This is a genomic window from Brevibacterium picturae (genome assembly GCF_900105045.1).
GTDB lineage: Bacteria > Actinomycetota > Actinomycetes > Actinomycetales > Brevibacteriaceae > Brevibacterium > Brevibacterium picturae.
The window spans coordinates 1,998,116-2,459,488 of the sequence record NZ_LT629739.1; the positions used below are offsets into that span (position 1 = coordinate 1,998,116).

The following is a 461,373-nucleotide window of genomic DNA, read 5'->3' on the forward strand; positions in this document are numbered from 1 at the left end:
TGAACCCAACCACCTCCGCAACTGCGCGATGATGCGCCTCACCGATCAACGCCTGCGTCCCAGCATCAGCAACCGCCCACAGTGCCGAGGCGGACTTCGGAACCGAGAACGTGAAGTCGAACCCCGCAACCGCCCGCCGCGTCCCACGCGCACTCTCCTCAGCCTCGATCTGCGCGACCGCCTCACCTTTCGCACCAGGACTCATCGCCGGGTCGAGACCAGCCACGCGGGCTTCGATCCGCTCCGAAACAGACTTGTAGGCAGGGAACGCCAGACCGAGCGGGTCGCCGGTGAGCGGGTCCCGGCCCATGCCCATCAAGAGCTGAAGCTGGGCCTCCGACACCCGATCACCCACGGCAAGTCGGCCCGTGCCGAGGGAGGCCACCCCCGACCCAAGCCACTGGCCTGGCGGCGTGCCCGCCTCGGCGTAGTACCTCGTCAGCGGTGTCGAGAGTGAACGGTCACCATCGGCCGCAGCGACCGTGCGCAACAGGTACTTGTAGCCGTCGCCAGCCGACATAACCCGCATCGAGACCGTCATGCCGGTCAGGTGCGCACGGGTGGCGTTCGGGGTGGTCAACCCGAATGAGTCCATGCACCGTTCTCTAAAACCGCTCGGGGGTCAGTCATCTTGGATAGACGACGGTGTTCCTGGTCCGTGGTGTCGAAGCAGACGGCGGGTGAGTAGGGCGCCGGCGAAGACGGTGGCCGTGATGACGATCATGACGACGAGGTAGCCGGTGTCGAACGCAGCGTGCGCGGCCTCATGCAATTCGGGTGTGCCCTCGGGAAGTGCGAGGGCAGTGGTGAGGCTGTCTCTGGCGGCGTCGGGCGCACTCGGCGGGAGGCGGATCGTTGCGCTGTAAACCAGACCGATTAGGGTGCCGATGACGGCGACAGCGGTAAGGTTGCCGAACTCCCAGGAGACTTCTTCAACCGAGGCGGCCATGCCGGCTTGTCGGGAGCGTGCGTTGCCAACGATGGCGGTGGAGGCGACCGCAATGACCGCGCCGAGCCCCAACCCACTGATGACCAGCCCGATCACGAGCGCGAGCAGAGAGGCCGCGAATGTCATCACGCTGAGGGTCAGCCCGAGTCCGGCGAGGGCGAGACCGCCGGAAATCAGGAGGCGTAGCCCGGAGCGGTGCAGGATCACGCCACCCAGCAAAGCGGTGGGAACAGAGCCGAGCATGATAGCGCTGACCACGAGCCCGGACTCGATGGGGCTGAACTGGACCACCAGTTGGAGGCGTTGGACGGTGACAAGCTGAACACCGCCGATGGCGAACATGGTGACAGCCGCCGCGATCACCCCGGCCGTGAAGGCCTTGTTGGTGAAGATGGTGAAGTCCAGGAGCGGATGGGGCAGGCGACGTTGACGACGCGCGAAGAGTGTGAGCGCGACGGCTGAGACCATCACCGCGACAGCGATGAGCGACCATGCAGGACCGGGGTCGGCGAACTCCTTGATCGCCACGACCATGGCGATGAGCCCGATCATCGCCTGGATCGATGAGGTCAGGTCCCAGCGCTTGGCCGGATCGGGATCGTTGCTGGGCCGGATGAGCGCGGTGGCCGTCAGCGCGGCGACAACGATGGGGACGTTGATCAGGAACACCGCGCCCCACCAGAACGCCTGCAACAGAACACCGCCGACGATAGGGCCAAGGGCTGCGCCAACGATCGACACGGTGCCCCACACAGCGATGGCGATGTTGCGTTCTCGTTCGACGTGGAAGGTCACGCGGATCAGTGCCAAGGTCGCCGGCATCATGGTTGCTGCGCCGACCGCCAGGAGGGCCCGCGCAGCGATCAGCACTCCGGCCGTGGGTGCGAAAGTCGCCACCAGGGAGGCGGCGCCGAAGATGACCAGACCGGTGTGGAACATCCGCACGTGGCCGACCCGGTCACCGAGCGTGCCAGCCCCAAGCAGAAGCCCGGCCATGACGACTGGATAGGCGTTGACGATCCACAGGCTCGCCGACCCGTCGGCGCCGAGTTCACGGGTCAGGGTGGGCAGCGCGGTGTAGAGGACGGAGTTGTCCAAGGCGATCAGCAACAGGGCGCTGCTGACGGCAGCAAGCAGAGACCATCGTCTCCTACGCGACATGACCACGGTTGTCGCTCCTTTCGCTCCAGATGCGAGCGTCCCGTCGTCCCGGCTGTTCTGGGCCGGCACGCCGGGGGCGGTCGACCGTCCCCGCGGCCCCCGGGCCGACGGCACACCAGATCACCTAAATCGAGACGTCGCGGCCCGCGTCGAAGCCGGCGACGATGTAGACGGCAGTGAGAAGCGCCAGGACCACCATGCCCGCGGACCATTCGTGGGTGAGGTCGTGCAGCAGACCGACTGCGACCGGCCCGATGGCGCAGAGAAGGAACCCTGCCGTTTGGGCCATTGCAGTGAGCCGTGCGGCCGCCGCGGTGCCCGACGAACGCAGCAATGGCAACGCGTACCCGAGTGTGGTCCCGCCACCGAGGCCCACCCCGAGCAGGACTGCCCAGGTCAGTGCCGCCGCCGGGACCACGAGGAACCCAACGATCCCGACCGCGAGCAGGAGACCCGTAAAGACCGTGAGCCAGGTCTGTCGCCGGGTCCGGTTGGCCGCGATCCCGACAACCAGCGCGGCCGGGATCGCGGCGATGTTGACGACCGCCAGTACCGCGCCGGCCGCGGCGGGGTCACGTCCAGTCTCATCGACCAGCATGGTCGGCAACCAGGCGGACACAGCGTAAAATATGAGTGCCGGGATCGCGAACACCAGCGTGACCGCCCACGCCGTGCGATGCCGCCAGGGGGAAGCGGCGGTCGCAGGGCCGGGCGTGACCCCGCTGGGAGAACGGTGCCGGTGGCCCCCCGACGAGATCCGGGCGCGGAAAACCCAGACGGCCAGCGCGACCAGGGGCACCACCACCCACAGCGTGATCGTCGACCGCCAGTCCAGCCCGGTCCCTCGCTGCAGGGGAACGGTCAGCCCGGCGCCCAGCGCGGCGCCGAAGTACAGGCCGAGGCTGTAGAGACCAGTCAGCGAACCCGAACTGCCGGAGTGGTCGCGTTTGATCAGCGGCGGGATCAGGACATTGCCCGCCGTGATCGCCACACCGAGGACCACCGTCCCGGCCAGGAGCCCGACCTGGTCGGGCACCAGTCGGAGCCCGAACCCGGCGACCATCACCACGAGCGAGACGAGCACGGCGCTCGTCAGCCCGAACCGCCGCCCGAAGCGGACGACGGCCGCGGGCAGCAGCGCGAAGCACAGGACGGGGATCGAGACCAGCAGGCTCGCCGCGCCGCTGCCGACCCCTTCGTCACGCTGTACCTGGTCCAGCACGGGGGACACGGCGGTGATCGGCAGCCGGAGGTTGACCGCGACCAAGAACACGCATAGCGCGCCGAACCACAAGGCGGGCGCGGCGGTCGGTTGCGCCCGGTTCATGCCGCAATCCGGGTGGGTGCGAGACGGGCGCGGCGATACTCGCTGGGGGTGGTGCCGAAGTAGCGACGGAAGTGTCGGGCGGCGTGGCCGCGGCTGTTCCATCCGACCTGCCGGGCTGCGGTCGTGATCGGCAGATTGGTGGTGCGCAACAGGTGGGCGAATCGGCGAGCGCGCACCAGGCCCAGATAGGTGATCGGTGTCAGCTCGTAGCTGGCGGCAAAGACTCGTGTGAGCTGGGAGAGCGACAGGTGCACCGACCGTGCGAGTTCGGCAAGTGACCATGGCCTGGCCGGGTCGCTTTCCAGCAGGTACGCCGCTTGCCGCGCCGGCTCGCGAAGCACCACAGGGCGTCGCGACAATCCCGGAACGTGCGCCGCCACCGGTGCCCAGGGCCCATGCTTATCCGGGCCACTATGGTCCTCGATGAGGATGTCAAGTAGTCCTGACACGAGCGCTTGGCGCCGGTAGAACCGCGTGGTCGCGCTCTGGTGACTCAGCGACACCAGCTCGTCGAGCCAGGGTTCGATGTTCACCGCGCCGGGGTGCAGTGACCGAATGATCACAGAGCTGTCGGGGCAGGCTGATTCTCGTGTCCAGGGACAGACGGCTCCTGGGCGGTGCCAGGTCATGAGGTCTGCGAAGTAGTCACGCTGGAGGTAGACCGTGCTCATCGCGGTCACGTCCTCGGGCTCGATACCGCAGAGCACGCCCGGTCCCGTGAAAATGGCGTGGCCGGCCCGTACGTGCTCGCTCCCGTCCGTGCTGAGGAGCCATGCGGTGCCCTCACGGATGAATCCGAGGCGGCACCAGTCGTAGGCCTCCGGCTCGCGTCGCCGACGGTAGACAGTGGTCTCAGCGAACACCGGTCCGCCCGCGCATGTGAGGAGTCGCCCCGGTCCGGTGTCGTCTGGGGCGAGCATGTCGATCCGTGTAGTCGAGTCAGCATCACGGCCAGGGTCCCGTCAGGGCGCCGAGTCGGTGACGTCGAGCAGGTCGTCGAGGACACGAAGGAACCAGCGGCGATCAGTGTGGGTGTGGGCGCTGGCCAGCAGTCGCCATGTCGGGTTCCCGTTCGCGTCGTCGAGCACCGCGTCGAAGGGTCCGTAGGCGTTATCGATGAACGCCAGTCGAACGTGATGCCCGGCGACGGTGATGTCCTCGTGTTCGGCGGGATGGGATTCGGGCTCGATCGCCCTCGGCAGGTGCTCAGGGTTCAGGGTGTGAAGGCGCAGTTCTCGCCCACGGTCGGGTCCGCCGCTGTAGAGGTGCTCCGAGGCCACGGGGCTGTGGCCGTGGTGGGTGGTTGTCGACTCTAGGACCAGATCACTGAGCCGGTGCGGGACCGCGGATGGGCCGAACGGAGCGTGCCCGTCCTGGATCGGGCGCCAGGTGAGGGTGGCAGTGTCTTCCTGGCGGAGGTTCCACAAGCCTAGGGGCACGGCGATCACCGAGGCCTCGGGGCGGCGCGCCCAGTAGCTCAGCGCGGCGAACGGGGTGGCTGCGATCGCGGTGGCCGCTTCCGAGTCAACTGGGCGCAGTGAGCGGTAGAGATCGGTGATCTCCTCGCGGGTGAAGGTGCCGTCGAGGACCGACAGCTCGATCATGGTTCGCGCGATCCTCGCCGAAGCGCCCTGGTGGCCCATGTAGTCGATGCCATGCCAGACCAGATGGTGCTCATCGAGGCGCTCGGCGCTGGTGCGGCTCTCCCACAGCGCTGGGTGGTCGAGTGCCGGGAACGCCCAGTCGTAGAGGAACTGCTTGACCCGCAGCCGACGGCCGTCGCCGCGGACCTCGAAGCGGAACGCCGCCGGATTGTTCGCACTCCACGGCGTCCTTCCGGCCATCGAGTCACCCACCCGTCCCGGTGGCGCCTCGCGACGCAAAGACTGCTCACTCAGATGTGTGCCCGCAGGGAGCCGGTCTGGGGTGAACACCACGAAGTTCGCCCACGGCTGTGCCTCGGCCGCACTCAGCGCCGCGGGCGTCGCGTCCAGGTCAGCCGGGTCATCCAGAACCCGATGCGTCCACTGCCGATCCGTCATCGTTCGTCTCCTCTCTCAGGCCACGTCCACCGGTATGCGCGCGGCCCGTACTCACCACCGTACCCTATTAGTACCCACTGGAGACTAATATTGATGAGAGAATGATCCTGTGACAGAGGAACAACTAGCGCGTGGCCCCGGGCGCCCGGCCCAGCTTTCGGTCGAGGCGATTGTCGGCGCCGCACTGGAGTCCAGGGCGAACGATTTGACCGTGCGAGGTCTGGCCCGGCGCCTCGACGTGACCCACAAGGCCCTGTACCGCTGGGTCGGCGACCGCGATGGCCTGCTCGACCTGATCAGTGACCACCTCCTCGACCAAGTCCTCGCCCGGATCGCCGATGCCCCCACCACCGCCTGGCGCGCCTGGCTGGCCAACTTCGGGCGGCTCCTGCGAGCCGAGTTCCTTCCGGTCGCCGACGCCGAGGTGCTCGCACAGTTCCCCCGCGAGACGAGCACCTACCAGGAACTGCAACACCGGGCCGAAGCCGTGATGGTCAGCCACAAGCTGACCCTTGAACAGGCGCGAGATTCCTTCTCCGTCGTCCTATTCACCGTGTGGGGCTGGATCGCCGCCGAGAAGCTCTGCGCCGAGCAACCCGACCACGAAAGAACCTTCGCCGCCATGCTCGACGCGCTCACCCGAGGCCTGCCCACACCACCAAGCCACTGACACCTCTCCCGTGAGCACCAGCGATACGCTGAGCAAGAGCAGACAAGATGCAGCCATCGTTGCCCCCGCGGGTTGCCTGCCTCGGCGTAGTACCTCGTCAGTGTTGTCGAGAGTGACCGGTCACCATCGGCCGCAGCGACCGTGCGGCAGTGGGTACTGGTAGCCGTCGCTAGCCGACATGACCCGCATCGAGACCGTCACCGCTGCCTCGTTCGTGACAGTCAGGTGAGCGCCCAGCGACCGATCCAAGCGCGCTCGGAGCCAGGCAGCCTCGACACCGACGCCAACCTTGATTGACAGCCTCGACCTGCAAGAGGCGTGGCAGCCCCTGGAAGGACAAATGCGGGGCGGCGCGGAACGATCGCGCTGTCGCATCAGGTGGTTGGCCTCGCTGGACGGGCGTCGTGACTCGTGGATGAGGCAGAACGAGTCCTACGCCTGTGCCTCCTGAACTCCACCATGCGGCGCCAGTGTTCATGGAGGGCTCGTGGGCGTTCGTGGGGGCCACCGATCTCTCACACGGTCTCACAACCGCACGAGCAACTCACTGCACTTGGGAGCAGGGACTCTCGCATGACGTCTGCCGTCCTCAATGGGGTCTTGGCAGCCGAACCAGCATCTCATTTTGGTTACCTACCTACATGATGTAGTAAGGTAACGATATGCGCACTTCGATTGTAGACAAGTTGATGGCCATCACGAGCATGTTCCAGCAGGACATGGACCGAGCCTTCGCCGGCACTCCGCTCACCGAGTCACGTGTCGCTGTCCTGTGGACGCTGGCACTGAGCGGGCCATCCACCCAGCAGACCCTCGCCGCGGCGCTGTCGGTGACACCTCGCAACATCTCCGGCCTCGTGGACGCGCTGGAACAGCACGGATACGTGCAGCGCATTGCGCATCCGTCCGACCGCCGTGCCGTGCTGGTGACACTCACCCCGAACGGTGAGACGGCGATGGCCCGGATGCAGGAGGAACACGCCCATCTGGAGGCCGAACTGCGCGACGCCGTCGCGCCGGAGCATCTCGATGCGCTCGAACAGGGCATCGACGCGATCATCGCCCGCCTCGCCACCTTGGTGAGTGCGGAGCAGGCGGACGCTGAGGACGGCTGATGAACACCGCCACTCGCACCCCGCAGACCGAACCGAGTCGAGCCCGAGCGCTCCTGGCTCGCGGTGCGGGGATGGAAAAGATCGTCTACGCCGCCATCGGTCGCGCGATCGCCCGTAAGCCGTGGAAAGCCCGCGACGCCAAGGGCTTCCACTACCACGCTCAGAGCCTCGCGATTCTCGTCATCTTCATCGTGCTCTCGGCAGTCGAAATCCTCATCATCGACCTGATCGTGCATCAGTGGCTCTGGGTGAGAATCCCGCTGCTCATCATCGGCATATGGGGACTGGTCTGGATGACCGGGCTCCTGTGTGCCCACTTCATGCGACCCCACACGGTCGGGAGCGAGGGCATCCGGGTCCGAGACGGCCTCGACATGGATGCTCACGTCACCTGGGACGACGTGTACTCGGTCGGGCTGAAGAACCGCAACTACGAGCCCAAGACCCCGAGCGTGATCGATGACCAGGAAGGCCGATCCCTGGTGATGAACATCACCGACCAGACCAACATCGAGGTCGTCCTGGATCGACCGACGACCATCACCCTTCCCGGTCTGCCACCGAAGGGCGGCGAGCAGGTCATCGACCGCATCTACCTCTGGACCGACGAGGCCAAGGGGTTCCTTGACGCGGTGCGGGAGCACATCGGCTCTGAGGCGGACAGCGCCGCAGGCAAGAAGGCGCGGGCTCAAGCCGCGCAGGACGAAGAACGGAGAAAGCGCATGGCTCAGTACAGCAACGGCCCGGCAATCGAGGTGAGCGGCCTCGTCAAGAGATTCGGTGACACCACCGCGCTCGACGGCATCGATCTCACCGTGGAGCCCGGGTCCGTGCTCGGGCTGCTCGGCCCGAACGGGTCGGGCAAGACCACCACGGTGCGCATCCTCGCGACCCTGACGAAGGCCGATGAAGGCACTGCCCGCGTCTGCGGATACGACGTCGTTCGAGACGCCTACCAGGTGCGGCAGCTCATCGGGCTCACCGGCCAGTACGCCTCGGTGGACAAGGACCTCAGCGGCCACCAGAACCTCACCATGATCGGCCGGTTGCTGGGCATGTCCCGCAAACAGGCCCAAGCCCGTGCCTCCGAACTCATCGAAGAAGCCGGACTCGCCGACGCCGCGACCAAGCCGGCGAAGACCTACTCCGGCGGGATGCGCCGCCGTCTCGACCTCGCGGCGAGCATCATGGGCGAAGCCGCGGTCGTGTTCCTCGATGAGCCCACCACCGGCCTCGACCCCGCCCGCAGGGGCGAGACGTGGGCGATGATCCGCAGACTCGCCGCGCAAGGCTCCACGGTGCTCCTCACGACGCAGTACCTCGAAGAAGCCGATCACCTCGCGAACGACATCGTCGTGATCGACGCAGGCAAGGTCATCGCAGCCGGCACTCCCGACAGCCTCAAACGGCGCATGGGAAGCCAGACGCTCGACCTGCGTCTGAGCGACCCCAGCCAGCTCGAAGAAGCAACGAACCGAGTCCAGAGCATCATCGACGCCGCCCCGGTCGTCGATGCGCACACCGGACAGTTGAGCGCGGCCGTGACCGATGGGCAGGTGATGCCCGCCATCGTGCGGAGCCTCGATGAAGCCGACATCGGAGTCAGCGAACTCTCGCTGCGCCTTCCGAGTCTCGATGACGTCTTCCTGACTCTCACCGGACACCGTGCGACCCCCGCCGACGAGAAGAACGAGAAGGAGGCAGCAGCATGACCACCCAGGCGCTCCCCGCAAGCCACACACCGCTGAGGAAGCACGTCAGCATCGGGCAGGTGCTGGTCCAATCCGCGACTCTCTCCCGACGCGGCATCATCAAGCTCCGCCGTCACCCGGCAGGACTCGCAGACGTCATCATCGGCCCCGCGATCTTCCTCGTGCTCTTCGGCTACGTCTTCGGCGGCGCCATCTCCGGCGACACCGGCGAGTACCTCCAGTACGTGTTTCCCGGCATCCTCGGCATGATGACGCTCTTCGCCACCATGGGCGTCGGCGTCTCCCTCAGCACCGACCTCTCCGAAGGCATCTTCGACCGCTTCCGCAGCCTCCCCATCGCCCGTATCTCTCCGCTCATCGGGGCCATCGGCAGCGACATCGTCCGCCAGCTCGTCTCGCTCACCGCGCTGATCGGCTTCGGGCTGCTACTCGGCGTGCGATTCGAGACCAGCGTGTGGTCGGTGCTCGCCGGATGCGCTCTCGCCCTCGCGTTCGCCCTCGCGGTGTCGTGGGCGCTGATCCTCCTCGCCCTGGCGATCAAAGACCCGATGGCAGTGCAAGGCCTCGGCGCCGTCATCATCCTTCCGCTCGCGTTCGCCAGCAACATCTTCGTGCCGGTCGAGACGATGCCGGGATGGATGCAGACCTTCGCCTCGTGGAACCCGATCGGGCACCTGGTCGACGCCGTGCGCGGGCTGATGATGGGCGGCCCCGTCGGTGAGCCACTGATGTTCACCCTGATGTGGATGGCGGCATTCGTCGTCGTGTTCGCCCCACTGTCACTGATCGCCTACAACCGACGCGCATAGAGTCCGACAAGCCAGAGCATGCCTCAGCGCGATGCCTACCCGGACGTGGCCGCTTCTGCGAGAAGATGCGGCCACGTCCAGGTGGGCCCGATCGTCGGCTGGCTCGTCATCGACCTTGCGCTGTCCGTCTGCGCGATGAAGTGCGTCTGACCCGGCCCTGTCATGTCGTCGGGCACGCACCCCCAGCACGCAGCGCTCCTGGCAGGCCGCCGCGACTGTCAACCGATCATTGCCCGCAGCAAAACCATCCACGCGCCGATCGCACCCGTCGCCTATGACTGCGTGAGGCTGATCTTCGTCCGCCATGGCTCGGCGATCCTGCTCAGCGAGTTCGGCGAGAAGCCCGTCGCGGTAGGCGATATCGTCGCCCTGGCCGCGAACACCGTGTGCGGCAGTGAACCCGAGGGCTCGATTACCGTCACCACCCTCTACCTGGATCGGGATTACGTGATCGACCAGGTGTTCTGGCAGCACGCCGCGCTGCTCACTGATCGCTGGGACGCACAGGACTTCGCCGACGAGCTGTACTCCGAACCGGCTCAGATACTCCACTTGGGTGAAGACCGTGCTGGGATGCTGATGCCGTGGCTGGACGAACTGGTGTCGCTCAGCCTCGATGGTCCGTCGCCGGAGAAGTTCTACCGGATGCAGGCGCTGCTGTTCGCGGTTCTCGACGTCATCACGCCCTATGTGAAAACCACCCCGGCACGGCGGTCCCCGACCCAAAGGAAGGCCAACGGGCCCGGCCTGCCGCGCTATCGGTATCTCGCGCCGCTGCGTGCCGAGGCGCATCAGGCAGCAGCCCTACTGCGTGCCGACATCGCCCGGCGATGGACCCTAGAGTCATTAGCCAGTGAAGTGCATCTATCACGGTCACGGCTATCGGCGGTGTTCGTCGAGGCCTACGGCAAGACCCCCTTGGCCTACGAGTGCGGCGGAAGCGCCTGCTCCGGCTCCGGTGGCGAGCAGGTAGAGGGTGCCGCGCTGGCACTGCCCTTCGGCATCGGTGTGACCCTGTTGCGCTCTGCGCCACCGATCGTCACCGACTTGAACGCCTGGCCCTCGCGTCCTGATGCCGCCCAACTCAAGACCGACCGGGCCGAGATCGAAGCGCTGCTGCGCCGCCCGGGCTCCTGACCCCCGCGTGGACGTGTGGGTGCACCTGTCTGGCACGAGCGGTCCTGCACGTGGGGTCGCGTGATGTGTCAGGAGGAGAGTCTGATGGCTATCCGCACACAAGAGTCGTTCTCAGGGTTCGTGGCATCGGACCCGCAGCTGACCCGCACCGAGAACGGTGATGCCCGGCTGTTCATGAAGGTCGGCAAGGAGCACTACCGGCAGGAGGAGGACGGGTCGTTCACGCAGTTGGAGACCACCTTCCACAACCTGGTCGCGTTCAAGGCCGCCGCCGAGCAGGGCCACGAACGACTGGCGAAGGGCGACAAGTTCGTCGCCGAGGGGTACGTGCGCGAGTACAGCTACCAGCGCGACGGGCAGGCTGTGGAGGGTGAGGAGTTCGTCGCCCGCCGGCTCGGGCACGACATGGCCCGCACCCGTTACGACGTCGACCGCACCCCACGGCGTGCAGCCGCCGAGCGAGACGCGGCCGCGTTCACCGCACCCGAGCACCGCCCGGTCTCGCAGTCGCCTGCGGCCGTGAGCATGTGACCGGAAGGGGATGCTGACGATGGATGAGTACACCCCCGAGCCGGACGAACCCGACTACCTTGACCACGAGTCCGACGCCGAGGCCGATGGTTCTGTCGATGATGTGGCGGAACCGCCGCACCCGGTGAACTGGAACCTGTTGAGCGCCGACGACCTGGAAGCCGAGTGGTTGGCGCTGAACGACTGGGTGGTGTGGCTGCGCCGCACCTACGGGCTTCCCGCAAGTGTGCTGCCGCCGTTCTGGCACCGGCACCCCGAGCTGGTGTGGGAACTGTCCGCGCTGCACATCCACTGGCTGTGCGCCTACGACCCCGAGCAGAACGGGTCCGCACCGGCTGGGTGGCACCGCGACTTCGCCGACACCCGCAACCGGCTGCGCGAGTGGGTCGCCGCCTCCGGCACCCGCCTGGACCGCGACCGGACCACCCGCCAGACCGTATGGCCCGGTGAAGACCCGGCACCGCCCGTGGAGGACATGCTGATCGCCGACCGCGGCGAGGACTTCGTGCAGTTCGTGTTCGAGCAGGTCGAAGCCCGCCGCGAAGCCGAGGAGGCGTTCTTCCGCACCCTCGACGAGCAGACAGGAGAACTCACATGACCCGCCGAGAGATACACGGCAGGGACGAGCGGCTGCCCGCCAGGATGCGCGACTACCGCATCGCTGCCGAGCCCCGTCAGAGCCCGGACCTACATCAGCTCGCCCAGCTCTTCATCGGCATGGCACTCGCCCGCACCGAACAACACCACCCTGAACCAGGCAGCACCGGGCATGCATCCCCGCCCCAGCGTCACGGTCATGGGCCCGTCGGAGGCGACGAGGTAGAATCAGAACAGCAAGAAGCCAACGGCTGAACCCACGGGTTCGGTCGTGGTGCGCAGTCCTGTTTGGCCTTCGTGGCTTACCCGGCCAGCTCCCTCGGAGCCGCCGGGTCGTGTTTCCCCTTTACGAGTCGCACCGCACCAGCGGTCCCGCGGCCGCTCGTGCTGGCCCCAACTCACTGGGGAAGGAAACACGACCCATGACCACCACGACACCACGCCCATCTGCCACCGAAGCTCTGGATCGCGTCGGTGAGACCACCACCCTCGCGGTCTCCTACCTGCGCGTGTCCACCAAGGAGCAGGCTTCCAAGGGCGGACGGGACGAGGGCTTCTCGATCCCCGCGCAGCGCGAGGCGAACCTGCGCACGGCCCGCGAACTGAACGCGATCATCAGCGAAGAGTTCATCGACGCCGGCGAGTCCGCCCGCAAGGCCGACCGGCCTGAGCTGATGCGGATGATCGAGTACGTCAAGACCCACCAGGTCGCCTACTGCATCGTCCACAAGGTCGACCGGCTCGCCCGCAACCGCGCCGACGACGTGACCATCCACTTGGCCCTCAAAGAGGCTGGCGTCATGCTCGTCTCCGCAACCGAGAACATCGACGAGACCCCCTCGGGGATGCTGCTGCACGGCATCATGTCCACCATCGCGGAGTTCTACTCCCGCAACCTCGCCGGTGAAGTCTCCAAGGGCATGAACCAGAAAGCCCAGGGCGGCGGCACCAACGGCAAAGCCCCGATGGGCTACCTCAACGTCACCCGCCGTGACGAACTCGGCCGGGAAGTCCGCACCGTCGAGGTCGACCCCGAGCGGGCACCGCTGGTCAAGTGGGCGTTCGAGGCCTACGCCACCGGCAACTACTCCACGATCAGCCTGCGCGAGGAACTCATCGATCGTGGCCTGACCACCGTGTCGACTCCGAAGCGGCCGTCCAAGGCGCCGGTGCTGTCCACGATCCACAAGATGCTGACCAACCCCTACTACAAGGGCAGCGTCCGGTTCCGCGGCGCCAGCTACGACGGCCTACACGAACCGCTGGTCGCGCCCGAGGTCTGGTACCGGGTGCAGGCCGTGCTCACCGCCCATCAGACCTCCGGAGAGAAGACCCAGTCCCATGACCATTACCTCAAAGGCACCCTTTACTGCGGGCAGTGTGGCTCGCGCTTGACGCTGACCAACGCCAAGAGCCGCCGCGGGGTCGTCTACCCCTACTTCATGTGCACCGGACGGCACGCCAAGCGCACCAACTGCGAACGCAAGTCCATGTTCGTGCCCGACATCGAAGCCGCCGTCGAGGACTACTACCGGCACGTGCAGATACCCGAACACGTCCTTCATGCGCTGCGCGAGCTGGTCACCAGCGAGTTCGACCGGCTCCACGAAGTCGCCAGACAGGAAGCCCAGGCGTACAAGATCGAACGCGACGCACTCCGCGATGAACGCCAGAAACTCATGCAGGCCCACTACGCCGGCGCCGTCCCCCTCGACCTCCTGAGGAGCGAGCAGGACCGCATCGCCCGACGGATCGCGTTCCTCGACGCCCAGATCAACGCCGGAGACATCGAGTACGAACAAGCCAAAGCACACCTGGACGACTGTCTCACCCTCGCAGGCGACATGCACGCCATCTACATGAGCATCGACGACTCACTACGCCGGATCGCCAACCAAGCCTTCTTCGACAAGCTCATCGTCCTCGACGACGACACCATCAACGGCGCCCCCGGCATCCCGTTCAACGTGTTCTTCAACCCCGACGTCCAGACCCTCGCCGTCCGCCAGCAAGGACGGACGGCGGAATCTGGAACTCAAACCGGTGATGTCGTCGGTTTGAACAACGATCTTCTGGTGGAGGTAAGGGGACTCGAACCCCTAACCCTCTGCTTGCAAAGCAGATGCGCTACCAATTGCGCCATACCCCCGAGTACAGGCCGATATTACTCGCTTCAGCACGTTATGCGCAATCGGAAGACAATTCCGCCGTCCTGTCCGCACGCATCGTCACCCTCCCGGCTCCTTCGGACTCAGCGTCGACGGCGAATCCGAACCTGTCTTCGCCAACCCGCCTAAGGTCTCGACCCGAAGTGCCAGCGCCTCGACCGTCTCCTCGAGGGCATGGATATGGGCAACGGTGGCAGATTGGTTCTGCTCCGCATCCGTCGACACCGTTTCGACGATCCAGGAGGCCAGCGTCCCGGTGACAACACCGAGGAGGGCGATCCCACCCAGCATCAGGAAGACAGCGAGCACCCGACCGAAGCCGCTGACCGGTGCCATGTCTCCATAGCCGACCGTGGTGACGGTGACGAAGGCCCACCAGATCGCGTCGGGGAAGGAATTGATCGCTGAGTCGGTCCCACGTTCGGCGTCGAGGACCGCAAGTGCCGCAGCATACACCAGCAGTGCTGACGCCGAGGCGGTGTAGATGAGAATCCGACCGCGTACGGCGGTGCCGACGGTTCGATTGAGGATGTGCAGAACCGTGATGGCGCGCAGCACGCGCAGGGGCCGCAGCAACGGCAGGACGATCACGGCGAGATCAAAGAGATGATGACGGAACCAGGCCCAGCGGCTTTCAGCGAGGTAGAGGCTGATCACGTAGTCGATGAGAAAGACGCACCACGAGATGACGACCAACGCCAATGCGATATCGGCGCGTGTGCCGGTAGGTTGTCCGATCACCTGCCAACTGTAGGCGCCGAGAAAGATGAGCGCGGCGACTACGAGTGGCCATTCCATGATGTGCTGCCATCGATTCGAATTCACGACGACGACTTTAGTTCAGACCCTGCACACTGCGCCACGTTCGCACGTATCCAAGGACCGTGGATCAACTCAGTCTCAGACTATTCGACGCCTGCTTCCGCAGCCGAAGCAGTCGCCTCGGCGGGGGCATCGTTCTGGTCTTCGGGCTTTTTGATCAAGAATGACAGCACCACGGGCACCAGAGCGATGACCGCGGCCAGCAGGAACGCGTTATGCGCTCCGGGGGCACCGGACTCCGCCACGGAACGTCCTGCTGCCTCACCGGCGTGAAGGGCGGAGGAGTAGATGGAGATGAGCAGCGCGGTACCGGCTGCGCCCGCCACCTGCTGCATGGTGTTCAGCGCGGCCGATCCGTGGGAGTACAGTTTGGGCTCCAGCGACCCCAACGAGGCCGAGAACAGCGGTGTGAACGACGCCGCCAGTCCCAGCGACATGACGGTCTGGATGACGACGAGGACCCAGGTGGGCGTGCCTATCCCAACCATGGAGTAGGAGAACATCGATGCGGCGATCATGACCGAGCCTGGGATCAGCAGGGTCCTGGGTCCACGCGCGTCGTAGATGCGGCCCATGATGGGAGCGAGAACGCCCATGAGGATGGATCCCGGCAGGAGGACGAGGCCCGACTGGGTGGCGTTGAGGCCGGCGACGTTCTGCAGGTACAGCGGAAGCAGGGAGAAGGTGCCGAACATGGCCAGCGAGACGACGGCCATGATGATGACCGCGATGACATAGTTCTTCGCGGAGAAGACACGCAGGTCCAGCAGCGCCCGGTCCTCCTTCTGCAGCATCAGCTGACGCCAGGCGAACAGGGCCAGGAACACCAGCCCGGCGACAATGGCAGTCCACGCGGAGGTGGTCGAGGCACCTCCACCATCGCCGCCCTGACCGCCGCCGAACTGACTCAGGCCGAAGACGATTCCGCCGAAGGCGAAGACAGAAAGCACGACGGAGACCATGTCGATGGGCGCATGGGTGCTCTCACCCAGGTTGGTCATCCACTTCGCACCCAGCCCGAGGGCGACGAGAGCGATCGGCAGGACGATGGCGAACAGCCAACGCCATCCGAGCGAATCGAGCACGATGCCTGACATCGTCGGACCGATTGCAGGGGCCAGCGAGATGACGAGGCCGACTCGACCCATCATCCGACCCCGCGAATGCGGTGGGACGACATTCATCATCGTCGTCATCAACAGCGGCATCATGATGCCGGTGCCCGCGGCTTGGACGACGCGCCCCACAAGCAGGACGGCGAAGCCTGGAGCTACGAGGCAGATCAGAGTACCGGACGAGAACAGGATCATCGCGGCCAGGAAGATCTGACGCGTGGTGAAGCGCTGCAACAGGAATCCCGTCGTGGGAATGACGACGGCCATGGTCAGCATGAACGCGCTGGTCAGCCACTGTCCGAGTTCCGGAGGAATTCCGAGCGAAGCGTTGAGTTCGGGAATGGCGATGGCCATCGTCGTCTCGTTGAGGATCGCGACGAAGGCGGCCACCAGAAGCAGCCAGATCACCCGCATACCGGCAGGATCGATTGAGGAATCAGGCGTCTCGTGTGCGTGGGCTTGTGAGCTGTCGCGGGACAAGGAAATACTCCGATCAGAGATGAGAATGAGCCGCCTGGGCAGGGCAGAAGCACTCGTCGACAAAGCAGTCAACGGCAATCAAGGTTAGCTTATTCCGCGTGCCGTGAGATATATGGATATCCCCACAATTCGGGGAAAGAGAGAAGCTGTTTCAGCACGAAGGCTCCGGACCGATTCGGTCCGGAGCCTTCGTCATCTGGTGGAGGTAAGGGGACTCGAACCCCTAACCCTCTGCTTGCAAAGCAGATGCGCTACCAATTGCGCCATACCCCCAAAAGGGACTCGCCCTCACACCGAGTCGGTGTGTTCGGACCATTCGGCTTGGGCACTCTGATTGCTGTGCCGCCACCGGAAGAATACTCCGAGTCCCACAAGTGTGAGACCGCTGAGAATCCATTTCTTCATGATCCTCCTCGAAAGGATGTGGGCCTACCTGGACTTGAACCAGGGACCTCTTCGTTATCAGCGAAGCGCTCTAACCGCCTGAGCTATAGGCCCTTTTCAGGGGGTGAACCCGAGGTAAAACGATACCCAACGGGTCATTCCAACACAAATCGGCTGACAGTGACTCGCCTCACATGAGCTCATCATACGCCGAATGCAGACCGTGAGCTGTCTGGCGACGACCCGGAATTCCGGTTCAAGGCATCCGGGTCGCCGTCGGACAGCGGGAGCGTTGTGGAGTAGATGAGAGCCGCTGCGGGCTGCTGTCGGTCTCAGTCGTCGGTCAGGGTCAGATGGAATCCACCCGCGATGAGGGATCCGATGTTGTAGATGAACGCGGCGAGAGTAGACAGAGCCGTCATCAGCACGATGTTGATGACTGCGATGATGAAGCCGGCCGCGACGACCCGACCAAATCCGAAGATGCCGATGATCTTTTCTGCCGATTCGCCACCTGCGAGCTCAGTCATCGTGTCTTCCAGGCCGCCCATGACGCCTGTGGCCTGGAGGACGACCCAGAGCACGATGAAAGCCACGATGGTGGCGATGCCGATGGCCACGGACATGAGGAACGACATCTTCATGACCGACCACGGGTCCACCGCTGACACGGTGAGGCGAACCGTTCGCGGGCCCTTCTTCTTTTTGTTGCCCTTGCCGCTGTCGACCATGTTCTTGACGCCCATTTTCACGCTGCCGGAGCTGGCGCGAACAGTGTTGGCGGCTGCTCCCATCGCCGAGGTGGACGAACCGTTTCCCGAAGTGGACTTCTGCGATCCGGTTGCCTGGCTTGAGGCAGCGGAGCCGCCGGAGGCGGCCCCGGCAGAGGGCTGTCCAGCCGCAGCCGAACCGCCCGCAGGCTGCCCGGCCGAAGGAGCCCTGTTGGGCTTCGGTGAGGCCTTGGGAGCAGGAGGAGTCACCACGCGGGTCTTATCGGGTGCTGTGCCCGAGTTGCCGGGACCTTTCGACTCGCCGGAGCCGGTCGCATCAGCCTTATCCGCGTTCTTCGACGATCCTGCCGTCAAGCGGGTGGAACCACTGGACGTGCGTATGACCTTTCCTGAGCCTGGCTGTTTGTCGTCACTCACTCTTCCACATCCTCGCCGCCGGTTTGAGGCTCTGCGTCCTCGCCCTCCGGTTCCTCAGCTTCTTCGTCTAGCTCTTCGACCACGGTCTCGGGTCCACGCGTTACTGCGATAATACGGTCATTCTTGCCCGGTTTCGCGAACACCACACCCATCGTGTTGCGTCCCTTTGCCGGAACCTCATCGATATTCGACCGTACGATCTTACCGCGTTCCATGACGACGAGGACCTCTTCTCCCTCGTCGACAATGAGTCCGCCCACCAAGTCTCCGCGCTGTTCAGTGATCTTGGCAACCCGGATTCCCAGACCGCCACGGCCCTGCAGGCGGTATTCGTCAACCGGAGTCCGCTTCGCATAGCCGCCCTGTGTCACGACGAAGACGAAGGTGTCCGGCTGGATGACATCCATGGTCAGCAGCTCGTCATCGTCCTTGAACTTCATTCCGGTCACGCCGCCGGTGACTCGACCCAGGGGACGAATCGAGTCGTCGTCGGCTGCGAATCGGATCGACATTCCCTTGCGGGAGATCATGAGCAGATGGTCCTCGGCGCTGACGATCCGCGCCGACACCAGCTCATCCGGCTGCCCCTTGTACTCACGGAGGTTGATCGCGATGACGCCGCCCGTACGGTTCGAGTCGTACTCGCTCAGACGGGTCTTCTTCACGACGCCGGACTGCGTGGCCAGGATGAGGAAGTCAGCTTCCTCGTAGTCTCGGATCGAGAGCACCTTGGCGATCGTTTCTCCTGGCTGCAGAGCAAGCAGGTTCGCGACGTGCTGGCCCTTGGCATCCCGCGACCCCTCGGGGAGTTCATAGGCCTTGGCCCGGTAGACGCGGCCGGTGTTCGTGAAGAACAGCAGCCAGTTGTGCGTGGAGGTGACGAAGAACTGTTCGACGACGTCGTCTCCGCGCAGGTTTGCGCCCTTGATGCCCTTGCCGCCACGGTGCTGAGCGCGATACAGGTGGTTCTGGGTGCGCTTGGCATATCCGCCGCGGGTGATGGTGACGACGACCTCTTCCTCCGGAATCAGGTCTTCCATTGACACGTCGCCGTCGAATCCGGCCAGGATCCTGGTCCGGCGATCGTCACCGTAGCGGTCGACGATCTCCTCGAGTTCTTCGGACACGATCTCGCGCTGCCGAGAGGGGGTCGCGAGGATGTATTTGAACTCGGCGATCTGCTGCTCGATCTTCTCGGCCTCTTCCTGGATCTTCTGACGTTCCAGGGCGGCCAGACGGCGCAGCTGCAGATCGAGAATGGCATTGGCCTGAATCTCATCGACTTCGAGGAGCTCCATCAGGCCGGTGCGAGCTTCATCCGACGAGGGTGAACGACGGATCAGAGCAATGACCTCGTCGAGGGCATCGAGTGCCTTGAGATAGCCGCGCAGGATATGCGCGCGCTCCTCGGCCTTGCGCAGACGGAATTCGGTGCGACGGACGATGACTTCGATCTGGTGTTTGACCCACAGGCGCAGGAAGGAGTCCAGGCTGAGGGTGCGCGGCACGCTGTCGACGATCGCCAGCATGTTCGCAGAGAAATTCTCCTGCAGTGAGGTGTGCTTATAGAGGTTGTTGAGCACGACCTTCGCCACCGCATCGCGCTTGAGCACGATGACCAGACGCTGTCCGGTGCGTCCCGAGGACTCGTCACGGAGGTCGGCGATGCCGGCGACCTTGCCGTCCTTGACGTAGGAGGCGATCTTCGCGGCCAGGGTGTCGGGGTTGACCATATGCGGCAGCTCCGTGACGACCAAGCAGGTGCGTCCCTGGATCTCCTCAACCTCGACGACAGCACGCTGTGTGATCGAGCCGCGGCCGGTGCGGTACATGTCCTCGATGCCTTTGCGGCCCAGGATCGTCGCAGCCATCGGGAAGTCGGGGCCCTTGACGATGCCGAGCAGTGCTTCGAGGGCTTCTTCCTTGCTGGCTTCGGGGTGGGAGAGCAGCCACTGAGCACCGGCCGCGACCTCGCGGAGGTTGTGCGGAGGAATGTTCGTGGCCATGCCCACGGCAATACCCGAGGAACCGTTGACCAGCAGGTTCGGGAACCGCGAGGGCAGAACCGTCGGCTCCTGGTTGCGACCGTCGTAGTTGTCCTGGAAGTCGACGGTCCCCTCGTCGATGTCCCTGACCATCTCCAGGGCCAGAGGAGCCATCTTGCACTCGGTGTAACGGGGGGCGGCAGCGCCGTCATCGCCCGGTGAGCCGAAGTTGCCCTGTCCAGCGACGAGCGGGTAGCGCATCGTCCACGGCTGCACGAGCCGGACCATCGCGTCGTAGATCGCCGTATCGCCGTGCGGGTGGTACTGGCCCATGACGTCGCCGACGACGCGTGAGCACTTGGAGAAGTTGCGGTCCGGGCGGTAGCCGCCGTCGAACATCGCGTACAGCACACGCCGGTGAACGGGCTTGAGCCCGTCACGGATGTCGGGCAGTGCACGTCCGACGATCACGCTCATCGCATAATCGAGGTACGACCTCTGCATCTCGAGATTGAGATCAACCTGTTCGATACGGTTGATGTCGGTTCCGATGTCGTTTTCGTCAGCCAATGTGGGCTCTTCCCTTGTGTCTTGGCCCGCGCAGCAGGGCGGTGAATGAGTTCATGAGAGTCTGGATGCCCGTCGGTTCCCGGCAGCGGCGGGGAACCGACGGTGAGGATCAGATGTCGAGGAAGCGAACGTCTTTCGCGTTGTCTTGGATGAAGCGTCGGCGCGAATCCACGTCATCGCCCATGAGCACCGTGAAGATCTCGTCGGCGACGATCGCATCGTCGAGCGACACCTGCTTGAGCAACCGGTGGTCGGGATCCATCGTGGTCTCCCACAGCTCCGAATAGTTCATCTCGCCCAGACCTTTGTAGCGCTGAATCGCCATGTCCTTGGGCAGGCGTTTGCCCGCCGCTCGACCAGCTGCCAGGAGACCATCGCTTTCCTTCTCGGTGTAGGCGAACTCGTGAGGAGAGTTCGACCACTTGAGCCGATACAGCGGAGGAGTCGCTAGGTACACGTAGCCGTGCTCGATCAGCGGCTTCATGTAGCGGAAGATCAGCGTCAGCAGCAGCGTCGTGATGTGCTGACCGTCGACGTCGGCGTCGGCCATGAGCACGATCTTGTGGTAACGCAGCTTGTCGAGATCGAACTCTTCGCCGATGCCGGTGCCGAAGGCGGTGATCATGGCCTGGACTTCGTTGTTGCCCAGAGCCCGGTCGAGTCGTGCCTTCTCCACGTTGAGGATCTTGCCGCGCAGCGGCAGGATCGCCTGGGTGTTCGGATTGCGCCCCTGTGTTGCGGAGCCGCCTGCGGAATCGCCCTCGACGATGAAGACTTCGGAGATCGTCGGGTCTTTGGACTGGCAGTCCTTGAGCTTGCCGGGCATGCCCGAGGACTCGAGGAGTCCCTTGCGGCGGGTGGCTTCGCGGGCCTTGCGCGCAGCCAGTCTCGCCTGGGATGCCTGGAGTCCCTTGCGAACGACGTCCTTGGCCTGCGCCGGATTGGATTCCATCCAGTGCCCGAGTTCGTCGCGGACAACCCGCTGGACGAAGCCCTTGACCTCTGAGTTGCCCAGTTTCGTCTTCGTCTGGCCCTCGAACTGCGGATCGCCGAGCTTGACCGAGATGACTGCGGTCAGACCTTCACGGATGTCATCGCCGGTGAGGTTGGCGTCCTTCTCCCGCAGGAGCTTCTGTTCACGAGCGTAGTTGTTGATCAACGAGGTCAGCGCCGTGCGGAAGCCCTCTTCGTGGGTGCCTCCCTCATGGGTGTTGATGACGTTGGCGTAGGTGTGGACCGATTCGCTGTACGATGTCGTCCACTGCATGGCGATCTCGAGAGAGAGCGTCTCTTCGGGTTCCTCGGCCTCGAAGACGATGACGTCCGGGTGGACGAGATCGGTCTTCTTCGTCGAGTTCAGGTACTGCACGTAGTCGAGCAGACCATGTTCGTAGTGGTACGTAGCCTCACGCGGCTTCGCCTCTGCTTCTTCGTCCTCGTCGATCTGGACGTTGTCCTCGATCTGGGCGTGGCGTTCGTCGGTGAGACTGATCTTCATGCCCTTGTTGAGGAACGCCATCTGCTGGAAGCGGGCGCGCAGGTACTCATAGGAGAAGTCCGTGGTCTCGAAGATCGTCGAGTCCGGCCAGAACGTCACCATCGTCCCGGTCTCGGATGTCTCTTCGCCACGTCTGAGCTCTCCGGTGGGCACACCCCGTTCGAAGTCCATGTTCCAGACGTAGCCATCGCGGCGGACCTCGACCTGAAGACGCTCGGACAGCGCATTGACGACTGTCGAACCCACACCGTGGAGACCACCGGCCACGGCGTAGCCGCCTCCGCCGAACTTGCCGCCAGCGTGCAGAATGGTGAGGATCACCTCGACGGTGGGCTTTCCTTCGGTGGGGTGCATCGCCACCGGCATGCCGCGCCCGTCATCGACGACTCTCACGCCGCCGTCGGTGAGGATCGTCACCTCGATGTGATCGCAGTACCCGGCCATCGCCTCGTCGACGGAGTTGTCGACGATTTCCTGAACCAGGTGGTGGAGACCGCGTTCCGAGGTCGAACCGATATACATGCCAGGTCGTTTGCGAACTGCTTCGAGACCCTCGAGTACCGTAATATCCCCGGCATCGTAATGGGGCAGATCCTCGGTCGTCATATGACTCCTTGTAAGGGTGGGCGCTAACAGCTTCCCATTCTACCGCGCCGAGGCCAGAAATGCCCGTAAGCGGCCCTTTAAGGTGCATTTCCGGATTTTCGAAGCCTCAGATGTACCCCCGGGCACGAACGGGACCGGCTATCGCCGTTTAAGGCCTTCTATCGTTTTTCGCGTTCTGTCTTCGCACAGACTCAGAAATTCACCTGCCGAGCCCCGCCCGAACCGCCTCGTTCGGGTGAGCTCGTCGACTCAGCCGAAGGTGTCGCGTGGTCCGCGGCCGGATACGCTGCGCCGGCCCTTCTTGAAGGTTCGTCCCCGCGGTCCGCGGATCTCGATCTCCGTGATCGTCTGCGAACCGAGCCCGGCCTCCAACGCTCTCAGGATGGTCGGTTTGAGCACCCGCAACTGTGTCGCCCAGGTCGTCGAATCCGCGGCGATGATGAGCAGCGGAGGAGAGAAGTCGACGGGTTTGCAGTGCATCGCCACCTGTTCTCCCACCAGCTCGGGCCACCGGCCCAGCACCTTGCCGATGTCGATCGACGAGGACCAGCCGCGGGCGGAGATCAGTTTTCCGAGTGCCGATGAGATCGCTGCGGGATCGCGTTTGTCCTTGCCCGCCGAGGTGTAGACGGCTTCACCACGCAGTCGTGACCGTCGTCGGCTGCGGACGAATTTCGCCTCGGTCGCCTCCATCCGTCGCACCCGGTCGAGGGCTTCGAGGGCCGCGACCGGAGTAGAGGTGTCCTTTTCGATGCCGCTCATGGAAGCAGACGCTCCTGCCCGATCTTTCGCCCCTCCAGCCCCTTGGGCAGGTCTCCGTCGACGGCCGCGGTGATGAAGACCTGCTCCGCTTCGGTGATCCGCGATGCCAGTCGGCTGCGACGACCGGTGTCGAGTTCGGCGAAGACGTCGTCGAGGACGAGGACCGGCTGTTCGGCAGCAGACCCGGCATCGGAACTGAGCAGATCCCACCCCGCCAGCTGCATCGCCAGGGCCAGCGACCAAGTCTCGCCATGTGAGGCGTAGCCCTTCGCCGGATGATCACCGATCGTCAGCGCCAGATCGTCACGGCCGGGACCGTGCAGGGTCAGTCCGCGTTCGATCTCAGTGGTACGTCTGCGTTCGAGGGCGGCCAGCAGGAGCTCTCTGCATTCGGCCGCGGACTCGACCTGCGAATAGTCGATGCGCGAATCGTAGCGAGCCTTGATTCCCTGCCGTTCCAGCCGCGCATCGGCAGCGATATAGGCGAAGTTGTTCTGCAGCGGTTCAACGATGTCGGCAAGGATCTTCTGCCGACCGAACACCAGCTCTGAGGCGGAGTCCGCGTAGGCCATGTTCCAGATGTCCAAGGTTGCCTCGAGACCTGGGTCGCGCTCCTCGCGCAGACGTTTCAGAAGTGCATTCCGCTGCTTGAGCGCACGCTCGAAATCCGTGATCACCGAGGCGTAGCGAGGATTGCGCGACACGACCAAGGTGTCGATCCAGGACCGTCGCTCCGCTGGTTCGCCCCGGACGAGGCTGAGATCCTCCGGCGCGAAGACGACGCAGGAGACGAGTCCCAGTATCTCCTTCATCTTCACAGGTGACCGGTTGACCCGTGCCCGATTGGCGCCCTTCGACTGGATCGAGACTTCGACTGTGGCATGCCGCTGATCGCGGTTGACCAGAGCCGATACGGTTGCCGTCTGCGCGGACTCATTGACCAGCGGCGCGTCGAAGGCCACCCGGTGAGAGCGCTGATGGGCCAGATACCCGATGGCTTCGACGATATTGGTCTTGCCTGTCCCGTTGTCGGCCACGAATGTGGTGACTCCGGGTTCGAACTCGAGGTCGAGTTCAGGATAGGACCGGTAGTTGCGCAGTGAAAGTCGGGATATCCACATTCAGATACGTGTTGGCATGAGCAAGTATCGATACGACTCGTCGGCCGACGATTCCAGATCCTTCTGTCCTGAGATGATGACGGGCTTCATCGGCTGTGTGAACGAGAAGTTCACGTACGGGCTCTCGATCGCTGCCAGACCTTCGGCGATGTAGTGCGGGTTGAAGCCAACGGTGATCGACTCGCCCTGCAGCACTGCCTCGACGGCTTCCGATGCTTGAGCATCGTCACCGGTTCCGGCGTGAAGGGTGAGCATGCCATCGCTGACCTCGAACCGCAGCGGAGTGTTGCGTTCAGCGACGAGGGAGACACGACGGACTGCTTCGCGCAGCACACCCGTTTCGACGATCGCGTGGATCGGCACTGAATCGGGGAACAGAGACCGCACCTTGGGGTATTCGCCCTCGACGAGCAGTGATGTCGTGACTCGTCCCGCCGAGGTGAAGGAGATGAGGTCCTTGCCCGCATCGCTGCTCAGACCGATCGTGACATCGCCGCCGAGTGACTTGGACACATCGGAGAGTGTGCGTCCGCGCAGAAGTGCGACCGCGGAGACGTCGGGGCGGCCGGGGTTCCAGGTGAACTCACGAACGGCGAGCCGATAGCGGTCGGTGGCCAGGAGGGTGACCTTTTCGCCTTCGATCTCGACGCGCACGCTGGTCAGAATCGGCAGTGTGTCATCCTTCGACGTCGCGATCGTGACCTGAGAGACGGCGTTCTGGAATTCGCCGGCGGCAACGGTTCCCGAAGCGTCGGGGACCTGCGGCAGGGCTGGGTATTCTCCCACCGGCATCGTCATCAGCGAGAAGCGAGACGAGCTGCAGGTGACATCGACCTTCGAATCGATCTGTTCAAGGGTGACTTCCTGATTCGGAAGCGCCTTGGAGATATCGGCGAGGAGTCGTCCGGAGACCAGCACGGTGCCGGCTGTGACGACATCGGCCGCGATCTCGACTCGGGATGAGACTTCGTAGTCGAAGACGGAGAGACGGACGGTCCCACCAGCCTCGGCGGTGATGAGGATGCCGGTGAGAACCGGTGCGGACGGACGACTGGGGAGAGTCTTGGTAGCCCAGGTCACTGCATCGGCAAGGACGTCGCGATTGACTTTGAACTTCAGGGGAGATGCTTCGGCGTTCACTTTACTCCTTCGGGGTGGCCACCCGACGTACTCAAGACACTGGCGTGAGGTTGCTCGGAAAACTTTACACAGCCTATCCGAAATCTCAGCTTCCCGGCATTGGGCAGCCAACATCATGGTCGAGCACAGGCGCTGCGCCGACCGAGACCTCGGAGATCTCGCATTCGAGAATCGACCGTAACGCTGTGTTCGAATAACCGACGAGGTCCCAAGCTCCGTCCGAGCTCGTGCTCGAGAGCTTCCCGACCGAGCCGATGCAGTCGGTGGCGGTCACCCTCTTACAACTTCAATTCATAGAGTAGAAGTATTAGCACCTGTGGAGTTTGTGGACAACCATCGGTTACGCCCGAGTAATCAAGGGCCGCGTGATCCCCAGGGGTGTGGATCCCCTGTGCACGCTCACGCATCCTTCGGTGGGCGCTTGGGTAAGCACATCCATGTAGTTCACATCCGTCCACTCACCTCGTGGAGTTATCCACCATTCTATCCCCAGGTTACGCGGTTTGTCCCCATGGTTATCCACACATGTGTATACCGTGTTCTATAGGCGATGTTGCTGTTTAATGCGGTTTGTTAATTCGGTAACCTGAGTGTAGACCGCCCGTCGCTCGGCCATCTGAGTTCGAATCTTCTTGTTCGCATGCATCACGGTGGTGTGGTCGCGCCCGCCGAAGGCCTGACCGATCTTCGGCAGCGACAGCTCTGTGAGCTCACGGCACAGATACATGGCGATCTGACGAGCGGTGGTCAGGGTCCGAGACCGGGACGTGCCGCAGAGATCATCGAGAGTGAGGCTGAAGTAGGCGGCGGTCTGGCCCATGATGTCGGCGGCGGTGATGGTCGGGGTGTCGTCTTCGGTGATGAAGTCCTTGAGGACGGTCTCGGCCAAACTGACGTCGACCTGCTGATCGTTGAGGTTTGCGAAGGCGGTGACGCGAATCAGTGCCCCCTCGAGTTCACGGATGTTCGACGAGATCCGCGAGGCGATGTATTCGAGGACGTCATTGGGAACGTCGAGGTGCTCGCCGGCTGCCTTGTGACGCAGAATCGCGAAGCGCGTCTCCATGTCCGGAGGCTGGACATCGGTCAGGAGGCCCCATTCGAAGCGTGAACGCAGCCGTTCTTCGAAGCCCTTGAGCTTCTTCGGCGGCTGGTCGGAGGTGATGACGACCTGTTTCACCTCATTGTGCAGAGCATTGAATGTGTGGAAGAACTCCTCGACCGTTGCATCCTTGCCCTGCAGGAACTGGATGTCATCGATCATCAGAATGTCGACCTCGCGGTAGCGGCGCTGGAACGCCGGGCGCAGAGAGTTCGAGGTCTTTGACGAACCGATCGTGTTGATGAAGTCGTTGACGAACTCTTCGCTCGAGACGTATTTCACTCGGATCTCGGGGAACAGCTGCGTCGCGTAGTAGCCGATCGCGTGCAGGAGGTGCGTCTTGCCCAGCCCGGAATCGCCGTAGATGAACAGGGGGTTGTACGCCTTGGCCGGTGCCTCGGCCACGGCGAAGGCCGCAGCATGTGCGAAGCGGTTGGATGCACCGATGACGAAGGTGTCGAAGGTGTACTTCGGGTTGAGCTGGGCGACGCCGGGAACCTCGACCGGTGGAGTGGACTGGGCGGCGGTCGCCTCGGCGATCTTCATCTCTCGCGTCGTTCTTTCCACAGGTGCACCGTTGTCGGGTGCCGGCCCGGGGGCGTCGTATCTGGGTGTCTGCGGCTGCGGGTGGGGCGCGCGGTCGTAGGGGGGAGGCGTCTGCAGCTGAGGAGAGGGGCCATGTGCGGGTGCATTGGCCGGTGATCCGGTGGATCCCATCGCCGAGGTGGACGTCTCCGGATCGATCTCGATCGGTGATCCCGGCGTGGGTTCCCCGATGAGATCTTCGAACCTGATCGGTACGTCGAGTTCCGGATCGACGACGAACCCGAATGTCACCTCGAAACCGAGTACATGGGAGAACTCCTTGGTCAGTGGACCGAGAAGACGTGTCTCAATGGTTCTGCGCGTGTGCTCATCGCGGACGGCGAGAAGGACCAGTGCGTTGTCGACGAGGGCCTTGGGCACAGCGAGAGAGAGAAAGCCCTTCTGGTGGGCGGTCAGACTGGCGTCCTGATCCAGGGTCGAGACCACCGTCCGCCATTGGCTGATGAGCTCATTCTTGGAATTCGACTCCGTCAATCTTCCTCCGTCTTTGTAGTTTCCTCTTGGCGTGGTCCACACCTGTGTATGACTTCCACATAGTTTTCCACAGTTTGTGGAGAACTGGCGAGTCATCCCAGTAATCCTCCACATGGGTGGATAACCATGTGGAAAACTACACGCTTGTTACTTGTGGAAGACCTCAGACGTGCAGGGGATGAATTGTTGCGAACAGTCTGCGACGGGGACGTGAAACATTGGCATCGAGTTTGACCAGCAACTTTGACCTTCGCTAAGATGGAGTGTCCTGTGTACCGGGCTTCATCCGATTATCTTGAATATCTTTTGGCTCTTATGCACAGGAGTGCTCGGCGGTCGACAACCTCACCGCCGTTTTTTGTGAGAACGCACCGTCGTTCGACCGCAACCTAGAAATCGGAGACTTGAAGTGAGTAAGCGTACTTTCCAGCCCAATAACCGCAAGCGCGCCAAGAAGCACGGCTTCCGTCTGCGCATGCGCACCCGTGCCGGCCGTTCGATCCTGGCTGCACGTCGTCGCAAGGGACGTGCCGAAGTTTCGGCATAAGTGTGATCACCGCGGCTCACCGGATCCGCAGCGGCGACGACTTCAGACGAGTCTTCAAAGCTGGTGTCCGCGTGCGCTCGGGCCATTTGATGGCACACAGCCTGATAGATAGTGATGATTCCCACGCTGCACGCGTGGGTTTCATCGTATCCAAGGCCGTTGGAAACGCCGTTGTCCGGAACCGAGTGAAACGTCGTCTCCGAGAGATCATGCGGGTCCGACTCGACAGTCTGGCGCCAGGCGCTCTGTTCGTGGTCAGAGCATTGCCCCAAGCCGCCGAAGCAGAATTTGCACAGCTCGAGTCCGAAGTCACGATGCTCATGGACAAGGCGCAGAAGAAGCTAGAGAGCCGTGGACGCCGAACATGACCTGAAGCACCCATCGGAGGTGCCCCGCAGGCCGGCGGGATTCTGGCCCACAGCCTGGTGGGTGATCCGAATCGGACCGCGCATGCCATTCGTATGGTTCATCAGAGCCTATCGAATTGTGGTGTCTCCGATGTACGGGCAGGTCTGTCGGTACTATCCAAGCTGCTCGATGTACGGCCTGGAGGCCTTCGAGATACACGGAGTTCTCAAGGGAATGGTGTTAACTGGGTGGCGAATACTGCGATGCAATCCCTTTTCCCATGGCGGGGTGGACCATGTTCCCGGTTCAGCGCGCCAGGCCCGCTCAATTTCGATGAATAACGACGAGGGCTGCTGACAATATTCGGCGTGTGTGCCGCGGATGTTCAGCGCATCTGTGCACCACGGACAGCTGCGAGGTCGATGCCTCCGGCTAGCACGGGATCGGGACCGTCGGTCCTGTCTCGCGAAGACCTGCGAACAATGGCAAAATGAACGATCGTGAAGAATCGTTGTAACGAGGAGTACTGAATGGAATGGATGGACAAGCTGCTCTACCCGCTGCAGTGGGTAGTTGCTTGGATCCTCGCGATCTTCCACGAGATCTTCACTGCGATCGGTCTGCCGGCCGCCAATGGTTGGACCTGGGTGCTGTCGATCGCGGGACTGACTCTCGTGATCCGTGCGATCCTGATTCCGCTGTTCGTCTACCAGATCAAGTCCCAGCGGAAGATGCAGCTGCTGCAGCCTCAGATTCAGCGCCTGCAGGCTAAGTACAAGGGCAAGAAGGACCAGTACTCGCGTCAGGCCATGGCCGAAGAGCAGATGAGTCTGTTCCGCGACAACAAGACCAGCCCCTGGGCCTCGTGTCTGCCTCTCCTCGTGCAGATGCCGATCTTCTTCTCCCTCTTTCGCGTCATCCACAACATGCCCGACGTTGCCTCGGGAAAGATCGACGCGATCGGCGGGTTCACCCAGACCCTGGCTCAGCAGGCCGAGCAGTCGTCGGTCTTCGGCATCTCGCTGTCCGCGACATTCATGTCGGATGGTTTCGGCGTCAAGCTCCTCACCGGCGTGCTCATCGTCATCATGGCTTCGACGATGTTCGTCACTCAGAAGCAGATGATGGCGAAGAACATGTCGGAGTCCGCCATGGCGAACCCGATGATGCAGTCGCAGAAGATGCTGCTCTACGTGATGCCGCTTGTGTTCGGCATCGGCGGCATTTACTTCCCGCTCGGTGTTCTCTTCTACTGGTTGGTCTCGAACACGTGGACGATGTGCCAGCAGGCTGTGGTCATCCACAATATGCCGGCCCCCGGTTCCAAAGCCGAGAAGGAAATGCTGGAACGGAAGGCACGCAAGGGCAAGGCCGTGCAGCAGCCTGAGGTCAAAGGTGGCACGGACACTGCCGTTGAGCAGGCCCCGAACCAGAGTCGTCAGCGGCAGCAGCCGGTGAGCAAGAACCGCAAGAAGAACAAGAAGCGCTGAGGAAGAACCATGACTGAAGAGAATGTCGATGCGAGCGTCGACGAGACTGTTGATGCAAACGTCGACCAGGGTGTTGACGCGGGCGTCGCGGACAACGGTGACACGAAGACTGCGAAGCCGACGAGAGCAGAGCTCCTCGAAGAAGAGGGAGAGATCGCGGCGGACTACCTGGAAGAACTGATGGATTTGGCTGACATCGATGGCGACATCGACATCGACGTCGGAGATGGACGCGCGCAGTTGTCTGTCGTCTGCGAGGACGAGGAAGATTCCAACCTTCGCACGCTGGTGGGCAGAGATGGCAAGACCCTCGGCGCCCTGCAGGAACTCAGCCGCCTGGCTGTCCAGACGAGCACCGGGCAGCGATCCTGGCTGATGCTCGACATCGATGGTTTCCGCAACAGTCGTCGCGATGAGCTCATCAAAAAGGCTCAGAGAGCGATCGAGGGTGTCAAGGAATCGGGCGATGAGTTCGCTTTCAAGCCGATGAACAGCTTCGAACGCAAGATCATCCACGATCAGGTGGCTCAAGCCGGATTGGTTTCGGAGTCCGAAGGCGAGGGTGACGGTCGGCATGTGCTCGTCCGTCCGGCCCATGACTGACATTTCCGCTGTCGAAGTTCCCCCACCAGGTACCGAAGAGTACTTCGGAGCTGCCTACCCAGCAGCGAAGCAGTATGCGCAGCATCTGGCGACCACCGGCATCGAATGGGGACTGATCGGCCCTCGTGAGATCGACAGACTCTGGACCAGGCATATCCTCAACTGTGCCGTTGTCGCCGAGTTCATCGATGACAGTGACGTCGTCGGTGACGTCGGCAGCGGTGCCGGATTGCCCGGGATTCCGATTGCCCTGCTTCGTCCCCAAGCCCAGATCGTGCTCATCGAACCGATGGAGCGCAGGGTCGAATGGCTGAAGATGGTCGTCGACGATCTCGGTCTGGACAATGTGCGCATCGTTCGCGCTCGGGTCGAAGAACTCGTCGATGAGGAGATGTTCACCGTTGTGACTGCGCGTGCGGTCAAAGCGATGACGACTCTCATCGAATGGACTCACGAAGTGATGGGACCAGACGGACGCATCCTCGCGCTCAAAGGTGCTTCGGTCGAGGCCGAATTGGCGAAGACGAAGAAGCTGTTGAAACGCTACCGCCTGACCCAACCGAAGATTCACATCGTCGACGGTGGGATCCTCGATGTCCCCAGCCGTGTCGTCGAGATAGCTAAGAAATAGTACGAAGTAGATTTGGTCTAGGCTGAGTATAGCTTTGTGAAACCAATGGATGATGGAGTGCGCCGAATGCCGATCATGGACGAGTCGTCTCCCATAGGTGCTGCAATCGCGCGCGACAACCGTCGCGCCGATCGACTGTCCCAGGCGAGTTTTCCTAAACCGGACTCTACTCGGGTCTTCACGATCGCCAACCAGAAGGGCGGAGTCGGGAAGACGACCACTGCGGTGAATATCGCCGCTGCGCTGGCGAACCAGAACCTCAACGTTCTGCTCATCGACATTGATCCACAGGGCAACGCGAGCACGGCGCTGGGTATCGATCACTATTCCGAAGTCACCAGCATCTATGACGTGATCATTGACGATGTCCCCATGCGCGAGGCGGTTGCCCAATGCCCGGACTTCGAGACCCTCAAATGCGTTCCTGCGACGATCGACCTGGCGGGGGCCGAGATCGAGCTGGTCTCCCTTGTCGCACGGGAGCAGCGTCTGCAGCGGTCTCTGGGTGTCTATCTCGATGAAGAGGCAGCGGCGGGTAACCGTGTGGATTACGTCATCGTGGACTGCCCTCCGAGCCTGGGTCTGCTGACGGTCAACGCTTTCGTTGCGGCGCGGGAAGTTCTCATCCCGATTCAGTGTGAATACTATGCTCTTGAGGGCTTGAGTCAACTGCTCAAGAACATTCAGCTCATCCAGAAGCATCTCAACCCCAAATTGGCGATCAGTACGATTCTGCTCACCATGTACGACGGTCGGACCAACCTCAGTGCTCAGGTCGCAGATGACGTTCGTACCCACTTCCCCGAGCAGGTCCTGTCTTCCTCGATTCCACGCTCCGTGCGCATTTCTGAAGCTCCGAGTTTTGGACAGACAGTCATTTCATACGACCCCCATTCCAGTGGCGCTTTGTCCTATCGGGAAGCTGCCGAAGAAATCGCACAACGAGGAGTAGATCGTGGCTGAACGCAGGAAGCGTGGTTTGGGCCGTGGGCTTGGCGCTTTGATCCCGGATGCGGCGGAGAGCGATCGTCCGGTAGACGTATTCTTCTCCGGCGGTGAAGCTGAAGATGCAAATCAGGGTACAGAAGAGGCGAAGGCACCCCGTGCCGCTCGGACGGATCCTGCAGCGTCTATGCAGTCGTCCCGCCGGCGAAAGCCCAAGTCCGGAACCACAGCTGGGTCATCGTCGGCGAAGACGTCCACGAGGGCAGAAAGTGGCTCCGAGTCTGCTCCAGCGAAGAGTTCGACTGCGAAAGCTGCTCCCGCAAAGACCCCTTCCAAGAAAGGCTCGTCTGCGCAGGGCACGCCCGCGAAAACCTCCTCAGCGAAGGCTGCTCCCGCGAAGAGTACATCCAGCTCGACTTCGTCCAAACCCGGCAGTTCTCAAGCTGGGGCCAAGAAGACCTTTTCGGGGAACAGTTCCGCAGGGGCGAAGCAAGCCAGCTCCACGTCGACGACGTCCAAATCGACGGGGACTGATTCCTCCGCGACGAAGACGAGCGGTGCGAAGACACCCGGCTCGAAATCGGCGGGAACAAAGACAGTGTCTGAAGGCTCGTCGGCCACGCGCAGGAGCGGCGGTTCAGCCAGCTCGAGTCCGGCGAAGAAGCCCGCTGAAGCGGCTGGTCGTTCAGTTGCAGATTCTTTGCCGAGTTCTAAACCGGACGAAGGTTCACGGGGCGAACGTACGCCGGAGCCGGATAATCAGAGCATTCCAGAATCAGACGCGTCGGTCGTGGCACCCGCTGAACCATCGGTGAAAGCGAGTTCGACCGACCCGACTATCGGTTCCACGGAGGAGATTCCGTCAGAGCCCGACGATGTGTCTGAGACTCATCCCGGGGTCTACAGGTCGGGCAATGAGGTATTCGACGAGGCTAGGAAAGCCGAAGACTCGCAAGCAGCAGATACTACGAAGGTAGTGACTCCGGGTTCGGAATCTCCCGCTCGGGCAGGAGACTCCGCCGAAGGTGTGGAGGCTGATGTTGAGGCGCCCAGTGCTGATTCTGATATCGCTGGAGTGGATTCGATCCCTGATACTGAATTCGGCGAGATCGATGTTGATCGTATCGACGCTAATCCTCGACAGCCGCGCACGTTCTTTGATGAAGATCAGCTCAGCGAGCTCGTCCACAGCATCCGTGAGATCGGCGTGCTGCAGCCAGTTGTCGTGCGCCAGAAGCCCAGCGATCGAGAACGCTTCGAACTCATTATGGGTGAGCGTCGTCTGCGGGCGACGAAGGATGCGGGTCTTTCAACGATTCCTGCGATCATCAGGTATGTCGATGACACTGACCTGCTGCGGGACGCGCTTCTCGAGAACTTGCATCGTGCAGAACTTAACCCGCTGGAGGAAGCGGCGGCGTATGGCCAGCTGCTCGAGGACTTCGGCTGTACACAGGAGGAACTATCCGAACGTATCGGGCGATCTCGACCGCAGATTTCTAATACTCTGCGCTTGCTTCGTTTGCCGCCTCTGGTCCAGAGGCGTGTAGCTGCCGGTGTCATCTCGGCAGGACACGCTCGAGCGATTCTCGGTCTCCGCGATCCGGAACACATGGAAGTCCTTGCTCAGCGCATCGTCGCCGAAGGCTTATCTGTGCGAGCGTCTGAGGAAGCTGTGGTTCTGTTGAATCGCGGCGACTCCATGAATGTTTCACGTGCAACGACTCGGGTGGCCCCTCAGTTCATTGAGGTCGCAGATCGTCTTGGCGATCGTTTGGAGACGAAGGTCAACATCACTGTGGGAAAGAAGAAGGGGAAACTGAGCGTGGAGTTCGCTAACCAGGACGATCTTAATCGCATCCTCAGCCTGCTCGGTGTGGAATCCCCGGCCGAGTAGTTTGTTCTGACCCTAACACTGTAAGGCGGGTGAGATAGTCCTCGGGCTGTCTCACCCGCCTTATTGCTGCTCACTTCCAGCCTCCTGGTTCAATGTTTCCGGATCCTTCTAGTGATGTAGCATTCTATGCGTCTTTTCCTGATGGGACTGCTGGTTTGTGAATTCCACGGAGGGTTATCGCGCCAATCGCATCGAACGTCTCCACTGGGGTCGCGATACTTGCAATCTGCACCTTGCGCTGTCCCGGGTCGCGTGATTGTCGACCTGGTTTCACGTGAAACAATAGCGTTCTGTGAGTGCCACGGATTCTATATGTATAGTGTGAACGAACGACACTGAGGGAAGGACACTGTGCTGGTGCCTGCGACAGAAATGGGGTCCATGAGCCCTCGAGTCGGAGAACCGACCAAAGCGACAATCCTTCAGTGTTGCCGTTTGACAGCAATCTGATTGGCTTGAATATCGTGTTGTTCCCGTTCTCACTTGGTGAGTCATACCAACCGTCGTGCGTCATGACTTACGTTTCACGTGAAACGACCTTTTGGGCTGGTTGGAGGCTTTGGGCGCCAATTGCGTCCGACAGAGCCGCCTCGTCCAGCTCCGCGGTCCGTCCCGGCCCGTATGCAGATCGCACTACTCGCTTTCAATCTGGTGGCTTTTGTCCTGTACCTGTAGCTCGAGCGTGTACGGATGCTCGGTAGCCTTTAGCACCTGCTGTCCGACCTATCCGACGCAACCGGGGTATTCTGACAAGTACCAGCTGGCGCCTGGCCCGTCCCTTTACCTCAACTTCAGGCTGAGCGGGAAGCATTAGCGTGGTCGCCGTATCCAGGAATCCGCAGGGCATGTCGTCAACCCTCGAGTTGTCGTCATCGGCGTCGCGTATAGGTTTCTGACCGCCATGGAAGGCATCGGTACTAGGTTCAGTCTCCAGACGATTCGGGTGCGGGTCCAAACTGGATTGGTCCGATCGCCCAAGTCTGCTGCTGAGGGAATTTGGTGCAGGCTATCAAACGCTCATCTGACGGGGCGCAAGGGAACGAATCTCCAATAGAGGTCTACCGGCTGCAAGGAACTCGATGTTGCGATTACGCGTATTCCTATAGCTTCTTTGTGGATCCGATACCGCTCGGATCCTTTGGTTTCACGTGAAACACGTCACTGATTGCTAAGGTCGTTGTGTCATCGGGGTCCAGTGTCGCTGTTCAATCGTCGTATAGGACTGGTGTGCAGGGTTGCCATCGCTCCAGCTGCGGGAGCTAAGCAGCACGTTCGGGATTCAAATACGAACAACCCTCGACCTTTCTCGCGCTTTTGTTAGGAAGGCAACTGCACTCATCCGCGCGTAGTCCGAAAGTACGAAGTTGAGGAGGCTAAGTTGCAGATCCTTATTAGTCGGAACCTGACAACGTAACTGAACGGTCTGACCCTCTTGCAACTATGGATTCTGAGGCTATGTTTCACGTGAAACCAATTCCCTAACACCTTGTCTTTCTACATTCTGGACCGAAAGCCTGATCTGCTTCCTGTTGCTCAGGCAATTCCCGAGCCGGCCTAAGAACGCGTCGGTCGTGCCAGAATGACAGGGAGCGTCTTCGCAACGACGTTCTGCCAGTGCAAGACTCGCGGCGTATTCACGTTGATAACTTGAAAGTCGCGACCGCGGTCCGTGCGTTTGTCGTATCCGTGGTGAGACGTTGAGGCCGCGGCGAGCCGGTCTGAGCTAACCCGACCGGGGGATGCGACGGACAGGTTGGCACCTGTTTCACGTGGAACTTTCTGACTATTGTGGGTTACTCAGATCGTGCCACGCCTCTGAACGAGCGGAATGCGATCTGTAAGTCGTCTAGCCAGAAGTTGGCTTTACCTCGAACCTAGTAGGTCGAGCGGAGTTGTCGAGCTCGTTGTTTCACGTGGAACGAAGGTGGTTTGCGGGCTCGAATCAACGGCTGGACCAATTTGCATCTTGAAGGACAGCGCTGGACTCCGAGCGGTGTCGGCTTCAGATCCGTTTGTATCGAAAATGTAGCGGCGTGCTTATCCGTCGACGGCTCTCAAATCTGGTCGGGGTAGAGCCCGTCGCCGGCATGTTCGCGTCGAGAATGTTGGGGTGTTTCACGTGAAACCTGAGCACGAAGCGATCTATAAGGTCGGGAGCGATCGCCTACCTTCCGCGGGCGGTGTCACGAGGAAGGCGGAGTAGGACCCTGCGAATATCAACGATGATCATATCTATGGCGACTCTAGGTGCATGTAGGGGCGTTCCGCATAGAGATTTCTGCTTGGAACTCTCAAGTCAGGATCCAGGGGATAACCATATACCTAGCGAAGTATTGAACCAACGGTTTCACGTGAAACGCGATGTTCATGAAATTAAACCCGTGCAAGTCTTCTAATGCTGTGACTTTTGCATTCCTTAGGCAGCTAAGGGAAACAGGTTGTTTTCGATTTTCAACATTCTGAGTGAGCACCCCAACTGTCCGACCGCTTCGGCGGGCGCTTCTAGGGCGAATTCGATGGGACGAGTAGTAGGAGGTGATTTTCACGTGAAACGCATTTGGAGTCGAACGAACGATTCTCACCTGCACCGAGATGCTGCCGAATAGTGCGCATGCACCTACGTCTTCGTTTGGATGACCATCGTTTTCAGAACAGCATTTGTGTATTCACCGGAATACGGGGTCGAAGCGGGTTCTGCGCTCAGCCGCGTTTGTTCCATAGCGTTAGGGGACCTGTTTCACGTGAAACTGTCATCGATACTCACGGTAAGTTGTCGAGAGAGACTTCCAAGCAAACCCCGGGCACCTGAGAATGCATAGTGCTCCTAGGCTGGTACTGTCTGCGATGCTTTCCCGCCGGCCGTCTAGCGTGCTGGGATTCTGTAGTAGTGAGTCGTTTGCAGGCCCAGTCAATCGTAGTACGGATCCCGCGATTGCGTAGGTGCGTGTCGACGGCTCGAGTACGAGGCGATTGGAAGCTATTCGATATATGGCTTTGCCGATCATGGCTGCTGCGCTAACGCTCCGCCCGTTCATTGACGCGCTCGACCGTAAGTACTGGCACTGTCTCTAGGCTGAGTGACGTAATCTCTTCCCGACGCTATCAGGGGGCAATTCGCGGGGAGAATGCGGTCGGGATATGAGTTCGAAGGCCAACCGTCTTTTGGTCCCTAGCAATCCGACTAGACGACGGACAGTCCACAGTATCGGAGACGAACCGCCCATTCTGCTGGTTTCACGTGAAACAACCGGAATTGAATTCTCAGTTGTATGCTTTGATCTGCGCGAGGCTAAGTGTGCCCGTTTCGGGATCTGAGTCTTCACGGACATACAGCCTCTGCAGTCCGGCAGCAATCCCATCGGCAATCGCATTGCGAACGTTGGCGTCCTCTAGATTCTCGAGGTCGTCAGAGTTGGTGAGGTAGCCGGCAACGACGTGGACTTTGGGAGTACGCAGTCGCTTCAGCGAGGACCAGGTCCGGCCGTGGGTCCTGCAATCCCTCATCCCCGTTCGTGCTGCGAGCTCACTCTGGATCAGTTGTGCGAGGCGCGCACCGGTAGGTGAGTTGATATCGGGATGCGTCTCATGTCCGAAGAAAAAGGTTGCAATCCCGTTTGCGTCTTTCGACTTATTGATGTCGGCAGTGACAGTGATAACCGCGGATGCACCAAGCTGGTCGGCCGTGTTGACTTCGACCGCGTCGCCATGGAGAACAACGGCTCCGGCGCCGACAGCTTCGAGACGGCCAGCAAGGCGACCTGCTATATCGGTAGTTATGGCGCGTTCGGTGTCGGCCTGTTCGGGGGTCATCGGCAATGTCTCGAAATCTACAACTGTAGTTGCAGCCTCGATGACAAACGTTCGTCCAGCGAGCGATGTTCCGGATGCAGCGACACGTGCTCGTTCTTCGAGGGCGAAGAGATTACCGGTGTCCTGTTTACGATCGATGGCGTCGAGTCCGCGTAAGGTCTGCGGCCCTGCCACACCGTCGACCTTCGTCCCGAGACTCATCTGCAGCTCTTTGACTGCGGACTCCGTGACTGCCGCATATTCTGCGTCCATGCGGCCCGCGTAGAACCCAAGCCCGGCGAGGGTCCGCTGCATTTTGAGTACATCATCACCTGTAAGGACTCTGACGGGGTCATAGCGGAGTACTCGGTCACCTAGTTGATAGCGAGCCCGCTCGAGCTCGGAAAAGGTCTCAGTGCCCATCACACCGTCGCAGAGGATTCCTCGCACCTGCTGGAACTGGCGAACACCGAGTTCGAAAGCCCGATCGAACTCGAACGATTCGACCTGACCGACATTGAGTCCCAGGCGAGCCATCTGAGATTTGATGTTGGGCAACACCTCAGAGCTGTCCCCGCGTGAAAATTGCGGGTTTGGGTTGTGAGTCAATGCCATGCCAATCTGCTGTGCGAAGTTCTGAAATGGTTCCTGTCTGCCATGTGGATAGACCGAAGGCGCCTGTTGATCGTACAACAGGCGCCTTGGAACTCGATCAGATGAAGTCGGAGAGCTCATCTTCCAGCGCCGGCTTGGGCCGAGCGCCGATGATGGTCTTGGCTACTTCACCATCCTTGAAGACGTAGAGCGCAGGAATCGAGGTGATCCCGTACTTGCTCGCGATCTCGAGGTTCTCGTCAGTGTTGACCTTGACGACGTTGAGCTTCTCGGTGTTCTCTTCTGCGATCTGGTCAACGATCGGGCTGACCATACGGCAGGGGCCGCACCAGGGAGCCCAGAAATCGACGAGCACTGGCTTGTCTGACTTCAAAACGGTCTCTTCGAACGTGGCATCAGTGACTTCTGTCGACATGAGCAACCTTTCTCTTAACAATGTTCTCTAGCGGAAACAGCGGTAGTGCCGGTTTCATTCCCCTTCGTTGTGTGCCAGCCTGACACAGCCACACATATCGCGCGTCTAGCAGGGAACGAATAACCCCGGCGGAGGGACTATCAGGAGGCGACTGGTGCGGTGACTTGCGAAGCCTCGGGGACGGCTTGAGCTTGCTTGGTCACAGCCTCCAGATTGCCGAGGTAATGCTCGGCGTCGAGGGCAGCGGAGCAACCTGTTCCGGCAGCTGTGATGGCCTGCCTGTAGACGGAATCGATGACGTCGCCTGCGGCGAAGACGCCCTCGACTGCCGTCTTCGAGGTGCGTCCTTCGACATTGAGATATCCGTCAGGACGCAGCGAGAGCTGATCGTCGAAGAGACTGGTGCGAGGATCGGAGCCGATTGCCACGAACATGCCGGTAACAGGCAGCTCGGAGGTCTCGCCGGTGACAGTGTTACGGATCGTGAGACCCGTCAGCGAATCTTCACCATGTATTTCGGCGACCTCACTGTCGAGGACGTATTCGAGCTTCTCATCGGCAGCTGCCCGGTCCTGCATCGCCTGGGAAGCTCGAAGCTCCTGGCGACGGTGGATCAGAGTCACCTTGGACGCGAATCGAGTGAGGAACGTTGCTTCTTCGAGGGCGGAGTCACCACCGCCGACAACGGCGATGTGCTGGTTTCGGAAGAAGAATCCATCACAGGTTGCACACCAGCTGACGCCGTGGCCGGACAGTTTCTTCTCATTGGGAAGGTTGAGCTCGCGGTAGGCGGAGCCTGTGGCGAGGATGACGGCCTGAGCCGTGTATCTGGCACCGAGCGACGTCTCGATCTGATGCGCGCCGGGATTTAGATTGAGAGTTGCGACGTCGTCATAGATCACCTCGGCGCCGAATCTCTCAGCCTGCTCGCGCATGTTCTCCATGAGTTCCGGCCCCTGTACGCCAGCGGGGAATCCTGGGTAATTCTCCACGTCGGTGGTGTTCATGAGTTCGCCACCGGCCGTCACGGAACCTGCGATGACCACGGGCGAAAGATTCGCACGAGCCGCGTAGACAGCAGCGGTGTACCCGGCCGGACCCGACCCGATGATCACCAATTGTGTATCAGTCATGTGACAATTCCCTGTTTCTGCTCGCTGTGTTCTCAGTGCCCCACTCAACGGCGGCACAGATTGCCTATCGTACGTGTAACGGTACGGTGGTTGCGACTATTCCGCACCTGCTCGCAGGCGCGGCTCATCGTCTTTTTCGGAACAGATGTCTGCCTCGTGCGACAGAGGAACATGTGGCCGGTTGGGGCTGCTACTTGAAATCGACGGTGTTGATGATGGCGCGGAAACCGCCCTCGTCCTGGGGAAGCTCGGTCACCCAGAGGATCAGATTGTCGGTCTCGACGTCATCGTCAAGTTTGATCGTCACCCCGTCCGAGTCGAACTCCCCTTCGCCGACCTTCTTGGAATCTTCAGGGTCGGAACCGTCGCGAATCTCGAAGGATCCGCCCGAGTTCGACGACTTGACCTCGACCTCTTTCACCGTTGTCTTGTCTTCGAGTTCGAAGAGCAGGCCCAGACCGGACTTCAGGTTGCCGAACGAAGCAGAATTATAACGGTCGGTCTCCCATGACCCCTTCGTCTTGGGCACGACGTCTTTGGCTCCGTCGTTGTTCTCCTCGTCGTCGCCTTCGGGATCCATCACCGTGACTTTGTCGATCTTCGGCGGTTCTGGCTTGGGCTCTTCCGTCTTCTCTTCTTTTTCCTTGTCCTTGCCGTCATCGGTCTGAGCCGGGGTCGACGTTTCAGCGACCTTCTCGGGTTGGGTGTCGCCGGAATTGAAGTTGAAGACCGCGATCGAGATCACGACGGCGGCGACGACCACCAGTGCAAGGACCAGCCACGCGAACGGCTTTCGTGAGTTCGCCGGATCATCATCCGAGTCGTCGCCATTGTTCGCCGATTCGCCCGAACCGACGCGAGCAGCACCTCCAGCCGCTGAGCCCCCACCGGCCGAACTTCCAGCTGCTGCACCTCTGGAGGAGTCCGCAGCCGCGTCGCCAGTCGAGGTCCCTGCCGTCGCAGACTCTTTCTTGCCGACAGATTTCTTCTTGCCTTCGGAACTGACCGTCTCGGAAGCCCCAACAGCCCCAGCCACCCCTGCTGCGCCGACAGCTGCCCCGCCGGCAACCGCGGCACCAGTCCCAGCACCAGCGGCAGAATTGTCGTCGGAGCGCTGCTTCGGTGAGACCGCGGCAACAGGTGCCGTGGAACGGGTCGAGTCGTCGTCTGCTTCATCAACCGAATTGGGTGAGAGCCTGCGGACCTCCTTGGGCGGCGTGGCGGCGTTGGCTTCTTGCTGTTTGGTGTTCGAGGCCGCCTCGAGGGCAGCGATGCGTCGGCGTGCCTCGTCTTCCTTGGCTTTGGCGATACGGCGTTCACGTTCGTATTCGCGCAGCTGGTGTTCGCGCTGCTGCTCGTTGGTCTCGAACATCCCGCCGAGGAACCACGACCCATCATCATCCTCATCATCCATGATGACGCGGGTGTCGTTGTCGTCCTCGACTTCTTCAGCGCCATCCTCGGAAACGACGTTGAGTGCCTGGGTGTCGGGGTCAGAATCCGGGTCGTCACGATTCATGATCGGTGAGGTCAGATTATCGTCGTACTCGTGTTCTGCATATGCGGAGTACTGCGAATAGGTCTGCTCAGGCTCCCATTCCTCCCAGTCCTGGGCGGCATTGTCGAGCTGATCCTTGCCGATCGGGAAGCTTGAAGCCTCCCGCATCTGCATTCGGTCTGCATATTGTCCTGTGGTCTTGCCGCCGTCACCTACGGCCAGACCACGGGTCCCCGGACGGGTGATGCCGATGCGAACCAGAGCGGCCTTGACCTGATCATCGCTGGCTGTGTTCGCAGTGCTCGGACCCATGGACGTCGATCGAGGTGTGGGCAGGCTCGTCGCCTCGTCGAAGCTGCGTGGTGACTGGTCGAAGACGCTGTCGTTGTCGACGACCGGGGCACGATTGACGTAACGCAGCAGCTCGGCATCCCATTCGTCCAGGTAGCCCAGCACCTCGGCCACGGAACCTGGCCCCGGATCGGATCCGGTGAGGATACCGCTGACGAAATCGTCGAGCTCATTGGAGATATCGGGGTTGAGAGACTTGGCTCTGGCGATGCGGGAATTCTCCCGACCCGCGGCGGGTATCCCGTTGTATGGATCATCGGCGGGCCAATAACCGGTGAGAGCGGCGTAGAGGAGTCGGATGAGGCCCAGCGCATCCGCTCGAGATGCCTTCGTCGGTGTGTAATCCTCGGGTTGGATCAGTCCTGTGCCCAGGGCCAGAGCGGCGTCGATGCCGATACCCGAGACCAGGACGGTGCCCTTGGTCGTGATCCCGACCGTGTTCGGGCGCAGGAACATGTGGAAGAGACCGCGTCGGGCGGCTGTGACGAGAACCGTTCCGATCTCGCCGATGAGCGCACAGGCGGCATCGATGGGAAGCGGGGACTTGGGCAGGATCTCACCCAGCGAGGTGACGCCGATGCGTTTGGACACGACATAGTCGAGTCCCTCCGAATGACCGACATCCAAAGTCGGGGCAATGCGATGGTCGCCGAGGATGGAGACCCGCCGCGCTGCCTCGAGCACATCCGTGGATCCATCGGCATCGGCGACGTGGATGAGCATCGGTTCATCGAGGATGGCGTCGAGGGCCGTGCACACGGCGCCCGCCTGCGGTTTGTCCTCGAGCCACCAGCGGTCGACCGTTGATACGACGTAACGACCGGCAACAACCATGCCGGGTTCGATATCGATCAGGGTGACCACCTCCAGAGGGGCTTCGATGCGCAGATTATTTTCTTAGTTTTCCAGCAACGACGCCAATAATCGAATGCAACTCTCTGACTTTCAGCAAATAACATGCTCCCAAGAAGACAATGAGCATGAGAGTCCCGACGCCGGCGGTGGAGACGAATGCTTGCCACCGGCCGGCCAGGGCAAAGTCCGGGAAGAAGAAGAGAAGCCCGTAACCGGCCAATCCAGCAACCAACGCTGCTACCAAGAACTTCATATGAGCGATCAGGATTGCGCGGAGATCAATCTCGCCGAGGCGCTTGGACAGAAGCCAGAATGACAGGATCATGGCGAACAGGTATCCCAGGCTCATCGTCAGACCGATGATGGCCACCGTGACCGATTTCGGGAAGATCGTGGCCGAGAGCACCGCCAGGGACTGGAAGATCACCTGCGGGAGTTGGATGAGGAACGGAGTCTTCGCATCCTCATAGGCGTAGAAGACCCTCTGTGCCAGGTAGTTGGCACTGAAGGGAATGAGACCGAACACCATGGTGATGATGACGAGTCCCACGGCCATGGCCTGTTGGCGGCCATCGCCGGCGATGATCATCGCCACCGGGGAGGCGAGCACGACGAGAGCCGCCACCGCGAAGGAATTGATCAATCCGACCATGCGCACGCCCATGGAGAAGTCGCCGACGACCGCCTTGGTGTCATGGTTCGCCGCGTCTCTGCTCAGAGAGGTGAAGAGAGCCGTGGCCAGCGACACCGCGATGAGTGAGTGCGGGAGCATGAAGACGAGATAGGCGTTGGTATAAGCGGCGTTCGAGGCATTGCCCTCCCCTGGCACCGACGCTCCGGCGGCGACGCGGGAGATGACGAGGAATCCCAACTGTCCGATGAGCATCGCGGCGAAGGTCCAGAACGCGACCTTGCCGGCGGTGCCCAGGCCGACTCCGCGGAAGCCGAAGGTCGGCCGGTACTTGAAGCCGATGCGCTTGAGCGGCCAGATCAGGATGAGTGCCTGAGCGGCGACACCCAGGGTGGCCGAGCCGCCCATGAGAGCGATCTTGTCCGGAGTCCAGGTGCTCAGATGATGAGGGGAAGCATCATTCGTCCCGAAGACGATGATGAAGACGAGGAGACCCGCGATGGCGACGACATTGTTGAGCACCGGTGCCCACATATACGGGCCGAATGAGGACTTGGCATTGAGCACTTGGCCCAGGAGCGTGTAGAGGCCGTAGAAGAACAGCTGCGGCAGGCACCAGAAGGCGAAGGCCGTGGCCAGCGCCATCTGGTCCGGTCCCCACCCCGAGGAGTAGAGCCAGACGAGAACCGGTGCGGCGATCGTGGCAATGATGCTCACGACCGCAAGGATGAGGAACGACAGGGTCAGCAGGCGATTCGTAAAGTCCTCGCCCCCGTCCTTCCTCTTCGAGGCCCGCACCAGCTGTGGGACGAGGACGGCGTTGACCACACCGCCGGCCAGGAGCATGTACAGGGTGTTGGGCACCTTGTTGGCGACGTCGAAGGCGTCGGCCTGGACCGCGGTGATTCCTATCGCTGTTGCCAACAGGGACGCCTTGACCAGGCCCAATACGCGCGAGGTCAGGGTCCCCGCGGTCATGATGGCCGAGGATTTGGCCAATGAAGAAAGATTGGACAAGTCCTACCTCGATTCCGATTCGTCGTTCTTCGCGCGAGCCATCGCATCGGCCAGCTGCTGTTCGGGGATCTTCCTGCGTCCGCGTGAGATCGTCTTGATCAAGCCGATAACGAAGACGGCGGTCAGGCCCAATCCGACGACGGCCGTGCCGATGTTCTCCCAATCGGCCCGCACCCTGACGAGCAGCGTCTCGCTATTCGGCAGGACGAAGTCATCGGCGGCGATCATCTCGATCGTCGTCGGCACGTCGGCGTTGGCGATGCCCTCGACGGGAACGTCGACGCGCATGGTCTCCTGGGCCGGCACGACGACGGTCTCCGTGGGCTCGGCCCGCAGCTGTGGGGTCTTCGCCTTCATCCGGATGCTCATTGTCGCGTCGGCGGGGGAATCGTTGACGATCGTGACCGGGATCGTCGTCTCCTCACCGGTGACGAGCAGAACCGAGGAGCCCTTCTCGAGGTAGATGCTGTTCCTCATCTTCTCGTTCGCGGCTTGGGCATCGTCGGCGCAGCGTTTGGCGTTGCCGCCCAGGGTCCACGCGACCGAGGTGCAGCTGAGCAGCTCCCGGTCCAGTCGCGTGTTCGCACTCCCCGGATCGGAGAATACGCTGTTGAACTCCTTCTGCGTGGCCCGTGTCTGCGCGAGGCTCGCCACGGCCTTCGTTCCGATGCTCTTCGGGTCCTTCGGCGGTTGCAGCAGACCGCGGGGCGCGACGTCGGTGGCGAGGAGCTCATCGACACCGGACGGATCGACCCAGGGCGCGTCCGCGACGGCTTCCACCGTCTTCTCCCAGTTCACCGAGGCTGCAGTGCGTGGCATGGGCAGCAGCAGATGTCGTGTCCGGTAGGGTGACTCCGCTTGGATCGCGGCAGTCGTCGCCACCAGTTCCGAGATGCCCGAGGCGGGGTGCGGGGACCCGATGATCTGAGCGCTCTGCTGCGCCAGAGCCGAATCGCTGATCAGGGTGTTGATCGACGACTGCCCATCCGAGCCGATGCGGGTCGTCGAATGCGCGTCGTCGTGAACCCCGGACAGCGAGGGCTGCTGGGCATTGCTGAGGATCACGGTTTCATCACCCGCCTCGGCGAAGTCCTTGAGCTGATCGCGCTGTGCGGAGCCGGCGATGGGCCAGGCGATATCGGTCTTGGCCTCCGGCAGGACATCCGTGACGAGGCTTCTCTGCTTCTGCGCGAACGCGCCCAGGCTTTTCAGGTCGCTGTCCACCAGCGAGGCCTGGTCGGGATCGCCGTAGGGCAGAGCGATGACGGTGTGCGACTCCGCTTCCTCGAGGAAGTCGTGATACCAGGCGTCGAGGAGTTTACGCTGCTCTGCGTCGGCTTCGGCCTCCTCGGCGCTGAGTCCATCGGCACTGTCCTGGTCATTGGAGTTCGCATCGGGGTCGGTCTCGTGGGCATCGGGTCCCGTGGTTGCGGATTCGGAACCCTCTGGGGAGGGCTTCTCGGTCTCCTCGGAACCTGCTCCGTCGTTCTCCGAAGGTAGTTCGGCCAGAGCGGACTCGAAGGAGGCGATGATCCGGGGATCGAGGGCGATGCCGATTCCGGGCGTGTTGAGGACTTTCATGATCGCGGACAGGGAACCGCCCTTGCCGATGGCTTTCTCGAGCTGGTCGGGATCGATGATGCCGTCGGTGGTGTGGTCCGGCAACGTCACCGGTGCGAGCATGCTGACCTTGGTCTTGTCGAACTCCGGACTCGGGTACCAGGTGGAGAAGCCGACCGCGGAGGCGAGCCGTCCAGTGGAATCGCCCACCTGCACGCTCAGGCCGCGTGGACCCCAGTTCGAGACCGGGGATGACTTCCGCAGCCCCAGTTGCTCTGCGGGCACGGAGATCGTGAATTCTGAGGTGGATCCGGCCGCGATCTCATCGTCGAAATCCGCATCCACCGTGGTCATCGGATCGGTCGCTTCGCCCGATTCCTTTGCCTTCTTGCGGGCGTCGGGACCATTCTCCTCGAGGTCGGCGATCGTGCGGTTCTGGGACTGATCGGTCTTCCAGTTCTCGATCCGGCGTCCGGCATCGAGCTTGTCCGTGGACATCGCCAGATGCAGATCCGGGTTGGAGATCGCCTGATCCGTGGGGTTCGTGATCGTGCCGCGCACCGTGAGTGTGCCCTTCTCATCGACCCAGGGGGTCACCTCGTCGAGGGTGATGGAGACGTCGTCTCCGCTGGATGTGGTCCCGTCGGGTGAATTGCCCTCAGCGTCGGTCGAACCGCTGCCGGCCGAACCGGCGGCACTGGCGCTCGTGGCGGCTGCGGGCGTCGAACCCAGGAGCGGGTATGCGAAAACGGACCCTGCGAGCAGAAGGACACTGCTCAGCAGGGCGAGAAGGAAACGCATATGACTGATGGGTTTCACTGCTCCAATCGGGCGACCATCGGGCGGGCGGCGGACACGATGCGACGTTCGTTGGCGAACGAGAGGCGAGAGCGCAGATCATTGAATGGAATCCACGCGGCGTCGATCGCTTCCTGGTCAGGATCATTATCCACGGTCAGAGTCCCCGAGCGTGCACTCAGCAGGAAATGGTGGACGAGTTTGTGGATCCGGATTCCAGTCACCGTGAACCAGTAGTCGACGGTGCCCAGGGGACAGACGATCTGCCCCAGGATACCGGTCTCCTCCTCCACCTCACGTCGAGCCGCCTCGGCGGGGGTCTCCAGCCCTTCGAGGTGTCCCTTGGGAAGGCACCATTCGATCCGTCCGGCCCGGTTGATCCGGGCGATCACGGCCACGGTCAGCTCTGGGCGTGTGAAGTCGACGACGATGCCCCCGGCGGAGATCTCCTCTACCGTGGTGCGACGGGACGCCCTGGGTCCCGGCTTGGGCATCGGTGTGGTCATTCTCCTACCTTAGTAGGCGATTCTTGGAAGTTTCGTCGGACGCGCTCCCGGTAGGCTGGACTCGGCTGTAGATGAGTCGTCTCCGATCGGAACGGCACGGTAGAACACGAAGGAGCTCGGTGGACCCGAAGACCGCGCACGCCCGTCTGTACGACAAGCTCGATGAGCTCGAGAATATCCTCGGGCCCTTGGGCAAGCGCTTCGCCGCGGCCGGATTCGAACTCGCGCTCGTCGGCGGCTCCGTCCGCGACGCACTGTTGGGCCGCCCGATGCCCGATCTCGACTTCACCACGGATGCGCGCCCCGACGACATCCTCGCCCTCATCTCCGACTGGGTGGACACGCACTGGGACATCGGCCGGGAGTTCGGCACCATCGGCGCCATCAAATCGGGTGTGCAGATCGAGATCACCACCTACCGCGCCGAGGCCTACGACCCGGATTCGCGCAAACCAACGGTGAAATTCGGCACAGATCTCGACGCTGACCTCATCCGACGTGACTTCACGATCGGGGCGATGGCGATCCGTCTGCCGTCGATGACCTTCGTGGACCCGTTCGACGGCTTCACCGACCTCGTCGAGGGTGTCATCCGCACCCCGGGCACTGCCGCGGACTCCTTCTCCGATGATCCGCTGCGTATGATGCGCGCGGCCCGCTTCACCGCTCAGCTGGGTCTCGATCCCGTCGCCGAGGTGGAAGCGGCGATGCGTGACATGGCCGATCGGATTGCGATTATCTCCGCAGAACGCATCCAGGTGGAGCTGTTCAAGCTGATGACCGGCATCGATCCGGCGGCGGGCATCGATCTGCTGGTGCGCACCGATGTCGCCGACCATGTTCTGCCCGAGGTCGCCGGTCTGCGGCTGGAGACCGATGAGCACCACCGCCATAAGGATGTCTACCAGCATTCGCTGACCGTGCTGCGCCAGGCCGTCGAGCTCGAGGAGCAGTATGCGGCCAAGCAGCGCGAGGCAGGGATGAGTGCTGAGGATCCTAACCGCCTCGGCGTGCCGGACTTCGTTGTCCGGTTCGCGGCGCTGATGCACGATGTGGGCAAACCCGCGACCCGCAGATTCGCCCCCGGTGGTGCTGTCACCTTCTATCACCATGATGCGGTGGGCGCGAAGCTGACGGCGAAGCGGATGAAGGCGCTGCGTTTCGACAAGGACACGACCAAGGCCGTCGGCCGCCTCGTCGAGCTGCACCTGCGCTTCTACGGCTACGGTGATGCCGGATGGACGGATTCCGCGGTGCGCCGTTACGTCACCGACGCCGGTCCGCTGCTCTCCCGCCTGCACATCCTCACCCGGGCAGACGTGACCACCCGGAACAAGAAGAAGGCCGATCGGCTCGCATTCGCCTACGACGATCTGGAGCACCGGATCCAGAAGCTGAGCGAACAGGAGGAGCTGGCGGCGATCCGCCCCGACCTCGACGGTCGCCAGATCATGGCCATCCTCGACATCAAACCCTCGCCGCTGGTGGGCAAGGCCTACAAGCACCTTCTCGAGGCGCGGATGGAGCACGGCCCGCTGGGACCTGAGCGCGCCGAAGAGGTTCTGCGTCAGTGGTGGGCCGAGAACGGGCCCGCGGAGGTTGAGCCCGGCGAGGAGTCCTAGGCTCCACCCCCGCCTGTTGTCATCGGCACGTCAACTGATAGCTTCGTAAATCGCGTATGTTTGTGCTTGTCGTCACATGGTGTGGCGCGGGCGACGATGTGAGGAGACCATGATGACTGTGACCGATGAGTTCCGTGCAGCCAGAGACAAGCTGATCGAGTTGCGCAGTGATGCCGTGGCAGCCGGTGACGGCTTCGAGTGGCCGCGCTTCGACCACTTCAATTTCGGCATCGACTGGTTCGACAAAGTCGCCGAAGGCAACGACAACCCTGCTCTGTGGATCGTCGAGCAGGATGGCACCGAGGGAAAGTGGAGCTATGCCGAGCTCTCCCGCCGGTCGAATCAGGTGGCCAACTTCCTTCGCCGCTCCGGTGTGAAGCGCGGCGACCACGTCATGATCATGCTCAACAATCAGGTCGAGCTGTGGGAGACCATGCTCGCCGGCATCAAGCTCGGCGCGGTCCTCCTGCCCACGACCACTCAGTTGGGCCCCATCGACCTCACCGATCGGGTCGAGCGCGGCAAGGCCGAGTTCGTCATCGCCGGTGCCGCCGATGCTGCGAAGTTCGACGATGTCGACGCCGAGGTGGTGCGCATCGTCGTCGGTGACGACGCCACACGTCAGCAGGACTACAGCTACGTCGACGCCGACGACGAGGAGACCGGCTTCGACCCGCAGGGCACGTCGCGCGCTGATGACCTGCTCCTCCTCTACTTCACCTCGGGCACGACCTCGAAGGCGAAGATGGTCGCCCACTCCCATGTGTCCTACCCCGTGGGCCACCTGTCCACGATGTACTGGATGGGACTGACTCCCGGCGATGTTCACCTCAATGTCGCCTCCCCCGGCTGGGCCAAGCACGCCTGGTCGAACATCTTCACCCCCTGGATCGCCGAGTCCTGCGTCTTCCTCTACAACTACTCACGCTTCGACGCGAATGCGCTGATGGAGACCATGGATCGGGTCGGTGTGACCAGCTTCTGTGCCCCTCCGACCGTGTGGCGCATGCTCATCCAGGCCGACCTCAGCCACCTCAAGACCCCGCCGAAGATCGCCCTGGGCGCCGGCGAACCCCTCAACCCGGAGGTCATCGACCGGGTCAAGCAGGAATGGGGTGTGCTCATCCGCGACGGCTACGGCCAGACGGAGACGACCCTGCAGGTCGGCAACTCCCCTGATCAGGAGCTCAAATACGGTTCCATGGGCAAGGTGCTGCCCGGCTACGACGTGGTCCTCATCGATCCCGCGACCGGTGAAGAGGGCAACGAGGGTGAGATCTGCCTTCGCCTCGATCCTCGACCGCTGGGGCTCACGAGCGGTTACTGGTCCAACGAGGAGAAGACCGCCGAGGCGTTTGCCGACGGCGTCTATCACACCGGTGACGTGGCCGAACGCGACGAGAACGGCTACATCACCTACGTCGGACGTGCCGATGACGTGTTCAAGGCCAGTGATTACCGACTGTCCCCATTCGAACTCGAGAGCGTGCTCATCGAGCACGAGGCCGTCGCCGAGGCGGCTGTGGTCCCCTCGCCGGACCCTGTCCGTCTCGCGGTGCCCAAGGCCTACGTCGTTCCCGCTGGCGGATTCGAGCCCAACGCGGACACCGCTCGGGCCATCCTCGCCTACTGCCGCGAGCACCTTGCCCCCTACAAGCGGATCCGCCGGCTTGAGTTCTCCGAGCTGCCCAAGACCATCTCGGGCAAGATCCGACGCGTCGAGCTCCGGGCCCGCGAGGACCAGCTGCACCCGTTCAGCGGTGAGCCGGCCGTCGAAGGCAAGGAGTACGCAGACACGGACTTCGACCTCAAGAGCTGATAGTCGAATATGTGGCTGAATGTGAGCAATTCCGCACTGGATGTGGTTGATGACCAAGGCGGACGGTAAAATCCCTGGTGAGAGTGCATATGCACTGCTACTCACTTGCACTTCCAAGTAATGTATGGGATGAGTGGCCGCTGGATTCAGGGGATTTTCATGCCGTTCCAAAGAATGCGTGCCACACTGAAGCTCACGTGTGACCTTATCGAACCTCGTCGCCACGCAATGCGGCAGGCTAACTGACCTGGAGGACCTTGGGTGGCTAAGGGACAAACAAAGAACATTCTGAACTATCCGCGCACAGGTGTGAGCGGATGGACGCGTTTTCTGCCCAGCATCCGGCTGCTCGTCGTGGGCGGGCTCAGCGTCATCATCGCCCTGTGCGTGCTGTTCTCCATCGGCTACGCCGTCACCGACGTCCCTGAGCCCAATATCGAGGCCACAGGTCAGACCTCAACCATCTACTACAACGATGGCAAGACTCCCATCGGCCAGTACAAGGTCCAAGATCGCAAGTCGGTGCCGATCGAAGAGATCTCCGAGCCGATGCAGAAGGCCGCGATCGCCGCCGAGGACACCTCGTTCTATGAGAACCGCGGAATCTCGATCACGGGTATTTCCCGTGCAGTTCTCGGCGTCGTCACGAACCAGTACGCCGGCGGCGGTTCGACGATCACACAGCAGTATGTGAAGAACTTCTATCTGACGAATGAGCACTCCATGGATCGTAAGGTCAAGGAAATGTTCATCTCGCTGAAGATCGATCAGCAGCAGAGCAAGGACGAGATCCTCGCGAACTACCTGAACACGATCTACCTGGGACGCCGCTCATATGGCATCGAGGTCGCCAGCCAGAACTACTTCGACAAGTCGGCGAAGGACCTCAATGTCAGCGAGTCCGCACTGCTCGCCGCGATGATTCAGCGTCCCGGTGCTGCCGATCCGGCAGACAATCCAGAAGCCTACGAAGCGCGTTTCGACTATGTTGTGAAGTCGATGACCGATGAGGGCTTCATCACCGAGGAGCAGGCTGCCAAGGTCGAAATGCCCGAGGTGCAGGAGGCGAACAAGGAAGAGTCCCTCAAGGGCCAGACAGGCTACATGTGGGAATACGTACGTCGTGAGGCTCTGCGGAAACTCGACATCACCGAGGCCCAGCTGGACCGGGGCGGCTACAACATCACCACCACCTTCGACAAGGATCGGATGAAGGAGGCCGAAAAGGCCATCAAGGACCTGCCGCCCGATCAGCCCGAGGGACTGCAGGCTGGTTTGGTGTCGATCGATCCGAACTCCGGTGGCATCGAAGCCTTCTACGGCGGAAAGAACTATCTGGACCAGGCGTTCAACGTCTCGACTCAGGGCCATGCCCAGGCCGGTTCGACCTTCAAGCCCTTTGCGCTGGTGGCGGGCTTGGAGAACGGCGTTCGTCTGACCGACAGATATCCGGGCAGCCCGACGACATTCAACTCCGAGGGCATCTCGTGGACACCACACAATTACGGTGGTGCCAGCTATGGCCCGGTGACCTTGCTCAAGGCAACGGAGTCGTCGATCAACACTGCCTATGCGGCGCTCAATATCCAGGTGGGACCCGAAAAGACAGTCGATGTTGCACAGCGAGCGGGACTCAGCGGAAACTGCACGGAAATGCAGATGGAGACCGGTGATACCCGCAATTGCACAATCGGATTGACTCCGAATATGTCGAATGTGCTCGGTACGGCCAGCGTCAAGGTCGTCGACATGGCGAACGCATACGCGACATTCGCCTCGAACGGCGTCAAACATGATGCCCACTCGATCAAGAAGGTCACTCAGGGTGAGGACGACGAAGAGGTCTACAAGTCAGAGACCAAGGGCAATCGCGTCTTCGATAAGGCGGTCATGGCCGAGACGACCTATGCGCTCACCCACGTCATCACCGGCGGCTCAGGCGGTTATGCACAGAATCTGGGCCGCCCTGCGGCAGGCAAGACCGGTACCACCACAGATAATAAGGCTGCATGGTTCTCTGGTTACACGCCGAACCTGGCGACCTCGGTGGTCCTCTACCGTGAGGTTGATGGCAAGCAGAAGTCAATCGGTGCCTACGGTGGACGCAGCTCGGTCACCGGTGGCTCCTTCCCGGTCGAGGTGTGGACGGAATACATGAAGGCCGCTCTGGAGGGAACCAAGGTTGAGCAGTTCCCCGAACGCGGTGAACTGCCAGATAAGCCGAAGCCTGAGAACACGAATGAGCCGGTCGCGCCCGAGCCTGAACCGAAGGCGCCCAGGGAGGACGGCAGCGACAACGGTGGCGACGGCGGTGGCGACGACTCCGAGGACAAGGCCCCGGTCGACGAACCGAGCGATGAGCCGACGGACGACGAAGACAATGGCAAGGATAACGAGAAGGACGGCTCGAAGGATTCCAAAGATTCTAAGGACTCGAAGGACTCCGACGGTTCCAACGACGGTCGCGAGGACAATGGCTCCTCTGACGATGGTGCGAATGGGGATAACCCGGAGCCACCACCAGAGACCAACGATCCGGAGCCACCACCAGAGACCAACGATCCGGAGCCACCGGGCGATAATGAGGATGGTATTCTCGGAGGATCGGACGGCGACGCCGATTAGTCCATCCACCGGCCCGCAGGCCGGTAACCTCTAGTCATGCCTTCTAAGCGCAGCACCCGGATCGCCGAGCCTCTGCTCGGCGGTCCGGAGGGCATTCACCTCGCATCAGCTGGGGCGCAGTTCCGTCGCGGCCAGGCCTACATCTTCGCCGGGATCCTCGGCCTGATGACATTCCTCGCCCTCGCGCTGCAGGGGCCGTGCCTGAGCTCGGGCTACGAACAGCCGTCCGCCTCGGCGAGGATGTGTGCGGGGCCGCTGTCGATGGCATTTCTCGGGAAGGTCAACCCTGAAGAAGCACTGGGACGTTCCCAGGGTGGGATGGCGGGTCTGTCCGCGATCGACGCCCGCTTCGTCCAACTGCTCAAGCTCGTCACCGACGATGTCTCCGTCTTCATGGCATTCGTCCTCATCATCAATGTGATCGCGTTCGCCGCGCTGGGCGTCGCACTGCTGGTCCTCGCCCGGCAGCGCGCCTGGTTGGTCGCGGCCTTCGCCTCACCGGTCATCCTCTTCACCTTGGGCTCGACCCTGGACCCGGTGGCTTTGGCGCTGAGCGTCTGGGCCATGGTCATCTTCGTCGGATCGTCGCCGGTGACACAGCGTCCGTGGTTGGCCGGGGTCCTCCTCGGGATAGCCGCCTTCATCAACCCGCTTGCCCTGCTGGTTCTACTCGCACTCAGCCTGACCGGGCCACGCCCGGCAGGAAGACTGAGGCCCAGAGATCCGCGGATGATGCTCGCCGCCGCCACAATCACCTCGGCGCTCATCCTCGTCATCGACAGCAGCGCCATCGACCGGATCGTGCACTGGATGACCGACGCCGTCGACGGAGGATCGTTCGCCTCGATCCTGGTCATGGCCCGCCTCGGAACCGCCGAGGTGTGGGCGCCGGTGTGGATCATCGGCAGCGCAGGCGTCATCGCCGCAGTCGCGATCTCCCTGTACATGGTGCGCAGAACCGGCCTCGATCCAGCCGTCGCCGCCTGTCTGCTGATCGGCGGGTGCCTGCTGCTGGCGCCCGGAATGATGCCCTGGGACAGCCTGTGGATCCTGCCGTTCCTCGCCCTCGCTGTTCGCCGCTGGTGGATCCTCATCACCTGGGCTCTGGCCGAGACGGCCTTTGCCATCGCAATCCACCTCGGCGACGTGGCAGCAATCGAACCGGATAAGGGCCTCGAACCAGTCTTCATCGCGCTCCTGACCCTCCTGCGACTGCTCACCCTGATCGCCGTCGTCATCTGCGCAGGCGAGAATCTCTACCGGCGCCGGATCCGCGGTCGCCTGGTCCCGGTCGAACCACCTCGGCGGGTCGACGATGTCGAAGGCAAGACCAGTGGCCAAGAGCACGGGAGTTCGACATGACACCACAGGCGCGCTTCCACTAGACTGTGTAGGTCTGTTCCCATTTCACGACCATCGTGGGGGACGGAGCGGACATGCATATACCCTCCTGCCATGGAACGACCATGGCCGCAAAGACCAGAGGAGGTGGGTGACACATGCGTCATTACGAGCTCATGCTCATTCTTGACAACGAAACCGAAGAGCGGACGTTGGCTGACACCGTGGACAAACTGATGAAGGTTGTCCCGGCTGAAAACGGAACCGTCGACAACGTGGACATCTGGGGACGCAGGCGCTTCGCCTACGACATCCAGAAGAAGTCCGAAGGCTTCTACGTCGTGGTTGATTTCCACGCAGAGCCTAAAACGACCAAGGAACTCGATCGCCAGCTCGGACTCAACGAGTCCGTCCTGCGCACCAAGATCCTCCGCCCAGACGCCAAGTAATAGCGTCAAGCACCTCGTTTCAAGGAGCAGTCAATGGCAGGCGAAACAGTCATCACGGTTGTCGGGAACCTGACAAGTGATCCCGAACTGCGCTTCACACCCAACGGTGCGGCAGTCGCAAACTTCACCGTGGCCTCGACGCCGCGTATGTTCGACCGTCAGACCAACGAGTTCAAGGACGGGGAAACCCTGTTCCTTCGCTGCTCGGTATGGCGTGAGATGGGCGAAAACGTAGCCGAATCCTTGCAGCGCGGTACTCGGGTCGTCGTACAGGGCCGCCTCAAGTCGCGGACCTTCGAAACCAAAGAGGGCGAAAAGCGCACCGTCATGGAACTGGATGTCGACGAAGTCGGCCCCAGCCTGCGACGCGCCACCGCTCAGGTGACGAAGAACGAACGCAGCGGAGGCGGATTCTCCGGCGGCGGTAACTTCGGCGGACAGCAGGGCGGAGGCCCCCAGCAGGGTGGCTTCGGTCAGCAGCAGTCCTCCGGCTGGGGCAACAACCCGCAGCAGGGCAACCCACAACAGGGCGGCATGCAGCAGGGTGGTCAGCGCCAGGGCGGTTACGGCCAGGGGAACAACGCACCGGCGAACGACCCATGGGCATCATCGAGTCCACAGGGCGGCAACGGCGGCTGGGGCAACCCGGGCGCCGATGAACCACCGTTCTAAACACGTTCAAGACATTTCGTAAATCAGGAGATACTCATGGCCAAGCCAGAGATCCGGAAGCCTATCAAGAAGAAGGCTAATCCGCTCAAGAAGGGCGAAGCGGCGAAGATCCACTACAAGGACACCGCTACGCTCCGTAAGTTCATTTCCGACCGCGGCAAGATCCGTGCTCGTCGCGTCACCGGCGTGACCGTGCAGGAACAGCGCGTCATCGCAAAGGCCGTCAAGAACGCCCGCGAGATGGCACTTCTGCCCTACTCGAGCACTGCTCGCTGATCGGAGGGAGAGAACATGCCTAATCGCAAAGTTATTCTGAACCAGGAAGTTGATGGTCTGGGAGCCGCAGGCGACATCGTCGAGGTTCGCGCCGGATACGCCCGCAACCTGCTCCTGCCCCGTGGCTGGGCATCCGCATGGTCCGCCGGTGCTGAGAAGCACGTCCTTGCTCTGCGCAAGGCTCGTCAGGCCAAGCAGATCGCCGACCACGATGAAGCAGTCAAGGTCAAGGGTCAGCTGGAATCCTCCAGCGCACGCATCGAGCTCAAGTCCGGCAAGAACGGCCGCCTCTTCGGCGCCGTGACCCCGGCTCTTGTGGCCGAGGCGCTGCATACCGCGACCGGACACAACTTCGATCGTCGTCAGGTTGCACTGCCTGCCCACGTCAAGACCTCCGGCAGCTACACCGCTACCGTGCGCGTCAACGACGAGATCACCGCGGACGCCAAGTTCGAGGTCGTCGGCAAGGCCTGATGCTTCTTCGGCTTCTTCACTAACGAGTCCGGCGGACCAGTGGTCAGCCAGACTCGTGGTCGAAAGCAGACCTTAACGTCGAGGGGACACTTTATACAGTGTCCCCTCGACGTTTTCGTATGCTCTCAGCGTTGGGGCGCGCAGGGCGCGCGGGGTGGCGCGCTGAGTGTGCTTCGGCGATCAGCAGTCTTCAGAAGAGAATGCGCTCGGGTGGCGGGAATTCCGCGAAGATCTCCTCATCGGCAGGAGCCAATTCGAGATAGCTGGGGCTGTCGTCATCGATGAACAGCAGCAGTATGCACCCGTCGACGGTGGCGTCGAGGAGGACTCGTTTCGCGAAATCTCCCCGCCCACCGGTGTCGTCTCTGCTGTCGTCATCGACGCGAGTCACCGGCCGCATCCCGATCGACGGGCAGGAACCGCAGTCGCAGGGTTGGTCACGACCACCTCGGCGAGATTGCTCTCCCAGGTCACACGCTGCTGTTGTGTGATGAGAGCCGGAGGATCCCAGGCCTCTTCCTGCTCTCTGGTGAACGCGGCACGGTCCTCTTCATCAGGTGAGGTGTGAGCGTGGCGGACCATCGTCAGCGCGACCTCATGTTCCCGGGGAGTCAACGGTCAGTACATGGCGTCAGGATATCAAGGTCGGGGTCCCCTGGGCAGGCCACGGTGGTGGTGCGAGCAGGCTGACTATGCGGCTTGCCACCGGAGGCAGGCGCCTCCACGACGTTGCCTCAACGCTGTCCGTAGTGCTTTCGGATGAAGAACAGGCCGATGAGCGAGAGCACCGAGACGCCCATATAGTAGACACTCGGCGAGTTCAGTGATCCCGTGATGTCGAGGAGCCAGGTGAGCACCAGCGGGGCGATTCCGCCGAGCAGCGTCACACCGAGGTTGTAGGCCGTTGACAGCCCCGTGCCCCTGATCTCGGCGGGGAACAGCGTCGAGAGCATGCCAGGCAGCGGGGCGAAGTAGAAGGCCATGATCACGCCGAGGACGGCGATGACGAAGATGAACGCGGTAACGCTGCGCTGGGTGACGATGAGCTGGAACAGCGGCCATGCGAGCACCAGGGCGGCGATCGCGGCAATGGTCATGATCCGCACCGGACCGAAGCGATCTGCCAGTTTTCCGACCAGAGGCGAACCGATGAGGCAGATGAGGCCCGCCACAATGCCGCCGAGGTAGGCCGCCGTCGGCGAGATGCCCAGATTGGACGTGGCGAAGGTCGGCATGAACAGGATCATGTACACGGAGATCGTGGCGACTCCGACCGACGCCGAGGCTGCGAGGATGCGGCCCCAATGGTGGGCGAAGAGAGTGAGAAGAGGCGACTTGGCGGGCGGACGGGAGGTGAATTCCTCGGTCTCGTCGAGCTTGGAGCGGATGTAGAGGCCGACGGGCCCGACGAGCAGACCGATGAAGAAGGGCACTCTCCAACCCCAGGAGTGGAGCGCGTCGTCTGTCAGATAGGTGTTGAGGGCGAACCCGAACGCTGAGGCGAGAGCCATCGACGCTCCCTGGCTCGCGATCTGCCAGGAGGCGTAGTACATCTTCCGGTGCGGTGCGGTCTCCACGAGGAAGGTCGTGGCCGTGCCGAACTCGCCGCCGGCGGAGAAACCCTGCAGGAGCCGGGACGCCAGAATGATCAGAGCACCCCAGATCCCGATCTGAGAGTAAGTGGGCGCCACCGCCATGAGCAGGGTGCCCAGCATCATGAGGAACAGGGTCAGCGTCAGGGCGGGCTTCCGTCCGTGCCGGTCGGCGAACCGTCCGAGCACGAGGCCGCCGATGGGTCGGACCAGGTAGGAGATCGCGAAGGTGGCGAAGGTGAGGATGAGCGAGAAGACCGGGTCGCCCTCGGGGTAGAAGATCTCGGAGATCACGACCGCAAACGAGGCGAAGACGATGATGTCGAACCACTCGAGCGCTGCACCGATCGAGCTGGAGATGACCGCCTTCCGCGCGGCGAGCAGACGCTCCGGAGTCGCCTCGATCACGGGTGGTGGGGGCGAACTCTGTGTGGAGGAGCTCATATCAGATGCCTTCTTCTGCGGTGGAGGTCGTGGTGGACGACGACGGCGCAGCGGGTGCTGCGGCCGTCTCGCTGAGGTCGGTGACGAGGCTGTCGATGAACGATTCGCAGGCCGCGATCTGCTCGAGTTCGATGAACTCATCAGGAGCGTGCGCCTGGGCGATGTCTCCGGGTCCGCAGACGACGGTGGGGATGCCGGCGTCGGAGAACAGCCCCGCCTCGGTGCCGTAGGTGACCTTGTCATCGGTCGTGATCGCGCCCCACCTCGCGGCGAGGGAGACGATGTCGGCATCGGCCGGAGTCTCGCAACCGGGGGCAGCGGCCTCCACGGTGAAGTCGACGCCGGCAGCAGCATTGAACGACTGCATCTGCCGCGCGAGACGATCGGCCTCGGCGCGGAATCGTTCGATGAGGGCCTTCCGGTCGACGGAGCCCAGGGACCGGAACTCGAACTGCACGCTCGCCTCGGCGGGAATCGTGTTGATGGCGATGCCACCGGAGATGGTGTTGGCCGTGACCGTTGTGAAGGGCACGACGTAGTTCTCGTCGAAGGGACCCTCATCTCTGAACTCGGCGGCGACGGCATGGACGAAGGCAACGAACTCGGCGGCGTAGGCGATCGAGTTCACGCCCTCAGGAGTCAGGGAGGAGTGCGCCGCGATGCCGTGGAAGTCGACGCGGAAGACGTTCATCGACTTGTGGCCGCGGATCGCGCGCATGCTCGAGGGCTCGCCGACGATGCAGCCGCGGGGAGTCAGTCCCGCCTCGGTGATGGTGTCGACGAGGTCGATGGCACCGACGCACCCGATCTCCTCGTCATAGGAGAAGGCCAGGTGGATGGGTTCTGTGAGATTCGCGGCCGTGAGTTCGGGCAGCTTGGCGAGGATGACTCCGATGAAGGACTTCATGTCCGCGCTGCCGCGCGCGTAGAGTTTGCCGTCACGAATCTGCGGGGCGAAGGGTTCGCTCGACCAGTCCTGACCGTCGACGGGAACGACGTCGGTATGCCCGGAGAGGACGATTCCTCCTGTGGTCGAACCGTCGGCGGCAGGCAGTGTGGCCAGCAGGTTCGCCTTGGTGCCATCGGCGTTGGGTACGCGCCGGGACCGAATGCCGACAGCCGTGAAGCGTTCCTCGACGTGGTCGATGAGCGGGAGATTCGTATCCCGGCTCGTTGTGTCGAAGGTGATGAGATCGGTGATCTCGGAAATGGTGGCCTCGGCCGGTTGTGCTGGCACGGCTGCTCCTGACTGTACGGGGATAAACCGTCCGGTCAGCCTGCGGTGGAAACCTGGTCGGGTCCCTTCCGTGCGGGACAGCGGTGACCAGACCCCGCCACACTACGCCCGAAATGTCAGTGAGATCAGCTGCTCTCGCCATTCGAGACTGTTTGGTGTGGTGTTCGGGTGCGAAGGAGGATGTGAGCTCAGGAATAGTGTCAGTCTGAAGGGCGAGCGAGAATAAGCTGCGCCTCGTTGTGGGCAGTGAGGCCGCTGTCTAGAATGGCTGCAGTCATTTCGGCGAACATCCGGTCCCGTTCTTTCGGCTCCATGGTCAACTGCGCCGAGTGGTTGAGAACCATCGACAGCCACGAGTTTCGGGACTAGACCAATGATTCCTCGAATGTCAGTTCTGCGGGCCTACGATCCATTGGTTGTGGTTGCCGCAGACTCTTACAATGTCATTACCGCTCGTCCGCGCAAGTAAAGAAGTGACGCAATGATAGAACCCACCCTAGATGACCTCGCAGCGGCATTGGAATCTTTCGGTCACGTGGAACGCATCAGCCAGACGTCTTTTGCTCTGCGTACCGTCGATCCGGTGTTGCCCAAATCGGCGGTTGTTGAGTCCACTCAAGCGGACTTGGAAGAGCGAATCAATGATATTGCCGGGCAGCATCCGGAGACGATCTGGGCACAGCCCGGGTTGACATCTGACGATGCAGCGTGGCGGCTGTTGGCCGTGCACGTGGAGGAGGCTATCGACGGCATGGCTGAGGACGGCCAAACGATTGTGATCCGAAAGGACGATATTTCAGTCAAGGGCTAGCCTTGCTGCAAAGGGAAGGGCAGCCCAAAGTAATGTTCGCATCAAAGGCGACAAGCTAAGGCTTCAGGATATTTCGGGCGGAACGCATCGTAGTTCCGAGCGGCCTGACCGAAGGACTCTGCCCGCTGGCGCTCTTCGTAATATGCCATGAAGTGAGCCTATCGGGGGAACGCTCGAATTGGAGGCAGAAGAACGTTGATTCGAGCGTGCGAAATCGACGTTCTGTTACCTGCGAATCGTTGCCCATCCCCACGAATCGCTGCGATCGTCCACGAATCCCTATGAATCAGTGGGTTCACCGATAGGGTTGGCTGAGTCCGTTGCCGGGTAGGTGACGCTCCCGTCCTGAGCGACATCGGCGCCGGCGCTCAGTTCCGCGGCAGTGGTCTGGTTCCTGCCCATAATGTGCGTGACCGGGAAGTCGTGGGCGAGCAGGTTGTCGGTGATGATGCGCCGGTGGCAGCGCCACCACACGGCCTCCGAACACATGAGAACACAGCGGCCCGTCTCGCACCACTCGATCAACTCGTCGAAGTCGGTCCGGAATTCCTCGGTCAGGGTGTGATCGGCATAGTTGTGGAAGCTGCGGTTCGTCCACCACCCGTTGACTTCGAAGTCGATATCACGGTTCACGGGCCGCCTGCCGGTCAAACCTTCGAGCCGCCGCAGCTCGATGCCCGATTCGGCCAGGGAATCGATGAGTATATCGGCATTGAACTGGGGATTCTTATTCGAGCCGGGCAGTTTGCGGACGTCAACGACCACCTCGGCGGCGTTCTCCGTCAATAGCTCGATGAACTCCTGGAGGGAACGGTTCGAATGTCCGACGGTGAGAAACTGCGCAGCACTCACTTGTCGCCGATCCGGTGGAGCGCAGATCCCTTGTGAGCGGCGATGTGATCGGTCTTATCACTCTTGATCTCGTACTGCGGCTCATCCTGAGAGGCGCGACGACTATGCCCCTTGTACTCGAAGTCTGAGGTGTGGACCTTTGTGATGGTGCCCGAGACCTCGCCGGCCTCCGAGTTCCACCCCACATGATCGCCGACAGAAAAATTCTCCGCCATGTCATCCTCCTGAAAATCGTCGAATGTACCTGCTCCCCATACCAACACGTTGAGGCGGCTGGCAACAGGGGCCGACCGGCCGCATGGCCCCGAGCGGCAACAGGGCATGTCTGCCTCAGGCCCGCCGACGCGGCCCTCGTCAGCGGGAACACAGCTCGGACAACTGGGCCCGGGCTCAGGTTCCCAGCTTCGGCACAGCCTGCCGATGCGCATGTCGGGCGGGTATTTCGCTAAAGTCGATGATCAGGGGGTAACGATGTCGATCGAAAAAGCACCATCCGTGCCGCGCTTCGGCGGTCCGAGTGAACTGACGCCGGAGGATCAGGAACGGGCGCGGGGTCTGCGCAAGATGCGCGCACTTGCACTGTCGCTGCTCATCCTCGCCACCCTCATCTTCCTGATCACCCACATCTTTACCGAGAACACCGGGGTCTGGGGTTTCGTCTCCCGCGCTTCGGAGGCCGCGATGATCGGTGCGATCGCTGACTGGTTCGCCGTCACCGCACTCTTCCGCCACCCTCTGGGTCTGCACATCCCGCACACCGCGATCATTCCGCGCAAGAAGGACACGCTGGGCGCGAGCCTGTCCGCGTTCGTCGCTGCGAACTTCCTCCACGCCGAGGCGGTGTCGACGAAGATCCGCTCCGCCGAGGTGTCCCATCGTGCCGGGCAGTGGCTGGGCAGGTCTGACAATCGTGACCTCGTCGTCGACCGTGCCGCCAGTGGGCTCGAATACGTGCTGGCGCGCATCGACGACGAATCCGTCGTGGCGCTGACGAAGAACGTCATCATCCCCCGCCTGGTCGCGACCCGCAAGACCCCGGTGCTGGCCCAGCTGCTGCGCCAGATCGTCCTCGACGGTGCGCACCACAAGCTCGTCGACCTCATCGTCGCCGAGGCGTATTCATGGTTGAGCGACAATCCGCAGGTCATCGATGAGATCGTCCACAACCGGGCCCCATCGTGGGTCCCCGACTTCGTCAATGAGCAGCTATCCAACCGACTGCAGCGAGAGGTCCTCGGCTGGGTCGCCGACGTGCGTGACAACGAATACCACAAGGCACGTCAGGCCCTCGACGCCTGGCTCGTCGACCTCTCCGATGACCTGAACTCCGAGACTCCACTGTCGGAGAAGGCAGAGGTCATCATCAACGACCTGCTCAGCCAGTCAGGGGTCATCGACTCGGTGCTCGAGATCTGGGGCAGCCTGAAGCAGCTCCTGCGCCAAGCCATCATCGACCCGAACGGTGAGGTGCGCGGTCGCATCTCGGAGCTGATCGGAGAATTCGCCGGCCGACTTCAGAACGACTCGGACTTCGCCGCGAAGATCGATGACCGGATCGCCACGACAGCCGGAGACCTGGCCGAGAGTTTCGGTCCCGAGATCGCCAGCGTCATCTCCGATACGATCGAACGCTGGGATGCCAAGGAAGCCTCTGAGCGGATCGAGCTCTACGTCGGCAAAGACCTGCAGTACATCCGCATCAACGGAACCGTGATCGGTGCCCTGGTGGGCCTCGTCATCCACACCATCATCGTGCTGCTGCCGTGATTTTCGTCGTCTCCACGGCAGTCGGGCGGTCAGCTCGAGGCTGAGTCCACGGGTGCGCACAGTGCCGGAAGCAGACTCGTCACCTGCGCCCTGATCCAGTCGACCGCACCTGAACGGTCGGCGAGGAAATCGCGCAGAGTGCTTTCGAAGATGCCGTCGAACATTGAGTAGGCTGCCCTCGATTCGACCATCGGGCGGCTGTCACTGAGGTCCGCATAGCGGGAGACGACGCGCCAGATCATGTCTTCGAGACCACGATCGATGTCGTGGACATCTTCGCGCAGCTCCTCCTGGAACATGCTCTGGGAGCGCAGGTCGTACCAGAGGCGGTGCATCGACGGTTCTTCCGTCATTGTCTCCACCAACTTGTCCGCGAATCCGGTGAGCAGCTCATCTGCTGTGGTGGAGGCCTCCACGACCGAATCGTAACGGTGCATGCACTGCGTCTTGTAATGCCGGACGCAGAAGACGATGAGTTCGGTCTTGTCGCGGAAGTAGTAGTGGACCACACCGTGGCTGAACTCGGAGTTCGCGGCGATGTCGCGCAGGCTCGTTCGGGCATAACCCAGCTCCCCGAGGGTCTTCAGCGCGGATTCTGCGAGCTTGATTCGACGCTCGTCGTAACTGCCCGTTCCCCGTCTGCTCCGGGCAGGATTCCGCGGTGTCTGAGTGATTGCCACATTTTGATGGTATCTGCAGGGCATTGTTTGTTCAATGGTCTGACTCAATGGTCTGGACAGTTGGTCTTGACACTTGTCAAGAATGAATGTGACGCTTGTCTCACCCATGAATCGCAGGCAAAGGAGCCGAACATGTCAATATACGATCTGACCGGGCGTCGAGCGTTGGTCACAGGTGGAGCTCAGGGCCTGGGCGAGTCGTACGCCCGTGCTCTCGCCGGTGCAGGAGCCAAGGTCGCCATCGCTGATCTGCAGGAGCGCGGCGCCGAGGTCGCTTCGGATCTGGGCGAGGGCCACCATTTCGCCGAGCTGGATGTCACCGACGATGCTTCGTGGCAGGCCGCGATCGAATCAACGGTCAACGCATTTGGCGGGTTGGACATCGTCATCAACAACGCTGGACTGGAGATCACCAGTCTGATCACCGATATCGACCCTGCTGATGCCAAGAAGATGCTCGACGTCAATGTGCTCGGAACGGTCCTCGGTCTCAAACATGGTCTGCGGGCAATGCGACCTGGCGGAGCCGCTGAAGGCGGAGGAACGATCATCAACGTGGCGTCGGTCGCGGCGACGATCGCCTTCCCCGGAATCTCGGTCTACTCCGCGACGAAATCAGCGATCGACCGATTGACCCGAGTCGCCGCTATGGAGAGCGGAAAGCTCGGATACGGGGTTCGTGTCAATTGCATCTTCCCCGGTCTGGTGCCCAACGCGATGGGTGCAGGCCTGGCCAACGACGTATCGGAACTCCGATTGTTCGACAGCCCGGAAGCCGCCGTTGCCGCGGTCGTCGATCTGACTCCTTCGGGGCGTCTGGGAGAAGAGAAGGACATCACAGACGCACTCATGTTCCTGGCCTCAGATGAGTCGCGATTCGTCAACGGAGCCGCTCTGCAGGTCGATGGCGGCATGGGTATGTGACGTCCGCCCGAGACGGCCGTCTTACCGCCTCGATCCCTTATCCACATCCCAAAAGCACACCTCAGCACACGATCGACATAACTGACCACCATCTACTCAAAGGAGACAATGATGCCCGAGCAGAAGAAACCCATCGTCGTATACGGAGCGAGTGGTTACACAGGACGAATCGTCTGTGAGTATCTGCGCCAGTACGGCGTCCCATTCATCGCCGCCGGACGAAGTGAGCAGCGCCTGCAGGAATCGATGGACACCAATGTTCCCGGTATCGAGACCGCGGACTATGAGGTCAAGGCCGTCGACAACGAGATCGGAGCACTGACCGAGCTCTTCTCCGGCGCCGAGGTTGTCATCAATACCGTCGGCCCGTTCAGCAAGTACGGTCCCACCGTCGTCGAAGCGGCACTGGCTGCGGGAGTCCACTACTCCGATACCTCGGGAGAGCAGGATTGGCTGATCACCTGTCAGGAGCAGTACGGTCAGCAATTCGCGGACAAGAACCGTCTGCTCTCACCGGGCTTGGCGCAGATGTACACGATCGGAGAGATCGCGGCCAACCTGTGCCTCGAGAAGCCCGGTCTGGACACCCTGGACATCGCCGTGTTCTGGGGCGGAAGCCCGACGATCGCCTCGACGCAGACGATCCTCGTCAACGCCGCGACCTCGAAGGCCTATTACCTCGAACGCAATGCCTACAGCGAATTCGACCCCAACGAGGGGCTGGTCCCGCTCGTCGTTCCCGGTCAGCACGAGCTGGCACAGTCACTCCCCTGGGGTGGAACCAGCCACCCGGTGTGGTTCAAGAATGACCCGCGCGTGGCCAACGTCAAGGCACAGGGCGGCGTATTCAACACCGCGCTGATGAAAGGTGTGCCGGTCATCGTGGCCAATGCGCTCGAACAGACCAAGGACATGTCCGATGCCGAACGCGACAAGGTGCTCACCGAGACTGCCGCCCAAGTCATGAGTGAGATGCCGCCCAGGGAGAACCCGCTGGTGAACAAGTCACTGGACTCGGTTCATGCCAGTGGACCGCTGGGGCGGGCACATTGCGTCATCCACGGCAACAGCAACTATCAGCAGACCGGACTGCTGCAGGCCTACTTCGCCTACCACCTGATCCAACAGGCACCTCGGCGGGTGGGATTCGCCTCAGGCTGTCAGGCATTCGGTCACGAAGCACTCCTGGGTGTGCTGAAGGAATTCGGGCTGGTTGCCGAACCGGTGCTCACGGTCCAGAACTGAGGATGACGATCTGATTGCCGAGAACCGACAGTCCGAAACCGACGCGAAGGAACGATGATGAGACTCTCCGACTTCCTTGACAAGGGCGCTTCCATCGACCCGAAAGCTCCATGCCTGACCACCGACGGAGCGACCCTGAGCTACGAACAGGTGCAGTCACTGTCTGCAGAGATCGCGGCCGGGCTCGCTGCCAGACGAGTGAAACCTGGGGACAAGGTCGCCATCATCTCTGGCAATGATCCGACGGCTTTCACCTGCGTCTTCGGAATCAGCCGGATCGGTGCGGTGTGGTGTCCGATCAATCCTCGCAACGAGGCCTCGGAGAACCGCGAGCTGCTGGAGCTCTCAGACTGCAGGGTCGTGATCTTCGCGAGCGCCTACGCGGAGCTGGTCGACCGCATCCGAGCCGACCTTCCGATGGTCGGCACCTGGGTGTGCCTGGATGGCGAACAAAAAGGGGTCCTCGGGTGGGAAGAGTTCCTCGGCGCCGGAGGGAACCGGCAGGCTTCGGGCGCACCCGTGGGGGATCTGGCGATGGTCGTCGGCACCGGGGGCACAACCGGGCGTCCCAAAGGGGTGATGCTGTCGAATCGGAACCTTGAGACGATGACCGCGTTGACCTTGATGTCCTATCCGTTCGCGAAGAGGCCCGTCTATCTTGCGATGGCACCGCTGACGCACGCCGCCGGGGTCCTGTGCTTTCCGATCCTCTCCCTCGGTGGGGAGATCGTCATCATGCGCGGTGCCGATGTCGCAGCGTTCCTGGCCAAGGTCGAAGAGCACGGGGTGACCCACTCGTTCCTGCCGCCGACGATCGTGTACATGATCCTCGCCGAGGAGGGTCTCGACTCCACGGATCTCAGCTCCCTCGAATGCCTGTGGTACGGGGCGGCGCCCATGTCGCCGGTGCGCTTGGAGGAGGCGATCGAGAGGATCGGACCGATCATGGCTCAGCTGTTCGGGCAGACTGAGGCACCCATGATGATTTCGACGATGGCACCTCAGGATCATTTTCTGCCCGACGGGTCCTTGGCCAAGGGGCGTCTGAGTTCGGCCGGCCGGCCTTCCCCGCTGTGCACGGTGGAGGTGATGTCTGCCGACGGCGAGATCCTGCCCAGAGGCGAACGCGGCGAGATCGTCGTTCGCGGATCTCTTGTCATGGAGGGTTACTACAAGAATCCAGAGGCGACCGATGAGGCGACGCGATTCGGTTGGCATCACACCGGTGACATCGGATACCTCGACGAGGACAACTACCTCTTCGTCGTCGATCGGGCCAAGGACATGATCATCACCGGCGGGTTCAACGTCTACTCCACCGAGGTGGAACAGGCATTGCTGTCCCAGCCCGATGTGCAGGACTGCGCGGTCATCGGGCTGCCTGATGAGCACTGGGGTGAGATGGTCACCGCTGTGGTCCAGCTTCGCCGAGGCGGTGAGGTGACGATGGAGGATCTACGTGATCATGTGAAAGCACGAGTCGGCAGCATCAAGACTCCGAAGCGGATCGACGCCTGGAGTGATCTTCCCAGGTCCAAGGTCGGCAAGGTTCTCAAGGTCGACATCCGCAACGAGTTGGTCGATGGCGGAACTGCCGGCTTGAGTCCTTGAAGCGCTCGGAGCACAGCGCCCGGGCCACAGCGGTCGGCGGGTCAGGTCACCGCGTTTTCACGAACTGCTCCGCCGCCAGCTGATCAGCGATGCTGCGAGGTTCCCGTCCGAGGAGGCGGGACAGAGTGAGACCGGGCTGTGCGAAGTGACCGCTTCGCGTTGCTTGGAACATCGCCAGAGTGAAGCGTGCTGCGGCCTCCGGCACCCCGGCAGCTATTTCTCCAACCACCCATTTCTCATCGTCGACAACGATGCGTTCGACGTGTCGGCCCGACAATTCGGAAGCCTGTTCGGCGAAGTCGGCGAGAGTCACCGATGTAGGCGGCGTGAGATCGACTGGGCCGTCGAACGGCTCATCGCTTGTGAGGATCCTCGCAGCCGCTTCGCCGGCATCGCGCCGGTCGACCCATGAGAACGGGCCATCCGCCGGCTTGGCGATCGTGCCCGTTGCCTGCCAGGGGCCGAGCAGCTGACTAAGGTCCCCATAGAATCCATTGCGCAGAGCTGTCCATGCCACGCCCGATTCGGCCAGGTGCTGCTCTGCGGCAGCGTTGATCGCCAGAGGCGGATAGGGGGTGTTGAAGCCTGTCCCGTGAGAGCTCGTGTACAGGATCCGTTGGGCACCGGCCTCGACTGCGGCATCGATGGCTGTCCTGTGCTGAGCGTTGACATCCGCGGTGACGTCGCTCGAGGAGACGAGAAGTACCTGCTCGGCATCGGCGAACGAGTGTCTCAGGGCGGCGGGATCGTTGTAGCTTCCCTGTCTGACGCGAACTCCTCGGTCAGCCAATTGCTGTGCGTGTTCGGGCTTGCGCACGCTGACGCCGATGTCGCTTGGGGGAAGCTCGTCGAGGAGGCGGTCCACGGTGACCCCGTTGAGGGCCCCCGTCGCTCCGGTCACGATGATCATGGTGATGGCCTTTCGCTGAAGTCCGGTCAGATGACCGGCATTGATAGAGGACACGTCCCTTAAGTTGACCTAAGAGGTCAACTTAGTGCCGACATCCACTCTGCGGTAAACTGACTGAGTGAGTCAAGTTATGTTCGAGCAAAGAGGGGCTGAGGATGGGCGGTAGGGATTCCGGGCCGACGCTGCGCATGGATGCCCGCCGGAATGTCGAGAGGATCCGCGCCGCCGCGATCGATGTGTTTCGCGTCGAGGGGCTTGCTGCACCGCTGGAGAACATTGCCGATTCCGCCGAGGTGAGCAAGGCGACGATCTTCAACAGGTTCGGCGGGCGAATCGGGCTGATCGATGCCGTCATCGACGAAGTCGTCTCGACCCAGCTGACGGACATCATCGATGACGCTCGTTCCGTGTGCGGCGTCGGAGAGCGGATCCGATTCTACGTCGGTGCCATCCGAGATCTTCAGTACCGACTGCCGGCGGTCAATGACGTTCTCCTACAGGCGTTCCCCGACTCGGAACCGCTCATGGAGCTCTGTCGCGCTGGGGGAGGCTTCCACGAGCAACTGGTGGAGGAGGGACGGGCGACGGGTGCTCTTTCCGAAGGGGTCACTCCAGATGACTTCCAGGCAATGGCCGTAGACAACTCACTGGCCCTCAAGTTTGGAATTCGCCCCTCCAGGGCGGACTACGATCGGCGAACTGGGTTTGTTCTCGACGGAATCTGCCGGCCGGGTCAGAGCTGAGGGCCTCCATGCCAGGGCGGAGGTCCTCTACCCCGGCATGGTCTCTTCCTTGCAGGGCTGCTCTCACCGGGTCAGGCCATGGTCAGTACCTTCTCCCGCACCATGCTCTGCGCAAAGCACTCGGTGAGCTCGGCCCGAGCACTCAAGGGCAGAATGTGTGCCACGTACATGTCAGGACGGACGATGACCAGGGCACCCGAACGGTCGACGCTGCGGTTGTCGAAGATATCGTCGTCTTCAATGGTGGAGTAGACCTTCTCCCAATCGATGATTTGAAGGTGGCCGACCTTCGGCAAGAAGAGACGGGGCACCTTTGCCAGGTCGATGTCGTGATAGCTCTGCTGATAGATCACCTTGGCATCGAAGACGCTGACGATATCGGTATTTTCCGGGCTGAAGAGATTGACAGGTGAGTCTTCCGAGTCTTCCAGCCAGGAGGCACGATCGGCCACGGCGCTTCCGTCGGCGTCGGCGAATGCATAGAGCCGCCAACGTCCGTCGGCCCGGAAGTGGGTGGCCGACGTGGACCGTGGTCGTATCTGCGACTCGGGACACGGGCGCGGATTTGAATCGCATGCCCAGCGGGAAGTCCTGCGCCAGATCCTGCTGGGCGTCGGCTCCGATGAGCCTGGAAGGGGCGTACTTCGTGTCGAATCCGCCGGGGAAGTTGGCGGTGTCGACGAAGAAGTCGACGATCTCCTGGGGAGTCTCCATCTCTTCGGGGCTCCTGGACATCATGGCCGACCACTCTTTGTCGTAGTCAATGAGTTTCTGGGCCACATCCTGACGCTCGTCGTTATAGGTCTGAAGCAGGGATTCGTCGCTGCGACCTTCGAGTACTTGACCCAGCTTCCAGGCAGGTTCCAGCCGTCTTGGATGGAGTCATTCATGCCCTGGCCCGCCTTGGCGCTGTGGGTATGGCAAGCGTCGCCGGCAATGAAGACCCGTGGATTCAGATCCGGATTCTTCTGGGCGGCGACATCGTCGAAACTCTGAGCGACGGTGTGACGGACCTCGTAGATGCTGAACCAGGTCACCTCGCGAACGTCGACCGAATAGGGATTGAGGATGCGGTTGGCACGCTCGATCGCCTCTTCTGCGGTGGTGGCCAGAATTCTGTCTCGGGTCTCCGGGGTCGGGCTTTCGAGGGAGACGTAGAAGCGGGTCCGGAATCCACCCTCACGCGGAATGAGCAGGATGGACCCGTCTTCGTCCGACTGGATTCCACTCCTGGTGCGGAAATCCAGGAAGTCGGTGTTGGCGAGGATGTCGATGACAGCCCAGGCCTGAGCCGTCGGGTCGGAGGCGACCTCCACGTCAATGCAGTCGCGCACCTTGCTGCGCGCACCATCGCAGCCTGTCACGTACTTCGCCCGGACTGTGCGTTCGGTGCCGCGTTCATCCATGAAATGAACTTCGACCGGATACTCTCCGCTGTCATGGACGGTCAGGTCGAGAACCTCAAAACCGTAGTTGACGTTGATCTTTGCGGGACCATTAGCTGCGCACTCGGCGAAGTAATCGATGACGCGTGCCTGGTTCACCGTCAGGATGGGGAATTCACTGACATGTGACGGAGGATCGGCGGCGCGTGCTCCGCGAGCGACTTCGGAGGGGCAGTCCGGCTTCGGTCCCTCTGGGAGATGGGTCAGAACGTCGACCATCAGCTGCGCGAAACGGCCCGATCATTCATCCAAGACCTCTATTCCCTCACCGGAGAGACCTCACAACTGGCCATTCGCGATGGTCGTGAGGTGCTCTACATCGATCGCGTCTACGGTACGGAACGCTCACGTGTCGGCGGTCGAGTCCCGATGCATTCGACGGCGGTCGGCAAGGTCCTCCTCGCCGACGAGGAGTCATGGGTTCGTGAAGCCTATCTGCAGCGACCGATGGATCAGGTAGCGCCGCGCACGGTCATCAACCCCGGTGTGCTGGCGAGACAGCTGGACGCAGTTGCGGAAGAGGGTCACTCCACCACGGTTGAGGAACAGCGACTCGGCGCGTGCTCGATCGCTGTGCCGGTCTTTCACACCGGGCGCATCGGGGCTGCGCCCGGGCTCGCGGTCGCCTCTGATAAGGCGTCGACGCTGACCCGTCACCTACCTGCGCTGCAGGGCATCAGCAACCGTCTCGAGCAGGCTACTGTGCACATTCCCCTGGAAACACTGCTCGAGTCACAGTTTGAAGTCCACAATCGCAGTTGAAAAGGGCCACCTCAGAGCTCCGGCTCGCCCTCTTCCTGGTGGATGAGTTGGATCAGGTTGCCGACGGTGTCATCGAGGACCGCCGTGGTGACCGGGCCCATCGTCGTCGGTTCCTGAGTGAAGGTGACACCGAGTTTGGTCAGGCGATCGTACTCGGCCTGGACGTCGTCGACGGCGAACTGGTTGATGGGGATGCCGTCGGCGGCCAGCGCCTTGGTGAAGGTGTCGGCGGCAGGGTGGCCCTTGGGTTCGAGGACGACTTCGACACCGCCGGGATCCTCCGGGGAGACCACCGTCAGCCAGCGGAACTCGTCGCCGACGGGAACGTCGACCTTCGGGATGAAGCCGAGCCTGTCCGTGTAGAACTTCAGGGCCCGAGCCTGATCGTCGACCGGAATGCTGATCCACTGTGCCTTCATGATGTCTCCTCAGTCATAGTTGCCTTCTCCAGTCATAGTTGTCTCTTCGCGGTCGCGGGTTGGAGCGGAGCCTTGAGACCATTCCCTACGCGGTCACCATAGGCAGGTGATGGCCCGCAGGTCCATCGCATCGTCGTCCAGGAGCGCCTCACCCTTCAGCTTCCCCCGCTCGAAGGGTCGGGTTTTCCCTGCCCAGGAGGTGGGAGGACTTCATGGTCGCGCAAGGCTGATTGCGAAAACATGGAGACATGACAAACACACAGCTTCCCGCGATCATCACATCGACGAACATCAGCAAGCACTACAGCCAGACCTATGCGCTCGCCGGAGTCGACCTCACCATCGGCCTCGGCGAATCCTTGGCCATCATGGGACCCTCGGGGTCCGGAAAGACCACGCTTCTGCACTGCCTGGCCGGCATCATCCGCCCCGATGAGGGCAATATCCGTCTCCTGCCCACCGACCGCAGTTCCGCTGCGGAGATCACCTCGTTGAAGGAAGCCGGGCGCACCGCACTGCGCCGCGAGGTCTTCGGCTTCGTCTTCCAACAGGGATTGCTCCTGCCCGAACTGACCGCCGTGGACAATGTGGCGCTCGCCGCAATGCTGGCGGGTATGAAGCGCCCCGACGCGACCGAACATGCCCGTGCATGGCTCCAGCGCCTCGGACTGGCCGAACACCTGAGCAAACGCATCGGACAGCTCTCCGGGGGACAGGCCCAACGCGTGGCCATCGCCCGCGCCCAGGTCACCCAGCCCGTGGTCACCTTCGCCGACGAACCCACGGGTGCCCTGGACTCCGCCACCTCCACCGAGGTGCTCTCCGAACTCCTCGCCTCCACCACCGGTCGCGGCTCCACCCTGGTCGTGGTCACCCACGACGAGACCGTGGCCGCCCGCTGCTCCCGCATCGTCCGTCTCGCCGACGGCCGGATCGTCTCCGATTCGGCGAACCAGGCTCAGCAGGCGGAGCCGACCCGCTATGAAGCGCCGGCGCAGCACGTGCAGAGCAACCAGTACGTTCAGAACAACCGGTGATGCCGACCATGAATATTCTTCCCGTCGTACTGACCAAGCAGTCGTTGACCTCAACCACCTCGAAGCTCGTCGCCATCGCGTTCTTCGCGTGCTCGGCCCTCTTTCTCACCGTCGCCGGCGGAGCCTGGGCGTTCAACGACCGACCCGAGGTCTCCGGATACGCCGAGGTGGGCGACCTCTACCGCATGCTCGCGATCCTGGCCACGGTCTTCCTCATCGTTCCCGCAATCAGCTTGGGAGTCGCCTCGGCGAAGCTCAGTGCCCGCAGGCAGGACGAACGCCTCTCCACGCTCTCCCTGCTGGGAGCGAAGCCCGGCACCGTCCGGCTCCTCGCGGTCGCCGAGCCCTTCATCCCCGCCTCGGCAGGGATCATCGCGGGCATCGCCGGGTACTTCCTGCTCGCCTACCCGCTCAGCTCCCTCGTCTTCACCGGTGAGCCGCTGGGGTACTCCGCACTCCTCATGCCCTGGTGGCTGCTCGCCGGAGTCGTCGTCGTGCTGCTCTTCGTCTGCCTGTTCGCAGCACTGCTCGGTCTGCGCAAGATCACGGTCTCGCCCCTGGGCGTGCGCACCAGGTCGTTGGCACGGAAATTCCCGGTGGCTCGGGTCATCGCTGTCGTCGTGCTCGTTGCGGGCATGATCGGTGCTCTCGTCTTCTCCCTCGATCGGAATCAGCCGACGATGGTCTTCGTCGTTGCGAGCATCATCACGATCGGCATCGCGCTTCTGCTCATCAACGTCATCGGCGTCCTCGCCATGCGCATCCACGGGTGGTTCAGTCACCGGATCGCCCGCGGGCCGACGGCAATGATCGCGGCGTCGATGATTGCCGATTCCCCCGCTCAGTACTGGCGGCGCGTGGCCGGTCTTGCGATGATCACCTTCATCGCAGTCGTCGGTGGCGCCGGCGCGGCGATGATGCGGGCGAATCAGGGAGATCTCACCGCCGAGGACAAGGCCATCATGGGCCCGTACCAGTACATGGCCGATGACATCTTCACCGGACTCATCCTCACTCTGGCCATCGCATTCGTCTTCATCGTCATCTCCGCGACGATCAACCAGGCCGCAGACATCCTCGACCGGGCATCGACCTACCGGGAGCTGCACTCGGCGGGGATGACGCGCACAATGATGCACCGGGTCACCGTCAATGCCGTCATGTCACCCATCGTCCTCGTCACCCTCGTGTCCCTGGTCCTGGGCGGAATGCTGGCAGCTCTCATGGCCTCGGCGAGTGACCTCGGCGATCCTCTGACCATCGCCTTCGTCGCATCGGTGCTCGTCGGCGGCGTGGCGATGGTGTGGCTGGGGCTGCAGTTCACCCGCCCGCTCGTGCGACGGGTCACTGCTGTGACCGCCGCAGCCTGAGCACCCCTGCCTGAGCATCCCTGACCGAAAAGGAGATCGACATGCCAACATCAACTCGAGTCGTTCCCCTCGTCCTGGGACGCGCAACGCTGACCTCGCCGAGTTCGATCCTGGTGATGAGCGCGTTCTTCGCCTGCGCCTCCCTGTTCCTCACCGTCGCCGCCGGGGCCTGGATGTTCTTCCAGACCCCGGCCAGCCCGGGCCCGGACATGGCGGGGATGGACTTCATGTACAAGTTCCTCGCGAGCTTCGCGACGATCCTGCTCGTGATCCCGGCGAGCACCCTGGCGTCCGCCTCGGCGACACTGTCGGCTCGTCGACAGGACGAACGGCTGTCCACGATGTCGCTGCTCGGTGCAAAGCGCTCTGCCATCGTCACCCTCGCGGTGGCCGAGCCGCTGGTGCCCGCGATCTGCGGCATCGTCCTCGGTGTCCTCGGCTACCTGGGCCTGGCGTGGCCGGTGAGCCTCATCCACTTCATGGGCCATCCCATCGGGTACGAGAACATGCTTATGCCCGCGTGGCTCGTGGCCGCTGTGGTCGTATTCCTCATCCTCGTATGCATCGCCGCGGCGCTGATGGGCCTGCGTAAGGTCGCGATCTCACCGCTGGGTGTGCGCACCAAGGCCCTGGAACGGAAGTTTCCGGTGGTTCAAGTCGTTCTGGCGGCCATCGCGATTGTGCTCCTGCCGGTGGCCGTGTCGCTGACACAGAGCGGAGGGCTTGGAATGGGCGTCCTCCTCTCCGTCATCATCGCTATGTTCGTCCTCGGGCTGCTTGTCGTCGACCTGGTCGGCGGGCTGCTGATCAGGTGGTTTGCCTACCTGAGCGGCAACCGCGCGCGGACACCGGAACGACTCATCGCCGCGCGGCTGGTCTCCGACGAACCCAAACGGTTCTGGCGCCGAGTCTCCGGTCTGGCCATGACCGCATTCGTCGCGGCCGTGGGCGGTTCGGGCATCTCCCTCATGCAGATCGGCCTCGACGCGGGTGACGAATCTGGTGCCCAGATGACGGACGCCGACCGGTTCCTCCTGCAGGACATCTTCACCGGAGTCATGCTGGTGATGGCCATCTCGATCCTCCTCATCGCCGTATCGGCCCTGATCAATCAGGTCGCGGACATCTACGACCGGGCAGACACCTTCCAAGACCTCTATGCCGCGGGAATGGAACCGGAGACCATGCACCGGGCGATGGTGAGAGCGGTTCTGGGACCGGTCATGTGGGTGTCGCTGCTGGCCGGCGGGCTCGGTCTCGTCCTCGTGCTGCCACTGGCCGGGGCCGCCCTGGTGCTCAAACCGATCACCTTCCTCACGATTCTCGCGTCAGTGGTCATCGGTATTCTCATCATCAGATCGGGACTGCAGCTGGCGAAGCCGATCCTCGTTTCCGTGGCGACGGCAGGTCGTTCACGGGAGTGAGGGCGGCTTTCTGAGCATCCCGGAGTGAGCTTGTGCTCACACCCGGATATCCCCGCCGAGGTGGGTCTGTGGGTTCTCGATCCAGGTACAGTTGGAGGGCGCTGACAGCGGGTGTCCACCGACGAGGTTCGAGGAAGAGGAAGACGATTGAGCAACAATCAGGGGTATGACGGGCTGAGAACCCCGCCGCAGGATGTCGAGGCGGAGCAGAGCGTCCTCGGTGCGATGCTCCTGTCCAAGGATGCGATCGCCGACTGCGTCGAGTCCATGGCCGGCGATGACTTCTACAAGCCGGCTCACGAGACCATCTACGAGGCCGTGCTCGACCTGTATTCGCGCGGTGAACCCGCGGACTCTGTGACGGTCGCGAACTATCTCACGAAGACTGGTGACCTCTCCCGCGTCGGTGGTGCGGCGTACCTGCACACGCTCATCTCCTCCGTCCCGACGGCCGCGAATGCCGGCTACTATGCCGCGATCGTGCGCGAACAGGCAGTGCTTCGGCGCCTCGTCGAGGCCGGCACTCGCATCGTGCAGATGGGCTATGACGCCGAAGGTGACACCGATGAGGTCGTCAACTCGGCGCAGGCGGAGATCTACCAGGTCACCGAGCGTCACACCACTGAGGATTATGTGATCCTCTCCGAGATCCTCGGCGATGTCGCGCAGGAGATCGAACGCAATGGCGACACCGATGGGATGACTGCTGGTGTGCCGTCCGGGTTCACCGAATTCGACCAGCTCACCAACGGTTTCCACCCGGGCACGATGATCGTCATCGCCGCTCGTCCGGGTGTCGGCAAGTCCACTCTGGCGCTGGACTTCATGCGCTCGGCGGCGATTCACAACGGTCAGGCCGCAGTGTTCTTCTCCTTGGAGATGGGCAAGAACGAACTCGTCATGCGTCTGCTGTCCGCGGAGTCGGAGATCCCCTTGCAGAACCTCCGCCGAGGTGAGCTCTCCCCTCACGATTGGACGACCTTGGCCGCAACAGAGTCGCGCATCAACGATGCCCCGCTGTTCGTCGACGATTCGCCGAACATGGCGTTGACCGAGATCCGTGCGAAGTGCCGACGCCTGAAACAGCAGCACGATCTCAAGATGGTCTGCGTCGACTACCTGCAGCTGATGAGCTCCGGCAAACGAGTCGAATCACGTCAGCAAGAGGTCTCCGAATTCTCCCGTTCCCTCAAGCTGCTGGCCAAGGAGCTCGAGATCCCTGTCATCGCGCTTTCGCAGCTCAACCGTGGCAGCGAGCAGAGGACGGACAAGCGGCCGATGATCTCGGATCTGCGTGAGTCCGGTTCGATCGAGCAAGACGCTGACATGGTGCTGCTGATCCACCGTGACGACATGTACGACAAGGAGCACGAACGCGCCGGCGAGGCCGACATCATCGTCGCCAAGCACCGTGCCGGTCCGACCGCGGACATCTCCGTGGCCTTCCAGGGAGCGAAGTCCCGGTTCGTCAACATGCCGCAGTAGGCGAGCGCCTGTAGAGATGCCTTCTACTTTGTACAAATGCTTCGATACATTGGTTACGTCAAAGCTGCGTTTTTTGCTTGACGGAAGACGGTGTGTCATGTATTGACCTAGCTCGGGCCAATGTGTTCGACTAGAGAGAAAGGTCACTCTTCCCCCGCAGCGTGTGCTAGATCATCGATGGCTAGTGGGGTGTTCAGTGCGTTTACGAGATCGATCATTCTCATGACCACAGACTCACAGTGGACGTTCAAAGTCGGTGGTGCCCTTTGCAATTGGCTGTGGGCTAATGGCGGTCCCGACATTACTCGCCTCGAATCAGTACGGAGCCCCACGTCTACGGAATACTCGCGCCATGTACCGGTCCATGCTTACTCAGCAACAATGAAGCGGGTCTTACCCCTTGAGTCTGGGCTGGAGTTTGAGTTGGTTTTGTGGCTGGACCGCCGATCAGACGTGGAGTGCTTAGTCCCGCAACCGTGTCGAATCACTTCGAGCGAAGGGGTGCGGCACGTACCTGATCTTCTGGAGCGTGACCTCGACGGCAAAGTCACAGTTTGGGACGCTCGTCCAGTGACCCGTCAGGACGCAGAGTTTTTGTCTCGAGCCGCTCTGTCGGAGCGAGCCTGCAATGTAGTCGGCTGGAGCTACAGAGTATTCGACGGGTTAACGCATTCTGAGTCGCAGAATCTGCGTTGGGTTTCTGGCTATCGCCGAGCGCCCGAATGGATTGAAGGAGCGCGGACTGCGCTGGCACAGCTGCTGATCGACGGTGCGGCTATCGGTGATGTGTTGGATTCTGACGACCAAGACGGACACATGACTGCTGCGATGTGGCACCTGATCTGGGCAGGACACGTATCCATCGATTTCAATTGTCCTTGGTCGAAGAATACGCAGTTCCGCTGGAACGGAGCCCCGAAGTGAGTACCCGTACGGAATTGTATGAGGGTGCGCTGATACTCACCGATAAGGGTCCTCGCATTGTCGTTGGATTGACCCCGACGTCATTTGTGACACGTGGAATCGACGGTGGCATTGAAGAGATCGATTGGCGAGAGGTGGAATCGGCCCGCGAAATTTTTGAAGGTCGAGTCGAAGCCGTCAGCTATTCAGTCACCGCATCTTGGGAGGGCCTTGGTACTGACGCTAAGGAGCAAGCACTTGATCGGCAAGAAGTGGTACTCGAAATTCTCACCGGCTATGCCCGCGGACATGCTGCTTTAGCCCGTGATGGTGAACCATTCTGGCCCTTCGACCCGAAAGATCAGCACTCATTGAGAGGGACTGATGCAAAGAAGGGTGACAGCGTGAGTGTCATGCTGCGAGAGCAGCTGGCTCTATGATTGCTTCGTACTCCACTGGTGTCAATCGACCCAACCGGGCTTGTCGACGACGTCGGTGATATGTCCGCTCGATCCAGGTCACGATCGCGATTCTCAACTGATCCCTGGTGGCCCACCGGCGACGGTCGAGAACGTTCTTCTGCAACAGAGCGAAGAACGATTCCATCGCGGCGTTATCGCCAGCCGCGCCGACTCGTCCCATCGATCCGATGATGCCGTGGCGGTCCAGTGTGCGAGTGAATTTCTTCGATCTGAACTGTGAGCCTCTATCGCTATGCGTCACACATCCGGCCACGTCACCCCGCCTGGTCACAGCCATCTCGAGGGCATCGACAGCCAGCCGAGCCTTCATCCTCGAGCTGATCGAGTAGCCAACGATCCGCGCCGAGTAGGCGTCCTTGACCGCGCACAAGTACAGCTTGCCCTCATCGGTATGGTGCTCCGAGATGTCGGTCAGCCAGAGCTGATTCGGGGCATCGGCTCGGAACTCGTGTCTGGTCTTCCCATCGGCGTCGACAACCGCGCACAGATCGTCGTGGACGGGCGGGCCGGGTTTCTTCCCGTTCTTGGCCCGGCCCTTGCCGAAGGCCGAGAACCAGGCATTGGTCGAGCACAACCGCCACGCGGTGCGCACCGCCATGGGCTGGCCACTCGCTTCGGCTTCGTCAGCGAGGTACCGGTATCCGAACTCCGGGTCATCACGGTGGGCATCAAAGAGGGCGTTGGCCCGATACGCCTCGGTGACGTCGGCTTCGGGAATCGGTGCTTCCAGCCACCGGTAGTAGGGCTGGCGGGAGAGCTTCAAAACCCGGCACGACACCGCAACGGGGATTCCGTCGGCGGCGAGCTCTCTCACGAGCGGGTAGAGCCTTTTGACGGCAGATTCGCCTGCGATAGATTAGCGGCGGCACGGCGTAGGACCTCGTTCTCCTGCTCCAGCAGGCGGGTCCGCCGACGCAGTTCTCGCAGTTCGGTTGATTCGTCGGTGGTGTTGCCGGGTTTGTTGCCGGCATCAATCTCGGCTTGGCGGACCCATTTGGTGATGGTGGCTTCGTGGACGCCGAAGTCCTTGGCGATCTGGGCAATTGTTGTGTTCTTGTCGCGGCCCATCACGACGCGGACGACGTCATCGCGGAATTCTTGTGGGTAGGGCTGTGGCATGGTGTCTATCCTTCCAGGCTTGCTTGTGTACAAGCCAGATTAGATGTCACCAAACCCTGCATCAGTCCCATCGTTATGAACAACGCGACCTGGGCAATGGCAGCGAAGGAACTCGGACTCCCGCCTGAGGTAGGACCAAGGACAGCGCGAACAGTCCACCAACGCCTCATTGCTGATTCGAGACAACTCCACTTGGCTATTACAGCGATCGCTGGCGAGCTTGACCGCTCACGTGACTGGCGGGTGGAAGAGGATCGAGTACGCGAACTCAATGACTCTCGCGACACCTGGGTGCAGGCCTGGCTGCACGATCGAATGCCAGGCAGTCGTATGAGTAGTGCCCCATATGCGGTGACTTACCGTTGGATACACGAGGCGTATGGTTTGCTGATGACTACACCAGCATGGTCGGTCCCTCCCGGGCCTGACGCGAGAGCGAAGTACCGAGCTTTTGAGAAGAGAATAGCCGAGCAGACCCAGCTATTTCGCGGGCGCTATCAGCACCGCGTATATGCCAAGGATCGCTTTTGACACGACGGCGGTGAACGCGGTGCCGACCTTGTTTGGACTTGCTGTTGAACGGGTCAAGTCCCTTTTCGTGGTGTTGTTTTCCGTGTCACCATCTTGCCTAATTCCTCTACTGCATCCGGGGCGATCCACTGCATCTAAGCCGCATGGCTTCGCCGGTTTCGTCCGACACCATTTGCCGGTGAGTTCTGACACCACTCGGGCCAGATCCACGCCGGTGATGTAGGTCTGCGTCGACACCACTGCTCGGGCGTACGACCTCCGGTCAGCTCGTCTGCTTCTTGGTGGTCTGGGCCAGGCGATAAGAGTCGGTGCCGGTCTCCAGGATGGTGCCACCGAAGGTAAGCCGGTCGACGATGGCCGCGCACAACCGGGGGTCGGTGAACGTCTTGGTCCATCCGCCGAAGGACTCGTTGGACGCGATCGCGACCGAGGCCTTCTCCTCACGCTCGGTGAGGACCTGGAAGAGGAGTTCCGCACCGCGGCGGTCGAGCTGCATGTAGCCGAGCTCGTCGATGCACAGCAGGTCGACTAGGCCGTAACGGGCGATGGTCTTGGCGAGGGGCAGCTCGTCGGCTGCTTCGACGAGCTCGTTGGCGAGCTGGGTCGCCAGGGTGTACTTGACGCGGTAGCCGGCCATGGCGGCCTCGGTGCTAAGGGCGATCAGCAGGTGCGATTTCCCGGTGCCGGAGTCCCCGATCAGACATAGCGGCTGGCCCTTGTGGACCCATTCACCCTTGGCAAGGGTGTGCACCACGGCGGGGTCGATGTTCGGGTTGGCTTCGAAGTCGAATGCCCGGCAGGTGCTTTTGCGGGATGAACACTGCCGCGGGCTCCCGACCGGCCTCGATTCGGATCTCCCGGCGTCGGGTCGCGACGTAGTCCTGCACCATCCCGTATGAGACTTCGTGGGCGTCGTGCTCGTCCAGAAGCCGATCGAAGATTCGTTTGTCGGTGGGACGCTGCTTGCGCGGAGCATCCAGATCGTCCCGCAGCCAGGAATCGATCACCCCGCGGTGTGGATCGATCCTCGATCCACGCTTCGGCTGTGGCTTGCGCGGCTCCGGCCACGCCGAGGCCTGCGCGGCAGCCACTGTCCGGTACCCCACGCCGTGCTTGCGCTGCAGGGCGCGGTTGGACATCCCGGCGCGGGCATCGCGCCGGATCGCGGAGTACAGGTCGACCCTGGACCTACCCGCCGGCACGGACACGCCCGTCTTGGGTCGGGCCGGGGGTCATCGGCCATTGCCGGAGGTTGGTGTGTCGAGGCGTTTTGCGATGCCGTCGAGAATCAGGCCGACACCACGCCGGTAAGCACCTTCCGGGTCGTTGGCCTTGCCGGTCAGGTCGCCGAGAGAACGTGAGACGCGCCAGGCGATCGGGAACCGAGCCTCGTCGCCGATCGCCGCGGTCAGGGCCGGCTCAATGTTCGACCACCAGTCAGTGTCTTGGTCTTCACCCGGTGCTCTGGAGCGTTGCACGGCGAGAGTGGCCCGGGCGGTTCCGTGCACTAACGAGAGCAAGGCGGTGAGGGTGTGCTCCATCTCGACGTCGGTCAGTCCGATTCCGTCTAGGGCGCGCAACTCGGTCTCGTACTTCGTCGAGGCCCCTGGTCCGGGGACGGGACGACCGGCGGCGAGGTCGGTGATCCAGGGATGGGCTTGGCAACTCGCCCAGTTCGCTTCGGCAATCGCAGTGACGCGTTCCCGCCAGTCCGCGCCCTCGGGAATCGTGACGGCCTCGTAGATCACGCCTGCGACGTGATCGAGCATGAGCTCGACGAGTTCGGCACGGCCTCCGATGTGCGGATACAGCGCCATCGCGGTGACCCCCGCTTCCTCGGCCAGTCGCCGGATTGTCAGGGCGTCCAAGCCTTCTCTATCGGCGAGGTCGACTGCCAGTGCGGTGACGCTTTGGGTGCTGATCCCGCTGCGTGGGCTCACCGACGAGTCACGCCAAAGCAGCCCGATCAGGTTGAACTCGTCCACGTCCGTGCGCTTGGCCATCTTTGTCCTCCTCGAACTCTACGTTGTAGAATACACTGTAGAACGCGATGAGAGGAACAGCATGGATGTCGAGATGAGCCCACACGGTTCGATCCGGGTCGAGGCGGTGCGCAAGACCTTCTCGAAGCGGGACAAGCCAGCGTTGGCCGGGGTCGATCTGCGCGTCGGCTCCGGCCGGGTGTGCGCACTGCTGGGGGCCAACGGTGCCGGCAAAACGACCCTGGTGCGGATTCTGACGACGCTGACGGGCATGGACTCCGGCACTGTGCGCGTCAATGGCTGGGACGTGGACCGCGATCCTGCACGGGTACGGGCATCGATCGGCGTCGTGGGGCAGTATGCCGCGCTCGACGAGGTGCTCTCAGCCAGGGAAAACCTGGAACTGTTTGCCCGGCTGATCGGACTCTCGCGTACTTCGGCCCGGTCACGGGCAGCCACGCTCCTGGAACAGGCGGGCCTGAGCGAGCACGGCGGGCAGAAGGTATCCGGGTTCTCCGGTGGCATGCGACGTCGCCTGGACCTCATGACCTCGATGATCACCAGTCCCGCCGTACTCCTCATCGACGAGCCGACGACCGGCCTCGATCCGATTGCCCGTCGCACGATCTGGAACATGGTGCGCTCGTTGGTGGACGAGGGTACTACCGTCCTGTTGACCACGCAGTACCTGGAGGAGGCCGACGAACTGGCCGATGACGTCGTGATTCTGCGCGAGGGTTCCGTAGTCGCCACCGGCACCCCATCGGACTTGAAAGCACTCGTGGGAGAGCCGCGGATGGAACTGCGCGAACCCACCCTCGAAGACGTCTACCTGCATCTGCATCAAGGAGGCGACGCAGCATGAGCGCCACGACGATCGAGCACCACGGTCCGGCCACGGGCAGCATTCTGCGCGAGGCCGTCATCCTGACCGGCCGCGCGATGCGGCACTGGCGGGCGCGACCGATCACGTTCAGCATCCAACTGCTGTTCCCCGTCTTGGTCATGCTGCTCATGGGCGGCCTGCTCGGCGGGGCGATTGCCGGCACCACAGGCGACTACATCGTCTTCGTCGTGCCGGGCATCCTCGCCTTCACCGTGCTCTCGGGAATCGAGACGACGATCACCGCTGTCACCGGAGACGCCGCCAAGACCGTCACCGACCGGTTTCGCACCCTGCCCATCGCCCGCGGTTCGGTGCTGCTGGGACGGGTGTTCGCCGACATGCTCACCGCCGCCGTGGAACTCGCGGTCGTCACCGCCGCAGGACTGCTGCTCGGTTGGAGCCCCGAAGCCGGCCTGGTCGAGATCGTGCTCGCCTACGTCCTGCTGCTGTGGCTGAGGTTCGGATTGCTGTGGGCCGGCGTCTGGATCGGGTTGAAGGCCGGCACACCGGAGGCGGCCACGACCGCCCAGCTAGCGATCTGGCCGGTGGCGTTCCTCTCGACTGTGTTCGTCGATCCGCGCACGATGCCGGCCTGGCTCGGAGCGGCCGCCGAATGGAACCCCCTGTCGGCGACCGCCTCGGCGGTGCGCGAACTGCTGTCGGGCACCGACCTCACCGGCGTGACCTTCATCGCCGACCACGCCGTGCTCTTCGCCATCGGCTGGCCGCTCGCGCTGACCGCGGTGTTCATCCCACTTGCTATTCGTGCCTACCGGAGACTGTCATGACGACCACGACCCACGACGTGATCCACGTACGCGGAGCCCGCCAGAACTCGTTGAAGGACATTGACGTCGACGTCCCCAAGCAACAGCTCGTGGTCGTCACCGGCGTATCCGGCTCAGGCAAGTCCTCGCTGGTGTTCGACACGATCGCGGCCGAATCAGCGCGCCAGCTCAACGAGACATTCTCGGCGTTCGCCCAGGGCAGGCTCCCCAGCTACGCCCACCCCGATGTCGACCTGCTGGAGAACCTCTCGGCCGTCATCGTGGTAGATCAGCAGCGCCTCTCCGGCGGCCCCCGCTCCACGGTGGGGACCATCAGCGACATCGGCGCACGTCTGCGGCTGCTGTTCTCCCGCATCGGTGAGCCGGTCGCTGGTTACTCCAACGCCTATAGCTTCAACGACCCCGCCGGCATGTGCCCGAACTGTCAGGGGCTCGGCGTCGCGGCCTCGGTCGTGGAGTCCGAACTCGTTGACGACGATCGATCCCTCAACGAGGGAGCGATCACTTTCCCCAAGTTCAACCCGGGAACCTGGCTCTGGAAGGCCTACGCCAAGTCCGGATTCTTCGACCCGGACATGAAGATCCGTGACTACACCTCCGAGCAACGCGAGCTGTTCCTCTATGCACCGGCCGGGGAGCACACTCCGCCGGCTGGGATGGATGCAGTCGGTACCGCCTACGAAGGCCTCGTCACCCGGTTCAACCGCATTTACCTGCAACGCGAGCCCGACTCGTTCAAAGGCGCCCAGCGTGAGGCGTTCGAGCGGATCGTCTCCCGCGGACCTTGCCCCGAATGCCACGGCTCCCGACTCGCCGCGCCTGCCCGAGCCAGTCTCATCAGCGGCAAGTCGATCGCCGACCTCAGCGCGATGCAGATCAGTGACCTCGCCGAGCACGTCGCGAAGATCGACGGCGACGCCGTGGCACCGCTGGTCGCGAACCTGCGCGTCCACCTGGAACGGATGATGACCCTCGGGCTCGGCTACCTCAGCCTCGACCGGGCCACGTCCACCCTCTCCGGGGGCGAAGCCCAACGGATCAAGATGGTCCGCCACCTCGGCAGTGCCCTGGCCGACATGCTCTACGTGTTCGACGAACCCACAGTGGGCCTGCACCCCCGCGACGTCGCCGCGCTCGGACAGATGCTTCTTGCCCTGCGCGACCGCGGCAACACCGTGCTCGTCGTCGAGCACGACCCCGACATCATGGCCATCGCCGACCACATCATCGACCTCGGCCCCGGAGCCGGATCCTCCGGCGGCCAGATCGTCTACCAAGGCGACTACGAAGGACTCACCCAGGCCGACACCCCCACCGGGCACGGGCTCCGCGAGCACCGGCGCGCGACCCGCACACGACGTGAACCCGACGGCTGGATCAGCATCGACGCTGCCACCACCAACAACCTCCAGGACGTCTCCACCCGCATCCCGCGCGGCGTGATGACCGCCGTGACCGGAGTCGCCGGATCGGGCAAATCCAGCCTGATCCTCGGCAACCTCCCCGCCGCCGAACCCGACGCGATCGTCATCGACCAACGCCCCATCCGGGGATCACGCCGCTCCAACCCAGCCACCTACACCGGCCTGCTCAACCTCATCCGTGACATGTTCGCCAAGACCACCGGAGCACCAGCCGGGCTGTTCACCCCCAACTCCACCGGAGGATGCCCGGCCTGTGAGGGCAACGGCGTCATCTACACCGACCTCGCCTTCATGGAAGGCGTGATCACCCGCTGCGAAGTCTGCGAAGGACGACGGTTCACCCCACAAGCCCAAGAACATCAAGTTGCCGGCAAGAACATCGCCGACGTGTTCGAGATGAGCGTCACCGACGCAATCGACTACTTCACACAGCCCGCCATCGGGCTCAAACTGTCCCGGCTCCACGACGTCGGACTCGACTACCTCACCCTCGGACAGACCCTCACCAGCCTCTCGGGCGGCGAACGTCAGCGACTCAAGCTCGCCACCGAACTCGGAACCCCCGGTCGCACGATCGTCCTGGACGAGCCGACTACGGGATTGCACATCGCCGACATCTCCCGGCTCAACGGGCTGCTCGACAGGCTTATCGATGCCGGATCGACGCTCATCGTGATTGAGCACAACCTCGACATCATCGCCGCGGCCGACTGGATCATCGACATCGGCCCCGGGGCCGGACACGACGGCGGACAAGTCGTCTACGAGGGAACACCAGACCAGATGATCACGGACGGCGGGACCCACACGGCCGAACACCTACGAGCTCAAGCGAAACACTGATACGGTAAGGCCAGCCGCACTGCCTGGCTCCGGCCTGTCCTCACCACCGATCACCGACGTCCAAGACAGACGATCTTGAGCCGGTCCTCAGCTCGAGATTAAGCGGTGTCAACTCTGGCCGACACCCTCCCAAGCCATAGCCCGGGTGGTGCTGGCGCTGGGCGACAAACGGTGTCGGATGAGACCGCCGTAGCCACCCGCATCTCAGACGACCTCGAAATTGGTCATCATCATGTCTTCGTGTTCGAGGTTGTGACAGTGGAAGACGTACTTGCCGCGGTTCGCCGCCCGCCTGCGAACTCATAGCACCGCACCGGGCGGCGAACCGCGACGGCAGATGAGCTGGGTCGCCCAGCCCGAACTGCGCCGGTGGTGAAGCTGCCGCGGTCGGTGCAGTGGTGAGATCGCCAAGGCGCGTCGTCCAACTGGGCATCCTCGCCCTCAGCTAGGATTGACAACGAGAGACTGCACACGCGCACCTGAGCGAACGGCGAAGAGCAAAGCACGAACTAGTAAGTAAGAGGGAGTGATTCCGATGAAGTACGCATACGAGAATCTCTCCCCTGACCAGTTCGAAACGTTGGTCACTCTGATATGTCAAGAGCTTCTCGGGATCAGCGTGCAAGGGTTTGCCACAGGGCCAGATGGCGGACGCGATGCAAGGTTCGAAGGGACCGCGCAACTCCATCCGAGCATCTCGGACCCTTGGAAAGGCCGTGTGGTGATTCAAGCAAAACACACGAACGGTCTTAATAAGTCTTTCACGGAGTCTGAGTTCTACAGCGCAACGAGCAAGACAAGCGTCGTTGCCGATGAGATCCCGAGAATCACATCACTGAAAAACTCGGGCGAACTCGATCATTACATGCTTTTCTCGAATCGAAGATTAACCGGGAATGGAGAGTCTGAAATTCGTCGGGCTATCTCCTCGACTTGCGGAGTTCCCAGTGGCTCTATATATCTTTGCGGGGTTGAGCAGATCGAGCTTTGGCTGAAGCGCTTCAGAAGCATACCTGAGATCGCGGGGATCGATCCCATTGACTCTCCACTAATCGTCAGCCCGGAGGACATAGCAGAGATCGTTGCCGCGTTCGCCCAGCATCGCGACGGGATGGTGTCAATACTCGATGATCCGCCCACCCCGCGAGTTGATCTGGCGACGAAGAATCGACTGAACGGGATGAGTGACGATTACTCGAAGGCGCTCCGGCGTAAATACTTGAAAGACACCGAACAGATTCGGGAGTTTCTCGCCGCCCCTGAAAATGATGAGTTACTTAGCGCCTATGAGTCAGCAGTCGACGAATTTGAGTTGCGGATCATCGCCCATCGAAAGGACTATCAGTCCTTCGACCAGGTTATGGACTACCTTATCGACTTGCTCTTTGAGAGAGACCCCATACTGAGGCAAAGGCAACACAAGCGTCAGACTAGAGCATTGATCTTTTACATGTACTGGAACTGTGACATTGGAGCGAAGGGAGACGACAGTGTTGAGGCCGACGAAACACTCGCATCCTGACCGAACAGTGCTCAACGTTGCTCTCATAGCTCTGGAAGTCCTCAAGCGCAAGCGACTCGAAGACTACGACACCCTTCGTGCTACGGCTAAGAAACGAGTGGCCGGAGGCGATGTCTTGTTTCTTCCGGCAGTGAACTTTCTCTACCTAATGGGTCTCATCGAGTACCGCTCGAAGACTGACTCGTTCGAGTATGTAGGTCCCAATGAAGCTGTCTAGAATCTACTCGAATCGCGATGAGGCATTCACTCCGATCGACTTTAATGATGGTCTGAACGTTGTTCTTGCGGAGATCCGTGTACCGGAGAACCGTAATAAGGACACGCATAATCTGGGTAAGACTACCCTTGGCCTACTCCTCGACTTCTGTCTACTCGCGCGGCGTGACGCGAGGATGTTCCTGTTCAAACACAAGGAGCTGTTCGACGACTTTGTCTTTTATCTCGAACTTGAACTTGGGTCAGGATCTTACGTAACGATCCGAAGGGCGGTTGAGGAAGCATCCAAGATTAGCTTTAAGCGACATGCGTCACCTGGCCAGGATTTTCAGCACTTGCCCGAAGAGCAATGGGATCATTACAAAGTCGCGTTCGACCGATCTAAAGCAATCCTGGACGGCCTTCTAGATTTAAGCGCCGTTCGTCCTTGGGACTTTCGTAAGGGCCTGGGTTACTTTTTGCGTACCCAGGACGATTATTCTGACGTTTTTCAACTTAAGCGATTCGCGTCCGAGCATGCGGATTGGAAGCCATACGTGGCTCACATCCTAGGTTTTGACGCTCAGCTGATCTCTGACTTTTACGAGCGAGAGGCGCGGATCGATACCCTTCGCGCGGACGAGAAGACTATTCAGTCCGAACTCGGGGGTTCCATTGAGGATCTTGGTCGGATCGAAGGTCTTTTGCTTCTCAAGCGACAGCAAGCGGAGAAGCAGCAGGTAAAGCTTGATAGTTTCGATTTTCGTGATCAAGACAAGACAAAGACAAAAGACCTTGTCGAACAGATCGATCAGGAAATCGCCGATCTGAACGCCGAACGATACACGCTTATGTACAACAGGAAGAAGATACTGTCTTCCCTGGATGATGGAGAGATGGCGTTTGACCCGGAGCGCGCTGCGCGTCTCTTTGAGGAAGCTGGCGTGCTTTTTGGTGGACAGATTAAGCGTGACTACGAGCAGTTGATCGCGTTTAACGCGGCGATTACTGAAGAGCGTCGTGGCTACCTGCTAGAGGAGAAAGCGGAAGTTGAGTCTCGACTCAAGGAAGTGGGAGCAGAGCTCAATCGACTCGGCAAGCGTAGATCCGAGACTCTGTCTTTCTTGAGCGACACCGACGTTGTGCGCAAGTACAAGGAAGCCTCAGATGAGCTAGTCGAGCTACGTTCGGACGTCATCTCCCTGACCCGGCAACGCGAGCATCTCCAGACTCTCCAAAGGCTGCGATCAGAGATCCGCGATGCTGTTGAAGAGAAGACGCACTTAGAATCAGCCTTGGAATGGGAGTTCGAAGAGAAGAACGGTCCAGGTACTGACAGTGTCTATCGGACTATCCGGCTGCTCTTTGACGAGATAGTTGAGGACGTGCTTGATCAGAATGCACTGCTCACGGTGTCGCTGAATCAGCAGTATCATCCGGAGTTTGAGGCCGAGATTCTTGATGAATCAAGGAATGCTACGAGTGCGCAACGGGGTCACACATATAAGAAACTTCTGTGCATTGCGTTCGACCTGGCAGTGCTTAGGGCACACCTCGGTAAAGGTTTCCCCGCGTTTGTTTTCCATGATGGGGTGTTCGAATCGCTGGATAAGCGCAAGAAGTCGAACCTTCTTGATGTGATGCGAGAATACTCGAATCTTGGAATACAGCAGATCGTCACGCTTATTGATACGGATATGCCCCCCGACGTCGACGGCACGCCAGTCTTCTCCGAGGATGAGATTGTGCTCAGGCTTCACGACGAAGGACCTCAAGGTAGGCTCTTCAGACTGCGCTCCTGGTAGCGCGAAGCGTCGCATGGGCCTATCCGCCGGGTTCGCGGCTCGCACCGTCAATTCCGGTGGAGAATTGTAGTGTCGATTAAGTCTACTTCTTGGGTCAGGTGTGTTGGTGGAGTTTGAGCCACGAGGTCCTTGGTGTGCGTCCACACGGTCATCCGATGCACGTTGAACCGCCGACAGATCGAGACCACGCTCTCGCCGTTCGCGCGGGCAGATCGGATAGCGTCCACTTGGCTGTCCGTGAGGGGTGTTCCAGCTCGTCTCCTCGCTCACGTCTCCGCCCATAGGACTGATGCCCTGCTACATTGGACACTGCTCACGGCGTAAGGAGACAAGTGCAATGTACAAAGGCGTGTCGTGTGCAAAGTAGCACGCATCTCTACAAGCGTGGTGTAGAGATGCCTTCAAGATTGCCCAACTTCCTCGGAAGATTACCTTGGTCAAAACCGGCGAAAGTCCTTGACTGGAAACATTGCGGCGTTCATGAGCACGAGGCTCAAACCTACTTTGCGCATCAGCCCCAACTCGCGATCACTTATCGTGTTGTGGTTGCTTTCAGCACGATCCTGACTTGGCTACATAAATAACGGAGACACGCCCCAAAGGTTGCCTGCACTCAGCGGACCTAAGGCTTCCGTCACGCGTGCAGGGCGACGTATTTTGTATCAAGATATTCCTCGATGCCCTCATCGCCACCTTCGTGGTCGTATCCGCTTTGTTTTCGGCCTCCGAAGGGGGCTGCCACGTTGGAGAGTACTCCGCGGTTGATGGCTAGCATGCCTACTTGCAGGTTCTCGCTGAGCCGGTGGGCTGTGTCGAGGTCGCGGGTGGAAGAGATAGCCAGCCAGGCCGTAGGGTGATTCGTTCAAGCCTGCGATGAGCGCGGTTTCGTCATCCCAGGTGACGATGGGAGCGACGGGACCGAAGATTTCTTCTTGTATCAAGCGCGCGTGGTCTGGGACGTCGCCGAGCACACTTGGGGAGCAGTAGCTGCCCGTGGACGGAGTGTCGAGGCAGCTGAGGGTGCGTGCCCCTTTATTGATAGCGTCTTCCACGAGTTCTTCGACTTTTCGGACGGCACGGTGGTCGATGAGAGGGCCAACGGTGGTGGAGGTGTCCGAGCCGGGTCCGACGACGAGTTCGTCGAAGCGTTTCGCGAGAGCGGTGCTGTACTGATCGGCGATATCGCGGTGGGCGTATATGACGTTGGCTGCTGTGCAGGCTTCGCCGTTGTTGCGGAGCTTGGCTTTCACTGTCTCGGTTACTGCTCGATCGATGTCCGCGTCCTTACAGACGATCAGTGGAGCGTTGCCGCCAAACTCGAGGGACAGGCGCAGCACGTTTTGAGCGGCTTGGGCGGCGAGAATTTTTCCTACTTCGGTGGATCCGGTGAAGGAAAGCTTTCGCAAGCGGGCGTCTGCCGTAAGTGCAGCTACGACCGAGGGCGAGTTGCTAGTGGGCAGGATCGAGAGTACGCCCGCGGGTAGTCCCGCGTCCACGAAGATGGACCCCAGCGCGTTCATCGATAGGGGTGTGTGGGTTGCTGGTTTGACGATCGCCGTGCATCCGGCTGCGAGGGCGGGGCCGATTTTGCGCGTGCCCATGGCAAGGGGAAAGTTCCAGGGTGTTACGAGCAAGCAGGGCCCGACCGGTTCTTTCAGGGTGAAGATACGAGAGTCGCCGTTCGGTGCAGTCCGCGTCATACCGTTGACGCGGATGGTTTCTTCGGAGAACCAGCGGAGGAATTCGGCAGCGTAGATAACCTCGTCGAGGGATTCCTGTCGAGGCTTGCCCATTTCGAGGGTGACGAGCAGGGCAGGTTTTCGGCTTGCTCGATCATCATTTCGTATGCGCGGCGCAGAACGGCCGCGCGGTCTTGGGGTGCGGTGCGTTTCCACGATTCCTGGGCGTGGGAAGCGTCGTCAAGGGCGCGCATTGCATCCTCGACGGTGGCGTCTGCGACAGAGAGGAGAGTTTCGTCAGTAGCCGGGTCGATGACATTAAATCGACCTTGGTCAGAGGCCGGCACGAACTGGCCGCCGATGAGTAGGCCTGTGGGGACCCGGGGTAAAAGAGTAGAAATTGTGTCCGGTGTGTTCATGAGAGGTCCTCGTCAGGGCAGGTAGGGCAAGGTGCAGATGCGAAGCAACGTGGGTACTTGATGGGACGGATGGCAGGAGTGTGCGAGCCGCGGACCGGCTTTGTTGAGGGGTCCGCGGCTCGCCGCCAGTGAGTGGGTGTCGCCAGTTCTAGGTTGAGGGGGGCGACGCAGGTGCCACCGATGTTGCTATACGTGACTCAGACGCTCGTCGTAGACCTTTTCTGGTCCTTGACGATTTCGAGCGCCCGCTTGAGATAGGTCGCGAACACGGGGTGGTTTTCACTCATCGGGAAGTGGCCGATTTCCTTCATTTCGATGAATTGCGCGTTTCGGATTTCGCTGGCGGTCCGGGCTCCGTCTTCGGGAGTGGTGAGGTAGTCGTACTCACCATTCATGATGACGACAGCGCATTGGCCGGTGTCGATCTCTCCGAGCTTCCCGCGCAGGTCGTGGTCCACGGAGTAGAAGTGCAGGTCGCCCTTGAAGGATTCGGAGCCCTGGGAATAGTAGAACCAGGTCTTCCACCGGTCCGCGTCGGGTGATTGTGGAGCCATGAGGTCCCACGTTCCGCTCGCACAGACTTGGGCGGCGTTGGCATGAGGGTGGTGCCACCAGTCCAAATAGAATCCTGGGGAGTAGTCTGCGCCTTCGACAGAGATCACCGCGTCGAAGCGCTCCGGGCTTCGATGGGCGAGCTGCAGTCCGATGTTCCCGCCGAAGGAGGATCCCATGAAGATCGGGTTCTCCAGTTCCAACGCGTCGCATAGAGCGGTGATGAAGTTGGCGTAGTGGTCGGCGGTGAGCTTGTATTCCTCTTTCCACCATTCAGCGTTTTCCGGCGGGTCGGACTTGCCGTGGCGCGGCAGATCGTAGGCGATGACCCGGTAATTGGCGGTAACTTCTTCATCTTCCAGCAGTCCACGCCACTGGTGGTTATGAGCGCCAGCCGTGTGCTGGCAGATGAGCGGCTGGCCGGTGCCGTTTTCGAGGTAGAACACCTTGTATTCCAGTCCATCGACGTCGATGGTGACATAGTGCCCGGTGACTGGTGAGATTTTAGACATTAGTATTACTCCTAGGTCAGTGATTGAGACAGGGAACTTCGGCTTGTTCAGGGTGCGAGGCAGGGGACTCCCGTGGTGCGGAGCAGTTCAATCTGACGGGTCACGCAACGCAGATTCTGCATCAGCACGAGGATTTCGCCTTCCAACCGCATGTCTCGCTGGAATGTTGCAGACCAAATGCCATGGAACATCGGTTTTGGCATAGGCTGGGCGAATTCCCGCCAGGTGGCTGAACTTGCCTTGATTGCGAACTGGTACGCGGCGTCCAGAGGACCGGGATCAACGGCGATCTCGGCAACTTTGCCAGCGTTCATCCGTATGACGAAGAGGTGATCCTCCATGTCCAAAAGGTAGGAACATGTGAAGTACTTCCCGTGCGCATCGATCTCGGGATCCTGATCGTTGGCCTGGGTGAAAGCCTCAGCCCATTCCTGAGGCGACATCGTTGTCTTGGTGATAGCAGTCATGTTGTGGTCCTTATCGCCTAACATTTGATTTCGTGTCATTTGCCACTTCTAGTAGAGCGTGGTCTGGATCACGAAGTCCAAGACTCCTTTCCAATGTGGCGATAGGCACAGGCTATTGGCCAACGCAAGGTTGTAGTCGTATCGTTAGGCCATGCAGCCACCCTTCGAGTTGCGGGTTCTGCGCTACTTCGTCGCTGTCGCTGAAGAGTTGCACTTCGGACGCGCTGCCGCCCGGCTCCACATCGCCCAGCCGTCCCTTAGCGTGCAAATTCGGAATCTCGAACGCTCAGTGAACACGCCCTTGTTAATCCGAAGTAATCGCGGAGTGACCCTCACCGCCGCTGGAGAAGTCCTTTTGGGGCATGCTCGGGACCTCCTGATGGCTGCCGAGGTAGCAGCAACCCTCACTAAGCAGGCAGCGCGAGAGCCCAAGCGAAGGCTGGTTGTAGGCTTCCAGGCAAACGCCGCTGCGGAGCTCACTCAGGCCATCATGAAGTCCTATCGCCACAGTAACCCGCGTGTCGAGGTAGAGATGCGTTCTTACCCCTTCGACGACCCGACTGCGGGGCTAGCGGACGGCAGTTCCGACGTCGCGTTCGTCCGGCCGCCACTGCCGGTATCCAATAGTCTCCGGATGGCCACCCTGTTCACCGAGCCCAGGATTCTGGCGGTATCCGAAGCATCCGACCTTGCTTCCCGACCCTCGGTCCACGTCGATGAGCTCCTGGAGGAGCCCTTCGTAGCTCGGAATTCCCCTGACCTGTGGAGGGACTTTTGGTTGGCTACTGAAGCTCGCCACGACCAAGCGCCGATCATCGGCTCGGAGGTCAACTCAGTTGATGAGTGTTTCGAAGCGATCCTCAGCCAAAGGGGCATCGCCTTCACTCAAGCCTCCACCCAGCGGTTCTACAGCCGACCTGGCCTGTCCTTCGTCCCCGTGACAGGGCTCTCGCCTTCCACCCTCAGTGTCGCGTGGCGGCAGGATAACGAACACTGGGCAGCACGAGCCTTCGTGGAAACAGCCCAGTTCACGGCGTTGAGCACCCCGCTCCCGCAGACGTTCCAGCTATCTGGTTCGAGCCTCGAACAGGTCGGCACCTCAGCTGAGCCTGATGCCCGGAACTGCGGTATGCCTACTATATCGACGCAACCAAGTCAGAATTACGTCAAGGACGACCGCCGTAAGACAGGCGATTGAGAGTTTGTCGTATTGCCTCTTTAATCCTCACCACCGCTTTGCATAGGCAAGAGTCGCTCATCGATACTGCGTTTCTTGACTGGAAACATCGCGCTATTTGCCTGCACGTGGCTCCCACCTACATTGCGCAACACGCCACCCAGAACGCCCTTTGTCCAAAGTCTGCGGGCGTGCCGAGTGCACTGTTCGAAGCATCTCTACAACTGTGGATGGCGCCCTCGAATCGTTAAAGAGGAACTCCTCGCTGAGAGAACGCGCCTGGCGATAGAAAATGACTCGATTCCTCCCGGCATCTCGCGCAACTAGTGCGACGGGTTCACCACTGTTGACCAACCGAAGCGCACTGCGAATCTGGCTTTCGGTGACCCGGCGGTTCGGCGAAAGCGCGCATGTTCTGGGTTGAACGGCCTGACTGGTCGAGCGTGGCGATGACGAGAAAGTCACCATCGATGAGCGCCTCGAACGCCCGGTCAGATTCAAGTCGTGAAGCTCGTGCTCCAGAGACGCCGTGGTCGATGGAAAGATCATCTCGCCTCACGCCCGCGGCAAGGAGGTCAAATTGGTGTCAGTCAGTTTATTGTCACGAGGTGATACGCGAGCGTATCAGTCAGTTTCGCCGCGGCAGCGCTCCAATGTGTCTCATATCCAACTGTGAGTACACCGATTCAACAGTCAGGTTATGAGGCTTAGATATAAGAGTCGCTCGCCTGACTAACAGTGCTTAGAACACGCGGATTCGGTTCGACTGGGACGTTCAAGACCGGAGGGTCGATGAGACGTTTCCTATCCCTAGGGATACGAGACGCGCCCGAGCAGTGGAACGGAGTAGCTTTCACCGAACCGTAGGGGAGCGATGACTGCAACTTGCGTGGGAAGCGATCGAAGCTGCTATATTCGCTCGCCAACATGTATGTCCTGTTATTTGTAGCTAAGATCACCGAACAGAAATAGTTGAACGATCGAGGAGGCGGCTCAGGTGGCAATGTGAGAAGATTTCGGGTTCAGAGACAATCTGGATACCACTCCGCCCTTGTCTGGAACACCCGAAGGTTCCCAGCTTCTAGTAGGGCGTGATGCAGAAGTAGCAAGACTTCACGCACACTGGAGTGCACTGGATACACATGCGTCGCTCGAGGGAGACAACGGTGTTGGCAAGACAAGCCTTGTCGCCGTTGCAGCCTACAGGGCTATGGTGGCCCATTCGCTGGGTAAGAACCAACAATTGCTTCTCCCGTTAGTCGAATCATTTCAGATGAACTCGGGCGAAGATCTCGAAGAACAAATCCTGCATTCCAGTGAATCGCGCTGACGGCGGAGCTTGCGCTCTCGTTCCGGCCCTGTTCAGTGTGAAGATGTCGCCGGACGGTCGCCGTCGGAGTCCGATGTGCGATCCTGCGACACGAACACGGAGAGGAATCGAACCGGTGCCGTGATGATACTTGCCGGGCCATGGACTCCTTCGCTGTCGAAGAGCAGGCTGTCGCCGGTCTCCATGCGAAACGTGGATTGTTGGTGCTGGTAATCCATGACCCCCTCGAGGACGTACACGAACTCCGAACCCATGTGTTGGAACAACGGGAACGGCTGACTGTCCTCCGTCAGCGTCACCAGGAGTGGCTCGAAGAGACCGTGGTGACGAATAAGCTGGCCGAGCAGCAGATAGTGATGCCCCAGGTTGCTCCCGCGGCGCACGGTCTCAGGGGCACGGCCGGCCTTCGCGAATACCGCCTGGGTCTCATAGTCGGCGGCACGGAAGAGACTGGTGACCGGAATCTCCAGGCCCTTGGCCAAGGCATCTACCGTCGCGAGGCTCGCCGAAGTCTGGGCGTTCTCGATCTTCGACAGCATCTGTCGACTGATACCGACCCGGGCCGCCAGCTCCGAGAGCGTCAATCCGCGCGCAGACCGCATCTGCCTCGTGCTTTCCGCGATCGCCTGCTCAAGCGACTTCGGCGGCGGCGACAGCGGTCGCCCACCCTCGACTTGCGGGCTCAGCTCATGCCCCGGCGGATGATCATTGAGTTCCATGGTGTCATGCTTTCAGAAGAAGTCGTTTGCCGCTGACAATTGCCGCTGACAGAAGGTCTGTGAGTGCGATGCGCTCCGCACCGTAGGCGGCAGGACGGGCCTGGATGCGTTCGAGCCCATAGTAGTGCGGCTGAGCTGCGCAGAGCATTCGGGAAACACCCGCTGTACGGCTTTCTGGCTGTTCGTGAAGTTCTTTGTCTCACGCCAGTAGCACAACGTACCCTATAGTGGACACGTCCACGATCGCGCTCAACTCCGAAAGGACCGCAATGATCAATTCCGCGCTTCAGAACACCTATGACACGGTGTTGACCCGTAATCCCGGCGAACCTGAGTTCCACCAAGCAGCGAAGGAGGTGTTTGAGTCCCTCGAGACTCTTCAGGATCGACACCCCGAATATGCAGCCAACGGCATCCTGATGCGGCTGTGCGAACCCGAACGTCAGCTCATCTTCCGGGTGCCCTGGGTGGATGACGCAGGCACTGTGCAGATCAATCGCGGCTTCCGCGTGGAGTACAACTCCGCACTGGGCCCCTTCAAGGGAGGGCTGCGCTTTCACCCCTCGGTGAATCTGGGCATCGTGAAATTCCTCGGTTTCGAGCAGATCTTCAAGAACTCCCTGACCGGGCTGCCCATCGGCGGTGGCAAGGGCGGCGCGGACTTCGATCCCCGCGGTCGTTCCGACGGCGAGGTCATGCGCTTCTGCCAGTCGTTCATGAGCGAGCTGTATCGCCACATGGGCGAGTACACCGATGTCCCTGCCGGTGACATCGGGGTGGGTGCCCGCGAGATCGGATACCTCTTCGGCCAGTACAAGCGCCTGACCAACCGTTACGAAGCAGGAGTGCTGACGGGCAAGGGCCTGGACTGGGGCGGTTCCCTGGTCCGCACGGAGGCCACGGGCTATGGCGCCGCGATCTTCGCCGACGAGATGCTCAAGGCACGAGGCTCGTCTTTCGACGGCCGGCGGGTAGGCGTCTCCGGCTCCGGCAATGTGGCGATCTACTCGATCGAGAAGGCGAAGCAGCTCGGCGGCATCCCGGTGACAGCCTCGGACTCCGGAGGCTATGTCGTGGACGAGAACGGCATCGACCTCGAACTGCTCCAGCAGATCAAGGAGGTCGAGCGCGGACGTATCCATGAGTACGCCGAGCGCCGCGGGGGAGATGCTCGCTATGTCAAGGGCGGCAGTTTGTGGGACGTTCCGGTGGACATCGCTCTGCCCAGCGCCACGCAGAACGAACTCGACGCCGATGCCGCCCGCACCCTGGTCTCGAACGGGGTGGAGGCGGTCTCGGAAGGCGCGAACATGCCCTGCACCCCCGAGGCGGTCGAGATCTTCCGTGGAGCCGGAGTCGCGTTCGGACCCGGAAAGGCGGCGAATGCCGGCGGTGTCGCCACCAGTGCGCTGGAGATGCAGCAGAATGCCTGCCGCGACACCTGGAGCTTCGAGTACACCGAGGGGCGACTCACCGAGATCATGAAGAACATCCACATTACCTGCCTGGAGACGGCTGAGGACGTCGGTCGTCCGGGCGACTACGTTGTGGGCGCGAACGTGGCCGGCTTCCGCAGGGTAGCCGACGCCATGATCGCCCTCGGCGTGATCTGAACAGGCCCCGCAGCCGAGTGATCTCGCCCCCAGGCCCCCTGCCTGTGCCCGTGCCAACGGGGGCTTGGGGGTCGGGCGTTGTGCTCAAGGGTGACGCTAACGACACCGCCGACCTGTGGCAATTCCAGATCGATGCCGACTCCCAAATCAAAGTTGCCTCCCGGCCATCGACCACCTCGGGTGGCCCCATGATCTGGCTAACCAAACCCACCTGGCGCGTCCTCCTCATCGGCGTACCTACTGGCGGCACGAGAAGTCATCTCCGTGTTCCGCGGGCCCGCCTCAGCACCCCCAGAGACAGAGACCGCGCAATCATGACGACACAGTTGAGGCGCAGCAGGCCTACCAGCAGATCATCGATCACCTGGTCGCGACAGTCGACTTCCCCCATTGGCACACGGAAAACCACCCGAAAAGGTCGCCCAGAAGCAGGGATGCCGCACGATTCGGCTAGACACCTACGTCGAGAACATGCCTGCCCGGAAGCTGTACTCGCGCTACGGCTTCACCGACCTCGGGTGCCATACGGTCAACTACGAGGACACTGAACTGAACGAGTTTCACCTGTTCGAATACGTCCTCTGACCAGGCGAGTTACCAGATGTCGTCGCCGCGTGTCAGCGTGTCGAAGCCGCCGTCGACGAAGAGGATCTGACCGGTCATACGAGCGTTCTGGGCAGAGACGAGGAAGGCGTGGACCGCAGCGATATCTTCAGCCTCGGCGATGCCGTTGTATGGGGCAGGCATAGCATCACTGGCCATGGTCCGACCCTGCTCGGTCGCGAACAGATCTTTCGTCATGCCGGTGCGCACCTGTCCGGGCCCGACACCATTGATGCCGATGCCGGCGGCAGCATAGTCATCGGTCGGTGCCACTCGTCGGATCCACCTCGACATCGCTCGCTTCGAACTCGAGTAGTTCGCATACCCGACCTCCGGTCCCTGTTCTGCCAACTCGCGCCCACGTGCCAAAGCGGCCTCGGAGTCTCCCTTCAGGAGCAGATCGACGAGCTGTGGGTCGTTGTCCTGCAGTGTTGCGGCCGAGGTCGTCGCGCTGATTCTCGGGGCCCTCGACTTCGTCAACAGAGGACGCAGCGCCTCGATGAGTCGCACCGTGCCCAGGTAGTTGATCTTCGGTGAGAGCTCGGTGGGTGCGGAGACTCCTGCATTCGCGACTAATCCGTCGATGACGCCTCCGGTCTTCTCAGAGATGCTTGTCGCCACAGCCGCGATCGAATCGGGATCGCCCAGGTCGCCGGTGACGTCACCTTCGTTGAGGTCGACTCGGACGACGGTGTCTCCTCCCGCCTCGAGCATGTCTGCGGTTGATTTTCCAATTCCCGATGCTGCTCCGGTGACGACGATTTTGCGAGCCATGAGTCTCCTAGTACCAGTTCTTCGGTGTCGAATTTCTCGGGCTCGAATCAGTCTATGTGAGGGCCCTTTGAGCCGAAGGCACGAAGTGCTCGCCGTGATCGGTCTGTGGCGCCAACTGCGAAGACGGGAGTAGTATCTGCCGCATCAGGGGCTGCCGACTTATGAGAGGCATAACGCCATGCGGAAACTGACCTTTGCCATGAACGTGAGCTTGGACGGCTACGTCGCTGCCCCCGGTGACGATCTTGGCTGGAGCGTGCCGAGTGACGAGGTGTTCCAATGGTGGTCCGACCGAGTGGGCGCGACGAGCCTCGCGCTGTACGGACGACGACTATGGGAGGCGATGAGCCCATTCTGGCCGACCGCCGACCAGCAGCCCGACGTCACGCCGGCACAGATCGAATACGCGCACCGTTGGGTGGAGATGCCGAAGGTGGTCTTCTCGTCGACGATCAGCGGACTCGATGGGAACACCCGACTGGTCTCCGGCGATGCTGCCACAGAGATCTCCCGTCTCAAGGCTGAGGACGGCGGACCCATGGACATCGGCGGTGCCACCCTCGCCGCAACGGCCATGCGCGCAGGACTGATCGACGAGTACATCCTCATCACCTACCCGGTCCTGGTCGGCGGAGGCATACCGTTCTTCACAGCACTCGACAGCTGGGTGAATCTGAATCTGGTGGAGACCCGGTCGTTTGCCGGGGGAGTGCTCCTGACCAGGTACGAGACCAGACGCTGAGTACACGGTTCCGCAACGGAGCACGGTAGGATCACGTCGTATGCTGATCAGACGAGAACGTTCAGGCGACATCGAAGCGATCCGAGACGTCACGGCAGCCGCTTTTCGCGGTGCTGAACACAGTGCGCCACCAGTGGAGCCGGGCGGAGATCCCGGAGAAGCCACCCTGATCTCATGGCTGCGGGACGATCCCGCATGGATTCCCGAATTCTCTCTTATCGCCGTCGATGGCGATGAGATCATCGGACATGTCGTGGCGACACGGGCGCACGTAGGTTCGTTTCCGGCGCTTGGTATCGGACCGGTCAGCGTCCGCCCGGAGCAGCAGGGAAACGGCGTCGGCTCGGCGCTGATGCACGCGGTGCTTGGCGCTGCTGACGCCAGAGGCGAGACGATTGTCGGTCTGCTCGGTGAGCCTCGATTCTATTCGCGCTTCGGATTCGTCCCGGCCTCAACGACCGCAGCGACTTCCCCTGACCCCGCCTGGGGTGACTACTTCCAGATTCGCACGCTCTCGGACTACGAGCATCAGGCTGGAACATTCCGGTACGCAGGTCCATTCGACCGATTCTGACGGACCGCGGGGTGAGCATTCGCGCACAGGCATTGCCGTCCGTAGCCCTCGAATCGCAGCAACTATGCCTAAAATTGCAGATATGGACACGAAGCCGAACGACCTCCTGGTGTTGCTCACGGTTTCCCGATCGGCCAAATTCACGACCGCGGCACAGACCCTTGGCCTCAACCACACGACAATCTCACGGCGGATCGCAGCCCTCGAGAAATCCCTCGGTGGACGGGTCCTTTCACGCGCGTCCGGCGGGTGGGAACTCACCGAACTGGGTGAAGAGGCCGTGCGGGTGGCCGAGCAGGTGGAGATTGCGGTGAGCAGCCTCGGCGAATCAGGGCGCGGTCCCGACCCGATCACCGGTGTGGTCCGAATGACGGCCACGGATGGGTTCAGCGCCTACGTCGCGGCCCCCGCGGTCGCCAAACTGCGGCGGCGCCATCCAGGTCTCAGCGTGGAGATCGTGACTGTGACGCGACAGGCCCTTCAGCAGAGATCGGGCCTCGACATCGAGGTGGTCGTCGGGGAACCCCAAGTCCATCGCGCCGAAGCGTTCGAACTGGGCGAATACGAACTGGGTATGTATGCCTCACAGGACTATCTGGCAGAGAACGGGACCCCGGCCACCGAGGATGAGCTGACCGAACATCGCCTCGTGTACTTCGTGGATTCGATGCTCCAGGTCGATGACCTCGACGCCCCACGTCGCCTGGTCCCCACAATGAAGGACGGACTGTCGTCGACCAACGTCCTCGTCCATGTGGAAGCCACCCGTGCCAGCGCGGGCATCGGCTTTCTGCCCTGCTTCATGGCGGACCTGCACGATGATCTGGTCAGGCTCTTTCCCGAGACCCTGTCCGAGCGGCTGCCCTATTGGATGGTGCTGCGACCCGACTCGATGCGTCGACCGGCCGTTGCCGCCGTTGTTCGGGCCCTGCGGGATCAGACTATCGCCCATGGTGAGGCGCTGATGGGGCGTGGCGTTCGCTCAGGAATCGCTCGCTGAACTCCAGGTTCCGGTCAAGTCGAACTCCAGGTTCCGGTCAATAGGAGTCGAAATCGACCTCAACTGCTGCGGCACCACGCAGGCTCGCCACCTTCTCGGCCTCGGATTCCACCGCCTTCCTGGCGTGAGCCGACAGCGGGTCGAATGCCGTGACAGACATGCTCAGGTTCTTCCCGTTCTTGCGCGCTCGCCATGTGCCGAGGATCCGGCCGTCGACAAGGACGGCCCCCGGCTCACTGACAGCCTTGAACACATCGCGATGGAACTGCTTGTCGATGATGGTCGACCGGTCGCGCCCCTGAGTATATAGATCGCGCGGCGGGAGCAGGCGCACGCCCGCCGGTGTGGGCGATGACTGCAGCACATCGAGATCCTTGGTCAGGACCCAGGTTCGGCGACCGAAGTCGACCTCGGTCATCTCGCCGTCGAGCAGGTCCCACCACGCCTCACCTTCGCGTGAACGCATACCGAGCCACGAGGCGAAGTCCCCATGCGTGGACGGTCCATAAGCGTGCAGGTAGCGGCGGAGAAGCTCGGCCCGGGCGTCCTCCGGAGCCATCTCGGGCACGTCGTTGTCGATCCATTCATCAAGCAGTACGAACGGTGCCTTGTTCCCTTCCCTCGGGGCGAAGCAGATGACCTTCTGCAGGGTGAGGATGCGCAGGCAGAAATGGACGACACCTTCTCCCAGCGGCTGGCCCTTGGCAAACGGTCCCTCACTCTCCCAGTCGGCGCGTTTGCTCTTCGGCAGTTCGTGAGCGATCTGCTCAGCGATGTCTGTTCCCAGGTCATTGACGGTCAGTGTGCGGCCGGACAGCACGGTTCCGATCGCGTTCCGGGTCCGGTCGACGACCTCGGCGAGGGACATCTCAAGCTTGTTGAGCGAGGCCTCGACACCGAGGACGAAGTGGCGCCGTCCATCTTCGGTGGTCGGGAGGGCACCGGTGGTGAAAATGGGAAGGTCGATTGTTGGAAAATAGAACGGTGCACCGCGCATGCACCAGCTCTGCAACAGGCTCTTGTCATCGGAGATCGCAGCGTTGACAGCTTCCCGAGTGACACCAGAGACTCGGGCATTGAGGGCGAGCAGAGCCGATCCGGGCGGGCTGTTCTGAACCCCGCAGACTCCGGTGGCAGCGACCAGGGACTGCCCGTCCACACGTCGATTCAGGTTCTGCGCCTCAAGGCGGAACGCAATGACCTCGTCCCGCGTGACCTTCACGCTCATGAGTCCAGGCTAACGCGACAGGTGCGTGGGCACGTCGACGGAACTTCTCGATTCAGAGGCCCATAGCGTAGACGAGGTGGACCGGCGAGGAATGCGTGAGCGTGCGATCAGGGTTCATGCCGATCTTCGCCGCCACACGCTGGGAGGGCCGATTGTCCCGGTGGACGATCGAGACTAACCGGGACGCCAGTGCATGGGAACTGGCGAAATCACGGCAGGCAAGGGCCGCCTCGGTGGCATAGCCGAACCCCTGCGCAGACGGCGTGACGTGGAAACCGACCTCCAGGGCAGCCGTCTCGTTGACCTTCTGCCAAGTCAGCCCACAGTCTCCGATGAATTCGCCCTCGGGGGTTTCGATGATCCAGAGCCCATGCTCGTACGCGGCATAGTTGCGCCGGTTCCAGTTGATCCACCCGGCCGCTTCCGCACGGTCCTTGGGGTGCGGGTAGTACTCCATGACCCGGGGATCACCGAGGAGGTCCGCCATTTCGTCGAGATCATCCGTCGACATCTCACGGAATCTCAGGCGAGGCGTCGCGTTCGGTGGCATGGACTTCAGGGTACTCCGCATCTGCTCTACTAGGGTGGACGGGAGCGAGGAAGGGAATCAGATGAAGCGCACAATGCAGGTCAGCGACGCCATGATCATCGACGTCGACGCACGTACCCTTTGGGAACAGGTGGCCGATCCGACGCAGATGTCGCGGTGGAGCCCGGAGAACACGGGAGCACACACCTCGGCGCAGGCACGGCCGCTGCAGGTGGGCGAGGTCTTCGACGGCAGCAACCGTCGAGGTCGGGCAGGCTGGGTCACAGAATGCGTCGTTACCGCCTCGGATCCGGGTGAACGGTTCGCATTCCACGTGCGCAAGATCGGTGCCGGCTCACCGAAGCTTCGTGCCGGCATCGCCACCTGGGTCTATGGGTTCGAGAACGTCGACGGGCGCACCCGAGTCACCGAGACCTGGAACGATGACCGCACAGCCTGGCCCGACTGGTTCGCTGCGATCGTCGACCGCGTGCTCACCCGCGGCAGAAGTTTCGCAGACTTCCAGCGGCTCAACATCCACAGGACGTTGACGGCGATGAAGGACGAATTCTCACGCAAGGAGAACGCAGAGTCGGCCTGAAGACCACCATCCCGAAGTCGAACAATGCGAGCAAGGTCCTGCTCAAACCGTGAGCATGATTCCAACTGAGAATGCGGGACAGCGAGAAACGCGAAAGGATGGCCAGTATGGAACTCAAGGATCTGGTCAAAGCACTCAACAACGGTGAAACCATCGTCAGCGACTCGCCCCTTCACGAGGTCATGCACCGCACCAGCCAAGAGGCGCTGCGCATCACCGCGGAACTCAACGGTTCATATCACGAACCCGATGAGGTTCGGCAGCTGTTGGCCTCACTGACCGGGAAACCAGTGGACAAAACCGTCACGATGTTCCCGCCGTTCCACACCGACTTCGGGAAGAACACGACGTTCGGTCGACGAGTCTTCATCAATTCCGGATGCAGCTTCCAGGACCAGGGCGGGATCAGGATCGGAGACGACAGCCTCATCGGCCACAACACGGTGCTGGCGACCCTCAATCACGACATCAACCCGGAGCGTCGCGCCGACATGCATCCTGGCCACATCATCATCGGCCGCAATGTGTGGATCGGTTCGAACGTGACCATTCTGCCCGGCGTGTCCATCGGCGATGACTCGGTGATCGCCGCGGGCTCGGTCGTGACCAAGGATGTGCGTGGAGGAACCGTCGTGGTCGGCTCGCCTGCACGCATGGTGCGGTCGGTCAACGACTGATCCGCCTGCACCCCTGCTGCAGCCTCCCAGGGGCGGACTCGGCATGGCTGAGATGCGCTCAGCACTGAGTCCCATGTCCGTGAGCTCGGATTCGATGCGAGCCGAAGTCTTGTGCTCCTCCAGTCCATCTTTGTCATTGCTTCCCATTCTCGCCGCGTGCGGGTAGGAAAGCGGCCCGTTCTCAGTTCTCAACGTCAGCAGGAGGGAGCACGAGGAAACCGAGGTCTCGCAGGTCGCTGCGCAGCTGCTTCGCATCGGTGAAGAGCAGACCGATGAAGTCGAGTTGGTTCGCAGCATCGACATTCGCCTGCAGGTCGTCGACGAAGACCGTGCGCTCGGGTTCGAGGTCGAAGCGTCGACTCAAGAGGTGAAAGATCTGTGGATCTGGCTTGATCAGCTTCTCTCGGCCCGAGACCACGATGTCGTTGAGCTCATTGATCGCCGGAGCGACCTGGGGCGCGTGGTGGAAGGTCTCGGCCGACCAGTTCGAGAGTCCGAGGAGCCGGACGCCTGAAGCCTTGAGCTCATCGACGACCTCGGCCATGCCGTCGATCGGGCCCGTCAGTGACAAGGGGAATCGCTCGTAGTAGAGCCCGACGATCTCACCATGCCGTGGATCGGATTCGGATGCCCGGGCGATGACCTCTGTGATCGGCACTCCGCTATCAGCCAGCGTATTCAACGAGGGGAAGTCCGCCTCGGCGGCAAATTCAGTCCATTCATCGTGGCTCATCCGATCGGATAGCGGCAGGGACTGGTCCCATCCAATGAGGACATTGCCCAGGTCGAAGACGATGGTGGTGGGGTGTGGGTCTGTGGGCTGGGGCATTGCGGCATCACCTGCTCTGTGCGGGACATTCCTGGCCCCTACGCTACAGACTCCAGAACCCGGCAGCGACAATCTGCCGGCTGTCGGCCCCGGAGCGCCGTGCCCGCCTGATATCAACCTGCGGAGAGCCGAGCCTGCATCTGCCGAAGATGGTCGACGAGAGCGCGTCGAGCATCTTCGGTGCTCAGCTCTGCAGGCTGCCACACCAGATGGGAGGCCAGACCGTCGATGACGGCGTGGAGAAGGGTCGCTTCGGTCTCGAATCGCTCAGCCCGCGCAGCCTGTGCGGCCTGTGTGGTCCACTCGGCCTGTGCAGGCCGCTGAGTCGGATCCGACGCTCCGTTCCCGACTGTGTGGTCGATGATGAGGTGGCAGGCTGTCCGCACACGCTTCCACGCATCGACCTTCGTCTCCTGCAGGCCAGGGTCGGACCCTGCGGCGGAGAAGACGGCCAGATAGACCTCCATCTCGAAGCGGCGCTCCTCGTCCAGGGGCAGCAGCTCTCGCGCGATGCCCTCGGCGGACTCGAGTGGGCTCTGCCGGTGTGGAAGTTCCCTCACACGGTCACCCGCGCGATCGATGACCAGTTGCATGGCGAAGGAGAGGAGCTGGGACTGGCTGGCGAACACGTGCCGAAGCGACCCGACGGACAGCCCGGCTTCCGCCGCCACCGTGCGCACGGAAGCTCCGCCGACACCCTCGCGGACGATGACTCGCCACGCTGCGGCGGCGATCTCTTCGCGTCGACTCTCATGATCGATGAGCTTGGGCACCGGAGGTCCTTTCCGTCTGGGGTTTGAAGTGCTGGCGGGAGGAGGCAGGAATCCAGAGCAGCCCGATCATGAGGACGTGCAGAATGTCCGTCGGGATCACCGCCCACAGGAACATTGCGCCCTGAGCTGCCGAATAGAGGCTGAAATAGGTGGCGACCACCAGGTAGATCGTCAATGTGATGCGAGCCCAATTGCGTCCGCGCAGAACTCGGGGGACCAGCCAGAGCAGGAGTGCGACGTCGATGAGGTGGAGGACCACCGCGTAGACGATGGTCGCGACGAGGACCCAATCCTTCCATTCCGGATTTAGACCGCCCCCGGTGTCCTCTTCGATGGCGGCCCTCAGCCCGGCCTGGTCGATCATCATGACGATGGGCAGGGCAATGAGCAGGGCAATGCTGGCGACGACACCTACGACCAGCCAGCGCAGCGGCCGTGGAGCTCGCGATGGCGGCAGGCTGGCGGCAGTGTCGGCCCTGTGGTGGTACGACTGTGATTCCATAAGTGAAAGCCTATGATTCACCGCGAGGGGGTGGCAACGGGTCGAGGACACTCAGGCGATTGCCCGCGAAATCCGGGTGCAGCACAAGGTGGCTGCCCGGAACCTTGGTTGCAGGTGACTTCCGTGCAGAGCGCAGCAGCGATTCTCCAAATCACGGTTGATTCGTCTATTTCGACAATGTCGGAGGCGAGCTGCTCGAAGCCGCCATCGAGAACCTGGCCGATCATGTGAGAATCGTTCTCTGCGGAGCAGTTGCCACAGGATATGACGGACGTCTGCCCAGCACAGGGGTCCGCAACTATATGCAGCGTGGCCTGCGCCGAGCCGTGATGGAGGGATTCGTCTTCTTCGAGTACCTCGACAGATTCCCAGAGGCATTGGCCCACCTGTCCGGGATGCTTGGTCGCGGTGAACTGATCATCGCCGAATCGATCGCCGAGGGGCTGGAGGCCGCACCGGCGGCACTTGACGGACTCTTCGCCGGCGCTAACCTCGGCAAACAGCTGGTCCGTGTGTGAGCGACGACTGCGGAGGAGTGCCACCGAACCTGACGGTGCGCGGCAGCGGGATCGGGGAACTCTTCGCCGACGGCGACACTGAAGGTCGTCCCACGAGTGAGGATCGATGGCCCCTGTCGTCGACCGGTATCAATGCCCCGGAACGCCGAAAAGCGTGCGGTCGTGATCGGAGCAAGTGAAAACACAAACCCCAAACGCGAACACACGCTTTTGGTGTAACTCAGTGCAACTACGTTCCCGACAGGTGCTCGCTATTGACGAATCAATCGCGATCCGGCCGGGACCGGAAAGTTACGGAAGTCTCAGAGGGGACGAACGCTGGTGGCCTGAAGGCCCTTGGAACCCATTTCCGAGTCGAAGTCGACCTTCTGGCCCTCGGTGAGCTCGCGGTAGCCGGTGGCGTCAATCGCGGAGAAGTGAGTGAACACGTCAGCCGAACCGTCGTCAGGCTGGATGAATCCGAATCCCTTTTCCGAGTTGAACCATTTCACGGTACCTGTAGCCATAATCTTTGTATCCTTATTTTAAACTGGTGACCGCCGGAGCGATCTGGATGGTCGGACCCCTTTGTGGGCCCGGCTGTTCACACTTTCAGGGACCCGAATTGATCGACATCGCCGATCAGTGGACCATCTGATTGTGTGACTTTCCGCTGGATGATCTGCGCATGGAGCGCAGGTCCGACGAAAAACTGTGGAGACACCGACGGTCCGGAGTTCGTGCTGATGAGAAGAATCCTTGTCTCAGGCGAAAGCGGGAAAGCTCGGTATCGGTAATGCACTCGAAGGTGCTGGACGGAAGCCGCAGAACGGCTGGATTGAAAAGTCAGAAAAATCTTAAGAGGCGCGGACGGTAGACACGCGCCAACTGGCAACTGCACGGCGCCAAGCGAATCTACCTACGCTCGCGGCACCATGTGTTCCGCACAGTTTCGTACGGGAACGATTTAACTCTAACAGAATGTCGGAGCCATCGGTGCCAGAAAGTTCGGAGAAACCATGTTCAGGGTTGTATGCAATCTGACCCCGAAGTCGAAGCGGCCTCGTCGACTGAGTCGCTGAGCTCGTTCACGGCGTGTGGCCGACTGACTCGACCGGGCCGATCAGAACCCGTTCCGACACGCCGTTTACGGTTCCGATCTGCGGCAGTATCCAGACAGTATTCATCCTCGACGTTTAGACTGCCCGAATGTCTACGATTGAAATCACCAAAGACAACTTCGAGTCAACCATCACCGACAGCTCGATCCTTCTTCTCGACTTCTGGGCCGACTGGTGCGGCCCCTGCAAGCAGTTCGCACCTGTGTACGAAGAGGCCTCCGAGCAGCACTCGGACGTGACCTTCGGCAAGGTCGACACCGAAGCCCAGCAGGAGATCGCGGGGCTCTTCTCGATCTCCTCGATTCCGACTCTCGTCGCCTTCCGTGAGGGCATCGTCGTCTTCGCCCAGCCCGGCGCGCTCGCCGCACCTCAGCTCGAGCAGGTCATCACCGCAGTCAAGGAACTCGACATGGACGAGGTCCGTGCGGAACTGGCCAAGCAGGAAGCCGAAGCAGCCGAAGGCTCGGAAGGCGCCGTGGAATCCGAGGCGACCGAGGTGTCCCCCGAGCCGGGAACTCAGCAGTGACCGAACCCCAACAGGTCGCGAATGCCGGAGTCCCTGACTCCGTCGCGGCCTGGGAAGAACGCTACGCCGGAGACGACGCGGTCTGGTCGGGCAACCCCAACGAGGCCCTTGTCGCCACGGTCGGCAGTCTCACCCCCGGCCGCGTCCTCGATGTCGGCTGCGGGGAGGGGGCTGACGTCATCTGGCTGGCCGAGAACGGCTGGGACGCGGTCGGCATCGACCTGTCACAGACGGCCATCGACCGGGCCACAGAGGCCGCAGCCGCGAAGGGCGTCACCGCATCCTTCGAGGTCGCCGACGTCTCCACCTGGAGTGGATCCGGCCCCGGTTCTGCCGAATCGGAGCAGACAGATGGCCCTCGCCGAGGCGGCTTTGACCTGGTCGTCGGCTGTTTCCTCCACACCCGATTGCCCGACACCCGGGAAGAGCTCGTCGGGAAAGTGGCCGACCACGTCGCACCGGATGGTCGACTGCTGCTCATTTCCCACGCCGAGATGCCGCCCTGGGCGCAGAACTATGATGAAGAACTGGGCCACGGTGAGGGCCACCACCATGAACCGGTGAGTCCCAACGGCGACTTCGCCCTGCTCATCGGCGGCAGCCCCGTCCGGTGGGAGATCGATCTCGCCGAACTGCGCACCCGTGAGGTCGAAGGGCCAGACGGCCAGCCGGCCGAACTCGATGACAGCGTGCTTCTGGCGCACAGAATCACCGACTGAGAACACCGCGTCTCACCTCGTGAAACACCGCGAAAGATCGTGACCGATTTGGTCACCACCGGCCATCGAGAGGGGCTATGGTTGAGCCATGGCTCGGTTCAGTCCTCTCGAGTGGCCGGTGATCCGGCAGCTGCGTTCATCCGATGCGTCGGGACGCGGCGAATCAGTGGTGTCCCAGAAAACGCGTGAGACCACCTCACGCACCGCCACAGCGGACAAGGTGGTGCAGTCGGTCTGCCCGTACTGCGCCGTCGGCTGCGGCCAGAAGGTCTTCGTCAAGGATGACAAGGTCATCCAGATCGAAGGCGACCCGGACTCACCCATCTCGCGTGGCCGTCTCTGCCCTAAGGGAGCCGCCAGCGAACAGCTGGTCAACGCCAACGGACGCGTCACCGATGTCCTCTATCGAGCACCACGAGCCAAGGACTGGCAGAAGCTCGATCTGAATACCGCGATCGACATGGTCGCTGATCGCTTCATCGAAGCCCGCCGCAAGCATTGGGAGGACTTCGACGAGAAGGGCCACCCGCTGCGTCGCACGATGGGGATCGCCAGCCTCGGCGGGGCGACCATCGACAACGAGGAGAACTACCTCGCGAAGAAGCTCTACACGGCGGCCGGGGCGATACAGATCGAGAACCAGGCGCGCATTTGACACTCCGCCACGGTTCCCAGTCTGGGAACCTCGTTTGGGCGAGGCGGCGCCACACAACCCGTCCAGGATATGGCGAATGCGGACTGCATCATCATCCAGGGATCCAATATGGCCGAGTGCCACCCGGTGGGCTTCCAATGGGTGACCGAGGCCAAGGCCCGAGGTGCCCGCGTCATCCACGTCGATCCTCGATTCACGCGCACTACAGCGGTTGCCGATAAGCACGTCCCGATCCGGGCTGGCTCCGACATCGTCTTACTCGGTGCGCTCATCAACCGCGTCCTGAGCGACGGTCTGCACTTCGATGAGTACGTCCGCGCCTACACCAATGCGACGAACCTCATCAGTGAGAACTATCAGGACACCGAAGACCTGGGCGGACTCTTCTCCGGATTCGACCCGGAGACGAACTCCTACGACAACTCGACCTGGTCCTACCAGACCGACGAGTCGGGGGCCCCAGTCACCGATGAGTCTCTGCAGGACCCGCGCACGGTGTTCCAGATCCTCAAGCGCCACTACGCTCGCTACACCCCGGAGATGGTGGCCGAGAACTGCGGCATCAAACCCGCCGACTTCGAATACCTGGTCGAGTCGGTGACCCAGAACTCCGGCCGCGACCGCACCACCTGCTTCGCCTACGCGGTGGGCTGGACCCAGCACTCGCTGGGGGCGCAGTTCATCCGCACCGCCTCGATCCTCCAGCTCCTGCTGGGCAACATGGGCCGCCCCGGCGGCGGCATCATGGCACTGCGCGGACACGCCACCATCCAGGGCTCGACCGACATCCCGACCCTGTTCAACCTGCTGCCCGGCTACCTGCCGATGCCCAGCGCCGGCGTCCACGAGACCTTCGAGGAGTACGTCCAAGCCGTCGGCACCCCGGAGACCCACAAGGGCTATTGGGCCAACGGTCGCAGCTACGCCACCAACCTGCTCAAGGCCTGGTGGGGCGATGCCGCGACGAAGGACAACGACTACGCCTACGACTACCTGCCGAAGATCAACGGCGCCCACGGCACCTACCAGACGCAGGTCCGGATGCTCAACGACGGCGTCGACGGCTATTTCCTGCTGGGCCAGAACCCGGCGGTGGGGTCGGCCAACGGTCGGATGCAGCGCATGGCGATGAGTCACCTCAAGTGGATGGTCGTCCGCGACTTCCGCCTCATCGAATCCGCCACCTGGTGGAAGGACGGTCCGGAGATCGCCAGCGGTGAGCTGAAGACCGAGGACATCGACACCGAGATGTTCTTCATGCCCGCGGCCAACCACACGGAGAAGGCCGGCACCTTCACTCAGACACAGCGCCTCGTGCAGTGGCGGCACAAGGCCGTCAACCCGCCCGGCGCCGCCCAGAGCGAACTCGACTTCTTCTTCGAACTCGGCAAGCGCGTGCGCGAGAAGTTGAAGGACTCTGAGGATCCGCGCGACCGTCCGCTCCTCGACATGACCTGGGACTACCCGATCGACGAGGAGGGCGAGGTCGACCCGGAGTCGGTCCTGGCCGAGATCAACGGCTACCACATCGGCGGAGAGAAGGACGGGCATCCGCTGGAGAACTTCAACCAGATGACCGATGACGGCACCACGGCCGGCGGCTGCTGGATCTACGCGGGCATCTATGCCGGCGGTGAGAACATGGCCGCCCGCCGCAAACCGCGAGCCGAGCAGGACGAGACCGCGGCCGAGTGGGCCTGGGCGTGGCCGGCGAACCGTCGCATCCTCTACAACCGGGCCTCGGCGGCACCGGACGGCACACCCTGGTCGGAGCGGAAGAAATTCGTCTGGTGGGACGAGGAGACCGGCAAATGGACGGGCAAGGACGTGCCCGACTTCCCGATCGACCGGGCGCCCTCGGCACGCTCGGATCGGCCCCATGGCGGTCCTGCGAACCTTGACGGCGACGATCCGTTCATCATGCAGGCCGACGGCAAGGGCTGGCTGTTCGCACCCAGCGGCATGGTCGACGGACCGATGCCCACGCACTACGAGCCGCAGGAATCGACGGTTAACAACCCGCTCTACGATCAGCAGAGCTCACCGACGCGACTGGTCATGCGCCGCGAGGACAACCTGTCTGCACCCGGTGCCGGCACCCCCGGCTCCGAGGTCTACCCGCATGTGTTCACGACCTACCGGCTGACCGAGCACCACACCGCCGGCGGCATGTCGCGGTGGCTGCCGTACCTGTCCGAGCTGCAGCCGGAGATGTTCTGTGAGATCTCACCGGAGCTCGCCGCCGAGGTGGGTCTTGAGCCCTACGGGTGGGCCACCTTGGTCTCCCCGCGGGCGGCCATCGAGGCCCGCGTACTCGTGACGAAGAGGATGACTCCGCTGAGGATCGGCGGGAAGACCATCCACCAGATCGGTCTGCCCTACCACTGGGGCGTGGGAGGCGATGCCACGGTCGAAGGCGACTCCGCGAACGACCTCCTGGGTGTCACGATGGACCCCAATGTGTTCATCCAGAACAGCAAGTACGTGGCCGGAACGATCTTGCCGGGCAGGCGTCCGCGCGGTCCCGAGCTCGTCGACTTCGTCGAGAAGTACCAGCGCGAGGCTGGCTTGAGTCCCGAATCGGGCAACCAGCTCGTCACGGTCTCCGATGATGTGGTCGCCGAGTCCCTCGCCGCTGATTCTGCGGCCAGCAAGGGCGGGCACCCGCATCGCGGTGGCGACTCCGCCGTCGGTGTCACCCCGGGGCGCACCTTCGGTGGCGAAGCGACCGACAGCGGCAAAGCGACCGACAGTGCGGGATCGGACGGCAGTGCCGAATCGACCGACGCTGCCAGCGTCGTCGACAGTGCCGACGATCGGACCGGACGAATCGATATCGAGCCCACCGAGACCGTGAACGCGAATCGCGCGGACGACGGCGACCCGACCGATGGGGATCCGAACCGTGGCTACATCGGCAAGGATGCGCACAGCACTCAGGAGGGCAACCTCGGCGAGGGTGCACGTGATTCGGGTAGCCGAAGCGACGAGGCGGCTGACACGAATACGGTGGACAATGGAGACAACGAGGAGGAGGACTGATGTCGACGACGACTGTCGATGACAACGCTGTTGCGGACGGGCACTGGCATGGTTCCGCGCACGAGCGCAAGGGCTTCTTCACGGATACCTCGATCTGCATCGGCTGCAAGGCCTGTGAGGTCGCCTGCAAGGAGTGGAACAACAATCCGCAGGATGGGACCTTCGAACTCCTCGGCTCCTCGTATGACAACACGGGCAGCCTCGGTGCCAACACGTGGCGACATGTCGCCTTCGTCGAGCAGGACGGCGAAAGGATCGAGGCCGCCCGCGAATCCGGTCGCAAGCTCGTCAATCTCGGCATGCCGTCGATCCGGCCCCGCACGGACGAGTCGGAGGCCAAGCCGCTCGATGGTGCTCTGGGCGCAGCAGAGTCCGGTTCCGCCGGAGCCGGTGCATCCGGTGGCGGGCTGCCCGAGACACCACCGATGGGCATCGACCTGCTTGCACCCGGCGCTCTGGAACCGAGCGACCCGGAGGACATTGCCAACATGGACACGACGCCCCCGGACACCGAGGACTTCCGGTGGCTGATGTCATCGGACGTGTGCAAGCACTGCACCCATGCCGGCTGCCTCGACGTCTGCCCCACGGGAGCCCTGTTCCGCACGGAATTCGACACCGTCGTGGTGCAGAACGATGTCTGCAACGGCTGCGGCACGTGCGTGGCAGGCTGTCCCTTCGGCGTCATCGAACGCCGTGACGACGGCACGATCAACACACCCACCGACCGCGACGATCGCAAGGCCGCGGACATGGATGTGCCGGACAAGAACACGGCCAACAAATGTACGCTGTGCTACGACCGCCTCGTCGACGGCCAAGAACCGGCGTGCGCACAGACCTGTCCGACCGAGTCGATCAAGTTCGGCGATCATGAGGACATGGTCGACAAGGCCCACACCCGCGTCGCCGACCTCCACGCGAAGGGCATGACCGAGGCGCGCCTCTACGGCGCAAACCCGAACGACGGCGTCGGCGGAACCGGCTCCGTCTTCCTCATCCTCGACGAACCCGAGGTCTACGGCCTGCCGCCGGACCCGCGCGTGCCGACGAAGGACCTGCCGCAGATGTACGCTTCCGCCGGCATGGCGGCACTGGGCATGTTCGCTGCAGCCGGACTCGCGTTCCTCGGGAGTAAACGTTGAGCACATCCGAATACGATTCCTACCGCCCACCTGAGCTCGATCGCGGACGGAAGAAACGTCGCCGAGGTGGTCGTGGGCCCGGTGGCTCGGGTCGTGGTGCTGGCGGACGCGGGGGTGCTGGCGGCGGTGGCCAGGGGTGGAAGAACCGTGGGGCCGAGGGCAACCGTGAGATGCCGATGGTCGAGGACGTCGAGTTCTCCTCCTACTACGGTCGGCCCATCGTCAAGGCTCCGCCCTGGGGCGACGAGATCGCGATCTACCTTTTCCTCGGCGGCCTGGCCGGGGGCTCTTCGTTGCTTGGACTGGGGGCGCAGTTCAGTGATCGCCCGGGGCTGCGGATTGCGACCAGGCTGACCGCGATCACCGCGACTGCTGCCGGTGGAGCGGCTCTCGTGTCCGATCTCGGCCGGCCCGAACGCTTCCTCAACATGATGCGCGTGTTCAAGGTCAGTTCGCCCATGAGCCTGGGCACCTGGATTCTGTCCGGATTCGGCGTCGGCTCGGGCGTGCTCACCGCGATCGAGGTCGACCGGCTGACCGGTCAGCGGCTTCCGCTTGGTCCACTGCGCCGGGTTCTCCACGCAATGGAGACCCCGGCGGCGCTCGAATCGGCGCTCTTCGCCACTCCTTTGGCCGCATATACAGGGGCGCTGCTCGGCGATACCGCGGTTCCGACCTGGAACGCCGCCGGACGCAGTGGTCTGTCATTTGTCTTCGTGTCCTCGGCAGCTGTGGCCGCCGGGGGAGCGGCGATGGCCCTTGCCCCTGTGGGTGAGACCGGGCCCGCCCGTCTGTTGGCGCTCGCCGGTTCAGCCGGCGATGTCATCGGGATGGACCAGATGAAGAAAGGCATGCACCCAGCCGAGGTGGATCCCCTCGAGGACGGCGAACCCGGCCGCAAACTCCACCGCGCAGAGAAGCTCCTCATCGCCGGAGCCGTGGGCACCGCTGCTGTTGAAGTGGGGGCTCGGGTGTTCGCGAAGAAGGTTGCTCAGGGTGCCGGGGCCGGCGGAGTCGGGACCGGAGGTGCTGGGTCCAGCAGTCGCAACTGGAAGACTCGGGCTGCGCTTCGGGCTCTGTCGGTCGTCTCCGGTGCGGCACTCGCGGCCGCCTCGGCGTATACGCGTTTCGGGGTGCTCGAGGCCGGAATCGAATCCACGAAGGACCCACGCCACGTCGTCGAACCCCAGCGCGCTCGCCTCGAAGACCGCCGTGCCCGCGGCATCGTCGACGACTCGATCACGACCGGGACGTGAGTCAAAGTACTCGTCACCAGACAGGTCGATTGTCGAGTCGGTACTTTCTACCGAGAGTCATATCTCCTACACGGGGGCGTAAGTGCTCCAGGTAGTTTTTCGCGTCGTACTCGCAGTTGCATAAACAACCTCTGCAGACGTTGTTCGTAGAGCTGGCGGTGTGGGGTGGGGCGTGCCGACCTGCCTGCACCCGAGATCATTCACTCGCCGCCGGTGTTTTCGGGCCCCGTGCAGAACGAGGACTCCAATGAAAAGGGTGACGGCGGCCGTTGAGCCACTTCCCCAGCCACGTCGACCTCACCAAAAAGTGATAGCTGAGGAGCAGGACGGCAAAGGTGATCGACAGTGTGAACAGAAGCTTGACGAATATGGGCAGATCCGCTCCCGCGACCAGTACCTCGCAGCCGAGAAGAATCGGCATATGTATTAGATACATCCAATAGGAAGCATCCGCGAGGTAGCGAATCGCCGGCCGTTCGCGGGTGAGGAAGCGCGTGCACAGCCCGAGCAGCGCATACGTCCAGGCCCAAGCAGCCAGCGCGGTCAGCGTTGCGGCCACGGGTAAGGGGCGGTGGAGCGGCAGATCGGGAGCGGCAACGACGGTGAAAATCACTGCAGCCACCAAATGGAGCAGCCACCGACGGCTGACTTGAACGAGGCCAGGGCGGTGGGCGAAGAGCATCCATCCCACAACGAACGCGCCGAGGTATGGGATCAGTGAGGACAGCTCCGGCACTACTGTGAGTGGTTCCCTGATTCCACTGAGACTGTGCCCCTGTATCAGCAGCCCGATCAGGTAGGGAAGAGCCGCAATGATTGCTCCCGCAGGTGAGGCGAACCATCGTCCGACGATGGAAGCTGCCCGTGCGAGCGCCTCGGCGCCGAAAATGCGCACCAGCATGGCTCGCACAGCGACGACGATCAGAGTGCACTGCATCAGGGTCAACAGGAACCACAGGAAAGAGGGGCTGAAGATCGTGAGCAGGCCGACGTCCTCTGCAGATGCGCTGGGGGCAGGCAGGTTCCGGCGTGCAGCGTCGAGGGGGACGAAGACGGCCATAGGCAGGATCACCGCCAGGGGCCAGAACACGAAGATAGGAGACAAGATTCGGACCAGCCGATCCCGCACGTACGAGGCAGCGCCTCGGCGACGGAGGACCATATTCCCGAAGTACCCGGCCAGGAGCATGAAGAGAGTCATTCGAAACAGGTGAATCACATAGACCGTAGTGTCTGCGACTACCGTATTGCGCACATCCGCGATGAGCCAGCCTCCGCTGGTGTGAAAGGACATGAGCGCATGGAGCAGAATGCCGAGCAGGAGCGCCCCACCGCGCAGTGCGTCGAGGCCGTGGAGCCTCGGATGCCCGGAGTCGTTGTGGCCCTGACGCTTGAGGTCGGGTACGGCTCCAGACGGCGGGTGAGCAGATGCACCCAGCGTAGGACCACGATTGTGGTAGTACGACTGTGATTCCATGCGGGAAGCGTAGCAATCGCGTCCGCGCCGTCTCAACGGTTCGACGGGACTCAAACGGCGTGCACGCGAAATGCTTCATCGATGGTTCATCGGGCCATTGCCGCTTCGCTGACGGTGACTATATGGTTGGCCACGACGGGCGTTCTCCGAGTGCGCCCTTGTAGAGATGATCGGAACTACGGCGAAAGACCACGGGTGACATCATGGATGAGACGATCATGATCATCGCCGAGAACAGAGCGGCATCCGGCAAGGCTGACCAGGTACGAGGCATATTCGAAAGCGTCGTCGAGCGCACCTGAGCGCCGATCGCATTGTGACCTTGTTCCAGGAGGTCATGCCGCTGCTCACTGACGGAGGACGAATCTCCTATGTTGCGAGAATAGCCTGAGCACAGAGTCGTTTCCGGCCTCACGCTCGGCGGGACCGGCTTCTGCGCTCACTTGGACCACGCCAGCTCACCGTCGACCAGAGTGCGCAATACCGTGGAGTTGAGCAGTTCATCGCTGTCTGCGGTGAACGGATCGGTATCGAGAACCACGAGATTTGCGCGACCTCCGGGGAGTATTCGCCCGATGCCGTCGACGAATCCTCCTGCTTCAGCAGCATGTTGAGTCAGTGCCGTCAGTGCAGAGGCCGGCGCAAACGCGCGTTCCTCGTGATAGGTCTGCGTCCCCGGTTCCAGGGCCGACCGAGTGGTCAAGGCGATGAAGAGATTGTGCGACGTCTGGTGCGGAGCGGTGGGAGCATCGGTTCCCAGCGCGATCGTCACTCCTGCCTCGCGGAACTTGTGCCAGGGGAACCCTGACTCCGCACGTTCGTCGCCCAGCATCTCCACCCAGTTGTCCATGATCGCCGGATCGCAGTGGACGGGTTGCATCGATGCGACGACGCCCAGAGCCGCGGCCCGCGTGATCGTGTCATCGGTGACTGATTCGAGATGCTCGATGCGAGGCGTTCTGATCTTCGGGCCATTGACCCTATTGCACTGCTCCACGAGATCCAGAGCGATTTCGCTGGCGTGATCGCCGATGGCGTGCAAGGCCAGCTGCAGTCCATCGGCGTCTGCTTTCACAGCCACCGGACTGGCCGATTCGAGTGACCAGATCGGCTCCGGAATCTGACCATTGGCGTACGGGTTTCGCATGGCAGCGGTGCAGGCGTCGATGACCCCATCGAGGATGAACTTGACCCCCGCGATCCGAAACCACTCGGCGCCTGGCCCTTGCGCGACCTGATCCCGGACCTCTACGGCCCGCTGCACATTCTGCAGATCCTCCTCCGCGTCACCCGTGGGGCGCAGAAGCCAGTAGGCGGAGACCGGGAAAGGCAGTCGACCATCGCGGTCGATACGGCGTCGGAACGTGGCGAGGTCCACCTCGTTCAAGGCCATGTCGCTGGCGGCAGTGACTCCGTTCTGCAGATAGACCTGGAAGGCATTGTCGAGGAATCGATCGCGATCGTCATCGGTCGCGATCTCATCAAGATAGGTCCAGGCGTGTTCCACCGCCGCATTCTCCAGGAGGAAACCCGTTGCCCGACCGTCACCATCTCGGACGATCTCTCCTCCGGGAGGATTCGGAGTGCTCGCCGTGATGCCCATGGCCTCGAGCGCGGCGGTATTCACCCATGAAGAGTGCACATCATTGGAGTCGAGGACCACTGGAATATCGGGAACCACCTCGTCGAGCATCTCGGCAGTCGGGGATCCCTCGGGAATTGCCGAGAACATCCAGCCGGCGCCGAGGATGACTGCGGCGTCGGGCTGCCGCCGGCGGGCTTCCTGAAGTCTGTCGGTTATCTCTGCGAGGTTCGCGCAGTCACGCAGCTGAACTTTGTCGACAGCCTGCCCCAGCATTGTCATGTGAGTGTGGGCCTCGACGAACCCGGGCGCGACCAGGGTGCCGTTCATGTCGATGGTCTCGGCACCTTTTCCTGCGACCTGGCTGACCGTCTCTGCATCTCCGACGGCGAGCACGCGGCCGCACCTGATGGCGACCGCCTCGTGGAGCGCAGAATTCTCGTCGCCGGTGAAGACGGTAGCATTCGTGAAAACTGTGGTCATGGCTTCCTTCCAGATGCCGCAAGAGGGCTCACCGCGGTGTCGGCGTTCCGTCAAGGTGGTTGAGTGAGCGTTCGACACCCGTCGAGACGCGGGCGATGAGAACTGTCGGGATGACGAGGACGAAGCTCACGATTCCCATGATCGTTCCGAACATCTGAATCCCGAGACCATCGATGAGCCACGCGCCGATGATCGGAGCAAAGCTCGATCCGACGACGTAGGCACCGATGAGGGGCCCCGACCAGGTTCCGCGCGCATCAAGTCCCGCAGCCGTGGCGATGAAGAGGACGAAGGCGAATGCGTACACGGTGTTGACAACGACGATGAGAACAGCTATAGTGCCGGGATCGTCGGTCATGCCGATCCAGATCTTGATGATGCCGCCGAGGATGAGTGCGATTGCCAGGGGAGTCGCTCGGCCGATGCGTTTGCCGAACAGAGTCACGACGAGCATGGCAGCGGCACCCACGCCGGCCGCGGCGCTGAGGGCGAACCCGAGTGTCTGCTCACTCAGACTCACGGCGTCTCCCAGCACGGGTGCCAACGTCCAGACTGCGTCTTCGCTGGTCCCCCAGAGGGGAAAGACGATGAGCACCGCGAATCCGGCGACCACGACTCGTCGGGGCGAGGCTGTTGCCCGTGGCTCGGACTCAACCGCAGAAGGCACGAATTCCGGAGCAGCGGGGAGCCAGAGCGTGACAGCGAGACTGATGAGCGAGATGAGTGCGAGGGCTCCGAAGACGGTGGCCTGTGCCAGACCGAGCACAGGCACGACCGCAAGCACCACCATGACGAGGAGGCGGTTGACGACACCACTGGTGGCGCTGACTCGATTCGGGTTCTTCAGAGCGGCGATCGCCGCCCCCGAGGTGGAGATCGCCGCACCCACACCAGCGCCGCCGATGCCGAGACCTGCGACGACGAGGCTGGGAGAGGGGAGGAAGGATGCCACGGAGAACCCGAGGACACCGATGATGAGACCGACCGCTGCCAAAGTCCGGCGGTGCGATCCTGCGGCGAAGCGCGCGGTGCCCAAACCGACGACTGCGGAGGCGAACAGTGTCCAGGTGAGAATGTTGCCGGATGCGACGACGTCGAATCCGACCTGCTCGAGCACCGACATGATGAGCGGAGCGAGGTTGGCCATCATCAGCCCGGCCAATGACACGAGGAACACGGCGCTGCCGTTGCGCAGCTGCAGTGGGACTCTCGGATCCTCGACTGCGGCAGCGGATGAAATCGAAGCGGAACTCATTGGGACGGCCCCTTTACCGTGGAGTGAAGTTCATCAGTTAACCGAAATGTTTTCGGTTAACTTGAATGGTGCCCGTAGGATGATGTGATGTCAACCGCGTTTCATCCTCGTTCGAACTGGAGTGGGCAATAGATGGCACGACCACGTTCACCGATTCTCAGTCGTGAGAAGATCGCCCTTGCGGCCATCACGATGATCGATGACGGGGACGAGCTCAAAATCCAGCCGCTGGCAAAGAAGCTCGGTGTCAGCCTGTCCTCGCTCTACCATCATGTGGATGGACGTGACGGCATCGTCCATGCGATGCGAGAAGTGCTGAGCAGCCGTTACGAGTTCGCTGTCCCGACCGGTTTGGAGTGGAAAGACAACCTCAGGGCTGGTGTTCATGCACTGTGGCGGCTCTATTCCGATCATCCCCGCGTGATGATCTACCTGCTTGGAGTCACCGTCGAGGAGCCAGCGACGCTGGACTTGTATGAATCGCTGATCGACACACTCAAGCAGGCGGGCATCCCCAGGGACGAACTGCTCACCACGGTCGAGGTCCTCGACGCCTTTGCCTTCGGCGCGGCGCTCGATGCTCTGTCGCCGTCACGAATCTTTGCACCGCAGGATCCTCGTTCCCAAATGGAGGAGCTCCTCGAGGAACATCCCAGCGGGAGCGAACGCAACACGCTGCTCTATGACAGAGGTATCGAGATCATCCTCGCCGGAATCGAGGACCGCGTGCGGTCGGCATGAGCTGCTGTCAGCGTGCCACTTAATACCAAGGACGATTGTGGAATACCGCTCGAGTAGTAGTCTGGCAGGACCATGAAAGACTCGGCGAAGGAATTGCTCAATGACCGGCGCAGCCTGAAAGAGGCTGTCATAGTGGCCATCCTCGTTCCTTGTGTCTACATCGGTATGGATTTCATCGGCTGGGGCAACGGGATGTTCTCGTGGTGGGAAGCACTGCTCGTGGCGCCTGTGCATGGAATCGTTTATTGGCTCTTCCTCAGCGGATTCAGGCGATTCGTCAACGAAGACGTGACCCCGACCAGGTGAGCGACTCATCACGGCCAGCGGCCCGCGGTAGCACAGGCCGCTCGATCACGACCGAGTTGCAGGGAGCGGTGGCCATATCATCGATTGTGCTCCAGTCTGAGACGCTGTCACATCTGTCGTAGTCTGGACCCATGGGGTGCATATGGACGACATGACGGGCAGCGCTGGAGTGCCCGGGAGCGGCCCGTCCGCAGACGAGTCCTCGCTGCATTTTCCACCAGGGGCGTCCAAAGCGGAGCGGGTCGAGATGCGACTGGACGTCATCGAGAACAGCGGGCGGCTCGTCATTGCGCGCGGTTCCCGTGCAGCGCATATCGCCCGGTCGTTCTCAGCGTGGGCCTTGGCCTGCTCGGACTGCTTGTTCTGTTGCTCGGTGCCGAGGGCTTCGTTGCCCTGGCGGGATTTGTGCTCTTCGGCCTCTTCTCCTTCGTCTTCCCGATCATGATCGTCAAGCGCCACGGCCAGGACCATCGCCTCGAACTGACCCCGGACGGGTTCGAGCTCATCCGTTGCGACAAAGACTCGGAGGTGACCGTCGACCTGGCGAAGTGGGCGAACGTCAGCCGCGTGTCGACAGCAAAGTTCGGAAACCAGCCCGAGTCACCGGATTTTCCGGTCGTCGACGTCTTCTCTTCGGCGGGAGCGGGGAACGGCCCATCGCTGTTCAACCGCGATCCGCACGGGGCGAGTATCGTGCTCAACCAACCGCTGGAAGTCGGACGCTGGGAGCTGTACGAACTGCTTGTCGCCGCACATCAGCGATTCCGGCCGCAAAATAGCGCCACGGACGATCGTCACTGACGTTCGCCAGTCGCCGGTGGTGAGGCACTGGCGACTAGCGAACGTCAGCTCGCAGCGTCACCGCACGTGCACACCCGAACCGACGGTGATTTCGCCGATGACGGGATGACCGGGAATCTCACCGACGACCAGCAGTCCGCCTGAGGTCTGTGCATCGGCGAGGAGGAACAGTTCGTCCTCTGACACGGAGCCCTCGGTCGTCAGATTGGGGCGGACCCAGTCGAGATTCCGTCGGGTTCCGCCAGACACGTATCCCGAAGCGATCGACTCATCGACTCCGCCGAGGCGGGGCACCGCGGCCGCGTCGATGACCGCTCCAACTCCCGAGGCACGGCACATCTTGAATAGGTGGCCGAGCAGTCCGAAGCCGGTGACGTCGGTGGCCGCTTTCACGCCCGCCGCCACGGCCGCTCGCGCGGCATCGGCATTGAGTTCGGTCATCGTCGCGACCGCCTCGCCGAAGTACTCGCCCGTCTGTTTGTGTCGGTTGTTGAGGATGCCCACACCGATGGGCTTGGTCAATGTCAGGGGCAGGCCCACCTCGGCGGCGTCATTGCGTATGAGCTCATCGGGATGAGCGATTCCGGTCACGGCCATGCCGTACTTCGGCTCCGGATCGTCGATCGAGTGCCCACCGGCGACGGGGCACTTGGCCTGGGCGGCGACGTCGAGTCCACCGCGCAGCACCTCTGTCAGCAGTTCCATCGGCAGCTTCTCCCTCGGCCAGCCGACGAGGTTGATCGCGGTCACTGGGGTCCCGCCCATCGCGTAGATGTCGGAGAGCGCGTTCGCGGCCGCGATCCGGCCCCAGTCATAGGCGTCATCGACGACCGGGGTGAAGAAATCGGCGGTGGAGAGTACTGCGAGATCCTCGCGGACGCGCACGGCCGAGGCGTCATCACCGTCGTCGAGGCCGACGAGGACATCAGGCCCTGACTGCCCGGTCAGACCTTTGACGGCTTCCTCGAGCTCACCCGGCGGGATCTTGCAGGCACAGCCTCCGCCGTGGGCGAATGAAGTCAGACGTTCCTGGGTGGCAACCATACCGTGAGACTAACACCGATGTGAGGCCTGTACCAGAGCTGACCGCGGGTGCTGCTGTCAACGTCTGTTCGCGCAGGTCAGTGACGGTATTCGTTCTTGTCGGCTGCAATCACTGCGAGGTCTCGGTGATGCCACGTCACGTGTGGGATGAACCCGGCCGAGCTCAGCCAGTCCAGCTGGTCGGCGAGCGAACTCGGCACATCGACGACCCCGTCGATTGGGGTGACGACGTCGGAGGGGTCGGGCGGGACGACGAGATCGGCGAGCACGAACCTGCCTCCGTCAACAAGGACCCGGCCGATCCTCGTGAACAGATCGGCCTTCCCCTCGCCGTCGAGATGATGCACGGCGAGAGTCGACATCACGAGGTCGAACGGGCCTGCCGACAAGGTGTCCTCGAGACGGGCGTGGCTCAGTGTACTGAGGTCGGGGTCGAGGGCCCGCGCGGCTCCGTCCAGCATCTCCTGACTCTCGTCGATGCCGTGGATATGGGCTTCGGGCAGCGCCTCGGCGACCCGCATGGCCGTGAGCCCGCTTCCCACACCGAGGTCGAGGATCGTACGCGGACTGACTTCAGCGACCGCCGCGACAAGTTCCGTCTGCAGGCGTGCGTAGTCGGGGATCTCCTCCGCCATGACGTCGGGGTAGGTGTCGGGATCCCAGGTGAAATCAGCCATAATGCCTCCGATTTCAGGCTAGCACTCGGCGGCGTTGGTGTCTTCGGCGAGAAGCTCCGAAGAAGGGTCGCGAAGGTCAGCGAGAGCGAATCGATGCCACCGATCAGGCACGGTAGGATTCTTCGTGGAGGCGTCCGAGTCCTGGTGGGCTCCCCGGTCTTCAAAACCGGTGAGACCGAGTATCTCGGTCTGGCGGGTTCGATTCCCGTCCGCCTCCGCCACCAGCATCGTCGACGTCGCCGCACCTGAAACCTCGGAGAACGCGTCCGCAGCAGGGCCCGACCGCAGTGAAGGAGAGACTACCTTTGGACGATACGGATCCGCGGCGCAGCATTCCGCGCACCGATCACCTCCTTGCGCTACCTGAGGTCATCGCTGCAGGTGAGAGCTTGAGTCAGGCGACGATCAAGGCGATCATCTCCGAAGCTCAAAGTGCTGCCCGGACCGGTGAGATCCCCGTCGCCGAGGTGGCCCCCACCATCATCTCTCGCCTGAGTTCTCGTTCGGCTTCGTCGCTGACCCCGGTGCTCAACGCCACCGGAATCATCGTTCACACGAACCTCGGCCGCGCGCCGCTGTCCGAACCTGCGCGCCAGGCCGTGGCCGATGCGGCAGGCTATGTCGACGTCGAGATGGACCTGGAGACCGGGCGCCGCAGCAAGCGGGGGACCGGCGCCAAAGAGGCTTTGCTGCGTGCGTGCCCGGGTGCCGAGGATGCCCTGGTCGTCAACAACGGTGCCGCAGCATTGCTGCTCGCGGTGACTGCTCTGCGGGGTGAGGGTCTGACTGGCCCCGGCGAAATCGTCATCAGCCGCGGAGAACTCATCGAGATCGGGGCGGGTTTCCGCTTGCCCGACCTCATGGCCACGACCGGCTCCCGGCTGCGGGAAGTCGGAACGACCAACCGCACCCACCTCGACGACTACGCGCAGGCGATCACCGACCAGACCGCGAGCCTGCTCAAGGTCCACACAAGCAACTTCCGAGTCGAAGGCTTCACCGCCGCGGTTGAGATCAGCCAGCTGCGCGACCTCGCCGACGAACACGAGCTACCACTCATCGCCGACCTGGGCAGCGGACTGTTCGAACCTGATCCGTACCTGCCCGAGGAACCCGATATCGCCAGTGCGCTCGCCGCTGGGGCCGATGTCGTCATCGTCAGCGGCGACAAACTGCTCGGCGGCCCGCAGGCCGGTCTCATCCTCGGCCGCCGCGATGCTGTGCAGACGATTGCGAAGCATCCCCTGGCCAGAGCGATGCGCACCGACAAGCTCACCCTCGCCGCTCTCGAGGCGACCGTCGCGAACACCCAGAACCCGGTCCACGAGGCTCTGCACATCGACCTCGACCGCCTCAAGACACGCACCGATCGCCTCGCCGAACTCGTCTCCGGGACCGTTGTCGCCCACGACGGTCGGGTCGGCGGCGGGGGAGCGCCAGGGGTGCCGCTGCCCGGCTGGGCCGTGGAACTGCCCGAGGCACTCGCTCGGGTGCTCCGCCTCGGTGATCCTGGCGTCGTCGCCCGGGTTCACCAGGGGCGATGCCTTGTTGACTTGCGCTGCGTTCCCGAAGCTGATGACGATCGAATCGTCGAGGCCGTGAATCGGGCACGCGAGAAGACGCAGGACAGCCTCGGCGACGGTGACGTGAGTTTCGACGATGATCCGGACTTCACGAACCATGACTGAGATGTACGTACTCGCGACCGCCGGACACGTCGATCACGGTAAGTCCACGCTGGTCAACGCCCTGACCGGGATGGAACCGGACCGGTGGGCCGAGGAGAGGAAGCGAGGTCTGACGATCGACCTCGGATTCGCCTGGACGACCCTGCCATCCGGACGAGAACTCGCCTTCGTCGACGTCCCCGGGCATGAGAAGTTCCTCGCGAACATGCTCGCAGGGGTCGGCCCGGCCCCGATCGTCTGCCTCGTCGTCGCCGCCGACAAGGGGTGGCAGGCCCAGTCGAGCGACCACCGTGACGCGATCACCGCGCTCGGCATCACCCGGGGGCTCGTCGTCATCACTCGCACGGACATCGCTCCCGAGTCGGTTGCCGCGACCGAATCCGAAGCCCGAGTCCAACTGCAGGGCACGCCGCTGGCCGATGCCCCTGTGCTCACCGTTTCCGCGACCACTGGGACCGGCCTCGACGCGCTCGTGGAGACACTCGATGCGATCACCGCCGAGGCTCCGGCCCCCGAATCCGAGACCCGGCTGCGGCTGTGGGTCGACCGCGCCTTCACGATCAAGGGCGCCGGCACCGTTGTCACCGGCACGCTCACCGCCGGAACCCTGCGCATCGGTGACCGCCTGCGCCTCGTCGGGGAGACGTCGGATGAGGCAGCAGCTGTCCGGGGCCTGCAGAGTCGGAACTCCTCCGCCGAGGTGGTCGTCCCCAGCTCCCGTGTCGCCGTGAATCTACGCGACGTTCCAGCCGATGATATCCACCGCGGTGACGCTCTCATCACCGACGATGCATGGCCGATCGTCGAGATCATCGACGTGCGCCGCACCATGGGCCAGCCACTCGACGAGGGCGTCCACGGACTCATGCTCCATATCGGCACCGCCGCTGTGCCCGTGCACATGCGACCCTTCGACGCCGACCATGCTCGTCTCACACTCGAACGCCCTTTGCCGCTGCAGGTCACCGATCGGATCGTGCTGCGCAGCCCCGGCAGCCGCAATGTCTTCGCGGGAGTCGTCGTCCTCGACGTCGACCCACCGGAACTGAGCCGCCGCGGTGCGGGCACCCGGCGTGCCCATGAGCTGGCTGATCGTCCGGAGACAGGGGACATCCTCGCCGAGGTGGCCCGCCGCGGAGCCGTTGAACGTGCACGACTAGTGCGTTTTGGACTGACGCTTCCCAACGTCGTCGAAGGCGTTGAAGAGATCGCCGGAGGATGGCTCGTCCACCGGCCGACCCTGGAGAAGTGGGTCGAAGCCGCGCGCAGCACCGTGAAGACCAAGTTGGCTGCGGAGCCGCTGGCCGCCGGTGTTCCGGAGAAGGCACTGGCCGAGGAGCTGCGCCGCGTCGACCCTCCATTGCCTGACGGTGGCGGTCAGGAACTCGTCGGTGCCATCGCCTCTCGGGCCGGCCTCGAAACGGTCAAGGGCATGGTCCGGCCCCCAGGTCACATCGCCGATCTGGGTCCGGCCAAGGCAGGCGTCGCCGAGGTGGAGCGACGCTTGGCGGCCAATCCCTTCGCCGCACCTGAGGCCGACGACCTGCGAGAACTCCGGCTGGGAGTGCGGGAGCTCGCGGTCGCCGAGTCCGCGGGACGGCTCCTGCGCCTCGGCGATGGTGTGGTTGTGTCACCACGGACACCGGCACAGGCGATGAGGCTGCTCGCGGGACTGGACCAGCCGTTCACGACGAGTGCGGCCAGGAAGGCCCTGGGCACCACGCGGCGCGTCGTCATCCCTCTGCTCGAACACCTCGACGGGCGCGGCTGGACCCGTCGCATCGACAACACCTCTCGCGAGGTCGTGCGGTAGGGAGTCACCTGCAGCAACGATTCTGTGGACCGCACGACCAGATGCTCTGTTCCATCCAACGATGTATGGCCAGGGGATTTCTCGTGTCCGTGGTGTGTGAGATCATCGAAACCTACGAACACCGCTGAGGCACAATGGAGATGCCTCAGCGGAACTGTGCGAGCTGTGATTGGGGCGATCACGATGACTACTCAATTCGACTTCCATCTTCTGGGCGCTGAAGCACCAGCTGGAGAACTCGATGCTGACACTCTGCTCGCGCTTGTCGGCAGCCTCAAAGAGGTGGCGACCAAGATTGCTCGAGTCGAAACCGACGCTGACGAACGCGGCAGAATTCCAAAGCGAACTGGTCAGGTATCGAGGCTTACGATCGGCTTGGGAAAAGGCAGCACAGTAGTGCACATGCACAGGTCGGGTGTGATCGGTGGCCTCGATTTCAGTGTTCCCGAGGAACAAGCATTTGATGAGCGGTTCTCCACTCTGGTGCGTTCACTGGCTGACGAGTCTCGACCAGAATGGGTGTCTGATTCGTTGGCAACGGCGACTCGGAATTTGGCAACGGCTCTGCGGTCTGCGGCTCCAGCGGTCGAATTTTCAGCCGATGGCGGCAAGGTGTGCGAGTTCAAGACGTCTGAAGTCGATCTGTCGGTATGGGGAGCCGTTTTCTCGGTGAGACCAGAATCGATGCATTTCATAGGGCGGTTGTACGTGGCGAACCGCAACACACACCGCTATTCCTTGGAAGATTCTGTCGGGCATCAGATTTCACTGCCGCGGGTGGAAGACGATGCCGAACTGGGACAATTGCTTGATCAGACTGTCGTCGCCACTGGAGCTCCGCAGTTCGGGCGTGACGGGCAGGTGTCCTCGCTGGAGGACGCAGTGGTGAAGGCAGTTGCCGATGATCCCGACCTGTCCGGGGCCGATTCAGTGGTTGGGGCGGAGGAGATTTTGGCCTCTGCCCCTGGGCCTGATTTCGATGGTGGGATTGCCCTTTCGGAAGAAGAAGCCAACGCGTATCTTGAGGCAGCACTCGGATGAGCGTTCCCCACCTGTCCTCATTGATACTGATGTCTTCAGCAGAGTATTTGTTGTACGACTCTTGTAGAGGAAGGCTGACGATGCAGCGGTGGCTGAGTGGAGGGAGATGTTGCTCGGGCGGCGCGCAGCGATCTCATTTCAAACCAGAGCGGAAGCAGTCCAAGAGACATTGCTGCAGAATTGGAGCGGCACGCGTATGGGGCGCTCTACAGAATTCTTGATAAGACCCCGACGGTGTATGTCGACAACGACGTAGTCGAGGAGCACGCTCAGTTGTTCGCTGACTGCCGGCAGAATGGTCACCCGCTGCACGGGAAGATTCACACCGCAGATCGGTGGGTTGCCTCGTGTGCCATAGCCAAAGATTTCCCTCTGTTGTCCGGCGACGCCATCTTTGAGGGAGTTCCGAAGCTTGAGCTGTTCGATTGACGGGGCGATCGGGGAAGCGGTCGTCCTCAAAGAGCCGGGTCCGGGCAATTGACCCGTCGCCTGAATGGAGTCTGACTCACGCCTGCGAGTGACCCGATGGGCGGATCGAGACCCAGGTCACGAGCCCGTACGGGCGGCGCATAGGGCCGCGGGGCACCCATGGAATTCTGAACATATGCTCACGAATCCTCACCGATTCGTTGCGGCGAGAGTAAGCCACCTATGAGCCTCTCTGCATTGAACCGCCTTCTTGTGTCCGCCAGTGTGGTGTAAGGCGATTTCCGGAACACCCCCTGTGCAGACGACAGGAGACAGACGTGTGCCGAACCAAGGCAGGACGCCGTCCGGGCCGCTCGCCGATCCAACAGGAAAGTGAGAACTGATGAAAAGCGTGCGCACATTTGCGGTGACTGCACTGTCCGCTGCCGTCATCGCAGGGGGTCTCTCCCTGGCTGCGGCAACCTCGGCCTCGGCAGATCCGATCACAGGGGCCGTCGACCAGCCGGGCGAAACCGCCTCGGGCCCCGGTCAGGACCAGGGTGACGGCACGGCCGTGGGCATCGACGATCCGGACGAGCTCAGCTCCGAGCAGATCGACAATGCACGCACCATCATCGGCGTCGGCAAGGGCGCGGAACTGTCGGAGAAGGCACAGAAGATCGCCGTGATGACCGCACTGCAGGAGTCGAGCCTGCAGGATCTCGACGGCGGGGACCGCGACTCAGCCGGAGCGTTCCAGCAGCGCCCCTCAATGAAATGGGGATCGCTCGAACAGGTGACGGATCCCGTCTTTGCCTCGAAGTCGTTCTATGGAGTCAATCCCGACAGCCCCAACCCGGGCCTCACCCAGATCGACAACTGGGAGAGCATCGACCCGGGTGAAGCCGCCCAGGACGTGCAGGCCTCGGCCTACCCCGACGAATACGCGAAGTGGGAACCGCTGGCCGAGCAGCTCGTCGAGAACAACCAGGACGTCGACGACATCGATTGAGTTGAGGATACGGCTCGGCTGCTGACAACGTCTGGCCCGGCTCTCGGGCACCTTACGGGAGGTCGTTCGCCAGGGACTCGGCGATGATCGCCTGCATCGCCCGTGCCGTCTGGTTGCGCCACTGCCCACGAGGCGGGCTTGTCGGTATCGCGGCGCCACGTAGATGGGCGAGAGCGATCGCGACAATGCGGGCGTACTCGGGAAATGTCTCGAGTGCATGGCGCCCGGCGACCTCTTTGCCGATGATCTCCCCGGTCAGAAGCGTGTGATGCATGCGGGCCGGTCCGAGTAGACACCATTCCACACCACTGGCGGTCAGCCTCCGTTTCCCACTGCTTACACTCCTGGCAAGCGGAGCCCAGTATTCGCGAAGATTATCCGCCACCCAATTTCTAAGCGCACCGGGCTGTGGGTCGAGACCCCAATCGGAGACGTCCTCGCCGCGCATAGAGATGCCGCCGTCGACGAGTTCCTTCCAGATCACCGGATTGACGTCGAAGGCACCGTAAGAATCGTAGACCTCCCCGACGTGTGAGGCGACCGGTCGGATCTCGGTCACCGGTCGTGCGAGCTCGGACTCCCATACGAACACGGTGTTGCAGCATGCGCTGAAGCCCATTCCGCGTGTGGCACGCACGGTCAGGCGAGGCAGCTGGGAGAGCTGCAAGATCCGCAGGCGTGCCATGAGTCCGCTGCGCTGCCTCCACTCATCGCTGAGGACGGCGACGAGATCGATTATCGCTGCGGCCCGGACGATGGGCGCCCAGGGCGATGGAACCGCTGACTGCGCACGCGGTGAGTGCACCCGGCAGCAGTCGATCGGCGCTGCGCAGATACGATCCGACAGCTCGTGCAGCATCCTTGGGCAGCATCGAGTCCATGGAGCAAGATTACTTCTTTCGGCCGTCGGTCCTCATGACCTCGCCGGGGGCTGCGATGCGAGTTCGACACGCGGCAGGATCACCACAATTCAACTCCCGTTGATGTCGTATTCGTTGCAGGAGACATTGTCCCTTCGAGAGGCTGGACCATGAGCGCGCAAGAAGACGCGTGAGCGGCGAAAATAGGCGGTCGTGTGCTTCTCAGCTGATCGTGTGTTTCTCAGCTGAATGGAATCCGGTCACGCCGTTCGCTCGAGTCAACTATCCTTGTTCTTTACGCCAGACACCAGGAGAATCAGACCCGATGAACCTCGCACGAGCATTAGCGGTGACAACTCTTTCCGCAGGCCTCCTCGCCGGTGGCGCGTCTGCTGCGACCGCAGTGCCCGCGGAGACCCTTCCTCCTACAAGCAAGGCCCCTGACGGCGGTGAAGTCACCAGCACCCAGGACACCAGCCAGCTTACGCAAGTCCAGATCGACAACGCACGCACCATCATCGCTGTCGGCACGGGCTCTGATCTCTCGGAGCAGGCTCAGAAGATCGCCGTCATGACAGCCCTGCAGGAGTCGAGCCTGCGCAATCTCGACGGCGGCGACAAGGATTCGGCCGGCTTGTTCCAACAGCGGCCGTCATACGGTTGGGGGACCCACGAACAGATCACCGATTCGGTGTACGCCTCGAAGTCCTTCTACGGAGTCAATCCACTCTGCCCGAATCCGGGCCTGCTCCAGATCGCGGGGTGGGAGACGATGGACCCCGGCGCCGCGGCCCAGGCCGTCCAAGGCTCAGGACACCCCGACGCCTACGACAAGTGGGAGACGCTGGCCGAAGAACTCGTCGACGAGAACCAGGACGTCGAGCCGATCGATTGACGGGCGAGTTCAGCTCACCCCAGCGCCCCACCAGCCAGCCGGCGCACCACCTCGGTGAGATGGTGCAGTCCGGAGACGAGGTCCTCATCCTTCGTGAATTCCTGCAGGCTGTGGGAGACCCCGCCGACGCTGGGCACGAAGAGCATCACCGTGGGCACGGTGTCCTTCATGTTCGTCGAGTCGTGGCCGGCCACGGTCATCACCCGCGCCGAGGTGAGTCCCAGGTCCTCGGCCGCTGATCGTGCCAGCTCGACCCCGTCCTCGGAGTACGGGTTCTGATCCCAGCTGTGTTCGGCGACGATCTCGATGTCGACGCCGACCTCCTCACGGACCTGTGCGACCGTGGACATGAGGGAATCGTGGGCGGCGGCGATCACCTCGGCGCTGGGGGAGCGCAGGTCGAGGAGCAGGCCGACCTCGCTCGCGACGACGACGGGGGAGTTGGGATAGACGTTGAGCTCACCGCAGGCGGTGTGCAGGGCACCCGCGTCGAACTCGTCGACGAGTTCACGGGCGGCGACGACCAGACGTGCCGCACCCAGGAGAGCATCGCGACGGTCGCTCATCAGGGTCGAGCCGCTGTGGGCCTGCTCCCCGGTGACGCGGAATTCGTACTTATGCGCGGCCCACGTGGCGTTGACGAGGCCGATCGTGACCTCGTTCTCCTCCATGCTGCGGCCCTGCTGGACGTGGATCTCGGCATAGGCGGCGATCTCCGGCGCGGTGAAGTCCCCGCGTTCACCGACTGCATCGAGCGCCTCGGCTACGGTGACACCCTGCGGGTCGGTCGTGGCCAGTGCCGCCTCGAGCTCGGCCTTGCCGGTGAAGACGTTGCTGCCCATCATCGAGGGTTTGAAGCGCGAGCCCTCTTCGTTGAACCAGTTGATGACGGCGAGGTTGTACTTGGCCTTCGCCGGGTCGGCCCGCAGCTCATCGGCGACGGCGAAGCAGGCGTGGGCCGAGGACATGACACCGTAGGCGCCGTCGAAGCGTCCGGCCGTGGGCTGCGAATCCATGTGCGATCCGGTCAGCACGTAGGGGGCGCCGGGAACGAGCTCGAGCAACCCGAACTGATTGCCGATGGCATCCCGGTGGACACTGAAACCATGCCTCTCCAACAGTTCGGCTAACCATTTGCGCTGCTGGCCATCGGCCGCGCTCGCCGCCTGCCGGTCGACTCCGTTCGTGCCCTCGACGGCTCCGAAGCGCGAATGCACGGACCAGTCGGCGAGGAATTCGTCGTCACGGTCGGTCTGTGTTGCGGGTGCCTGCGAAGCGCGGTCGGCTGGTGAGGCGGGTGTCTCGGTCATGGGTTCGTCCTTCCGGAGAGGCTGGGGGATTTGCAGGGGTGCGGCGCCGGGACCTCCGGTGTCGGTCGGTGGGATGGTGCGGGCACGTGGTCTCAGACCGCGATCTCGTCGGCAGCCGGCGGCATGAGATCGGAGTCAATGAGCACGTGGACGAGTGCCGGGCCGTCCGTGGCCAGAGCGCGGTCGAGCGCGGCCTCGAAGTCTTCGGTCTTCTCGACGCGTTCGCCGTGACCGTCGAAGGCCGACATCCACGTCGCGAAGTCGGGGTTGACCATCCGGGTGCCTGACGGCCGGCCCGGATAGTGGTTGACCTGGTGTTGGACGATCGTGCCGTACACGCCGTTGTCGACGACGATGACCAGCGGCTTCGCCCCGTGGGCGAAGGCCGTGGCCAGCTCCTGACCGTTCATGAGAAAGTCGCCATCGCCGCAGACCGCAACCGCACGACGCTCCGGGAAGACGAGTGAGGCCGCGACCGCACCGGGCACGGCAAGACCCATGGCGCCGTTGCGCGCACCGACGAGGCTAGCCGGCTTCAGGTGACGGATGAACCGGTGGCTCCAGATCGTGGCATTGCCCGCCCCGTAGGTGAGCACGGCTTGTCCGCCGAGGCGGTCGTCGAGGATCCCGAACGCCACCCCGAGATCGACGCCGGTTCGGGGGACGGCCCCGGCCACCTCGGCGTCGGGCCGGTGTGCGGCAACCTGGGACTGCACGGCCGAGCGCGATTCCATCCACGCATCATCGCGGACACCGCGCATTGTCGCGGCATCGATCGCAGCAGACGTCGAGGCAGACGTCGAGTGCGTTGCCGAAGTCAGCGCCGTGACGAAGCTGCGTGGGGAGGCCAGGATCTGCTGGTCGATGCGCCCGGCATGCTGGGTCGCCTCCGGGTGGAGGCCGACGACGACGGTTTCGGCGTCGAAGCCACGCGTGTAACCGTCGCTGGCGACATCGGATCGGGTGGCACCGATGAACACGAGGAGGTCGGCGTCACCGTAGCCGGCGGCGACCGCCTCGGCGCGGCCGTATCCCAACCAGCCGGCCCACGCGGGCCCAGTGTGGGGCACGGCGTCGTAGGCGCGCCAGTCGCAGAAGACCGGAACCCCCGCCGAGGCGGCCAGGTCGAGCAGCGCCCGACCGTGGCCCTCGTGCCAGCCATCGCCCCCGAGGACGAAGGCCGGCTTCGCGGCATTGCCGATGCGCGTGGTCAGCAACTCAAGATCAGCTGCCGAGGGCTGGGGCTCGGCGATCGGTGCAGGCCGCGTGTCCGGTGCCTCGGTCATGCGGACGAGAACGTCCTCGGGCAGACCCACGACGACTGGCCCGGGCCGACCTGAGGCTGCGATCCGGAGAGCATCGGCGGTGAGGTCGCCGGCACGGTGCTCGTCGTCGACGATGATGACCTTCTTCGCGGTCGAGGAGAACCATTCGGGCAGGCTGAACTCCTGGAACGACTCCCGAGCACGATCGGCGATGGGCACGAGTCCGACGAAGAGGACGAGGGCGGTGGCGTCCTGGTACGAGGTGTGCACGGAGATCATCGCGTTCGCGGCACCCGGTCCACGGGTGACCATGGCGATTCCGGGGCTGCCGGTCAGGCGCGACTCGGACAGGGCCATGAACCCGGCCCCACCCTCCTGACGGCACACGATGGTCTCGATCGAGGAGTCGTAGAGTCCGTCGAGGACGTCGAGGTAGGACTCGCCGGGCACTGCGTAGACCCGCTCGATTCCGGCGTTCTCCAGGGTATTGACGATGAGGTGACCGGCCGAGCGGGACATGCGCGTGGCTCCTTCCGTGATGATGGGTGCAGGTGGTGGGGCCGGCTCAGTGCTTGAAGCCGGGCAGGTCGACGCTCAGACGTGGCGCGATCGCGCCGGCGAAGGCCGTGAACAGGGACAGGAAGGCGAGCATCGCAGCGGCCGGCCACCAGTGGTCGCCTGCCGACGCGACGAACCCGGTGGCGAGCAGCGGGATGAAACCGGAGAGCATGCCGGCAACGTTCTGCGACATGGCGACGCCCGTGTAGCGCGTGCTGGCCGGGAACAGTCCGGTCATCACGGTTCCCGATGCGGCGTAGGGCAGGGACAGCGTGCCGACCGCCAGGGTCATGGCGATGACGACGAGCACGGGCTGGCCGGAGGTGAACAAGAGGAAGGCCGGCACCGACACCACCGCCGAGGCGACACCACCCCACAGGATGACCTTGCTGGCCCCGTACTTGCCACCGAGGAATCCACCCCAGACGAGGATGAAGATCTCCGCGAAGGCCGCAACCATGCTGCCCAGCAGCATGAGTGAGTCGTCGTAGCCGAGGATGTTGACGCCGTACCAGACGCAGAACGCGGTGACGAGGTAGAAGCCGCCGACGCCCAGAAGGGCTGCGGCCATGCCGACGATGATCTGCTTCCAGCTGTCGCGGAAGGTGGTGCTGATCGGGCTCTTCTCGAGTTCATCGGACTCCTCGAGCTGACGGAACACCGGGGATTCCTCGAGGCGGCTGCGGATGTAGACGGCGACGAGGAGAAGTGGGATGGCGATGAGGAACGGGATGCGCCAGCCCCAGGAGTTGAAGCTGTCCTGCGACAGCAGCAGTGTCATGACGAAGAAGCCGCCCGAGGACAGGATCGTGCCGATGGGCGAACCGATCTGGGGAATCGCGGCATAACGCGCACGCAGGTGAAGTGGGGCGTTCTCGACGACGAGCGTCATTGCCCCCGACCACTCACCACCGACGAACAGACCCTGCAGAATGCGCAGGAGCACCAGCAGAGCGGGTGCTGCGAAGCCGATCGCCTGATAGGTCGGCAGGGCGCCGATGAGTCCGGTGACGACGCCGATGCCCACGATCGTGACCATGAGGACCCGGCGGCGGCCGACCTTATCGCCGATGCGACCGAAGATGAGTCCGCCGATGGGCCGAGCGGCGAGTCCGACGCCGAAGGTCGCAAAGGATGCCAGCGCCGCGGCAGTGGCGTTCTCGCTGGTGAAGTACTGGACGTTGAAGATCAGCGCCGCAGCAGCGCTGAAGAGGAAGAAGTCGTACCACTCGAGCGCAGTGCCGAGCAGAGCGCCGAGCGCCACCTTGTTGGCATCCTTGACGCTGAGTTCCTTGGTTGCAGTGTATTCGGACGCCGCTGTGGGGTCGTTGGTGCTCATGTTTCTCTCCATCGAGTGCAGGGCTGGATGTGTGGGGCAATCTGCCGACGAGTGAACGCCTTGCCGTCGGCTGGGCAGACGAGGCTGGGCAGACAACCTGTAACTTAGAACACTACAGAGTGAGATCGCACGATTTCGAGAAACTTTCGCCCCGGATTCTCCGTCTTCCGTTGTGCATCTGCACAGTGTTCTGCGTCTAGTCTGGATCCATGTCGCCAACACACGAGAGACAGCTCAAGGATCAGCCGCTGCCGGGGGACCGTCGGCGGTGGATCGAACTCCTCGACGCCCTCGACCTCGACCAGCTCACCGATCGATTCCTGTCCCGAGTTGTCACGGTCCCCGGCTACGATCCCGCCCCGATTCCCATCTCCGAGCTGAAGCGGACCGGACACGTCTCGTTCCAGTCACTCGTCGAGGGTCTGCGCGCCGGTGGCTTCGACGGCCGCGTCGCGGTGTCCACGGAGGTCGGTGTCTCCCGAGCTCGCGCAGGCATCCCACTCGAAGCACTGATGACAGCGATCCGGCACGACTTCAACGTCCTGTGGGAGGCTCTGACCAGGGTCGCGACGCAGGACGACGCGGAACTCGTCATCCGGCACACCGGGATCGTGCTCTCCACCGTCGACGAATACGTCTCCCAGGTCCAGCAGGCCTACACGGCGGAGCAGCAGCGCATGCGCGAGGAGGAGTCCTCGGTCAGGCAGGGCCTCATTGCGGGGCTGTTCGACGATCTCAACCCGACGGACGAACGCCTGTCCACGATCGCCTCGGCGTTGGGGCTCGATCCGGACGATCCGCTGCTCGTCGTGGCCGCACGCGGTGAGGACACCTCGGCGCTGCGGGTTCTCGTGTCCGACCATGAGCGCGCGGGCGGGACCATGTTCACGCACCACCTCGGCGATGCCCTCGTCGCCTTCACTCGGTCATCCGAGCTCTCGGGCCCACGGTTGGAGACGACCGAACGTCGCCTCGCCGAGGTGCGGGTGGGCCTGGTCAATGCCGCCGGAATCGGGTCCCTGCGCAGGTCGGCGCTGACCGCCCGCGATCTGGCGCAGGTCCTCACCCGCGACGAGGTGGGGGCGATGACCTGGGAACGCGGGTGGGCCCGGTTGGCGGCTCAGGCGCTCAATGCGGCGGGGAACTCGATCGTCACCGATGTCGAACGGGCGCTCGCCGGCTGCGGTGCGGCCGAACGCGAGCGCCTCGTCGAGGCCGTGCACACCTACCTGCGCTCGGGCAGCATCGGGGCGAGTGCGGCCGAACTGTTCTGTCACCGCAATACCGTGGCCAACCGCCTGCGTCGGTTCGCCGATCTGACCGGGGTGGACCCGATGCTTCCCGCCGAGGCGGCCCGGCTGGTCGTCGGCTGGGCGTAAGCTTTGCTGGGGGATTCGCAACCGCTGGGGGATTCGTACCCGCTGGCCGGAGGTGCCTGCGTTGAGCATTTGTGCCCGGCCGGCTGCTCGTCGGGCGGCAAGCAGCCAAGCAGAGGCGTCAGCCATTGCCGGTTATTAGTGGCTCTTCGTAAAAGAGAGTGTAGATCGGTGATTCCAGGACACGGCGCGTCGCTGCGCGGATAGACGTCGAGGTCTTCCGATGATGGAAGTTCTCACACAGTCCATCCGAAAGACCTCGACGTGGCCAAGCCTACTTTCTCGACCCCTGACCTTACGACATTCTGCCGACTCGACACCCTCGATCTGACCTGTATCGGCCAGCACATCACCGGGCACAAGGCCATCCTGGAATGCCGTCCAAACACTGCTGATGACTGGTGCCGACGGTGCGGTGGCCACGGGATCGTTCGCGATACCGTCGTCCGCCAGCTGGCCCACGAACCTTTCGGCCACCGACCAACCACGCTTCACATTCGCCTCCGCCGCTACAAATGCGTCGAGTGCGGCCGCGTCTGGCGTCAAGACACCACAGCTGCGGCACCACCACGAGCGAAGATCTCTCGAACCGGCCTCGACTGGGCGCTGCGTGCCCTCGTCATCGATCACGACACCGTGTCCGTCATCGCTGCGAAACTCGCCGTGTCCTGGCACACCGCGAACTCTGCCGTCCTCGCCGAAGGTCAGCGGTTGTTGATCAACGACCCGACCCGTTTCGACGGGGTCAGCGTCATTGGTGTCGACGAGCATGTATGGCGGCACACCCGGCGTGGTGACAAGTACGTCACCGTCATCATCGACCTCACCCCGATCAGCGAGGGAACAGGCTCGGCACGTCTGCTCGACATGGTGGCTGGCCGTTCGAAGCAGGTGTTCAAACAAGGGTTGAAAGACCGACCGAAAGAATGGCGTGAGGGCATCGACGTCGTCGCGATGGACGGATTCTCCGGCTTCAAAACAGCCTCAGCTGAGGAGCTGCCCGACGCTGTCGAAGTCATGGACCCCTTCCACGTCGTCAAACTCGCCGGTGATGCCCTCGACGAGGTACGTCGCCGAGTTCAGCAGGAGACAACCGGCCATCGCGGACGAGCAAAGGACCCGTTGTACCGGGCAAGAAGAACTCTTCACACGGGCAGCAGCTTACTCACGACCAAGCAGCAGGAAAGAATCGCGAACCTCTTCGCTGACCCGAACTTCACCGAAGTCGAAGTCACCTGGGCCGTCTACCAAGACATTGTCAGCGCTTACCGAACCACGTACCGCAAAGAGGGCAAGAGACTCTTGCAAACGGTCATCGACGCCCTGACAACGAATCTGCCATCCGAACTTGTCGAGCTCAAACGGTTAGGACGAACGTTGAAGCGTCGAGCTGCTGATGTGCTCGCATTCTTCACCCGACCGCGAACGTCGAACGGTCCCACTGAAGCGATCAACGGCAGACTCGAGCATCTACGCGGGTCCGCGCTGGGATTCCGCAACCTCACGCATTACATCGCGAGGTGTCTGCTCGAGTCCGGTGGCTTCAGACCGGTTCTACACTCTCAATTACGATGAGCCCGATTTCCTACCCGCAAGCGATCTATGACGACGAGACCGGCCAATGGGTCTCTGACGCCGAAGTCGCCGAAGTGGGCTCGTTCACCGCGTTCGCGTCTCGTCCGAAGAATGAGCGAGTGAAGTGTCGACTGGTGGTGCGCAGAGTCAAGGTCAAACCCGACTCGCAGGAAGCACTGTTTGCCACGTGGCGGCATCACGCATTCATCACCAACAGTGACCTGTCGACGGTGGAGGCTGATCGGCGGCATCGCGGTCACGCGATCGTCGAGCAAGTCATCGCTGAACTCAAGCAGGGACCGTTGGCGCATATGCCGTCGGGGAAGTTTGTGGCCAACCAGGCCTGGCTCGCCTACGCCGTCATCGCGTTCAATCTTGCTCGGGCTGCCGCCCGAGCCGCGGGGATGGGAATGGTGCGAATGCAGACTCTGCTGAGAAAGATTATTGCGATTCCGGCACGGCTGGCCAGCACAGGACGGAAGCTGATTATTCATCTCCCGAGATCGTGGCCATGGCAGGCCCAGTGGTCGCGGTTATGGGCGACGGCATCGAGTCCGTAAGCAGGAGTTGAGACCATGCACGAGTCGCCCTGCAGGGCCCGATGAGGAAACAGTCAGTGGAAGTACCAGACGAGTGGGCTGGTCCTTTGCCATGCCCGCTGACGACCACACATCAACTACATTGACAGTGCTGCGCCAGGAAGCCCCGGACGGTGGATCAAGGCTAAGCACAAGTCAAAATTTTCGTGAGACGTTATCACGCCTTTCGTTACCGCGGAATTCAAACATTGTTCATCCGTGATTCACAACGCACCGAAGCCACGACAAGGCCACATATAAATACAATCCTAATTAAACTATTGAAATTCGCCGCCGTTAAGCGGCTCTTCATAAATAGGGCTGTAGGAGCCTGTCCATTCCACCGGCATGGAGTAACGACCGAATGAGGTAGTTGCTCCGGTTGCGGAACCCCAACGCGATACCGCGCAGATGCTCCAGCCTTCCATTCAACGCCTCAGTAGGCCCATTCGAGGTTCCCGGATGATCAAAATACGCCAGAATATCGGCCCGCCTGCGCTGGAAAGTCGTCCGCAGGCTGCGTAGCTCCTTCAGCTCATCCGGGATCGTTGATGCCAGTGTGTCGATGAGCTTGGCCATGACCGCCTTGCCCTTCTTCGGCGAGGCGGCATAGGCCTTGATCGTGTCTTGGTAGAACTGCCAACACACCACCAAAGCAGCATGGTTGTCAGCGGCGAAGACACTGTTGAGCCGGTGTTTCTGCTTGTCAGTCAGGAGCCCAACCCTGGTGCGGATCGTTTTTCGAATCCCGTACAGATCATCACCAGTCCGGCCCCGACGTCCATGGATCTCGGTCTGCAGCCGCCTCCTGGTCTCATCAAGTTTCGTTCCGACAAGAGCGACAACATGGAACGGGTCCATGACCGTCGTGGCTTCCGGCAGGGCGTCGGTGGCGGCTTTCTTGTAGCCGGCGAAGGCATCCATCGCGACGTGCTCGATACCATTTTGGAAGTCATCGGGTTGGCTTCGCAGCCAGTCGCCGAAGGCCTCAGCCGAGCGGCCGGGGACGATGTCGAGCAAACGTGCCGGCTGGGACGTGAGATCAACGATGACAGTCACCCACCGGTCGACGCCGCGATGGGACCAGCAGTGCTCATCGACGCCGATCGTGGACACACCATCAAGCCGGGAGGCATCGGCGATGAGGAGCTTGCGGCCGAGGTCGAGGACCGCAGTACAGACGGTGTTCCACGAGGTGGCAAGGTTCTTCGCGATGACGTGGATGCTCATCTTGTCGATGACGACCGACTTCAGCGCCCATAAACGGGCAGTACGGGACAGCTTCGACCGGCCCACACAGGCCCGCGTCGGCGTTTGGGACCACCGTTGGTGGCAGCTGGAGCAGGTGAAGGTCCGGATACGAATAGCCAGCGTCACCGATGTCAGCCCGATGGGTGGATGGATGAGTTTGCGGATCCTCGTTGCCCGCACGAGTCCGCGCTGCTGGCAGTCGGGGCAGGAATCGTCTTGGCTGGTGAGCAGGCACAGCACAGTCAGGTGCCTGCCGGTGTGGTGTTGTCCGATCGCGGTGAGCCCGAGACCAGTCAGGGAGAGTGTGGTGTCGAGGCAGGGCGGGGTAAAGTTGTACACGAGGGGCCTTGGGTCGTGATGGAGTCTTGAATACCTACATCATTGCATCCAAGGTCCCGTACTCTTTCGCCCCGCGGTCAAGGTCCTCTGCACCGCCCTATTTATGAAGAGCCGCTATTCAACCACACACCCACGGCTGTGTCCCATTCCTTCGACGATGAGAACCTCACCGCGACCACCGGGCTGGTTCCGATCATGGCACTGGCCCAGAAGGCCGGCCTGCCAGTCCTCGCCGAAGACCGTCTGACCGTGACCACCACCGGGGCTGACAAAGGCGCGAACCCGGCACCGAAACTGGCCACACTGGTTGCAGGAATGGCTGCCGGGGCCGACTCGATCGATGACATGAACATCCTCCGCCACGGCGGCATGAAGCATCTCTTCGACCGCGTTTACGCCCCTTCGACTCTGGGCTCGTTTCTCCGCTCGTTCACCTTCGGCCATGTCAGACAACTCGACGCGATCTCCTCCCGTTTCCTGTCCAACCTCAACGAGCACACACCGCTGCTGCCAGCCAGCGAAGACACTGAACAAGCGATGGTGTTCGTCGATGTCGACGACACCGTCATCGACGTTCACTCCGCGTCGAAGCAGGGAGCCGGGTTCGGCTACCAAGGCAGTCGCGGACTCAACGCACTATTGGCGACCGCATCGACTGCCAGTTCCGGCCAAATCATCGTCGGTCAACGCTTGCGCAAAGGCTCAACCTCCTCAGCCCGAGGTGCTGACAAATTCGTCTCCGACGCTCTGGCCACCACAACCCGAATCAACTCTGGCACTTCGGTATTGGTGCGCGCTGATTCGGCATACTACTCATCAGGCGTAGTCAAAGCCGCCCACGACAACAGGGCCGATGTGTCGATCACCGTGCGCATGGACAAAAGAGTCAAAGCAGCGATCGGAATGATCAACGATGAATCCTGGACCGGCATCGAATACCCCGAAGCGATCTACGACGAAGATTCCGGGGCCTGGATTTCGAAGGCCGAAGTCGCTGAGATCCCGTTCACCGCGTTCACCTCAAAGAAGAAAGCGCTGCAGGCTACGGGCCGTCTTGTGGTCCGCCGCATCCCGGAACTGGGCGAAACCAAACGCGCTGCCGGACAAGACGCTTTGTTCGATCTATTCCGGTACCACGCGTTCTTCACTACCGTCGATCAGGATCGTTTCGACACTGTCGCCGCTGATCAAATCCATCGCAGACACGCGATTATCGAGCAGATCAATGCGGAGCTGAAGAATGGTGCCCTGGCGCATATGCCCTCCAGGGTGTTCAACGCTAACGCCGCCTGGCTCACGATCGCAGCGATCACTCACAACTTACTGCGCACTGTTGCCGGAATTGTCGGCGGGCGAATGAGCAAAGCACGCGCCCAGACGCTGCGAACACGCATCATCGGTATCCCGGCCCGGATCGCTCACCGGGCCAGGAAACTGATCCTGCATCTGCCGAGAGCCTGGCCGTGGGCGACGGAGTTCTCACGACTCTGGCAATCGGCGTTGGGACCACCCCGGACAGTGTCGACCTGACCAATTCGCCCTTTGGAAGAGGGCCCGAGACCGGAGTTATGGAGGAGCCTCCGGGAAGCTCAGTGTGGAAAAGACCGGTGAGAGACCGGGACACTACCTCCTGCCCACTCATCGCGTCCGAGCTCAAATTCGACTGAGCCCCCGGACATCAAGCAGATCGGTGGATCAAGGTTTAATGGAGACCAAGCCACGAATCCCGAAAGGACCAAACAACAACCATGGCGACCTCCAAATATCCCGACGAGCTCCGCGACCGAGCCACCCGCCTTGCCCTCGACGCCCGCCGCGACGCCGACACCCGCAACGGGGCCATTGCGCGCATCGCTGAACAGACTGGCGTCGGAAAGGAAGCCCTGCGTACCTGGGTCCGCAAGGCCGAAGCCGCCGACATTCCGCCAGAGCGCGAAGACGCTGAAGGCCGGATCCGCCGGCTGGAGAAGGAGAACCGTGAGCTGCGCCGCTCCAACGAAATCCTCAAAGCTGCAACAGCGTTTTTCGGCAAAGCGGAGTTCGACCGCCTACAGAAGTGATCGTCGCGTTCTGCGATGAGCACCGGCAACGGTGGGGACTCGAACCGATCGTCCAGGTCCTCAAACACGATCTGGGACTGCCGATCGCCCCATCGTCGTACTATGCGTTCAAACAGCGCCCCATCAGCGCTCGCGCTGCCCGCGACGCTGTCCTGAAAGAGAGAATCATGACCATTCACGCCCATCCGAGGAAACGCGTGTACGGAATTCGTAAGATCCACGCCGAGCTGAACCGCACCTTCGACCCAGTGGCCCGATGCACCGTCGAGAGACTGTGCCAGGAACTCGGTGTCCGCGGTCTCGTCCGCGGAAAGTACCCGCGCACGACACGGCCCGCACCGGAAACGAAGAGACCGTCTGACCTCGTGAAACGAAACTTCACTGCAGTTGCGCCGAACCAGTTGTGGGTCGCCGATCTCACCTACGTGCCCACGGATTCCGGGTTCGTTTACGTCGCATTCGTCCTCGATGTGTTCTCCCGGATGATCGTGGGGTGGAAGGCATCGTCGAGGATGTTCACCGACCTGGCTCTTGACGCTCTGAACATGGGTATATTCGCACGTCAACGGGCTGGTCAAGGTGTTGAAGGACTCACCCACCATTCGGACCGCGGGGTTCAAGGCGGATTCAATCGGTGGTTGCAACACCGGTACTTTCAATCGATTCTAGCTGCTCGGCAAAGACTTCGGCTGGGGTTTTCCAACCGAGGACTTTCCGTGGCCGATTGTTCAGCGAGTAAGCGACAGCCTCGAGCTCTTGGGCTTCCCACCTCGACAGGTCTGTGCCTTTCGGGAAGTATTGCCGCAGCACTCCGTTTGTGTTTTCATTCGTCGGTCTCTGCCACGGCGAATGCGGATCCGCGAAGAACACTTTCGTGCCGGTATCGACCGCGAACCGAGCATGGTCTGATAGCTCCTTGCCCCGGTCCCACGTGATCGTCTTCCGCAACTGCTGCGGCAGGCACGTCATCGACTTCGTCAACGCTGTCGCCATCGCCTGGGCCCCATACCCGGCTAGTGCCGGCCCGTTCTTGATCCGTGGTTGTTGTCCGTACCCGTCGAGCCTGGGTAGGTGCACCAGCAGCGTCGAGCGCGACTTGCGCTCGACGAGCGTGCCGATGGCCGAACGGTTCGTGCCGATGATGAGGTCACCCTCCCAATGCCCAGGCACAGCCCTGTCAGCGGCCTCGGCCGGCCGCTGGGAAATGACCACATCAGCGGTGACATGCCCCTGAGGTTTGCTCTGGGCCCTGGCTCTGGGTTTACGCAGAGACCTCCCGGTCCTCAACGCAGCGACGAGCTCTCGCTTGAGTGCGCCGCGGCCCTCGATGTAGAGCGCCTGGTAGATCGCTTCGTGACTGATTCGCATAGCACCATCATCGGGGAACTCGAGCTTCAACCGTTGCGAGATCTGTTCCGGACTCCACGCGATCGACCAAGCCCGGTCTCCACGATGGGGCTTGTTCCGGCCCTTCCAAGCCGCGACCGCCGGCCCGGCAACCACGGTACCGTCTGGTAGACACACATGACCATCGAGATGCTCCTGAACATAGGCGCGCAATCGGGGGTTCTTCACCAGCTTTGCGGTCTTCGGTCGACGCGCCATCAGCTCAGACTTCCACTGCGCGACGGATGCCCGATAGTGTAGCTTCCCGGCCCGAGTTGCTGCATTGCGGCGCAGTTCGCGCGAGACTGTCGAGGCGTCACGGCCGAGTCTCCTCGCGATCTCGCGAACACCTACGTTCTGAGTACGTAGCAACGCGATTTCCTCGCGCTCAACGAAGGACAGATACCGGCCACCGGGCTCGACGAGTGTGATCGTTGCCATACCACCACCTTGGCGGAACCACCGCGCCCCGACAGCCTGCGACACTCCAACCGCGGCACCAGCATCCTCTGAGGAGGCACCGATTGCGACCTCTTTCCAGAACTGGCGCTCGACACTGCGCCTGCTCTTCGGGGCTCCTGGTGAGATCATCGGGTTCCTGCCTGTCAGCCCCTTCAGCCACCCTGCTGGTCGTCCCATGGTCGTCCTTTCTCTCAAAGTGTTGCAACGACCAGTTGAATCCGCCCAATATCGTGCGGTGCGCTACGCGAAGGCTCTTGAGGAGGCTGGTGCGGTAGCGTCGGTCGGGTCCAAGGGCGATTCTTACGATAATGCGATGGCTGAGGCGCTGAACTCCTTGTACAAGGCTGAGCTCGTCTTCCTCGAGGGGCCGTTCGCGGGCCTCGACGATGTTGAGGTCGCGACCGCCCAGTGGGTGCACTGGTTCAACACGGAGCGCCTGCATTCGATGCTGGGGTACCGTACTCCGGCCGAGGTTGAAGCCGAGTACTTCGAGGACAACGAAGTGCTTGCCGATGCTGCCTGATCACTGAACGACCGTTCATCCTCCACAAAAACCGGGACTTGACAAAGCGACTCGACCCGGATCGGGTGAAGGTCAGACGCGAACCCGTGTGGTCGGCTCAGGAACATCCGGACGCGTGGCGGGTGGTGTGGCAGTACCGGCGCAACCGGGCACTGGCAATCATCGACGGTGACAAGCCGGCGAAGAAGGCCCGGTTCGTCAAGGTCACCGACGAAGAGAAAACCTTCGACGAGAAGACGTATGAGCGGGCGATGAAGCTGACAGGATTCAAAGGCTACGTGACGAACATTCCCGCCGGGACCATGCCAGCCGCTGAAGTCATCGGTAGCTATCACGACCTGTGGCATGTAGAGCAGTCTTTTCGCATGTCGAAGACGGACCTACGAGCCAGGCCGATCTTCCACCGCACCAGGGACGCAATCGAGGCGCACCTGACGGTGGTGTTCACCGCGTTGGCCGTAACGAGGTTCATGCAGGCCGCGACTGGGGAGTCGTTGAAGAAGATCATCACATCGCTGCGGCCATTGCGGGAGTTCACTGGCCGGGTCGGTGGGCAACACATCACCTTCGATCCCGAGGTCACTGGGGAGGCGCGGGAAATCGCGGCTGAGCTACTGCCGGGCCGGTTTGCGGGGCACTAAAGTTGTGGAACTCAGGTCCGAATACGGAGTATCCGCAGCAGGCTGTCTTCCCAATTTCAGGGCAGGAAGCCACCCCGACGCTGGGTCCGCCGGATCTCCGAAGACTCCTGAGTTGAGGATGAGCTGAAGGTGAGTGTCAAACTGTTCGCAGGGTGGTCCAACCAGTCTCGATCAACCAGTCCCATGGCCAGCTACGCGGCAACCGCAGTAGTCGTCGGCGTCCAGTACGAATGATCCGCCCAGCCACAGCCAACAGGCGGAAGCGGAGTCGTTTAGGCTCCCACCTGCGAGCCGGTGCTGAGTCGTCGAACGCCAGTGTCTGCATCCACGCCAGCAGGTCACCGGCCAAAGCGGCTCTTCCGGTTTCAGAGTGCGTTGACCCGGGCCGATAGCTGCCCGGAGTGGAGCAGACAGCGCAGCACGTAGTGCTCGAAGTTCCTGAAGCCCAGACCAATGCCCCGCAGATGCTCGAGGCGTCCGTTGATCGCTTCGACCGGCCCATTCGACGCACCTCCACGGTCGAAGAACGCCAGCACCTGAGCCTGCTTCCGCCACAACGTCCTCCCCAGCTGAGCAAGCTCCTCAAGCCCTTTCGGCAGGCCTCTGCGCAGACTCTCGATCACTGCCTGCATGAGACGCCTGCCCGTCTTCCGATCGGGATGCTCGTACGCATCGATGACGTCCTGGTAGACCAGGTACGTCACTTCCAACGCGACGTGGTCATCATGCTCGGCCCACAACCGCTCCAGCCGGTCTGTTGCCCGCTTGTTCAGCAGGGATCGGCGGGTCAGCAGAGTCCGTCGCCCCCGGTACAGGAGATCCTTCTTCCGGCCACGATGTCCATGGATCTGTTGCTGCAAGCGTTGCCTGCAGGCAGTGAGCTTCTGCCCGGCCAGCTGCACGACGTGGAACGGGTCCATCACCGGCGTCGATTCCGGCAGCGACTCCATAGTCGCCGTGTGGTAGCCGGCGAACCCGTCCATCGTGACGACTTCGACTCCGGCACGGAATGCTGGGGAGCGCTCGTTCAGCCATGTGGTCACGACTCTGGCGGAGCGTCCCGCTTTCACATCCAGCAGACGTGCTCGACCGGTTCCGTCGATGAGCGGGGTCAGGTCGACGAAGATCGTCGCGAAAGAGTCTTCGCCTTGTCCGCGCACGTGTTTCCAGCAGTGCTCATCGATGCCCAGGACCCGGACGCCCGACAGATGGTCAGGATCTGCATAGACCAGCGACTTCGCCGCGTTGATGGCCAAGTGGTTGACGAGGTCCCAGCCGAGTCCGAGTGCCTTGCTGATCGCTTGGATGCTCATCTGATCGTGGATGAGGCGTTTGAGGATCCAGGTCGTGGCGCGTTTCGTGGTCTTCGCCCCGGGCTCGGCGGCTTCGAGTGGGTGCTGGAAGATCGAACGCCGGCACTGGGGGTGAACGCACTGATAGCGCGGCAGTCGTACGTGCAAACGGGTCGGGTGGCCGGTGATGGGAACGTCTGTCAGGTGACGGATGACGTGATCACGCAGTCGTCCTTCCGCCCCGCAGTCAGGGCAGAATCCCGCCGGTTCTCGTGGTGTGGCTTCGATGACGGTGACGTCGTCATCGGTGATGTGCGCGCCGGTGATGTGGATGCCGAGTTCGAGGGTGCGGCAGATGACATCGGCTACAGGACACGACTGGGCTGAGGAGGTAGATTGCATGGCAGGGCCTTGGGTGTGAGGGATCTTGGAGAATTTCCATCATCACCCAAGGCCCGCCTCTCATTCATCACCGACACACTGGGTGCAGAGACCCTGCTACGCACTCTGAAACCGGAAGAGCCCCTTAACGGTTAATTCGCAGTATTCTCTTGCAGATGCATGAGCGATCATATATCGTGCATTATATTCGTCCGGTAGAAATGTGGTTCTCATTGGTGAGACCGGGCGCTGCCGCGCGAGAGATTCAAAGGAGAAGAGATGAAGGTACGAAACACAGTCGCAATTGCAGCAGTGGGAACCCTCCTGCTAGCTGGCTGCGGTAGCAACGGAACCAACAACGATCAGGTGGTTCTCAAAGCCGCGGATTGGTATCCGGAAGCGCATATGGGTATTCAGGAAGGCACCAAAATATGGATGGACAAGGTCGAAGAGTACACCGACGGGAACGTCAGCTTCGACCACTATCCAGGGGAGCAGCTAGGTAAAGCTTCAGACTTTCTTAACTTAGTTCAAACAGGCGCTGCAGACGCAGCGCTCATTGGATCACCGTACTACCCAAGTGAGATGCCTGTTGCATCGGTGGGGCAACTACCTGGCCTCTTTCAAACATCTTGTGAAGGCACTAAAGGATATTGGGATCTCGTCAAACCAGGTTCAAAGATTGCCGAAACAGAGCTCGCGGAAATGGAAGTAGTGCCGGTATTCACCGCGGTATCACCTTCGTACGAGATAATGACATCAAAAAAGCCACTGGAAGAGACTAACGATGCACACGGGCTAAAAATAAGGACTTCCGGAGGCCTGTACGAAGAATCTGTCACACAGATTGGGGCCTCTCCCACCTCAATTACCGCGTCCGAACAATATGAAGCACTTAACAGAGGAACGATCGACGGCACCGTCTTTGGATACGCGACCGCTCCTGACTATAGCCTTGAGGAAGTAGTGAAATATGGAACCGTAGGTGCCAAAATGGGATCGTTCCCAACGGTCGAAGTGATAAGTAAAGATGTATGGGATTCAATTCCCGAGGAATACCAAGGTGAAATACTGAAAGCAGGCGAAGAAGCTAGCCTACATCTGTGCGAAGTTTGGGATAATCGCGAAACCACGAACCGTGAGAAGTGGAACAAGGACGGAATAATAGAGGTTACTGAAATCGACGACTCGCAACAAAATGATTGGAACGATAGCCACAAAAAGGTCCAGGAAAAATGGCTCAGTAACCTCTCCGACGAGCAGCGCACCGAGGCGAAACAGGCTCTTGATCAGCTTAGCCAGGATTAACCCATGCGCCCAAACACCAGACTCAATTCCGCGTGGAAATATGTTGAGCGCGCTGGAGCGTACCTAGCTGGACTGGCCGTTGGGGCGATGGTAGTCACAACCACAATCGAAATCATCAGTCGAAACCTGTTTACCAGCTCCATATCGTGGGTCTTTGAATTTCAAGTCCAATATTTAATGATCATTGCATATTTTATGTCTGTATCGTATGCCCAACTGCGTAAAGACCATATCTACATAGAATTATTAACAGATCGCATTCGAGGATATTCGCTTAAGGCTGCAACGATATTAAATAAAACTGTATGCCTTGCAATAACAGGGTTGTTAACCTACTACAGTTTTACATTGCTGGAAAAGAGTATTCGAACACAGTCGCTCGGTCAGCCGAGTTTGCCCTGGCCGGAGTGGACTTCCGATATTTTTCTCCTCATTGGTTTCGGAATGATAACGGTTCGGTTTTGTATTGAGTTGGTGCAAAGCCTACGTGCGAAGCCAGACCACAATAATTCAGCAGCGCCATTGATTGCCGAGCGAGATTATGGCAGCGAGGGAACAAAGGAGCAGGGCGAATGACGGTAACGATCATCCTGGTACTCCTCCTTGCGCTGCTAATACTGGGAGTACCTGTTGGTTTTGCAATTGCGGCCTCGGGCGCCCTGGGTTTGTATCTGATAGGAGGTGGACGCGCACTTCAAGGGATTCTAGAAACGGCACCGCACGCCGGAGCATCTCAATACAGCCTCCTAGCAATTCCGATGTTCATTTTCATGGCGCAACTAATTGTTAAAACGGGTATAGCATCCGAGCTATTTGAAATCGGAAGGGTGTGGGTTGGCAGGTTACCTGGCGGACTGGGAATTGCGACGAACCTGGCCGGCGCGCTATTTGCTGCCCTATCTGGCTCGAGTACTGCCTCGGCGGCAACGCTCAGCGGTACAGCGCTGCCGGAGATGACCAAAGCAGGCTATCGTAAGGAAATTTCCGGTGGTCTCGTGGCTACAGCTGGAACACTCGCGATGATGATTCCTCCTAGCATTGCGCTAATACTTTATGGAATTTTGGCCAATGCGAGTGTTGGTAGGTTATTAATAGCGGGCATTGTTCCGGGCATACTTATCTCGATTACGACAACGATTACATTTCTGATCGTGATCAAGGTGTCGCCGGGAAGCGTGCCAAGTGGGCAGGCATATTCGGGCCGGGCGAAACTTGGAACGCTTAAGAACATTGGTCCCTTTCTCGTATTGTTCCTTCTGGTTACCGGCACCATCTACGCGGGCGTGGCTACTCCAACAGAAGCGTCAGCACTCGGTGCACTCGGTGCCATAGTGATTGGCTTGGCACGGAAGGCCCTGCCATTGTCGAAATTGACGGAATCACTGTTGGATACGGTGCGGGTTAGCGCGATGATCACCACGATTGTCATTGGATCCCACATATTTGGATACTTTCTAACCTACTCCGGTGTAACTAAACAATTGCTTGACTGGGTAAATGAAGCCTCGCTCCCGCCTGCAGCTATATTGATCATATTTGTGATCATCCTGCTTATACTTGGTTGCCTGATGGACCAGATCGCTATTCTAGGCTTGACAGTACCGATCATGGCTCCTGTGATGGACTCACTCGGATTCAATCTTGTCTGGTTCGGTGTAATCGTGGTGTTCTTCGCAGAAATTGGTATGATTACTCCTCCCTTCGGAATGAATGCATTCATTGTATCCCGATATTCGAACGAATCAGTCGCTGTGATCTTTAAGGGAATTATGCCGTACTTCATTAGCTTGATACTTCTTGGTGTCGTATTGCTCGCTTTTCCAGAATTAATTCTTGTCGTTCCCGACGCTATGATGGGAGGGTAAGTAGGGAATTGAATATCCGTTACTAATAGGTTTGTTTGAAGGTTAATCGCAGAGTTTTCGCTGCGTTGTAGACACGATCCAATGCAGCAACAGAGACTAGATTTTGGAGATACAAATGGCTGGAAAGTATTTTGAAGAGCTCGAACTTGGATGGACTATTGAACACGATATAAAAAAGACGGTCACTGAAACGGACAATGTCCTATTTAGTGCTCTGACGTTGAACTTGGCGCCTTTACACATCGACGCTCATTATGCGGCCGAGACAGAGTTCGGCAAACCATTGGTTAACAGTCTGTACACCCTGGGTTTGGTTTGCGGGATTAGCGTAGCTGACACGACTCTTGGCACAACGGTTGCGAATCTTGGCTTTGGAAAGATTACTTTCCCGGCACCCGTATTTGCGGGCGATACTGTCAATGTGGAGACAACTGTAGTGGCGCACCGTGAGTCTCGCAGCAGACAGGATAGCGGAATAGTCACATTTTCCCACACAGGCAAGAATCAAGACGGCGTCGTCGTTTGCGAATGCGAGAGAGCCGCGTTGATGTCTAAGTCGCACAAATAGTTGCAAGCTAACATATATTATATTTTGAGAGAGGATTATCGATGAAACCATATAGGTCGATGCTGTTTACGCCCGGACACAAATCCGGCTGGCTTAGGAAGGCGATAGATACTGGGGCGGATGCGATTATTTTCGATCTTGAAGATTCGGTGCCCCCGGCATCCAAAGAGGACGCGCGTGGCATTGTGAAATCCGAGATTGTAGCTAACGGTTTTGGCCGAACCGACCTGTGGGTCCGACCGAACAGTTTTGATACCGATGATTTTTTAGTTGATTTGGAATCAATTGTTGTGTCCGGTCTTACGGGTCTATTCTTGCCGAAAGTTGAATCTCCGGAGCAGATTGTAGCAATTGACGGTATTCTTTCGTACCTTGAGCGCGAGCGCGGTCTTGACCCGAACGGCATCGGGATTATATGTAGCTTCGAAACCGCCATTGGGATGAGTCGTTGCGAGTCGATCGCTTCCGCTTCGAGTAGAGTTTGGAGCCTTCTCGGCGCGACTGGTCCGGATGCCGACGTGGCTCGAGCGCTAGGGTTTGAGTTCAGTTTAGAGGGGCTGGAGTCGCTTTATCTTCGGAGTCGAATCTTGTTGGCCGCGAGATCGAGTGGCATGAGTCATGTGATTTCGGGACTCTGGCAGGACGTACGTGACCTTGAAGGGTTGTCCAAATTCGCGGAATCGAATCGCAAACTTGGATATAGGGGCATGATTGTTATTCATCCGTCTCATGTTCCGGTTGTTAATTCCGTGTTTACGCCAACGGAGGATGAAGTCAACTATAGTCGTCGGCTGATCGAGGCCTATTATGCGGCTGAAAAGAGCGGCAGTTCGGCAATTGACTTTGAGGGGCAGCACGTGGATATTGCTCATTTGCGCACAGCTCGTGACCTGGTTGAATTTTACGAAAGCGTGACGGTTAAATAGATCTCTGTTATTGGTTGGGATGAATTCAATTTGGGTGCGTGAGTATTGATAGTCCTGTTCTTTGATTCTTTGGAGGGTTATTGTGTCTGATGTTGTGCCCGGAGTTCAGATCGCGGAATCCGATCAGAGTCTGAGTATTAAGTTTGATGATTATGACCGAAGAAATCCTATCACGGTCGATGTGCGACTCGCGGTTATGGAGGCGTTGAGCAGACGACGGAAAGACACTAAGTGTGTTGTCTTTTCTGGTTCGGGTGGGGTTTTTTCGTCGGGTGGTGACCTATCCAGTATGCCACCGGATTCGAACTGGGCCAGCGATGTTCGAATGCGGGTTGTTGGCGCGTTTATTCAGTCTGTTATGGAGCTTCCGTTGCCAACTATTGCGGCTGTAGAAGGCCCCGCTGCTGGAGCCGCGGTGGGGCTCGTGGCTGGCTGTGATTTTGTTGTCGCCAGCGAGGAGAGTTCTTTTCATCTGCCCTTTAGCAAGCTCGGTCTATTTCCCGATGGAGGAATATTGAGTACCCTCGCTCAACGAGTCGGCGCGGCGCAGTCTAGGCGGCTGTTGATTTGTGGGAGCAAGCTGGATTCGGTAGAAGCGTATCGACTGGGCCTGGTCGACGAATTGGTGCCATCTGGGTCGTCGTTAGACCGCGCACTGGAGATTGCGAAATTAATGTCGCATCGGTCTCCCAACTCGATTCAGTCCATTAAGGAGACATTACTCGAGGGAGTACCTAGCCTGGAATTTGTATTGCGTTCAGAAGTGTGGAGGCAAAGGAAGTGTTTTACTCATCCTGATTTTTCTGAGGGTAGGGCTGCATTTTTTGACCGTAGAGAGCCCGTGTTCGGCCCATTGGGCAGTGTTTAGACCCGTTGATTCGAAGTTTATGTTTTCCATCTATTTGCGGTAGATCTATTGATGTATTGTTTCTCGATTTATAGTAATGCCCCTTTATTCACTGGATTTGTAGATTGGAGTTTCTTATGGACAAAGTAGTTGGTAGTGTGGCCAGTGCTGTCGCTGACATCCCGAAGGGCGCCTCGATTGCGGTCGGTGGTTTCGGAGTCTGCGGTATTCCCTCAGTGCTCATCGATGCCGTTCGCGAGCTCGGAGTCGACGAGCTCGAGGTGTTCTCGAACAACGCCGGCATCGACGATGTCGGACTGGGCAGGCTCCTCGCCGACGGCCGCCTGCGCCGGGTCGTTGCATCCTACGTGGGTGAGAACGCCGAGTTCGCTCGCCAGTACCTCGGCGGAGATCTCGAACTCGAGCTGACTCCGCAGGGCACCCTGGCCGAGCGGATGCGTGCCGGCGGTTCCGGAATCCCCGGCTTCTACACAAGCGCGGGTGCCGGCACACAGATCGCGGAGGGCGGGCTCCCATGGCGATTCGACGCCGACGGCGACGTCGTCAAGGCCTCGCCCCCGAAGGATGTCAAAGTGTTCTCCACCTTCGGCGAGCCGAAGGGCTACGTGCTCGAAGAGGCGATCGTCGCCGACTTCGCCCTCGTGCGTGCGGCGGTCGGCGACCGCCACGGCAACCTCTCTTTCAATGCCTCCGCCCGCAACTTCAACCCTGCCGCGGCGATGTGCGGTCAGATCGTCATCGCCGAGGTCGAACGCCTGGTCGAACCCGGCGAACTCGCTCCCGAGGACATCGATCTACCTGGCATCTACGTCCACCGCGTCGTTGAGCTCTCCCCCGAGCAGGCAACGGACAAGCTCATCGAACGCCCGGCCTTCACCGAACGCTGACCACGACCACATTTCAGGAGACCCACCATGCGACTCACTCGCAGCCAACTCGCGGCACGTGCCGCCGCAGACGTGTCCGACGGACAGTACGTCAACCTGGGCATCGGAATCCCGACGCTCATCCCAGGTTTCATCGGCGACGACAAGACCGTCGTCTTCCAGACCGAGAACGGTCTTCTCGGCTTCGGCCCACATCCTTACCGCGGTGAGGAGGACCCCGACCTCATCAATTCCGGCAAGCAGCCGGTGACGATGAAGCCAGGCGGTTCCTACTTCGACTCCGTCTCGAGCTTCGGCATGGTCCGTGGAGGCAAGATCGACATCACTTTCCTCGGTGGGATGCAGGTTTCGGCAGAAGGCGATCTGGCGAACTGGATGATCCCGGGGAAGATGGTCAAGGGCATGGGCGGGGCGATGGACCTCGTCTACGGCGCGAAGAAGGTCGTCGTCCTCATGGACCATGTCGCCAAGGACGGATCGCCCAAGATCCTCCAGCAGTGCGTCCTGCCGCTGACCGGACGCCGCGTCGTCAATCGGATCATCACCGACATGGCCGTCATCGACGTCACACGCAAGGGACTCGTCCTCATTGAGCACGCTCCGGGGCTGAGCATCGAGGAAGTCCAGGAAGCGACCGGAGCTCCGCTCATCATCAGCGAGAATGTGCGTCCGATGACGATCATCGACGACCCGGCCACCGCAAATGCATAAGGAGCAAATTGTGTCTTATGAAAACTACGAGCGTCTGACGTTCGAGCACAAAGAGAACGGGGTCCTCCTCGTCACGATCAACCGTCCCGAGAAATACAACGCCGCTGACAACACTCTGCTGGCCGAGTACATGACCGTGTGGAACGACATCACCGCCGACGACGACACCCGCGTCGTCGTCATCACCGGTGCCGGCAAAGCCTTCTCCGCCGGCGGCGACCTCACCGAGGAAGTGGACAAACTCAACAGCTTCGACGCCGCGATGCGCACCTTCAAAGAAGCCCGCGGACTGGTCAACAACATGATCGAATGCGACAAACCGATCATCTCCGCGATCAACGGTCCCGCTGCTGGCGCCGGACTGGCCGTCGCCCTGATGTCCGACATAAGCATCATCGGCAAGACCGTCAAGATCACCGACGGACACGTCAACATCGGTCTTGCTGCCGGCGACCACGCCGCGATCATCTGGCCCCTGCTGTGCGGGATGGCCAAGGCCAAGCACATCCTCCTCACCGGCGACCAGATCACCGGCGAGGAAGCCGAACGCATCGGCTTGGTCTCCCAGGCCGTGGACAAGGAGAACGTCCTCGACGAGGCTCTGGCCCTGGCCGACCGGTTGGCAAGCAAACCGAAGTATGCACTCCAGTTCACCAAACACTCGCTGAACAACTGGCTGCGTTTGGCGATGCCGACGTTCGAGTCCTCGCTCGGCTACGAACTCCTGACGTTCTTCTCCCCGGATGCGAAGGAAGGCATGACGGCGTTCTTGGAGAAGAGAACACCCGACTTCGACTGAACACGTAGCTATTATCGAAATTCCGAATATGCGAAACAGTCGATTTCGGGCGACTCTCCAAATATGTTAATTAGCAATAAAACGTCCTTTGCAAAGTACATGGAGGTGGTGACCGATGGCGAACTTGACACGAGATGTGGGTACTCTTGTGGCTCTTCATAAATAGGGCTGTAGGAGCCTGCCCATTCCTCCGGCATGGAGGAGTGATCGGATGAGATAGTTGCCCCGGTTACGGAATCCCAACGCGATACCCCGCAGATGCTCCAGCCTGCCGTTGATCGCTTCCGTGGGCCCGTTCGACGTTCCCGGATGATCGAAATACGCCAGAATATCGGTACGCCGGCGTTGAAACGTCGTTCGTAGACTCCGCAACTCCTTCAACTCATCCGGGATCGTGTCGGCCAGCTTGTCGATGAGCCCGGCCATGATCGTTTTGCCTTTCTTCGGGCCGGCCGCGTAGGCCTTGATCGTGTCTTGGTAGAACTGCCAACACACCACCAAAGCAGCATGATTATCGGCGACGAAGACCGTGTTGAGTCGGTGTTTCTGCTTCTCAGATAGCAGCCCAACTCGGGTACGGATCGTTTTCCGAATCCCGTACAAGTCATCACCAGACCGGCCCCGACGACCATGAAGCTCGGTCTGGAGGCGTCTCCTTGTCTCATCGAGCTTCGTTCCAACGAGAGCAACAACGTGGAAGGGATCCATGACCGTGACCGCGTCCGGGACTACTTCGGTCGCGGCTTTCTTGTACCCGGCGAAGGCATCCATAGCGACGTGGGCGATCCCGGTCCGGAAATCATCGGGCTGATTGTTGAGCCAATCAGAAAACACGTCGGCCGAACGGCCGGGAACGATGTCGATCAACCGTGCTGGCCTGTTGGTGAGGTCGACGATGACGGTGACCCACCGGTCGAGACCGCGATGGGACCAGCAATGTTCATCGACGCCGATCGTGGTGACCCCATCAAGCCTGGTCGCATCGGCAAGCAGCAACGTCCGGCCGAGTGTTCGGAAGGGCCTTCCGGTAGCGAACGTGTAACGAAGTGGTAGCAGGTATGTTAGAACCCGGTAGCACTCCTTGGGTTCAAGGGTTCGTCGCAACACCTCTGAACGAGAGGTAGCTGCTATGGCCCGCAGCGGGAAACCAACCACGCCCACGAAAGTCAAAGCCTTGTTCTGGGATCAGATCCGGGCTGGACTCAACATCGAAGAAGCCGCCGAAACTATCGGCGCGTCGGCACCGTCATGCCGCGTGTGGTTCCGTCACCGTGGAGGTGTGAAACCACCACGCGGATACGGACACTCCACCCGCTACCTCACCCTCGACGAACGCGAAGACATCGCGATCTACACAGGTCAGGGTCGCGGTGTGCGCGACATCGCCCGACGACTCGGTCGTCACCCGTCGACAATCAGTCGGGAACTGGCCCGCGCACCCCGCGCTCCCGAGGCAGTACGGCCGAGCCGACCGGCATATCGGGCCAGTGTGTCCCAGGCCGATGCCGACCGGAAACGACACCGACACCGGCCCGGGAAACTCGCGACGAATCTTGCTCTACGTCGTGAAGTCCAGGCACGATTAAAGCTCAACCATAGTCCCGAGCAGATCGTTCACCGGTTGTGTGAGGACTTTCCCGAGGATCCGGAGATGCGGGTGTCACACGAAACGATTTACCAGTCTCTCTACGTCCAGGGACGCGGTGGGCTCAAACGCGAACTGGCCACACATCTACGCACCGGCAGGAGCCTGCGCAAACCACACCGGACGAGCGAGGAACGCCGGGGTCGGATCCCGAACATGGTCAACATCTCCCAGCGTCCCAAAAGTGTCGAGGACCGGGCAGTACCGGGCGATTGGGAAGGTGATCTCATCATCGGCACGGTCGAGTCCGGATCCGCGATCGGGACGCTGGTCGAGCGTGCCACCGGGTTCACAATGCTGTTGCATTTGCCGGGTCGACACGGTGCCGAAGAGGTCGCTGACGCGATGATCGCGAAGATGGGAGATCTGCCGGATCAGTTGAAGCGGTCCCTGACCTGGGACCAAGGAAGCGAGCTCAGTGATCATGGGCGTATCAGCGAGGTCACTGGGTTAGATATCTACTTCTGTGACCCTCACTCGCCGTGGCAGAGAGGCACAAACGAGAACACGAATGGTCTGTTGCGGCAGTACTTCCCCAAGAGCACGAACCTGCGTAAATGGGGGCCGGGATACCTCGACAAAGTTGCTGCTGAGCTCAATGGTCGACCACGCAGACGTTTGGGGTGGGCGACACCTGCTGAGGCACTCGATAAGCTGTTGTCTGAACACGGTCAATCACCGGGTGTTGCAACGACAGCTTGAAACCGCCCTCATGCAGGATGACTTTCACCCACGACATTGCAGTCGTGGCAAGTGAAAGGAACCTCCTCATGGCCGACTACCGGCTCATCTTATCCCTGCTCGTCCAGGACTACTCCTACCGCGAAATCGAAGCAATGGCCCATTGCTCCCATCGCGCAATCGCCAAAGCACGCGCTGTCGCTCACACCCGAGATCTATCCACGAAAGCCGAAGTCGAGGCACTGTCCGCTGACGACCTCGACCGGCTCTTCGCTGATGGCCGCAAAACCGTCGACACAGACTTCGTGCCCATCGACGTCGATGCCGTGATCCAAGCACGCATCGGACGGAAGAAACCACCACTGAAAGTGCTGTGGGCCCGCTACCTCAACATCCCAGCACCGACGGCTTCGACGCGTCACTACAGGTACGAACGGTTCTGTCAGATCATCGCCGAACACGTCCGTACCCACGACCTGACCAGCCCCATCGTTCATATCCCCGGCCACACGATGCAAGTCGACTGGGCCGGGACCCCAATGTGGCTGACTGACCCGATCACTCGAACATCGACGAAAGTCTCGATCTTCGTCGCGACTCTGCCCTACTCAGGAATGATCTTCGCCTACGGGTGCCTCGATGAGAAACTGGTTGCCTGGTGCGACGCCCACCGACGCGCATTCGAATACTTCGGCGGCATCGCCCAGGTCATCATCCCCGACAACGCCTCGACCGCATCCAACCAGATCAGCCACTACGACAAGACTCGCGACGTCAACCAGTCCTACGCAGCCTTTCTCGAGCACTACACCACTGCGGCCGTACCGACTCGGGCCTACAAACCCAAAGAGAAGGCCAACGTCGAATCCGGCGTCAAAGTCGTCACGAACTGGGTCATCCACTACCTTGCCGACCGCACATTTGCTGACCTCGATGACCTGGGCGAAGCCATCGCCGAACGCGTCGATTGGGTCAACGATCGAACCCCATTCCGCGGCCAGGCCCGCAGCCGGCGAGACTGGTTCACCCAAGACGAAGCAGCCGACCTCATCGATCTGCCCGACCATCCCTGGCAGGAAGTGACCTGGAAGAAGGCGAAGGTCTCTCGGGACTGGCACATCCAGATCGCCACGATCAAGTACTCCGTGCCCGCCACTCATGCTGGCACGATCGTTGATGTGCGTATCGTCGGCACCCACCTCGACGTACTCGCCGGCGGCGGCGTCATCGCTACCCACCGGCTGGGCGCGAAGAAGCATTCCTACGTCACTGACCCCGACCATGCACCGGCCACGCAAGGAGACACCACAGGGTTGTGGACTCGCGCCTACTTCCTGCGACAGGCGACGAAAGTCGGACCCCACACAGTCGACGCACTGACGAGACTCCTTGATGCCAAGAAGATCGAAGCCCAAGGGTTCCGGGCCTGCATGAACATCCTTGCACTCGGCAAGAGGGGCAACCAGGCCTTACTCGAAGCTGCGTGCACCACCATCACCAGTGATCAGGCACGTCCGATCAGCTACACGGCGATCAAGCACCAGATCACCGCCATCCGCGCACAGGCCAGGCAACGACCATCGACGGCCCCAGACGAACCTGCCCCGACACCCGCCGGTCCCAGAGACACTAGCCGTGCCCACCTGACCGGCGTCGACCAGTTCCGCCTCGACACTCTCACCAGCAACAATAAGTGAAAGGACTGCACCAATGTCAGATCATCACCTCACCACCGACGACATGGCCGTGTTCACGCAGCTACGGATGACGGCGTTCGGCCAGACCATCATCGACATCGCCAACGACTCCTCCTATGACGACTGGACGTTTTCGCACAAGATCCACCACGCTCTCGACATCGAACTCGCGGCCCGCGCCGAACGACGAGTATTCAAACTCCTCAAGGCCTCCCACACTCCGAATCCAGCAGCGTGCGTCGAAGACATCCGCTACCTACCGGGCCGGACTCTGACCAGGGACGTCGTTGACCGGCTCGCTTCGTGCACGTGGGTCGAGAACGCGAGCAACGTAGTCATCCTCGGCAAAACCAGCGTCGGCAAGTCCTATCTGGCCCAAGCACTGGTCAACGCCGCCTGCCGGAAGGACTACACCGTCGGCTACTGGCGGCTTGATGATCTGGGCAACCGGTTAGCCGTCTACCAGCCCTCGGATCCCGGAGGGCTGAAATTTCTCGATAGTCTCCGGGCCTGTGATGTCCTCGTCCTCGACGATTTCCTCACGACACCGATCACCATGGCCACGACCAGCAAGCTCCTGAACATCCTCGCCAGCCGAGAAGGACGAGGAGCAACCATCGTGACTTCGCAGTTCGACCCCGAGGACTGGTACAAGTCCCTCCACGACGCCGTGATCGCCGAGTCCATCCTCAGCCGGCTGGTCTCCGTTAGCGAGATCGTGCAACTCGATGGTCCGAACATGCGCCGAGAGACCCACGAACCGTTGGTACCCGACCTCTCGTGAACCACCGCCGCGGGTGCGGGAAGCCGACAGTGACCGCTACCGGATTCCCGCACCCGTGCTACCAGTTGTCTCCACGCGCGCTACCGAAAGCTGCTTCTATACACCGAGATCAAGCACTGCCGAACAGACTGTGTTCCACGACGTCGCGAGGTTCTTCGCGATGGCGTGGATGCTCATCTTGTCGACTACGACGGATTTCAAAGCCCACAGACGTGCGGGCCGAGAAAGCTTCGAGCGGCCCACCACGCCTTCGACGGTGACTGCGACCACCGGCGATCGCAGCTGAGGCACGCGTACGTGCGGATGCGGATGGCCAAGGTCACGGCTGTCAGCCCGATCGGGGGATGGACGAGCCGGCGGATCCGTGTGGATCGGACTCGACCCGGCGCCTGGCATTCGGGACAGTCGGCGTTGCCGTCGGTGATCAGGCACAACACGGTCAAGTGCCTACTTGTGTGGTGTTGGCCGATCGCGGTGAGTCCGAGCTCATCCAGGCGGAGTGTGGTGTCGAGGCAGGGCGGGGTAAAGTTGTGCATCAGGGACCTTGGGTCGTGATGGAGTCTTGAACACCTACATCATTGCACCCAGGGTCCCGTTGTCGTTCGAGGTTGCCTCAGCTCTTGAACACCGCCCTATTTATGAAGAGCCTCTAAAGCTTGAGCGCGTCCAACTATTCGCGGCAACACCCAAGCGCCCCCATCACCCGGCACAAGACCCAACTGGACAAACGATGCAGCGAACCACGCTCCTTCAGCCGCAACCCGAAGATCACACATTAGTGCTAGATCCATGCCCGCACCGACGGCGGGACCATTTACCGCAGCAACGAATGGCACAGTTGTCTTTGACAGCGCGATAGGAACGCGTTGGATCCCATCACGATATCCTCTGGCGATATCATCAACATCTCCCGAAAACATGCCAGTCTTATCGCGCATCTCCTTTATATTCCCACCAGCTGAGAATACTGAACCCGCGCCCGTAAGCACTACGCATTTGACCTCGTTGTCACGACTGACTCTGTCCACATTGTCGACTATTGCATCGACCATAGTCGAGTCAGATACTTGATTGCCTTCCTTGGGATCATTTAGCGTCCATAATTCAATGCCGTCACCACACTCTTCAACAGCCAACGAACATTCAACAGAATCCATGTTCATCACTCGTCCCGTTTCACCTTTATTTGATTGGCTAGCATATTTGTCAACACGCTTCTCCATCCGAAAACGAATCAGTAGCGCGTCCCTGCAACCAGGCAAGTATTGAATTCTCGTCCTGATTCAATGCAGGTGGAGCTAAATCGTAAGTAGCAGGAGTCCTGGACAGACCAATTGGATTACTCACTAGGTCAATCTCGCCAGTAGCGTCATTCAACCGCGTTACGGGTTCAAGGCCAAGCTTGGACGCATATTCAAACCCCCCGCGGAGGTCATTAATTGGTGCGCACGGGCATCCGGCCGCGCTCAATTTCCGGTACCAGTGGTCAGCGCTACTAGAAGACAGGGCATCGATAAGCAATGGACGCAACTGCTCTCGGTTCGCCGTTCTGAGATACGTGTGGGCGAACCTCTCGTCATCGACCCACTCGTCTCGGCCAAGCACTCGGGCCAAAATCTTAAATTGTCCGTCGGTCCCACATGCGATCACTAACTCGCCATCTCCAGTTGGAATCGGGCCGTATGGGTACAGGCTGGGGTGATCATTTCCGGTGCGGCCTGGCACTGTATCCCCTGGAACGAAGGCCGCTGCCTGGTTTGCCATTCCTGACAGCGCCGACGATAAAAGATTCGTGGTGACACGTTGACCGTAACCGGTGTCTCGCCTGTGGTTGATTGCAGAAAGAATCCCGATGGCCATATGGAGCCCGGTAATTACGTCAAACAACGGAATACCAGCTCGAACCGGCGCCCCTTCTGGATCGCCAGTGACGCTCATAAAACCGGAGGCAGCTTGCACTAAGATATCGTACCCGGGAAGTCTGTTGCCTTGACCAAATCCAGTCAACGAAGCATAGACCAGCCCTCGATTATCCTGAGCGAGAGAATCGTAATCCAAACCGAATTTATCCAAAGTACCTGGACGAAAATTTTCAACAAAAACATCTGCATTCGATGCGATCTTTTTTGCCGTAGTTAAATCTTCAGGGTCGTTCAGGTCTAACGAGATACTACTCTTATTACGGTTGCACGAGAGGTAATAGGTTGACACACCACGGTGGTTTGGGGGGTAAAAGTTCCTCGTATCATCGCCGTTTTTGCTTTCCACTTTCACTACTGTGGCACCAAGATCTGCCAGCAACATAGTTGCATACGGTGCCGCAAGCACCCTGCTGAAGTCGGCAATTATAATGCCATCGAGCGATCCGCCTTGTGTGCGCGAGAAATCATTCAAAGCTTGGCCGCCTGGTTCAATCATCTTCCATCTCCTTCATTGGAGTTCTGACTCTTGCAGTGTCCGGTTGCACGATCCGGTGATTTTATATATTATACATGGATGGACCTTAGACTTCAATCACTACGGAACGGGGAACGACGTGACCGACTTAAGAGCGTCAAAACACGATGATGTAACGACTCTGGAACTCAATAGACCAGAGCGCCTAAATGCATTAACTGCTGAACTCTTGGAAGACCTCATAGCTGCACTAGACAGGGCAGAGAAGGAATCGCGCGCGATCGTGATTACTGGCGCTACGCCAGCGTTCTGCTCAGGAGCAGACCTTAGTTCCGCAAAAGCTGGTAGCAGTGGAATTGACCTAAAACGGGTCACCGATCTAATGAACCAACTTTACAATCTAAATATTCCGACAATCGCGGCAGTCGGTGGTGCAGCTGCTGGCTTCGGATGCTCCCTGGCGTTAGCTTGCGACTATTCCGTTGTGAGTAGTAAGGCGTTCTTCATGTTAGCGTTCACACGAGTTGGACTAATGCCCGATAGCGGCGCAACAGCTCTCGTAACCGCCTCGATCGGTCGTCACCGTGCGATGAAGATGGCACTCACGGGGGAACGAATCTACGGTGAAGAAGCAGTCGCTATAGGTCTAGCCTCAGAAGTTGCTGCAGATCAAGACCACTTGCGAACTGCTCAATTGCGTGCAGGTCAATTTGCCCAAGGCGCAACATTGGCTCTGGAGCGCACCAAACACGCCATCAACGCAACTTCAATCCCAAAGCTAGATGATGCCCTTGAGCGCGAGAGCCAGGGTCAATCTTTTCTACATTCGACAAATGATTATATTGAGGGGGTCTCAGCATTTTCCGAAAAGCGGAAGCCGGTTTTTAGTGGAAATTGAGTTCATCATGCAATCCGCTCAGAGAGAGATGGCGATATTTCGTTAATTCATTTCAGCTGGAACAATCGGAAGCTCACCATACACTTCACGAATCTTTTCACATAGTCCGGCCTATAATTCGTCAATCAATGCCCCCGCCTATCTGTCAGAACGGTTAACTCAATTCGGACCGCTTATGCACTGAATATTAAGTGTATTTGTCCGGCCATTCGCTAAAACGGTACATTGTCGCTATGCTGACAAAGTGACGGTGAGATCGAATCCAGAGCCAAAGTTTCTGGAGGTACCTTCTTATCAGCAGGTAGTCTTTCACCGCTGCGTGCCAGTCGGCCAGCTCACGGATTTGTCAAACAAGGAACGCCCGAAGCGTTGTTCCCCCTCTCAAGAAATGAGTTCAAGGTGCACACAGGACCGCGTCCATTGTCGCGGATGTAAGTAGTCGAGTAAAATATACTGCATTTGCACAGCTAATCTACAAGGAACTCAGGTTATGCCTACCCTCTCGGACCCATCGCTTGGGCGCACCCAGCTTCGAAGCGAAGTAGCATCTCATCTACGTACTGCAATATTCTCAGGTCAGTTCAAACCTGGAGAGTTTCTGCGGCTCAGCCCGATAGCTCATCAACTCGGCGTGAGCATCACGCCGGTCCGAGAAGCCATGCTGACCCTGGCCTCGGAAGGATATGTGGTGCAAGAACCAAGGCGGGGTTTTGCAGTTGCCAATTTGACCCGGGGGGACCTAAATGATCAATTTTATGTGCAAGGGATGATCGGGGGCGAGCTGTGTTCCCGGGCGTCCGCCAACTTGACAGACGAAACGATAGAGGCGCTCAGCCAAAACATTGAGGAAACCAAGAACGTCATACACCAGAAGCATTCTGTGCAACTGAAACTATTAATTAATGAATTTCATAGAATAATCAATCTTTCCGCGAACTCTCCACGCCTCACCAAGATCCTTGGTGGAATAGCTAGCCAGAACCCGACAGAGTTTTTAGCGCAGATTGAGGGGCAAGCAGACGCCAGCTATCGCGAACATATAGAGATATATGATGCTCTTGTTGAAGGAAATACTGAAAAATCTCGCGACTTGATGTTCGATCATATTTCACATATAGGCGGATTTGTTATTGATGCACTTTCGCAGAAGGGGTTCTGGAGACATATCGACTAGCATTTTGTGTAGCCACAGCTCTGAGCGACGCGCGGCCTTACTACCTTGTGTGATGTTAGGTTTTATGTAGTGCTTAGTGAAGACACATGTCGAATGCACATTTCAGGACAAAATTGCTATTCTCAGCATATGATTCACACGCCCTCAAATTCCGGCTGGCGAATTTTTCACCTGAGATTGTCAACCAACTTAGGCAGATACCAGTGATCATGCGGCTGCCACCCAAAGTGGCTCTTCGCAAACGAGAGTGTAGACCGATGAATTTCAAACAGAGCGAGTCGCTACCCGGATAGACGTCGAGGTCTTCCGATGATGGAAGTTCTCACACTGCCCATCCGAAAGACCTCGACGTGGACAACCCTATATTCTCGACGCCTGACCTCACGACATTCGTCCGCCTCGACACCCTTGACCTGACATGCATCGGCCAACACATCACCGCCCACAAAGCGGTGCTGAAATGCCGACCGAATACGGCCGATGATTGGTGCCGCCGGTGTGGCGGTCACGGCGATATCCGCGACACTGGTCTGCGGCGGCTGGCACATGAACCCTTCGGCCACAGGCCAACGACACTGCATATTCGCCTGCGTCGCTACAAGTGCATCGAATGCGGCCACGTGTGGCGCCAGGACACCACGACCGCGGCACCAGCCCGGGCCAAGATCTCTCGAGCCGGACTCGATTGGGCACTGCGTGCCCTCGTTGTTGATCACGACACCATGTCCGTGATCGCGAAGAAGCTCGCGGTGTCCTGGCATACCGCGAATTCCGCGGTTCTGGCCGAAGGACACCGGCTGCTGATCAACGATCCGAATCGATTCGATGGTGTGTCTGTGATCGGCGTCGACGAGCACGTGTGGCGACACACCAGACGCGGGGACAAATATGTCACCGTCATCATTGATCTCACCCCGATCAGCCAGGGAACGGGACCTGCACGCCTTCTCGATATGGTGCCCGGTCGGTCGAAGCAGGTCTTCAAACAATGGTTGGCCTCACGACCGAAAGACTGGCGTGATGGCATTGAGGTCGTTGCGATGGACGGATTCTCCGGGTTCAAAACCGCAGCCGCGGAGGAACTGCCTGATGCGGTGGAAGTCATGGACCCATTCCACGTCGTCAAGCTTGCTGGTGATGCCCTCGATGACGTTCGCCGCCGCGTCCAGTAGGAGACAACTGGACATCGTGGACGAGCGAAGGACCCGTTGTATCGGGCAAGGAGGACGCTGCACACGGGCACAGACCTGCTCACAAGGCGGCAGCAAGAACGGATTGTCAGTCTCTTCGCTGATGCGAACCTCACCGAGGTCGAAGTCACCTGGGCCATCTATCAAGACATCGTGGCTGCTTACCGGGCCGAGGACCGTAGCGAAGGCAAGAAGCTCTTGCAGGCTGTCATCGATGTCTTGTCGGCAGGACTGCCTGCTGGGTTGACGGAGTTGAGGCGGTTGGGAAGAACACTGAAACGACGCGCATCCGACGTGTTGGCATTCTTCACCAGGCCCGGAACGTCGAATGGGCCCACCGAATCGATCAATGGTCGGCTCGAGCACCTTCGAGGATCGGCACTCGGGTTTCGTAACCTGACTCATTACATCGCGAGGTGCCTACTTGAATCCGGTGGTTTCAGACCGGTTCTACACTCTTAATTACGATGAGCCCCCAAAGTTCTGTAGGCTGAAACGTGCTCTAGCTTATAATTGTGGCGATAGATCGATCGAACTTGGAACAGCATTTTTCTCAACGTGCCGCTTTTTGCCTGGATATAAGTGGCTCTTCATAAATAGGGCGGTGCAGAGGACCTTGACCGCGGGGCGAAAGAGTACGGGACCTTGGATGCAATGATGTAGGTATTCAAGACTCCATCACGACCCAAGGCCCCTCGTGTACAACTTTACCCCGCCCTGCCTCGACACCACACTCTCCCTGACTGGTCTCGGGCTCACCGCGATCGGACAACACCACACCGGCAGGCACCTGACTGTGCTGTGCCTGCTCACCAGCCAAGACGATTCCTGCCCAGACTGCCAGCAGCGCGGACTCGTGCGGGCAACGAGGATCCGCAAACTCATCCATCCACCCATCGGGCTGACATCGGTGACGCTGGCTATTCGTGGCTCTTCATAAATAGGGCTGTAGGAGCCTGCCCATTCCTCCGGCATGGAGGAGTGATCGGATGAGATAGTTGCCCCGGTTACGGAATCCCAACGCGATACCCCGCAGATGCTCCAGCCTGCCGTTGATCGCTTCCGTGGGCCCGTTCGACGTTCCCGGATGATCGAAATACGCCAGAATATCGGTACGCCGGCGTTGAAACGTCGTTCGTAGACTCCGCAACTCCTTCAACTCATCCGGGATCGTGTCGGCCAGCTTGTCGATGAGCCCGGCCATGATCGTTTTGCCTTTCTTCGGGCCGGCCGCGTAGGCCTTGATCGTGTCTTGGTAGAACTGCCAACACACCACCAAAGCAGCATGATTATCGGCGACGAAGACCGTGTTGAGTCGGTGTTTCTGCTTCTCAGATAGCAGCCCAACTCGGGTACGGATCGTTTTCCGAATCCCGTACAAGTCATCACCAGACCGGCCCCGACGACCATGAAGCTCGGTCTGGAGGCGTCTCCTTGTCTCATCGAGCTTCGTTCCAACGAGAGCAACAACGTGGAAGGGATCCATGACCGTGACCGCGTCCGGGACTACTTCGGTCGCGGCTTTCTTGTACCCGGCGAAGGCATCCATAGCGACGTGGGCGATCCCGGTCCGGAAATCATCGGGCTGATTGTTGAGCCAATCAGAAAACACGTCGGCCGAACGGCCGGGAACGATGTCGATCAACCGTGCTGGCCTGTTGGTGAGGTCGACGATGACGGTGACCCACCGGTCGAGACCGCGATGGGACCAGCAATGTTCATCGACGCCGATCGTGGTGACCCCATCAAGCCTGGTCGCATCGGCAAGCAGCAACGTCCGGCCGAGATCAAGCACTGCCGAACAGACTGTGTTCCACGACGTCGCGAGGTTCTTCGCGATGGCGTGGATGCTCATCTTGTCGACTACGACGGATTTCAAAGCCCACAGACGTGCGGGCCGAGAAAGCTTCGAGCGGCCCACCACGCCTTCGACGGTGACTGCGACCACCGGCGATCGCAGCTGAGGCACGCGTACGTGCGGATGCGGATGGCCAAGGTCACGGCTGTCAGCCCGATCGGGGGATGGACGAGCCGGCGGATCCGTGTGGATCGGACTCGACCCGGCGCCTGGCATTCGGGACAGTCGGCGTTGCCGTCGGTGATCAGGCACAACACGGTCAAGTGCCTACTTGTGTGGTGTTGGCCGATCGCGGTGAGTCCGAGCTCATCCAGGCGGAGTGTGGTGTCGAGGCAGGGCGGGGTAAAGTTGTGCATCAGGGACCTTGGGTCGTGATGGAGTCTTGAACACCTACATCATTGCACCCAGGGTCCCGTTGTCGTTCGAGGTTGCCTCAGCTCTTGAACACCGCCCTATTTATGAAGAGCCCTATTCGTATCCGCACCTTCACCTGCTCCAGCTGCCACCAACGGTGGTCCCAAACGCCGACGCGGGCCTGTGTGGGCCGGTCGAAGCTGTCCCGTACTGCCCGTTTATGGGCGCTGAAGTCGGTCGTCATCGACAAGATGAGCATCCACGTCATCGCGAAGAACCTTGCCACCTCGTGGAACACCGTCTGTACTGCGGTCCTCGACCTCGGCCGCAAGCTCCTCATCGCCGATGCCTCCCGGCTTGATGGTGTGTCCACGATCGGCGTCGATGAGCACTGCTGGTCCCATCGCGGCGTCGACCGGTGGGTGACTGTCATCGTTGATCTCACGTCCCAGCCGGCACGTTTGCTCGACATCGTCCCCGGCCGCTCGGCTGAGGCCTTCGGCGACTGGCTGCGAAGCCAACCCGATGACTTCCAAAATGGTATCGAGCACGTCGCGATGGATGCCTTCGCCGGCTACAAGAAAGCCGCCACCGACGCCCTGCCGGAAGCCACGACGGTCATGGACCCGTTCCATGTTGTCGCTCTTGTCGGAACGAAACTTGATGAGACCAGGAGGCGGCTGCAGACCGAGATCCATGGACGTCGGGGCCGGACTGGTGATGATCTGTACGGGATTCGAAAAACGATCCGCACCAGGGTTGGGCTCCTGACTGACAAGCAGAAACACCGGCTCAACAGTGTCTTCGCCGCTGACAACCATGCTGCTTTGGTGGTGTGTTGGCAGTTCTACCAAGACACGATCAAGGCCTATGCCGCCTCGCCGAAGAAGGGCAAGGCGGTCATGGCCAAGCTCATCGACACACTGGCATCAACGATCCCGGATGAGCTGAAGGAGCTACGCAGCCTGCGGACGACTTTCCAGCGCAGGCGGGCCGATATTCTGGCGTATTTTGATCATCCGGGAACCTCGAATGGGCCTACTGAGGCGTTGAATGGAAGGCTGGAGCATCTGCGCGGTATCGCGTTGGGGTTCCGCAACCGGAGCAACTACCTCATTCGGTCGTTACTCCATGCCGGTGGAATGGACAGGCTCCTACAGCCCTATTTATGAAGAGCCGCTAATCTCGTTCTTCAAGACGATTTCGACTGGAAAATCATCAGGTCTCTGGCAAGAAGGCGACTTTCTTTGCTTACTAAACGGTAGCTAATCAATCTATCGGTTCCTGATTCCATTCGGAGTCGGGAACGCCATTCACTTCCTCGTGGCCTTCGGGAATATCGAACCGTTGAGCAGTCAGGTCGCGAGGCAGCAATGTGAATCCCTGCCAGTGCATCTCCATGGGCGACTGCTCTTCGTCGCGAGGGACATGATGGAATCCGACCGCGACCCACGAGACCACATCATCGAGTTCCTCATCTTTCCCATCGTCAACGAACTCCGGCACTCCACGACCGCAGTCGCCTCGATTATTCGTGGCATACATTTCGCATTCGTCGAAGTTCGTGAAGCCGACGTCGTACCCTGCCTCTTCTTCGTGGGTATGGGCGTGCTCGACATCGTCGACGAACTCGAAGGAGTCGGATTTTCCGACATCGATCTGGTAGGAGATGGGATGGCCGTCGTCGTTGAGGACATTCGGATTGAGGACCCGCCACCAGCGTCGATCCTTCCACTGGGCAAGCGTGGGGTGCTTGAAGTTCGTGAGCTTTCCGGTCATGACGGGTGACTCCGCACCGGACTCTCCTGTCGGGGTGGCATCGAACTGCTGCGCACTCATTCCGCCTTCTCCACCGAGGCCCCAGCGGATTCTCCAGACGGCGTTGTGCGAGTGATTCGCCGCATGCTCGTGGTCGCCGACGTCCCATCCATGATCCTCATCGGTGTAATCGACTGGGGACAGATCGCCGGTCGCGCCCAGTTGCACATCGATCGATCCATCCGAGCCGAATGTGTACTGAGAGACGTACTCGTACCAGCCAACGCGCGAAACCGTCGAGATTCGCAGGGCGTTCTTACGGTCGGAGGCGGGCGCCACCAGGTCGCTCGAATGGTAGGCGAGACCCGCATCGATGATTTCTGTGCACAGGACGTTCCGTGTTTCCGTATCGCCGTACTCACCATCGCCGATATTGGGAATCTCGGTCGAATGCAGGTCTCCTGCGCAGGCATCGGGCTGCAGTGTCTTCATCTTTCGGCCGCCGAATCCTGCTGCCGTGATGTCGGATGTCAGGCGCTTCCCGGTATCGTACGGGACCTCCAATTGGGAGAGGGAGGCCGTGTCGATGATTCTGATCGGGTCTTTGCCCGGGGGTGTGATGAAGACGTCCGACAGCGAGAGACCGAAATCCGGATGGACTCCCCAGCACATCGTCCAGGTCGCCCCGCTGGACAGCGTCCGCGACAGCTTCTGGGCCGGATCCTTGCAGGTGCTGGCGGCGACAGCCGACGGGTCCGCAGTCTGAGCCTCGGCCGCCGAGGTAGCGGCTGAGGTGTCACCTCGAGTGCATGCCGACACGAAAAGGACGAGGCAGAGCCCCATTGCCGCGATCTCCAACAGGCGCTTCTTCGTGTGGGCGTGTCTTCTCAAAGTTGCTCAGCTCGGCTTTCCCCTGTGTGGTGTTCAGTGCACAGGTCTGCGCGGTGTTCAGTCCACAGATCTGCGTGGTGTTCTGTGCATAGAGAGGTGGTGGCGGCACATGATCTGTGTCGCCACCACCTGTGATCTCATCTCAAGACGAGCGCTCATTCTCGTCTTGTCATCGGCGACCTATCCTGCGTCTTCGTCGACTGCGATGCATGGCATCGTCATCAACAGCGCAGCGATGGCGTCACCAGCCCATGTTCGGCAGAAAGCCGAAGGGGCCGCTCTTCGTGTCGTCACTGTGACGGTCCACTGGACCCTTCGGAGCGTCCTTCGCTGATTCGTCACAGGTATCGGTGCGAACTCCAGCGTTGCCGAAGTTCATCCTTGCTTTGCCGTCTGCAACACCGAGACTCAGCGCGGACACCTTCACTCCGTTGACGGCCTTGGAGCCGTCCGCGGTTGTGCACTCAGTCGTCTCCTGGTGGTTGATCTGCAGGGAGACGAGGTTGTCGGCGATGAGCTTGAGGAATGGGTCGAGCGCCGCGCGGATCGGAACCGTCATCATGTCGGTCTTGATCGTGGTGAACGCATCGTAGAGCAGACCCGATGGATCCGAGAGTGTGTCATAGACCGGGCCCATGACGGTATCCATGGTCTTCATGACGCCGTCGATCGTTGTGCAGGACACAGCGCCCGTGGCGCCCGCGGACTCACACGAGTAGTTGCTCACCTCTCCCGTGAGATCCATGTCCCAGCTCGCGGTGGTCCCGTCGAGAGCGGTGATATCAACGTTGACGTTCGCGCTGCGGAGTGACTCGACCGCTGTGTCCACGGCGACGTCGATGACCTTCTCGATGGCATCGTGGATGCTGCTGGCGATGAACGGGTAGGTCTCATCATCGATCAGCTCGGTGTTCGGATCCTGATTGTTGATGCCCACGGGACGATCGATCACGCCGTCGTCGTTGCCGCCGATGCGGGCGACGTCGACCTCGACCGAGCCCTCACCGAGGTCGATGGTGGCAAGTCCGTCATCAGTGGTGATCGGCTCACGCAGGATCGCATCAAGCACATCGTCCTGGATGGTGCTCGTGACGGTGGTGTCGACCGTCATGCCTGGCAGTGCCTTTCCGAGGCCGAGTGCATCATTGACTGCGTCAGTCACCTCGTCCTCCATCTGACCAGCGGCATCCGACACGCCGTCGCCGGCATCTTCGATTGCTGGAGAGTGCAGCTCGAGCTTTGCGTCGCCGACGCGGTACTGGCCGTACTTGCCGACACCGTCCGGATCCTGGAACTCGCCGTCGACCGCTTCGACCCAGGACCCGCCGAGTCCGAAGTTCAGATCTGCCTGGTCGATGAGGCCCTCGGTGACATCAGATTTGCCGGTGGCCGCCACCAGAGACAGAAGGTCGACCTTTGCCGTGCCGAATTCGCTGTCCTTCCCATCGAGCGTGAGACCACCATCGGCACCGACGATTCCGGTGACGGCCTTGCCGTTCTTCGCATCTGTCGCGGTCGATTCGCTGTGGATCGCGCCACCTTCCCCGAAGCTGAGGAACTCGTCGAGTGGGATCTCGTAGCCCGCACCGAAATCGACGACTTCGTCGCCGCCGACGGCGCCGTTGAAGGCCTCACGATTCGGACCCGGATCTGACTCGGACCCTGCCTTGGACTGGGCCAACGCGACAAGTTCCTTCGAGTCGAGAGTCATGCCCGCGACATTGGCTCCAGCTGCTGTCGGCTCGTCGTCGTAGGCATCAAGTCCCTGTGCCGATACGGCGGTAGAAGCCAGCAGAGTCCCTGCGACTCCGATGGCCATCCCCGGCAGGATTCGCCCGAGGATCATCTTTCGCTTTCGGTGATCACCTGAAAAGGTGCTGAAAAAACGCGCTTGGGCGTGATGAGACACGAAATGACCTCCAAAATACCGCTTGTGAAGTGGATCGCCCCCTCAGAAATCGGCATATTCACCAACGAGCGTGACCCACAGGTCATCTTGCCGAAACGTACAGTTCGTGTCCAGGCTTTCGGAGATCCTTTTGAAAGACTGACAGAGACAACAAGATGTATTGTTATGTGACACAACTGCTCGACGACGTTGATCTGAAGTGTTCATCCAGTTGAAATACTGAAACGGGAACAAATCCGCATGTGAAGATTCAGCAGGTTTTCTGTCATTGTTTCCGCATGAGACGGCCGATATGGAACATGTGTGCACATTGCGATTGAAAATTGTACGATCTGTAGGCGTCGTTCGACTGTGAGTTTGGGGATGAGGTACGAGGGTGCACCTTTCAGCGACAAACCACTCCATGGGGCAGATGTCTGTTTCTGATGCAGGCGATCTTCCGCATTGGGTTGAGTCTCAGCTGCCGAGCATCGTCAGTGAGGCCTATGGCAATGTTCTTGACCAGATTCCGCTCTTCGTGCGCGCCGAGCCGCTTCTGCAGCAGGATCTGCATCAGTCCATCGATGACACTCTGCGATCCGCCGTCGCAGCCATGATCCATGCTCACGATATTTCAGAGATGACTGCCCCGCAGGAGACAGGCAGACGCCGAGCGCAGCAGGGAGTTCCCTTGGCCGAGGTGCTGCAGGCGCATCGCGTCAGTTTCGGCACGCTGTGGGATGCACTCGTTCGGGCCACCCGGCCAGGGGGCTGCTGCGAAGGCCCGGAGGCACTTGTCGCAGTGGCAAGCTGGGTGTGGTCGGCCGCGGATAAGTATGCGATGGCTCTGACCGATTCCTACAGGGCAGCATCCGCAGAGCTTCTGGCCGCGGAGGGGCGACGCCGTTCCGCGCTGGTCGAGTCACTGCTCGCGGGGCGGCCGAGTCCGGACTGCAGCCCCTGGGAGGTGGCGACTTTGCTCGGCCTGGCCCCGAATGCAGATCTCATGGTGGTTGCGGCGGACAACAGCGAACCCAACGCCGGCGGTGTCATCGACGTTGAACAGAAGCTCGCGGACAGGGGCATCGTCTCCGGCTGGCGACTGAGCCCGACTCTGCAGCTCGGGATCGTGTCGCTGCACACAGGACAGCATGAGGACGCCTTGACTGTCCTGCGAGACGCGGGTGTGCGCGCAGGAGTCAGCCCTCCATATGGAGGACTGTCTGATACCCCGCGTGCACTGCAGCTGGCACGGTCTGCCCTGTCAGCAGTGCGCTCAGGGAGACCGGAAGTCCGCGAGTTCAGCTCAAGTCCACTGGACGCATTCCTGGCCTGTGAACCGAATGAAGGACGTCGACTGGCCGAGGACGTGCTTGGGCGAGTGCTGGAGCTCAACGCCGCCGACCGTTCGACGATCCTCGGCACTCTCACTGCTTACTTTGATAATCAGGGTTCGGCCGAACGCACCGCCGAACAGCTGTACTGCCACGTCAATACGATCCGCTATCGGCTGCGCCGCGTCCATGAACTCACCGGACGGTCGCTGAAAGATCCCCTCGGCGTGGCTGAGCTTGTCAGTGCAGTGCTGTCGCTGCGAATGGGAGAACCGAATACTGCTCACTGCGCATTGGGCTGAACACCTGAGCTGTTAACCCAGCTTTCCAGCCTGCTACTCCTGCCCTTCGAAACTCTGCCCATGTGGTCCGGTCAGTGCAATCGCCTCTCCGTCGACGGCGAGCACGAATCGTCCGTCCGGTTCGCGATCGACCTGAGCGCCGATGTCTGGCAACACGCCACTTCCCTCATTGCTGATCCACACGATGTCATCGCGCATGCGTATGAGAGCGGCGAACTTCTCGCGCTCGTCTGGGGCGACGTAGGCGAGCACGGCACTGTGGAATACGACCTTCTGTGTGTCTGCGGGAGCCTCGTCCAACAGGCCTTCCACGGTCTCGAGCAGATCACCCGGAACCAACCTCGGCGGGTCCGCAGCCACCAGAGCCGACGCTGCACTCAGGCGAGCTCGGCGGGTCTCATGTTCGGGCCAGATCAAGGAGCGGAGCCATTCCTGCTGGTCACCATCGGTGATGTCAAGGGGATTGAGATCGATTCCGGCTCGCCATGCGACCTCGGGGATGGTGTCGGGCGGTTGCGCGTTCGTGAGTTCGCAGACGAGCTCGACCGTGCTCGGACCGTCCTTGGGATGTAGTGTCACCGGCCCGGAATCAGTGCGGTAGGTATAGCTGTAGCGATCCGGGTAGAGGCACAACCCTGCCGAAGCACCGACTTCGATGAGGGAGATCGGGCGCTCGACCCGCGCCAGCGCCGGCAGCAGCACGGCACACCGCCCTGCCTCGTTCGTCTGGGTCGAGCGCGCGAGCATTAGATCCCGAGTCGCGGGCCAGTGCGCAAGCAGCCACGTCCGAAGACTCGCATAATCATTGGTGCCGGCGGTGCTGGGACGCTCACCCGGGGTGATGCCGTCACCGGCGCCGAGGTGGCGGGCAGCTGCAAAGAGAAGGTTGGCCTGGCGCTTCGGCTTGGGCAGCTCGAGGAGTAACGCGATGATCTCGTCATCTTCGGCCACGCCTGCGGCCCACGCTGCGTAGATCGGTGAGGCGCCGGCCGCCTCGAACCGAGCGAATTTCCGGTAGTAGCCGCGCAGGGAATCGGCGTCGAGCTTGGACATCGGCTGCATGGTCTCTCTCTCATTGGGTGGGTCGAACCGTGTGCTCGTGAGCATATCGCGTGTATTCGTGAGCGCGCGGATATCGCCTCGACCCAGAGGAGAGATCCGTCACAGCCGCATCGGGCGTGCGCCTCCCTGCGCGAGTTTCCAAGTCGTCTCAGGCCGGTGGGCGCAAGCGAATCGGGACCGCATGGTCAGGTCGTTTCAACTGGGGCGGGGCGAAGCGCCATGTGGGTGCTGCCTGGCGTCATCGGTGATCGGCGATCGCTCGTTTCAGCTGATCAGGGGCGGGGCGAGCATGAACCACGGAGAAATGTAAGAAACGCACGGGCCGATATGGCAGCAAGGTCGCTTGGAAAATTAAGCAAAAGCGACCTTGTCATGGCGCCTGCGTGAGGTTGCGGGCACGGAGCCGATGATGCGGGGTTGAGGAGGTTCTGAGCGGCGGTGTGGCGCTCGAGCGGGGAACGCGACCCGGTATAGTGGTGTCAAATATTGAGACTTACGTGTGTAGTCTGCAGCATGTGTGAGACGCGATCACGCGCGAGAACTTGATTGGGGCATCGATGGAATCATCGGCAGAGGACAGTGATCGCTCCCGGCCCAAGGGCTATACGAGCGTGGGGGCCACTCGGGCCAAGGAGGTCGACTTCCTGGCGTCAGTGGGGTGGCACCTGAAGTCGGACCCCGATTCGCTTGGACTCAATGGCGACATCGTGGTCACCGATGACTTCGTCGTCGCCCGTTACAGTCACGGCCCCGCCGTTTTCGAGTACTCCGCACTGGAGGGGCCGCTGAATGATGATGGGGTCATGTTGCATGCCTGTCTCCGTGGCGAGCTGACACTGCACTCCAGAACTGGGGTTGCGCATCTGAAGCCCTTCGACGTCGGCGTCGTCCAGGCCGGCGACTTCACGGGGGCCGAATGCGAGTCCTCGGTGACATGCATGATCGTCAGCTTCAGGGGTGCAGAGGCGCATGAGCACTATCAGCTGCTAGCGGGGCACTCGAGTGAGGCGCATCTGCGGATACTGAATGCCGCGACATCGTCGTTGTTCCAGGGTTCTGCTGACGACCTTGAGCCGGGGTTCGTTCAGGTTCAGCGGGGGCTTGAGGAACTCGCCAAGGCGACGGCGATCGGATCGCGTCTGTACCCGGAGTCCCGGGAGGCATCGCTGAGAACGGTCTACGTGCGGGCGGTGGCCCTGATCGGAACAGTGGCATCCGATGCTGACACCACCGTCGAATCCATTGCGCAGGACCTGCAGGTGTCGCGCTCCTACCTCTTCAAGGCATTCAAAGACCAGGGTTCGACGCCGTCGTATGAGCTCAGACGGGCCCGCATGGATATGGCGAAGTGCCAACTCGAGGATGGGTCCTCCTTGGCCGAAGCGGCCGCCTCGTCGGGTTTCGGATCTGTTCGCAAACTCAGGCGGGCCCTGGACGTGCGGGCCGTCTCTTAAACATTGCGCGATTTCGACCATGGGACTCATGGGCGAATCTTCGTCGGGGGTGGTTTGAGCTGCTCGTCTGTCTGATCTGCTGTCTGATAAATGATCAATCGACAAGCGTAAGCAGATGAAAAACCGACAAGCAGGTTTGTCGAAAATACAAACCGCTGATCGCGCAGGTTCGGAAGTCGCTGGAGATTGACTGATTTAATCGTGTGAATATCCGTCTCACTAGCTGAACATATAAAAATGCATAGTCATGTAAGAAAATGCAGAAAACCTCCGTATTCATAGCGATTGATCGCCTAACGGCCGGGCATAGTTATTCATCGACAATTATGTTTCCTTTGAGCCACCAAAATGATTCCTAAATTGGTACGCTCATCTTGGAGTTCCTCGTGAGTCTCCTGAACACAGATATCCTAGTGATTGAACCTGGGGACGAGTGGGTGTGGAGACTTGCGAAAAGCTCAAATTGTAAAGTCGCTACGTGTAGAGGTAGAGCAATATGAAGCCAAACAAGAACAAGGGGCTGCGCCGTATCCTCGGCGCAGCAGGGGTCGGTGCACTCGGCATCGCCCTGCTCAGCCCCGTTGCGCCGGCAAACGCGGCCGATGTGGAGGAAGGCTCTTTCTCCGGCGGAGTGCGTAATTACGGTGCATTTGCCGGCGTCGGGCTGGCAGACAATATGGTCAATGTTCGCGCAAACATTGCAGAGTCAACAGTTGTCGCAGACTCTGGAGGACTCGCAGACTACAAGGGAACGGGCACCGGAGAGTACGCCGTTCCTGCCACGATCGCCGAGGACGATACTGCTCGTGCATACTCCCGTGCCGCCCCAGTCGGAGCGGGAGCAGTCGGGCTGAACCTCAACCCCACCAGCGCAGAGGCCAACTCGACCACCGAGTCCCCGTCGGATGAAGCCGACCAGGACTTCGGCAACCTCGAGATTCCGACACTGGGCACGCTCGAAGCCCTCACCGGAAAAGCCCAGACAGACTGGTCCGAAGGAACTCTGACCAGCGGCGGAACGGTGGCAAACGCCGAATCCACCACTGGGGACCTCGACCTCATCACCGGCCTCGGCGATGTTCCGGGCCTGCCCAGCGATCTTGACACCCTCTTCCCTGTCGGCGAAGCGAACCTGGGTCTGAGCACCAGCGACGTGAGCCTCAACAGCGATGGAGCTGCCTGCGATTCCGGTCTCGGTGTCGAAAGCACCGCGACGTGGAGATTCGCTGACGTCAATCTCTTCAATGGGGAGATCGGAGTCTCGTGGGGCGGCGAAACCGATGCCGCACCGCAGGGCAAGATGATTGCCCGTGCAAATGGCGCCGCTGACGGGGCAGAGGTCGAGATCTCCTCGCTGCCGAACATGTCGGTCAAGGTCGGCGATGCCGACCTCGTCATCGAGCCCGGCGGCAAGATCGAGCTCGACCAGATCCTCGAAGACGGCGGTCTGGGAGACCTGTCCGACCTCGTCTCCGGTGAAATCACCTACGGTGGGCCCACCAACATCGAAGAAGCCGCTGACGGCACCCACGCCTCGGCGACCATGGGCGGACTGCAGGCTGACCTGCAGCTGCTCTCCGTGCCCGTAGTCGCACCCGACGGACTCGGCAGCATGGAACTTGGTTTCGAGCGCGCCGATGTCTTCGCTGACATCTCCGAAGGTGGCATCAACTGCTCCGACGACGGTGACGACGCTTCCTCGGATGACTCGGCTTCGGCTGACGACAACGGAGCCGACAACGCTTCGTCCGACGACAACGGGGCCGATAACGCTTCGTCCGATGACTCGGCTTCGGCTGATGACAACGGAGCCGACAACGCTTCGTCCGACGACTCGGCCTCGGCTGATGACAACGGAGCCGACAACGCATCCTCGGATGACTCGGCTTCGTCCGATGATTCGGCCTCGGCTGACGACAACGGGGCCGACAACGCTTCGTCCGACGACTCTGCTTCGGCTGATGACTCGGCCTCGTCTGATGACTCGGCTTCGGCTGACGACAACGGAAACGCGAACGTCGCAGCAGGCAGTGCAGCCAATGGATCCGACAACGGTGCAGGAAACCTGCCCCGTACCGGTTCAGACGCAACATCCCCGATGCTCGGAGCCGGTGCAATCCTGCTGGCAGCCGGTGCAGGCGCCGTTTACTTCGCTCGCCGCCGAGCCGCGAAGTAACAGGATGTAAGAACCCTGCTGTCCGCAGCTGAAGCGGTGATTCTCCACTCGTCGCCCAGCTGCGGGCCAGCAGGAACCAAGTGATGGGAGCCAGTCAGGCAAGGGACTGGCTCCCAACACGCTTCTATTCAATCGCAGATCTTGCGAGTATGCGAATGTGTAGACCTCCACCGTCAATTCAGTCTCTCGTCAGAGAGGACCTTCCCAGTGAAGTCTTCAACCTCAATCCGCCTCGCCACCCTCGCAGTCGCCATCCCGGCACTGCTTCTGACCGGTTGTCAGAGTCCCGCCGAACCAACGGCAGACCAACCCGCTCCTTCTGCGGAAGCAGCCACGCCGAATCCGTCATCCGCGGCAGCTACGGCCAGCCCGACACCGGAAGCGCCGGCAACAGAAGCAGCACCGTCGTACACGGATCCGTCCGAAGCCGACACCTACTGCGGCGCCATCGAAGACTTGATCAGCCTCAGCAACGAGGCAAGCGATCAGAACGAACAGACCATCGTCAACCATATGGGGACACGCTTGGACCTGCTGGCGGCGGGGACCGCGCATATCGGAAAGCTCGCGCCCGATGAGGCATCTCACGACTGGGAAGCAACGGGTGATGACTACAAGCAGGCCGCCGATCTCTTCAAGTCCAGTGGGGGCCAGGTCTCCAATACTGATTTCCTCATGCTGCTCTCGACGGCGACGAAAACTGCGAACACTACATACGAGCACCAGGCCGAGACGGTGGACGAAGAGTGCGGGATCGACATCACGAAGCTCGTGGCGGAGGCGAAATGAGAAGACTGACAGTATTGGCAATTGCAGCGAGCCTCCTGCTCAGCGTCTCCGCCTGTTCCGGTTCTGACGGCGCGGTCGACGCCCACGTCGATCCGCTCAGCAAGGACGCCGAATCCTCGGCAATGGACAGATTCTCTACGTTCAAAGACGAGCTCGGAGGCGTCACAAGCTACCACGCAGAGGGCTCCGTGAAGGCAGATGACGGAACCCAGAGCACGGATTTCCTCTTTGACCGAGAAAGCAGTGCGTTCGAGGGTCGGGCCTCGATCGAATCCGGATCGGTGGACATGACCATCGAACTGGTGAGAGCGTCGAGTCTGCTGTGGATTAAAGGCCCGCAGGAGTATTGGGAATCATTCGGGTACGACGCCACTCCGGCGATCGGCAAATACGTGGTGTTCCAAGCGGCCCAGGGCGACCAGGTCGCGAAAACCTACGACTATGACCGGTTGGTCTCGACGGTTGAAACGATGAGTGCCGGTGAGGTGACCGTCGAAGGTGAAGTCGACAAAGACGGCACCGACTTCATTCGCTACACACTCGGGAAGAAGGACAAGTCGACGCTCATCGACATCCCAGCAGAAGGGAAGATGGACACCGCGACGCTTGTCAGTCGCGCCGACGGGGTCGACGCGACTGTGGTCATTGACGATTTCGACACCGACGTGAACATCTCCGCGCCGGACCCCGGCGAAGTGACCCAGCCCCAGGGGCAGTGATCGAATCTCCGGGACCCATCACCTTCGTCCCGATATTCGGAACTTTGCCGGCAGAACCTGGGAACCGGAACCAGGTGTGACGTAATGTGTTCGACGTAGTGCGCCGAGGGCCATCATCCTGGCTCAAGGCTCAAGCCTGATCGAGGGAGATCACATGTCATCCGAGGCCAACCCGCCCGTGAGTGGACAATCGTCGAGTGATTCGGCATTGGAGAAACGGACGCTGAGGAAAGTCACTCTTCGGCTGATCCCATTCATCATCGCGATGTACTTCATCAACTACCTCGACCGCACCAATCTCGGCATCGCGGGCCCGGGCGGAATGAACGAAGACCTCGCGATGAATGCCACTCAGTTCGGCTTTGCGGCCGGCGTCTTCTTCTTCGGCTACCTCATCCTCGAGGTGCCGTCCAACCTCGCTCTGCACAAGTTCGGTGCCCGGATCTGGCTCGCCCGGATTCTCATCAGTTGGGGCATCGTGGCCGCGGCGATGGCGTTCGTGCCCAGCCACGGGTGGCTCTATGTACTGCGATTCCTGCTGGGCGTCGCCGAGGCGGGATTCTTCCCGGGCATCATCCTCTACCTCACGTATTGGTTCCCCACGTCCATGCGAGCCCGGGCCACCGCGCTGTTCATGCTCGCGATTCCTATGTCCAGTGTCATCGGTTCGCCGCTGTCGTCATGGCTGATCTCGAGCGGAAACTCGATCTTCGAGAACTTCGCGGGCTGGCGGTTCATGTTCATCATCGAAGGTGTGCCCGCAATCCTGCTCGGCATCATGTGCATCTTCTACCTCACCGACCGCCCACGCGATGCCAAATGGTTGACACCGGACGAGCGGAACTGGCTGCAGTCGACAATGGACGCCGAGGAGGCGGGCAAGGCCGAGACCTTCCACTACCCGGTCCGCCGATCCCTGCTCCAGCCGCGCGTATGGGCACTGTCCTTCGTCTACTTCGGCATGGTCTACGGTCTCTACGCCTTGAGCTTCTTCCTGCCGACGATCATCTCCGGCTTCCAGGAGACCTTCGGGGTCGAATACTCGATCGTCGAGATCGGCTTCATCACCGCGATTCCGTATGTCTTCGGTGCCCTGGCCATGTATTTCTGGTCCCGGCACGGGGACAGAACCAACGAGCGCGTCTGGCACGTCGCGGTGCCGCTCTTCATCGGCGGAGTCACGATCCCGATCGCTCTGTACCTGAGCTCGCCGTTCACGACGATGATCGCCGTGACCATCACCTGCATGGCCATCTGCGCCGCGTTGCCGACCTTCTGGCCGCTGCCGCAGACCTTCCTCGCCGGCGCCGGAGCAGCCGCGGGACTCGCGCTGATCAATTCGCTGGGCAACTCCGCCGGATTCTTCGCGCCCTACATCACCGGCGGGTTGGCCGAGCTCACCGGAACCCAGAATGCGGGCATGTGGGTCGTGGGCGCGGCGATGGTCGCAGCCGGGATCGTCACCCTCGTCCTCAAGGCCGCTCCCGCGCCCGATAGAGTGAATCCGGAGATGACGAAGTAGTCATATGGTGCGGCACTCCAGTCGTAACCGCAGACGAAATCGTCACAGGAAAACAGTCGCCGAGGCGGTCGTGACCACCCCGGCAGTGCGGTTCGGAAGGATGCCATGACAGTACAGGACCAGACCCCGGTGAGTGCCGCCGAACTCGATGCGCTTGCAGCGCGCTTGGGCGAGGGCGCGCTGACGACGGATTCCGACGTCATCGAAGCCCACGCCCGTGACGAAGCCCTGTTCTGCCCTCACGAAGGGGCGATTGCCCTGGTCAGGGCCACCTCGGCGGCCGATGTCCAGGAAGTCATGCGCTTTGCCAGTCAACATGGCGTCCCTGTCGTCCCGCAGGGCGCTCGGTCCGGGATCTCTGGCGGGGCGAATGGGTCACCCGGGGCGATCCTGCTCAACGTCTCGCGGATGAAAGACATCATCAGCGTCAACGAGGCGGAACGACTCGTCACGGTCCAGCCCGGCATCATCAATCAGGACCTCAAGGACCACCTCGCGCCCTTCGGCCTGTCCTATCCGCCCGATCCGGGCTCGGTCGCGCTGTCATCGATCGGCGGCAACATCGCCACCAACGCAGGCGGACTGTGCTGCGTCAAATACGGTGTGACCAGGGACTACGTTCGCAGTCTGACAGTCGTCTTGGCCGATGGCACGCTGACGAAGCTCGGCCCGAAGACTGCGAAGGGTGTGGCCGGACTCGACATGCGCCACCTGTTCGTCGGCTCCGAGGGCACGCTGGGCATCGTCGTCGAGGCGACCCTGCGCCTGGTTCCGAAGCTGCCCGATCCATTCACAGCCGTCGCAACCTTCCCTGATGAGCGCTCCGGCCTCCAGACGGTCGCGGACTTCATGGCCGCCGGCGGAGCGCCGAGCCTGCTCGAGTTTCTCGATTCCTCCAGCCTGAAGATGCTCAACGAGTTCGGGGACTTCGGGCTCGACGGTGATGCGGGTTCGATGCTCATCATGCAGGTCGACCAGAATCCTGCGGATTCGCAGGTCACCATGGCCCAATTCGCCGAGGTGGCCGAGTCCTGGGGCGCACTCGACGTCGCGTACTCCGATGACCCCGCAGACTCAGCAGCGCTCATCGCCGCCCGACGGATGATTCAGCCCGCGTATGAGAAGTTCGCAAATGCTCACGGGGGAGGGCAGCTGCTTGACGATGTGTGTCTTCCGCGCGTGGCGATGCCCGAGTTCTGCGATCGACTGAAGGAGCTGCAGGAATCCTCGGGGCTGATGATAGCCCTGGTCGCACATGCCGGGGACGGCAATACGCACCCCTCGGTCTTCTTCGATGCCGGTGATTCCGCGGAAACAGCGAAGGCTCAGGAGATCTTCGGCGAGATCATGCGCATCGGCCTTGAGCTCGGCGGCACGATCACCGGTGAGCACGGAATCGGTTTCCTCAAACGTGATTGGCTGAACAACGAACTCGACGAAGGTTCGAGGCGGATCCAGATCACTGTGAAGAACGCCCTTGATCCCCAGGGGATCCTCAACCCGGGAAAGATGCTCAGCGCGATCTGAGGGGACGGCCTTCTGACTGGTCAGAGAGCCGGATCGGTATCTGAGCTGACGGTCAGCGTTCGGTATGGAGCCGCGACATTGTGATCACACAATGTCGCGGCTCGCTTTTGTGCTCATCTTTCGCAGAGGTCGGGCTGTCGGGTATCGATTGTCGTTCTACTCTCTGACCTGGGGCGTTGCGAGTACGTCAAGTTTCCGGGTCATCAATTAATACGAGAATGAAAGAGTGAGCGAACAAAAATCGAAACTAAGGGTGCAAACGGGCGAAATGCGTGTACAATTAAGGGAAGAGCAACAACGATGTTGGCGAATGGACTTCAGTACCATGACTCTCACCCCCGACCGCACACCACAGAACCCGGAAGAGCGTGACTCACGCCCCGGTTCCCGTGATGCCGCTGCGGCCGGACCGCCCTCCTTGTTCGATCAGCTCAAAGATGCCAACCTCGATCTGACCGGCCACCCGCTCGCGGAGAAATTCGAATCTCTCGCGGCCGTACCGACAGGCGAACCTGATGAACCGAACGAACTCGGTGAGTCGGAGGCCGGCGAGTTCGCGGATGACGATGGCAACGAGGCCAGCGATGGCGACGCGATCGCCAGTGACGCTCCGGCTGTCGATACTTCAGATGACGACCCACAACCTGCTGGCTCCGCTGACAGCAGTCCTAGCCCCCACCCCTTGCTATCGAATGAAGAGTGGACAGATCTGTCCCGATTCGCTCCCGAAGTCACGAACAGCCTCACAGCGTTGAGTGGGCTCAAAGATGGGCTGCGAACCTTCGATCGTCGCATGGGCCCTGATGATGCCATCACACTCATCGACGGACTCGAAGCACTCGGTCGAGTCAACGAGGCCCTATCCACCCTGGCTTTGGCGGTATGTGAACGAGTGGGAACACCGACCGACTATGGTGCCAAGACGACGAAGGCACTCATCCAAGACCGGCTCAACATCACCAGTCGCGAAGCGAATCGGCGTACCGATATGGCCAAGAGTCTCGGTGGGCGGGTGACCCTGACCGGTCAGCCACAAGCACCCCTGTTCCCGAAGGTCGCCGATGCCTTCAACGACGGCAGACTGTCAGCCGACCAGGCCAGGGTCATCAAAGACTGCTTGAAGAAGTTGCCGACGTGGGTCAGCCCAGACGATCGTGATTATGCCGAAACGACACTCGTTGACAAAGCCCCGAGCGTGAGGGTCCATGACCTGCGCGCCATCTTTGCACGCATTCTCGCCCACATCGACCCCGACGGTACAGAGCCGACTGATCCTATGGATCGGTCCATGTACACAGTCAGTATGCATGCACGAGACAACGGTGACTGGGACATAGTCGGTCTCCTCGATCCTATTACGGGTGGCCAGCTCAATGGGCTGCTGACAGCCAGAACCAAGATCGCGAACAACGCTGACAATGCCACCGAGCCCAACGGTGGGCAGAACTCTGCAGGTTCTGATGACCAGGTCGCGGGTGGAACTGACTTCGACACGGACTCTGGTGTCCTCGAAGACGGGACTCTCGTCGACATGACAGGGCAGAGGCTGTCGGCTCAGGAGTGGATCTATGAACGCTTCGCGACTCTCATCGCCAGGATCGATATGACACGGACCGGGCAGGGTGCACAATACGCTTTGGTCGTGACAGCCAAGGCCGAAGACCTTGCCAACGGCACCGGTACCGGCACGACGGGTACTGAGAATCCCGTCCCCATCAGCGAACTTGCCCGTAACGGTTTGAATGGGGCCGTGTTCTTCGAACTCATCTCCGAGAAGGCGAAGACGATGCAGGTGGTCACGGAGAATCGGTTCGCGAATGCGAAACAGATCGCGGTTCTGACCGCCCGTGACAAGGGATGTACTTTTCCTGGCTGTGATGCCCCGCCGGGGTGGTGCGATGCCCACCATATTGTTGAGTGGGCACAGCAAGGTAAGACCGATATCAACAATATGATGCTCAGCTGCTCGGCCCATCACCACCTTTTGGACAGGTCGGACTGGGAGACAGTGATGCTGGGAGATGGACGTCCTGCGTGGGTTCCTCCTGCATCGATCGATCCGGCCAGGCGACCGATACTGCACGCGAGATTCGTGGCTCAAGAAGTCATCGACACACTCTTCGACGACTGACAACCCTCGTGCCGACTTCACTGCATGACAGCATTGCCGCGCGCTTTATTGAGGGATAGCGTCGCCGCGGCCCGCATCCTCGCGAGTCAGGATTACCGTGCGACCGCGTCGTCGCTCGCAAGGTCGCGGAGAGCAGAGATTGCCTCGTCGATGACGTCCTGCTGCGGATGACCAGGATCGCTGATGGCGTGGACATAGCGGATCGGTTCGGGTGCAGCCAATGGCACGATAACTACGCCGTCGGGCAGTTGGTCGATGCCGAGGCGGGGGAGCAGAGTGATTCCCAGTCCTCGGCTGACCATGTGGAGTGCGGCGACGAAAGAGTGCGCCTCGTGCCTGAACTGCACTTGAACCCCCGCCCGCGCGCAGGCGTCGAAGAGGATCATTCTGCATGGGCCCTCACCTTTATCGTTATCGATCCACGGGTAGCCCTCAACCTCGGTCAGTGACAGTTCTTTGCAATTGGCCAGATCATGGTTCTCGGGTACTGCGACAACATACGGATCTTCAAGCAGAAGGCTGCTGTTGATCTGAGGCGGAAACGGCGGGTCCTTCGTTTCGGTGATGATGACCTGGATGTCGGATCGATCTTCGTGCCATTGATCTTCAGCCAGATTGAGTTGAACGGCCGTATTCGGGAACTTGTGTTCGAGGAACAGGACCAGCTCCGGCATCCACCGATTGCCTGCGGTGCTGAAGTATCCGATCGACAGGCGGTTGATTCGATTGTCTTTCAGGTCTGAGATGCGCTGCTGCAATCGACTCGATGACTCGAGAACTCCGTCGACCTCACCCATGATGGCGGTGCCGGTGTCAGTCAGGCACAGACCGCGGCCTCGGCGTTGGAACAATGTCAGGCCGGCGCTCTCCTCGAGCAGTTTCAGATGATAGCTGACCGCGGATGGAGACATGCCGAGATGCTGAGCCGCTGCGCGCACAGAGCCAGTCGCGGCAACAGATTTGAACGATTGCAGTTGGATGACGTTGCTCATCCGGTAATTGTACGAATACGTCGCACAGATGTGCAATGGTGTGCGCTTTTAATTGACTGTCGTCGGCAGAATAATCGTACCCATGAAGGACAACCCAACCGCCGGACAGTGCCCACCGATTCAGATGGCCGGCCCTGCCTCGTCGAGCAAAGCCACCTCGGGCGCAGCGCCCTCACCGCTGGACGCGCGACTGACGACGGAATCACGCATACAGACCGCCTCGCACATACCGGCCGCCTCACGCATGCAAACCTCCTCTCCCATACCGACGGACAAGCCAGCCGCGCAATCATCTCCACCAAGAGTCATGCCGTGGATTGCGGCACTTTTGACGATGGTCTTCTGGGCTTCGTCGTTCGTCGTCATTCGCGATGCCGGTGACCACTACTCCCCGGGACCGATGTCGCTGCTGCGGATGGGCGCTGCGGTGATCGTCCTGTCTGCCTGGATGCTCGTTCGCAAGCCGAGGTTCCCGACCTCGAAGATGACGTGGCTGATCATGCTCATCTGGGGAGTGGCCTGGTTCGCCGCTTACACCGTCGTTCTCAACGCAGCCGAACGGTCGATTGACGCAGGCACAGCCGCAATGATCGTCAACATCGGCCCTCTCCTCGTCGCCGTCTTCGCCGGACTCTTTCTTGGGGAGGGTCTGCCGATCAGGCTGCTCATCGGCATCGTGGTTTCGATGGTCGGGATCGGGATGATCACGGCCGCAAGCTTCACCGGGGTGTTCACCATCGGCGGCATGCTCCTCAGCCTCACCGCGGCGATTCTCTATGCGGCCTGCGTGGTCCTGCAGAAGCGCTTCCTGTCTCGCGGTGATTCGGTGACCGTGACCTGGGGAGGCATTCTTGCCGGAACCCTTGCCTGCCTCGTCTTCGCGCCCGGCCTGCTCGCCGAGGTGGCCCAGGCACCCGTAGGAATCACCGTCCAGGTCATCTACCTCGGAGTGGTGCCCACCGCTCTCGCATTCAACCTGTGGGGGTATGCGATCCGATTCCTGCCGGCTGGAATACTCAGCTCCTCAGGGCTGCTCGTGCCTGCGATCGTCGTTGTTCTCGCCTGGCTGATCCTCGGCGAGGTTCCACCACCGCTGGCAGCCCTGGGCGGCGTCTTCTGTCTCTTCGGCGCGGCCTTCACCATCGTCCCGCAGATGTTGCGTTCTGCCCGGAAGCAGTAACCGCTGCTTGCTGATCGTGATCAGCCCTCGGCCTTGCCCTGACGCCAATACCCCATGAACGCGATCTGATGACGATCGACGCCGACCTCCTGGACGAGGTAGCGACGCAGACGTTTGACGGGGCCGGCCTCACCAGCGATCCAGGCATAGAACGGACGAGAGCTCTTTTCGATGTCACTCGAACTGCCCTGGGCTGCCTGGGTCAGTGCGGCCGGCACGTCCCACAGGATCTCTTCGTCGATGTTCACGTCGTCGAGCTCAATCGATAATGAGCCGGAAGCTCCCGCACCCGCACCCGCACCCGCACCCGCACCTGCACTGGAACCCGCGCCCACCTCGGCGAGGACTCGGTTCTCGACACGGACGGCATCACGGACAGCGGGTTCAAGCAGCTGACCATGTTCGGCTCCCTCGCGACACAGCCACTGAACCTCGAACCCTGCGGGGGTATCCAGCTCAAGAACATCCTCGGCGGTCGGGACTTCGAGGATCGCCTTGCCCTGCACTTCGACGCCCTTGAGTGAGTCAAAGATCGAGGCGATGGCCGGCACTGCGGTTTCATCACCAGCGAGGAGGATGGTGTCGGCGTCTGCTGGTGCGAACTCAATTCCGGCAGTGGGCCCCTCGGCGTGACGAGAGGGCCCGATGATATGCAGACTGTGTCCCACTTGAGCTGACTGGGCCCAGGCTGCAGCGGGACCCGAATGGCCTTGCGCATCGGTATGCAGAACCATATCGACGACGAGTTCACAATCCTCCTCGCGCCATTCGCGCACGGTGTAGGTGCGCATTTGTCCGCGAACATTCGGATCGAGCTGCAGCCATGACTGATACCAGGACAGGCCGGATTCGGGGTCTTGCTCATCGAGGAAGCGGAGGAGGTCGAACTCAGGTTTCGGCGCACCGGCCGAGGGAATGATGAGTTTGAACCGCAGGTCACGCGGGTGGCCGCTGCAGCCGAAGTCTTTGAGACCCTCGCCGCCGAAGGTGATGCGGCGGAAAGTGGGACTGAGATCGACGATGCCGGTGACGGTGGCCTCGAAGGCGGTGATGGGCGCTGGTGACACAGGTGCTCCTTCGTTCCGCGTCGTGACGAGGAACTCGGTACGGGTGCCTGCAGGTAGAGACTCTCTGCAGAAGGGGTGGTGCAACGTTCATGCACGAGTCTACGTCAATCTAGTAAGGATAGCCTGCCCAAATAGTGCTACGGTGTTCTCGGCAGGCTCTGGAGTGCATTGTTCGGTGAAGATCAGCAGCGAGTCGAACGAGATTCAGCCGTGTGCCGGGCAATGTATCCAGAGGTGAGAGGCCCGAACGGCTGAATATCCACCTCTCGCTCGATTCCAACTCACCACAGACGAATACCGGAAGGTTATCCATGCGCCGGCGCCAACTGCTCGCATTATCCGTACTTGCCCCGTTCGCCCTTGCCGCATGCGGCAGCCCCGAGGGCGAAGCTGCAACGACTACCGGGTCGAAGGGCTTCTCCTACAGCCCGGAAGGATATGAGGGAGTCACTATTGAGCTGGACCATCCGGTCGAACGGATCGCCATGGACTTCTACTCCGCCGCGGCGCTCGCCCCGTATGGGATCAAGCCCGTGGCAGTCTACGGATTCGGCCAGAATGAGTCTCCGGGGAAGTCGTTCGACCAGACGGGTGTAGAGGTCGTCGGCACCGATATGGAGCTGGACCTCGAAGCCCTCGCAGCGACGAACCCCGACATCATCATCGCCTATGGCAACGACAAGGGCGACGGGTGGACCTGGTGGGAGGACAAGCTCAGCGACCAGGTGTCGGCGCTCGTTCCATTTGTGCCGGTCAAACTCGACGGAGGAACGCCGGATGATATGTTCGCCCAGTATGCTGCGATCGCCCGTGCGCTCGGCAAAGACACCGATACGGGCGAGATCGCACAGCAGCGCAAGCAGTTCGAGGCTGCTCGACAGAGAATCCGTGACATCCCTGCCGACAAGGATTGGATGACAGTTCTGCTCGCGAACTTCAGCGCCGAAATCAACTACACGGCCAAGGAGCTCGGGGTTGCGAAGATGCTCACCGATGACGGACTGACCCTCGTCGGACCCGATTCAGGGGCAGACACCAGCTGGGCCGAAGTCTCCTGGGAGAAGATCAGCGACTATCCGGCAGACGTCATGCTCATCCACGAAGCCTCGACTGACTACGAGGACAACCCCATCTTCAAGAGTCTGCTCCCGGTCAAACACAAGCAACTCGGCACCTGGGACGATAAGCGCGCCTACACCTATGACGGGTACACGCAGTGGCTCGGCGAGCTCGCGGATGTGTTGGAGAGTGCGAAGGACATCCAAAAGGACTGACGGTGATCCCACCGTCCCTCTGACCAGCCTCGGCGAAATCAAGTGAAAAGATTCTCCTGATGTGTCGAACGGATTCCAACGCCGTCGACGCGGAGGGGAACATCTATCAGGCTCAGCACGGGCGACCAGAGATCCGAGTCCACGGACCCGATGGGCAGCTGCGGACTACAATCGGCATTCTGGCGGATCACGAGAGGCTTGAGCATTCGGTGCGCCTGCTGCATCGGGCACTGACGTTGCAGATGGTGGTGGAGCATTGTGCGCCGACGTCGGCGGGTCATAGGATCAGAAGCCTGAGACTGCCAGCCCTCGACGAATCGGAGTCTGTTCCCATGTCGCCCCAATCACCGCCCGGAGTCGAGTTCGACGCTGACGATCCGGTCATCCGGTCCTTGATGGCGGGTGCGTCGGCGACCTGGGTCCGACCCGACCTTGACCCCGCAAAGGTGGCTCTCCGAGACATCGCCGAGGACCCCGGCGTCGGGGACGGCTCGGCAATCGGTGTCGACCCCGACATCATGGACCGCGCCGCGGAGCGCTTCGACCGGTTCGCTCCGTGGTTCGCCGAAACGTTCCCGGAGACTGCCTCGGCACATGGAATCATCGAATCCCCGCTGATTCCGGCGGCCGAGACACAGGCGGATCTCACCAACCGCCTCGGCGCCGAACTTCCCGGCAGGCTCTGGCTCAAACGCGATGATGCCCTGCCCATCAGCGGATCGATCAAGGCGCGCGGAGGATTCCACGAGGTCCTCGAATACGCCGAGGAGGTCGCCGCCAGCCACGGACTGAACCCGAACGAGCCCGCCACCTACAACTCCGATGCCTTCCGCGGACTCGCCGCAACCCACCGGATCGTCGTCGGCTCGACCGGCAATCTGGGACTGTCGATCGGCATCCTCAGCGCGGCACTCGGCTTCGCCGCCTCGGTGCACATGTCGGCAGATGCTCGGCAGTGGAAGAAGGACCTGCTGCGCAGCCACGGTGTCGATGTTCTCGAGCACGCGGGTGACTTCGTGACAGCGGTGTCAGCGGGGCGTGCATCCGCCGAAGGCGCGCCGCGTACTCATTTCGTCGATGACGAAGACTCACGCAGTCTCTTCGCCGGTTACTCGGTGGCCGCTCTAAGACTCAAAGACCAGCTCGAGGCCGCCGAGGTCAGCGTCGACGCGAACCACCCGCTCGTCGTCTACCTGCCCTGCGGGATCGGCGGCGGTCCCGGCGGAGTGGCCTACGGGCTCAAACGGGTCTTCGGCGACGACGTGCACTGCATCTTCGTCGAACCAAGCGAGGCGCCGGCCATGTTCCTCGGGGTACGAACCGGCCTCCACAGCGCGATTGCCGTTCAGGACATCGGCCTCAGCGGAGCCACCGCCGCCGACGGTCTGGCCGTGGCGCGACCCTCGCGTTTCATCGGTCCGGTCATCAGCCCACTGATCTCAGGCTTCGCAACGGTGACCGACCAGGTCATCAAGGCAGGCGTTGGTGTGCTGCACCAGACCGAGGGACTTGATGTCGAACCCTCGGCGACTGCGGGACTGACCGTCCCCTGGCGAACGTCGGGCCACCTCGGCGAGGGTGTGCGCTCGCGCAATGCCACACACTTGGTGTGGGTCACGGGCGGAGCCATGGTGCCCGCCGTCGATCGCGATCGCTATGTGGCCGAGGGGCTGGACCTGCTGCCGACGATCAATGATGAGATATGACGATCAGGAAAGTTGTGTCCGGCGCCGATTCCTCACCAGGTGCACCACGATGCCGATGATCAGCCACACCGCTCCGATGACCAGGGCCAAGGGGTTCGCACTGACGAGAACGATGACGAGTAAGCCCGCACCGACGACGGGAATCAGACCGTGTGTGAACCAGCTCGGCGTCTCGGTACCCTGTCGTTTGACGAGGAAATAGCCGACCACCGAGGCCTGCACGAAGATGAACGCGCTCAGAGCGCCGACATTGACGATCGAGGTCAGCTGGTCGAGTCCGTCCGCACGAGTCGTTGCCCAACCGGCGACGATGACATTGCCGAGCGCCGCGACGAGGATTCCCTTCCACGGAACACCGGTTCGCGGTGACACCTGGCCGAGGAACTTCGGGACCTGGCCATTGCGGCCCATGTCCATGAGGATGCGTGAGCCGGCGGCCTGCCCGATCATCGCGGAGAACGCAGCACCGACAGCCTTGGCCAGCGCCAGCAGCCAGTGAACCCATGTCCCGAGAGTGGCGTCGACGGCATCGTAGTAGGCCGCACCCTCGAGCTCCGGGTGGGCTTGGAGCTCGGCGGGAGTCACGGGCGAGAGCAGGCTGCCGACCCAGGTCTGGGCGACGAAGAACACTCCCGCCAGTATGAGGCAGAACAGAGTGGCACGACCGACGACCTTCGGGCCGCCCTTGGCCTCCTCGGCGAATGTCGCCAGAGAGTCGAAGCCCAGATACGACAGCACAGCCACGGACACCGCGGCCAGAACCGCAGCAATCGAGAACGTGCCCACCCCGGTCAGCGGGGACAGCCAGTCGCGGCTGGGGCCGTTGGCCGCGAGGTAGATGATGCCGAGGACGAGAACAAGGCCGAGTACGGCGACCTCGATGAGCACCACGATGGTGATCACCCGCGAGGCGATCTTGACCCCGGCGAGGTTGAGCCCGGTGGTGAGGATGACGGCGACACCGGTGAACAGCCACACGGGAATGCTCGGGAAGATCGAATTCAAGGCGATGCCCGTGAACAGATACGCCACCGAGGGGATGAACAGGTAGTCGAGGAGGATCATCCACCCTGCCGTGAACCCTGCACGAGGACCGATGCCCGCCGAGGCGTAGGCGAAGACCGTTCCGGCCCGCGGGATCTCCCGCGACATCCGCATATAGCTGACCGCGGTGAACGACATGACGATCGTCGCCACAATGTAGACGAGGGCGACCGCTCCGCCCGAGTTGGCATCGAGCGTACCGAAGACTCCGACCGCGGCCGCGGGGCCGATGAAGACGAGCCCGATGAAGATGAGTTCGGTCAGGCCGATGCTGCGGCGAAGCTCGCCCGCCTTCCCTGCGGCTCCTGCGTCGGACGCATTCACGACTTGTCGGCCAGCTTCGTGGCCACGGCCAGGTCCTCCCACGACATTCCCGAGCCCTTGAAGATGACCGTCTGGTCCGCGTCGGCGCGGACCTCGCCGTTGCTGAACTGCTTCATCGTCACAAGCGCATCCGCATCCAGCGTCCCGTCTGCGATCGCGAGGACGACGTCCCCGCCCTCCCGCAGAACGGTGCTGAGGTCTTCGACGACGACCGTCGCAGAGGTGAAGAGCTCGGCCGGCAGCTCACGGGAGTGGGGGTCGTGGGAGCCACAGGCCATGACCACGGCACCGGGATTGACGAGGTCCGCTGAGAACAGGGGTTCGCCGGCAGTGGTGGCGGTGACGATGATGTCGGCGGCGCGCAGTGCTGCATCCACCTCGGCGGTCTGTGCTTCGATCACCCTGCCGCGGTCATGGACATCGTCGGTGACCTGATCGGGGGAGCGGACGACGAAGGTGACATCGTCAAGCTCGACGTCGAGGACGTCGGCGATCGTATCGGCATGTCCCGTTCCCTGCGGTCCGGCCCCGAAGATCACGACATTGACCGGCCGGGTGAACCTGGCCAGCGCGGGTTCGATCGCGGCCAGGGACACGGCTGGGGTGCGCAGCGTCGTCAGCGCGGCACCGTCGATGATGGTCCGCAGCTCGAGGGTGGTGCTGTCGTACATGAGGTACTGGGCCATGATCCGCGGGAGCCCGCGTTCGCTGTTGCCGACGGAGACGCCGACGAGCTTGACCCCGACCCAGTTGCCGATCTCCGAGGGCATGAAAATCATGTTCCCCGCGGAGATGTCGCTGATCGTGCGCGGAATGTCGTCACTGGGGTCGAAATCGCCCGCCAGCGCCTCTCTCAAGGCGGCGACCGCCTCGGCGGGGGACAGCGCGGCGAAGACGGCTTCGGCGTCGAGGTTCTTCACATCGTCCATCGGTGTGCACATCCTTCGTGATTCGGCCTGGGGCTGGCTTCTTGCAATCGACCTTATGCCACCTCTGGTCGGCATGCGAATGTTCTTCAGGATGCGAAAGTCCGGGTGAGCGCGTCACCATCTCGTCACATGAGCACGGGTGTCCAGCGTCGAGGCGCGTCTACGATGGAGAGCGACAGTGGTCAAAGGTCGAAGACCGGTGGTCAGCCGGTTGAAGGCGAAGGGCGAATGTGACGATGGCTCAGCAGAATTTCGGGTTGCCGCAACAACCGGTGCCGCAGCACCCGGTTTCTCCGTACGCTGCTCCGCAGTACCCCATGCCGCGGCTGCCCTCGGTGGTTCCGGGGATTCTGCTCATTGTGGCGGGAGCCCTCGGTGCGCTGCTGGCGATCGGAATCATCATGATTCCCGGCGTGCTGTTCCTGTTCGGTGGTGGCGGCAACGTCGATGCCTTCAATGACTTCGCCTCCGGTTTCGTCATCACCGCAGTCATCGTGGGCGTGGTGTCACTGGCGGCTCTCGTCACCGGAATCGTCCTCGCGGTCCGCACCGCGAAGAAGCGTCGTCGCATCAGGCAGGCGGCTATGGGCTGGCCGATGTACCGGTGAGGTTCACACCCCGCGCTGCGCCACGACGGCGGCGACCTCGGCCAGGACCTCGAGCGCGGCGGCGATGATCGGCTGACCGGCCGACCCGCTGCGCACCCCGGTGAGGATCTTCCGGGACGGGACCGGATCGCCCCTCAGTGGGACCCGCGCCACATCGTAGCCATCGGGCAGCCTGGCCAGGCGGGGGATGAGTGCCACACCCAATCCGGCGGAGACCAGTGCCGCGCCCGTCTCCCACTCCCGCGACTGGTGCGCGTTCTCGGGGAAGAATCCGGCGGCCGCGCACGCCGTCCGCACGAGCCGGTGGTAGGGCGATCCCGGACGGTCGAGGATCCAACTTTCCTCCGCTGCCTCACTCAGCGATACCGACGAGCGGGTCGCCAGCCGGTGATCGCTGCGGACCAGAAGGTCAAGGCGGTCGCTGACCAGCGCATTCTGCTCGAATCGGACATCGCTGCGGGGCGGCAGCGGATCGGTGGCCACGACAACGGCGATATCGGCCTGTTCGGTGACGAGGAGCTCGAAGCACTCCTCCGGCTCGGCCTCGATGATGGTGACCTGCGAATCGGGAAGCAGCTCGCCCACCTTCTCCGCAGTCGGCGGCAACAGCGTCGCCGCAGCGGTCGAGAAGCCGCACATCCGCAGCCGTCTCTGTCGCATGGAGCTGCCCGCATCCGCCTCGGCGAGTTCGCCCCGGATCTCCTCCCACCGGGTGAAGAGCTCCTGCGTCCGCTCGAGCAGAAGCTGGCCCACGCGTGTGAGGACGAGGCCCCTGCCGCGTTGTTCGAGGATGGTCAGACCGAGGTCCTTGGACAGGGAACGCAGCTGGTGGGACACGGCCGACGGGGTGTAGCCGAGGCGGTGCGCGGCCTCGGTGAGGGTGCCGACTTCGGCAAGGACTCGAAGCACCTGGAGACGCTGATCGATCATGCAATATTGTTGCATGATCGAGTGGAAAAAGATTCGCTTTTCTTCGCAGATATTCCGGCGGACACTGGCAGAAAGCAACAGCAATCGCAGCGAGGCGGTGACACCGATGACTTTGGCATCCGAAACCCAGAACCGAAAGACCACTGTCGATCCCCGAACCACGACCAGCACCTTCGACCCGGATCGTCTCATCGATGAGCGTCGACCCGGGTACTGTCTCGACGCTCCCTTCTATCTGTCCGAGGAGTTCTTCCGCCGGGACGTCGACGCGGTGTTCGCCTCGACCTGGATCTTCGCGGCGGCCGCCGCCGAGGTGCCCGAGCCCGGCGATTTCGTCACCATCGACATCGGCGACTACTCGGTCATCATCATCCGCGATGACGACGAGGAGATCCGCGCCCACCACAACGTCTGCCGCCACCGCGGCGCTCGCCTCCTGTCCGAGGCCAACGGGTCCGTGGGCAACATCGTCTGCAGCTACCATCAGTGGACCTATTCTCCCGAGGGCGACCTCATGTCCGCAGGCGTCCAAGCTTCCGGCTTCGACAGGACCTGCTTCTCACTGCGCTCGGTCAACGTCCGTGTCGTCTCGGGACTCGTCTTCATCTGCCTCGCGCAGAACCCCCCGGAGGACTTCGCCGAGGTGGCCGACCGCATCTCGCCCTACCTCGAACCGCATGCCCTGGACAGAACCAAGGTCGCCGCCCAGGTCGACCTCGTCGAGCACGCCAATTGGAAGCTCGTCATGGAGAACAACCGCGAGTGCTACCACTGCGAAGCCGGTCACCCCGAGCTGACCTGCACCTTCTTCCCGACCTACGGGTACAGGCCCGAGGAGATCCCCAAACGCCTCAAGCCCGCCTACCAGCGCTACCTCGACGCCGAGGAGCGACTGCGCGTCAACAGCGAACGCAACAACCTGCCGACCGAACTCATCGAGGAGCTCAGCGGTCGCCCCACCGGGTTCCGGATCGAACGGGCCGCGCTCGACGGCAAGGGTGAGTCGTACACGATGGACGGTGCGGCCGCCTCGGCGAGGCTCCTCGGCGAATTCGACACCGCAGAGCTGGGGCGGCTGTCGATGCACACCCAGCCCAACGCCTGGTTCCACTTCATGGGCGACCACGCGGTCACCTTCTCCCTCGTGCCGCTGGGCCCCGATAAGACACTGGTCCGCTCGACCTGGCTGGTGCACGAGGACGCCGTCGAGGGCGTCGACTACGACGTCGAGAACCTCACAACCGTGTGGAAGAAGACGAACGAGCAGGACGCGGCCCTGTGCGCGAAGGCCCATCGGGGCATCTCCTCACCGGCCTACCTGCCCGGACCCTACGCCCCGACGGAGGCCGACCTCGAGGAATTCTGCACCTGGTACATCGAACGGCTGCAGGCACACAGAGCACAGAACAGCACAGGAGGGCAGAGCCGATGACCATCGACCAGAACACAGTGCACTCCGGTTTCGACGCCACAGTCGACGGGGTTGACGCCACAGACCGCGGGATCGATGCCGAGCTGACCGGGATGGTCGAATGTGTGTCCATCACCGAGGTCACGCACGACGTCAAGAGCTTCGAACTCTTCGCACCCTGGCTGGCCAGGATCGACTTCGAGCCGGGCCAGTACGTGACCGTGCGCATCCCCGAACTCGACCTCGAGCGCTGCTACTCGATCGCCTCGGCGCCGTTCGGTACGAACACCTTCACTCTCACCGTCAAACGTGTCGACGGCGGTGCGGTGTCGACGCACCTGCATGATGTGCTGGCCGTCGGTGACCGTGTCCACGTCGACGGCCCCTACGGCCTGTTCAGCACCAGCTTCCACCCAGCCGCGAAGCACCTGTTCGTCTGCGGCGGCTCGGGCATCTCCCCGATCATGTCGATGGTGAGATCCCTGCTGGCCCGACCAGCAGGAACCCTGACCGACATCGTGCTCATCCACAACGCGGCCACCCCTGCCGACATCATCTTCCGCCCCGAGCTCGAGCAGCTCGACGAGGTTCCCGGTGTGCGCGTGGTGACGATGTGCTCCCGCGACTCCGCCGCCGAGGTGTGGGCCGGCCGGCGCGGTCGCATCACCCGTGAGACCCTCGCCGAGGTGGTCCCCGAGTTGGCAGATCGTGAGACCTTCGTCTGTGGTCCCGCCGACTACATGTCCGCAGTTCGGATCATGCTCGACGAGCTCGGTGTCCTCGGCAGCCGGGTCCACGAGGAGTCCTTCGTCTTCGCGAAGACCCCTGCCGAGCGACTCGCGAGGAAGGGCGCGGCGGCAGATGCATCCACAGCCGGCGGTGTTGAGGCATCGGCAGCGGGCATTGGCGCGTCGCACCCACCAGGGGCAGTCTGCGGCGGATCGCCGCTGCTCAGCTTCGGCATCGACTTCACGACCAGCGGCAAGCACGTCGACTGCGACCCTGAGACCACGGTCCTTGATGCGGCCGTCGAAGCGGGTATGGTCTTTCCTTCCTCATGTGAAGAGGGAATGTGTGGAACCTGTAAGTCCGTGCTGGTCAGCGGCGAGGTCGAGATGAATCATGCGGGCGGCATCCGACCCAAGGAGATCGCGGCCGGCAAGTTCTTGCCCTGTTGCTCGACCCCGCTGAGCGACCTCGTCGTCGAGCGGTGACGCACCTCTTCATGGAGCGGTGCCGGTACTCAGCTCGCCGCGATGCCGATGACGATCGCCTGCACCCGAGGGATGAGCTCATCGAGATCGTGGTGTTCGACCCGCAGCCACTGCTCCAACTGCGCGGCGGAGAGGACGGACATCACCGCCTCGGCGCGCAGCCGGGCCTCCTCTGCCCGGACGTCTGCCCGGTCCTCTTCGACGAGGATCTCGACGTGACGACGCCAGAAGGGGTAGCCCGCTCGGTCGAAGCGCCCGCGGGGGCTTGACTCCTCGGTGAGGAGGACGAGGTCGAGGTTGGCCGAGATGTGCCGTATATATGCTTCGGCGAAGGCCGACAGGCGCACGACTCCGGGCGCACCCGGGCCCAACGGAGGTGGCCCCTGCAACATCCGCGCATGCATATCGCGGACCCGATCATCGAGCAGCGCCGAGGCGATGCCCGCCTTGTCGGTGAAGTTCCGATACAGGGTGCCCTTGCCGACCTGAGCACGTCGCGCCAGCTCGTCCATGGTCAACCAGGCAACGCCGCCGGTGGCCAAGAGCTGCGCCGCGGCATCGAGGATTCGGCGTCGATTGCGCTGCGCATCGGCGCGCAGCGCAGGCTCGGGTGCCGCCAGCGGAAGAAGGGCTCTTCCATAAGCGGACTGCGGTCCGGTATGCTCGCTCATATACGGACTATAGTCCGGATCAGATTCCGAACGAAAGCACGACATCGATTTCGAGGAGGCAGCGATGACGTTCGTCAAGGTTGAGCAGCACGGCGGTCCAGAGGCATATGTCCAGGTGGCCAACGAGGAGCTGACACCTGGCGAGGGGCAGATACTCGTCGAGCTGAGCGTGTCGGGAGTGAACTTCCTCGACGTGGTGCAGCGTAGTAAGGCGCTGCCTACTCCATTCCGTGCAGGAGTCGAGGGAGTCGGCGGGGTCGTCTCCACGGGTGAGGGCGTCGAGGGTTTCGAAATTGGTGCTCGCGTCGGTTGGATGGCTGGCGGGCAGGGCAGCTTCTCCCAGTTCGCTCTCGTTCAGGCGGACAAGGCGGTTCCACTCCCCGATGACATCGACGATGAGACCGCAGTAGCCGCCCTCATGCAGGGCATCACCGCCCACTATCTGACCACGGACACACACGCGGTGACCTCGGACGATGTCGTCGTGGTCCACGCCGCGGCAGGTGGGCTCGGACAGCTGCTCACTCAGGTCGCCGTCCTCAAAGGTGCCACGGTAATCGGCACAACCTCGTCGGAGGAGAAGGCCGAGATTGCTCGGAAGAACAGCGCCGCCCATGTCTTCGGCTATGAGGATTTCGCCGAGAAGACGCTGGAGGTCACGGACGGCCTCGGCGCCACGGTCATCTACGACGGTGTCGGTGCCACGACCTTCGACAACGACCTCACGGCCGTGCGGACCCGCGGCACCATCGTCGTCGTCGGCAACGCCAGCGGCCCGGTCCCACCGGTCGACGTCAACACGCTCAACACCTCGGGTTCACTGTTCCTCACCCGTCCGACCGTCGCCGACCACGTCCGCACAGCGGCGGAGATCCGCAGCAGAACCGATGAGATCTTCACTTGGATCCGCAATGGTGACCTGACCATGAACGTCGGTGCGCGTTATCCCATCGCCGAGGTGGCCGACGCCTTCACAACACTAGAATCCCGTGCGACAACCGGAAAGATCGTCCTCGAGCACTGAGCCCTCGAATACTGATTCCTCAGCAGCGCAGATTCAATCAGAGCCCCATCCCCACACGCAGTCCCTCGAGGATGGCGGCATGGACGTTGCGGGAAGCGACGGCATCACCGATCCGGTAGAGCGCAAAGGGAGCACTCGCCTCGGCGGCGGTGTGATTGGCAGTGCTGCCATCATGAATGCGGTCGGGTTGGGTCTTTCCGTGGACCCAGGCGTCGAGATCGATCTCGCCGAAGTTGGACGAGTGCGACTTGAGCGCGAAATAGACCTCGTCGTTGGGTGTCGTACCGAAGTCCACCACGACCGCATCGGTCTCCAGCTCGGTTTCGAGACCCGAGTAGTCGTTGCGCAGTCGCGCCGTGACCAGCTTGCCGATGGTCTGCGGTTTTGCCGCGAGCCTTTCGCCGAGGTGGACCGTAACACCGAATTCGGAGAACACCTGCAGATACGCGGGCGAATTCATGGAACCGACATCGACGCCGATGGTGCGCTCGGGGCTGACGTAGGTGACCTCTTGTCCATTGCGGGCCAGATGCTCCACAGCGTCGAGGGCGGGATAGAAGCCGTGGTCATCGAAGACCAGGACTCGGGATTTGTTCCGCAGGCAGTCATTCATGACATCCCAGACGTCGAAGGAGGGACCCTCCTCGCGGAACGGGTAGCTGGCATCGGGCACGCCCCCGGTGGCGATGATGACGACGTCGGGTGCTAGGGCCAGGATGTCGTCCTCCTCGGCGAAGGTGTCCAGCTTGATGTCGACCCCATGCTTTCTACATTGCTGGACCCTCCAATCGATGATGCCGATGAGATCGCGGCGGCGCTGAGAGTGGGCGGCGATCCTCACCTGGCCTCCGGCCACCGAATCGGCCTCGAGCAGGGTCACGCGATGTCCGCGCACTGCGGCCACACGCGCGGCCTCGAGACCTGCCGGGCCGGCTCCGACGATGACGACGTGCTTGGGGCCGACGCCGACATCGCGGGTGACCTCCTGCGGCAGATCGGCCTCACGCCCGCTGGCGGGATTGTGGATGCAGGTCGCGGCACCGGAGGTGTAGATGCTGTCGAGGCACATGTTCGCGCCCACACAGGGGCGGATGTCGTCCTCGCGGTGCTCCTCGATCTTCTTCACGAGATAAGGGTCGGCCAGCTGTGCCCTGGTCATGCCCACGAGGTCGAGGCAGCCGTCCTCGATCGCGAAGCGGGCGGTGGGCGCATCGGCGATCCGGGCCGCGTGGAGCACGGGGATGTCGATGGACTCCCGGATACGACGGCAGGTCTCGAGCCATGGTGCCGAGGGTGTGCCCATGCCCGGGATCGCCTCGGCGAGCTCCTTGTCCGAGCTGATGGTGCCGACGTTGAGGTTGAGGAAGTCGATGCCGTGGGCGGCGTATTCCTTGAGTGCATCGATGGCGAGGTCCTCGGTGATGCCGTTCTCAAACTGCTCGAGCACCGACATGCGAACGCCGAGGGCGAGTCCGTCTGAGGCGCCGCGCATCGCGTCGATGATCCTCAAAGGGAAGCGCATGCGAGCCGCGAGGTCGCCGTTGTAGTCATCTTCGCGGTCGTTGAATCTGGAGGCGAAGAAGTAGTCGATGAGGTGGCCGGTGTGGAGGAACTCCAGACCGTCGAACCCAGCCGCCTTCACCCGTGCCGTTGCCGCCGCGAAGTCGTCGACCACGCGCTCGATGTCGAAGTCCTCCATGGCTTTGGTGAAGGAGCGGTGGGTGGGTTCGCGGTGCCGCCCTGATGAGACGAGGGGCAGCCAGTCGGCCGTGAAGTTCGAATTGCGCGGACCCAGGTGGGTCAGCTGGATCATGACGGCGGTGCCTTCGGCGTGGCAATCCTCGGCGATCGCGGACAGCCACGGGACCACCTCGTCGGTGGAGAGGTCGACATTGCCGAACGCGGCGGGGGAGTCCTTGGACACCGTGGCCGATCCGGCTGTCATCGTCAGCCCCACCCCACCGCGGGCCTTCTCCCGGTGATAGAGGCGATACCGGTCCTTGGGCATGCCGAGCTCGGTGTAGGCAGGCTCATGCGCGGTGGAGACGATGCGGTTCTTGAGCTGAACAGACCCCAACGTGAATGGCTGGAGCAGAGGATCGAGGGACATGGTTCCTCCTTCTTCGCAGGAACGACAGTGGTTGCTTCGCAGGAACCACACCGTGGTGTCGACAACCCCAATTCGACTCGATCGAAAAGGTAGTAGTCGATAACCGATTACTTCACTCAATCGTGAGTCGTTGCGGCTATGCTGTCAATAGTCATCCAAGGAGAATTTTGATCAGTAACGAGTCAGCCTCACCTGCTGTGAAGCGATCGACACCAGGGTCGGCAGCGCCGTCGACGCCGCGGCCGGGGCTTGCGCCGGGACCACCCCGACCCGATTCGGCCCCGACGTTGAGGGAGCATGCGCTCCTCGTCATTCGCCATGCGATCACGACCGGCGACCTCGACGAGGATACGATCTACTCGGCAGCGGGACTGGCCAAGCAGCTAGGCATCTCGCTGAGTCCGGTCAGAGAAGCAATGATGTCTCTGGTCACCGAAGGCACCGTCGAAGCCGTGCCCAACAGGGGCTTCCGGCTGGTGCCCGTGACCAGGGACGATCTCGAGGAGATCATCCGGATCAGGGCCCTTCTCGCCGATCCCGCGGTAGAGGCCCTGTGCGCGCGGGTCTCCGAGGATCCAGCATCCTGCGAGACTGCGCTCGGTGAACTTCGCCGGAATGCCGAGGATGCCCAGGCCGCAGCCGTGGACGGCGACACGGTCGGATTCATGACTGCCGACCGGCTGTTCCACGAACATCTTCTCGAATACGGGCTCGGGCGCAGGGCTGCGGAGATCAGCCTGCGCCTGCGCGACCAGTCACGAGTCTTTGCGGCACATTCGATCGCGACCATAGTCGACTCCGAGTCGGCGCAGCAGATCGTCGACCTCGTCGGCCTCATCGAGACGGGTCGCACCGACGAGGCGCGCGCCCTCGTCGTCGACAACCTCTTCTACTTCAAACGCGCCGAGAACCGCTAGCGGAGCCCGGCAGGATCACACCTTCACGATCGGGATCGGCATGGAATCCGTATCGAGGTCGGGGTTGTCATCCTGGGTGCGGGCCAGTTCGACAGCTTCCTCGTGCGTGGCAACGGTTGGGAATGAACCGAGCAGCGGCCTGTGCGCCGATTCCTTCATCAGGAGCACCGCCACGAAGGCGACGATCGAGAAGAACATGATGTAGAACGCCGGCATGTACGAGTTCCCGGTGAGGTCGATGAGCGCCTGACTGAACAGCGGGGTGGTGCCTCCGAACAGCGAGACGCCGAGGTTGAACGTCAGTCCCATGGCACCGTAGCGCGATGCTGTCGGGAACAGGGCCGGAAGCGTCGATGCGAGGCAGGCGATGTAGAAGCCGGCAGGCAACGCGACCATGAACAGGGCGATGGTGACCGCCCACATCTCACCGATCTGCATGATCGCGAAGGCCGGGACCATGAGGACGATCGTCGTTCCCGAAGCCACCAGGAAGACGAACTTGCGGCCCATCTTGTCGGAGAGTCGACCGATCAGCGGCAGGCACGCGGACATGATGACGAGCACCGGGATGGTGACAATGGCGGCCTGGACGTTCGTGACCCCGACGGTTTCCTCGAGATAGGTCGGCATGAAGCTCGTCAGTGCGTAGCCCACGGTCTGCGAACCCGCGACGATGGCGATGCCGATGAGGATCTCTTTCCAGAAGTGACGCACGACGCCGATGAGGCCGTGGCGAGCGTACTTGTCGTCCTTGACCTTCACATCGAGTCCCTCGGCGACCGAGGCTTCGAAGCTCGGTGTCTCGGGGATCTTCAGGCGGAACCAGATGGCGACGGCGCCGAGTGGAATGGCGATGAGGAACGGGATCCTCCAGCCGCCGTCGACCATCGCGGTGTCTCCGGCGACGGCCGTGGAGATGATGGTGGTGATGGCAACGGTGCCCGCACCGGCCGCGAAGCCGAGGTAGGAACCGACATCGAGCCAGGCGGCCCAGAATCCGCGCGACTTGTCCGGTGCGAACTCGGAGACGTAGGTGGTTGCACCTGCGTATTCGCCGCCGGTGGAGAAGCCCTGGATCATCTTGAGCAGGTAGAGGGGAATGATCACCCACAGGCCGATCTGGCCTGCGGTGGGCAGCACGCCGATGAGGGCGGTGGCGGTGGCCATCGTGGCCATCGTGAAGAAGAGGACCTTCTGTCGCCCGATCTTGTCACCGAGAGGCCCGAGCACCATGCCGCCGAGCGGACGGACGAGGAAGGAGACCGCGAAGCCGAGCAGCGTGACGAGGAGACCCATCTGCCTGTCCATGCCTTCGGTGAAGACAGAGGTCATCGTCACGGCGAGATAGCCGTAGACACCGAAGTCGAACCATTCCATGAAATTGCCCACCGTGGTGCCGCCGATGGCGGTGCGGATGGACTTCGGCTCGATGACGATGCAGTGATCGGCTTCCAAGCGCTTCTTCTTGAGTGCTTTGCGTTCTCGGCGGGCTGGTTTCTCCGCTTTAGGCGCGGTATTTTCGACGTCTTCTGACATCAGAGGTGCCTCGTTTCAGATGAAATTCGGTTATCTGCCAGCCGCAGAACTCGTAGATTCTGAGAGGTTGGTTTGTGACAATGCAGAACATCGTTACTCGATTAAACACCCATGTCAATAAAATCGGTGAGCTGAGTCACGAAAAATTGTCTCTGGGTCGAGAATTCTGCGGGTCAAGTGTGAACGGGCATCATATTTACGTCAGGCGGACCTGCGTTTATTGGGCGCAGAGCTGTGACGGAACAGCGGCGGGGCCCCTGCGTGGTGTCGGCGCGATTCCTGCAGGGGCCCGGGCGCAGTTTCGGTAGGGCCCCTGCCGGGGAATTCGGTTCAGATGCACTCACTCAGTCCTGGCGGAGGAGGCCAGGCTTGGGGCGGGCGCCGAGCAGGGGCTGTTCGCCGCATCTCAAGTCGAAGCTGTGGAGGTTCAGGTTGTGGGCTCGTCTGACGTCGGTTCTGAGTCGGTTCCGGTTTCCGAGGGACCCGGCTCGGGGGAGTCGGTTGCCGGAGGCGATTCGGGCTCGTCCGTTTCTGGCGGTGGATCGGTCGGAGTCGGCTCCGGGTCCGGCTCGGGCTCCGTTGTCGGTGTGGGGTCGGGCTCCGGCTCGGGATCCGTCGTAGGTGCAGGCTCGTCCGGCTCTGATGGTTCATCCGACGGTGATTCGGACTCGGACGGTGTGGGGTCGGATGGCGAGTCCGCATCTGGACGATCAGAATCCGAAGGGCCCGGATCATCGGGGTTCCTCGACGACGGGCTATCGCCGTTATCGTCAGAGGTGTCCTTGGACGGGGAATCCTCGCCTGTTCGACCAGCATCGTCCTGTGAGCTCGGGGAGGACTTTTCGTCCTCGTCTTGATCCGAGGCACCGGGAACCGACGCCTGCGAGTTCTCCGACCCTTGCTCTCGGCTTCCCTTGCGTGAGTCGGTGTCATCGGGCGATTGCTCGTCACGGCTGGAGTCCTCGTCCTCGGAGGACGTGTCCACCTTGGAGACATTCGATGTTCCGCCTCCGGATCTCAGACTCTCCTCCTGGTGCGGCACAATGGCGAGGCCGACGAGAGTCCCGAGGAGGCCGATGCACGCCGCAATCACAGGGATCAGCACGGGTTTCGGCATACTGAAGCCGGATCGTGAGGAAGCTGCGATCGATGTCTGAGCAGGGATGTGTGCCGGGTCGGCCGATGCGCTCACCGCGGCGAGCGAAGCGGTCCGGCTGGACTCGGCGTCTCCGGCGGGCTCGGTGTCTTCGGCGGGTTCAGCGCCTTCGGCGGACTCAGGCGATTCGTTGTTTGAGTCGGCGTCGGCGAAGACGGCTGCACCCGTGGCCTCCGCTGCGGTGTCGGCATCCGGCTGCGGTGACGTTTCAGGTGCCGATGACGCTTCGGGTGCCGATTCTGTTTCCGGTGCCGCGGCGCCAGCTACCGCGGCACCAACCGCCGGTGCTGCAGCTGCTGACGCCGTGCCGGCAACCGGAAATCCTGCCGGTTCGGGGGGCGTGTGAGCCACGACGTCCGCGAGCCGCTCGATGACGATCGGCGAGGTCAGGAAGGCAGGAACGAGAGCGGAACGGCGATCGGCAGCCGCATCGCTGCCCTCGGGGCGCACCTTATCCCACTCCTTCTGCAGATCCTGGTGGGCACGACTCGAGAGTCGTTCGACAACTGTTGTGCGGATATTCAGCCTGTCCGCCACGGCCTCAGTCGGGAGCTGCTCGACTTCTCGCAGCCACAGGATCCGCTGCCAATTGTCGGGCAGGGTCGACATCGCCTGCGCAAGCAGAGCATGATTCGGGTCGACCCCGTCTTGGGCACTGGCCTGACCCTGGTCGCTTGCAGGCGCACCCTGGAGGGACGAATCGGCTCGGGGCTGACGAACGGCGAGGCGCTCGTCGATCGCGTTGTTCACCTTGGACTGAAGGCCCTCGGCAGTGTCGGCGGTTCCGTTCAGCAGGGATCTGAGCACGCTGAGGAAGGCATCGTCGGCAACAGCCCGGGCGTCGGCGTCCGGCAGGGAGGATGAAGCTCTGGCGACCGCATCGTCGATGTAGCGGCGGTAGATCTCCGAGTAGGCGCCGGCGGTTCCGGCGTCGATGAGCGAGAGGAGCTCGTTCTCCGTGAAATCGGCGAGTTCTTCCCCTGGCTTATGTGCTTGCGCGTCCATCCGGTCCTGAACCAATCGGTTACGTCATGCAGTCTGCGACTGCTTCATTGCAAACTGCCTTGGGTCCGGCAGTGAGAATAAGGGAAGTGCACTCTGCGAGAAAGTTATCCTCAAGTCGAGACTGTAGCGGACAAGACGGCTTTCCGCAGTCAATACCACTATTTGAACACTCAACCAGTTCAGCCAGATGGGCGGAGCGGCCCGGGGCGCCGGACTGGTGTCAGTCCTTGAGGACGCGGAATGTGGCCAGTGTCGAATCGACGCCGCCGCGGACGTGTCCCGTCGGACTCGCGGCCACGGCCTGCAGGAACTCCACGGTCTCTGCGGTGATCTCCTCACCTGGGAGGACATTCGGGATGCCGGGTGGGTATGCGGCCAGGGAGCTGACGCTGGTACGGCCGACAGCCTCGGCGGCGGGAACGAGCTCGGAATCCGCGAAATACGCATCGCGCGGTAGGGCGACCAATTTTCCCGCACTCGGCAGGGCGGGGATGCCGGCCGACGCCGTCACCGCCCCGGCCGACGCCGTCACCGCCCCGGCCGACGCCGCGACCGCCTCGGCGGGTCTGGTCTCGGTGTTCTCAAGGCGCATCGCATCGAGGGCGTCGAAGAGCCGGCCGAGGTCGGGGGACTTGCCCACGCCGATGAGGGCGACGATCGTCGTGGCCGTCGCCATCTCGGCGAAGATGTCGAAATCCTCGGTCAGGCGTTTGCGCACGGCATGACCGTCGAGCCCCGTCGAGGTGATGTCGATGGGTAGGCGGAAGGGGTCGATGTCGACGACATCGGCATGGTTCATGAAGTCCCCGGAGAGCAGGTGGTAGTGCTCGGAGCCTTCGATCCGGGCACGGATGTGGCGGATGTTCTCCAGCGAATACGAGATCGCGTCACGCGAATTCACGAGGTCCCGGCGAGCGATGTCGATCGAGGCCATGAGGTGGGCGTTCTCGCTGGTCGACGACGTCATCATGAAGGCGCGGGCCAGCGCGGGCTCGAGTCGGTTCGCGAATTCGGTGTCGCCGAGGTGGAGGACGGCTGATTGGGTGAATGAGCCGGCGAGCTTGTGGGTGCTCATGATGACGATGTCGGCGCCCAGGGTGACGGGGGATTCCGGCAGATCGGGGTGGAAGCCGAAGTGGGCACCCCATGCGGCGTCGACGATGAGGGCGGCGCCGGCTTCGTGGGCCACCTCTGTCAGTGCCCTGACGTCGGCGACGGCGCCGAAGTAGCTGGGGGTCACGAGGTAGACGGCGCTGACCGTCTCGGGGTGTGAGGTGATGGCCTGACGCAGCGAGTCCGGGGTGACTCCGTGGGCGATGCCGTTGACCTCGTCGACATTGGGGTAGACGAAGCCGGGGTTGAGTCCGGCCAGTACGATGCCGTCGATGAAGCTCGAATGGGCGCTGCGCTGGGTCACGACACCCGTGCCCAGGGTGCCGATCGCCAGTGCTGCCATGCGGTTGCCCTGCGAGGAGCCGTTGGTGAGGAACCAGGTGCGCCTGGCGCCCCAGGCCTCGGCGGCCAGCTGCAGGGCTTCGTCCTTCGGGGTATCGACGCCGAGGTCGATGCCGTCGAAGAGCGGGGGGATGTCCAGGGAGAGGATGTGCTCGCCGAAGAATTCGGCCTGACCTGCAGAGATTCCCGTGGTGGTGCCGCCGTGTCCGGGGGTGGACAGGAACAGCGAGTCACGCTCGGCCGCCGCCTGCAGTGCATCGGCATAGGGAGCGTGTGTTCTCGCGTTCCCCGGGAGTGCCGAACGATCTGAGACGGAGGTCATGTGGGAATCCTGGTGCACGGTCATAGATCCAGGTTAGGGAGTGAACCCTTGCCGGGAGAATACCAAGTTTCCTAAACTGATGAATACACACTATTGATCTGATGTGCGGAGGATGATGGAAGCTCTCGATACCCGTGGACTCTCGGCCCTGCGTGAGATTGCCGAATCGGGCTCGGTCGCAGCGGCAGCGGCCGCACTGGGGTGGAGCCAGCCCACGGTCAACCACCACCTGCGCAACCTGGAGAGGGCGCTGGGGTCGACGCTGATCGTGAAGAGTCCCCGCGGGTCGCATCCAACGGTCGTGGGCAATCTCGTCGTGACACGTGCGATCGAGATCCTGGGGCTGTGCGATCGCCTCGGCGCCGAGGTGGCGCTGTGGCGAGAGGATCAGGCCGTCCCGGTTCGGATCGGGGCTGTCCCCACGGTCGGCGCCCGCGTGATTCCGAAGCTGCACAACCAGCTGCAGAAGCGGGCTCGCTGGCAGGCACACGACGAGATGGCCTCCGAGAATCCTGCTCCCGCGGAGGCGACGACCGCAGGCAGGAATGCCGAGATGACGGCCGCGGCGCTCGATGTGACCTTGGACGAGCATGCGAAGCTCGTCGCCAGACTGGAAGCCGGTGACCTCGATCTGGCCCTGCTCGTCTCGACCGACATCGACAAGACGTGGATCCCGTCGACCCTGACGGCCAAGCACCTGTATTCGGAGCAGCTCTTCCTCTGCGTACCGAAGTCCGTCGGACCGATCGCACTCGATGCCGTGGGCATGCCCGACCTCACCTCGCTCGTCTCCCAGACCTGGGCGTTCAGCATCGACCCTGGTGACGCCATCGACGAGGTGGTCAGGTCGCTGTGCGTGACCGCGGGCTTCGAACCCCGGGTGGGGATGAGGATGGACGACTACGCGGCGATCATCCGCATGATCGCCGCAGGGCTGGCGGTCGCAGTGATCCCCGATTCCTCGGTCCCGGAGGACCCGACGGTCGAGGTCATCCCGATGCCGATGGACGCCTGCCGCCGCGACGTGCTCCTCGTCTCCCGCGCACGGACGGCGGAGGCGAGTGCGCAGGTCGCTCGACACGATCCAATCGTCGCCGCCCACAATGCTGCCATCGCCGAGGTGGTCGCCGACGTGGGAACCGTCACCGCACAGTGGCGGTGAGCAGGTGCCCGCCGGTGACCGGGGTTCGCGTCGGAGGGTGAACGCTCAGTGCGGGGTCCATGCGTCTTCGATCGCGACCTTCTCAGTCACCTCGGCGGGCAGTGTCTTCGCCGCCAGCGCCTCGATGGTCACCTGCTCGAGGACGTCGCGCAGGGCGAAGCGCGCGGCGATCCACACCTGTTGGAGGGATTCGGCGGCATCGTCGTACTCGACGGCCTCGGGACGTTGACCGTAGATCGAGACCAACGGTCCGTCGACGGCCCGGATGACATCGGCAACCGTGGTGGCGCTCGCCGGCTTCGTCAGCTTCCAGCCGCCGGACTTGCCGCGGACCGAAGCCACGATCTCGACCCTGCGCAGATCGGCGAGGATGGCCTGGAGAAATCCCTTGGGGATGGTCTGTCGCTTGCCAAGCTCATCGGCGCTGATGGGCCCGCCGTCGACGACGTCGGCGATCTCGATCAGGGCCCGCAGGGCATAGTCGGATTTCGTGGTGACCCGCATGCCGTCATCGTAACAGCGGGCCGCACGCGGGGCCGGGGGCCCAGCCGTCCGGGGTGCTCAGCTTCCGGTGGTGACTTCGGCTTCCACCTCGGCGAGGGGCTCGGTTCGACGGACTCGGCGTTCGACTCCAACCGCATGCACGATGAGTGCGAGCCAGGCTGCTGCGAGGACCGCGAGAATGATCGACACGGTCGGGGTCGATGCCCCGAGCGCCAGTGCGATCGTCCGGGCGTTGGTGAGGATGATGATCCCACCGGCGGCGATCGCCAGCACCCGGGCCGGCAGGATCTTGACCAGCCAGGCGGCGACGGGCGCGGCGATGATTCCGCCGATCAGGAGTGCCGCGGCGATCGACCAGTCGATGCCCGATGAGCCCAGTGCGATGAGGAATCCGAGTGACCCGCCGACCGCGACGACGAATTCGCTGGTGTCGATCGAACCGACGACCTTACGCGGCTCCAGTCGCCCCGATGACAGGAGCGTGGTGGTTCCGACCGGCCCCCAGCCGCCCCCGCCGATGGAGTCCAGGGCCCCGCCGACGAGACCCATGGGCACGAGCAGCTTCACTCCGGGCCGTCCCTTGAATTCGGGCCGGCGGCCGCCGAGGGCGAGGAAGCGCCAGATCACATAGATTCCGAGGGCCAGCAGGATGCCCGAGATCCACGGTGTGGCCGCGTCACCGTTGAGGCTGGTGAGGAAGGTAGCGCCGGCGAAGGCCCCGACGAAGCCGGGGATCGCGAGGATCGAGACCGTCTTCCAGTCGACGTTGCCGAACTTGTGGTGCGAGATGCCGGAGACCAGCGAGGTGCCGATCTCGGAGAAATGCACCGCCGCCGAGGCGGTCGCCGGGGCGATTCCGGCCGCCAGCAGCAACGTCGTCGAGGTCACCCCATAAGCCATGCCCAAGGAGCCGTCGATGAGTTGGGCAAGGAGGCCGACGAGCCCGAGGACGATGAGCTGGCGCATAGTAGTGACCTTTCAGCATGCTGAAAATTGTTGAGCAATTCGTTCGATGCCAACAATACCCACTAAGTCGATCCGATTACTAGACTATGAATTTCTGTGACGTTTCCTGACGTCGTGCGTCACAGGGCCAGCACTGCCGGAACTGTGAGGACGGCGACGTAGTAGCCCATGAATTGGACGCCCGCGTGCATGCCGATCATTCTGTTGAACAGGCCGCCGACCAGTCCCACGGTGATGGTCACACCGAGTGCGAGCAGTCCGCCTTCATAGAGGCAGATGACGCAGATGAGTGCGACGAAGCCCGCGATGATCGCCTCGTGGGAGACCGACCTCATCACCCAGGTGGCTGCCCGGTGGGCGTTCTTCATCACGAACGGGTAGGCGACCACAATGGCGATGACCGCGGCGATGACAGAGAAGAGCGCGAACTCACCGGTAGAGAGCAGGTCGTGCAGGTTGTTCGTCTCGCCGGTCTCCGCATCGAGAGTGTAGACGGGCGGGGCGTTGAACAATGGCGCCGCCGGGCCTGCGGCCATGGGCGAGAGCGGGAGACCGATGGCGATCAGCGGGATCAGGGTCTCGGCGATATAGGTCGATTCCGTGGTGCCGTTCCTCACGGACACGACCGTCGTGAGTCGATGGAAGCCGTTCTTGATCCGACTGCCGGCGATCTCACCCATGAGCACTGCCATGGCGACCGGCGAGAAGACGAAGGTCGCGCTGGTGATGGCTGCCGAACCGCTGGTGTAGGCCAGCTGCTGTCCGTCCAAGACTTTGAAGGGGTTCGGCAGCTTCGCGCCGCCGGCGGGGCGAACATCGGGAGCCAGGTCGAACTCTCGCTTGCCTGACTGCGCCATCGATCGACGGCCCGTCGGCGACAGGGCAGAGAACAGATCGAAGATGAGCGGGCCGGTCGCGATTCCCAGGAAGAAGGACGTCGTGAACGTCGCGTCCTTCTGCTCGAGGATGAACGCCTGCAGTCCGACGATGATGAGCACGAAGGGAATCAGTGCGAGGACTGCCGCCAGCTTTCCCTTCGAGGTATACGCGACGAGGATCGCCGCCGCGATGAAGATCCATGGCGCGGCCGCACCGATCGCCTCGGCGAATGGGGTGAGGACGAGTGCGAAGAGGATCGACAGCGGAATCGCAATGATCACCGCGATGACGCCGCCGGAGATGGCCTTCTGCAAGGCGATGTGAGGCACTCCGAGAGACCGCAGGAGCTGCGCCTCTCGCAGCATGGGCACGGCAGTGGTGTCGCCCGGTATCCCCAGCAGAGTCGTCGGGACGGCATGCGAGATGTGTTTGGCGATGATCGCCGCGAGGAAGAAGGCGATGACGCCGGCCGGAGGCACGCCGATGAGGATGACGAGCAGTGCCAGGGGTGCGACGATCGCCGTCTCATCGGTGCCTGAGATGAGACCGATTCCGGTGAAGAGCACTGCGGCCAGCAGGGCCATGCCGATCGCCCACAGGATCGGTTCGAGAAGATCCGCGCTCACAGCTGGGCACCCTTCGATCGGCTCTCATGATTTTCGACCAGGGCATCGAAGAGTCCGAGAGCTCGGATCTCCTCCTGCACTGCCGGTTTGAGATCGCGGGGGTCGCCTAGTTCTCCGTACTCTTCGACAACCTCGTCGATGACTTCCTGCCGATTGCGGGTGTCGGCCTGCGACTGAGTGATCACGCGCTTGGGCTTGAACAGGATCCCGGCGATCACGGCGCCGATGATGCAGCCGACGATCCCGATCAGGAGAGCATAGGAATGTCCCAGTTCCGCATCGCCGGTGGACGTGAAGAGGTGGTCGGAAATGAGGAACGCCGGCACCGCCACCCCGATTCCGATGGCAATGCTGCCGACCAGGTGTTTCGAGTCGACGGTGTCATTCCAGACTTCGAGCAGTTGTGGCATCTTCGCCTACCTTCTGTTGTTGAGTCGTGTTTCTGGAGTGCGAACGCGGACCGGGCTGACTGCACCCCGGACCGGCCGAAAGGCTGTGGTGCTATTGATTGACGATGGCCGCCGAGGTGGCCGAGGCCAGTGGCTTGCCGAGCTGCTGGCTCAGCCATTGGCTCGTTTCGGCGACCGCGCGGACGTCGACGCCGGTCGAGATCCCCAGGCCGTCGAGCATCCACAGAAGGTCCTCCGTCGCCAGGTTTCCGGTCGCCGAACCGGCGAACGGGCAGCCGCCGACTCCACCGGCAGAAGCATCGAATTCGCTGACCCCCAACTGGAGAGCAGCGTAGACGTTCGCCAGTGCTTGACCGTAGGTGTTGTGGGTGTGCAATGCGATTGCCTCAACGGGGATGCCGCTGTCGATCAGCGCCTGCAGGACAACACTCACGTGGCCAGGAGTCGCGGTGCCGATCGTGTCGCCGAGCGAGATCGACGAGCAGCCCGCCGCCAGCAGCTGCTGTGCGGCGGTGACCACACGCTGTGGGTCAACCGGGCCCTCCCACGGGTCGCCGAAGACCATGGACAGATATCCGCGGGCCCGCATCCCTGCCTTGGTGGCTGCAGTTGCCACGTCGAGGTTGCGTGCCGTGGTCACCTCGAGGCCGTCGCCGAGGTTGGCCCGCGAGAACGACTCCGTGACACTGACGAAGACGGCGATGTCCTTGGCCCCAGCCGCCATCGCATCATCGAGTCCGCGTCGGTTGGGGGTGAGGACCGGATAGGAGATGCCTGTGCCGAGGTCGAGTTCGTCGAGGACGGCGCGGGTGTCGGCCATCTGCGGAACGGCCTTGGGGGAGACGAAGCTGCCAGCTTCGATGGACCTCAGCCCGGCGCCGCCCAGTCGGGAGATGAGCTGAGTCCGCACCTCGGCGGGCAGGGTGAGCGATTCGGCCTGCAGCCCGTCTCTGGCGCTGACCTCATAGACCTTGACCTGAGTCGGCAGATTCGCCTGGGCGAAGATCTGAGGGAGCGAGTCCATCATTTCTGCCCACTGGAACGCAGCTCGGCGAGGAGGGCCTGGACCCGGTCGAAGCGGAAGGACTTCTCTTCGATGAGCTTGGCCACGATGGTCGTGGCCTCCTCGGCAGTGGCGCCGGCGGAGACGGCGAGGTTCTTCGCATGCAGCGACATGTGGCCGCGTTGAACGCCTTCGGTGGCGAGCACCCGCAGGGCCGCCAGGTTCTGCGCCAGACCAGCGGCGACGATGATCTCGGCCAGATCCTTCGCCGTGCCAACCTCGGCGATCTGGAGTGCGGTCCGGGCGGCCGGGTGGACCTTGGTGGCGCCGCCGACGAGACCGACGGGCATCGGCATCTCGAGATTGCCGACGAGGTCGCCCTTCGCATCCTTCTCGAACGTCGACAGCGAGGTGTAGCGGCCCTCGGCCAGGGCATGCGAATGGGCACCGGCCTCGACCGCGCGAGTGTCGTTGCCGGTGGCCAGCACCACGGCGGAGATGCCGTTCATGATGCCCTTGTTGTGGGTGGCAGCACGGTACGGGTCGGCCGCGGCCAGCTCATAGGCATGGAGGATGTTGTCGACGACCTCGGCGCCGCCGAGGAGATCTTTGTCGAAGACGGCGCGTGCACGGCTCAGCCGCAGATCGGCCTTGTTCGTGAGGATGCGCAGGAGAGCGTCGCCCTCGGCGATCGCGGCCAGGCTGCCCGAGACGGCCTCGGCCATCGTGTTCACCGCGTTTGCACCCATAGCATCGCGCACATCGACGTGGAGATGGACGACGACGTAGGTGGCCGACTTCGCGTCGACGAGGCGAACGTCGAGGCCCTTGACGCCTCCGCCGACCTCGACGAGCTTCGGATCCTGGGCATTGGCCAGCTCGATGACTTCGTCCTGGTGCTCGAGGATGCGGGAGCGGGCTGCGTGCGGGTCGGCCACATTGATGAGCTGGATCTGCGCCTGCATGATGGGCTGCGTCGAGCTGGTGAAGAACCCACCCTGTGGGCGTGCCATCCGGGCGGCGTTGCTGGCAGCGGCGATGACCGACGCCTCTTCCGTGGCCATGGGGACAAGAACATCGGTGCCGTTGATCGTGAAGTTGGTGGCAGTTCCGAGAGGCAGGGAGAAGACGCCGAAGACGTTCTCACTCAGGTTCGCCGCCTGTTCGGGGCCGAACGCAGTCGCATCGATCTGGGCGAGGGCCTCAGCGTCGAGCCCGGTGGCATCGGCCACTGCGCTGCGACGCTCGTTGACCGACATGTTGCGGAAGCCGGCAATACGACTGTTCTTGGCCATTGTGTCTCCTGTTGAGTCTTCGTCGAATCTGTGTCCGCCGACTGTGGTTGCCTCCGTCGGTCAGAACTTCTGCGCGGAGGACTTCTGGGCGGAGTACTTCTGCGCAGAGTTCAGTCAAACACTTCGAGGACCGATCGCCTATAGCTGTTTCGGACAGTAATATCTCTGATACATGGATGTAGTGGCCAGGGGAGCGGGGGTGTGCCGGGTGCGTGCCAGGTTGCGCGGGCCGACGCTGGTTGTGCGGGCTGAGCTTGGTTGCGCTCAGTTCTTCTGCTGGAGTTGGTCCAGCCGGAGGGCGACGTGGAGGCGGAACGCGTACTCGGGTGCTCGCCAGTCGACGTCGAGAACCGTGTCGATGCGCTCGAGGCGCAGTTTGACGGTGTTGATGTGAACCGAGAGAGCGGTCGCGGTGCGGCGAATGCTTCCGCTGTGTTCGAAGTACGTGCGCAGAGTCGTGACCAGATCAGCCGACTGCCGCCGGTCCCAATGGTGCAGGGGGCCGAGCATGCGCTCCATGAACCGTTCGACGTGTTCGGGAGCTGTGCCGAACATCGCCGTATAGGGAGCGAAGTCCTCGGCAGGACAGACACCGCTGGTGATCGACAGCGAATTGAGGACCCGCACACACGACCACAGCTCGTCTTCGGCGGTGCGCAGCTCTGAGCGTTGAAAGCCGGTGTCGGAGACGACGACCAGGCAGTCGCGCAGGATCTCTGAGGATGTGAGCAGCTGTTCCATCTGCGCTCGGGTCCGATGTGCGGAACGGGGCAGCAGCGCGGTCAGTCCCGGAGAGCGCTGGGTCATGAGGATCCGAGGCTCGACCCGGGCCAGGTACGAGCCGATGCGATCGAAGTCGTTGGGTCCTGCCTGGACCACCACCAGCTGCCAGGGTCCCAGCAGGGTGAAGTTGCTGGAGCGTGCCCGTGCGCGGAGTTCGTCCAGGCCTCTGGTGTCGGCGATGAGGTCGACGGCCAGTTCGCCGCGCACACGGTTCTCAGCATCGGCACGTGACTGCTCGTTCATCTGGATGAGCGCCAGGGACTGTGCAGCCTGAGCGACGATGCTGTGGTCGCCGTCCTTCGGCGGGTTGTGAAAGTGCACGAACAGTCCGCTGTGCTGGCGTCTGTTCGAGGCCACCGAGGCGGCGATGAGTCGCCCATCGGCAGAGACCTGAGCACTTCGCCCGGTGCGGTGACTGGTGTCCAGCGCGGCCAGGATCTCGTCCTTGCTCACATCGGTCTGAGTCAGGAAACCATCGTCGGGAGGGAACTCGGGGGAATCGAGGCGCCAACTGTCAACGATGAGCACCTCGGCGTGCAGGGTTTGGGAGATGACGTCGGTGACTGCTGATGCCCCGCGGCCCTGCAGCACCAGTTGGGTCAGCTGCTCCTCGACCTCGACGAGGCGCTGCAGGGTGGTCGCCTTGGCCGCGGCCAGCTCCTCCGACGCTGCCGAGGCCGCGGCCGCCTCGGCGAGTTCGCCCATCAGCCGAGCGGTCTTGAGGATCACCGAGGCGTGATCGGCCAGTGCGGAGAGCAAGGTGATCTCATCGGCCGCGAAATCGTGGGGGTAGCGATTCGCCGCGAACAGGGCGCCGAGGACCTCACCGTCGACGACCATGGGGACGCCGAGGAGTGACTCCATGCCTTCTGCCTTGACGGCGGAGTCGACACGGCGTTCGTGGGGCAGTTGAGTCAGGTCGTAGGCAGAGGTCCAGTGGGCGGCTCGGTCACGTACGACGCGACTTGCGAGTCCGACACCCGGTGGCACGCGCAGCGCTGGGAGCTGGAGGGAAATGGCTCCGCGGCTGGCTCTGACGTTGAGCTCGTCGGTATCGGGGTTGTATTCCGAGAGGTAGGCGATGTCGCAGCCGATGAGTGACTTGGCTCTGTCGACGAGCTTCTGCAGCAGGCGCTTCGTGTCCCGGACCTGGATGAGCTCTGAGGCGCTTTCGAGCAGAGCCGCACGCTCATGGTCCTTCTGCCGCCACCGCGCCATCGTGGTCGACAGATCGAGAAGCGAGTCGATGAGCACAGGCTGCCGCCCGAGTTCTGCTTCCAGCCGGCTGCGGTCGACGGGAGTTCCCCGCGCCACCAGATTGACCGCCTGCGCGACGGACTCCACCGGCACTGTCTCTGGTCCCGCTTCGCGCTCCGTCATGAGCCCATTGTCTCAGTCGCGGCTCGCTGCGCTGCCGGCTCACCCTGGCTTCGGGCCAGCTCGACGCCAGCTCACCTCGACCCCGGCTCACCCTGCCGCCGGCGACATCTCCTTGACGGTCGGGAGTTCGCAGGTGGTGCTCGCCTTCTGCTTGTATCCGGAGAGGAACTCGCCGAGGCGGTTGATCGACTCATCGAGGACCTCGACCGAGGGCAGGGTGACCAGTCGGAAGTGGTCGGGGCGCGACCAGTTGAAGGCGGTGCCGTGGGAGACGAGGATCTTCTGTTCGCGGAGCAGATCGAGGGCGAACTGTTCGTCGTCGACGATGTCGAACTTGTCGACGTCGAGCTTTGCGAACATGTAGAGGGCACCGCTGGCCCGATGTGCGGACACACCGTCGATGGAGTTCAGCCCCTCGTGCGCGAGGTTCATCTGCGCACCGAGTCGTCCTTGGGGCAGGACGAGGTCATCGATCGACTGCTTCCCACCCAGTGCCGCCTGGATCGCGTGCTGGGCGGGAACGTTCGCGCACATGCGCATATTGGCCAGGAGTTTGATGCCTTCGAGGTAGCTCTTCGCCTCGGACAGCGGTCCGGTGATGGCCAGCCAGCCGGCGCGGTAGCCGGCGATGCGGTAGGCCTTCGACAGCCCCGAGTAGGTCAGGCAGAGGACATCGTCGCCGGTCAGAGTGGCCACGTTGACCATCTCGACGTCGTCGTAGGTGATCTTCTCGTAGATCTCGTCGGCGAAGATGATGAGTCCGTGGCGGCGGGCGATGTCGACGATCTTCTTCAGGGTCTCGCGTGAGTACACGGCGCCGGTGGGGTTGTTCGGGTTGATGACGACGATGCCGCGGGTGTTCTCGGTGATCTTCGATTCGAGATCCTCGAGGTCGGGTTGCCAGGCGGTGGCTTCGTCGCACAGGTAGTGCTTGGGTGTGCCGCCGGCCAGGGCGACCGATGCCGTCCACAGGGGGTAGTCCGGACTGGGAACGAGGATCTCGTCACCGGGGTTGCACAGGGCCTGCAGGGACAGGGTGATGAGTTCGCTGACGCCGTTGCCCAGGAAAACCTCGGAAGTGTCCAGATTGTGGATGCCCCTGGTCTCGTAGTATTGGACGACGGCACGGCGTCCGGAGAGGATTCCGCGGGAGTCCGAGTACCCCTGTGCGACGGGAAGCTGCTTGACCATGTCGTGGACGATCGCCTCGGGGGCTTCGAATCCGAAGGGTGCAGGGTTGCCGATGTTGAGCTTGAGGATGGTGTGGCCCTTGGCCTCCATCGCCTCGGCCTCTTCGAGGACGGGTCCGCGAATGTCATAGAGGACGTTGGCCAATTTCGACGACTGCCTGTACATGTGAACCTTTCGCGACGACGTTTGCTATACCCACGCTATGACCCTCGCCGAGGTGGTTCTGACCAAACAGAGGCCCGTTTCGTGAACCTTTGCCGAGGTTTTCGGATTGTTTCGCAGACCTTTGGTATCACGGGTCACTTGACGTAGGCCAGTATCGGGAGTCTCATTCTTCTTATGACGAGCAACGCGATCGAGGCTCGGCGGCTGACGATTCGACGCGGGCGAAAGACCGTGATCGACAGACTCGACCTGACTCTGCCGCGCGGCGCCATCGTCGGTCTGCTCGGGCCCAGCGGCAGCGGCAAGACGACACTCATGCGCGCAGTCGTCGGTGTCCAGATTGTCAGCAGCGGAACGGTCAGCGTGTTCGGCGAGCCCGCGGGCTCGGCACCTCTGCGCCACAAAGTTGGATATATGACGCAGCTGGCCAGCATCTACGACGACCTCTCGGTGCGCGCGAACCTGGCCTACTTCGCACGGGTGCAGGGCGTGCCGAAGTCCGATGTTGAGCGCGTCATCGAACGCACCGATCTGAGAGACCAGGCCGATCAGCTTGCCCGCACGCTCTCCGGTGGGCAGGCCAACCGTGTGTCGCTGGCGGCGGCGATGCTCGGGTCGCCGGAGCTGTTGGTCCTCGACGAGCCCACGGTCGGTCTTGATCCGATTCTGCGTTCCGAGCTCTGGGCCATCTTTCGCCGCATCGCAGACGATGGGGTGACGCTGCTCGTTTCGAGTCACGTCATGGATGAGGCCACGCGATGTGACCGGCTGCTGCTGATGCGTGAGGGTGCGGTGATCGCCGTAACCACCCCGCGCGAGCTGCTCGAGAACACACGGGCCGCCTCGGCGGAGGAAGCGTTCCTGCGCATCATCGAGGCCGACACGGCTAAGAGGGATTCTGTGTCGAAGAGGCTGTTGGCGACGCGCCCACCGCCGCAGGACAGGCGAGGTCCGGGGGGGACGAAGAGATGACTCCTTCGCGCACCTTGGCCACGGCAGGGCGTGTGCTGCTCCAGATTCGCAACGACCCGCGCACCGTCGCACTGCTGCTCGTCGTGCCCAGCCTGCTCATCGGCCTCGTGGCCTGGATCTTCGACGAGACGGATGTCTTCGACAGAATCGGCCCGGCAATGCTCGCGCTGTTTCCCTTCATCGTGATGTTCCTCGTCACGAGCATCGCCACGCTGCGCGAACGCCGCAGCGGCACTCTCGAACGGCTGCTGTCGATGCCCTTGGGGCGGGGTGATTTCATCCTCGGATACACCGTGGCCTTCGGTCTGCTGGCAGTGCTGCAGACGGCGATCGCGGTGGGCTTTGCCACGGTGGTGTGCGGACTGGAGATCGAAGAGTCGATCGTGTTGCTCTTCGTCGTCGCCATTGCGGATGCACTGCTCGGTACGGCGCTCGGGCTGCTGGCCAGTGCCTTCGCCCGCACCGAGTTCCAGGTCGTGCAGTTCATGCCGGTGCTCGTGTTCCCGCAGATTCTGCTGGGCGGCATCTTCCTTCCCCGCGATCAGCTGCCGGACGTACTCGAAGTGATCGGTGACTGGTTGCCGCTGTCGCACGCGATCGACGCTCTGACTGCGGTGTCGACAGGCAGCGAGGACGCCGCGTACATCTGGCTTCGTGTCCTCGTCATTGGCTGCTGGATCGTCGGTGCCGTCATCGTCGGTTCGTTGACTCTGCGTCGTCGGACGCCGTAGATTTCTTCCATTTGTAGCGTAGAAGCTCTTCTAATTGTAGTGTAGAACTGCTTCAAACTGTAGTGTAGGGAATGTGTAGGAGCTAGAGTGAGGCCATGGAGTATATGCCTCGAACTTTGGACCTGATGCTCGATGAGCTGATGGGGTATGAAGCGGCCATAGCGATTGACGGCCCAAAAGGTGTGGGGAAAACAGCTACTGCGGCAAGGCGCGCAACCAAGATATGGCGAGCCGATATCGATGCGGAACGAGCGACACTGGAAGCGGATCCCCTATTCGAGGACGCGCCAAACGGCACCTTGCTCGTCGATGAGTGGCAACGTCTGCCAACGATCTGGGATTCGGTGCGTCGGCAGGTCGATGATGGGGCTGGACCAGGTCGCTTTCTGCTTACTGGCAGCGCAACGCCTCGGCGCGGCACTGACACTCATTCTGGGGCTGGTCGGATTGAGTCATTGCGCATGCGCCCAATGGCATTCTACGAACGGCACCCTGAAGAATCGACGTTGAGCCTGAGCGAGTTGTTGAATGGAGTCGCTGGGTCGATCTCTGGGACAACAGTGTGTACCGCCGCTGGGTATTTCGAATCAATTGTCCGGAGCGGATTTCCTGACATCTTTCGATTGCCGGAGCGTCAGTCCACTCGTCGGCTGGAAGCGTACCTGCAGCGGGTTATCGACAGGGACATGGCTGAACAGGGATATGCAGTGCGTCGTCCGGAAACTCTTCGGAGGTGGCTTGCCGCATATGCGGCGGCCTCCTCCAGCTCAGCGTCCTATTCGAATATTTTGGATGCGACGACATCGGGCGACGGCAGCCAGCCGGCACGCAGCACGACTATTGCGTATAGAGACCAACTCACCCAACTATGGTTGCTCGACCCAGTTCCCGCGTGGACGCCGAGGATGAACAATCCATTCAAATGGCTGCAGAATTCGAGCAAGCATCAACTGGCCGATCCTGCCCTGGCAGCGCGACTGTTGGGGCTGAGCTCGTCGGCTTTGGGCTCCAGCCAAGGAGCTGCGATGGCTGGCCCGTTGTTTGAGTCCCTGGCGACTCTGAGCGTCCGAGTTGCCGCCGACGCAGCGGGAGCTCGGGTTGGGCACCTGCGGACAAAGGGCGGTGAACATGAGATCGACCTCGTGGTGGAAGGCTTCAATGGCGAGGTCGTCGGTATCGAGGTCAAGCTGTCCGCCCACGTCGATGACAAGCACGTCAAGCATTTGAAATGGTTCAAGCGCCAGCTGGGTGATCGTGTAGCCGATCTGATCGTCCTCTATACGGGAAAGGAAGCTTATCGTCGACGCGACGGCGTTGCTGTTATTCCTCTGGCCCTATTGAGCTCATGACTGTCTCAGCGAGAACTTTTGAGCCTCAGGCCGACTGCCGGTCGCTGCCAAGCATCCCGAAGACAAGGGTGTCCGTCCACTTGCCCTTCGACCACCAGTCTTGGCGCAGGTGAGCTTCTTGGCGCATGCCGATGCGAGTGGCCAGCTTCGCCGAGGCGGTGTTCCGGGCATCCATCTGAGCGATGACTCGGTGGAGGTTGTAACGGTCGAAGGCGACGTTGAGCATGGCAGCGGCGGCTTCTGAGGCGAAGCCGTGGCCACCGGCTGCCGGATTGAGGATCCAACCGATCTCTGCCTTCTCCGCTGAATCGCCTTCGAGCCAGAGCGCGAGGCAGCCGATGACGACCGAGCCTTCGATATCGTCGAGGCCATCGGCCGTCTCGATGACCAGCGCGAGCGCACGCGATTCGGTGTCCAAACCGGTTCGCGGAATGCGTTTGGCGATCTCGGTTCGTGCCACCTCGGCGGTCCACGGTTCTTCGAGGAGGTACTGCGAAACATCCTCACGCGAGTACATGGGCAGCAGCGCCTCGGCGTCGGACTCGCGATACGCACGCAATTGAAGTCGATCGGTGGTCAGCGGCAGAGTCAGCTCCTGCGGATTCATATGAATAACGCAATCACGGGTCACGGGTGTGCGCAAGGGTCTGGCGAGGGGGCGAGCGAACAGCGTCACCAGCCGACGAGGTCTCGTAAAGGGCGCCGTTCTCGTGAGCCATCGGAGAAGAGGACACGGGAACGCGGCTCACGATTGCGTAGCAGCGCAACACCGCAGGGCACCAGCGCAAGTGCAAGACAGAGTCCTCCGAAGCCGGGCTCGTGTTCCTTGAGAACGCCCATGCCGAGCCAGCCGGCGGGCAGGATCAACATGCACCGGATCAAGCCCAATGACCGCGACCGATAGGCGGCGATGGCAATCAGGAGCGAACCGAGAATAGTTCCGAGGGAGAGGACTACCGGAACTCGCCAGAAGGCATAAGCGAGATCACCGTACCCGTCGAGGAACAACGGTGTCGCTGCCCCAGGTCCCAGTCGTTCGACCAGGTTGAAAGCGGTGGCATCCACCCCCAAGTAGAACAATCGTGCCCCGAGGCCGAGAATCATCAGGCCCGCTCCCAGCATCGCGATCAGTGGTGCTCTTCGTGCAGTGATCTGGCAGAGACAGATCATCGCCGGGATCAGCAGGAAGATGCCGAGGAGAAGAAGGGTCCATCCCGCGGTGGAGAGTTCTGGTGCCCGGCTGTGGACGACGAGCAGCATCGGTGCGGCAAACGCATCTGCGTCCAAATCGTCGAGCTCAGACGGTGAGAGATTCGCTGACTGCCGGGCCAGCCATTGCATCAACAGTCCCGAGGTCCACAGCAGCGGGGGGGGGGTCGACTATCAGTGTGAGACCGTCCAGGATGCGCCCGGGAAATGGTCTCCAACGGAGGAGAGCCGAGCCGGGCGAGGTGTGGTTTCCATGAGATTCATGAGGGCTCGACAACGTGTGGTCTCCTGTCTGTCCTCGGTGCAGGCGTCAGCAGCTTCGCTGAGCCGTGTGAGGGCACGGCGGAGAAACGACGGATAGACGAGATGGTTCATCGCTTCCCCACCGTTGAGTCTATCCGTCGTTGTCCCTCGAAGTTCACCCCTTCGACCTGCTCAGTGCCTGCTTCCACGAGACCTTCGGGCCCGACTGCAGGATGGAGCGTTCGAAGATGCGGGTGGCCAGCAGCAGCGCCAGGACGGTGGTGACGGCGAGGATGAGCAGCGACACCAGCGGTTCCCACCACTCGATCGTGCCGAGGAAGACGCGCATCGGGACCGCGACGGCCGCGGAGAACGGGATGTAGGACAGCACCGCCATCACCGCCTCATTGGACGAGAAGAGGATGACCGCCATATAGGGCAGGAAGATGAGCATCATGATCGGGCTCGACGTCGACCCTAGGTCCTCCGTCCGGGAGACCATCGACGCGGCCGCGGCGTAGAGGGCCGCGATCATGACGAAGCCGACGATGAAGAGCGGAATGAACCAGGCGATCGGTTCCGTGACCTTGCCGAGGACCAGGTCGTTTCCGCTGATGGCGGCCCCGATGAGGACGGACAGCGCGGTCAGCCCGATCTGCGCGAAGGCGAGGATCGAACACGCCAGGACCTTGCCGAACATCAGCACCTTCGCCGAGGTGGACGCGAGCAGGATCTCGACGATCCGTGACTGCTTCTCCTCCACCACCGACGAGGCGATGGTCGTCCCGAAGGTCACCGCGGACATGAAGAACACGAGCCCGAGGCCCAGGCCGATCAGGTACGTCAGCCCCGGATCCGGGGCGTCCGGGTCGAGGAGCTCGACCGTCGGCACCTGGCTGAGCGCGCCGGTGAGCGACTCGGGTGCGGAGCGTTCGGCGATGACGGTGACACCGACAGGGGACTGGCCGTCTGCGACGACGGCCGCGGCGACCTCCTCGGACGTCACGAGATCCCTCGCCTCATCGACACTGCTCACGGCGACACGTTCGATTCCGTCGACGCCCACTACGGCCTCTGCCCCCGCCGAGGTGACCGCCACCTTGTCCGTGGATGAGAACAGAGAGGGCAGCGTCCCCGACACTGCGACGAGTGCCCCGAAGGCGACGATGCTCAGCAGCGTCGAGACCATGAACGCCTTCGACTTGATGCGGACCATGATCTCGCGTTCGATGACGAGACCGATGGCGGTGGTGAAGCTCGCCCGCCGTGTCTGGGCCGTCGTCGCCAGTCCCGACTTCATGGGGGTATTCGTGCCGCGTGCATTCGTGGTGGGCGCGTTCGCGCCGGGGGAGTTCGAATCCTGGTGGGTGCTCATGCCTGCGTGACCTCCTGGAAGAGTCGGTTGAGGGCGACGGTGTGCGGGGCGAAGGACTTCACGGAGGACACGGTGATGGCCTGGTGCAGAACCGCCTCGGCGGCATCCGGATTCGGTGCGGCGAAGCGGACCCAGTTCCCGTCGAACTCGATGACGGTGATGTCGGGGATCTCGCGCACCCACCCCATGTCCGCATCTGTCTGCAATATCCACTCAGGTGTGCTGCGCTGAGAGCGCAGCTCATCGGCGGTGCCGTTGGCGACGAGGCGGCCGCCGTCGATGATGATGAGGTCGTCGACGAGGCGTTCGACCAGGTCGAGCTGGTGGCTGGAGAAGAGGACGGGCGCACCGGTGTCCGCGAAGTCCTTGAGGACCTCGAGGGTGCGTTCGACGGCGACCGGGTCGAGCCCGGAGAACGGCTCGTCGAGGACGAGGGCGCGTGGACGGTGGATGAGGGCGGCGGCGATCTGCACCTTCTGCTGATTGCCCAGGCTCACGGCTTCGAGGTTGTCGCTGGGTTTGCCGCCCAGGTCGAGCTGTTCGAGGAGTTCGAGGCCGCGGCGACGGGCGGAATGGCGGCTCAGCCCGTGGAAGCGGGCGAGGTAGATGAGCTGGTCGATGATCGGCATCTTCGGGTAGAGGCCGCGCTCTTCGGGCATGTAGCCGATCGCGCTGCGGTGTGCGGGAGTGATGGTCTCTCCGTCGACGGTGATGCGACCCGAGTCCGCGGCGAGCACGCCGAGGATGATGCGCATGGTCGTCGTCTTGCCGGAGCCGTTGGAGCCGACGAAGCCTGTCATCCGGCCGGCGCCGATGGAGAAGCTCAGGTCGTGGAGGACCTGTTTGTCGCCGAAGCTGCGCGAAATTGTGTCCAAGGTGATCATGGTTCAACGCTATGCGGTGCCGCGGTGGTGCGGATCCGTCGTTCGGCCTATTTTCGCCTCAGCGGTGTGGGGGAGAGCCTGATCCGGACGAGCGCGGCCTCGGACGAGATCAGCTGTTCATCGGCCTCGTGGCGAGGTCAGCTGCTCATCAGTCCGTTCTCGTAGGCGAAGATGACGACGTGGATGCGGTCGCGGATGTCGAGCTTGGTCAGCAGGTTGGACACATGGGTCTTGACGGTGGCCTCACCGACGAAGAGCTGGGCCGCGATCTCGGAATTGCTCAGCCCTCTGGCGACCAGGTGGAGGACCTCGAGTTCCCGGTCAGTGAGCAGCGTCAGCTCTGGGGGTGCCGAGGCGGTGGTGTCGGGACTGCGCACGGAGCGTTCGATGACGCGTCGGGTCACTTCGGGGGAGAGGAGCCCGTCGCCGCCCGCCAGTGCGGTGACCGCGTCGATGAGCTGCTCCGCCTCGGCGGTCTTGAGGAGGAACCCGCTGGCGCCGGCGGCGAGTGCCTGGAACAGGAAGTCGTCCCGGTCGAAGGTGGTGAGCATGAGGACCGCTCCGGCCGCTCCTCGGCGCACGATCTCTGCGGTGGATTCGAGCCCATCCATGACAGGCATCTGCACGTCCATGCAGATCACGTCGGGGGCGAGGTCGAGCGCGCGGTCGATCGCGACCTGCCCGTTCTCGGCCTCGCCGACGACGGTGATGGTGTCCTCGCTTTCGAGGATCGTGCGGAAGCCGGTGCGGACCATCGACTGGTCGTCGACGAGGAGGACTCGGATCACGTTCAGGCCTTTGCTGTGGATTCGGTGGAAGTTGGAGGAGCGGTGCGGGCCCCGGCGGCCTCGGGGTCTGGCTCCGAGTCGGCGGCTTCGGGGTCGGCGACGTTCCGAGGATAGGGAATCTGAGCGCGCACGAGCCAGCCGCCGCGGGATTTCGGGCCGGCTTCGAGACTGCCGCCCATGGCGCTCATCCGTTCGCGCATGCCGACGATTCCGAGGCCCAGTCCCGTCTGCTTTGCGACGCGAGTGTCTGTGGCGTTGTCGTCGCTCGGCTCGGGATCGTGGTGTGGTTCCTCAGGCAGCGCGCCGGGGGACCGGGAGTCGCTGATCTCGACCTCGAGTTCGGCCGAGCCGTATCGCAGACGGACATCCACCTCGGCGTGCGAGCCCGCGTAGCGACGGCAGTTGGTCAGGGATTCCTGGATCACACGGTAGATCGACATCTCCGTGATTGGTGTCAGCGGGCGCGGCTGCCCGATGGTGTGGACGTCGATCCGCTGTCCCGAGCGACGTGAGGCATCGATGAGTGCGGGAATGTCGCCGAGGCCGGGGTTGCCTTTCGTGCTGTGCTCGTCGGTGACTGCCTCGTCCGTGTCCCGGAGGGTGTAGACGAGTGCGCGCAGTTCGTCGACGGTTTCTCGGGTGGAGGATTCGATGGTCTTGAGTGATTCCCGAGCCTTGTCGGGATTCTTCTCGAGGCTGCGGCGTGCAGCCGCGGCGTGGATGCCGACGCCGGTGATGTGGTGGGCGATGCCGTCGTGGAGTTCGCGCGCGATGCGCACGCGCTCGAGGTCGAGGGCCTGTCGGGTCAGCTGGTGCTCCTGAGTGCGGACCTCCGCGTTGGCGAAGCGCAGTTCGTTGAGCAGTTTGCGCTGGCTCCACGCCCGGTTGCCGAAGAGCCATGCGCCGCCGAAGAACGCGATGTTGATGAGGAAGGAGACCGCCGAAGCCGCCGCAAACTGAAGCACGGTCATGTCGCCGATCGCGTTGAACTGCATCACCGTCGACACCAGCAGGTAAACGAAGATCCCCACGCAGAGGAGGAGCCGGGAGACGAAGGCCGCTGTGCGATTGCTCTGCCAGGCACCGACCGAGTACACGCCCATGAACACGATGATCTGGGTGACACCGGGTTCCATGATCTCCAGCACCTGCGCCGTGACGAAGATGGTCGTCTGGACCCATGCCATCTGGCTGGGATAACGCCGGCGCCAGATCAACGGCACTGTGACGAGGGCAGACATCAGGCAGATCAGCCACAACGGTCCCTTGAACGGCCAATAACCCGTAGTGTTGTACAGAACGGCGAAGACCATCGAGGCCGCGGCCAGGGCCAACACCAGATACACGTCGCCGTGCGTATGTCTGAGCGATGTCGAGTTCTCTGCCATCATCTTCCCAGCTTAGACAGACTGGTCTGCGTTCCACATCCGTCTGTGTGGGGATCCGATGTGCCGGGGCCTGCGCCTCTCGGCTGAGTTCGTCGAGGAAGACGGCGTCGGGCCCACGTGATCAGTCGATATCTCTACAGATCGACGGCCACCACGGGGTCACTCGTCGGCTGTTCGGATCCGCCCTTCGGCTCGACGGTGATGCCGAACAGACTGCTTGCGGTGAATCTCTGATCGGCGATGTTCGTGGCAGCCTCGGTCATCAGCCCGGCGCTCTCGGGTCCCTCGTCGCCGATCACCCACATCTGCAGGGACTTGTCGGCCTCCACCTCGACATCCTTCGAAGTGACGTGGATGAGCTGTTCGCTTTCGGACGACACCACGGTGACCGAGCCGCCGTCGGGAAGCTCGGCAGTATTCGAGCGCAGATCGTCGGCCTGCATCAGCTTCGACGTCTCGTCGATCTGTTGTTGCGCAGCTGCCAGGTCGTCTTCAAGCTCGTTCTGCTGCTGCCAGGAATTCACTCCGACGCCAGCGGCGACGGCGACAGCGGCAGCCGCAGCAGCCATCGGCACCCAGGAGCGACGTTTGCGCCGGTGCTCAGCAAGGTCGGCCAGAGGAGGTGGTGCGTCCTCGGATGCTCGGCCGTGCGAGCGAGTGTCCGACTCAGCGCGCAGAGGTGTCTGAGATTCGGGCTGCGCCTGTTGCTGTGGGAAGGGCGCTTGCTCCTGTCCGTGCGGCAGGGGTGCGGTGCCTTCCTGTGCGTACATGCTAGGGATGCCGAGGATTGCTTCCCGAGTCGCCGCGCTGATGGGCTCTGGTGCATCCACGTCCGACATGCCTGTCGCCGTTGCCTCGGAACCCGCCATGAGCGCCATGGTGTCCTCATACTCGGCGACCTCGGAACGGAAATCAGTGTCGGTGTCTGCAAGAGTCTGCGCCTCGGCGAGCTCAGCTTCGCTGAGTCCGCCCAAAGCCAGTCCGGCAGCCAGATAGTCACGATCGGTGTTCATCGACCTGCCTCCAACTCTTCTCGCAGCTTCTTCATTCCGTCTCTGATTCGTGACTTGATGGTGCCGAGGGGCACCTTGAGGTGCTCAGATATCTGAGCGTGGGTCAGTCCCTGATAGAAGGCCATGACGATAGGGTGCGCCTGCTCCTCGGGAAGTATCTTCAACGCCGTCACTGTGCGATCTGATTCCGACTTGTCGATGACGGTCTGTTCGACTTGTTCTCCCACACCCGCCGAGGAACGCAGTCCGTCGGCGAAATCGCGGTCCTGCTGGGCCTGGACGCTGCGGACGCAGTCGATGGCCCTTCTGCGGCACAGCGTGATCAGCCATGCTCTGCCTGTCCCACGTTCGGGATCGAAACTGGAGCACCGGGTCCACACTTCGGTGAAGCATTCCTGGAGCACCTCCTCGGCGAGTGACTGACTTCTCACGATCCGCAGGATCACGGCCATGAGGATTCTCGATTGTGCCACGAAGATTTCTTCGAAAGCGGACCTGTCACCGGCGGCGATCCTGAGCAGTTGGTCGCTGCTCGGGTCCGATGCTGTGGTTGTCACGCCGGGCGGCGATTGGAGATCGCCACCCGGCGGTCCATGGCGTGGTACCGAGGAATCATCTGAGCTCATGAACCAATCATGTCATTTGATGAGCAAAGAATTGTTCGTTGTCCGGGTTCTGGGGGGAAAAGATTGTGGCCAAGGGCCGATCCGAATCCTCGGAATCGGTCCTTGGCCACCTCTCTGTGAAGCTCAGATGTTACTTCGAGGGCATCATGACGGCATCGACCATGTATACCGTTGCGTTGGCGGTCTTGACTCCGCCGCAGACCAGTCCGGAATCGTCGAACTTGAGGTCGTCGCCCTCGCCGGAGATCGTCACCTTCGAGCCTTCGACGGTCTCGTGCTCACCGGCGATCTCGTCAGGGGACAGTTGTCCCGGGATGACGTGGTAGGTGAGAACCTTGGTCAGCATGTCCGAATCCTTGGCCAGTGCATCCAGGTCATCCTTTGGCACGTCGCCGAAAGCATCATCGGTGGGTGCGATGACGGTGAACTCGTCACCGTTGAGCGTGTCGACGAGGTCGACATCGGGGTTGAGCTCGCCGGAGACAGCCTTGGTCAGGGTCTTGAGCATCGGGTTGTTCGATGCCGCGGTGGCGACCGGGTCCTGAGCCATTCCTTCGACGGATCCGCCGCCGTCAGGGTTGGCTTCGGCGTAGGCGGCGCAGCCCGGGCCGACGAGGTTCGAGCCTGCCATTGCAGAGTCTCCGGATTCTTCAGGCGCCTCCGTGCTTCCGCTCGATTCCTCTGCCTGGGTCTCTTCACCACCGGATTCGGAGTCCGAACCCATGCCTGAACAGCCACTCAAAGCCATGAGTGAGACGGCACCTGCTGCCAGGACGGTTGCGGCGCGATTGCGAATCAGTGTTTTCATCGTTCTTCTCCTTGTGAAGGTGGTGCATCAACAGTGGTGCTTATCAGCGCACAGCTCTGAAGTTGTCTTCATTGCTCGCTGTGTACTTGGTATTCGCAGCCCGTGTGGTTCTGGATGGGTGAAACTCGAAGATTCTCGGGATTTCTTTTCCCAGAGTTCTCTGCGGTGTCCTCGGACCTGCGCAGATCGGCCCCAGTCTCCGCTTGTATGCGGTGACTGGGGCCGTGGTGGTGTGGTTCGGTACCAGGCTGAGGATTGCTCTACTCGACGCTGAACTGGATGTGGTGGTGACCGGTTGCCGAATTGGGGATCGATTTCCTCCGCTCGGGAGTCTGGACGTTCCCGTCCTGATCGATCGCACGGACCGTGACGGTATGCAATCCTGCATCGACGTCGCTGAATCCGGTCTTCCACTGGCGCCAGGTGTCGATATTCACCTCGTCGCCGAGCTCGGCCGAGGTCCAGTCCCCGTCGTCGAGTTTCACATCGACTCGCTCGATGCCGCTCTGCTGCGCCCAGGCTGTACCACCGACGACGAGATCCCCCGCAGGTACCTTCGCCAGCGGTTTGGGAACTTCGACCCGAGAGGCGACAAGGATGGGCGCCTTGGCGTCCCACCCCCGATCGGTCCAATAGGCGGTCTTCTCATCGAAGCGGGTGACTTCGAGTTCGGTGACCCATTTGGTGGCGGAGACGAACCCGTAGAGCCCGGGAACGACGAGGCGGGCGGGGAAGCCGTGTTCGGGAGGAAGCGGGCTGCCGTTCATTCCGACAGCCAGCAGGGAATCCCGGCCATCGGTGAGGGCTTCGATCGGTGTCGAGGCCGAAAACCCGTCGATCGAATGGGAAAGCACCATGTCTGCATCCTTGTTCGGATTCGCCCGGCGCAGCAGCTCACGCACCGGGTAACCCAACCAGGTGGCGTTGCCGACGAGGTCACCCCCGACGGGATTGGAGACGCAGGTGAGCGTGATGTGATGCTCTTCGAGGGGAAGATCGAGCAGGTCGTCCATCGTCAGGGTCACCTCTGACTCGACCATTCCGTGGATCCGCAATGACCATTCCTGCGGGTCGATGACAGGTGGCGCCAGCGCCGTGTCGATGCGGTAGAAGTCCTTCGGGTCCGTGACGAAGGGGACCAGGCCCTTCACATCCGGGTGCGCCGAGGCGGGAATCGGAGGAGCCTTCTTGGCAGGCGTCGGCAGGACCAGTTTGGCAACCGCGGCACCGGCGTCGAGAGTCAACGAGGCCACGGTCTGTCCTGCCGCCACTGCGGCGGCCCCCGCTGCTCCGATGATGCCGGTGATGACAAAAAATCGGCGCCGTGATGGTGATGTCGCCGGTTTCTCGGACGAGTCGGATGAGCTCTCCCCAGGTGTGGACGAGCCGGCCGGGATGGCCGCGGCAGGAAACTTCCGAGGGGCTGCGGGAGCCGTTCCGATCTCATTCGGACTCGTCCCGGAGCTCATGAGGACTCGGAAGACGGCCATGCCCAGGACGAGCCCGATGAGAGTTGGGATGATGTCGATGACATTGGACTCAGGACGGATGAGAATGACGAGGAGGGGAACCAGACCGGCCACGAAGAGGAGCACGGTCGCCGGGCGCAGCCGGTGAGATGCCAGCCAGCCGATGAGTCCGCCGAGGACCATCGCTGCGAATCCTGTGGAGAGGATGAGGAAGAGTTTGTCATTGGTGCCGAAGAGTTCGATGACAGGCTTGACGACTTCGGTCGGTGTGAGCGGAATGATCGTCTGACCCAGTGCCAGCAGAGGTGCCGCTTGCGGTCCGAATGCGCGGGCGATCAGGTCGGCGGCACCGAACAGGACGAGGGTGGCGACGACTCCGACAAGGGCGGCGCGAAATGGTCTTCTCATGTACGAATATTCGGAGCAGAGAGCAATTCGGATGGGTGATCCGGTGCTCAGGATTCGCCCCTGGGTCTCGTCCTGTTCACGAAATTATCAGTGATCTTGCCCTCACGCTGACGTAGCATAGTGCAATGACTGAGAACCCAGGATACGCCGAGCCGCAGGCGCCAAGCGGAGACTCGGACGAACCCAGAAGTGCAAGTGCCCCCATCTATACGGCCAAGGTCGAGAACCTCGGCGGAACCTCAGGTGAAGTGCGCGTCGAAGACGGAATGACGCTGGCGACGGCACCCACCTCACACACCGATCAGGGCAGCAACCCCGAACAGTTCCTCGCGATGGCCTGGAGCACCTGCCTCGGTGAAACCCTCAAGGTGGTGCTGGCCGTCAACGACGTCGAAGCTCTGTCCCGAGTCCGCGTCGAGGTCGACCTGCACGGTGAGTCCAACGCCGGATTCCACTTCGTGCCCCGGGCCTACATCTCCATCGAAGGCGTCTCCGCCGACGATGCGGAGAAATATGCGGGCCGGGCCCATGCCCGGTGCCCGATCTCGAAACTGCTCAAGGGGCAGGGAAGCCCTGTCATCGAGATCGAAGCATATAAGAACCCGGACAACTTCCAGCTCAGCTGAGCTCGACGAGCGTGGCCCCCTCGGCACGCTCGGCCACCTCGGCGGCAATCGATGCCAACTGCTCGGCCGCCTCGGCGGGATGGATCAGCCAACCCAAGTGAGATGAGGCCAGAGTGCGCACACGGTAGGGATTGTCGGGTGTGAGATCGTCGCCGTCGCGGATCAACCGATCCTGCATCCTGAGGGGCAGGCTTCGATCCTCGCTGAGGCGGATGTACGTCCGGTCGATAATGCCCCAGGTGTCGGCCTGCGCTCGATCCGATGCGTCCCCGATGTCGAGGTTCTCATCGGGCTGGAACGAGTTGAGGAATGTCCGGAACTCGTCCGGGCTGGCATCGGCGCAGAAGAGCGACTGCATTCCCTCGAGCAGATTCGTATCGCGTGACCGGAAATTGCAGCGCAGGAGCCCGAGCTCCTGCGGGTCGCCGACCATGCCCGAGGCGAGTGATGCCATGTCGACCTCAGCCATCTCAGGCTCAGCGTTGTATTCGGCGGTCTCGAGCACGACAGGAGCCCACGCGGACACATAGACCATGTGGTCGATGAGTTCGGGATGCGCGTTCGCCGTCGCTGTCAGGGTGATGCCGCCTCGGCTGTGGGCGAGTGCGATGACCGGTCCCTGTTCCTTGGCCCTGGCCAGCATATTGGCGAGGTGCTCCACGTTGTCCGCCAGGGTCACATCGCGCAGGTGTCCCGGTGCGGACGACATGTTCTCATGGTCCTGCGGTGCCTGGTAGCCGATCGGAAATGTCGCTTCGAAGCCGTGTCCCGGCAGATCGACCGCGGCCGAGAGTACCCCACGCAGGGCGAGCTCGGCGGACAGCGGTGCAAAGGTGAAGGAGTTGGCGAAGGCACCATGGACGAGGACGATTGTCGGAACGGTGCCGCCACTCTTCATTGAATGAGTCATGAACCCAGCTTAAGCCTCGCAGCATTCGCTACAGTGGTCACCGGGCGCCGAGTGTGAATGCCCGGCGTCGACAGTGCCGGCCGGGCACCCCACAGTGTGAGGGTGGGCCGCTGACGGGCCGGAGGGGGAGCAGTCGTGGACGTACAGGAAGCGGTCTTTCTTGCGCTCGACCTCACCGGCACTTTTGTATTCGCGGTCTCGGGAGTCCTATTGGCCGCCAGGCGGGGCTTCGATATCACCGGCGGTCTGGTCCTTGGGCTGATGACGGGCATCGGCGGGGGTATGATCCGCGACGTCCTCCTCGATCGGGTCCCCAACGCGCTCGGTCAGCCGATCTACCTGGCTCCGCCGCTCATTGCCACCCTGCTCATCTATCTCATCGGCAAGCACGTCTCGCGTGCGCGCATCTGGATCGTGACCTTCGATGCGATCGGGCTCGCCATCTTCAGCGTCACCGGGACGACGATCGCCCTCGGTGCGGAAGCGAACTACCCGGCGGCGCTGCTCATGGGCGCGCTGACGGCCTGCGGCGGCGGGCTCATGCGCGATGCGGTGGCCAGTGAGGACCCGGCGATCTTCATCGGCACCGATCTCTACCTCATTCCTGCCCTCTTCGGAGCCGGGCTGACGATCCTCGCCGAGGTGACAGGACTTCTGGGCGGAGTGGTCTCGCTGGTCATCGCGGCCGCTGCCTTCGGCTTCCGTATGCTCGCCTGGAAGCTGCAGTGGCGGGTGCCGCAGCCGATGCGGCAGTGGTCCTACCGTGAGACCGGCCGCCGGATGAAGAAGCTCCCCTCGGTGTTCCGCAAGCCTGACTGATCGCGAATGCGCGGCGAGCGCTCCCCTGCGCGCCGAGTCTGGACCGATCGTGAGTTCCATCAGTAGTTGGAACTTACGCAAATTAAAATGGTATGATCAAAAGACAAGCATTCACCTAGCGTCTGCGATATTTCAGGTTCAAAGGAGAAGCATGAAGATCATCATCGTCTTTGGGACGGAAACGGGCGAGAGTGAGTTCGTCGCGGGTGACATCTCAGATGCGCTGGGCGACAGGCATGAGGTGGTCGTTGAGAATATGAAGAACGTCGACATCGGCAGTCTGGACTTCAATGCCCTCTACATCGTTGTGTGTTCGACATACGGCGAAGGCGGAATGCCGAGCAGTGCCATGCCCTTCTACAAGGCGCTGTCGAAACGGCGTCCGAACCTCAGCTCCCTCAGCTATGCAATGTTCGGACGAGGGGACTCGACCTATACCGAGACGTATAGCCAGGGCAGTGAGCACATCGATCGAATCCTCTCCGAACTCGGTGCTGTCCGATACGGAGAATATGGGCGTGAAGATGCCAGCGATTGGGACGCGCCCGAGGATCTTGCGATCGAGTGGGCCGAAGAGCTGATCGAGATCGTTGAGACCGGGAACGAAGGAGTTGCATAATGAGAGTAGTCATCGTCGGAGGGGGGCTGAGCGCGCTGCGCTCGGCTGAGAACCTGCGGAAGCGCGGCTTCGAAGGCGAAATCGTTGTCGTCGCAGATGAAGAGCACCTGCCTTACAACAGACCTCCACTGTCCAAGGAGTTCCTCTGGGGGGATGCCACGCAGGACGAACTTTCATTCGGTGTGCCGGCGGAAGACCCCGGGATCGAGTGGAAAGTCGGGCACAGTGTCATCTTTTCGAACCTGGAAGAGAAAACCCTCACTCTCAGGAATGGTGAGACGTTGACTTATGATGGTCTCGTAGCAGCAACCGGAGTGAGCTCCCGGCGTCTGTCTATTCCCGGGCCGCAGGAAGGGCGCATCGTGCTACGGTCGCTCAACGATGCCATCTCGCTCAAGGAGAAATTGAAGCCCGGCGCACGTCTCGTGTGTCTTGGCGCCGGGTTCATCGGCTGCGAGGTCGCTCGTACGGCGCAGAGGGTCGGCTGCGACGTCGATATCGTCGCCATCGATCCGGTACCAATGGTCGTGCCTCTCGGCAAAGACGTGGGCGCCGAGGTGCAGCGACGTCACGAAGCAGCCGGAGTTCGATTCCACATGGGGCAGAGCATCGCGGAGATGCTCGGCCACGACCGCATCGAGGCCGTGAAACTCGACGACGGAACAGAGCTGCCTGCTGATTTTGTCCTCGAGACGGTTGGTTCGGTGCCCAACACCGAATGGCTCGCGGGTAACGCTCTGGATCTCAAGAATGGGGTGCTCACCGACGCGTACCTGCGTTGCGGCGGCAGGTCGGGAGTCGTGGCGGTTGGCGATGTCGCCCGGTTCGCCAATCCCATGTTCGCCGCTGATCCGCTCCGCATCGAGCACTGGCAGACAGCTATCGACACGACTGTATTCGCCACGGCCACTCTCATGTCGGACCTGGGACTGACTGACGAGGAGCCCAAACCGGTGAGCATCATGCCGTGGTTCTGGTCGGATCAGGGAAATGTCCGGATGACGTCCTACGGAATGTTGGGACTCGCCGATTCGACCGAGGTCGTAGAGGGAGAGATCACCGGTGAGTGTGCGGTCAGCTACCTCCGTGATGGCGAGCAGGTCGGAATTCTCCTGATCGGGACCGAGATCAAACAACGTGGAGCACGCTTCAAGCGGCAGTTGGCTAAAACGAGAAGAGGGCTGACTGCCGTTTAGCTGTTAGTCAGTCACTCCGACTGCCAACGATGGCACGAGGTCTGACACCGAAGGAGCTCAAAGGAATCCGCCAGACGCAAATTGTGCGTTTGGCGGATTCGGTGTAACTGCGAGTTGTTCAGAGCCCGGTTCGACTCAGCCGTCGGCAAGGGTTGTGATGAGAATGTCGAGTCCTTCGACTCTGTCTTCGGACACTGCAAGCGGGTTGACTTCCAGAGAAGCCAGCTTGTCGCCCAGGCCCACGGCTGCGGCCGCGATTCCGGCGACCGCATCCACAACACTGTCGAAATCGGCAGATCGGCGCCCACGATAGCCGTCGAGGATTCGACTGATCCGCAGTTCGCGAAGCATCGAGCTGATCTCATTCCGCGAAACCGGCAGGACGCGCAGGGCGCTGTCGTCCAAGATCTCTACCAGTTCTCCGCCTGCGGCAACGGCGAGAATCAAGCCCCATGAAGGGTCGCGGGTCACGCCGACCAACAGCTCGGTGCTGTGCCCGCGCATGGGACTGACCAACTGACCTTGGAGAGTCAACCCATGCTGGTCCGCACGGTCGGCAAGACGGTCGAATGCGGCCATCACCTCGGCGGGTGTGTGCAAATTGAGCGCCACGCCGCCGAGCTCAGTCTTGTGTGCGGCGCCAGCGGAGCACATCTTCAGGACGACCGGGCCACTGTAGGCCTCTGCGGCCCCGATCGCCTCGTGGACGTCTGTAGCCAGTACTGTGGGCACGAACTCGACCCCGGCCGGGGCAACGAGCGCCCGTGCGTCGTACTCGCTTAGGGTCTCACCTGCCCGGATTGGGCGGATCGCCATCGGCTGCGGAGTGAGGGGCTCGGGGTCTCGTGCAGAACGTGCGGCCAACCATTTCGACCACCGGGCGATTGCCGACGCAGCTGTGACGAAACGCGCCACGCCCGGCATGACAATCTGGACGTTCAACTCGTCGCGCACTGTCCGAATGTATTCCGACTGGTCCTGATCGATCTGCGGGAATACTGCAATGGGGAGCCCGGTTTCAGCCGCGCATTCGCCGACTGCCCTGAAGGTGTCTATTCGTTGCTGCTCACCTTCGCGCGGCAGTGAGGTGACAACCCCGAGCAGGCCCAATTGTGGTTGGTTTGCAGCGAATGCACGCAGCCCCTCTTTCCATGCCTCGGGATCGGCCAGGGCTCCTCCTGTCATGTCGAGGGGATTCTGGGCTTGGCCGTAAGACGGTAGGAACTTCTCGATCCTTGCACGAGCAACATCATCGAGTGCTGGCAGAGAGAGTCCGGCGTCCTGTCCGAGGTCGGCTGTGATATCACAAGCACCGCCGGATGTAGAGAGCACACCGATTCCCGAACTCCGCAGCGGTCCTGTAGATGCGGCTAGATTGGCCGTGCAGACGAGGTCTTCAACTGTTTTGACGCGGATGACACCGTCTTGGCGCAGAACCGCGTCGATCACTCGGTCGTCGCCGACCAGAGCGCCGGTGTGCGCCTGTGCCGTCGCCGCTGCGAGCTGGCTCGAGCCGACCTTGAGGATGATGATCGGCTTGCCGACTTCCGCGGCGCATCGGGCGGCCTCGCGAAACGTCTGTGGGTCGCGGATGGTTTCGGCGAACACCGCGATGGCGCGGGTGTTCTCGTCTTCCACGAGGTATTGAATGCCTGCGGAGACGTCCACCATCGACTCGTTGCCTACGGTGATGACGAAGCTGAAGCGAACGTCGTTGCGCGCGGCGTACGTGACGAGCGAGGAGCCGATGGCACCGCTCTGTGTGATCAGTCCGACGTGTCCGGGCGTAGTCGGCAACTCTAATCCCAGCGAACACGGCGCGACCCGGTCCCAGAGATTGGCGAAGCCGATGTGGTTCGGCCCCAGCAGGGTCATACCCCTGGAGCGAGCCTTCGCAACAAGCTCTTCCTGTCGCACCGCTCCCACCGGGCCCTCTTCAGCCCATCCTTGGCTGACGATGACTGCCGCGCGTGCGCCGGCGTCCGCAGCATCGTCGAGCGCCGAAACTGTAACATCCGCCGGAGTGAGCATAAATGCACAGTCGATCCCGCCGGGAATGTCGACGCAGCGCTTGACGGTTTGTTGGCCGTGCACGATCTCCGTGCGGGGATTCACCAGCGGTAGCTCGGCGTCGGGAGCGACGCGGAGGAACTGCGTGTATGCACGACGAGAGAAGAGATTCTTGTCGCTTGCGCCGACGAACGCCACACGCTTCGGACGGAACAGCGCGTCGAGCTGTCTGATCTTCCCGTCCATCTCATCAGCGGACGATTCGGTTGGTGCTGTCATAGGAATCCTTCTGGTGAGAGTGATGGGCATTCGACTGAGTCTGCGTCATAGGCCGTTGTGGATCTATGGCATGAGTTCCTGCAGATATCTCGGTAGGCTAGACGAGTGCCGTGGCGGCGCTTCTCAGGTCAGGTGCGTGAGCTTGACCGGAATGTGACTCCACCCGGTGAAGAGATAGTGCCTCACCCTGGTGGGTTCGCCGACGACGTCGAATCTGTACCCGCGGTCCAGCATGCGAGTAAAGAATGTCTGCACCTCCGCGCGGGCCAGGTGGGAGCCGAGGCAGAAGTGCACTCCGCTCCCGAAGCCCAAGTGCTGGTTGGATCCGTGGCGGTTGATGTCGAATGTGTCGGGGTCCTCGAATACCTCGGGATCGCGGTTGGCGCCATTGAAGAACAGAACGACTCGGTCGCCTGCCTTGATGTGCTGGTCGCCGATGGTCATATCCTCGAGCGCTGTTCGCCGCATGGCGGCCACCGGCGAAACGAACCGAATCATCTCTTCGACTGCGCGAATGACGAGGCCGTGGTCTTGTTGCATTTGCCTGAGAGCTTCAGGATTGTCATTGAGCGCGAGAATGCCGCCTGAGACCAAATGGCGTGTGGTTTCATTTCCGGCGGCAACCAGCACAATGTAGTAAGCGGCCAGTTGGCCCCATGAGAGTTTGCCGGTTTGGATCTCGGCGTTGGCGATGACGCTGACGAGGTCGTCCTGCGGAACTTCTCTGCGTTCCTCTGTGAGCTTCTTGAAATAGTCCATGACCTCATTGCGAGCTTCCTCGAGAGCTGCAGTGTCCACGCGTTCATCGGGGTCGGAACTGGTCATCCGATTGGCCCAGTCGACCATCTTTGGGGCATCTTCCTTTGGTACACCGAGGACGCGAGCGATGACCATCATCGGCAGTCGAGCGGTGACGATGTCGACCAGATCGAACTCTCCCGGCTGCGCGGCAGAATCGTCGAGAAGGACGTCGACGATCTCCTCGATCGCCGATTGCCACTGTTTGATTTTGCGCGACCTCAAGAAGCTCATGGCAATCATCTTGAGTTCACCGTGCTCCGGGTCGTCCATGTTGTGGATGCTCGAGTATTTGCCCTCGACCTTGCGATCGACGACCTGGGTCCCCTGAGCTGACGACAGGCGAGCGTTGTCATTCGCCGCGTCCTTGACGCCTTGGTAGTCGGAGAGCGTCCAGAAGCCGGGGCCGTTGGCTGTTTCGGGGTTCCAATATGGTCGATCATAGGAGCGAGTAGCTGCGAGATTGTCCAGCGCAAGGCCGTCACCCAAAGCCTCGAGATCTAAGTGGTCAATTCTCGGCACGGTGTTGTCAACGGACACTGGATTACCTCCATCGGTAGGTCAGCAGCCTCTTAGGGCGACTGATTCGTCCGCCCAGGTTCTCGGTACTGCCAAAGGTACAGTCATGAGTCAGATGTGTCAATAGTTGTAGCAAATTAAAGGTCAGTCCAAATATGCTAATATGAAACGAAGGGATTTGTCGATCCCGAAAGAATTGAACGAAAGGTTTGACGTGGTTTCTGAAGGTGAAGGTCATGGCCAGAGCAGCAACGTCCGACGATTGTTGGAGCACGCCTTAGGCGACGAGGCGGGGATTGGTGAAATTTCGCCGCTGGGCATCGGTGCAAGCGCCGACTCGTACCGTGTTTCACTGGATGGAGGGGAGCGCTGGCCGAAAAGCGTCGTCGTCAAGTTGCCGTCGCAAGATCCCACAGCCTCTCGAACTGCCATGCAGTTGGGTCTGTATGAACGCGAGGTCTGGTTCTACGAACAGCTAGGGACACGGCTGGAGCTTGATATTCCGCGCTTTTATCGTGCTATCGAATCAGACGGACTCCGTTCCGGGCTGATGATCGAGGACTTGAGCAGTACAACTGAAAGGCCGAACCAACTGCAGAACGCGCAGCTCTCTACCGTCCGAGGGGCGATGTCGAACCTGGCCCGCCTGCAGGCACCCTATTGGGCTGACGGGGAGATGAGTCGAGAGCCGTGGCTCCACAAGCGGCTGGGGGTAGAAATTCCTCATATTCTTGATCGCATGCAGAAGTCATGGTCGACTTCGCGAAAGCGACTGTCCGGGGGATTCGAGCGTGAACAGTTGGAGGTCATCGACGTATTCGTCGAGAGAGCCGGTGATTGGGCCCGATCACTTCCAGGTCCGTTCTCGCTGACGCACCACGACTACCGACTCGACAATATTCTCTTGGGCGACGGTCGGGCGATCATTCTCGATTGGCAGACCGTCGGGTGGGGTCCGCCGATGTTCGACGTGGCCTACCTACTCTCGACATCGTGGGATCCGCGGCTGCGGAGGCAACATGAACGGGAACTGATCCGAGATCACGTCGAAGAATTGGGCGCCAATGGTGTGCGATGGGACTTCGAACGAGCATGGGAGGCCTACCGGCGGTCGGCCTTCGCCACACTGCTGATGCTGGTTCCGCCGACAGGCAGCGTCAAGCAGGATGCCAGAACGGATACGATGTACAAGAGACTGTTGGCGTTCGGAGCACAGCAGGTCCTGGACCTCGGTGCTCTCGAATTCCTGAAGGAGGTCTGAATGCTGTCGATCTTCGACGAGTATCCTATTCACCAGACAAGTGAGCCTGTCGACCATCCGGCGAGCAGCGACCCGAACGTATACGAGCGTTTCTACTTTTCGTTTTTCGAGAAGTCCGGTACTGCGGCCGTGGGGCTGACAGTCACACTCCATCCGAATCGGGGACTGGTTGATGCGGCGCTTGGAGTGACGACAGGCAAATGCTACGAGTCACTGATGATCAGCGATGTGCTTGGTTCAGAGCGAGAGAGCATTCGCTGCGGACCGTTGCGTCTGGAGTTCCTCGAGCCGATGCGGCACCTGAAGATCATAGTGGAAGGGCACCCCGATTTCTCTGCGGCGATCGACTTTCGCGCAACGAGTCCTGCCATCACCGAGGAGCGCGTAGTGAGGTCGAGGCAGCGCAGGGTAGTGCAGGACCGTACGCGGTACGCCCAATGCGGCGTCGTGGACGGAACAGTGTCGGGACCAGCTGGAGTCATCGTGATGGATGACCAAAGTTGGACTGCCGTTCGAGACCACTCGTGGGGCATCTGGGACGGTCCGAAAGCGCACAGCGCGGATGTTAAGCCGGCATCGCCGTCGTTCTTCTGGCTGATAGGCAGTGTTGGTTCGACCGCTGTCCAAGCGGTGACACATGCGGAGGCCGACGGCACGCCCTACGGAGAGTATGCGGCTATGTGTCCGCTGCTCTCTCCTGCTGTCGACGCTGTCGGTGCCGGGACCGGGCAGTCTCCCGGCGGGGTGAAGATCCTCGATATCTCCTATGTACAAGATACGAATCATGTGAAGACTGCCGAACTCGCAATCTCAGGCTCAGATCGTGATCGGGTCGTGGTCCTCGAATCACTGTGCGTGATCCATCCCCATTCGATCGGATACTCACATCCCGAGTGGCGTTCCGGAACAGTCCCCGATCAACTTCCGAGCATCCGCCGGTTTAGCGGTGATCTCGGCGAATTCGATCTCTCAGACCCTCAACATCGCCGGGCGCTGCAGGGAGTGGCGATTAAGTGCGAAGGGGTAACAGGTTACGGTGTCATCGATCAGTTCTCCCGCTGACGCTCGCCACCGGCCAACGAATGCTGCTGGCAAATAGCGACGGGGCACCCATCCTCGCGATAGGGTGCCCCGCCTTTCGCTCTCGGGCGGATGTTCTCGATTCTCAGCCGTCGGCCCCGGTTCGCGTGGTGGACAGAGTTGCGAGAAGATCCTCATGCAGCTCCATCCAGATGTCGTGATAAGAGTCGGTCAGCGGCTTCGCAAGCGCATCGGTGTCGCCGGAGCGGAACGAATCAGCGGCAGAGCTCAAGTGCTTCGTGTAGTAATCGAAGCGAGAGTCGATCACCGTGAGCCCGTCAAGTATAACGGTGATCTCACCGTGGACCGAAGCGAAGCGGCTCTCCGTTGTTTGAGTCTGGCCCTGTTGCCAGTCGGTCGTCAGCTGTTTGAACCGGCGGTTCGGCTCCAGGAATCGATCGTAGTGGACGGCGATCGAGCTTCTGGTGTCTTCGTCGACCGCTGTTTGCCTCAGCAGCTTATACGCTCCCTTGCCGATGCCTGTCAGAGAGTTGAGGCCTTTCTTGGCATTATGCTTGACATGTTTGGCCTTGATCGCCTCGTTCAATACTGCGGTGACGGTTTCGACGGGCAGGCCGGTGCAGTCGGAGATTTTATCCACGGTGGCGAATCCCCGCACTATTATCGCGTGGTATACCTGGTAGCGCAATCGGTCATTCACCGAGAGTACTTCACTCGCAGTCTCCGGCACGGGGTTGCCCCACGACCCGGTCAGGAACAGACGCGGAATCAACTCGGTGGCCACTCCACTGACAATTGTGTCGTAGCTTTCCTCCAGCGCCGGTTCTATCGTCGTGAAGCCGTGGTCAGCGACGAGTTCGTCGTACATTCCCGCGGCACGGGCAACGGGAAGCGCGAAGCCAGTCGAATATGTCAGGGCGCCGGCTTCCACCTTCTCTCGAGTGCTCATGGCTGCGATGCGGCGGTAGAGAGCCGATGACTGCTCTTCACATTCGGTCCGCAGCCGTGCCATATCCTCCGGGGTGAGTGCGCGCACCTCGTCCATCGGAGTATCCCACGCATCCCTCTGATGCACGGACACACCGGAAATGTGCGGAATGTAGTTTGCCGGGGTCGTGAAGAGAGTGGAAATGTCCACGACCTTCGTCTCCAAGGGGGTGCCCGCTTCGAAGAACATCGCGACGGTGACGGACCAGGGGAGAGGAGACTCCGGATTGTTCCATGGCCAGGCAGGCTCATTGAGGAAGATGTCGCGAACGAGGACGAAACCACCGTCGTGAAGCGTGTACGGACCGTGGTCGGATACACCAGTGCGATTGTCGAAATGCAGCAGGAAGCCCATGAGCTCAGCGGAGCCGTTGAAGCGGACAAAGGCCTCTCGTGTTGCCGAATCGGAGAGATCGATCCTGTTCTGCGTGAATCTCTCGATCCACGATTTCTCCAGAATTTCGGCTTTATACCCCTTCATCGAGGTCAGGATCGGGCCCTCGGACCACAGGCCCTTGTACAGTCGGCGGACAGTGCCGAATGTGGTGCGGACACGATCGGCACGGAAGTCGGTCTCGTGAAGGCCCAGCTCGAGAGCGATTCCGCGCCCGAAGCTCGTCGCCGTCGCCAGCGCCCAAAGGTGAAGCATATTGACCTTGCTGCCGATCTCTCGACGCCCGGTAGCACCGATATCGATGATCCCGTCCATGCCGATGCGATCTTCGATCGTGCGCAGCCAGGTGGGATGCTTGAACCAGCAGTTCGCGATTCCCATCGCCTCGTACTCCTGACGGGGAATGAGTCCGGACTCGCCCTCCGTAGCGCGAGCACTGAGCGCATCCCATTCGTTCCAGGTGTAATATCTGATTGCCTCGTTGGCCTCTTGTCGGGTGAGATCTCGTTTGACATCATCATCGGCGTACAGGACTCGAGTCGTCATTTCGGCCTGCATGATCGTGTCGCCTTCGGATCCGTGAGGGACCTCTCCGCCGAATTTCTCCAGCAGGAGCGCGATCTGGGCCTGCTGCTCCTCGCTGAGAGGCTCGTGCTCCGGCTCGACGGCCGGTTTGTCCTCACGAGGTGCACCGGCTTCGACGCTGACCGTGCCCGACGGACGTGAGGATACGTCCATGCGAATTCGCACACCGTCAGCAGGAATGGTTTCACCTCGGCTGGTATGAACGCCCTGTTTGAACTGCACCGACATGATGGCGGGGATCCCATACTCTCGACTGACGATTCCCAGATGGCTCTCAGGGGCGCCCTGGAGAGTGATGATGCCCTTGATGCCAGCGTTCAATGCCATTGTCAGAAAGGTGGTGGTGCCACCGCGCGCAATGACGATGGTGTCGCTGACGTCGCCTTCTGAGACGAAATCCATGACCTCCTGAGGAGTTTCGAGCCATTTCGCGACGCCTTCAATGAGCTCCTCCGACTCGTAGACGTTCGAGCCCGTGCCGACGACGTCGAACGTGCTCGATTGTGTGGGGGCCTCGCCCTGTTTGCGGTTCATGTTGTTTCCCTCTCCATTGATGTGATCTGCTGGATGTTTCAAATGTCGGCTGCCGGTCCTGAAGGGCGCCGTGTACAGCTGACTCAATAGGGTTACTGGGCGAGTTCGGAGGCCCACTGCTCAAGAAGGATGATCTCTCTCGAGTGGTCCGTCGCTGCTGCGTACTCTGTCTCCACCTCGCCGGCCCATATCTGCCCACTGCCTCCGTCGATGGTGATGACTTCGCCGGGGGCCACCAGAACCTCGCCATCCTTGAGAATTCCTCGGCGGTCGACATTCAGCTCCATTGCGCCGACGACCGCCGGAATTCCCCAGCCGCGTGCAACGACTGCTGCATGACTGACAAGTCCACCGCATGTAGTCAGCACGCCGACAGATGCAGACATGCCCATCACGTCTTCTGGGCTCGTCTCGTCTCGGGCCAGAATGACATCGTCCTCGGCGTCGACAGCTTCGTCCGCCGTCAGCACGACCCGCCCAGTGACACGTCCTGGTGATGCGGGGAGGCCGGTGGCCATGGCGCTCGAGTCATCGGTCGCCGGGCAATCGGCGGCTGCATCCTGTTTGGCCCGCTCGCGGAGGTCTGCTGGCACTCGCTCGACGGCCTCGGCCGTCGTCAGCCCTATCTCCGGGTCCTCGACCATGTCGACGGCGATGCGAGCCGCAGCTCGTGCGCCGCGCTTGCCTGCTCGTGTCTGTAGAACCCAGAGCTTTCCCTGCTCGACCGTGAACTCGACATCGCACATATCCCGATAGTGGATCTCCAACTTCCGCAGAACCGCATCGAGTTGTTCGGCGACGTGTGGCTGGCTCTCTCCGAGTGCGGAAATTTCCATAGTGATTGCTTTGCCCGAAACGACGTCCTCACCCTGGGCGTTGGGAAGGTAGTCGCCGTAGAGCTTCGATTCGCCGGTGTTGGGGTTGCGGGTGAACACCACCCCCGTTCCCGAGTCGCTGCCTCGGTTGCCGAACACCATCGATTGGACGCTGACAGCGGTGCCGATGTCAGGGCTGATGTTCTCGTGTTCTCTGTAGGCGACGGCTCTCGGTGAATCCCACGACCTGAATACCGCTTGTACGGTCTCACGCAGCTGTACCTCGGGATTCTGAGGAATGTCCTCACCTGACTCCTGAACGACGGCGGCTCTCAGCTTGGCAAGATTCTCGCGGGCTTCCTCGGCGGAATTGATCGTGTCGACGTGGGGGAGCGCTTCGGGCGGAATTCCCCTGACGATCGTAGCGAACATCTCTGCGAAGCGCCGGTAGCTGTTCCATGCGAATCGTTCATCTCCCGCACATTCGACCAATCCGAGAACGGTCTCGTCATTCAGACCGAGATTAAGGACCGTGTCGAGCATCCCCGGCATCGAGACGGGGGCTCCGCTTCTCACAGATACGAGGAGTGGATCAACTGGGTCACCGAGGTGCCTCCCCAGACTCCTTCCCAGCATGGTCATGTGATCGGACAAGACGGCATCGAGGCCCGTGGGCCAACCGCCTTCGCGGTACAGCTGGCTGATACCAAGGCCGATGGTGAAGCCGGGGGGTACCGGGATTTGGAGTGTTCTCGTCATTTCAGCCAGGCCCGCGCCCTTGCCTCCCAGCAAATAGGCGAGCTCTCGAGCTGGTTGGGAGTGGTCGTGGTCGAAAGTGAACACCCCGTCTTCCAGGCGGACGTCAGTGGAGCTTGGCTGAGTGCTTTTCACAATCTCGTTTTCCTTTCACAACACTGTGTCGGATTCAGGTGAGCGCATATAAATCGCTTTATGGTCTGAGCATTCATATTATTGACACGACCTTAGGTGTCCACTAGCGTGTTGTCAATCACTATTTGTGACGGTGAAAGCCATTTCACGCGAATCCCTGCGGCAATGGCCCCAGATCGATCGACGAAAGCGATGTAACGTGGCCGAAATTGTCATACCAACGAACTGTCTCTATGTGAACGGAACCTGGGTGAGGCCCGAAGCGGCAGCGGAATTCGAGGTGGTGAACCCTGCCACCGAGGAAGTGATCGGCGTTGTCCCGGTTGCTCCGGCAGCTTTCGCGTCGGAGGCGATCGCGGCCGCGCAGGCAGGCTTCGGCGTATGGGCCGCGACGGATGTCGAAGCGAGAGCAAGGATGCTCGAGCGCTTGGCGCAGGCAATGGAAGACCACCGTAGTCAGTTGAGCGAGCTAACGAGTGCGGAGATCGGCACGCCTGTAAAGGACGCAGCAACAGGGCAGGTGGATCTCCCAGTCAGAGTGCTCCGCTCCTATGCCGATATTGCACGCAAGTACCCGTGGGATACACGCGACGCAGCCGGCAGCGCGGTCGTGAGGGAGGGTGCCGGCGTGGTGGTCGCGATCACTCCATGGAACTTCCCTGTTCATCAGATCATTGCCAAATTGGCCCCCGCCCTGGTGGCGGGATGTTCGGTGGTGCTCAAGCCTGCGGAACTCACACCGTTGAATGCCCTGTTTCTTGCGGCCCTCTGTGAATCCATCGGTCTACCGCCGGGTGTCTTCAACGTTGTCACTGGCAAGGGCTCGGTGGTGGGAGAAGCGCTTCTTCAATCCGATGGCTACGAGGTCGTGTCGTTCACAGGATCCCTCCAGGTCGGTCGTCATGTGGGCGAAGTGGCCGGGTCCAAGGTGGCACGTGCGGCGCTGGAGCTCGGCGGAAAGTCGCCCGCCGTTGTGCTCGATGATGCCGACCTGACGACTGCAGTGCAGACTACCGTACGCAATTGTTTCGTCAACGCAGGCCAGAAGTGCAATGCACCCACACGTCTGTTGGTGCCGAGGGCTCGCCTCGATGAAGCGGTGGAGATCGCCGGGGAAGTGGCTGGATCGTATGTCGTGGGTGATCCATCTGATCCTGCGACGACGATGGGACCGGTTGCGTCGGCCGCGCAGCGCGATGTGGTGACAGGGTTCCTCGACAGAGCGCGCAGCGACGGTGCACGGGTCGTGACTGGAGGTGAGACGCAGCAGTGGGAGAGAGGATACTTCCTCACTCCAGCGATTGTCACCGATGTCTCCCGAAGCGCCGAAATTGCCCGCGAAGAGGTGTTCGGCCCTGTGCTCGTCGTCATGGCGCACGACGGTGAGGAAGACGCGGTAGCGCTGGCGAATGACTCCGACTACGGATTGTCAGCCGAGGTGTGGTCGGGGGATCCAGGCCGCGCGGCGAGGCTTGCGCGGCGCATCAAAGCAGGTCAAGTACGGGTCAACGGAGTGCGGACTCCGGAACTGCCAGTGTCTCCCTTTGGGGGCTACAAGAGGTCGGGTATCGGACGAGAGCTGGGAGAGCTCGGCCTCGATGAGTTCGTGGAGATCAAGGCGATCTTGGGCGATCCGTTCGTCGGCGAAGAGTGAAGGAGTGAATCGATGAAAGCTGCAGTGGTGTGGGAGCCCGGTGGCAAGTTCGAACTTGCCGAACTGACTCGGCGCGAGCCTGGTCCCGGCGACGTGGTGGTCCGACTGAAGGCTGCTGGCATCTGCCAGACAGATCTGTCCCTCTCCGCTGGAGGATTCGGACAGCAGTTCCCTGCAGTGCTCGGTCATGAAGGTGCTGGTGAGATAGTCGAGGTGGGTTCGGCTGTCTCAAGCATCCAACCCGGGGACAGGGTTCTTCTCACGTGGGTGCCGCCGTGTGGTCGCTGCTATCACTGCGTTCGTGGTGAGACTTACATCTGCAGCAAGCGCAAGCGCGCGGCAGACATTGATATCGCAGCGGCCGATCTGCAATACGGGAATCTCCCGGTCCAAGCAGGAATGGCAACGGCGACGTATGCCGAGGAGACCGTTGTGTCTGCGACTGCAGTGCTGCCGATCCCCAAGGATCTGCCCTATCACCTGGCGGCATTGCTGGGATGTGCCGTGCCGACGGGTGTCGGTGCTGCGCTGAATGCAGCACGGGTGACACCCGGGGAGAGTGTAGTCGTCATCGGCTGTGGGGCTGTGGGGCTGAGCGCCGTACAGGGGGGCCGGATTTCAGGTGCCACTACAATCGTCGCGGTCGACCCGCAGGAATCGAGACGCAATCTGGCCAGCCGCCTCGGAGCCACTGTGGTTCTCAGTCCTGAGGAATTCGACGCATACCCGCCGCCGAGCGCCACCGGCTTTGATGTGGGAATAGACGCCGTAGGTCAATCCCGAACGATTCGATCGACCTGGAACGCCGTCCGGCGTGGCGGGCGAGTCGTCGTCGTCGGGGCAGGAAGAGCAGACGACATCGTCGAATTCTCTGCTGTGGAGTTGTTCCACGACGAGAAGACACTGCGTGGCACCTTTTACGGCTCGAGCAATATGGCATTTGAACTTCCGCGGCTCATCGAATTGTGGCGAGGCGGCCAGTTGAGGCTCGAGGAGATGATCGACGACGTGGTCCCTCTCGAGAGGATCAATGAGGCCGCTGACAAGCAGATCAGTGGTGGAGCTCTCAGGGTGATGATCGCCCAATGAGTAGAGTGTCGAGTATCCAACTGCCAGGCGTCCGCAATCTGCGCGATGCGGGTGGACACACGACTTCAGATGGTCGAACTATGTCGTTGCGGCGGGTGTACCGAGCAGAGGCTCTGGTGCTTCGCAATGCGAACGAGTCGAATGCCATGTGGTTGGAGGAGGAGTCCGCGGTCTATGCGTCGATCGGTCTCACTGCGGTCATCGATCTTCGTGCGGAAGAAGAGGCCGAGAGCGCGCCTTCTGCCTGGAGTAGACCCACGAATGCGAAGTATATTCCGATTCCTCTTCCGGAAGGGGCTCCGGGGTCCGATACTGATCTTCTGCGGCCGGTATTGACCGGTCGCAGCGCGGCTTTCTCTGGTGAGGATCTCGGAGCATATTATGTGACGTTGCTCGAGGGAAGGGCGAAGCAGTTCGGCGCGGTCGTCGAGACGATTGCCGACAACGAGGGCGGGCCCTTGCTGATCCACTGCTCTGCAGGCAAGGATCGAACGGCACTGGCGATCGCACTCGTACTGGACACTCTCGGGGTGCCCCGCGAGGCGATTGTTCGCGATTACGAACTCACTGGAGTGAACCGGCCCAATCGAATGGAACACTATCGCGAAGCCTTCGCGAAGCGGAACGTCCAAGTTGAAGACGTGAGGGCGGCATTCGAAACGCCCCGAGTTGCAATGGTGACTGCGTGGGATCACATCGACAAGGAATACGGCTCAGCCGAAGAATACTTGCTTGAAAGTGCCGGTACATCTCCCGAGGTGTTCGATGCTCTGCGAGAAATTCTGTTGGAGGGATAGGCGGCGGCAACGCTGCAGAGGAATGCCAGGTTCGGGGAGGGGGTGTTGCGGGGCGGTTCAAACAGCAATCCTAACCGCCCATGTATGTTTTTCGGCTTCGAACATTGCACCCAACTGCTCGCAGTTTGTCTTTCGCGATGCGTAGTGCGCCCTCCTCATCGTGGTCAGCGATGGGATAGAGCGCGGGCCCTAAGGCCGCCTCGCGAGCATTGCGCGTGTCGTTCGTGGCATCGGTCTGAGCACTTTGGCGGGGCTCCGAGGGGGCCGCGACGGCTTCCTGCTGCGAGTATTCTCCGTTCCAGTCGAGATGCGTTGGCGCTCATCATACTGAGACCGGACGCCACCCCGGTCCGAGATGGCCGGTCATGGTTCACTGATGGGTTAAGGAGAGACATGAAGATCAACATCATCTTCGGAACGGAATCCGGAGAGAGCGAGTTCGTCGCGGACGACATCGCGGAAGCACTGTCCAAACGATTCGATGTTTCCGTGGAGAACATGAAGGATGTCGACGTCGATGCCATCGATTTCCACGCGTTCTATCTCGTCGTGTGTTCGACCTACGGCGAAGGAGACATGCCCAGCAGCGCAGAACCGTTCCATAGGGCGCTGTCGGCGGGCCGTCCGGACCTGAGCATGCTGCAGTACGCGATGTTCGGGCGAGGTGATTCGACGTATGCGGAGACGTACAGTCAGGGCAGCGAGCACGTCGACAGGCTACTGACCGAACTGGGGGCCACGCGAGTGGGGGAGTACGGACGTGAGGACGCCGGCGATTGGGACACGCCCGAGGACATCGCGGTGCAGTGGGCGGAGGTCGTCGTCAAAGTGCGCGAGGGCGAGGACGCAGTGTCGTGAGGAGCGCTATTTACTGGCTGCTCGAGCTTGCTGTGCTTCGGCGAACATGCATTCAATCCTGACACAGCGATCGGAGACGACGTGCCTGACAGCATCATGAAGTCCTCACCCAGGCGAATCGAAGAACGTTATTGATAGATCGCCGAAGCGATCACCCTGCGGAGCACCAAAACGACGAGGAGAGTCCGCCCGTTGATCCTCGTTGGTCGACTTTCAGAGAGCATTCGATATCCAGACCCTCCGCTGGGACGCGATTCTGTCCTCACGAGGATTGATGTATCGGGTTAGTTGTGTGGAACCGAATCTGGTTCCGATTCAATGCCCTCCGGTTTGCTTGATGACGGCTTGAGCACCTTGTGATCCAAAGCGTAGCGATACGGTCCCATGAACAGCAGGCAGACGATTGCGGCGATCACCAGGCCGATGATGGGCAGTACCGCCGTCTGATAGCTGCCAGCGGCCTGGAAAATCTGTCCCAAGAGGAATATGCCGAACGCGGATCCTTGCGCGTACAGGAAGTAGATGAATCCGAGAACGCGGCCGTAGGAGTGCTGAGGGAAGTAGCGGGTGCACATGTAGGCCAGCACATCGCCTTCCGCGCCCAGCCCGAGCCCCACGAGTGCTGCACCCACGATGATCACTCCAGGACTGCTTGAGGAGATCAGCAGGTACACGCCGAGGCCGCAGAGGGCAAAGATGCTTGCTGCCACGATCGGGGCGTAGATCCGATCCAGCAGGAATCCGGTCACCACTCGTGCGCCCACTGATGAGAGGCTGAGAATGGAGAGCGCCGTGACGGCCGCCGCTTGGGCTACTCCCTTATCGGTGGTCATTGGAACGACTGCGGACATGAGTCCGAACGTTGCCGATGACACCAGGAAGATCGAGAAGGAGAGCAACCAGAACTGGCGGTACTTCTTCGCGATGGTCCATAGTGATTCTCCGGCGGTGGTCCCCTGGGCGCGGGCAGCCAGACGTTTGGCATCATGTGTTTCGGGCATCCGGGTGACGAACGCATACACGCCAGCTGGAATGACGGTGCACAGGGCTCCGACGATGAGAAAAGTCAATCGCCAGTTTCCCCATGACAGGACCCAGTTAGCAAGGTAGGGCATGAGAACGCCGCAGGCACCTAATCCGGCCATGAGGATGCCGAGAGCAAGGCCGCGATGGTCTTTGAACCACGCACTGACGACGGTCGAATGCGCCACCGGATTGACAGCACCGGCACCCGCTCCGATCAGCACACACAGCAGGTAGAACAGGACTTTGCTCGGAGGCAGGGCCGCCATCGCCATGAGGCCGATTCCGAAGACCAGAGCCATGGGTACCGAAGGCAGTCGAGGTCCGAACCGATCGATGAGGAAGCCCAGCGCCACAATGCTGATGCCGACGAACACGGTCTCGATCGACAGGCCATTGCTGATGGTGCTGCGGTCCCAACCGAATTCCGCGCTCATAGGCTCACCGACAATGTTGAAGAGCACATTCACTGAGGTGGTGCCGAACAGCAGGGTGAGGAAGCCGGTGACGACGAACCACCAACGGTTGAGTCCAGGTTGTGTCGTAGAGTCGATGGGTGTCATGGGCATCTCCTGTCGGTGAAGGGGCATCGTTGTCCCTTCCGTCATCGGACACGTGGGAAAGTACCACGCGCGTGATCCCATTAAATCATAATGGACTGACCATTATGAATATCTATTGACTGATAATTTATGTGCACTTGTCATTGTCGACACTTGCGCGGAAGCCGCAGACGGCAGAGCCCGGTGTCGCCATTGCGGTCGTCCCGGGCTCTGCTGGTGAGGTTGCGTTTATACGCTGCGTTGTGTTTTCGACGCCGCAGTTGCCGCCTTGGACTTCTCGCGGGCCTCCGCCCAGTCGTCATCGGTCATGGATGTCAGTCCTGCGAAGGTGCCGGGGCCGGCGAGCATCTGTCCGCCGTCCATTGCGATCGTCTGTCCGGTGAGGTAGTCACAACCGTCGGACATGAGAAAAATCGTAAGATTGGCAAGTTCCTCCATGGTGCCGGGCCGTCCCGCCGGTATGGAGTCGGACTGAGTTGCGCCGGCCGATGAGTTGTCTGTCGGATTGAGCATTTCCCAGGCGTAGTCCGTGGGAATCGGGCCGGGTGCGATTGCATTGAGGCGGATTCCGTGTTTCGCCCATTCGACAGCCAAGGACATCGTCATGGCATGCACAGCGGATTTCCCCATTGCCGAAGGGACGACGTAGGCGGAGCCGGTCCAGACCCATGTGGTCAGGGTTGACAGCACTGAGCCGGGCAACTCCTCGGCGATCCACCGTTTGCCCACGGCATGAGTCGTGTGGAACGACCCTTTCATCACAGTGGACGAGACAGCGTCGAAGCCGTTGGGGCTGAGATCTTTCGTCTGCGCGATGAAGTTGGCCGCGGCATTGTTGATGACGCCGGTCAGCGGCCCGTGGTTCTCCCAGATCTGATCGACTGCGGATTCGACGGCGGCATAGTCCTTCACGTCGACGGCTTGGAAGTGGACCTGTCCGGGCGCATTCTGAGCTGCGTGATCTCGGGCTTCCTCGAGCACTGTCTCTCGCCGCCCCCAGAGGTGGACGTGCGCGCCGTGTTCGGCGAGGTGTTTGGCAACGCCGCGCCCCAGTCCGGTGCCCCCTCCGGTGATCAGGATCCGCTTACCGGCGAGTGCATCGCCCCGGAACGGGGAGGTGTGGTGTGACATGTGGTCTCCTTGTTCGGCTGGTGGTGTGTTTCTCGGAGGTGTCCCTATCTACGGCCTGCCCAGGAGGTTCTTTGCGATGATGTCGCGCTGGACCTCGTTGGCACCGCCGTAGATCGGAGGTGCGATGGCGGTGCGCAGCTGGCCCTCCATGCCGTATTCCCGTGTGTAGCCATTGCCGCCCATCATCTGGACGCCTTCCAGAGCGGCCTGTTTGGCGATCTCCGTGCACTTGAGCTTCGCCATCGACGATTGCGGCCCCAGCGAGTCCTCTTCGCCGCGGTCGACGGCCTGTGCGATGTCGTAGACGAAGCTGCGGGCGAAGGAGATCTCGGTATGCAGGTCAGCCAGTCGGTGACGCAGGGCTTGGAACGTCGCCAGAGGTTTGTTGAACGCCTTGCGCTCACTCACGTAGGCGACAGTGTCATCGAGCGAACGCTGGGCAGCACCGAGGCTCATTGCCGCGATGATCAGTCGTTCCACGCTCAGTCCGCGCATGAGCTGCTTCCAACCCTGGCCTGCTTCGCCGACGACCGCGGACGCGGGAACGCGGGCATCGGTGAAGAAGATCTCGTTGACGGTGCGGGGCTCCATCAGCTCGATTCCTCGGATCTCGACGCCCGGCGTGGAGGTCGGCACCATGAGCAGTGTCAGGCCCTCGTGCTTCTTCTCCGTGGTCTCCTCGCGTACCAGAACCAAAAGGTTCTCGGCAAGATGAGCTGCGGTGCACCAGGTTTTCTGACCGTTGATGATGTACTCGTCGCCGCTGAGTTCTGCCTTGCATGTCACAGCGCCCAGATCGGACCCGGTCCCCGGCTCCGACAGGGAGATGGCTTCCAAGCGTCCGTTCGCCAGGTTTGTGCACACCGTGGTCCGCTGCTCGTCATTGCCCCATTTGAGGTAGGTCTGAGCTGCGGTGAGCCCGGTGCTGTACGCGTTGATCGGGGCCAGCCCTCGCGAGGACTCCTCCAGGAAGAGGGTCTCGTCGAAGAATGTGCCTCCCAGTCCGCCGTATTCTTCGGGTAGGGAAATGCCCAGCCAGCCGCGCTCGCCCATGTCGTGAGTGGTTTTGGTCGATGTCGATTCCGTACCGCCTTCGGTGAGGGCGTCGCGTTGGGTCACCGTGGCCGTATTCGCATCGCAATAGGTGCGAACGGACTCGATGAGTGCTGATTGCTCTTCCGTGATCGTCACGACCGTCTGCTCCTGCTCGCTGGAATCTTATGCCTGGTGTGCGCGGAAATCCGGCTGACGCTTCTCGTTGAAGGCATTGATGCCCTCCTGTGCCTCGGCGGTTTCCGAGAACATGTTCAGGGTGGTGTATGCCATGTTGCCGATCGACACGAACTGCTCGGTGTCGGTGTTGAACGACTGTTTGAGAACTTTGAGGGCGGTCGGTGAATACGAGTTCATCGTCTTGGCCCAGTCACGGACTTCGTCCTTGAGCTCGGCTGCCGGCACCACCTTATTGACGAGCCCCCAGTCCATGGCTTCTTCGGCGCTCAGTCTCCGCAGCATGAACCAGATCTCCCTGGCTCGCTTCTCGCCGATGACTCGCGCCAGATAGCCCGATCCCAGGCCGGCGTCGAAGCTTCCGACTCGCGGTCCGTTCTGACCGAAGGTTGCGGTGTCGGCGGCGATGGACAGGTCGGCGAGGACGTGCAGCACGTGACCGCCGCCGATGGCGATGCCGTTGACAGCGGCAATCACCGGTTTCGGGACGTCTCGCATGACGCGGTGGAGAGCCTCGACTTCGAACAGCCCGGACTCGGACGGCCCGTAGTCCCCGGTCTCCATGCGCTGCTTCTGATCGCCGCCTGAGCAGAAGGCCTTCTCGCCGGCGCCTGTCAGGGCGATGGTGCCGACGTTCTTGTCGCCCCACGCGGTTTTGAACGCCAAGACGAGTTCGTCCACAGTCTGTGCCCGGAAGGCGTTGTAGCGGTCGGGCCGGTTGATCGTGATCCAGGCCAGACCGTCCTCGACCTCATAGGTGACGTCGGTGAAATTCTCGACAGATGACATGTGAACTCCTTCGCACAGAATGATTATTTGGTCATACCAATAGTATATTTACTTTTTGCTGTTTCGGAAGTCTTGCGCAAACGCGACGAACCAATCGATGGTATTCGCATCCTCCGCGCTGGTCCGGTTGACCTTCGCGGGATCACCGCCCTGGAGCAGGGTCTTGATGGGCACCTCCATGAGTTTGCCGGTGCGAGTGCGGGGCAGGGCGCTCACCTCGATGATCTCGTCAGGGGTGTACCTGGGGGAGACTTCGCTGCGAATCGCGGTGACGATCGCCTGTTTCAGGGCGTCGTCGACGTGGTTGCCTTTGGACGGCACGACGAACAGCGGCATGTAGTAGTCACCGTTGTCGAGTTCCGCGCCGATGACCATCGACCCGGTGACCCCGCTGACGAGGTCCACGACCCGAGTGATGTCGGAGGATCCCATGCGGATGCCGCCGCGGTTGATCGTGGAATCGGAGCGGCCGTGGATGACGAAGCTGCCGTCGGAGTGTTCCGTGACCCAGTCCCCATGCCTCCAGATTCCGGGAAAGTGGTCGAAGTAGGCCTCGTGGTACTTCGTGCCGTCCGCATCTCCCCAGAAGAAGAGGGGCATGGAGGGCATAGGTTTGGTGACCACGAATTCGCCGACTTCGCCGAGGATTCGGGTCCCATTCTCATCCCAGGCCTCCGAGGCGACTCCCAGGTACGACCCCATGAGCAGTCCACGGCGGACGGATTGGAGAGGGTTGGATCCGATGAACGCGGTGGCGACATCTGTTCCCCCCGAGTCCGAGCCTACCCGGATGTCGGACGAGACTTCCCGGTAGATCCAATCCCAGGTCTCATCCGGTAACGGCGAACCGGTGACGAACAGACCGACGAGGCGGCTGAGGTCGAGATGGGCGCTCGGGTTGACTCCGGCTCGTTCGATCATCGTCAGCACTGCTGCGCCTGTGCCGAAGAATGTGGCTTCGTGCTCGGCTACGATTTCGAAGTGTTTGTCCGCGGCGCCGAATGTCGGTGCTCCGTCGTAGGTGATCATGGACGAGCCCGCCATCATCGTATTGACGACCAGGTTCCAGACCACCCATGTGGTGGACACCGCAAAATACGAGCGGGAGTGTTCGTTTAGGTCGTAGTGCAGATGATTGGCCTTGAGTGCCTCGAGGACTATGCCGCCATGGCCGTGCACGATGCCCTTGGGCTTGCCGGTCGTGCCGGAGGAGTACAGGATCCACAGCGGGTGGTCGAACGCCACCTGCTCATAGCGGGGCTCGACCGTCGCGTCCTGGGTTACCTGGCTGAAGCGTGCGATCTCGTCCGGCAGCTTGACGTCGGCCGACCGCCGCACGTCCTCGGGCAGCTGGTCGACGAGGATGACGTGTTCGACGCTCGGAAGAGCACTGCGCAGATCGGGAATGGTGGAGATTCGTTCGTGGACCTTGCCATTGAACTCGTACCCGTCGACGGTGAAGAGGACCTTCGGCTCGATCTGGGCGAATCTGTCGGTGACGCCCGCGACGCCGAAATCTGTGTTGACGACGGACCAGATGGCCCCCACCGAGGCTGTTGCCAGCAACGCTGCAACCGTCTCCGGGAGGTGTGGTAGGACGGCCGCGACTCTGTCGCCGGGGCCCACACCGATCTCCCGCAGATAGGCGGAGAGCGCGGCCGTCCTGGCTTCGAGCTGTCCCCATGTCCACGTCGTGTCCGGGGCGGATTCGTGCGTGCCGATCAGAGCGACGTCATTCGGGCGGGAGCGTGCACTGCGCAGCAGATTCTGCGCGTAGTTGAGCCGAGCACCCGTGAACCAGGTGGCATCGGGCATCGTCTCTGAGTCCAGGATGGAGGTCGGTTCCGCACTGGCTTCCACAGCGAAGTACTCCCAAATGGCCGCCCAGAAGCCAGGGAGATCGTCGACCGACCAGTTCTGGAGTTCGCGGTAACCGGCGGTGCGAACACCGCTCTTGTTGAGCCACTGTTGGAAGGCGTACATCTGCGATGACTCAACGGTACCGACATTGGGAGACCAGAGAGTGGGATGAGCGGCCGCCTGCTCTGCTTCGAAGCGCTGTGACATCAGTCCTCCAGAAGGTGGTCGGCGTCGGAACCTTCGCCGCCGGCGAGAGTGGCGCGCTCGGCTGAGAACGTCGTTCGGCCGGTGACGACCGTGGTGTCTCCCACGGTGGTGCGAATGGATGCGGACAATGTGCCGTCGGGACCGTCGACGTCGAGCTCGGCCGTGAAGTTGATGACGTCGCCGATGTTGACTGGGGCCTTGAAATCGACATCGAGGCTTCGCAGATTCTCCACTCCGATCTGGTCGGTCAGCCACGCACTCAGCAGTGCGACGGTGAACTGGCCCATGGCGATCGGCGCCTCGAAGTCTGCCTGCCTGGCGGCGGCAGGGTCGTGATGCAGCGGGTTGAAGTCCCCGCCGGCACCGGCAAACCGGACGATGTCGGTCTGAGTGACGGGCCCGAATCGGCCGCCCTTGATCTGTGAGGTCATGAGCCCGTTCAGCCCCTTTCGATGAGTGTTTCACGCCCAGTGACGGCAATCGTGCCGTCCGGGAGCGCGTAGTCGGTCTTCAAGGTGACGAGGCGCAGGCTCCGACCCGACCGGGATGTTTTCGCTTCGTCCGAGACCAAGGTGCGGGACCCGGTGAGCTCATCACCGGCTACCAGCGGGCGGTGATAGTCCCACCCGGTACCGCCGACAACCACCCGTGTGATGTCGAGTCCGAGCGTTGTGAGCATTTCCGCCTGACTGCGATAGTGGCCCGACGCAACCACGTGTGTGGCAGTCGCGGCCACGTCCGGCAATCCGCGTTCTGCGGCTTCGCGCTGTGAGGTGTGGATGGCATCACCTGCGTGTGAGGCTCGGGCGAACTCTCGGATCTTTCCGCGCTCGACCGCGAATCTCACCTCGTCGATCACCATGCCCGGTACGAGCTTCGGGGGGCCGGTGCGAATGTTTTCGCGAGGCTCCGGTGATGTTCCGGTGCCGGGTTCGCTCCCATGCCCTGTGTCCGTTTTGCTCTGAGACATCCGCGCTCCTTCGTGTGATTGCGCTCCATCGTGCACCAGCAGATGGCCTCAATACTCTCATTCATTAATGGTCAGACCTATAGTATAGTTTGTTTGTGTAAACGCACAAGGCGAAGGAGCTGACAGTGGAATTCTCTGAATCACCGGAGGTCGCTGACTTCCGCACAGAGGTGCGGGCGTGGATGGCAGAGAACCTGCCGAAACTGTCCTGGCCTGAACCCCCGGAGCTCGAAGCCAAGCTCCCGTTCTGGCGCACCTACCAAAGAATGCTGTTCGAAGCGGGATATGCCGGACTGTCCTGGAGTCCGGAATTCGGAGGACAGGGCATCGACGAGCGCCGAGCCTCGGTATTCACCGAAGAGGCACAGAGCGCGGGTGCACCGGAGCGCCTCAACACGATCGGCGAGGACTTCGCAGGACCGACCATCGCCCACTTCGGGACGCAGGAACAGAAGGACGCTCACCTGCGCAGAATCCTGGCGGGTGAGGACATCTGGTGCCAGCTCTTCTCCGAGCCGGAATCGGGCTCCGACCTGGCATCTTTGCGTACGAAGGCGGTCAAGGTCGACGGGGGGTATCGCATTACCGGTCAGAAGATCTGGACATCACGTGCCCAGCTGGCGTCGTTCGCGATTCTGCTCGCTCGCACCGGTGGCGGAGAACGGCACAAGGGCATCACCTACTTCCTCCTGCCGATGGATGCGGAGGGGGTGACAGTCCGCCCGCTGGCCCACATGTTGGGCGAGGCGGAGTTCAATGAGGTGTTCCTTGACGAGGTGTTCCTCCCCGATTCTGCTGTGGTCGGAGACGTGGACGGCGGTTGGAAGGTCGCGATGGGAACCTTGGGATTCGAGCGAGTGGCCATAGCCACGGGCCGAGTCAATACAGGCCAGGAAATCGAAACGTTGATGAGTCAGATTCGAGAGGCGCGCGGGCCCGACAGCGCGGCACTCGCTTCGGATCCGAGGGTGAGAAGCGCCGTGGCCGATCTCTATGGTCGAGTGGTTGTCCACGGTGCCATCAGCCAGCGCGTGATCACCGGAGCCGCGGATGGTCAGCCGCCGGGTGAGGTCACCTCGATCGGCAAACTGTACTTCTGCCCGCTCGTCGACGATATGACGGACTTCGCGCTGTCGCTTCAATCGCTGGACGGACAGTACGATCTCGACGATGAATTCGCAGGAATCGAAGAGCCGGATCACGACGCGTTCGGTGGTGATCCGGCGACGACCGATACGCCGAGCCGGCATTGGCTGCGCCTGGCGAATCAGGGACGCGGAACCGCAATCGCGGGAGGCTCCACATTCATCCAACGCAATATCGTGTCCGAACGCATCTTGGGGATGCCCAGAAAATAGAACAGCTCGTTCACAGGAAGGTGGGATCACCATGGAGTGGTCGTTTTCAGAAGACCAGGACGATTACGCGGAAGCGCTCGGCGATTGGCTCGATGACAAGGCGGACGTGGAATCCGTGCGTTCGTGGTTCGAATCCAGAGACGTGGGTGGATTCGAGGGCGAGCTCGCTGAGGCCTGGGGTGGAGTCGGAATATCCGAAACAGCAGGGGGACAGGGCGGAGGGATTGTCGAGCTCGCCCTGACGGCAGAGGCTCTGGGGCGCCACGCGGCGCCGTCCGGCCGCTGGTTGGCCACGGCTCTGGCTGTCCCTGCACTCTCGGGGAATGAGCAAGTGGCCGGCGAATTTCTCCTCAGCAGCGGACTTGCGCTGGCCGTGGACTCCAGTCATCGACCGGCGGCGACGGTCGGTGCCCCTGAAGCGCAGTCGCCGAGTGTGGACGCAGACGGACGAGTCACCGGAACGGTGCCCCGGGTGCTGGCCGGCGGTTCGGCGACTCATCTCGTCGTCCCAGCGGTGAAGGACGGCACGCTCGTTCTGCGTCTGGTCGAGGTCGAAGGCAGCGCGGTCACTGTCCGTCCCCGCAAACTGCTCGACCGCAGCCGAGAAGTGGCCGACATCGCCTTCCGCGAAGCGCCCTCCGCGGAGCTGGCGGTCGATGCCGACGCCGTGATCCAAAGGGCCGACGAGCTTGCGGCAGTGCTCGTGTCGGCGGATGCTCTGGGCTCCACAGAGCGAATGTTGGAAATGTCGGTGGAATACTCCCTCATACGTCATCAGTTCGGTGTGCCCATCGGCTCCTTTCAGGCTGTGAAGCACGCTGCGGCTTCGATGAAGGTCGATGTTGAAGCGGCACGCTCAGTCATCTACTATGCGGCGGCTGCCGTGGAGTCAGGGCAGAGTAAGTCGCTTCTCTACTCCGCGACGACCAAAGCGCAGGTGGGGGCCGGGGCTGCCCGAGCTGCGGACTCCGCTCTGACGATCCATGGTGCCATCGGCTACACCTGGGAACACGATCTGCATCTTTTCTACAAACGTGCACGTCTGGACGCGGTGCTGCTCGGCGGCGCAGACGAATGGAATCGCACCCTCGCCGATGCTCTGGAGTTGGATGGCTGACGGTAAGGACGACTGAACTTGCGGCATGCCGCCGATCAGCCGGACGAGTCGACGACGGCTCCCGATTCGATCAGTTCATCGATCGTGTCCTGGGCGATGCCCCACGCCGAAAGCGCCGCGCGGGTGTGTTCTCCGGGAGAAGGAGGAGGGCACGGCGTTGATGCTGGAGTGCGACTGAACCGCGGGGCAGGATTCGGCTGAGTGATTCCCTCCTGCGTGCTGAATGAGTTGCGAGCAATGGCTTGCGCGCTGGCGGCGGCCTCGACCGGTTCCAGTACGGGTTGCAGGCAGGCGTCTCTGCCTGCCGCTTCGTGCACCCAATGGTCCTGATCGTGCTCGGCGAATCGATCGGCAAAGATCCTCTTGGCCGCGGGCCAGGCCGCCTCGTCGTACTGATCTCCAGGAAGCTCATCCTCAGACAGCTTCAGCACGTGAAGCAGCTCAGCATAGAATTCCGGCTCCATGGCACCCACCGCGATCCACTTGTCGTCCGCGGTTCGGTAGCAGTCGTAGAACGGGGCGCCGCTGTCGACAAGGTTGGTGCCGCGTTCGGCAGTCCAATTATCGGTCTGAGTGAATCCGTAGAAGGCCGTCCCCAGCAGTGCGCTTCCCTCCAGCATCGATGCATCCACGACCTGCCCTTCGGCGGATCTGTCTCGTTCCCAGAGTGCAGCGAGAATGCCGAACGCCAGCAGCATGCCCCCTCCGCCGAAATCTCCCAGCAGGCTCAGTGGAGGAGTCGGCGGCTGACCGTGCCGTCCGATGAGTGAGAGCACTCCCGACGCGGCGATGTAGTTGATGTCGTGGCCGACCTCTTGGCTCATGGGCCCTGTCTGCCCCCAGCCGGTCATACGCCCGTAGATGAGGGCGGGATTCAGCGACATGCAGTCGACTGGACCGATACCGAGCCGTTCGCACACGCCTGGTCGGAACCCCTCGATGAGTACATCGGCCTGTTCTGCCAGCTTCAGGATGACCGATGCGCCCGCGGGATGCTTGAGGTCAACGGCCACGGAGCGTCGTCCTCGGTGCATGACCTCTTTGCGGAAGTCGTAGTTGGGGCCAGCCAATCGTGCTCCATTGGTTCGGTCCACCCGAATGACATCGGCTCCCATATCTGCCAGCAGCATCGCAGCGAAGGGGCCGGGGCCGAACCCGCCGATCTCGACGACTCGCAGACCAGTCAGCGGACCTATGCGAGCTTCGTCCCGACGTCCCTCGTGTGCGCTCATGACAGCTCCTCTGCCAGTTCCTCCCGCAGGCGGAACTTCATCAGCTTTCCTCCGACGGTCGTGGGCATCTCCGCACGGAAGACCACCCGTTTCGGGGTCTCGTGGCCGCCGAGATCCCTGCGGGCGAAGTCAATGATCTCCTGGGCGGTCGCACTGCCGCCTTCACGTAGGACGATCACTGCCGTAACGGCCTCGCCCCAGTGGGCGTCGGGCAGAGCGATCACTGCTGCACGGGCGACGGCGGGGTGTTCTGCGAGAACTCCCTCCACTCTGATGCTGGAGACGTTCTCGCCGCCGGACTTGATGATGTCCTTGTACCTGTCCACCATCACCTGACTGCCGTCAGGATTGTAGGTGCACGAATCGCCGGAATGGAACCACCCGTCGCGCAGCGCCTCTCTTGTGGCTGCCTCATCGTGATAGTAGCCGGCGGAGATGGCGGGTGAACGATAGACGGCTTCGCCGGGCACTCCGCTCTGGCCCTTGAGCGAGGCGCCGTTCGCATCGTGGATGTCGGCTGCGAGTATCGGGGTGGGGCGTCCGACGTGATTTGTCCCGTGGATCGATTCCGCGAACTTCTCCGGCTCCCGCCCTGGCCAGAAGCGGAAGCACGACATTGATTCGGTCTGGCCGAACACTTCGAGCATCTCCACGTCGTCGCCGCAGGCCTCGCGCAGACGACTGGCCATCTTGGGTCGCATCGCACCCCACGAGAACATGGCGACGCGCACGGAACTCATGTCCAGCTGCTCTGAGTCTGCCAGTGCTGCTTCGACGACTTCGTCGACCCAGGACGGTGATCCCAGCCATGCAGACGTGGCTCTGGTTCTGGTGATCCCCTCCGCGATGGCTCTGCTGTCCGGTCGTCGGCCGAGAACCAAGGTGCCGCCGGATACGAATGCGGCGAACGGTACGGAATTGTGCCCGCAGTGGAAGATGATGGGCAGATGCGTGATCGTCACCAGCTCATCCTCGTAGCCCAGGCCGCGCGTGACAGACATGCCGTACGAATACGCGGAGAAATACGAATAGACGTGTGAGTTCATCGAGGCTTTCGGCATGGCGGTGGTCCCCGAGGTGAAGACCAGCGACCAAATATCGTCACCGTGAATGTCCACCTCCGGTTCGACTGGCGAAGCATCTCGCACCCATTCTTCGAACGACGTCTGCGCGGATATGGATCCACCGATCTCGATGACACAGCCGATTTGGACTCCGCCGGCATCGAGCACGGGCGCGGCGCGGTCTGCGAATTCCGCATCGATGACGGCCGTGGCAGGTTCGGTCAGTTCGACCACCCAGTTCAGGACCGAATCCGCCAGCATGGGGTTGACAGGCACTGCCACCAGGCCGGCCTTTGCGATCCCGACCATGGTGACCAGAGCTTCGACCGAATTGGAGCAGTAGAGCAGCACGCGATCTCCGCGACGTGCACCGTCGACCAGCAGTGCATTGGCTACGCGGTTGCCCAATTCGTCCGCCTGTGCATAGCTGAGTGTGGAGAACTGCGGAGCGGAGTAGGCATCCGGTTGTCCGATGATCGCGGGGTGGTCAGGCCGGGCCCAGGTGTTCCTCTCGAACAGATCACCCACCGACACTCTGTTCCACCGTTGGCCGGCACGCCGACCCACCAGATTCTCGACGTCGATGTCCATTGATCAATGCCCCTCAGATCTCGTCCAATGTATTCAGAAGAATGGTACTACCATATACATAGTGAATCATATAAGATGTGACTAGTCGTCACAGTCGACGTCACCCCGGGCGAGAGGAACAGTGGATGCGAGCAGTGCTGAATACCGGCTCCGGCCCCGTCGAGGAGCACTATGCCGTTGGCGCGGTGGACGTTACCGATGGAGGCGCGCGGGCCGAAGCGACAATGGGGCCATGGTCCAGGCTTCGCGACGGTCAGTTCGCCCCCGGGGTTTTGGGGCCTTTGGTCGATATGGCATGGTCACATGCAGTTCTCGGTCATCGACCCGACGGTCAATGGGGCGTGTCCACGGAGATCAGCATCGACTTCGTCGCAGATCCGAGCCCAGCCGGAAGGTTGACAGCCACCGGAGAGATGATGTCGGTCGACTCGGCAGGCGGCGTTGCGCGCGGTGAGGTTCGCGACGACACCGGTGAGCTGATAGCGCTGGGTACGCTGTGGTCGACTTTCATCGACGTCTCTCCGCCGTCGACCACAGCAGGGGATGAGACCGCCGCGTCGGACGAGCACGAGGTGACCGGGCAGCGCCCGAACTGTTTCGAAGAACTCGTAGCGCTTCGCGGGGTCGGGGACGACCTGAAGTTGGCACAGAGCCCGCGGATGACGAATCCGTTGGGAGTGGGGCATGGCGGAGCGCTGTTCGCCGCCGCGTCACTGGCAGCGATGAACGCGCTGGGATCCACCGCTGCCCGACTCGAATCACTGCGCGGTGTGTACGTGAGGCAGGCAGTCGGTGACGTGAAATTCAACTCCGAGGTGCTGCACGCGGGCCGCAGGTTCGCAACAGTCCAGGTCACCGCGACCGGCGCGGACGGTCGCCCCGCCGTGCATTTCACTGCGGCGATGCGGGTGACTCAGTAGGGCAGGAGAGCTCAGAGGTACAGGAGGTATCCGCAGTTCACGACAACTCAGCAGTGCAGGACACAGAAGACGTGATCGCCGGATAGGGCGGTCGCTGACAATCCACGCAACGACGACGACGTCGTTGCACGTGAAGATAGGTGATGATCGTCATGGCCGAATACGAGCCGACACTGAAGGACCGATTTACGACCGAGCAGATCGAGCAGTACTACGCGACCGGGAACTGGGTGGAAGACACCTTCAGCGACACCATTCGCAAACAGGCACAGCAGCGGGCGGACAAGGTGTACTGCCTGGACTCAACCCACTCTCTGACTTTCGCCGAATTGTATGAGCAGGTTCAGCGCCTTGCTGTGGGGCTGAAGCGGCTCGGCGTGCAGCGCGGTGATCGCATCGTGGCACAGGTGCCCAATATTGTGGAGTTCCCGGTGATCGCTGGTGCGGCAGCACGCATCGGTGCCGTGATCGTGCCAGTCATGCCGATCTATCGCGGCAACGACGTCGAATATGTACTCAACAACTCCGGAGCGAAGGTGGCCTTCTTCGCCGACGAATTCAACAAGTTCTCATTCCGTGAGATGTATCAGGAGCTGCTCGGCGAAGTCGATTCGCTCGAGCATCTGGTCGTGCTCCGAGCCGTCACCGAGGTTGACGGCTCCACGGTACGCAGCTTCGGCTCGTTGCTGGCCGGAGGGGATCTGGCGAGCCTGGAGACCGAAGCCGGCCCCGATACTCACCCGGACGACCCTTATGAGATCGTCTACACCTCGGGTACGACCTCGCGTCCCAAGGGGTGCTATCACACCTTGAATACTGTTCGGTCTGGGGCAGTACAGCTGACCGAAGTCCTGCAGTACACGGAAGACGACAAGCAGTTCGGCCCATCGCCCATCACCCACACCACAGGGATTGTGACGAGCGTCTTCCTGCCGCTGCTGAATGGTGCCACGTCCTACTTCATGGAGAAGTGGGACCCGGCGGAAGGCGTTCGAATTGTGCAGGAACAGGGTCTGACCTGCGCCGTCACGGCCACGGCTTTCCTCCAAGGCCTCATGCACGTCTATGATCCGGACACCGCCAACGTAGACTCGCTGCGAGTCTGGGTCTCGGCCGGCGCCCCGATCCCAGGCTCCCTGGTTCGTGATGCAGAAAAGCTCATTCCGAAGTGCAGTGTGCAGGCCCTGTACGGCAGATCGGAGAATAACGTCACGACCGTCGTGCCGTTGGGCGAACCGGCAGAGAAGTCCACCAACTCCGATGGCGGAGCCGTCCCGCCGGCTGACGTCCAGGTAGTGGGTGCAGACGGTCATGAGGTTGAGCGTGGTGTCGAAGGGGATATTGCCTATAAGGGCCCCTCGCACATGCTCGGCTACTGGCACAACGAACCGGAGACCGAAGCGCTCTTCACTCCGGAGGGCTATTCGCGGTCCGGGGACCTGGGCTTCATGAATGAAGAAGGATACGTGCGAGTCACCGGGCGGTCCAAGGACATCATCATTCGCGGCGGAATGAACATCTCCGCGCGTGAGGTCGAGGACTATCTCATTGAATCGCCCGACGTGGCCAACGTCGCCGTGGTTGCCATGCCCGATGCCAGCCTCGGCGAGAAGTGCTGTGCCTACGTCGTGCCCTCGGCCGAGGGGATGGTCGTCGATCTCCAAACGATCACCGACTATCTGCGCGATCGCGGCGTGACCACGCAGAAGCTTCCGGAACACATAGAAGTCGTCGCAGAGCTGCCGACAACGGCAACAGGCAAGATTCAGAAGCACATTCTGCGGGCCGAAATCGCCGCGAAGCTGCAGGTCGGTGCCTGAGTGCTGCGCTGCCGGTCGGAATGCTGACCGGCAGCACACACAGCTGTCTCGGGCTGGACCGCCGAAGACTTCAGAGTAGTCCATGGAAGCGCCTGCACGGCGGTTCGAGCATGCTTGTGGGCCCTGTCCGAGCATGTTTGTGGGGCCACGGCGCAATGCCGTGGCCCCACAAACATGTCGTAACCGCTGGACTACACAGATGCTCCGGACACTCGATGGCGAATATCGTCGCGCAGCAGATTCTTCTGAATCTTGCCTGTTGCCGTCGTGGGCATCTCGCTGACGATCTCGAGCCGTTCCGGCACCTTTTGAATGGCAAGGCCACGCTCGAGGAGAAAGCCCCGAATCTCCTCCAGTCTCGGCACATCGTGGTCCGACGCCGGCACGATGTAACAGCATGCTCGCTCCCCGAGGAGCTCGTCAGGCATCGAGACCACCGCCACCTGGTCGACGGCCCCATGTGACGCCAGCTCGTCCTCGACCTGCCGGACCGAGATGTTGAGACCGCCACGGACGACGATGTCCTTCAGACGGCCGGTCACCCGCAGGAATCCGGACTCGTCCATGATTCCGAGATCGCCGGACTTCGAATAGCCAACGGCGGTGAACATTTCGGCGGTCTCCTCCGGCATGCCGAGGTAGGTCAGCAGCGACATGGATCCACGGTAGGCGATCTCACCCTCCCTGCCGGGTTCGAGTACTGTGTCGTCGAGTCCCAGCACGACAACCTCCTGGCCGCGCAGCGCTCGCCCGTCCGAGGTCAGCGAACGGGACGGATCGTCGTCGATCGCGCACATCGTCGTCGTCATGTTCTCGGTGCGCCCATACTGGCTCAGCACCCTCAGATCGGGCATCGCGTCCTGTGCACGCTGCACCAGCGCGGCCGGGATCGGGGCGCCGGCAAGTGTCCAGTAGCGCATGCTCGTCAGATCATGCTGTTGGGGATCGTAGGAGTTGAGCAGGGCCTGCAGGAAGGTGGAGGCATTGATCGTTCCGGTGCAGCGGAAGCGTTCGATCCTCTTGATGCCTTCGGCCGGGTCCCACTTCGCCATGATCACACTCGTGGCACCGTGGATGAGCGGCATGAGGAACGAACTCATGATGCCGGTCGTATGGGTCACGGGGCTGGGTCCGAACTGAACGTCATCGGCCGTATAGTGATACGCCTCCCCCTGAACGATTGCCGGGGTGCGAGCAGTATTCAGTGTGTGGAGACAGCCCTTGGCCTTCGACGTGGTGCCGGAGGAGAAGATGATGGCGAAAGGGTCGTCGGCCCTGGCCTCTGCAGGCAGCTCGTCCGCGGTCAAGGACGAGAGCTGGTCGATCGTGCGTGTGGCGTAGCCGCTCTGCTCCGCGCGCACAGTGATGATCTCCTTGAGCAGCGGCGCGTCCTTGCTTAGGCGGTCGTACATCTCGTCGAAGTCGAAGCCGCGATAGTCACCCGTGGTGAAGACTGCGCTGACCTGAGCCGTGGCGAGTATGTGGGCGACTTCTTTGTCGCGGTAAATGGGCTGAATCGGCACCGCAATGGCTCCCACTCGGCTGATGGCGGTGACGATCGGTGCGAATTCGACCCAGTTCGGAATCTGCACGGCGACTCTGCTGCCAGCCGTGATGCCGATAGCACTCAGCCCAGCGGCTATACCCTGGGCCTGGTCCCATGTCTGTGCGAATGTCAGCTGTGTTGAGTCGTCGATCATGAATGGTTTGTCGGGGCGCAGCTCGACCTGTTTCTCGAGTTCCTCCCACAGTGTCTCCTCCTTCCAAAGTCGCTGCGAATAGAACCGTTCGATCTGTTCGGCCGTGTATCGGTCGTGAATAGTGGCCATCGACATTGTGTCTCCTTGATCTGTGGGCGGCTCGGCAGTCATCTCAGCGCTCACCCCATTGCGGTTCGCGCTTCTCGAAGAGCGCGTGGACTCCCTCTTTGACGTCCTCGGTGGCAAGTGCAAGGCCGAGCTGTGCCTTGAGATGGTCCAGCGCCTCTGGAAGGGTCATGTCACGCGTCGTCGTCAGTGCCTGCTTGCCCATGCGCATGAGCAGCGGCGATCGAGTCGCCAGCCGATCGGCGAGCCGCCCGAGCTCTGCGTCGAACTGTGCCTTTGGGGCAAGCCGGCTGACGATATTCATGTCGTATGCAGACTGGGCCGTGATCAGCTCACCGGTCATCATCAGCTCATTGGCACGCGAGCGGGGAAGACTTCGGTAGATGAGGGCCGAGATCATGAATGGGAACACTCCCACGTTGATCTCCGGGCAGCCGAACTTCACATGGTCGGCTGCCACGATGAAGTCGCAGGCCAGAGCGATGCCGAAGGCACCCGCCAGAACATCGCCCTCGGCGGCGCAGATCGATGGTTTTCCAAGGTGGGCGAGAAGCTCGTAGAGGCGTGGGAAGCGGTCGAGTCCCGCATGCTTCTCGAGGACGGGCCTGTCATCGGCGAAGTCCTTGAGGTTTCCTCCAGAGGAGAACACCTTCGGATCCGCCGAACGCAGAATGACGACGCGCACTGCGGAGTCATCGCGGGCACGCTCCAAGGCTGCGAGGAGGGCGTCGAGCGTCTCATCGCCCAGGGCATTGCGCGTACTCGGGTCGTCCAGCCAGATGGTTGCGAGGGCGCCATCTGTCTCATATCGAATTGGGTCGGAATTGTCTGTCATCATTCACCGCTTTCTTCGGTTGTCGTCCGACATGCGCCGGTGTCTCAGGACTCGATGTCCAATGTGATCTTGCCGAAGCCAACTCCGCTTTCCAGCCGCTCGTGGGCCTCGACCACTTGCTCGAGGCCGTAACTCGAATCGATGATCGGCGCGACTGTGCCCACCTGATCGATCAGCCGGAGCAGGCCGTTCATATCTTTCGGGCTGCCCATCGTGGTTCCGATGATCTCGTGCTGGGCGAAGAAGAAGGGGCGCAGCGGTACTTCGAGTGAGTTGGAGGCGTTGGCGCCGAGCACCACGCACCTTCCACCCGGACGCAGGCATTCGAGTGACTCGGCGACTCGGCCCACTGCATCGAGGACGAGGTCGAATCCTTCCCCTTTGTTCGCCGCCGCCTTGGCCTGTGAAGTCCAGTCCGTGGCCGAATGGTCGAGGGTCGTGGCCGCTCCGATGGAACGTGCGCCCTCGCGCTTCTTTTCATCCGCCGAGGTGGCCGTCACCGTCACTCCTGCCGCCGATGCCAGCTGGATCGCAAAGCTCGCAACCCCACCGGAGGCGCCCAGGACCAGCAGCGATTCCCCCTTGCGGAGGCGTCCGCGAGTGAACAGCGCACGGAAGACCGTGACACCGACCAGGGAGAATGCGCCGGCCTGTGCCCAGGTCATATCGCTTGGCTTGGGAAAGATGCAGTCATCGGGCACCTGCACGAATTGGGCGTACGTCCCATTGCGATGGTCGCCCAGAATCTCGAAAGCGGGTGCCGGTGCTGCTTGGCTCCCGCCCCAGAACATCGAGGGCAGAATGATGACTTCTTCGCCAGTGCGCGCACCCGATGCGACGGTTCCGGCACCATCGGCACCAGGAACGATCGGCAGCGGCGATGAGTAGACGCCGTCCCGCACCAGAGTGTCATGCCAATTGAGTCCGGCCGATTTGAGCCGGACCGTAGTCCAGCCTGGCTTGGGCGTCGGGTCCGGAATCTCCGTGATGTCGAAGACATCTGGCCCTCCGTATGAGCTCAGTATCGCAGCCTGCATAATCCCCCTTTTAGGTCATACCATTTAATTGATACTATAGTTCCATCAAAGTGAAGTAAATGGCTCGGACTGCATCGAGTGCGGAGTACTCGGCTTGGGGCAGGTCTCGGATGCCGTGATCAGAGGGGTAGCAATGGGGAAGTACGCTTCGGCATTTCGTAAGGGACTTTTTTCGGACAGGACGGTCATCGTCACCGGGGGCGGCAGTGGAATCGGCCGCTGCACGGCACACGAACTGGCATCTCTGGGTGCACACATCGCGTTGGTGGGGCGCACGCAGGACAAGCTCGACGCTGTTGCCCTCGAGATCCGGGAGGATGGCGGGTCGGTGGAAACTCATTCTGCGGATATCCGTGATGAGGCCCGGGTGATCGAGGTCGTTGACGGCCTGGTGGCCGCTCACGGCTCAATAGACGGATTGGTCAACAACGCAGGCGGGCAGTATCGGGCTGAGCTCAAGTCGATCAAGACCAAGGGCTTCGAGGCCGTCATGCGTTCGAACGTCGTGGGTGGGTTCAACTTCATGCGCGAAGTGTTCAACCGTTCGATGGAGGACCGCGGAGGCGCGATCGTCAACATCGTGGCGGATATGTGGATGGGGTGGCCCATGTACGGACACTCTGGTGCGGCTCGTTCTGCGATGTGGAATCTCACTCAGACTGCGGCCGCGGAATGGGGATATGCTGGTGTGCGGGTGAATGCTGTGGCGCCGGGGTCGATTGCTTCCTCGGGTCTCGACACCTATGACGCGGCCGACGACTCCTACATGCAGAGAGATCTGCGCGGTGAGATCCCATTGCAGAGGTGGGGCACCGAGGCGGAGATCTCGGCCGCCATCACATATCTTCTCTCGCCGGCTGCTTCCTTCACCTCAGGAACAGTCCTCCGCGTAGACGGAGGAGCTCCGAATGGCTCCCGATCCTGGGTGAAGCCCGAACCTGCGCGCAACAACGAGCCGTTCAATCCCTTCCACCGCGCGGAGGCGCCGAAGATTCTGGGGGACTGAGCGGCCTCTGTAGGGCCCTGGGTTGGGCTGCCCGCTGACGGAGGTCGGCATTCGACGTCATTCGTCGATGTCGACCTCTTTGCGTTCTTCGACTGCCAGGATGGCCTCGGCATAGGAGTGGACGTGACGGGTCATGCGACGCACAGCCGCGTCGTCGTCTCCCTCGCGAATTGCTCTGGTTACGGCATTGTGGGCGCGCACCGTCGTGGTGCGGACCTCTTCGCTGACGAACCCTTCATTGTCAGTGCCATGGTAGATGGCCTTCTGGAGTGCGCGCATGAGACCCGACAGAAGCTCGTTATGGCTGGCATCGGCAACGGCCGTGTGCCAGTCGACGTTGACCTGCAGGAAGTCATCGAGCGACGACTGCGCCGCTTTGGCGATCTTCTCGTTGAGATCATCGAGCGTCGTCAGGTCCTCTTCGGTGCGGTGCCGAGCGGCCAATGCCGCGCACTGTGGTTCAATGGCCTCGCGGGTTTCCAGCAGGTCGGCCATCTTGATCTGCCGACCGCGAATGACGAGGTCGACGGAATCCGACACCGAGCTGCTCCCGGGCTGCTGAATGAACGCGCCGCCGGCGCGTCCGGTGCGAATGCTCACCAGCCCCTGGACCTCAAGGATGCGCAGCGCTTCGCGAACCGTGGTCCGACTCATGCCCGTCTGCGTCACCATGTCGCGCTCCGTGGGCAAGGTGGAGCCCATAGCAAAATCCCCGGAGAGGATTCTCTCGCGCAGGTCCGTGGCGAGGACGTCCGAGGCCTTGGGGACCTGCAGAGGAGACAGGGTGCTGTTGGCAGGCTGGTTGCCGTCGGCCTCCGAGTGAGTCGGTCGTGCGGGCATGGGGACCTCCGTGAGTTCGCTATTTGGTCAACATTATTTGGGCCAAAAGTATGATCTTTTCTTTATTCTATCGTTATTCCGGGAGCGGTCGCCGCAATCGCGCGGTGAATGCTCTCCTGAGACCGGTGTCTCATTGTTTGCACAATGGTCTAACCATTAGTATTCTAGACACAAGAGGTCGGTGTCATACCGACGTGTTGTGAAGACGACGAAGGAGTCAGCGCATGGAGTTCACGCTCTCTGAGGATCAACAGGCCATCAAGTCGGCAGTGGCCGAACTCGCGGCCCGATTCGACTCGCAGTATTGGATGGAGCACGATCAGTCCAAGGAATTTCCGAAGGAGTTCTACGACGCCTTCGCCGACGGCGGTTGGCTGGGTGTCACGATGCCCCCCGAATTCGGGGGACACGGACTCGGCATCACGGAGGCATCGATCCTGCTGCAGGAAGTGGCAGCCAGCGGCGCGGGGATGAACGGTGCGTCAGCGATGCACCTGTCTATCTTCGGCATGCACCCGGTGACCGTCCACGGATCTGATGAGCTGAAGGCCGATACCCTCCCACGGATCGTCGACGGGAATCTGCACGTGTGCTTCGGTGTGACCGAACCCGGCGCGGGCCTCGACACGACTCAGACAAGTACCTTTGCCCGTCGTGACGGATCCGATTACGTCGTCAACGGGCGCAAGGTGTGGATTTCCAAGGCCGCGGAGTCGGAGAAGATCCTCCTGCTGACTCGGACCCAGAAGCCGGACGAGGTCGAGAAGAAGACTGACGGCATGACGCTGTTCCTTACAGATGTCAAAGCCCCAGGTATCGAGATCCGCCCGATCAAGAAGATGGGCCGCAACGCCGTCACCTCCAATGAGATCTACATTGATGATCTGCGTATCCCCGAATCCCACCGGGTGGGAGAAGAGGGCCAGGGCTTCAAGTACCTGCTCGACGGACTCAACCCCGAGCGGATCCTGGTCGCCTCAGAGGCGCTCGGCATCGGGTACGCCGCGCTCAAGGCTGCCGTCGAATACGGCAACGATCGTGTCGTGTTCGACCGGCCGATCGGCAAAAACCAGGGAATCCAGTTCCCCTTGGCTGACTCGTTGGCGCGGCTCGAGGCCGCAGAGCTCATCCTCCGCAAGGCCAGCTGGCTATATGACAACGGCGAACCATGCGGAAAAGAGGCCAACATGGCCAAATATCTCTGCGCCGACGCCGGCTTCGACGCGGCCGACAGAGCACTGCAGACCCACGGCGGCATGGGCTACTCCGAGGAATACCCGGTGGCACGTCTGTTCCGGGAAGCTCGGCTGACTCGAATCGCACCGATCAGCCAGGAGATGATTCTCAACTACCTGGGTTCGCACGTTCTAAAACTTCCGAGGAGCTACTGAGATGTCCGATACCAAGAAGCGTTCACCATTCGATCTCACGGGTCGCGCCGCCCTGGTCACCGGTGCCGGAGCCGGGATCGGTGAGGCGGTAGCGCGTGAGTTCGCCCGAGCCGGCGCCGCTGTGCTGGTCACCGACATCGACGCCGCGGCGGCGAAAGCGGTCGCCGACGACATCACTGCCGGGGGAGGTTCGGCCGATTTCGCTGAACTCGACGTCCGCGACGCCGGTGCTGCCGACGCTGCCGTGGCAAAGGCAGCGGCCCTGAACGACGGAGTGCTCAACGTCGTCGTCAACAACGCCGGAGCCATCAGGCCGGCGATGTTCCACAAGATGGACCCGGCTGATTTCGACTTCGTCCTCAGCGTCCATCTCAGTGGTGCCTTTACCGTGACCCAGGCTGCCCTAGCCGCGTTGGCGACCGATGGCACGGGACGAGTCATCAACGTCACCTCGGCGGCAGGACTGACCGGAACGATCGGACAGGTCAACTACGGTACGGCCAAGGCCGGCATCATCGGCATGACAAAGTCCTTCGCCCGCGAACTCGCCAAGCGCAATATCAACGTCAATGCCCTCGCGCCGCTCGCGGCAACGAACATGACGGAGACGGTGCGCACCGATGAGAAGCTCTCTCAGATGCAACTGGACAAGATCCCGCTCAAACGCTGGGCGGACCCGGCGGAGATCGCGCCGAGCTTCGTCTATCTGGCTGCGGACTCCGGCTCATACACCACGGGGCAGATTCTGCCCGTCGACGGCGGAACGGTGATCTGAGATGGCCAAGACACTCTCCAACCCCTTCATCGACACCGGTCGCGAGGCCCTGCTGGTCGAAGCGCTGCGAACTCCGATCGGGCGATCACACAAGGACAAGGGCTGGTACCGCGATGTCCACCCCAACGTTCTGCTGGGGCGCATCTACTCCGCGCTGCTCGAATCGACGGGACTCGACGCGAACACGGTCGAGGATCTTGTCATCGGATGTACAGCGCCATTCGGTGAGCAATCGCGCAATATCGCCCGCAATGCGTGGCTCCAGGCCGGGTATCCTCCGGAAGTTCCCGCCACAGTGCTGGATCGACGCTGTGGTTCGGCACAGACCGCCGTCGAATTCGCGGCCGCTCTCGTCGCCTCGGGCACACACGACTTGGTGGTCGCCGGCGGCGTCGAGCACATGGGGCACGTGCCCATGAATTCTCCCGGCGAGATCTCGAAGCTCTACGGCGAGCCATGGCCGGCCGAGCTCCGGGCCCTTTATGACTTCGTTCCGCAAGGCGAGAGTGCTGAGCTCATCGCCGACAGGTGGAACCTCGACCGCAGGGCACTCGACGAGTTCGCCGTGCGGTCGCAGCGTCTTGCCGCCGAGGCGATAGCCGAGGGCCGCTTCAACCGTGAACTCATCGAGTGGAAGCTCGACGGGCAGATCCGCACGAACGACCAGACCGTTCGACCCGAAACCACGTCTGAGAGCCTGGCGGCCCTGCGCACCGTCTTCCGCGAAGACGGCAGGATCACCGCAGGCTCATCGTCGCCGATCTGCGACGGAGCCGCCGGAACCGTGGTGGCTTCGCGCGATGCCGTCGACCAGCACGGGCTGACGCCGCGAGCTCGGATTCTTGACCAGACCACTGTGGGCGTCGACCCCATCATCATGCTCACCGGGCCGATTCCGGCGACCCGGAAGCTGCTTGAGCGCAACAATCTCACGATCGATGACATCGATCTCATCGAGATCAATGAGGCATTCAGCTCGGTGGTCCTCGCCTGGGAGAAGGAACTGCAGCCCGATATGGATCGGGTCAACGTCAACGGCGGCGCGATCGCTCTGGGTCACCCAGTCGGCGCGACAGGTTCGCGACTGTTTGCGACGCTGCTCGCAGAGATGGAGCGCAGAGACGTCGAGCTGGGGCTCGTCACCATGTGCTGCGGCGGTGGCCTGGGAACGGCGACGCTTGTGCAGAGGATTCGTGACTGAGCCGCTATCGGCGGTACACGACGTTTGCAGATCAGGTGCAGTGATCCTCGATTACGCGCAGTGACTCGGAGGTGAGGAAGGAGTGATGATGGACGAAGCAGTCAGCATGTTGGCGGACAGAATCGAGCCAGGAGACCACGTGTGGTGGCAGCAGGGACCGTCGGAGGCGATCACTCTCATCGACGGACTCCTGCGACTGTGCGAGGAACGAGAATCAGAGGAACCGGTGCATGCATTCTCCGGGCTGTCGTTGAACCCGCGCTTCGGCGAACCCTTGCCGGCCGGCATCGATCTGACGTCCTATGGGGCGATGGGCACTCTGCGGTCCGCCGCGGGCGCCGGACGCCTGGGCATTGTGCCCTGCCACTATTCGGCAGTTCCCCGCCTCTTCGCCCACAGACGGTTGGGCGCCGACGTTGCTCTGCTCCAAGTGTCCGCACCGGACGATACGGGGCAGGTCTCGTTCGGAGTCAGTGCCGACTACGGTGCCGATCTGCTCGAGCACTCGCGCGTGCTCCTGGCCGAGGTCAACCACGCCGTCCCCTTCAACCCGCACGCCACAACGCTGTCCCTGGCGTCCCTTGACGCCTACATCGAGACGCATAGGCCCCTGCCGGAGAACAGCGTGCGCACTCCCGATGCAGTGGATCTCGCGATTGCCGGTTCCATTGCCGAACTCATCCCCAACGGCAGCACGGTCCAAGCCGGCGTCGGTTCGCTGCCCAACGCCATCTACGGCGCTCTGCAGGGACACAGTGAACTGGGCATTCATTCGGGAGTGATCGCCGACCCCATCCTCGACCTCATCGATTCCGGTGTCATCACCAACAGCCGCAAAGAGATCGATCGAGGCGTGAGCGTGGGTGCCATGGCACTCGGACACAGGGAGCTCTACGAGAGCCTTCCGCACCGCAGCTCGATCAGATTCCGTGAAACGACCTATACACACAATCCCGCTGTGCTCTCCCGACTCGGCTCCCTCGTCGCGGTCAACGCCGCCTTGCAGGTCGACCTCAACGGACAGGTCAACGCCGAGATGGTCGACGGCCGCTACCTCGGCGGAATCGGCGGGCAGGCCGACTTCGCCCGTGCAGCCTCGGCGACAGGGACATTGTCGATCATCGCACTGCGGTCGACTTCGCGCTCGGGTTCCACAATCGTTCCCGCACTCAGCGGTGGGTTCGTGGCCACCGGCCGCCCCGACGTCGACGTGGTCGTCACAGAGAACGGCGTCGCGGATCTTCGCGGCCTGACGCATTCGCAGCGCGCCGCAGCACTGATCGGTATCGCAGACCCGGAACAATGCGAGTCACTGCACTCGGCGCTGGGCGAGCAGCATAGTCCATCCCTGCCGCGCACGCCGCGCCTGGCAATGAGCTCACACAGCAGTTGAAGGAGAATCCCATGGAGAACACACCGAATCAAACTCCCGGCGACGATCGAGTCGTCAGTGTCCGGGAAGTGGGCCCACGCGACGGCTTCCAGAACGAGCCGGAGACCATCGCCACGGCAGACAAGATCGAACTGATCAACGAACTGGGACGCACCGGCCTCACACGCATCGAGGTCGCCAGCTTCGTGCGCCCGGACGTCATCCCGCAGCTGTCCGACGGCGTCGAGGTGCTGCGCGGACTCGACCTGCCCACCGACGTGGAGCGAATGGTGCTCATCCCCAACTCGAAGGGACTGGACAACGCGCTGCAGGTGCGCGAACTGTTCGACGCAGCCACCCTGTTCGTCTCCGCCTCGGAATCGCACAACAAGGCCAACATCAACCGTACGGTTCGGCAGACCATGGACGACGTCAAGGCGATGGGCTCTCGAGTGGTGTCCGAGGACATCAAGTTCTCCGCGGTCATCGCCACCTCGTTCGGCTGCCCCTACGAGGGTAAGGTGCCGATGGAGCGCGTGCTGGACCTGGCCGAGGAATTCGCCGCCGCCGGAGCGACCGAGCTGGGCTTCGGCGACACGACCGGGATGGCCAACCCCGCATACGTCTCCCGCTTCTTCAGCGAAGCGAACCGACGACTGCCGGAGGTCGAGGTCACCGCCCACTTCCACAACACGCGTGGTCAGGGCCTGGCGAATGCCTATGCGGCGCTGGAAGCCGGCTGCCGATCATTCGAATCGAGCTTCGGCGAACTGGGCGGCTGCCCGGTTCCCAAGGGGTCCACCGGCAATATCGGCTCGGAGGATCTGGTGAGCATGTTCCACGAGATGGGTGTCGACACGGGCATCGATCTCGAGGTGCTGATTGCGGCCGCACAGCGCGTGCAGGACGTCTTGGGTCGCAAGCTCACCAGCCACTCGATCGTTGCAGGCCCCGTCGACTGGACGGGGGCACTGATGGCGGCCAACGCCGGCTGAGCGGAACTCTGAACTCAGCGCCCCGGGCCCGGATGGTCCCGACGTACACGAAGTCATTCACAGATTTGCGGGAGGAAAGCAATGAGCAAGCAGACAGCATTCGTCACAGGCGGTGCACAGGGAATCGGCAAGGGCATCTCCACGTCCCTGGCAGAGGCCGGATTCCACGTGGTCATCGCCGATCTCAACTCGGAGACCGCCGAGGCGACGGCACAGGAGATCACGGCATCAGGGGGAGCCGCCTCGGCGGTTCAGGTCGACGTCACCAGTAAGGACTCGGTTGACGCCGCTGCAGCAAAGGTGGCCAAGGATGTCGCTCCGATCGATGTGCTGGTCAACAACGCAGGCTGGGACGACTTCAAGCCGTTCCTCGAAACCGATGAGGACTTCTGGTCCAAGATCGTCGAGCTCAACTTCAAAGGACATCTGCGCACGATCAAGGCGATCGTTCCCGGTATGGTCGAGCGCGGCTACGGGCGGGTCGTGAACATCGGCTCCGACGCCGGCCGAGTCGGGTCCTCCCTCGAGGCCGTCTACTCGGGAGCGAAGGGCGGTGTCATCGCATTCACAAAGACTCTCGCGCGCGAGATCGCCACCAACGGGGTGACCGCCAACTGTGTCTGCCCCGGACCCACCGATACACCTGCGCTGCGGAAGTTCATCAACGGTGCAGGTGACAACGCAGACAAAGTGATCGGCGGAATGAAACGCGGCGTGCCGATGAAACGCCTGGGCACTCCCGAAGACATCGGACCCGCCGTGGCATTCTTCGCCTCCGAGGGCACCGGATTCGTCACCGGACAGACTCTGTCCGTCTCCGGCGGACTGACGATGGCCTGAGGACTGGGACCGAAATGACAGAGAACTGGACATCGGCGGGTGACTTCGCCGACATCGGATATGCGACGACAGACGACGGGATCGCCAAGATCACCATCGACCGGACGGAGGTCCACAACGCATTTCGACCGCAGACGCTCATCGAAGTCTCACAGGCCCTCGACCTGGCCCGTGAGGACGAGTCCGTGGGCGTCATCATCCTCACAGGCGCAGGCGACCAAGCCTTCTGCTCCGGCGGTGACCAGCGGGTGCGCGGCGACAGCGGATACAAGCTCGACGAGAACTCGACCGGCCGTTTCCATGTGACCGACCTCCATGTGCAGATGCGCCGCTGCCCCAAGCCCATCGTCGCGATGGTGGCCGGGTGGGCCATCGGCGGTGGTCAGATCCTGCAGATGATCTGTGATCTCGCCATCGCGGCAGACAACGCGCGCTTCGGCCAGGTGGGACCGCGCGTGGGTTCGTTCGACGGCGGCTTCGGCGCCTCACTGCTCACCGAGCTGGTGGGCGCAAGGAAGGCCAAGGAGATCTGGTTCCTGTGCCGCCAGTACGATGCCGCGCAGGCACTGGAGATGGGTCTGGTGAACACCGTGGTCCCGCTGGCACAGCTGGAGGAGGAGACGCTCAAATGGTGTCGGGAGATGCTGGAGCTGTCTCCATGGGCATTGCGGCTGATGAAGGCCTCGTTCCACGCCTCGGAAGACGGATTCGCGGGTATCCAGCAGTTGGCTCACGACGCGAATCTGCTGTTCTACGGCACCGAGGAGGCACATGAAGGTCGGGAGGCCTTCAAGGAGAAGCGCCGGCCGGACTTCAGCCGCTTCCCAAGACGAGCCTGAAGGACCACAACAGACCATTCCGCAGATATGGAAAGCATCCCGCAGCCGCGGAACGACGAACCGACTCGCTCGAGTCGGCAGCACGGAGGAGATGACACCGATGACAGACAGCACTGAGCACTCGACGGACAGCAGCGACCTGGTGACCACGGAAGTGATCAGGGACGATGTCCTCAAAGTGACGATGAGTCGCGGACCGGCAAATGCCCTGGCGCCGGAACTCCTGTCGGCACTGGATGAGGCCTGCCAGCAGGCCGATGACACCCCGGGCATCAAATTCGTGATCTTCGAATCCTCACTCGAAGGGTTCTTCGCGGCAGGCGCGGACATCAAGCACATGCGCACGATCGATGCACGCTCATTCGCCGAATACGGGGACCAGATGCGGGCCGTCAACGACCGGATCGAGAACGCGAACTGGATCTCGATTGCCGCTCTCGACGGAATGGCGCTGGGCGGCGGCCTCGAACTGGCACTGGCCTGCACCTTCCGCACGGCAGGACCCCGCGCGCGGCTCGGTCTGCCCGAAGCCGGAATCGGCCTGCTGCCGGGTGCGGGCGGAACGCAGCGCCTGCCTCGGCTGGTCGGCCACGGCCGAGCAGTGGACATCGTCCTCACGGCTCGGCAGGTGCGAACGCAGGAGGCATTCGACATCGGCCTCGTGCAGCGAGTCGCCGAAGGCAGTGCTCTCGACTCGGCTCTCTCACTGGTGGAGGAGCTGAGCGGAAACTCGCTGCCCGCGATGGTGGCGGGCGCGCGATGCGTGGGCGCCGCACACAGCATGTCCTTGACCGAAGGGATCGCTCTCGAGAAATCCTCCGAGGAAGGCCTATTCACCAACGGCGAGGCGGAGGAGGGCATTGCCGCATTCGTCGGCAAGCGTGCCCCGAAATTCGCCTAGGACCGAAGCAGACAGTCGAGCAGAATCTGGAGCAGCAACGGTGTCAGTACTCGAACACGTTTTCGAAACATTCACAGTGACCTCACCCGAGCCGGGCATCGTCGTCATGACCCTCAACCGCCCGGCCACCTACAACTCGATGACGGACCTGATGTTCGACGAGTTCGAACGTGTCGCTTGGGCCATCGATGATGACGATGACATCCGGGTCCTGGTGCTCACCGGCGCAGGCCGGGCTTTCTGCTCGGGCTTCGATCTCGCCGACGCCGACGAGCTGCCGGATCTGGGTGCCGTGGGAATGCTGAATAAACAGGAACGCGCCGCCCGTGGCATGCTGGCACTGCGCTCGGTGCGCATCCCGGTCATCGCGGCGGTGAATGGCCCCGCTGCCGGCGGCGGATTCTCGTTGGCGCTCGCCGCCGATGTCCGAATCGCCTCGGAATCTGCGAAGTTCAATGCCGCATTCGTCAAGATCGGCCTTTCGGCAGGAGACCTGGGGACCTCATGGCTGCTGCCGCGCCTGGTGGGACCGGGGCGGGCCTCCGAGATTACGTTCACCGGGCGCCAAGTTCTGGCCGACGAAGCCTATGCGATCGGACTCGTATCCTCAGTCCATCCCGACACCGAGGTGGTCGACGAGGCGATCGCTATGGCCCGCCGCATCGCCGAGAACTCACCCACAGGGGTGCAGCTGTCGAAGCGGGCGCTGCAGGCCAATGCCGAGATCGGCTCGTACCAAGCTGCCATCGAACTGGAGAATCGCGGTCAGGCACTGGCCACACGCACCCACGACATGGCGGAAGCGCTGAACGCATTCAAGGAAAAACGCCCCGCGCACTACCGTGGTGAATGAGTTGGACTGGAGAAGACTATGACAATCAATCTGCCCGAACTCGAAACTCTCACTGTCGAAGTCCTTGATGACGATATCGGCGTGATGAGAATCAACCGTCCCGACCGGATGAACTCACAGACGGTGAAGATGTTCCACGAACATCTCCTCGTGGCACGAGCGCTGCGCGACAGCAATCTGCGCGCCCTGATCATCACGGGCGCAGGGGACAATGCATTCTGCGCGGGATTCGACCTGGACGAAATCGACGTCATCACGACAATGGGCGTCCGCGAGTTCCTTAAGTTCCAGGAGACCGCGACCGGAGGCATTCAGGCTCTGCGCCATCTGCCTTTCCCAGTCATCGCGGCGGTGAATGGTCCGGCTACGGGCGGCGGCATGGCGCTGGCTCTCGCCGCCGACATCCGAATCGCGGCTCCCCACGCGAAGTTCAGTGCCGCCTTCGTCAAGGTGGGACTGTCGATGGGCGAGCTGGGCACCTCGGTCAACCTTGCGGCGCTGGTGGGGCCGGGTCGGGCCGCGGAGATCGGCTACACCGCACGCATCGTCAAAGCTGAGGAGGCGGAGCGGATCGGACTGGTCAACAGAGTTGTTCGGGGGGAGGAGCTGTTCGACGAGGCGCTCTCCCTGGCACAGCAGATCGCGGCGAACTCGCCGGGGGGAGTCCGCATGTCCAAACGTGCGATTCAGCGCAATGGTGAGATCGGATCGTATGCCGCTGCACTTGAGCTTGAGAATCGCGGCCAGGCACTTCTGACGCGCACCACCGATATGCCTGAGGCGCTGCTGGCCTTCAAAGAGAAGCGCAGTCCTCAGTTCGAGGGGCAATGATGACGAAGGCAGAGACTGAGTCCTGGGACTGGGACGAGACCACGCGAGAAGCGTTGGGGACGTTCCTGGCCCAACACGGCATCACCCAGGGACCGGTGCGGACGAGAGCCATCGGAGACGGACACTCGAACCTGACCTTCCTCGTCTCCGACGGGAAACGAGGCGTCGTCGTCCGTCGGCCGCCGCCTCCGCCGATCCCCAAGGGCGCGCACGACGTGCTGCGGGAAGCAACCATCCTCACTGGTTTGAGCAAGGCCGACTACGCAGTTCCTCGCGTGCTCGCCACGGCGGAGGCCGGAGAACTGCTGGATGTTCCCCTCTACGTCATGAGCTACGCCCCTGGCGCGATCGTCACAGAGCAGACGCCCTCGGCACTGGCGACAGCTGAGCAGCGCAGAAGTGTGGGCCATTCTCTGGTCGATACCTTGGCCCGGCTCCACGCCGTCGACGTCACCGAGGTGGGTCTGCAGGACCTCGGCCGTCCGACCGGCTTCAACCTCCGACACATCAAGAGCATGTGGAGACTGCTGGACCATGCGGGAGGAGGGGACAACTCCGCATTCGAACAGCTTCATGATTGGCTGGTCGACAATGCGCCCGCGGAATCCGGGGCCGCCATCGTGCATCTGGACTATCGGATCGGCAACCTCGTCATCGACGAGGCGACCGCCTCGGTGCAGGCCGTGCTCGATTGGGAGCTGGCCACGCTGGGTGACCCGCTGCTCGACCTGGGAAACTTCCTCGTCTCCGTACCAGTGCGTGGTCGTGCCCTCAACCCCACGGCCGAACTCAGTCGAGCCCTGCTCGAGGACGGCTACCCGACTCGAGAGGAACTGGCCGAGCGCTATGCCGAAGACACCGGAGCAGATATCAGCCGACTGCCATGGTACGAGGTCATGAGCCTGTGGAAGCTGGCGGTGCTCTACGAGTACAGCCGCGACAAGGCTGCCGGAGGCTCCGGCGACCCGTACTACCTGACGCCCGGGCTGGTGGATTCCTTCCTGGCCGAAGCCGCGGAGATCGCCGGTACGCAGCAGTGACCGACACCCGACGAAATACATTTGGAGATAACATGAGTACAGAGAAACAGCAGAATGGCGAGCAGTCATTTGCCGATGACCTGGTGACAACAGCCTCGGCGGAGCTGCCCCCGCGGTTCTTCGACCGTTTCATGTTCAACCTGCACCCGGCGGATGCGACGGCACCGTCGCTCATCCTCGGTGCTGGGGCATATCCGCCCCGCAATGTGCTCGACGGCTTCGTCGTGCTGAGCACCGGAGTCGAGCAGCGCAATCTCCGCTTCTCGACCGATCTCGACGACACGGACGGATCGTCGATCGGGCCGCTGTCGTGGCAGCTGCTGGAGGACAACGAACGGTGGGGGTTGAAACTTGGGCCGAACCCCACGGGCCTCGAACTCGACATCGAGTGGCACGCCCGCACCCCTTACTGGCTCGGCAGGGTCGAGGTTGAGAACGAGGGCGACGAGCCGACCTCCTTTGAGCATTTGTTCCAATCGGGACGGTACTCGGGAACAATGACGCTGGATGGGCAGGACAGGGACGTCTCCGGCTGGTACGGCCAGCGAGATCGTTCCCGGGGAGTGCGTACGATGTCGGGCGGCCAGGGGCTGCACATCTGGTATCAGGCGCAGTTCGCCGACTACTGTGTCGGCTTCCTGCTGGTTGAGGACCGGGCCGGAGGAGTTCTCGTCCTCGACGGTGCGATCATGCATGAGTCCGGTGAGCTCGACTATGTGGCCGAAGTGAAGCACGATCTGACGTTCACCGACGGCAATGACCTGGTGTCCGGAACCGTCGATGTCACCACGAAGACCGGCCGTCACTATGTCATCGATGCCGATGCACGTGTCGGCGGAGGATTCATGAATGGCGGCGGATACGACGGTCAGCACGGCAAGCAGCGAGGAAAGGACTTCGAGGAGTTCGACGTCTATCCGTTCGACGGCACGGTGTCTCCGCGCACCTTGGGCTCGGCGCTGACCGACCGCTGCGCTCGATTCGAATGCGATGGCGAAGTCGGATACGGCATCCTCGAATTCGCACTGTCGCGGTCGTCGTCGTACAGCTACCGGCCTAGCATCGGCTGATTCGCGCAATCGCCGATTGCGTCGGTGACTGGCCCGAGGGTCGTGGCAAGAGGATTCCCCCGCCTGCCACGGTCTTCACTTCAAGTCGCTAGCTGCCCCACGCGCCATCGTTAATACACGATAATGGGTTTGAACGTCGAATCATCCGCTGAGTCGCCGAATGCGATATTCATGTCGTCGAACGCATACGTCTTCATCAGATTGGTGAACTGGAATCTGCCGGGCTCGTGGAGAGCGATGAGACGGGGGACGGACTCCTTCGGGACGGAGCCGCCCTCACACACCAGGCTGATCGTGGTTTCGCTCGTGAGCCGTGTGCTGATGTCGATCCTGGCTTCATCGCCCAATTTGGCGGCACCGAACAGCTCTGTGTGTCCGCAGATTCCCAGGTAGCCCGTCATCTGTTTGACAACGGCCAGCACGCCGGTGGTGTCGGGTGCGGCCTCTGATGCGACGTGTTCGGCGACGGCGGCTCACTTCGGAAGAGTGATGCGGTCATTGCCAAATGCATTATTAAGGCCAGACCAAATATATAGTATGATTGGTTTAGTAACCCACAGCCTTCGGCCACGTACCGCGATTTGACCGAGTATCAGCGTTGAACGGTGCTGTGCACCTTGGCACGGTGAGGCCAGGTCGCGCATGATGTGCCGGAGATCGCTCGAGATGCCTGCCGCGTGATTGTTCGCGTACAAGTGTCCGGCGGCGAATCTGAGAGAGAGTCATAATGAATACTGCAGTGCCAGATCTGTCCTCATCTGCAGTGCTGATCGCCGGAGGATCATCCGGGGTCGGCCTGGCCAGCGCACTGAAACTTGTCGATTCGGGAGTGCGGCGAATCGCGCTCACGTCTCGATCCCCGGATCGCGGCAAGGCGGCTTTGGAGCAGGTCCGTGCCCGTGGAGAAGGAGTCGACGCCGAGTTCTTCCCCGTCGACGCGAACGATTCTGGGGCCGTCGCCAAGGTGGTCGATGAGGCTCATCGGTTCCTCGGTTCAATCGACGTCTACCTGGGGTCGATTGCTGCGGCGTATCGTCCGGAGCTGCTGTTCAACACACCGCTCGAAGATATCTCGCAGATCCTGAGCCAGCAGGCGCTGCCGCCGTTGTACTTCACTCGAGCGGTGCTGCCTTATATGCGTGAGCAGAAATCGGGGTCGATCATAAACATCGCCTCCGACGCGGCCAAGGTCGCGACACCGGGGGAGTCGGTGCTGGGAGCGGCCATGGCCGCGATCGTCATGTTCACTCGCACCGTGGCGATCGAAGCGAAGCGCGATGGGATCCGTGCGAATGTGATCACGCCCTCGCTCATCGCCAATACTCCGACAGCCGAACGCGTCCTGTCCGACGGGTTCAGCAAGAGCCTGTTCGAGAAGGCGGCCAAGAGCGCCAAGCTCGGTGTCGCCGAGCCCGACGACCTGGCTGAGCTCATCGTATTCCTGGCCGGGCCAGGCTCCGCGAGGCTGACCGGACAGACCATCAGCGTCAACGGCGGGATCAGCGCGGCGTAGTTCAGGCGCGGAGTCGTCTTGGTTCCCGGCCCGGCCGAGAGTCACGCGCCCATCGAAACGGAATGAGGCCGACCACCAATTGCGGTGGTCGGCCCCTTTCGGCTCCAGGCGACTCCAGCGCCGTGGGGCTACTTGCGCAGCGAACCCGCGAGCTGTTCGATGATGCCCACCGCCTCGGCGGCCATCTGCGGGACGAACTCGGAGATCCGGATCACCTCGTTGATGGACGAGGCCACCTGGCCCGCGAGAACCAGGCCGTTCTCGGTATCACCTGTGCTCTGCGCCCGCTGCATCGATTGGATCTTCTCGCCCTCATCGACCCCACCGCTCGCTTCTGATTCGAGAAGAGACCTCGATGCCTCATTGCGAAGACCGCGGCAGGGTCCGTATACGCCATTGAATGCCACATCCTCTCCTTCTGTCGCTTCGAGGATCGCCTGCAGGTAGTGCGGATGCCAATCTTCGTTCTCCTCGCTGACGATGAACCGCGTGCCTAGCGCGACTCCGTCGGCGCCCAGTGCCAGAGCCGCCGCCAAGCCGCGGCCATCTCGCGCGCCACCGGTCAGCAGGACGGGGACGGAGACGCTTTCGGTGATGTTCGGGACGAGGACGTAGGTGTGCATTCTGCTCGCCGGGGCGTGGCCGCCCATTTCGAAACCTGCCGCCAGCACCACGTCTACGCCTGCGGCCTCCGCCTTGCGTGCCTGTCGGGTCGACCCGACCTTGTGCTGATGAAAGAGTCCGGCGTCCTTGATCATCGCGCAGTAGTCCCCGGGGAATCCCGCCGAGGTGGTCAAGACGGTCAACTGCTTGCGCAGGGCGTCATCGGAGTCGCGTGCTTCGAGGACGCCTCGGATATATGCGTCTGTGAACGGAAGGACCCTTCCGTCATGGTCGACGCCGACAGGGAGATTCACCGCAAACGGTTTGTCGGTCGCCTCGGCGCATTGTTCGATGTGACTGCGCAGGGTCCTCACGCCTTGGCTCAGATCCTCGGGCATGCCGGGCATGGAGATGGTGCCCAGCCCCCCGGCTTGTGAGACCGCGGCCGCTATCTTGGCGGTGGTGAATGGTCCGAGGCCCTCTTGCACGATGGGATAGTCGATGCCGACGAGTTCGGTATAGCGATTGCTGAGTGCGGACATGGTTTGTGCGACCTTTCGTAGGATGATGGCGTGACGACATACTACACAAAACGGAACTTAGTTGGTATTGTTGAATCATGTTAAAGACAAAGACAGCGCCGTCGCTGCGAGATGTCGCACCGAAAGCCTTCGCGTCGTTGAAGCTTGCCGCGGACGAACCCATTGCCTACCTGGAGAACTGGAAGCGCGAGACCGGTGGTCGCGTGATCGGAACCTTCCCGATGAACTTTCCGGTCGAGCTCGCCCACGCAGCTGGACTGCATCCGGCGATAGTTCAGGAGAGCCAGACTCCGATTACCGAGGGGCGAGGACTGCTGCCGGAGTTCTACTGCAGCTACTCCCGCAGCGTGGCCGATCAGGCCGCTACCGGGGAGCTCGATGTCTTCGACGCCTTCGTGCTTGCTGACCACTGTGTGCAACTGCTCGGTGCCATCGACGTCGTCCGTTGGGCGAAGCCCGAGACTCCCAATCATTTCGCACAGTTCATCAGCTCGATGGACGACCCGTGGAGTGCGGGACAGGTGCGCGACAAGATCGACGCCCTGCGAACTGAGCTCGAGGAGGTTTCCGGAGCCAAGATCCATCCGGACTCGGTATCGCGCAGCATCGCTCTGTACAACACGGATCGGGAGCTCCTGCGCGAGATCTTCTCTGCTCGGCGTGATCGCAGCGTGCGGATTCCGGCCAGCGAACTGCAGGCGCTCATCAAGTCCTCCATGGTGATGGACATCGAAGACCATATTCGTCTGCTGCGGGCCTTGATCCCGTCACTGGGCGAACTCGAGACCGAGAAGCCACCTGTGCCGGTCCACCTCTCGGGTCATTTCTGCGCGCCGGTGAAGCCCGAGCTGCTCGACACGATAGAGGATGCCGGAGTCATCGCGGTCGATGACGATCTCTACCACGGCTGGCGCTTAATCGCCACGGATGTGCCGGAGGACGAGGACCCGTTCGACGCACTGGCCCAGTGGTATCTCGATCGCAACAAGTCGGCGCCGTGCGCAACGCGTGTCCAGCGCAATGTGGACTGGGACGACTATCTCATCGACGGCCTGCAGACGACCGGAGCGGTCGGAGTCATCGTGCTTATGGCCAAATTCTGCGAACCGCTCATGCTCTACTACCCCGAGCTCCGCAAGGCTCTCGAGGAACGGGAGGTTCCCGTCCTGATGATCGAGACCGAGCACGAAGGAGTCCCTGCGGAATCCATCCGGACCCGGGTTGAGGCATTCGTCGAACGTGTCAGTCAGACGCGCGCAATGCCGAACAGCAATCACATCACGGCTCAACAGGAGGTCGACAATGCCTGAGACGATAGAACTTTCACCAACCGTTGTGAAGCCACGCGGGAAGGATCAGAAGCCCGACAAATCTAACCGGCTGACATCCACGCGCGCAGGCGGAAAGATGGTGTCCGATTACTGGGAAAACATCTTCACCGCCAAGGAACGCGGAAAGCAAGTTGTCTGGTACAACGGATCCGCGCTCAACCCGATTTTCCAGGCCGCCGGTTTGGAATGGTGCCACGGCGAGGCCTTCTCCGCGCGATTGGCGGCCATGCACATGGAAGGTCCTGCCCAGCAGGCAGGTGAAGAGTACGGCTACGTCAATGAACTGTGCTCGTACGCGCGCACACACCTGGGCTGTGCCGTTCTCACTCAGCAAGGGGCAAGCGAGAAGCAGTCGGGAATCGTCGGCTTCGCGGATCAGCAGGAACTCGCCACCAAGCTGCCCAGCCCGGACTTCTTCGTCAACGCCTACGCCGGATGCAGCACGGGCCAGCAGTGGGACGCGATGACCTACCGGGTCTTCGGCAAGGAACTGCCGATGTTCAACGTCTCGCTCCCCATGATCTGGGGCAACAAGCCCGACTCCGGCTACCTGCGCGGCAAAGAGTGGGAGAAGACTCCGCTCTTCGTCGTCGAACAGCTTAAGGAACTGATCAAGTTCATCGAGTACCAGACGAAGAAGCCGTTCGACTGGGATGCGCTGAGCGAGAACATGAGCTACATCAAGCGGGCATCCGAACTGCGACTGGAGGCCATGGCGCTGTGTGCGGCCGCACCGACGCCAGCAACCTACTGGGACTGGGTCGCGAGCATCGCTCCGATCAACTTCATGCCGGCCAACCAGGCTCTCGTCGACTACTTCCAAGGCGTCAAGGACGAGATCGAGCAGCGCCTGCGCGACGGCGTTTCGGCGGTAGCGAACGAACGCTACCGCGTCTACTTCGACGGCATCATGAACTGGAACAAACTCGGATTCCTGACACGTAAGTTCGCTGAGTACGACGTCTCCGTCGTCGCCGGCCGGTACACCCATGACTCCTTCTGGCAGGAACCTCAGCTCATCGACCCTGAGAACCCGCTGCTGGGTATGGCACAGCACTACCTGATCTGCCCGATCAACCACGGGCTGAAGATCATGGAAGAGCTGCTGCTCAAGCGCTGCGATGACTTCGGTATCGACGGAATTGCATTCCACTCGACGCGTACCTGCCGAGCGATGACCAATCCGCAGCAGATACTTGCACGTATCGCTGAGGAGAAGCGAGGCATCAAATCATTCTCATTCGAGGGGGATGTGGCCGATGCCGCGTTCTACAAGGACGAAACGCTCGAGAGCGGTCTCGTGGCGATGCTTGAGACGATTGATCAGCAGCGAGCAAGGATGTGACGAAGATGTGGCATACGTTAGGCGTCGACTTGGGGTCGACGACGGCCAAGGCCGTTGTGGTTGCGCCCGACGGCCGTCCGGTGAGTTCGTCTATCGTGCAGATGGGCGCAGTGAGCAAGAAGGGCGTGGAACGCGCGATTGCGGCGGCCCTCGAGGACGGCGGCCTGACCCGAGGGGACATCGTGCGGACCGTGAGCACAGGATACGGGCGTCGGCTGGTGGAACTGGCAGACCGCTCGTTCACCGAGATCTCCTGTCACGCCCGCGGGGCAGTCGCGATGATGCCCGGTGTCCGTCTGGTCATCGACATCGGCGGACAAGACAGCAAGGCCATCGCCATCGGACAGGACGGCTTGCTGGATCGGTTCGCGATCAACGATCGCTGCGCCAGCGGGACGGGCCGATTCTTTGATGTCCTCAGTCGCGCACTCGAAGTGGAGGTCACCGACATCTCCGACCTTGCGGCCGCCACTTCGCATGAAGCCGAAGTCAGCGGCATGTGTGCGACGTTCGCCGAGACTGAGGTGATCTCTCTGCTGGCCCAAGACGTCGCTCCGGCAGACATCTCCGCGGCGGTCATGCGCTCGGTCGCGTCCAGGACCGTCGGACTGGTGGCCCAGGTTCGTAAGAACACCCCGGTCGTCATGACCGGAGGCGTGGCCCAGAACGCGAGCTTCGTCGCAGAACTCTCGCGCCAACTCGATCTGTCGATAGGGCATCTGGACGAACCTCAGATCGCCGGGGCTCTGGGCGCAGCCCTCATCGCGCGCGATGACTACCTGAGCACTGTTCCGGACGACGAGCGGATGCAGACGGAATGGGATCGCCAGCGTTCGGGCTCGCCCATCGAGTCCTGTCAGGACTGCGACGGCGCCGCCGGTGACGATCGGGGTCCAGTGCCGGTTACATTGATGCCGACCGTCACCCGAGTCTGAGGCCCGTGCAGTGCCGACCGCCACTGCAGCGGTGCTGACCGCGACACCAGTCCGTGCCGAAGGCGATGCGTTAGACTCGATCCGCACATTGTCGGGCAGAGGAAAGGGTCGTTCGCGGATGAAGGATATCGGTGCTGCTGTGTCCGAGAACCTGTCGACGTCGGCGCGATCGGACCTGCTGACCGTCCTGGGTGAACTTGTATGGCCGAACGGCCGACAGGCATGGACCTCATCGATCGTGCGGGTCATGCGGCTCCTGGGATTTGAGGAGCGCACCGCGCGGCAGGCCATCACCCGCGCCTCCAAGGCGGAGTGGCTGCTTCCCGAACGCCATGGACGTTCGACCCGCTGGCATCTGACACCGCGACTGATCAGAGCATTCGAAGAGGGCACTCGCCGAGTGGCCGCCCTGTCCGAACCCTTTGACGACTGGGATCGGCGCTGGCTGACCCTGATCGTCACGGTTCCCAACGAACTGCGCACCGAACGTCACAAGCTCTATCGTCGGCTGACTTGGGCGGGTCTGGGAACGCCCTGGCCGGGAGTGTGGCTGAGTCCGCATACCGAGCGCGGACACGATGTGGCGGATGTGCTCGACGAACTCGGCCTCCGTCCTCACTCGATCGTCACCGAGGGTGAGATCACCGATTGGGGGCTGTCTCTTGACGCAATCGTCGAGAGGAGCTGGAACCTCAAAGAGGTGGTCGGCCTCTACCAGGAGATCGACGCATCGGTGCCCGAGGAGATGCCCCACGATCCGGACGAACTCATCGCCGCCCACATCAGACTCACCTCGGCGCTGCAGAAGCTGCCGACCTATGATCCGCAACTGCCCGAGGTGCTCGTGCCCGAGTGGATCGGGCGACGAGTGGCCGGTCGTCTGCAGAGCCTGATGATCGGTTCGCAGGAAGCGGTCCGATCGCGCTGGCTCGAGATCGACGACGGTCCGCGAGGCTGATCGAACAGTCCGTCGGGTCAGTGCTTCCTACGCACTGGCCTCCTTCGAAACCTGAGCCGGGAGGTCCAGCTGCAGCTCGATGAGGTCCTCGGTCTCGCCTTCGATGATGTTCTTGGCGAGGATGTACTTCTGGATCTTGCCGGATGCGGTCATGGGGTAGTTGGCAGTGACGTACCAGCGTGCCGGAGTTTTATGGGCAGCGATGCGTTCGCGGCACCACCCCTTCAGCTCGGCGGCGCTGGGCATCTTGAGGCCGGACTTTAGTCGGAGCACCGCTGCCACTTCCTCACCCCATTTCTCGTGAGGAACGCCGGTGACTACAGCTTCGCTGATAGCCGGATGGTCGAACAGCAGTTCCTCGATCTCTCGGGGGTAGATGTTCATTCCACCGCGGATAATCATCTCCTTGACTCTGCCGGTGATCTTGACGAAACCGCGGTCATCCATGACACCGATGTCGCCCATACGCAGCCAGCCGTCATCGCTGATGGTGGCCTTGGTGGCTTGCGGATTCTGGAAATATTCGAGCATCACCTGGTATCCGCGACAGAGTATCTCTCCCTGCTCGCCGATGGGAACGACCTCGTTGGAAAGCAGATCGACGACTTTGACCTCGAGTTCGGGGACGGGCTGGCCGACGGAATTTGCCTGATCCTGTGGGCTGTCAGTTACCCGCGTCTGATGGGTCACTCCGTGCATCTCGGTCTGTCCGAACAGTATGGTGGTGCGGCATCCGAACTCTTCGGTGACGCGGCGGATCAACGCCTCGGGCACGGGGGCCGCCCCTGTCCATAGCGTGGTGATAGATGACAGGTCGTGGGCCGCGCGATCTGGATGCTCGAGGAGGGCAAGGAGCATCGTGGGGACGAAAAGCCCATGCGTTCCACTATAGGTTTCGAACAGCTCGAGAATCAGAGCCGGATCGAAGGTGGGAACTACGACGTATGTCCCGTGTGCAGATATCGTCTGCAGCTCGGTGACCGCTCCGCCTCCGATGTGGTACATCGGCATGGCATTGATGCACACCCCGCCGGCCTCGGCATTCCCCGCACGCTCGCCGACCAGAGTCGCTTCGTTGACGATGCCCATATGGTGCAGGAGAGCGCCTTTGGGTGAACCAGTCGTTCCGGACGTGTATTGGATCTGGACAGGGTCCCTCGGAGCCACCGTCGGCAAGGCAGTCTCGGAAGCGGCTGTGGAGAGGAAGTCGTCCCAGCGGTCGAGGCAATACAGGTCCTTGAGCTCAGGTGTCGTCGGCGCGACCTCATCGAGGATGTCTCGCAGCTGAGTGCCTCTGTATTCGCCAGCGTAGAAGAGCGCCTTGGCTTGCGACTGCTTGAGCATGTATTCCAACTCCGAGGAGCGATATGCTGGATTCGCGGCCACTACGATCATGCCGGCCATTGCAATCGCCTGTTGCAGGATCACCCATTCGGCTGAGTTGGGAGCCCAGATCGCAATGCGATCACCCGGCTGATAGCGAGCCAGCAGGGCTCGGGCGGCGGCCTCGGCATCTGCCAAGAACTCCGCGTAGGTCCATTCGCGTCTTTCTGCCGGGTCGGCGGCCCCGTGGACCAGAGCCAGCTGATCAGGTTTGGCCGCCGCTGCTCCTCGCAGCAGTTCGGGCAAAGTAATTTCCCGGATCTCCCCGGCCTCTTTGGGCCAGTACGATTCGGTCAGTGGTTCACGTGACATCGCAACTCCTTCTTTGCAGTTCGATAGGGGCCGTTGCCTTGCTGATGGGAATTCGGCTCCGAATAACGCAAGTATGGTCGTACCATTAGTATTATTAAACGCCATTGAGAGGCTGCTGGCAAGGGGCTTTTGGGCGAAATGTCGCGCTCAGTATTCCGATTCCAGAAATCGCCCGAACGGTGCGCAATGCTCCATTCCAGTTCCTATCTCCCGACACTGGATTCATATATGCCTGCGAGACCCGGCGATCTTCCGCGGCACCGATCTCTACCTCATCCCTGCGCTTTTCGGGGCGGGAGTCACGCCAACGGTCGTATCGGGAGACCGAGCGGAAGATGAAGAAACTGCCGTCAGTGTTTCGCAAGCCCGGCTGAGGGCGAACGAACTGCGCAGATGAGTGGCGCCGAAGCCGTCGCAGATATAGACGGTAGCCCTCCTGCCTGTAAAGATGAACTCATGAGCGCAGAAACGGACCAGAAGTGGACGGATAATCCGGAACTGCTTCTGCGGGTGGGTGAGGGCTTTCGACTCGACGGCGTCGATGCGCGTTCGATCCCGGGCTACGGCGGGAACAAGAAATCCGGTCGGCGAGATCTCAAGGCATGCATCGGTGGGCTCGACGACCTCCAGGAGAGGCTGTTCGCCGCCCATCATGACGCGAAGTCGGGGCCGTCGGTCCTCTTAGTGCTGCAGGCGATGGATACGGCGGGCAAGGGCGGAATCGTGCGCCACGTCGTCGGCTCGGTCGATCCGCAGGGAGTCGAGCTCGCTTCGTTCAAGACACCGACCAGGGAGGAACTCGCCCACGATTTCCTGTGGCGCATACGTTCGCATGTACCTGGTCCCGGAATGATCGGCGTCTTCGACCGCTCCCACTACGAGGATGTGCTCATCGGAAAGGTCCGCTCGCTTGCCGATGACGAGGAGATCGAGCGCCGTTTCGAGGCCATCAACGAATTCGAGTCGGAACTCGCCAAGGCGGGTGTGCGCATCATCAAGGTCATGCTCCACATCTCGCCGGACGAGCAGAAGGACAGGCTCATGGAGCGCTTGGACCGTCCTGACAAGCACTGGAAGTACAACCCCGGCGACGTGGACGAACGTCTCCTGTGGCCTGACTATATGAAGGCGTATCAGACGGTGTTCGAGCGCACCTCGACCGAGTCGGCTCCCTGGTACGTCGTCCCTGCGGATCGCAAATGGTATGCCCGACTGGCAGTCCAGCGCCTCCTGTTGGATGCGCTGAAGGACATCGACCCGCAGTGGCCAGCCGCAGACTTCGACATCGACGTGGAGCGGGAGCGGTTGGCCGAGAGCTGAGGCACCACCTCGGCGAGGGTGAGCCCTGGCCAAGTGCTGTAGGTCAGTCGCGGCGGATGCTGAAGTCCACTCTTGTCGGGTGTTCGACCGTGCGGGAGACCGTGCAGTACTTGTCGTGGGAGAGGCCGACGAGTTTCTCGATGCGAGCATCGGCCTTGCGTCCGTCTTCGTCGTCGGGGAAGGCGAGGTCGAAATCGAGGTGGACGTTGTCGACTCTGGAGGCGCCGTCCTCGTCGAGTTTGTCGGCACTGGCCCTGACGTCGAACTTCGTCGGTTCGGTGTGCCGACTGGTCACAGTGTCGACATCGATCGAGGAGCATCCCGCTACGGCTGCCAGCAGCAGTTCGACGGGTGTCATCAGGCCTTCGCCGCGGCCGAATTCGATGCTCGCCCCACTCGGTGCCGTGGCGCGGTAGTGGTTCTCGGCGATCCTGGTCAGTTCGATGCTGCGTGTGTCTTCACTCATAAACTCATGATGTCAGGAATCCGTGCGCGGTGCGACGAAGTCGACCTCAGCCGATTCCTGGACCCGGGCAGTCCGGCCGGGTCCTGATTCGAATCCCCAGTAGAGGTTCGTATGGGAGACGACCTTCTCCGGCGGTGGTGCACCCCACTCGCTGAGGTCCTCGGTCGTGTGGGCGTCAGAGACGAGTGTGACATCGTATCCGCGAGCGAATCCGCCGTGGATCGTCGAACGGACGCAGGCATCGGACTGGGCGCCGGTGACGACGAGGTGACCGATGTTCTTCGCGGTGAGGACGTCGTCGAAGTTCGTGTCTTCGAAGGTGTTGCCGTGGGTTTTCTCCACGATGGCCTCTCCGTCGGCAGGGGAGAGGGCATCGACGATCTGCCACTGCGGTGATTCCGTGGGCAGTTCCTGAGATGTGTGTCTGACCCAGATAACCGGTGTGCCGTTGGCTCTGGCCCTGTCGACCAGATGGGAGATCGTCCCGACCACCTCGGTGGCATTCCAGGATTCGGCCATGACACCGGTCTGGACATCGATGACGATGAGGGCAGTGTTCTCGCGCGCGGAGGCGAGTGGTGGCTGTGCGGTGGATGTGTTCGCTGACATGTGATCCTCCTCGATCATTTCAATCTTCACCCCATGGGCGCGCCGGATCAAGGAGGACGACTTGTCCGGGCTAGGACAGCACCGCCTCGGCGACATCAGGTTCCACGGTGCGCCGACTTCGGAGTCTGGACTGTACCGGTGGTGCCAGAATGGGTCGGGTGAGTGAGTGTCGAGACGAATCTGCCGCCAGTCCCCCGCATCCACGCCGATTCGGGGTGCTGCGGAGTTGGAAGACCGCACCGTACCTGATCGGTTCGGGCACGGCGATGATGGGCGACAACATCGAACATGTCATCACCTATTGGGTGCTGTGGCAGGAATTCGAATCTCCTGCCCTCGTCGGTTTCCAACTCATCAGCCACTGGCTGCCGTTCCTGCTGCTGTCCGTCTACGCGGGATCGCTCGCGGAGCGCTTCGACTGCAGGCGCCTCATTCAGATCGGCCAGTTCATGTTCATGTTCGTGTCCCTGTGCTGGGGCATCCTGTTCCTCACCGATTCCCTGCAGCTGTGGCAGGCGTGCGTGCTGCTCGTCATCCACGGTCTCGCCGGCTGTCTGTGGGGGCCAGCCGAGCAGATGATGCTCCACGACTTCGTCGAGCGTGAGGAACTGCCGAGCGCTGTGCGCATGAATGCGACCTTCCGCAGCCTCGGCATCCTGTTCGGGCCCGTCGTCGGTTCGGCACTTCTGCTCGCCTTCGGTCCGACCTGGGGCATCTTCATCAACATCGTCTTCTACCTGCCGCTGACGATCTTCCTCATGCTCACACCATTCACCGGCCACACGCGCAGCGGCGGCGTCCGCACGGCCAGGACCACCCTGGTGCAGTCGCTCAAGGTCCTCGCCGAGGTTCGCCACAACAAGTCGATCATCGGCATGCTGCTGCTCGCGGCGCTCGCCTCGATGACGATCGGCGCGGTTCTGCAGACCGCGATGCCGGTCTTCGGCGACATCCTCACCGGACCCGGCGGTGACAGCGACTTCACCTATGGGCTGCTGCTCTTCGCCCTCGGCGCCGGAGGTGTGCTCGGAGGGTTCTTCCTCGAAGCCACCGGGTGGGTCAGACCAACGCCGGCGGCCGCCGCGGTCGCTGCGGCCGGACTGGGAGCGAGCTCTGTCGTCTTCGCCTTCACTTCGCATCTGTGGCTGGCGCTGAGCGTGCTCGTCCTCGCCGGGGTATGCAAGATCACCGCCGAGTCCACGGAGATGGCGATCATCCAGCTCGAAGCACCCACCGAGATCCGTGGCCGAGTCATCGGCTCCTATGCGACGTTCGGCCCCGGAATGCAGACCTTCTCCGGTGTCACCGTCGGCGTGCTCGGCACGATCGCCACGATCCCGCAGGCCGTGACGATCGGCGGCACGGTCCTGGCGATCGGCGCGATCGGGATCGGTGCATACGTGGTGACAGGGCGTCGCTCAACTCACCTCAGGTGACGGCGCTGCGGAGCTTGTGTTCCGGGGCGTCCCAGGTGCGGTTGTCGAGGATGTCACGCAGGGCCTCGACGGTGTCCCAGACATCGGTGAAGCCGATGTAGAGCGGGGTCAGCCCGAAGCGCAGAATCGAGGGCTCCCGGTAGTCGCCGATGATCCCGCGCTCGATGAGCGCACTCATGATCGCGAAGCCCTCTGGGTGGGAGATCGAGACCTGCGATCCACGATGCTCGTGCTCACGCGGGGTGATGACCTCGACCGGGTGCGCAGACAGGCGCGCTTCGACGAGGTCGATGAACAGGTCGGATAGGGCCAGAGACTTCGCACGAACCTGAGCCATGTCCGCGCGGCCGAAGGTGTTGAGCCCGACTTCGGCCACCGACATCGAGATGGCGCTGTGTGTGCCGGTGAGATAGCGCCGGATGCCCTCGGCCGGAGCATACTCAGGACTCATGTCGAACTGTTTCGCGTGGCTCCACCACCCCGACAGCGGCTGGGTGGCACGGTTGTGCAGGGCTTCGGCGACCCAGATGAAGGCGGGTGAGCCAGGTCCGCCGTTGAGGAACTTGTACGTGCAGCCGACCGCCATGTCCGCACCCGATCCGGCCAGATCGATTTCGAGTGCACCGGCCGAATGGCACAGGTCCCAGATCACCATGGCTCCTCCGGCATGGATCGCCGAGGTGGTGCTGCTCATGTCGAACAGTCGTCCCGTGCGATAGTTCACATGCGTGAGGACGACGAGGGCCACCTCGGCGGTCATCGTGTTCGGGAACCCGGCGGTGACCTCGGCGTCATCGACGAGACGAACCTCGTAATCGTCGCCGAGCTGCTCTGCCAGCCCCTGGAGCATGTAGATGTCGGAGGGGAAGTTCTCCCGCTGGGTGAGGATGACGCGGCGTTCCGGTGCATCCGTGGCCTGCATTTTCAGCGCGGCCGAGGCGGCCTTGAACAGGTTGATCGACGTGGTGTCGGTGACGACTGTGTTTCCGGCCCCACCGCCGACGAGTCCCGCGACCTTGTCGCCCAGCGTCGTCGGCAGGTCGAACCATCCTGCGGTGTTCCAGGAGCGAATGAGCCCCGTGCCCCATTCGTCGGCGATGACTTCCTGAGCGCGATTGGCCGCTCCCTTCGTCTGGGCCCCGAGCGAATTCCCATCGAGGTAGATCGTGTTCGGCGGGAGGACGAACTCGTCTTTGAAGCTGCGCAGGGGGTCGTCACGGTCGAGGCGTTCGCAGGCTGTTCGATCGAGTGTGGCGCTGCGTTCGGAAATCATCATGGGTCACCTTCATCGGGTCGGAGATGGCGCGGCTGGCTACCTCACAGATTACACATTTCGCGGATATAGTCGTCAGTATCCGAACAGACAACGGAAACCAGGAGCGATATTTGTGGTGAATTCGGAATTGATCGTCGATCATCGTCTGCAATCGAAGGATGTCCACCTCGCCGAGGTTGACCTGGCAATCCTGCGAGAGCTCAGTTCCGATGCCCGGATCTCCAACAAGGACCTCGCGAGCCGGGTCGGCCTGGCTCCCTCCACGTGCTCGGGACGGGTCAGTGCTCTGAGATCTCGGGGCATCATCAAGGGGTTTCACGCTGAGATCGACTTCGAAGCGCTCGGCCTGCACGTGTTCGGCATGATCTCGGTGCGGATGACTCCGGTGGGACGGTCGAAGCTGAGCGAAATAGTGGCAGGACTGCTCCGGGCCCCCGAGACCCTCGAAGTCTTCCAGGTCTCCGGGGAGCGAGATCTGCTCGTCCACATCGCCACCGCGGATCCTACAGGGCTGAACGCCTTCATCCACGAGCACCTCTCGGATCCGACGATCGCCCATACGCAGACCAGCCTGGTGTTCGGACATCATCGACCGTGAATGTGTGCGTTCAGGCGAAGGCGGCGCGGAGGAGAGCGAAAGACGCGGTCGAGTTGATCGTCATGTGCAGGGCAAGTGATCCTCACAGGTTGCCGTGGAATCTTCTCAGCAGTGCGAGGCAGATTCTCAGCGCGAGCAAATAGGGCAGAAGTATCGGCACGCCGAGGCGCAGGGCGAAGACGAGGAGCTGCACGGTGAGCCCAACGACCACGGCAGCCCCGAAGACAAGCGCCACGGTGCCGAGAACTGCGCTCGCCGAGATGAGCAGGATTGCCGTCGAGAGCCGACTTCGCTGTGGGGAATCAATCACGCCTCGACTCTGCAGGTCGCTGATCAGTGACGATGTCCTCCAGAAGGATGATATTCGCTCTACCCGATGGGGGACCGGCTGACAGTGCGAGTCGACGTGACCGTGGGTGCTGAGGTGACCGTGAGACCGGGTTCTCAGTGGTCCGCGTCAACGTGCAGATCATGGAGCGCCATTTTGGACCTCCACCAGTGGCGTCCCGGGGGTCGGTGATTGTCTCTTGACATGGATGTTCACGACATTAGCCATGTATCGTATATATGTAACAGGAAGTCGGATATAGGGACAGTGGGGTCAGTATGAATCAACGAGAAGATCAGGACGAAAGCCTGACTGGTCTGCGAGTTCTGGATCTGTCCAGGGTGCTGGCCGGTCCATTGTGTTGTCAGATGCTTGGCGACCACGGAGCAACTGTCATCAAAGTCGAGCCCCCCACCGGTGACGATACCCGGCGGTGGGGTCCTCCATTCGTCTCTGAAGACATGAGCGCCTACTACAGTGCGATCAACCGCAATAAGGCAAATATCTGTCTGGATCTCAGCAGTGATGACGGGCAGAGCGTTCTCGATCTGCTACTGGCCAACTCAGACGTGGTGGTGGAGAATTTCAAGTCTGGAACTCTGGCGAAATGGGGGTTCTCCGACGACCACCTTCAAGAGCGGTTTCCCGAGTTGATCATAGCGCGCATCACCGGGTTCGGGACAGGCGGGCCGATGGGTGCTATGCCCGGATATGATGCTGTCGCTCAGGCATTCGGCGGTCTGATGAGCATCAACGGAGAGGCAGGGGGCCCAGCGCTGCGGGTCGGAGTACCAGTCGTAGACATGGTGACCGGCATCTTGGCCTTCAGCGGGATTCTGTTGGCTCTGAATGCTCGGCATCGAACTGGACGCGGTCAGATCGTCGACTGCACATTGGCAGACACTGCGGTGTCGTTGCTGCATCCGCATTCGGCATCCAATCTTGCAGACGGCCGTGTTCCAGTTCGCACTGGATCTGCCCACCCGACTGTCGCACCGTACGACACTTTCGAAACCCAGGACGGACACGTGTTCATCGGTGTTGGCAATGATCGACAGTTCGGAACTCTCGCTGATTTGCTCGGGATGACGGAACTAGCGGAAGATGCCCGATTTCTGTCCAACTCTGACAGGCTGACGAACATCGCGGAACTCACAGAGCTTTTGGGAGCAAAGATCGTGAGCTTCTCGAAGGATGCGCTTGCAAAGGATCTGCTCGCGCGAGGTGTGCCGGCCTCAGCGGTCCGGGATGTCGGCGAGGTGCTGCGTGACGAGCACGTTCGTCATAGGGAGATGGTGGTGGAGAAGGGAGACTACAGCGGAGTCGGCATACCTATCAAACTCAGCCGCACCCCTGGGACAGTGCACAGCACACCCCGAGCCAAAGGTGCCGACACCCGAGAAGTGCTTGCCGGACTTGGCCTTGATGAAACGAGGATCGATGAGCTGAATAGGGCCGAGGTCGCTCGGGAAACATAGAAGTGTGAACAATGAGGCGCTCAACCTTCCGATGGGCGACTCCGCCTGATGTGTGTCGGTATCCTGAGAGCTAACGGACAAGGAAGCCAATCCCGATGCTGTGTGGTCCGACTGTGCGCAGGGCCGACACATCGCAAATCAACCTGACAGGCAGGATGCAGAAGATGGAACAGGCAGTCGCTGGAGCAAACGAACACCGCACTGTCTCGCGAGTGACAGGAATTTTGGAGTTCGTGGCCCGTTCCGAGCGGAGAGTGCGAATGGCTGACATCGTCAAGGAACTCGAAGCCCCTCGCTCCTCTGTGCACGGACTGGTGCACGGACTCGTGTCGACCGGATATCTCCACGCGACTGATGACGGACGCTATACGATGGGTGCTGCGATCGGCGCTCTCATCATGCATAAATCAGCAGCGGACAAGGCTGTCCGCGAAGCTATGGCGAGCCTCAACTTAGAATTCGACGAGACGGTCGCGCTCGTCGCTGTCGCTGGCGACTCCATTGTGACAACCGATGCAATCGAGTCATCCATGGCGATCCGATACCACCCGACACTTGGATTACGCCGCCCTCTCTACCCGACGAGTGCGGGTAAGTGCTTTCTTGCAAATGCGGCTTCCAACTATCGAGAGAAGTACCTGGAGAGAACCTTCACCCGTACATCTGACCGTGATCGAGTGCGGGACGAGCTTCTAGCAGTTATGCGTGACGGGTTCGCAGTGAATCGTGGTGACACCCTGCCGGATCTCCATGCTGTATCGGTTCCGATCTTCGACGGGCCGAGTGTGACTGGTGTCGTCACCGTTGCAGGACCGAGCAGTCGTTTCGCACAGAAGCAGAATGACGTCGTGAACGAGGTCTGTGCTGCTGCGGATCGAGTGGGCAGGGCGCAGCAGACTGAGGTTTGAGGCAGCCGAGCCTCAACGACTCTCTGGAATCCACAGCACGATTTCCGGCCAGATGAGGAATATCAACGCGACCGTGAGCAAGGCGACAACGTAAGGGATTGCGCCACGGAAGACCTCTCCGACCGGACGGCCAGCAGACTTCGAGACGACGAAGACATTGAGTCCGAGTGGAGGCGTCACCAATCCGATTTCTGCCAGCACGACGACGAGTATGCCGAACCAGATCAGATCGTATCCAAGCGCCTCAACGACGGGCGCTACGATCGGCACCGTCAGTGCGATGATGGCGATCTGATCCATGAAGAAGCCGAGCACAACATAGAACAACCCGATGATCAGCATAATCGCGAAGGCAGGGAAGGCCAGTCCTTCGATCCATTCGACGATAGTCGGGGCCACCTTGGTCTCAGTGATGAAGTGCCCGAAGACGTGCGCCGATATGATGACGGCGAAGATCATGGCTGTCGACTTCACCGTCTCCATGACCGAATTGATCAGGCCCTCGAACGTCGCTCGACGGTAAACTGCCGCGAGCAGAAACGCAGCGAGGCAACCCAGAGCCGCCGCCTCGGTCGGCGTGGCGACACCGATGTAGATGGAGCCGACGACTGCGGCGAAGAGAATGAGTATGGGCGAGGCTTTGACGATAGAGGACGTTTTCTCCGAGAGAGCGGTCCTCTTACCCCGAGGGGCGCTGTCGGTCTTCCTGAGGATTGTGATGTACATCGTCACGATGATCGCCAAGGCGAGCAAGATGCCCGGGAGGAACCCAGCGATGAGCTGGTCGCCGACGCTTGTCTCTGCAGTGATCGCATAGAAGACCAAGGCGATGCTCGGTGGGATCATCGCGGCTAGAGTTCCAACCGCTGCCACAATGCCGGAGGCGGTCTTCGGGTTATACCCTTCGTCGATCATCCTCCCGACGGAGGTAAAGGCCAGGGTTGCTGCCGAGGCGGTCGATGAGCCGGACACTGCAGCGAAAGCGGTCCCAGCGCCGACGGCGGCTACCGCTGTTCCACCGCGAACTCGGCCGACGACTGAACGTGCGGCATCGAAGAGGGAGTCCAAGAGACCGGACAGCAGGATCAGCTGCGCCATGAAGATGAACAGTGGAATGGCGCTCAGAGTGAAGCTGTTGACGGAACTGGCAGGAATTGTCTCCAATACTCCATCGATGACGTCCCCGCGTCCAATGACGATGAGGCCGAGGAGACCCGAGATCATGATGGCGAAGGTGACAGGGATTCTCAGCAGGATCAGTATGACGAGGAGAACGGACAGGACCAATGCAGTCATTCTTCGTCCTCCTTGAAGTTGTCACCCGGATCGTAGTCGGTTGCGAGTACTCCCCATGGAGCCGTGATTTCGCGGTACAGATCGACAACGGCGATGGTCATGCCCATGATGGAACCGAGAGGAATGAACGCACGCCAGATCCACTCGGGAATCGGCAGCTCTGTCGCGCCCTTGGGCGGAATCTCTCCGGTTGCCGCTGCATTCAACGCTGCTTGGAGCCCGTACCAGAAGAGCAGTGCGAAGATCACCGAGACCATGGCGTGCGTCATGATTTGCAGTGTCTTCTGCACACGGAGAGGCAGCATACCGAAAACGCTGGTGACAGCGACGTGAGCTCCGGTGCGATACGCCGTGACGATTCCGAAGAATGCGCTGCCGACAAGCAGGTACCTTTCGGTGAACGAGACATTCCAGCCGAGCGGCTGGCCGAATACTGCTCGTGAGAAGACTTCGATGCAGGTGATCAGCACCATCAGCACAAGTGCGAGGCCGGCAGTAACCCCGGCGGTGTATGAGATCACGTTCTCGACTCTGTCGAGACGGGGATGGTCATCTGTTTCGTAGCCGAACGAGGTCCGACGAGCTTTGCCCGACCTATTCAGCCTCAGAAGCATAGGATTATGATCGGCGTCATTCATCGGCGCTCTCCTCCTTGCGCAATGCCGCCTCCCATTCCTCGAGCACCGCTTCGGCCGGCAGGCCCATATCTGTCAGATCCGAGCGCCAGTTCTCTCTGGCCGGCATCGACACTTCCTGTGCCCACTCGGACTTCTGGTCGGGGGTGAGTCGGTGGAGGGTGGTGCCGTCCTTCTCCATCTGGTCCTGGGCTTCAGGCAGCAATTCGTTCAGCTTCGCGCAGAGATTCTGTTCCGTCGCCTCTGCCGCTTCAGTGACGACGACTCGCTGTTCGTCATTCAGCTCGGACCATTGCTGTTCCGAGATCGAATAGAGCACTGCGACCGAACCGAGCTCTGCGCCGATCGTACTGTTGGGCAGAACTTCTGCGAGCTTGTACGGAGCCATACTGGTGGGACTGGCCACCGTTCCATCCACGGTTCCTCGGGACGCTGCTTCATACATATCGCCCAGAGGCATAGACACGCCTGCTGCGCCCATCGCGTCGACGACGCGATCTACTGCACCTCCTGGAGATCGAAGTATCGCACCTTGGCGCCCGTGTGGGTCGGTCGTAGGCTCGGAGGTCATGAGTTCGTAGCCAGTGAGGAGAACGCTCCACAGTGGTCGGACGCCCAGCTGTTCGATCTCCTGTTCGCGGGCGGTCGAGCCCTCGGCGACCGAACGTGAGACGGCAGCAGCGCCGACGCAGGAATCGGTGGTGTAGCCGGGGAGATCAAACGCGCTGGACAGCGGCAACTGCGCAGAGAGATAGGCCGGCACCACGTCGGAGATATCGGCAATCCCCGACGACAACATGGTGGGGACATCTTCGAAGCTGCCGAGCTGTGAACTCGGGTAGAACTCGACACTGATGCCGACATCAGGGCCCTCTTCACGCAGCCGATCGAGGAAGTACATGGAGCCATTCGCCGCGATTGGGTGACTCGCAGAGAATCCTTCCGCGAATTTGAGAGTGACGTCGTCGCTGTCCACTCCAGGGCCCGCACACCCTGTCACGGCGAGCAGGGTTGCCAGCCCTGCTGCGGGCAGCATCCACTGCTGTCGCTTTCGCTGTCGCTTTCGTTTGTACGACGGTTGCTGTGGCTTCTTGTTTCGGGGCTCAGGTGGAACGTTCACGCTGACCTCCTGGAGTAGATAGATCTCGAATGCTGCTCGATCCGGTCGGCGTCAACGCGATGTGATTCGCATCAGCACAGCACGCAGTTGACTGTTCATCCGTTCGCCGATTCTAAAAGTGCCGTATATAGGAACATCATCGTCATATACACGAACTGTCCTTTGAAGGTTATTACGTGGCGTGGATCACGTCAACCGTGTTTCGGAGATCTCGCCAGAGCGTGACCTGTTGGTCCTCAACGCAACGACGCATCCGTCGAATCTTGAGTCTGCATCGCGACTAGGAGTCGAAATGCGTCGTCGTGTTTCGCGAGTGTGACGGTCTGCGTGGGAATCGGACAGGCAGTCGGCGAACGGGTCGTCGGCCTTCCTAGTCTGGGACCACTCCCTGACCAAGGGGCCACTCAACCGAAGGGGACGTTCCCATGACCGTCACTGCTCAAACCACGTCGAACACCGACACCACAACCACGTCGAACACCGACACCACCAACACCGGCTCGACCATCGCGATCAGCGCCGAGGATCGTGCCGCGCGACTCGCCTCGGCGGGCCAGGCCTGGAATGAACGGATCGCAGCCTCGGCGAAGAACGCACAGCTGGTCTTCTCCGCGAAGGGAAGCGCTCAGGGGTCGGTCTCTTCGGTCATCACTGCCGGAAAGCACACCTTCACCGTGGACGAGCCGACGCCCCTGGCCGGTGACGATGCGGCACCGAACCCCGTCGAGTACGCACTGGGAGCCTTCATCTCCTGCCAGATCGTCGTCTACCGGCTCTATGCACACAACCTGGGACTGACCATCGAAAGCCTCGACGTCAGCGCAGAGGGCGACCTCGATGTGCAGGGACTCTTCGGTGCTGACGAGACCGTGCGCCCCGGACTCTCCGCAGTCCGCGTCAACGTAGAGATCACGGGGCCCGACAGTGATGAGGCCTACCAGGAGCTGCAGAAGACCGTCGACGCCCACTGCCCCGTCTTCGACATCTTCACGAACCCGACACCCATCGACGTGACCGTGACGAAGACGAACTGACCGTCGTGAGTAGGTGGGTCAGCCAGTACTGGTCTCGAGGGCAGCCGATGCCGCACCGGAAATCAGGCGGCGCTGGAAGTCACGCGGCGCTGGACTCGAGGACCTCGAGGACGCCGGGCCCATAGCGGTCGAGTTTCTTCAGTCCCACGCCGCTGACCTGGCCGAGCTCATTGATGGTGCTTGGTTTGGCCTCGACGATCCCGTACAGGGTGGCATCGGGGAACACCACGTAGGCAGGGACGCCCTGCTCCTTCGCCTGATCGGCTCGCCAGGAACGCAGGGCTTCGAACAGGGCTGTGTCCGCGGTCCCGAGTTCGACCTCGGGACCGCCTCGGCGCTTGGCCGCTGCCTTCTTCGATCCCGATTTCTTGGGATCCACACGAAGGGACATCTCGACCTCACTGCGCAGGACTGGTCCGGCGGCCTCGCCGACGATGAGGACGCCGTAGTCGCCGTGGGATTCGAGCAGTCCGCGGGCGAGGACCTGACGGACCACGGTCTTCCACTCGGTCTCGCTGAGGTCGTCGCCGATGCCCCAGACGCTGAGTTCCTGATGATTGGCCGCCCGTGAGCGCTCGTTGTCATTGCCGCGCAGCACGTCGATGACCTGTCCCGAGCCGAACCTCTGTCCGCGTTCCCGGTCGAGGCGGATCACGGCCGACAGCAGCTTCTGCACGGCCACGGTCGCGTCCCAGGTCACCGGGGGTGTGATGCAGGTATCGCAGTTGCCGCAGGGTTCGGATTCCTCGTCGAAGTAGCGCAGCAGCTGCACGCGCCGGCAGTCGACGGTCTCGCACAGGGCAAGCATCGAGTCCAGGTGGCTCATCGCACGTCGCTGGTAGGCCCGATCGCCGTCCCCGGATTCGATGAGGCGGCGTTGGGAGACCACATCGCCGAGGCCGTAGACCATCCACGCATCCGCGGGCAGCCCGTCACGCCCGGCGCGGCCGGTCTCCTGGTAGTAGCCTTCGACGGACCGCGGCAGATCGAGGTGGGCGACGAAGCGGACATCGGGTTTGTCGATGCCCATGCCGAAGGCGATCGTTGCGACCATGACGAGTCCATCCTCGCGGAGGAACCGTGCCTGATGATCGGCGCGGACCTCGGCGGGAAGCCCGGCGTGATAGGGCAGGGCATTGATCCCCCTTGCCACGAGCGCGTCCGCGAGCTGTTCGACACCGCGGCGGGAGAGACAGTAGACGATGCCCGAGTCGCCGGGATGTTCGGTGGTGATGAAATTGATGAGCTGGGATCGCCCCGACTGCTTCGGCTCGATCCGGTAGGTGATGTTCGGCCGGTCGAAGCTGGCCACGAAATGCTCGGCGTTGCCCAGGTGGAGACGTTCGGTGAGTTCAGCGTGGGTGGCGGGTGTGGCCGTGGCGGTGAGCGCGATGCGGGGAACATCCGGGAACCGTTCGGCCAGCACTCCCAAACCGAGGTAATCGCTGCGGAAGTCGTGGCCCCACTGCGATACGCAGTGGGCTTCGTCGATGGCGAACAAGGCGACCTGGGCTCGTTCGAGCAGCGCCATCGTGCGCGGCAGAACGAGTCGTTCGGGTGCGAGGTAGAGCAGATCGATCTCACCGGCCAGGAGCGCGCGCTCGACATTCTGCGCCTGGTCGAAATCGAGGGTCGAGTTCAGGTACGCCGCTCGCACACCGAGGTTCTCCAGAGCCGCGACCTGATCTGCCATGAGTGCGATCAAGGGTGAGATCACCACGCCGGCGCCCGGTCTGACCAGGCTCGGAATCTGGTAGCACAGGGATTTGCCGCCGCCGGTGGGCATGAGGACGACGGCGTCGCCACCGCCCACGATCTGGTCGACGACCGCCTGCTGCTGTCCTCGGAACTCCTCATAGCCGAAGACATCGTGGAGGACGTCGAGCGAAGATGTTGTCGGTGCCGAGGTCATGCGCACAAGCCTAGTGGACGGTGCTGACGCGGCCGAACCGGCTGTGCGTCATGTCCGGGGGTCGCGCTACGCTGGAACCCTGAAAGTCGGACGGGCAACGCAATAGTCGAACAGGCAGCGCACCGTCGAGAAGTCGACGAGCTGCCGATGAGCACCAGGGCACTGGTGGGAAGACCGAGGGGCACAGTGGAGACGAACAGGCGCACGATCATGAAGTCAGCGAGTGTGGCAGGAACCGTCGCGGTCGTCGGTTCCTCGGTGGCGCTGACCTCGGCGTGCTCGTCGGACGAGCCGTCCGAGTCCAATGGGGCAGGAGGCACCGACGCCAACGTTCCGGCGGGCGACGTCCCCGTCGGGTCCGGCACCGTCGTCGACGAGACCTACGTCGTCACCCAGCCGAAGGAGGGCGAGTTCTACGCCTTCTCCTCCGTGTGCACGCACCAGGGCTGCCAGGTGCGCACCGTCACCGAGGATAAAATCACCTGCCCGTGCCACTCCTCGCAGTTCTCGACGACGACCGGTGAGGTGCTCACTGGTCCCGCGACCGAGCCGCTTGCGGAATATTCGGTGTCTGATTCGGATGGCACGCTGACGATCTCGGGGAAGTAGGCTCGCTCAGCCCAGCATAAGGCCGGGAACCACGAGTGCGCCTGTGACGACGAGTGCCAGGAGGCTGGAGACGCCGAGGTTGGTTGTCTCGGACCGACGGGTCTTCACGTCTTCCGCCCGCCAGGGCAGGTCCGGCCAGACCGATGCGCTGCGGTAGACGCCGACGACGTAGCCGAGGAGGCAGAGCATCCAGACGTAGATGAACCAGCCCGTCCAGCCGCCGAAGTCCGCGATGAGGCGCACGAGCAGCAACATTCCGGCCGCTGTGATGAGACTGCCCAGCAGGCCGGTGCGGGTCGCCGAACGAGAGGCCCGGAAGGCTGCGAAGGCGCCCCATGCGATCACGACGCCGCTGGCGATCTGGGAGAAGAGTTCGGGATTCATCAGCGCGCTCCTGTCTCAGAACTCCGCGCCGGAGCAGGTGAAGACGCGTTGTGCGCGGACGAGATCAGATCGAGGGCATCGTCGACCGAATTGGCCGAGTCGGCGAGGACGATGATCCCCTGACGCGACTCGGGATCGAAACCGAGGAACGACCGATAGCCGCCGGTGCCGCCGTTGTGCCAAGTGACGTGCGGGCTGCGACCGGTCGTCGTGAACCAGGCCCAGCCGATGCGATCCGACTCGTCGAAGTCTTCACGCGGTTCGGCCGCCTCGGCGCCGGGAGCCGTCCCGTCCATCGTCGCCCGCAGCCAGATGCTCAGGTCGTGCGCGGTGGATCTGATGGCACCGGCCGGTGCGGCCCCGCCCAAGGTCCAGGGTGCGGCCGGAAGCCCCGAGGCCGTGTAGCCATGGACCAAGTCCTCGGCAGAGTCGGGAACATATGTGCTGGTCATCCCCAGTGGCTCGGCGATGCGATCGTGGACGAGATCGCCGTAGCTGATGCCGGCCGCGGTCGCGATCGCCTGGCCGAGGACTGCGAACCCGAAGTTCGAGTACTCCGGCTCCTTCTCTCCGACCTCGACTTCCTGGAGCGAACCCACGAGCTCAACCGCGCTCGCCCGATACGGGTCGGTGTGGATATACCTCGAGATGAAACTCGCGATGCCGTCACCGACGCTCGGCGCCGGCTCCTGCGCGGGCAGACCCGAACGCTGCATCGCGATCGAGGCCAGCGTCACCTCGGCGACATCACCGCTGAGACCGGGCCACACATCGCCGAGGCGGGTGCCCTCGTCGATCTCCCCACGTTCGATCGCGTCGGCGAAGAGGGCGGCGGTGAAGGTCTTCGTGATCGACCCGATTTCGAACTCGGAATTCTCGTCCGCGCCGACCCCACCCCAGGTGACCTCATCGCCGTCGATCTTCGCCGCCGCAACATGGTGCCAGCGCTTGCTGCCGAGGGTGTCCTCGAGCTCGCCGACGAACCGGGCGTCGCCGGTGGTCTCGCCCTGGAACCCGCGCGGGAACGGGGTGATGAGCAGGAGCAGGGCCGCGATGACCACGGCGGCGATGATCGCAGTGACCCCTCGCCGAGGAGGAGCTGTCGTCGAATGCGGGCGTGGAGTCTCGGTGGTGGCAGTGGACGCGTCGTCGGTGTCCATGATTCCGTCCTGTTCGAGTGTCAGTGGGGTCGCATCTAGTGGGTGCCGATGAGGATGAGGGTGAGCAGGGGGATGATCTTCTGGCCGGGGACCCTCCAGTGTCCGCGCCGCGAGTTCTCGAGCCAGCCAGCTCCGGCGAGGGCATGGATGTGGTGGTAGATCTGACCGGTCGTGCCGAACCGGTCGTCGTTGCCGAGCTGTGCCACGGTGGTCGTGCCCTCGTAGATCGCCTGCAGGAGCTCAAGCCGGACCGGGTGTCCCAGTGCGGCCAGGGCACCGGCCGCCTCGGCGAAATTGAGGTCCTCGAGTGCCGCCGAGGGCAGGCCCATCTGCCAGGACACCGGGGACTCGGCGCCCGGGGGAGTGGTGTGACCGGTGTAGACGACGCCGCCTTCGTCACCGGCATGGTCGATGAGGCCGTTGAGCGCCCAGAAGGTGTCGTCATCGGCCGGGTGGGCGGGGTGATCCGAGGCAGAGCTGGGATCGGCTTCGGCCGGATCCAGCGGTGCGGCCGAGGCGCTCTCCAAGCTGGCGACCTTGCGCTCGAGCTTCGCCAGGCGGGACTCGACGGCGCTCGTGGATTCACTCTGCGAGGGTGTGTTCATGCCCCCCATAATACATATAATACGTAATTACGTAAAGACATGATAAGCGTGTGTCCACCCCAACACCGGACAGACTCAGGTGAGATGCCTAAACTGGTGACGTGATGAGTACCGACGAACCGCGCACCGAGCCCACACAACCACGACCCGAGGCTCTGCCCCAGGCCATCTCCGAATCGAAGGCACTCGGTGCCCCGATGGTCGTCCGCGGAATCCTCGGAGTCGCCTTCGGGTTCGCGACGGTCTTCTGGCCCCGCGATGCGACCAGCCCCAAGCACCTGTCCATGGGCGTCGACATCGTCGACATCCTGTCCATCAGCTATCTGGTGCTCTTCGCCCTCGCGCTCGTCTACCAGGCCCTGCGCTCACCGCTGAATGTGCGCACCGCGGTCTTCGGTCAGGCGGTCATCACGATCCCCGCGATTGTGTTCCTCTTCCTCGCCGAACAGCCGGCAGAGCTGCGTGCAGCCATGAGTATCTGGGCGCTGCTGCACGGACTCATCGAGCTGTGGAACTACCGTCAGCTCAAGTCCCACCCGATGGCATCGGACTTCCTCATCGCGGCCGCCTGTCACGTGCTGCTCGGCGTGATCCTCATGTTCGGCGACGACTTCGGTGCGCTGTGGATCCTCGGCTTCACAGGTGTCGCCACGCTCATCGCCGGAGTCATCTTCATCATCGGCGGTTACTCGCGCATCAGCAAGGCCAAGCAGGTCGCCGCCAGCACGGACTCGACCCCCGCCGGCACGGATTCGGCCCCCGTCGAGGCCGATCCTGACAGCACCGAGGTGGACTCGTCCCCCACCGAGGCGGAGTCGGAGAACACTGACGAGCCCGACGGCAAGAACTGAGCCCGAACCGCACTGCCCGCAGCATCTGACGACCACAGCCGAATTCGAGAAGACCGAGGTGAGATGAGTACCGTCGAGCATGACTACGAGAATCTTTCCCCACTGACTCCGATCGCCGCCTCCGTCAGCTCCTCGGGCCTCCTGGGTGATCTGGCCGAGGCCAGCCGCGAACTCTCCCCGGAGCTCTTCCGCCGGCTCTTCGAAGTCTCTCGCTCACCCTCACTGCTCATCGCCACCGACTACGATGGCACGATCGCACCGATCGTCGATCTGCCCGGCCAGGCCTTCCCTCTGGACTCCTCGGTCGACTCACTGCGCGCGCTCGCCCTGCTCCCGTCCACCTCGGCGGGGGTGATCTCCGGTCGCAGCCTCCGCGATCTCGCGGCGATGTCACGGCTGCCGCGGGAGGTCCACCTCTTCGGTTCCCACGGCGGAGAGACGGACACGGTCGCCATCGACACCCTCGACCCGGAGCAGCGCACGGCCCTCGACGGCCTGAGGCGGGACCTCTTCCGAATACTGCCGACGACGATCATCGAACACAAGACCACCGGCGCCGCCGTTCACCTGCGCGGACTCGACGAAGCGCAGCGCCACCGGGTCGAGACGACCGTGAGCGAGCTCGTCGACGCCCACGCGATCTTCCCGACCCGGGGAAAGCAGGTCATCGACCTCTCGGTCGTCCCTTCCTCGAAGGCCGAGGCCCTCACACGCCTGCGGCAGCAGACCGGGGCAGAGGTGGTCGTGTTCATCGGCGACGACACCGCGGACGAATTCGCCCTCGAGACGCTGGGGGAGTCCGACCTGGGGCTCAAGGTCGGCCGCGAACCCGCCGACACGCACGCGGATTACAGGATCAGCTCACCTGCCGAGGTCTCCGTCGTCCTCGCCGCGATCTACGAGCTGCGCAAATCCTGGCTCTTCGGCCGCCGCGCGACCCCGATCCACCGGCATAGTCTGCTGGGCAACGGACAGTCGACGGCCCTGGTCGACCCCTTCGGCAGCATCTGTTGGATGCCGCATCCGCTGCCGCATTCCTCGTCGATGTTCTCCGAGATCCTCGGCGCCGAGGCGGCGGGGTACTTCGCCGTCGACCCCGAAGCCGGCACCGCCCCGCTGACCCAGCGCTACCTCACGCACTCCACGCTGCTCGAGACCCGGTGGCCGGGTCTGAACTGCGTCGACTACCTTGCCCCGGTCGACGCGAACAGTGACGACACCATCGTCGTGCGCGTGCTCACCGGCGACACCGCGGCCCGGATCCGCTTCGCCCCGCGCCTCGACTATGCGACCGTGCCGACGCGGATGGTGCCCACCCACGACGGCGTGCAGGTGTTGGGCACCTCGGAGCCCATCTCCCTGATCGCGCCCGGCGTCGACTTCGAGATCAGCGAGGTCGGGCAGTCCCACACCGCCGAGGCGGTTGTCGTGCCCTCTGACATGCCGGGTGGCGTCGTGGTCCTCGTCCTGGCCTGTGGCACCGGCACGGGTGATGCCCGCTACATGGCCACCGGCGGTGAGCACCATGTGCGCGAGCGCGCCCTGAACTTCTGGACCAACTGGGTCGACACCCTTGATATCCCCAGCCACCACCGCGAAGAGGTCATCCGTTCGGCGGTGACCTTGCGCGCCCTGTGCCACGAACCGACAGGAGGGGTGCTCGCGGCACCGACGACTTCCCTGCCCGAGGGCATCGGCGGCGTGCGCAACTGGGACTATCGCTACACCTGGCTGCGCGACGGTTCGATGACCGTGCGCGCCCTGCTCGCGCTCGGATCCACCGGTGAGGCCGAAGGGTTCCTGTCCTGGCTGACGGGGATCCTGGCTCGCACCGTATCGCCCGAACAGCTCCACCCGCTCTACGCCGTCGACGGCTCCGCTCTGACCACCGAGGCGGTGCTGGCGCATCTGCCCGGATACGCCGGATCGCGCCCGGTCAGGGTGGGAAACGCGGCCGAACACCAGGTTCAGCTAGACGTCTTCGGCCCGGTCACCGAGCTCCTCAACGATCTCAGCGAGCACCTCGGCGATCTTCCGGATTCGTATTGGCGTCTGACCTGTCAGATGGTCGAAGCAGTGAGCAAACGGTGGTTCGAGGCCGATCACGGCATCTGGGAGGCCAGGCGGCCGCCGAAGCACAATGTCTACACGCGAGTGATGTGTTGGGTGACGGTCGATCGGGCGCTGCAGATCGCCGAGCGCTTTGACCGCGAACTCCCCGGCGCCTGGCGGCAGCTACGCGAGGAGATCGCCCACGATGTGCTCGACAACGGCTACAACGAGGAAGTCGGGGCCTTCACCGTGGCCTACGGTGAGACGGACCTCGACTCGGCGTGCCTGTTCGTGGGGCTGTCCGGTCTGCTGCCGGCCGACGATCCGCGGTTCGTGTCGACCGTGGATGCGATCGAGCGTGAGCTGCGGGTCGGGCCGACGGTCTTCCGCTACCGTTACGATGATGGGCTGCCCGGTCTTGAGGGCGGCTTCCACATCTGCACGACCTGGCTCATCGAGGCCTTCATCAAGGTCGGGCGCATCGATGACGCTTGGGACCTGTTCAGGCAGATGGACAATCTGCTCGGACCCACCGGCCTGCTGGCAGAGGAGTACGATCCGGTCGCGGAGATGCACTTGGGCAACCACCCGCAGGCCTACTCGCACCTCGGTTACATCCGCGTCGCCCAGATGCTCGACGCCTACCGCCCGAGCTGAACGGCAGCCAGCACCCGGCACCCGGCAACCGAGAAACGGGTCGAGTGTCAATAGACGGGTTCACGCGTGTGTTTCTCGACACGCAACCCGTGCCTCGGCGCAAATGGCGTAGCCTCACTCGACGAGGAGGGTGACCACCTCGGCGATGCAGGCGGGGCGCTCTTCGCCTTCGATCTCGATGACGTGTTTGAGGATGACCTGGGTGCCTTTGTCTCCGGGGATGACCTCGTTGACGCTGACGGTGCCGCGCAGGCGGGAGCCCACCGGCACCGGCTGGGCGAAGCGGACCTTGTTCAACCCGTAGTTGACGCGGATGGACACGCCTTCGATGGTGAAGATCTCTGACGAGAACTTCGGGATCAGAGACAGGGTGAAGAAGCCGTGGACGATCGTCGAGCCGTAGGGGCCGTCTGCGGCGCGCTGCTCGTCGATGTGGATCCACTGATGGTCGTCGGTGACATCGGCGAAGGTGTTGATCGCATCCTGGTCGATCGTCATCCACTCGGACGAGCCCAGCTCGGTGCCGACGAGCGAGGTGATCTCATCGATCCCATTGAGTGTGCGCATTCTTCGTTCTCCTTTGATCCGTGACGGTCGTACGTGATGGTCGTAAGTGGCGAGCGTCTTGCGTGTTCTTAGCGGACATTCGATTGAAGGAATGTCAGTACTTGGCACCTTACTTGTTTGCCTCGAACTTGGCACCGGTGTGTCCGGGATTCGGTTAGGTTGGTGGCATGACTACTCTGTCAGAACCTCTGGGTGAGTCACTGACCCAGCCGCTCTCACCCCGATGGATCGACCGTCCCGCCGGGTATCGGGACTTCGAATCGGCCTTCTTCGTCGGTCACGGACGTGACACCTTCGACCGGTGCGCGGAAGAGCTTCTGCACTGGAAGGTGAAGGTCCGCAGCGGATTCGACATCGATGTGGGCACCCCTGGCACCGTTGCGGAGAAGTCGGGCCCCGACGCGGAGACCCCGCGGGTTCAGGCCGGCCAGGAGCCGACGATCTTCGTGCGTCTGGGACCGTTCCGCCTGCCCGAACCTGCCCGCGTCATCGAGGTCTTCGAGTCCGAGACACGTAGCGGCTTCACCTACGCGACGTTGCCCGGGCATCCGATCACCGGAGAAGAGTCATTCATCCTCATCCACACTCCCGACGACCGAGTCTTCCTCGTGCTGCGCTCGGTCTCACAGGCGGGAATGGGCACCTGGCGCCTCGGCGAACCCGCCGTCCGCCTCGCCCAGATCATCTACCGGCGCAGGTACGCTCGAGCCCTGCGGGCTTAAGCGCGGCGCCCTACGCGCCTAAGTGCGCCCTACGGCGATGAGGACCACGCCTCCCGCCGGCTGCTGCCGCTCACGCCGATTCGAGATACTGCTGGAGCGCCTGATCCTGAGCCTCAGGGTCCGGGAAAATGGCCTCGGTGCGAGCACCGCCGCTGACCGGATCGTTGCTGAAGATCAGGCGGATGCCCAGCAGACGAGCCTGCCCCTGCGCGATCACGAGCCCCAGGCCCATGCCGCCGCCGCCCGCGGAGACGAAGCGGGTCGGGCCGGTGTTGACGATGTCGGGCGGGTAGCCGGAGCCGGAGTCGGTGATCGTGATGCTGCGGGTGCTCGTCTCCAGTCGGATCGGATCCCCGCCGTGCTTGATCGCGTTGACCAGCAGGTTGGTGATGATGCGTTCGAACCGCCGAACGTCGGTGACCAGTGTCGAGTTGAGCGCCGCCAGGTGAGTGTCGATCTCATGGCCGCCCAATGCGCCGGAGGCGGTCATGGTTCCCAGCAGCGACTGGACCGTCTGGTCGATGTTGACGCGTGTGAACTCGGGATTCGCGCGGCCCGCATCGAGGCGCGAGACTTCGAGCAGGTCTTCGACGAGAACCTGCATGCGCTTCACTCGATCCTTGACGAGTTCGGCGGGACGCGAATCCTCTTCGAGCAGGTTGGCCGCGTTGACCAGCCCGGTCAGCGGGGTCCGCATCTCGTGGGCCAGGTCCGCGGTGAAGCGCTGCTCGGAGTCGATGCGTTCAGTCAGACGGGTCACGGCAGTGTCCACCGCCGAGGCGAAGGCCGCGACCTCCTGGTCCGTGTCGTCGACGACATCGGCGATCCGGATGCTCGTGTCCCCGCCCGCAATTTTCCGCGCGGCTTGGGCGCCCAGGGTCAGCCTGCGTGAGATGCGCCCGGCCACAATGGAACCGACGCCGCCGACGACCAGTGCGGAGCCGATCATGCCCACCAGCAGCGCTTGGTCGATGCGCCCGATGAGCTCCTGGCTGTCCTTGGTCGAGGCGCGCACGGAGATCACCTGGGTGTAGTCGCCGACCTCGATCGGAGCCGCCGCCCACACGATCTCCTCCCCATCGACCTCGGAGCGCATCGTCACGCTCTGGCCCTTGAGCGCCTTGGCATGTGCTTCCTTGGGCAGAGCCGGGTCATCGACGCGGGCGTTGAGTGTGAGCACCCCGGTCTCGGAGAAGATGGCGACGGAGTTCGCGAGCTGTTCGGTCACGGTCGACCGCATCCGGTCGTCCTCGGCGCGCGCCGCAGACTGACGCAGCACGATGGAGCAGGAGAGTACGGCGATGATGACCGACGCAACGATGAGAAGGGAGATCTTCCAGCGCAGTGACATGCGATCAGCCCGCGAAGCGGTATCCGAATCCGCGGACGGTCTCGATCATGCTGGCGCCGATCTTCTTCCGCAGGCGCTGAATGTGGACATCGACGACACGGGAGTCGCCGGCCCATTCGTAGCCCCAGACAGTGAAGGCGATCTTCTCACGGGAGTACACGTGTTCGGGCTGTTCGGTCAGCAGCAGGAGGACGCGCAGCTCGGTGGGGGTGAGGTGAACCTCCTCGCCGTCGATCTCCACGGTCAGCCGACCGGTGTCGAGAACCAACGAGCCCAAGCGCGTCCGGAACGGGCCGAGGTCCCCATCGGGTTCGACCTTGGCATTATTCGACTCGGCCGCACCCGAGTAGCCACCTTGGCCAGAGCCCGACTGTGCATTTGGTGAGCTGTTGGGGCGGGGAGGAACGGTGACGTCGACGCCGATCATCTGCTCGTCTCCGTCCAGATCCGCCGAGGTGAATTTCCCGCCCGCACCCAGGAACGTGTCGTCGGATTCGAGTTGGGCCTTGAGGCGCTCGCGGGTGTCCATGCCGGGGCTGGCTCCGAGCACCTCGGGGATGCCGTCCCCGGTGATCATGCCGCCGGGGCCGATCACGGTTTCGTGCTCCTCGTCCATCTCGGTACCGGGGGAGTAGCCGAGCTTGTCGGTGCCGGTGGTGATGAAGCGCCGGACGACGGCGCGGATGCGGGCATTGAGCACCTGCATGTCGAAGGGCTTGGTGAGGTAGTCGTCGGCTCCGGCTTCGAGTGCCTGGACGATGTCGATCGCGTCGGAGCGTGCGGAGATGATGATGATGGGAATGGTGGAGCGCTCGCGGACGGCTCGGCAGATCGAGGCGCCGTTCATGGTGGGCAGCATGAGGTCGAGAAGCAGAACGTCGGCACCATGTGCAGCGACGAACTCGTACCCCTCACGACCATCGGCGAATGCCGAGACCGTGTAATCGAACCGTTCCAGGCCGATCTGGGTCGTCTCACGGATGACCTCGTCATCCTCAACCAGAACAATATGCATTACGTTTCTCCATTAAGCCGCGTGAAGCGTTGACCCGGTTCAAACCTACCTTCGTGCAGGCGGAAGACCTGCACCGACCATCCCGAAGGGCAGCAGGCATCGTCGCCGTCGGCATACATCGCCTCCTGCACTACCAGTGTCCCATTCTTACCTGGGCTGAGTTTGAGCTGGTTGCCGGTGGCGATCAGTTCGAGTCGGGGTTCGCCGTCCTTCTCGCTGATGACGGCGCCGGCGACGACCTCGCTCTTCTGCTGCGGGTTGGCCACAGTGACGAGTTGGAATTTCCGATCCCCGCTGAGGAAGGGCGTCGAGAATTTGAGGCATTCCTCGCATTCGGCGACGACCTTCGCGGACTCCCGCGCCTTCCCGGTCACTGCGTTTCCCGAGGAGTCGACGATGGCCCTGCGGATCTCCTTGAGGGAGAACGGCTCATCGGACGGCCCGGAATCCTCCTTCGCCGGTTCGAACTGAGTGGGGGATGTCGCATTTTCGGGTTCCACCCGCAGGCCCTTGTCGGGACCGCACGCGGCCATGCCGGCGAGTGTGATCGTCGCAAGAGCACTTGCGATCACTGTTCTCGTGACTGTGCGCGCGCACGACTTCTGACCAGGGGAGACCTGGTTCCGTCTGAGCGGACGCGACACCTCAACAGAGGGGCGCCGAATAGGGGTGTGCACGTAGACATTTTGGCGTGTTCTGGCCAGGTAGTCCACTCGTGCCCCTGATCCGGGGCATCAGGAACCGCCGCGTCCTCGCGTTGCTGCCCTGTTCTCTGCCGACCTCGGTGCGCCGATTCTCAGCTGAGGTCGGTACGCTGGGGGCATGGCAGCATCGAAGTCTGAGAAGAAGTCCACCAGCACCGTGTCCTATAAGGACGCGCTCAAAGTGGGGCTCGTCTGCGGCGTGATCGTTCTGATCCTGTCGATCATCGTCACCCGTGCCTGGCAGGACGGCACCGCCTTCGGGTACGCCTTCATCTATGCTGGCGCCGCATTCGTCTTGGTCAGCGCCTTCGCCTGCATCCTCAATTGGGTGATGCGCAATGACACCCAGAACGACGATCAGACCTACCCGATCCTCAAATGAGTTGCCCGGCCCGGCAGTGACCACTGTCACCTGAGGCCCGCCTCAGCGACGCTGAACCGCGGTGACGTAGGGTTTCCCCATGGAGACATGGAACACAGAACTAACACCGCTGTCCTTTCTGCGCAGATCCGCCGACGCCTTCCCCGATAGGCGCGCGATCGTCTACAGCGATCAGTCCCTGACGTATCGGGAGTTCTTCGCGGCCGTGGAGCAGAGGGCGCACGCCCTGCGCGCGGCCGGAATCGAACCCGGCGACAGGGTGGCTTACCTGATGCCGAACATTCCCGAGATGCTCATGGCCGCCTACGCAGTGCCCTTGGCAGGGGGCGTGCTCGTGCCGATCAACACCCGTCTGGCTCCCGAAGAGGTCCGCTACATCTGCAACCACAGTCAGGCGAAGCTGCTTGTCGTGGACTCGCAGCTGTGGCCCAGCATCACCCCGATCCTCGACGGACTCGACACCGTTGAGGCCATCGTCGACGTCGAGGACACGACGCTGACCACGCCCGCCGAGGTGGCCCGACCCGATGTCACTTCGCCGGCCGTATCGACGCTGGCGGAGTTCCTGGCCAAAGCCGCCGAGGATGCCCCGGACCTCACGTGGGACGTTGAGGATGAGAGGGCGACGCTGTCCATCAACTACACCTCGGGCACCACCGGACGACCCAAAGGCGTGATGTACACCCACCGCGGCGCCTACCTCAACGCCTTCGGCGAGGTCTTCCACTCCGGCCATGACACCAACAGCGTGTATCTGTGGACGCTGCCGATGTTCCACTGCAACGGCTGGTGCACCGGCTGGGCGCTGGCCGCCGCCGGCGGAACACAGGTGTGCCTGCGCGAGGTGCGCGGGGACGTGATCTGGGATCTCATCGACCGTCACCGCGTCACCCACCTCAACGGTGCACCGACGGTGATGTCGACGATCATCAACGCCGAGGCCGCGCATTCCCTGCCCCAGGGAATCACCGCGACGATGGCAGGAGCACCGCCGAGCCCGACCCTGATCTGGCAGATGGAGGAACTGAACTTCCGCATCGTCCACGTCTACGGACTCACGGAGACCTACGGACCGTACACGGTCTGCGAATGGCAGGACTCGTGGGAGGGTCTCGACGACAGGTCCCGCGCCCGGCTCCTGTCCCGCCAGGGTGTCGGCATGGTCCAGGCCGATTCCGTGCGTGTGGTGACGATCGATTCGGGCGATGAGCTCGTCGACGTTCCGACCGACGGTTCCACGATCGGGGAGATCGTGATGCGCGGCAACAACGTGATGAAGGGCTACTTCCGCGATCCCGAGGAGACCGAGAAGGCGTTCCAGGGCGGCTGGTTCCACTCCGGTGACCTCGGTGTGATGCACGAGGACGGATATATCGAACTGCGCGACCGGTCGAAGGACATCATCGTCTCCGGCGGTGAGAACATCTCGACCGTCGAGATCGAACAGGCGATCGCCTCCCACGCCGCAGTCCTCGAGGTCGCCGTCATCGGCGCCCCGGACACCAAATGGGGTGAACGGCCCAAGGCGTTCATCACCGTGCGTGAGGGCCAGCCGGTGACCGAGGACGAGATCATCGAGCACGTGCGCACGCAGATCGCGAAGTACAAGAGCCCACGCGAGGTCGAACTCGTCGAAGCGCTGCCGAAGACGTCGACCGGCAAGATCCAGAAATTCGAACTGCGCAACCAGGAATGGGGCGACAGCGAGTCGCGCATCCAGGGGTGACACACCTGGGCCCACACCCATCGGGTGTGGGCCACGGTGTTCGGTGGCTGACGGGCTCTAGTGGAACCGCAGCAGCCGCAGGCTGTTGAGGACGACGAACACCGAGGAGAACGCCATCGCCGCACCGGCGATCATCGGGCTGAGCAGACCGAACGCGGCGACCGGGACGGCCGCCGTGTTGTAGGCGAAGGCCCAGAACAGGTTGCCCTTGATCAGACTCAGAGTCTTCCGGGACAAGCGGATCGCCTGCGGAATCTGCCGGGGATCCGACCGCACCATGGTGATGTCCGAGGCAGCCATCGCCGCATCCGTGCCCGAACCCATCGCAATGCCCAGATCGGCACCGGCCAAGGCCGCGGCGTCGTTGACCCCGTCACCGACCATGGCCACGGCCTGCCCCCGAGACTGCAGCTCATTGACCACGGCGATCTTGCCCTCGGGTCGGACGTCGGCGCGGATCTCGGTGATGGCGAGCGAGCCGGCGACCACCTCGGCGGCCTGGGCATTGTCCCCGGTCAGGAGGACCGTGTTGATGCCCAGGGAATGCAGCTCGGTGATCGCCTCGTCGGCACCGGTCTTGATCTCATCGGCGACGAAGGTCAGACCGCGGAACCGCGCGTCGATGGCCAGTGCGACGATCGTGGCGCCGGCGGGCACGGCTTCGGCCGGGAATGAGACGTCGATCCCGCGCTCCCGGAGCAGATCCGGGCGACCGGCGAGCACCTCGGCGCCGTCGATCGTGGCCTGCAGGCCACCGCCGGGAATGGTGTCAAAGCCCTCGATGCCGGACCGATCGATGGTGGCGCTGTTGCTGCCAGCCGTGCTGCCCTCTGTGCTGTCGGCGGCCCCGACTGCCTCGCTCAGGGTCGCGACTCGAGCGTCGACGATCGCACGAGCCACAGGGTGCTCACTCTGTGCCTCCAGCCTGGCCAGGATCGCGAAGTCGTCATCGCTGAGCTGAGTCTCCATCAGGGTCATGACGCCAGTGGTCAGGGTGCCTGTCTTGTCCAGGACGACCGTGTCGATCGAACGCGTCGACTCGAGCGCCTCGGGCCCGGAGACGAGGATGCCCAGCTGCGAACCGCGTCCGGACGAGACCGCCAGTGCCGTCGGTGTGGCCAGACCGAGGGCACAGGGGCAGGCGATGATGAGGACGGTCAGCGCGGCGTGCAGCCCCAAGGCCCAGTCGCCGGTGAGCAGGCCCCAGAGCAGGAGCGTGAGAATGCTGATGGCGAAGACGATGGGCACGAACACGGCGGAGATTCGGTCGGCCAGACGCTGCACGGCGGGCTTGCCGGTCTGCGCGCGGCTGACCAGATCGGCCATGGCCGCCAAGGTCGTATCGGACCCGACCCGGGTGGCACGGACCTCGAGCACGCCCGAAGCATTGATCGTCGCCCCCGTGACCGTGTCGCCGAGGCCGACCTCGACGGGCACCGATTCGCCGGTGAGCATCGCCTCATCGATTGCGGAGTGGCCGGCGACCACCTCGCCGTCGGTGGCGATCTTCTCGCCCGGACGGACGACGAAGACATCGCCGACCGTGAGCTCATCGATCGGGACCTGGACCTCCACGCCTTCGCGCAGCACGCTCGCGGACTTCGCCCCCAGGCTCAGCAGCTCCTTGAGCGCGGCGGTGGCTCGAGTCTTCGCCCGGTCCTCGGTGAGCCTGCCGATGAGCAGGAACACCGTGATCGCGGCTGCAGCCTCGAACCACACGTGATAATCGCCGGGGATCTGCCAACCGTAGCCGTCGGCGACGGCACGGCCCAGGGTGATGTAGGAATAGAGGCTGGCGACGATGATTCCGACGCTGACCAGGGTGTCCATGGTCGTCGACCGTCCGCGTGCGGCCTTGAACGCCGCTGAGTGGAAGGGCCACGCGCCCCAGGTCACGACCGGCAGGGCGAGGATCGCGACGATCCACTGCCAGCCGGGAAAATGCCAGCTCATGACCATGGAGACGGCCACGATCGGCACGGCCAGGATCAGCGATCCGATGAAGCGGGGGCGCAGGTGCCGGGGGTCGTAGTCGACGATCTCGGGTCCGCTCGCCGAGGTGGTTTTGACGGTGGCACCGTAGCCGGCCTTCTCGACGGCGGTCATGAGATCGTCATCGCTGAGTTCGGACTCGACGATGACATGAGCCGAATTCAGTGGGAGATTGACCTCGGCGCTGACGCCGTCCAGGCGGGTGAGCTTCTTCTCGATGCGAGCCGAGCACGATGCGCAGGTCATGCCCGTGATGTCGAGATCGACCTCGCGTGACATCACTTCACCTCGTAGCCGGCTTCGTCGACGGCCGCGCTGATCGCGGTGTCGTCGAGATTCCCTTCAGACGTGATGGTCACGGGGGAGGATCCGCCGGCATTGAGCTCGACGGCGACCTCGGTGACCCCGGGCAGAGCCCCGAGCTCTTCCTTCACAGCGCCCACGCAGTGGCCGCAGGTCATTCCGGTGACGTTGATGGTGGTGGTCGTCATGATGTGTCTCCTGTCTTCGCGCGTCATCACCGACAGGTGCGCCGATGATGGTGCCCTCAGCTCTTGATGAGCCGGGCGATAGCGGCTGAAGCCTCTTCGATCTTCTTGCGGGCGGCGTCGTCATCGCCTGAGGATGCGGCGTCGACCACGCAGTGAGCGATGTGCTCTTCTAAGAGGTTGATGGAGACCGCGTGCAGCGCGGCCGTTGCTGCGGAGACCTGGGTCAGGATGTCGATGCAGTATTTGTCGTCATCGATCATCTTTCCGATCCCACGGACCTGACCTTCGATCCGTTTCATCCGCTTCGCAAGGGCGTCCTTCTGCGGGGTATATCCATGTTGCTCAGTCATGACCATACTGTATACCCCCTTAGGGTATCGGTCAAGTGTGCAATTGGTCTCACGGTGGGTGCCCCGCGTCGCCAAGCTCCTACAATCGAATCATGCGCGTTGCCAGACTGTTCCGATTCCCCGTCAAAGGGTTCCCCGCCGAAGAGATCCCCGAGGCGGATGTGCGCACCGGCCGAGGCATCCTCGGCGACCGCATCGCAGCGTTCACCAACGGCAGCCTCGACGTCCCCCAGGACAGCTGGCACAGATACTCCGCCTTCACCGTACTCAAGAACGACACCGACCTGCAGAAGTGGCAGGTATCGATCGACCTCGCCGAGGCGGGCGCTCAGTCCGCGACGACTGCGACCGACGCCGAGGCGGTGGAATCCTCTGCGACGACCGTGGCCGATTCGACGGCGAGCGTGACCCTGACGTCCCCGGTAGGAGAGTCCACGACGTTTTGCACGGATGAGCGGGACTCCAGGGCCGCCTCGGCGGATTTCCTCTCTGCACGCATACCCCCACAGGGTGACTTTCCGCGCGCACTGAGCGTCGCGGACCAGGGGATGTTCGACTCGCAGGCCGCGGGGATCTCGGTCATCAACTCGGCCACGGTCGCCGCGATCTCCCAGACCGCCGACGGGCAGGCAGCCCTGGGGCCGAACGAAACCGAACTGAACCCGCTGCGCTTCCGCGGCAATGTCCTCGTCGACGGACTCGAACCCTTCGCGGAGTTCGCGCTCATCGGCAAGATCGTCCGCCTCGGCGGGGTGCGTCTGGCCATCACCCAGGCCATCGAACGTTGCCCGGCGACCACGGTCAACCCGGCCACCACCGCCGTCGACGTCAACGTCCCCCGGGTCCTGGCCTCGGCATGCGGACACCTGCACTGCGGCGTCTACGGCCGGATCCTCGAATCGGGCCTGGTCAGCACCGGCGATGAGATCGAGATCGAAGGCGATGCTCCACGTGAGCTCGTCAAGACCGCCCGGACCCCGCGCTTCATGACGGTGTTGGGCAGCCAGCAGATCTGCAATGACATCGTCGAGGTCTCCCTGCGCGACGACCAGGGCTGGATCCGCGAATTCGACGAACCCGGCACCAACCTGCGCGTCCACCTCGACCTCGGCGAACCGTTCTGGCGAACCTATACGATCACCGACGTGACCGAGGACATCGTGTCGATCGCGGTCCGCACTCAGGGCAAGGGCTCCCGAGCCGTCGCCGAACTCGCGCCCGGCCAAGCGGTACTGGCCTCGGGGCCGCACGGAACCATGACTGCGAACCGTGTCTTCGGCGGCACGACGGCGCTGGTCACCGCCGGCATCGGCATCACGCCGAGCCTCGGGCTGATGCGCGGGGCCGAACTGCAGGGAACCCAGAAGATCAAGCTCTTCCACGTCGACCGCGACCACCGGACGGCCTGCCTGTGGGACCGCCTGCAGAAGCGTGCCCACGGCCGGCAGATCCCGGTCGAGACCCACCACCGCGACACCGCGAGCCAGGGGCGACCAGGTCACGCCGACCTCGTCGACTGGCTGGCAGGATGCGACAACGTCATGGTCTGCGGGCCTCCAGACTTCACCGCCGCGGTGCTCGAAGCCAGCGACGAGGCCGGAGTCCCGGCCGTGCACCAGGAGACCTTCGCCTCTCCGAACACCGGCATGAGCGAGGCCATCGCCCGGTGCTCGCCCGCCGAGGTGACCCTGGAGAATTCCGGCACCAGCTTCCTCTGGGAGCCACAGCAGGGGACCCTGCTCGATGCTCTGGAGGCGCGTGGACTGCGGGCCGACAGCTCCTGCCGCGGCGGCTCATGCGGCACCTGCGCCGTGTCCTTGGCCGCCGGCTCGGTCATCTATCCCGTGGAACCGGCTGCGCGGATCACCGCCGACGAGGTGCTCGTGTGCTCAGCCGTCCCCTCCGGGCCGATCAGCCTCGGAATCTGAGCAGCCCGAGTCCGGGAATCTGATTCGTCCGAGTCCGGGAATCTGACCAGCCCAAGACTGGGCGTCCTGCCCCTGGTTGACACGGGGCTGGGCGCAGTGGGTGGCACAATGGCCCCATGCCCAAAGATCAGCGTGCCACAATGTCGGGAGGACTGACAGGACCAGTGGCACGTGTGAGCCGACGAATGAAGTTCGGCGTCGCCGGACGCATCATGTTCGCGAACTCGATCATGCTCGTGGGCATCATGGTGCTGACCACGAGTCTCCTCTACATCCAGCTCTCGCAGCTGAACCAGAAGCGCGAACAGGACCTGCTGCGGTCTGCGGCAGACAACATGTCGATCTCGCTCAGCCTCGTCGGGTCCGATGAGACCGAGGCCGCCGACTTCATCGACCCCGGTTCACAGGGCAACGTCGAGACGATGCTCGACAACGTCGTGAGCGAATACGACTTCGATGTGGCCGCGGTCGTCCCGATCGATTACCTGGCCACCCCGCCGTCCCTGGGCTCGTCGAACCGCCAGGAGCGCAACGAATCGAAGATCGTGTCCTCGAACTCGGGAGACGTCCCCGATGACTCCGTCGATCAGCTCGCCACGGCCATCGATGGTTCGCAGGTCGCCGACGGTGACTCCGTTGTCCGTTTCCTCGAGGACGGCGGCCCCGGAGGGGGCACGATGTACGTCGTCAGCCCGGTCTTCGCGAAACACCTCGGCGTGAATGACATCGGGCCCAACACCGTCGTCGGCGCCGTCATCGTCGGCAACTCTGCCGATTCGGTGCGGGAGGGCTTCATGGCCCAGAGCAAATGGCTCATCGGCATCGCCATCACCACTCTCCTCCTGGGCATCGCCTCCTCCTGGGCGACGTCCCGCGGCCTGCGTCGGGTCACCGGAGACTACGGCGCCACCGAACTGCGCAGCATGCTCGAGTTCTACTCCTCGGTGCTCAAGGCCGTGTCGGAAGGACTCCTGCTCGTCGACCGTTCGGCGGGCATCGTCCTGATCAACGCCGACGCGCGCGAACTCCTGGGCCTGCCCTCCGCCGGCGATGACTCGACGGGCGAGCAGATCCCGGCCACCGACGACCCCGTCCGGGCGACCTCACCGATCGGCGGCATCGCACTGCGCGACCTCAACCTGCCCGATGCCCTCATCGACCTGCTCTCCTCCGGCCGGTGGGCCCGTGATGAGATCCACTACACCGACGACCGGGTGCTCGTCGTCAATCAGCAGCCCACCGACGCCGCCAGCGACACCTGGGTCGTGACGATGCGCGACCACACCGAACTCGCCGAACTCTCCGGAGAACTCGTCTCCGTGCGGTCGTTCTCCGACTCCCTGCGCGCCCAGACCCATGAATACGCGAACCGGCTCCACATGGTCGTCTCCCTGCTGGAAACCGGGCACACCGATGAGGCGATCGACTTCGCCGCAAAGGACCTCGACGACCTCAACCGGGTCACCGGTGACGGACAGATGAGCTTCGACCACCCCGTGCTCTCCGCACTGCTGCTGTCGAAGATCGCCCAAGCCGCCGAGGTGGGCATCGACATGACGGTCGATACAGCGGGACTCACCGGCCGCCTCGGCGGGGATGATCGTGACCTGGCGACCATCCTCGGCAACCTCGTCGACAACGCATTCGACGCCCTGAGCAGGCATGATGTTCTGCCCGAGGACAAGCGTGTGCATGTGCACCTGAGCGGGTCCGGTGGCGCCGGCGGCTTCTCGATCGAAGTCAGCGACGACGGCCCGGGCATCGACGAGGAATATGTCGACGCAATCTTCGAACGTGGGTGGTCGACCAAGCACGACGGTGTTGAGATCGACAAGGGACTCGGCAGGCAGGAGACGGGCACCCGCGGGGTCGGACTGTCTTTGGTCGTCCAGGCCATCCGCCGCCTCGGCGGGGCCGTCGACGTGCAGGGCCGCGGTGAGGACGGCGACGATTTCAAGGGCGCCGTGCTCACGGTGTGGCTGCCCGACAATGCTTCCACCGACTCCGACGGGCTCGGCCAGGCGACCGGGCACCCCTCGGCCGGCGCACCGTCGGCGAGCCAGCCGCCGTCCGGCAACCCACCCACGGGCCCGAGCAGGATCGTCGACGACGACCGCGAATGACCGGATCGTCGACGACGACCGCAACTGACCTGCCGATCGTGCGGCCGGGCAGCGATTCTTCGTCCCAACGAATGAAACATTTCCCCGCTGTCGAGCGGATCCGGCCTAGGCTGTGCGGGAGTGCCGAGCCGGTGGCTGCTGATCATCATCGGCTGAAGCGAAATCGAGTGGAGGAACTATGGACCAGGACATCGTCGTTTGCGAACCGCTGCGCACCGCGATCGGAGGATTCGGAGGACAGTTCCGCGACATCCCCGCCCACGAGCTCTCCGCCACCGTCGTCCGTGAACTCATGGCCAGAACCGGACTCGACCCCGAACTCGTCGCCGACGTCATCCTGGGGCAGGGCTATGCCACCTCCGAGGCTCCCAGCATCGGCCGTGTCACAGCACTCGACGCCGGCCTTCCCGTGACCGTGCCCGGCAAGCAGGTCGACCGTCGCTGCGGTTCGGGCCTGCAGGCAGTCATCGACGCCTCCATGGTCGTCGGCTCCGGCAACGGAGACTTCGTTATCGCCGGCGGTGTCGAATCGATGTCCCACGCGCCCTTCTACAACGACACCATCCGCTGGGGAGTCCGCGGCGGTAACGCCGAATTCACCGACTCCCTGGGCCGCGGAAGGATCACCCCGGGCGGAAAGAACTACCCCGTCCCCGGAGGCATGCTCGAGACCGCCGAGAACCTGCGCCGCGACTACTCGATCGGCCGCGAAGAGCAGGACGAACTCGCCTACAACTCACACCAGCGCGCGGCCGCAGCAGCCGAGGACGGGCGCTTCGCCGAAGAGATCGTGCCGGTGACGATCCCCGCGACCCGCAAGGTCGCCGAACGGCAGATCGTCGCCGATGAGCACATCCGTCCAGACAGCACCCTCGAGAAGCTCGCCAAGCTGCGTCCCATCCTCGGCAAGGGCGATGACCAGGCAACCGTCACCGCCGGCAACGCCTCGGGCCAGAACGACGGAGCCGCCGCGAGCATCGTCACCACCCGTGCCAACGCCGAAGCACAGGGGCTCAAGCCGCTCGGACGTCTGGTCAGCTGGGCCGTGGCCGGCGTGCCGCCGAAGACCATGGGCATCGGCCCCGTCCCGGCTACCAAAAAGGCGCTCGAGAAGGCCGGACTGAGCCTGGCCGACCTCGATCTCATCGAACTCAACGAGGCCTTCGCCGCCCAGGCGCTGTCCGTGACCCGCGAATGGGGCTTCGGCAAGGACGACTTCGACCGCCTCAACGTCAACGGCTCCGGAATCTCCTTGGGCCACCCCGTCGGCGCGACCGGCGGCCGGATCCTGGCGACTCTGCTGCGCGAGATGGAGCGCCGCGACGCCCGCTACGGACTCGAGACCATGTGCATCGGCGGCGGCCAGGGCATCGCCGCAATCTTCGAGCGCGCCTGAGGCTGCGGTCCGGCGGCTCCGCTGCCGCCGGCGGTGCGGCGACCGTCCGCTCTGCTGCCGCCGACGGTCCGGCGATCGCCCGCTCCGCTGCCGCCGACGGTCCGGCGGCGTTCGGAACAGTCAACGGTCGGTAGATGGTGGTCGCCGAACGGCCATTGTTCGACCACCATCTACCGACTGTTCGCTGAAGAGCCGGCTGAGACCTCACTCCGCTGGTTCCACTGTTCCTCCGGGCCCTTCAGGCGGCGTTCCAATCCTGCGTCATGGATGTGCCCAGGCTGTAACACGAACCAAGACCGGCCCGCAAAGACGTTGGTTAGACTGGCAACATGTCAGAAACAACTACGCCTGAGTCGAGCATCGGTGTGCTCGTGGTTGAGGACGAGGCAGTCGCTGCCCGGGCCCATGCGAAGTACATCGATCGCCTCGACGGGTATCACCTCGCCGGTGTGGCGAAGAACGCCACTCAGGCGATGGCTGCTCTGACCGGAAAGATTTACGGTCTTAACGCAGACTGCATCAACCTCGTCCTCCTCGACATGAACCTCCCCGATGGGCACGGACTGCAGGTCTGCCGTGCTATCCGCGGCCACCGCGTCGACGTCGACATCATCGCCGTCACCGCCGCCCGGGACATGCAGATCGTGCAGGAGGCGCTGTCCTACGGCGTCGCCCAGTACATCATCAAACCGTTCACCTTCCCCGTCTTCAAATCCAAACTCGAGGCCTACTCCTCATTCCGCAACAGCCTCGGCGGGGACAGCACCGAGGGCGAGGTCACCCAGACCGACGTCGACACCGCGATCGCCGCACTGCGCACCCACACAGTGACCGCGACCGCTAAGGGCGTCCCCGATGCGGTGCAGACCGAAGTGAAGTCCGTGCTCGGCGACAAGCCCGGACAATCCGCCGCCGAGGTCGCCGTTGGTCTCGGTGTCTCCCGAGTGACCGCACGTCGGTACTTGGAGGCCATGGCCGACGCGGGCATGCTCGCCCGCCGACCCCGGTACGGAGCCGCCGGCCGGCCCGTGCTCGAATACACCGTCGTCACCGAAGACGCCTGAACCACCCCTCGATACCCGGACGCCATCCCCACAGCACCCGAGTGATCCCCACCTCACTGGACGAGTGGCCTTCCCACAAATGGACTTCCCGGCGGACTACACCGATGATTGATTCATGACGAAGAAGTCCCGAACCTGGTTGGCCATCACCATCATCGTCTTGCTGCTGGCCGGCGCAGGCGTCGTCGCCTTCCTCTCCCTCCCGATGCGTGCAGAGGCCGCCGCCGACGACGCCGCTGCCGACCTGAACAGCTCAACCATCGACTCCACCGCCTGGTCGGACACCGATGCATCGAAGACGCTGCATGATGAAGTGCTCGGGGCGCTCGATGAGAGCATGAAGAAGCGTTCCGTTGAGCTCGACGGCACGAAGAAGAGCGATGATGGCGCGGTTGCGACGCTGAACTGGACATGGACGAACCAGGACGATGAAGTCTGGGAGTACTCCTCTCGGCTGCCACTGCACAGAAAGGGTCTGCTGTGGTCGGCAGATCTCACTGCACAGGCGATCCACCCCGACCTCGACGAGGGTCGAGTCCTGGTGTCGAAGAAAAATCCGGGGGAGCGGGGCTCGATCCTCGGCGACGATGATGAGGAGCTGATGGCGGAGGGCACCGTCATCGACGTGGGCATCCACCCGGCGAAGCTCGGCGAGGCCGAGGGCACGGACGGCGAGAACGCTGAGGCCACACTCACCACGCTCGAGGACGAACTCGACATCGACCTCACATCGCTGCAGGAGCGCATCGACGCGGCCGATCCCGATCAGTTCGTTCCCGTCATCACTCTGCGCGAGAGTGACTACTCTGCGGTGAAAGACACCATCCACTCCCTGCCCGGAACCGTGTTCAAGACCCGAACACAACCGCTGAGCATCAAGAGAGGCTTCGCGGCAGCGACACTGGGAACCGCAGGAGCCGCCAATGCTGAGGAGGTCGAGGCCTCCGATGGAAAGCTCACCGGTGAGTCCGTCGTCGGCAAGAGCGGACTGCAGAAGGCCTTCAACGAGCAGCTGACCGGACCAGCCAACGAAGAGATCTTCATCGCCGACGCTGAGCCCGGCACCGAAGGGGCCGATTCCGAGCCCGTCCTCGTCCACGAGTTTCCGAAGCGGGACGGCGAAGACATTACGACGACGCTCAACGTCGCCGTGCAGGAGGCCGCCGACACCGCGGCCGCAACAGGCAAGAAGCCGACTGCGCTTGTCGCGATCCGCCCCAGCGACGGTCATGTCCTGGCCGTGGCCAACCAGGATCCCGACGGCGCGGCCTGGGATCGGGCACTGACTGGGCAGTACGCTCCCGGATCGGTGTTCAAGATCGCCTCAGGAGTGGCGCTGCTGGAATCGGGAATGACGGCGAAGACGACACTGGGCTGTCCGAAGACCACGACTGTCGACGGAAAGACGTTCAAGAACGCCGAGGACCACGTTATGGGCGATGTCGCCTTCGAAGACGACTTCGCCGAATCATGCAACACCGCATTCGTCGACGCCGCGAAGAAGGTCTCGGCCTCCGAGGTGGCGAATGCAGCATCGAACCTGGGGATGGACGACATCGACCTGGGAGTCGGTTCGAAGATGGCCACCGTTCCTCATGACGACGATCCCGTCAACCATGCGGCGCAGATGATCGGTCAGGGCAAGGTCGTGGCCAGCCCGCTGGCGGTGGCCGCGATGGCAGCCTCGGTGGCCGACGGCGACACCGTCAGCCCGCTCCTCGTCCTTCCCGACCAACGCGCGGACAATCGAGAACAGATCCTTGATGCCGATGCCGCGAGGGCGATGCAGAAGCTCATGCGCCGCGCCGTGACCAAGGGCACCGCCAGCGCGCTGCAGGACGTTCCCGGCAAACCGGTCCACGGGAAGACCGGCACCGCCGAATACGGTGGCGAGACCCCACCGCGCACCCACTCCTGGTTCGCCGGATACCAGGGTGACGTGGCCGTGGCCGTCCTCGTCGAGGATGGAGGATTCGGCGCCGAGGCGGCCGTGCCAGTGGCGAAGAAATTCTTCACGGCGCTCAACTGAGCGAGAACCTCACTTCATTCGCAGAGCACGCATGACGTCGAAGGCCGTGGTCAGGGTGCGGGCGAACCGCGTCTGATCGAGCGGGCCGAACGGGGCGATCGGGACCAGGCTCTGCTCGGCAATCGTGTGCGTGTGCATGAACTGGTAGAGCCCCTCGACTCCATGTCGGTGGCCCAGACCTGAGGCCTTGACCCCGCCGGCAGGAGCATCGATCGAGCCCCACGCCGCCACGCATGCCTCATTGACGTTGACCATCCCCGCCTCGATCTGCCGAGCCGTCTCGACCCCATGGGACCGGGAGTAGACGCTGGCGTTGAGACCGTATTCGCTGGAGTTGGCTCGCTCGATCGCCTCGGCGTCGGAAGACACCGGATACACGGCGGCGACGGGGCCGAACGTCTCCTCGGCGTACAGCTCGGCCGCCTCACTGACATCGGTGAGCACTGTCGGCAGATAGAAGTACGGGCCCAGCTCCGGCACAGGCCGGCCTCCCGCGATGACTCGAGCACCGCTGGCTCGTGCCTGCTCGACGTGCTCGCTGACCCGGGCGAACTGCTTGGGCCCGGCCAGAGACCCCATCCCGGGGCCGTAGGCGAAGTCGGCGCTGAGCTCGAGCTTGCGGGCCGCCTCGGCGAAGTGGGCACAGAACTCGGGGTACAGGTCCTCGTGGACGTAGATGCGCTCGAAGGACAGGCACAGCTGCCCGGCCGAGGAGAAGCACCCGCGGATCGCCCCGTCCACGGCCGCATGGAGATCGGCATCGGAGAGGACGAGCATCGGATTCTTTCCGCCGAGCTCAAGGGCGGTGGGAAGGAGACGTCGACCCGCCTCGGCGGCGATCGAACGTCCGGCGGCCGTGGATCCGGTGAAGGAGAGCCCGTCGGCCCCGGCTATGAGGGCGGGGCCGAGCTGTGTGCTGGGGCCGGGCACCAGCTGCCACACCTCGGCGGGCAGGCCGCAGGCGATGGCGAGCCGGCGCATGATGATCGCCGTCAGCGTCGTCTGGCTGTCCGGCTTGTGCACGACGGCGTTGCCGGCGGCCAGGGCTGCCAACAGGTCGGTCGCGCCCAGAGTGAGCGGATAGTTCCAGGGCGTGATGAACCCGACGACGCCCAGCGGAGTACGTGTGACCTCGGTGCGGGTCAGGCCGGGAACGGCACCGCGACGCCGCTGCGGGCGCAGGCGAGCCGGCGTCGTGACACCGTAATGACGGCACACATTGTAGGTGTCGAGGATCTCGTCATAGGCGTGGATGCGGGCCTTGCCGGTCTCGTGCTGGACGATGTCGAGGAGGAGATCCTCATGCCTGCGCAGTGCCGAGTGCAGGCGCAGCAGCACCTTGGCACGATGCTCGGGCGACCGTGACGCCCACGTGCGGCCGGCGATGCGCGCGGAGGCGTAGGCCCGGTCGACGTCCTCGGCGGTGTTGGCTGTGAAACGCGGCTGTTCGGTGCCGGTGAATGGGTCAGCGTTGTGGAGGCGCTCGCCGCTGCCCGAGGCCTCAGAATAGGGGTCCGTGTCGAGGAACTCGCGCAGCCGGTCCGTGACCTGGGAGAGGCCCGCAGAGGGAGTGACGGTGCTGGTGACGTCCGTGCTCATCATGCCTCCGTGTAGTCGGTGTGTGCGTGGATTTCGGCCGGGACGGCCGCTAACTTACGCTACAGTATCTTCTATGGTTTCACGTGAACTGCGTCACGCGGTGCATGAGATCGAGGCACCCCAGGCGGTGCTCGACCTTGACGCGTTCGACGCGAACCTCACAACATTGGCGAAGCGTGCGCAGGGGCTGCCGATCAGGGTCGCCTCGAAGTCGCTGCGCACCCCCGCCGCGATCGACCGGGCGCTGGCCCACCCCGGTTACTCCGGAGTCCTCGCCTTCTCCCTGCCCGAAGCACTGGCACTGCACGCCCGCGGTGTCCGCGACATCCTCGTCGGCTATCCCACAGTCGACCGGCTCAGCCTGAAACTGCTGTTCGCCGAGGCGGGTGCGTCGGAGAACATCACCCTGATGATCGACTGCCCCACCCACCTCGACATCATCGACAGTGCCCGCAGCGCCGTGGCATCCACAGGCGGCACGGAGGCGACCAACAGGGTCAGAGCAGCAGATGGTGCCGGGCCGGGGGTGCGCGTGTGCCTCGACATCGATGCCTCATATCGTCTGGGCGAAGAGGTCCTGGGCAGCAGGGTCCACATCGGGGCCAGGCGCTCGCCGGTCCGGGACCCTGCCGCGGCCGTTGAACTCGCCGAGCAAGTCATCGCCCGTCCCGGCGTCGATCTCGTCGGGCTGATGTCCTATGAAGGCCAGATCGCCGGCACCGCCGATGCCGGCACCTCGGCCAAGCAGACGGTGGTGCGCGCCATGCAGAAGCGCTCGATCGCGGAGCTGAAGGTCCGCCGCAGGCACATCGTCACCGAGGTGCGTGACCTCACCGAGCTTGAATTCGTCAACGGCGGCGGCACAGGGTCCTTCGAGTCCAGCGCCGTCGAAGGCACACTGACGGAACTGGCCGCCGGCTCCGGGCTCTTCTCCCCGGGGCTCTTCGACGGCTACACGAAGTTCCGTCACGAGCCCGCCGCCTACTTCGTCACCCCGGTGGTGCGCCGGCCCGGGCCCGGCTGGGTCACCGTGTTCAAGGGCGGATTCATCGCCTCGGGCGTGCCTGGAGCCGACCGAGTCCCGACGATCGCCTGGCCGCCCGGGCTCGAATACTCCGGCCTCGAAGGCGCCGGTGAGGTCCAGACTCCGCTCACCGGCCCAGGCAGTGAGAACCTGCGCATCGGCGACCTGGTCTGGTTCCGGCATGCGAAAGCCGGTGAGCTCGCCGAGCACTTCAACGAATTCCTCGTCGTCTCTGGCTCGGAGATCATCGACTCCTGGTCGACCTACCGCGGTCAAGGATGGGTGCTGTGAACCGGGACGGAAGGATGGGTGCTGTGAACCGAACCGCAATGCCGGCACCACGTCGACTGTTCCTCAACTGGTCCGGCCATGTCCACGCGCACCCGCACACCTTCGTTCGGCCCACCTCGGCGGGGGAGCTGGGCGAGGTTCTGCGATCGGCGGCCAACGCCGGTCAACGGGTCCGTGCCGTGGGCGCCGGCCACTCATTCACCCCCATCGCCGCAGGTGAAGAGGTGATGATCAACCTCGATCACCTCAGCGGCATCATCACCGTCGATGAGGCGAGTGGGCGGGTGCGCTTCCACGCGGGCACCCGGCTGCGTGACATCCCGGACCTGCTCGCACCCTTCGAGCTCGCCTTGGCCAATCAGGGCGACGTCAACCCGCAGGCACTCGCCGGGGCGATCTCGACGAGCACCCACGGGACCGGGCTCGGCTTCACCGGATTCGCCGGAACCGTCACCGGACTCTCGCTCATGGGACCCGACGGGGCCGTGCGCAGACTGTCGGCGACCAGTGATCCCGAGGTCTTCGACCTGGCCCGCGTCAGCCTCGGCGTGCTGGGCATCGTCACGGAGATCGAGCTGCAGTGCGTGCCGGCCTTCGACCTCATCGCCGAGGAGGTCGTGGCGGATGTCGACGAACTGCTGGCCGACCTCTGCCTGAGGATGCGAGCGGCCGATCATTTCGAGTTCTACTGGTTCCCGCACACCGACACCGCACTGACGAAGACGAACACCAGGGTCGGCCTCGGAGAGATCGGCCCAGGTCACCTCGCCGAGGCTGGGGTGCGCAACCGTTTCCTCACCCTGCTCGACAAGGAAGTCGTGGAGAACGGCGCCCTGCGGCTCGCAGTCGAGCTCGGCTCCGCAGTGCCCAGTCTGGTCCCGCGCATCAATCGGATCGCCCAGTCCGCGGTCTCGGACAGAACGTATCGGGCTCCAGGATACGACGTCTTCGTGACACCTCGCCGGGTGCGGTTCAACGAGATGGAGTACGCGGTTCCCATCGAATCCGGCGCCGAGGTGGTCCGTGAGATCCGCAGCGCCATCGAGTCGAGAGGGTGGACGATCTCATTCCCGATCGAGGTTAGATCGGCCGCCGCCGACGATGTTCCGCTGTCGACGGCCCACGGACGGGAGACGATGTACATCGCAGTGCACCGGTTCGTGAAGGATGAATTCGCCGAATACTTCCGCGTCGTCGAACAGATCTGCCGGCGCCATGGGGGCAGGCCACACTGGGGCAAGATGCACACCCTGGCCGCCGACGATCTGTGTGAGCTCTACCCGCGCTTCGACGACTTCTGTGCGCTGCGGGAGAAACTGGACCCGCAGGCGATGTTCGGGAACCGATTCACCGACTCTCTGTTCGGTCTGGACTCCAGGACGGGCCGAAAGTGAGCCCACGGCAGCGAAATCCTGTCTGACCTGGGAATCGGCTCCCACCCGCAGTAGGGTGGGTTGAAGGTTCGCGACGTTCGACCCCGGCGGTGGTTCCGCCCAGGCTGATGCAGTTCAGGTTGATGCGTTCGGGAACAACGGCCGCAGCATTTCCCAAGAAATGGATTCGTCGATGTCAGATTTCGAACCGCAGGCCCAGTCGGACCTGGCAGCAACCACCAGCCCTGAGCGTGAGAAGGGGCGGCGGCGGTCCATGCTGGTCGCAGCCTTCGGCACCGTCGTCGAATGGTATGACTTCTCGATCTTCTTCTACGTCGCGACCATTCTGACCACTGAATTCTTCGGCGATCGAACCGATTCCCTGCTGCTCACTCTGGGCGTCGGTGCCGCCGGATTCCTGTTCCGGCCGTTGGGCGCCATGGTCTTCGGCCACCTCGGCGACAGGGTGGGCCGCAAATCTGCGCTGGTCGTCTCGGCCGTGCTCATGGCCGTCGCGATGCTCGGCATCGCGATCATGCCCACCTACGAGGTGATCGGCATCTGGGCGGGTGTCGGCATGGTCTTCTTCCGGTGTCTGTCCGGATTCTCCGTCGGTGCCGAGTACACGGGCATCATGGTCTTCCTGATGGAATCGGCCGGCAGCAAGCGGCGTGGGCTCGCGGCCAGCTGGGCCGCTGCCAACAGTGAGGTCGGGGCCCTGCTCGCGGTCGGCTCCGGTGCATTTCTGGCTGCCACGCTGTCTGCTGAAGCGATGAGCTCCTGGGGATGGCGGGTGCTGTTCGTCCTCGGTGCCCTGCTCGCCGCCCTGATGATCCCGCTGCGTCGAATGATGGAGGAGACCGACACGTTCAAGCGCCTGCAGCAGGCGGAGAAGAAGAAACCGGCAGTCAAGCATCGTCGTTCCCCGCTGCTCATCGCCTTCATCCAGCAGCCCCGCGCGATCCTCGTCGCGTTCCTCATCTCGTCGATCGGTTCGGTCAGTTATTTCCTCAACATCACCTACGTGCCGACCTACATCGAAGAGGTCTCGGACGTGAAGAACTCCGGCTCTCTGGCACTGGGCACCATCGCAGCCGTCGTCGCGATCGTCATCACACCGTGCTTCGGCATCGCCTCGGACCGGTTCGGGCGGAAGAAGACTCTGGCCCTGCTCATGGCCGTCTTCATCCTCACCACCATTCCCGCATACGCACTGCTGGCGGGTGGGAACACCGGAGTCGCGGTCTTGGGCGTCGCGTTCCTCGCCGTACCGGCCGCCGGCTGGAGTTCCGTGGCAGCGGCCATGGTTCCCGAACAGTTCACCGGCACCAGCCGCTTCTCCGGAATGGCGATCGGCTACAACGTGGCCACGGTCCTCTTCGGCGGACTCTCGCCGCTGATTGCGACCGCTCTGATGAGCTCGACCGGTCTCACCCTGGCGCCGGCGATCTATGCGACTGTCATCGTCGTGGTGGCCGGCATCCCGACCCTGTTCCTCGCCCGCAATATGGCCGGCAGGCCCCTGGCCGAGGTCGATCGCGACAAGGACCTTGTCCCGGCCTGACGGGCCTGATGCTGGGGTGATCGGCCCGCGCCGGTGCGGCGGTCCTGGTGTGAGCTCAGTTCTGGGGGAGTCGGTTCAGCATCCAGGAGACGATCTCCGGCCAGGCGCTCTCGGCGACCGCGCGTCGCAGCAGGCCGTGATGGCCGATGCGGCCGACCTCGAGTTCTTCAGGTGTGAAGGTGCGGCGTTCGATCTCGGCGAGGCGGACATGGTCGACGAGTGCGTCGATCTGCGCCGGTGAGGCCCAGTTGTCGTCGCTGGCCCCGACCGCGAGCACGGGCGTGCGCAAGCGGGCCATTCGAGCGGTGGCTCCCAGGCTGGGATCGTCGAAGAAGTACTCCGACATGCGCACCCACCGGCCCCACTCGAGCATGGCCGCGGTCGGGATGTCCTCGCCGAGGCCGAGACGTTTGCCGGGTGCGTAGCCGACGAGCGGACTGATCAGGGGACCGAGCGCTCGGAGGATGAGACCGACCCGGAATCGTTCGGACAGGGGGTTGATGTCGCGCAACGCCGCTCGTGACGTGCCTACGGTGACGATTCCGTGCAGGTCCTCGGCGGCATTGCCCAAGAGCAGGGTATGACCGCCGAGGCTGTGCCCGAGAGCGACCTTCGGCAGTTCGGGGAATTCGTTCGCGGCCCAGGCCGAGACGGCATTCGCGTCCTGCTGCATCCAATCGCGCATCCGCAGCTGTGTGTGCTCGCGTGCTGGACCCGATGCGGCAACACCCCGCACATCGTAGGTGAGCACAGCCAGCCCACGACCGACGGCGTATTCGGCGAACCTCGTGTAGAAGCGGGCCGGCGTCGCCGTGGCGGGATGGATCGTGAGGAACCCGGTCGGGGTATCCTGAGGCATCAGCACAGTGCCGACAACGTGACTCTGCGCCTCGGATTCGCCTGCCGTCCAGCGCCTGGAAGCGTTGGCAGCCCTGTGGGTGCCTTCGGTAATCGGAATGCGCACGGAACTCATCATGGTGCTCGTCATGAGCACAAGGTTAGTAGCGTTTCAGTGAATTATCTACTGTTCGGTAACAGTGGGTTCCGTGCGCCGCGATCAGCCCTGTGTGCGAGCCTTCCAGTCGGCGACCTCTGATTCGGCCAACTGGGCGGCGACGCCGATGTAAGTGGCAGGAGTCAGGGTCTTGAGCAGCTGGGTCTCGGCCTCGGGCAGTCCGAGTCCGGCGACGAAGTTCTGCAGGTCGGCCTGATCGATGCGCTTGCCGCGCGTGAGCTCTTTGAGTGTTTCGTAGGGGTTGTCCATGCCGGGCACACCCTGCAGTCCGGCGGCGCGCATGACCGACTGGATCGCCTCGCCCAGGACCTCCCAGTTGGAGTCGAGGTCGGCGGTCAGGGCCTCTTCGTTGATTGCGAGACGTTCCAGACCCTTGACCAGGTTGTTCAGTGCGAGCACCGAGTGACCGTACGCGACGCCGATGTTGCGCTGCGAGGTCGAGTCCGTGAGGTCGCGCTGCATCCGTGAGGTCACCAGGGTTGAGGCGAGCGAGTCGAGCAGTGCGCACGAGAGCTCGAGGTTGGCCTCGGCGTTTTCGAAGCGGATCGGATTGACCTTGTGCGGCATGGTCGAGGACCCGGTCGAGCCGGCGACGGGGATCTGCTTGAAGTAGCTCATCGAGATGTAGGTCCACATGTCCGTCGCCAGATTGTGGGCGATGCGGTTGAACCGTGCGATGTCTGCGAAGAGCTCGGCATCCCAGTCGTGGGATTCGATCTGAGTGGTCAGGGGATTGAACGTCAGACCCAGGCTGCCCTCGACGAAGGTCCTGGCCAGCTTCGGCCAGTCGGCGCCGGGCACGGCGGCCAGGTGGGCCGAGTACGTGCCGGTCGCACCGTTGATCTTGCCGAGGAATTCGCTTGCCTCGATGCGTTCGAACTGACGACGCAGGCGGTGGACGAACACGGCGAGCTCCTTGCCCATGGTCGTCGGCGTCGCTGGCTGGCCGTGGGTGTGGGAGAGCATCGGGACCTCTGCCAGCGCCGAGGCGGTGTCGGCCAATGAGTCGATGAGTGCTTTCGCGCGGGGCAGCCACACATCGACGGTGGCGCCCTTGATGCCCAGTGCCCAGGACAGATTGTTGATGTCCTCGGAGGTGCAGCAGAAGTGGACGAGTTCACTGAGATCGCCGGCGCCGAGCTCGACTAGTGCTTCTTTGATTGTGTACTCAACAGCCTTGACGTCGTGAACCGTCACCGCTTCGTGGGCTGCGAGTGTGGCGATCGTATCGGCATCGAAGTTCTCGGCGAAGGTGCGCAGGCCGCTGATCTCGTCATCGGTGAGACGACGCACGCCGTCGATCACAGAGTTCTGGGCCAGGTGGATGAACCACTCGACCTCCACCGTGATCCGGTTGCGGTTCAGGGCCGCCTCGGAGAGGTGATCGACGAGGTCAGCGGTGTCTTTGCGGTAACGACCATCGAGTGGTCCGAGAGCAATGGCGGGCGAGATGTCAGCAAGCGAAACGGTCGGCATGCTCCCATTTTCTCATGAGCCGGGCACGGACGCGGAACCGACCGGCAGGCGGTCGAAACCGGAACTGCGGCGGGAGCTGGGACTCGTGGTCTCGCGGCTGTGGAGGCCGCCGTGACTATGACGTGGAGACCCTGTGGAGCGCCACGGTGTTTCCACAGGGCGATCGCGGGCGCTTTTGGTGACAGGTGCCGATTCGTACGGTGAAAACTGAACCGGACCCGGGGCGAACTTGAACAGGAGGATGACAGTGATCACCGATGAGCTGGCACTCAACCGGGACGGGTGGAGGGGGCGAGCAGACGAACTGCGCAGCCTGGCGCAGAGTTGTCGGCAGGTCGAGGCATGGGACTCCCCGGCAGGTCGGATGCTCGGCGATCGGCTCCTGACGTGTGCAGATTCGATCATCACCCTCGCGGAGAGGGCCGACAAGCTCGCCGAAGCCTACGACCTGCATCTGCAGGTCGTTTCGGTGGGAGGCCGGATCCAGATATGACCGACACCAGGAAAGCCGGGCCGGGGAGCAGCTGGTTCGCCGTCGACATCGCACGAATCATGAGGCTTCCCGAACGGCTGAGAACGCTGTGGCCACACGAACTGATGCCCCGGGCGGACGCTGTCCGGGCCGCCTCGGTGGGGGAAGGAACTGGGACTGCCTCGGTGGGGGATGCTGCTGGGACCGCCTCGGCGGGGGAGGCGGCATCGGACGACGGCCCAGGCGCCGGGAAGGGAATCACGGAAACGCTGATGCTGGGGGAGCCCTCGAGCAGGGACTCCCGGCGCGGGTTCGATGTGCTCACGGCCTGGCTGACCGGTTTCGCCGCCGAGCTCAATCTCACCCGCTCTCGGATCACCATCGTCATCAGCTCCGGGGACGAGATCGCCCACCTCGAGGTGTCCCTGTGCGAAGACATCTGTCTGGCCATCTTGGTGCTGCGCGGTGAGGGCTTGGCCGAGTTCGCAGGCTTCGAACTCCTCAGGCGCCTCCGGCCTCACGACCTCGCGCAGGTCACCGAGGAGCTGTGCGCCCTGGTCGAAAAGGACTGCGTGCTTACCGTGACCTACCTGAACGAGGCCAAAGTCGCCGGAATGGAGTTCCTGCACAGAGTGGACGGAACCTGGGCCCGACCGACACTGGAGCGCGACGGCGAGACGATCACCGTGGGATCCGAACAGAACCTCGAGAGCAATGCGGTGCGGATTCTGCTTGCGACGATCCTGACTCGGCTTCGGACAACGGAGGCGCAGCAGCCTCCGACGCCCCCGCGACCTCCGGAAGCGCAGCGATCGTCGACAACCGGGCACCGATCATGATCGCGACCCGAACCGCCGGCGGTCCGCAGCTGAAGATCGACGACCGCGCAGATGCCAGCGGTGACGAACTTCAGCGCATTGTTGCATGCATCGGTGACCTGGCCGCCGAAGGATCGCGTGCCGACTTCGATCTGGCGACACTCCTGACTCAGGTCCCGGCTCCGCTGACGGCGATCAACCTCGATGCCGCCAGGGTCGTCTACCTCCACCAGTCGGCGCGCGTGCTCACCGAGCTCGAAGCCACCGTCCTCGCCGTCAGGGCTGCGGCAATCGCCTACAGGCAGGCGGAGAAGGGCATCAGCGATACCTTCGGCGGACTCCTCGACTACTTCGGATACGTCACCGGTCGCGTCATCGCCATCACCCTGCCCGTGCTCATTCCGATCGGCATCGCGGTCGGGGTCCCGATCTACCTGGGACAGACGTTCCTCGACGCCACAGGCCTCGATGATGCCGTGGCCAAGCACTTCGGCGTCGACCTGGCCCAGTCGAAGGCCGCGGCCAAAGAAGCCTTCGTCGCCCTCGTGTTCGAGAACTCCGATGCCTCCGGGGCCATCATCGAACACGTGCTGCCGGGAATCGTCGTCGGCTTTATGGGACTGCCGCCGACTGCGCTCGCCGCCGACGGTGACCATGCGCTGTGGCCACATGACTCGTCATCGATGACGGCATGGATCCTGGGTGGCGCAAACATGTTCGGGCTGCTTCTGCCCTCCGACGTGGAGGTCTGGAAGGCCGAGGGCATCACTGAGGCCCATGACGAGCCGCCGCGTGACATCGGGGACCTCTACAAAAGGGAGGCCGACGTCCACCGCGGCGCCGACTCCGGGCAGGTGAGGATCGAGGAGATCACGGCCGCTGACGGCACCACCCGCTACATCGTCTACGTTCCCGCGACGACCGACTGGTCGCCCGAACCGGGTGAGAACACCACCGATATGACGACGAACGTGCAGGCCATGGCCGGCAACGACACAGTGATGCAGGAGATGGTCCGACAGGCCATCGCGAAGGCGAATATCGGCGCGGATGCCGAGGTCATGCTCGTCGGCTATTCGCAGGGAGGGATCACCGCCGGGTCGCTGGCCGCCGATCCGGCGTTCTTGGCCGATGTGAATGTCACCGCGCTCGTCACCGTGGGCGCCCCGATCTCAGACTTCCCGGTTGATGAGGGCATCGACGTCCTCTCGATCGAGCACGAGCAGGATCTGGTGCCCGACCTCGACGGCAACGAGAACCCGGCCAAGGACCACTGGTCGACGATCACCGTCGACTACGATCCCGATCAGCTGCGCCAGGCCCCGAACCTGAAGCACAGAACAGATGCCCAACTCGACGAGCTGTTCTCCTCCGCCGGAGCCGCACACTCCTCGGCCGCCTACACGGCCTCGATCGGGCTGATGCTCGGCGCCGGCCATGCCGGCCTCAACCGATTCACCGCGAAGAACTCGGGATTCTTCACCGGTGATCTCAAGGAAACGAGGGACTACCAGGGAAAACGCAAACGGACATGACCGTGGCCAAGAGCCAGGCAAGCATGCGGGAGAAACCCGAGCCCAACCTCGGCGAGGTGGAGCTGTGAACTGCTCGGACGTGCATTTGTCGGACGTTGGACCAACTCGGCGACCATCGACAATTCGGCATGGACGCCTTTGGCCGTGAACCACACGCGCGTTCTTCGCCTCCTAGGCTGAACCCGACCATAACAATTGGCGCTCGACGCACGCTTCCGAAGTGGCATGCAGTCGGTGGATTCGGTATCGTGGTAACACCTGTGAATCACATCACTCGAGGGCGAGATCTCACACCAGAGGCCCCGCTCGAAGGACACCGTCCACCACTGGTCACCTCCGGTGCGATTGGACCTTGAACAAAGGAGAACTGGAATGACCTCCAACATTTCAGTGGGAACCGGGGCTGCCCACAGTCAGTCAGCGGAACCTCGGATGATCCAGATGCTCACCGAAGACGGCAATCGCGTCGAATCCGGTGAATATGACGCCTTCGCGGCAGAACTCACCGATGAGGATCTGCGCGGCTTCTACCGGGACATGGTCCTGGTGCGTCGCATCGATGCTGAGGGCGCGGCCCTGCAGCGCCAAGGACAGCTCGGCCTGTGGGCGCCGATGTTCGGTCAGGAAGCAGCCCAGATCGGAATGGGACGGGCAGCCCGCCCCCAGGACTTCGTCTTCCCCACCTACCGCGAACACGGCCTCGCCTACACACGCGGCGTCGAACCCGAAACCCTCCTCGGCATGTTCCGCGGCCAGGACCACGGCGGCTGGGACCCCCAGGAACACCGGTTCCACACGTACACCATCGTCATCGGATCGCAGACCCTGCACGCCACCGGCTACGCCATGGGCGTATCCATGGACGGCGACGTCGGCACCGGTGACATCGAACGCGACACCGCGGCCATCGCCTGCTTCGGCGACGGAGCCACCTCACAGGGCGATGTCTCCGAGGCGCTGACCTTCGCCGGAGCATTCCACGCACCCGTGCTGTTCTTCTGCCAGAACAACCAGTGGGCCATCTCCGAACCCACCCACGTCCAGTCCGCGGCACCACTGTGCAAGCGCGGCGAAGGATTCGGCGTTCCCGGCCTCCGCGTCGACGGCAACGACATCATCGCGATGTACGCCGTGGCCCGGGCCAGCCTGGACTCGGTCCGCGCTGGCAACGGCCCGATGCTCATCGAAGCCTTCACCTACCGTCGCGGTGCCCACACCACGGCCGATGACCCGACGAAGTACCGCGATGCCGCCGAAGAGGAGATCTGGGAGGACCGCGATCCGCTCAAGCGGCTTCGGGCCTACCTCGACAACCACACCGATACCGGTGAGGAATTCTTCGCCGAGGTGGACGCCGAGGCCGATACCCTCGCCGCACGCATCCGCCACAACTGCATGACCATGGAAGATCCCGACCCCGTCGAGATGTTCGCCCATGTCACCTCCGAACCTCACCCACTCGTCGATGAGGAACGTGCGGAATTCCTCGCATACCAGGCCTCATTCGCCGATGCAGGTGAGGCCTGATGGAGAAACTTCCCCTGTCAAAGGCCATCACGGCCGGAATGCGCAAAGCCATGGAGGACGACCCGAAGGTCGTCCTCATCGGTGAGGACATCGGGAAACTCGGCGGCGTCTTCCGCGTCACCGAAGGCCTGCAGAAGGACTTCGGTCCGCAGCGGGTCATCGATTCCCCGCTGGCCGAATCCGGCATGGTCGGAACCTCGATCGGAATGGCCATCCGCGGCTACCGCCCGGTCATCGAGATCCAGTTCGACGCCTTCATCTTCCCCGCCTATGACCAGATCGTGACCCAGCTGGCCAAGCTCTACAACCGCACGCTGGGCAAGGAGCGCGTTCCGATCGTCATCCGCGTGCCCTACGGCGGCGGCATCGGCTCACCCGAGCACCACTCGGAGAGCCCGGAGACCGTCTTCGCCCATCACGCCGGGCTGCGCCTTGTCTCACCGTCGAACGCCCATGATGCTTACTGGATGATGCAGGAAGCGATCAAGAGCGACGACCCGGTGATGTTCTTCGAACCCAAGCGCCGTTACTGGCTGCGCGGCGACGTCGACACCTCCGAGCGGGGAAGCCTGGGAATGCACGACGCCCAGGTGGTCTCCGATGGCACCGATGTCACACTGGTGTCCTATGGCCCACTGATGCCGATAGCCAAGGACGTCGTCACGGCCGCGGCCGAGGAGGGCAAGAGCGTCGAACTCATCGACCTGCGCAGCCTCAGCCCGATCGACTTCGAGACCATCGAGAAGTCCGTGAAGAAGACCGGCCGCCTGGTGGTCACCCATGAGGCGCCGACGTTCCTGGGGCTGGGCTCCGAGATCGCGGCACGCCTGTCCGAGCGCTGCTTCTTCAACCTCGAGGCTCCTGTCATCAGAGTCGGCGGCTATCACACGCCCTACCCCGCCTCGCGGATGGAAGAGCACTACATGCCCGACCTGGATCGCATCTTCGACGGTGTCGACCGGGCACTGGCCTACTGACTCAAGGAGAGCTGATATGTCTTTCGAATTTCCTCTTCCTGACGTCGGTGAGGGTCTGACCGAGGCCGATATCGTGTCATGGAAGGTCGCCGCGGGCGACACCATCACCGTCAACCAGATCCTCGTCGAGATCGAAACGGCCAAATCCCTGGTCGAGCTCCCGAGCCCGCAGGCCGGACTCGTCGACGCTCTGCTGGTCGATGAGGGCCAGACCGTCGAGGTCGGAACTCCGATCATCCGCTTCGGCGGCGGTGATTCCGCCGGCAGCTCCGAGACCGCTGGAGCCTCGGCGCCTGAGGCAGGAGACGCGCAGGCTTCGACCGAGATCGGGGGCGACGCCGATGGCGGCGCCACACTGGTCGGTTACGGCGCCAAAGCAACCTCGTCGAAGCGCCGTCCCCGCAAGGGAGCCGGTGTTCCGGCGCCTGCCAGCTCGGGCGCGGCGCCTGTGGCACGGGAAGCTCCGGCAGCGCCTCCAGCGGCCGCCGCAGCGCCTCCAGCGTCGGCACCGGCCGACTCCGCTGATGCCGCGGCACCGGCGACCGCCTCGGCGGGCAAACCGCTGGCCAAGCCTCCCGTGCGCAAGCTCGCGAAGGACCTCGGCATCGACCTGGCCGCGGTCGTTCCAACCGGTACGCGTGGCGACGTCACCCGTGACGACGTCAAGGCCGCCGCCAGCGGCACCGGCGCGGCAGCCGCCGGCGCAGGGGCAGACGCGCGGGCCGGAACGCCGACCCCCGCGACGGGAACCGGTTCCACGGGGGAACTCGAGGAGCGGATTCCGTTCAAGGGCGTGGCGAAGATGATGGCCAAGGCCATGGTCGAATCCGCGTTCACGATGCCCCACGTCACCGAGTTCCTCGACGTCGACGTGACCGAGACGATGGCCTTCGTGCGCAAGCTCAAGTCCACGAAGTTCCTGGGCGAGGACATCAAGGTCTCGCCCCTGCTGCTCGTGGCCAGGGCTGTGGCCTGGGCCGTTGCCCGCAACCCGCGGATCAACTCGTGCCTCGAAGGCGAAGAGATCGTCGTCAAGAAGTACCTCAACCTCGGCGTCGCCGCGGCCACCCCGCGTGGCCTGATCGTGCCGAACATCAAGGGTGCACATGCGATGGGCCTGACCGACCTGGCTCAGGGCATTCAGGATCTGACTGCCCTGGCTCGTTCGGGCAAGACCCCTCCGGCCGATCAGTCGGGCGGGACGATCACCATCACGAACGTCGGCGTCTTCGGCGTCGATGCGGGCACTCCGATCATCAACCCGGGCGAAGCCGCGATCCTGGCCTTCGGCCAGATCCGGAAGAAGCCATGGGTCGTCGGTGACGAGATCGTCCCGCGTGACATCACGACCCTGTCGGTGAGTGCCGACCATCGTGTCGTCGACGGTGAGATCATCTCGAAGTTCCTCGCCGATGTCGGTCGCGGACTCGAGGATCCGACACTGCTGCTGGCCTGAATCGGCTCAGTCAGCAGGACCAGGCATGAAAGCCGCGTACGTCAAGCACCTCGGCGAGGTCGACGAGATTCTCTACGGTGACCTTCCGGAACCTGTTCCGGGACCCACCGACTACCTCGTCGAGGTGAGCGCGACCAGCCTCAATCCCGTGGACACCTTTGTGCGTTCCGGACGGTTCCCCACCACTGCCCCGCTGCCCTTCGTCCTGGGCCGGGACCTGGTGGGCACCGTCGTCAGCGCACCCGTGGGAGCGTCTCTCCGCCCTGGTGAGACCGTGTGGTGCAGCAGTCTGGGCTACGACGGGCGGCAGGGATCGTACTCCGACTTTGCCGTCGTGCCGGCCGACCGACTCTACCCGGCCCCGCCCGGAACGGATGCGACCGGCAGCCACGCGCATCGGCTCGTCGCGCTGGCCCACCCCGCCACGACAGCATGGTTGGGCTGGTTCGACCACGGTCGGCTCATCCCTTCAGACACAGTCTTCGTCGGTGGGGGCGCAGGCAACGTTGGCACTGCCGCGATTCAATTGGCCGCGAGTGCAGGGGCCCGGATCATCGCCAGCAGCCATCCGCGTGACTTCGATGCGCTCAGAGCCGCCGGCGCCGAGGTGGTCCTTGACTACCGTGACCCCGGCCTTCCAGCCGCCTGTGCGACAGCTGCCCCGGAGGGGGTCGACCTGGTCTGGGACACCTCGGGACACCATGATGGAGACTTCCTCGCCGAGGTGACCGCACCCGGTGCCCGGATCCTGATCACCGCTGCTGCCGAAGCCACCACACAGCTGCCCCTGGGACGTCTCTATACGAATGACGTGTCGCTCATCGGCTTCGTCATGTCTCGCGCGAGCTCAGAGCAGCTGGCCCGCGCAGCGAAGGGTCTTGAACGCTTCCTCGCCCCAGGGACGCCGAACTCACTGACGACGACCATCACCGAGGTGCTGGACCTGTCCGAAGCCGCGCGAGCCCACCGAATAATGGAGGCCGCCGAGGTCCGCGGTCGAATCGTCCTCACTCCATGAGTCGGAGGCTGTGAGGCGGAGGCTTACTTGTCGAGGTAGGCGCTGTTGTCGGTGGGACTTCCATCTTTGACCAGACGTTTGGCAATGCAGTTGTTGCGGTCCAGGCCCCAGGAGCGACACTGGTCAAGTGCCGGGCAGAGCGCTCCATCCTCCAAACAACGATGGAGCGCCGAGAAGCCTTGGTCCACACAGGTGTTACGGCGCTCCACCGTTGTTTCGGCGTTTGTCTGTGTCCATTTTGTCGCGGCACGGGCCCTGCTCAGCGACGCCGGGGTTGCGGTCCTACTCGTCCAGGTTGCCGTTCTAGCCCTAATTGTCGAGGTAGGCGCTGTTGTCGGTGGGACTTCCATCTCTGACCAGACGTTTGGCAATGCAGTTGTTGCGGTCCAGGCCCCAGGAGCGACACTGGTCAAGTGCCGGCTCGGGGTCGCTGTAGGGCGTGTCGATGATCGTGACCCAGTAGTTGTCGTCCTTGTAGGAATCCCAGTCGCTGCTGTGAATGAGAATTGCCCCCGGGTATTTGACGCGGTTGGTCTCGAACTCGTCGACGATGTCCTGCGCAGTCCACGTCTTGCCCTCAGCCTCAAGACCGACGTCCTTCGCGCTGACCTGTGTCACCCACTGCCCTTCGAGTTCATCGGCCTTCGCTGTGCCTTGCTTCGTGTAGGTCGACAGCGCCTCCTGAGGGCTTGTTCCCGGCTGCACCAGGCTCTCGCCCGGAGACGGTGAGGCCGACCCGCCGTCCTCGCCGCCGAAGTCGACCGGCACTGTGCCCGTCGACGGCGCCAGCCAACGGACTCCGAAGAAGGCCAGCAACCCGAGAATCATGACGATGCCGATGATGACGACGGTGATCTTGGCCCCGTTGCCCCTTCTCGGGGCCGGTGTGGGCGCGAGGGGGATCTGCCCTGACGCCGGTCCGCCGGAGCCGTCATCGGTCTGTGTCGAGGGGGAAAAGCTGTCGTTCGTCTGGCTGCGAGGGCCCGTGGGCGCGGTTTCTGGGTGCGAGTGCTGAGGCTGACCCCGGAACGGGGTTGCATTGGCGGGGGCGAAGACATTGCGCGAGCGACTTCTCGATACAGGTACGTCACCGGTGTGCTTCTCGAGATACTCGTAGTAGGTCGAGTCGTCGAAGTCTGCAGCACTCTGGTTGGACCCCTGCCCCTGTGACGGGGTCAGGCTGGCACGAACCGATTGGTCCTTCTGCCAGTCGTGACTGGTCGCTGGACGGATTCGCGGCCTCGGTGGAACGTCGCTCATCGGTCCTCCTGAGTGCCAGAAGTGGTGGCAATCATCTTCTTACCTTGGCACGTCATCGGCACGTGTTCAACACGAGCCAGGGCAGGATGCGTTGTCCGCTGGAGGATGGCCGCGAACATGCGTGCGCGATGTGTGCGAGGTGGAAGCGGTGCCCGGCCCGCGATTCCGGGCACCATGCCCTCTTCGCCCCTCAGCTCCGATACCGTAAGCGGGCCATCGCGACGGGGATTCAGTGAATTTGCTCTGAAGGCAAGTTTCTCTCTAAGATTGTTATCTGTTGTGTCCTCGCAGTTCGATCACCGATTGATCTGCAAGGCCAACATGGTGCTCACCCACCGCTGCACTCCAGCTTCGGCCCATCTCTCACAGGCTACGGCTTCAGCGCTGGTGAGACATCTCGCCCGAACGGGCAAACCTGTTTTGGCGTACACAATTTTCATTGCGAACGCCGCGTACCGGGCGACAGTCTGGTCAGCGGTCGGGCAACTGTCCGGCCGAGCAGCAATCGCGAAAATTTGTTGATGTCTTCCGACATCGGCGCAAGCGGGCGTGGATCCCACGCTGACCTGCTTGTTTCGAGAGTCGGTAACTTGTGAACTGGAGGAGAGTCATGGCAGCAACCTGCCAAGTAACCGGGGCAGTCCCCGGTTTCGGACACAACGTGTCCCACTCGAACCGACGCACCAAGCGTCGTTTCAACCCGAATATTCAGAAAAAGCGCTACTTCGTTCCGTCTCTGCGTCGCAGTGTCACCCTGACCCTGTCCGCCAAGGGCATCAAGGTCATTGATGCGCGCGGTATCGACGCCGTCGTCGGCGAACTCATCGCCAAGGGAGTGAAGCTCTGATGGCTAAAGTACAGGACATTCGTCCCATCATTAAGCTCAAGTCGACCGCCGGCTCCGGGTACACCTACGTGACCCGCAAGAACCGCCGCAACAACCCGGATCGCATTGTGCTCAAGAAGTACGATCCAGTTGTCCGCAAGCACGTCGATTTCCGAGAGGAGCGCTGAGCGCATATGGCTAAGAAGTCAAAGATCGCACGCGACAAGCAGCGTCGCGTCATTGTAGAGCGCTACGCGGAGCGTCGTGCGACGCTCAAGCGCCAGCTGACACATCCCGACAGCACCGACGAGCAGCGTGAAGAAGCACGCCTCGGCCTGCAGAAGCTTCCTCGCGATGCCTCACCAGTGCGTGTGCGCAACCGTGACCAGGTTGACGGCCGTCCGCGCGGCTACCTCCGCAAGTTCGGTCTCTCCCGAGTTCGCTTCCGCGAAATGGCGCACAACGGCGAGTTGCCCGGCATCACGAAGTCAAGCTGGTAATCTCGAGGAAGTTCGTTATCGGAAAAACGGACCGGTAACCGACCGACTTGTCCTAAGGAGGACACTTTTATGGCTAAGAACCGCAGTGAGCTCGTAGCAGAAGTTGCAGAGAATTCCGGACTGACCCAGAAGCAGGTCTCGGACGTTCTTGACGGCGTCTTCGACGTCTTCTCCGACGTTGTCGGCAAGGGCGAAAAGCTCACCATCCCCGGATGGCTGTCTGTTGAGCGCACCGAACGTGCCGCTCGCAAGGGACGTAACCCGCAGACCGGTGAAGAGATCCAGATCAAGGCCGGCTACTCCGTGAAGCTGTCCGCTGGTTCGAAGCTGAAAGGTGCCGCTGGCAGCCCTAACTGAGCCTCGCGCATCAGCGTGGAATGACCCGGACCATGTGGTCCGGGTCATTTCGTGTCTCTGCGCCGAGATCTCAGCCACGTCCGAGGCTCGCAGTTAGCTCTGTTTCAGACTCCGACGATATCCTTGAGCCATGAATGAAGCGGCGGTCTGCCACCAGTGAACACTCAAATCTTCGAATCTCTCACCCGATTCACCTCGCGTGCCGCAGTGCCCATCGTCGTCATCGGCGGACTCGCAGTGGGCACGGCCGCGATGCTGTTCACCGGCGCGGCCGAGGCAACACTGCTGAACGACCCCGGACCCTACGTCCGGTTCGGCCTCCCAGCCGCCAAATTCGTCTTCAACCTCTCGATGGCGATGACACTGGGCGCTCTGATGTTCGCCCTCCTCATCCTGCCGCGCACTCAGGGGCGGGGCAGGAAGACGAAGGCGACCACGGCGGCCGCGACGTCCGGCACCTCGGACGAGGCGCCTCTCAACGCGCTCTGGGAGAAGACCCTGAAGATCGCCGAGGTGGCATCGGTCGCCTGGACGATCTCCGCCGTGGCCGTCCTCGTCCTCACCTTCGTCGACACCGTCGGTGCCCAGGCCTACCTCGACTTCTCCAATCAGCTCGGCGTGTTCCTGACCCAGATTGCCTTCGGCCAGCTCTGGACCCTCATCGTCGTCCTCATCGCCGTCGCCTCCACCCTGTGCTTCGGCACCCGCAGCTACCTCGGCATCGCCGTGGCAGGAGTTCTCGGCGTCGGCGTGATGATCCCCCTGGCGCTGATGGGCCACTCCGCCGAAGCCTCCGGGCACACTCAGGCCGTCAACAGCATCGGTCTGCACCTCTTGGGCGTCACCATCTGGCTGGGCGGCCTCTTCGTCATCGCACTCCTCGGATCCGACCTTGCCCGCTCCAACCAGCTGCGCACCACGATCGAACGCTATTCGTCCTTCGCCCTCATCGCCTTCGCGATCGTCGCCTACTCCGGTGTGGTGAACTCGCTGCTGCGCGTCCACGACCTCGATGACCTCATGAGCCCCTACGGGCAGGTGATCGTGGCGAAGACATTCGCGGTGATTCTGCTCGGCCTCGTCGGGTTCTGGCATCGCCAGTTCGTCATCCGACGTCTGGGAGCAGTCGCCTCGGCGACACGGGAGTTCTGGCGGCTCATCGTCGTCGAATTCACCATCTTCGGGGCCACGATGGGTCTGGCTGTGGCCCTGTCGCGCTCCCAGCCCCCGGTCTCACAGGAGCCCGTGGGCAACCCGAGCCCGGCAGAGATCCTGACCGGCGAGCCGCTTCCGCCCCCGCCCACATTTGCGCGGTACTTCACCGAATGGTCACTCGACCCACTGTGGGTCGTTGTCGCAGTCGGCCTGTCCGCGGCCTACATCCTCGGATTCATCAACCTCCGCCGCCGAGGCGATACATGGCCGATCCATCGCCTGATCTGCTGGCTGCTGGGCATGATCTTCCTGGTCTACGTCACCTCCGGCGGTGCCCGGGTCTACGGCGAGATCCAGTTCTCGGCGCACATGATCCAACACATGCTGCTGATCATGGTGGTGCCTCTGCCGATGGTTCTCGGCGCGCCCATCACGATGCTCATGCGCGGAACGAAGGCCCGCACGGACGGCTCGCGCGGTGTCCGCGAATGGGTGCTGTGGCTCGTCCACACCCCGTACATGCGCTTCTTCGCGAACCCGGTCTTCGCCAGCGTGAACTTCGCCGGTTCCCTGGTCATCTTCTACTACTCGGGCGTGATGAAGTATGCGCTCGAATGGCACCTCGGCCACGAGCTGATGATCATCCATTTCCTCGGCGCCGGGTATCTGTTCGCACAGGCCCTCATCGGCATCGACCCCGGAGTGAAGCGTCCCGCGTATCCGCTGCGGCTGCTCATGCTGCTCATCACGATGGCCTTCCACGCGTTCTTCGGCATCTCGATCATGAGCTCCGAAGTCCTCATCGAAGGCGACTGGTTCGGCAACATCGGCGCCGACTGGGGATATTCGGCGATCGAGGACCAGCAGTTGGGCGGCGGCATCGCATGGGGCGTCGGGGAATTCCCCACCCTGTTCATCGCGATCATGGTGGCATTCCAATGGTCGAAGTCATCGGACCGGGAGGCCAAGCGCGTCGACCGCCGCGAGGCTCGCACCGACGATGCTGAGCTTCGGGCCTACAACGACATGCTCGCCACAATGGCCCAGCGTGATTCGAAGGCCGACCATAGAAGCAGATGACTGCACACCTCGTGTGCACGAATGTGCAGAAGTAATTCCCGCATTCGAGCCTCTTCTGCGCCCATTCCTTCACGTTATGCCCCAGACTGTTGCAAGGATCATATTCATCCGCAGCGTCGCACCAGCCGTGCCGATGGCGTGGACCTGAGGCCGCATAGCAGCGGCTGCAGGCTCGTCGCCCACCGGACTGGGACGCCACAGCAAGTCGATCCGCGCATTCAACGGTGATGCGGATCGTGGAAATCAAGGAGAGTCATGAGTTCTTCGAACAATGCCGAGAAGAAGACGATCCGCGCACAGCTGCGCAAGGTCGTCGCCGCTTCGATGGCCGGAACCGTCGTCGAGTGGTACGAGTTCTTCCTCTACGGAACCGCGGCCACACTGGTCTTTCACATTCTGTTCCCGCCGACAGACGACCCGCTGAACGCGATCCTGGCAGGCTTCGCGACCTACGCGGTCGGGTTCATCGCACGTCCCTTCGGTGGCATCATATTCGGTCACTTCGGTGACAAGTACGGGCGCAAGAAGCTGCTGCAGCTGTCCATCATCCTCGTCGGCGCGGCCACATTCCTCATGGGATGTCTGCCGACCTTCGACCAGATCGGGTACTTCGCGCCGGTCCTGCTCGTGCTGCTGCGCCTGATTCAGGGATTCGCCGTCGGCGGCGAATGGGGCGGCGCCGTCCTCTTGGTCGCCGAGCACTCCCCGAACAAGGAACGCGGCTTCTGGGCGTCCTTCCCGCAGTCCGGTGTGCCGCTGGGCAACCTGCTGGCAACCGGCGTGCTGCTCGTGCTCACGGCAACACTGACCGAAGAGCACTTCATAACTTGGGGTTGGCGAGTCGCGTTCTGGCTTTCGGCCGTCATCGTGCTCATCGGGTATTACATCCGCACCCGCGTCTCCGACGCTCCGATCTTCGACGAAGTCCAGTCCGAAGAGATCGATGAAGGCGTCGACTACGGCATCAAGGCGGTCTTCAAGCGCTACCCGCGTGAGGTCTTCGCCGCGATGGGGCTCCGGTTCGTGGAGAACATCCACTACTATCTCGTGGTCACGTTCTCGATCACGTATCTGGCAATCGTCGTTGACATCGAGCAAGCCGAGATTCTCGGCGCTCTGCTTGCCGCGCACGCGATCCACGCGATCATCGTGCCGTTGGTCGGGGCGGCAACGGACAAGGTCGGGCGCAAGCTGCCCTACGGCATCGGAATCGTGCTCACCGCCTCGTGGGGCTTCTTCGCATTCCCAATGTACGACACCGGCAACTTCTTCGTCATCTTCCTCGCCGTGCTCATCGGGCTGATCTTCCACGCTCTGATGTACGCCGGTCAGCCGGCCATCATGGCGGAGATGTTCCCGACACGCATGCGCAACTCCGGTGTTTCGACCGGCTATCAGGTCACGGCGATCGTGGCGGGCTCGTTCGCACCGATCATCGCCACTGCTCTGCTGCAGCAGTTCGATTCCTCGGTGCCGATCGCGTTCTACCTCCTCATCGCAGCTGCGATTTCGATGGTCGCGCTCCTGTTCACGCGGGAGACCAAGGGCATCGACCTGCGTTCGCTCGACCAGGCGGACAAGGATCGTCGCCACGCGGCGAAACGCTGATCCGGTCAGCAACAACGCTCATCCGGCCACCAGTACCGCTGATCAGTTGAGCAATGCACGGATTCGGGCGGTGTCGACGGTCGTCGGCACCGCCCGCATTCACCATGGAGAACAAACGTCGAAGGGACAGCAATGGTCGATCTCAGCAGCAAACGGGCCCTCGTCACAGGCGGAGCCTCCGGCCTGGGCAAGGCGATGAGCGAGGCACTGGCCGCAGCAGGAGCCCACGTCATCGTCGCCGACGTCAACGCGGAATCCGCGGAAGCAGTCGCCGGCGACATCGGGGGCCAGGCCTGGACGGTCAACCTCGCGGACACCTCGGCGCTGAATGGAGTCGACCTTGACGTCGACATCCTCATCAACAACGCCGGCATCCAGCGGATCCACCCGATCACGGAGTTTCCGCTCGAGGAATGGCGACTCATCAACACCCTCATGCTCGAAGCACCGTTCGTGCTCACGAAGGCCGCGCTGCCGGGGATGTACAAGAGGGGATGGGGGCGAGTCGTCAACCTCTCCTCGATCCACGGTCTGCGAGCCTCGGCAAACAAATCAGCCTATGTGGCGGCCAAGCACGGGCTCATGGGATTGACGAAGACGACCGCACTGGAAGCCGGCCCACACGGTGTGACCTGCAACGCGATCAATCCAGGCTACGTGATGACGCCGATGGTCAAGGGCCAGATCGCCGATCAGGCGAAGACGAACGGCATCACCGAGGACGAGGTCCTCGAACAGGTCTTCCTTGGTCATTCTGCGGTGCCGAAGCTCGCCGAGCCCGATGACATCGCCGCATTGGCGCTGTTCCTGGTCAGTGACGCGGCCGCGGGGATCAACGGCAGTGCACACAGCGTTGATGGAGGTTGGTCCGCGGCGTGACTCAGAGGACTTCGAGGACGCTGCGGACCCCTGCGTTGCGCAGGGATTCGTGGCGGACCGAGGCCCAGTAGGAGACCGGCTTCGAGAACTCTTCGGGCAGCACCTGCACGAGGCGACTGTTGCCCACGGCGAGGAAGTCGGGCAGGATCCCGATCCCGACGCCGTTCGAGGTGGCGAGCACATGGGCATGGACAGAGGTGGAGCGGAAGAATCCCTTGCCTCGTGGCAGCGCGTTGCCCGCCTCGTCGAGGTCGTCGACCTGAAGCGAGTTCTCGATGTAGTAGACGAGTCGGTGTTCGGCGAGGTCATCGAGCGTCATCGGCATGGTGTGGCTGCGCAGGTACTCCCGGGAGGCGTAGAGCTGGAGCCGGTAGTCGCGGATGTGCTTGCCGACGCTGCGCGGCGCATCAGGCTTGCCGACGACGACCTCGATATCGACGCCCGAGCGATACTGCCGGGCCCGTTGGGTGGCAGTGATGAGTTCGAACTGCAGACCCGGGTGGCTGCGCTGCAGCTGGGCCAGGGCCGGCACGGCGAATTCGAGTGCGAAGGCCTGCGGGCAGGCCAGTCGGATCGTCCCGGACAGGGCAGAGCCGGGGTGGGCGTCGATGCGTCCCAGAGCAGACTCGATGTCCTCGGCCACAGGAAGCAGGTGACGCCCGGCGGCACTGAGTTCCCAGCCGTCCGGTGAGGCCACGAGCATTCGCTCGCCGTAGGCCTTCTCCAGCGCGGCGATACGTCGCGACACCGTCGTGTGGTTGAGGCCCAGGCTGTGTGCGGCGGCCGTGAACTTTCCCAACCGGGCCACGGCGAGCAGCGTCAGCAGATCTTCGGGAGAGATCTGCGAGCCGGGCCCGCCAGGTGCATATGAAGCCATAGTGGTTCCATCCTATCTGCGTGCGCGCACATATCCGGTGCGGAATATGTGATTCTGCACGACCGGTGTTGCCTCAGTGACTGGCGTAATGTGAGGGGAAACACTGCAACTGCTGAAGAATATGATGCGAGGAGGCATAGTATGTCGACGATTGGATGGATCGGCCTGGGGAACATGGGCCGCCCGATGACCGCGAACCTGGTCAAGGCCGGACACACCGTGAACGGTTTCGATCTCGTGGAGATCGCCGTTCAAGAGGCGGCCAAGCACGGGGTGAATCCGGTGAAGTCCGCCGCCGAGGCGGTCGCCGGTGCCGATATCGTGTTCACGATGCTGCCCAAGGGAGAGCACGCCCGCGCGGTCTACCTGGAGCCCGACGGTGTCCTGGCCAATGCCGACACGAAGACCCTCCTCGTCGACTCCTCGACGATCGACTTCGATTCCGCTCGCGCCCTGCACGCCGAGGCGGCCAAGGCCGGGTTCCGCTTCGTCGACGGTCCCGTCTCCGGAGGAGTCACCGGTGCAGAAGCCGGGACGCTGACCTTCATGCTCGGCGGAACCGATGAGGATGTCGCCGAGGCGAAGACCTTCATCGAGCCGATGGCCGGCAACATGTTCCATGCCGGCGGCGAGGCTGCCGGTCAGGCCGCCAAGATCGTTAACAACATGATGCTCTCGATCAGTCTGCAGGGTGTTGTCGAAGGCGCCGTGCTCGCTGATCGCTTCGGACTCGATCCGAAGGTCTTCTACGACATCGCGACCGTTTCCTCCGGTGACTCCTGGCCCCTGCGCACCTGGTACCCCGTGCCCGGTGTGACGGAGACTGCGGCTTCGAACAACTCGTTCAAGCCCGGGTTCGCCACGGCCCTCATGCACAAAGACGTGGGGTTGGCCCTCGCAGGCGCCGATACGCAGGGCCTCGACCTGCCGGCCGCGCAGCTCGTCCACGCTCAGCTGCAGAAGCTCGTCGATGCCGGCCTCGAAGGTCTCGACACCTCGGCGCTGATCAAGAACATCGATGCGAGGGCCGAAGGACTGCCGGAGTAGGGCTGCCGGGCGGATTCGCCAACGGTCGGTAAGGGGTGGTCGATTCACGAATGGGTTTCGACCACCACTTACCGACCGTTCGCCGTTCCGTGCCCGTGCCCGCGTCACAGCAACACCACCGTGCCCGCGACCACGACCTGAAACTTCGGCGGGTACGTGTAAGACTGGACGCATGAGTTCCCCAGACACACCCGAACCACTGGCCGATGATCAGGTCGCCTCCATCAGGGACAACCTCGACGAGGTGGCCGCGCGTACAGCAACCGCCGCCGAGGCGAGCGGACGCACGAGTGCCGATGTGCAGGTCATGCTCGCGACCAAGACCCAACCGGCCCCGAAGATCCGCGTCGCGCTCGAGCATGGGTTCACCCTCATCGGTGAGAACAAGGTCCAGGAACTGGTCGCCAAGGCGGACGACCTCGATGATCTGGAGCATGAAGCCCACCTCATCGGGCCGCTGCAGAAGAACAAGGTCAACCACACGCTGCGGCACGCGCACTGCATTCAGTCCGTCGACAATCTGGAACTGGCGACGAAGATCAACAACCGCCTCGAGGTCCTCGACCAGACCCTCGACATCTTCGTCCAGGTCAATACCTCTCGCGAGGACTCGAAGTCCGGTATCGCCCCCGATGAGGCAGAGGCGCTCATCGCCGAGCTCCGGGATCACACACGGATGAGACTGCGCGGGCTGATGACGATCGGCCTGCCCGGACGCACGCCCGAGGAGATCCGCCCCAGCTATTCCGACCTGCGGGAACTGCGCGAGAAGCTCATCGGTTCGGGTGCCATGCCCGCCGAAGCCAAGGAACTGTCCATGGGAATGAGCAACGACTTCGAACTCGCCATCGCCGAAGGCGCGACGATGGTCCGCGTCGGCTCCAGCGTGTTCGGCGCCCGCGACTACACCTGAGGCGCAGCGCCCGCTGCTGATTCGCGGTGCAGCGGGTATCACCAGCATCTGTCACTGCGATTGCCACGACGGGCGCCTGGGGCGTTGGTCACATGATGACACCGGGCCTCCCGTCGCGGCGGTGAATCTGTGAAGATGGAGCTATGAACTCCAGTCCGCAGGAATCCCCAACAACCGCGGCGCCCTCCGCCGCGGCGTCCCACCAGGTCAAGGTGCGTGCACCTGAACTCATCGGCCGTCGGTGGATGAACTCCGGCGGTAAGGACCTGAGCCTGGCCGACCTGCGCGGCAAGGTGATCCTGCTCGACTTCTGGACTTTTTGCTGCATCAACTGCCTCCACGTTCTCGACGAGTTGCGCCCGCTCGAGGAGAAGTACGCACAAGAGCTCGTCATCATCGGCGTCCACTCGCCGAAGTTCGAGTTCGAACGCACGGTTGAGGCCGTTGATCAGGCCGTCGAGCGTTATCAGGTCGAACACCTCGTCCTCGACGATCCCGACCTCGTCACCTGGCAGGCGTACACCGCCCGAGCCTGGCCCACTCTGGCCGTCATCGACCCCGAAGGGTATCTGGTCGCGACCTTGTCGGGCGAAGGCCATGGCGCCGGCCTCGGTGAGATCATCGAGGGCCTCGTCGAGGAGCACTCGGCCAAGGGCACACTGCACTTCGGCGACGGTCCGTACGTGCCGCCACCAGCACCGGAGACCGAACTATTCTATCCCGGCAAGGTCACCGCACTGCCGACGGGGAACCTCCTCGTCGCCGATTCGGGGCACCACAGCCTCGTCGAATACGACCCTTCGGCTCAGACCATCGTTCGCCGCATCGGCACCGGTGCCCGCGGCGCGGACGACGGCGACTTCGCCCGGGCATCTTTCAGCGAACCCGGCGGCATCACCGTTCTTCCCGATGATGTGGCTGCGAAGGCCGGCTATCACCTCGTCGTCGCCGACACCGTCAACCACTGCCTGCGCGGCATCAATCTCGACACCGAAACTGTGACGACGGTCGCCGGCACCGGGGCCCAGCACATGGTCGGCGCGATCGACAATGTGGTCGGAACCCATGGCGAACTCGGCCATTACGATGGGCCCGCCCTCGACGTGAAGCTCTCCTCGCCCTGGGACGTCCTCTTCGTCCCCTCCACCGCCGAGGTGGTTGTGGCGATGGCGGGCAACCACACCATCTGGTCGTTCAACCCCGAAGCCGGGTCGATCCGCCTGCTCTCGGGCACCATGAACGAAGGCTTGACTGATGGCGATGCGGACAACGCATGGTTCGCGCAGACCTCGGGCCTCGACCTCAGCTCCGACGGTGATGTGTTCATCGCGGACTCGGAGACCTCGGCGATCCGCCGCCTCGACCCGAATACCGGAGCTGTGTCCACGCTCATCGGCGAGGGACTCTTCGACTTCGGATTCCGTGACGGCCCCGCAGCCGAGGCCAGGCTGCAGCACCCCCTGGGAGTGCGGAGCCTGCCCGACGGATCCATCGCGATCGCCGACACCTACAACGGCGCGATCCGCCGCTACGACTTCACCACGAACGAGGTCTCGACCCTGGCCCGCGGACTGCGCGAACCCTCCGATATCTTCGTCCTTGAGTCTGCCGGGGCCGCTGAAGCCTCGGAAGCCGAACTCCTCATCGTCGAATCCGCCTCTCACGCGCTGACCAGAGTGAAGCTGCCCAAGGACGCGCAACGGGTCGATGAAGGTGCGCTCACCAGCAAACGTCCCTCGACCGAGATCGCCTCAGGGCCAGTGGCAGTGAGCGTGAGCTTCACCGTTCCAGCAGGTCAGAAGCTCGACGACCGGTGGGGAGATCCCACGTATCTGCAGGTCTCGGCGACGCCGCCGGAGCTCATCGTGTCCGGCAATGGAGGCGCAGAGGGGCTGAACAGGGACATCGTCATCAACCCCGATCTCGAGTCGGGCGTGCTGCACGTGACCGCACGGGCGGCCGCCTGCGACGGCGAACCCGGGGGCGAGATCCCCCTGCACGCCGCGTGTCACCTCTATCAGCAGGACTGGGGAATCCCGGTCGACCTCGTCGCCACAGCCCCTGCCGAGCTCACCCTCGACCTCCGCGGCGCCTGAAAGCCGCGCCGAAGCCAGCTCGAGGGGCCCGCGTCGTGCGGCTATTTCACGGAGACGTCGCCGAGGCGGCGCGGATCGTAGCGGACCTGCGAGGACTTGACGACGACGGAGCCACCCATGGTGAAGGACAGCGTTTCATCGAAGTCGTGCTCGGCCGCTGTGACGATGTCGCGGTAGCGTCCCTGGATGCGCACCTCGACGGTGGACGGGGTGAGCTCGAGGTCGTTGCCAGAGGCGGTCAGGCCGATTTCCGGTTCCCGCACCAGCGACCACTTCACATCGCCGAGGATCTCATTGTCCGTGTCGTAGCCGAACACGCAGCCTGAGGGGTACAGGGTCTTCGATTTTACGCACTTCTGCAGATGCTCGGTGACCTGCTCGTTCACCGCCTGCTCCAGCTTCGCCGTGGGTTCGGGTGACAGTGCGATCTCGGCGGTGTCCGTCGGTGCCGTCACCTCGGCACGCTCTGGCTTCGACTTCAGATAGGTCGCATCGAAGCCGACGAGGTAGGTGGCGGGGAACAGCACGGGAACCGTACCGGCGGAGACGCCGTAGCCATTGACCGTCGCCGTCGACGACCCTTCGACCTGCAGGTCGAGAGTGGGCCACTCCTCCTGCTCGATCGCCCACCGATCGAACAGACCGGCGGTCGCGGGCAGCTTCACCATGGACAGCTCCACGGTCTGCGTCTGCGAGGAAAGGACATAGCTCAGCGTGACCTTCGCGTGGTCCTCATCGACCGACACCGTCGTCGCCTCAGCATCCCGCGGCAGGTCAGGGGAGGCGTTGAGCACGTCGTGGTTGAGGGCCAGGGTCGAGGACGGAGTGGGGGAGGCGAGGTAGGAGAAGGCACGCTCGGCGTCGGCGTGCTCGATCGCTGAAATATAGGCCTCGGCGGCACGCGCAGGCGTGTAGATCGTGAAGTTGAGGAGGGGGACTGCTGCCACAGTGAGCACGATGACCAGGAGCGCCGAGATCAGAAGCTTGCGCGAGGTTCGCATGGCTTCTCCTGATTCGGTGGGGGATGAGGGGATTTCAGTTTAATGCCAATGGCACGTCACTCGGCCCAATGATCGGCGGGGACACGCGGCAAGGCGGGGACACACAGGCCGAGGACACGCGGCGGAGCGTCGACACGCAGGACGGGTGAGTCGTGCAAGTGCCGGCGGTGATCATTCCACCGAGTATGCGTGCAGCGCCGAAGTGTCGACCTCGACGAAGACATGCGTGCCGACCTTGACGTTGGCACGCAGCGCGGCGATCGACTCGCCGAGGCTGGGGTGCAGAACCCCGAATCCGGCCCTGGCGCGTCCTTCATCATCGCTGTCGCCGATCTGGCCACGTGCTCGGCTCGCAACGTGGGAGACCCCGGCCAGGTCGGCCAGGTCCACGTCGAGGGCGAGCCCCATCTCCGTGTCCACCGGCGACAGCTTCGCCTGCAGGCAGGAGCCGCGATCGCGCAGTCCGGTGACGATGGCTTCGAACACCGTCGCCGAGGTGAACGCCTCGTCGTGCTCGTCCAACGACAGGAGCGCACTGCGCCACCCGAGGGTGACGAAGACCTTCCCATCGAGTTCGGTCCGTGCCTTCACCGCAGAGTGACCGATCGACAGCCAGCCCTTGCGGGCAAGCCCGGAGTAGACGTTGACTCCGCTGAGCTCGGCCGGCAGGGTGCCCCGGGGCTCCGTGACGACCTGTTCCAAAGTACCGAACGCGACGAGCTCGCCCTTCTCGATATCGGCCACACCCGCCTCGGCGATGGTGAAATCGGTCAGCGTATTCGAGGTGAAGACGATCCCTCTGCCGTGTGCGGCGGCCAAGTCGGCCAGGCGACCGCGTAAGCCAGCACGCACGTGGCCGGGGACGGAGGCGAAGGGGTCGATGAACGTCAGCCACGTCGATCCGCTCGCCCACGCCACGGCCAGGCGAAGCTTGGCACGCTCACTGGCATCGAGTTCGCCGAGCCGACGCTTCAGCACATCAGGTTTGACCCCGAACTCCGTACACGCCTGAGCCAATGCCGCCTCCCCAGATCCGGCATTGAATTCTCGAAGATAGGTTCTGACCCACCTGCGCACACGCGTGAGACCCGACCGGATTCCGGTCGGGAACTGCGGTGGTGGTGCGACGTCGGAGCGCGCAGCAACGGACAGCACCACCTCAGTGGTGCTGTCCGTGCTGCCCATGAGACCGAGCATTGTCCCTGCTCGGAGACGACCGAGATCGATCTGGTGTCTGCCGAGGTGCAGCCCCGCTAGGGACAATTCATCGTTCAACGGATCTTAGAACTCCGCAGGATCGTCGGAGGCGGTCATCCGCCGACGGGTGATGACGACGGCTGCGGCACCGACAACGAGGAGTCCGACGCCGAGAGCCAAACCGGTCATTTCGGCACCGGTGCGAGGCAGGTCATTGCCGCTGTCGCTGCCGTTGCCTCCATCCTCATCGACCGAGGTGCCGTTGGTGACGACGGTGAAGCTGCCGCCCTGTGGCTTGTCGAAACTGTCCGCCTGGGCGGTCACGTTGTACGTTCCCAGCACGGACTTGACCTTGGCCTGGACGCCGAAGGTCGCCTTGCCCTCGGAGTCGGCTTCCTTGGTCATCGTGTAGCGATCGACCTTGCCCTGTGCATGCTCGACGGTGATCGAGATCTTTTCGCCTGGCTGTGCGCCGGTGATGCCGAGCTTGATGCCCTCGTTGAGGAAATCCTCGGAGCTGATCTCGGTCGGGTCGATGATGAGTGCCTGGGTCGCGGTGGTCGCGGCCTCCTTTTCCTCGTCATCGGTGCCGGGGCTGGCCGGAGCTGTCGTGTCCGGAGCCTTGTCTTCCTCGGCCGAGTCGTCGGACTCGTCCTCGGCGGTCTCCGAGGGCTCGCTGGATCCGGTGTCCGTCGGTTCTGAAGTCTCGGTCTCAGTCGGCTCGGGAGTCTGGGACTTGGTCGGCTCCGAAGTCTCGGTCTCAGGCGGTTCCGGAGACTTCGTCTCGGTCTCGGTCGGCTTCGGAGCAGCAGGCTTGCGAGCTTCCTTGGTCTCGGTGGGCTTTTCGCTCGGCTCTTCGGACTTGGTCTCGGTCGGTTCCGAGCTCGCGGACTCGCTCGGATCATCGGTCGCTGTCTCCGAGGGATCCGAGGCGGGGCCGGTTGCAGGGGTGCAATCGGAGCCCTTGGCGTCGTCCTTGATGTCAGAGTCGTTCGGCACGACCTCGAAGGAGACCTTCGAGGAGTCCTTCTCGGTCTTCTCATCGGTGAGGTAGAGCGAGTATTTGCCTGAGGGGACCTTGGCATCATCCGTGACGGAGAAGTAGTAGGTGCCGGACACCTTGCCCTTCTCGTCGACGGTCAGCTTGGTCTTCGGCGAGTACTTGGATCCGTCTGTGCCGACGACCGTGACGGTGGCCTTGCTGTCGGGGGTGAATCCGGTGCCGGAGAATCCGATGCCCTTCTTGCGGTCCGCGACATCTTTCCGGGTCACCTGTGCGGCAGACAGAGTCGCCTGCGGATCCGAGCTGTCGGGAACCTTGGTGTCGGTTTCGGGGTCACTTGACTGCTGCGCGTCATCATACGCACAGAGTGGGCCTGCCGGCACCGTAGCGGACTCTGTCGCTGCGAACGCGGGAGCGCTACCAGCAAGACCTGTCAATGCAACGGCTACTGCGGGGGCAAGCACAAGACGCGTGGTCTTCACAGTAATGCCTTTCGATTGTTGTCAACCCACGAAAGGCGATGGAACTCCCGGCATTCCTTGGCTTAAGAAGAGGAAGGCACCATCGTGCGCGGGTTCGTACAGTTTCTTACTCTAAAGCATTCACTGGCGCCTATGTGGAGACACACGGGAGAAAACCAGCAAAAACAGCGTGTATTGTTATCGAGTCGTTACCAAGTACAGGCGTGTTGCGCTGGCTGTGAGTTTTTTCGCCCCCGCGCGAACCCAGTTCACTGCACTCCTGACCGCTGGGCGACTACCATCGGATATGTGACTCTCCTTTCCGATCGCGACATTCGCGCCGAGCTCGACTCCGGACGCATCGCCCTCGACCCCTACGATCCTGCGCTGATCCAGCCCGCCAGCGTCGACGTGTGCCTGGACCGCTATTTCCGTCTGTTCGACAACCACAAATATCCGGTCATCGACCCGAGCCTCGACCAGCCCGAGCTGACCCGCTTCGTCGAGGCGGCTCCGGGAGAGCCGTTCGTGCTGCATCCGGGTGAGTTCGTGCTCGCCTCCACCCATGAGCTCGTCACCCTGCCCGAGGATGTGGCCGCCCGGCTGGAGGGCAAGTCATCGCTGGGGCGTCTCGGACTGCTGACCCACTCCACGGCCGGATTCATCGATCCCGGGTTCAACGGTCATGTGACCCTGGAGCTGTCGAACGTCGCAACCCTGCCGATCACCCTGTGGCCGGGAATGAAGATCGGCCAGCTCTGCTTCTTCCGCCTCAGCTCGGCCGCCCTCAACCCCTACGGTTCGCAGGCGACGGGCAATCGCTATCAGGGACAGCAGGGGCCCACCGCTTCCCGTTCGCATCTCAACTTCTACCGGAGGGACATGTGACCACTCGCCGAGAGCTGCGGATGCAGCGTGAGGCTGCCGAGCGTGTCAGTGACACGGATGTCTCGGCGGACCTGCGCGGTTTTCATCTGCTTCTCCTCGACGAGGGGGTTGAGGTCTCCGATGTGCTCGCGCTCGTGCATAACCGGCTGCCCGACATCATCCCGCGCTTGGACGGCAACGGTCAGCTGAAGCTGAGTCGTCACTCGCGTCTGAGCGAGGGGGTCGACCTCGACGCGGCTGCGATCGCCGCACTCGAGCTGCCTGATTGGGTGCACCACGCGGTCGTCGTCGACTGTCCTCGGGACCGTGAACCGGTTCCACCGCCGGACTGGTTCAGCGACGCCGACGGACTCCATGAGGCGTTCCCGGAGGGCCTGCCCGACCGGGAGGAGGAGCGGACGCTCAGCCTCATCCTGTCTGTCGCATCACGCCTGCACACGGGAGTCCGCCTCGCGGACGAGGCGGGTCTGCCGACTCGTGTCCTCGTGCCCGATCCGGAGGCGAAGATCGACCTCTACCTCTATTCGTCCTACTGGCTCGAGCCCGACGTTGCACTGTCCCTGGTGCGCAGGCACGCCCCGCATGCCTTCCAACAGGCGCTGCCGACCCCGGATGAGGCGGTTCTCGCTCAGGCCACGATCGACGATCCGCTCTTCGACCCATCGGCGCCTGTGATCCTCGACGGCTATTCGCTCCTCGTCCCTCTCGGGGAGATCGCTGAGGCGGCCGGCCAGCTCGAGATTCGCGTGTCCGAGGCTGACTGGGTGCCGCCGATCATCGCCAAGCATCTCCAGATGCCGCTGATCGAGTACCACGTGCACTGGATGGATACCGAGTCGAAGCGTTACCAGCCGGTCCAGACCCGACGTTTCCGGCGGATGCGCAACGAGGTTGCCGGCCTCGTCGACAGCATCGGCGCGGAACTGCTCATCGGCTGTGACGGGACCGGCCTGGACGAAACCGGGTTCCTCGTCACGAGCAGCCAGCTGCGCAGCTGAACCAGCCTGCTTCTCGGCCTCCGAATCGCCTCCCGCCGATGGCCTGGCGGAGCGTCTGATTCCGGTCTCGGCGACTTTCCCGATTCGCCCAGACCCTGTACGGAAGCGGTGCGGATTTCGTCCGAAATGCGGGCGGAGATCGAGCAGAACGTGTTCACAATGACTGCCGCGAACCGCTTCTTTGATTGGGAGATTGGCAGTGTGTCGTGAGAAAATACTGGTGAGAACTACATTCTGGCAAATCTTATAAATGACGGAGGTGTCCGCCGGTGATAGTCATGACAGGAGCCTTTTTCGGGGCTGCTGTCATTGCGTTCCCACTGGTCAGACGCCTCGGTCGGGACGGGTTCTTCCTCCTTGCGCTGGTGCCGCTCGCCGGGCTGATCCTCAGCCTGGCCAAGGTCCCCGACATCTTCGGGCCCGGCGGGTCACCGTGGGTCGAGAGCATGGGCTGGCTGCCGGCCCTCGGTCTCGACGGCATCTTCCGCCTCGACGAGCTCGGCTGGATCATGAGTCTCCTGGTCACCGGCGTCGGTGCTCTCGTCTTCGTCTACTGTGCCCGTTATTTCCCGGCCGATGAGCCGGGGCTGGCCCGGTTCGCCGCTGTCTTCATGGCCTTCGCAGGAATGATGTACGGACTCGTCCTCGCCGATGAGCTCCTCATGCTCTACCTGTTCTGGGAAGGCACCACGGTCTTCTCCTACCTCCTCATCGGGCACAGCCAATCCCGTCGCCGCTCCCGCCAGGCAGCACTGCAGGCGCTCATCGTCACCACGGCCGGGGGACTGGCCATGCTCGTGGGCATGATCCTGCTGATGTCTGTGACCGGAACAGGTCAGATCTCCGCCCTCATGGAGCGTGCGAGTCTCGGCATGGACACCGGGCCCGTCATCGTCACCGCCGTGATCCTCATCCTCGTCGGCGCGGTCTCGAAGTCCGCGCTGATACCCTTCCACTTCTGGCTCCCCGGCGCCATGGCAGCTCCCACACCGGTCAGTGCCTACCTGCATGCGGCGGCGATGGTCAAGGCCGGAATCTACCTGGTCCTGCGTCTGGCGCCGGGCTACCATACGCTGCCCGGATGGTCAGAGACCCTGCTCACGCTGGGTCTGCTCACGATGTTCATCGGCGGTTGGCAGGCCCTCAAACAGACAGACCTCAAACTTCTGCTCGCCTTCGGCACGGTGTCCCAACTGGGATTCCTCACGACGATGGCCTCCTTCGGCACGCCCGACATCACCAAGGCCGCACTGGCCATGCTCATCGCGCATGCCCTGTTCAAGGCCTGTCTGTTCCTGTGCGTGGGCATCATCGACCATCGTGCGGGCACACGTGACCTGACGAAGCTCTCCGGAGGCTGGAAGGCCTTCCCCGTCGTGGCCGTCTGTGCCACGATCGCAGCAGCCTCGATGTCGGGTCTGCCGCCGCTGCTGGGCTTCGCCGCCAAGGAAGCGGTCTATTCGACCCTGCTCGCCTCAGGCGACAAAGCATCGATCATCGCGCTGGTCGGCGTGATGATCGGATCGATGCTCACCGTCGCCTACTCGGCGCGCTTCGTCTGGGGCGCGTTCTCGAGCAAAGACGGCGTCGACGATATCGCCCGCCGCGATGAGAAGATCACGCTGATCATCTCCCCGGTCATGCTGACTGTCCTCACGGTGGTGCTGGGCCCGGCCGTCGGGCTCGTCGACGGCTACTTCGAGGCCTGGACCTCGACGCTGCCGGTCGTCGACCCCGGCGACGGCGACTATCATCTGGCTCTGTGGCACGGGCTCGAACCGGCCCTGGCTCTGTCGGCAGTCACGATCGCCGTCGGCCTCGGACTCTTCTTCGTCCGCGACTCGTTCGCCAAGGTTCAGTCGACGCTGCCAGCGGGCCTGGACTTCCACGACCTCTACCGCAAGATGATCAGCTGGGTGGAGAGACTGGCGCTGTGGGTCACCTCGCGGACGCAGCGGGGTTCGCTGCCGTTCTACCAGAGCGTGGTCTACCTCGTCCTCGTGGCCGGCCTCGGCCTGGCGATCATCACGAACGACACGTGGAACATCGAGTTCAACCTGTTCAGCACTCCGCTCGACTTCATCGTCGCCGCGGTCCTCATCGTCGTTGCGGTCGCGGCGACCCGCGCCAAGAAGCGCTTCACCGCCGTGGTCGTCACCGGAATCTCGGGCTATGCGATGGTCGCGTACTTCGCATTCGTCGGCGCCCCGGACCTGGCTCTGACCCAGGTCCTGGTGGAGACGATCACCATCGTCGTCTTCGTCCTCGTCCTGCGCAGGCTTCCGGCTCGGATCGGTCAGAGCACCGGGCGCTTCACCCCGGCCTGGCGCGCCATCATCGGCGGAGCAGTCGGCGTGACCATGATGCTCGTCGTCCTCATCGCTGCCGGGGTCCGTGTCAGCGAACCGGTCTCCGTTGACTTCGGCCAGCTTGCCTATGAATTGGGCCACGGCAAGAACATCGTGAATGTGACCCTCGTCGACATCCGCGTCTGGGACACCCTCGGGGAGATCTCCGTTCTCGTCGCGGCCGGCACCGGAATCGCCGGGCTGATCTTCGTCCGGGGCCGCGAAGGACACCTTCACCGCTTCGTCTCTCGCCGCGACGGCACCGAGCTGCAAGGGCGGGTGCGGTTCCAGCCGGTCCCCGAGGAGGTCGGTGACTACCACGCTTCGGCACGCGCACGCGATCCCGAACGCGAAGACGTGACGCAGCGTCGAGTCTCCTGGCTCATCGCCGGACGCACACTGGCCCCACGCAACCGCTCCATCATCCTCGAGGTCACCGCCCGCCTGGTGTTCCACGCGGTCCTCATCTTCTCCCTCTACCTGCTGTTCGCCGGCCACAATGAGCCCGGGGGCGGGTTCGCCGGTGGCCTCGTCGCGGGTCTGGCGCTGGTCGTGCGCTACCTCGCCGGCGGCAAATTCGAACTCGCCGAGGCGGCCCGCTTCACCCCGTCGGGCCTGCTGGGCACCGGAATGATCCTGGCCGTGCTCACCGGAATCGGCGGATGGTTCTGGGGCGACACCGTCTTCAAGTCCGTCTACTTCGAAGGCGACATACCGGTGCTCGGGCACCTGTCCTTCGGGACGTCGACCTTCTTCGACATCGGCGTCTACCTCATCGTCGTCGGACTGATGCTCGACATCCTCAGGTCCTTGGGCGCCGAGGTGGATCTGCACCAGGAGCGCGACGAGATGGTGCTGACCAACCGGCTCAACCAGTCCTACCACCTGTCGGAGAACTTCAGCGTCGAAGCGGAGCACGATGCCGTCTCCTCGATCCTCGATCGTGTCAACCACCTCGATGTGGACAACGGGGCCGAAGGTGGGCGGCTATGACTCTGCCCTTCATCATGGTGCTGGCGATGGGGTTCCTCTTCGCCTGCGGCATCTATCTCATGCTCGAGCGCTCATTGACCCGTGTCCTGCTGGGGTTCATCCTCCTGGGCAACGGCGTCAATCTGCTCATCATCCTCACCGCAGGCCGAGGAGGGCCGCCGCTGACCGACGGGAAGAATCTGTCCACCTTGGGCATGTCCGACCCGCTCCCGCAGGCGCTCATCCTCACGGCCATCGTCATCACGTTCGCGGTCACGGCGTTCCTGCTGGCAATGATCTATCGCTCCTGGCGCCTGGTCCGGGCCGACTCGCTGCAGGATGACACCGCCGACCTCCAGGTGGCGATCACGAAGATGATCGACTCCGAGGCCGAAGCGAGCACGGACTACGACGACACCGAATTCGGTGACGAGGCCGAGAGCCCGATCACCGGCGCCATCGACCTCGACGACGACGGCAAGCCCCACGAACGCGAGGCCGAGGACGAACCCGGAGCTGCCACCTCGGCGCGGGGGACGGCGAACAGCAGCGGCAGAGGTCCCGAAGGAACCGAGACGGAGGAGAAGAAATGATCGATCTCCTTCCTGTGCTGGTGCCGCTGCCCGTCCTCCTGCCCCTCATCGGCGCAGGGCTGGCGCTGGTGCTGTCGAAGCACTCGCGGGCACAGAACATTGTGTCGATTCTGATCCTCAGCGCGGTCATGGTCATCTCGCTCATCATGCTCTTCGGCGTCGACGCCCACGGCCCGCAGGTCGTGGCGATCGGCGGGTGGGAGCCGCCGGCAGGAATCGTGCTCGTCGCCGACAGGCTCTCCTCGCTCATGCTCGTCGTCTCCTCCCTGGTCATCTTGTGCGTGCTCGTCTACGCGCTCAGCCAGGACGCCAACGACGATTCGAACGAGACTCCGATCTCCGTGTTCAACCCCAGCTATCTGGTGCTGTGCGCGGGTGTCGCCAACGCCTTCCTCGCCGGTGACCTCTTCAACCTCTACGTCGGCTTCGAGATGTTCCTCGTCGCCTCCTATGTGCTGCTGACACTGGGTGCCACGGCCGAGCGGATCCGGGCGGGCGTGACCTACGTCGTCGTCTCGCTCGTGTCCTCGATCATCTTCCTGGCAGCGATCGGCGTCATCTATGCGTCGACCGGAACCGTGAATATCGCTCAGCTGTCCGAACGGCTGAGCGAACTGCCGCCGGACGTGCAGATGATTCTGCACGTCCTCCTGCTCATCGGCTTCGGCATCAAGGCCGCGATCTTCCCGCTGTCCTTCTGGCTGCCCGACTCCTACCCGACGGCTCCGGCGCCGGTGACGGCAGTGTTCGCGGGTCTGCTGACGAAGGTCGGCATCTATGCGATCATCCGCACCGAGACCCTCCTGTTCGCCGAATCATCGCTGCGAGTTCCGCTGCTGATAGCCGCGGCATTGACGATGGTGGTCGGAATCTTAGGCGCGATCGCCCAGTCGGAGATCAAGAGGATCGTGTCATTCATTCTTGTCTCCCACATCGGCTACATGCTCTTCGGCGTGGCTCTGGGGACCACTGTCGGGCTCGCTGCCGCGATCTATTACACGGTCCACCACATCATCGTCCAGACCGCACTGTTCCTGGCCATCGGCATGGTGGAAATGCGAGGTGGTTCGACCTCGACGCGGTCACTCGGCGGACTCATGGTGCTCTCACCGGCACTGTCGATCATCTTCTTCATCCCGGCGCTCAATCTCTCCGGCATTCCGCCGTTCTCCGGGTTCATCGGCAAGGTCGCACTCTTCGCGGCAGGTTTCTCCGACCACGACTGGCTGGCCGTCACTCTCATCGTCGCCGGCACCGTGACCAGCCTGCTCACCCTCTACGTCATCGGACGTACCTTCAACCTGGCCTTCTGGCGCGACCCCGCGGATGCGGAGGAGCCGAATGAGGAGCTCGTCGCGGAGTTCGCCGAACGCAAGAAGGCCAAGCTGGCGGGCAAACCCTGGAAGGCGCAGATCGGAGTGCCGGGGTCGATGGTCGCCGCCACCACGGTGGTGGTCGTCGCGTCGATCGTCCTCACGGTCTTCGCGGGCCCGTTGTGGGATCTGTCCAACCGTGCTGCGGAGAACCTGCAGTCTCCCGTGAGCTATGTTTCGACTGTGTTGGGCGGTGATGACCAGTGAACGCCAAGCGGCCCCGGATGACGAAGGGCAGAAGCTTCGTCCAGCAGCTCGTGCTGGTGTTCTTCCTCGTCCTGTTGTGGGTGATGCTCTGGGATTCCGTGTCGCTGATGCACATCATCACCGGCGTCATCCTTGCCTTCGTCGTGACCCGGGTGTTCTACCTGCCGCCGGTGGTGCTCTCCGGTCGGTTCAACATCATCCATGCGCTGAATTACGGACTGTGGTTCCTCTACTCGCTCATCCACGCTTCCGTCGAGGTCGCCTGGTACGCGTTCCGTCCCCGCGCGGTGGGCGCCGGATCGGTCATCGCCTGTGATCTGCGCACAAGTTCGGACCTGCTGATGACGCTCGTGGCCGACACCGCGAGTCTCATCCCCGGGTCGATCATCATCGACAGCGACCGCGCACAGGGCGTCCTGTACCTCCACGTCCTCGACTGTGATTCCGAGGAGAAGATTCTGTCGGCCAAACAGCTCGTTTACCACATCGAAGAGCTGCTCATCAAGGCCGTCGGCTCCCATCGCGACCTCGCCGCGCTGAAGGTCGACCCCGACCCGCTGGCCGACGAAGACGGAGGTGGCCGATGAGTCAGATTGTTCTCGACACCCTCGTCTTCGTGGCGTCGGTCCTGTTGGCCGCCTCGGCGATCATCGCCCTCTACCGCATCGTCCGTGGGCCCTCGATCCTTGATCGCATGATCGCCACCGACGTGGTGCTGGCCTCGATCATGTGCGGTCTGGGTGGGTTCATGGCGCTGTCCGGGCGCACGGATCTCCTGCCCGTGCTCGTCGTGCTGGCGATGCTCGGTTTCGTCGGATCCGTCAGCGTCTCCCGGTACGTGTCCAAGTCCGATTCCATGACCCCCGGCGCCGAGGTGGGCTCACTCAGTGACTTCTCCAGCTTAGACTGGCACATGCCCACGGAGTCGACCGGCGACGGAGAGGGCCAGGACGACGCGAAGACCCGCCCCGTGGAAGAGTCGGAGAACGAGGAGCCGTGGCCCGATGACGTGGCCCGCGGAATCTACGACAGCCCCGACGGTCCCGACGCCATCACCGTTCAGCCAGACGAAGAGCCGGTCACGGTGGGCCTCGACCAAGGAGCCGACCCCGACGCGGGAGCAGCCGGCGAGGGCCTGGGTACCGGACCCGATCCGGGACCGGATGACTCCGACGACGGTGCACGCACCCCGACCGAGACTGACGATGAGGACTCTGCCCGCGAAGCAGACGACGCTGCTCGCGAATCCGACGACGAGGGAGGGGGACGCCGATGATCCTCGACATCATCTCTGCGGTGCTCATCCTCCTCGGCGGGGTGCTGTCCCTGGCTGCGGCAGTGGGCATGCTGCGTTTCGCCGATCTCCTCTCACGCATGCACGCGAGTGCGAAGCCCCAGGTGCTGGGGCTGATCGCGGTTGCCCTGGCGATTGCGCTTCAGTACCCGAACTGGGCGACTGTGACGACTCTGGCGATCATCATCTCCTTCCAGCTCGTCACAATCCCCGTGGCCACGCACATGGTGGGGCGCGCCGGTTATCGCACCAAGCACCTGCGTCGTTCTATGCTGTACCGAGATGAACTCGCCGAGGCGGTCGATCGGGCAGAGGCCAGAGAAGTCGCGTGGGAACGCAGAAAAGGAATCGGAACGGACCACAATGACGGTTGACAATCAGCACGAACCCCAGCCCCTGGTGCTGGTCGCCGATGACGAACCCGATGTCCTCGGCGCCGTCGTCCCCTTCCTCGAACGCTCCGGATTCCGGGTCCTCGCCGCCAGCGACGGCCTGCTGGCCCTCGACGAGATCCACCGGCACAATCCCGACGTGTGCGTCCTCGACGTGCTCATGCCCGGTGCCGACGGCCGACAGGTTCTGCGCCGACTGCGTCAGGAGGAGAACTGGGTCCCGGTTCTGCTGCTGACCCAGGTCGGAGAGGCCGTCGAGCGAGCGATGGCACTCGAAGAAGGCGCCGACGACTACCTCAACAAACCCTTCGACCCGCATGAGCTCGTGGCACGCATCCGCGCAGTCCTGCGCCGTACCCACTCGGACGGACCGCCCTTGGCGACGGCCCCCGTGCTGGTCTCGAGCTTCGGTCTGCGCGTCGATCGTGTGGGCAGACGCGCCTGGATGGGGGCCCGCGAACTGGTCATCACGCCCAAGGGCTTCACCCTGCTGGAGTACCTCATGGTTCACCAGGACGAACTCATCGAACGTTCCCGTCTGCTCGAGATCCTGTGGGGATTCGAGGAGGCTGTGGGCACTCGCGCGGTTGACTCTCGAGTCGCCGAACTGCGACGGGTCCTCGGCGAGGACGCCTCTGAACCCCGGTGGATCGCCACTGTGCAGGGTCGGGGCTATCGCTTCGTCGGTGAGGTCCGAGGCGAAGAGGGCCAGAGGACCCTATGACGAACTTCCTGGTCGTCGAGGTCCAGATCTGGCTGTTCCTGCTTCTGCTGTTCCTTGTGCTGGCAGGCTTGGCCGTTGGTGCGTTCTTCGTCTGGAGATACCTGCGCCGGCGTGAGGCCGCGCTGCGGGAGTCGATCGAAACGGCGGCCAGCGAGGACTCCCTGGCCAAACGCAACCGGATGCTCATCCGGTTGGACCACGAGCTGAAGAATCCGCTGACCGCACTGCGCACCTCGGCCGCGAGCATCCGGGATGTCGTCCGTGAGGGCGGGACGATCGCCGAGGTCGAATCCTCAGCCAAACAGGTCGACGTCTCCTCCCGCCGAGTCGCACGCCTGCTGGCCGACCTGCGCAGACTCGCCGACGTCGAGACCCGCATCATCGATTACTCCCGAGTCGACCTCGATCGGCTCATCCACCAGGCCGTCGAGGACGCATCGACGGCACCGGGCGCCGAGGATCGGATGATCGTGGCCACCGTCGCCCGCGCCCCTTGGCGCCTGCCCGATGTCGCCGGTGAGGAGGATCTGCTGCTCACAGCGATCCTCAACCTGCTGGGCAACGCGCTGAAGTACTCCTCTCAGGCCGAAGTCGTCGAACTGCGTGCCAATGAGCAGATCATCGACAACCATCGGTGGGTCGTCGTCGAGGTGGCCGACACGGGCAGCGGCATTCCGCTGACCGAGCAGGAGCAGGTGTGGGACGAACTCTCACGAGGTTCCCGCGTCCGCGCGGTGGCCGGTTCCGGCATGGGACTGTCCCTGGTCCGAGCGATCGTGACCCGCCACGGCGGCTCGGTGCAGCTGTTCAGCCAGGAGGGTGTGGGCACATCGGTGCGCATGGTGCTGCCGGTCCTCGGCGACGCCGCTCAGGTGACGGTGCCGCCGATGGCCGATCAGGTGGGGCAGGCCGCAGCAGGATCGCATCCGGTCCAACCAGTGCAGCTTCCCGACTCGGGGCAGACACCCGGATTCCTGCCTCCCCGGCAGCCCAATGAGGCCGAGCTTCAGGGACGCATCCTGGGCACTCCGCGGCGGACCTCGAAGCGACGCCTCGAACGCGTCGATGGAAACCTGGTCAACCGTTCGACCGGGCAATCGGTCAGCGGCGGGTTCCCGCCGGACTCCGGACAGCACTCCCAGTTCAAGCCGGGCCCGGGCGTAGGCCGCGGACCAGCAGGCCCACAGTCTGGCCCGCAGCAGCCCTATGGCAGCCAGCCGAGACCACAGCAACATTACGGCAGCCAGCCGGGGCCGCAGCATGCCTGGCCGCAGCAGCCTCAGAGGCCGGCACAGCCCAACTCGGGGCAGCAACCCGGCCCGGGACAGCAGCCCAACTCGGAACAACAAACTGATTCAGCACAGCAGCCGCAGAGTCACCGCGAGCAGCGGCCGGGGAGCGACCGGTGATGTCACACGCTGCGAAGGTGCGAACAGTCGTAGCAGGAGCGGCACTGCTCGGTCTCGTCCTCAGCGGTTGTTCGGCCCTGCAGATCCGCACCGCAGAACGGGATTCGGGACCGGTCCGTGTCGCCGTTCAGGACAAAGCAGGCGAGAGCCCCACCACGGCACCACCCGACGCCGGAATCCCCGACGGGATGAAGGAAGTCTCGGTCAACCTCGGCGCCGAATGTCCGGTCGACATCAGTCTTGCCATGGCAGATGGCTGGTCGGAGGGTTCGGCCACCGACGGGTTCCACTCGTTCTCGCGTGGGACCTCGGTCGCCGAGAACGACGTCGTCCTCATCACCTGCTCCCAAGCCTACGATGAGTCGCCGCAATCGGTGGTTGAGGCGAAGAAGAAGTTCTCGTTCTCAGAGAAGGGGTCCTCGGTGGTCTCCGAACGCACAGGGGGCCTCGCCGCCGGATACTACTGGTCGTTCCAAGGTCTGCTCGGACCGAGCGAGATCTTCGCGATCGACCAGAAGCCGACTTTCATGTATGGGGCCCGGATCGGGTACAGAACCAATGGGCGTCTCGTTGAGATCGGCGTCGAGATGCGCGCTCTCGAATCGGACACGGCAGCGGCGAAGGAGTTCGAGAAGATGCTGCCGACGGTCACCATCGACGACGAAAAGGTTCCCGCACCGAGATTCAAATAGCCGGTGTCGGTGGGTGGACCGTCGTCACAGATCGCGGCAGATTCTGCCTCCCGATCCACGGCGATGATCCTAGGATAGGACTATGACGACCAACGACGCTGTGACCACTCTCCTCGATGCTCGCCGACTGCAGGGCCTCCTGACGAACCGGAGCGGTCGTGTGATCGCCCAGTACTCCTTCCTCAACTCCGACGGCAGTAGCTACCTCACCCACCTTGCCGACATCGGCGGAGACAGTCCTCGGCGCCTCACCCGTGGTGACCAGTCCATCGGCCCGGCCGCGATCGATGAGACAGGAACGATCTACTTCGCGGCCAAACGCATCGGCGAAGACGGCAAGGACGCCCAGAGCCCGAGCCTGTGGGCACTGCCGGAGACCGGCGAGGCGCGCAAGCTCGCCGATCACGAAGATGGCTTCTCCCGGCTCGACGTCAAAGGTCAGACCCTGGTCGCGCAGCTCCCCGTACACACCTGGGCCGCGGATGAGGACGAGCACCAGGAATACAGCCGGGAACGCAGAGAAGCCAAGGTCAGCGGCATCCTCCACTCCGGATTTCCCCTCCGCCGCTGGGACCATGATCTGGGGCCGGGGCGAGAGACCCTCGCGATCGCAGACCTGAACGCTCTCACAGCAGAGTTCGACGAGGAACTCGACGAGGATGACGCACAAGCCGGCACCGGAGTGACCTTCCGCTACCTGCCGTTGCCGGCCGGTCGCCTCGTTGACTGGGCTCTCGACGAGGAGGCACGCTTCGTCCTCGTCCAGATCGAGAAGCCGATCCCCGACCAGCTCGAGGCCAGCGAGATCTGGCAGGTCGACCTGCACAAACACGGTGCTCCCAGGTTGCTGATCGAGGCAGCTGCAGATCATGCGTACGGCATCGAGGCCATCAGCCCCGACGGAACCCGGGCCCTTCTCACACGGGAGCAGTTCTGGACATCGACAACGAATATGTCCGCAGCGCTCATGCTCCTCGACCTCGGCACTGAGTCGCTGAGCCCGGTGTGGGCCGAGGCCGACCACTGGTTCGCCCCCGTCTGGGCCGATGATTCGACGATCGTCGCAACTGCGGACGATCACGGACGGGGCAGTGTCTTCATCGGCGACGTCGACGACGAGCAGCCTCGGCGACTGGTGGGCGGTGAGAGCCAGAAATATGCGTTTGCGGGACTGCAGGTGCAGGGACTGGCGGTCGTGGCGACCGCCTCGGCGATCGACGTCGCGCCTCTGCCCATCGCCATCGATCTGGTCTCTGGCCAGATCAGCGAGCTCGCCAACCCAGCCAGCGTCATCGATGGGGTGGGCACCCTGGCTGAGGTGGCAGCCGTTGGTGACGACGGCACCGCAGTGCGCGCCTGGTTGGCTCTGCCCGAGGGGGAGGGGCCGTTCCCCCTCGTCGTCTTCGCCCACGGCGGACCCTGGGGATCGTGGAACTCCTGGACGTACCGGTGGAACCCGGGACCGTTCACCGCTGCCGGATACGCGATACTGCTGCCGGATCCGGCAATCTCCACCGGCTATGGCCAGTCGATGATCGACCGCGGCCAACAGGAACTGGGCGGGGCACCGTTCACGGACATCCTCGCACTCACGGACGCGGCCATCGAACGGCCCGACATCGACGCCGAGCGCACCGCTCTGGCCGGCGGATCCTACGGCGGATACATGGCGAACTGGGTGGCCGGGCACACCGGTGAGCGGTTTCGGTGCATCGTCACACACGCCTCCCTGTGGAACACGACCTCGATGGGCCGGACCACGGACAACGCCTCCTGGGACGTGGCCATGCGGAAGCAGTCGTCGACCTACTCACCGCACCTGTTCGCCGACCGGATCGAGGTCCCGATGCTCGTCATCCACGGTGACAAGGACTACCGGGTGCCCATCGGACAGGGCCAGGAACTCTGGTACGACCTGCTGACCCGATCGAAGACACCCCTGGACGCAGAGGGGCTGACCCAGCACCGCTTCCTGTACTTCCCCGACGAGGGCCACTGGATCACCGGGCGCGGCAACGCCGAAGTCTGGTACCGCACTGTCCTGGCCTTCCTCGACCTGCATGTCCTCGACATCGACGCCGAGCGCGCCCGCACGCTGGGGTGAAGTCGGAGACGCAACGATGACCACTGAGTACGCCCTGGTGCCCGAGGCAGCGCCCGCGGACACGATCATCCATAACGCTGTCGTCCTTGACGGCAATCCAGCCGACTTCACCGCGGAGCTCGCCGATGATTGGCTCGCCGAGGCGGGTGGGACAGTCATCGCACGCGGCCGCGGTGCGGGCTGGCAAGGCCTGGCCACCTCGGCGACGGTGCGGATCATTAACGCCGAGGGCGCGTACCTGACTCCCGCGTATGTCGACATCCACTGCCACGGGGCTGGCGGCTCCAGCGCCGAGGACGGCGAGGCCGGGCTCGGCGAGGTGCTCGGCGTCCACCGTCGGCACGGAACCCGGGCGCTCGCCCTGTCCTTCGTCTCGGACACCATCGAAGGTCTCTGCGACTCCCTGGCCGCCGGAGCCGGGCTCGTCCGAGACAATCCGAACGTGCTCGGCCTGCATGCCGAAGGACCCTTCCTGTCTCCGGACTTCAAGGGCGCACACGCACCCGAGGTGCTCACCGCACCCACGCCCGAGGCCGTCGAATCGATCCTCGCCGCCGCCGACGGGGCACTGGCCCAGATCACGATCGCCCCCGAACTGCCGGGTGCATTCGATGCGATCTCACGGTTCGCCTCGGCGGGGGTAAGCGTGGCCATCGGACACACCGCGGCCGGCTACGAGGAAGCGGCACGCGCCTTCGACGCGGGAGCGAGCATCCTCACCCACACCTTCAACGCGATGCCGGGAATCCACCACCGAGCACCCGGTCCGATCCTCGCCGCCGTCGAAGCGGGACACGTCACGCTCGAACTCATCAACGACGGTGTGCATGTGGCGCCCGCTCCCGCACGGATGCTGGCGAACCTGACACCGGGGAGGATCGCGCTGATCACCGATGCCATGGCCGCGACGGGCATGGCCGACGGTCGGTACATGCTCGGGACTCTGCCGGTGCAGGTGGAGGACTCCGTGGCACGGCTGCTGAACGAGGACGATACGACCGGATCCATCGCCGGATCGACCCTGACCATGGATGACGCGGTGATGGCAGCGGTGGCCGAGGTGGGCATGAGTCCGCTTGAGGCGGTTCAGGCCGCGAGTCTGGTGCCGTTGCGAGCCCTGGGACGCATCGCCGCTGACGAGCACAGTCTGCTTGGCGTGGGAATGCCCGCGGAGTACCTGCTGCTGAACGCGGACATGAGCATCCAGGCTGAGAACATGGCACGATAGGAGACATGGATGCCCTGCTCCTCATCGACACCGACGACGCCAGCTACACCTCCGACGAGAACGCCGAGATCTTAGTCGACATCGTCGGCCGCACTCGCGCGGTCGGCGGTGTGCTCATCTTCGCCTCGACGAAGGATGAGCTCGTCGACATCGACGATGAGGAACTGTCCATCTTCGTGCCCGACGAGGAGGACCTCGTGCTGCGCTCGGAGAGCCCCGACGTCTTCGAAGGCATCAGCGATCTGGCCCCGGGCCTCCACGACATGGCCATCGACCGCATCGTCATCGCCGGTGGTGACATCACCAGCGAAGACGCAGACGGCGAGGACACTCAGGGCGGTGCGGACGACTCTGACCTCGCCGGTGCACCTGACCCCGCTGATGACGGCGACGTGCCGGGATCCGTGCGAGCCTCGGCGATGGCAGCACTGGTCTGCAACTTCGACGTCATCGTCCTCTCCGACTCAGTGATCGATGCCGAGGGACAGCCGGTGACCTGGCTGGACGAGGCTGAAGACGCCGGTGCGATGATCAAGAAGACCGGCGACACCTGGCTGAGGATGTAGTTCCTTCGGCAATGAGCGATTGGCGTTCTGGCGTCCGCGCCATCATGGTTCTACACTGAGTAGAAGATTTGAGTTCCTTGAGGATCGACCATGATGCCATGCGTGCGGGCAGCCCATTGAGAGGAGGACCATGACCGGATCGAACAAGTCGGTACGTGCTCTCTTCGCCGCGCTCATGACGACCCTGCTGGCTGTGCTCATGCACGTCGGCGCCGGCGGCACGACTTCTCTCCTCGGCATCTCGATCGTCTTCGTCATCGTCCTGTGGGCCGCAATGATCCTCGCCGGCAGGCGGCTCGGATATCTGGCTCTGGGGTCACTGCTCGGCCTGGGCCAGATCCTCATGCACCTGTCGATGGGCTGGTTCACCGCCGCACCCGCCTCCACCGGTGCCTCGACTACCGGAACGGCCATGGGCCACCAGCACATGAATCACGGGACCGGCACCGTGGACCTGGGCCAGACGACGATGTCCCATCCGATGTCGCACATGGCCGGTGACGGGTCGAGTGCGAGTCTGGCTATGGTGGCCGCCCACACCGCAGCGGTCATCGTCACCGCAGTGATCCTCAAACGCGGCGAAGACATCATCCTCACCATCCTGCAGCTAGCGCTGGGGCCGATAGTCACCGCGCTGCGGTCGCTCGTCGAGGCGGTCGGCGTCCTGGCAGAATTCCCTGCCCGACTCGTCCAGGGCGAGTTCCACCTGCCCCAGGCCATCACCTCCGCCGTCGTCGGCCCCAACTACCGACGCGGACCTCCCGCACTCGTCTGAACTCAGAACGTCACCAGCGGCGGATGCACCGCCGAGCCCATACATCATCGGTGACAGCCGAACACCGTCGACGACGAACAGTCGACGGTCGCGTCCGGCTGCACCGACACACTGAAAGTGCAGACGAAATGCGCAAAAACACCACCACCCAGATGGCTGCCCTGTCCGTTGCGGCCATGATCGGGCTCAGCGCCTGTGGCCAGACCCCGGCGAGCGAACCCGAGAAAACGAGCCAGTCACAAGTCAGCGTCGAATCCCTGAGTCTCGACAACGCCTGGGCCAAAGCAGCCGACGAGGGCATGACCGCCGTCTTCGGCGAGCTGAAGAACAACAGCGATGAGGACATCACCCTCGCCGGGGCGAAATACGACGACGCCGATGAGGTCCAACTCCACGAAACGCTCGAGGACAACTCCGGAGGCATGTCGATGCAGGAGAAGAAGGGCGACTTCACGATCCCGGCCGGTGAGTCGCTGAGCCTCAAACCCGGCGGGGAACACATCATGGTCATGGGACTGAAGAAGCCCATCAAACCCGGCGAGGAGATCTCACTGGAACTTGTCACCGGCGATGATCAGACCTTCCCGGTGACCGCCATCGCCAAGGACTACTCCGGGGCACAGGAGACCTACGCACCTGGTGAGGCCGACAGTGACCACTGAGCCGAGCAGCCGTCCTCACGGCTTCAGCCGCCGGCGCCTCATCGCCTCGGCCGCGGCCGGCGGAACAGGAGTCGTCGGTGCCGTCGCGGGATTCGGTGTGGGCCGAGGCGGTGGAGCAGATCGTGCCGAGGCCGCACCGTCACGAGATCTCAGCGGAGCCAACGGGCCGGTGACAGAACCGTTCTACGCCCCTCACCAGGCCGGCATCGAAACCCCACCGCAGGCGCATGCGCACTTCCTGGCGCTGACGCTGAAACCGGGCATCAAGGCCGCCGAGGTGACGCGCTGGCTGAGGCTGCTCACCGCCGATGCCGCAGCCCTAACCCAGGGCAGCGGACCGTTGGCCGACTCCGAACCCGAACTCGCCCACGAGCCGGCGCGCCTGACCGTCACATTCGGATTCGGGCCCGGGCTCGTTGAGCTGGCGGGTGAGAAATCTGTGCCGAAATGGCTGAAACCGCTGGAGAAGTTCCCCATCGATGACCTTGATCCCGAGCGGTGCACCGGGGATCTGCTCCTGCAGATCTGCGGCGACGATCCGCTGACCTTGGCACATGCCCGGCGGATGCTGTTCAAGGATTCCCGAAATTTCGCCGAGGTGGCCTGGCAGAGAGACGGATTCCGCCGTTCCTATGGCAGCCAGGGGGAAGGGCAGACTCAACGGAACCTCTTCGGACAGTTGGACGGGACAGCCAATCCCGGGCCCGGGTCCGAGGACTTCGCCCGCATCATCTGGGGACAGGGCACCCGAGGAGCAGATCCGGTCTTCTCCGCGCACGGGGAACCGCCGGACAACCTCGGCGCGCATCTGCCTGAGTGGATGCGCGGAGGAACAACCTTGGTGCTGCGCGACATCGCAATGAACCTCGACACCTGGGACCAGGCCGATCGGCCGGCCCGCGAGTTCGCGACCGGACGAACGCTCAACACGGGGGCACCGCTGTCGGGTGCCGACGAGTTCGATGTCCCCGACTTCGAGGCGGTCGACAAGCGCGGGCTGACGAAGATTTCGGCGGCCTCGCACGTGGCCCGGGCACGGGACGGTTTCGGTCCCGAGACGCAGATCCACCGGCGCACGTTCAACTACGGAACCGGTGCGGGGGAGGAGGCCGGACTCATGTTCGCCTCGTTCCAGGCCGATATCGACCGGCAGTTTCTGCCGATCCAACGCCGCCTCGCCGAGGTGGATCTGCTCAATGAGTGGACCACGCCGATCGGGTCGACGGTGTGGGCGATCCCGCCGGGAATCAAGGAAGGGGAGTACATCGGGCAGAGCCTCTTCGAGGGCTGAGTCAGAACAGTGCTGGGGGAAGGGCGTCTTCGAACTCGAGCAGCCAACGCTTGGTCCCCAGCGCCGTGCCTCGGCGGCCCCCGGAATAGCCGCCGAGGCCGTCGCTGGCGACGACGCGGTGGCAGGCGATGACCAGCGGCAGGGGGTTCATCCCCATGATGCTGCCGATTCCTCGCGCGTGGATGCCGGTTCCGCTGCGACGGGCAAGCTCGCCGTAGGTGATGGTGGTGCCAGCCTCGACCGTCTCGTCGAGAGCGGTGAGGACCGTTCGCGCGGTCGCGGAGACTGGGCCTAAGTCCAGAGGCAGATCGAAGGTGGTGAGGGCTCCGTCGAAGTATGCGCGCAGTTGCCGCAGCGCTTCTGCAATAAGAGGGTCAGAGGCACCCGTGCCTTGATGGATGCCCGTATCGGACTGATCTGTCCTGTCGTCGGTGGCCTCGTCAGGTTCTGGCCACTCGACACGGATGATGGACTGTCCGTTGCTGGTCACTGCGATGGGACCGACGGGTGTGTCCATTGCGGCCCAGGAGAAGTCATGCTCGGCAAGTTCGACGTGGAAATCATGCGAACTCATGATCATGTGTCTCCTCTCTTAGGGCAAAGCTACCGCATCCTTGCAGTAGAAGACCCTCCATCCCGCAAGATCGAGATGGAGGGTCTTCCGCACGGGCTCAGGAACTCAGAATTGAGTTCCCAAAGCTCGGATCACTTCTCTTCGTCAGGAAGCTCGCCTTCGTAGGCATCAGGGTTCTTTTTGAGCCATTCGGAGATGGCTGCTTCTCCGTCGTCCTCGTACTCGTTGACGACGAGGTCTTCGAGGTCACCGTACTGCTTGTCATCAAGTTTGATCTTGCTGATGTAGTCGGCGGCGTCGGCGAATTCATCGCTGAATCCCTTAGTTGCTGTGAAGTGCAGCTTCTCAGCTTCACCCATGGCACCCTTGGGGTCCTCGAGATCCTTGACCGGGTAGGCGTTGTTGGCCCAGAACGGGCGCCACAGCGTGACGACGATGTCCTCTTCGGCATCGGTGGCGTTGCCGAGTTCGGTGAGCATCGCTGCCGTTGACGAGGTGACGAGTTCGTATTCGTCATCCAAGCCGTACTCGGGGATCATCTTCTTCGTGGCAGCGGTCAGACCGGCGCCGGGCTCGATGCCGATGATCTCTCCGCCGAAGTCCTTGCCCTTGCCTTTGAGGTCTTCGATCGAGTTGATGTCCTTCATGTACTTCGGCACCGCGATGGTGAGGACGGCGTTGTCGTAATACGCGCCGAGGTCTTCGAGCTTGTCTCCGTACTCGTCCATGTACTGTTTGTGCGTGACCTCTGGCCACGACGAGGGGTACATGTCGACGTCGCCGTTGGCGACTCCGGCGTAGAGAACGGCGGCGTCGGCGAACGTCTCTGTTTCGACGTTGTAGCCCATCTTTCCGAGCTGGTCTTCGAGCAGCAGCGAGATGCTCTGACCGTCGGTCCAGCCGGTGACATAGCCGAGCTTGATATCACCCTTGTCTCCGCCACCGCTGCCCTCATCCTTCGAGGCTTCCTGAGAACAACCGGTCATGGCCAGGCCCAGGGCTGCCACTCCTGCGATGAATGTGGTGAGAAATCTTCTTTTCATGGTGTGTTCCTTTTCTCGAGTATTCGACTTCTGATTGTCTGTGACTGCACCGGGCACTCAGGCATTCGCATCGGCCTTTGCGCCCGCAGCCTTGGCCTTGGCGTTGCGATTGCGGAGTGTGGCGATGAGCGAATTCGGGTATTCCTTCGCATTGCCCAGGGCGGCCGTCACGCGGTCGAGGTAGACCGCGATGATGACGACACCGAGTCCGGACTCGACGCCGAGAGGCAGATTCTGGGTGGCGACGGCCTCGACGACGTTCTTGCCCAATCCGTCAGCACCGACGAAGCCGGCGATGACTGCCATGGCCAGAGCGAGCATGATGACCTGGTTGATTCCGGCCATGATCGTCGGTGTGGCCAGGGGCAGTTGCACACCTCGCAGGATCTGGCGAGGGTTCGCGCCGAAGGACTGTCCGGCCTCGACCGTCTCCGAGTCGACGCCGCGAATGCCGAGTTCGGTGAACCTCACGCCCGGAGGCAGAGCAAAGATGACCGTTGATACGAGGCCGGGTACCACGCCGATACTGAAGAAGGTCACGGCCGGGATGAGGTAGACGAATGCGGGCATCGTCTGCATGAAGTCAAGGATCGGTCTGATGATGGCTGAGGCAGTATCGTTCCTTGCTGCCAGGATGCCGACGGGGATCGCGATGATGATTGCTATGACCGCGGCGATGATGATCAGCGCCAGAGTCTCCATCGACGAGACCCATTGATCCATCGTCAAGATGAAGAACAGGGTGATCAGAGACCCCACTGCCATCTGCCAGGATCGCAGGACCCAGCCGATGAGTGCCAGAAGGATCATGATGACCAGCGGATGAAGGTCGACGAGCACGTTCGTGAGCGCGTCGATGAGGAACGTGAAGATGAAAGTGATGAAGTCGAAGAACCAAGCGAGGTTCTCCTTGAGCCAGTCGAAGACGACGTCGACCCAGGCCCCCACCGGGATTCTGATGTTCTCCATTAGAGATCACCCCTGCTGCTCGCGGTTTCGGCTTCTGAGGCATCACCGGTCTCTGCGAGAACCTGGTCGATGATTCCGGTGTCAACTGGGGCAGTCCATTCCACGGCCGTGCTGCCTGCGGACTGGTCGTCGTCGCTGGTCTGGTCGTTGCTCGTTTGATTGCCCAACGCTGCCAGCAGAGTCGCTCGGGGGACGACCCCGACGAGCTGGTCTTCGTCATCGGTCACCGGGACCGGCAGGGGAGATTCTGAGGATGGCAGGAACAACTCGATGAGCAGGTCATCGGGGGACGCCGAGGTTGCCGCCGGCTTGATGATCTCATCGAGCGTCTTGGCGCCTCCGCGAAGGTGGTCGATGCAGTCACGGTCGCTGACGACGCCGAGGAACTTCCGGTGTCGGTCAGTGACATAGACGGCCGAGGCATTGCTTTCACGCATACTGCGCAGGGCGACGCGAGGTCCGTTCTGGTTGGTCACGACCTGGCGAGCCTTCTCCATGACATTGCTCGCTGTCAGCACCCGGGCGCGATCGACGTCATGGACGAACTGAGCCACGTAGTCGTTCGCAGGATCGGTGAGGATCTCCTCCGGTGTGCCGACCTGGACGATGCGACCGTTGCGCATGACCGCGATCCGGTCCCCGAGGAACATCGCCTCATTGAGGTCGTGGGTGATGAAGATGATGGTTTTCTTGAGTTCGCCCTGGAGCTCGACGAGCTGCTCCTGCATCTCGCGGCGAATGAGTGGGTCAAGCGCAGAGAACGCTTCGTCCATGAGCAGGATGTCGGTTTCTGCTGCAAGCGCTCGGGCGAGGCCCACACGCTGCTGCATGCCGCCGGAGAGCTGCTCGGGGTATTTGTCTCCCCAGCCGTCGAGGCCGACGGCTTTGAGCCAGCGGTCCGCAGCTTGGTCGCGTTCCACCTTGGCCGTTCCGCGGATCTCCATCGCGTAGGCGGCGTTGTCGCGAACCGTGCGGTGTGGCAGCAATGCGAAGTGCTGGAACACCATTGAGACGTGGTCGGTGCGGACCTTGCGCAGAGCGGCCGCATCGATCGAGGCGATATCGGTGCCCAAAACCTCGACGGAGCCGGCCGTCGGCGACCACAGCCCGTTGAGCGTGCGGATCAGAGTTGATTTGCCCGATCCGGACAGGCCCATGACGACGAAGATCTCGCCGGCCTCGACTTCGAAGCTGGCATCGATGACTGCTGCTGTGCCGAGTTTTGTCAGATCATCCCGGTCGGCACCTTCTTCGAGGCGCTTGACGACCTCGTTCTGGCGCTTGCCGAAGACTTTGTAGACGTTTGACGCTTTGACAACGCTCACGTGTTTCCTCCTTACATTCTTGACTCTCCGCAAGAACGAGAGGCTTCACCCCCGATTCTGCGATCCGGCGGTGGCTATCGATCCGAACAGGGTCGATCGCACACTCGCCTCACCGCACACGGATATCTCACTCCTCATTGTAGATTTGTTCAGCGATTACGCTATGAGTCATGTCGAGACATCGCGGGGTTTTGGGTCAGACTAGCCCTCTGACCTGGAGTGATGTAGAACTATGCGTTACTTGATTGTTACAAACTCGGGTTGAGGCAGATGGGTGTGTCCTTATCCGTTTTGTTACATTATGTGGATCCTTGATGCTGATCGCTCCAATCCGCACGACCAGGGCATGCGCCGGAGTCCAGGAGGCGGTACTCAGGAAACGTCGTGCAGGAAGCCGATGATCTCGGGGGTGACCGCCTCGGCGAACTCTTCGAAGAAGCCATGCCGACCGCCAGGGCAGATGAGGATCCGGGAGTCCGGGATGCGCTCATGCAGCAGGCCGGCGTTCTCGACCGGGTTCATGAGGTCATCGTCGCCGTGGACGATGAGCGTCGGTGCCGCGACCTCCGGGAGTCGTTCCCAGGCATTGTGGCCGGCGCTGATGCGCAGATGAGCCGCAGACTCCTGGGTGGTCATCGTGTCGTCGCCGAGCAGTTTGCTGTACCTGGCGGCGACAGTCCAGTTCGGGGTGTAGAACAGCGAGAACAGGTACTGGGTGTGTTCGCGACCGCGCAGACGTGCCAAGGACTGGCCCACCTCACGCGGGCGTTTGACGGACTTCGGTCCTCCCGGCGTGGTGCACCCCAGAACCAGGGCAGCGACCCGGGCGGGGAAGTCCAACGCCAGCATCTGGGCGATGCGCCCGCCCATCGACGTTCCGTAGACGGCAGCGCGAGTGATGCCCAGATGGTCGAGGACCTCGACGGCATCGGCGGCGAAGCTGGCAGTTGAGAGCTCGGTCAGTTCGCTCCGACTGCCGCCGGTGCCGCGATAGTCGAAGGTGATGGTGCGAAACTGCGGTTCGAAGTCCGAGCGCAGTTCGTCCCACCATTCGTGGGAGTTCGCCTGTCCCTGGAGGAGAAGCAGGGCCGGTGCCTCGGGTGGGCCGCTGACCTGGATTGTGAGCGGGAATCCGTCTCGGGCAGTGATGGTGAGCTGGTGCCTGGTCTCCACGTGCTGTTCCTCTTCGCTGGTGCGCAGGCCCCAGCGCCTAGGCTGGGGTCATGAAGCAATTGCCGTTCCTCAATGATGCCGCAGACCGCCGGGGCGCCGACGATTCGTCCACCTCGGCTGCGATCCCGGCGGCGACTCCTGTAGCGGCCGATCCGCGGCGTCCGGCCATCATCGTTCCCGTCCAGGTGACCTCGCCTGAGGAGATCGCAGCGCAGTGCAGCGCCATCGCCGAGACCGGAGTCGTCGACGTCATCGAATGGCGCATCGATCCCGTGATCGCGAGTATCGCTGATGAGGGGAGCAGGGGTTCCGACGCTGCTGAGTCGCAGGCGCTCGCCGAGGCGATTCTGGGCTTGGCCGTGCACGTGAGAAGGGCGGGGCTTCCGGTTCTCATCACATTGCGGACGGGCTTCGAAGGTGGAGTCGCTGATGTGAGCGAAGGGGGTTACGCAGAGATCCTCACGAGGATCGTCACCGGACTGTCCGGGCCGCCGACGCCGACCACAGCGGCAGCACCGACCACCACCACCGCAACGCCGGCACTCACGTGGGCGCTCGATGTCGAGATCGAGCGCAGTCAGGCAGCGGACCTCATCGACACGGCGCACAACCATGGCATTTCGGTGGTGGCCTCACACCACAATTTCGCCGGGACGGACTCGGCAGAATCGCTGGCGGCCACGTTCACCACAATGGCTGGCAGCGGCGCAGATGTGGCGAAGATTGCCATGATGCCGCAGACCCACGCCGATGTCACGGAGCTGCTGCGGGTCACCGCGCAGGCGGATGAGGTCGTGGAGATTCCCGTGCTGGGCATCTCCATGGGCCGGTTGGGCAGGACCAGCCGGGTTATGGGCGGCGATTTCGGCAGCTGCGCGTCGTTCGCGCAGCTAGCTCAGTCGTCGGCACCCGGCCAGATCGCTGTCACGGACCTGGCCGGGATCTTCGACCGACTCTACGGTTGAGCGGACCGACTCTACGGTTGAGCGCTCAGTCGACGTCTTCTTCGAGCGGCTTGCGGAACTTCTTGGGCAGAGCCTCGTCGCCGAAGCCGTTGCGCACGGTGGTGGCGGCGATCCGCTGAGCGACGAGCCGCGCCACTGCGACGCCGACACCCGAGACGATGGTCCAGGCCAGAGCCTCAGACATCGAGATGTCGTCATCGACGGGATTGTTCGGTGCGGGGCGTTTGGTCGACTTCTCCCATACGAAGGTCAACGCCTTGCGAGCCACGAAGGTTGCCGCAATGGGCGCTCCGACGCCGATGACCTGCCAAGCGAGCTTTCCCATGCTCGTGTCCTTTCGTTAGACGTTGTGCCTGCGACGCTGTTGCGCCGCGCAGATGTCGCTGGGTAGCGAATCCGTACGGGACCACACTAGCGCAGGAGGCGCCCACGTACGCAGGAGGCAGAATTTCATACTTTCGAGGGATGCGCGGTGCCCGGATGACCGATAGATTGAGTCATCAGCGCACGAGGGGAGCAGGAATGCTCAGCAAATGGAAAGTCACGGTCGTCACCGGGCTGTTCGTCGTCAGTGCGCTGAGCTTCTTCCTCGGCCTCTTCCCGCTGTTCGCCGACATCTTCTGGATCCTGTGGTTCATCGGGTGTGGGGCGTGCATCCTCGCGCTGGTTCTCACGGTGGTCGTGCCGACATACCGCGCCGTCGCGGATCGCCCTGCAGTGAATGCCTCGGCGACTGATGCTGGGGCCTGACCGGCCGATGGCGTCAGCCGGCCATGATCAGCGTCTGAAGCCGCGCTGTCAGGTCCTCATCCCGCTTGATCGGGTTCCCGTCCAGCTGGTTCAGCGTCACGGCCGTGCGCATTGAGGACACGTACCACGCGCCATCGGCATCGATGACCTCGCTCAGGCCGAAGTCCGCGTATTCGGCTGTGAGCCCGAGCTCCGCGGCATGGTCGAAGACCAGGCGTTGGGTTGTGCCCGAGAGTAGGCCCGCCTCCGGGGCGGGCGTGAGGAGGCGATCGCCTCGGCGAATGATGAGGTTGGATGTCGGGCCCTCGAGGACGATGCCGTCGTGGGAGACGAACAGGGCTTCATCGGCGCCCTGCTCCGCCGCGTACCGACCGGCGGCTTGGTTGACCGCATAGGACAGTGTCTTGGCTCCGATGAGCAGCCAGGGCGCCTTGCTTCCGAGGTAGGCGTCGTATCCGCGATCGAGGCTGACGGCGCTGATGCCCTGGGCCCGTGCTCGGGTGATCGTGTCATCGACGGGAACGTTGAAGGCCCACCCTCGCGGGCTCTGGCTTCCGTCCGGGTTCTGGGTTCCGCGTGAAAGCGCGTAGCGGACGCCGAACTCGGTGCTGGACGGGTCGGCGGCGCGCACCTCGGCGATGACGGTCTCGAGGGCTCGGTCCCACAGATCCGGGTCCGGTTCGGGCAGTCCCAGCGCTGAGGCGGATGAGCAGAACCGTGTGAAGTGGCGATTGCGATTCACCACGGTCACGTCCGAGCCGCCGAGGCGGACGAGAACGGTTTCGAAGATGCCGTCGCCGCGATGGGCCGACAGATCTGTGACGGGCAGGTGTGGCGCGCCGAGGTCAGACACCTCGACGGTGGACGCGGCAGGGTCGATGAGGACAAGAGCATCTGTCATACCGACAGTCTAGGTTCCCTTCAGTGTGGCAGTCGGGCTGCAGGGTGCCGATCGGGCGGCAGCCTCGATCAGCCGGTGCTGACGCCGAAGAGGAGGCCGAGCAGACAGGTCACGGCCGCCGCACCGAATCCGATGGCGAGCTGGCGCAGCGCACGTGGTCCCGGGGCGGTTCCGGAGAGCAGGCCGACGGTGCCGCCGGTGAACAGGAGCGCGATGCCGACGAGTCCGGCCGAGAGGATCACGGCGGGCAGGCCCGACATGCCGAAGATGTAGGGGAGGATCGGGATGAGCGCGCCCGAGGAGAAGAAACCGAAGCTCGACAGCGCTGCGCCCAGGCCGGTCCCCAGCTCGTCGCGGTCGACGCCCGAATCAAGGGCGGGCAGCTGAGGCGATTTCTCGTTCTTGGCCGCCGCGATCGTCTTATGGGCACGAGCGTCGGCCTCGGGGGAGTCCATGCCCCTGGCGCGGAAGACGAGCGCGAGCTCGTTGGCGTCGATGTTGAGATCGGCCAGCGCGTGGCGTGATTCGGGGTCCGGGGTCGAGGCATCGAGGAGTTCGCGCTGGGACCGCACGGAGATGTACTCCCCGGCGCCCATCGACAGGGCCCCGGCGAGCAGGCCGGAGACGCCGGTGAGCAGGATGACATGGTTGCCCACTCCCGCGGCTCCGACCCCGAGGACGAGTGCGAGGTTCGACACGAGTCCGTCGTTGGCGCCGAAGACCGCGGCGCGGAAATTGCCGGACAGGCGGGCGCGGGAGCGGGCGGCGAGAGCGCGGACGACCTCGGCGTGGATCCGTTCGTCGGCGGCCATCTCAGCCGATGCCGCCTCGTCGTCGTCATAGGGCGAGCTCGTCTCCGACTGCTGAGCCAGAGCGAGGACGAAGACCGATCCGAACAGCCGGCCCAGGAACGCGAGGCTCAGGGTGATCAGGTCGGGGGCGCGCTTCTTCTCGGCACGCTCGCCGAGGAGGTCGATCCAATGCTCCTGATGTCGGGATTCGGCTGTGGCCAGGGCGAGGAGAATCTCCCGATCCTCGCCGGAGCGACGTTCGGCCAGATCGCGGTAGACGCGCTCCTCGAGCCGCTCGTTGGCAAGGTATCGCTGCCAGCGTCTGATTGTCCTTCGATCGGGCTCATGCCGCTCGTCGGGGACCGTTGCTTCGTTGTTCATCACTGGTCGGATTCTACTGTGAGTAGGCGATTGAATTCAACACTTGCGCAATCGACTAAGTATCGGTTGTTATCGTTTCGTTACCTCAGACCCCCGGATGATGGACTAGATTAAAGCTCAATGTGAGTTGTGTCACCGTTTCGTTATAGATGCATGTATTTCGTTACCAATGGCGAAGACATTGCGAAACGTGAGAATCAAGCTTCCCCTTGAGCTCGACAGTCTGGCACCGCTGCTGCAGTGAATTTCTGGCGGCGTCGGTGCCTCCGGTTCGCGCTCAACTGTTCGTGTGCTGCGATGACCCGTGGGTGACGTTCGGTCGATGGCCGAACGCGGTCAGAGATGCCCGCTCGCAGGCCTATGCGCAGAACAGTGATGGTTCGTCTGGCACCTGAGGAGTGAAAGGAACTCTATGAAGTTGCCCACCAAAACATGGTTGGCGGTCACCGCTGCCGCCGGTCTGGCTCTCGGCGGATTCAGTCCGGCGATGGCGGCCGGAAACGCGGGACCGACCGAGCATACCGATATGGGCGTCACGGGCGACGCCGTGATGGAACATCTGCAGGAGATCTCCGATATCTCGACCTCTCATTCCGATGAGGGCTTCCGGGCGTTGGGGACTCCGGGCTACGAAGAGGCTGTTGAGTACGTCGAACAGACGCTTGAGGCCACCGGCGCCTTCGACGTCGAACGGCAGGCCTTCGAGGTTGAGAATCAGACGTTCGGCGAGGTCGCTGTCAGCGTTGACGGCGAGGAGCTCGAGGTCACCCCGGCCAGCTACACCGAAGGCACCGAAGAGCCGCTGGCTGACCTGCCGGTGGCGCTGCCGGTCGATGACGACTACAGCGACCTGGCCGGCGGTCAGCTCGGCTGCGCGGCCAGCGATTTCGACGACAGCGCCGAGGGCGCACTCGTCCTCGTCGCACGCGGCACCTGTTCCTTCGGAGAGAAGACCCAGGCGGCCACCGATGCCGGAGCCGCAGCGGTCATCCTCTACAACAACGACACCTCCGCACCGGATGAGACCCTCAACGCCACCCTCGGCGAACGCGTCGAGAACGGTGCGCCCACCGTCGGTGTCAGCTACAACATCGGCAACGACCTGCTGACCAAGATCGAAGGTGCTGCCGAGGGTGAGCCGCTGCTGGCGGACTTCACCCTCGAGACCGAATACACCACCTCGACGACCTGGAACGTCATTGCCGAGACCAAGGCCGGCGATCACGACAACGTCCAGATGTTCGGTGCTCACCTCGATGGTGTCCCCGAAGGGCCGGGTGTCAATGACAACGGTTCCGGGTCGGCCGCACTGCTGGCCAGCGCCGAGGCTCTGGCCGAGCAGCCGACCGAGAACGACAACGCCATCCGCTTCGGCTGGTGGGGTGCAGAAGAGGTCGGGCTCGTCGGTTCGGCCCATTACGTGGAGAGCCTCAGCGAATCAGAGGTCGCGAAGGTCAAGTCGTACATGAACTTCGACATGATCGGATCCGACAACTACATCGTCGGCACGCTCGACTCCGACGGCTCCGACGTGCCGATCCCCGACGGGGTCGAGGTGCCGGAGGGCTCGGCTGAGCTCGAGAAGGTCTTCACCGACTACTTCGACACCCAGGACCAGAAGAACATCGGCACCGAATTCTCCGGCCGCTCCGATTACCAGGCGTTCATGCTCGCCGGCATCCCCGCCAGCGGACTGTTCTCCGGGGCTGATGGAACGAAGACGGAGCAGGAGGCCGAATGGTTCGGTGGAACCGTCGGAGAGAAGCACGACACCAACTATCACCAGCCCACCGACACGATCGAGAACGTGAGCAAGGAGTCCATCGACATCTTCGCTCCGGCCATCGGCTATGCGGTACACACCCTCGGCTACGACCTCAGCGAGGCACCCGAACCGACCGATCCTCCGACCACGCCACCGACGGACCCTCCCACGGAAACACCGACGGACGATCCGACAGAGGCGCCGACGGACGATCCCACGGAGGCGCCGGACGAGCGGAGTCTGAGCATCGACCCGACGACGATCGCCCAGGACGACTTCGTCGGTGAGCGGGGCGTGCAGGTAGCTGCCACCGGGTGCACCCCGGAGACCACCGCCACAATGACGGTCGATCCGCAGAACGGCAAGATCGAGAAGTTCGAACAGACCGCGACGGCTGATGCCGAATCCGTGGCCAAGTTCGGAGTCCGCGGCCTCGATGAGACTCTGGCTGCAGATTATGTCGGCACCTACGACGTCACTGTCGATTGTGACGGCGGAGACCCGCTGACCGGTTCCTTCGAGGTCGTCGCCGAGGGTGATGGCCCGGGCGCCGGTGATGGCGGGGGAGACCTGCCGCGAACCGGTAACGAGGCATTGCCTCTGGTGATCTCGGCCGGAGCGCTCATCGTGCTCGGCATCGCCATGACCATGGGAGCTCGCCGCCGTAGGGCCTGAGCATCCCCCGAACGCCACGCGGGCCGGTGACCGAATGAGGTCGCCGGCCCGCGCGGCCATTCACCCGCCGAGGTGAGACTCTCCCGCTCAGTCGGTGGAGGCCTTCAGCACCCGCTCATCCGAATCGGGCACAATGGTCTTCTGTGACTCCCAAACTCTTCTTCAAGATCTTCGCCATCGCGGAGACCATCACCTGGTCGCTGCTCATCATCGGCATGATCCTCAAATACGTCACCAAGACGACCGAGATCGGTGTGCGCATCGGCGGCGGGATCCATGGCTTCGTCTTCATCTGCTTCGTCATCGCCGTCATCGGCGTCGGAACCTCGCAGCTGTGGAGCAAGAAGCGCATCGCCACGGGGCTGGGCTCGGCAATCATCCCCTACGCCACGATCCCCTTCGAGGTCTCCGTGGCCAAGGCCGGGGCGCTTGAGGGCGACTGGGGCCTGGGCGCGAACGGGCGGACCCCGCGGAACTGGTTCGAGAAGCTCACCTCCTGGGCGATCCGCTCACCGTGGCTGGCTATCGGAGTGGGAATCGTCGTCGTCATCGCCATCTTCAGCGGACTGCTGCTGGCCGGCCCTCCCGGCGACTGGGGCAAGTGAACGGCAGGGCCGCCTCGGCGATGAACTGACGTCAGGGGTCAGCCGCCTCGGCGATGGACGACTCTGTGCAAGGCTGGGGGTCTGGCCTAGGATGATGGCAACGGGCCCGATATGAACCGCCGGCCCTCCACGAACATCTTCGAGTAATGGAAGGCCCACTGATGGACCTGCTTCTCGGCGCTGTAGTCATCGGCGTCATAGTCATTATCGCCCTGATCGCATTCTTCGTGATCATGCGCTCGATCAAGATCGCCTCCCCCTCGGAAGCGCTCATCATCACCGGTCGCAACGTCAGCAGTTCGGGTGGTACCGGCCGCATCATCATCGGCGGTCGCTCGGTCGTCTATCCGATCGTCCAGAAGGCATTCATCCTTTCGCTGTCGTCACGCCAGATCGCAGTGGCCATCGACGGAATCTCGATGAATGGCATCGCATTGCGCCTGCACGGAGTCGCACAGGTCAAGGTCGGCGGCACCGAGGAGGACGTGCGCAAGGCCGCACAGCGCTTCCTCGACCAGCAGGACCAGATCGAGCCCTACAGCACAGAGATCCTCTCCGGAACGCTGCGCGCCGTCGTCGGTACGCTGACCGTCGAGCAGATCATCCAGGACCGCGCTTCCTTCGCGGCCCAGGTGCAGGAAGAGTCCGCGCACTCGATGAACAACCAGGGCCTGGTCATCGACACGTTCCAGATCTCCGCCGTCGAGGACGAGGGCAGCTACCTGAAGGATTGGGGTCGCCCGCAGGCGGCCGAGGTCGCGAAGAACGCCGCCATCGCCGAGGCGAATGCCAGTCGTGCATCGTCGGTCGAGGAAGCGCAGCAGAACGAGTCCACCCAGAAGCAGCAGGCTCTGACCGATCAGGCCATCGCCGAACAGCAGCAGCAGCTCGCCCTGCGCCGTGCGGCGCTGAAGGAGGAGGCGGACCAGCGTCAGGCGACCGCCGACAACGCAGGCCCGTTGGCGAACGCGGCCGAGAAGCAGAAGCTGCTCGAACGCGACCGCGTCGTTGCGAAGGAAGCCGCGGAACTGCGTGCCGAACAGCTCGATGCCGAGGTCAGGCGCCCTGCCGACGCGGAGCGTTACCGCCAGCAGGCAGACGCCGATGCGCGCGCCTACGATGTCGAAGCTCAGGGTCGGGCCGAAGCTGCGGCTGAGCTGCACCGTCGGTCCAAAGACGCTGAGGCCATTCGTCTTGAGGGTGAGGCCCAGGCCGACTCGATCAGGGCCCGTGGCGAGGCAGAAGCCGAGGCCCTCCAGGCTCAGGCCGAGGCCTACAAGAAGTTCAACGATGCCGCTGTGCTGTCGAAGGTCCTCGAGGCCCTGCCGAACATCGCCGGCGAACTCGTCGCCCCATATGCGAACATCAAGGATCTTTCGATCGTGTCGACCGACGGAGAGTCCAAGCTGGCGAATTCGGTGTCGAACAACCTGGCTCAGGTTCTCGAGGTCGTGCGCGGGACCACCGGCATCGACCTCGGGGATCTGGTCGGCAAGGCTCAGACCCAGGGCGGATCGAAGGGCTTCGGCCGCTCTGGGAACTTCGCCGAGACCGGAGATGGCTCGACCACAGTCGACGACTCGGGTGGCTTCGCCGGTACAAACAGCGGTGACGATGACGCAGACCACGGTGGTCAGGTCGTCGAAGGTCAAGTCTCAGAGGGGCGAGGTTCCAAGGGGCATGGCTCGATAGGAAACTTCGACCCGAAGGACTACCTCGACGAGAACGGGGAACTCGACCTCACCCACATCGGTGATGACGTGAAGAAGGCCACCGGAATCGACGTGCAGTCCTACATCGCCGAGGCGCTGCGCCGACGCGACGGCCGTGACGGCGATTCGGACGGTTCGGGTTCGGACGGCACCGAGGAGAAGTAGCCTCCCGTGTGATCCACATGCACTGAAGCTCCGGGGCGATCCCCGAGCCATGTGCAGGATGCGTACGTGTTCGGCAGATTCTGCCGGGCACGTACGCATCCTGCATCTGGTCCCTTTTCCTGAGCTCCGCCTCATCGTCGGGTCTGCCTTGTGCGGCCGCCCGGCCTCTCATTCATAAAGACATACGCATATGTTAATATGAGCGTGTAGGAGGTTCTCTTGGCACACGAGCATTCGCACACGTCAGGTTCGCGTCATCGCTTGGCGATCGTCTTCGGCATCGTCCTGGTGATCTTCGTCTTCCAGGTGATCGGCTCGATCATGACGGGCAGCTTGGCGCTGCTCGTCGACACTGGCCACAATTCTGTCGACCTCATCGGCATCGGCATCGCCCTGTTCGCCGCCACCCTGGTCCGGAAGCCGCCGAAGGGGCAGAAGACCTGGGGCTTTCGCCGGGCCGAAGTCCTTGCCGCAGGAGCGCAGGCGACTCTGTTGTTGGGGCTCGGCCTCTACAGTCTCATCGAGGGAATTCGTCGCTTCTTCGTCCCGCCTGAGGTGCCGGGCCCGGAACTGATGCTCTTCGGTGCCGTCGGACTTGTCGGCAACATCGTGTCGATCATCATCCTCAGCTCGTCCAAAGAGGACTCGCTCAACCTCAAAGCTGCCTTCCTTGAGGTCATCGCCGATGCGCTGGGGTCCGTCGCCGTCATCCTCGCTGCCGTCTCGATCTGGCTCTTCGACTTGACTCGCGCCGATGCGGTGGCAGCTCTGTTCATTGCAGCTCTGATCGTGCCCCGAGCGTTCTCCATCCTGAAGGAGACCGGCTCGATTCTGCTCGAAGTCGCGCCCAGAGAGCTCGACCTGGACAAGGTCAAGATGCACATCGAAGGAGTCGAGCACGTCCAAGAAGTCCACGATCTTCACGTGACGCGGATCGACTCGAACCTGCCCGTTCTCACGGCACACGTGGTCCTCGCCGACGAATGCTTCTACGACGGCCACGCCCCGCGAATACTCACCGCACTCCAGGAATGCCTCGCCGAGCACTTCAAAGTCGCGATCGAACACTCGACGTTCCAGTTCGACAGAGCGACGGACGCGGCCCAGGAGACGCACACCCACACTTGAGATGCCGACCGTTGGGCTCTTTGGCGATTCAGTATGCTTCAGCTCACGGCGGTCGGATTCGGAAATGGAGTGGATTGAGCGTGGATGGCTTCGAGCTGGGTGACGATCGCCTCGGTCACCTCGACCGTAGTGGAGTCGCCGCCTAGGTCGCGGGGGAGGATCCCGGCCTCCGTGACGTTCGAAACGGCCTGCCGCACCTCCTCCGCCTCGGCGGTCAGTCCGAACTGATCGAGCATCAGTGAGGCGGACGATATTGCGCCGATCGGGTTGGAGACGCCCTGTCCTGCAATATCCGGCGCCGAACCGTGCACGGGCTCGAACATCGACGGAAAACGCCGCTCGGGGTTGAGATTGGCGCTTGCTGCCAACCCGAGACTCCCGGCGAGGGCCGACCCTAGGTCGGAGAGGATGTCGGCATGGAGGTTGGAGGCCACGACGACGGACAGATCTTCGGGGTGCAGAATGAACTTCGCGCTCATGGCATCGACCAGAACGCTTTCGGTCTCCACCTCCGGGTAGTCCTTCGCCACTCGAGCAAACACCTCGTCCCAAAGCACCATTCCGAATTGCTGAGCATTCGATTTCGTGACGCAGGAGACCTTTTTCGTTGTGCGTGTCCGAGCCAGGTCGAAAGCGAAGCGGATGATTCGCTCGCAGCCTTTTTCCGTGTGCAGGCTGGTCTGCAGAGCGACTTCATTGCCGGGTCCGCGCCCGCTGAGATTGCGGCCGCCCATACCCGCATATTCGCCTTCGCTGTTCTCACGGACGACGATCCAGTCCAGGTCGGTGTCATCTGCCTTGCGCAGCGGTGATTCGACGCCGGGCAGGAATGTCACTGGTCGGATGTTCGCCCATTGGTCGAACGGCTGGGTGATGGCGAGGCGAAGGCCCCATAGGCTGGTGTGGTCGGCGACGTCGCTCGACCCGACTGCGCCGAAGTAGATGGCATCATGTTTCTGCAGCTGGTCGAGACCGCCCTCGGGGATGTAGTGACCGTTCTCAAGGTAGTACTCGGAGCTCCAAGGGAACTCGGTGACATCGAAATCGACGGCGCCCCCTGAAAGTTTGGCGACAGTGTCGAGAACTCTCAGCCCTGCTGCGACGACTTCACCGCCGATGCCGTCGCCGGGAATGGATGCGATGGAGAAGGTCTGAGTCTCGGTCATGATTCGTCCTTGATCTGAGAAATGATGGAACACATCAATTGAGCCCAATGTCCTGCCATAAGTCCAAGACCCAATGACGATTCGATATATAGCCCAAGACTATGCGGCCAGGTCACGGACCATTTTGAGGAAGCGGCCGGCTGCAGGAGTCAGTCCTTCCGCCCGGGCAATCGCGGAGACATGGAGCGAAGGAGCGCTGGCGATGGGCAGCAGCCGCACCTGTCCGGCGTCTGCGAACGACTGCCACGAGGCCGGCAGCACGGCATGACCGATTCCGGCTTTGACCAGGGGAAGTATTGACGAGCGGTGAGTGACCTCCGCCGCGATGTCGATGTCGGTTCCGCTGTCGATGAGCTCATCGACATATGCTCGCATGAGCGAGCCCTTGTGCGAGACCACCAGTCGCGTCCCTGACAGTGACTCCGGTGCGACCGCCTCAGCGTCGGAGAACTGGGAGAACTCAGGATTGTGAGCGAGCATGAGCGGCTGGTCGGCAAGCTGAATGACACGCAGATCATTGACCTGCAATGGCTCACGACCCCCGAGGAACCCCACCTCGGCACGGCCGTAGCGCACGGCTTCGATTGTTTCGTCGACAGTGAAGGTGCCATGGAGGTCGAACGCGATCTGCGGGTGGGCACGTGCGAATGCCGACATCAGCGTCGTCAGCGGTTCAATGCTGGGGGAGGGCATGGCCGCGATCTGAATCCGTCCGGACTGCAGTCCCCGTAGGCCTTGCACGTGCGCCTCGGCTGTCTCGAGGTCGCGGACCACAAGACGAGCGGGGCCCTCCAGCTCCTTTCCCGCTTCGCTCAGACTGACGGTGCGACCGAGGCGATGGAAGAGTGTCACTCCCAGCTCTCTCTCGAGTCCCTTGATCGTCTGCGAAAGCGAAGGCTGGGCGACGAGGAGGGTGTCGGCGGCCTTGGTGAAACTCCCGGTGTCGACGACGGCGAGAAATTGGCGAAGCTGACGAATATCCATAGGCATATCCTATCGGTTGCATTGGAAATGAGCCTTGGACTATTTAGTGACGGTCCGTCAGGGTGAAACCAAAGCGATGAAAGGACCAATGACGGTGAATATTTCGCACGGACGCGGCAAAGGCGGCTCGTCAGCAGTGAAGACAGATGTGCGCGAAGCGCTCTTGGGAGGAAAGACCTTCCGCAGCTTGAGCGAGCAGAAGCTCTCGCCGCGGGAAGAGAAATTCGAACGTGCGAGGATGACCTCCGGCTTCGTGCTGGCTCCGCTGGTGGCCATTGTATTCGCTCTGATTCCGATGGGGCTGTCCTATCAGCAGCAGATGCTGGCAGCGATTCTGCTGGCCGTGATCGTTCTCTGGATTACAGAGCCGGTGCCGATTCCCATCGGAGGACTGTTGGGCGTCGGTGCCGTCGTGGTCCTGGGGATCGTTCCTGCCGCCGATGCCGTTGGGCCATTCGGATCCTCGACGATCTTCACATTCATCGGGGCATTCATCTTGGCCCAGGCAATGTTGCACCATGGCATCGCTCAGCGACTCGCATTGACGGTCCTATCGCTTCCGGGCGTCGGCAAGTCCGTGTACCGAGTCATCATCGCCTTCGGGCTGATCACGTGCATTCTCTCCGCCTTCGTCTCCAACACAGCTACAGTGGCGATGCTCATGCCGACCGCGCTGGGAATCCTGGCAGTGATCGCAGAGCTCATGCAGGAACGCGGAATCGTCAAGGAGGACTTCGACCCGCTGCGACTGCGGGTCGGTGCCGCATTGCTGCTGATGTTGGCCTATGGTGCCAGCGTCGGCGGGTTGCTCACGCCAGTCGGCTCACCACCGAACCTCATCGGCCGGGGCCTCATCGAGGAAGCCACCGGGACGAAGATCTCCTTCGGCCAGTGGATGGCAGTTGCTCTTCCCATCTGCGTTGCGATGTTCATCGTCCTCGCAATTGTTCTGCTGCTGCTGAACAAGCCCGAGATTCGCAAGATCGAGGGTGTCGAAGAATACGTGCGCAAAGAACTGGCGGAACTTGGGCCGGTCTCCCGCGCTGAGAAGAACACGCTGTTCGCCTTCGGCGTGACTGTGCTGCTGTGGCTGCTGCCGGCGTTCGCCGCGTTATTCACCGGTACCGATTCCGCCATCTACGAATTCCTCGACTCCCGACTGGATGAGGGAATCGTCGCTGTGATCGGAGCATCGCTGCTGTTCATCCTCCCTGTCGATTGGAAGCGTCGGCAACCCACCTTGACGTGGAGTCAGGCAGCCAAGATTGATTGGGGCACGATTATTCTCTTCGGGTGTGGGATCATCTTCGGCTCGCTTCTGGCCGACACCGGTCTGGCCGAAACGATCGGCACCGGTTTCGCCAACGGTATGGGCGTCACCAGTCTGTTGGCGATCACCATCGTCTCTGTGGTCCTGGCGATTCTGATTTCGGAGACGACGTCGAACACCGCATCGGCTGCAGTCATCGTCCCGATCGTCATTCCTTTGTGTCAGGCAGCAGGCATCGACCCCTTCGTCCCAGCCATGGCTGCCACCTTCGCTGCTTCCTTCGGCTTCATGCTCCCGGTCTCGACTCCGCAGAACGCGATCGTCTATGGCACCGGCGCAGTTCCGATCACGAAGATGATACGAACGGGCATCTCCTTCGATGTCATAGGCGCCATCCTCATCGTCGTGCTGGTGCCCGTCATGCTCGGAGTCGTCGGCCTGGGGCAGTAGTCCTGAGAAATGAATGGCGGAGACGCGAAACGGTCGCTTGAACGCGTAACAGTCGGTAACTCCTCGTCGAATCCGTTGCTTCCTGCGACTAAGAGTTACCGACTGTTGAGTTCGGAACACGGGTACGAGGGCAGCAGGGTGCACCGGCATACGATCACACGCGCACCAGGGCGACGGCGGCTCAGCTCTGCTGCAGGATCTCCACGGAGTCGGTACGGAACTTCTCGAGCTTCGCGGGATCGATCGAGACGCCGAAGCCGACGCCCGTGGGCACGTCGACCTTGCCGTCGTACATGACGATCTCTTCGGTGATGTCCTCTTTGAAGAAGCGATTCGATCCGGAGATGTCGCCGGGCAGGGTGAAGCCGGGCAGCGATGCGAGGGCGGCATTGGCGGCGCGGCCCAGGCCCGTTTCGACCATTCCGCCGTGCCAGACGGCCACGCCATGAGCGGCGCAGAGGTCGTGGATCTTCTTCGCCTCGATGAAGCCTCCCACCCGTCCCGGTTTGATGTTGATGACCGCGGCGGCACCCATGGAGATCGCGTCGGCGGCCGCCTCGGCGGAGTCGATGGATTCGTCCAGGCACATCGGCGTCTCCATCAGCTTCGCCAGCTCCCCATGCTGGCGGATGTCGGCCTCGCCCAGGGGCTGTTCGATGAGGAGGAGTCCGTACTCGTCGAGCCTGCGCAGGTGGGAGGCATCGACGAGGGTGTAGGCGGCATTGGCGTCGACCTGGAAGCCGAAGTCATCGCCGAAGGCCTTCCGCACTGCGGCGATCGGTGCGATGTCTTTGCCCGGTTTGATCTTGAGTTTGATGCGGGCGTAACCCTCCTCCAGGTAGTCGCCGATGACCCTGACCGTCTCTTCGACGGAGTCCTGGATGCCGACTGACACTCCCGAGGGCACAGAGTCGACGACTCCGCCCAGGTAGCTTTTGAAGGACTGGTCGTTGAGCTTGAGCTGAGCCTCGATGACTGCCATCTCCAGGGCCGATTTCGCCATGGGGTGGCCGATGACGTGACGCAGATGCCAGGACACGGTCTCCGCGGTGAGGTCGTCGACATCGAAGAGGATCGGGGCCAGCCAGCGCTTCGTGACATCGATGCCCGAAGCGACATACTCCGAGGAGTACAGCGGGGCGATCATCGCCACGGACTCTCCCCAGCCGGTGATCTCGCCCTTGGGAGTATCGAACTTCGCCTCGACGAGGTAGCAGTCCTTCTCAGTCTCCCGCATGAACGAGGTCTCGAACGGGGTGACGAGGGGAATGGATACCTGGTGGAGAGTGACTGACTTGAGCTTCATGCGCCATGCACCTTCTTTGTGATTGCGACCGATGATCCTTGCCTCAGCCTATCGCCCGCCGGCCTCGACCGATTTCGAGGGAAAGGAATGGAGGAATCCGCATGGGGAGACCAACATTATTCTCCCTCAGAATTCATCGGCAGGACCCCTTGTTGGCAGTCCACGGTGCGGACCGAACACCTCGAGTCGAGCATTGGCAGGCTGCATTGTTCGTCTCAGGTCCGCTCTGCCCTGGAGAGAGCGGCATCGCCTTGGTACTGTGAGCCAAAGGGCCCGCTCAATCGAGGGAGAGTTACGTGAACGACTACCTGCGGTCGCTCAAAGGTCGGAAGCAGAAGTGGTTCGGACTCAAACTGCCGGTCAAGGCTGCACTCGCTCAGCCGTACCTCCACCCGATGCTGAGAACCGTGGCCCCGCACATCAACGGCATCAAGGTCGGCAGGCTGCCCGCACCGATCGGCCTCACCGAGGTGCGCGGGCGTGCCGGGGGCGCTGGCTTCTACCTCGTCGATCCGTTCCGCTGCGAGATCGCCAAGGAATTCTATTGGGGCAAGGGACGGAGGACGGAGGCAGAGGACGCCTTCGCGCTCGACCTCATGGTCGAACTGTCCCGCGACGCGGACGTGTTCCTCGACATCGGCGCGTATACCGGGGTGTTCACGATGGCGGTACTGGCCGCGAACCCGGCCGCGGTCGCACACTCCTTCGAGATCATCCCCGCCGTCGTCGCCGGGTTGGAGAAGAACGTCGTCCGCAACCACCTCGGCGATCGGGTGAGTGTGCACCCGACGGGGGTCGGCAAGCCCGGCACCACGATGCAGGTGCCCACCGGTGACGGGGGTTCGGCGCTCCCATCGTTCTATGGGACCGGGATGGACTTCGGCTCCGGCGCCGAGGTGCGCTTCACCTCGCTCGATGAGCTCCTCCCGGATCTGCCGGCCGGCAACCCGCAGGTGACCGTGAAGATCGATGTCGAGGGCGCGGAGAATGATGTCCTCGACGATGGCCGGGAACTGTTGGGCACGCTGCAGCCGGACATTCTGTGCGAGGTCCTCGACGACCGGGCGCAGCCCGAGCAGCTGATGCGCATCCTCGACCGCTTCGACTACCACTACTACCTTGTCGGGCCCGACCATCTCATCGCCCATGACGAGATCGTCCCCGACCCGCATTTCCGTGACTGGCTCTTCACCACGAAGAACCCTGAGGACATGCGGGTCGCGGGGTACCCAGTCAGGTGACCGACCGAGTCAGCGCACTGAGGTTCGCCTTAGGCCCGCAGCTGATCGGCGATGAGGGCCGCGAGCAGGGCTGTGCGTGGGGCGATCTCATCGATGACCGCGTGCTCGTGTTCGGCATGCGCCCCATCGCCCACGGCGCCGAGGCCATCAAGGGTGGCGATGCCATCGCCGGCGGTGAAGTTGCCGTCCGAGGCGCCGCCGACCGACACGCCCTCCGGTGCGGGCAGTCCGAGTTCAGCGGCCAGTGCAGTGGCGCGGTCGAAGAGTTCAGCCGATTGCTCACGTTCGAAGGGCGGACGGTTGATGCCGCCGATGATCTCGATCGTCGAGCCCTCGAGCTGCGGGCGCGTGGCCAATTCACGCATGGCGGCGTCGACTCGGTCGAGTTCGTCAGCGGTGCGTGCCCGCACATCGACATCGACGCGCGCCTCGGCGGGGACGGTGTTCGTGGTGGTTCCCGCGCTGATCACGGTCGGCACCACCGAAGTGCCAGCCTCGGCGTCGGCGAGATCGGCGACCAGGGGCAGGTGCAGGGCCAGGGCCATGCCGGCGTTGATCCCCTTCTCGGGTTCGAGCCCGGCGTGGGAGGCCTTGCCGGTGAAGACGAGGGTGTAGTTGCTCGTGCCCTTGCGTTCGAGCTTGAGCCCACCGCCGGCGCTCGCCTCCATCACATACACGGCCTTCGCTTCGGCCGCCTCGACGCGGATGAGCTCGGAGGAGGAGATCGACCCGATCTCCTCATCACCGGTGATCAGGATCGACAGACCGTCAAGTCCACCCTCGCCGAGGTGCTCGGCCAGGATCGCGCTCGCGTGGATGCTCATGATTGCCCCGGTGAGCATGTCGAAGCTGCCGGGCCCGCGCAGGATTCCGTCGTCGGTGGAGAAGGGGATGCGGTCCAGTGTCCCGTGCGGCCAGACAGTGTCCTGGTGGTTGAGGAGGACGACGCGGGCCGGGCCCGAGCCGAAGCGCAGGCGCAGATGAGTGGTGTCGTCGACGGTGATGACCTCGGCGGTGGCGCCGAGGCGTTCGCGCAGCAGGTCAACGAAGTCCTGGGCACCGGCGGCCACGGCCTCTTTGTCGTGCGAGGGCGTCTCCTTCGTGATGACGCGCTTGATGTCATCGAGGATGAGGGGGAGACGGTCATTGGCCTGCGCGACGAGGTCAGCGGACTGGAGATCTGAGGTCTGAGAGGTGGTCATGGCCCGATTCTACGATGGGGTCTGCAAGGGCGGTTGCGACGTCCGCATCATGCGATGCGGTGCGAGGGAAGCGGGTCGCGAAAAGACCGGTCGTGCGCGAGCGCGAAACCCGGAGTCTGTGGTTTGCTTGACCCATGGGTGAGGAAGTCAGTTCCAAGCGGTACACGCCGGAAGAGCGCACGCTGTATCGGGAGAAGCTCGCGGAGAACCTCGAACTCTTCGACACGTATCTGCGCCATGCCGAGTTCAAGTCCGCGGGCACGATCGGTCTGGAACTCGAACTCAATCTCATCGACTCGGACAACCAGCCGAGTCTGGGCAACACGAAAGTCCTCGAGAGCCTCGACGATGAGTACCAGTCCGAGATCGGCGGGTTCAACCTCGAACTCAACCATCCCGTGCTGCAGGTGGCCGGGCGCGGACTGAAGACTCTGGAAGCGGGCGTGGCGCATCGGCTGAGCAAGGCCCAGAAGGCCGCCGAGGCGGAGGGACTGACGGTCACCTCGATCGGAACGCTGCCGACGCTGAGCACCCAGTTCCTCACCGAGGCGAAGTGGATGACCGAGGAGAACCGCTACGAGGCGCTGAGCAACTCGATCGTCGACGCTCGCGGTGAGTACGTGCGCATCGAGCTCGACGGTGAGGAGAAGTATAAGCACGAGTTCTCTGACATCGCCCCGGAAGCCTCATGCACCTCGATGCAGCTGCACCTGCAGGTCGCGCCCAACAAATTCGCCGAGGCCTGGAACGCCTCTCAAGCGATCGCGGCAGCACAGGTCGCGATGAGTGCGAACTCGCCGCTGTTCGTCGGCCGCAAGCTCTGGCACGAATCTCGGATCCCTGTGTTCAGCCAGGCCATCGACACCCGCACCCCCGAACTCGTCAATCAGGGGGTGAGGCCGCGCGTGTGGTTTGGGGAACGGTGGATCACCAGTGTCTTCGACCTCTTCGAGGAAAACGTCCGCTACTTCCCGCCGCTGCTGCCCGAGATCAAGGACTTCGTCGAGTTCAGCCAGGCCGATGCTCCGAAGCTCTACGAACTCAATCTGCACAACGGCACCGTGTGGCGCTGGAACCGCCCGATCTATGACTCCTCCGACTCCGGTGCCCATATCCGGGTGGAGAACCGACTGCTTCCGGCCGGGCCCACACCGATCGACATGGTCGCCGACGCCGCCTTCTACTACGGTCTCGCGGAGTTCCTCGTCGGGGAGAACCGTCCCGTGTGGTCGCGGATGTCGTTTCGTGAGGCGGAGGAGAACTTCTTCGCGTGTGCCAAGGACGGTATCGGCGCCCGTGTGACCTGGCCGAAGATCGGCCACATCGATGTTGCGGACCTCGTGCTCGACGTTCTCATTCCGCAGGCGCGCAGGGGGCTGAGTCGTCTGGGCATCGACAAAGACGTCATCGAGGAGTACATGTCGATCGTCGAGGGCCGAGCCGAGAAGAGGGCCAACGGTGCGACGTGGCAGCTGAGGATGCTTGACCGTTTGGCTCCGAACAGCGCCCCGGACTCACCGGAGCGCCGAGAGGGACTCAAACAGATGATGGACGCCTACGTAGCGAACCAGGCCTCCGGCGAACCCGTCCACACCTGGGACGTACCTGCCTGAAGAACGATGGCTCTGCCTGGAGTCAGAGGCGCTCGACTTCGACGAAGACGATGTCGTCGGTCCCGTCGGGATTCGAGACCTCATGTTCGGACCCTGCCGCGCGTGTATAGCTGACACCCGCCTCGAGGTCGGCGACGATCGAGGTGCCATCCGAGTTCCGCACGTGCATCGCATCGGTGACCATCGGAATGACGACGTACTCATACTCATGTTTGTGCATGGGGATGACCCCATTGGGTTGGATGGTCCATCTGGTCACGCGGAAGACGCCGTTGTCGAGCTGGATCTCACCCGTCGAGCCGGTGTTCTCATCGCTCATGATTGACACTCCTTCTGATCGTCATCGATGTCTGCTCCTCACCCTAGCCGTGATGACCGCGGCTTCCCAGCCTGTGCTGCCGATCCCTCGGCCGCCTCGTGGACCATGAGTGCACACCCCAGGACGGTGCATGATCGGCAGCACATAGGACCTGCTGCGACGGTTAGCATGAGCAGTATGCGATACCCCTACGCTGACATCGACGATGTCGAAGACGATATCCGCGAAACCATTCTGACCGTGTCCGAGAAGTCGGGGTTCGTGCCCAACGTCTTCTTGTCTCTGGCCCGCCGACCGGCGGAATTCCGGGCGTTCTTCGCCTACTACGACGCACTCATGGAGAAGGAGACCGGGAACCTGAGCAAGGGCGACCGGGAGATGATCGTCACGGCCACCTCGGCGGTCAACAACTGCCTCTACTGCGTCGTCGCCCACGGTGCCGTGCTGCGGATCATGGAGAAGAAGCCCCACGTGGCCGACCAGGTGGCCGTGAATTACCGCCAGGCCGACATCACCGACCGTCAGATGGCCATGCTCGACTTCGCGATGAAAGTCTGCACAGAGCCCTGGGCGCTCTGCGACGATGACTTCGCTGCCTTGGCCGACCACGGATTCGATGACGAAGACGCCTGGGACATCGGCGCGATCACCGGCTTCTTCGGACTGTCGAACCGAATGGCGCACGTCGGCGGAATGATGCCCAACCCCGAGTTCTACCTCATGGGACGCGTCCCACGTGAGAGGAAGTGACCAATGACCATGAGCACCCGCACGAGCGCACCCCGCGTCTCCGACCGAGCCGGTCTGGTCCAGCCCTTCGCTGCGATGAACATCGTGGCCAAGGTCCAGGAGATGTCACGCAACGGCCGTGACACCATCGCCATGTGCCTGGGCGAACCGACCCAAGGTGCACCTGGCCCGGTGCGCAGGAGAGCCGCCGAGGTGGTCACCGACGGCACGAACCTCGGCTACTCACCGGTCTTCGGCATCCCCGAACTGCGCTCCGCCATCGCCGGGCATTACCGCGACTGGTACGACATCGACGTGCCCGCCGAACGGATCGCAATCACCACCGGATCATCCGGAGCCTTCCAGACGGCATTCCTCACCTGCTTCGACGCTGGCGATCGTGTCGCATTGGCACGTCCGGGCTACGGCGCATACAAGAACATCCTCGCCGCCTTGAACTGCGAGATCGTCGAACTCGACTGCGGTGGAGATCACGGCTTCCAGCCCACCGTCGAACTCCTCGAACAGGCCCACGCGCAGGCCCCGCTCAAGGGGCTGATGCTCGCATCGCCTGCGAATCCGACGGGGACGATGATCTCGGGCGAGCACCTCGGCGAACTCATCTCCTGGTGCGCCGAGCACGGGGTGCAGGTGATCTCCGACGAGATCTACCACGGCATCAGCTACATTGGCACGCGTGGTGAGACCGCGCTGGCCCATGACGACAATGCCATCGTCATCTCCTCGTTCTCGAAGTATTGGGCGATGACCGGGTGGCGACTCGGCTGGGCGATCCTGCCCGAAGAGCTCACTCACGCGGCGCAGAATGTGACCGGAAACCTGTCACTGTGCGCCCCGGTTCCCGCTCAACATGCGGCCGTGGCAGCGTTCACCGAGGAATCCTATGCGGAATGTGAGGCGGCGGTGGAGTCCTTCGCCCGGGCCCGAAAGCACGTTCTCGACGCGACCGCTGACCTGGGATTTTCCGATATGGCACCGCCCGACGGGGCGTTCTACATGTATGCCCGCATCGACGAGATCCTGCAACGTTCGAATGACGACATCGTGACGGCGACCGACTGGTGTCAGGCGCTTCTCGACGCCACCGGTGTCGCCCTGGCGCCGGGTGACGACTTCGACTCCCTCAATGGGTCCCGCTCGGTGCGATTGTCACTGGCCGTCGGAGCGGACAAGACTGCCGAGGCGATCGACCGGATTCTCGATTTCATGCGATGACCTCAGACTCTGCCTCGGCCCATAACGGGGGATCGCCGGGGCCTTCGGCTGCCTCCGGTGCGGCTCCTTCCGTTTTTCCGACCCTGGGCGTCATCGTCTCTGCGCTGCTCTTGGGCTCGGCGGGACTGTACGTCATCCTTGCCGAGGCGAGTGCCCCGACCGCGGCATTCCTGCGCTGCTGGATCGCTGTCATCGTCCTCGCGCCCCTGGCGATCCTCGAACTGCGGCGACGGGGAAGGTTGCCGCCCAAGGCGCTCATCGTTGCGGGCGTCTCCGGCGCTGCTTTGGGCATTGATTACGTGCTGTGGGCACAGAGCGTCCTCGACGCCGGTGTGGGAGTCTCCACTGTTCTCATCAGCGTTCAGGTCATCGTGTTTCCGGCACTGGTATGGGTCCTCGGAGGAGCTCGTCCGGGCTGGCTGTTCCTGTGCTGCATCCCGATCATGATCGTCGGCATGCTGCTGACCGGAGGCGTCTTCGGCGCCGATGAGGGAGCGGCGAACCCCGCCCGTGGTGCGATCTTCGGCGTCCTGTCGGGAATCCTCTACGGCATCTACATCTTCGGCATCCATCACTGCCGGAAGGCGGCACCGAGCTTCGTGGTTGCACCCGTGGCCGTGGGAACAATCGCTGCGGGATTGATGACGGCGATCGCCGGCGTCGCGCTCGGGGGTCTCGACTTCGACCTGGGCTGGGACGGCTGGGCGTGGATGGTGGCGCTGGCGGTCTTCGGTCAGGCACTGTCGTGGGTGCTGCTGAGCATTTCGAGTCCGCTGGTGACTGTGTCGCGGACGGCCGCGCTCATGCTGCTTCAGCCTCTGTCAGCGGTGGTCCTGGGTGCACTCATCGCCGGTGAACGCCTGCAGCCGGCCCAGTGGATCGGCGCGGTGCTGGTCGTCGTCATCGTCTGGGCCGTCGGAGGTGGGCCGGAGGCGCTGCGCAGGCGGCGGTGACGCTTGAGTGACTTCCGGCGGCTTGGGACGGTTTGGAGCGGACGAAGCCGTTTTGGGACGGACCAGGTCGGCCCAGAAGAGCTCAGTGCTCGTGGCCTTCGATGGTGTGGGCCAGGGCATCGAGGATGATGTGGGCGACGTGGTCGTCCTTGAGTGAGTAGTAGGCCTCGCGACCGATCCGCTTGACGCCGACGAGGTGGAGGCCGCGCAGGAACTTCAGGTGCTGGGAGACCAGGGGCTGTGAGAGCTCGGTCGATTCGACGATGTGCGTCACGGTCGCTTCCCCATGGGCAAGGACGAGCAGCATCTTCAGTCTGGATGGAGTGGCCAGCGCCTTGAACAGGTCGGCGGTCTCTGAGATGGCTTCGAGATTGTCCTCGGGGTTGCGCAGGAGCTGCTCGACTGCGGCATTGACCGGGGTGGAATCTGAAGTGGAGGCCATGGATAGAGATTACCGGATAATCTCCGGTGGACTCACGCCTGCGGCTGCAGCTGTCGTCTTCGAACTTGCGCTGAGCGAGACGGCGGTGGTCCGTCCGAGAGCGGTCAGGGTCAGTGTCGAGCATGCAGTGCTCACCGCTCAGCTCAGGGCTTCGACGTCGTCCTGGGTGCCGAGGAGGTCGACGGCCAAAGACTTCCACTGCCCGTAGGCATCAGGCAAGGCGGATCGCTGCACGGCCTGTGCTGCTTCGGTGGGACTCATCGCGTGCCAATCGTCGATCTGGGTGAGCCCGGGGTTCTCGATGTCCGGGTTGATTCCGTAGAAGGACTTGGTGGCGTAGACGGGGTCGTTGAGGCGCTCCGGTTCACCCCACCCCTGTGAAGGGCGCTGCTGGAACAGGCCGACCGAGTCGCGGTCGCCCGATTCGAGGTTTCGCAGCGATGATTCCTGGAGCGCGGTCATGAGGGCGATTGTGATCGCCCGGTCGTTGAAGTCGCCGCCACGACCGATTCCGATGATGAGTCGGGCATTATCGATCTGCTGCTCGGACAGTTGATTCACGGACGCCATCTGCATCTGCCTGATCGTAGTCGAACCGAATGAGACCGGTGCGTTGATGATGATCACGGCGGCAAGGGCCAATGCCATCACAGCTGCTCCAAGACCGATCAGGGCACCACGAAGCACGGACCGGGAGCCGTTGCAGTGTCGAGTCTGTCTAGCCATGAATATAACGATAATGCAACAAACTGAAGGATGCATGTATCCACGCCGTACTTTTTGTCACAGAACGATCACGGCAGTGAATTTTTTTGGGTGCTCCGTCGTTGAAGCGCCGATGTTCCAACTCTGCTTCATCGTGTGGAGGTGCGTCGACGCGGGGCGGTCTAAGATCGGGCTATGGTTTTCATCAGGCGCCGCAATCCACGGTCTCGGCTCTTCGGGTGCTTGGCGGGTGTGATCGCGCTGGTCGTCATGGTGATCATTGTCATTGCCGTCGTTGCCATCCTGGTCATCGTGGGCGCAGGCAGCGGAGGGCCAGATGAGGGACCGAGCGGTGCCCCCGCGCCGAGCAGTGCTCCGGCCTCAGGCAGCGCGCCCGCCTCAGGCGGTCACTGGTCGGCTGCTCAGCACTGATGTTCGGCATCACTGCGTGGAGTGGAGGCACGACGTAATCGCGGCCCAGCTCGTTATTGCTGAAGATCTTCATGGCATACGCCAGTGGGTACAGCGTCTCGATCGCCGAGGTGAAATCGGGGGATGAGTTCGGGTCTCCGTGCCCATCGATCATGAGGTACTGCAATGGAGGCACGTCGATGGCGTCGAAGACCCTGTGCCTGGCCCGATAGCTGGGCAGTGTCGTCTTGAAATCGATCGTGTCCATGTCCCATTCCGCTCCGGCAGGCGTGATGTCCCGAGTCCACGAGGCGACACTGATGCGGATCAGGAGTTGACCTTGACACGATGTCAAGGCCTTCACTGGTTATACGGAGGTGGAAATAATGACCAAACCACACAACACGGAAACGACCACGCAGCACGTCTCCCAGCCGCAGATGGAACAGGAAGCCGTCCTCGCAGCATTGTCGTCGGCAAACCCGCAGCAGCGACTGCAGGCGGCCCTGTCCATCGGCATCACAGCCGAGGACCGCCACCTCGGCGACCTGATTCAGCGGTGCAGAATCGATCCGGACTTCTTCGTCCGTGACATGCTCACCTGGGCGATCACTCGGATGCCCGCCAAGGCGGCCGTCGACCTGCTCATCGCCGAGCTGAGATCCGATGTGCCGCAGGCCCAGAGCCAGGCCCTGCACACGCTGTCGAAGATCGGAGAGCCCCGCGGCTGGGAGGCGATGGATCCCGGGATCATCGGAACCGAGCTGATTGCTCATTCCGACACCGAGGTGGCCCGCAGTGCGTGGAGGGCCGCCGTGGCACTTGTCCCCGGTGATGACCGAAAGCGATTGGCATCGACCCTGGTCACGCAGCTCGGGCGGGGCGATATTGAGACGCAGAAGAGCCTCAGCCGAGCCATCGTCTCCTTGGGTGAGGATCTCGTGTCAGTGCTCGATGGAAGACTGCAGGCAGAGGAAGAAACAGTGCGGACACACGCCATGGCGACCCGGGACATGTTCACCGACCCGGACGCCGGTTTCGCTCACGCCTTGAGTGAAGCCAAGCGAGTGGTCGCACTGGGGTCCGAGGCGTCAGCATAGATCGATTTTGGGAAGGGTCGACCGAAGTGGCGCTGCCGAGCGGGGCAAGCTCGTGCAGCGCCGCGTGCGACACCTCGGACTCCTTCCTCAGGAATTCGGCGCTCTGCTGGTCGGGCAGCGACAGCGTGACCTGTCTATAGTGGAAGCGGGAGAGAGGTGCGAATGCTGATCGGCGAAGTGGCTAAACGGTCAGGCGTGAGCGCCCGAATGCTGCGGCACTATGAATCGTTGGGCCTCATCGATCCCAGCGACCGCACCGCCAGCGGATACCGGGAGTATTCCGCGAACGATATCGGGCGAATCTTCCACATCGAGGGCCTGCGCAAGCTCGGAATGTCGCTGGCAGAGATCGGTCCGTTGCTCGACGATCCCGGATTCGACCCTGGACGTCTGATTCGCGATCTGATCGAATCGTCCCAGCGACGCATCGCGGTCGAACGAGAGCTGCTGGCCCACCTCGAACAGATCGACCGCCTCCACCATGCCGACGGTGAGGCGTTGCTTCTGACGATCGACCTCATGCGATCCCTCGAGTCCGGCGACGTCATCCAGCGGCACAAGGCGGCGCTGGGCAGCGGCGTCGACGGCACGGTGCCTGTCGAATCCCTGTCCGAGGCGGTTCTCAACGAGCCCGTGCTCAATGCCGCGGGGGCCATGCGGTGGGCCCTGGCACAATCGGGTCCCGAGGCGGTCCGTCACCTGGCGCAGGGAATGGACGACCTGTCCGTCGAGGTCCGTCGCAATGCGCTCCAGGCACTCGACGAGATCCGTCGCACCACGGTGAAGGAGGAACTCGGGACCGTCGCCGAGGCGACCATCATCGCAGCCCTCCACTCCGGCCTCGGCGACACGGATCTGCAGGTTCGCAGCAGCGCAGCCCTGATATTGGGCCAGATGGGTGACCCGCTAGCGGTGTCCGACCTGCTCGAAATCGCGATGGACGGCCCCAAAGACATCGAAGCCGCCGAGGCGCTCGCCGCCTTCGTCAACGATGCCCCGGACGAAGGGGCTCTTGCCGAGGTTGCGGTGCGGATCATGTCGGATCTGCGTCGGCATGCCCGGTCGCCGGAGCCGAAAGTGCGCTTCCGTGTGCTGCAGGTCCTCATCGAGATACCGGGCGCCGAGGTCGATGACTTCATCGCCGAGCTCAGCGCCGATGAGAACTTCGAAGTTGCAGCGACAGCGACCGCGACTCTGAATCGACGCCGGGATCATTAAGCTTGTCTCATGACCTCCGGAACCACGACGCCTCAACCAGGATCCGAACCTGGCCCCGAACGCTCGGATGCTCAGGCGAAGAGACGGCAGAGGCAGCCATTCGCGTTCCGGCGTCACCGTTTCACAGTCACCGGAGTCCTCGACTATCTCTTCTTCCTCTTCGGCGGAGCCTCGTCGACGTGGTTGGCGATGCTGATCCTGTTCAAGGGTTTCTCACTGGGCTGGTGGCAGGTGCTGACCCTGCTCGTGTTCTGGGTGGTGGTTTCCTACTTGGCGCTTCCCCGGCTGCATCGCATCCTCTCCCAGATCTACGTCCCCAACTATTTCATCGGTCGAGCCCGGACATCGGACGGCCTGCTCGGCGATCCGGTCAACCTCGCATGGCGCGGTGACGAAACGCAGATCCATCACGCGATGAAGGCCGCGGGGTGGATCCTTGCCGATGGCATCACGCCGGCTTCGACCTGGGAGATCATCAGATCCACTCTGACCAGGACCAGCTACCCCAAAGCGCCCGTTTCGCCCCTGCTCCTGTTCGGCAGGAGGCAGGACTTCGCCTACCAGCAGGAAGTCGACGGCGACCCCGGGCAGCGTCACCACGTGCGATTCTGGAAATGCCCCACCGGATGGATGCTGCCCGGTGGGCATGAGGCGGACTGGCTGGCGGCGGGCACCTATGACAAGAGCGTCGGAATCTCGCTGTTCACGCTGCAGTTCACCCACAAGATCGAAGAGAACACCGATGTCGAACGCGACTACATCGTCGATACGGTGGCGTCGGCCGATGACGCGATCGTCGTCCAGCACATCGAAGACTTCTCCACCGGCTACCACTCACGCAACGGCGGCGACGCGATCATCACCGATGGGGATCTGCCGATCATCGAAGTCACCGAGGTGACAACCGACGACTCCGACTCCCCGGACCGACTCGAACTGGCACTCGACGCGACCCAGATCTACGCCGATGCTCGGTCGGTCAGAGAAATGACGAAGACCCTGTGGCACAAGCGCCCCCTGCAGACGGTTGTCGGTGCCGCACTCGTTCTGGTCCTGCTCATCTTTCAGGCCTGGGACGTGCTGGGCACGGTGCTCGACTGGGATGGACTGCGGACCGAGGTCGTGGACTACAGCGCGGACATCGAAACCCTCGGCGACGAATTGGCAACACAGATCGCGGCGGGAGTTCTCATCGGACTCAGCCTCCTCATCGGCTGCCTGCAGGTGATCGCGAGCATTTCCGTGTTCCGCGGCAGCAATCGAGCTCGACTCTGGATCCTCGCCTTGTCCACGGTGTCCGTGATCGTGTCGATGACGAACTACTTCACGGGCAACCGCGACCTTGCGACCAACATGTACGCGCTGACGACGATTGCCATGCAGGTCGCCGTGCTGCTGTCACTGTCGAGCGATTCATCGCGCCTGTTCACGCGCTTCAGCACCGCAGAGCTGCGAGCCGAACGCCAAGATCGCGCGCTCGAAGACTGAGCGATTTCGAAGCCGGAGCCCGAACAGGGGCCCCTCGGCTGTCCAACCTGTGTATTCTGACTTCGACTGCACTTTGGCGGCGCAGGACCTGCCATCGGACACGGACCCAAGCGAAGAGGCGGAATGACCATGACCGAACCGACATCCAACTCACCTGCACCCGCCGGCGAGGCCGCTGCCTCGGAGGCCACCGATGCCTCGATCTTCGACACGATCGACCCGGCGCTCAAGGTCGTCAGCGTGGACGCCGTGATCGCCGCCCCCGCCTCGGAGATCTTCGAGCTCATCGCAGACCCCGTCCGCCAGCTCGAATGGGATGGCAACGACAACCTGGGAGCGGCCGCTCAGGGGCAGCGAGTCACCGGTGCCGGCGGCTCTTTCATCACCACTCTGACCAAGGGAATCGACCGCGAGAACCACGTCGTCGACTTCGAGGAGGGGCGGCTCATTGCCTGGAAGCCCTCCGAGATCGGCGGCGAGCCGTTCGGCCACAAGTGGACGTGGGAGATCGAAGCGACTGGAGAAAGCTCCAGCGTGGTTCGTCAGACCTATGACTGGACCGAGCTGAGAGACCCCCGGCGGCTTCCTCGCGCGCAGTCGACGACGTCGGAGAACCTGCTGGCATCGATGAAGAGGCTCAAGGCGCTCGCCGAAAGCTGAAGCGAACGCCCTTTACCGGGCCACGATGTCTGCTTCTCGCCGAGGCGTCTTACTGAGGCCAGGCATCTGCCAGGCGAGTGAGCAGCTGGGCGAGGAGAGCACCCGGTCGCAATGGAGTACTCAGAAGTACTCAGCCCCGGTGGAGCACCGTCTCCAGGTCGTCAAGCACGGTCCGGTCCTCGATCGTCGAGGGCACTGCTGGAGAGTCGACTCCGTCGGCGATCTCGCGCATCGTTTTGCGCAGGATCTTCCCGGACCGGGTCTTCGGCAGTGCCGAGACGATGTCGACCTGTTTGAAGGCTGCGACCGGGCCGATCTCCTTGCGCACCAGCGCCACGAGCTCGGCGATGACCGTCTCCGGAGCGGCCGCCTCGGCGGAATCACCGAGGACGACGAATGCACGCGGGCTCTGGCCCTTCGTGTCATCGTGAACGCCGATGACTGCCGTCTCCGTGACCGCGGGGTGGGAGGCGATGACGGCCTCGATCACACCGGTGGACAGGCGGTGACCGGCGACGTTGATGACATCATCGGTGCGACCCATGACGAAGACATACCCATCTTCGTCGAGATACCCTGAGTCGCCGGTGAGGTAATAGCCGTCGAACGCCGACAGGTAAGAGGACACGAACCTGGAGTCATCACCCCAGACGGTAGCCATCGTTCCCGGCGGCAGAGGCAGTCTCATGACGATGAGGCCTTCCTCGCCGGCCGGCATGGGCTGACCGGATGGGTCGAGGATCTCCACCTGGTAGCCGGGCACCGGCTTCGTCGGGGAACCCGCCTTGAGTGGGAATCGGGTGAGGCCGAGAGGGTTGGCAGCGATCGGCCAGCCCGTCTCCGTCTGCCACCAGTTGTCGACGACGGGGATGTCGCGGCCCGTCGCCTCGGCGAGGATGTTCGTCGTCCACTCATAGGTGTCCGGATCGAGGCGCTCGCCGGCAAGGAACGACGCCTGCAGACTGGAGAGGTCGTATTTTTTGATGAGCTCGCCGTCCGGGTCCTCCTTGCGGACGACGCGCATGGCTGTCGGCGCGGTGAAGTGGACGTTGACCTTGTGGTCTTCGATGATGCGGAAGAAGGTGCCCGCATCGGGGGTGCCGATCGGTTTGCCCTCGAATAGGACGGACGTGACCCCGGCCAACAGCGGCGCGTAGACGATGTAGGTGTGGCCGACGACCCAGCCGACATCGGAGGCGGTGAACATCGTGTCGCCGGGATCCAGTCCGAATACGCTGGGCATCGAGAACGCCGAGGCCACCGCATAGCCGCCGGAATCGCGCACGATGCCCTTCGGCTTGCCCGTCGTGCCGGAGGTGTAGAGGACGTAGAGCTCATCGGTGGCCCTGACGGTGACGGGATCGATGCCAGCGGGGGTGTTCGCCAGCATTTCGGCATAGTCGAGGTCGTTCTCGCCCATCTCGCAGCGGTGCTCGTCGCGCTGGACGATGACGGTGAACTCGGGTTTGTTCTCGGCGATGTCGATCGCCTCGTCGACCATAGGCTTGTATTCGAGGACCCGACTCTTCTCGACCCCGCAGGAGGTGGAGATGACGGCCTTCGGCGACGTGTCGTCGATGCGAACGGCGAGCTCATTGGGGGCGAAACCGCCGAAGACCACCGAATGGATCGCGCCGATGCGGGCGCAGGCGAGCATGGCGATGGCCGCCTCGGGGACCATGGGCATGTAGATGATGACCCGATCACCCTTGACCACGCCCCTGTCGGCCAAGGCTCGGGCGAAGCGTGAGACCTCGTCGAGGAGATCCGCATACGTGATCGTGCGAATAGTGTCGGTGACAGGCGAGTCGTAGATGATGGCCGCCTGATCTCCGCGCCCGGCTGCCACGTGCCGGTCGACGGCGTTGAAGCACACGTTGAGTTCGCCATCGGGGAACCAGCGGTAGATCGGAGCGCTCGAATCATCGACGGCTCGAGTCGGCTCCGTGACCCAATCGATGTGGTTCTTGGCCTGCTCGAGCCAGAATCCCTCAGAGTCGGCATCGATGGCAGCTATGACGTCGTCGTAGCTGGGTGACTGGTTCTGTGCGATCGTGTTCATGATTCCATTGTGACTCATGGCACAGGCTCGCGCAGGGGTGGGACGGCCCGATTGTGGGGCCCGTGATGGTTGCGTGCGGACCGTTGACGGGTTATGGCAACCGTGTTTCCTGAGCGTGAGAGCCGTTCCTGAGGGCGCATAGTGAGACGGTGTTGTTGAAAACGTATCCTGTGCAACACTGACGCCATGACTCAAGCAGATGGCAGCACGCAGAAGGTAGCAATCGTCACTGGTGCTTCATCCGGGATCGGCGCGGCCACAGCCGCAGCACTCGCACAGGATGGTTGGCAGGTCATCGTCGCCGCCCGCCGCAAAGACAAGATCGAGAAGGTGGCTGCTGACATCGGCGGCACCGCCATCGAACTCGACGTCAGCTCGGATGACTCAGTCGCCAATTTTGTCGCCCACGTCGATCGCGTGGATCTGCTGGTCAACAACGCCGGCGGTGCCAAGGGACTTGACCCGGTGGCAGAAGCCGACCTCGAGGACTGGCAGTGGATGTTCGACGTCAACGTCCTCGGCACCGTCCGAGTCACCAAGGCCCTGCTCGACAAGCTCATCGCCTCCGAGGGACACATCATCAACACCGTCTCCATGGCCGCGTTCACCCCCTACGCAGGTGGTGCAGGCTACAACGTCGCGAAGTTCGGCGAGGGCGCACTGACCCGTGTGCTGCGCTTGGAGCACGTCGGCGACCCCATCCGAGTGACCCAGATCGACCCAGGCCGGGTGGAGACCGACTTCTCCCTCAACCGCTTCGACGGTGACGCGGACAAGGCCGCCAAGGTCTACGAGGGCAAGATCAACCTATCCGCCGACGATGTCGCAGAGTCGATCCGCTGGGCTGCTTCACTGCCGAGCCACGTCAACATCGACCACATCCACATCATGCCGCGCGACCAGGCCTGAGTCCGATGCGCCGGGCCCACCGGCCCATCTGGGACCGGTGGGCGTTCCGGCGGGCTGAACGTCTGCTCGGCCCGCGCAGAGATTGCGCGAACTCAGGCACATCACGACAGGTATTGTGCCGACATCGCCTGATTGTGCTCACAGACAAGGCACAATGGGACCATGAGATACCTTGTTGCATTTATCATCGGAATCGGCGCTCTGTTCGGGGTCAACGCCTTCATCGGTATCTTCTCGATGCCGCGCCCGTGGAATTCGCTGTCGATGGGTGCCACCGTCGGCATCACGATGGTCGTCGTCCTCCTGATCTGGGAAGTCGTCAAGCCCAGCAATAAGGACGCAGCACCCGCGAAGCCGGCAATGAGCGAGGAGGAGCGGGCGAATGCACGCGCCGAACGTCGCTCTCGATTGGCCGCCGAGGCGGGTGTGCGTCTCGACGACACCGAATCAGGCGACACCGCTACCACCGACACCACCACTACTGCCGATACCGCCGATACCGACGGGACCCGATCGACGTCCACATCCTCAGCCGGCGATGATGGTGACTCAACTAGCGACGCTGTCGATTCAAATGACGACGTGTCACCGGACTCTCACGCGTCTCCGCGCTCGGACGAGTCCTCGATCGAAGCGGACCCGAACGACAGCGACACAGGTCAGGATGAGCCGGACACCCTGGCCCCGGATGAGTTCGACGAAGAAGCGACAGGGTCATCCCTGGAGAATCCTCCGACCGGAGAGCCGGGAGTCTCCGTGGACGCATTGGAAGACGCCGAGGAGGCAGGCACCGATGACGCTGCCGCTGATGGTACCCCCGACAATAATCCTGTCGACGACGATGGTCATGCCGACAGGGAACCCACGACCGACGAGCCCGATTCGAAGCACTGAAGGGTCAGCCCTGAGCGCTGCCTACTGCGCGTAGTGAGCAGCGAGGAGCTCGAGTCCCTCTTCGATGCTGACTCGCGGCTTCCACCTCAGAACCTCTTGGGTGCGGCGCTGGTCGAACCAGTGCGCCGTTGAGAGCTGTTCTGCCAGGAACCTCGTCAGTGGAGGCTCATCGTCGTGTTCGCCCAGCTCCCATACCTTCTCCACGACCGATCCGGCCGCAAGCGCTGGGCCGACGGGAATGCGCAGCTTCGGCACCTGAGCGCCACCGGCGATCGCGATCCGCGACATGAGCTCACCGATGGGGCGCGGCTGGCCGTTCGTCACGACCAGCGATTCGCCGTGCGTGGAGTCGACGGCCTCCACGGCCGCCACGATTGCCTCGACTGCGTTGTCGACGAATAGGGCGTCGACGAGCGGGGCACCCGATCCGAGCACCGGCATCCGACCTGCCCGAGCACGATCGATGACACGTTCCGTCAGTTGCGTATCCCCGGGGCCCCACATGAGGTGGGGGCGCAGGACGAGGACCTTGAAGTCCTGCGAATCAGCACCCAGGGCGATGAGTTCACCGGCCGCCTTCGTCCGCGCGTACTCACCTCGCGCCAGCTCGGGGAGGCAGGGCCGGCAACCGCACCGATGATCGAATCACCGGTGTGGGCCACAGACGGTGAGGAGATGTGGACCAGCCGCCGCACACCGGCCGCCAGGGCTGCATCGACGAGCGTGCGCGTGCCGGTGATGTTCACAGCCTCGAACTCACCGGGATCGCCCATCATCGATACCTTCGCAGCCAAGTGCACAACAGCCTCGGCGCCGATGAGCGCCTCGGCGACACTGCTCGGATCGGTAACCGACCCGAGCACGTCGCGGGCACCGGCCACCGAGGAGGGACGGCGTTGGAGCGTCGTGACCTCGTGGCCGTCGGCCACCAGTGCACGGGCGACGGACGAGCCCAGGAGCCCGGAGGCGCCGGTGACGGTGATCTTCATGGAGACTCCTCAGACGGTCGGGATTCAGCCCTTGGTGCGCACCGAACCGCCGGACAGGACGTGGTCGGCCCAGGTCGCGAGACGGGATCGGTCAATCTTCGAATTGTGGCGGATGTCGGTCGGGAACGTGGGAGCGACGAGGACCGCGGTGAGATCGTGTCCGACGACCTCGTCTACGAGCTCCCGCAGTCTCGACGTCAGGTCCAGCGGTGCCAGGCCGGGGGAGAGCTCGGTGCCTTCGGCGTCGAGGACGGCCACGAGCGACTGCGTCCCGGCGGGGCCGATGCCCACGATCGAACTGCGGCTGACCTGCTTGTCGGAATCGATGAGCGCTTCGAGACCGCCGGGGCCCACCGGGCCGCGAGGTGTGGTGACCACATGCTGCAGGCGGCCCTCGAGCCACACCCTGCCCTCGGAATCGATATGGCCGATGTCGTTCGTCCGGTGCCAGGTCCGACCATCGAGGTCGTCGCGCGTCGAGGCGGCGGTGGTGGCCCAGAGGTTGTCGTAGCCGGATTTGATGTGAGCGGCGCTGACGACGAATTCGCCCAGGTGTCCCTGCGCGTCACTGCCCTGTTCCAGTGCATCTGCGGACGCACCTGTGTCGTCGATCGGGGCCAGGGCCAGCTCGACGCCGTCGATGGGGCGGCCCACGCACACGCCGAGGTTGGGTGTGGCGTCTGCGGCGATCACGCCGTCATGGTCGATGTCGGTGAGCAGGAGGCCCTCGGTCATGCCATACGGCGAGTGGATGCTCGCGTTGGGGAACACCTCGGCGATGGCATCCATCAGCTCCAGGGGCACGGGGGCTCCGGCGGAGAGGACGAGTTCGACCCGTGCGCACGCGGCCTTCTGCTCGTCATCGCGGTAGGAGGCGGTGGCCGCGACATTCCTGTATGCGGCGGGGGAGGCGAAGACCATCGTGGAATGACCGGCGATGATCGCATCGGAGATGGCGCCGGCCGTCAGCGTCTTCGGCTTCGTCACGGACATGTCCGGAGTCACCGAGGTGGCCCCGATGGCCGGCCCCAGCAGGGCGAAGGGCGGGAAGCCGGCGACCAGTCCGGTGCCTTCGCGGACGTCGAAGACTCGGGTCAGCACTGCCGCGAGGGCTGAGATGTCGCCGTGGGTGTAGCGCACGCCCTTGGCCGGTCCCGTCGATCCGGAGGTGAAGAGGATCGCCGCATCGTCGGTGGCTGCCGGGGTCGGCAGATCGGCGTGGTGTGTGGTGCGCGAGAGCGCTGTCAGGCTGGTCTCGACCTGGAACAGCTTGGCCTGCGTCCGTCCCAGCGGGGACACGGAGATGCGGCGGCCGGGCCAGTTGAAGGCGCGGGCGAGTCCGAGGCCGGGCAGTTCTCCGATGATCCACTGCGGATCCGCCGAGGTGGTCGCCCGGGTCATGCCCTTCGGTCCCAGTCCGGCATCGGCGACGACGGCGACCGCGCCGATCTTCAGGCAGGCGTAGAGGGCCGCGGTGAGGTTGTTGCCGGGCGGAACGAGCATGGAGACCCGGTCGCCGGGGCGCACGCCGAGTTCGAGCAGGCCGCCGGCGATGCTCGTCGTCACATGCCAGAGGTGGCGCCAGGTGATCTGCTGGGCAGGGTTCTGAGCAAAGTCCACCGAGGCGATGGTCTCGTCATCGTGGCGTGCGTCGAGGATCGCTGTCACCCCGCGGGCAGGGGCGGCGTGACCTATCGGTGCGTCTGCATTTGTGCCTGTGATCTCGGCAGTCGTTGCAGCAGATGCGCCGGAAGCGGGCGCAGAATCGGCAGGGAACTGTTCCTTGAGCCAATCGGTGACGACTCCGGCCACATCGTAGTCCTCGCTGACCAGGTGCGAGCCCAGTTCGAAACGGTGCACATCGGCCTGGGGCAGGCGCTGTCGCAGGTCACGCAGATAGCGTTCGAGGAACACCGGGTCCTTCGGCCCCCACACGAGGAGAGCAGGACGGTCGAATGCCGCGATGTCGGCCCCCACTCGCTGCAGCTCGGAGTGGGACGGATGGTTCTCATCGACGGGGATGTCGGCGACGAAGCCGCCGATTCCGTGGCGCAGCGACAGGGAGTCATACGGGGCGCAGAAGGCGTCCTTGATCTCCGGGTCGAGGTCGCCGAGGCTCATCGTCACCCGCAGGAATCCGTCGGTGACCACGGTGGCAGTCGGCAGCATGGGCCCGGCCAGTGTCGCCCGCAGAGGGGCGGGAATCGGGGCGTCCTCGGGCTGGTGGACGGCCGTGTTCAGGCTGATCGAGGCGGAGACGAGATCGGTGTTGCGTGCCGCCCATGCCAGGGACAGGACACCGCCCCAGTCATGGCCGATCGTCACGATCGGATGCTCGGCGGACGCGGCCCCGTTGTTGGGCGCGGTCCCGTCGCGGTCAGCGACACTGCCGGCCACCTCGGCGAGCAGGGGAGACACGACGGAGTCGAAGTCGTCGATGCGCTGGGACATGCGGCGCACCTCGGCGCCGTGGGGAGTCGGGAGCGACTCATGCTCCAGCCTCTGGGAGAAGCCCATGTCGAGCTGGTCGGGGGCGATGAGGCGCCACACGCGGCCCCCGGTTCGCGCTGTCTCCACACTCGCCTGGGCAAGATGGCGCCAGAGGTAGGACCAGGTCGGGTTGCCGTGGAGGGCGAGGATCGTGCCGGTCGGTTCGAGACCATCGGCGCGCAGCACCTCGAGGGTGTCGAGGACGTGGAAGGAATGCGGCCCGTCGGGAGTCCTGGCCTCGACGATTCGGGACCAGGCAGGGTCCCACTCGGGCAGCTTCGGGGGAGTCTGAGCCGGCCGTGCAGGAAATCTCATTGAACCTCTACCACTCGATTTCGGTCATTGCGGTGTTGAGTCCCGACCCGACTCCCATGCACAGGATACGGTCGCCGGGCTTGAGTTGTGATGCCTCGCGGCTGAGCGTGATCGGCAGGGACGCCGGTCCCACGTTGCCCAGTTCCGGGTAGGTGACCGGAATCCGATCGGGATCGAGATTCGCGGCCTTCGTGATCGAGTTCACGTGCACATCGGAGACCTGGTGCATGACGTAACGATCCATGTCGCGCCAGTTCCAGCCGTCCTCGTGAGCTTCTTCCCAGGCTGCGACGACGAGTTCCATCCCGCCGGCCAGCAGTCCCTTGGTGTCGGTGAACATTCCGTTGTGATCGCCCACGCACAGTTCGTGGTGCTGGGTTGCGGCACGGGTGATGCCGCCGAGGATGCGGTGACCGTTCGGATGCTTGTCGGCGGGCCCGAGGACGGCAGCAGAGGCACCGGAACCCAAGGTCAGAGAGGCGAATTCGTTGAGGTACTCCTCGCGGCTGATGCCCGGGCGGGTCAATCGGCGCAGAGTGGCCTCCTGGACCCGGGAGGCATCCTCGCCGGCGACGATGAGTGCGTACTCGATCTGGCCGGCGTCGATCATGCTCGCCGCCAGGGTCATTCCATTGACGAAGCCCAGGCAGGCGTTGGCGATGTCGAAGTTCATCGCCTGCGGGCCCAAACCGATGCCCGCATGGACGCCGACTGCCACGGAAGGCTCGAGGTGCTCACGCGTGACCGAGGTGTTGACCATCAGCCCGATCGAGTCGGGAGAGATGCCGGACTCGGCGAGGGCCTTCTTTCCGGCTGCGATCGCACCATCAGCGAAGTGGCTCGGCTGGTCCCAGTTGCGGCGTGCGTCGACGCCGGCGACGCGCTGGAGGAGACCTGTCGGCAGGTTGAGGGTGGACAGAGTATCGGCGAGGCGGTCGTCGAATTCTTGTGAGGTCACTTCATTGGGGGCGAGGGTCTCAGTCAGGCCGAGAAGCGCCACGTTCGAGTGCCGGAAAGTTGCGTTGCCATTCGCCAATTGAGGTTCTCATCCCTTTGCGGGTCGTTCGTCGTAGTCTGCTGAGGGCCGATGCGATGCACCCTTGAGGCGCGTCACGACGGGGAAGTCCGGAGACTATCTTATATCCCCGAGGCTGAGATGTTTCTCAGCGAGTGAACCAGGTGAATCCGTCATAGGCCATTCCAGTCGCGCAGAGCACCGCGATCCCGGCCAGAATGATCGACGTGACGGTGTGCGAGACCTTCGAGGCTTGGAAGCGAACGGCCCGCGAATGGGACATGGGACGGTCGGTGACGAAGCGCCCGAACTGAGCGAAGATCCGCCAGTCCATGACGTCGATGAGGGACTTCGCCGCCAGGGTGACGACGATGATGCAGCCGGCGCCCATGAGCAGGAGGAAGACGAAGCCCATGAAGCCGAATTCGCGGAAGAACTCGACGACACGATCGGCGATGGCGGTGACGAAGCCGGTGAATCCTTCGCTGAAGGGCAGCGCAGCGAAGGAATCGGTGATGCGGCCCAGGCTGTATCCGTCGCGTTCGGTCCGTTCTGCGCCGATGAACATGGCGACGGCGGCGGCCAGGGCGACGAGGAGGTTGATGATCGTGATCGTCGAATTGTCCGGCCAGAACTCGAGGGACTTCAGCGTGTACGTCGATGCCAGCGCCACGCAGATGATCGCACCGGCCAAGGCGCCGACCGTGGCGGGAAGGAGGAGATTGTTGAAAAACACGAATGCGATGACGGCGATGAGGGCGGCGCCGAAGATATAGGTGAACACCGCCAGCGTGTCACCGTTGGAAGAGGTGGCCGCACGGCGGTTCGCCTCGACCATCTGCCCCGACTGGCCGATGTTGTCCCGCAGCTGCGCCTTCGTGGCGCGCTCGTCGGAATCGGTGCCGGCCGCGGGCAGCACGCGGGTCTCGTCCTCGCTCATGCCGTAGACGCGCTCGGGCTGGTTATAGGCCCGGGTCGGTTGGTCATAGGCCCGGGTCGGCTGATCGGAGTAGCCGCCTCGTGGCCGTGCGCCCGGACCGTGACCCGGTTGGCTGTAGCCGCCCTGGCCGTACCCCTGCTGAGGGGGTGTCTGCGCACCCTGAACTCGCCGCTGCGGGGCCGGCTGCCATCTGCCTACTCGGGCCGCGATGAGATACACGATGAGGACGACGAGTGCTGCGAGGACTCCGATTGAGATGCTGGCGCCGAGCTCGCTCATGAGGGACTTCCTGGGGGATGGACAACGATGGTCGTGTGCCCAGTCTATGGAGGATCGAGGCGGTAATCACGTTCACCCACGGGCCGCGCCGCGATCCGGGCCGCGACGGGCCCACGGGCCGCGCGGCGACTGTAGGGTGAGATAACGACCTGCCAGGACCTGCCAGGGCCTCTCGAAGGGGAGGCCCGCACAGCTTTCGAAGGAGAATCGCGATGAGCAACGCCGAAGCATTCACGACAGCGGCCATGCCCCTTGACCAGCAGATCGTCCTGGTGACCGGGGCCGGACGCGGAGTGGGCTCATCCATCGCGAAGGCCTTCGCCCACGAGGAGTCGGCGCTCGTCATCAACTACCGCTACTCGGCCGAAGCAGCCGAAGAGCTCGCAGAGGCGGTCCGTGCCAGAGGCGGGCGTGCCGTGGCGATCGAAGCCGATGTCACCGACTCACGCGCCGTCGACGCAATGTTCGCCGCCGCCCACGCCGAATTCGGTGCCCCCGTGTCGACGGTGGTCAACAGCGCCCTCGTGGATTTCTCTTTCAACGGCGAGGAGCGGCAGCCGGCAGACGAGATCGACTTCTCCGATTTCGCCGATCAATTCCGTGGTGCCGTCGGTGCTGCGCTCAACACCGTTCAAGCCGCGATGAGCGGATTCCGCGAGATCGGATCCGGACGGGTCATCAACATCGGGTCGAATCTCGTGCAGAACCCGGTCGTGCCCTATCACGACTACACCGCGGCTAAGGCCGCGCTGCTGTCGCTGACCAGGACCTTTGCAAAAGATCTCGGGCCCTCCGGGATCAGGGTGAACATGGTCTCCGGCGGCCTGCTGCGCACCACCGACGCCTCCTCGGCGACCCCGGAGGAGGTCTTCGACCAGATCGCGGCACAGACTCCTCTGGGCCACGTGACGACACCGGAGGAGTTCGCCTCGGCGGTGGTGTTCTTCGCATCACCGGCCTCACGGGCAGTGACGGGTCAGAACCTCGTCGTCGACAACGGCCTGGTGATGGACTGAAACGACGACGGACGCCGCCTCAGGCCTGGCGTGGTCGCGCCCCGCATCGGTCTCACTCTCGAGAGTCGACCGCAGAGTCGAAAGCTGACTTCAGGGAGTCCGCTCTCGACGATGCGGTCGACTCTCGGCAATATGGCTCTTTATGGCGAGGAACATCTCGTTCCGGAACAGGTCGGCCCAAACCAGATTGAAGACTGTGTAGCCGGCATTGGTGAGACGCATGTGGCGTGTGTGATTATCTTTGCTTGCTCGATCCGGCCCGTTCTCGCTGAGGTAATACTTTCCCAGGCCGTGGAATTCCACGATCAGTGGCAACTCCTCGTGCTTGAAATCGCATCTGCCCAGGAAGTTTCCTGAACGGCTACAGATAGTCACCTGCGGAATCATTCCGTTGATGGAGAACCTGTGAAACTTCACTGCGCAGAGTGACTCGGCCTGAGATTCGTGACGAGTGTCGGAGAGTCGTATTGCCTGCTCGGCGTTTCTGCGGCCGCGACGGCGGGCGCATATCTGCTCGAGAAGCTCGGACTTGGCGACCTTCCCTGCTCTCAGACCCGTCGAGATCATCGGTACTGATATCTCAAGGGGATAGTCATGCGCAATGTCGCTGAGTGTTCGAGGCAGATCGGTGACGGCAAAGTCACCGACTTCGGCCCGGTGCTCTCGTGTGACTGTGCGGTCGTAGATTCTCAGTGTCGGAAAGTTCTGGTGGTATCCGGTGCGGATGATCTCGGCCTGTTCAGTGGCAGGGAAAGGCGGATGGATGCCGTGGATCAGTGCGGCAGAAATGTGGGAGTAGAGGTCATCGCCTCTGAGCTCATGAAGTCGTGAACGAATCAGTGGCTTCAGTCTTTCGCTCTGGTCGCGGATGTCGCCGAAAGTCTGAGGATAGGAAACTGGGTCGGAGGAGGTCGCGGAGTGCAGGACCGCGTGCTCTGCTGTGGTGCAAGGACGAGTCACCGTAAAGTGCCCTCGGCGTATCTTCTCCAAACAACATCGTTGTGCGATGCGGATCTCGTTGTCGGTCAATCCGAGCCGGAGTAGATCCTGTTTCGCGAAAACCTGAACCATGAAGACATAATGCCATCAAAGTACATTAAACGCAATGAAAGCGCAGCAAACGTAAACTAGAGGAATGAAGGCGCTCGAAGCCGGTCGAACGTCGGATACATCGAAAGCAGACCGCAGCCTCGAGAGTCGAGCTCAGGGGGTCAACTCTCGAGGCTGCGGTCTGCTTTCGGCTCCAGGCGGCCAGGCGGCTGGTGGAGGCAGGCTGCGCGGGTCAGACTCGTTCGAGGAACATCAGGGTGCGGTCGAAGAGTAGTTGCGCGCTGTCCTCGCGGTAGTCGGCGACCAGTGGGTCGCTGAAGAGGTGGGTTGCGCCGGGGTAGAGGAAATACTCTGCCTGGGCCCCTGCTCGGGCGGCCGATTCGATCAGCGTCTCCGGCGCACCCGCATCCCGCCAAACATCGTCGACGGAGAAATGGATCTGGACGGGCACGTTCTCTTGCCACCGCGTCGGCTTGGGGAAGCCCCCGCCGTGGCAGAGGAGCACACCGCGTGCCCGCGAATCGTTCTTGCCCATCTGCTGAGCGATGCCGGCCCCGAGCGAGAGACCGGCGAACACGATCTCATCCGGCAGATCCGCGCAGGCCGCGCCCACGCGGTCGACGAGCTGTGAGAACCCGACCTCCTGCGCGTGGCCGACCCCCGCCTCGGCCCCCGTGAACGTCCGCCCCTCGTAGAAGTCGGGAGCGAACACGGTATGACCCGAAGCTGTGTAACGCTCGGCGATCACATCGATGCCAGGGGTCTTGCCCAGCGCGGAATGGAGCAGGACGAGGGTGGGCATGGTTGTCTCCTGTCTCGCCGAGTGTTTCGACGACCGATGCTTCAGCGGCTGTGACCGTGTGGGATGGCGAAAGAATCGGCCTGCGCCGTCTCCCAGTCCGCGGCCCATTCATCGGGAGCGCCGTTGAGCAGCTCGCCGGGTTTGAGCCAGTCGTAGAGTCGGGCATAGGACCACGATTCAGACTCCGAGACGTTGCGGCGCAGCATCGTCGGTTCCAGCTCATCCGGATGAGAGACGCCCATGGACGCCATCAGACGAACCGCCTCGGCGACGGTGCCGTCGTGGTAATTCCTCACGCGAGTCGACTTGTCCGGAACATCGATGGCGCGAGCTCGGCGAGGATCCTGCGTGGCGACGCCGACGGGGCATTTGCCTGTGTGGCAGACCTGAGCCTGAATACAGCCGACGGCCATCATCATGGCTCGAGCCGCCATCGTGAAGTCGGCACCCTGGATGAGTCGCTTGACGATGTCGGAGCCGCTCGCGATCTTCCCTGCCGCGCCGAGCCTGATGCGATCGCGCAGGCCCGCGCCCATCAGCGAATTGTGCACAATCATCAGGCCCTGCGTCAGCGGCAGGCCGACGTGGTTCTCGAATTCGAGGGGAGCAGCGCCGGTGCCGCCTTCGGAGCCGTCGACGATGATGAAGTCGGGTGTGATTCCCGTTTCGACCATCGCCTTGCACATGGCGAGGAATTCGGTGCGCGAACCCACACAGAGCTTGAACCCGGCAGGTTTGCCGCCGGAGAGCTCGCGCATCTGCTCGATGAAGCGCAGGAGCTCGATCGGGGTGGAGAACACAGTGTGGTTCGGGGGACTGACGCAGGTCTTGCCGACGGGGATGCCGCGGATCTCTGAGATCTCCTCGGTGACCTTCGGGCCGGGCAGGACGCCGCCGATGCCGGGTTTGGCGCCTTGAGAAAGTTTGAGCGAGACCATCTTGACCTGCGGGTCCTTCGCCTTACTCGCGAAGACTTCCGGATCAAACGCACCTTCGGGGGTTCTGGCGCCGAAGTACCCGGTGCCCAGCTCCCAGATCAGGTCGCCGCCGAACTCACGGTGATAGGGCGTGATCGAGCCTTCGCCGGTGTCTTGGGCGAATCCGCCCATGGCCGCGCCCTTGTTGAGCGAGCGCACCGCATTGTCACTGAGCGAACCGAAGCTCATGGCCGAGACGTTGAGGAGGGAGATGTCGTAGGGCTGTGTGCATTCCGCACCGCCGACCCTGATCCGTGGGGGAGCAGGTGAGTTCGTGATCGGAACATTCGAGTGCATGAGGGCCTCGTAGCCCGTGCGATTGACATCGCGTTCGGTGCCGAAGGCGCGTTCGGCATGCTTGCCCTTGGCGCGTTCGTAGATCGTGGCGCGCGTGTTGCGGTTGAAGGGACGCCCGTCCCAGTTCCGTTCGATGAAGTACTGCTGGATCTCCGGGCGAATCGACTCAAGCAGATACCGTGCGTGGCCGGCGACTGGATAGTTGCGCAGAATCGAATGTTTCTTCTGTGTCACGTCCCAGGCGGCGAGGGCACCGAGCCCGAGCGCTGAGACGGCTGCAGCGGCCTGAGCCACCCGCTTTCCTGTTGAGTCTCCTCCGAGCTGACTAACCATGGGGAACTGACCTTTCGTTGAGCGTCCGCGGTCTGTACTTGATGCGAGCCTAAACCGAGAACGCGGGGATTTCAGGAAAGGGTGGGCTAAATTTCACAACAGTTGTGTCACCAGTGCCGAAATCAGCTCGTCGAGTTGCAGAGAATAGCCGATGATGAGTAAGAATCCCGTGGCGATCCAGGCGACTTCCTTCCACTCGTCGTATCCGCGCAGGCGGCGGCGACCGCGGCGAAGTCCGCCGGCCATGACGATGACGAGATCGACGATCCACCACAGGCCCAGACCGCCCAGGGTCACGAGCTTGAGCGCACCGGTGGTGAAGCGGCCCGTGTAGAAACGGTCGGCACCGAGGAAACCCAGAGTCAGCGACAGGATCCAGGTGACGAAGAAGGAGCGGTTGCTGGGTGCATCGGAGGAGTCGGGAGAGTCCGCAGTGGCCGTCGGCAGTGCGGAGTCGAGGCGCGGCAGATCGAGAGGTGAGGGGCCGGAGGGCAGGGAGGACACGGACATCGTGGTCATCTCCTAATTCGCTGCCCTCCGTGGTTCGAATGGCGAGTCACGGAGAGCTGGGGACGGGTGTCAGGTGGGGACCTGAGTACAGCCTAGGAAACTCATGGACACGAGCGCATTGGGGTTTTCCCCAATGTCGGCATAGCGTGGAGGCATGAGTACTGGTGAGCCGAGCGCGACGAGTACTCGGCGCACCATCATCGCAGTCTTCCTGGCCGGCGTCTCGGTCTTCCTCGTCCTCTATGAGACGCAGGGACTCCTGCCCGCGATCCGCGGAGCTTATGGCATCGACGCGCCCACCGCGAGCCTGACCGTCTCCGCCACGAATGTGGCCATGGCCGTCTTCCTCATCCCGTTCTCCCTGCTCGCCCCGCGCATCGGGCATGCCAGACAGATTGCCGGCGGTGTGGTCCTGGCCGCGCTCCTCGCTCTCATCCTGCCTTTCATGCCGAGTCCCGAACTGCTCATCGCCGTGAGGTTCCTCCAAGGTGTGGCGATCGCTGCGGTACCGGCCACCGCGATGGCCTACCTGTCGCTGCGACTGCCGGCGGCGGCGCTGCCCGGTGCGATCGGCGTCTACATCGCCGGCAACACGATCGGCGGGCTCTCCTCCCGGCTCCTCACCGGACTTGCCGCCGAGGTTCTGGGCTGGCACGGTGGCCTGGCGTTCACTGCGGCACTCTCCCTGGTCTTCGGACTCATCGTCGTCTGGCTGCTCCGCCACGATCTGTTCTCCACCTCACGAGCACTCGCCGCACGAGACGGCGTGGCCACTGCCCGGGACGACTCAATCACCGCGCAGGATGCCTCGACCGCTGGACGGGATGCCTCGGCAGCTGCGGGACCGGGACAGCCGCCTCGGCGAGCGATCATTCCGCTGGGCTCGGGGCTGTGGCGAATCTACCTCACCGGGTTCCTCTGCATGATCGTCTTCGGGGGATCCTTCACGATGCTCGGGACCCGACTGCAGCACGATCCCTGGCACCTGAGCGAGGGCGCGGTCGCCCTGTTCTTCCTCATCTACCTCGTCGGCACCGTCGTCACCACGTACTACGGGCGCCTGGCGACGAAGTACTCGCGCACCTCACTGACGCTGCTCGGAATGATCACGGCGCTCGCCGGTGCCGGGCTCACCCTCGTCGACTCCTTGGTCGTCATCATCATCGGCATGTCCCTGCTCACCGGCGGGTTCTTCCTCGGCCACACGGGCGCATCCGCGGCCGCCAGCGCCTCACGGCCGGGAGTCGACTCCACCCGCTCGGCGGCCATCTACCTCACCGTCTACTACCTGGGCACCAGCCTCGGCGCCTGGCTGTCGGCAGTCCTGTTCACCGACTATGCGTGGCCGGGTGTGGTCGTCATGTGCATGACCGCGCTGTTCGCCGTTCTCATCTTGACCCTGACCGGAGCTTCGATAGGGTTCAAGAAACGCAACTGATCAATTGTTCAGCTCAAGGACCGGAGGACATCATGCCCCAGGCGACACACTCGAACGTCACCTATGCGATCGACCGAGGCGTCGCCCATGTGGAGATCGACCGCGCCGAGAAGCTCAATTCCCTCACGCGCGAGGTGTTCGAAGACCTCGTCGAGGTCGGCCTCGCGCTCAAGGAATCGACCGAGGTCAGGGCCGTCGTCCTCTCCGGTCGCGGGCGGGCCTTCAGCGCCGGCCTGGATTTCACCGAAATGGCCCGGCTCGCCGACGAGGGGACAGCGACGACCGCCGAGGCGGATGCCGAGACCCCGACTACCGCCGAGGTGGGCGCGGAGTCATCGTCAGCGACAGGCAGTGCCGTTGCCGTCGGTGAGCGCCTCGGATCCGCTCGAGCGCTGGCTCAGAAAGCCGTGCACGTGTGGTCCCTGATCGAGGTCCCCGTCATCGCCGGTATCAGGGGGCCCGCACTCGGCGGCGGGATGCAGATCGCGCTGGGCGCTGACATCCGCATCGCCGGTCAGGACGTTCAGCTGTCGCTGATGGAGATCAAATGGGGAATCATCCCGGACATGTGCGGGACTCAGCTCCTGCCCCGCCTGGTCGGACCCGGAATGGCGAAGAAGCTCATCGCCACAGGTGAGGCCATCGGGGCCGAAGAGGCTCTGCGGAACGGTCTCGTCGAAGAGGTGACCGAGGACCCGGTGGAGCGAGCGCTCGAACTGGCGGCCGACTTCGCTGGGAAATCACGCTCGGCACTCGTCTGGGCGAAGAAACTCGTCGACCTCTCCTACGAGGCCGATCTGGCCACGGGCCTCGACGCCGAACAGGAGGCGCTGGCCTCACTCATCGGCACGGACGAGCAGCGCCAGGTCGTGGCAGAGCGGTTGGCGCGCATGGCCCAGAAGGCGAAGGGCTGACGCCCAGCGATCCGACCGTGGCCGGTGGGGACTCAGCAGTGGCGAGCTGACGTGGAAGCTCAGCCGTGTTTGCCGGGGAACTCCGGGCGGACCGGGTCGATGGTCCGGTCGAATCCGACCACCTCGGCGACGGTCTTGAACGCGGCGAGTTCACGCAGCAGGACCAGGGTCGGGCGCATGAGCTTGAGCCGCTCCTCGGTTTCAGCGGTGAGGATCTCACCCACCGACATCCACTCGCTCGTGTGGGCCTCCGTGGTCTGGTGGTGCGCAGACTCGAGGTCGCCGCCGGAGAGCACATAGAAGTAGGTGTCGAAGCGCTTCGGCCGCCCCGCCGGGGTCACCCAGTTCGCCCACGGCTTCAGACCGGCCGGGTCGAGCACAGCCCCGGTTTCCTCTTCGACCTCACGCATGGCGGTGGCCAGCAGGACGCGCCAACCATCGGCCGCCTCGGCGATGGTGGAGTCCTTCCACGCTGCCTGATGAGTCTGCGGGTCGGGGACATCGATGGATGACGCGGTCTGCTCATCGATGGGGTCGACGCGACCGCCGGGGAAGACGACGACGCCGGCGGCGAAGTCCATCGTCGAGACCCGGTGCTGGACGAAGACCTCGAGTCCGCTGCTGCCGTCGCGGATCATGAGCACGCTGACGGCGGGCCTGATCGGCACGGCGCTCGGTTCGGGCACATCCGGGCCGCGGCTGGAGGAGTCGGCGAGGTCCGAACGGTCGGATCCCTCGGGGGAGATGTCTCGAATCACTGTCAGCACCTTCGCTTCTCGGTCTGGTCGTCACCTCCCAGTATGCCCCGCAGCGGCGGGCCTGGCAGAAGCGGGGTGGGTTGCAGCGGCAGGAACCGGAGGATTCACGCAGCAGGATACGATGGGCAGCAGAGAGGAACGACGGCGAATTCCTCAAGAAATCTTGAGAGTTGAGTCGTCAGAGTCGGCGAGCGGCACCAGGCGCCGACAGCCCGCAGACCGGTAGGGCGCGGAAATGAGAGGTTTGGAGATCTACCCCTTCTTCACGATTGACCAGGCGTGGCCCAACTGGCTGATATTCACGCTCCTGGCAGTCGACATGATCATCCGCATCGTCGCGCTGGGGTGGATTCCGCACAACCGCAGACCGTCGGTCGCCCTCGGGTGGCTGCTCGCGATCTTCCTCATCCCCTATGCCGGGATTCTTGCGTTCTTGCTGCTGGGATCCGCGAAGCTGCCGAAGCGGCGGCGGGACAAGCAGAGGCTCGTCAACGACATCTTTCGTGACCAGACCGATGACCAGGCGATCATCGGCGATACCGCCCACATGTCCGAGCCGTTGAGCACGGCAGCGCAGCTGAATTACGATCTGGGCGCACTGCCGATGACGCACGGCAACTCCTTCGAACTCCACACCGACAATCACGCCTGCATGGAGGCGATGGCCGACCGGATCGATGCGGCCACGAGCTTCGTCCACTTCGAGTTCTACATCGTCGCGATCGATGACACGACGAGGCGGCTCTTCGAATCGCTGCTGGCCGCGCACGAGCGTGGGGTGGAGGTGCGGATCCTCATCGACCACCTGGGCTCATTGGGGTATCCGGGGTACTCGGAGCTGGTCAAGCGGCTCGATTCTTCGGGTGTGGCCTGGCGCAGGGCACTGCCGATCCGCCCCTGGAGGGGCGAGTACCAGCGACCCGACCTGCGCAACCACCGGAAGATCCTCATCGTCGACGCCGACGTCGCCTTCACCGGCTCGCAGAACATCATCGACCGGTCGTACAACAAACGGCGCAACCGGCGGAAGGGCTTCCAGTGGATGGATCTGTCGCTGAAGTGCACCGGGCCGGTCGTCGACGAACTCGATGCGGTGTTCGTCACGGACTGGTATTCGGAAACGGGTGAGCTCTTCGACGAACCCTCACAGGGAGAGCTGCGGGCGCCGCAGAACGGCGGCATCCAGGCACAGGTGGTTCCGTCGGGGCCCGGGTTCGAAGACGAGAACAACCTGCGTCTGTTCAACCACCTCATCTACAACGCGAACCGCAGCGTCGTCGTCTGCTCACCGTACTTCGTGCCCGACGAATCACTGATGCACGCACTCACGACCGAGGCCCGGTCCGGAGTCGACGTGCGCCTGTATGTGGGCGAGACGAGCGACCATTGGGTCACTCAGCGGGCACAGCAGTCCTATTACGCCGATCTGGTGCGAGCCGGAGTCCGGATCTTCCTCTATCACGCCCCGACCGTTCTGCATTCGAAGTTCCTCATGATCGACGACGAGGTCTCGATCATCGGATCCTCGAACATGGATGAGCGGTCTTTCGCGATGAACATGGAGGTCACCATGTTCATCGTCGACAAGGAGTTCACGCAGCGGATGTACGAGCTCGAAGCGCAGAGGTATGCGCCGAACTCGGTCGAACTCGACGCCGACGAGTGGAGCGAACGGCCGCTGCTGCACAAGTATGTGGAGAACGTCGCCAGGCTCACGAGCTCACTGCTCTGAGAAACTCACGAGTTCACTGCTTTGGGAACTCACGGGATCGCTGCTTCAGACACTATGAGGGAAGGGCGAGCCCGCAGCTACGGCCGGCGGGTCGGCGGGTTGGCGGCGCGCGGAATTCCGTCGGCAACGACAACGCTCCCGCACACTGGATCAGCGTGCGGGAGCGTTGTCAGCTGTTGCCTGAGGCTATAGGTCAGGTGTCCTCGGAGAGTCCGGCGGGGCCCTCGTCGTCGAGGTCGCGTTCGGGATCGGCGATGACATCGTCCTTGACCGGCGGGGTTCCTGTGGGCTTGCTGCCCGCTGAACCCGTGCCTGCTCCAGCGCCGGCTGCACCGTTTCCGGTTGCGGCGTTGACCTTGTCGGCTGCCGTCTGAACTGCATCGGCGACGGCCGGGGACTTGTCGCGGATCGACTGGTTGGCCTTCTCGACGGTGTCCTGCACTCGCGGGTCGGTCCAGAGATCCTGTGCCTGGGCCTTGAGCTTTTCGTAGCTCTGACGTCCGGTGCGTGATCCGAGTACGTAACCGACTCCCAGACCAGCCAGGAGAATCAACCGCTTCTTCATCTTCCTGCTCTCCTTCTCAGCTTGCCGTGACTGCATTCGACACTGTCGAGTGCGAAGACCGACGATGGTCGACGGTCGTGCGCATCGGCGCTGTGCCCTGGTTCACCACCTTATACTGCAGACCGTTCCCGAGTGAAAGAATTTCGCCTCAGGTTTGTGGAAAAGGTACAGTGCTTCTGCGCTCAGCTCACCGTGGGCTGCTGCTGGGTGATGCAATGGATTCCACCGCCGCGGGCATAGAGTTCGCGGGCGTCGATGCCGACGACCTTGCGCCCCGGGTAGACCTTCTCCAAGACCGCGACCGCCTCGGCGTCCATCGGATCGTCGAAGGTGCAGGCGATGACCCCGTCATTGGTGACGAGGTGGTTGACGTAGGAATAGTCGACCCAGTCCTCGTCATCGCGCAGCACCTCCGGCGCCGGGATCGCCACGATCTCGAAGGGCTGACCGTCCGCGGTGGTCTCAGCAGTGAAGCGGGTCTTGAGCTGCTGAGAGAATTCGAAGTCCGGGTGTTCGGGATTGCGCTGATCGTGGATGAGGACGACGCCGGGGCTGGGCATGGCCGCGACGATGTCAACGTGGCCACGCGTGCCGAAGGTCTGATTGTCGCGGTAGAGACCGTGGTCGAGCCAGATGACCTTCTTCGCCCCGATGGTGCGGGCGAATTCGGCTTCCACATCGGCTTCGGTCAGATCGGGGTTGCGGCCCGGATCCAACTGCACACTGCGCGTGGCCAGCACGGTGCCCCGCCCGTCGACGTGGAAGCCGCCGCCCTCGTTGCGCAACTGGGAGTCCAGGATCGGGACGCTCGCCTGGTTCGCGACGAAGCGACCAATGTGCTGATCGTGATCCCATCTCGCCCATTCCTGGGCGCCCCAGCCGTTGAAGACCCAGTCCGCCGCGTGCAGCTTCGCGTTGTCGTCGACGACGAAGCTCGGACCGATGTCACGCATCCACGCGTCGTCGAGTTCGGCGTTGACGACAGTGATCGGATGCTTGATCCCCTCGCCGAGGTGGCGGCGGGCGTTGTCTGTCTGTGCCGGTGAGACGACGACAGTCACCGGCGTGAACTCGCTGGTGGCACGTGCCACCGCGGCCCAGGTGCGGCGGGCGGCCTCTGCCTCACCTTCGGTGTCGCCCAGGGCGTATCCGGAGGATGGGAACGCCATCCAGATGCGGTCATGGGCGGCAGTTTCCGCGGGCATGTGAAACGTCATCGTTCATCCCTTCGAGTCAGAGGAAGCGTTGGCTTGCCCTTGAGTCTAGCGAGGATCGACTGATGGAGGGCAACGGATTCCGCACCTGCCCGGCGGCGAGGTGCCTCATTGAGAAGCCAGCTCTCGGTCTCCGTATAGTCTGGCGTGAGTGACAGGATGCCCGGGTATCCGGGTTCGAACTCGCCATGGGAGGCAGCGCGTGGAACAGCAGGATCTGCAGGAACTCTTCTCTCGGTCGGGGACCGGTCCGTTGGCGGGTGTGGTCGTCGCCGATTTCTCCCGTGTGCTGGCGGGGCCCTACGCGACGATGATGCTGGCCGATCTCGGCGCCACGGTGATCAAGGTCGAGGGCAGGACAGGTGACGATACACGGCACTGGGCGCCGCCTCGGCGAGGTGATGATGCGACGTATTTCCTCACGGCGAACCGGAACAAGCATTCCGTGGTCCTCGACTTCAAAGACGAGGAAGACCTGGGCCTGGCGCAGGAGCTGGCCAGGCGGGCCGACGTTCTGGTGGAGAACTTCAAGGCCGGCGGGCTGGCGAAGTACGGGCTCGACTACGACACGGTCAAGGCCGAAAACCCGGGCATCATCTACGCCTCGGTGACCGGATTCGGCCGCGACAATCCGCAGCCCGGCTACGACCTGCTCATCCAGGGGCTGTCCGGCTTCATGAGCGTCACCGGTTCGCAGGAGTCGGGCCCGGTCAAGGCAGGAGTCGCCGTCGTCGACGTGTTCACCGGTCTGCACACCACCGTCGGCATCCTCGCCGCGCTCGCCCACCGCAAGGACACCGGCGAAGGGCAGCTGGTGGAAACGAACCTCCTGTCCTCGGCGCTGTCCGGGCTGGCGAACCAGACCTCGGCGTACGTGGCCGGCGGTGTCGTTCCGCAGGCCATGGGCAACGCCCACCCGAGCCTCTACCCCTACCAGCCGATGCCCACGGCCGAGGGGCAGATCATCATCGCCGTCGGCAACGACAACCAGTTCCGTTCACTGGCCGCGGTGCTGGGTCACCCCGAATGGGCCGAGGATGAACGCTTTGCGAACTTCTCCGACCGCAACGAGAACCGGGCCGAACTCGAACCCGAACTCATCGCCGCACTGAGTGAGAAGACGAACCAGGAATGGTTCGACATCCTGTCCGCGGCCGGGCTGCCGTGCGCTCCGATCAACACGATCGCCCAGGGCGTCGACCTGGCGGCTTCGCTGGGTCTCGAGCCCGTCGCCGAGGCGGGGGCCGGGGATCGTGTGATCCCGACGGTGGCCAATCCGATCCGTCTGTCCGAGACACCGGCCAGCTACGATCTCGCGCCGCCGAAGTTGGGAGAGAGCACCGAGGCGGTCAAGGACTGGCTGCGGCAGAGGATCTGTTGGACTTCTGCATCGAGACTCTGGCAGGGTGGGTTCGCGAAAGACTGCGGTTGCTCGGGCTGAAACTCCGGAATCACTGACGTACCCTAGAGTCTGTATGAAAGCACCCTAGTCACTGGGGAGATCCTGAGCAGTCCACTTCTGGTCAAGGCGGATTTCGCAAAGTGGCGCACCAGATTCCAGGACTGAGATGGACACAGACAAGACTGAGACGAGGGCCGCCGGTCGGCCCGCCGTCAAACGCGTGCTGATGGTTGTTGCCATGCTGCTGACGGCGTTTCACCTGTTCGCAAGCTTTTTGTGGATCGCACCGCCATCGACGATGCGGCAGGTGATGCCGGGGAACCTTCTCTCCGAGTACATGATTCCGCTGTGGGGTCAGTCGTGGAGCGTGTTCGCTCCCGAACCGATCAACGGCGACTACTACTTCGACGTTCGCGCGGTCGTTGAGACTGCCGACGGCGGAGAGAAGGTCACCGAGTGGGTTCGTGCAACCGATGTCGAACTCGACCATTCGACCTACAGGCTCTTCCCACCCCGCTCGGCCGGCCTGGGCGTCGGGGTCGCCTCAGACATCAAGGGGTCGTGGGAGGATCTGCCCAACGATCAGAAGGCGATCGTCAAACTCGACTACTTCAAGGGCGATGACTCCGTCGACCGGCTCACGTCGAAGCTGGAAGAGTACGACGATCCCGACGGCACCGTGGACGACTACCTGGAAAGCGAGCACTTGGCCACGGCCTATGCCACGCAGGTGGCCAAAGCGATCTGGGGTGAGGACGTCCAGCGCGTTCAGTACCAAGCCGCCCGCCAGAACGTCGTGCCGTTCGCGCAGCGCAACGACGACAATGCCGAACGACCGAACATCCAACCCGTACCGGTCGGGTGGCGCGCACTGGTGACCGAACCGCACCAGTCCCAGGAGGAATTCGCGAAGTACTTCTGTGCCTCCGATGAAGTGAGGTGCGCAGATGAGCAGTGACAAGAACACCCGTGTCAAAGGCGCCGAGAACAGCACCCACGACTCGAAGTTCACGCAGAACGCGAAGTCCACGCAGAACGCGAAGGCTGCGCAGAACGCGAAGGCTGCGCGAGATGAGAAGTCCGAGCACGACATGACCTCTGAGCACGACGGGCACGTCCATCAGGCAGCGGGGTCGAACGAGGGCATTCCGATCGCCTCTCGCGTCCTTGCGAGCATCTCGCGAGGGTGGAACTGGCTCGAGGAGATGCTCACCGGCCGCTACCACGCGACTTACGGTCTCGCTGTGACCCGCATTCTCATCGGCTTGACCGGGCTCGGCCTGCTGCTGACGAACTTCAACGCCAGGCACTATGCCTTCGGCGTGGGCGCTGCCTGGAACGGAGAGATCGCGCAGCCCAAGAGTGACTTCCCGAACATCTGGCTGTTCTCGCTCTTTCACCGCGCGGTGACCACTCCACCGCTGTTCACGGCCATGATCATCGGTCTGGGGGTTCTCGCGATCCTCATCATCCTCGGCTGGCGGACTCGCATCGTTCTGCCGTTCTACCTCGTCGCGTGGGTGAGCTTCATCGAGCTCAACGACGGCGCCGGCGATCAGGGTGACAATGCGTATCGCATGTTCATGATCGCGATGCTCTTCGCCGACACCACTCGACGGTGGTCGCTGGACGCCAAGCGCAAGAGACAGCAGAATCCGGAGTTTCCCGAAACCGATGGGGGCAGCTACCGCTGGGTCCTCATCATGGCCAACAACCTTGCGATCGTCGTGCTGGCCTTCCAGGTGTGCGCGATCTACATGTCGGGTGGCCTGTACAAGGCCGGCGGCAGCGCCTGGCAGCATGGCTTCGCGGTGTACAACCCGCTCCAAACCGCACAGTTCGGAACCTGGCCGGTCCTCTCGGATCTGCTCACGGCCTGGGGGCCGATGGTCGTCGCGATCTCCTGGGCCTCGGTGCTGTTCCAGTGCGCGTTCCCGTTCATGCTCTTCAATAGGTATACGCGAATCATCGGTCTACTGGGCATCCTCGCCTTCCACTTGGGGATCGCTCTGCTGATGGGACTGCCCTGGTTCTCACTGACGATGATCGCAGTCGATGCCATCTTCATCCGCGACCGCAGCTTTGAGAAGCTCCACGGGTTTGTGAGTCGCTGGTGGACGTCGACGACCGAAGGGATGGAACGCGCGAAGGCGAAGTCCTCGAGCTGAAGCGTGCGCGCTGCCGGGCGCGCAGGAGAAAGGGCCCCATCGAAGTTTCAGAGCTCGCATTTAAAGCAGAGCTCTGAAACTTCGATGGGGCTCTGGCCGGACACTCACGCCTCACCGCTTCGGGCGCAGCTCCAGTCCGTTGGACTCCGGGTCCTCGGGCAGGCCGATGACGATGTCGTCGCCGTCGGCCACCTCGCCGGAGAGCAGCGCGCGGGCCAGTTTGTCGCCGATCTCGCGCTGGACCAGCCTGCGCAGCGGCCGGGCACCGAAGGCAGGGTCGTAGCCCTCGAGGGCGAGCCAGTCCTCGGCGGCATCGGTGACCTCGAGCGTGATCCTCCGTTCGGTCAGGCGGGACGCCAGACGTTGGATCTGCAGGTCAACGATCGAGGACAGCTCTTCGGTGCTCAGAGCGTCGAAGAGCACAATATCGTCGAGGCGGTTGAGGAACTCGGGTTTGAACGTCGAATGCACGACGCCGAGCACTGCATCCTTCTGCTCCTGACCGCTCAGTGACTGGTCGACGAGGAACTGCGACCCCAGGTTCGAGGTCAGGATCAGGATCGCGTTCCGGAAGTCGACCGTGCGCCCCTGACCGTCGGTGAGACGACCGTCGTCGAGGACCTGGAGCAGGATGTCGAAGACGCTCGCGTGCGCCTTCTCCACCTCGTCGAGGAGGACGACGGAGTACGGGCGACGACGCACAGCCTCGGTGAGCTGACCGCCCTCGTCATAGCCGACGTAGCCCGGAGGGGCACCGACGAGGCGCGAGACAGTGTGCTTCTCTCCGTATTCGCTCATATCGATGCGGATCAGGGCTTTCTCATCGTCGAAGAGGAAGTCCGCGAGGGACTTCGCGAGCTCCGTCTTGCCGACGCCCGTGGGGCCGAGGAACAGGAACGAACCCGTGGGACGATCGGGGTCGGCGATGCCGGCACGCGAGCGTCGGATCGCATCCGAGACCGCACCCACGGCGGTCTTCTGACCGATGAGACGCTCGCCGAGGACATCCTCGGCGCCCAGCAGCTTCTCGACCTCACCTTGGAGCAGACGGCCGGCGGGGATGCCCGTCCAGGACGCGACCACCTCGGCGATGTCATTGCTCGAGACCCGATCGCTGACCATCGGATCGGTCTCGGTTTCGGCATTGGCCTCCTCCGCCTCGGCGAGGTCGATCTCCTTCTGCACGGCAGGGATCTCCCCGTAGAGCAGACGCGAGGCCGTCGCCAGGTCCGTGTCACGCTGCGCCTTTTCCGCCTGCGAACGCAGCTCGTCGAGCTTGGTCTTGAGCTCACCGACCCGGTTGAGGCCGGCACGCTGGGATTCCCAGGTGGCCTCGAGCCCGTGCAGCTCCTCTTCTCGATCGGCCAGATCGGCACGCAGGGCGCCGAGGCGCTCGATCGAGGCCGAATCCGTCTCCTTGGACAGGGCCATGTCCTCCATCTTCAGCCGGTCAACTGCGCGGCGGAGTTCATCGATCTCGACAGGAGCCGAGTCGATCTCCATGCGCAGGCGGGACGCGGCTTCGTCGACGAGGTCGATGGCCTTGTCCGGAAGCTGTCGGCCGGTGATGTAGCGGTTGGACATGGTGGCCGCGGCGATGAGGGCGCCGTCGTTGATCGAGACCTTGTGGTGGGCCTCGTAGCGTTCCTTGAGTCCGCGTAGGATCGCGACGGTGTCCTCGACGCTGGGCTCGCCGACGTAGACCTGCTGGAACCTGCGTTCCAGGGCGGGATCCTTTTCGATGTTCTCGCGGTATTCGTCGAGGGTGGTGGCGCCGACGAGACGCAGTTCACCGCGGGCGAGCATGGGCTTGAGCATGTTGCCCGCATCCATCGCCGAGTCACCGGTGGCGCCGGCGCCGACGACGGTGTGGAGCTCATCGATGAACGTGATGATCTGACCATCGGCGTTCTTGATCTCCTCGAGAACGGCCTTGAACCGCTCCTCGAACTCGCCGCGGTACTTCGCACCGGCGACCATCGCGGACAGATCCAGGCTGATCAGCGTCTTGTTGCGCAGGGATTCGGGCACGTCTCCGGCCACGATCCGCTGGGCCAGACCTTCGACGACGGCGGTCTTGCCGACGCCGGGGTCGCCGATGAGAACCGGGTTGTTCTTCGTCCGGCGGGAGAGGACCTGGATGACCCGTCGGATCTCCTTGTCGCGACCGATGACCGGGTCGAGTTTGGCCTCCCGCGCGGTGGCGGTGAGGTCGACGCCGTACTTCTCCAGCGCCTGCATCGTGTCCTCGGGGTTCTCCGAGGTGACCTTCTTGCCGCCGCGCAGCTCGGGCAGGGCGGCCAGCAGCGCATCGCGACCGGCGCCGTTGTTTCGCAGGGCTTCGCCTGCTTCGTCCTGTCCGGCTGCGGCCGCGAGCAGCAGGTGCTCCGTCGAGACGAACTGATCGCCGAGGCTGGACATCTCCTCCTGCGCAAGATTCATCATCTCGAGTCCGGCGCGGGACAGGCCCGGCTGGGACACGGTCTGACCGCTGACGGTGGGGAAGCCGTCGATGGTCTTCCGGACCAAGACCAGCACTGTCCGCGGATCGGCGCCGACCTTGGTGACCAGGTTCGATGCCAGAGAATCGGGCTGGTCCAGCAGGGCCGCGACGACGTGCGCGGGCTCGACCTGATTATTCTTCCGAGCCACGACATCGTTGATCGCGGACTGCACCGTCTCGCGTGATTTGGTTGTCAGCTGTGCGTCCATACGCATCTCCTTCACAAATGTTCTTCGCACCTGTTCCGTGGGTTCCGTGAACAGGAATTGCTCTCGAAGAGTCCAACACCGACAAAGTTGAGTCTATTCCACTCAACTTTAGAATGAGCAGAGAATCCGGGTCACCTCGGTGAACAGATCACGTCGGCGAACCGCGGTGAACCCCGGCGACCGCCTCGGCGAGGGTCACCTCAGGAGTACGGATTGGAGGTCGAACCGGCGCAGCACCCTGTCGGCGATCTCCGGGTCGGTGCCGCGCTCGCGCCTGGCCTTGAGCACTTCCGTGCGGGCGGACTGCAGCGCCTTCGTCTGCACCTTCGCCATGACTTCGCGGTTCTCCCTGAGAGTGGTCGCCTGCTCCGAGCTGGCCTGATCGTCCGAGGTGCCCAGCAGCTGCGCGTAGAGGACCTTGAATCTGGCACGCAGCGGTTCGGCGATCTCATCGGGCAGACTCTCGTCGTCCCTGATCTGCTCGATGGCGGCCTTGTAGGCTCGCTTGGCGATGTCGGCGGTGTCGCGACGCTCCTTCTCCGCTTCGTCGTCGATGCCGAGGACGTTGACGATGGTGGGGAAGGTGAGGCCGGCGAGCACCAGGGTGACGAGTAGGATCACGGCGGCTGCGACGAGGATGTAGGAGCGGCCGGGGAACGGCTGGCCGGTCGCGGTGGTCGCCGGAATCGACAGGGCCAGTGCGACCGTGGCCAAACCGCGCATCCCACCCCAGGTCATCAGGGTGGCATCCCTGAGATTCAACGGCGCAGCATCCGGATCCTCCTCCCTGCGCTTGTTCTCCAACACGGTCCCGATGAGCAGCCACCCGAATCTCACCGCAATGACGACGAGCGCGATGCCCAATCCCACGAGGACGGCTTTACCCAGGTCATCGGGCTGGGATTCGACAACCATGCGCAGGTCGAGGCCGATGAGGCCGAAGGCGATGCCGGTGATGAGCATTTCGAGGACCTGCCAGGTCGAAGCCTGGGTGACACGTTCTGCGGAATTGCCCTCGACATCACGGCGGCGCACCTCGAGGGCGGCCACAACGACGGCGATGACGCCGCTGGCGTGGAAATGCTCGGCGATGAGGTAGACCCCGAAGGGCAGCATGAGCGTCAGTGAGGAGCGGGCGATCGTGTGATCGATCTTCTCCATCACCCACCACACGATGAACACGACGACGAGGCCGATGGTGATGGCGATGACCGCGGAGATGAGGAAGGACAGAGCCAGCTGCCCGAAGTCCACCTCGGTGCCGGACATTGCCGCTGCCATCGCGGTCTGGAAGATCACAAGGGAGGCGGCATCATTGAACAGCCCTTCACTCTGCAGGGTGGACATGATCCGCCGAGGTATCGACACGGTGCCAGCGACCGCATCGACGGCGACGGGGTCGGGTGGGGCCAGCATGGCCCCCAGCGCCACCGCAGCCGCGATCGTGATCCCGGGAATGAGGAGGACCGCGGTTCCGGCCACGGCCGCTACCGTGACCCCGACGAGCGCGACCGCCATGCCCAGGATCGTGCGCCACCGGATGGAGAAGAGAGCCCAGGAGGTCTTCTGCGCGGCGGCGAACAGGAGCGGCGGCAGGAACAGGGGTAGGATAAGTTCGGGTTCGATCGTGATCTCGGCGAAAGTGGGGATGAACGCGCCTGCGATGCCGATGACGACCATCAGCGCAGGCCAGGGGAGGCGCAGCTTCTGTCCCAGGCCGACGACCACACTGGTTGCGGCACCGAATCCGATGATCATCGACAGGGTCGTCATGGTCGTCTCCTCGAAATTTCAGGCACGCGGTGCGCACCGCAGCACTGGCGTCGATGTCATCAACATCGTCTGCTCGAAGGGCGCCTGGCAAGGACTCAGAAATGAATCCACATCAGGTTTCCGCGCCGGACCAACGATATTTTGGCAGAATGCTGTTATGTCTGACTCAATTGTATTCTCTCTGGCCGACGACGCAGTCGCGACGATTTCGATCAACGAACCAGACACCCGGAATGCGCTGTCGCTGGCGGTGATGAAAGAGCTCGTCGACACCGTCGCCGAGGTGGGCCGACGCACCGATGTGCGTGCAGTGATCCTGTCCACCGCGGGGCACGTCTTCAGCTCCGGGCATGATCTCAAGGAGATCCGTGGAGCCGGGTTGGAATCGCAGCAGGAGACCTTCGCTGTCTGCTCGGAGCTCATGCAGCTGATCAAGTCGATCCCGCAGCCGGTCATTGCGCAGGTCCAAGGTGTGGCGACCGCGGCCGGGTGCCAACTCGTTGCCAGCTGCGACCTGGCGGTGGCAGCGCAGTCGGCTCGGTTCGCCACCCCGGGTGTGAAGATCGGTCTGTTCTGCTCCACGCCCATGGTGGCGCTGAGCCGGGCGGTGCCGGCGAAGACGGCGATGCGGATGTTGCTGACCGGAGACTTCCTCAGTGCTGGCGATGCTTTGACGTTCGGGCTGGTCTCCGATGTGGTTGCCGATGACGAGTTGGAGATGGCGACTGCCCAGCTGGCGCGGAAGGTCGCGTCCGCCTCGTCGGCTACAGTGGCAATAGGCAAAGCGGCGTTCTACGAACAGCGTGATCTGCCTGTGGCGCAGGCCTACGCACGCATGTCGGAGGTGATGGCGCACAACGCCGTCGCAGCCGATGCGCAGGAGGGGATCGATGCTTTTCTGGGCAGAAGGCAGCCTCAGTGGCAGCATCGGGGCTGACAGTGTGATTTCCTATGACTGTGTGCTTGTCCGGATGGACCGGATGAGATGCTTCAGACGATGATGGAGGATCAGACGTGGCGGTAATCGTGACCGGAGCCAGTGGCTTCATCGGTGGCGCCATCGCCCGTGCCCTGGCGACCAGGGATGAGACGGTCTACGCGCTGGGGCGACGCGACCCGGAGATCCCCGGTGTGAATTTCCAAACCTGGGATCTCACCGAACCTGCGCCCGAATCAGTGAAGTCTTTGGCGGCGAAGGCCTCGGCGGTCTTCCACTGCGCAGGCATCGCTGAAGTCAGCGCCGACGACGATGAGCTCTACAACGTGAAGGTCACGGGGACCAGGAACGTGCTCGACGCATTCGCGAAGGCGCGGATCGTGCATATCTCTTCGACAACGGTCTATGCCACCACCGAGCCTCATGCCGACCTGTGGGAAGAAGCCGGCCCCAAGGATCCCAACGACTTCCACGATGCCTATTCGAGGACGCATGCCTTGGCCGAGCAGCTCGTCATGCGGATCCGCCCCGATGCGGCCATCCTCCGACCGGCCGCGGTCTACGGGCCGGGGGAGACGATGCTCATGCCGTATCTGAGCCGAGTGGCGAAGAAGGGGGTCCTGCGACTTCCCGGCGGCGGCAGGCAGAAGATCACCCTGACCCATATCGACAATCTGGTGCGCGCGGCGATCGCCTGCGTCGACGTGCCGTCGGCCTCAGGACCGTTCAACATCGGAGACCCGACCCCGTACAAGCTCAAGGATGCGGTCTCCACGCACTTCGCCCGCATGGAATATGAGCCTGTGGTCATCGATGCGATCGCGAAGGACAAGGCACTGTTCGCCGCGAAGCTGGGCCTGAAGATCAAGACGTTCTTCAAGCGAGGCAACGGAGCCGAGCTGTTCCTCGTCGAATACCTCCAGCACGATCGGACCTACAACCTCACCCGTCAGCATCGCGTGCTGGGAATCTCGACGACCCAGCATCTCGTGCCCTCACGTCTCCAGTAGCCGAATCGGTCGGCGGAGATCACCGCTTGAGTCCGTGCTTGCCTGCAATGATCCGTGACATCACTCCTCGCGGCAGTACCCGTTTGAGCAGGAACGGCAGCGGCGACCTGCTGCCCACAGCATAGAATTCGCGGGGCCTGGTGGCTTCGATGGCTGTGATGATGGTCGCGGCGACGGTTTCAGGTGCGATGCCGTTTCGCTCATTGTCATCGAGGTGCTCAAGCATTGTGGTCACGTCGTCGGTGTAGGCGGAATCGGGGGTGAGGTACTTCGTTCGCCGGTTGCCGATTCCGGTGGCGATGGACCCGGGTTCGACGACGCTGACCCACACATCGAACGGTGAGAGCTCCTGGCGCGCGGCCGAGGCGAACCCGCGCAGGGCGGCTTTGGAGGCGACATAGGAGCTGCGATGGGCAAGGGGGAAGCTCGCGAGCATGGACCCGACCATGATGATTCGGCCACGACGCCGCTGGCGCATTCCGGCCAGGACGAGCTGGCTCAGCCGCACCGGCCCGAAAACATTCGTCCTGAACAGGCGGTCGATGGCTTCGGTCGGAAGCTCTTCGAAGGGGCCGGATTGGCTCTCGCCGGCGTTGTTGACGAGGACGTCGACGTTCGCGACTTCAGTGTCCAATGCCTCGACGCTGTCGGGATCGGCCAAATCGAGCCGAAGATAGCGCACCCCGGGGATCCGCTCGGACTGCGGAATCCGCTCCGGGTCGCGACTCGTGGTCAGAACCGTGCACCCTCTGTCTGCCAACATCGTCACCAGTGCGGCACCGATGCCGGAGGTGCCGCCGGTGACGAGCACCGTGAGATTCGTGTTCGCCATTCTCAGCGCTCCCCTCGAGTCATGTCTGTCGCTTCGATTCCAACCGCTCCGCGGCCGTTCGTTCCGTCCCCACCGGGTGCCGAACTTCCCGCCACGGCACGCCCGGCCCGCATCCCCGAGAAGATGCAGCCGCCGAGGAACGTTCCTTCCAGCGCGTTGTAGCCGTGCATGCCCCCGCCGCCGAATCCGGTCACCTCACCGGCGGCATACAGTCCGGGAATCGGTGTGCCGCCGGCCCCGATGACCTGGGCATCGAGGTTCGTCTCCAATCCGCCCAGCGTCTTGCGTGAGAGCAGGCTCAGACGCACCGCGATGAGAGGTCCATGGGTCGGGTCGAGGATCTTGTGGGGCTTCTGCACCCGCACGATCTTGTCGCCGAGGTAGTTCCTGGCATTGTGAATCGCTTGGACCTGCGCATCCTTGGAAAACGCATTGTCCATCTGCCGATCGCGTGCGACAATCTGTTCGACGAGGTGGTCATGATCGATGACGGGCCCGCGCGAGCGTTCGTTCATGCCCGCGACGAGTTCTTCGGTGGTGTCGGCGACGACGAAGTCCGCGCCGAACTTCTTGAACGCTTCCACCGGGCCGGGGGCATCGGAGGACCGGGCACGGTCGAGGGTCAGGCGCCAGTCCTTCTTCGTGATGTCCGGGTTCTGCTCCGAGCCGGAGAGCGCGAACTCCTTGCGGATGATGGACTCGTTGAGCACGAACCATGAGTAGTCATGCTCGGTGGACAAGATTGTGCGCATGGTCCGGTTCGTGTCGAACCCGGGATAGTTCGGGGCCGGGAACCGATTGCCTTCGGCATCGAACCACAGCGATGAGGGTCCGGGAATGATGCGGATCCCGTGGTTGGGCCATACCGGGTTCCAGTTCTCGATGCCCTCAGTGTAGGCCCAGATCCGATCCCGGTTGATCAGGCTCGCTCCCGCGTGTTCGGCAATGGCGAGCATGCGGCCGTCGACGTGGGCGGGCACTCCTGCGAGCATCGTCTGCGGGAATTCGCCGAGGCGCTCGACTGGCCAGCACTGACGCATGAGGTCGAAGTTGTGTCCGATGCCGCCGCTGGTGACGATGACCGCGGGGGCACGGAGTTCGAAGTCGTCGACCTCATCGCGGTTCGATTCGATGCCTCGGCCGGTGTGGCTGGGAGCGAGGACTCGTCCACGAACCCCGACGACCGCACCGCTGACCCCATTGTCGCCGCCCTCATTGTCGCTGTCCTCGACGACGAGTTCATCGACCCGGTGGCGGAATCCCATGGTCACGAGGCCCGCGGATTCGGCTCGTTCCACTGGCTCGCGGAAGACCCGCACCACCTCGGGGCCGGTGCCCCAGGCGAGATGGAATCTCGGCACGGAATTGCCGTGTTCGGATGCACCGGATCCGCCCCGTTCGGCCCAGCCGACGACCGGCGTCAGACGCAGTCCCAGGTCATGGAGGTAGCGACGCTTGTCCCCGGCCGCGAACTCCAGGTAGGCCTCGGCCCACTGCCGGGGCCAATGGTCCTCGTCCCGGTCGAAGCCCGCCGAGGTGGCCCAGTCCTGCCGTGCCAAGTCGAGTGAATCGTGGACGCCGAGCCGGCGCTGCTCGGGGGAGTCGACGAGGAAGAGACCGCCGAGGGACCAGAAGGCCTGCCCGCCGAGGTTGGCCCGATTCTCCTGGTCGAGGATGAGCACCCTTTTGCCCGCGAGGCTGAGCTCATGAGCGGCGACCAGCCCGGCGAGACCGGCTCCGACGACGATCGCGTCGCAAGGCTCGCAAGGGGCGGCGTTCGGAGAGGTGATTCCCATGGGCGACTCCTTCGTCGATGTGTGGGTCGTGCGACCCGTGCATACTCAGACTACTGTCCCCGAGCCTGCCGGGGCGCTGACTCTTTTCTGCGAAGCAAGCGGCGCCTCAGCCGTTGAGCGTCGAATCCAGCCAGGCAGTGGCGGCCGCGAAGGAATCGTCCGTGGTCGTCGGGTCCAGCGGCACCGTGTTCTTCGAGGCACTGGGGTAGCTGCCGAGGAACCGCAGGTTCCGGGTCACACGGTGGACTCCCTGCAGAGCATCGGCCATCCGGGCCTCGTGCACATGGCCCAACAGGTCGATCGAGAATTGGTAGAGCCCGAGGCCGCCTCCGGTGGGCCGGGATTCGATGCGCGACATATTCACACCACGGCTGGAGAACTGCTCGAGCATCTCCAGCAGCGCACCGGCACGGTCGGAGCGCAGTGAGGCGACGACCGTGGTCTTATCGGATCCTGTCGGTGCAGGAATAGTGCCGGGGCGAGTGACGACGACGAAGCGAGTCTCGGCGTCCTGTCGTTCTCCGATGTCATCGGCGAGGATCTCAAGACCGTAGCGTTCGGCTGCCAGCGCTGGACACACCGCTGCCACATGATCGGCGGCGTCGTTGGCCAGGTCCCGTGCGGCCGCGGCCGTCGAGGAGGTGGGGAGGTAGACGGCATCGGGGAAGTTCGCGGACATGAACGTCCGCACCTGCGCCTCACCGTGAGGGTGGGAGCCGAACGAGGTCAGCGTGTGGGGATCCGTTCCCGGCTTCACCGCCAGGACGAAGCGCACGGGCACAACCACCTCGGCGACGATCTGGAGCCGGCCATGATCGGTCAGGGCATCGATCGTGGCAGGCACGCCGCCCTCGACGGAGTTCTCGATCGGGACGACTGCGGCGCTGCACTCGCCGTCGAGGACGGAGTCCAGCGCCGCGACGGCATTGCGCATGGGCTGGGACCTCGCCGTCGTTCGCAGACCCTGCTTATCGAGATACTTCAGCAGCGCGGCCTCGGTGAATGTGGCCTCGGGGCCCAGATAGGCGAAGCGCTCGGTGCCCACTTGCTCGGGGCTGGCTTGCTCGGGGCTGGCTTGCTCGGTGCTCACTTGGAAGACTCCTTGTTGGCGCGCAGCTTCTTGGCACGCAGCCGTCGAGTGACGATGGCCCGCGCGACATCGCGATACTGGGCCGCCCGATGCATCTGGGCCTTGAGATCCTTGCCGGTGACACGGTGGTGCAGGTCGCATTCGACCTCTTCGACGCGCATCCCGGCGTTGACGACGTCGATCGTCATGGCCGTCTCGACGCCCCAGCCCGCAGCGAAGGGCAGCGCTGCGTCGAAGGCCTCACGGCTCAGGCAGCGCATCCCGGACAGAGGCTGGGTCGCGTCGAATCCGCTGAGTTCGGCGATGCCCTTCTTCGCGAGTCCGACGACGAAGCCGAACCCTCCGCCCTTGCGCTTCTGCGCCGGCAGGATCGCGATCGTCATATCGGCCCGGCCGGCCAGAACTGGTGCTGCGAGCGGGGCCGTGCCCAGAGCCGAATCCTCCAGGTCGCCGTCGATGAACAGGAGAGCGCGGTGCTCCGGGTGCTGGCCGGGATCCGAATCGGAGATCTCGCGATTGCGGATCGCGAAGGCACCGGTCATCATGGCAGCGGCCTTGCCCTTGTTCTTGCGGTGGGTGACCACCTCGGCGCCGGCCCTGCGAGCGCGGACACCGGTGTCGTCGGCGGAACCGTCATCGACGACCATGATGATGTCGACACCGGGGATCTGCTTGGTGCTTCTCACGGTGGCTGCGATCCGATCGGCCTCGTTCATCGCGGGGATGATGGCAGCGATCGCTCGCGGGGCAGTCTCCGAGTCTGGGGTGCCCTGCATGGAGGCATGCGGGTGGGCAGGATTCGACTGTTCGGGCATGGAAACTCTTCTCCTGTCCGGCTCACCCACCGGCGAGGTCGTAGCGAGACTCGCCGGTGGCCGGGGCGACGGAACTCAGTGGATGGTCAGCTGACGAGCGACGATTCCCGAGCGTGCGCGGCGTGCCTCGGTGCTCAGGGGCTCGGACGAGTTCACGGCCGCGTCGAGGCGCTTGCCGAACTCGGCGATGGGCTCTTCGACGTCGTCGACCTGCGTGCCGAATTCGAGCTCCCAGACGGGAACGATGATTCCGTGTGCCCGGAAATAGCCGAGGAACGTGCCCGGGCCACCGAGGTCGTTGAGCCCGTCGACCTGCAGGCGCGCGAGCGCATCCACGATCGAGTCCTCGCCCTCGGGGCGTGCCCAGCGGACGTAGGTACGACCCGACATCTCGGTCCAGTATGCGGACTTCACCGAGGCGATCTTCTCCGTCGGTGAGACGGAATCGTTGGCCTGTTCGAGAGCAGCCGCGACATCGGAGTCCGTCTCAGCCTCGGGCAGCTTCCAGTACTCGAATGTCTCGAGCACACGGATGTCGAACGGGTGGTCGGTGTCGAGGATGTCCTGCAGACGCGGACCCTGACCAGGTTCGGTGGTCGCATCGATCGTCGTGCCCGGCTGCGCCTCGGCGGCGGCCAGGATGCCGTGGGCGACATCGCGGGAGGCATCGGTCGAGGACACAGGCACCTGCATGCCAGCCAGGAGCTCACCGTCTTCACGATGCCAGGCCTGCCATGCGGCGGGCAGCAGCGAGGTGATGGTGATCTCGTGACCACCGAACTCCTCCTTCAGCTTCGCCGAGGCGGTCGCGGCCGGCACCAGCTCCCGCAGGCAGATGAGGTCCGCCTCGAACGGCAGGCCTTCGAACGGACGTGCGACGAAGGCCGTGGCCTGTGCACGTGCCAGACGCTTGGCAATGAGATCTTCCTTGGAACGCTTCGACTTCTTACCCATGGAAAGCAAGTCTAGTCGGTCTGACGACTCAGGACGCATCCCGTTCGCCGCGTCGAATCAGCGCTGTTCGGCGACCGGGATGAAGTAGCGGGTGGTGTTCGACTCGTCCATCGTCACCTGCAGTTTGTCACCCGGGTGGGGGAAGGCTGATCTCTCGGGATTCTCCGGCGTGAGCCCCAGGTTCTCCAGGCGGATGATCCCATGCCGGCCGACCTCGTCGGCGGCCAGGACGTAGGAATGATTGAGTTCGCGGATGGTGACCTCGATCGACGGGACCTCGGCCGCGGCGTCGACGTTCGTCACGGTCCGAGGCGGCGAGGCGTTCGCCATTCCCAGATAGGCGCTGACATCGTCGGCGATGTAGCCCGCAACGGAATCGGCCTGGGCCAGGAGACCGGAGAGGATGACGGAGAGCCGCTCCTGCTGGGCATCGGACTTCAGCGCCTGACCGGGTTTGAACAGGTGCTCCTCGGCGAGCACACACCAGGCATCCTGCATGACTGTGCGCAGCTGCAGCTCAACGAGCACCGAGGGCTCGGCGTCGAAGGGGACTTCGACGATGATGTGTCGCCCGCGGTAACCGGAGGGTTTGGGATGGGCGGAATAGTCACGCACCTCGGCGACAGAGAGGTTCGACTCGTCGTTGCTGTCGGTGAGGAGATCCCACAGTGCCGACTGCTCACGTTCGGTGCGGCAGACGGCACGGGCCCCGACGACGTCGATGACCTGGTTCTCGACTTCGACGGCCTCATGGATCTCGTCATTGGCATCGGCGAGCTTGCGGCGCAGCTTCTCCCCGGCCCGGAGTCGGTCTTTGATCCGTCCGTGGCCGATGGTGACTCTCTCGCCCGACAACAGTGCGGAACCCGAACACACGGACTCGATCCAATCGTTGACCGTCTCCAGGGCGGCCCTCCACGTCGATTCGCGCCTCTCGTAGGCTTCGTCGACCAGTTCGCGGACTGTTGCTGACATCCTCGTCACCTTCCTAGCTCCTGTTTCAACTTCACCAGAAGACGAGGTGGATGTCCATGCTTTCCACGCGAATGATGCGAGCTTGTCTCAGTGATCGACGGGAAGGTACCCGTATTCGTAGCCGCGGGCCAGCGCATCGCGGCGATTGCGGACGCCGAGGCGTGCGTAGAGGTTCGACAGCTTGTTCTTGACCGTGCCTTCGACGAGGCGCAGCTCAGCTGCGATCGCGGACACCGATGACTGGGTGTCAAGCAGAGCCAGCAGCTGCCTCTGCGATGGGCTGAGGAGCGCGTGACCGGCACGGAGGCGCAGTGTCTCGCCGAGGTCGAGGAGCCGCTGACGCAGCCATTCGCCGGATTGGAGACCACCGGGTCGGAGACCTTCTGGCCATCCGATGGAACCGTCGCCGAGGCGGGCGTTGTCGGCAGCGCGGATGAGCTCGTCATCGGGTGCGTCTTCAGAACGAGGGCCGCCATTGCGGTCGTCCTCGGGGTGAGGGCCGCCATCTGGTGCGTTGTCGGAACGAGGGCCGTTCGTGAAGACCGGTGCGAGCAGATTCCATTCGGCGGCGCTGGAACTGCGCTGGATCAGCTGATCGCGCAGAGACTTGGGCACCAACGCGAGGGGGGTGAGGCTGGCGGTGATCCGGCAGTACTCGAGCGCGTCGACGAAGACGGAGTCCGACTCGACCAGCTCTCCTTTGCCCAGCAGACTGGCGGCCTGGACTGTTCGTGCCGACGCTTGGGTGTGCAGGTCGAGTGACTTCTGAGACAGAACTCTGTTCGCCAGGTGTTCCGCGGTCCCGTGTTCGCCGATGGTCAGATGGAGTTGGGCTCTGGCCAGGATGATGTAGGGCGATTCGGAGTCGGTCTCGAGCAGGACGTTCTGGGCGAGGTGAGTGTGGCCTTGCGCCAGGTGGAGTCGGACCAGCATGAGCTGCAAAGTGTGTCGCAGGATCCCGTCGGCTGGCAGGGATGACCTGTTGGCGTCGATGACCTGTTGGAGGCGCTTGCCCTCGATTCCGACATCGTTGCGCAGAATGCCCAGCAGCGATCTGTACTGGGCGACGCCGATCCACGAGTGATGTCCCAATGAGGGGTCGGACAGGCGGGCGGAGTGCTCACCGGCTGCGTCGAGATCCAAGGCGTCCATGGCCCGAATCATGCGTGCCAGAATGTAGGCCGTGAGCGCATGAGGGCTGGAGAACCGGGTGCGGTCCATGAGCTCGTCGAACTGGCGCAGGTGCACGTCGCTCGATGTTCCGTTGCCGAGCATCGCGTGTGCCAGGGCGCTGTAGGCGTGCGCCGGGAGCAGGAGATAGGGCGAGGACGTGGTCGCGAGTTCGGTGATGACGATCGACCGGCGCAGCAGTTGGACGCTGTCTGTGAGCTTGCCGACGAACACGGCGGTGATTCCGTGCTCGAGGTGGAAACGGGCTTCGCAGAGCCGGCTCGGGGTGGTCTGAAAGTGCCGACTGTCGTTGATGAGCTCAAGTGCCGATTGCGCAATCTGAAGCCCCTTGTCCGACTGCCCGAGCAGCTTCTGGCGTCGCATCGAGGCGATCGCCATGATCATGATGTCGTCGACAGTGAAGTCGCCGTCCTTGATTCTGTCCAGCTGCGAGTCGAGCGTCGGGACCGCCGCATGCTCGAAATTGACCTCGTTGAGTACGGTCAGTGGGTTCCTGGCTCCGAGGCGTCGTCTCACTTCGTCGACCTGCAGGCTGTCGCCCATGGCCTCGGCCAGCACCGCCGACTTCTGTCCCTGCGCCTCGGGAACCTTCGAGAACGCTTCGATCGTCGAATCGAAATGATCGACCATGAGCGCATGGCCCCGGTCTGCCCAGAGGTCTATGAGCGCGTTCCACTCTCCGGCATCCGCGACCTGTCGGAGAGCCTCGTCGAAGCCCACGGAGTGATAGGCGGCAGGGGCACTCAGCCAGTCGGCGGCGCTCGCACCCAGTGCTCGTCGGGAACGTGATTCACTGTGCCGATCCCTGGCATCGTAGAGGCGGAGCATGATCGTTCTCAGCACCGGCGGAATCGTGTGATGGCCGGTGCGATCCAGCGCTGGGAGCAGCAATCCGTCTTCGACCAGATGCGCTGTGAGGTCAGCGGTGTCGAACGGGCCGGAATCCTCCGGATCGTTCGGAATGGCGAACGATCCCAGATGGGGCATGGCTCCTGCAGCGATTTCTAGGGTGTCGGCGTTGATGTCGCGCATGAATGAGAGCAGATGAGCAAGCCTCAGTTCGGGGCTGTCCGGAGCGTGGTGTCTGATCTGAGTCAGAACGTTGGTAGCCAGGAGGTCCGAGTAGCGATCGGCGTCGACTGCTGAGAGGTCGTGCCCCAATGACTCGGCGCCCTGCAGGACGGCCTGGCCCGCCAGGAGGTGGCCGGAAGTCTGCAGGAACAGTTTCTTCCACGAAGCATCGGGCAGATCGGGTGCGAACTCGGCGAGGCGGGTCGCGAACGAGCGCGCACTCGTCGCGCGTTCGCCGGGAAACGCGCCATCACCGGACAAGGGGGTCGCCGAGGGGGAGGGCGGGGTGTGGTCAGCGGAGTCATGCATGGTTGGGGACCTCTGGCAATGGGGATATGAAGATATGGGGATTATTTACTATTAGGTAATGTATCTGATTTCTTTGTCTGAAATCTGATTGCCCAATGAGATGGCTATGTGATTTTCACTAAGCCCGTGCTCAATAATGGTGGTGCGCTTTATCCGGGGAGTTGGCAGGGGCACGTCATCTTTAAGGATCACCGCTGAAGTGGTGTTTCGTCAACATCGATCGGTATCGACCTGCGGGGTCGTCAAAGCGGTCGAGGGACGAGGGCCGCCTGTGCGATGAAGGGAGTTCGAATCGGCAGCGGGCGACCAGCCCTCAGGCGCCGACAGAGTCGCGGGTGTCGAAGGTGCTGATCACACCTCGTAGTCGACGATGACGGGCGCGTGATCGGACGCGCCCTTGCCCTTGCGCTCCTCGCGGTCGATCTGCGCGCCGACGGCCTGTGTGGCCAGGGACGGTGAGGCGAGTTCGAAGTCGATGCGCATGCCCTTCTTCTTAGGGAAGGCCAGCCGCTGATAGTCCCAGAAGGTGTAGACGCCGGGGCCGGGAGTGAATTGCCTGGTGACCTCGCTGAGCCCGGCATCCAGGAGGGTGTTGAAGGCCTGGCGCTCGGGTTCGGATACGTGGGTGAGTCCGTCGAACTCCTCGATATCCCAGACGTCCTCATCCAGTGGTGCGACATTGAAATCGCCGCACAGGACAAGCTTCTTATCAGGGGTATCGCGCAGCTGCTTCGAGATGTCGGCAGTCAGTGCCCGATACCATTCGAGCTTATAGGTGTAGTGGGGGTGATCGAGTTCGCGACCATTGGGGACATAGAGCGAATACACCCTGACTCCGCCGCAGGTGGCTGAGAGCGCACGGGCCTCGACCATGGGCTCTTCGCCGAAGGAGGGGATGTCGGCGAACCCGATCTCGGGATCCTCAAGCCCCACGCGGGAGGCGATGGCCACGCCGTTCCACTGATTGAGGCCGTGGAAGCTCACCTCGTAGCCACGAGAGGTGAACAGGTCCTTCGGGAACTGCTCGTCCTTGCACTTGAGTTCCTGGATTGCCAGGACGTCGACGTCGGAGCGATCCAGCCAGGCGCCGATTCTGTCGTGTCGGGCGCGGATCGAGTTCACATTCCAGCTCGCGATTCTCACCCTCCCACCTTAAGCTGTCCCGACCGCAGGCCCAAGCTCGGCAGGCGGGCAAGCCAAGCTCAGCGGGCGCACCCGCTTGCCCCATCGCCTCGGCGCGGGTGGCCTACCGATAATCTGGGGTCATGCCTGAAGCACTCAACGAACACCTCGGCCATGACGGTGCCGCCTGCCCCGATTCCTACTATGTGCGTACGGCGCCGGAGAGCTTCGTCTCGACCCTGCACAGCCAGGGCGCGTGGCAGCCGGGCGAGCAGCACTTGGCCCCGGCCGCCGGGCTGGTGTTGGCTGAGATTGAACGTCGGCTCCCCTCGGACAAGCTGGTCTCGCGGATCAGTTTCGACATTCTCGGCGTCATCCATTCGGGAGAATTCACCATCGACGTCAACGTCATCCGTCCAGGGCGGACCATCGAACTCATCGAGGCGAGCATGCGCCACGGTGAGCGCACAAGCGTGAGCGCCAGAGTCTGGCGCCTGCTCCCCGGTGACACCTCCGCCATCGTCGGTGACGAATGGCAGGCGCTGCCTGAACCCGAGGAAGCACCCGCAGTGCCGTTCAGTGGTCGTTGGGGCGGCGGCTTCATCGCCTCGTTGGAGGGCGGACAGTTCGCTGATGCTCGGCCGGGATGCGCTCAGTCCTGGATCCGCTCTCCCTATGTGCTCGTCGACGGTGAGGACGACCCCGCGACAGCAGCATTCGTGAAACTCGTCGACACCGCCAATGGCCTGGCCGTGAGGGAAGATCCGAAGTCCACGTTCTTTCCCAATGTCGACCTCACCATCCACCTCACTCGAGTCCCCGAGTCCGGGTGGGTCGGCTTCGACACGAAGGTGGCGTTCGGTCCGAGTGGAGTCGGCGAGACCACCAGCGTGCTCAGCGACGTCAACGGGCCGATCGGCACCGCGGCGCAGTCGCTGACGGTGCGCGTGGGCCAAGGCGCGAAGTGACGAGACCGCGCGCGCTCATCAACGGCGCCAGCTCAGGGCTGGGGCGCGGCTACGCTCTCGACCTCGCCGCCGATCAGTATGATCTGGTTCTCGTGGCCCGTGATGAGGCCCGTCTGCGGGAGCTGGCGACGAGCATCGGAACCGAACACGGCACCCTCGCCGAGGTTGTTGTGGCCGATCTGTCGACCCGATCCGGCATCGACGTCGTCCGCACCGTGATCGAGACATCACGCATCGACCTGCTCATCAACAACGCCGGGTACGGACTCAAGCAGGGGTTGCTTGAGTCAGAAGTCTCTGAGCTCGAGGGTCAGGACATAGTGCTCGCTGGCGCAGTGCGCGAACTCTCCCTGGCGGCAGTCAAGCAGATGCGCAGCCGTGGCAGAGGCGGGCTGATCAACGTCTCATCCATGGCCGCACTGACGACGATGGGGCAGTACGCGGCCTCGAAGATGTCGACCCTCGTCTTCACCGAAGCGCTCGCCGGAGAGCTGCGAGGCGCCCCGGTGACGGTCACCGCGGTGCTGCCCGGTTTCATCCGAACCCGATTCCACGAACGCCTCGGTGTCGAGCGGCCGGGCCCCGGGTGGATCTGGCTGGATGTGCACGAGGTCGTGGCCGCATCTCTGCGCGATGCGCGACGTGGGAAGGTGATCTCGATCCCGGGAGCGAGTTACCGGGCGGTCGCACGAATCGCTCGCTTCGTTCCCCGTTCTCTGGTGCGTTGGGGGTCGACCGGTTTCTCTCTCAGCAGGCGAGACGAATCCTGAGATCAGGCAGCGGCGAATTCGACCCGCCGAATCAAGTTGAGTCTTGAATTATTTTAAGCAGACGCTGTGACCTGGGGGTTTGTCGTGTTTGCGGGGTCGACACACGGCCCCATCGCGTTGCAGACAGGCGAGAACAATCTTTACAAGTAGGTTCGAAGTGTGATCCAATAATCATGTTCGCCCGGTGGGGATCGGGTGGACACAACGGACGTATGGGGATGCGTCCGGGTACTCGAGGGGAGTGCTGCGAGGGCCCCGGGATGTCGCGATTACGCGCCCCGGGGTCTTTGTCATTCACACCTGCGAACCTCCCTCGCCGGCGTCGGCTGTGTCCTGCTCATCGTCGTCACCGGGGACGTGGACGTCGGTGACCTCGATGTTGACCTCGACGACGTGGAGCCCGGTGCCCTGTTCGAC

At 62.7% G+C, this 461,373-nt stretch carries 395 protein-coding genes, 4 tRNA genes, 17 pseudogenes and 1 other annotated feature (2 of these 417 only partly in view); of the genes and pseudogenes, 229 read left to right on the top strand and 187 right to left on the bottom strand.

What is annotated here, in order from left to right:
- The 5 genes from mobF to BLT92_RS09375 all read right to left on the bottom strand — a co-directional run.
- Window positions 1-541 carry the 5' portion of a MobF family relaxase gene (gene mobF, locus BLT92_RS09355; RefSeq protein WP_172802666.1) on the bottom strand. It extends 3,017 nt beyond the left edge of the window, so 541 of the gene's 3,558 nt are visible here — the first part of the coding sequence; the start codon lies at window positions 539-541; its stop codon lies off the left edge, out of view.
- Window positions 542-622: 81 nt separating this feature from the next.
- A complete protein-coding gene (locus tag BLT92_RS09360) occupies window positions 623-2,110 on the bottom strand; it encodes an MFS transporter (RefSeq protein ID WP_092109053.1) in 1,488 nt (495 codons plus the stop codon).
- 124 nt (window positions 2,111-2,234) lie between these two features.
- Window positions 2,235-3,383 (bottom strand): MFS transporter, encoded by a 1,149-nt coding sequence (locus tag BLT92_RS09365; RefSeq protein WP_157691403.1) that lies wholly within the window; start codon window positions 3,381-3,383, stop codon window positions 2,235-2,237.
- A gap of 50 nt (window positions 3,384-3,433) precedes the next feature.
- The gene (locus BLT92_RS09370) at window positions 3,434-4,357 is read right to left on the bottom strand and encodes a helix-turn-helix transcriptional regulator (RefSeq protein WP_092105115.1); all 924 of its coding nucleotides are present in this window, start codon (window positions 4,355-4,357) and stop codon (window positions 3,434-3,436) included.
- Between the two features lie 42 nt (window positions 4,358-4,399).
- Entirely contained in the window at window positions 4,400-5,479 is a 1,080-nt protein-coding gene (locus tag BLT92_RS09375; RefSeq protein WP_092105117.1) for a hypothetical protein, read from the bottom strand.
- Window positions 5,480-5,588: 109 nt separating this feature from the next.
- On the opposite strand from BLT92_RS09375, the gene BLT92_RS09380 reads away from it, so the two are divergent.
- From BLT92_RS09380 to BLT92_RS21245, 10 genes and pseudogenes are all read left to right on the top strand, one after another.
- Window positions 5,589-6,149: a TetR/AcrR family transcriptional regulator gene (locus BLT92_RS09380; RefSeq protein ID WP_092105119.1), complete on the top strand. Its 561-nt coding sequence runs from the start codon at window positions 5,589-5,591 to the stop codon at window positions 6,147-6,149.
- Between the two features lie 662 nt (window positions 6,150-6,811).
- A complete protein-coding gene (locus BLT92_RS09385; protein ID WP_092105121.1) occupies window positions 6,812-7,264 on the top strand; it encodes a MarR family winged helix-turn-helix transcriptional regulator in 453 nt (150 codons plus the stop codon).
- A complete protein-coding gene (locus BLT92_RS21120) occupies window positions 7,264-8,976 on the top strand; it encodes an ATP-binding cassette domain-containing protein (protein ID WP_331712243.1) in 1,713 nt (570 codons plus the stop codon). Before BLT92_RS09385 ends, BLT92_RS21120 begins: the two co-directional genes overlap by 1 nt.
- Window positions 8,973-9,785: an ABC transporter permease gene (locus tag BLT92_RS09395; RefSeq protein ID WP_092105123.1), complete on the top strand. Its 813-nt coding sequence runs from the start codon at window positions 8,973-8,975 to the stop codon at window positions 9,783-9,785. Before BLT92_RS21120 ends, BLT92_RS09395 begins: the two co-directional genes overlap by 4 nt.
- 18 nt (window positions 9,786-9,803) lie before the next feature.
- Window positions 9,804-9,935: a hypothetical protein gene (locus BLT92_RS21035; protein ID WP_269457387.1), complete on the top strand. Its 132-nt coding sequence runs from the start codon at window positions 9,804-9,806 to the stop codon at window positions 9,933-9,935.
- Between the two features lie 12 nt (window positions 9,936-9,947).
- Window positions 9,948-10,922: a helix-turn-helix transcriptional regulator gene (locus BLT92_RS09400; RefSeq protein WP_231939111.1), complete on the top strand. Its 975-nt coding sequence runs from the start codon at window positions 9,948-9,950 to the stop codon at window positions 10,920-10,922.
- An 84-nt stretch (window positions 10,923-11,006) separates the two neighbouring features.
- Window positions 11,007-11,453 (top strand): single-stranded DNA-binding protein, encoded by a 447-nt coding sequence (locus BLT92_RS09405; protein WP_092105125.1) that lies wholly within the window; start codon window positions 11,007-11,009, stop codon window positions 11,451-11,453.
- A 19-nt stretch (window positions 11,454-11,472) separates the two neighbouring features.
- Window positions 11,473-12,051 carry a hypothetical protein gene (locus tag BLT92_RS09410; protein ID WP_092109057.1) on the top strand — a complete coding sequence of 193 codons (579 nt, stop codon included), beginning with the start codon at window positions 11,473-11,475 and terminating at the stop codon, window positions 12,049-12,051.
- Window positions 12,048-12,305 (top strand): hypothetical protein, encoded by a 258-nt coding sequence (locus BLT92_RS09415; RefSeq protein WP_092105127.1) that lies wholly within the window; start codon window positions 12,048-12,050, stop codon window positions 12,303-12,305. The genes BLT92_RS09410 and BLT92_RS09415 overlap by 4 nt, the downstream gene beginning before the upstream one ends.
- A 167-nt stretch (window positions 12,306-12,472) precedes the next feature.
- Window positions 12,473-13,525: pseudogene (locus tag BLT92_RS21245) on the top strand (recombinase family protein); the annotation flags it as partial.
- A gap of 598 nt (window positions 13,526-14,123) precedes the next feature.
- Here BLT92_RS21245 and BLT92_RS09425 read toward each other — a convergent pair.
- From BLT92_RS09425 to dnaA, 12 genes are all read right to left on the bottom strand, one after another.
- Window positions 14,124-14,199: transfer RNA gene (locus tag BLT92_RS09425), tRNA-Ala, on the bottom strand.
- 79 nt (window positions 14,200-14,278) lie between these two features.
- Window positions 14,279-15,043, bottom strand: a complete 765-nt coding sequence (locus tag BLT92_RS09430; protein WP_197679694.1) for a potassium channel family protein — start codon at window positions 15,041-15,043, stop codon at window positions 14,279-14,281.
- A gap of 80 nt (window positions 15,044-15,123) precedes the next feature.
- Entirely contained in the window at window positions 15,124-16,569 is a 1,446-nt protein-coding gene (locus tag BLT92_RS09435; protein ID WP_092105131.1) for a DHA2 family efflux MFS transporter permease subunit, read from the bottom strand.
- Between the two features lie 263 nt (window positions 16,570-16,832).
- Window positions 16,833-16,908, bottom strand: a tRNA-Ala gene (locus BLT92_RS09440).
- Window positions 16,909-17,059: 151 nt separating this feature from the next.
- Window positions 17,060-17,133: transfer RNA gene (locus BLT92_RS09445), tRNA-Ile, on the bottom strand.
- A gap of 218 nt (window positions 17,134-17,351) precedes the next feature.
- Window positions 17,352-18,167 carry a DUF3566 domain-containing protein gene (locus BLT92_RS20845; RefSeq protein WP_231939114.1) on the bottom strand — a complete coding sequence of 272 codons (816 nt, stop codon included), beginning with the start codon at window positions 18,165-18,167 and terminating at the stop codon, window positions 17,352-17,354.
- Complete coding sequence (gene gyrA / locus BLT92_RS09455; protein ID WP_092105133.1) at window positions 18,164-20,722, bottom strand: DNA gyrase subunit A; 2,559 nt, start codon at window positions 20,720-20,722, stop codon at window positions 18,164-18,166. Before gyrA ends, BLT92_RS20845 begins: the two co-directional genes overlap by 4 nt.
- Window positions 20,723-20,831: 109 nt before the next feature.
- A complete protein-coding gene (gyrB, locus tag BLT92_RS09460) occupies window positions 20,832-22,826 on the bottom strand; it encodes a DNA topoisomerase (ATP-hydrolyzing) subunit B (RefSeq protein ID WP_092105135.1) in 1,995 nt (664 codons plus the stop codon).
- 249 nt (window positions 22,827-23,075) lie between these two features.
- A complete protein-coding gene (locus tag BLT92_RS09465; protein WP_092105137.1) occupies window positions 23,076-23,588 on the bottom strand; it encodes a DciA family protein in 513 nt (170 codons plus the stop codon).
- The gene (gene recF, locus BLT92_RS09470) at window positions 23,585-24,709 is read right to left on the bottom strand and encodes a DNA replication/repair protein RecF (RefSeq protein WP_092105139.1); all 1,125 of its coding nucleotides are present in this window, start codon (window positions 24,707-24,709) and stop codon (window positions 23,585-23,587) included. The genes BLT92_RS09465 and recF overlap by 4 nt, the downstream gene beginning before the upstream one ends.
- Window positions 24,710-25,849 (bottom strand): DNA polymerase III subunit beta, encoded by a 1,140-nt coding sequence (gene dnaN, locus BLT92_RS09475; protein ID WP_172802580.1) that lies wholly within the window; start codon window positions 25,847-25,849, stop codon window positions 24,710-24,712. It lies immediately after the preceding gene.
- Between the two features lie 541 nt (window positions 25,850-26,390).
- The gene (gene dnaA, locus BLT92_RS09485; protein ID WP_407922886.1) at window positions 26,391-27,983 is read right to left on the bottom strand and encodes a chromosomal replication initiator protein DnaA; all 1,593 of its coding nucleotides are present in this window, start codon (window positions 27,981-27,983) and stop codon (window positions 26,391-26,393) included.
- A gap of 457 nt (window positions 27,984-28,440) precedes the next feature.
- Here dnaA and rpmH point away from each other — a divergent pair, with 457 nt between their 5' ends.
- The 7 genes from rpmH to BLT92_RS09520 all read left to right on the top strand — a co-directional run bounded on the left by rpmH (window position 28,441) and on the right by BLT92_RS09520 (window position 32,613).
- Window positions 28,441-28,578: a 50S ribosomal protein L34 gene (gene rpmH, locus BLT92_RS09490; protein WP_009882743.1), complete on the top strand. Its 138-nt coding sequence runs from the start codon at window positions 28,441-28,443 to the stop codon at window positions 28,576-28,578.
- A gap of 2 nt (window positions 28,579-28,580) precedes the next feature.
- Window positions 28,581-28,946, top strand: a complete 366-nt coding sequence (rnpA, locus tag BLT92_RS09495) for a ribonuclease P protein component (RefSeq protein WP_092105144.1) — start codon at window positions 28,581-28,583, stop codon at window positions 28,944-28,946.
- A gap of 82 nt (window positions 28,947-29,028) precedes the next feature.
- Window positions 29,029-29,283 carry a membrane protein insertion efficiency factor YidD gene (yidD, locus tag BLT92_RS20850; RefSeq protein WP_269457391.1) on the top strand — a complete coding sequence of 85 codons (255 nt, stop codon included), beginning with the start codon at window positions 29,029-29,031 and terminating at the stop codon, window positions 29,281-29,283.
- Between the two features lie 173 nt (window positions 29,284-29,456).
- Complete coding sequence (gene yidC / locus BLT92_RS09505; RefSeq protein ID WP_092105148.1) at window positions 29,457-30,416, top strand: membrane protein insertase YidC; 960 nt, start codon at window positions 29,457-29,459, stop codon at window positions 30,414-30,416.
- Window positions 30,417-30,425: 9 nt separating this feature from the next.
- Complete coding sequence (locus BLT92_RS09510; RefSeq protein WP_092105150.1) at window positions 30,426-31,019, top strand: Jag family protein; 594 nt, start codon at window positions 30,426-30,428, stop codon at window positions 31,017-31,019.
- Window positions 31,012-31,650, top strand: coding sequence for a 16S rRNA (guanine(527)-N(7))-methyltransferase RsmG (gene rsmG, locus BLT92_RS09515; RefSeq protein WP_231939115.1), 639 nt, complete (start codon window positions 31,012-31,014; stop codon window positions 31,648-31,650). The genes BLT92_RS09510 and rsmG overlap by 8 nt, the downstream gene beginning before the upstream one ends.
- Window positions 31,651-31,716: 66 nt before the next feature.
- Window positions 31,717-32,613, top strand: a complete 897-nt coding sequence (locus tag BLT92_RS09520) for a ParA family protein (protein WP_092105152.1) — start codon at window positions 31,717-31,719, stop codon at window positions 32,611-32,613.
- Between the two features lie 420 nt (window positions 32,614-33,033).
- Here the strand turns inward: BLT92_RS09520 and BLT92_RS20855 are convergent, their stop codons facing one another.
- Window positions 33,034-33,216, bottom strand: coding sequence for a hypothetical protein (locus BLT92_RS20855; protein WP_231939116.1), 183 nt, complete (start codon window positions 33,214-33,216; stop codon window positions 33,034-33,036).
- 406 nt (window positions 33,217-33,622) lie between these two features.
- Between BLT92_RS20855 and BLT92_RS20860 the strand changes: the two genes are divergently transcribed.
- The gene (locus BLT92_RS20860; protein ID WP_231939117.1) at window positions 33,623-34,492 is read left to right on the top strand and encodes a ParB/RepB/Spo0J family partition protein; all 870 of its coding nucleotides are present in this window, start codon (window positions 33,623-33,625) and stop codon (window positions 34,490-34,492) included.
- Between the two features lie 3,261 nt (window positions 34,493-37,753).
- On the opposite strand, the gene BLT92_RS09530 is transcribed toward BLT92_RS20860, so the two are convergent.
- The 7 genes from BLT92_RS09530 to BLT92_RS09560 all read right to left on the bottom strand — a co-directional run bounded on the left by BLT92_RS09530 (window position 37,754) and on the right by BLT92_RS09560 (window position 47,660).
- Window positions 37,754-38,974, bottom strand: coding sequence for an N-acetylmuramoyl-L-alanine amidase (locus BLT92_RS09530; RefSeq protein ID WP_231939118.1), 1,221 nt, complete (start codon window positions 38,972-38,974; stop codon window positions 37,754-37,756).
- 19 nt (window positions 38,975-38,993) lie between these two features.
- Window positions 38,994-39,311 carry a thioredoxin gene (gene trxA / locus BLT92_RS09535; protein WP_092105158.1) on the bottom strand — a complete coding sequence of 106 codons (318 nt, stop codon included), beginning with the start codon at window positions 39,309-39,311 and terminating at the stop codon, window positions 38,994-38,996.
- A gap of 140 nt (window positions 39,312-39,451) precedes the next feature.
- Complete coding sequence (gene trxB / locus BLT92_RS09540) at window positions 39,452-40,444, bottom strand: thioredoxin-disulfide reductase (RefSeq protein WP_092105159.1); 993 nt, start codon at window positions 40,442-40,444, stop codon at window positions 39,452-39,454.
- Window positions 40,445-40,634: 190 nt separating this feature from the next.
- Window positions 40,635-43,157 carry a protein kinase family protein gene (locus BLT92_RS09545; RefSeq protein ID WP_092105161.1) on the bottom strand — a complete coding sequence of 841 codons (2,523 nt, stop codon included), beginning with the start codon at window positions 43,155-43,157 and terminating at the stop codon, window positions 40,635-40,637.
- A 25-nt stretch (window positions 43,158-43,182) separates the two neighbouring features.
- Window positions 43,183-44,796 carry a murein biosynthesis integral membrane protein MurJ gene (gene murJ, locus BLT92_RS09550; RefSeq protein ID WP_092105163.1) on the bottom strand — a complete coding sequence of 538 codons (1,614 nt, stop codon included), beginning with the start codon at window positions 44,794-44,796 and terminating at the stop codon, window positions 43,183-43,185.
- Window positions 44,797-44,799: 3 nt separating this feature from the next.
- Window positions 44,800-47,175 carry a DUF6049 family protein gene (locus BLT92_RS09555; RefSeq protein WP_092105165.1) on the bottom strand — a complete coding sequence of 792 codons (2,376 nt, stop codon included), beginning with the start codon at window positions 47,173-47,175 and terminating at the stop codon, window positions 44,800-44,802.
- Window positions 47,172-47,660 carry an NUDIX domain-containing protein gene (locus BLT92_RS09560; protein WP_092105167.1) on the bottom strand — a complete coding sequence of 163 codons (489 nt, stop codon included), beginning with the start codon at window positions 47,658-47,660 and terminating at the stop codon, window positions 47,172-47,174. The genes BLT92_RS09555 and BLT92_RS09560 overlap by 4 nt, the downstream gene beginning before the upstream one ends.
- A 119-nt stretch (window positions 47,661-47,779) precedes the next feature.
- Between BLT92_RS09560 and BLT92_RS09565 the strand changes: the two genes are divergently transcribed.
- The 8 genes from BLT92_RS09565 to rplI all read left to right on the top strand — a co-directional run bounded on the left by BLT92_RS09565 (window position 47,780) and on the right by rplI (window position 56,938).
- Complete coding sequence (locus tag BLT92_RS09565) at window positions 47,780-49,282, top strand: CCA tRNA nucleotidyltransferase (RefSeq protein ID WP_092105169.1); 1,503 nt, start codon at window positions 47,780-47,782, stop codon at window positions 49,280-49,282.
- A gap of 112 nt (window positions 49,283-49,394) precedes the next feature.
- On the top strand, window positions 49,395-51,101 hold the full coding sequence (locus tag BLT92_RS09570; RefSeq protein WP_092109069.1) for an AMP-binding protein: 1,707 nt from the start codon (window positions 49,395-49,397) through the stop codon (window positions 51,099-51,101).
- A gap of 261 nt (window positions 51,102-51,362) precedes the next feature.
- Window positions 51,363-53,726: a transglycosylase domain-containing protein gene (locus BLT92_RS09575; protein WP_231939119.1), complete on the top strand. Its 2,364-nt coding sequence runs from the start codon at window positions 51,363-51,365 to the stop codon at window positions 53,724-53,726.
- A gap of 36 nt (window positions 53,727-53,762) precedes the next feature.
- A complete protein-coding gene (locus BLT92_RS09580; protein ID WP_092105173.1) occupies window positions 53,763-55,088 on the top strand; it encodes a hypothetical protein in 1,326 nt (441 codons plus the stop codon).
- A 137-nt stretch (window positions 55,089-55,225) separates the two neighbouring features.
- Window positions 55,226-55,516, top strand: a complete 291-nt coding sequence (gene rpsF / locus BLT92_RS09585) for a 30S ribosomal protein S6 (RefSeq protein WP_092105175.1) — start codon at window positions 55,226-55,228, stop codon at window positions 55,514-55,516.
- A gap of 33 nt (window positions 55,517-55,549) precedes the next feature.
- A complete protein-coding gene (locus BLT92_RS09590) occupies window positions 55,550-56,188 on the top strand; it encodes a single-stranded DNA-binding protein (RefSeq protein WP_092105177.1) in 639 nt (212 codons plus the stop codon).
- A 36-nt stretch (window positions 56,189-56,224) separates the two neighbouring features.
- Window positions 56,225-56,464 (top strand): 30S ribosomal protein S18, encoded by a 240-nt coding sequence (rpsR, locus tag BLT92_RS09595; protein ID WP_009882767.1) that lies wholly within the window; start codon window positions 56,225-56,227, stop codon window positions 56,462-56,464.
- A 15-nt stretch (window positions 56,465-56,479) separates the two neighbouring features.
- Complete coding sequence (gene rplI, locus BLT92_RS09600) at window positions 56,480-56,938, top strand: 50S ribosomal protein L9 (protein WP_092105179.1); 459 nt, start codon at window positions 56,480-56,482, stop codon at window positions 56,936-56,938.
- 190 nt (window positions 56,939-57,128) lie between these two features.
- Here the strand turns inward: rplI and BLT92_RS09605 are convergent, their stop codons facing one another.
- From BLT92_RS09605 to argE, 4 genes are all read right to left on the bottom strand, one after another.
- On the bottom strand, window positions 57,129-57,329 hold the full coding sequence (locus BLT92_RS09605; RefSeq protein ID WP_157691404.1) for a hypothetical protein: 201 nt from the start codon (window positions 57,327-57,329) through the stop codon (window positions 57,129-57,131).
- On the bottom strand, window positions 57,326-57,553 hold the full coding sequence (locus tag BLT92_RS09610; RefSeq protein ID WP_157691405.1) for a hypothetical protein: 228 nt from the start codon (window positions 57,551-57,553) through the stop codon (window positions 57,326-57,328). Before BLT92_RS09610 ends, BLT92_RS09605 begins: the two co-directional genes overlap by 4 nt.
- A gap of 119 nt (window positions 57,554-57,672) precedes the next feature.
- Window positions 57,673-58,974, bottom strand: a complete 1,302-nt coding sequence (locus tag BLT92_RS09615; RefSeq protein WP_092105185.1) for an MFS transporter — start codon at window positions 58,972-58,974, stop codon at window positions 57,673-57,675.
- Window position 58,975: 1 nt separating this feature from the next.
- On the bottom strand, window positions 58,976-60,211 hold the full coding sequence (gene argE, locus BLT92_RS09620) for an acetylornithine deacetylase (RefSeq protein WP_092105187.1): 1,236 nt from the start codon (window positions 60,209-60,211) through the stop codon (window positions 58,976-58,978).
- Window positions 60,212-60,692: 481 nt separating this feature from the next.
- On the opposite strand from argE, the gene BLT92_RS09625 reads away from it, so the two are divergent.
- Entirely contained in the window at window positions 60,693-61,022 is a 330-nt protein-coding gene (locus BLT92_RS09625) for a hypothetical protein (protein WP_092105189.1), read from the top strand.
- Window positions 61,023-61,301: 279 nt separating this feature from the next.
- Here BLT92_RS09625 and BLT92_RS09630 read toward each other — a convergent pair whose 3' ends face one another.
- Window positions 61,302-61,874, bottom strand: coding sequence for a DUF488 domain-containing protein (locus BLT92_RS09630; protein WP_092105191.1), 573 nt, complete (start codon window positions 61,872-61,874; stop codon window positions 61,302-61,304).
- Window positions 61,871-62,089, bottom strand: a complete 219-nt coding sequence (locus BLT92_RS09635; RefSeq protein ID WP_092105193.1) for a hypervirulence associated TUDOR domain-containing protein — start codon at window positions 62,087-62,089, stop codon at window positions 61,871-61,873. The genes BLT92_RS09630 and BLT92_RS09635 overlap by 4 nt, the downstream gene beginning before the upstream one ends.
- Before the next feature lie 256 nt (window positions 62,090-62,345).
- On the opposite strand from BLT92_RS09635, the gene BLT92_RS09640 reads away from it, so the two are divergent.
- The gene (locus tag BLT92_RS09640; RefSeq protein ID WP_092105195.1) at window positions 62,346-63,641 is read left to right on the top strand and encodes a DUF445 domain-containing protein; all 1,296 of its coding nucleotides are present in this window, start codon (window positions 62,346-62,348) and stop codon (window positions 63,639-63,641) included.
- A 29-nt stretch (window positions 63,642-63,670) separates the two neighbouring features.
- Here BLT92_RS09640 and BLT92_RS09645 read toward each other — a convergent pair whose 3' ends face one another.
- Complete coding sequence (locus tag BLT92_RS09645; protein WP_231939120.1) at window positions 63,671-64,321, bottom strand: TetR/AcrR family transcriptional regulator; 651 nt, start codon at window positions 64,319-64,321, stop codon at window positions 63,671-63,673.
- Between the two features lie 132 nt (window positions 64,322-64,453).
- On the opposite strand from BLT92_RS09645, the gene BLT92_RS09650 reads away from it, so the two are divergent.
- The 3 genes from BLT92_RS09650 to BLT92_RS09660 all read left to right on the top strand — a co-directional run bounded on the left by BLT92_RS09650 (window position 64,454) and on the right by BLT92_RS09660 (window position 68,101).
- Window positions 64,454-65,245 carry an SDR family NAD(P)-dependent oxidoreductase gene (locus tag BLT92_RS09650; RefSeq protein ID WP_092105199.1) on the top strand — a complete coding sequence of 264 codons (792 nt, stop codon included), beginning with the start codon at window positions 64,454-64,456 and terminating at the stop codon, window positions 65,243-65,245.
- A gap of 111 nt (window positions 65,246-65,356) precedes the next feature.
- On the top strand, window positions 65,357-66,490 hold the full coding sequence (locus BLT92_RS09655; RefSeq protein ID WP_092109072.1) for a DUF5938 domain-containing protein: 1,134 nt from the start codon (window positions 65,357-65,359) through the stop codon (window positions 66,488-66,490).
- Between the two features lie 54 nt (window positions 66,491-66,544).
- Window positions 66,545-68,101, top strand: coding sequence for an AMP-binding protein (locus BLT92_RS09660; protein WP_231939121.1), 1,557 nt, complete (start codon window positions 66,545-66,547; stop codon window positions 68,099-68,101).
- A 46-nt stretch (window positions 68,102-68,147) separates the two neighbouring features.
- Here the strand turns inward: BLT92_RS09660 and BLT92_RS09665 are convergent, their stop codons facing one another.
- Window positions 68,148-69,065, bottom strand: coding sequence for an NAD(P)H-binding protein (locus tag BLT92_RS09665; RefSeq protein WP_231939122.1), 918 nt, complete (start codon window positions 69,063-69,065; stop codon window positions 68,148-68,150).
- Between the two features lie 101 nt (window positions 69,066-69,166).
- Here BLT92_RS09665 and BLT92_RS09670 point away from each other — a divergent pair, with 101 nt between their 5' ends.
- Window positions 69,167-69,754, top strand: coding sequence for a TetR/AcrR family transcriptional regulator (locus BLT92_RS09670; RefSeq protein WP_092105203.1), 588 nt, complete (start codon window positions 69,167-69,169; stop codon window positions 69,752-69,754).
- 71 nt (window positions 69,755-69,825) lie between these two features.
- Here the strand turns inward: BLT92_RS09670 and BLT92_RS09675 are convergent, their stop codons facing one another.
- From BLT92_RS09675 to BLT92_RS09685, 3 genes and pseudogenes are all read right to left on the bottom strand, one after another.
- Window positions 69,826-70,356 carry an FAD-dependent phenol hydoxylase family protein gene (locus tag BLT92_RS09675; RefSeq protein ID WP_092105205.1) on the bottom strand — a complete coding sequence of 177 codons (531 nt, stop codon included), beginning with the start codon at window positions 70,354-70,356 and terminating at the stop codon, window positions 69,826-69,828.
- A pseudogene (locus BLT92_RS20865) lies at window positions 70,319-70,450 on the bottom strand (hypothetical protein); the annotation flags it as partial. The gene BLT92_RS09675 and the pseudogene BLT92_RS20865, both read right to left, overlap by 38 nt.
- 123 nt (window positions 70,451-70,573) lie before the next feature.
- Window positions 70,574-71,418, bottom strand: a pseudogene (locus tag BLT92_RS09685) (FAD-dependent monooxygenase); the annotation flags it as partial.
- Here BLT92_RS09685 and BLT92_RS09690 point away from each other — a divergent pair.
- A complete protein-coding gene (locus tag BLT92_RS09690) occupies window positions 71,398-71,961 on the top strand; it encodes an IclR family transcriptional regulator (protein WP_092105209.1) in 564 nt (187 codons plus the stop codon). The pseudogene BLT92_RS09685 and the gene BLT92_RS09690 overlap by 21 nt on opposite strands.
- Before the next feature lie 11 nt (window positions 71,962-71,972).
- Here BLT92_RS09690 and BLT92_RS09695 read toward each other — a convergent pair whose 3' ends face one another.
- Window positions 71,973-72,380 carry a VOC family protein gene (locus BLT92_RS09695; protein ID WP_092105211.1) on the bottom strand — a complete coding sequence of 136 codons (408 nt, stop codon included), beginning with the start codon at window positions 72,378-72,380 and terminating at the stop codon, window positions 71,973-71,975.
- Between the two features lie 248 nt (window positions 72,381-72,628).
- On the opposite strand from BLT92_RS09695, the gene BLT92_RS09700 reads away from it, so the two are divergent.
- The 6 genes from BLT92_RS09700 to BLT92_RS20435 all read left to right on the top strand — a co-directional run bounded on the left by BLT92_RS09700 (window position 72,629) and on the right by BLT92_RS20435 (window position 79,039).
- Window positions 72,629-73,417: an ABC transporter ATP-binding protein gene (locus BLT92_RS09700; protein WP_231939123.1), complete on the top strand. Its 789-nt coding sequence runs from the start codon at window positions 72,629-72,631 to the stop codon at window positions 73,415-73,417.
- An 8-nt stretch (window positions 73,418-73,425) separates the two neighbouring features.
- Window positions 73,426-74,787 carry an FtsX-like permease family protein gene (locus tag BLT92_RS09705; RefSeq protein WP_231939124.1) on the top strand — a complete coding sequence of 454 codons (1,362 nt, stop codon included), beginning with the start codon at window positions 73,426-73,428 and terminating at the stop codon, window positions 74,785-74,787.
- Between the two features lie 41 nt (window positions 74,788-74,828).
- On the top strand, window positions 74,829-76,211 hold the full coding sequence (locus BLT92_RS09710; RefSeq protein ID WP_092105215.1) for an FtsX-like permease family protein: 1,383 nt from the start codon (window positions 74,829-74,831) through the stop codon (window positions 76,209-76,211).
- 147 nt (window positions 76,212-76,358) lie between these two features.
- On the top strand, window positions 76,359-77,696 hold the full coding sequence (dnaB, locus tag BLT92_RS09715; RefSeq protein WP_092105217.1) for a replicative DNA helicase: 1,338 nt from the start codon (window positions 76,359-76,361) through the stop codon (window positions 77,694-77,696).
- A gap of 222 nt (window positions 77,697-77,918) precedes the next feature.
- On the top strand, window positions 77,919-78,620 hold the full coding sequence (locus BLT92_RS09720) for a TnsA-like heteromeric transposase endonuclease subunit (protein WP_157691407.1): 702 nt from the start codon (window positions 77,919-77,921) through the stop codon (window positions 78,618-78,620).
- Window positions 78,617-79,039: a hypothetical protein gene (locus BLT92_RS20435; RefSeq protein ID WP_157691408.1), complete on the top strand. Its 423-nt coding sequence runs from the start codon at window positions 78,617-78,619 to the stop codon at window positions 79,037-79,039. The genes BLT92_RS09720 and BLT92_RS20435 overlap by 4 nt, the downstream gene beginning before the upstream one ends.
- Here BLT92_RS20435 and BLT92_RS09730 read toward each other — a convergent pair.
- From BLT92_RS09730 to BLT92_RS09745, 3 genes and pseudogenes are all read right to left on the bottom strand, one after another.
- Window positions 79,011-80,200, bottom strand: a protein-coding gene (locus BLT92_RS09730) for an IS3 family transposase (protein WP_092105223.1) whose coding sequence is annotated in 2 segments (ribosomal slippage) — window positions 79,011-79,913 and window positions 79,916-80,200 — 1,188 coding nt in all. Because the reading frame shifts where the segments join, the coding sequence is not laid out codon by codon here. The two genes, BLT92_RS20435 and BLT92_RS09730, sit on opposite strands and share 29 nt — an antisense overlap.
- A gap of 793 nt (window positions 80,201-80,993) precedes the next feature.
- Window positions 80,994-81,567 (bottom strand): annotated as a pseudogene (locus BLT92_RS09735) (ATP-binding protein); the annotation flags it as partial.
- Between the two features lie 396 nt (window positions 81,568-81,963).
- Window positions 81,964-82,734, bottom strand: coding sequence for a TetR/AcrR family transcriptional regulator (locus BLT92_RS09745; RefSeq protein ID WP_092105225.1), 771 nt, complete (start codon window positions 82,732-82,734; stop codon window positions 81,964-81,966).
- 61 nt (window positions 82,735-82,795) lie between these two features.
- On the opposite strand from BLT92_RS09745, the gene BLT92_RS09750 reads away from it, so the two are divergent.
- From BLT92_RS09750 to BLT92_RS09760, 3 genes are read left to right on the top strand one after another with little or no spacing between them, the layout of a single operon-like run.
- Window positions 82,796-83,578 (top strand): ABC transporter ATP-binding protein, encoded by a 783-nt coding sequence (locus BLT92_RS09750; protein ID WP_092105227.1) that lies wholly within the window; start codon window positions 82,796-82,798, stop codon window positions 83,576-83,578.
- Entirely contained in the window at window positions 83,575-84,387 is an 813-nt protein-coding gene (locus BLT92_RS09755) for an ABC transporter permease (RefSeq protein ID WP_092105229.1), read from the top strand. Before BLT92_RS09750 ends, BLT92_RS09755 begins: the two co-directional genes overlap by 4 nt.
- Window positions 84,384-86,654 carry an ATP-binding cassette domain-containing protein gene (locus BLT92_RS09760; RefSeq protein ID WP_092105231.1) on the top strand — a complete coding sequence of 757 codons (2,271 nt, stop codon included), beginning with the start codon at window positions 84,384-84,386 and terminating at the stop codon, window positions 86,652-86,654. The genes BLT92_RS09755 and BLT92_RS09760 overlap by 4 nt, the downstream gene beginning before the upstream one ends.
- Window positions 86,655-86,858: 204 nt before the next feature.
- On the opposite strand, the pseudogene BLT92_RS21250 reads toward BLT92_RS09760, so the two are convergent.
- Window positions 86,859-86,939 (bottom strand): annotated as a pseudogene (locus BLT92_RS21250) (multicopper oxidase domain-containing protein); the annotation flags it as partial.
- 250 nt (window positions 86,940-87,189) lie between these two features.
- On the opposite strand from BLT92_RS21250, the gene BLT92_RS09770 reads away from it, so the two are divergent.
- From BLT92_RS09770 to BLT92_RS09780, 3 genes are read left to right on the top strand one after another with little or no spacing between them, the layout of a single operon-like run.
- Window positions 87,190-88,176 (top strand): ABC-three component system protein, encoded by a 987-nt coding sequence (locus BLT92_RS09770; protein ID WP_092105233.1) that lies wholly within the window; start codon window positions 87,190-87,192, stop codon window positions 88,174-88,176.
- Between the two features lie 7 nt (window positions 88,177-88,183).
- Window positions 88,184-88,393, top strand: coding sequence for an ABC-three component system middle component 8 (locus BLT92_RS21255; protein WP_407922880.1), 210 nt, complete (start codon window positions 88,184-88,186; stop codon window positions 88,391-88,393).
- On the top strand, window positions 88,380-90,176 hold the full coding sequence (locus tag BLT92_RS09780) for a DUF2326 domain-containing protein (protein ID WP_092105237.1): 1,797 nt from the start codon (window positions 88,380-88,382) through the stop codon (window positions 90,174-90,176). Before BLT92_RS21255 ends, BLT92_RS09780 begins: the two co-directional genes overlap by 14 nt.
- 634 nt (window positions 90,177-90,810) lie before the next feature.
- Here the strand turns inward: BLT92_RS09780 and BLT92_RS09785 are convergent.
- From BLT92_RS09785 to BLT92_RS09795, 3 genes and pseudogenes are all read right to left on the bottom strand, one after another.
- Window positions 90,811-92,274 (bottom strand): annotated as a pseudogene (locus BLT92_RS09785) (NAD-dependent succinate-semialdehyde dehydrogenase).
- Between the two features lie 197 nt (window positions 92,275-92,471).
- Window positions 92,472-93,338, bottom strand: a complete 867-nt coding sequence (locus BLT92_RS09790; protein WP_092105239.1) for an alpha/beta fold hydrolase — start codon at window positions 93,336-93,338, stop codon at window positions 92,472-92,474.
- A 47-nt stretch (window positions 93,339-93,385) separates the two neighbouring features.
- Complete coding sequence (locus tag BLT92_RS09795; protein ID WP_092109078.1) at window positions 93,386-93,805, bottom strand: hypothetical protein; 420 nt, start codon at window positions 93,803-93,805, stop codon at window positions 93,386-93,388.
- Between the two features lie 151 nt (window positions 93,806-93,956).
- On the opposite strand from BLT92_RS09795, the gene BLT92_RS09800 reads away from it, so the two are divergent.
- On the top strand, window positions 93,957-95,003 hold the full coding sequence (locus tag BLT92_RS09800) for a LysR family transcriptional regulator (protein ID WP_092105241.1): 1,047 nt from the start codon (window positions 93,957-93,959) through the stop codon (window positions 95,001-95,003).
- Window positions 95,004-96,344: 1,341 nt separating this feature from the next.
- Here BLT92_RS09800 and BLT92_RS09810 read toward each other — a convergent pair.
- Window positions 96,345-97,031, bottom strand: a complete 687-nt coding sequence (locus BLT92_RS09810) for a helix-turn-helix domain-containing protein (protein ID WP_231939125.1) — start codon at window positions 97,029-97,031, stop codon at window positions 96,345-96,347.
- A gap of 269 nt (window positions 97,032-97,300) precedes the next feature.
- On the opposite strand from BLT92_RS09810, the gene gdhA reads away from it, so the two are divergent.
- Together gdhA and BLT92_RS09820 are read left to right on the top strand one after the other, a co-directional pair.
- Window positions 97,301-98,644 (top strand): NADP-specific glutamate dehydrogenase, encoded by a 1,344-nt coding sequence (gene gdhA, locus BLT92_RS09815; protein ID WP_092105244.1) that lies wholly within the window; start codon window positions 97,301-97,303, stop codon window positions 98,642-98,644.
- 390 nt (window positions 98,645-99,034) lie between these two features.
- Window positions 99,035-99,229: a GNAT family N-acetyltransferase gene (locus tag BLT92_RS09820; RefSeq protein WP_157691409.1), complete on the top strand. Its 195-nt coding sequence runs from the start codon at window positions 99,035-99,037 to the stop codon at window positions 99,227-99,229.
- Window positions 99,230-99,238: 9 nt separating this feature from the next.
- On the opposite strand, the gene BLT92_RS09825 is transcribed toward BLT92_RS09820, so the two are convergent.
- A complete protein-coding gene (locus BLT92_RS09825; RefSeq protein WP_092105246.1) occupies window positions 99,239-100,021 on the bottom strand; it encodes an SDR family oxidoreductase in 783 nt (260 codons plus the stop codon).
- 178 nt (window positions 100,022-100,199) lie between these two features.
- On the opposite strand from BLT92_RS09825, the gene BLT92_RS09830 reads away from it, so the two are divergent.
- The 3 genes from BLT92_RS09830 (at window position 100,200) to BLT92_RS09840 (ending at window position 102,337) form a co-directional block, all read left to right on the top strand.
- On the top strand, window positions 100,200-100,763 hold the full coding sequence (locus tag BLT92_RS09830) for a dihydrofolate reductase family protein (RefSeq protein ID WP_092105248.1): 564 nt from the start codon (window positions 100,200-100,202) through the stop codon (window positions 100,761-100,763).
- A 40-nt stretch (window positions 100,764-100,803) separates the two neighbouring features.
- Window positions 100,804-101,337 (top strand): GNAT family N-acetyltransferase, encoded by a 534-nt coding sequence (locus BLT92_RS09835; protein ID WP_092105250.1) that lies wholly within the window; start codon window positions 100,804-100,806, stop codon window positions 101,335-101,337.
- Window positions 101,338-101,419: 82 nt separating this feature from the next.
- The gene (locus BLT92_RS09840) at window positions 101,420-102,337 is read left to right on the top strand and encodes a LysR family transcriptional regulator (protein ID WP_092105252.1); all 918 of its coding nucleotides are present in this window, start codon (window positions 101,420-101,422) and stop codon (window positions 102,335-102,337) included.
- 37 nt (window positions 102,338-102,374) lie between these two features.
- Here the strand turns inward: BLT92_RS09840 and BLT92_RS09845 are convergent, their stop codons facing one another.
- Both BLT92_RS09845 and BLT92_RS09850 read right to left on the bottom strand, forming a co-directional pair.
- A complete protein-coding gene (locus tag BLT92_RS09845; RefSeq protein WP_092105254.1) occupies window positions 102,375-103,565 on the bottom strand; it encodes a winged helix DNA-binding domain-containing protein in 1,191 nt (396 codons plus the stop codon).
- A gap of 52 nt (window positions 103,566-103,617) precedes the next feature.
- Window positions 103,618-104,115, bottom strand: a complete 498-nt coding sequence (locus BLT92_RS09850) for a GNAT family N-acetyltransferase (protein ID WP_172802583.1) — start codon at window positions 104,113-104,115, stop codon at window positions 103,618-103,620.
- A 61-nt stretch (window positions 104,116-104,176) separates the two neighbouring features.
- Here BLT92_RS09850 and BLT92_RS09855 point away from each other — a divergent pair, with 61 nt between their 5' ends.
- Window positions 104,177-104,695, top strand: a complete 519-nt coding sequence (locus BLT92_RS09855; protein WP_092105256.1) for an SRPBCC family protein — start codon at window positions 104,177-104,179, stop codon at window positions 104,693-104,695.
- Between the two features lie 107 nt (window positions 104,696-104,802).
- Entirely contained in the window at window positions 104,803-105,372 is a 570-nt protein-coding gene (locus BLT92_RS09860; RefSeq protein ID WP_092105258.1) for a DapH/DapD/GlmU-related protein, read from the top strand.
- 181 nt (window positions 105,373-105,553) lie between these two features.
- Here the strand turns inward: BLT92_RS09860 and BLT92_RS09865 are convergent, their stop codons facing one another.
- The 3 genes from BLT92_RS09865 to BLT92_RS09875 all read right to left on the bottom strand — a co-directional run bounded on the left by BLT92_RS09865 (window position 105,554) and on the right by BLT92_RS09875 (window position 107,476).
- Window positions 105,554-106,201: an HAD-IA family hydrolase gene (locus BLT92_RS09865; RefSeq protein WP_092105260.1), complete on the bottom strand. Its 648-nt coding sequence runs from the start codon at window positions 106,199-106,201 to the stop codon at window positions 105,554-105,556.
- Window positions 106,202-106,314: 113 nt separating this feature from the next.
- Window positions 106,315-106,974 (bottom strand): TetR/AcrR family transcriptional regulator, encoded by a 660-nt coding sequence (locus BLT92_RS09870; protein WP_092105262.1) that lies wholly within the window; start codon window positions 106,972-106,974, stop codon window positions 106,315-106,317.
- Window positions 106,952-107,476: a hypothetical protein gene (locus tag BLT92_RS09875; protein WP_092105264.1), complete on the bottom strand. Its 525-nt coding sequence runs from the start codon at window positions 107,474-107,476 to the stop codon at window positions 106,952-106,954. Before BLT92_RS09875 ends, BLT92_RS09870 begins: the two co-directional genes overlap by 23 nt.
- A gap of 227 nt (window positions 107,477-107,703) precedes the next feature.
- Between BLT92_RS09875 and BLT92_RS09880 the strand changes: the two genes are divergently transcribed.
- On the top strand, window positions 107,704-107,994 hold the full coding sequence (locus BLT92_RS09880; protein WP_197679696.1) for an MDR/zinc-dependent alcohol dehydrogenase-like family protein: 291 nt from the start codon (window positions 107,704-107,706) through the stop codon (window positions 107,992-107,994).
- A gap of 302 nt (window positions 107,995-108,296) precedes the next feature.
- Here BLT92_RS09880 and BLT92_RS09885 read toward each other — a convergent pair whose 3' ends face one another.
- Window positions 108,297-108,500 carry a cold-shock protein gene (locus tag BLT92_RS09885; protein WP_092105266.1) on the bottom strand — a complete coding sequence of 68 codons (204 nt, stop codon included), beginning with the start codon at window positions 108,498-108,500 and terminating at the stop codon, window positions 108,297-108,299.
- 682 nt (window positions 108,501-109,182) lie between these two features.
- On the opposite strand from BLT92_RS09885, the gene trxA (BLT92_RS09890) reads away from it, so the two are divergent.
- The 5 genes and pseudogenes from trxA (BLT92_RS09890) (at window position 109,183) to nrfD (ending at window position 116,437) form a co-directional block, all read left to right on the top strand.
- The gene (trxA, locus tag BLT92_RS09890; RefSeq protein WP_092105268.1) at window positions 109,183-109,620 is read left to right on the top strand and encodes a thioredoxin; all 438 of its coding nucleotides are present in this window, start codon (window positions 109,183-109,185) and stop codon (window positions 109,618-109,620) included.
- Window positions 109,617-110,339 carry an SAM-dependent methyltransferase gene (locus BLT92_RS09895; protein WP_092105269.1) on the top strand — a complete coding sequence of 241 codons (723 nt, stop codon included), beginning with the start codon at window positions 109,617-109,619 and terminating at the stop codon, window positions 110,337-110,339. The genes trxA (BLT92_RS09890) and BLT92_RS09895 overlap by 4 nt, the downstream gene beginning before the upstream one ends.
- An 88-nt stretch (window positions 110,340-110,427) precedes the next feature.
- Window positions 110,428-113,595 (top strand): annotated as a pseudogene (gene fdnG / locus BLT92_RS09905) (formate dehydrogenase-N subunit alpha); the annotation flags it as partial.
- 440 nt (window positions 113,596-114,035) lie between these two features.
- On the top strand, window positions 114,036-115,181 hold the full coding sequence (locus tag BLT92_RS09910; RefSeq protein ID WP_092105275.1) for a 4Fe-4S dicluster domain-containing protein: 1,146 nt from the start codon (window positions 114,036-114,038) through the stop codon (window positions 115,179-115,181).
- Complete coding sequence (nrfD, locus tag BLT92_RS09915; protein ID WP_092105277.1) at window positions 115,178-116,437, top strand: NrfD/PsrC family molybdoenzyme membrane anchor subunit; 1,260 nt, start codon at window positions 115,178-115,180, stop codon at window positions 116,435-116,437. Before BLT92_RS09910 ends, nrfD begins: the two co-directional genes overlap by 4 nt.
- A 196-nt stretch (window positions 116,438-116,633) precedes the next feature.
- Here nrfD and BLT92_RS09920 read toward each other — a convergent pair whose 3' ends face one another.
- The 3 genes from BLT92_RS09920 to BLT92_RS09930 form a co-directional block, all read right to left on the bottom strand.
- Window positions 116,634-117,914: an acyltransferase family protein gene (locus BLT92_RS09920; protein ID WP_092105279.1), complete on the bottom strand. Its 1,281-nt coding sequence runs from the start codon at window positions 117,912-117,914 to the stop codon at window positions 116,634-116,636.
- 439 nt (window positions 117,915-118,353) lie between these two features.
- Window positions 118,354-119,979, bottom strand: a complete 1,626-nt coding sequence (locus BLT92_RS09925) for an amidohydrolase (protein WP_092105280.1) — start codon at window positions 119,977-119,979, stop codon at window positions 118,354-118,356.
- 28 nt (window positions 119,980-120,007) lie between these two features.
- Window positions 120,008-121,234 carry an MFS transporter gene (locus tag BLT92_RS09930; RefSeq protein ID WP_092105282.1) on the bottom strand — a complete coding sequence of 409 codons (1,227 nt, stop codon included), beginning with the start codon at window positions 121,232-121,234 and terminating at the stop codon, window positions 120,008-120,010.
- 132 nt (window positions 121,235-121,366) lie between these two features.
- Here BLT92_RS09930 and BLT92_RS09935 point away from each other — a divergent pair, with 132 nt between their 5' ends.
- The 3 genes from BLT92_RS09935 (at window position 121,367) to BLT92_RS09945 (ending at window position 123,082) form a co-directional block, all read left to right on the top strand.
- Window positions 121,367-121,975, top strand: a complete 609-nt coding sequence (locus BLT92_RS09935) for a TetR/AcrR family transcriptional regulator (RefSeq protein WP_092105284.1) — start codon at window positions 121,367-121,369, stop codon at window positions 121,973-121,975.
- A gap of 72 nt (window positions 121,976-122,047) precedes the next feature.
- A complete protein-coding gene (locus tag BLT92_RS09940) occupies window positions 122,048-122,281 on the top strand; it encodes a hypothetical protein (protein ID WP_092105286.1) in 234 nt (77 codons plus the stop codon).
- 333 nt (window positions 122,282-122,614) lie between these two features.
- Entirely contained in the window at window positions 122,615-123,082 is a 468-nt protein-coding gene (locus tag BLT92_RS09945; protein ID WP_092105288.1) for a hypothetical protein, read from the top strand.
- 57 nt (window positions 123,083-123,139) lie between these two features.
- On the opposite strand, the gene selD is transcribed toward BLT92_RS09945, so the two are convergent.
- Window positions 123,140-124,126, bottom strand: a complete 987-nt coding sequence (gene selD, locus BLT92_RS09950) for a selenide, water dikinase SelD (protein ID WP_092105290.1) — start codon at window positions 124,124-124,126, stop codon at window positions 123,140-123,142.
- Between the two features lie 77 nt (window positions 124,127-124,203).
- Complete coding sequence (locus tag BLT92_RS09955) at window positions 124,204-124,803, bottom strand: class I SAM-dependent methyltransferase (protein ID WP_092105292.1); 600 nt, start codon at window positions 124,801-124,803, stop codon at window positions 124,204-124,206.
- Window positions 124,804-124,929: 126 nt separating this feature from the next.
- Between BLT92_RS09955 and BLT92_RS09960 the strand changes: the two genes are divergently transcribed.
- The 6 genes from BLT92_RS09960 (at window position 124,930) to BLT92_RS09985 (ending at window position 130,765) form a co-directional block, all read left to right on the top strand.
- A tRNA-Sec gene (locus BLT92_RS09960) sits at window positions 124,930-125,024 on the top strand.
- A gap of 84 nt (window positions 125,025-125,108) precedes the next feature.
- Window positions 125,109-126,491, top strand: a complete 1,383-nt coding sequence (gene selA, locus BLT92_RS09965) for an L-seryl-tRNA(Sec) selenium transferase (RefSeq protein ID WP_092105294.1) — start codon at window positions 125,109-125,111, stop codon at window positions 126,489-126,491.
- Between the two features lies 1 nt (window position 126,492).
- Entirely contained in the window at window positions 126,493-128,304 is a 1,812-nt protein-coding gene (gene selB, locus BLT92_RS09970) for a selenocysteine-specific translation elongation factor (RefSeq protein ID WP_172802668.1), read from the top strand.
- A 183-nt stretch (window positions 128,305-128,487) separates the two neighbouring features.
- On the top strand, window positions 128,488-129,345 hold the full coding sequence (locus BLT92_RS09975) for a hypothetical protein (RefSeq protein WP_157691410.1): 858 nt from the start codon (window positions 128,488-128,490) through the stop codon (window positions 129,343-129,345).
- Window positions 129,346-129,441: 96 nt separating this feature from the next.
- Entirely contained in the window at window positions 129,442-129,774 is a 333-nt protein-coding gene (locus BLT92_RS09980) for a PIN domain-containing protein (protein WP_197679697.1), read from the top strand.
- A 382-nt stretch (window positions 129,775-130,156) separates the two neighbouring features.
- Complete coding sequence (locus BLT92_RS09985) at window positions 130,157-130,765, top strand: hypothetical protein (protein ID WP_092105299.1); 609 nt, start codon at window positions 130,157-130,159, stop codon at window positions 130,763-130,765.
- 52 nt (window positions 130,766-130,817) lie between these two features.
- Here BLT92_RS09985 and BLT92_RS09990 read toward each other — a convergent pair whose 3' ends face one another.
- Window positions 130,818-131,570: a DUF4111 domain-containing protein gene (locus tag BLT92_RS09990; RefSeq protein ID WP_197679698.1), complete on the bottom strand. Its 753-nt coding sequence runs from the start codon at window positions 131,568-131,570 to the stop codon at window positions 130,818-130,820.
- A 380-nt stretch (window positions 131,571-131,950) separates the two neighbouring features.
- On the opposite strand from BLT92_RS09990, the gene BLT92_RS09995 reads away from it, so the two are divergent.
- Entirely contained in the window at window positions 131,951-132,520 is a 570-nt protein-coding gene (locus tag BLT92_RS09995) for a hypothetical protein (protein WP_092105301.1), read from the top strand.
- Between the two features lie 14 nt (window positions 132,521-132,534).
- On the opposite strand, the gene BLT92_RS10000 is transcribed toward BLT92_RS09995, so the two are convergent.
- The 3 genes from BLT92_RS10000 to BLT92_RS10010 form a co-directional block, all read right to left on the bottom strand.
- On the bottom strand, window positions 132,535-133,830 hold the full coding sequence (locus tag BLT92_RS10000; RefSeq protein WP_092105303.1) for a M20 family metallo-hydrolase: 1,296 nt from the start codon (window positions 133,828-133,830) through the stop codon (window positions 132,535-132,537).
- Window positions 133,831-133,922: 92 nt separating this feature from the next.
- The gene (locus BLT92_RS10005) at window positions 133,923-135,614 is read right to left on the bottom strand and encodes a thiamine pyrophosphate-dependent enzyme (RefSeq protein ID WP_092105305.1); all 1,692 of its coding nucleotides are present in this window, start codon (window positions 135,612-135,614) and stop codon (window positions 133,923-133,925) included.
- Between the two features lie 46 nt (window positions 135,615-135,660).
- Complete coding sequence (locus BLT92_RS10010; RefSeq protein ID WP_092105307.1) at window positions 135,661-136,992, bottom strand: MFS transporter; 1,332 nt, start codon at window positions 136,990-136,992, stop codon at window positions 135,661-135,663.
- Window positions 136,993-137,201: 209 nt separating this feature from the next.
- Here BLT92_RS10010 and BLT92_RS10015 point away from each other — a divergent pair, with 209 nt between their 5' ends.
- The 3 genes from BLT92_RS10015 (at window position 137,202) to BLT92_RS10025 (ending at window position 140,503) form a co-directional block, all read left to right on the top strand.
- Window positions 137,202-138,371, top strand: a complete 1,170-nt coding sequence (locus BLT92_RS10015; RefSeq protein ID WP_092105309.1) for a PucR family transcriptional regulator — start codon at window positions 137,202-137,204, stop codon at window positions 138,369-138,371.
- Between the two features lie 261 nt (window positions 138,372-138,632).
- Complete coding sequence (locus tag BLT92_RS10020) at window positions 138,633-139,943, top strand: ISL3 family transposase (RefSeq protein WP_092105311.1); 1,311 nt, start codon at window positions 138,633-138,635, stop codon at window positions 139,941-139,943.
- Entirely contained in the window at window positions 139,940-140,503 is a 564-nt protein-coding gene (locus BLT92_RS10025; RefSeq protein ID WP_092105313.1) for a transposase, read from the top strand. The genes BLT92_RS10020 and BLT92_RS10025 overlap by 4 nt, the downstream gene beginning before the upstream one ends.
- A 327-nt stretch (window positions 140,504-140,830) precedes the next feature.
- On the opposite strand, the gene BLT92_RS10030 is transcribed toward BLT92_RS10025, so the two are convergent.
- The gene (locus BLT92_RS10030) at window positions 140,831-142,111 is read right to left on the bottom strand and encodes an ISL3 family transposase (RefSeq protein WP_092105315.1); all 1,281 of its coding nucleotides are present in this window, start codon (window positions 142,109-142,111) and stop codon (window positions 140,831-140,833) included.
- A 138-nt stretch (window positions 142,112-142,249) separates the two neighbouring features.
- Between BLT92_RS10030 and BLT92_RS10035 the strand changes: the two genes are divergently transcribed.
- From BLT92_RS10035 to BLT92_RS21260, 3 genes and pseudogenes are all read left to right on the top strand, one after another.
- Complete coding sequence (locus tag BLT92_RS10035) at window positions 142,250-143,641, top strand: IS1380 family transposase (RefSeq protein ID WP_092105316.1); 1,392 nt, start codon at window positions 142,250-142,252, stop codon at window positions 143,639-143,641.
- Window positions 143,642-143,859: 218 nt separating this feature from the next.
- Window positions 143,860-144,171, top strand: coding sequence for a transposase (locus tag BLT92_RS10040; protein ID WP_092105318.1), 312 nt, complete (start codon window positions 143,860-143,862; stop codon window positions 144,169-144,171).
- Window positions 144,129-144,261, top strand: a sequence feature (AL1L pseudoknot). (Overlaps the previous gene by 43 nt.)
- A pseudogene (locus BLT92_RS21260) lies at window positions 144,168-144,761 on the top strand (IS3 family transposase); the annotation flags it as partial. It overlaps the preceding feature by 94 nt. The gene BLT92_RS10040 and the pseudogene BLT92_RS21260, both read left to right, overlap by 4 nt.
- 37 nt (window positions 144,762-144,798) lie before the next feature.
- Here the strand turns inward: BLT92_RS21260 and BLT92_RS10050 are convergent.
- The gene (locus BLT92_RS10050) at window positions 144,799-146,196 is read right to left on the bottom strand and encodes an IS30 family transposase (RefSeq protein WP_092105320.1); all 1,398 of its coding nucleotides are present in this window, start codon (window positions 146,194-146,196) and stop codon (window positions 144,799-144,801) included.
- Here BLT92_RS10050 and BLT92_RS21040 point away from each other — a divergent pair.
- Together BLT92_RS21040 and BLT92_RS10060 are read left to right on the top strand one after the other, a co-directional pair.
- Window positions 146,195-146,542, top strand: a complete 348-nt coding sequence (locus tag BLT92_RS21040; RefSeq protein ID WP_092105322.1) for an integrase core domain-containing protein — start codon at window positions 146,195-146,197, stop codon at window positions 146,540-146,542. The two genes, BLT92_RS10050 and BLT92_RS21040, sit on opposite strands and share 2 nt — an antisense overlap.
- A 44-nt stretch (window positions 146,543-146,586) precedes the next feature.
- A pseudogene (locus tag BLT92_RS10060) lies at window positions 146,587-147,183 on the top strand (IS1634 family transposase); the annotation flags it as partial.
- Window positions 147,184-147,319: 136 nt separating this feature from the next.
- Here BLT92_RS10060 and BLT92_RS10065 read toward each other — a convergent pair.
- Together BLT92_RS10065 and BLT92_RS10070 are read right to left on the bottom strand one after the other, a co-directional pair.
- Window positions 147,320-147,532 (bottom strand): annotated as a pseudogene (locus BLT92_RS10065) (transposase); the annotation flags it as partial.
- A 16-nt stretch (window positions 147,533-147,548) separates the two neighbouring features.
- Entirely contained in the window at window positions 147,549-148,877 is a 1,329-nt protein-coding gene (locus BLT92_RS10070; protein ID WP_092105324.1) for an ISL3 family transposase, read from the bottom strand.
- A 258-nt stretch (window positions 148,878-149,135) separates the two neighbouring features.
- Here BLT92_RS10070 and BLT92_RS10075 point away from each other — a divergent pair, with 258 nt between their 5' ends.
- The 9 genes from BLT92_RS10075 (at window position 149,136) to BLT92_RS10115 (ending at window position 156,788) form a co-directional block, all read left to right on the top strand.
- Window positions 149,136-150,164, top strand: coding sequence for a TRAP transporter substrate-binding protein (locus BLT92_RS10075; protein WP_092105326.1), 1,029 nt, complete (start codon window positions 149,136-149,138; stop codon window positions 150,162-150,164).
- A gap of 3 nt (window positions 150,165-150,167) precedes the next feature.
- Window positions 150,168-150,740, top strand: a complete 573-nt coding sequence (locus tag BLT92_RS10080) for a TRAP transporter small permease (RefSeq protein ID WP_092105328.1) — start codon at window positions 150,168-150,170, stop codon at window positions 150,738-150,740.
- Window positions 150,737-152,029 carry a TRAP transporter large permease gene (locus tag BLT92_RS10085; protein ID WP_092105330.1) on the top strand — a complete coding sequence of 431 codons (1,293 nt, stop codon included), beginning with the start codon at window positions 150,737-150,739 and terminating at the stop codon, window positions 152,027-152,029. Before BLT92_RS10080 ends, BLT92_RS10085 begins: the two co-directional genes overlap by 4 nt.
- Window positions 152,030-152,144: 115 nt before the next feature.
- Entirely contained in the window at window positions 152,145-152,597 is a 453-nt protein-coding gene (locus BLT92_RS10090; RefSeq protein ID WP_092105332.1) for a MaoC family dehydratase, read from the top strand.
- 59 nt (window positions 152,598-152,656) lie between these two features.
- Window positions 152,657-153,523, top strand: a complete 867-nt coding sequence (locus tag BLT92_RS10095; protein WP_197679699.1) for an HpcH/HpaI aldolase/citrate lyase family protein — start codon at window positions 152,657-152,659, stop codon at window positions 153,521-153,523.
- An 82-nt stretch (window positions 153,524-153,605) separates the two neighbouring features.
- Complete coding sequence (locus BLT92_RS10100) at window positions 153,606-154,391, top strand: enoyl-CoA hydratase/isomerase family protein (RefSeq protein WP_157691413.1); 786 nt, start codon at window positions 153,606-153,608, stop codon at window positions 154,389-154,391.
- A gap of 116 nt (window positions 154,392-154,507) precedes the next feature.
- On the top strand, window positions 154,508-155,278 hold the full coding sequence (locus BLT92_RS10105; RefSeq protein WP_092105338.1) for a CoA transferase subunit A: 771 nt from the start codon (window positions 154,508-154,510) through the stop codon (window positions 155,276-155,278).
- 27 nt (window positions 155,279-155,305) lie between these two features.
- Window positions 155,306-155,989 (top strand): 3-oxoacid CoA-transferase subunit B, encoded by a 684-nt coding sequence (locus BLT92_RS10110; RefSeq protein WP_092105340.1) that lies wholly within the window; start codon window positions 155,306-155,308, stop codon window positions 155,987-155,989.
- A 10-nt stretch (window positions 155,990-155,999) separates the two neighbouring features.
- Window positions 156,000-156,788, top strand: a complete 789-nt coding sequence (locus BLT92_RS10115; RefSeq protein WP_092105342.1) for an enoyl-CoA hydratase/isomerase family protein — start codon at window positions 156,000-156,002, stop codon at window positions 156,786-156,788.
- 156 nt (window positions 156,789-156,944) lie between these two features.
- Here the strand turns inward: BLT92_RS10115 and BLT92_RS10120 are convergent.
- Window positions 156,945-157,796, bottom strand: a pseudogene (locus BLT92_RS10120) (ISL3 family transposase); the annotation flags it as partial.
- 121 nt (window positions 157,797-157,917) lie between these two features.
- Here BLT92_RS10120 and BLT92_RS10125 point away from each other — a divergent pair.
- The 3 genes from BLT92_RS10125 to BLT92_RS10135 are packed head-to-tail and all read left to right on the top strand — an operon-like array spanning window position 157,918 to window position 161,595.
- On the top strand, window positions 157,918-159,135 hold the full coding sequence (locus BLT92_RS10125) for an IS30 family transposase (protein WP_092105344.1): 1,218 nt from the start codon (window positions 157,918-157,920) through the stop codon (window positions 159,133-159,135).
- A gap of 44 nt (window positions 159,136-159,179) precedes the next feature.
- Entirely contained in the window at window positions 159,180-160,811 is a 1,632-nt protein-coding gene (gene istA, locus BLT92_RS10130) for an IS21 family transposase (RefSeq protein ID WP_231939127.1), read from the top strand.
- Between the two features lie 13 nt (window positions 160,812-160,824).
- Window positions 160,825-161,595, top strand: coding sequence for an ATP-binding protein (locus BLT92_RS10135; RefSeq protein WP_092105348.1), 771 nt, complete (start codon window positions 160,825-160,827; stop codon window positions 161,593-161,595).
- 102 nt (window positions 161,596-161,697) lie between these two features.
- Here the strand turns inward: BLT92_RS10135 and BLT92_RS10140 are convergent.
- From BLT92_RS10140 to BLT92_RS10150, 3 genes and pseudogenes are all read right to left on the bottom strand, one after another.
- Window positions 161,698-162,131, bottom strand: a pseudogene (locus tag BLT92_RS10140) (ISL3 family transposase); the annotation flags it as partial.
- Window positions 162,132-162,227: 96 nt separating this feature from the next.
- On the bottom strand, window positions 162,228-162,818 hold the full coding sequence (locus tag BLT92_RS10145; protein ID WP_231939128.1) for an enoyl-CoA hydratase-related protein: 591 nt from the start codon (window positions 162,816-162,818) through the stop codon (window positions 162,228-162,230).
- Window positions 162,802-164,013: a CaiB/BaiF CoA transferase family protein gene (locus BLT92_RS10150; protein WP_092105350.1), complete on the bottom strand. Its 1,212-nt coding sequence runs from the start codon at window positions 164,011-164,013 to the stop codon at window positions 162,802-162,804. The genes BLT92_RS10145 and BLT92_RS10150 overlap by 17 nt, the downstream gene beginning before the upstream one ends.
- A gap of 43 nt (window positions 164,014-164,056) precedes the next feature.
- Here BLT92_RS10150 and BLT92_RS10155 point away from each other — a divergent pair, with 43 nt between their 5' ends.
- From BLT92_RS10155 to BLT92_RS20450, 4 genes and pseudogenes are all read left to right on the top strand, one after another.
- Window positions 164,057-164,890 (top strand): enoyl-CoA hydratase-related protein, encoded by an 834-nt coding sequence (locus tag BLT92_RS10155; RefSeq protein ID WP_231939129.1) that lies wholly within the window; start codon window positions 164,057-164,059, stop codon window positions 164,888-164,890.
- Between the two features lie 490 nt (window positions 164,891-165,380).
- Complete coding sequence (locus BLT92_RS10160) at window positions 165,381-166,064, top strand: GntR family transcriptional regulator (protein WP_092105352.1); 684 nt, start codon at window positions 165,381-165,383, stop codon at window positions 166,062-166,064.
- A gap of 350 nt (window positions 166,065-166,414) precedes the next feature.
- A pseudogene (locus tag BLT92_RS10165) lies at window positions 166,415-167,716 on the top strand (ISL3-like element ISBli1 family transposase).
- A 235-nt stretch (window positions 167,717-167,951) separates the two neighbouring features.
- A pseudogene (locus BLT92_RS20450) lies at window positions 167,952-168,182 on the top strand (ISL3 family transposase); the annotation flags it as partial.
- Window positions 168,183-168,188: 6 nt separating this feature from the next.
- On the opposite strand, the pseudogene BLT92_RS10175 reads toward BLT92_RS20450, so the two are convergent.
- Window positions 168,189-169,468 (bottom strand): annotated as a pseudogene (locus BLT92_RS10175) (ISL3 family transposase).
- Between the two features lie 111 nt (window positions 169,469-169,579).
- On the opposite strand from BLT92_RS10175, the pseudogene BLT92_RS10180 reads away from it, so the two are divergent.
- Window positions 169,580-170,638 (top strand): annotated as a pseudogene (locus tag BLT92_RS10180) (ISL3 family transposase); the annotation flags it as partial.
- 97 nt (window positions 170,639-170,735) lie between these two features.
- Here BLT92_RS10180 and BLT92_RS10185 read toward each other — a convergent pair.
- Entirely contained in the window at window positions 170,736-172,115 is a 1,380-nt protein-coding gene (locus BLT92_RS10185) for a copper amine oxidase (protein WP_231939130.1), read from the bottom strand.
- Between the two features lie 241 nt (window positions 172,116-172,356).
- Entirely contained in the window at window positions 172,357-173,934 is a 1,578-nt protein-coding gene (locus BLT92_RS10190; RefSeq protein ID WP_157691415.1) for a choice-of-anchor G family protein, read from the bottom strand.
- Window positions 173,935-174,436: 502 nt separating this feature from the next.
- Here BLT92_RS10190 and BLT92_RS10195 point away from each other — a divergent pair.
- Window positions 174,437-175,639, top strand: coding sequence for a PucR family transcriptional regulator (locus BLT92_RS10195; protein ID WP_092109095.1), 1,203 nt, complete (start codon window positions 174,437-174,439; stop codon window positions 175,637-175,639).
- A 33-nt stretch (window positions 175,640-175,672) separates the two neighbouring features.
- Here BLT92_RS10195 and BLT92_RS10200 read toward each other — a convergent pair whose 3' ends face one another.
- Complete coding sequence (locus BLT92_RS10200) at window positions 175,673-176,746, bottom strand: DUF2332 domain-containing protein (RefSeq protein ID WP_231939131.1); 1,074 nt, start codon at window positions 176,744-176,746, stop codon at window positions 175,673-175,675.
- 512 nt (window positions 176,747-177,258) lie between these two features.
- On the opposite strand from BLT92_RS10200, the gene BLT92_RS10205 reads away from it, so the two are divergent.
- The 7 genes from BLT92_RS10205 to BLT92_RS10235 all read left to right on the top strand — a co-directional run bounded on the left by BLT92_RS10205 (window position 177,259) and on the right by BLT92_RS10235 (window position 187,019).
- Entirely contained in the window at window positions 177,259-178,155 is an 897-nt protein-coding gene (locus BLT92_RS10205; RefSeq protein WP_092105357.1) for a helix-turn-helix domain-containing protein, read from the top strand.
- Between the two features lie 496 nt (window positions 178,156-178,651).
- Window positions 178,652-180,331 (top strand): LPXTG cell wall anchor domain-containing protein, encoded by a 1,680-nt coding sequence (locus BLT92_RS10210; protein WP_092105359.1) that lies wholly within the window; start codon window positions 178,652-178,654, stop codon window positions 180,329-180,331.
- Between the two features lie 207 nt (window positions 180,332-180,538).
- On the top strand, window positions 180,539-181,120 hold the full coding sequence (locus tag BLT92_RS10215) for a hypothetical protein (protein WP_092105361.1): 582 nt from the start codon (window positions 180,539-180,541) through the stop codon (window positions 181,118-181,120).
- On the top strand, window positions 181,117-181,839 hold the full coding sequence (locus BLT92_RS10220) for a hypothetical protein (RefSeq protein WP_157691416.1): 723 nt from the start codon (window positions 181,117-181,119) through the stop codon (window positions 181,837-181,839). The genes BLT92_RS10215 and BLT92_RS10220 overlap by 4 nt, the downstream gene beginning before the upstream one ends.
- Before the next feature lie 154 nt (window positions 181,840-181,993).
- A complete protein-coding gene (locus BLT92_RS10225) occupies window positions 181,994-183,361 on the top strand; it encodes an MFS transporter (protein WP_092105365.1) in 1,368 nt (455 codons plus the stop codon).
- A gap of 105 nt (window positions 183,362-183,466) precedes the next feature.
- Window positions 183,467-184,888 (top strand): FAD-binding oxidoreductase, encoded by a 1,422-nt coding sequence (locus BLT92_RS10230; RefSeq protein WP_092105367.1) that lies wholly within the window; start codon window positions 183,467-183,469, stop codon window positions 184,886-184,888.
- 325 nt (window positions 184,889-185,213) lie between these two features.
- Window positions 185,214-187,019, top strand: coding sequence for an HNH endonuclease signature motif containing protein (locus tag BLT92_RS10235; RefSeq protein WP_231939132.1), 1,806 nt, complete (start codon window positions 185,214-185,216; stop codon window positions 187,017-187,019).
- Between the two features lie 92 nt (window positions 187,020-187,111).
- Here BLT92_RS10235 and BLT92_RS10240 read toward each other — a convergent pair whose 3' ends face one another.
- Window positions 187,112-188,011, bottom strand: coding sequence for a LysR family transcriptional regulator (locus BLT92_RS10240; RefSeq protein ID WP_092105371.1), 900 nt, complete (start codon window positions 188,009-188,011; stop codon window positions 187,112-187,114).
- A 307-nt stretch (window positions 188,012-188,318) separates the two neighbouring features.
- On the opposite strand from BLT92_RS10240, the gene BLT92_RS10245 reads away from it, so the two are divergent.
- Window positions 188,319-189,191 (top strand): DMT family transporter, encoded by an 873-nt coding sequence (locus tag BLT92_RS10245; RefSeq protein ID WP_092105373.1) that lies wholly within the window; start codon window positions 188,319-188,321, stop codon window positions 189,189-189,191.
- Between the two features lie 20 nt (window positions 189,192-189,211).
- Here the strand turns inward: BLT92_RS10245 and BLT92_RS10250 are convergent, their stop codons facing one another.
- Complete coding sequence (locus BLT92_RS10250; protein ID WP_092105375.1) at window positions 189,212-190,258, bottom strand: siderophore-interacting protein; 1,047 nt, start codon at window positions 190,256-190,258, stop codon at window positions 189,212-189,214.
- A 311-nt stretch (window positions 190,259-190,569) separates the two neighbouring features.
- On the opposite strand from BLT92_RS10250, the gene BLT92_RS10255 reads away from it, so the two are divergent.
- Complete coding sequence (locus BLT92_RS10255) at window positions 190,570-191,532, top strand: ABC transporter substrate-binding protein (RefSeq protein WP_092105377.1); 963 nt, start codon at window positions 190,570-190,572, stop codon at window positions 191,530-191,532.
- A 332-nt stretch (window positions 191,533-191,864) separates the two neighbouring features.
- The gene (locus BLT92_RS10265) at window positions 191,865-193,238 is read left to right on the top strand and encodes a D-serine ammonia-lyase (RefSeq protein WP_092105381.1); all 1,374 of its coding nucleotides are present in this window, start codon (window positions 191,865-191,867) and stop codon (window positions 193,236-193,238) included.
- A 3-nt stretch (window positions 193,239-193,241) separates the two neighbouring features.
- Here BLT92_RS10265 and BLT92_RS10270 read toward each other — a convergent pair whose 3' ends face one another.
- Together BLT92_RS10270 and BLT92_RS10275 are read right to left on the bottom strand one after the other, a co-directional pair.
- Entirely contained in the window at window positions 193,242-194,606 is a 1,365-nt protein-coding gene (locus BLT92_RS10270; RefSeq protein ID WP_092105383.1) for an APC family permease, read from the bottom strand.
- Window positions 194,603-195,535 (bottom strand): ornithine cyclodeaminase family protein, encoded by a 933-nt coding sequence (locus BLT92_RS10275; RefSeq protein ID WP_092105385.1) that lies wholly within the window; start codon window positions 195,533-195,535, stop codon window positions 194,603-194,605. The genes BLT92_RS10270 and BLT92_RS10275 overlap by 4 nt, the downstream gene beginning before the upstream one ends.
- A 236-nt stretch (window positions 195,536-195,771) precedes the next feature.
- On the opposite strand from BLT92_RS10275, the gene BLT92_RS10280 reads away from it, so the two are divergent.
- Window positions 195,772-196,143, top strand: a complete 372-nt coding sequence (locus tag BLT92_RS10280; protein ID WP_092105387.1) for a hypothetical protein — start codon at window positions 195,772-195,774, stop codon at window positions 196,141-196,143.
- Window positions 196,144-196,146: 3 nt separating this feature from the next.
- Here BLT92_RS10280 and BLT92_RS10285 read toward each other — a convergent pair whose 3' ends face one another.
- On the bottom strand, window positions 196,147-197,073 hold the full coding sequence (locus BLT92_RS10285) for a LysR family transcriptional regulator (protein ID WP_092105390.1): 927 nt from the start codon (window positions 197,071-197,073) through the stop codon (window positions 196,147-196,149).
- Window positions 197,074-197,179: 106 nt separating this feature from the next.
- Between BLT92_RS10285 and BLT92_RS10290 the strand changes: the two genes are divergently transcribed.
- On the top strand, window positions 197,180-198,505 hold the full coding sequence (locus tag BLT92_RS10290) for an aromatic ring-hydroxylating oxygenase subunit alpha (RefSeq protein ID WP_231939133.1): 1,326 nt from the start codon (window positions 197,180-197,182) through the stop codon (window positions 198,503-198,505).
- Entirely contained in the window at window positions 198,502-199,698 is a 1,197-nt protein-coding gene (locus tag BLT92_RS10295) for an FAD-binding oxidoreductase (RefSeq protein WP_092105392.1), read from the top strand. The genes BLT92_RS10290 and BLT92_RS10295 overlap by 4 nt, the downstream gene beginning before the upstream one ends.
- A gap of 29 nt (window positions 199,699-199,727) precedes the next feature.
- On the opposite strand, the gene BLT92_RS10300 is transcribed toward BLT92_RS10295, so the two are convergent.
- On the bottom strand, window positions 199,728-200,369 hold the full coding sequence (locus tag BLT92_RS10300; RefSeq protein ID WP_157691417.1) for a TetR/AcrR family transcriptional regulator: 642 nt from the start codon (window positions 200,367-200,369) through the stop codon (window positions 199,728-199,730).
- 64 nt (window positions 200,370-200,433) lie between these two features.
- Here BLT92_RS10300 and BLT92_RS10305 point away from each other — a divergent pair, with 64 nt between their 5' ends.
- A complete protein-coding gene (locus BLT92_RS10305; RefSeq protein ID WP_092105396.1) occupies window positions 200,434-201,393 on the top strand; it encodes a quinone oxidoreductase family protein in 960 nt (319 codons plus the stop codon).
- A 37-nt stretch (window positions 201,394-201,430) separates the two neighbouring features.
- Here the strand turns inward: BLT92_RS10305 and BLT92_RS10310 are convergent, their stop codons facing one another.
- Complete coding sequence (locus tag BLT92_RS10310) at window positions 201,431-203,503, bottom strand: oxidoreductase (protein ID WP_092105398.1); 2,073 nt, start codon at window positions 203,501-203,503, stop codon at window positions 201,431-201,433.
- A 287-nt stretch (window positions 203,504-203,790) separates the two neighbouring features.
- Here BLT92_RS10310 and BLT92_RS10315 point away from each other — a divergent pair, with 287 nt between their 5' ends.
- Window positions 203,791-204,420 (top strand): GntR family transcriptional regulator, encoded by a 630-nt coding sequence (locus BLT92_RS10315; protein WP_231939134.1) that lies wholly within the window; start codon window positions 203,791-203,793, stop codon window positions 204,418-204,420.
- A gap of 15 nt (window positions 204,421-204,435) precedes the next feature.
- On the opposite strand, the gene BLT92_RS10320 is transcribed toward BLT92_RS10315, so the two are convergent.
- From BLT92_RS10320 to BLT92_RS10330, 3 genes are all read right to left on the bottom strand, one after another.
- Window positions 204,436-205,956 (bottom strand): MFS transporter, encoded by a 1,521-nt coding sequence (locus BLT92_RS10320; protein WP_092105400.1) that lies wholly within the window; start codon window positions 205,954-205,956, stop codon window positions 204,436-204,438.
- A gap of 427 nt (window positions 205,957-206,383) precedes the next feature.
- Window positions 206,384-208,117, bottom strand: a complete 1,734-nt coding sequence (locus BLT92_RS10325; protein WP_092105402.1) for a hypothetical protein — start codon at window positions 208,115-208,117, stop codon at window positions 206,384-206,386.
- Window positions 208,118-208,337: 220 nt separating this feature from the next.
- Window positions 208,338-209,894 (bottom strand): aminotransferase class I/II-fold pyridoxal phosphate-dependent enzyme, encoded by a 1,557-nt coding sequence (locus tag BLT92_RS10330; RefSeq protein ID WP_092109107.1) that lies wholly within the window; start codon window positions 209,892-209,894, stop codon window positions 208,338-208,340.
- A 112-nt stretch (window positions 209,895-210,006) separates the two neighbouring features.
- Between BLT92_RS10330 and BLT92_RS10335 the strand changes: the two genes are divergently transcribed.
- Entirely contained in the window at window positions 210,007-211,056 is a 1,050-nt protein-coding gene (locus tag BLT92_RS10335) for a LysR family transcriptional regulator (protein WP_231939135.1), read from the top strand.
- Between the two features lie 45 nt (window positions 211,057-211,101).
- Here BLT92_RS10335 and BLT92_RS10340 read toward each other — a convergent pair whose 3' ends face one another.
- The 8 genes from BLT92_RS10340 to BLT92_RS10375 form a co-directional block, all read right to left on the bottom strand.
- Window positions 211,102-211,560, bottom strand: coding sequence for an RrF2 family transcriptional regulator (locus BLT92_RS10340; protein ID WP_092105406.1), 459 nt, complete (start codon window positions 211,558-211,560; stop codon window positions 211,102-211,104).
- A gap of 57 nt (window positions 211,561-211,617) precedes the next feature.
- Entirely contained in the window at window positions 211,618-212,526 is a 909-nt protein-coding gene (locus tag BLT92_RS10345; RefSeq protein WP_092105407.1) for a sulfite exporter TauE/SafE family protein, read from the bottom strand.
- 119 nt (window positions 212,527-212,645) lie between these two features.
- Window positions 212,646-214,031, bottom strand: a complete 1,386-nt coding sequence (locus BLT92_RS10350) for a tripartite tricarboxylate transporter permease (RefSeq protein ID WP_092105409.1) — start codon at window positions 214,029-214,031, stop codon at window positions 212,646-212,648.
- Window positions 214,028-214,441 carry a hypothetical protein gene (locus BLT92_RS10355; protein ID WP_092105411.1) on the bottom strand — a complete coding sequence of 138 codons (414 nt, stop codon included), beginning with the start codon at window positions 214,439-214,441 and terminating at the stop codon, window positions 214,028-214,030. Before BLT92_RS10355 ends, BLT92_RS10350 begins: the two co-directional genes overlap by 4 nt.
- Window positions 214,442-214,532: 91 nt before the next feature.
- Complete coding sequence (locus BLT92_RS10360; RefSeq protein ID WP_331712245.1) at window positions 214,533-215,468, bottom strand: hydroxymethylglutaryl-CoA lyase; 936 nt, start codon at window positions 215,466-215,468, stop codon at window positions 214,533-214,535.
- Window positions 215,465-216,739 carry a hydroxymethylglutaryl-CoA reductase, degradative gene (locus BLT92_RS10365; protein WP_092105414.1) on the bottom strand — a complete coding sequence of 425 codons (1,275 nt, stop codon included), beginning with the start codon at window positions 216,737-216,739 and terminating at the stop codon, window positions 215,465-215,467. The genes BLT92_RS10360 and BLT92_RS10365 overlap by 4 nt, the downstream gene beginning before the upstream one ends.
- Window positions 216,740-217,003: 264 nt before the next feature.
- Window positions 217,004-218,902, bottom strand: coding sequence for a helix-turn-helix domain-containing protein (locus BLT92_RS10370; RefSeq protein WP_092105416.1), 1,899 nt, complete (start codon window positions 218,900-218,902; stop codon window positions 217,004-217,006).
- Between the two features lie 87 nt (window positions 218,903-218,989).
- Complete coding sequence (locus tag BLT92_RS10375) at window positions 218,990-220,258, bottom strand: pyridoxal phosphate-dependent aminotransferase (RefSeq protein ID WP_092105418.1); 1,269 nt, start codon at window positions 220,256-220,258, stop codon at window positions 218,990-218,992.
- Window positions 220,259-220,432: 174 nt separating this feature from the next.
- On the opposite strand from BLT92_RS10375, the gene BLT92_RS10380 reads away from it, so the two are divergent.
- The 3 genes from BLT92_RS10380 to BLT92_RS10390 all read left to right on the top strand — a co-directional run bounded on the left by BLT92_RS10380 (window position 220,433) and on the right by BLT92_RS10390 (window position 223,310).
- Window positions 220,433-221,230 (top strand): ABC transporter ATP-binding protein, encoded by a 798-nt coding sequence (locus BLT92_RS10380; protein ID WP_092105419.1) that lies wholly within the window; start codon window positions 220,433-220,435, stop codon window positions 221,228-221,230.
- Window positions 221,227-221,961: an ABC transporter permease gene (locus BLT92_RS10385; RefSeq protein ID WP_092105421.1), complete on the top strand. Its 735-nt coding sequence runs from the start codon at window positions 221,227-221,229 to the stop codon at window positions 221,959-221,961. The genes BLT92_RS10380 and BLT92_RS10385 overlap by 4 nt, the downstream gene beginning before the upstream one ends.
- 95 nt (window positions 221,962-222,056) lie before the next feature.
- Window positions 222,057-223,310 carry an ATP-binding protein gene (locus BLT92_RS10390; RefSeq protein ID WP_092105423.1) on the top strand — a complete coding sequence of 418 codons (1,254 nt, stop codon included), beginning with the start codon at window positions 222,057-222,059 and terminating at the stop codon, window positions 223,308-223,310.
- Window positions 223,311-223,335: 25 nt separating this feature from the next.
- Here the strand turns inward: BLT92_RS10390 and BLT92_RS10395 are convergent, their stop codons facing one another.
- From BLT92_RS10395 to BLT92_RS10440, 10 genes are all read right to left on the bottom strand, one after another.
- A complete protein-coding gene (locus BLT92_RS10395) occupies window positions 223,336-223,917 on the bottom strand; it encodes a GNAT family N-acetyltransferase (RefSeq protein ID WP_092105425.1) in 582 nt (193 codons plus the stop codon).
- 65 nt (window positions 223,918-223,982) lie between these two features.
- On the bottom strand, window positions 223,983-224,651 hold the full coding sequence (locus BLT92_RS10400) for a hypothetical protein (protein WP_092105427.1): 669 nt from the start codon (window positions 224,649-224,651) through the stop codon (window positions 223,983-223,985).
- A gap of 286 nt (window positions 224,652-224,937) precedes the next feature.
- Window positions 224,938-226,137, bottom strand: a complete 1,200-nt coding sequence (locus BLT92_RS10405; RefSeq protein ID WP_092105429.1) for an ABC transporter permease — start codon at window positions 226,135-226,137, stop codon at window positions 224,938-224,940.
- The gene (locus tag BLT92_RS10410; protein WP_092105431.1) at window positions 226,134-227,021 is read right to left on the bottom strand and encodes an ABC transporter ATP-binding protein; all 888 of its coding nucleotides are present in this window, start codon (window positions 227,019-227,021) and stop codon (window positions 226,134-226,136) included. The genes BLT92_RS10405 and BLT92_RS10410 overlap by 4 nt, the downstream gene beginning before the upstream one ends.
- Before the next feature lie 137 nt (window positions 227,022-227,158).
- Window positions 227,159-227,809 carry a response regulator gene (locus BLT92_RS10415; protein WP_092105433.1) on the bottom strand — a complete coding sequence of 217 codons (651 nt, stop codon included), beginning with the start codon at window positions 227,807-227,809 and terminating at the stop codon, window positions 227,159-227,161.
- Between the two features lie 2 nt (window positions 227,810-227,811).
- The gene (locus tag BLT92_RS10420; protein ID WP_231938756.1) at window positions 227,812-229,200 is read right to left on the bottom strand and encodes a sensor histidine kinase; all 1,389 of its coding nucleotides are present in this window, start codon (window positions 229,198-229,200) and stop codon (window positions 227,812-227,814) included.
- A 131-nt stretch (window positions 229,201-229,331) separates the two neighbouring features.
- A complete protein-coding gene (locus BLT92_RS10425; RefSeq protein WP_092105435.1) occupies window positions 229,332-230,210 on the bottom strand; it encodes an anti-sigma factor in 879 nt (292 codons plus the stop codon).
- Window positions 230,207-230,767: a sigma-70 family RNA polymerase sigma factor gene (locus BLT92_RS10430; protein ID WP_231938757.1), complete on the bottom strand. Its 561-nt coding sequence runs from the start codon at window positions 230,765-230,767 to the stop codon at window positions 230,207-230,209. Before BLT92_RS10430 ends, BLT92_RS10425 begins: the two co-directional genes overlap by 4 nt.
- Window positions 230,768-230,966: 199 nt before the next feature.
- Window positions 230,967-231,644, bottom strand: coding sequence for a fasciclin domain-containing protein (locus BLT92_RS10435; RefSeq protein WP_092105438.1), 678 nt, complete (start codon window positions 231,642-231,644; stop codon window positions 230,967-230,969).
- A 260-nt stretch (window positions 231,645-231,904) separates the two neighbouring features.
- The gene (locus BLT92_RS10440) at window positions 231,905-233,521 is read right to left on the bottom strand and encodes a molybdopterin-dependent oxidoreductase (protein ID WP_092105439.1); all 1,617 of its coding nucleotides are present in this window, start codon (window positions 233,519-233,521) and stop codon (window positions 231,905-231,907) included.
- 125 nt (window positions 233,522-233,646) lie between these two features.
- Here BLT92_RS10440 and BLT92_RS10445 point away from each other — a divergent pair, with 125 nt between their 5' ends.
- Complete coding sequence (locus tag BLT92_RS10445) at window positions 233,647-234,147, top strand: OsmC family protein (protein ID WP_092105441.1); 501 nt, start codon at window positions 233,647-233,649, stop codon at window positions 234,145-234,147.
- Here BLT92_RS10445 and BLT92_RS10450 read toward each other — a convergent pair.
- Window positions 234,140-235,057 carry an alpha/beta hydrolase gene (locus BLT92_RS10450; protein WP_092105443.1) on the bottom strand — a complete coding sequence of 306 codons (918 nt, stop codon included), beginning with the start codon at window positions 235,055-235,057 and terminating at the stop codon, window positions 234,140-234,142. The two genes, BLT92_RS10445 and BLT92_RS10450, sit on opposite strands and share 8 nt — an antisense overlap.
- 135 nt (window positions 235,058-235,192) lie before the next feature.
- On the opposite strand from BLT92_RS10450, the gene BLT92_RS10455 reads away from it, so the two are divergent.
- The 3 genes from BLT92_RS10455 to BLT92_RS10465 all read left to right on the top strand — a co-directional run bounded on the left by BLT92_RS10455 (window position 235,193) and on the right by BLT92_RS10465 (window position 237,691).
- On the top strand, window positions 235,193-235,876 hold the full coding sequence (locus BLT92_RS10455; protein WP_092105445.1) for a trimeric intracellular cation channel family protein: 684 nt from the start codon (window positions 235,193-235,195) through the stop codon (window positions 235,874-235,876).
- A gap of 151 nt (window positions 235,877-236,027) precedes the next feature.
- Window positions 236,028-236,495, top strand: coding sequence for a flavodoxin domain-containing protein (locus tag BLT92_RS10460; RefSeq protein ID WP_092105447.1), 468 nt, complete (start codon window positions 236,028-236,030; stop codon window positions 236,493-236,495).
- Window positions 236,495-237,691, top strand: a complete 1,197-nt coding sequence (locus BLT92_RS10465; protein WP_092105449.1) for an NAD(P)/FAD-dependent oxidoreductase — start codon at window positions 236,495-236,497, stop codon at window positions 237,689-237,691. The genes BLT92_RS10460 and BLT92_RS10465 overlap by 1 nt, the downstream gene beginning before the upstream one ends.
- Before the next feature lie 135 nt (window positions 237,692-237,826).
- Here the strand turns inward: BLT92_RS10465 and BLT92_RS10470 are convergent, their stop codons facing one another.
- Together BLT92_RS10470 and BLT92_RS10475 are read right to left on the bottom strand one after the other, a co-directional pair.
- Window positions 237,827-239,980 (bottom strand): acetate--CoA ligase family protein, encoded by a 2,154-nt coding sequence (locus BLT92_RS10470; protein ID WP_197679596.1) that lies wholly within the window; start codon window positions 239,978-239,980, stop codon window positions 237,827-237,829.
- A gap of 123 nt (window positions 239,981-240,103) precedes the next feature.
- Window positions 240,104-241,318: a cytochrome P450 gene (locus BLT92_RS10475; protein WP_092105451.1), complete on the bottom strand. Its 1,215-nt coding sequence runs from the start codon at window positions 241,316-241,318 to the stop codon at window positions 240,104-240,106.
- Between the two features lie 142 nt (window positions 241,319-241,460).
- Between BLT92_RS10475 and BLT92_RS10480 the strand changes: the two genes are divergently transcribed.
- Both BLT92_RS10480 and BLT92_RS20615 read left to right on the top strand, forming a co-directional pair.
- Window positions 241,461-242,558 carry a phosphotransferase family protein gene (locus tag BLT92_RS10480; protein ID WP_092105453.1) on the top strand — a complete coding sequence of 366 codons (1,098 nt, stop codon included), beginning with the start codon at window positions 241,461-241,463 and terminating at the stop codon, window positions 242,556-242,558.
- A gap of 486 nt (window positions 242,559-243,044) precedes the next feature.
- A complete protein-coding gene (locus BLT92_RS20615; RefSeq protein WP_172802584.1) occupies window positions 243,045-243,620 on the top strand; it encodes a hypothetical protein in 576 nt (191 codons plus the stop codon).
- Window positions 243,621-243,723: 103 nt separating this feature from the next.
- Here the strand turns inward: BLT92_RS20615 and BLT92_RS10490 are convergent, their stop codons facing one another.
- Both BLT92_RS10490 and BLT92_RS10495 read right to left on the bottom strand, forming a co-directional pair.
- Window positions 243,724-246,099, bottom strand: a complete 2,376-nt coding sequence (locus BLT92_RS10490; RefSeq protein ID WP_092105457.1) for a PEP-utilizing enzyme — start codon at window positions 246,097-246,099, stop codon at window positions 243,724-243,726.
- Between the two features lie 92 nt (window positions 246,100-246,191).
- Entirely contained in the window at window positions 246,192-247,673 is a 1,482-nt protein-coding gene (locus BLT92_RS10495; RefSeq protein ID WP_092109116.1) for a PEP/pyruvate-binding domain-containing protein, read from the bottom strand.
- 259 nt (window positions 247,674-247,932) lie between these two features.
- Here BLT92_RS10495 and BLT92_RS10500 point away from each other — a divergent pair, with 259 nt between their 5' ends.
- The 4 genes from BLT92_RS10500 to BLT92_RS10515 all read left to right on the top strand — a co-directional run bounded on the left by BLT92_RS10500 (window position 247,933) and on the right by BLT92_RS10515 (window position 252,203).
- Window positions 247,933-249,459 carry an aldehyde dehydrogenase family protein gene (locus BLT92_RS10500; RefSeq protein WP_197679598.1) on the top strand — a complete coding sequence of 509 codons (1,527 nt, stop codon included), beginning with the start codon at window positions 247,933-247,935 and terminating at the stop codon, window positions 249,457-249,459.
- A gap of 12 nt (window positions 249,460-249,471) precedes the next feature.
- Window positions 249,472-250,548 carry an alcohol dehydrogenase catalytic domain-containing protein gene (locus BLT92_RS10505; RefSeq protein ID WP_092105460.1) on the top strand — a complete coding sequence of 359 codons (1,077 nt, stop codon included), beginning with the start codon at window positions 249,472-249,474 and terminating at the stop codon, window positions 250,546-250,548.
- The gene (locus BLT92_RS10510; protein WP_092105462.1) at window positions 250,545-251,345 is read left to right on the top strand and encodes a tyrosine-protein phosphatase; all 801 of its coding nucleotides are present in this window, start codon (window positions 250,545-250,547) and stop codon (window positions 251,343-251,345) included. The genes BLT92_RS10505 and BLT92_RS10510 overlap by 4 nt, the downstream gene beginning before the upstream one ends.
- A gap of 393 nt (window positions 251,346-251,738) precedes the next feature.
- On the top strand, window positions 251,739-252,203 hold the full coding sequence (locus tag BLT92_RS10515) for a flavodoxin domain-containing protein (RefSeq protein WP_092105463.1): 465 nt from the start codon (window positions 251,739-251,741) through the stop codon (window positions 252,201-252,203).
- Window positions 252,204-252,487: 284 nt separating this feature from the next.
- Here the strand turns inward: BLT92_RS10515 and BLT92_RS10520 are convergent, their stop codons facing one another.
- From BLT92_RS10520 to BLT92_RS10550, 7 genes are all read right to left on the bottom strand, one after another.
- Window positions 252,488-253,789, bottom strand: coding sequence for an MFS transporter (locus tag BLT92_RS10520; RefSeq protein ID WP_172802585.1), 1,302 nt, complete (start codon window positions 253,787-253,789; stop codon window positions 252,488-252,490).
- Between the two features lie 228 nt (window positions 253,790-254,017).
- Window positions 254,018-254,920, bottom strand: coding sequence for an SDR family oxidoreductase (locus BLT92_RS10525; protein WP_092105465.1), 903 nt, complete (start codon window positions 254,918-254,920; stop codon window positions 254,018-254,020).
- A gap of 48 nt (window positions 254,921-254,968) precedes the next feature.
- A complete protein-coding gene (locus tag BLT92_RS10530; protein ID WP_172802586.1) occupies window positions 254,969-256,111 on the bottom strand; it encodes an acyl-CoA dehydrogenase family protein in 1,143 nt (380 codons plus the stop codon).
- 27 nt (window positions 256,112-256,138) lie between these two features.
- Window positions 256,139-256,939, bottom strand: coding sequence for an enoyl-CoA hydratase-related protein (locus BLT92_RS10535; protein ID WP_092105467.1), 801 nt, complete (start codon window positions 256,937-256,939; stop codon window positions 256,139-256,141).
- A 48-nt stretch (window positions 256,940-256,987) separates the two neighbouring features.
- Window positions 256,988-259,006 (bottom strand): acetoacetate--CoA ligase, encoded by a 2,019-nt coding sequence (locus tag BLT92_RS10540; protein WP_092105469.1) that lies wholly within the window; start codon window positions 259,004-259,006, stop codon window positions 256,988-256,990.
- Window positions 259,006-259,437, bottom strand: coding sequence for a MaoC family dehydratase (locus BLT92_RS10545; protein ID WP_092105471.1), 432 nt, complete (start codon window positions 259,435-259,437; stop codon window positions 259,006-259,008). The genes BLT92_RS10540 and BLT92_RS10545 overlap by 1 nt, the downstream gene beginning before the upstream one ends.
- An 8-nt stretch (window positions 259,438-259,445) precedes the next feature.
- On the bottom strand, window positions 259,446-259,976 hold the full coding sequence (locus BLT92_RS10550) for an FAS1-like dehydratase domain-containing protein (RefSeq protein ID WP_092105473.1): 531 nt from the start codon (window positions 259,974-259,976) through the stop codon (window positions 259,446-259,448).
- A gap of 125 nt (window positions 259,977-260,101) precedes the next feature.
- On the opposite strand from BLT92_RS10550, the gene BLT92_RS10555 reads away from it, so the two are divergent.
- Both BLT92_RS10555 and BLT92_RS10560 read left to right on the top strand, forming a co-directional pair.
- Entirely contained in the window at window positions 260,102-261,334 is a 1,233-nt protein-coding gene (locus BLT92_RS10555) for an acyl-CoA dehydrogenase family protein (RefSeq protein ID WP_092105475.1), read from the top strand.
- Window positions 261,335-261,365: 31 nt separating this feature from the next.
- On the top strand, window positions 261,366-262,451 hold the full coding sequence (locus BLT92_RS10560; protein ID WP_092105477.1) for an acyl-CoA dehydrogenase family protein: 1,086 nt from the start codon (window positions 261,366-261,368) through the stop codon (window positions 262,449-262,451).
- Window positions 262,452-262,486: 35 nt separating this feature from the next.
- Here BLT92_RS10560 and BLT92_RS10565 read toward each other — a convergent pair whose 3' ends face one another.
- A complete protein-coding gene (locus tag BLT92_RS10565; protein ID WP_092105479.1) occupies window positions 262,487-263,683 on the bottom strand; it encodes a CaiB/BaiF CoA transferase family protein in 1,197 nt (398 codons plus the stop codon).
- On the bottom strand, window positions 263,680-265,338 hold the full coding sequence (locus tag BLT92_RS10570) for a class I adenylate-forming enzyme family protein (protein ID WP_092105481.1): 1,659 nt from the start codon (window positions 265,336-265,338) through the stop codon (window positions 263,680-263,682). The genes BLT92_RS10565 and BLT92_RS10570 overlap by 4 nt, the downstream gene beginning before the upstream one ends.
- Window positions 265,339-265,463: 125 nt before the next feature.
- Here BLT92_RS10570 and BLT92_RS10575 point away from each other — a divergent pair, with 125 nt between their 5' ends.
- Both BLT92_RS10575 and BLT92_RS10580 read left to right on the top strand, forming a co-directional pair.
- Window positions 265,464-266,258: a hotdog domain-containing protein gene (locus BLT92_RS10575; RefSeq protein ID WP_092105483.1), complete on the top strand. Its 795-nt coding sequence runs from the start codon at window positions 265,464-265,466 to the stop codon at window positions 266,256-266,258.
- Between the two features lie 152 nt (window positions 266,259-266,410).
- A complete protein-coding gene (locus tag BLT92_RS10580) occupies window positions 266,411-268,078 on the top strand; it encodes an AMP-binding protein (protein WP_092109125.1) in 1,668 nt (555 codons plus the stop codon).
- A gap of 191 nt (window positions 268,079-268,269) precedes the next feature.
- Here the strand turns inward: BLT92_RS10580 and BLT92_RS10585 are convergent, their stop codons facing one another.
- The 3 genes from BLT92_RS10585 to BLT92_RS10595 are packed head-to-tail and all read right to left on the bottom strand — an operon-like array spanning window position 268,270 to window position 271,776.
- Window positions 268,270-269,907 (bottom strand): AMP-binding protein, encoded by a 1,638-nt coding sequence (locus BLT92_RS10585; RefSeq protein WP_197679599.1) that lies wholly within the window; start codon window positions 269,905-269,907, stop codon window positions 268,270-268,272.
- A gap of 43 nt (window positions 269,908-269,950) precedes the next feature.
- Window positions 269,951-270,742 carry an enoyl-CoA hydratase/isomerase family protein gene (locus BLT92_RS10590; RefSeq protein WP_197679600.1) on the bottom strand — a complete coding sequence of 264 codons (792 nt, stop codon included), beginning with the start codon at window positions 270,740-270,742 and terminating at the stop codon, window positions 269,951-269,953.
- Window positions 270,743-270,783: 41 nt separating this feature from the next.
- Window positions 270,784-271,776, bottom strand: coding sequence for a quinone oxidoreductase family protein (locus BLT92_RS10595; RefSeq protein ID WP_092105487.1), 993 nt, complete (start codon window positions 271,774-271,776; stop codon window positions 270,784-270,786).
- Window positions 271,777-271,909: 133 nt separating this feature from the next.
- On the opposite strand from BLT92_RS10595, the gene BLT92_RS10600 reads away from it, so the two are divergent.
- The gene (locus tag BLT92_RS10600) at window positions 271,910-272,782 is read left to right on the top strand and encodes an SDR family oxidoreductase (protein ID WP_092105489.1); all 873 of its coding nucleotides are present in this window, start codon (window positions 271,910-271,912) and stop codon (window positions 272,780-272,782) included.
- 57 nt (window positions 272,783-272,839) lie between these two features.
- On the opposite strand, the gene BLT92_RS10605 is transcribed toward BLT92_RS10600, so the two are convergent.
- Window positions 272,840-273,622 carry a FadR/GntR family transcriptional regulator gene (locus tag BLT92_RS10605; protein WP_092105491.1) on the bottom strand — a complete coding sequence of 261 codons (783 nt, stop codon included), beginning with the start codon at window positions 273,620-273,622 and terminating at the stop codon, window positions 272,840-272,842.
- A 224-nt stretch (window positions 273,623-273,846) separates the two neighbouring features.
- Here BLT92_RS10605 and BLT92_RS10610 point away from each other — a divergent pair, with 224 nt between their 5' ends.
- From BLT92_RS10610 to BLT92_RS10665, 12 genes are all read left to right on the top strand, one after another.
- Window positions 273,847-275,013: an acyl-CoA dehydrogenase family protein gene (locus tag BLT92_RS10610; protein ID WP_092105493.1), complete on the top strand. Its 1,167-nt coding sequence runs from the start codon at window positions 273,847-273,849 to the stop codon at window positions 275,011-275,013.
- Between the two features lies 1 nt (window position 275,014).
- Entirely contained in the window at window positions 275,015-275,788 is a 774-nt protein-coding gene (locus tag BLT92_RS10615) for an SDR family NAD(P)-dependent oxidoreductase (protein WP_092105495.1), read from the top strand.
- Between the two features lies 1 nt (window position 275,789).
- Window positions 275,790-276,989, top strand: coding sequence for a thiolase family protein (locus tag BLT92_RS10620; RefSeq protein WP_092105497.1), 1,200 nt, complete (start codon window positions 275,790-275,792; stop codon window positions 276,987-276,989).
- A gap of 88 nt (window positions 276,990-277,077) precedes the next feature.
- Window positions 277,078-278,382 carry an acetyl-CoA hydrolase/transferase family protein gene (locus tag BLT92_RS10625; RefSeq protein ID WP_197679601.1) on the top strand — a complete coding sequence of 435 codons (1,305 nt, stop codon included), beginning with the start codon at window positions 277,078-277,080 and terminating at the stop codon, window positions 278,380-278,382.
- 11 nt (window positions 278,383-278,393) lie between these two features.
- Complete coding sequence (locus tag BLT92_RS10630; protein ID WP_092105501.1) at window positions 278,394-279,356, top strand: hydroxymethylglutaryl-CoA lyase; 963 nt, start codon at window positions 278,394-278,396, stop codon at window positions 279,354-279,356.
- Between the two features lie 81 nt (window positions 279,357-279,437).
- Window positions 279,438-280,196: an SDR family NAD(P)-dependent oxidoreductase gene (locus tag BLT92_RS10635; protein WP_092105503.1), complete on the top strand. Its 759-nt coding sequence runs from the start codon at window positions 279,438-279,440 to the stop codon at window positions 280,194-280,196.
- A 14-nt stretch (window positions 280,197-280,210) separates the two neighbouring features.
- Window positions 280,211-281,035, top strand: coding sequence for a 1,4-dihydroxy-2-naphthoyl-CoA synthase (menB, locus tag BLT92_RS10640; protein WP_092105505.1), 825 nt, complete (start codon window positions 280,211-280,213; stop codon window positions 281,033-281,035).
- 100 nt (window positions 281,036-281,135) lie between these two features.
- Entirely contained in the window at window positions 281,136-281,936 is an 801-nt protein-coding gene (locus BLT92_RS10645) for an enoyl-CoA hydratase/isomerase family protein (RefSeq protein WP_092105507.1), read from the top strand.
- A gap of 76 nt (window positions 281,937-282,012) precedes the next feature.
- A complete protein-coding gene (locus BLT92_RS10650) occupies window positions 282,013-282,789 on the top strand; it encodes an enoyl-CoA hydratase/isomerase family protein (protein WP_197679602.1) in 777 nt (258 codons plus the stop codon).
- 18 nt (window positions 282,790-282,807) lie between these two features.
- Window positions 282,808-283,620 (top strand): enoyl-CoA hydratase/isomerase family protein, encoded by an 813-nt coding sequence (locus BLT92_RS10655; RefSeq protein ID WP_092105509.1) that lies wholly within the window; start codon window positions 282,808-282,810, stop codon window positions 283,618-283,620.
- Window positions 283,620-284,660 (top strand): phosphotransferase family protein, encoded by a 1,041-nt coding sequence (locus BLT92_RS10660; protein ID WP_092109133.1) that lies wholly within the window; start codon window positions 283,620-283,622, stop codon window positions 284,658-284,660. Before BLT92_RS10655 ends, BLT92_RS10660 begins: the two co-directional genes overlap by 1 nt.
- A gap of 32 nt (window positions 284,661-284,692) precedes the next feature.
- Window positions 284,693-285,730 carry an Rv3169 family protein gene (locus BLT92_RS10665; RefSeq protein WP_092105511.1) on the top strand — a complete coding sequence of 346 codons (1,038 nt, stop codon included), beginning with the start codon at window positions 284,693-284,695 and terminating at the stop codon, window positions 285,728-285,730.
- Between the two features lie 110 nt (window positions 285,731-285,840).
- Here BLT92_RS10665 and BLT92_RS10670 read toward each other — a convergent pair whose 3' ends face one another.
- A complete protein-coding gene (locus BLT92_RS10670) occupies window positions 285,841-286,152 on the bottom strand; it encodes an MDR/zinc-dependent alcohol dehydrogenase-like family protein (protein WP_092105513.1) in 312 nt (103 codons plus the stop codon).
- Between the two features lie 305 nt (window positions 286,153-286,457).
- On the opposite strand from BLT92_RS10670, the gene BLT92_RS10675 reads away from it, so the two are divergent.
- On the top strand, window positions 286,458-287,243 hold the full coding sequence (locus tag BLT92_RS10675; RefSeq protein ID WP_092105515.1) for an SDR family NAD(P)-dependent oxidoreductase: 786 nt from the start codon (window positions 286,458-286,460) through the stop codon (window positions 287,241-287,243).
- A gap of 128 nt (window positions 287,244-287,371) precedes the next feature.
- Here BLT92_RS10675 and BLT92_RS10680 read toward each other — a convergent pair whose 3' ends face one another.
- Window positions 287,372-288,388: an NAD(P)H-dependent flavin oxidoreductase gene (locus BLT92_RS10680; RefSeq protein WP_092105517.1), complete on the bottom strand. Its 1,017-nt coding sequence runs from the start codon at window positions 288,386-288,388 to the stop codon at window positions 287,372-287,374.
- Window positions 288,389-288,465: 77 nt separating this feature from the next.
- Between BLT92_RS10680 and BLT92_RS10685 the strand changes: the two genes are divergently transcribed.
- The 4 genes from BLT92_RS10685 (at window position 288,466) to BLT92_RS10700 (ending at window position 292,957) form a co-directional block, all read left to right on the top strand.
- The gene (locus BLT92_RS10685; RefSeq protein ID WP_092105519.1) at window positions 288,466-289,698 is read left to right on the top strand and encodes a 2-hydroxyacyl-CoA dehydratase subunit D; all 1,233 of its coding nucleotides are present in this window, start codon (window positions 288,466-288,468) and stop codon (window positions 289,696-289,698) included.
- Window positions 289,691-291,064, top strand: a complete 1,374-nt coding sequence (locus BLT92_RS10690; protein WP_092105521.1) for a 2-hydroxyacyl-CoA dehydratase subunit D — start codon at window positions 289,691-289,693, stop codon at window positions 291,062-291,064. Before BLT92_RS10685 ends, BLT92_RS10690 begins: the two co-directional genes overlap by 8 nt.
- A gap of 5 nt (window positions 291,065-291,069) precedes the next feature.
- Window positions 291,070-291,999: an acyl-CoA dehydratase activase gene (locus tag BLT92_RS10695; protein ID WP_092109136.1), complete on the top strand. Its 930-nt coding sequence runs from the start codon at window positions 291,070-291,072 to the stop codon at window positions 291,997-291,999.
- 118 nt (window positions 292,000-292,117) lie between these two features.
- A complete protein-coding gene (locus BLT92_RS10700) occupies window positions 292,118-292,957 on the top strand; it encodes a PaaX family transcriptional regulator (protein ID WP_092105523.1) in 840 nt (279 codons plus the stop codon).
- A 27-nt stretch (window positions 292,958-292,984) separates the two neighbouring features.
- Here BLT92_RS10700 and BLT92_RS10705 read toward each other — a convergent pair whose 3' ends face one another.
- Window positions 292,985-294,652, bottom strand: coding sequence for an AMP-binding protein (locus tag BLT92_RS10705; protein WP_092105525.1), 1,668 nt, complete (start codon window positions 294,650-294,652; stop codon window positions 292,985-292,987).
- 456 nt (window positions 294,653-295,108) lie between these two features.
- On the opposite strand from BLT92_RS10705, the gene BLT92_RS10710 reads away from it, so the two are divergent.
- Window positions 295,109-295,972, top strand: coding sequence for a PPK2 family polyphosphate kinase (locus tag BLT92_RS10710; RefSeq protein ID WP_092105526.1), 864 nt, complete (start codon window positions 295,109-295,111; stop codon window positions 295,970-295,972).
- A gap of 43 nt (window positions 295,973-296,015) precedes the next feature.
- On the opposite strand, the gene BLT92_RS10715 is transcribed toward BLT92_RS10710, so the two are convergent.
- Window positions 296,016-296,438 (bottom strand): OsmC family protein, encoded by a 423-nt coding sequence (locus BLT92_RS10715; RefSeq protein WP_092105528.1) that lies wholly within the window; start codon window positions 296,436-296,438, stop codon window positions 296,016-296,018.
- Between the two features lie 12 nt (window positions 296,439-296,450).
- Window positions 296,451-297,047, bottom strand: a complete 597-nt coding sequence (locus tag BLT92_RS10720) for an isochorismatase family protein (RefSeq protein ID WP_172802587.1) — start codon at window positions 297,045-297,047, stop codon at window positions 296,451-296,453.
- Between the two features lie 158 nt (window positions 297,048-297,205).
- Between BLT92_RS10720 and BLT92_RS10725 the strand changes: the two genes are divergently transcribed.
- A complete protein-coding gene (locus BLT92_RS10725) occupies window positions 297,206-298,483 on the top strand; it encodes an MFS transporter (RefSeq protein WP_092109139.1) in 1,278 nt (425 codons plus the stop codon).
- On the opposite strand, the gene kynU is transcribed toward BLT92_RS10725, so the two are convergent.
- Complete coding sequence (gene kynU, locus BLT92_RS10730; RefSeq protein WP_231938758.1) at window positions 298,476-299,759, bottom strand: kynureninase; 1,284 nt, start codon at window positions 299,757-299,759, stop codon at window positions 298,476-298,478. The genes BLT92_RS10725 and kynU overlap by 8 nt on opposite strands.
- A gap of 115 nt (window positions 299,760-299,874) precedes the next feature.
- Here kynU and BLT92_RS10735 point away from each other — a divergent pair, with 115 nt between their 5' ends.
- Window positions 299,875-300,357, top strand: coding sequence for an Lrp/AsnC family transcriptional regulator (locus tag BLT92_RS10735; RefSeq protein ID WP_231938759.1), 483 nt, complete (start codon window positions 299,875-299,877; stop codon window positions 300,355-300,357).
- 82 nt (window positions 300,358-300,439) lie between these two features.
- On the opposite strand, the gene BLT92_RS10740 is transcribed toward BLT92_RS10735, so the two are convergent.
- Entirely contained in the window at window positions 300,440-300,667 is a 228-nt protein-coding gene (locus BLT92_RS10740) for a hypothetical protein (protein ID WP_092105534.1), read from the bottom strand.
- Window positions 300,668-300,963: 296 nt separating this feature from the next.
- Between BLT92_RS10740 and BLT92_RS10745 the strand changes: the two genes are divergently transcribed.
- Together BLT92_RS10745 and BLT92_RS10750 are read left to right on the top strand one after the other, a co-directional pair.
- Complete coding sequence (locus tag BLT92_RS10745; protein ID WP_092105536.1) at window positions 300,964-302,163, top strand: CaiB/BaiF CoA transferase family protein; 1,200 nt, start codon at window positions 300,964-300,966, stop codon at window positions 302,161-302,163.
- Window positions 302,164-302,327: 164 nt separating this feature from the next.
- The gene (locus tag BLT92_RS10750; protein ID WP_269457362.1) at window positions 302,328-303,071 is read left to right on the top strand and encodes an IclR family transcriptional regulator; all 744 of its coding nucleotides are present in this window, start codon (window positions 302,328-302,330) and stop codon (window positions 303,069-303,071) included.
- Window positions 303,072-303,083: 12 nt separating this feature from the next.
- Here BLT92_RS10750 and BLT92_RS10755 read toward each other — a convergent pair whose 3' ends face one another.
- From BLT92_RS10755 to dctP, 3 genes are all read right to left on the bottom strand, one after another.
- A complete protein-coding gene (locus tag BLT92_RS10755; protein WP_092105538.1) occupies window positions 303,084-304,367 on the bottom strand; it encodes a TRAP transporter large permease in 1,284 nt (427 codons plus the stop codon).
- A complete protein-coding gene (locus BLT92_RS10760; RefSeq protein ID WP_157691419.1) occupies window positions 304,364-304,888 on the bottom strand; it encodes a TRAP transporter small permease in 525 nt (174 codons plus the stop codon). Before BLT92_RS10760 ends, BLT92_RS10755 begins: the two co-directional genes overlap by 4 nt.
- Window positions 304,889-304,997: 109 nt before the next feature.
- A complete protein-coding gene (dctP, locus tag BLT92_RS10765) occupies window positions 304,998-306,122 on the bottom strand; it encodes a TRAP transporter substrate-binding protein DctP (protein ID WP_157691420.1) in 1,125 nt (374 codons plus the stop codon).
- A 425-nt stretch (window positions 306,123-306,547) separates the two neighbouring features.
- On the opposite strand from dctP, the gene BLT92_RS10770 reads away from it, so the two are divergent.
- Complete coding sequence (locus BLT92_RS10770) at window positions 306,548-307,156, top strand: OsmC family protein (protein ID WP_092105544.1); 609 nt, start codon at window positions 306,548-306,550, stop codon at window positions 307,154-307,156.
- A gap of 79 nt (window positions 307,157-307,235) precedes the next feature.
- On the opposite strand, the gene recQ is transcribed toward BLT92_RS10770, so the two are convergent.
- Complete coding sequence (gene recQ, locus BLT92_RS10775; protein ID WP_092105546.1) at window positions 307,236-309,068, bottom strand: DNA helicase RecQ; 1,833 nt, start codon at window positions 309,066-309,068, stop codon at window positions 307,236-307,238.
- 210 nt (window positions 309,069-309,278) lie between these two features.
- Between recQ and BLT92_RS10780 the strand changes: the two genes are divergently transcribed.
- Window positions 309,279-309,677: a Rieske (2Fe-2S) protein gene (locus BLT92_RS10780; protein WP_231938761.1), complete on the top strand. Its 399-nt coding sequence runs from the start codon at window positions 309,279-309,281 to the stop codon at window positions 309,675-309,677.
- 6 nt (window positions 309,678-309,683) lie between these two features.
- Here the strand turns inward: BLT92_RS10780 and BLT92_RS10785 are convergent, their stop codons facing one another.
- From BLT92_RS10785 to BLT92_RS10795, 3 genes are read right to left on the bottom strand one after another with little or no spacing between them, the layout of a single operon-like run.
- Entirely contained in the window at window positions 309,684-310,061 is a 378-nt protein-coding gene (locus tag BLT92_RS10785; protein WP_092105550.1) for a hypothetical protein, read from the bottom strand.
- Window positions 310,061-311,221 carry a serine hydrolase domain-containing protein gene (locus tag BLT92_RS10790; protein WP_092105552.1) on the bottom strand — a complete coding sequence of 387 codons (1,161 nt, stop codon included), beginning with the start codon at window positions 311,219-311,221 and terminating at the stop codon, window positions 310,061-310,063. The genes BLT92_RS10785 and BLT92_RS10790 overlap by 1 nt, the downstream gene beginning before the upstream one ends.
- A 35-nt stretch (window positions 311,222-311,256) precedes the next feature.
- Window positions 311,257-311,826 carry a winged helix-turn-helix domain-containing protein gene (locus BLT92_RS10795; protein ID WP_231938762.1) on the bottom strand — a complete coding sequence of 190 codons (570 nt, stop codon included), beginning with the start codon at window positions 311,824-311,826 and terminating at the stop codon, window positions 311,257-311,259.
- A 104-nt stretch (window positions 311,827-311,930) separates the two neighbouring features.
- On the opposite strand from BLT92_RS10795, the gene BLT92_RS10800 reads away from it, so the two are divergent.
- A complete protein-coding gene (locus BLT92_RS10800) occupies window positions 311,931-312,677 on the top strand; it encodes an HdeD family acid-resistance protein (RefSeq protein ID WP_231939158.1) in 747 nt (248 codons plus the stop codon).
- A 63-nt stretch (window positions 312,678-312,740) separates the two neighbouring features.
- Entirely contained in the window at window positions 312,741-315,386 is a 2,646-nt protein-coding gene (gene otsB / locus BLT92_RS10805) for a trehalose-phosphatase (RefSeq protein ID WP_092105554.1), read from the top strand.
- A 114-nt stretch (window positions 315,387-315,500) separates the two neighbouring features.
- Here the strand turns inward: otsB and BLT92_RS10810 are convergent, their stop codons facing one another.
- Window positions 315,501-315,953, bottom strand: a complete 453-nt coding sequence (locus BLT92_RS10810) for a MaoC family dehydratase (protein WP_092105556.1) — start codon at window positions 315,951-315,953, stop codon at window positions 315,501-315,503.
- A gap of 167 nt (window positions 315,954-316,120) precedes the next feature.
- Between BLT92_RS10810 and BLT92_RS10815 the strand changes: the two genes are divergently transcribed.
- Window positions 316,121-316,675: a DUF1990 domain-containing protein gene (locus BLT92_RS10815; protein ID WP_092105557.1), complete on the top strand. Its 555-nt coding sequence runs from the start codon at window positions 316,121-316,123 to the stop codon at window positions 316,673-316,675.
- Window positions 316,676-316,745: 70 nt separating this feature from the next.
- Here BLT92_RS10815 and BLT92_RS10820 read toward each other — a convergent pair whose 3' ends face one another.
- From BLT92_RS10820 to BLT92_RS10830, 3 genes are read right to left on the bottom strand one after another with little or no spacing between them, the layout of a single operon-like run.
- A complete protein-coding gene (locus tag BLT92_RS10820; RefSeq protein ID WP_092105559.1) occupies window positions 316,746-318,026 on the bottom strand; it encodes a sensor histidine kinase in 1,281 nt (426 codons plus the stop codon).
- A gap of 4 nt (window positions 318,027-318,030) precedes the next feature.
- Window positions 318,031-319,041, bottom strand: coding sequence for a response regulator transcription factor (locus BLT92_RS21045; RefSeq protein ID WP_092105561.1), 1,011 nt, complete (start codon window positions 319,039-319,041; stop codon window positions 318,031-318,033).
- Window positions 319,041-319,613: a hypothetical protein gene (locus BLT92_RS10830; protein ID WP_231938763.1), complete on the bottom strand. Its 573-nt coding sequence runs from the start codon at window positions 319,611-319,613 to the stop codon at window positions 319,041-319,043. The genes BLT92_RS21045 and BLT92_RS10830 overlap by 1 nt, the downstream gene beginning before the upstream one ends.
- A gap of 250 nt (window positions 319,614-319,863) precedes the next feature.
- Here BLT92_RS10830 and BLT92_RS10835 point away from each other — a divergent pair, with 250 nt between their 5' ends.
- Entirely contained in the window at window positions 319,864-320,127 is a 264-nt protein-coding gene (locus BLT92_RS10835) for a hypothetical protein (protein WP_092105565.1), read from the top strand.
- Window positions 320,128-320,206: 79 nt separating this feature from the next.
- Window positions 320,207-321,853: a long-chain-fatty-acid--CoA ligase gene (locus BLT92_RS10840; protein ID WP_092105567.1), complete on the top strand. Its 1,647-nt coding sequence runs from the start codon at window positions 320,207-320,209 to the stop codon at window positions 321,851-321,853.
- Between the two features lie 57 nt (window positions 321,854-321,910).
- Here the strand turns inward: BLT92_RS10840 and BLT92_RS10845 are convergent, their stop codons facing one another.
- The 3 genes from BLT92_RS10845 to BLT92_RS10855 are packed head-to-tail and all read right to left on the bottom strand — an operon-like array spanning window position 321,911 to window position 324,686.
- A complete protein-coding gene (locus BLT92_RS10845; RefSeq protein WP_092105568.1) occupies window positions 321,911-324,124 on the bottom strand; it encodes a heavy metal translocating P-type ATPase in 2,214 nt (737 codons plus the stop codon).
- The gene (locus BLT92_RS10850) at window positions 324,124-324,336 is read right to left on the bottom strand and encodes a heavy-metal-associated domain-containing protein (protein ID WP_092105570.1); all 213 of its coding nucleotides are present in this window, start codon (window positions 324,334-324,336) and stop codon (window positions 324,124-324,126) included. Before BLT92_RS10850 ends, BLT92_RS10845 begins: the two co-directional genes overlap by 1 nt.
- A 56-nt stretch (window positions 324,337-324,392) precedes the next feature.
- A complete protein-coding gene (locus BLT92_RS10855; protein ID WP_092109151.1) occupies window positions 324,393-324,686 on the bottom strand; it encodes a metal-sensitive transcriptional regulator in 294 nt (97 codons plus the stop codon).
- Window positions 324,687-324,778: 92 nt separating this feature from the next.
- On the opposite strand from BLT92_RS10855, the gene BLT92_RS10860 reads away from it, so the two are divergent.
- From BLT92_RS10860 to BLT92_RS10880, 5 genes are all read left to right on the top strand, one after another.
- Window positions 324,779-326,614, top strand: a complete 1,836-nt coding sequence (locus BLT92_RS10860; protein ID WP_092105572.1) for an MOSC domain-containing protein — start codon at window positions 324,779-324,781, stop codon at window positions 326,612-326,614.
- A gap of 116 nt (window positions 326,615-326,730) precedes the next feature.
- Entirely contained in the window at window positions 326,731-328,737 is a 2,007-nt protein-coding gene (locus BLT92_RS10865; protein ID WP_092105574.1) for a sensor histidine kinase, read from the top strand.
- 178 nt (window positions 328,738-328,915) lie between these two features.
- The gene (locus tag BLT92_RS10870; RefSeq protein WP_092105575.1) at window positions 328,916-330,133 is read left to right on the top strand and encodes an acetyl-CoA C-acetyltransferase; all 1,218 of its coding nucleotides are present in this window, start codon (window positions 328,916-328,918) and stop codon (window positions 330,131-330,133) included.
- 329 nt (window positions 330,134-330,462) lie between these two features.
- Complete coding sequence (locus tag BLT92_RS10875) at window positions 330,463-331,197, top strand: response regulator (protein WP_092105577.1); 735 nt, start codon at window positions 330,463-330,465, stop codon at window positions 331,195-331,197.
- A gap of 115 nt (window positions 331,198-331,312) precedes the next feature.
- Window positions 331,313-333,226: a penicillin-binding transpeptidase domain-containing protein gene (locus BLT92_RS10880; RefSeq protein ID WP_092105579.1), complete on the top strand. Its 1,914-nt coding sequence runs from the start codon at window positions 331,313-331,315 to the stop codon at window positions 333,224-333,226.
- Window positions 333,227-333,235: 9 nt separating this feature from the next.
- Here BLT92_RS10880 and BLT92_RS10885 read toward each other — a convergent pair whose 3' ends face one another.
- A complete protein-coding gene (locus BLT92_RS10885) occupies window positions 333,236-334,825 on the bottom strand; it encodes a succinic semialdehyde dehydrogenase (protein WP_231938765.1) in 1,590 nt (529 codons plus the stop codon).
- Between the two features lie 73 nt (window positions 334,826-334,898).
- Between BLT92_RS10885 and BLT92_RS10890 the strand changes: the two genes are divergently transcribed.
- From BLT92_RS10890 to BLT92_RS10900, 3 genes are all read left to right on the top strand, one after another.
- The gene (locus BLT92_RS10890) at window positions 334,899-336,140 is read left to right on the top strand and encodes an amino acid deaminase/aldolase (RefSeq protein WP_092105583.1); all 1,242 of its coding nucleotides are present in this window, start codon (window positions 334,899-334,901) and stop codon (window positions 336,138-336,140) included.
- Window positions 336,141-336,154: 14 nt separating this feature from the next.
- Window positions 336,155-337,534, top strand: coding sequence for a D-arabinono-1,4-lactone oxidase (locus tag BLT92_RS10895; protein ID WP_092105585.1), 1,380 nt, complete (start codon window positions 336,155-336,157; stop codon window positions 337,532-337,534).
- Between the two features lie 172 nt (window positions 337,535-337,706).
- Window positions 337,707-339,077: an MFS transporter gene (locus BLT92_RS10900; RefSeq protein WP_092105587.1), complete on the top strand. Its 1,371-nt coding sequence runs from the start codon at window positions 337,707-337,709 to the stop codon at window positions 339,075-339,077.
- A gap of 55 nt (window positions 339,078-339,132) precedes the next feature.
- On the opposite strand, the gene BLT92_RS10905 is transcribed toward BLT92_RS10900, so the two are convergent.
- Both BLT92_RS10905 and purB read right to left on the bottom strand, forming a co-directional pair.
- Window positions 339,133-340,065, bottom strand: a complete 933-nt coding sequence (locus tag BLT92_RS10905; RefSeq protein WP_231938766.1) for an alpha/beta hydrolase family protein — start codon at window positions 340,063-340,065, stop codon at window positions 339,133-339,135.
- Window positions 340,066-340,134: 69 nt separating this feature from the next.
- The gene (gene purB, locus BLT92_RS10910) at window positions 340,135-341,568 is read right to left on the bottom strand and encodes an adenylosuccinate lyase (RefSeq protein ID WP_092105589.1); all 1,434 of its coding nucleotides are present in this window, start codon (window positions 341,566-341,568) and stop codon (window positions 340,135-340,137) included.
- Between the two features lie 241 nt (window positions 341,569-341,809).
- Here purB and BLT92_RS10915 point away from each other — a divergent pair, with 241 nt between their 5' ends.
- From BLT92_RS10915 to BLT92_RS10945, 7 genes are all read left to right on the top strand, one after another.
- Window positions 341,810-342,061, top strand: a complete 252-nt coding sequence (locus BLT92_RS10915; RefSeq protein WP_231938768.1) for a hypothetical protein — start codon at window positions 341,810-341,812, stop codon at window positions 342,059-342,061.
- A complete protein-coding gene (locus BLT92_RS10920) occupies window positions 342,058-342,879 on the top strand; it encodes a hypothetical protein (RefSeq protein WP_092105591.1) in 822 nt (273 codons plus the stop codon). Before BLT92_RS10915 ends, BLT92_RS10920 begins: the two co-directional genes overlap by 4 nt.
- Complete coding sequence (locus tag BLT92_RS10925) at window positions 342,876-344,393, top strand: hypothetical protein (RefSeq protein WP_092105593.1); 1,518 nt, start codon at window positions 342,876-342,878, stop codon at window positions 344,391-344,393. The genes BLT92_RS10920 and BLT92_RS10925 overlap by 4 nt, the downstream gene beginning before the upstream one ends.
- A gap of 372 nt (window positions 344,394-344,765) precedes the next feature.
- Window positions 344,766-345,920, top strand: coding sequence for a pyruvate dehydrogenase (acetyl-transferring) E1 component subunit alpha (pdhA, locus tag BLT92_RS10930; RefSeq protein WP_092105595.1), 1,155 nt, complete (start codon window positions 344,766-344,768; stop codon window positions 345,918-345,920).
- Window positions 345,920-346,897 carry an alpha-ketoacid dehydrogenase subunit beta gene (locus BLT92_RS10935; protein WP_092105596.1) on the top strand — a complete coding sequence of 326 codons (978 nt, stop codon included), beginning with the start codon at window positions 345,920-345,922 and terminating at the stop codon, window positions 346,895-346,897. Before pdhA ends, BLT92_RS10935 begins: the two co-directional genes overlap by 1 nt.
- 16 nt (window positions 346,898-346,913) lie before the next feature.
- Window positions 346,914-348,353: a dihydrolipoamide acetyltransferase family protein gene (locus BLT92_RS10940; RefSeq protein ID WP_092105598.1), complete on the top strand. Its 1,440-nt coding sequence runs from the start codon at window positions 346,914-346,916 to the stop codon at window positions 348,351-348,353.
- Window positions 348,354-348,378: 25 nt separating this feature from the next.
- Window positions 348,379-349,371, top strand: coding sequence for an NADPH:quinone reductase (locus BLT92_RS10945; protein ID WP_092105600.1), 993 nt, complete (start codon window positions 348,379-348,381; stop codon window positions 349,369-349,371).
- A gap of 309 nt (window positions 349,372-349,680) precedes the next feature.
- On the opposite strand, the gene BLT92_RS10950 is transcribed toward BLT92_RS10945, so the two are convergent.
- Window positions 349,681-350,631, bottom strand: a complete 951-nt coding sequence (locus tag BLT92_RS10950) for a protein kinase (protein WP_092105602.1) — start codon at window positions 350,629-350,631, stop codon at window positions 349,681-349,683.
- A 610-nt stretch (window positions 350,632-351,241) separates the two neighbouring features.
- Here BLT92_RS10950 and rpmB point away from each other — a divergent pair.
- The 7 genes from rpmB to BLT92_RS10985 all read left to right on the top strand — a co-directional run bounded on the left by rpmB (window position 351,242) and on the right by BLT92_RS10985 (window position 357,036).
- Window positions 351,242-351,478: a 50S ribosomal protein L28 gene (rpmB, locus tag BLT92_RS10955; protein WP_092105604.1), complete on the top strand. Its 237-nt coding sequence runs from the start codon at window positions 351,242-351,244 to the stop codon at window positions 351,476-351,478.
- Window positions 351,478-351,645, top strand: coding sequence for a 50S ribosomal protein L33 (gene rpmG, locus BLT92_RS10960; protein ID WP_092105606.1), 168 nt, complete (start codon window positions 351,478-351,480; stop codon window positions 351,643-351,645). Before rpmB ends, rpmG begins: the two co-directional genes overlap by 1 nt.
- A gap of 6 nt (window positions 351,646-351,651) precedes the next feature.
- Window positions 351,652-351,957, top strand: a complete 306-nt coding sequence (gene rpsN / locus BLT92_RS10965) for a 30S ribosomal protein S14 (RefSeq protein WP_009882241.1) — start codon at window positions 351,652-351,654, stop codon at window positions 351,955-351,957.
- Window positions 351,958-352,026: 69 nt separating this feature from the next.
- Entirely contained in the window at window positions 352,027-352,314 is a 288-nt protein-coding gene (locus BLT92_RS10970) for an HU family DNA-binding protein (protein ID WP_092105607.1), read from the top strand.
- A 156-nt stretch (window positions 352,315-352,470) separates the two neighbouring features.
- Window positions 352,471-354,549 carry a bifunctional copper resistance protein CopD/cytochrome c oxidase assembly protein gene (locus BLT92_RS10975; RefSeq protein WP_092105609.1) on the top strand — a complete coding sequence of 693 codons (2,079 nt, stop codon included), beginning with the start codon at window positions 352,471-352,473 and terminating at the stop codon, window positions 354,547-354,549.
- 255 nt (window positions 354,550-354,804) lie between these two features.
- The gene (locus BLT92_RS10980; protein ID WP_092105611.1) at window positions 354,805-356,157 is read left to right on the top strand and encodes an MFS transporter; all 1,353 of its coding nucleotides are present in this window, start codon (window positions 354,805-354,807) and stop codon (window positions 356,155-356,157) included.
- A gap of 132 nt (window positions 356,158-356,289) precedes the next feature.
- Window positions 356,290-357,036 (top strand): 3-hydroxybutyrate dehydrogenase, encoded by a 747-nt coding sequence (locus tag BLT92_RS10985; protein ID WP_092105613.1) that lies wholly within the window; start codon window positions 356,290-356,292, stop codon window positions 357,034-357,036.
- A 1-nt stretch (window position 357,037) separates the two neighbouring features.
- On the opposite strand, the gene BLT92_RS10990 is transcribed toward BLT92_RS10985, so the two are convergent.
- Window positions 357,038-357,913, bottom strand: a complete 876-nt coding sequence (locus tag BLT92_RS10990; RefSeq protein ID WP_092105616.1) for a LysR family transcriptional regulator — start codon at window positions 357,911-357,913, stop codon at window positions 357,038-357,040.
- A gap of 90 nt (window positions 357,914-358,003) precedes the next feature.
- Between BLT92_RS10990 and mmsB the strand changes: the two genes are divergently transcribed.
- From mmsB to BLT92_RS11005, 3 genes are all read left to right on the top strand, one after another.
- Window positions 358,004-358,960, top strand: a complete 957-nt coding sequence (gene mmsB, locus BLT92_RS10995; protein ID WP_269457393.1) for a 3-hydroxyisobutyrate dehydrogenase — start codon at window positions 358,004-358,006, stop codon at window positions 358,958-358,960.
- Between the two features lie 172 nt (window positions 358,961-359,132).
- Window positions 359,133-359,873, top strand: coding sequence for a YggS family pyridoxal phosphate-dependent enzyme (locus BLT92_RS11000; RefSeq protein ID WP_092105620.1), 741 nt, complete (start codon window positions 359,133-359,135; stop codon window positions 359,871-359,873).
- A gap of 143 nt (window positions 359,874-360,016) precedes the next feature.
- Window positions 360,017-361,969: an NHL domain-containing thioredoxin family protein gene (locus tag BLT92_RS11005; protein ID WP_092105622.1), complete on the top strand. Its 1,953-nt coding sequence runs from the start codon at window positions 360,017-360,019 to the stop codon at window positions 361,967-361,969.
- 41 nt (window positions 361,970-362,010) lie between these two features.
- On the opposite strand, the gene BLT92_RS11010 is transcribed toward BLT92_RS11005, so the two are convergent.
- The 3 genes from BLT92_RS11010 to BLT92_RS11020 form a co-directional block, all read right to left on the bottom strand.
- Window positions 362,011-362,970 carry a hypothetical protein gene (locus tag BLT92_RS11010; protein ID WP_092105623.1) on the bottom strand — a complete coding sequence of 320 codons (960 nt, stop codon included), beginning with the start codon at window positions 362,968-362,970 and terminating at the stop codon, window positions 362,011-362,013.
- A gap of 171 nt (window positions 362,971-363,141) precedes the next feature.
- A complete protein-coding gene (locus tag BLT92_RS11015) occupies window positions 363,142-364,155 on the bottom strand; it encodes an ATP-binding cassette domain-containing protein (RefSeq protein ID WP_231938770.1) in 1,014 nt (337 codons plus the stop codon).
- 96 nt (window positions 364,156-364,251) lie between these two features.
- Window positions 364,252-365,553 (bottom strand): LPXTG cell wall anchor domain-containing protein, encoded by a 1,302-nt coding sequence (locus BLT92_RS11020; protein WP_092105626.1) that lies wholly within the window; start codon window positions 365,551-365,553, stop codon window positions 364,252-364,254.
- 387 nt (window positions 365,554-365,940) lie between these two features.
- Here BLT92_RS11020 and dcd point away from each other — a divergent pair, with 387 nt between their 5' ends.
- From dcd to BLT92_RS11105, 17 genes are all read left to right on the top strand, one after another.
- Window positions 365,941-366,519: a dCTP deaminase gene (gene dcd, locus BLT92_RS11025; protein WP_092105628.1), complete on the top strand. Its 579-nt coding sequence runs from the start codon at window positions 365,941-365,943 to the stop codon at window positions 366,517-366,519.
- Window positions 366,516-367,517 (top strand): hypothetical protein, encoded by a 1,002-nt coding sequence (locus BLT92_RS11030; RefSeq protein WP_092105630.1) that lies wholly within the window; start codon window positions 366,516-366,518, stop codon window positions 367,515-367,517. Before dcd ends, BLT92_RS11030 begins: the two co-directional genes overlap by 4 nt.
- A 278-nt stretch (window positions 367,518-367,795) precedes the next feature.
- Window positions 367,796-370,858: a Na+/H+ antiporter subunit A gene (locus BLT92_RS11035; RefSeq protein ID WP_092105632.1), complete on the top strand. Its 3,063-nt coding sequence runs from the start codon at window positions 367,796-367,798 to the stop codon at window positions 370,856-370,858.
- A complete protein-coding gene (locus BLT92_RS11040) occupies window positions 370,855-371,430 on the top strand; it encodes a Na(+)/H(+) antiporter subunit C (protein WP_092105634.1) in 576 nt (191 codons plus the stop codon). Before BLT92_RS11035 ends, BLT92_RS11040 begins: the two co-directional genes overlap by 4 nt.
- Window positions 371,427-373,010, top strand: a complete 1,584-nt coding sequence (locus BLT92_RS11045; RefSeq protein WP_092105636.1) for a Na+/H+ antiporter subunit D — start codon at window positions 371,427-371,429, stop codon at window positions 373,008-373,010. The genes BLT92_RS11040 and BLT92_RS11045 overlap by 4 nt, the downstream gene beginning before the upstream one ends.
- 17 nt (window positions 373,011-373,027) lie before the next feature.
- On the top strand, window positions 373,028-373,597 hold the full coding sequence (locus BLT92_RS11050; protein WP_231938771.1) for a Na+/H+ antiporter subunit E: 570 nt from the start codon (window positions 373,028-373,030) through the stop codon (window positions 373,595-373,597).
- Window positions 373,594-374,286, top strand: coding sequence for an MrpF/PhaF family protein (locus BLT92_RS11055; protein WP_092105640.1), 693 nt, complete (start codon window positions 373,594-373,596; stop codon window positions 374,284-374,286). The genes BLT92_RS11050 and BLT92_RS11055 overlap by 4 nt, the downstream gene beginning before the upstream one ends.
- Window positions 374,283-374,678 carry a monovalent cation/H(+) antiporter subunit G gene (gene mnhG / locus BLT92_RS11060; RefSeq protein ID WP_009882262.1) on the top strand — a complete coding sequence of 132 codons (396 nt, stop codon included), beginning with the start codon at window positions 374,283-374,285 and terminating at the stop codon, window positions 374,676-374,678. The genes BLT92_RS11055 and mnhG overlap by 4 nt, the downstream gene beginning before the upstream one ends.
- Complete coding sequence (locus BLT92_RS11065) at window positions 374,668-375,420, top strand: response regulator transcription factor (RefSeq protein ID WP_092105642.1); 753 nt, start codon at window positions 374,668-374,670, stop codon at window positions 375,418-375,420. Before mnhG ends, BLT92_RS11065 begins: the two co-directional genes overlap by 11 nt.
- Entirely contained in the window at window positions 375,417-376,829 is a 1,413-nt protein-coding gene (locus BLT92_RS11070; RefSeq protein ID WP_092105644.1) for a sensor histidine kinase, read from the top strand. Before BLT92_RS11065 ends, BLT92_RS11070 begins: the two co-directional genes overlap by 4 nt.
- A gap of 17 nt (window positions 376,830-376,846) precedes the next feature.
- Window positions 376,847-377,521, top strand: a complete 675-nt coding sequence (locus BLT92_RS11075) for a hypothetical protein (protein WP_231938772.1) — start codon at window positions 376,847-376,849, stop codon at window positions 377,519-377,521.
- Window positions 377,522-377,603: 82 nt separating this feature from the next.
- On the top strand, window positions 377,604-379,625 hold the full coding sequence (locus tag BLT92_RS11080) for a S9 family peptidase (RefSeq protein ID WP_092105648.1): 2,022 nt from the start codon (window positions 377,604-377,606) through the stop codon (window positions 379,623-379,625).
- 16 nt (window positions 379,626-379,641) lie between these two features.
- Window positions 379,642-380,853, top strand: coding sequence for an N-acetylglucosamine-6-phosphate deacetylase (locus BLT92_RS11085; protein WP_231938773.1), 1,212 nt, complete (start codon window positions 379,642-379,644; stop codon window positions 380,851-380,853).
- Between the two features lie 5 nt (window positions 380,854-380,858).
- The gene (locus BLT92_RS11090) at window positions 380,859-381,419 is read left to right on the top strand and encodes a ferredoxin reductase domain-containing protein (RefSeq protein ID WP_092105652.1); all 561 of its coding nucleotides are present in this window, start codon (window positions 380,859-380,861) and stop codon (window positions 381,417-381,419) included.
- A 130-nt stretch (window positions 381,420-381,549) separates the two neighbouring features.
- On the top strand, window positions 381,550-382,194 hold the full coding sequence (locus tag BLT92_RS11095; RefSeq protein WP_092105654.1) for a hypothetical protein: 645 nt from the start codon (window positions 381,550-381,552) through the stop codon (window positions 382,192-382,194).
- Window positions 382,195-382,322: 128 nt separating this feature from the next.
- Window positions 382,323-382,856 (top strand): copper chaperone PCu(A)C, encoded by a 534-nt coding sequence (locus BLT92_RS11100; protein ID WP_092105656.1) that lies wholly within the window; start codon window positions 382,323-382,325, stop codon window positions 382,854-382,856.
- On the top strand, window positions 382,846-384,147 hold the full coding sequence (locus BLT92_RS11105) for a Dyp-type peroxidase (RefSeq protein ID WP_197679606.1): 1,302 nt from the start codon (window positions 382,846-382,848) through the stop codon (window positions 384,145-384,147). Before BLT92_RS11100 ends, BLT92_RS11105 begins: the two co-directional genes overlap by 11 nt.
- A 1-nt stretch (window position 384,148) precedes the next feature.
- On the opposite strand, the gene BLT92_RS11110 is transcribed toward BLT92_RS11105, so the two are convergent.
- The 5 genes from BLT92_RS11110 to BLT92_RS11130 form a co-directional block, all read right to left on the bottom strand.
- Window positions 384,149-384,721 carry a methylated-DNA--[protein]-cysteine S-methyltransferase gene (locus BLT92_RS11110; RefSeq protein ID WP_231938774.1) on the bottom strand — a complete coding sequence of 191 codons (573 nt, stop codon included), beginning with the start codon at window positions 384,719-384,721 and terminating at the stop codon, window positions 384,149-384,151.
- 131 nt (window positions 384,722-384,852) lie between these two features.
- Window positions 384,853-385,764, bottom strand: a complete 912-nt coding sequence (locus tag BLT92_RS11115) for a glycine betaine ABC transporter substrate-binding protein (protein ID WP_092105660.1) — start codon at window positions 385,762-385,764, stop codon at window positions 384,853-384,855.
- Between the two features lie 57 nt (window positions 385,765-385,821).
- Window positions 385,822-386,733 carry an ABC transporter permease gene (locus BLT92_RS11120; protein ID WP_092105662.1) on the bottom strand — a complete coding sequence of 304 codons (912 nt, stop codon included), beginning with the start codon at window positions 386,731-386,733 and terminating at the stop codon, window positions 385,822-385,824.
- Window positions 386,733-388,058, bottom strand: a complete 1,326-nt coding sequence (locus BLT92_RS11125; protein ID WP_092105664.1) for a quaternary amine ABC transporter ATP-binding protein — start codon at window positions 388,056-388,058, stop codon at window positions 386,733-386,735. Before BLT92_RS11125 ends, BLT92_RS11120 begins: the two co-directional genes overlap by 1 nt.
- A gap of 372 nt (window positions 388,059-388,430) precedes the next feature.
- A complete protein-coding gene (locus BLT92_RS11130) occupies window positions 388,431-389,231 on the bottom strand; it encodes an alpha/beta fold hydrolase (RefSeq protein ID WP_092105666.1) in 801 nt (266 codons plus the stop codon).
- Between the two features lie 50 nt (window positions 389,232-389,281).
- On the opposite strand from BLT92_RS11130, the gene BLT92_RS11135 reads away from it, so the two are divergent.
- On the top strand, window positions 389,282-390,196 hold the full coding sequence (locus tag BLT92_RS11135) for a type I 3-dehydroquinate dehydratase (protein WP_231938775.1): 915 nt from the start codon (window positions 389,282-389,284) through the stop codon (window positions 390,194-390,196).
- A 25-nt stretch (window positions 390,197-390,221) separates the two neighbouring features.
- On the opposite strand, the gene BLT92_RS11140 is transcribed toward BLT92_RS11135, so the two are convergent.
- Window positions 390,222-390,521: a DUF4235 domain-containing protein gene (locus BLT92_RS11140; RefSeq protein ID WP_092105670.1), complete on the bottom strand. Its 300-nt coding sequence runs from the start codon at window positions 390,519-390,521 to the stop codon at window positions 390,222-390,224.
- A gap of 197 nt (window positions 390,522-390,718) precedes the next feature.
- Here BLT92_RS11140 and BLT92_RS11145 point away from each other — a divergent pair, with 197 nt between their 5' ends.
- Entirely contained in the window at window positions 390,719-390,946 is a 228-nt protein-coding gene (locus BLT92_RS11145) for a hypothetical protein (RefSeq protein ID WP_092105672.1), read from the top strand.
- Window positions 390,947-390,959: 13 nt separating this feature from the next.
- Here the strand turns inward: BLT92_RS11145 and BLT92_RS11150 are convergent, their stop codons facing one another.
- Window positions 390,960-391,847 carry an aminotransferase class IV gene (locus tag BLT92_RS11150; protein WP_092105674.1) on the bottom strand — a complete coding sequence of 296 codons (888 nt, stop codon included), beginning with the start codon at window positions 391,845-391,847 and terminating at the stop codon, window positions 390,960-390,962.
- Between the two features lie 68 nt (window positions 391,848-391,915).
- Complete coding sequence (locus BLT92_RS11155) at window positions 391,916-393,019, bottom strand: VIT1/CCC1 transporter family protein (protein WP_092109163.1); 1,104 nt, start codon at window positions 393,017-393,019, stop codon at window positions 391,916-391,918.
- A 412-nt stretch (window positions 393,020-393,431) separates the two neighbouring features.
- Between BLT92_RS11155 and BLT92_RS11160 the strand changes: the two genes are divergently transcribed.
- From BLT92_RS11160 to BLT92_RS11175, 4 genes are all read left to right on the top strand, one after another.
- Window positions 393,432-395,459: a M28 family peptidase gene (locus tag BLT92_RS11160; protein ID WP_092105676.1), complete on the top strand. Its 2,028-nt coding sequence runs from the start codon at window positions 393,432-393,434 to the stop codon at window positions 395,457-395,459.
- A 143-nt stretch (window positions 395,460-395,602) separates the two neighbouring features.
- Window positions 395,603-396,064, top strand: coding sequence for a DUF3817 domain-containing protein (locus BLT92_RS11165; RefSeq protein WP_092105678.1), 462 nt, complete (start codon window positions 395,603-395,605; stop codon window positions 396,062-396,064).
- A gap of 161 nt (window positions 396,065-396,225) precedes the next feature.
- Window positions 396,226-397,941, top strand: coding sequence for a flotillin family protein (locus BLT92_RS11170; RefSeq protein WP_092105680.1), 1,716 nt, complete (start codon window positions 396,226-396,228; stop codon window positions 397,939-397,941).
- Between the two features lie 219 nt (window positions 397,942-398,160).
- A complete protein-coding gene (locus BLT92_RS11175) occupies window positions 398,161-399,069 on the top strand; it encodes a cation diffusion facilitator family transporter (RefSeq protein WP_092105682.1) in 909 nt (302 codons plus the stop codon).
- 38 nt (window positions 399,070-399,107) lie between these two features.
- Here BLT92_RS11175 and BLT92_RS11180 read toward each other — a convergent pair whose 3' ends face one another.
- Window positions 399,108-400,235 carry a tartrate dehydrogenase gene (locus BLT92_RS11180; RefSeq protein ID WP_092105684.1) on the bottom strand — a complete coding sequence of 376 codons (1,128 nt, stop codon included), beginning with the start codon at window positions 400,233-400,235 and terminating at the stop codon, window positions 399,108-399,110.
- Window positions 400,236-400,334: 99 nt separating this feature from the next.
- The gene (locus BLT92_RS11185) at window positions 400,335-401,219 is read right to left on the bottom strand and encodes a LysR family transcriptional regulator (protein WP_092105686.1); all 885 of its coding nucleotides are present in this window, start codon (window positions 401,217-401,219) and stop codon (window positions 400,335-400,337) included.
- Between the two features lie 88 nt (window positions 401,220-401,307).
- Here BLT92_RS11185 and BLT92_RS11190 point away from each other — a divergent pair, with 88 nt between their 5' ends.
- Window positions 401,308-402,939 (top strand): SLC13 family permease, encoded by a 1,632-nt coding sequence (locus BLT92_RS11190; RefSeq protein WP_092105688.1) that lies wholly within the window; start codon window positions 401,308-401,310, stop codon window positions 402,937-402,939.
- Between the two features lie 181 nt (window positions 402,940-403,120).
- Here BLT92_RS11190 and menC read toward each other — a convergent pair whose 3' ends face one another.
- Window positions 403,121-404,245: an o-succinylbenzoate synthase gene (gene menC / locus BLT92_RS11195; RefSeq protein ID WP_092105690.1), complete on the bottom strand. Its 1,125-nt coding sequence runs from the start codon at window positions 404,243-404,245 to the stop codon at window positions 403,121-403,123.
- A 296-nt stretch (window positions 404,246-404,541) separates the two neighbouring features.
- Between menC and BLT92_RS11200 the strand changes: the two genes are divergently transcribed.
- Window positions 404,542-405,486 (top strand): FkbM family methyltransferase, encoded by a 945-nt coding sequence (locus tag BLT92_RS11200; RefSeq protein ID WP_092105692.1) that lies wholly within the window; start codon window positions 404,542-404,544, stop codon window positions 405,484-405,486.
- 29 nt (window positions 405,487-405,515) lie between these two features.
- Here the strand turns inward: BLT92_RS11200 and BLT92_RS11205 are convergent, their stop codons facing one another.
- The gene (locus BLT92_RS11205) at window positions 405,516-406,688 is read right to left on the bottom strand and encodes a M20 family metallopeptidase (protein ID WP_092105694.1); all 1,173 of its coding nucleotides are present in this window, start codon (window positions 406,686-406,688) and stop codon (window positions 405,516-405,518) included.
- Between the two features lie 134 nt (window positions 406,689-406,822).
- Here BLT92_RS11205 and BLT92_RS11210 point away from each other — a divergent pair, with 134 nt between their 5' ends.
- Complete coding sequence (locus BLT92_RS11210; protein WP_092105696.1) at window positions 406,823-408,301, top strand: glutamate-cysteine ligase family protein; 1,479 nt, start codon at window positions 406,823-406,825, stop codon at window positions 408,299-408,301.
- Between the two features lie 22 nt (window positions 408,302-408,323).
- Here the strand turns inward: BLT92_RS11210 and BLT92_RS11215 are convergent, their stop codons facing one another.
- Window positions 408,324-408,620, bottom strand: a complete 297-nt coding sequence (locus BLT92_RS11215; RefSeq protein WP_092105698.1) for a cupin domain-containing protein — start codon at window positions 408,618-408,620, stop codon at window positions 408,324-408,326.
- Between the two features lie 177 nt (window positions 408,621-408,797).
- On the opposite strand from BLT92_RS11215, the gene BLT92_RS11220 reads away from it, so the two are divergent.
- From BLT92_RS11220 to BLT92_RS11230, 3 genes are read left to right on the top strand one after another with little or no spacing between them, the layout of a single operon-like run.
- The gene (locus BLT92_RS11220; RefSeq protein ID WP_197679607.1) at window positions 408,798-409,370 is read left to right on the top strand and encodes a peroxidase-related enzyme; all 573 of its coding nucleotides are present in this window, start codon (window positions 408,798-408,800) and stop codon (window positions 409,368-409,370) included.
- A 9-nt stretch (window positions 409,371-409,379) separates the two neighbouring features.
- Window positions 409,380-410,585: a pyridoxal phosphate-dependent aminotransferase gene (locus BLT92_RS11225; RefSeq protein ID WP_092109166.1), complete on the top strand. Its 1,206-nt coding sequence runs from the start codon at window positions 409,380-409,382 to the stop codon at window positions 410,583-410,585.
- Window positions 410,582-411,538, top strand: a complete 957-nt coding sequence (locus BLT92_RS11230; protein WP_092105702.1) for a DMT family transporter — start codon at window positions 410,582-410,584, stop codon at window positions 411,536-411,538. The genes BLT92_RS11225 and BLT92_RS11230 overlap by 4 nt, the downstream gene beginning before the upstream one ends.
- A gap of 82 nt (window positions 411,539-411,620) precedes the next feature.
- Here BLT92_RS11230 and BLT92_RS11235 read toward each other — a convergent pair whose 3' ends face one another.
- From BLT92_RS11235 to BLT92_RS20700, 3 genes are all read right to left on the bottom strand, one after another.
- Window positions 411,621-411,980: an ArsR/SmtB family transcription factor gene (locus tag BLT92_RS11235; protein ID WP_092105704.1), complete on the bottom strand. Its 360-nt coding sequence runs from the start codon at window positions 411,978-411,980 to the stop codon at window positions 411,621-411,623.
- 138 nt (window positions 411,981-412,118) lie between these two features.
- A complete protein-coding gene (locus BLT92_RS11240; protein WP_231938776.1) occupies window positions 412,119-412,706 on the bottom strand; it encodes a peptidoglycan-binding protein in 588 nt (195 codons plus the stop codon).
- A 286-nt stretch (window positions 412,707-412,992) separates the two neighbouring features.
- Window positions 412,993-413,364 (bottom strand): hypothetical protein, encoded by a 372-nt coding sequence (locus BLT92_RS20700; RefSeq protein WP_197679608.1) that lies wholly within the window; start codon window positions 413,362-413,364, stop codon window positions 412,993-412,995.
- A gap of 118 nt (window positions 413,365-413,482) precedes the next feature.
- Here BLT92_RS20700 and BLT92_RS11250 point away from each other — a divergent pair, with 118 nt between their 5' ends.
- The 4 genes from BLT92_RS11250 (at window position 413,483) to BLT92_RS11265 (ending at window position 417,562) form a co-directional block, all read left to right on the top strand.
- Window positions 413,483-414,196 (top strand): HEAT repeat domain-containing protein, encoded by a 714-nt coding sequence (locus BLT92_RS11250; RefSeq protein ID WP_231938777.1) that lies wholly within the window; start codon window positions 413,483-413,485, stop codon window positions 414,194-414,196.
- Window positions 414,197-414,358: 162 nt separating this feature from the next.
- A complete protein-coding gene (locus BLT92_RS11255; RefSeq protein ID WP_092105708.1) occupies window positions 414,359-415,414 on the top strand; it encodes a MerR family transcriptional regulator in 1,056 nt (351 codons plus the stop codon).
- Between the two features lie 9 nt (window positions 415,415-415,423).
- Window positions 415,424-416,902: an LssY C-terminal domain-containing protein gene (locus tag BLT92_RS11260; RefSeq protein ID WP_092105710.1), complete on the top strand. Its 1,479-nt coding sequence runs from the start codon at window positions 415,424-415,426 to the stop codon at window positions 416,900-416,902.
- Between the two features lie 129 nt (window positions 416,903-417,031).
- Window positions 417,032-417,562 (top strand): SRPBCC family protein, encoded by a 531-nt coding sequence (locus BLT92_RS11265; RefSeq protein ID WP_092109172.1) that lies wholly within the window; start codon window positions 417,032-417,034, stop codon window positions 417,560-417,562.
- A 130-nt stretch (window positions 417,563-417,692) separates the two neighbouring features.
- Here the strand turns inward: BLT92_RS11265 and BLT92_RS11270 are convergent, their stop codons facing one another.
- Window positions 417,693-419,624 carry an acetate--CoA ligase gene (locus BLT92_RS11270; RefSeq protein ID WP_092105712.1) on the bottom strand — a complete coding sequence of 644 codons (1,932 nt, stop codon included), beginning with the start codon at window positions 419,622-419,624 and terminating at the stop codon, window positions 417,693-417,695.
- Between the two features lie 186 nt (window positions 419,625-419,810).
- Between BLT92_RS11270 and BLT92_RS11275 the strand changes: the two genes are divergently transcribed.
- Window positions 419,811-420,533 carry an SDR family oxidoreductase gene (locus BLT92_RS11275; RefSeq protein WP_092105714.1) on the top strand — a complete coding sequence of 241 codons (723 nt, stop codon included), beginning with the start codon at window positions 419,811-419,813 and terminating at the stop codon, window positions 420,531-420,533.
- Between the two features lie 162 nt (window positions 420,534-420,695).
- Window positions 420,696-421,427 (top strand): ICP22 family protein, encoded by a 732-nt coding sequence (locus BLT92_RS11280; protein WP_092105716.1) that lies wholly within the window; start codon window positions 420,696-420,698, stop codon window positions 421,425-421,427.
- A 21-nt stretch (window positions 421,428-421,448) separates the two neighbouring features.
- On the opposite strand, the pseudogene BLT92_RS11285 reads toward BLT92_RS11280, so the two are convergent.
- The 4 genes and pseudogenes from BLT92_RS11285 to BLT92_RS11300 all read right to left on the bottom strand — a co-directional run bounded on the left by BLT92_RS11285 (window position 421,449) and on the right by BLT92_RS11300 (window position 427,455).
- Window positions 421,449-422,416: pseudogene (locus tag BLT92_RS11285) on the bottom strand (NAD-dependent epimerase/dehydratase family protein).
- A 24-nt stretch (window positions 422,417-422,440) separates the two neighbouring features.
- A complete protein-coding gene (locus BLT92_RS11290; protein WP_092105718.1) occupies window positions 422,441-425,221 on the bottom strand; it encodes an alpha/beta fold hydrolase in 2,781 nt (926 codons plus the stop codon).
- Between the two features lie 7 nt (window positions 425,222-425,228).
- Window positions 425,229-426,257 carry a 3-oxoacyl-ACP synthase III gene (locus BLT92_RS11295; protein ID WP_092105720.1) on the bottom strand — a complete coding sequence of 343 codons (1,029 nt, stop codon included), beginning with the start codon at window positions 426,255-426,257 and terminating at the stop codon, window positions 425,229-425,231.
- A 127-nt stretch (window positions 426,258-426,384) separates the two neighbouring features.
- Entirely contained in the window at window positions 426,385-427,455 is a 1,071-nt protein-coding gene (locus BLT92_RS11300; RefSeq protein ID WP_092105726.1) for a hypothetical protein, read from the bottom strand.
- Between the two features lie 212 nt (window positions 427,456-427,667).
- On the opposite strand from BLT92_RS11300, the gene BLT92_RS11305 reads away from it, so the two are divergent.
- A complete protein-coding gene (locus BLT92_RS11305) occupies window positions 427,668-428,471 on the top strand; it encodes a 3-oxoacyl-ACP reductase (protein WP_197679609.1) in 804 nt (267 codons plus the stop codon).
- 90 nt (window positions 428,472-428,561) lie between these two features.
- On the opposite strand, the gene BLT92_RS11310 is transcribed toward BLT92_RS11305, so the two are convergent.
- The 4 genes from BLT92_RS11310 to BLT92_RS11325 form a co-directional block, all read right to left on the bottom strand.
- Window positions 428,562-429,542, bottom strand: coding sequence for a hypothetical protein (locus BLT92_RS11310; protein WP_231938779.1), 981 nt, complete (start codon window positions 429,540-429,542; stop codon window positions 428,562-428,564).
- A gap of 211 nt (window positions 429,543-429,753) precedes the next feature.
- Window positions 429,754-430,323, bottom strand: coding sequence for a dienelactone hydrolase family protein (locus tag BLT92_RS11315; protein WP_092105730.1), 570 nt, complete (start codon window positions 430,321-430,323; stop codon window positions 429,754-429,756).
- Between the two features lie 41 nt (window positions 430,324-430,364).
- A complete protein-coding gene (locus BLT92_RS11320; protein WP_092105732.1) occupies window positions 430,365-431,930 on the bottom strand; it encodes an FMN-binding glutamate synthase family protein in 1,566 nt (521 codons plus the stop codon).
- Window positions 431,931-432,023: 93 nt separating this feature from the next.
- On the bottom strand, window positions 432,024-432,449 hold the full coding sequence (locus BLT92_RS11325; RefSeq protein WP_092105734.1) for a TM2 domain-containing protein: 426 nt from the start codon (window positions 432,447-432,449) through the stop codon (window positions 432,024-432,026).
- A 145-nt stretch (window positions 432,450-432,594) separates the two neighbouring features.
- On the opposite strand from BLT92_RS11325, the gene BLT92_RS11330 reads away from it, so the two are divergent.
- Together BLT92_RS11330 and BLT92_RS11335 are read left to right on the top strand one after the other, a co-directional pair.
- Entirely contained in the window at window positions 432,595-433,878 is a 1,284-nt protein-coding gene (locus BLT92_RS11330) for an MFS transporter (RefSeq protein ID WP_092105736.1), read from the top strand.
- 32 nt (window positions 433,879-433,910) lie between these two features.
- Window positions 433,911-434,792, top strand: a complete 882-nt coding sequence (locus BLT92_RS11335) for an enoyl-CoA hydratase-related protein (protein ID WP_092105739.1) — start codon at window positions 433,911-433,913, stop codon at window positions 434,790-434,792.
- 59 nt (window positions 434,793-434,851) lie between these two features.
- Here the strand turns inward: BLT92_RS11335 and BLT92_RS11340 are convergent, their stop codons facing one another.
- Window positions 434,852-435,550 (bottom strand): NUDIX hydrolase, encoded by a 699-nt coding sequence (locus tag BLT92_RS11340; protein WP_092105740.1) that lies wholly within the window; start codon window positions 435,548-435,550, stop codon window positions 434,852-434,854.
- 235 nt (window positions 435,551-435,785) lie between these two features.
- Between BLT92_RS11340 and cls the strand changes: the two genes are divergently transcribed.
- Window positions 435,786-437,282 carry a cardiolipin synthase gene (cls, locus tag BLT92_RS11345; protein ID WP_092105741.1) on the top strand — a complete coding sequence of 499 codons (1,497 nt, stop codon included), beginning with the start codon at window positions 435,786-435,788 and terminating at the stop codon, window positions 437,280-437,282.
- A gap of 193 nt (window positions 437,283-437,475) precedes the next feature.
- Here cls and BLT92_RS11350 read toward each other — a convergent pair whose 3' ends face one another.
- Together BLT92_RS11350 and BLT92_RS11355 are read right to left on the bottom strand one after the other, a co-directional pair.
- Window positions 437,476-437,847 carry a hypothetical protein gene (locus BLT92_RS11350; protein ID WP_092105742.1) on the bottom strand — a complete coding sequence of 124 codons (372 nt, stop codon included), beginning with the start codon at window positions 437,845-437,847 and terminating at the stop codon, window positions 437,476-437,478.
- A gap of 182 nt (window positions 437,848-438,029) precedes the next feature.
- A complete protein-coding gene (locus BLT92_RS11355) occupies window positions 438,030-439,052 on the bottom strand; it encodes an agmatine deiminase family protein (protein ID WP_197679610.1) in 1,023 nt (340 codons plus the stop codon).
- A gap of 211 nt (window positions 439,053-439,263) precedes the next feature.
- Between BLT92_RS11355 and BLT92_RS11360 the strand changes: the two genes are divergently transcribed.
- The 3 genes from BLT92_RS11360 to BLT92_RS11370 all read left to right on the top strand — a co-directional run bounded on the left by BLT92_RS11360 (window position 439,264) and on the right by BLT92_RS11370 (window position 442,631).
- A complete protein-coding gene (locus BLT92_RS11360; protein WP_231938780.1) occupies window positions 439,264-440,502 on the top strand; it encodes a CaiB/BaiF CoA transferase family protein in 1,239 nt (412 codons plus the stop codon).
- Between the two features lie 127 nt (window positions 440,503-440,629).
- Window positions 440,630-441,421: a DUF5819 family protein gene (locus tag BLT92_RS11365; protein WP_092105745.1), complete on the top strand. Its 792-nt coding sequence runs from the start codon at window positions 440,630-440,632 to the stop codon at window positions 441,419-441,421.
- Window positions 441,411-442,631, top strand: coding sequence for an HTTM domain-containing protein (locus tag BLT92_RS11370; RefSeq protein ID WP_231938781.1), 1,221 nt, complete (start codon window positions 441,411-441,413; stop codon window positions 442,629-442,631). Before BLT92_RS11365 ends, BLT92_RS11370 begins: the two co-directional genes overlap by 11 nt.
- Window positions 442,632-442,742: 111 nt before the next feature.
- Here BLT92_RS11370 and clpB read toward each other — a convergent pair whose 3' ends face one another.
- Both clpB and BLT92_RS11380 read right to left on the bottom strand, forming a co-directional pair.
- Complete coding sequence (gene clpB / locus BLT92_RS11375) at window positions 442,743-445,343, bottom strand: ATP-dependent chaperone ClpB (protein WP_092105747.1); 2,601 nt, start codon at window positions 445,341-445,343, stop codon at window positions 442,743-442,745.
- A gap of 195 nt (window positions 445,344-445,538) precedes the next feature.
- Window positions 445,539-447,116, bottom strand: coding sequence for a Na+/H+ antiporter (locus tag BLT92_RS11380; protein WP_092105749.1), 1,578 nt, complete (start codon window positions 447,114-447,116; stop codon window positions 445,539-445,541).
- Between the two features lie 157 nt (window positions 447,117-447,273).
- Between BLT92_RS11380 and BLT92_RS11385 the strand changes: the two genes are divergently transcribed.
- The gene (locus tag BLT92_RS11385) at window positions 447,274-448,053 is read left to right on the top strand and encodes an enoyl-CoA hydratase (RefSeq protein ID WP_092109181.1); all 780 of its coding nucleotides are present in this window, start codon (window positions 447,274-447,276) and stop codon (window positions 448,051-448,053) included.
- 77 nt (window positions 448,054-448,130) lie between these two features.
- The gene (locus BLT92_RS11390; protein ID WP_092105751.1) at window positions 448,131-449,063 is read left to right on the top strand and encodes an NAD-dependent epimerase/dehydratase family protein; all 933 of its coding nucleotides are present in this window, start codon (window positions 448,131-448,133) and stop codon (window positions 449,061-449,063) included.
- Window positions 449,064-449,082: 19 nt separating this feature from the next.
- Here BLT92_RS11390 and BLT92_RS11395 read toward each other — a convergent pair whose 3' ends face one another.
- The 8 genes from BLT92_RS11395 to BLT92_RS11430 form a co-directional block, all read right to left on the bottom strand.
- Window positions 449,083-449,895, bottom strand: coding sequence for an SDR family oxidoreductase (locus tag BLT92_RS11395; protein ID WP_092105753.1), 813 nt, complete (start codon window positions 449,893-449,895; stop codon window positions 449,083-449,085).
- A 2-nt stretch (window positions 449,896-449,897) separates the two neighbouring features.
- Entirely contained in the window at window positions 449,898-451,691 is a 1,794-nt protein-coding gene (locus BLT92_RS11400; RefSeq protein WP_231938782.1) for an FAD-binding dehydrogenase, read from the bottom strand.
- Between the two features lie 106 nt (window positions 451,692-451,797).
- Window positions 451,798-452,781, bottom strand: coding sequence for a prephenate dehydratase (gene pheA, locus BLT92_RS11405; protein WP_231938783.1), 984 nt, complete (start codon window positions 452,779-452,781; stop codon window positions 451,798-451,800).
- Window positions 452,778-453,596 (bottom strand): glycosyltransferase family 2 protein, encoded by an 819-nt coding sequence (locus BLT92_RS11410; RefSeq protein WP_231938785.1) that lies wholly within the window; start codon window positions 453,594-453,596, stop codon window positions 452,778-452,780. The genes pheA and BLT92_RS11410 overlap by 4 nt, the downstream gene beginning before the upstream one ends.
- 75 nt (window positions 453,597-453,671) lie before the next feature.
- Window positions 453,672-454,550 carry a DUF5926 family protein gene (locus tag BLT92_RS11415; RefSeq protein WP_092105755.1) on the bottom strand — a complete coding sequence of 293 codons (879 nt, stop codon included), beginning with the start codon at window positions 454,548-454,550 and terminating at the stop codon, window positions 453,672-453,674.
- 57 nt (window positions 454,551-454,607) lie between these two features.
- Window positions 454,608-455,525 carry a GTP pyrophosphokinase gene (locus tag BLT92_RS11420; protein WP_092105757.1) on the bottom strand — a complete coding sequence of 306 codons (918 nt, stop codon included), beginning with the start codon at window positions 455,523-455,525 and terminating at the stop codon, window positions 454,608-454,610.
- 87 nt (window positions 455,526-455,612) lie between these two features.
- Entirely contained in the window at window positions 455,613-458,096 is a 2,484-nt protein-coding gene (locus BLT92_RS11425) for a response regulator transcription factor (protein ID WP_092105758.1), read from the bottom strand.
- 351 nt (window positions 458,097-458,447) lie between these two features.
- Window positions 458,448-459,239, bottom strand: a complete 792-nt coding sequence (locus BLT92_RS11430) for an exodeoxyribonuclease III (protein ID WP_092105760.1) — start codon at window positions 459,237-459,239, stop codon at window positions 458,448-458,450.
- Window positions 459,240-459,361: 122 nt separating this feature from the next.
- Between BLT92_RS11430 and BLT92_RS11435 the strand changes: the two genes are divergently transcribed.
- Together BLT92_RS11435 and BLT92_RS11440 are read left to right on the top strand one after the other, a co-directional pair.
- Window positions 459,362-460,186, top strand: a complete 825-nt coding sequence (locus BLT92_RS11435; protein WP_092105762.1) for a thioesterase family protein — start codon at window positions 459,362-459,364, stop codon at window positions 460,184-460,186.
- Window positions 460,183-460,956 carry an SDR family NAD(P)-dependent oxidoreductase gene (locus BLT92_RS11440; protein ID WP_092105764.1) on the top strand — a complete coding sequence of 258 codons (774 nt, stop codon included), beginning with the start codon at window positions 460,183-460,185 and terminating at the stop codon, window positions 460,954-460,956. The genes BLT92_RS11435 and BLT92_RS11440 overlap by 4 nt, the downstream gene beginning before the upstream one ends.
- A gap of 294 nt (window positions 460,957-461,250) precedes the next feature.
- On the opposite strand, the gene BLT92_RS11445 is transcribed toward BLT92_RS11440, so the two are convergent.
- A protein-coding gene (locus tag BLT92_RS11445; protein ID WP_092105766.1) for an Asp23/Gls24 family envelope stress response protein crosses the window boundary here: on the bottom strand, window positions 461,251-461,373 show its end. Its footprint extends 351 nt past the window's final position; 123 of the gene's 474 nt are visible here — the last part of the coding sequence; its start codon lies off the right edge, out of view; it ends in the stop codon at window positions 461,251-461,253.

Excerpts from the sequence above, each read along its gene's own strand:
- BLT92_RS09360 (WP_092109053.1), bottom strand. The coding sequence starts at position 2,110 with ATGTCGCGTAGGAGACGATGGTCTCTGCTTGCTGCCGTCAGCAGCGCC.
- BLT92_RS09370 (WP_092105115.1), bottom strand. The coding sequence starts at position 4,357 with ATGCTCGCCCCAGACGACACCGGACCGGGGCGACTCCTCACATGCGCG.
- BLT92_RS09375 (WP_092105117.1), bottom strand. The coding sequence starts at position 5,479 with ATGACGGATCGGCAGTGGACGCATCGGGTTCTGGATGACCCGGCTGAC.
- BLT92_RS09385 (WP_092105121.1), top strand. The coding sequence starts at position 6,812 with ATGCGCACTTCGATTGTAGACAAGTTGATGGCCATCACGAGCATGTTC.
- BLT92_RS21120 (WP_331712243.1), top strand. The coding sequence starts at position 7,264 with ATGAACACCGCCACTCGCACCCCGCAGACCGAACCGAGTCGAGCCCGA.
- BLT92_RS09395 (WP_092105123.1), top strand. The coding sequence starts at position 8,973 with ATGACCACCCAGGCGCTCCCCGCAAGCCACACACCGCTGAGGAAGCAC.
- BLT92_RS21035 (WP_269457387.1), top strand. The coding sequence starts at position 9,804 with ATGCCTCAGCGCGATGCCTACCCGGACGTGGCCGCTTCTGCGAGAAGA.
- BLT92_RS09400 (WP_231939111.1), top strand. The coding sequence starts at position 9,948 with ATGTCGTCGGGCACGCACCCCCAGCACGCAGCGCTCCTGGCAGGCCGC.
- BLT92_RS09405 (WP_092105125.1), top strand. The coding sequence starts at position 11,007 with ATGGCTATCCGCACACAAGAGTCGTTCTCAGGGTTCGTGGCATCGGAC.
- BLT92_RS09410 (WP_092109057.1), top strand. The coding sequence starts at position 11,473 with ATGGATGAGTACACCCCCGAGCCGGACGAACCCGACTACCTTGACCAC.
- BLT92_RS09415 (WP_092105127.1), top strand. The coding sequence starts at position 12,048 with ATGACCCGCCGAGAGATACACGGCAGGGACGAGCGGCTGCCCGCCAGG.
- BLT92_RS09435 (WP_092105131.1), bottom strand. The coding sequence starts at position 16,569 with ATGCGGGTGATCTGGCTGCTTCTGGTGGCCGCCTTCGTCGCGATCCTC.
- gyrB (WP_092105135.1), bottom strand. The coding sequence starts at position 22,826 with ATGACGACCGAGGATCTGCCCCATTACGATGCCGGGGATATTACGGTA.
- BLT92_RS09465 (WP_092105137.1), bottom strand. The coding sequence starts at position 23,588 with ATGAGCGGCATCGAAAAGGACACCTCTACTCCGGTCGCGGCCCTCGAA.
- recF (WP_092105139.1), bottom strand. The coding sequence starts at position 24,709 with ATGTGGATATCCCGACTTTCACTGCGCAACTACCGGTCCTATCCTGAA.
- yidD (WP_269457391.1), top strand. The coding sequence starts at position 29,029 with ATGCCATTCGTATGGTTCATCAGAGCCTATCGAATTGTGGTGTCTCCG.
- yidC (WP_092105148.1), top strand. The coding sequence starts at position 29,457 with ATGGAATGGATGGACAAGCTGCTCTACCCGCTGCAGTGGGTAGTTGCT.
- BLT92_RS09510 (WP_092105150.1), top strand. The coding sequence starts at position 30,426 with ATGACTGAAGAGAATGTCGATGCGAGCGTCGACGAGACTGTTGATGCA.
- rsmG (WP_231939115.1), top strand. The coding sequence starts at position 31,012 with ATGACTGACATTTCCGCTGTCGAAGTTCCCCCACCAGGTACCGAAGAG.
- BLT92_RS09520 (WP_092105152.1), top strand. The coding sequence starts at position 31,717 with ATGCCGATCATGGACGAGTCGTCTCCCATAGGTGCTGCAATCGCGCGC.
- trxA (WP_092105158.1), bottom strand. The coding sequence starts at position 39,311 with ATGTCGACAGAAGTCACTGATGCCACGTTCGAAGAGACCGTTTTGAAG.
- trxB (WP_092105159.1), bottom strand. The coding sequence starts at position 40,444 with ATGACTGATACACAATTGGTGATCATCGGGTCGGGTCCGGCCGGGTAC.
- BLT92_RS09560 (WP_092105167.1), bottom strand. The coding sequence starts at position 47,660 with ATGACCACACCGATGCCCAAGCCGGGACCCAGGGCGTCCCGTCGCACC.
- BLT92_RS09570 (WP_092109069.1), top strand. The coding sequence starts at position 49,395 with ATGACTGTGACCGATGAGTTCCGTGCAGCCAGAGACAAGCTGATCGAG.
- BLT92_RS09580 (WP_092105173.1), top strand. The coding sequence starts at position 53,763 with ATGCCTTCTAAGCGCAGCACCCGGATCGCCGAGCCTCTGCTCGGCGGT.
- rpsF (WP_092105175.1), top strand. The coding sequence starts at position 55,226 with ATGCGTCATTACGAGCTCATGCTCATTCTTGACAACGAAACCGAAGAG.
- BLT92_RS09590 (WP_092105177.1), top strand. The coding sequence starts at position 55,550 with ATGGCAGGCGAAACAGTCATCACGGTTGTCGGGAACCTGACAAGTGAT.
- rpsR (WP_009882767.1), top strand. The coding sequence starts at position 56,225 with ATGGCCAAGCCAGAGATCCGGAAGCCTATCAAGAAGAAGGCTAATCCG.
- rplI (WP_092105179.1), top strand. The coding sequence starts at position 56,480 with ATGCCTAATCGCAAAGTTATTCTGAACCAGGAAGTTGATGGTCTGGGA.
- BLT92_RS09615 (WP_092105185.1), bottom strand. The coding sequence starts at position 58,974 with ATGAGCTCCTCCACACAGAGTTCGCCCCCACCACCCGTGATCGAGGCG.
- BLT92_RS09625 (WP_092105189.1), top strand. The coding sequence starts at position 60,693 with ATGATAGAACCCACCCTAGATGACCTCGCAGCGGCATTGGAATCTTTC.
- BLT92_RS09635 (WP_092105193.1), bottom strand. The coding sequence starts at position 62,089 with ATGGCGGAGAATTTTTCTGTCGGCGATCATGTGGGGTGGAACTCGGAG.
- BLT92_RS09640 (WP_092105195.1), top strand. The coding sequence starts at position 62,346 with ATGTCGATCGAAAAAGCACCATCCGTGCCGCGCTTCGGCGGTCCGAGT.
- BLT92_RS09650 (WP_092105199.1), top strand. The coding sequence starts at position 64,454 with ATGTCAATATACGATCTGACCGGGCGTCGAGCGTTGGTCACAGGTGGA.
- BLT92_RS09655 (WP_092109072.1), top strand. The coding sequence starts at position 65,357 with ATGCCCGAGCAGAAGAAACCCATCGTCGTATACGGAGCGAGTGGTTAC.
- BLT92_RS09660 (WP_231939121.1), top strand. The coding sequence starts at position 66,545 with ATGATGAGACTCTCCGACTTCCTTGACAAGGGCGCTTCCATCGACCCG.
- BLT92_RS09670 (WP_092105203.1), top strand. The coding sequence starts at position 69,167 with ATGGGCGGTAGGGATTCCGGGCCGACGCTGCGCATGGATGCCCGCCGG.
- BLT92_RS09690 (WP_092105209.1), top strand. The coding sequence starts at position 71,398 with ATGGGTCAGAACGTCGACCATCAGCTGCGCGAAACGGCCCGATCATTC.
- BLT92_RS09695 (WP_092105211.1), bottom strand. The coding sequence starts at position 72,380 with ATGAAGGCACAGTGGATCAGCATTCCGGTCGACGATCAGGCTCGGGCC.
- BLT92_RS09700 (WP_231939123.1), top strand. The coding sequence starts at position 72,629 with ATGACAAACACACAGCTTCCCGCGATCATCACATCGACGAACATCAGC.
- BLT92_RS09705 (WP_231939124.1), top strand. The coding sequence starts at position 73,426 with ATGAATATTCTTCCCGTCGTACTGACCAAGCAGTCGTTGACCTCAACC.
- BLT92_RS09710 (WP_092105215.1), top strand. The coding sequence starts at position 74,829 with ATGCCAACATCAACTCGAGTCGTTCCCCTCGTCCTGGGACGCGCAACG.
- BLT92_RS09720 (WP_157691407.1), top strand. The coding sequence starts at position 77,919 with ATGACCACAGACTCACAGTGGACGTTCAAAGTCGGTGGTGCCCTTTGC.
- BLT92_RS09745 (WP_092105225.1), bottom strand. The coding sequence starts at position 82,734 with ATGGCCAAGCGCACGGACGTGGACGAGTTCAACCTGATCGGGCTGCTT.
- BLT92_RS09750 (WP_092105227.1), top strand. The coding sequence starts at position 82,796 with ATGGATGTCGAGATGAGCCCACACGGTTCGATCCGGGTCGAGGCGGTG.
- BLT92_RS09755 (WP_092105229.1), top strand. The coding sequence starts at position 83,575 with ATGAGCGCCACGACGATCGAGCACCACGGTCCGGCCACGGGCAGCATT.
- BLT92_RS09760 (WP_092105231.1), top strand. The coding sequence starts at position 84,384 with ATGACGACCACGACCCACGACGTGATCCACGTACGCGGAGCCCGCCAG.
- BLT92_RS09770 (WP_092105233.1), top strand. The coding sequence starts at position 87,190 with ATGAAGTACGCATACGAGAATCTCTCCCCTGACCAGTTCGAAACGTTG.
- BLT92_RS09780 (WP_092105237.1), top strand. The coding sequence starts at position 88,380 with ATGAAGCTGTCTAGAATCTACTCGAATCGCGATGAGGCATTCACTCCG.
- BLT92_RS09790 (WP_092105239.1), bottom strand. The coding sequence starts at position 93,338 with ATGTCTAAAATCTCACCAGTCACCGGGCACTATGTCACCATCGACGTC.
- BLT92_RS09795 (WP_092109078.1), bottom strand. The coding sequence starts at position 93,805 with ATGACTGCTATCACCAAGACAACGATGTCGCCTCAGGAATGGGCTGAG.
- BLT92_RS09800 (WP_092105241.1), top strand. The coding sequence starts at position 93,957 with ATGCAGCCACCCTTCGAGTTGCGGGTTCTGCGCTACTTCGTCGCTGTC.
- BLT92_RS09810 (WP_231939125.1), bottom strand. The coding sequence starts at position 97,031 with ATGGAACTCAATGATCATCCGCCGGGGCATGAGCTGAGCCCGCAAGTC.
- gdhA (WP_092105244.1), top strand. The coding sequence starts at position 97,301 with ATGATCAATTCCGCGCTTCAGAACACCTATGACACGGTGTTGACCCGT.
- BLT92_RS09825 (WP_092105246.1), bottom strand. The coding sequence starts at position 100,021 with ATGGCTCGCAAAATCGTCGTCACCGGAGCAGCATCGGGAATTGGAAAA.
- BLT92_RS09830 (WP_092105248.1), top strand. The coding sequence starts at position 100,200 with ATGCGGAAACTGACCTTTGCCATGAACGTGAGCTTGGACGGCTACGTC.
- BLT92_RS09835 (WP_092105250.1), top strand. The coding sequence starts at position 100,804 with ATGCTGATCAGACGAGAACGTTCAGGCGACATCGAAGCGATCCGAGAC.
- BLT92_RS09840 (WP_092105252.1), top strand. The coding sequence starts at position 101,420 with ATGGACACGAAGCCGAACGACCTCCTGGTGTTGCTCACGGTTTCCCGA.
- BLT92_RS09845 (WP_092105254.1), bottom strand. The coding sequence starts at position 103,565 with ATGAGCGTGAAGGTCACGCGGGACGAGGTCATTGCGTTCCGCCTTGAG.
- BLT92_RS09850 (WP_172802583.1), bottom strand. The coding sequence starts at position 104,115 with ATGCCACCGAACGCGACGCCTCGCCTGAGATTCCGTGAGATGTCGACG.
- BLT92_RS09855 (WP_092105256.1), top strand. The coding sequence starts at position 104,177 with ATGAAGCGCACAATGCAGGTCAGCGACGCCATGATCATCGACGTCGAC.
- BLT92_RS09860 (WP_092105258.1), top strand. The coding sequence starts at position 104,803 with ATGGAACTCAAGGATCTGGTCAAAGCACTCAACAACGGTGAAACCATC.
- BLT92_RS09865 (WP_092105260.1), bottom strand. The coding sequence starts at position 106,201 with ATGCCCCAGCCCACAGACCCACACCCCACCACCATCGTCTTCGACCTG.
- BLT92_RS09875 (WP_092105264.1), bottom strand. The coding sequence starts at position 107,476 with ATGGAATCACAGTCGTACCACCACAGGGCCGACACTGCCGCCAGCCTG.
- BLT92_RS09885 (WP_092105266.1), bottom strand. The coding sequence starts at position 108,500 with ATGGCTACAGGTACCGTGAAATGGTTCAACTCGGAAAAGGGATTCGGA.
- trxA (WP_092105268.1), top strand. The coding sequence starts at position 109,183 with ATGTCTACGATTGAAATCACCAAAGACAACTTCGAGTCAACCATCACC.
- BLT92_RS09910 (WP_092105275.1), top strand. The coding sequence starts at position 114,036 with ATGTCGACGACGACTGTCGATGACAACGCTGTTGCGGACGGGCACTGG.
- BLT92_RS09920 (WP_092105279.1), bottom strand. The coding sequence starts at position 117,914 with ATGGAATCACAGTCGTACTACCACAATCGTGGTCCTACGCTGGGTGCA.
- BLT92_RS09925 (WP_092105280.1), bottom strand. The coding sequence starts at position 119,979 with ATGACCACAGTTTTCACGAATGCTACCGTCTTCACCGGCGACGAGAAT.
- BLT92_RS09930 (WP_092105282.1), bottom strand. The coding sequence starts at position 121,234 with ATGAGTTCCGCTTCGATTTCATCCGCTGCCGCAGTCGAGGATCCGAGA.
- BLT92_RS09935 (WP_092105284.1), top strand. The coding sequence starts at position 121,367 with ATGGCACGACCACGTTCACCGATTCTCAGTCGTGAGAAGATCGCCCTT.
- BLT92_RS09940 (WP_092105286.1), top strand. The coding sequence starts at position 122,048 with ATGAAAGACTCGGCGAAGGAATTGCTCAATGACCGGCGCAGCCTGAAA.
- selD (WP_092105290.1), bottom strand. The coding sequence starts at position 124,126 with ATGGTTGCCACCCAGGAACGTCTGACTTCATTCGCCCACGGCGGAGGC.
- BLT92_RS09955 (WP_092105292.1), bottom strand. The coding sequence starts at position 124,803 with ATGGCTGATTTCACCTGGGATCCCGACACCTACCCCGACGTCATGGCG.
- selB (WP_172802668.1), top strand. The coding sequence starts at position 126,493 with ATGTACGTACTCGCGACCGCCGGACACGTCGATCACGGTAAGTCCACG.
- BLT92_RS09975 (WP_157691410.1), top strand. The coding sequence starts at position 128,488 with ATGACTACTCAATTCGACTTCCATCTTCTGGGCGCTGAAGCACCAGCT.
- BLT92_RS09985 (WP_092105299.1), top strand. The coding sequence starts at position 130,157 with ATGAAAAGCGTGCGCACATTTGCGGTGACTGCACTGTCCGCTGCCGTC.
- BLT92_RS09995 (WP_092105301.1), top strand. The coding sequence starts at position 131,951 with ATGAACCTCGCACGAGCATTAGCGGTGACAACTCTTTCCGCAGGCCTC.
- BLT92_RS10000 (WP_092105303.1), bottom strand. The coding sequence starts at position 133,830 with ATGACCGAGACACCCGCCTCACCAGCCGACCGCGCTTCGCAGGCACCC.
- BLT92_RS10005 (WP_092105305.1), bottom strand. The coding sequence starts at position 135,614 with ATGTCCCGCTCGGCCGGTCACCTCATCGTCAATACCCTGGAGAACGCC.
- BLT92_RS10010 (WP_092105307.1), bottom strand. The coding sequence starts at position 136,992 with ATGAGCACCAACGACCCCACAGCGGCGTCCGAATACACTGCAACCAAG.
- BLT92_RS10015 (WP_092105309.1), top strand. The coding sequence starts at position 137,202 with ATGTCGCCAACACACGAGAGACAGCTCAAGGATCAGCCGCTGCCGGGG.
- BLT92_RS10025 (WP_092105313.1), top strand. The coding sequence starts at position 139,940 with ATGAGCCCGATTTCCTACCCGCAAGCGATCTATGACGACGAGACCGGC.
- BLT92_RS10040 (WP_092105318.1), top strand. The coding sequence starts at position 143,860 with ATGGCGACCTCCAAATATCCCGACGAGCTCCGCGACCGAGCCACCCGC.
- BLT92_RS21040 (WP_092105322.1), top strand. The coding sequence starts at position 146,195 with ATGGTCGTCCTTTCTCTCAAAGTGTTGCAACGACCAGTTGAATCCGCC.
- BLT92_RS10050 (WP_092105320.1), bottom strand. The coding sequence starts at position 146,196 with ATGGGACGACCAGCAGGGTGGCTGAAGGGGCTGACAGGCAGGAACCCG.
- BLT92_RS10070 (WP_092105324.1), bottom strand. The coding sequence starts at position 148,877 with ATGCAATCTACCTCCTCAGCCCAGTCGTGTCCTGTAGCCGATGTCATC.
- BLT92_RS10075 (WP_092105326.1), top strand. The coding sequence starts at position 149,136 with ATGAAGGTACGAAACACAGTCGCAATTGCAGCAGTGGGAACCCTCCTG.
- BLT92_RS10080 (WP_092105328.1), top strand. The coding sequence starts at position 150,168 with ATGCGCCCAAACACCAGACTCAATTCCGCGTGGAAATATGTTGAGCGC.
- BLT92_RS10085 (WP_092105330.1), top strand. The coding sequence starts at position 150,737 with ATGACGGTAACGATCATCCTGGTACTCCTCCTTGCGCTGCTAATACTG.
- BLT92_RS10090 (WP_092105332.1), top strand. The coding sequence starts at position 152,145 with ATGGCTGGAAAGTATTTTGAAGAGCTCGAACTTGGATGGACTATTGAA.
- BLT92_RS10095 (WP_197679699.1), top strand. The coding sequence starts at position 152,657 with ATGCTGTTTACGCCCGGACACAAATCCGGCTGGCTTAGGAAGGCGATA.
- BLT92_RS10105 (WP_092105338.1), top strand. The coding sequence starts at position 154,508 with ATGGACAAAGTAGTTGGTAGTGTGGCCAGTGCTGTCGCTGACATCCCG.
- BLT92_RS10110 (WP_092105340.1), top strand. The coding sequence starts at position 155,306 with ATGCGACTCACTCGCAGCCAACTCGCGGCACGTGCCGCCGCAGACGTG.
- BLT92_RS10125 (WP_092105344.1), top strand. The coding sequence starts at position 157,918 with ATGGCCCGCAGCGGGAAACCAACCACGCCCACGAAAGTCAAAGCCTTG.
- BLT92_RS10135 (WP_092105348.1), top strand. The coding sequence starts at position 160,825 with ATGTCAGATCATCACCTCACCACCGACGACATGGCCGTGTTCACGCAG.
- BLT92_RS10145 (WP_231939128.1), bottom strand. The coding sequence starts at position 162,818 with ATGGAGAAGCGTGTTGACAAATATGCTAGCCAATCAAATAAAGGTGAA.
- BLT92_RS10150 (WP_092105350.1), bottom strand. The coding sequence starts at position 164,013 with ATGATTGAACCAGGCGGCCAAGCTTTGAATGATTTCTCGCGCACACAA.
- BLT92_RS10160 (WP_092105352.1), top strand. The coding sequence starts at position 165,381 with ATGCCTACCCTCTCGGACCCATCGCTTGGGCGCACCCAGCTTCGAAGC.
- BLT92_RS10190 (WP_157691415.1), bottom strand. The coding sequence starts at position 173,934 with ATGGCCATCGGAGTCGCAGGGACTCTGCTGGCTTCTACCGCCGTATCG.
- BLT92_RS10195 (WP_092109095.1), top strand. The coding sequence starts at position 174,437 with ATGTCTGTTTCTGATGCAGGCGATCTTCCGCATTGGGTTGAGTCTCAG.
- BLT92_RS10200 (WP_231939131.1), bottom strand. The coding sequence starts at position 176,746 with ATGCTCACGAGCACACGGTTCGACCCACCCAATGAGAGAGAGACCATG.
- BLT92_RS10205 (WP_092105357.1), top strand. The coding sequence starts at position 177,259 with ATGGAATCATCGGCAGAGGACAGTGATCGCTCCCGGCCCAAGGGCTAT.
- BLT92_RS10210 (WP_092105359.1), top strand. The coding sequence starts at position 178,652 with ATGAAGCCAAACAAGAACAAGGGGCTGCGCCGTATCCTCGGCGCAGCA.
- BLT92_RS10220 (WP_157691416.1), top strand. The coding sequence starts at position 181,117 with ATGAGAAGACTGACAGTATTGGCAATTGCAGCGAGCCTCCTGCTCAGC.
- BLT92_RS10225 (WP_092105365.1), top strand. The coding sequence starts at position 181,994 with ATGTCATCCGAGGCCAACCCGCCCGTGAGTGGACAATCGTCGAGTGAT.
- BLT92_RS10230 (WP_092105367.1), top strand. The coding sequence starts at position 183,467 with ATGACAGTACAGGACCAGACCCCGGTGAGTGCCGCCGAACTCGATGCG.
- BLT92_RS10235 (WP_231939132.1), top strand. The coding sequence starts at position 185,214 with ATGACTCTCACCCCCGACCGCACACCACAGAACCCGGAAGAGCGTGAC.
- BLT92_RS10240 (WP_092105371.1), bottom strand. The coding sequence starts at position 188,011 with ATGAGCAACGTCATCCAACTGCAATCGTTCAAATCTGTTGCCGCGACT.
- BLT92_RS10245 (WP_092105373.1), top strand. The coding sequence starts at position 188,319 with ATGCCGTGGATTGCGGCACTTTTGACGATGGTCTTCTGGGCTTCGTCG.
- BLT92_RS10255 (WP_092105377.1), top strand. The coding sequence starts at position 190,570 with ATGCGCCGGCGCCAACTGCTCGCATTATCCGTACTTGCCCCGTTCGCC.
- BLT92_RS10265 (WP_092105381.1), top strand. The coding sequence starts at position 191,865 with ATGTCGCCCCAATCACCGCCCGGAGTCGAGTTCGACGCTGACGATCCG.
- BLT92_RS10275 (WP_092105385.1), bottom strand. The coding sequence starts at position 195,535 with ATGGACGATGTGAAGAACCTCGACGCCGAAGCCGTCTTCGCCGCGCTG.
- BLT92_RS10280 (WP_092105387.1), top strand. The coding sequence starts at position 195,772 with ATGGCTCAGCAGAATTTCGGGTTGCCGCAACAACCGGTGCCGCAGCAC.
- BLT92_RS10285 (WP_092105390.1), bottom strand. The coding sequence starts at position 197,073 with ATGATCGATCAGCGTCTCCAGGTGCTTCGAGTCCTTGCCGAAGTCGGC.
- BLT92_RS10290 (WP_231939133.1), top strand. The coding sequence starts at position 197,180 with ATGACTTTGGCATCCGAAACCCAGAACCGAAAGACCACTGTCGATCCC.
- BLT92_RS10295 (WP_092105392.1), top strand. The coding sequence starts at position 198,502 with ATGACCATCGACCAGAACACAGTGCACTCCGGTTTCGACGCCACAGTC.
- BLT92_RS10300 (WP_157691417.1), bottom strand. The coding sequence starts at position 200,369 with ATGAGCGAGCATACCGGACCGCAGTCCGCTTATGGAAGAGCCCTTCTT.
- BLT92_RS10305 (WP_092105396.1), top strand. The coding sequence starts at position 200,434 with ATGACGTTCGTCAAGGTTGAGCAGCACGGCGGTCCAGAGGCATATGTC.
- BLT92_RS10310 (WP_092105398.1), bottom strand. The coding sequence starts at position 203,503 with ATGTCCCTCGATCCTCTGCTCCAGCCATTCACGTTGGGGTCTGTTCAG.
- BLT92_RS10320 (WP_092105400.1), bottom strand. The coding sequence starts at position 205,956 with ATGTCAGAAGACGTCGAAAATACCGCGCCTAAAGCGGAGAAACCAGCC.
- BLT92_RS10325 (WP_092105402.1), bottom strand. The coding sequence starts at position 208,117 with ATGGACGCGCAAGCACATAAGCCAGGGGAAGAACTCGCCGATTTCACG.
- BLT92_RS10330 (WP_092109107.1), bottom strand. The coding sequence starts at position 209,894 with ATGACCTCCGTCTCAGATCGTTCGGCACTCCCGGGGAACGCGAGAACA.
- BLT92_RS10335 (WP_231939135.1), top strand. The coding sequence starts at position 210,007 with ATGATGGAAGCTCTCGATACCCGTGGACTCTCGGCCCTGCGTGAGATT.
- BLT92_RS10340 (WP_092105406.1), bottom strand. The coding sequence starts at position 211,560 with ATGCGGGTCACCACGAAATCCGACTATGCCCTGCGGGCCCTGATCGAG.
- BLT92_RS10345 (WP_092105407.1), bottom strand. The coding sequence starts at position 212,526 with ATGCGCCAGCTCATCGTCCTCGGGCTCGTCGGCCTCCTTGCCCAACTC.
- BLT92_RS10355 (WP_092105411.1), bottom strand. The coding sequence starts at position 214,441 with ATGCCACAACTGCTCGAAGTCTGGAATGACACCGTCGACTCGAAACAC.
- BLT92_RS10360 (WP_331712245.1), bottom strand. The coding sequence starts at position 215,468 with ATGATGGACTCGCTCCCTCAGATCTTCGCCCAGGCGAATCTGCCGACT.
- BLT92_RS10365 (WP_092105414.1), bottom strand. The coding sequence starts at position 216,739 with ATGGCCAAGAACAGTCGTATTGCCGGCTTCCGCAACATGTCGGTCAAC.
- BLT92_RS10370 (WP_092105416.1), bottom strand. The coding sequence starts at position 218,902 with ATGACGGAGCGCGAAGCGGGACCAGAGACAGTGCCGGTGGAGTCCGTC.
- BLT92_RS10375 (WP_092105418.1), bottom strand. The coding sequence starts at position 220,258 with ATGTACAGGCAGTCGTCGAAATTGGCCAACGTCCTCTATGACATTCGC.
- BLT92_RS10380 (WP_092105419.1), top strand. The coding sequence starts at position 220,433 with ATGACGAGCAACGCGATCGAGGCTCGGCGGCTGACGATTCGACGCGGG.
- BLT92_RS10385 (WP_092105421.1), top strand. The coding sequence starts at position 221,227 with ATGACTCCTTCGCGCACCTTGGCCACGGCAGGGCGTGTGCTGCTCCAG.
- BLT92_RS10390 (WP_092105423.1), top strand. The coding sequence starts at position 222,057 with ATGGAGTATATGCCTCGAACTTTGGACCTGATGCTCGATGAGCTGATG.
- BLT92_RS10395 (WP_092105425.1), bottom strand. The coding sequence starts at position 223,917 with ATGAATCCGCAGGAGCTGACTCTGCCGCTGACCACCGATCGACTTCAA.
- BLT92_RS10400 (WP_092105427.1), bottom strand. The coding sequence starts at position 224,651 with ATGCAATGGCTGGCCCGGCAGTCAGCGAATCTCTCACCGTCTGAGCTC.
- BLT92_RS10405 (WP_092105429.1), bottom strand. The coding sequence starts at position 226,137 with ATGAGCACCCACCAGGATTCGAACTCCCCCGGCGCGAACGCGCCCACC.
- BLT92_RS10410 (WP_092105431.1), bottom strand. The coding sequence starts at position 227,021 with ATGATCACCTTGGACACAATTTCGCGCAGCTTCGGCGACAAACAGGTC.
- BLT92_RS10420 (WP_231938756.1), bottom strand. The coding sequence starts at position 229,200 with ATGATGGCAGAGAACTCGACATCGCTCAGACATACGCACGGCGACGTG.
- BLT92_RS10425 (WP_092105435.1), bottom strand. The coding sequence starts at position 230,210 with ATGAACACCGATCGTGACTATCTGGCTGCCGGACTGGCTTTGGGCGGA.
- BLT92_RS10435 (WP_092105438.1), bottom strand. The coding sequence starts at position 231,644 with ATGAAAACACTGATTCGCAATCGCGCCGCAACCGTCCTGGCAGCAGGT.
- BLT92_RS10440 (WP_092105439.1), bottom strand. The coding sequence starts at position 233,521 with ATGAGAAGACCATTTCGCGCCGCCCTTGTCGGAGTCGTCGCCACCCTC.
- BLT92_RS10445 (WP_092105441.1), top strand. The coding sequence starts at position 233,647 with ATGACTGAGAACCCAGGATACGCCGAGCCGCAGGCGCCAAGCGGAGAC.
- BLT92_RS10450 (WP_092105443.1), bottom strand. The coding sequence starts at position 235,057 with ATGACTCATTCAATGAAGAGTGGCGGCACCGTTCCGACAATCGTCCTC.
- BLT92_RS10460 (WP_092105447.1), top strand. The coding sequence starts at position 236,028 with ATGAAGATCATCATCGTCTTTGGGACGGAAACGGGCGAGAGTGAGTTC.
- BLT92_RS10465 (WP_092105449.1), top strand. The coding sequence starts at position 236,495 with ATGAGAGTAGTCATCGTCGGAGGGGGGCTGAGCGCGCTGCGCTCGGCT.
- BLT92_RS10470 (WP_197679596.1), bottom strand. The coding sequence starts at position 239,980 with ATGACAGCACCAACCGAATCGTCCGCTGATGAGATGGACGGGAAGATC.
- BLT92_RS10480 (WP_092105453.1), top strand. The coding sequence starts at position 241,461 with ATGAAACGAAGGGATTTGTCGATCCCGAAAGAATTGAACGAAAGGTTT.
- BLT92_RS20615 (WP_172802584.1), top strand. The coding sequence starts at position 243,045 with ATGGATGACCAAAGTTGGACTGCCGTTCGAGACCACTCGTGGGGCATC.
- BLT92_RS10490 (WP_092105457.1), bottom strand. The coding sequence starts at position 246,099 with ATGAACCGCAAACAGGGCGAGGCCCCCACACAATCGAGCACGTTCGAC.
- BLT92_RS10495 (WP_092109116.1), bottom strand. The coding sequence starts at position 247,673 with ATGACGAGAACACTCCAAATCCCGGTACCCCCCGGCTTCACCATCGGC.
- BLT92_RS10505 (WP_092105460.1), top strand. The coding sequence starts at position 249,472 with ATGAAAGCTGCAGTGGTGTGGGAGCCCGGTGGCAAGTTCGAACTTGCC.
- BLT92_RS10510 (WP_092105462.1), top strand. The coding sequence starts at position 250,545 with ATGAGTAGAGTGTCGAGTATCCAACTGCCAGGCGTCCGCAATCTGCGC.
- BLT92_RS10515 (WP_092105463.1), top strand. The coding sequence starts at position 251,739 with ATGAAGATCAACATCATCTTCGGAACGGAATCCGGAGAGAGCGAGTTC.
- BLT92_RS10520 (WP_172802585.1), bottom strand. The coding sequence starts at position 253,789 with ATGACACCCATCGACTCTACGACACAACCTGGACTCAACCGTTGGTGG.
- BLT92_RS10525 (WP_092105465.1), bottom strand. The coding sequence starts at position 254,920 with ATGTCACACCACACCTCCCCGTTCCGGGGCGATGCACTCGCCGGTAAG.
- BLT92_RS10535 (WP_092105467.1), bottom strand. The coding sequence starts at position 256,939 with ATGTCATCTGTCGAGAATTTCACCGACGTCACCTATGAGGTCGAGGAC.
- BLT92_RS10540 (WP_092105469.1), bottom strand. The coding sequence starts at position 259,006 with ATGTCACAGCGCTTCGAAGCAGAGCAGGCGGCCGCTCATCCCACTCTC.
- BLT92_RS10545 (WP_092105471.1), bottom strand. The coding sequence starts at position 259,437 with ATGACCTCACAGATCAAGGGCGGCCGATTCGGGCCCGTCACTCAGACC.
- BLT92_RS10550 (WP_092105473.1), bottom strand. The coding sequence starts at position 259,976 with ATGTCTCAGAGCAAAACGGACACAGGGCATGGGAGCGAACCCGGCACC.
- BLT92_RS10560 (WP_092105477.1), top strand. The coding sequence starts at position 261,366 with ATGGAGTGGTCGTTTTCAGAAGACCAGGACGATTACGCGGAAGCGCTC.
- BLT92_RS10565 (WP_092105479.1), bottom strand. The coding sequence starts at position 263,683 with ATGAGCGCACACGAGGGACGTCGGGACGAAGCTCGCATAGGTCCGCTG.
- BLT92_RS10570 (WP_092105481.1), bottom strand. The coding sequence starts at position 265,338 with ATGGACATCGACGTCGAGAATCTGGTGGGTCGGCGTGCCGGCCAACGG.
- BLT92_RS10575 (WP_092105483.1), top strand. The coding sequence starts at position 265,464 with ATGCGAGCAGTGCTGAATACCGGCTCCGGCCCCGTCGAGGAGCACTAT.
- BLT92_RS10580 (WP_092109125.1), top strand. The coding sequence starts at position 266,411 with ATGGCCGAATACGAGCCGACACTGAAGGACCGATTTACGACCGAGCAG.
- BLT92_RS10585 (WP_197679599.1), bottom strand. The coding sequence starts at position 269,907 with ATGGCCACTATTCACGACCGATACACGGCCGAACAGATCGAACGGTTC.
- BLT92_RS10590 (WP_197679600.1), bottom strand. The coding sequence starts at position 270,742 with ATGATGACAGACAATTCCGACCCAATTCGATATGAGACAGATGGCGCC.
- BLT92_RS10595 (WP_092105487.1), bottom strand. The coding sequence starts at position 271,776 with ATGCAGGCTGCGATACTGAGCTCATACGGAGGGCCAGATGTCTTCGAC.
- BLT92_RS10600 (WP_092105489.1), top strand. The coding sequence starts at position 271,910 with ATGGGGAAGTACGCTTCGGCATTTCGTAAGGGACTTTTTTCGGACAGG.
- BLT92_RS10605 (WP_092105491.1), bottom strand. The coding sequence starts at position 273,622 with ATGCCCGCACGACCGACTCACTCGGAGGCCGACGGCAACCAGCCTGCC.
- BLT92_RS10610 (WP_092105493.1), top strand. The coding sequence starts at position 273,847 with ATGGAGTTCACGCTCTCTGAGGATCAACAGGCCATCAAGTCGGCAGTG.
- BLT92_RS10615 (WP_092105495.1), top strand. The coding sequence starts at position 275,015 with ATGTCCGATACCAAGAAGCGTTCACCATTCGATCTCACGGGTCGCGCC.
- BLT92_RS10620 (WP_092105497.1), top strand. The coding sequence starts at position 275,790 with ATGGCCAAGACACTCTCCAACCCCTTCATCGACACCGGTCGCGAGGCC.
- BLT92_RS10625 (WP_197679601.1), top strand. The coding sequence starts at position 277,078 with ATGGACGAAGCAGTCAGCATGTTGGCGGACAGAATCGAGCCAGGAGAC.
- BLT92_RS10630 (WP_092105501.1), top strand. The coding sequence starts at position 278,394 with ATGGAGAACACACCGAATCAAACTCCCGGCGACGATCGAGTCGTCAGT.
- BLT92_RS10635 (WP_092105503.1), top strand. The coding sequence starts at position 279,438 with ATGAGCAAGCAGACAGCATTCGTCACAGGCGGTGCACAGGGAATCGGC.
- menB (WP_092105505.1), top strand. The coding sequence starts at position 280,211 with ATGACAGAGAACTGGACATCGGCGGGTGACTTCGCCGACATCGGATAT.
- BLT92_RS10645 (WP_092105507.1), top strand. The coding sequence starts at position 281,136 with ATGACAGACAGCACTGAGCACTCGACGGACAGCAGCGACCTGGTGACC.
- BLT92_RS10655 (WP_092105509.1), top strand. The coding sequence starts at position 282,808 with ATGACAATCAATCTGCCCGAACTCGAAACTCTCACTGTCGAAGTCCTT.
- BLT92_RS10660 (WP_092109133.1), top strand. The coding sequence starts at position 283,620 with ATGACGAAGGCAGAGACTGAGTCCTGGGACTGGGACGAGACCACGCGA.
- BLT92_RS10665 (WP_092105511.1), top strand. The coding sequence starts at position 284,693 with ATGAGTACAGAGAAACAGCAGAATGGCGAGCAGTCATTTGCCGATGAC.
- BLT92_RS10675 (WP_092105515.1), top strand. The coding sequence starts at position 286,458 with ATGAATACTGCAGTGCCAGATCTGTCCTCATCTGCAGTGCTGATCGCC.
- BLT92_RS10680 (WP_092105517.1), bottom strand. The coding sequence starts at position 288,388 with ATGTCCGCACTCAGCAATCGCTATACCGAACTCGTCGGCATCGACTAT.
- BLT92_RS10685 (WP_092105519.1), top strand. The coding sequence starts at position 288,466 with ATGTTAAAGACAAAGACAGCGCCGTCGCTGCGAGATGTCGCACCGAAA.
- BLT92_RS10690 (WP_092105521.1), top strand. The coding sequence starts at position 289,691 with ATGCCTGAGACGATAGAACTTTCACCAACCGTTGTGAAGCCACGCGGG.
- BLT92_RS10695 (WP_092109136.1), top strand. The coding sequence starts at position 291,070 with ATGTGGCATACGTTAGGCGTCGACTTGGGGTCGACGACGGCCAAGGCC.
- BLT92_RS10700 (WP_092105523.1), top strand. The coding sequence starts at position 292,118 with ATGAAGGATATCGGTGCTGCTGTGTCCGAGAACCTGTCGACGTCGGCG.
- BLT92_RS10705 (WP_092105525.1), bottom strand. The coding sequence starts at position 294,652 with ATGTCACGTGAACCACTGACCGAATCGTACTGGCCCAAAGAGGCCGGG.
- BLT92_RS10710 (WP_092105526.1), top strand. The coding sequence starts at position 295,109 with ATGAGCGCAGAAACGGACCAGAAGTGGACGGATAATCCGGAACTGCTT.
- BLT92_RS10715 (WP_092105528.1), bottom strand. The coding sequence starts at position 296,438 with ATGAGTGAAGACACACGCAGCATCGAACTGACCAGGATCGCCGAGAAC.
- BLT92_RS10720 (WP_172802587.1), bottom strand. The coding sequence starts at position 297,047 with ATGTCAGCGAACACATCCACCGCACAGCCACCACTCGCCTCCGCGCGC.
- kynU (WP_231938758.1), bottom strand. The coding sequence starts at position 299,759 with ATGATGATTTCCGAACGCAGCGCCACACTCGATCGAACAGCCTGCGAA.
- BLT92_RS10745 (WP_092105536.1), top strand. The coding sequence starts at position 300,964 with ATGAATCAACGAGAAGATCAGGACGAAAGCCTGACTGGTCTGCGAGTT.
- BLT92_RS10750 (WP_269457362.1), top strand. The coding sequence starts at position 302,328 with ATGGAACAGGCAGTCGCTGGAGCAAACGAACACCGCACTGTCTCGCGA.
- BLT92_RS10755 (WP_092105538.1), bottom strand. The coding sequence starts at position 304,367 with ATGACTGCATTGGTCCTGTCCGTTCTCCTCGTCATACTGATCCTGCTG.
- BLT92_RS10770 (WP_092105544.1), top strand. The coding sequence starts at position 306,548 with ATGACCGTCACTGCTCAAACCACGTCGAACACCGACACCACAACCACG.
- recQ (WP_092105546.1), bottom strand. The coding sequence starts at position 309,068 with ATGACCTCGGCACCGACAACATCTTCGCTCGACGTCCTCCACGATGTC.
- BLT92_RS10780 (WP_231938761.1), top strand. The coding sequence starts at position 309,279 with ATGAAGTCAGCGAGTGTGGCAGGAACCGTCGCGGTCGTCGGTTCCTCG.
- BLT92_RS10785 (WP_092105550.1), bottom strand. The coding sequence starts at position 310,061 with ATGAATCCCGAACTCTTCTCCCAGATCGCCAGCGGCGTCGTGATCGCA.
- BLT92_RS10790 (WP_092105552.1), bottom strand. The coding sequence starts at position 311,221 with ATGGACACCGACGACGCGTCCACTGCCACCACCGAGACTCCACGCCCG.
- BLT92_RS10795 (WP_231938762.1), bottom strand. The coding sequence starts at position 311,826 with ATGAACACACCCTCGCAGAGTGAATCCACGAGCGCCGTCGAGTCCCGC.
- BLT92_RS10800 (WP_231939158.1), top strand. The coding sequence starts at position 311,931 with ATGAGTACCGACGAACCGCGCACCGAGCCCACACAACCACGACCCGAG.
- otsB (WP_092105554.1), top strand. The coding sequence starts at position 312,741 with ATGAGTACCGTCGAGCATGACTACGAGAATCTTTCCCCACTGACTCCG.
- BLT92_RS10810 (WP_092105556.1), bottom strand. The coding sequence starts at position 315,953 with ATGCGCACACTCAATGGGATCGATGAGATCACCTCGCTCGTCGGCACC.
- BLT92_RS10815 (WP_092105557.1), top strand. The coding sequence starts at position 316,121 with ATGACTACTCTGTCAGAACCTCTGGGTGAGTCACTGACCCAGCCGCTC.
- BLT92_RS10820 (WP_092105559.1), bottom strand. The coding sequence starts at position 318,026 with ATGTCACTGCGCTGGAAGATCTCCCTTCTCATCGTTGCGTCGGTCATC.
- BLT92_RS21045 (WP_092105561.1), bottom strand. The coding sequence starts at position 319,041 with ATGCATATTGTTCTGGTTGAGGATGACGAGGTCATCCGTGAGACGACC.
- BLT92_RS10835 (WP_092105565.1), top strand. The coding sequence starts at position 319,864 with ATGGCAGCATCGAAGTCTGAGAAGAAGTCCACCAGCACCGTGTCCTAT.
- BLT92_RS10840 (WP_092105567.1), top strand. The coding sequence starts at position 320,207 with ATGGAGACATGGAACACAGAACTAACACCGCTGTCCTTTCTGCGCAGA.
- BLT92_RS10845 (WP_092105568.1), bottom strand. The coding sequence starts at position 324,124 with ATGTCACGCGAGGTCGATCTCGACATCACGGGCATGACCTGCGCATCG.
- BLT92_RS10850 (WP_092105570.1), bottom strand. The coding sequence starts at position 324,336 with ATGACGACCACCACCATCAACGTCACCGGAATGACCTGCGGCCACTGC.
- BLT92_RS10855 (WP_092109151.1), bottom strand. The coding sequence starts at position 324,686 with ATGACTGAGCAACATGGATATACCCCGCAGAAGGACGCCCTTGCGAAG.
- BLT92_RS10860 (WP_092105572.1), top strand. The coding sequence starts at position 324,779 with ATGCGCGTTGCCAGACTGTTCCGATTCCCCGTCAAAGGGTTCCCCGCC.
- BLT92_RS10865 (WP_092105574.1), top strand. The coding sequence starts at position 326,731 with ATGCCCAAAGATCAGCGTGCCACAATGTCGGGAGGACTGACAGGACCA.
- BLT92_RS10870 (WP_092105575.1), top strand. The coding sequence starts at position 328,916 with ATGGACCAGGACATCGTCGTTTGCGAACCGCTGCGCACCGCGATCGGA.
- BLT92_RS10875 (WP_092105577.1), top strand. The coding sequence starts at position 330,463 with ATGTCAGAAACAACTACGCCTGAGTCGAGCATCGGTGTGCTCGTGGTT.
- BLT92_RS10880 (WP_092105579.1), top strand. The coding sequence starts at position 331,313 with ATGACGAAGAAGTCCCGAACCTGGTTGGCCATCACCATCATCGTCTTG.
- BLT92_RS10885 (WP_231938765.1), bottom strand. The coding sequence starts at position 334,825 with ATGAGCACGGACGTCACCAGCACCGTCACTCCCTCTGCGGGCCTCTCC.
- BLT92_RS10890 (WP_092105583.1), top strand. The coding sequence starts at position 334,899 with ATGGTTTCACGTGAACTGCGTCACGCGGTGCATGAGATCGAGGCACCC.
- BLT92_RS10895 (WP_092105585.1), top strand. The coding sequence starts at position 336,155 with ATGGGTGCTGTGAACCGAACCGCAATGCCGGCACCACGTCGACTGTTC.
- BLT92_RS10900 (WP_092105587.1), top strand. The coding sequence starts at position 337,707 with ATGTCAGATTTCGAACCGCAGGCCCAGTCGGACCTGGCAGCAACCACC.
- BLT92_RS10905 (WP_231938766.1), bottom strand. The coding sequence starts at position 340,065 with ATGACGAGCACCATGATGAGTTCCGTGCGCATTCCGATTACCGAAGGC.
- purB (WP_092105589.1), bottom strand. The coding sequence starts at position 341,568 with ATGCCGACCGTTTCGCTTGCTGACATCTCGCCCGCCATTGCTCTCGGA.
- BLT92_RS10915 (WP_231938768.1), top strand. The coding sequence starts at position 341,810 with ATGACAGTGATCACCGATGAGCTGGCACTCAACCGGGACGGGTGGAGG.
- BLT92_RS10920 (WP_092105591.1), top strand. The coding sequence starts at position 342,058 with ATGACCGACACCAGGAAAGCCGGGCCGGGGAGCAGCTGGTTCGCCGTC.
- BLT92_RS10925 (WP_092105593.1), top strand. The coding sequence starts at position 342,876 with ATGATCGCGACCCGAACCGCCGGCGGTCCGCAGCTGAAGATCGACGAC.
- pdhA (WP_092105595.1), top strand. The coding sequence starts at position 344,766 with ATGACCTCCAACATTTCAGTGGGAACCGGGGCTGCCCACAGTCAGTCA.
- BLT92_RS10935 (WP_092105596.1), top strand. The coding sequence starts at position 345,920 with ATGGAGAAACTTCCCCTGTCAAAGGCCATCACGGCCGGAATGCGCAAA.
- BLT92_RS10940 (WP_092105598.1), top strand. The coding sequence starts at position 346,914 with ATGTCTTTCGAATTTCCTCTTCCTGACGTCGGTGAGGGTCTGACCGAG.
- BLT92_RS10945 (WP_092105600.1), top strand. The coding sequence starts at position 348,379 with ATGAAAGCCGCGTACGTCAAGCACCTCGGCGAGGTCGACGAGATTCTC.
- BLT92_RS10950 (WP_092105602.1), bottom strand. The coding sequence starts at position 350,631 with ATGAGCGACGTTCCACCGAGGCCGCGAATCCGTCCAGCGACCAGTCAC.
- rpmB (WP_092105604.1), top strand. The coding sequence starts at position 351,242 with ATGGCAGCAACCTGCCAAGTAACCGGGGCAGTCCCCGGTTTCGGACAC.
- rpmG (WP_092105606.1), top strand. The coding sequence starts at position 351,478 with ATGGCTAAAGTACAGGACATTCGTCCCATCATTAAGCTCAAGTCGACC.
- rpsN (WP_009882241.1), top strand. The coding sequence starts at position 351,652 with ATGGCTAAGAAGTCAAAGATCGCACGCGACAAGCAGCGTCGCGTCATT.
- BLT92_RS10970 (WP_092105607.1), top strand. The coding sequence starts at position 352,027 with ATGGCTAAGAACCGCAGTGAGCTCGTAGCAGAAGTTGCAGAGAATTCC.
- BLT92_RS10980 (WP_092105611.1), top strand. The coding sequence starts at position 354,805 with ATGAGTTCTTCGAACAATGCCGAGAAGAAGACGATCCGCGCACAGCTG.
- BLT92_RS10985 (WP_092105613.1), top strand. The coding sequence starts at position 356,290 with ATGGTCGATCTCAGCAGCAAACGGGCCCTCGTCACAGGCGGAGCCTCC.
- BLT92_RS10990 (WP_092105616.1), bottom strand. The coding sequence starts at position 357,913 with ATGGCTTCATATGCACCTGGCGGGCCCGGCTCGCAGATCTCTCCCGAA.
- BLT92_RS11000 (WP_092105620.1), top strand. The coding sequence starts at position 359,133 with ATGAGTTCCCCAGACACACCCGAACCACTGGCCGATGATCAGGTCGCC.
- BLT92_RS11005 (WP_092105622.1), top strand. The coding sequence starts at position 360,017 with ATGAACTCCAGTCCGCAGGAATCCCCAACAACCGCGGCGCCCTCCGCC.
- BLT92_RS11010 (WP_092105623.1), bottom strand. The coding sequence starts at position 362,970 with ATGCGAACCTCGCGCAAGCTTCTGATCTCGGCGCTCCTGGTCATCGTG.
- BLT92_RS11015 (WP_231938770.1), bottom strand. The coding sequence starts at position 364,155 with ATGGGCAGCACGGACAGCACCACTGAGGTGGTGCTGTCCGTTGCTGCG.
- BLT92_RS11035 (WP_092105632.1), top strand. The coding sequence starts at position 367,796 with ATGACAGGAGCCTTTTTCGGGGCTGCTGTCATTGCGTTCCCACTGGTC.
- BLT92_RS11040 (WP_092105634.1), top strand. The coding sequence starts at position 370,855 with ATGACTCTGCCCTTCATCATGGTGCTGGCGATGGGGTTCCTCTTCGCC.
- BLT92_RS11045 (WP_092105636.1), top strand. The coding sequence starts at position 371,427 with ATGATCGATCTCCTTCCTGTGCTGGTGCCGCTGCCCGTCCTCCTGCCC.
- BLT92_RS11050 (WP_231938771.1), top strand. The coding sequence starts at position 373,028 with ATGACGAAGGGCAGAAGCTTCGTCCAGCAGCTCGTGCTGGTGTTCTTC.
- BLT92_RS11055 (WP_092105640.1), top strand. The coding sequence starts at position 373,594 with ATGAGTCAGATTGTTCTCGACACCCTCGTCTTCGTGGCGTCGGTCCTG.
- mnhG (WP_009882262.1), top strand. The coding sequence starts at position 374,283 with ATGATCCTCGACATCATCTCTGCGGTGCTCATCCTCCTCGGCGGGGTG.
- BLT92_RS11065 (WP_092105642.1), top strand. The coding sequence starts at position 374,668 with ATGACGGTTGACAATCAGCACGAACCCCAGCCCCTGGTGCTGGTCGCC.
- BLT92_RS11070 (WP_092105644.1), top strand. The coding sequence starts at position 375,417 with ATGACGAACTTCCTGGTCGTCGAGGTCCAGATCTGGCTGTTCCTGCTT.
- BLT92_RS11080 (WP_092105648.1), top strand. The coding sequence starts at position 377,604 with ATGACGACCAACGACGCTGTGACCACTCTCCTCGATGCTCGCCGACTG.
- BLT92_RS11085 (WP_231938773.1), top strand. The coding sequence starts at position 379,642 with ATGACCACTGAGTACGCCCTGGTGCCCGAGGCAGCGCCCGCGGACACG.
- BLT92_RS11090 (WP_092105652.1), top strand. The coding sequence starts at position 380,859 with ATGGATGCCCTGCTCCTCATCGACACCGACGACGCCAGCTACACCTCC.
- BLT92_RS11095 (WP_092105654.1), top strand. The coding sequence starts at position 381,550 with ATGACCGGATCGAACAAGTCGGTACGTGCTCTCTTCGCCGCGCTCATG.
- BLT92_RS11100 (WP_092105656.1), top strand. The coding sequence starts at position 382,323 with ATGCGCAAAAACACCACCACCCAGATGGCTGCCCTGTCCGTTGCGGCC.
- BLT92_RS11110 (WP_231938774.1), bottom strand. The coding sequence starts at position 384,721 with ATGAGTTCGCATGATTTCCACGTCGAACTTGCCGAGCATGACTTCTCC.
- BLT92_RS11115 (WP_092105660.1), bottom strand. The coding sequence starts at position 385,764 with ATGAAAAGAAGATTTCTCACCACATTCATCGCAGGAGTGGCAGCCCTG.
- BLT92_RS11120 (WP_092105662.1), bottom strand. The coding sequence starts at position 386,733 with ATGGAGAACATCAGAATCCCGGTGGGGGCCTGGGTCGACGTCGTCTTC.
- BLT92_RS11135 (WP_231938775.1), top strand. The coding sequence starts at position 389,282 with ATGAAGCAATTGCCGTTCCTCAATGATGCCGCAGACCGCCGGGGCGCC.
- BLT92_RS11140 (WP_092105670.1), bottom strand. The coding sequence starts at position 390,521 with ATGGGAAAGCTCGCTTGGCAGGTCATCGGCGTCGGAGCGCCCATTGCG.
- BLT92_RS11145 (WP_092105672.1), top strand. The coding sequence starts at position 390,719 with ATGCTCAGCAAATGGAAAGTCACGGTCGTCACCGGGCTGTTCGTCGTC.
- BLT92_RS11150 (WP_092105674.1), bottom strand. The coding sequence starts at position 391,847 with ATGACAGATGCTCTTGTCCTCATCGACCCTGCCGCGTCCACCGTCGAG.
- BLT92_RS11155 (WP_092109163.1), bottom strand. The coding sequence starts at position 393,019 with ATGAACAACGAAGCAACGGTCCCCGACGAGCGGCATGAGCCCGATCGA.
- BLT92_RS11160 (WP_092105676.1), top strand. The coding sequence starts at position 393,432 with ATGAAGTTGCCCACCAAAACATGGTTGGCGGTCACCGCTGCCGCCGGT.
- BLT92_RS11170 (WP_092105680.1), top strand. The coding sequence starts at position 396,226 with ATGGACCTGCTTCTCGGCGCTGTAGTCATCGGCGTCATAGTCATTATC.
- BLT92_RS11180 (WP_092105684.1), bottom strand. The coding sequence starts at position 400,235 with ATGACCGAGACTCAGACCTTCTCCATCGCATCCATTCCCGGCGACGGC.
- BLT92_RS11185 (WP_092105686.1), bottom strand. The coding sequence starts at position 401,219 with ATGGATATTCGTCAGCTTCGCCAATTTCTCGCCGTCGTCGACACCGGG.
- BLT92_RS11190 (WP_092105688.1), top strand. The coding sequence starts at position 401,308 with ATGACGGTGAATATTTCGCACGGACGCGGCAAAGGCGGCTCGTCAGCA.
- menC (WP_092105690.1), bottom strand. The coding sequence starts at position 404,245 with ATGAAGCTCAAGTCAGTCACTCTCCACCAGGTATCCATTCCCCTCGTC.
- BLT92_RS11205 (WP_092105694.1), bottom strand. The coding sequence starts at position 406,688 with ATGACCACCTCTCAGACCTCAGATCTCCAGTCCGCTGACCTCGTCGCG.
- BLT92_RS11210 (WP_092105696.1), top strand. The coding sequence starts at position 406,823 with ATGGGTGAGGAAGTCAGTTCCAAGCGGTACACGCCGGAAGAGCGCACG.
- BLT92_RS11215 (WP_092105698.1), bottom strand. The coding sequence starts at position 408,620 with ATGAGCGATGAGAACACCGGCTCGACGGGTGAGATCCAGCTCGACAAC.
- BLT92_RS11220 (WP_197679607.1), top strand. The coding sequence starts at position 408,798 with ATGCGATACCCCTACGCTGACATCGACGATGTCGAAGACGATATCCGC.
- BLT92_RS11225 (WP_092109166.1), top strand. The coding sequence starts at position 409,380 with ATGAGCACCCGCACGAGCGCACCCCGCGTCTCCGACCGAGCCGGTCTG.
- BLT92_RS11230 (WP_092105702.1), top strand. The coding sequence starts at position 410,582 with ATGACCTCAGACTCTGCCTCGGCCCATAACGGGGGATCGCCGGGGCCT.
- BLT92_RS11235 (WP_092105704.1), bottom strand. The coding sequence starts at position 411,980 with ATGGCCTCCACTTCAGATTCCACCCCGGTCAATGCCGCAGTCGAGCAG.
- BLT92_RS11240 (WP_231938776.1), bottom strand. The coding sequence starts at position 412,706 with ATGGCTAGACAGACTCGACACTGCAACGGCTCCCGGTCCGTGCTTCGT.
- BLT92_RS20700 (WP_197679608.1), bottom strand. The coding sequence starts at position 413,364 with ATGGACACGATCGATTTCAAGACGACACTGCCCAGCTATCGGGCCAGG.
- BLT92_RS11250 (WP_231938777.1), top strand. The coding sequence starts at position 413,483 with ATGACCAAACCACACAACACGGAAACGACCACGCAGCACGTCTCCCAG.
- BLT92_RS11255 (WP_092105708.1), top strand. The coding sequence starts at position 414,359 with ATGCTGATCGGCGAAGTGGCTAAACGGTCAGGCGTGAGCGCCCGAATG.
- BLT92_RS11260 (WP_092105710.1), top strand. The coding sequence starts at position 415,424 with ATGACCTCCGGAACCACGACGCCTCAACCAGGATCCGAACCTGGCCCC.
- BLT92_RS11265 (WP_092109172.1), top strand. The coding sequence starts at position 417,032 with ATGACCGAACCGACATCCAACTCACCTGCACCCGCCGGCGAGGCCGCT.
- BLT92_RS11270 (WP_092105712.1), bottom strand. The coding sequence starts at position 419,624 with ATGAACACGATCGCACAGAACCAGTCACCCAGCTACGACGACGTCATA.
- BLT92_RS11275 (WP_092105714.1), top strand. The coding sequence starts at position 419,811 with ATGACTCAAGCAGATGGCAGCACGCAGAAGGTAGCAATCGTCACTGGT.
- BLT92_RS11280 (WP_092105716.1), top strand. The coding sequence starts at position 420,696 with ATGAGATACCTTGTTGCATTTATCATCGGAATCGGCGCTCTGTTCGGG.
- BLT92_RS11290 (WP_092105718.1), bottom strand. The coding sequence starts at position 425,221 with ATGAGATTTCCTGCACGGCCGGCTCAGACTCCCCCGAAGCTGCCCGAG.
- BLT92_RS11300 (WP_092105726.1), bottom strand. The coding sequence starts at position 427,455 with ATGAGCGAGCTCGGCGCCAGCATCTCAATCGGAGTCCTCGCAGCACTC.
- BLT92_RS11305 (WP_197679609.1), top strand. The coding sequence starts at position 427,668 with ATGAGCAACGCCGAAGCATTCACGACAGCGGCCATGCCCCTTGACCAG.
- BLT92_RS11310 (WP_231938779.1), bottom strand. The coding sequence starts at position 429,542 with ATGGTTCAGGTTTTCGCGAAACAGGATCTACTCCGGCTCGGATTGACC.
- BLT92_RS11315 (WP_092105730.1), bottom strand. The coding sequence starts at position 430,323 with ATGCCCACCCTCGTCCTGCTCCATTCCGCGCTGGGCAAGACCCCTGGC.
- BLT92_RS11320 (WP_092105732.1), bottom strand. The coding sequence starts at position 431,930 with ATGGTTAGTCAGCTCGGAGGAGACTCAACAGGAAAGCGGGTGGCTCAG.
- BLT92_RS11325 (WP_092105734.1), bottom strand. The coding sequence starts at position 432,449 with ATGACCACGATGTCCGTGTCCTCCCTGCCCTCCGGCCCCTCACCTCTC.
- BLT92_RS11330 (WP_092105736.1), top strand. The coding sequence starts at position 432,595 with ATGAGTACTGGTGAGCCGAGCGCGACGAGTACTCGGCGCACCATCATC.
- BLT92_RS11335 (WP_092105739.1), top strand. The coding sequence starts at position 433,911 with ATGCCCCAGGCGACACACTCGAACGTCACCTATGCGATCGACCGAGGC.
- cls (WP_092105741.1), top strand. The coding sequence starts at position 435,786 with ATGAGAGGTTTGGAGATCTACCCCTTCTTCACGATTGACCAGGCGTGG.
- BLT92_RS11350 (WP_092105742.1), bottom strand. The coding sequence starts at position 437,847 with ATGAAGAAGCGGTTGATTCTCCTGGCTGGTCTGGGAGTCGGTTACGTA.
- BLT92_RS11355 (WP_197679610.1), bottom strand. The coding sequence starts at position 439,052 with ATGCCCGCGGAAACTGCCGCCCATGACCGCATCTGGATGGCGTTCCCA.
- BLT92_RS11365 (WP_092105745.1), top strand. The coding sequence starts at position 440,630 with ATGGACACAGACAAGACTGAGACGAGGGCCGCCGGTCGGCCCGCCGTC.
- BLT92_RS11370 (WP_231938781.1), top strand. The coding sequence starts at position 441,411 with ATGAGCAGTGACAAGAACACCCGTGTCAAAGGCGCCGAGAACAGCACC.
- clpB (WP_092105747.1), bottom strand. The coding sequence starts at position 445,343 with ATGGACGCACAGCTGACAACCAAATCACGCGAGACGGTGCAGTCCGCG.
- BLT92_RS11380 (WP_092105749.1), bottom strand. The coding sequence starts at position 447,116 with ATGACGACCCTGTCGATGATCATCGGATTCGGTGCCGCAACCAGTGTG.
- BLT92_RS11385 (WP_092109181.1), top strand. The coding sequence starts at position 447,274 with ATGTCTGACTCAATTGTATTCTCTCTGGCCGACGACGCAGTCGCGACG.
- BLT92_RS11395 (WP_092105753.1), bottom strand. The coding sequence starts at position 449,895 with ATGGCGAACACGAATCTCACGGTGCTCGTCACCGGCGGCACCTCCGGC.
- BLT92_RS11400 (WP_231938782.1), bottom strand. The coding sequence starts at position 451,691 with ATGGGAATCACCTCTCCGAACGCCGCCCCTTGCGAGCCTTGCGACGCG.
- BLT92_RS11410 (WP_231938785.1), bottom strand. The coding sequence starts at position 453,596 with ATGCCCGAACAGTCGAATCCTGCCCACCCGCATGCCTCCATGCAGGGC.
- BLT92_RS11415 (WP_092105755.1), bottom strand. The coding sequence starts at position 454,550 with ATGGGTAAGAAGTCGAAGCGTTCCAAGGAAGATCTCATTGCCAAGCGT.
- BLT92_RS11420 (WP_092105757.1), bottom strand. The coding sequence starts at position 455,525 with ATGTCAGCAACAGTCCGCGAACTGGTCGACGAAGCCTACGAGAGGCGC.
- BLT92_RS11425 (WP_092105758.1), bottom strand. The coding sequence starts at position 458,096 with ATGCATGACTCCGCTGACCACACCCCGCCCTCCCCCTCGGCGACCCCC.
- BLT92_RS11435 (WP_092105762.1), top strand. The coding sequence starts at position 459,362 with ATGCCTGAAGCACTCAACGAACACCTCGGCCATGACGGTGCCGCCTGC.